This is a genomic window from Pseudomonas sp. B5(2017), from assembly GCF_002112825.1.
Lineage (GTDB): Bacteria > Pseudomonadota > Gammaproteobacteria > Pseudomonadales > Pseudomonadaceae > Aquipseudomonas > Aquipseudomonas putida_Z.
The window spans coordinates 1-417,386 of the sequence record NZ_NEIR01000003.1; the positions used below are offsets into that span (position 1 = coordinate 1).

At 62.0% G+C, this 417,386-nt stretch carries 363 protein-coding genes and 5 pseudogenes; 180 read left to right on the top strand and 188 right to left on the bottom strand.

The genetic code is table 11. The features are described 5' to 3' along the window. Positions 1-117: 117 nt before the first annotated feature. From CAG00_RS05055 to CAG00_RS05085, 7 genes are all read right to left on the bottom strand, one after another. Complete coding sequence (locus CAG00_RS05055; RefSeq protein WP_085663632.1) at positions 118-1,131, bottom strand: YeiH family protein; 1,014 nt, start codon at positions 1,129-1,131, stop codon at positions 118-120. Then, positions 1,128-1,454: a Rieske 2Fe-2S domain-containing protein gene (locus tag CAG00_RS05060; protein ID WP_013972534.1), complete on the bottom strand. Its 327-nt coding sequence runs from the start codon at positions 1,452-1,454 to the stop codon at positions 1,128-1,130. Before CAG00_RS05060 ends, CAG00_RS05055 begins: the two co-directional genes overlap by 4 nt. Then, positions 1,451-2,104 carry a DsbA family protein gene (locus CAG00_RS05065; protein ID WP_085663633.1) on the bottom strand — a complete coding sequence of 218 codons (654 nt, stop codon included), beginning with the start codon at positions 2,102-2,104 and terminating at the stop codon, positions 1,451-1,453. Before CAG00_RS05065 ends, CAG00_RS05060 begins: the two co-directional genes overlap by 4 nt. After that, entirely contained in the window at positions 2,101-3,417 is a 1,317-nt protein-coding gene (locus CAG00_RS05070; RefSeq protein ID WP_085663634.1) for an MFS transporter, read from the bottom strand. The genes CAG00_RS05065 and CAG00_RS05070 overlap by 4 nt, the downstream gene beginning before the upstream one ends. A 194-nt stretch (positions 3,418-3,611) precedes the next feature. Then, on the bottom strand, positions 3,612-4,661 hold the full coding sequence (locus CAG00_RS05075) for a 3-keto-5-aminohexanoate cleavage protein (protein WP_085616475.1): 1,050 nt from the start codon (positions 4,659-4,661) through the stop codon (positions 3,612-3,614). 54 nt (positions 4,662-4,715) lie between these two features. Further along, positions 4,716-5,564: a TauD/TfdA family dioxygenase gene (locus CAG00_RS05080; RefSeq protein WP_013972530.1), complete on the bottom strand. Its 849-nt coding sequence runs from the start codon at positions 5,562-5,564 to the stop codon at positions 4,716-4,718. Between the two features lie 13 nt (positions 5,565-5,577). After that, positions 5,578-6,558: a quinone oxidoreductase gene (locus tag CAG00_RS05085; protein WP_085663635.1), complete on the bottom strand. Its 981-nt coding sequence runs from the start codon at positions 6,556-6,558 to the stop codon at positions 5,578-5,580. Positions 6,559-6,787: 229 nt separating this feature from the next. On the opposite strand from CAG00_RS05085, the gene CAG00_RS29000 reads away from it, so the two are divergent. Continuing rightward, positions 6,788-6,994: a hypothetical protein gene (locus tag CAG00_RS29000; RefSeq protein WP_085616480.1), complete on the top strand. Its 207-nt coding sequence runs from the start codon at positions 6,788-6,790 to the stop codon at positions 6,992-6,994. 149 nt (positions 6,995-7,143) lie between these two features. Here CAG00_RS29000 and CAG00_RS05095 read toward each other — a convergent pair whose 3' ends face one another. Further along, positions 7,144-7,563, bottom strand: a complete 420-nt coding sequence (locus CAG00_RS05095) for a MerR family transcriptional regulator (protein ID WP_085663636.1) — start codon at positions 7,561-7,563, stop codon at positions 7,144-7,146. 111 nt (positions 7,564-7,674) lie between these two features. Between CAG00_RS05095 and CAG00_RS05100 the strand changes: the two genes are divergently transcribed. Together CAG00_RS05100 and osmE are read left to right on the top strand one after the other, a co-directional pair. After that, positions 7,675-8,910: an NADH:flavin oxidoreductase/NADH oxidase family protein gene (locus CAG00_RS05100; RefSeq protein WP_085663637.1), complete on the top strand. Its 1,236-nt coding sequence runs from the start codon at positions 7,675-7,677 to the stop codon at positions 8,908-8,910. 81 nt (positions 8,911-8,991) lie between these two features. Beyond that, complete coding sequence (gene osmE / locus CAG00_RS05105; RefSeq protein WP_085663638.1) at positions 8,992-9,348, top strand: osmotically-inducible lipoprotein OsmE; 357 nt, start codon at positions 8,992-8,994, stop codon at positions 9,346-9,348. 25 nt (positions 9,349-9,373) lie between these two features. On the opposite strand, the gene CAG00_RS05110 is transcribed toward osmE, so the two are convergent. Then, entirely contained in the window at positions 9,374-9,709 is a 336-nt protein-coding gene (locus CAG00_RS05110) for a hypothetical protein (RefSeq protein WP_085663639.1), read from the bottom strand. Between the two features lie 135 nt (positions 9,710-9,844). On the opposite strand from CAG00_RS05110, the gene CAG00_RS05115 reads away from it, so the two are divergent. Continuing rightward, positions 9,845-10,045, top strand: a complete 201-nt coding sequence (locus tag CAG00_RS05115) for a hypothetical protein (protein ID WP_085663640.1) — start codon at positions 9,845-9,847, stop codon at positions 10,043-10,045. A gap of 562 nt (positions 10,046-10,607) precedes the next feature. Here CAG00_RS05115 and CAG00_RS05125 read toward each other — a convergent pair. The 3 genes from CAG00_RS05125 to CAG00_RS05135 all read right to left on the bottom strand — a co-directional run bounded on the left by CAG00_RS05125 (position 10,608) and on the right by CAG00_RS05135 (position 12,998). Continuing rightward, on the bottom strand, positions 10,608-11,030 hold the full coding sequence (locus CAG00_RS05125; RefSeq protein ID WP_013972524.1) for an anti-virulence regulator CigR family protein: 423 nt from the start codon (positions 11,028-11,030) through the stop codon (positions 10,608-10,610). Positions 11,031-11,288: 258 nt separating this feature from the next. After that, on the bottom strand, positions 11,289-12,539 hold the full coding sequence (locus CAG00_RS05130; RefSeq protein WP_256578957.1) for a cation:dicarboxylate symporter family transporter: 1,251 nt from the start codon (positions 12,537-12,539) through the stop codon (positions 11,289-11,291). A gap of 45 nt (positions 12,540-12,584) precedes the next feature. After that, a complete protein-coding gene (locus tag CAG00_RS05135) occupies positions 12,585-12,998 on the bottom strand; it encodes a VOC family protein (protein WP_085663642.1) in 414 nt (137 codons plus the stop codon). A 90-nt stretch (positions 12,999-13,088) separates the two neighbouring features. On the opposite strand from CAG00_RS05135, the gene CAG00_RS05140 reads away from it, so the two are divergent. After that, positions 13,089-13,946: a LysR family transcriptional regulator gene (locus tag CAG00_RS05140; RefSeq protein WP_075045131.1), complete on the top strand. Its 858-nt coding sequence runs from the start codon at positions 13,089-13,091 to the stop codon at positions 13,944-13,946. Positions 13,947-13,955: 9 nt separating this feature from the next. On the opposite strand, the gene CAG00_RS05145 is transcribed toward CAG00_RS05140, so the two are convergent. The 10 genes from CAG00_RS05145 to CAG00_RS05180 all read right to left on the bottom strand — a co-directional run bounded on the left by CAG00_RS05145 (position 13,956) and on the right by CAG00_RS05180 (position 31,740). Further along, positions 13,956-15,143 carry an HlyD family efflux transporter periplasmic adaptor subunit gene (locus CAG00_RS05145; RefSeq protein WP_085663643.1) on the bottom strand — a complete coding sequence of 396 codons (1,188 nt, stop codon included), beginning with the start codon at positions 15,141-15,143 and terminating at the stop codon, positions 13,956-13,958. Beyond that, positions 15,133-17,295, bottom strand: coding sequence for a type I secretion system permease/ATPase (locus CAG00_RS05150; protein ID WP_085663644.1), 2,163 nt, complete (start codon positions 17,293-17,295; stop codon positions 15,133-15,135). The genes CAG00_RS05145 and CAG00_RS05150 overlap by 11 nt, the downstream gene beginning before the upstream one ends. After that, complete coding sequence (locus tag CAG00_RS05155) at positions 17,285-18,556, bottom strand: TolC family protein (RefSeq protein WP_025338979.1); 1,272 nt, start codon at positions 18,554-18,556, stop codon at positions 17,285-17,287. Before CAG00_RS05155 ends, CAG00_RS05150 begins: the two co-directional genes overlap by 11 nt. Next, positions 18,556-26,943 carry an Ig-like domain-containing protein gene (locus CAG00_RS05160; protein ID WP_085663645.1) on the bottom strand — a complete coding sequence of 2,796 codons (8,388 nt, stop codon included), beginning with the start codon at positions 26,941-26,943 and terminating at the stop codon, positions 18,556-18,558. The genes CAG00_RS05155 and CAG00_RS05160 overlap by 1 nt, the downstream gene beginning before the upstream one ends. Before the next feature lie 408 nt (positions 26,944-27,351). Next, on the bottom strand, positions 27,352-27,663 hold the full coding sequence (locus CAG00_RS05165) for a hypothetical protein (protein ID WP_085663646.1): 312 nt from the start codon (positions 27,661-27,663) through the stop codon (positions 27,352-27,354). Positions 27,664-27,793: 130 nt separating this feature from the next. Then, entirely contained in the window at positions 27,794-28,126 is a 333-nt protein-coding gene (locus tag CAG00_RS05170; RefSeq protein ID WP_085591161.1) for a hypothetical protein, read from the bottom strand. Positions 28,127-28,437: 311 nt separating this feature from the next. Beyond that, positions 28,438-28,593 (bottom strand): hypothetical protein, encoded by a 156-nt coding sequence (locus CAG00_RS28780; protein WP_158090330.1) that lies wholly within the window; start codon positions 28,591-28,593, stop codon positions 28,438-28,440. 244 nt (positions 28,594-28,837) lie between these two features. Continuing rightward, positions 28,838-28,987, bottom strand: coding sequence for a hypothetical protein (locus CAG00_RS28785; RefSeq protein WP_158091101.1), 150 nt, complete (start codon positions 28,985-28,987; stop codon positions 28,838-28,840). 18 nt (positions 28,988-29,005) lie between these two features. Next, entirely contained in the window at positions 29,006-30,817 is a 1,812-nt protein-coding gene (locus CAG00_RS05175) for a DAHL domain-containing protein (RefSeq protein ID WP_085663647.1), read from the bottom strand. Then, positions 30,814-31,740: a cytochrome-c peroxidase gene (locus CAG00_RS05180; protein WP_085663648.1), complete on the bottom strand. Its 927-nt coding sequence runs from the start codon at positions 31,738-31,740 to the stop codon at positions 30,814-30,816. Before CAG00_RS05180 ends, CAG00_RS05175 begins: the two co-directional genes overlap by 4 nt. Before the next feature lie 171 nt (positions 31,741-31,911). On the opposite strand from CAG00_RS05180, the gene CAG00_RS05185 reads away from it, so the two are divergent. Both CAG00_RS05185 and CAG00_RS05190 read left to right on the top strand, forming a co-directional pair. After that, positions 31,912-33,279 carry an HD domain-containing phosphohydrolase gene (locus CAG00_RS05185; protein ID WP_085663649.1) on the top strand — a complete coding sequence of 456 codons (1,368 nt, stop codon included), beginning with the start codon at positions 31,912-31,914 and terminating at the stop codon, positions 33,277-33,279. 130 nt (positions 33,280-33,409) lie between these two features. Beyond that, complete coding sequence (locus CAG00_RS05190; protein WP_085663650.1) at positions 33,410-34,084, top strand: SOS response-associated peptidase; 675 nt, start codon at positions 33,410-33,412, stop codon at positions 34,082-34,084. Between the two features lie 39 nt (positions 34,085-34,123). Here the strand turns inward: CAG00_RS05190 and CAG00_RS05195 are convergent, their stop codons facing one another. Next, complete coding sequence (locus CAG00_RS05195; protein WP_025338973.1) at positions 34,124-34,483, bottom strand: DUF6713 family protein; 360 nt, start codon at positions 34,481-34,483, stop codon at positions 34,124-34,126. 143 nt (positions 34,484-34,626) lie between these two features. Between CAG00_RS05195 and CAG00_RS29255 the strand changes: the two are divergent. From CAG00_RS29255 to CAG00_RS05210, 3 genes and pseudogenes are all read left to right on the top strand, one after another. Then, positions 34,627-34,995: pseudogene (locus CAG00_RS29255) on the top strand (integrase). Between the two features lie 32 nt (positions 34,996-35,027). Then, positions 35,028-36,614 carry an ABC-F family ATPase gene (locus CAG00_RS05205; protein WP_025338972.1) on the top strand — a complete coding sequence of 529 codons (1,587 nt, stop codon included), beginning with the start codon at positions 35,028-35,030 and terminating at the stop codon, positions 36,612-36,614. Positions 36,615-37,343: 729 nt separating this feature from the next. Then, the gene (locus CAG00_RS05210) at positions 37,344-38,537 is read left to right on the top strand and encodes an MFS transporter (RefSeq protein WP_085663651.1); all 1,194 of its coding nucleotides are present in this window, start codon (positions 37,344-37,346) and stop codon (positions 38,535-38,537) included. Here CAG00_RS05210 and CAG00_RS05215 read toward each other — a convergent pair. Continuing rightward, positions 38,499-39,545, bottom strand: a complete 1,047-nt coding sequence (locus CAG00_RS05215; protein ID WP_085663652.1) for a dienelactone hydrolase — start codon at positions 39,543-39,545, stop codon at positions 38,499-38,501. The genes CAG00_RS05210 and CAG00_RS05215 overlap by 39 nt on opposite strands. Positions 39,546-39,745: 200 nt before the next feature. Between CAG00_RS05215 and yghU the strand changes: the two genes are divergently transcribed. From yghU to CAG00_RS05250, 6 genes are all read left to right on the top strand, one after another. Beyond that, entirely contained in the window at positions 39,746-40,588 is an 843-nt protein-coding gene (yghU, locus tag CAG00_RS05220; protein ID WP_085663653.1) for a glutathione-dependent disulfide-bond oxidoreductase, read from the top strand. A 266-nt stretch (positions 40,589-40,854) separates the two neighbouring features. Further along, positions 40,855-42,558 carry an amidase gene (locus CAG00_RS05225; protein WP_085663654.1) on the top strand — a complete coding sequence of 568 codons (1,704 nt, stop codon included), beginning with the start codon at positions 40,855-40,857 and terminating at the stop codon, positions 42,556-42,558. Between the two features lie 245 nt (positions 42,559-42,803). Beyond that, positions 42,804-43,478: a transcriptional regulator gene (locus CAG00_RS05235; RefSeq protein ID WP_085663656.1), complete on the top strand. Its 675-nt coding sequence runs from the start codon at positions 42,804-42,806 to the stop codon at positions 43,476-43,478. Then, on the top strand, positions 43,475-44,392 hold the full coding sequence (locus CAG00_RS05240) for a pyridoxal-phosphate dependent enzyme (RefSeq protein ID WP_085663657.1): 918 nt from the start codon (positions 43,475-43,477) through the stop codon (positions 44,390-44,392). The genes CAG00_RS05235 and CAG00_RS05240 overlap by 4 nt, the downstream gene beginning before the upstream one ends. Positions 44,393-44,760: 368 nt before the next feature. Further along, a complete protein-coding gene (gene nspC / locus CAG00_RS05245) occupies positions 44,761-45,858 on the top strand; it encodes a carboxynorspermidine decarboxylase (RefSeq protein ID WP_013972889.1) in 1,098 nt (365 codons plus the stop codon). Positions 45,859-45,889: 31 nt separating this feature from the next. Then, the gene (locus CAG00_RS05250; RefSeq protein WP_003248123.1) at positions 45,890-47,134 is read left to right on the top strand and encodes a saccharopine dehydrogenase family protein; all 1,245 of its coding nucleotides are present in this window, start codon (positions 45,890-45,892) and stop codon (positions 47,132-47,134) included. 156 nt (positions 47,135-47,290) lie between these two features. Here the strand turns inward: CAG00_RS05250 and CAG00_RS05255 are convergent, their stop codons facing one another. After that, complete coding sequence (locus CAG00_RS05255; RefSeq protein WP_075045114.1) at positions 47,291-48,337, bottom strand: class I SAM-dependent methyltransferase; 1,047 nt, start codon at positions 48,335-48,337, stop codon at positions 47,291-47,293. A gap of 120 nt (positions 48,338-48,457) precedes the next feature. Continuing rightward, entirely contained in the window at positions 48,458-49,321 is an 864-nt protein-coding gene (locus CAG00_RS05260) for a type 1 glutamine amidotransferase domain-containing protein (RefSeq protein WP_085663658.1), read from the bottom strand. Positions 49,322-49,439: 118 nt separating this feature from the next. Here CAG00_RS05260 and CAG00_RS05265 point away from each other — a divergent pair, with 118 nt between their 5' ends. From CAG00_RS05265 to CAG00_RS05330, 11 genes are all read left to right on the top strand, one after another. Continuing rightward, complete coding sequence (locus tag CAG00_RS05265) at positions 49,440-50,375, top strand: LysR family transcriptional regulator (protein WP_085663911.1); 936 nt, start codon at positions 49,440-49,442, stop codon at positions 50,373-50,375. A gap of 48 nt (positions 50,376-50,423) precedes the next feature. Next, positions 50,424-51,761: a UDP-glucose/GDP-mannose dehydrogenase family protein gene (locus CAG00_RS05270; RefSeq protein WP_085663659.1), complete on the top strand. Its 1,338-nt coding sequence runs from the start codon at positions 50,424-50,426 to the stop codon at positions 51,759-51,761. After that, positions 51,749-52,723, top strand: coding sequence for an NAD-dependent epimerase/dehydratase family protein (locus CAG00_RS05275; RefSeq protein WP_085663660.1), 975 nt, complete (start codon positions 51,749-51,751; stop codon positions 52,721-52,723). Before CAG00_RS05270 ends, CAG00_RS05275 begins: the two co-directional genes overlap by 13 nt. Before the next feature lie 34 nt (positions 52,724-52,757). After that, on the top strand, positions 52,758-53,501 hold the full coding sequence (locus tag CAG00_RS05280) for a glycosyltransferase family 2 protein (protein WP_075045110.1): 744 nt from the start codon (positions 52,758-52,760) through the stop codon (positions 53,499-53,501). Beyond that, the gene (locus CAG00_RS05285; RefSeq protein WP_025338958.1) at positions 53,498-53,770 is read left to right on the top strand and encodes a lipid-A-disaccharide synthase N-terminal domain-containing protein; all 273 of its coding nucleotides are present in this window, start codon (positions 53,498-53,500) and stop codon (positions 53,768-53,770) included. Before CAG00_RS05280 ends, CAG00_RS05285 begins: the two co-directional genes overlap by 4 nt. Before the next feature lie 3 nt (positions 53,771-53,773). After that, positions 53,774-55,294 carry a glycosyltransferase family 39 protein gene (locus CAG00_RS05290; RefSeq protein ID WP_085663661.1) on the top strand — a complete coding sequence of 507 codons (1,521 nt, stop codon included), beginning with the start codon at positions 53,774-53,776 and terminating at the stop codon, positions 55,292-55,294. A 193-nt stretch (positions 55,295-55,487) separates the two neighbouring features. Continuing rightward, entirely contained in the window at positions 55,488-56,708 is a 1,221-nt protein-coding gene (locus tag CAG00_RS05295) for a putative DNA modification/repair radical SAM protein (RefSeq protein ID WP_075045108.1), read from the top strand. Beyond that, positions 56,699-57,541 carry a TIGR03915 family putative DNA repair protein gene (locus CAG00_RS05300; protein ID WP_085616534.1) on the top strand — a complete coding sequence of 281 codons (843 nt, stop codon included), beginning with the start codon at positions 56,699-56,701 and terminating at the stop codon, positions 57,539-57,541. The genes CAG00_RS05295 and CAG00_RS05300 overlap by 10 nt, the downstream gene beginning before the upstream one ends. Before the next feature lie 203 nt (positions 57,542-57,744). Next, positions 57,745-59,811 carry a maltose alpha-D-glucosyltransferase gene (gene treS, locus CAG00_RS05305; protein ID WP_085663662.1) on the top strand — a complete coding sequence of 689 codons (2,067 nt, stop codon included), beginning with the start codon at positions 57,745-57,747 and terminating at the stop codon, positions 59,809-59,811. 748 nt (positions 59,812-60,559) lie between these two features. Beyond that, positions 60,560-61,186, top strand: a complete 627-nt coding sequence (locus CAG00_RS05325; RefSeq protein WP_075045104.1) for a riboflavin synthase subunit alpha — start codon at positions 60,560-60,562, stop codon at positions 61,184-61,186. Positions 61,187-61,196: 10 nt separating this feature from the next. After that, a complete protein-coding gene (locus CAG00_RS05330; RefSeq protein ID WP_085663665.1) occupies positions 61,197-61,898 on the top strand; it encodes a YoaK family protein in 702 nt (233 codons plus the stop codon). Here the strand turns inward: CAG00_RS05330 and proP are convergent, their stop codons facing one another. The 6 genes from proP to glaH all read right to left on the bottom strand — a co-directional run bounded on the left by proP (position 61,899) and on the right by glaH (position 69,609). After that, positions 61,899-63,401, bottom strand: a complete 1,503-nt coding sequence (proP, locus tag CAG00_RS05335) for a glycine betaine/L-proline transporter ProP (RefSeq protein ID WP_075045102.1) — start codon at positions 63,399-63,401, stop codon at positions 61,899-61,901. It lies immediately after the preceding gene. Between the two features lie 159 nt (positions 63,402-63,560). Beyond that, the gene (hemB, locus tag CAG00_RS05340) at positions 63,561-64,535 is read right to left on the bottom strand and encodes a porphobilinogen synthase (protein WP_085663666.1); all 975 of its coding nucleotides are present in this window, start codon (positions 64,533-64,535) and stop codon (positions 63,561-63,563) included. Between the two features lie 207 nt (positions 64,536-64,742). Continuing rightward, on the bottom strand, positions 64,743-65,636 hold the full coding sequence (locus CAG00_RS05345) for a PA4780 family RIO1-like protein kinase (RefSeq protein ID WP_085663667.1): 894 nt from the start codon (positions 65,634-65,636) through the stop codon (positions 64,743-64,745). Between the two features lie 87 nt (positions 65,637-65,723). Continuing rightward, entirely contained in the window at positions 65,724-67,115 is a 1,392-nt protein-coding gene (gene gabP / locus CAG00_RS05350; protein WP_025338949.1) for a GABA permease, read from the bottom strand. Positions 67,116-67,266: 151 nt separating this feature from the next. Next, positions 67,267-68,517 (bottom strand): L-2-hydroxyglutarate oxidase, encoded by a 1,251-nt coding sequence (gene lhgO / locus CAG00_RS05355; protein ID WP_025338948.1) that lies wholly within the window; start codon positions 68,515-68,517, stop codon positions 67,267-67,269. 114 nt (positions 68,518-68,631) lie between these two features. Next, on the bottom strand, positions 68,632-69,609 hold the full coding sequence (gene glaH, locus CAG00_RS05360; protein ID WP_075045100.1) for a glutarate dioxygenase GlaH: 978 nt from the start codon (positions 69,607-69,609) through the stop codon (positions 68,632-68,634). Between the two features lie 195 nt (positions 69,610-69,804). Between glaH and csiR the strand changes: the two genes are divergently transcribed. From csiR to CAG00_RS05375, 3 genes are all read left to right on the top strand, one after another. Next, positions 69,805-70,500, top strand: a complete 696-nt coding sequence (csiR, locus tag CAG00_RS05365; protein WP_015270630.1) for a DNA-binding transcriptional regulator CsiR — start codon at positions 69,805-69,807, stop codon at positions 70,498-70,500. A 248-nt stretch (positions 70,501-70,748) separates the two neighbouring features. Beyond that, positions 70,749-71,429, top strand: coding sequence for a response regulator transcription factor (locus tag CAG00_RS05370; RefSeq protein WP_025338946.1), 681 nt, complete (start codon positions 70,749-70,751; stop codon positions 71,427-71,429). Continuing rightward, complete coding sequence (locus CAG00_RS05375) at positions 71,407-72,798, top strand: HAMP domain-containing sensor histidine kinase (protein WP_085591211.1); 1,392 nt, start codon at positions 71,407-71,409, stop codon at positions 72,796-72,798. Before CAG00_RS05370 ends, CAG00_RS05375 begins: the two co-directional genes overlap by 23 nt. Before the next feature lie 135 nt (positions 72,799-72,933). Here CAG00_RS05375 and cysS read toward each other — a convergent pair whose 3' ends face one another. Then, on the bottom strand, positions 72,934-74,316 hold the full coding sequence (cysS, locus tag CAG00_RS05380) for a cysteine--tRNA ligase (RefSeq protein ID WP_025338944.1): 1,383 nt from the start codon (positions 74,314-74,316) through the stop codon (positions 72,934-72,936). A gap of 9 nt (positions 74,317-74,325) precedes the next feature. After that, on the bottom strand, positions 74,326-76,029 hold the full coding sequence (locus CAG00_RS05385) for a glutamine--tRNA ligase/YqeY domain fusion protein (protein WP_025338943.1): 1,704 nt from the start codon (positions 76,027-76,029) through the stop codon (positions 74,326-74,328). A gap of 247 nt (positions 76,030-76,276) precedes the next feature. Between CAG00_RS05385 and CAG00_RS05390 the strand changes: the two genes are divergently transcribed. Next, positions 76,277-76,777, top strand: a complete 501-nt coding sequence (locus tag CAG00_RS05390) for a peptidylprolyl isomerase (protein WP_085663668.1) — start codon at positions 76,277-76,279, stop codon at positions 76,775-76,777. Further along, positions 76,774-77,496 carry a UDP-2,3-diacylglucosamine diphosphatase gene (locus CAG00_RS05395; protein WP_013972909.1) on the top strand — a complete coding sequence of 241 codons (723 nt, stop codon included), beginning with the start codon at positions 76,774-76,776 and terminating at the stop codon, positions 77,494-77,496. The genes CAG00_RS05390 and CAG00_RS05395 overlap by 4 nt, the downstream gene beginning before the upstream one ends. Positions 77,497-77,617: 121 nt before the next feature. On the opposite strand, the gene CAG00_RS05400 is transcribed toward CAG00_RS05395, so the two are convergent. Next, positions 77,618-79,933: an acylase gene (locus CAG00_RS05400; RefSeq protein WP_085663669.1), complete on the bottom strand. Its 2,316-nt coding sequence runs from the start codon at positions 79,931-79,933 to the stop codon at positions 77,618-77,620. 195 nt (positions 79,934-80,128) lie between these two features. Between CAG00_RS05400 and CAG00_RS05405 the strand changes: the two genes are divergently transcribed. Continuing rightward, positions 80,129-80,503: a fe2+ zn2+ uptake regulation protein gene (locus CAG00_RS05405; RefSeq protein ID WP_025338939.1), complete on the top strand. Its 375-nt coding sequence runs from the start codon at positions 80,129-80,131 to the stop codon at positions 80,501-80,503. A gap of 36 nt (positions 80,504-80,539) precedes the next feature. Here the strand turns inward: CAG00_RS05405 and CAG00_RS05410 are convergent, their stop codons facing one another. Then, the gene (locus CAG00_RS05410; RefSeq protein WP_003248064.1) at positions 80,540-80,728 is read right to left on the bottom strand and encodes a hypothetical protein; all 189 of its coding nucleotides are present in this window, start codon (positions 80,726-80,728) and stop codon (positions 80,540-80,542) included. Positions 80,729-80,879: 151 nt separating this feature from the next. Here CAG00_RS05410 and CAG00_RS05415 point away from each other — a divergent pair, with 151 nt between their 5' ends. The 4 genes from CAG00_RS05415 (at position 80,880) to CAG00_RS05430 (ending at position 83,325) form a co-directional block, all read left to right on the top strand. Then, positions 80,880-81,338 (top strand): hypothetical protein, encoded by a 459-nt coding sequence (locus CAG00_RS05415; RefSeq protein WP_085616552.1) that lies wholly within the window; start codon positions 80,880-80,882, stop codon positions 81,336-81,338. Between the two features lie 251 nt (positions 81,339-81,589). Next, complete coding sequence (locus tag CAG00_RS05420) at positions 81,590-81,970, top strand: Mor transcription activator family protein (protein ID WP_085663670.1); 381 nt, start codon at positions 81,590-81,592, stop codon at positions 81,968-81,970. Between the two features lie 64 nt (positions 81,971-82,034). Next, the gene (locus tag CAG00_RS05425; RefSeq protein WP_085663671.1) at positions 82,035-82,694 is read left to right on the top strand and encodes a DUF2589 domain-containing protein; all 660 of its coding nucleotides are present in this window, start codon (positions 82,035-82,037) and stop codon (positions 82,692-82,694) included. 76 nt (positions 82,695-82,770) lie between these two features. Further along, positions 82,771-83,325, top strand: a complete 555-nt coding sequence (locus CAG00_RS05430) for a DUF2589 domain-containing protein (protein WP_025338935.1) — start codon at positions 82,771-82,773, stop codon at positions 83,323-83,325. A gap of 19 nt (positions 83,326-83,344) precedes the next feature. Here CAG00_RS05430 and CAG00_RS05435 read toward each other — a convergent pair whose 3' ends face one another. From CAG00_RS05435 to CAG00_RS05445, 3 genes are read right to left on the bottom strand one after another with little or no spacing between them, the layout of a single operon-like run. Beyond that, positions 83,345-87,019, bottom strand: a complete 3,675-nt coding sequence (locus CAG00_RS05435) for a translocation/assembly module TamB domain-containing protein (protein WP_085663672.1) — start codon at positions 87,017-87,019, stop codon at positions 83,345-83,347. After that, the gene (locus CAG00_RS05440; protein ID WP_025338933.1) at positions 87,016-88,758 is read right to left on the bottom strand and encodes an autotransporter assembly complex family protein; all 1,743 of its coding nucleotides are present in this window, start codon (positions 88,756-88,758) and stop codon (positions 87,016-87,018) included. The genes CAG00_RS05435 and CAG00_RS05440 overlap by 4 nt, the downstream gene beginning before the upstream one ends. 52 nt (positions 88,759-88,810) lie before the next feature. After that, positions 88,811-89,461 (bottom strand): N-acetyltransferase, encoded by a 651-nt coding sequence (locus CAG00_RS05445; protein ID WP_075045090.1) that lies wholly within the window; start codon positions 89,459-89,461, stop codon positions 88,811-88,813. A gap of 132 nt (positions 89,462-89,593) precedes the next feature. Between CAG00_RS05445 and xthA the strand changes: the two genes are divergently transcribed. Next, a complete protein-coding gene (gene xthA, locus CAG00_RS05450; protein ID WP_025338931.1) occupies positions 89,594-90,406 on the top strand; it encodes an exodeoxyribonuclease III in 813 nt (270 codons plus the stop codon). Positions 90,407-90,710: 304 nt separating this feature from the next. Then, positions 90,711-91,727, top strand: coding sequence for an RHS repeat-associated core domain-containing protein (locus tag CAG00_RS05455; protein ID WP_238066168.1), 1,017 nt, complete (start codon positions 90,711-90,713; stop codon positions 91,725-91,727). A 120-nt stretch (positions 91,728-91,847) separates the two neighbouring features. Here the strand turns inward: CAG00_RS05455 and CAG00_RS05460 are convergent, their stop codons facing one another. Further along, entirely contained in the window at positions 91,848-92,600 is a 753-nt protein-coding gene (locus CAG00_RS05460) for an anti-sigma factor (RefSeq protein WP_085663674.1), read from the bottom strand. Continuing rightward, positions 92,597-93,118: a sigma-70 family RNA polymerase sigma factor gene (locus tag CAG00_RS05465; RefSeq protein ID WP_075045376.1), complete on the bottom strand. Its 522-nt coding sequence runs from the start codon at positions 93,116-93,118 to the stop codon at positions 92,597-92,599. The genes CAG00_RS05460 and CAG00_RS05465 overlap by 4 nt, the downstream gene beginning before the upstream one ends. Positions 93,119-93,242: 124 nt before the next feature. On the opposite strand from CAG00_RS05465, the gene CAG00_RS05470 reads away from it, so the two are divergent. From CAG00_RS05470 to CAG00_RS05485, 4 genes are all read left to right on the top strand, one after another. Next, positions 93,243-94,295, top strand: a complete 1,053-nt coding sequence (locus tag CAG00_RS05470; protein WP_085663675.1) for a catalase family peroxidase — start codon at positions 93,243-93,245, stop codon at positions 94,293-94,295. Continuing rightward, a complete protein-coding gene (locus tag CAG00_RS05475) occupies positions 94,292-94,825 on the top strand; it encodes a cytochrome b (RefSeq protein ID WP_025339392.1) in 534 nt (177 codons plus the stop codon). Before CAG00_RS05470 ends, CAG00_RS05475 begins: the two co-directional genes overlap by 4 nt. Before the next feature lie 85 nt (positions 94,826-94,910). Then, positions 94,911-96,116 carry an MFS transporter gene (locus CAG00_RS05480; protein WP_085663676.1) on the top strand — a complete coding sequence of 402 codons (1,206 nt, stop codon included), beginning with the start codon at positions 94,911-94,913 and terminating at the stop codon, positions 96,114-96,116. 81 nt (positions 96,117-96,197) lie between these two features. After that, on the top strand, positions 96,198-96,743 hold the full coding sequence (locus tag CAG00_RS05485; RefSeq protein ID WP_003248033.1) for a cupin domain-containing protein: 546 nt from the start codon (positions 96,198-96,200) through the stop codon (positions 96,741-96,743). Between the two features lie 95 nt (positions 96,744-96,838). Here the strand turns inward: CAG00_RS05485 and CAG00_RS05490 are convergent, their stop codons facing one another. Both CAG00_RS05490 and CAG00_RS05495 read right to left on the bottom strand, forming a co-directional pair. Continuing rightward, complete coding sequence (locus CAG00_RS05490; protein WP_085663677.1) at positions 96,839-97,450, bottom strand: 2-hydroxychromene-2-carboxylate isomerase; 612 nt, start codon at positions 97,448-97,450, stop codon at positions 96,839-96,841. Between the two features lie 29 nt (positions 97,451-97,479). After that, positions 97,480-98,211: an SDR family oxidoreductase gene (locus tag CAG00_RS05495; RefSeq protein ID WP_085663678.1), complete on the bottom strand. Its 732-nt coding sequence runs from the start codon at positions 98,209-98,211 to the stop codon at positions 97,480-97,482. An 89-nt stretch (positions 98,212-98,300) separates the two neighbouring features. Here CAG00_RS05495 and CAG00_RS05500 point away from each other — a divergent pair, with 89 nt between their 5' ends. Both CAG00_RS05500 and CAG00_RS05505 read left to right on the top strand, forming a co-directional pair. Then, positions 98,301-98,864 (top strand): TetR/AcrR family transcriptional regulator, encoded by a 564-nt coding sequence (locus CAG00_RS05500; RefSeq protein ID WP_085616663.1) that lies wholly within the window; start codon positions 98,301-98,303, stop codon positions 98,862-98,864. Continuing rightward, positions 98,851-99,444: a DUF4157 domain-containing protein gene (locus CAG00_RS05505; RefSeq protein WP_085616665.1), complete on the top strand. Its 594-nt coding sequence runs from the start codon at positions 98,851-98,853 to the stop codon at positions 99,442-99,444. Before CAG00_RS05500 ends, CAG00_RS05505 begins: the two co-directional genes overlap by 14 nt. Positions 99,445-99,614: 170 nt before the next feature. On the opposite strand, the gene CAG00_RS05515 is transcribed toward CAG00_RS05505, so the two are convergent. Further along, positions 99,615-100,607, bottom strand: a complete 993-nt coding sequence (locus CAG00_RS05515; protein WP_015270181.1) for a bile acid:sodium symporter family protein — start codon at positions 100,605-100,607, stop codon at positions 99,615-99,617. 119 nt (positions 100,608-100,726) lie between these two features. Between CAG00_RS05515 and ampC the strand changes: the two genes are divergently transcribed. Together ampC and CAG00_RS05525 are read left to right on the top strand one after the other, a co-directional pair. Next, positions 100,727-101,869: a class C beta-lactamase gene (ampC, locus tag CAG00_RS05520; protein WP_085663680.1), complete on the top strand. Its 1,143-nt coding sequence runs from the start codon at positions 100,727-100,729 to the stop codon at positions 101,867-101,869. Between the two features lie 301 nt (positions 101,870-102,170). Then, positions 102,171-102,503 carry a hypothetical protein gene (locus tag CAG00_RS05525; RefSeq protein WP_003253895.1) on the top strand — a complete coding sequence of 111 codons (333 nt, stop codon included), beginning with the start codon at positions 102,171-102,173 and terminating at the stop codon, positions 102,501-102,503. 46 nt (positions 102,504-102,549) lie between these two features. Here CAG00_RS05525 and CAG00_RS05530 read toward each other — a convergent pair whose 3' ends face one another. From CAG00_RS05530 to CAG00_RS05545, 4 genes are all read right to left on the bottom strand, one after another. After that, entirely contained in the window at positions 102,550-102,861 is a 312-nt protein-coding gene (locus CAG00_RS05530; RefSeq protein WP_025339398.1) for a hypothetical protein, read from the bottom strand. 140 nt (positions 102,862-103,001) lie between these two features. Then, positions 103,002-103,190 carry a hypothetical protein gene (locus CAG00_RS05535; RefSeq protein ID WP_003253897.1) on the bottom strand — a complete coding sequence of 63 codons (189 nt, stop codon included), beginning with the start codon at positions 103,188-103,190 and terminating at the stop codon, positions 103,002-103,004. A gap of 138 nt (positions 103,191-103,328) precedes the next feature. Beyond that, positions 103,329-103,649, bottom strand: coding sequence for a YbjQ family protein (locus CAG00_RS05540; protein ID WP_003258990.1), 321 nt, complete (start codon positions 103,647-103,649; stop codon positions 103,329-103,331). Between the two features lie 219 nt (positions 103,650-103,868). Next, on the bottom strand, positions 103,869-104,753 hold the full coding sequence (locus CAG00_RS05545) for an EamA family transporter (protein ID WP_085663681.1): 885 nt from the start codon (positions 104,751-104,753) through the stop codon (positions 103,869-103,871). A 234-nt stretch (positions 104,754-104,987) separates the two neighbouring features. Here CAG00_RS05545 and CAG00_RS05550 point away from each other — a divergent pair, with 234 nt between their 5' ends. After that, a complete protein-coding gene (locus CAG00_RS05550; protein WP_085663682.1) occupies positions 104,988-106,385 on the top strand; it encodes a cytosine permease in 1,398 nt (465 codons plus the stop codon). A 90-nt stretch (positions 106,386-106,475) separates the two neighbouring features. On the opposite strand, the gene CAG00_RS05555 is transcribed toward CAG00_RS05550, so the two are convergent. Together CAG00_RS05555 and CAG00_RS05560 are read right to left on the bottom strand one after the other, a co-directional pair. After that, positions 106,476-107,231: a class II aldolase/adducin family protein gene (locus CAG00_RS05555; RefSeq protein ID WP_085663912.1), complete on the bottom strand. Its 756-nt coding sequence runs from the start codon at positions 107,229-107,231 to the stop codon at positions 106,476-106,478. 23 nt (positions 107,232-107,254) lie between these two features. Then, on the bottom strand, positions 107,255-108,298 hold the full coding sequence (locus tag CAG00_RS05560; protein WP_085616674.1) for an ABC transporter substrate-binding protein: 1,044 nt from the start codon (positions 108,296-108,298) through the stop codon (positions 107,255-107,257). Between the two features lie 176 nt (positions 108,299-108,474). On the opposite strand from CAG00_RS05560, the gene CAG00_RS05565 reads away from it, so the two are divergent. From CAG00_RS05565 to CAG00_RS05575, 3 genes are all read left to right on the top strand, one after another. Next, positions 108,475-110,427 carry an FAD-dependent oxidoreductase gene (locus CAG00_RS05565; RefSeq protein ID WP_085663683.1) on the top strand — a complete coding sequence of 651 codons (1,953 nt, stop codon included), beginning with the start codon at positions 108,475-108,477 and terminating at the stop codon, positions 110,425-110,427. A 40-nt stretch (positions 110,428-110,467) separates the two neighbouring features. Further along, positions 110,468-111,067, top strand: coding sequence for a helix-turn-helix domain-containing protein (locus CAG00_RS05570; protein ID WP_025339404.1), 600 nt, complete (start codon positions 110,468-110,470; stop codon positions 111,065-111,067). A 69-nt stretch (positions 111,068-111,136) separates the two neighbouring features. Beyond that, complete coding sequence (locus CAG00_RS05575; RefSeq protein ID WP_085663684.1) at positions 111,137-112,339, top strand: NAD(P)/FAD-dependent oxidoreductase; 1,203 nt, start codon at positions 111,137-111,139, stop codon at positions 112,337-112,339. A gap of 86 nt (positions 112,340-112,425) precedes the next feature. Here CAG00_RS05575 and CAG00_RS05580 read toward each other — a convergent pair whose 3' ends face one another. Next, positions 112,426-113,037: an FMN-dependent NADH-azoreductase gene (locus CAG00_RS05580; RefSeq protein ID WP_049277030.1), complete on the bottom strand. Its 612-nt coding sequence runs from the start codon at positions 113,035-113,037 to the stop codon at positions 112,426-112,428. Between the two features lie 133 nt (positions 113,038-113,170). Between CAG00_RS05580 and CAG00_RS05585 the strand changes: the two genes are divergently transcribed. Together CAG00_RS05585 and CAG00_RS05590 are read left to right on the top strand one after the other, a co-directional pair. Further along, positions 113,171-114,073 (top strand): LysR substrate-binding domain-containing protein, encoded by a 903-nt coding sequence (locus CAG00_RS05585; protein WP_013972466.1) that lies wholly within the window; start codon positions 113,171-113,173, stop codon positions 114,071-114,073. Further along, positions 114,066-114,425: an MmcQ/YjbR family DNA-binding protein gene (locus CAG00_RS05590; protein WP_085616680.1), complete on the top strand. Its 360-nt coding sequence runs from the start codon at positions 114,066-114,068 to the stop codon at positions 114,423-114,425. The genes CAG00_RS05585 and CAG00_RS05590 overlap by 8 nt, the downstream gene beginning before the upstream one ends. Before the next feature lie 103 nt (positions 114,426-114,528). On the opposite strand, the gene CAG00_RS05595 is transcribed toward CAG00_RS05590, so the two are convergent. Both CAG00_RS05595 and CAG00_RS05600 read right to left on the bottom strand, forming a co-directional pair. Beyond that, positions 114,529-114,942 carry a DUF1294 domain-containing protein gene (locus CAG00_RS05595; protein WP_085663685.1) on the bottom strand — a complete coding sequence of 138 codons (414 nt, stop codon included), beginning with the start codon at positions 114,940-114,942 and terminating at the stop codon, positions 114,529-114,531. Then, positions 114,935-115,765: an undecaprenyl-diphosphate phosphatase gene (locus CAG00_RS05600; protein ID WP_085663913.1), complete on the bottom strand. Its 831-nt coding sequence runs from the start codon at positions 115,763-115,765 to the stop codon at positions 114,935-114,937. The genes CAG00_RS05595 and CAG00_RS05600 overlap by 8 nt, the downstream gene beginning before the upstream one ends. A gap of 299 nt (positions 115,766-116,064) precedes the next feature. Between CAG00_RS05600 and mcpP the strand changes: the two genes are divergently transcribed. The 11 genes from mcpP to CAG00_RS05655 all read left to right on the top strand — a co-directional run bounded on the left by mcpP (position 116,065) and on the right by CAG00_RS05655 (position 127,965). After that, positions 116,065-117,699, top strand: a complete 1,635-nt coding sequence (gene mcpP, locus CAG00_RS05605; protein ID WP_025339411.1) for a methyl-accepting chemotaxis protein McpP — start codon at positions 116,065-116,067, stop codon at positions 117,697-117,699. A gap of 195 nt (positions 117,700-117,894) precedes the next feature. Then, positions 117,895-118,461: a nicotinamide riboside transporter PnuC gene (pnuC, locus tag CAG00_RS05610; protein ID WP_025339412.1), complete on the top strand. Its 567-nt coding sequence runs from the start codon at positions 117,895-117,897 to the stop codon at positions 118,459-118,461. Further along, on the top strand, positions 118,458-119,027 hold the full coding sequence (locus tag CAG00_RS05615; protein ID WP_085663686.1) for an AAA family ATPase: 570 nt from the start codon (positions 118,458-118,460) through the stop codon (positions 119,025-119,027). Before pnuC ends, CAG00_RS05615 begins: the two co-directional genes overlap by 4 nt. Positions 119,028-119,325: 298 nt before the next feature. Further along, positions 119,326-119,760, top strand: coding sequence for a hypothetical protein (locus CAG00_RS05620; RefSeq protein WP_085663687.1), 435 nt, complete (start codon positions 119,326-119,328; stop codon positions 119,758-119,760). 1 nt (position 119,761) lies between these two features. Next, positions 119,762-120,340: an adhesin gene (locus tag CAG00_RS05625; RefSeq protein WP_075045393.1), complete on the top strand. Its 579-nt coding sequence runs from the start codon at positions 119,762-119,764 to the stop codon at positions 120,338-120,340. A 48-nt stretch (positions 120,341-120,388) separates the two neighbouring features. Further along, positions 120,389-121,936 (top strand): heme utilization protein, encoded by a 1,548-nt coding sequence (locus CAG00_RS05630; protein ID WP_085663688.1) that lies wholly within the window; start codon positions 120,389-120,391, stop codon positions 121,934-121,936. Positions 121,937-121,998: 62 nt separating this feature from the next. Further along, positions 121,999-122,679 (top strand): C39 family peptidase, encoded by a 681-nt coding sequence (locus CAG00_RS05635; protein ID WP_085591260.1) that lies wholly within the window; start codon positions 121,999-122,001, stop codon positions 122,677-122,679. A gap of 46 nt (positions 122,680-122,725) precedes the next feature. Next, positions 122,726-123,478: a hypothetical protein gene (locus tag CAG00_RS05640; RefSeq protein WP_085663689.1), complete on the top strand. Its 753-nt coding sequence runs from the start codon at positions 122,726-122,728 to the stop codon at positions 123,476-123,478. Positions 123,479-123,524: 46 nt separating this feature from the next. Next, the gene (locus CAG00_RS05645; RefSeq protein ID WP_085663690.1) at positions 123,525-124,805 is read left to right on the top strand and encodes a hypothetical protein; all 1,281 of its coding nucleotides are present in this window, start codon (positions 123,525-123,527) and stop codon (positions 124,803-124,805) included. Between the two features lie 136 nt (positions 124,806-124,941). Continuing rightward, positions 124,942-127,143, top strand: a complete 2,202-nt coding sequence (locus tag CAG00_RS05650; protein WP_085663691.1) for an LTA synthase family protein — start codon at positions 124,942-124,944, stop codon at positions 127,141-127,143. A 93-nt stretch (positions 127,144-127,236) separates the two neighbouring features. After that, positions 127,237-127,965, top strand: coding sequence for a thioredoxin family protein (locus CAG00_RS05655; RefSeq protein ID WP_085663692.1), 729 nt, complete (start codon positions 127,237-127,239; stop codon positions 127,963-127,965). A gap of 288 nt (positions 127,966-128,253) precedes the next feature. Here CAG00_RS05655 and ureG read toward each other — a convergent pair whose 3' ends face one another. From ureG to xerC, 9 genes are all read right to left on the bottom strand, one after another. Then, positions 128,254-128,877: an urease accessory protein UreG gene (gene ureG, locus CAG00_RS05660; RefSeq protein ID WP_010953755.1), complete on the bottom strand. Its 624-nt coding sequence runs from the start codon at positions 128,875-128,877 to the stop codon at positions 128,254-128,256. Between the two features lie 11 nt (positions 128,878-128,888). Next, positions 128,889-129,563 carry an urease accessory protein UreF gene (locus tag CAG00_RS05665; RefSeq protein WP_075045400.1) on the bottom strand — a complete coding sequence of 225 codons (675 nt, stop codon included), beginning with the start codon at positions 129,561-129,563 and terminating at the stop codon, positions 128,889-128,891. Continuing rightward, positions 129,563-130,108, bottom strand: a complete 546-nt coding sequence (locus tag CAG00_RS05670; protein ID WP_085663693.1) for a HupE/UreJ family protein — start codon at positions 130,106-130,108, stop codon at positions 129,563-129,565. Before CAG00_RS05670 ends, CAG00_RS05665 begins: the two co-directional genes overlap by 1 nt. Positions 130,109-130,125: 17 nt before the next feature. Then, positions 130,126-130,623 carry an urease accessory protein UreE gene (gene ureE, locus CAG00_RS05675; RefSeq protein WP_085663694.1) on the bottom strand — a complete coding sequence of 166 codons (498 nt, stop codon included), beginning with the start codon at positions 130,621-130,623 and terminating at the stop codon, positions 130,126-130,128. Between the two features lie 10 nt (positions 130,624-130,633). Further along, positions 130,634-132,337, bottom strand: a complete 1,704-nt coding sequence (ureC, locus tag CAG00_RS05680; RefSeq protein WP_085663695.1) for an urease subunit alpha — start codon at positions 132,335-132,337, stop codon at positions 130,634-130,636. Beyond that, on the bottom strand, positions 132,334-132,651 hold the full coding sequence (locus tag CAG00_RS05685; RefSeq protein WP_085591272.1) for an urease subunit beta: 318 nt from the start codon (positions 132,649-132,651) through the stop codon (positions 132,334-132,336). The genes ureC and CAG00_RS05685 overlap by 4 nt, the downstream gene beginning before the upstream one ends. Before the next feature lie 19 nt (positions 132,652-132,670). Beyond that, a complete protein-coding gene (locus tag CAG00_RS05690) occupies positions 132,671-132,973 on the bottom strand; it encodes an urease subunit gamma (RefSeq protein WP_003256923.1) in 303 nt (100 codons plus the stop codon). 9 nt (positions 132,974-132,982) lie between these two features. Then, positions 132,983-133,816, bottom strand: coding sequence for an urease accessory protein UreD (locus CAG00_RS05695; RefSeq protein WP_085663696.1), 834 nt, complete (start codon positions 133,814-133,816; stop codon positions 132,983-132,985). 395 nt (positions 133,817-134,211) lie between these two features. Then, the gene (gene xerC / locus CAG00_RS05705; RefSeq protein ID WP_085663697.1) at positions 134,212-135,126 is read right to left on the bottom strand and encodes a tyrosine recombinase XerC; all 915 of its coding nucleotides are present in this window, start codon (positions 135,124-135,126) and stop codon (positions 134,212-134,214) included. A gap of 214 nt (positions 135,127-135,340) precedes the next feature. On the opposite strand from xerC, the gene CAG00_RS05710 reads away from it, so the two are divergent. Further along, positions 135,341-136,522 (top strand): NnrS family protein, encoded by a 1,182-nt coding sequence (locus CAG00_RS05710; RefSeq protein ID WP_085663698.1) that lies wholly within the window; start codon positions 135,341-135,343, stop codon positions 136,520-136,522. A gap of 28 nt (positions 136,523-136,550) precedes the next feature. On the opposite strand, the gene CAG00_RS05715 is transcribed toward CAG00_RS05710, so the two are convergent. The 8 genes from CAG00_RS05715 to CAG00_RS05750 form a co-directional block, all read right to left on the bottom strand. After that, the gene (locus tag CAG00_RS05715) at positions 136,551-138,812 is read right to left on the bottom strand and encodes an ATP-dependent DNA helicase (protein ID WP_085663699.1); all 2,262 of its coding nucleotides are present in this window, start codon (positions 138,810-138,812) and stop codon (positions 136,551-136,553) included. Next, complete coding sequence (locus tag CAG00_RS05720; protein ID WP_085663914.1) at positions 138,809-140,458, bottom strand: VRR-NUC domain-containing protein; 1,650 nt, start codon at positions 140,456-140,458, stop codon at positions 138,809-138,811. Before CAG00_RS05720 ends, CAG00_RS05715 begins: the two co-directional genes overlap by 4 nt. A gap of 223 nt (positions 140,459-140,681) precedes the next feature. Then, positions 140,682-141,983, bottom strand: coding sequence for an MFS transporter (locus CAG00_RS05725; RefSeq protein ID WP_176240859.1), 1,302 nt, complete (start codon positions 141,981-141,983; stop codon positions 140,682-140,684). Between the two features lie 98 nt (positions 141,984-142,081). Further along, positions 142,082-143,299, bottom strand: a complete 1,218-nt coding sequence (locus CAG00_RS05730; RefSeq protein ID WP_085663700.1) for a fumarylacetoacetate hydrolase family protein — start codon at positions 143,297-143,299, stop codon at positions 142,082-142,084. Between the two features lie 20 nt (positions 143,300-143,319). After that, positions 143,320-144,378 carry an Ldh family oxidoreductase gene (locus CAG00_RS05735; RefSeq protein WP_085663701.1) on the bottom strand — a complete coding sequence of 353 codons (1,059 nt, stop codon included), beginning with the start codon at positions 144,376-144,378 and terminating at the stop codon, positions 143,320-143,322. A 34-nt stretch (positions 144,379-144,412) separates the two neighbouring features. Next, on the bottom strand, positions 144,413-145,954 hold the full coding sequence (locus CAG00_RS05740; RefSeq protein WP_085663702.1) for a UxaA family hydrolase: 1,542 nt from the start codon (positions 145,952-145,954) through the stop codon (positions 144,413-144,415). A gap of 321 nt (positions 145,955-146,275) precedes the next feature. Further along, positions 146,276-147,229 (bottom strand): LysR family transcriptional regulator, encoded by a 954-nt coding sequence (locus CAG00_RS05745; RefSeq protein ID WP_085663703.1) that lies wholly within the window; start codon positions 147,227-147,229, stop codon positions 146,276-146,278. A gap of 34 nt (positions 147,230-147,263) precedes the next feature. Further along, on the bottom strand, positions 147,264-148,211 hold the full coding sequence (locus CAG00_RS05750; RefSeq protein WP_085663704.1) for a LysR family transcriptional regulator: 948 nt from the start codon (positions 148,209-148,211) through the stop codon (positions 147,264-147,266). Between the two features lie 101 nt (positions 148,212-148,312). Between CAG00_RS05750 and CAG00_RS05755 the strand changes: the two genes are divergently transcribed. Next, entirely contained in the window at positions 148,313-149,626 is a 1,314-nt protein-coding gene (locus CAG00_RS05755) for an L-fuconate dehydratase (protein WP_085663705.1), read from the top strand. 65 nt (positions 149,627-149,691) lie between these two features. Next, positions 149,692-151,002, top strand: coding sequence for an MFS transporter (locus CAG00_RS05760; RefSeq protein WP_085663706.1), 1,311 nt, complete (start codon positions 149,692-149,694; stop codon positions 151,000-151,002). A 188-nt stretch (positions 151,003-151,190) separates the two neighbouring features. Here the strand turns inward: CAG00_RS05760 and CAG00_RS05765 are convergent, their stop codons facing one another. The 3 genes from CAG00_RS05765 to CAG00_RS05775 all read right to left on the bottom strand — a co-directional run bounded on the left by CAG00_RS05765 (position 151,191) and on the right by CAG00_RS05775 (position 155,468). Next, positions 151,191-152,546: an aminotransferase class I/II-fold pyridoxal phosphate-dependent enzyme gene (locus CAG00_RS05765; RefSeq protein WP_085663707.1), complete on the bottom strand. Its 1,356-nt coding sequence runs from the start codon at positions 152,544-152,546 to the stop codon at positions 151,191-151,193. Next, a complete protein-coding gene (locus CAG00_RS05770; protein WP_085663708.1) occupies positions 152,546-153,931 on the bottom strand; it encodes a hypothetical protein in 1,386 nt (461 codons plus the stop codon). The genes CAG00_RS05765 and CAG00_RS05770 overlap by 1 nt, the downstream gene beginning before the upstream one ends. Before the next feature lie 514 nt (positions 153,932-154,445). Beyond that, complete coding sequence (locus CAG00_RS05775) at positions 154,446-155,468, bottom strand: zinc-dependent alcohol dehydrogenase family protein (protein ID WP_025339441.1); 1,023 nt, start codon at positions 155,466-155,468, stop codon at positions 154,446-154,448. A 206-nt stretch (positions 155,469-155,674) separates the two neighbouring features. Here CAG00_RS05775 and CAG00_RS05780 point away from each other — a divergent pair, with 206 nt between their 5' ends. The 3 genes from CAG00_RS05780 (at position 155,675) to CAG00_RS05790 (ending at position 160,088) form a co-directional block, all read left to right on the top strand. After that, complete coding sequence (locus CAG00_RS05780; protein WP_013972367.1) at positions 155,675-156,589, top strand: LysR family transcriptional regulator; 915 nt, start codon at positions 155,675-155,677, stop codon at positions 156,587-156,589. Between the two features lie 152 nt (positions 156,590-156,741). Beyond that, entirely contained in the window at positions 156,742-158,016 is a 1,275-nt protein-coding gene (locus tag CAG00_RS05785; protein ID WP_085663709.1) for an integrase arm-type DNA-binding domain-containing protein, read from the top strand. A gap of 674 nt (positions 158,017-158,690) precedes the next feature. Next, on the top strand, positions 158,691-160,088 hold the full coding sequence (locus tag CAG00_RS05790) for a site-specific integrase (protein WP_085663710.1): 1,398 nt from the start codon (positions 158,691-158,693) through the stop codon (positions 160,086-160,088). 490 nt (positions 160,089-160,578) lie between these two features. Here the strand turns inward: CAG00_RS05790 and CAG00_RS05795 are convergent, their stop codons facing one another. Then, a complete protein-coding gene (locus CAG00_RS05795; protein ID WP_085663711.1) occupies positions 160,579-161,481 on the bottom strand; it encodes a LysR family transcriptional regulator in 903 nt (300 codons plus the stop codon). Positions 161,482-161,574: 93 nt separating this feature from the next. Here CAG00_RS05795 and CAG00_RS05800 point away from each other — a divergent pair, with 93 nt between their 5' ends. The 4 genes from CAG00_RS05800 (at position 161,575) to CAG00_RS05815 (ending at position 165,020) form a co-directional block, all read left to right on the top strand. Beyond that, entirely contained in the window at positions 161,575-162,441 is an 867-nt protein-coding gene (locus tag CAG00_RS05800; RefSeq protein ID WP_085663712.1) for an aldo/keto reductase family oxidoreductase, read from the top strand. A gap of 287 nt (positions 162,442-162,728) precedes the next feature. After that, positions 162,729-163,505: an enoyl-CoA hydratase gene (locus CAG00_RS05805; RefSeq protein ID WP_085663713.1), complete on the top strand. Its 777-nt coding sequence runs from the start codon at positions 162,729-162,731 to the stop codon at positions 163,503-163,505. A gap of 47 nt (positions 163,506-163,552) precedes the next feature. Further along, on the top strand, positions 163,553-164,404 hold the full coding sequence (locus CAG00_RS05810) for a 3-hydroxybutyryl-CoA dehydrogenase (protein WP_085663714.1): 852 nt from the start codon (positions 163,553-163,555) through the stop codon (positions 164,402-164,404). Further along, positions 164,397-165,020: a TetR/AcrR family transcriptional regulator gene (locus CAG00_RS05815; RefSeq protein WP_085663715.1), complete on the top strand. Its 624-nt coding sequence runs from the start codon at positions 164,397-164,399 to the stop codon at positions 165,018-165,020. The genes CAG00_RS05810 and CAG00_RS05815 overlap by 8 nt, the downstream gene beginning before the upstream one ends. Here CAG00_RS05815 and CAG00_RS05820 read toward each other — a convergent pair. The 5 genes from CAG00_RS05820 to CAG00_RS05840 are packed head-to-tail and all read right to left on the bottom strand — an operon-like array spanning position 165,014 to position 172,589. Beyond that, a complete protein-coding gene (locus CAG00_RS05820; RefSeq protein WP_085663716.1) occupies positions 165,014-166,504 on the bottom strand; it encodes an aldehyde dehydrogenase in 1,491 nt (496 codons plus the stop codon). The two genes, CAG00_RS05815 and CAG00_RS05820, sit on opposite strands and share 7 nt — an antisense overlap. A 28-nt stretch (positions 166,505-166,532) precedes the next feature. Continuing rightward, positions 166,533-167,963, bottom strand: a complete 1,431-nt coding sequence (locus tag CAG00_RS05825) for an MFS transporter (protein WP_085691868.1) — start codon at positions 167,961-167,963, stop codon at positions 166,533-166,535. Between the two features lie 54 nt (positions 167,964-168,017). Beyond that, positions 168,018-169,766 (bottom strand): thiamine pyrophosphate-binding protein, encoded by a 1,749-nt coding sequence (locus CAG00_RS05830; protein WP_085663718.1) that lies wholly within the window; start codon positions 169,764-169,766, stop codon positions 168,018-168,020. Positions 169,767-169,805: 39 nt separating this feature from the next. Beyond that, on the bottom strand, positions 169,806-170,843 hold the full coding sequence (locus CAG00_RS05835; protein WP_085663719.1) for a zinc-binding dehydrogenase: 1,038 nt from the start codon (positions 170,841-170,843) through the stop codon (positions 169,806-169,808). A 27-nt stretch (positions 170,844-170,870) separates the two neighbouring features. Further along, positions 170,871-172,589 carry a class I adenylate-forming enzyme family protein gene (locus CAG00_RS05840; RefSeq protein WP_139832732.1) on the bottom strand — a complete coding sequence of 573 codons (1,719 nt, stop codon included), beginning with the start codon at positions 172,587-172,589 and terminating at the stop codon, positions 170,871-170,873. A gap of 126 nt (positions 172,590-172,715) precedes the next feature. Here CAG00_RS05840 and CAG00_RS05845 point away from each other — a divergent pair, with 126 nt between their 5' ends. The 13 genes from CAG00_RS05845 (at position 172,716) to CAG00_RS05905 (ending at position 184,971) form a co-directional block, all read left to right on the top strand. Continuing rightward, entirely contained in the window at positions 172,716-173,336 is a 621-nt protein-coding gene (locus tag CAG00_RS05845; protein WP_085663721.1) for a TetR/AcrR family transcriptional regulator, read from the top strand. Positions 173,337-173,380: 44 nt separating this feature from the next. Then, positions 173,381-174,412 carry a phosphotransferase family protein gene (locus CAG00_RS05850; protein WP_085663722.1) on the top strand — a complete coding sequence of 344 codons (1,032 nt, stop codon included), beginning with the start codon at positions 173,381-173,383 and terminating at the stop codon, positions 174,410-174,412. A gap of 28 nt (positions 174,413-174,440) precedes the next feature. Further along, a complete protein-coding gene (locus tag CAG00_RS05855; protein ID WP_085663723.1) occupies positions 174,441-175,715 on the top strand; it encodes an acyl-CoA dehydrogenase family protein in 1,275 nt (424 codons plus the stop codon). Beyond that, the gene (locus tag CAG00_RS05860) at positions 175,712-176,497 is read left to right on the top strand and encodes an enoyl-CoA hydratase/isomerase family protein (RefSeq protein WP_085663724.1); all 786 of its coding nucleotides are present in this window, start codon (positions 175,712-175,714) and stop codon (positions 176,495-176,497) included. Before CAG00_RS05855 ends, CAG00_RS05860 begins: the two co-directional genes overlap by 4 nt. A gap of 131 nt (positions 176,498-176,628) precedes the next feature. After that, on the top strand, positions 176,629-177,447 hold the full coding sequence (locus CAG00_RS05865) for an alpha/beta fold hydrolase (RefSeq protein ID WP_085663725.1): 819 nt from the start codon (positions 176,629-176,631) through the stop codon (positions 177,445-177,447). A 9-nt stretch (positions 177,448-177,456) separates the two neighbouring features. Next, positions 177,457-178,245, top strand: coding sequence for a fumarylacetoacetate hydrolase family protein (locus tag CAG00_RS05870; RefSeq protein WP_085663726.1), 789 nt, complete (start codon positions 177,457-177,459; stop codon positions 178,243-178,245). A gap of 31 nt (positions 178,246-178,276) precedes the next feature. Beyond that, the gene (locus tag CAG00_RS05875; protein ID WP_085663727.1) at positions 178,277-179,197 is read left to right on the top strand and encodes an acetaldehyde dehydrogenase (acetylating); all 921 of its coding nucleotides are present in this window, start codon (positions 178,277-178,279) and stop codon (positions 179,195-179,197) included. Position 179,198: 1 nt separating this feature from the next. Further along, positions 179,199-180,242, top strand: coding sequence for a 4-hydroxy-2-oxovalerate aldolase (gene dmpG / locus CAG00_RS05880; RefSeq protein ID WP_085663728.1), 1,044 nt, complete (start codon positions 179,199-179,201; stop codon positions 180,240-180,242). A gap of 161 nt (positions 180,243-180,403) precedes the next feature. Further along, positions 180,404-181,516, top strand: a complete 1,113-nt coding sequence (locus CAG00_RS05885) for a DUF1214 domain-containing protein (protein WP_085663729.1) — start codon at positions 180,404-180,406, stop codon at positions 181,514-181,516. Continuing rightward, positions 181,513-182,700, top strand: coding sequence for a sulfotransferase (locus tag CAG00_RS05890; RefSeq protein ID WP_085663730.1), 1,188 nt, complete (start codon positions 181,513-181,515; stop codon positions 182,698-182,700). Before CAG00_RS05885 ends, CAG00_RS05890 begins: the two co-directional genes overlap by 4 nt. A gap of 17 nt (positions 182,701-182,717) precedes the next feature. After that, entirely contained in the window at positions 182,718-183,512 is a 795-nt protein-coding gene (locus CAG00_RS05895) for an SDR family oxidoreductase (protein WP_085663731.1), read from the top strand. Positions 183,513-183,529: 17 nt separating this feature from the next. Beyond that, on the top strand, positions 183,530-184,012 hold the full coding sequence (locus CAG00_RS05900) for an SRPBCC domain-containing protein (RefSeq protein WP_085663732.1): 483 nt from the start codon (positions 183,530-183,532) through the stop codon (positions 184,010-184,012). After that, positions 184,009-184,971 carry an acetyltransferase gene (locus CAG00_RS05905; protein WP_085663733.1) on the top strand — a complete coding sequence of 321 codons (963 nt, stop codon included), beginning with the start codon at positions 184,009-184,011 and terminating at the stop codon, positions 184,969-184,971. Before CAG00_RS05900 ends, CAG00_RS05905 begins: the two co-directional genes overlap by 4 nt. Before the next feature lie 19 nt (positions 184,972-184,990). On the opposite strand, the gene CAG00_RS05910 is transcribed toward CAG00_RS05905, so the two are convergent. Then, complete coding sequence (locus CAG00_RS05910) at positions 184,991-186,145, bottom strand: LuxR C-terminal-related transcriptional regulator (protein ID WP_085663734.1); 1,155 nt, start codon at positions 186,143-186,145, stop codon at positions 184,991-184,993. Between the two features lie 318 nt (positions 186,146-186,463). On the opposite strand from CAG00_RS05910, the gene CAG00_RS05915 reads away from it, so the two are divergent. The 3 genes from CAG00_RS05915 to CAG00_RS05925 are packed head-to-tail and all read left to right on the top strand — an operon-like array spanning position 186,464 to position 189,771. Next, on the top strand, positions 186,464-186,814 hold the full coding sequence (locus tag CAG00_RS05915; RefSeq protein ID WP_085663735.1) for a VOC family protein: 351 nt from the start codon (positions 186,464-186,466) through the stop codon (positions 186,812-186,814). Positions 186,815-186,866: 52 nt separating this feature from the next. Then, positions 186,867-187,847 carry a flavin reductase gene (locus CAG00_RS05920; RefSeq protein WP_085663736.1) on the top strand — a complete coding sequence of 327 codons (981 nt, stop codon included), beginning with the start codon at positions 186,867-186,869 and terminating at the stop codon, positions 187,845-187,847. 10 nt (positions 187,848-187,857) lie between these two features. Beyond that, the gene (locus CAG00_RS05925) at positions 187,858-189,771 is read left to right on the top strand and encodes a pyrroloquinoline quinone-dependent dehydrogenase (RefSeq protein ID WP_158091142.1); all 1,914 of its coding nucleotides are present in this window, start codon (positions 187,858-187,860) and stop codon (positions 189,769-189,771) included. Positions 189,772-190,523: 752 nt separating this feature from the next. On the opposite strand, the gene CAG00_RS05930 is transcribed toward CAG00_RS05925, so the two are convergent. From CAG00_RS05930 to cysD, 9 genes are all read right to left on the bottom strand, one after another. Next, positions 190,524-191,894: a DUF1329 domain-containing protein gene (locus CAG00_RS05930; protein ID WP_085663738.1), complete on the bottom strand. Its 1,371-nt coding sequence runs from the start codon at positions 191,892-191,894 to the stop codon at positions 190,524-190,526. A gap of 11 nt (positions 191,895-191,905) precedes the next feature. Further along, positions 191,906-193,468: a DUF1302 domain-containing protein gene (locus CAG00_RS05935; RefSeq protein WP_085663739.1), complete on the bottom strand. Its 1,563-nt coding sequence runs from the start codon at positions 193,466-193,468 to the stop codon at positions 191,906-191,908. Positions 193,469-193,686: 218 nt separating this feature from the next. After that, a complete protein-coding gene (locus tag CAG00_RS05940) occupies positions 193,687-195,054 on the bottom strand; it encodes an FAD/NAD(P)-binding protein (protein ID WP_085663740.1) in 1,368 nt (455 codons plus the stop codon). A 6-nt stretch (positions 195,055-195,060) separates the two neighbouring features. Then, a complete protein-coding gene (locus CAG00_RS05945) occupies positions 195,061-195,555 on the bottom strand; it encodes a nuclear transport factor 2 family protein (protein WP_085663741.1) in 495 nt (164 codons plus the stop codon). A 10-nt stretch (positions 195,556-195,565) separates the two neighbouring features. After that, complete coding sequence (locus CAG00_RS05950; RefSeq protein ID WP_085663742.1) at positions 195,566-197,701, bottom strand: FAD-dependent oxidoreductase; 2,136 nt, start codon at positions 197,699-197,701, stop codon at positions 195,566-195,568. A gap of 56 nt (positions 197,702-197,757) precedes the next feature. Further along, a complete protein-coding gene (locus CAG00_RS05955; protein ID WP_085663743.1) occupies positions 197,758-198,513 on the bottom strand; it encodes an SDR family NAD(P)-dependent oxidoreductase in 756 nt (251 codons plus the stop codon). A gap of 58 nt (positions 198,514-198,571) precedes the next feature. Further along, the gene (locus CAG00_RS05960; RefSeq protein ID WP_085663744.1) at positions 198,572-199,303 is read right to left on the bottom strand and encodes an SDR family NAD(P)-dependent oxidoreductase; all 732 of its coding nucleotides are present in this window, start codon (positions 199,301-199,303) and stop codon (positions 198,572-198,574) included. Between the two features lie 68 nt (positions 199,304-199,371). Beyond that, the gene (gene cysN / locus CAG00_RS05965) at positions 199,372-201,276 is read right to left on the bottom strand and encodes a sulfate adenylyltransferase subunit CysN (RefSeq protein ID WP_085663745.1); all 1,905 of its coding nucleotides are present in this window, start codon (positions 201,274-201,276) and stop codon (positions 199,372-199,374) included. Then, positions 201,276-202,229, bottom strand: a complete 954-nt coding sequence (gene cysD / locus CAG00_RS05970; RefSeq protein WP_085663746.1) for a sulfate adenylyltransferase subunit CysD — start codon at positions 202,227-202,229, stop codon at positions 201,276-201,278. Before cysD ends, cysN begins: the two co-directional genes overlap by 1 nt. Positions 202,230-202,492: 263 nt before the next feature. On the opposite strand from cysD, the gene CAG00_RS05975 reads away from it, so the two are divergent. Continuing rightward, on the top strand, positions 202,493-203,359 hold the full coding sequence (locus tag CAG00_RS05975) for a VOC family protein (RefSeq protein WP_085663747.1): 867 nt from the start codon (positions 202,493-202,495) through the stop codon (positions 203,357-203,359). A gap of 10 nt (positions 203,360-203,369) precedes the next feature. On the opposite strand, the gene CAG00_RS05980 is transcribed toward CAG00_RS05975, so the two are convergent. The 34 genes and pseudogenes from CAG00_RS05980 to CAG00_RS06140 form a co-directional block, all read right to left on the bottom strand. Beyond that, on the bottom strand, positions 203,370-204,548 hold the full coding sequence (locus CAG00_RS05980) for an MFS transporter (RefSeq protein WP_085663748.1): 1,179 nt from the start codon (positions 204,546-204,548) through the stop codon (positions 203,370-203,372). Continuing rightward, complete coding sequence (locus tag CAG00_RS05985) at positions 204,548-204,937, bottom strand: nuclear transport factor 2 family protein (RefSeq protein WP_158091143.1); 390 nt, start codon at positions 204,935-204,937, stop codon at positions 204,548-204,550. The genes CAG00_RS05980 and CAG00_RS05985 overlap by 1 nt, the downstream gene beginning before the upstream one ends. Before the next feature lie 16 nt (positions 204,938-204,953). Further along, entirely contained in the window at positions 204,954-205,727 is a 774-nt protein-coding gene (locus CAG00_RS05990) for an SDR family NAD(P)-dependent oxidoreductase (protein ID WP_085663750.1), read from the bottom strand. 59 nt (positions 205,728-205,786) lie between these two features. Further along, positions 205,787-207,157 carry a DUF1329 domain-containing protein gene (locus CAG00_RS05995; RefSeq protein WP_085663751.1) on the bottom strand — a complete coding sequence of 457 codons (1,371 nt, stop codon included), beginning with the start codon at positions 207,155-207,157 and terminating at the stop codon, positions 205,787-205,789. Between the two features lie 24 nt (positions 207,158-207,181). Then, on the bottom strand, positions 207,182-208,729 hold the full coding sequence (locus CAG00_RS06000; protein ID WP_085663752.1) for a DUF1302 domain-containing protein: 1,548 nt from the start codon (positions 208,727-208,729) through the stop codon (positions 207,182-207,184). Between the two features lie 197 nt (positions 208,730-208,926). After that, positions 208,927-210,081: an LLM class flavin-dependent oxidoreductase gene (locus CAG00_RS06005; protein WP_085663753.1), complete on the bottom strand. Its 1,155-nt coding sequence runs from the start codon at positions 210,079-210,081 to the stop codon at positions 208,927-208,929. Between the two features lie 200 nt (positions 210,082-210,281). After that, positions 210,282-211,733, bottom strand: coding sequence for an NAD(P)(+) transhydrogenase (Re/Si-specific) subunit beta (locus tag CAG00_RS06010; RefSeq protein ID WP_085663754.1), 1,452 nt, complete (start codon positions 211,731-211,733; stop codon positions 210,282-210,284). Continuing rightward, a complete protein-coding gene (locus CAG00_RS06015) occupies positions 211,730-212,050 on the bottom strand; it encodes an NAD(P) transhydrogenase subunit alpha (RefSeq protein ID WP_085663755.1) in 321 nt (106 codons plus the stop codon). Before CAG00_RS06015 ends, CAG00_RS06010 begins: the two co-directional genes overlap by 4 nt. Before the next feature lie 10 nt (positions 212,051-212,060). Continuing rightward, complete coding sequence (locus CAG00_RS06020; RefSeq protein ID WP_085663756.1) at positions 212,061-213,182, bottom strand: Re/Si-specific NAD(P)(+) transhydrogenase subunit alpha; 1,122 nt, start codon at positions 213,180-213,182, stop codon at positions 212,061-212,063. Between the two features lie 87 nt (positions 213,183-213,269). Next, complete coding sequence (locus tag CAG00_RS06025; RefSeq protein WP_085663915.1) at positions 213,270-215,621, bottom strand: RND family transporter; 2,352 nt, start codon at positions 215,619-215,621, stop codon at positions 213,270-213,272. 58 nt (positions 215,622-215,679) lie between these two features. Then, positions 215,680-216,630: a YCF48-related protein gene (locus CAG00_RS06030; RefSeq protein ID WP_158091144.1), complete on the bottom strand. Its 951-nt coding sequence runs from the start codon at positions 216,628-216,630 to the stop codon at positions 215,680-215,682. A gap of 235 nt (positions 216,631-216,865) precedes the next feature. Beyond that, entirely contained in the window at positions 216,866-217,321 is a 456-nt protein-coding gene (locus CAG00_RS06035) for a nuclear transport factor 2 family protein (protein ID WP_085663758.1), read from the bottom strand. A 45-nt stretch (positions 217,322-217,366) separates the two neighbouring features. Beyond that, positions 217,367-217,750, bottom strand: coding sequence for a hypothetical protein (locus CAG00_RS06040; protein WP_085663759.1), 384 nt, complete (start codon positions 217,748-217,750; stop codon positions 217,367-217,369). A gap of 8 nt (positions 217,751-217,758) precedes the next feature. Continuing rightward, on the bottom strand, positions 217,759-218,217 hold the full coding sequence (locus tag CAG00_RS06045) for a MaoC family dehydratase (protein ID WP_085663760.1): 459 nt from the start codon (positions 218,215-218,217) through the stop codon (positions 217,759-217,761). Between the two features lie 10 nt (positions 218,218-218,227). Continuing rightward, positions 218,228-219,013: an SDR family oxidoreductase gene (locus tag CAG00_RS06050; protein WP_085663761.1), complete on the bottom strand. Its 786-nt coding sequence runs from the start codon at positions 219,011-219,013 to the stop codon at positions 218,228-218,230. Positions 219,014-219,023: 10 nt separating this feature from the next. Continuing rightward, positions 219,024-220,208 (bottom strand): acyl-CoA dehydrogenase family protein, encoded by a 1,185-nt coding sequence (locus CAG00_RS28940; protein WP_256575243.1) that lies wholly within the window; start codon positions 220,206-220,208, stop codon positions 219,024-219,026. 42 nt (positions 220,209-220,250) lie between these two features. Continuing rightward, positions 220,251-221,375, bottom strand: a pseudogene (locus tag CAG00_RS28945) (acyl-CoA dehydrogenase family protein); the annotation flags it as partial. Further along, positions 221,372-222,250 carry an SDR family oxidoreductase gene (locus CAG00_RS06060; protein WP_085663762.1) on the bottom strand — a complete coding sequence of 293 codons (879 nt, stop codon included), beginning with the start codon at positions 222,248-222,250 and terminating at the stop codon, positions 221,372-221,374. The pseudogene CAG00_RS28945 and the gene CAG00_RS06060, both read right to left, overlap by 4 nt. An 11-nt stretch (positions 222,251-222,261) precedes the next feature. Beyond that, the gene (locus CAG00_RS06065) at positions 222,262-223,416 is read right to left on the bottom strand and encodes an acetyl-CoA C-acetyltransferase (protein WP_085663763.1); all 1,155 of its coding nucleotides are present in this window, start codon (positions 223,414-223,416) and stop codon (positions 222,262-222,264) included. An 8-nt stretch (positions 223,417-223,424) separates the two neighbouring features. Continuing rightward, positions 223,425-224,489 (bottom strand): acyl-CoA dehydrogenase family protein, encoded by a 1,065-nt coding sequence (locus tag CAG00_RS06070; RefSeq protein ID WP_085663764.1) that lies wholly within the window; start codon positions 224,487-224,489, stop codon positions 223,425-223,427. Between the two features lie 10 nt (positions 224,490-224,499). Beyond that, positions 224,500-225,663 (bottom strand): acyl-CoA dehydrogenase, encoded by a 1,164-nt coding sequence (locus CAG00_RS06075; protein ID WP_085663765.1) that lies wholly within the window; start codon positions 225,661-225,663, stop codon positions 224,500-224,502. A gap of 15 nt (positions 225,664-225,678) precedes the next feature. Beyond that, positions 225,679-226,449 (bottom strand): enoyl-CoA hydratase family protein, encoded by a 771-nt coding sequence (locus CAG00_RS06080; RefSeq protein ID WP_085663766.1) that lies wholly within the window; start codon positions 226,447-226,449, stop codon positions 225,679-225,681. Next, a complete protein-coding gene (locus CAG00_RS06085; protein WP_085663767.1) occupies positions 226,446-227,534 on the bottom strand; it encodes a nitronate monooxygenase family protein in 1,089 nt (362 codons plus the stop codon). The genes CAG00_RS06080 and CAG00_RS06085 overlap by 4 nt, the downstream gene beginning before the upstream one ends. Further along, complete coding sequence (locus tag CAG00_RS06090; protein ID WP_085663768.1) at positions 227,534-228,421, bottom strand: enoyl-CoA hydratase; 888 nt, start codon at positions 228,419-228,421, stop codon at positions 227,534-227,536. The genes CAG00_RS06085 and CAG00_RS06090 overlap by 1 nt, the downstream gene beginning before the upstream one ends. A gap of 25 nt (positions 228,422-228,446) precedes the next feature. Next, positions 228,447-229,256: a CoA-transferase subunit beta gene (locus CAG00_RS06095; RefSeq protein WP_085663769.1), complete on the bottom strand. Its 810-nt coding sequence runs from the start codon at positions 229,254-229,256 to the stop codon at positions 228,447-228,449. Between the two features lie 30 nt (positions 229,257-229,286). Further along, on the bottom strand, positions 229,287-230,162 hold the full coding sequence (locus tag CAG00_RS06100) for a CoA transferase subunit A (protein ID WP_085663917.1): 876 nt from the start codon (positions 230,160-230,162) through the stop codon (positions 229,287-229,289). An 8-nt stretch (positions 230,163-230,170) separates the two neighbouring features. Next, positions 230,171-231,079, bottom strand: a complete 909-nt coding sequence (locus CAG00_RS06105) for a VOC family protein (protein ID WP_085663770.1) — start codon at positions 231,077-231,079, stop codon at positions 230,171-230,173. Positions 231,080-231,224: 145 nt separating this feature from the next. Then, complete coding sequence (locus CAG00_RS06110) at positions 231,225-232,787, bottom strand: FadD3 family acyl-CoA ligase (RefSeq protein ID WP_256575228.1); 1,563 nt, start codon at positions 232,785-232,787, stop codon at positions 231,225-231,227. Positions 232,788-232,840: 53 nt separating this feature from the next. Then, entirely contained in the window at positions 232,841-233,872 is a 1,032-nt protein-coding gene (locus tag CAG00_RS06115) for a ferredoxin--NADP reductase (protein WP_085663772.1), read from the bottom strand. 15 nt (positions 233,873-233,887) lie between these two features. Then, positions 233,888-234,625 (bottom strand): SDR family oxidoreductase, encoded by a 738-nt coding sequence (locus tag CAG00_RS06120; protein WP_176240858.1) that lies wholly within the window; start codon positions 234,623-234,625, stop codon positions 233,888-233,890. A gap of 183 nt (positions 234,626-234,808) precedes the next feature. Next, positions 234,809-235,663 carry an SDR family NAD(P)-dependent oxidoreductase gene (locus tag CAG00_RS06125; protein WP_085663774.1) on the bottom strand — a complete coding sequence of 285 codons (855 nt, stop codon included), beginning with the start codon at positions 235,661-235,663 and terminating at the stop codon, positions 234,809-234,811. Continuing rightward, positions 235,656-237,377, bottom strand: a complete 1,722-nt coding sequence (locus CAG00_RS06130; protein ID WP_085663775.1) for an FAD-dependent oxidoreductase — start codon at positions 237,375-237,377, stop codon at positions 235,656-235,658. The genes CAG00_RS06125 and CAG00_RS06130 overlap by 8 nt, the downstream gene beginning before the upstream one ends. 4 nt (positions 237,378-237,381) lie before the next feature. Further along, positions 237,382-238,584 carry an acyl-CoA dehydrogenase family protein gene (locus CAG00_RS06135; RefSeq protein WP_139832734.1) on the bottom strand — a complete coding sequence of 401 codons (1,203 nt, stop codon included), beginning with the start codon at positions 238,582-238,584 and terminating at the stop codon, positions 237,382-237,384. A 56-nt stretch (positions 238,585-238,640) separates the two neighbouring features. Beyond that, a complete protein-coding gene (locus tag CAG00_RS06140; protein WP_085663777.1) occupies positions 238,641-239,753 on the bottom strand; it encodes a Rieske 2Fe-2S domain-containing protein in 1,113 nt (370 codons plus the stop codon). Positions 239,754-239,960: 207 nt separating this feature from the next. On the opposite strand from CAG00_RS06140, the gene CAG00_RS06145 reads away from it, so the two are divergent. Together CAG00_RS06145 and CAG00_RS06150 are read left to right on the top strand one after the other, a co-directional pair. Beyond that, positions 239,961-240,764 (top strand): SDR family oxidoreductase, encoded by an 804-nt coding sequence (locus tag CAG00_RS06145; protein WP_085663778.1) that lies wholly within the window; start codon positions 239,961-239,963, stop codon positions 240,762-240,764. Between the two features lie 73 nt (positions 240,765-240,837). Further along, positions 240,838-241,725, top strand: coding sequence for an alpha/beta hydrolase (locus tag CAG00_RS06150; protein WP_256575229.1), 888 nt, complete (start codon positions 240,838-240,840; stop codon positions 241,723-241,725). A 33-nt stretch (positions 241,726-241,758) separates the two neighbouring features. Here CAG00_RS06150 and CAG00_RS06155 read toward each other — a convergent pair whose 3' ends face one another. The 5 genes from CAG00_RS06155 to CAG00_RS06175 all read right to left on the bottom strand — a co-directional run bounded on the left by CAG00_RS06155 (position 241,759) and on the right by CAG00_RS06175 (position 246,048). Continuing rightward, positions 241,759-242,958 (bottom strand): MFS transporter, encoded by a 1,200-nt coding sequence (locus CAG00_RS06155; RefSeq protein WP_158091145.1) that lies wholly within the window; start codon positions 242,956-242,958, stop codon positions 241,759-241,761. A gap of 72 nt (positions 242,959-243,030) precedes the next feature. Beyond that, positions 243,031-243,453 carry a hypothetical protein gene (locus CAG00_RS06160; protein ID WP_085663781.1) on the bottom strand — a complete coding sequence of 141 codons (423 nt, stop codon included), beginning with the start codon at positions 243,451-243,453 and terminating at the stop codon, positions 243,031-243,033. Further along, positions 243,450-243,977 (bottom strand): MaoC family dehydratase N-terminal domain-containing protein, encoded by a 528-nt coding sequence (locus CAG00_RS06165; RefSeq protein WP_085663782.1) that lies wholly within the window; start codon positions 243,975-243,977, stop codon positions 243,450-243,452. The genes CAG00_RS06160 and CAG00_RS06165 overlap by 4 nt, the downstream gene beginning before the upstream one ends. Further along, positions 243,974-245,176: an acetyl-CoA C-acyltransferase gene (locus CAG00_RS06170; protein WP_085663783.1), complete on the bottom strand. Its 1,203-nt coding sequence runs from the start codon at positions 245,174-245,176 to the stop codon at positions 243,974-243,976. The genes CAG00_RS06165 and CAG00_RS06170 overlap by 4 nt, the downstream gene beginning before the upstream one ends. 101 nt (positions 245,177-245,277) lie before the next feature. Further along, positions 245,278-246,048 carry an SDR family oxidoreductase gene (locus CAG00_RS06175; protein WP_085663784.1) on the bottom strand — a complete coding sequence of 257 codons (771 nt, stop codon included), beginning with the start codon at positions 246,046-246,048 and terminating at the stop codon, positions 245,278-245,280. A gap of 468 nt (positions 246,049-246,516) precedes the next feature. On the opposite strand from CAG00_RS06175, the gene CAG00_RS06180 reads away from it, so the two are divergent. The 9 genes from CAG00_RS06180 to CAG00_RS06220 all read left to right on the top strand — a co-directional run bounded on the left by CAG00_RS06180 (position 246,517) and on the right by CAG00_RS06220 (position 253,626). Next, positions 246,517-247,254, top strand: coding sequence for a hypothetical protein (locus CAG00_RS06180; RefSeq protein WP_085663785.1), 738 nt, complete (start codon positions 246,517-246,519; stop codon positions 247,252-247,254). Positions 247,255-247,367: 113 nt separating this feature from the next. Continuing rightward, complete coding sequence (locus CAG00_RS06185; protein WP_085663786.1) at positions 247,368-247,583, top strand: AlpA family transcriptional regulator; 216 nt, start codon at positions 247,368-247,370, stop codon at positions 247,581-247,583. Between the two features lie 3 nt (positions 247,584-247,586). Then, positions 247,587-248,465, top strand: a complete 879-nt coding sequence (locus CAG00_RS06190) for a ParA family protein (RefSeq protein WP_085663787.1) — start codon at positions 247,587-247,589, stop codon at positions 248,463-248,465. A 14-nt stretch (positions 248,466-248,479) separates the two neighbouring features. Further along, positions 248,480-250,018 (top strand): ParB family protein, encoded by a 1,539-nt coding sequence (locus CAG00_RS06195; protein ID WP_085663788.1) that lies wholly within the window; start codon positions 248,480-248,482, stop codon positions 250,016-250,018. Positions 250,019-250,034: 16 nt separating this feature from the next. Continuing rightward, positions 250,035-250,586 (top strand): DUF2857 domain-containing protein, encoded by a 552-nt coding sequence (locus tag CAG00_RS06200; RefSeq protein ID WP_085663789.1) that lies wholly within the window; start codon positions 250,035-250,037, stop codon positions 250,584-250,586. Continuing rightward, positions 250,580-251,797, top strand: coding sequence for an STY4528 family pathogenicity island replication protein (locus tag CAG00_RS06205; protein ID WP_085663790.1), 1,218 nt, complete (start codon positions 250,580-250,582; stop codon positions 251,795-251,797). Before CAG00_RS06200 ends, CAG00_RS06205 begins: the two co-directional genes overlap by 7 nt. Positions 251,798-251,948: 151 nt before the next feature. Continuing rightward, positions 251,949-252,701, top strand: coding sequence for a PFL_4669 family integrating conjugative element protein (locus CAG00_RS06210; RefSeq protein WP_085663791.1), 753 nt, complete (start codon positions 251,949-251,951; stop codon positions 252,699-252,701). Further along, entirely contained in the window at positions 252,698-253,192 is a 495-nt protein-coding gene (locus CAG00_RS06215) for a DUF3158 family protein (RefSeq protein ID WP_085663792.1), read from the top strand. The genes CAG00_RS06210 and CAG00_RS06215 overlap by 4 nt, the downstream gene beginning before the upstream one ends. A gap of 5 nt (positions 253,193-253,197) precedes the next feature. Beyond that, positions 253,198-253,626 carry a single-stranded DNA-binding protein gene (locus CAG00_RS06220; protein WP_085663793.1) on the top strand — a complete coding sequence of 143 codons (429 nt, stop codon included), beginning with the start codon at positions 253,198-253,200 and terminating at the stop codon, positions 253,624-253,626. A 92-nt stretch (positions 253,627-253,718) separates the two neighbouring features. Here the strand turns inward: CAG00_RS06220 and CAG00_RS06225 are convergent, their stop codons facing one another. Next, positions 253,719-253,946, bottom strand: a complete 228-nt coding sequence (locus CAG00_RS06225; protein WP_085663794.1) for a hypothetical protein — start codon at positions 253,944-253,946, stop codon at positions 253,719-253,721. Between the two features lie 139 nt (positions 253,947-254,085). On the opposite strand from CAG00_RS06225, the gene CAG00_RS06230 reads away from it, so the two are divergent. From CAG00_RS06230 to CAG00_RS06290, 13 genes are all read left to right on the top strand, one after another. Next, positions 254,086-254,430 (top strand): helix-turn-helix domain-containing protein, encoded by a 345-nt coding sequence (locus tag CAG00_RS06230; protein ID WP_085663795.1) that lies wholly within the window; start codon positions 254,086-254,088, stop codon positions 254,428-254,430. Between the two features lie 110 nt (positions 254,431-254,540). After that, positions 254,541-256,508, top strand: coding sequence for a DNA topoisomerase III (locus tag CAG00_RS06235; RefSeq protein ID WP_085663796.1), 1,968 nt, complete (start codon positions 254,541-254,543; stop codon positions 256,506-256,508). A 743-nt stretch (positions 256,509-257,251) separates the two neighbouring features. Beyond that, positions 257,252-257,797: an STY4534 family ICE replication protein gene (locus CAG00_RS06240; protein ID WP_085663797.1), complete on the top strand. Its 546-nt coding sequence runs from the start codon at positions 257,252-257,254 to the stop codon at positions 257,795-257,797. A gap of 66 nt (positions 257,798-257,863) precedes the next feature. After that, positions 257,864-258,121: a hypothetical protein gene (locus CAG00_RS06245; RefSeq protein WP_085663798.1), complete on the top strand. Its 258-nt coding sequence runs from the start codon at positions 257,864-257,866 to the stop codon at positions 258,119-258,121. Positions 258,122-258,189: 68 nt separating this feature from the next. Beyond that, entirely contained in the window at positions 258,190-258,684 is a 495-nt protein-coding gene (locus CAG00_RS06250; protein ID WP_085663799.1) for a JAB domain-containing protein, read from the top strand. Between the two features lie 63 nt (positions 258,685-258,747). After that, positions 258,748-259,461, top strand: a complete 714-nt coding sequence (locus tag CAG00_RS06255) for a hypothetical protein (protein ID WP_085663800.1) — start codon at positions 258,748-258,750, stop codon at positions 259,459-259,461. A 130-nt stretch (positions 259,462-259,591) separates the two neighbouring features. Beyond that, on the top strand, positions 259,592-260,101 hold the full coding sequence (locus tag CAG00_RS06260) for a PilL N-terminal domain-containing protein (RefSeq protein ID WP_085663801.1): 510 nt from the start codon (positions 259,592-259,594) through the stop codon (positions 260,099-260,101). Then, positions 260,098-260,769, top strand: coding sequence for a hypothetical protein (locus tag CAG00_RS06265; protein WP_085663802.1), 672 nt, complete (start codon positions 260,098-260,100; stop codon positions 260,767-260,769). The genes CAG00_RS06260 and CAG00_RS06265 overlap by 4 nt, the downstream gene beginning before the upstream one ends. Beyond that, positions 260,741-261,499: a TIGR03759 family integrating conjugative element protein gene (locus CAG00_RS06270; protein WP_139832736.1), complete on the top strand. Its 759-nt coding sequence runs from the start codon at positions 260,741-260,743 to the stop codon at positions 261,497-261,499. The genes CAG00_RS06265 and CAG00_RS06270 overlap by 29 nt, the downstream gene beginning before the upstream one ends. Further along, positions 261,481-262,035: a transglycosylase gene (locus tag CAG00_RS06275; RefSeq protein WP_085663804.1), complete on the top strand. Its 555-nt coding sequence runs from the start codon at positions 261,481-261,483 to the stop codon at positions 262,033-262,035. Before CAG00_RS06270 ends, CAG00_RS06275 begins: the two co-directional genes overlap by 19 nt. Continuing rightward, complete coding sequence (locus tag CAG00_RS06280) at positions 262,032-262,451, top strand: integrating conjugative element protein (protein ID WP_085663805.1); 420 nt, start codon at positions 262,032-262,034, stop codon at positions 262,449-262,451. Before CAG00_RS06275 ends, CAG00_RS06280 begins: the two co-directional genes overlap by 4 nt. Positions 262,452-262,460: 9 nt before the next feature. Beyond that, positions 262,461-264,587 carry a type IV conjugative transfer system coupling protein TraD gene (gene traD / locus CAG00_RS06285; protein WP_085663806.1) on the top strand — a complete coding sequence of 709 codons (2,127 nt, stop codon included), beginning with the start codon at positions 262,461-262,463 and terminating at the stop codon, positions 264,585-264,587. A 26-nt stretch (positions 264,588-264,613) separates the two neighbouring features. After that, positions 264,614-265,342 carry a TIGR03747 family integrating conjugative element membrane protein gene (locus CAG00_RS06290; RefSeq protein ID WP_085663807.1) on the top strand — a complete coding sequence of 243 codons (729 nt, stop codon included), beginning with the start codon at positions 264,614-264,616 and terminating at the stop codon, positions 265,340-265,342. Between the two features lie 190 nt (positions 265,343-265,532). Here the strand turns inward: CAG00_RS06290 and CAG00_RS06295 are convergent, their stop codons facing one another. Together CAG00_RS06295 and CAG00_RS06300 are read right to left on the bottom strand one after the other, a co-directional pair. After that, entirely contained in the window at positions 265,533-266,963 is a 1,431-nt protein-coding gene (locus tag CAG00_RS06295) for an IS1182 family transposase (protein ID WP_085663918.1), read from the bottom strand. Positions 266,964-267,120: 157 nt separating this feature from the next. Beyond that, entirely contained in the window at positions 267,121-268,122 is a 1,002-nt protein-coding gene (locus tag CAG00_RS06300; protein WP_085663808.1) for a zinc-dependent alcohol dehydrogenase family protein, read from the bottom strand. Positions 268,123-268,229: 107 nt separating this feature from the next. Here CAG00_RS06300 and CAG00_RS06305 point away from each other — a divergent pair. Further along, positions 268,230-269,107, top strand: a pseudogene (locus CAG00_RS06305) (LysR family transcriptional regulator). Positions 269,108-269,167: 60 nt separating this feature from the next. Here CAG00_RS06305 and CAG00_RS06310 read toward each other — a convergent pair. Beyond that, positions 269,168-269,992: an AraC family transcriptional regulator gene (locus CAG00_RS06310; protein ID WP_085663809.1), complete on the bottom strand. Its 825-nt coding sequence runs from the start codon at positions 269,990-269,992 to the stop codon at positions 269,168-269,170. A gap of 129 nt (positions 269,993-270,121) precedes the next feature. On the opposite strand from CAG00_RS06310, the gene CAG00_RS06315 reads away from it, so the two are divergent. Both CAG00_RS06315 and grxC read left to right on the top strand, forming a co-directional pair. Next, positions 270,122-270,640, top strand: a complete 519-nt coding sequence (locus tag CAG00_RS06315) for a carboxymuconolactone decarboxylase family protein (RefSeq protein ID WP_085663810.1) — start codon at positions 270,122-270,124, stop codon at positions 270,638-270,640. 11 nt (positions 270,641-270,651) lie between these two features. Beyond that, complete coding sequence (gene grxC, locus CAG00_RS06320; RefSeq protein WP_085663811.1) at positions 270,652-270,906, top strand: glutaredoxin 3; 255 nt, start codon at positions 270,652-270,654, stop codon at positions 270,904-270,906. Between the two features lie 99 nt (positions 270,907-271,005). On the opposite strand, the gene CAG00_RS06325 is transcribed toward grxC, so the two are convergent. The 15 genes from CAG00_RS06325 to CAG00_RS06395 all read right to left on the bottom strand — a co-directional run bounded on the left by CAG00_RS06325 (position 271,006) and on the right by CAG00_RS06395 (position 288,276). Next, entirely contained in the window at positions 271,006-271,989 is a 984-nt protein-coding gene (locus CAG00_RS06325) for a formylglycine-generating enzyme family protein (protein WP_085663812.1), read from the bottom strand. After that, positions 271,986-273,623, bottom strand: a complete 1,638-nt coding sequence (locus CAG00_RS06330) for an arylsulfatase (RefSeq protein ID WP_085663813.1) — start codon at positions 273,621-273,623, stop codon at positions 271,986-271,988. Before CAG00_RS06330 ends, CAG00_RS06325 begins: the two co-directional genes overlap by 4 nt. A 12-nt stretch (positions 273,624-273,635) precedes the next feature. Continuing rightward, positions 273,636-274,421 carry a cyclase family protein gene (locus CAG00_RS06335; protein ID WP_085663814.1) on the bottom strand — a complete coding sequence of 262 codons (786 nt, stop codon included), beginning with the start codon at positions 274,419-274,421 and terminating at the stop codon, positions 273,636-273,638. After that, positions 274,418-275,410: an NAD-dependent epimerase/dehydratase family protein gene (locus tag CAG00_RS06340; RefSeq protein WP_085663815.1), complete on the bottom strand. Its 993-nt coding sequence runs from the start codon at positions 275,408-275,410 to the stop codon at positions 274,418-274,420. The genes CAG00_RS06335 and CAG00_RS06340 overlap by 4 nt, the downstream gene beginning before the upstream one ends. After that, complete coding sequence (locus tag CAG00_RS06345; RefSeq protein WP_085663816.1) at positions 275,401-276,393, bottom strand: fumarylacetoacetate hydrolase family protein; 993 nt, start codon at positions 276,391-276,393, stop codon at positions 275,401-275,403. Before CAG00_RS06345 ends, CAG00_RS06340 begins: the two co-directional genes overlap by 10 nt. Then, positions 276,390-276,962, bottom strand: coding sequence for a cupin domain-containing protein (locus tag CAG00_RS06350; RefSeq protein WP_085663817.1), 573 nt, complete (start codon positions 276,960-276,962; stop codon positions 276,390-276,392). Before CAG00_RS06350 ends, CAG00_RS06345 begins: the two co-directional genes overlap by 4 nt. Positions 276,963-276,985: 23 nt before the next feature. Then, positions 276,986-277,576 (bottom strand): malonic semialdehyde reductase, encoded by a 591-nt coding sequence (locus tag CAG00_RS06355; protein ID WP_085663818.1) that lies wholly within the window; start codon positions 277,574-277,576, stop codon positions 276,986-276,988. Positions 277,577-277,593: 17 nt separating this feature from the next. After that, the gene (locus tag CAG00_RS06360; RefSeq protein WP_085663819.1) at positions 277,594-278,790 is read right to left on the bottom strand and encodes an MFS transporter; all 1,197 of its coding nucleotides are present in this window, start codon (positions 278,788-278,790) and stop codon (positions 277,594-277,596) included. A gap of 128 nt (positions 278,791-278,918) precedes the next feature. After that, the gene (locus CAG00_RS06365; protein WP_085663820.1) at positions 278,919-281,369 is read right to left on the bottom strand and encodes an RND family transporter; all 2,451 of its coding nucleotides are present in this window, start codon (positions 281,367-281,369) and stop codon (positions 278,919-278,921) included. Between the two features lie 4 nt (positions 281,370-281,373). After that, on the bottom strand, positions 281,374-282,471 hold the full coding sequence (locus CAG00_RS06370) for a YCF48-related protein (protein ID WP_085663821.1): 1,098 nt from the start codon (positions 282,469-282,471) through the stop codon (positions 281,374-281,376). 56 nt (positions 282,472-282,527) lie between these two features. Next, positions 282,528-283,892 carry a DUF1329 domain-containing protein gene (locus CAG00_RS06375; RefSeq protein WP_085663822.1) on the bottom strand — a complete coding sequence of 455 codons (1,365 nt, stop codon included), beginning with the start codon at positions 283,890-283,892 and terminating at the stop codon, positions 282,528-282,530. An 11-nt stretch (positions 283,893-283,903) separates the two neighbouring features. Beyond that, positions 283,904-285,586, bottom strand: coding sequence for a DUF1302 domain-containing protein (locus CAG00_RS06380; RefSeq protein ID WP_085663823.1), 1,683 nt, complete (start codon positions 285,584-285,586; stop codon positions 283,904-283,906). A 138-nt stretch (positions 285,587-285,724) separates the two neighbouring features. After that, positions 285,725-286,849 carry an FAD-dependent oxidoreductase gene (locus CAG00_RS06385; RefSeq protein ID WP_085663824.1) on the bottom strand — a complete coding sequence of 375 codons (1,125 nt, stop codon included), beginning with the start codon at positions 286,847-286,849 and terminating at the stop codon, positions 285,725-285,727. 141 nt (positions 286,850-286,990) lie between these two features. Further along, positions 286,991-287,332: a Rieske 2Fe-2S domain-containing protein gene (locus CAG00_RS06390; RefSeq protein WP_139832737.1), complete on the bottom strand. Its 342-nt coding sequence runs from the start codon at positions 287,330-287,332 to the stop codon at positions 286,991-286,993. A 2-nt stretch (positions 287,333-287,334) separates the two neighbouring features. Beyond that, positions 287,335-288,276, bottom strand: a complete 942-nt coding sequence (locus CAG00_RS06395; RefSeq protein ID WP_085663826.1) for a VOC family protein — start codon at positions 288,274-288,276, stop codon at positions 287,335-287,337. Positions 288,277-288,555: 279 nt separating this feature from the next. Between CAG00_RS06395 and CAG00_RS06400 the strand changes: the two genes are divergently transcribed. The 16 genes from CAG00_RS06400 to CAG00_RS06475 all read left to right on the top strand — a co-directional run bounded on the left by CAG00_RS06400 (position 288,556) and on the right by CAG00_RS06475 (position 303,589). Continuing rightward, positions 288,556-289,503: a LysR family transcriptional regulator gene (locus tag CAG00_RS06400; protein ID WP_085663827.1), complete on the top strand. Its 948-nt coding sequence runs from the start codon at positions 288,556-288,558 to the stop codon at positions 289,501-289,503. Between the two features lie 91 nt (positions 289,504-289,594). Continuing rightward, positions 289,595-290,752: a S9 family peptidase gene (locus CAG00_RS06405; RefSeq protein WP_085663828.1), complete on the top strand. Its 1,158-nt coding sequence runs from the start codon at positions 289,595-289,597 to the stop codon at positions 290,750-290,752. Between the two features lie 445 nt (positions 290,753-291,197). Further along, positions 291,198-291,620, top strand: coding sequence for a helix-turn-helix domain-containing protein (locus tag CAG00_RS06410; RefSeq protein ID WP_085663829.1), 423 nt, complete (start codon positions 291,198-291,200; stop codon positions 291,618-291,620). 129 nt (positions 291,621-291,749) lie between these two features. Continuing rightward, positions 291,750-292,094, top strand: a complete 345-nt coding sequence (locus tag CAG00_RS06415; protein WP_085663830.1) for an RAQPRD family integrative conjugative element protein — start codon at positions 291,750-291,752, stop codon at positions 292,092-292,094. Then, complete coding sequence (locus CAG00_RS06420) at positions 292,081-292,320, top strand: TIGR03758 family integrating conjugative element protein (protein ID WP_041167230.1); 240 nt, start codon at positions 292,081-292,083, stop codon at positions 292,318-292,320. The genes CAG00_RS06415 and CAG00_RS06420 overlap by 14 nt, the downstream gene beginning before the upstream one ends. A 15-nt stretch (positions 292,321-292,335) precedes the next feature. Further along, entirely contained in the window at positions 292,336-292,713 is a 378-nt protein-coding gene (locus CAG00_RS06425; RefSeq protein WP_085663831.1) for a TIGR03745 family integrating conjugative element membrane protein, read from the top strand. Positions 292,714-292,720: 7 nt separating this feature from the next. Then, positions 292,721-293,122: a TIGR03750 family conjugal transfer protein gene (locus CAG00_RS06430; RefSeq protein WP_085663832.1), complete on the top strand. Its 402-nt coding sequence runs from the start codon at positions 292,721-292,723 to the stop codon at positions 293,120-293,122. Next, positions 293,119-293,757 (top strand): PFL_4703 family integrating conjugative element protein, encoded by a 639-nt coding sequence (locus tag CAG00_RS06435; protein WP_085663833.1) that lies wholly within the window; start codon positions 293,119-293,121, stop codon positions 293,755-293,757. The genes CAG00_RS06430 and CAG00_RS06435 overlap by 4 nt, the downstream gene beginning before the upstream one ends. Continuing rightward, positions 293,757-294,563 (top strand): TIGR03749 family integrating conjugative element protein, encoded by an 807-nt coding sequence (locus tag CAG00_RS06440; RefSeq protein ID WP_085663834.1) that lies wholly within the window; start codon positions 293,757-293,759, stop codon positions 294,561-294,563. Before CAG00_RS06435 ends, CAG00_RS06440 begins: the two co-directional genes overlap by 1 nt. After that, positions 294,553-296,061 carry a TIGR03752 family integrating conjugative element protein gene (locus CAG00_RS06445; protein ID WP_085663835.1) on the top strand — a complete coding sequence of 503 codons (1,509 nt, stop codon included), beginning with the start codon at positions 294,553-294,555 and terminating at the stop codon, positions 296,059-296,061. The genes CAG00_RS06440 and CAG00_RS06445 overlap by 11 nt, the downstream gene beginning before the upstream one ends. Further along, positions 296,024-296,443, top strand: a complete 420-nt coding sequence (locus tag CAG00_RS06450; protein ID WP_085663836.1) for a TIGR03751 family conjugal transfer lipoprotein — start codon at positions 296,024-296,026, stop codon at positions 296,441-296,443. The genes CAG00_RS06445 and CAG00_RS06450 overlap by 38 nt, the downstream gene beginning before the upstream one ends. After that, positions 296,443-299,184 carry a conjugative transfer ATPase gene (locus CAG00_RS06455; RefSeq protein ID WP_085663837.1) on the top strand — a complete coding sequence of 914 codons (2,742 nt, stop codon included), beginning with the start codon at positions 296,443-296,445 and terminating at the stop codon, positions 299,182-299,184. The genes CAG00_RS06450 and CAG00_RS06455 overlap by 1 nt, the downstream gene beginning before the upstream one ends. Before the next feature lie 222 nt (positions 299,185-299,406). After that, positions 299,407-300,384, top strand: a complete 978-nt coding sequence (locus tag CAG00_RS06460) for a TIGR03756 family integrating conjugative element protein (RefSeq protein WP_085663838.1) — start codon at positions 299,407-299,409, stop codon at positions 300,382-300,384. Next, positions 300,384-301,739, top strand: coding sequence for an integrating conjugative element protein (locus CAG00_RS06465; RefSeq protein WP_085663839.1), 1,356 nt, complete (start codon positions 300,384-300,386; stop codon positions 301,737-301,739). The genes CAG00_RS06460 and CAG00_RS06465 overlap by 1 nt, the downstream gene beginning before the upstream one ends. Next, entirely contained in the window at positions 301,736-302,041 is a 306-nt protein-coding gene (locus CAG00_RS06470; protein ID WP_085663840.1) for a hypothetical protein, read from the top strand. The genes CAG00_RS06465 and CAG00_RS06470 overlap by 4 nt, the downstream gene beginning before the upstream one ends. Positions 302,042-302,050: 9 nt before the next feature. Next, entirely contained in the window at positions 302,051-303,589 is a 1,539-nt protein-coding gene (locus tag CAG00_RS06475) for a conjugal transfer protein TraG N-terminal domain-containing protein (protein WP_085663841.1), read from the top strand. Positions 303,590-303,593: 4 nt separating this feature from the next. Here the strand turns inward: CAG00_RS06475 and CAG00_RS06480 are convergent, their stop codons facing one another. Then, a complete protein-coding gene (locus tag CAG00_RS06480) occupies positions 303,594-303,956 on the bottom strand; it encodes a hypothetical protein (RefSeq protein ID WP_085663842.1) in 363 nt (120 codons plus the stop codon). Between the two features lie 453 nt (positions 303,957-304,409). Between CAG00_RS06480 and CAG00_RS06485 the strand changes: the two genes are divergently transcribed. Together CAG00_RS06485 and CAG00_RS06490 are read left to right on the top strand one after the other, a co-directional pair. Beyond that, complete coding sequence (locus CAG00_RS06485) at positions 304,410-304,775, top strand: DUF3085 domain-containing protein (RefSeq protein WP_085663843.1); 366 nt, start codon at positions 304,410-304,412, stop codon at positions 304,773-304,775. A gap of 704 nt (positions 304,776-305,479) precedes the next feature. Continuing rightward, a complete protein-coding gene (locus CAG00_RS06490) occupies positions 305,480-306,418 on the top strand; it encodes an ArdC family protein (RefSeq protein WP_085663844.1) in 939 nt (312 codons plus the stop codon). Between the two features lie 84 nt (positions 306,419-306,502). Here the strand turns inward: CAG00_RS06490 and CAG00_RS06495 are convergent, their stop codons facing one another. Further along, complete coding sequence (locus CAG00_RS06495; RefSeq protein ID WP_085663845.1) at positions 306,503-306,868, bottom strand: histone-like nucleoid-structuring protein, MvaT/MvaU family; 366 nt, start codon at positions 306,866-306,868, stop codon at positions 306,503-306,505. Positions 306,869-306,993: 125 nt separating this feature from the next. Beyond that, positions 306,994-307,188, bottom strand: coding sequence for a hypothetical protein (locus CAG00_RS06500; RefSeq protein WP_085663846.1), 195 nt, complete (start codon positions 307,186-307,188; stop codon positions 306,994-306,996). Between the two features lie 222 nt (positions 307,189-307,410). Between CAG00_RS06500 and mobH the strand changes: the two genes are divergently transcribed. The 4 genes from mobH to CAG00_RS29005 all read left to right on the top strand — a co-directional run bounded on the left by mobH (position 307,411) and on the right by CAG00_RS29005 (position 312,904). Next, complete coding sequence (gene mobH / locus CAG00_RS06505; RefSeq protein ID WP_085663847.1) at positions 307,411-309,129, top strand: MobH family relaxase; 1,719 nt, start codon at positions 307,411-307,413, stop codon at positions 309,127-309,129. Positions 309,130-309,496: 367 nt separating this feature from the next. Further along, positions 309,497-310,654, top strand: coding sequence for a dsDNA nuclease domain-containing protein (locus CAG00_RS06510; protein ID WP_085663848.1), 1,158 nt, complete (start codon positions 309,497-309,499; stop codon positions 310,652-310,654). Further along, positions 310,651-311,136: a hypothetical protein gene (locus CAG00_RS06515; protein ID WP_085663849.1), complete on the top strand. Its 486-nt coding sequence runs from the start codon at positions 310,651-310,653 to the stop codon at positions 311,134-311,136. Before CAG00_RS06510 ends, CAG00_RS06515 begins: the two co-directional genes overlap by 4 nt. Beyond that, on the top strand, positions 311,126-312,904 hold the full coding sequence (locus CAG00_RS29005) for a hypothetical protein (protein WP_256575232.1): 1,779 nt from the start codon (positions 311,126-311,128) through the stop codon (positions 312,902-312,904). The genes CAG00_RS06515 and CAG00_RS29005 overlap by 11 nt, the downstream gene beginning before the upstream one ends. A 481-nt stretch (positions 312,905-313,385) precedes the next feature. Here CAG00_RS29005 and CAG00_RS06530 read toward each other — a convergent pair whose 3' ends face one another. Further along, positions 313,386-316,031 (bottom strand): AAA family ATPase, encoded by a 2,646-nt coding sequence (locus CAG00_RS06530; protein ID WP_085663850.1) that lies wholly within the window; start codon positions 316,029-316,031, stop codon positions 313,386-313,388. A 1,321-nt stretch (positions 316,032-317,352) separates the two neighbouring features. Beyond that, entirely contained in the window at positions 317,353-318,606 is a 1,254-nt protein-coding gene (locus CAG00_RS06535; protein WP_218191634.1) for a CdaR family transcriptional regulator, read from the bottom strand. A 239-nt stretch (positions 318,607-318,845) separates the two neighbouring features. Here CAG00_RS06535 and CAG00_RS06540 point away from each other — a divergent pair, with 239 nt between their 5' ends. After that, on the top strand, positions 318,846-319,715 hold the full coding sequence (locus CAG00_RS06540) for a phytanoyl-CoA dioxygenase family protein (protein ID WP_085663852.1): 870 nt from the start codon (positions 318,846-318,848) through the stop codon (positions 319,713-319,715). Between the two features lie 116 nt (positions 319,716-319,831). Here the strand turns inward: CAG00_RS06540 and CAG00_RS06545 are convergent, their stop codons facing one another. From CAG00_RS06545 to CAG00_RS06575, 7 genes are all read right to left on the bottom strand, one after another. After that, entirely contained in the window at positions 319,832-320,794 is a 963-nt protein-coding gene (locus CAG00_RS06545; RefSeq protein WP_085663853.1) for a YCF48-related protein, read from the bottom strand. A 10-nt stretch (positions 320,795-320,804) separates the two neighbouring features. After that, entirely contained in the window at positions 320,805-323,219 is a 2,415-nt protein-coding gene (locus CAG00_RS06550) for an RND family transporter (RefSeq protein ID WP_085663854.1), read from the bottom strand. Between the two features lie 8 nt (positions 323,220-323,227). Then, a complete protein-coding gene (locus tag CAG00_RS06555) occupies positions 323,228-324,874 on the bottom strand; it encodes a DUF1302 domain-containing protein (protein WP_371858536.1) in 1,647 nt (548 codons plus the stop codon). Positions 324,875-324,898: 24 nt separating this feature from the next. Continuing rightward, the gene (locus CAG00_RS06560; protein ID WP_371858537.1) at positions 324,899-326,287 is read right to left on the bottom strand and encodes a DUF1329 domain-containing protein; all 1,389 of its coding nucleotides are present in this window, start codon (positions 326,285-326,287) and stop codon (positions 324,899-324,901) included. Positions 326,288-326,792: 505 nt separating this feature from the next. Beyond that, a complete protein-coding gene (locus CAG00_RS06565; RefSeq protein ID WP_139832738.1) occupies positions 326,793-327,440 on the bottom strand; it encodes a hypothetical protein in 648 nt (215 codons plus the stop codon). Between the two features lie 177 nt (positions 327,441-327,617). After that, on the bottom strand, positions 327,618-327,833 hold the full coding sequence (locus CAG00_RS06570) for a hypothetical protein (protein ID WP_054905267.1): 216 nt from the start codon (positions 327,831-327,833) through the stop codon (positions 327,618-327,620). Positions 327,834-327,904: 71 nt separating this feature from the next. Beyond that, complete coding sequence (locus CAG00_RS06575; protein ID WP_085663920.1) at positions 327,905-328,792, bottom strand: phytanoyl-CoA dioxygenase family protein; 888 nt, start codon at positions 328,790-328,792, stop codon at positions 327,905-327,907. A 388-nt stretch (positions 328,793-329,180) separates the two neighbouring features. On the opposite strand from CAG00_RS06575, the gene CAG00_RS06580 reads away from it, so the two are divergent. The 9 genes from CAG00_RS06580 (at position 329,181) to CAG00_RS06620 (ending at position 340,426) form a co-directional block, all read left to right on the top strand. Further along, positions 329,181-329,759: a TetR/AcrR family transcriptional regulator gene (locus tag CAG00_RS06580; RefSeq protein WP_085663858.1), complete on the top strand. Its 579-nt coding sequence runs from the start codon at positions 329,181-329,183 to the stop codon at positions 329,757-329,759. A 302-nt stretch (positions 329,760-330,061) separates the two neighbouring features. Then, on the top strand, positions 330,062-331,588 hold the full coding sequence (locus CAG00_RS06585) for an NAD(P)/FAD-dependent oxidoreductase (RefSeq protein ID WP_085663859.1): 1,527 nt from the start codon (positions 330,062-330,064) through the stop codon (positions 331,586-331,588). After that, entirely contained in the window at positions 331,585-332,460 is an 876-nt protein-coding gene (locus CAG00_RS06590) for an alpha/beta fold hydrolase (RefSeq protein WP_085663860.1), read from the top strand. Before CAG00_RS06585 ends, CAG00_RS06590 begins: the two co-directional genes overlap by 4 nt. 219 nt (positions 332,461-332,679) lie before the next feature. Beyond that, the gene (locus tag CAG00_RS06595) at positions 332,680-333,837 is read left to right on the top strand and encodes an iron-containing alcohol dehydrogenase (RefSeq protein WP_085663861.1); all 1,158 of its coding nucleotides are present in this window, start codon (positions 332,680-332,682) and stop codon (positions 333,835-333,837) included. Positions 333,838-333,849: 12 nt separating this feature from the next. Continuing rightward, positions 333,850-335,181 carry an APC family permease gene (locus CAG00_RS06600; RefSeq protein WP_085663862.1) on the top strand — a complete coding sequence of 444 codons (1,332 nt, stop codon included), beginning with the start codon at positions 333,850-333,852 and terminating at the stop codon, positions 335,179-335,181. Positions 335,182-335,260: 79 nt separating this feature from the next. Next, a complete protein-coding gene (locus CAG00_RS06605; protein WP_085663863.1) occupies positions 335,261-336,685 on the top strand; it encodes a gamma-aminobutyraldehyde dehydrogenase in 1,425 nt (474 codons plus the stop codon). Between the two features lie 46 nt (positions 336,686-336,731). Then, complete coding sequence (locus tag CAG00_RS06610; protein WP_085663864.1) at positions 336,732-337,985, top strand: diaminobutyrate--2-oxoglutarate transaminase; 1,254 nt, start codon at positions 336,732-336,734, stop codon at positions 337,983-337,985. 94 nt (positions 337,986-338,079) lie between these two features. Next, on the top strand, positions 338,080-339,459 hold the full coding sequence (locus CAG00_RS06615; RefSeq protein WP_085663865.1) for an aspartate aminotransferase family protein: 1,380 nt from the start codon (positions 338,080-338,082) through the stop codon (positions 339,457-339,459). A 118-nt stretch (positions 339,460-339,577) separates the two neighbouring features. Next, a complete protein-coding gene (locus tag CAG00_RS06620) occupies positions 339,578-340,426 on the top strand; it encodes an NAD(P)-binding domain-containing protein (RefSeq protein WP_371858538.1) in 849 nt (282 codons plus the stop codon). 269 nt (positions 340,427-340,695) lie between these two features. Here CAG00_RS06620 and CAG00_RS06630 read toward each other — a convergent pair whose 3' ends face one another. The 7 genes from CAG00_RS06630 to CAG00_RS06660 all read right to left on the bottom strand — a co-directional run bounded on the left by CAG00_RS06630 (position 340,696) and on the right by CAG00_RS06660 (position 347,880). Then, positions 340,696-342,354: a cation acetate symporter gene (locus CAG00_RS06630; protein WP_085663868.1), complete on the bottom strand. Its 1,659-nt coding sequence runs from the start codon at positions 342,352-342,354 to the stop codon at positions 340,696-340,698. Continuing rightward, a complete protein-coding gene (locus CAG00_RS06635; RefSeq protein ID WP_085663869.1) occupies positions 342,351-342,674 on the bottom strand; it encodes a DUF485 domain-containing protein in 324 nt (107 codons plus the stop codon). Before CAG00_RS06635 ends, CAG00_RS06630 begins: the two co-directional genes overlap by 4 nt. Before the next feature lie 56 nt (positions 342,675-342,730). Continuing rightward, on the bottom strand, positions 342,731-344,383 hold the full coding sequence (locus tag CAG00_RS06640; protein WP_256575234.1) for an acyl-CoA synthetase: 1,653 nt from the start codon (positions 344,381-344,383) through the stop codon (positions 342,731-342,733). Positions 344,384-344,479: 96 nt separating this feature from the next. Then, positions 344,480-345,247, bottom strand: coding sequence for an SDR family NAD(P)-dependent oxidoreductase (locus tag CAG00_RS06645; RefSeq protein WP_085663870.1), 768 nt, complete (start codon positions 345,245-345,247; stop codon positions 344,480-344,482). Continuing rightward, positions 345,247-346,419, bottom strand: a complete 1,173-nt coding sequence (locus tag CAG00_RS06650) for an acyl-CoA dehydrogenase family protein (protein WP_085663871.1) — start codon at positions 346,417-346,419, stop codon at positions 345,247-345,249. The genes CAG00_RS06645 and CAG00_RS06650 overlap by 1 nt, the downstream gene beginning before the upstream one ends. 49 nt (positions 346,420-346,468) lie before the next feature. Beyond that, positions 346,469-346,825, bottom strand: coding sequence for a DUF6285 domain-containing protein (locus CAG00_RS06655; protein WP_085663872.1), 357 nt, complete (start codon positions 346,823-346,825; stop codon positions 346,469-346,471). After that, entirely contained in the window at positions 346,822-347,880 is a 1,059-nt protein-coding gene (locus tag CAG00_RS06660) for a phosphotransferase family protein (RefSeq protein ID WP_085663873.1), read from the bottom strand. The genes CAG00_RS06655 and CAG00_RS06660 overlap by 4 nt, the downstream gene beginning before the upstream one ends. Before the next feature lie 199 nt (positions 347,881-348,079). On the opposite strand from CAG00_RS06660, the gene prpR reads away from it, so the two are divergent. The 7 genes from prpR to CAG00_RS06695 all read left to right on the top strand — a co-directional run bounded on the left by prpR (position 348,080) and on the right by CAG00_RS06695 (position 362,716). Beyond that, positions 348,080-350,026, top strand: coding sequence for a propionate catabolism operon regulatory protein PrpR (gene prpR, locus CAG00_RS06665; RefSeq protein ID WP_085663874.1), 1,947 nt, complete (start codon positions 348,080-348,082; stop codon positions 350,024-350,026). 571 nt (positions 350,027-350,597) lie between these two features. Then, complete coding sequence (locus CAG00_RS06670) at positions 350,598-352,145, top strand: TIGR02677 family protein (RefSeq protein WP_218191635.1); 1,548 nt, start codon at positions 350,598-350,600, stop codon at positions 352,143-352,145. Continuing rightward, a complete protein-coding gene (locus tag CAG00_RS06675) occupies positions 352,142-353,410 on the top strand; it encodes a TIGR02678 family protein (RefSeq protein WP_085663876.1) in 1,269 nt (422 codons plus the stop codon). Before CAG00_RS06670 ends, CAG00_RS06675 begins: the two co-directional genes overlap by 4 nt. Then, a complete protein-coding gene (locus CAG00_RS06680; protein ID WP_085663877.1) occupies positions 353,407-357,552 on the top strand; it encodes a TIGR02680 family protein in 4,146 nt (1,381 codons plus the stop codon). Before CAG00_RS06675 ends, CAG00_RS06680 begins: the two co-directional genes overlap by 4 nt. Then, a complete protein-coding gene (locus tag CAG00_RS06685; protein WP_085663878.1) occupies positions 357,549-358,823 on the top strand; it encodes a TIGR02679 family protein in 1,275 nt (424 codons plus the stop codon). The genes CAG00_RS06680 and CAG00_RS06685 overlap by 4 nt, the downstream gene beginning before the upstream one ends. Positions 358,824-358,901: 78 nt before the next feature. Next, a complete protein-coding gene (locus CAG00_RS06690; protein WP_085663879.1) occupies positions 358,902-360,986 on the top strand; it encodes an ATP-dependent endonuclease in 2,085 nt (694 codons plus the stop codon). Beyond that, on the top strand, positions 360,983-362,716 hold the full coding sequence (locus tag CAG00_RS06695) for a UvrD-helicase domain-containing protein (protein ID WP_085663880.1): 1,734 nt from the start codon (positions 360,983-360,985) through the stop codon (positions 362,714-362,716). The genes CAG00_RS06690 and CAG00_RS06695 overlap by 4 nt, the downstream gene beginning before the upstream one ends. Before the next feature lie 79 nt (positions 362,717-362,795). Here the strand turns inward: CAG00_RS06695 and CAG00_RS06700 are convergent. Next, a pseudogene (locus CAG00_RS06700) lies at positions 362,796-362,969 on the bottom strand (DUF2274 domain-containing protein); the annotation flags it as partial. Positions 362,970-363,210: 241 nt separating this feature from the next. On the opposite strand from CAG00_RS06700, the gene CAG00_RS06705 reads away from it, so the two are divergent. The 4 genes and pseudogenes from CAG00_RS06705 to CAG00_RS06720 all read left to right on the top strand — a co-directional run. Beyond that, a complete protein-coding gene (locus CAG00_RS06705; RefSeq protein ID WP_085663882.1) occupies positions 363,211-363,528 on the top strand; it encodes a type II toxin-antitoxin system PrlF family antitoxin in 318 nt (105 codons plus the stop codon). Then, a complete protein-coding gene (locus CAG00_RS06710; protein WP_085663883.1) occupies positions 363,528-363,989 on the top strand; it encodes a type II toxin-antitoxin system YhaV family toxin in 462 nt (153 codons plus the stop codon). The genes CAG00_RS06705 and CAG00_RS06710 overlap by 1 nt, the downstream gene beginning before the upstream one ends. A 621-nt stretch (positions 363,990-364,610) precedes the next feature. Then, positions 364,611-365,744 carry an aminotransferase class V-fold PLP-dependent enzyme gene (locus CAG00_RS06715; protein ID WP_085663884.1) on the top strand — a complete coding sequence of 378 codons (1,134 nt, stop codon included), beginning with the start codon at positions 364,611-364,613 and terminating at the stop codon, positions 365,742-365,744. A 15-nt stretch (positions 365,745-365,759) separates the two neighbouring features. After that, positions 365,760-365,934: pseudogene (locus CAG00_RS06720) on the top strand (glutathione-dependent formaldehyde-activating protein); the annotation flags it as partial. Between the two features lie 15 nt (positions 365,935-365,949). Here the strand turns inward: CAG00_RS06720 and lipA are convergent. The 12 genes from lipA to speB all read right to left on the bottom strand — a co-directional run bounded on the left by lipA (position 365,950) and on the right by speB (position 382,388). Further along, entirely contained in the window at positions 365,950-366,924 is a 975-nt protein-coding gene (lipA, locus tag CAG00_RS06725; protein ID WP_085663885.1) for a lipoyl synthase, read from the bottom strand. 18 nt (positions 366,925-366,942) lie between these two features. Beyond that, positions 366,943-368,067: a glycine cleavage system aminomethyltransferase GcvT gene (gene gcvT / locus CAG00_RS06730; protein WP_085663886.1), complete on the bottom strand. Its 1,125-nt coding sequence runs from the start codon at positions 368,065-368,067 to the stop codon at positions 366,943-366,945. A 66-nt stretch (positions 368,068-368,133) separates the two neighbouring features. Next, positions 368,134-369,387 (bottom strand): serine hydroxymethyltransferase, encoded by a 1,254-nt coding sequence (gene glyA, locus CAG00_RS06735; RefSeq protein ID WP_085663887.1) that lies wholly within the window; start codon positions 369,385-369,387, stop codon positions 368,134-368,136. A 61-nt stretch (positions 369,388-369,448) separates the two neighbouring features. Continuing rightward, on the bottom strand, positions 369,449-372,319 hold the full coding sequence (gcvP, locus tag CAG00_RS06740; protein WP_085663888.1) for an aminomethyl-transferring glycine dehydrogenase: 2,871 nt from the start codon (positions 372,317-372,319) through the stop codon (positions 369,449-369,451). Positions 372,320-372,333: 14 nt separating this feature from the next. Then, positions 372,334-372,711, bottom strand: coding sequence for a glycine cleavage system protein GcvH (gcvH, locus tag CAG00_RS06745; protein ID WP_085663889.1), 378 nt, complete (start codon positions 372,709-372,711; stop codon positions 372,334-372,336). Positions 372,712-372,970: 259 nt separating this feature from the next. Further along, positions 372,971-374,503, bottom strand: a complete 1,533-nt coding sequence (locus CAG00_RS06750; protein WP_085663890.1) for a sigma-54-dependent transcriptional regulator — start codon at positions 374,501-374,503, stop codon at positions 372,971-372,973. Positions 374,504-374,584: 81 nt separating this feature from the next. Next, positions 374,585-376,009 (bottom strand): D-serine/D-alanine/glycine transporter, encoded by a 1,425-nt coding sequence (gene cycA / locus CAG00_RS06755; protein WP_085663891.1) that lies wholly within the window; start codon positions 376,007-376,009, stop codon positions 374,585-374,587. A gap of 446 nt (positions 376,010-376,455) precedes the next feature. Beyond that, complete coding sequence (gene betA / locus CAG00_RS06760; protein ID WP_085663892.1) at positions 376,456-378,144, bottom strand: choline dehydrogenase; 1,689 nt, start codon at positions 378,142-378,144, stop codon at positions 376,456-376,458. A gap of 4 nt (positions 378,145-378,148) precedes the next feature. After that, the gene (locus CAG00_RS06765; RefSeq protein ID WP_085663893.1) at positions 378,149-379,618 is read right to left on the bottom strand and encodes a cytosine permease; all 1,470 of its coding nucleotides are present in this window, start codon (positions 379,616-379,618) and stop codon (positions 378,149-378,151) included. Further along, positions 379,615-379,794, bottom strand: a complete 180-nt coding sequence (locus CAG00_RS06770; RefSeq protein WP_031325569.1) for a hypothetical protein — start codon at positions 379,792-379,794, stop codon at positions 379,615-379,617. Before CAG00_RS06770 ends, CAG00_RS06765 begins: the two co-directional genes overlap by 4 nt. Positions 379,795-379,892: 98 nt before the next feature. Next, a complete protein-coding gene (locus CAG00_RS06775) occupies positions 379,893-381,401 on the bottom strand; it encodes an aldehyde dehydrogenase (RefSeq protein ID WP_084785202.1) in 1,509 nt (502 codons plus the stop codon). A gap of 15 nt (positions 381,402-381,416) precedes the next feature. Beyond that, positions 381,417-382,388: an agmatinase gene (gene speB, locus CAG00_RS06780; RefSeq protein ID WP_023662744.1), complete on the bottom strand. Its 972-nt coding sequence runs from the start codon at positions 382,386-382,388 to the stop codon at positions 381,417-381,419. A gap of 268 nt (positions 382,389-382,656) precedes the next feature. Between speB and CAG00_RS06785 the strand changes: the two genes are divergently transcribed. From CAG00_RS06785 to CAG00_RS06805, 4 genes are all read left to right on the top strand, one after another. Further along, the gene (locus CAG00_RS06785; RefSeq protein WP_085663894.1) at positions 382,657-383,571 is read left to right on the top strand and encodes a LysR family transcriptional regulator; all 915 of its coding nucleotides are present in this window, start codon (positions 382,657-382,659) and stop codon (positions 383,569-383,571) included. Between the two features lie 482 nt (positions 383,572-384,053). Further along, entirely contained in the window at positions 384,054-384,632 is a 579-nt protein-coding gene (locus tag CAG00_RS06790; RefSeq protein ID WP_085663895.1) for an NAD(P)H-dependent oxidoreductase, read from the top strand. 165 nt (positions 384,633-384,797) lie between these two features. Further along, positions 384,798-385,181 carry a MerR family transcriptional regulator gene (locus tag CAG00_RS06795; RefSeq protein WP_085663896.1) on the top strand — a complete coding sequence of 128 codons (384 nt, stop codon included), beginning with the start codon at positions 384,798-384,800 and terminating at the stop codon, positions 385,179-385,181. A gap of 427 nt (positions 385,182-385,608) precedes the next feature. Continuing rightward, a complete protein-coding gene (locus CAG00_RS06805; RefSeq protein ID WP_085663898.1) occupies positions 385,609-386,910 on the top strand; it encodes an Nramp family divalent metal transporter in 1,302 nt (433 codons plus the stop codon). A gap of 299 nt (positions 386,911-387,209) precedes the next feature. On the opposite strand, the gene CAG00_RS06810 is transcribed toward CAG00_RS06805, so the two are convergent. The 5 genes from CAG00_RS06810 to CAG00_RS06830 form a co-directional block, all read right to left on the bottom strand. Continuing rightward, positions 387,210-388,730 (bottom strand): FAD-dependent monooxygenase, encoded by a 1,521-nt coding sequence (locus tag CAG00_RS06810; RefSeq protein WP_085663899.1) that lies wholly within the window; start codon positions 388,728-388,730, stop codon positions 387,210-387,212. Positions 388,731-388,890: 160 nt separating this feature from the next. Continuing rightward, a complete protein-coding gene (gene hutH / locus CAG00_RS06815; protein ID WP_085663900.1) occupies positions 388,891-390,414 on the bottom strand; it encodes a histidine ammonia-lyase in 1,524 nt (507 codons plus the stop codon). An 11-nt stretch (positions 390,415-390,425) separates the two neighbouring features. Then, positions 390,426-391,259, bottom strand: coding sequence for a glycine betaine/L-proline ABC transporter ATP-binding protein (locus CAG00_RS06820; RefSeq protein WP_075045435.1), 834 nt, complete (start codon positions 391,257-391,259; stop codon positions 390,426-390,428). Next, complete coding sequence (locus tag CAG00_RS06825; RefSeq protein ID WP_015270115.1) at positions 391,256-392,107, bottom strand: proline/glycine betaine ABC transporter permease; 852 nt, start codon at positions 392,105-392,107, stop codon at positions 391,256-391,258. The genes CAG00_RS06820 and CAG00_RS06825 overlap by 4 nt, the downstream gene beginning before the upstream one ends. Positions 392,108-392,182: 75 nt before the next feature. Then, positions 392,183-393,151, bottom strand: coding sequence for an ABC transporter substrate-binding protein (locus tag CAG00_RS06830; protein ID WP_015270114.1), 969 nt, complete (start codon positions 393,149-393,151; stop codon positions 392,183-392,185). Between the two features lie 199 nt (positions 393,152-393,350). Between CAG00_RS06830 and CAG00_RS06835 the strand changes: the two genes are divergently transcribed. Continuing rightward, on the top strand, positions 393,351-394,265 hold the full coding sequence (locus CAG00_RS06835) for a LysR family transcriptional regulator (protein WP_015270113.1): 915 nt from the start codon (positions 393,351-393,353) through the stop codon (positions 394,263-394,265). 22 nt (positions 394,266-394,287) lie between these two features. On the opposite strand, the gene CAG00_RS06840 is transcribed toward CAG00_RS06835, so the two are convergent. Both CAG00_RS06840 and CAG00_RS06850 read right to left on the bottom strand, forming a co-directional pair. Further along, positions 394,288-396,840: an EAL domain-containing protein gene (locus tag CAG00_RS06840; RefSeq protein ID WP_085663901.1), complete on the bottom strand. Its 2,553-nt coding sequence runs from the start codon at positions 396,838-396,840 to the stop codon at positions 394,288-394,290. 657 nt (positions 396,841-397,497) lie between these two features. Further along, positions 397,498-397,734, bottom strand: a complete 237-nt coding sequence (locus CAG00_RS06850) for a hypothetical protein (protein WP_015270586.1) — start codon at positions 397,732-397,734, stop codon at positions 397,498-397,500. 713 nt (positions 397,735-398,447) lie between these two features. On the opposite strand from CAG00_RS06850, the gene CAG00_RS06855 reads away from it, so the two are divergent. The 4 genes from CAG00_RS06855 to CAG00_RS06870 all read left to right on the top strand — a co-directional run bounded on the left by CAG00_RS06855 (position 398,448) and on the right by CAG00_RS06870 (position 403,226). After that, a complete protein-coding gene (locus CAG00_RS06855) occupies positions 398,448-399,953 on the top strand; it encodes a PLP-dependent aminotransferase family protein (RefSeq protein WP_085663902.1) in 1,506 nt (501 codons plus the stop codon). Between the two features lie 112 nt (positions 399,954-400,065). Further along, complete coding sequence (locus CAG00_RS06860; RefSeq protein WP_085663903.1) at positions 400,066-401,136, top strand: sugar phosphate isomerase/epimerase; 1,071 nt, start codon at positions 400,066-400,068, stop codon at positions 401,134-401,136. Positions 401,137-401,169: 33 nt separating this feature from the next. Then, positions 401,170-402,435, top strand: coding sequence for an MFS transporter (locus CAG00_RS06865; protein ID WP_085663904.1), 1,266 nt, complete (start codon positions 401,170-401,172; stop codon positions 402,433-402,435). 299 nt (positions 402,436-402,734) lie between these two features. Continuing rightward, positions 402,735-403,226 carry a GNAT family N-acetyltransferase gene (locus tag CAG00_RS06870; protein ID WP_085663905.1) on the top strand — a complete coding sequence of 164 codons (492 nt, stop codon included), beginning with the start codon at positions 402,735-402,737 and terminating at the stop codon, positions 403,224-403,226. Positions 403,227-403,294: 68 nt separating this feature from the next. Here CAG00_RS06870 and CAG00_RS06875 read toward each other — a convergent pair whose 3' ends face one another. Next, entirely contained in the window at positions 403,295-404,251 is a 957-nt protein-coding gene (locus tag CAG00_RS06875) for an aliphatic sulfonate ABC transporter substrate-binding protein (protein ID WP_075045444.1), read from the bottom strand. A gap of 16 nt (positions 404,252-404,267) precedes the next feature. Beyond that, positions 404,268-405,233 carry an ABC transporter substrate-binding protein gene (locus CAG00_RS06880; RefSeq protein ID WP_075045445.1) on the bottom strand — a complete coding sequence of 322 codons (966 nt, stop codon included), beginning with the start codon at positions 405,231-405,233 and terminating at the stop codon, positions 404,268-404,270. Positions 405,234-405,431: 198 nt separating this feature from the next. Here CAG00_RS06880 and CAG00_RS06885 point away from each other — a divergent pair, with 198 nt between their 5' ends. The 10 genes from CAG00_RS06885 to CAG00_RS06930 all read left to right on the top strand — a co-directional run bounded on the left by CAG00_RS06885 (position 405,432) and on the right by CAG00_RS06930 (position 417,169). Continuing rightward, positions 405,432-406,322 carry a LysR family transcriptional regulator gene (locus tag CAG00_RS06885; protein WP_075045447.1) on the top strand — a complete coding sequence of 297 codons (891 nt, stop codon included), beginning with the start codon at positions 405,432-405,434 and terminating at the stop codon, positions 406,320-406,322. 167 nt (positions 406,323-406,489) lie between these two features. Then, the gene (locus CAG00_RS06890) at positions 406,490-407,623 is read left to right on the top strand and encodes an acyl-CoA dehydrogenase family protein (protein ID WP_075045448.1); all 1,134 of its coding nucleotides are present in this window, start codon (positions 406,490-406,492) and stop codon (positions 407,621-407,623) included. Next, positions 407,620-408,564 (top strand): D-isomer specific 2-hydroxyacid dehydrogenase family protein, encoded by a 945-nt coding sequence (locus tag CAG00_RS06895; protein WP_075045449.1) that lies wholly within the window; start codon positions 407,620-407,622, stop codon positions 408,562-408,564. Before CAG00_RS06890 ends, CAG00_RS06895 begins: the two co-directional genes overlap by 4 nt. Before the next feature lie 17 nt (positions 408,565-408,581). After that, positions 408,582-409,376, top strand: a complete 795-nt coding sequence (locus CAG00_RS06900; protein ID WP_025339460.1) for a class II aldolase/adducin family protein — start codon at positions 408,582-408,584, stop codon at positions 409,374-409,376. 155 nt (positions 409,377-409,531) lie between these two features. After that, positions 409,532-411,151: an ABC transporter substrate-binding protein gene (locus CAG00_RS06905; protein ID WP_085663906.1), complete on the top strand. Its 1,620-nt coding sequence runs from the start codon at positions 409,532-409,534 to the stop codon at positions 411,149-411,151. Continuing rightward, the gene (locus CAG00_RS06910) at positions 411,148-412,098 is read left to right on the top strand and encodes an ABC transporter permease (protein WP_075045452.1); all 951 of its coding nucleotides are present in this window, start codon (positions 411,148-411,150) and stop codon (positions 412,096-412,098) included. Before CAG00_RS06905 ends, CAG00_RS06910 begins: the two co-directional genes overlap by 4 nt. Before the next feature lies 1 nt (position 412,099). Further along, positions 412,100-413,014 (top strand): ABC transporter permease, encoded by a 915-nt coding sequence (locus CAG00_RS06915; protein ID WP_085663907.1) that lies wholly within the window; start codon positions 412,100-412,102, stop codon positions 413,012-413,014. Beyond that, on the top strand, positions 413,011-414,630 hold the full coding sequence (locus CAG00_RS06920) for an ABC transporter ATP-binding protein (protein WP_085663908.1): 1,620 nt from the start codon (positions 413,011-413,013) through the stop codon (positions 414,628-414,630). The genes CAG00_RS06915 and CAG00_RS06920 overlap by 4 nt, the downstream gene beginning before the upstream one ends. A 72-nt stretch (positions 414,631-414,702) precedes the next feature. Next, the gene (locus CAG00_RS06925) at positions 414,703-416,037 is read left to right on the top strand and encodes an LLM class flavin-dependent oxidoreductase (RefSeq protein WP_075045455.1); all 1,335 of its coding nucleotides are present in this window, start codon (positions 414,703-414,705) and stop codon (positions 416,035-416,037) included. Between the two features lie 31 nt (positions 416,038-416,068). Then, on the top strand, positions 416,069-417,169 hold the full coding sequence (locus tag CAG00_RS06930) for an LLM class flavin-dependent oxidoreductase (protein WP_085663909.1): 1,101 nt from the start codon (positions 416,069-416,071) through the stop codon (positions 417,167-417,169). Positions 417,170-417,386 lie beyond the last annotated feature (217 nt).

Consider the following 417,386-nt stretch of genomic DNA (forward strand, 5'->3'; position numbering starts at 1 on the left):
AACTATGCTTTTTCATGGTCTCGCCCTCGCTGCCGTTGGCTTCTTAGAACGCCACCGTGGCACTGTGATGCCTCGGCGGGGGCGAGTCCATCGATTACAATCGACCGCGTCAAGCAGTCAGGCAAGGCCCCAGTGCATCAACGCCAGCACCAAAAGCACAAGAAACACGCTCTCCCCCACCATCAGCGCAATGGGTTTCACCCCGACCGAGGCCAGCGACTTGAGTTGAGTTTTCATGCCCAGGGCACTGATCGCCACCACCAGGCAGCCACGCGACAGGTCGTTGATACCGCCTTGCACTGTGGTGGGTACCCAGCCTGTGCTGTTGACGCACGCCAGCAGCAGGAAGCCGACCGCGAACCATGGCAGCAAGGGCGGCCGCTGGCCACCGGCCTCGAGGCCCTGGCGCCGGGTGATCATGGCTGCGCAGACAATGACCGGCAACAGCATGGCCACCCGCATCAGCTTGACCACCGTGGCGATGTCGCCGGTCTCGGTAGACATGCTGTAACCCGCCCCCACCACCTGTGCCACGTCGTGGATGGTCGCCCCGAGGAAGACCCCGGCCTGCGCCGGGGACAGGTGCAGCCACTGGGCAATCATCGGGTACAAGATCATCGCCAGGGTCGACAGCGCCGACACGCCGATCACGGTGAACAGCGTTGCATGCTCCTTGCGCGGGTGCTGTGGCAAGGCAGCTGCCAGCGCCAGCGCAGCCGAGGCACCGCAAATGGCCGTGGCACCGCCGGTGAGCATGCCGAACAGCCGTGAAAACCCCAGCACCTTGGCCACCACCACCGAGACCAGGATGGTCACCACCACCAGGGTCACGACCAGGGCCACGGGCTTCCAGCCCAGGCTGGCGATCTGGTCCAGGGTGATGCGCATGCCAAGCAGCGCCACGCCCAGGCGCAGTACCGTGCGGGCGGTGAACTCGATACCGGCCTTGCAGGGGCCGTCGACCGCGAGAAAGTTCAGCGCCATCCCCAATAGCAAGGCAAACAGCATGACCGGGGCCGCGTAATGCTCACCGAGGAAACTGGCGGCCGCGCCGACGACAAGGCTGACCACCACCCCCGGGGCGAGGGTGCGGATACGCTGATGGGTAGCGCCAAGTGCCAGTGTATTCATTGCCCCGCCTCCTCACTGTCAAACACGATGTAGACCTGCCCGCCCTGCTGCTCGACCGGGTAGCTGGCAACCTTCAAGGCCCTGGAGTTGACCAGGTAGCCGCTGGCCAGGTCGAAGCGCAGGCCATGCGCGCAGCACTGGATGACACGGCCTTCCAGCCGCCCGCCGCACAACGACGCGCCCTGGTGCGGGCAGCTGTCGTCGATGGCATAGAGCGAGTCGGCAACGTTGAACAGCGCCACGCTGCGCCCTTCGCAGGCCAACAGCACACGGCCGTCACGTTCCGGCACCTGATGGGGGGCCAATGCAATGCGCCGGGTCATGCCCTCTCAACCTCTTGCAGCGCTTCGGTCATGGCCGCATACAGCACCTCGGCAGGCTGTGCACCCGCAAAGAGCGGCCCCTGATTGAAACGGAAGCGCGGCACGGCACTGCCAGCGCGCCCGGCCCCATCGAGGAACGGGCTGCCGTCGTCACGCAGGCAGTCGACCACCTGCGCGGTATCCAGCCCGCAACATCGGGCGATGTCGAGCAAGGTGCGGCTATCCCCCAGATCGCGGCCCTGGTGGAAATAGGCGATGAACAACTGCGCCAGCAAGGCTTCCAGTTGCGCTGCTTCGAGCAACTGGGCAGCCCGTTGCAGCAGCCGATGGGCATTGCCGGTGTTGGGCATGCGGCGAATACGCGAGAAGTCGATGTCCTCGCCTACCACACGGGCAGCGGCGCGCACCTGGGCCTGGCGCTCGCGTACCGCCTCCTCGCTGCCCAGGCGTTGCAGATAGAAGGCATGGAACGGCACGCCAACGGCGGGCAAGCCAGGCAACAACTGCACACCTCGCCATCGCAGTTGTACCTGCACTTGCGGCTGTTCGCGCTGCAACAGCAACAGGGCAGCCTGCAGGTGCCGCTGGCCAATCAGGCACCACGGGCAGACGAAATCGAAGAACACTTCGACGGACAACAGCTGTTTCACGGTTTCAACTCCCGGGGTGCGTCGGCGGCGTCGTGTGCCGGTGCATGCAGACGGTCCATGTCGCGGTGGTAATGACGTTTGGCGAGGAAAAACACCGCCGCCGCGCCGATACTCATCAGCGGCACCAGCTGGAAGGCGGCATGCAGGCCGATCAGGTCGGAAACGCGCCCGGTGATCAGCGGCCCGGTGGCCAGGCCCAACAGGTTGTTGGCCAGGGTCAGGGTGGCAAACGCGGTGCCGTGCACCGAGGCGTGAGTGAGGTTGGCGACCATGGCACTGGACGGGCCGTTGGTGCCGGCGGCGATCATCATGCCCAGGCAGATCAGCACCAGTTGGGCGGTGCCGGCTGGCAGCGTGAAAGCGAGGGACAACAGCGCGCAGCTGCCCAGGCAGTAGGCGATGGCCAGGCTGATCTTGCGGTCCGGGCGCTGCCGCCCGAGGCGGTCGCAGAGCATGGCGCAGAGGATCATGCCGATGCCGCTGCACAGCACGATGACTGCGGCAATAGCCCCGGCGCGGTCGGTGCCCATGGCGTAATAGCGGTTCAGGTAGCTGGGCATCCAGACGATCACGGTGCCGCCGACGAACAGCTGCAGCCCGCTGCCGACGTAGGCCGCGATGACCGAACGGCTGCTGTACAGGGTGCGCAGCGGGCGGCCGGCCTTGCCTTGCGACTGCTGCGCGCATCGAGGCGCAATACGCGCCTCCTTGACGATCAGCGGGTACAGCATCGCCAGCACCAGGCCGAACAGCGCCATGCCGGCGAATGCCCAGCGCCAGCCCAGGTGCTGGGCCAGTACACCGCCCAGGGCCATGCCCAGCACCGAGCCGAACATGCCACCGGCCATGAACGCGCCGGCCAGGGTCGAGCGCATGTCGCGGGGGAACACCGCGACCACCACGGCGATGCCGACACTGCCGTAGGCCGCCTCGCCCACCCCCACCAGAAACCGCGCGACGAACATTTGCGGGTAGTTTTCCGCCAGGGCGCAGCCGAGGGTGGCCAGGCTCCACAGTACTGCCATCAGCACCAGGCTGCGCACCCGGCCGAAGCGGTCGGCCAGCAGCGACAGCGGGAAGGTCAGCAGGCCGACCATCAGCGCGACGATACCGCTGAGCAGGCCGAGCTGGCTGTCGCTCAACGCCCATTCGCCCTTGAGCAGCGGGAACACCGCATTGAGCACCTGGCGCGACATGTAGTCGGAGATCAACAGGCCAAAGGTCAGGGCGAAGACCACCCAGGCATAGCGCCGGGGGACGCTGTGGGCGGTGTCGGTGCCGGAATCTTCGGCACTGGCGAGATAGGTGGCCATGTTGCCTCCTTGGGGTGATGTGGGTTTTTCTTGTTCTTATGCATTGGCACGCCCCCTGTAGGAGCGGCCTTGTGTCGCGATGGGCCGCAAAGCGGCCCCCGATTGAAGCGTCAACTCAACTATTGCCGGGGCTGCTGTGCAGCCCTGTCGCGACACAAGGCCGCTCCTAAAAAGGCCAGCGCAGGCCAGTGAAGTCAGCGCTGCGGCACGCCCTTCACACCCGGCTGGCGATTCGGCGCCATGCCGTTGGCCTCGAGGGTCTGCTCGATGCTGTCGTACTGCTGCCCGATGCGGTAAATGGCGCGTGCTTCCTTGCCGCTGGCAATCTCGCGGCCCAGCTCATGGGCCACACGCACGGTCTGCTGGATCTGCTGCACCGAGGTGAAGCGCTTGCCATGCTGGTCGATGATGGTGTCTTCGTTGCCGCAGCGTGGGTGCAGGCCCATGGCCAGGGCCATGGTGTTGAACGGCAGCACGTTCTTCAGCAACGATTCGGCGGTCAGGGTGCAACCGTCCGGCGCGCGGTGGATGAAGTTGAAGAAGTTGAACGGGTTGGGGCCGTCGAAACCGCCGCCAATGCCGATCCAGGTCAGGTTCAGCGGGCCCATGTAGTCACCACGGCGGACGATGCGCTCGAGCGTCTCCAGGGCATGCATGCCGGTCAGCTGGAAATGCGGCTGGATGTTGCTGGCCTGCAGGCGGCGCAGGTGCTCGCGGACCCAGGCCGGGCCGGCCGGCACAGTCATCTCGCTGTAGGCGGCATGAATCGCCGGGCTGGCCAGCGAGGTACCTTCCAGGTACTCGGGGTACAGCAACTCCATGATGTTCATCTGCGTGGTGTTGATGGCCACGGTCACCTGGTCGGGGCGCGGCGTCAGCTCGGCGAGCATGTGCCGGGTATCGTCCGACAGCCACTTGGCAGCCTCGCCTTCGCCTTCCGGGGCAAAGGAAATCGACCCGCCAACCTGGATGATCATGTCCGGCACCGCTTCGCGCACCCCGGCGATCAGCTCGTTGAACTTGGACAGGCGCTTGGAGCCCTTGCCGTCCAGTTCGCGCACGTGCAGGTGCAATACGGTGGCACCTGCCTCGTAGCAGTCGACAGCCTTCTGCACCTGCTCGTCCATGGTCAGGGGAATGTCTTCAGGGAAGTCTTCAGGCATCCACTCCGGGCCATAGGGGGCCACGGTGATCACCACCTTTTCCATGTTTTCAGGGTGCAACGAATCGTCGAAGAATTGCATGCTGTAGTCCTCGCTATTGTTATTGTGCGGTTGCCGCCAGCGACGGCGACGAACTCAGAACGTGGGGCTGCCCTTGATCCCGGCGCGCTCCATCTTGCGGTGGCACGGCGGGTAGTCCATGACGGCGTAGTGCTGGGTGCTGCGGTTGTCCCAGATCGCCACGCTGTTGGGCTTCCAGCGCCAGCGCACCTGGTACTCCGGCAGGTAGGCCTGGCTGATCAGGTAACGCAGCAGGTCGCTGGCACCGGGGTTGGCGTCCTGCCCGAAGCGCACCCGCTGCGGGGTGTGGTAATTGCTGAAATGGGTGGTGAAGGCGTTGACGAACAGCACCTGCTCGCCGGTTTCCGGGTGGGTGCGCACCACCGGGTGCTCGGCATCCGGGAACTGCGCCTTCAGCGCCAGGCGCTTTTCCAGCGGCATGGCGGCGCCAAAGCTGGCCTCGATGCTGTGACGGGCGCGCAGGCCTTCGATCTTGGCCTTCACATCGCCTGGCAGGTTTTCATAGGCCAGCACCATGTTCGCCCACATCGTGTCGCCGCCCACGGGCGGGCATTCGATGCAGCGCAGCACACAGCCCATCGGCGGGGCCTCGCGCCAGGTGGCGTCGGTGTGCCAGGCATTTTCATAGCGGTCGTTGGGCTGGTCCGGGCGCTTGTAGATCTGCACCAGGCCCGGATGCTCCGGGTCGCTGCCGGCCACCGGGTGGTCCTCCAGGTCGCCGAAGCGGCGGGCAAACGCCACGTGTTCGGCGCGGCTGAAGTGCTGGTCGCGCAGGAACAGCACACGGTGCCGGAGCAACTGCGCGCGAAGCTGGGCGAACAGGTCGTCGTCGTGGATCGCGTCGGCCAGGTTGACCCCACTTACCTCGGCACCGATCGCGCAGGTCAGTTGTTCGATGTGCATGCTGTTGCCCTCTTCAGATGACGAAGATCGACGAGCCGGTGGTCTTGCGCGCTTCCAGGTCACGGTGGGCCTGGACGGCATCCTGCAGTGCGTAGTGCTGGTTGATCTCGATACGGATGCGCCCGCTGCCGACGTGATCGAACAGCTCGCCGGCCAGGTCGGCCTTTTCCGCCGGGTCGGCGATGAAGTCGGCCAGTGCCGGGCGGGTGAGCTGCAGCGAGCCCTTGATCGCCAGCAACTGCGGGTCGAACGGCGGGATGGTACCTGACGCCGTGCCGACGCAAACCATCAGGCCGCGGCGCTTGAGCGAATCGAGCGAGCCCATGAAGGTGTTCTTGCCAACGCTGTCGAACACCACGTTCACCCCTACCCCGTCGGTCAGCTCACGCACGCGCGTGGCAACGTCCTCGACGCTGTAGTTGATGACGTGGTTGCAGCCATGGGCGCGAGCCACTTCGGCCTTGGCCTCGGTGGACACCGTGCCGATCACGTTCAGCCCCAGCAGCTGCGCCCACTGCGCGACGATCAGGCCGACCCCGCCAGCGGCAGCATGCAGCAGCACGCTGTCGCCGGGTTTGAAGTCATGGAGCCGACGCAGCAGGTAGGCGGAGGTCAGGCCGCGCATGGTCATGGCGGCGGCGGTTTCGAAGGCGATGGTATCCGGCAGCTTGATCAGCGCGGCGGCATGGATCAGGCGCTCGGTGCAATAAGCGCCCAGGGTGTTGAGGAAGCCGGTGTAGGTGACCCGGTCACCCACCGCCACCTGGGTCACGCCCTCGCCCAGCGCCTCGACCACGCCGGCCGCTTCCACGCCGATGCCATTGGGTAGCGGGATCGGGTAGGTGCCGTTGCGGAAATAGGTATCGGCGTAGTTCAGGCCCACCGCCACCTGGCGCAAGCGCACCTGCCCCGGGCCGGGCTCGCCGACCTCGGCGTCCTCGTAGCGCAGCACCTCGGGGCCACCGGTCTGATGGAAACGTACGACTTTGGACATGCTTGTCTCTCCAATCATCGATCTGGACGCATGGCGTCAGTTCTGGGTGATTGGACTGTATGCCCTTGGTGTGCGGGGTGCTTCGCATCGGACGACAGCGGGTTTTCATTTGATGACAGGACGGGCGTCGACCTGCCGATCACGAAAACCGTGTTTTATTCATGAGTCTCCTTGATGGTTATCCATGGCCAGACTAATACTTAAGTCTCTGCCTGGGGAGGCACGAAAAATGCAACCAAGATTCGTTATCGTTCCCGCTGTGCCGATCGAAAAGGAGTCGTTCCGCGTGGGTAGCCGCTATTACGCCGCTACCGTTTGTGGGGGTTTCGACATTTACGATAACCAAGCGAAGGAGCGGCTCAAGCCCAGTTATCCAAGCAGGACGGATGCGCTGATGCGGTGCGAGCAGATGAACAAGCGCGGTGATGCAGGCTGATACCCAGAATCCAGACGGCTGTGCGATCCCTGTAGGAGCGGCCTTGTGTCGCGATGGGCTGCGCAGCGGCCCCGGCAATCTGTGCATCAACGCAAGATCCGGGGGCTGCTACGCAGCCCATCGCGACACAAGGCCGCTCCTACAGGGGGTCACGTGTTCGTGGCCTCGCCCTGCTGCCAACCGGCAATCAGGCGCTGGGCATTCTCCTCGCAATCTATCCCCTGCGGCTTGTCTTCCATGCCTGCAATAACCGCCAGCAACTGCGCGCGGTTGTGCGCCAGCCGCTGCTGCATCGCTTCGATCTCCGCCACCTTGCGCTTGAGGCTGCCCAGCAATAGATCATGCCCACCCGCCGCAGCCCCGGAGGCGTCGGTGAGTTTGCGCATTTCTTCCAGGCTGAACCCGGCCTGCTGGCCGCAGGTGATGATCTCCAGCGCCCGCACCACCTGCTCCGGGTAATCCCGGTAACCATTGCCCAGGCGCCGCGCAGTAATCAGTCCGCTGGCTTCGTAAAAGCGGATACGCGATGCACTAAGCCCCGTGCGTCGCGCCAGTTCACCAATTTTCATTGCGTCAGCATTCCCCTCTTGACCTTAAAGCTGACTTTAATCTTAGCCTTCTCCCGAACCTAGCCCACGCGCGCAAAAACCGATGCGTGGCAACCCTTTGCGGAGATCGCCATGACGCCGTTCCAGCCCCTGCACCTGCCCAATGGCAGTGTCATCCCCAACCGCATCGCCAAGGCGGCGATGGAGGAAAACCTGGCCAACCCGGACCAGACCCCTTCCGACCAGCTGCTGCGCCTTTACCAGGCTTGGGCCGAGGGCGGTGCCGGGCTGTTGCTGACCGGTAACGTGATGGTCGACCCTGGCGCCATGACCGGCCCGGGTGGCGTGATGCTCGATGCCAGCCAGCCACTGCAACGTTTTCGCGACTGGGCGCGCATCGGCCGCGCCCACGGCGCGCAGTTCTGGATGCAGATCAACCACCCGGGCCGGCAGATGCAGGCCAACCTCGGCCAGCCCACCGTGGCGCCTTCGGCCATTGCCCTGGACATGGGCGGTTTATCCAAGCTGTTCCCCTTGCCCAAGGCACTGGACGAAGCCGAGATCGGCGCGTTGATCCAGCGCTTTGCCCGCACTGCGGCGCTGGCTGAAGAAGCTGGTTTCAGTGGCGTACAGATCCACGCTGCCCACGGTTACCTGCTGAGCCAGTTTCTTTCGCCACTGAGCAACCAGCGCCAGGATCGCTGGGGTGGCAGCCTGGAAAATCGCGCGCGGTTGCTGCTGGAGGTGGTCAAGGCCGTGCGCGAAGTGGTTTCGCCCGGTTTCGCCGTGGCAGTGAAACTGAATTCGGCGGATTTCCAGCGCGGCGGTTTCGAACCGGCGGATGCGCGCCAGGTAGTGCTGTGGCTGAATGAATTGCCGGTGGACCTGGTGGAGCTGTCGGGCGGCAGCTATGAGGCACCGGCGATGCAGGGTGATGCCCGCGATGGGCGCACCCTGGCTCGCGAGGCCTACTTCCTGGAGTTTGCCCGGGAAATCGCCGCCATCGCGAAGATGCCGGTGATGGTCACCGGCGGTATCCGGCGGTTGCCGGTAGTCGAGCAGGTGCTGGCCAGCGGTGTGGCCATGGCGGGGATTGCCACGGCGTTGGCAGTCGAGCCTGCCCTGCCCCGGCTCTGGCAGAACGGCGAGCCGACGGCAACCGCCGAACTGCAGCCCATTCGCTGGAAGCGCAAGGCCTTTGCCGCACTGGCCTACATGGCCCTGGTGAAATTGCAGATGCGCCGCCTGGCGGCCGGCAGCCGGCCCAAGGCGCATGCGTCGCCCTTGCGCGCCTTGTTGCTGGAGCAAGGCTGCACGTTACTGCGGGTGCGGCAGTACAGGCGTATGATGAAAAGCCGAGCGGATTGATGGTGTGATCGCAGAGCCAGGGGTCGCACATTCGCGCGGGGAGCACCTGCCTTCATCGGCGTCCTCTACCGGAGCACTGCCATGAACAAACCCTTTCAAGCGCTGATCCTTGCACTGGCAGCGCTTTCTGCCTGCTCGTCCAACTCCGCGCTGTACCACGACCAGCCGCTGGTGGCGAAAGTCGCCAACGGCATGAGCAGAGACCAGGTCATGCAGGTCGGCGGCAAGCCCGATGCCGAGACCCAACGCACCGTGGTGCCCGGTACCTGTTTCGACTACATGTTGACCAAAGCCGACAACCGGCAACCCTACAGCGTAAGTTTCGACGGCACCGGCAAAGTGGACAATACCGCTTTCATGACCTGCGCCGAGTGGAGCAATGCTCAGCGCAGGGCCCGCCTGCCCAGCATGGGCGGCTCTAGCGGATCGGGTTACTGAGTCAGTCCAGGCATTCCCTGGCAGCCTAGCGCAATTTGTCGCCAGACAGGAAGCTGCCTTTGTAGAAGGTCGCGCGGCTGCCCTCGCGGGAATCGACTACGTCCAGCACATCATCGGATGCCACGGCGCTGGGAGCCGTCAACCGGTAGCCGTGGGCGATCGATTTCTGCGTGGCCTGTGGCGCCAGCGCTTGCCACTTGGGCAGTACGCAGGCGGCGTACTGCTGGGGCGATTTGTGGGTCAGCTTGCTGGCAGTGGGTTTGCCAGGGGTTGCGCAACCGGCAAGGCCGGTGACCAGCACGGCGGCGAGAAAGATACGAAACGTAGACATTTGCAATTGCCCATCAAGGATACGCGGCATTTTAACGGAGGGTTGTATTGGCTTACCAATCAACCAAAGTCTCGCTGCACGGGCCGCAACTGATATTTCTGCCAGTGGCCTGGGTGAGTGAAGGCTGGGAAAGTGTATCTGCCAATAGCCTTCGGAGCACACACCATGCAAAGGAACACCAACAGAACGCAATTCTTCTATCAGAATGGAAAACTGATCAACCTGAGGGTTGGTGAACAAGGTCGCAGCATTTTCCGTACTACAGATGTGCCACTCGCCGAACTGCAAACGAAGGGCATGCACTCCAGCGGCTTGCTGGCGACGGACGATAAGGGTTCAGTACTGAACGTGCAGGAAAACACCTGATTCTGGAGGAACGGGCGCTATCGAGAACACCGGCGTAGCCGGTATCAGCCACCGCGTCGCCTGCTTCGCGGGTGAACCCGCTCCCACAGGGACCCCATCAGCCGAAAGAATGCACCGCTCCTGTGGGAGCGGGCGTGCCCGCGAACACCGGCGCAGCCGGTGCCAGCCACCGCGTCGCCTGCTTCGCGGGCAGGCCCGCTCCCACAAGGACCCCACCTGCCGAAAGAATGCGCTGTCCCTGTGGGAGCGGGTTTACCCGCGAACACCGGCGCAGCCGGTGCCAACCACCGCGTCGCCTGCTTCGCGGGCATGCCCGCTCCCACAAGGACCCCACCTGCCGAAAGAATGCACCGTTCCTGTGGGAGCGGGCGCGCCCGCGAACACCGGCGCAGCCGGTGCCAGCCACCGCGTCGCCTGCTTCGCGGGCATGCCCCACAAGGACCCCACCTGCCGAAGGAATGCGCTGTCCCTGTGGGAGCGGGTTTACCCGCGAACACCGGCGCAGCCGGTGCCAACCACCGCGTCACCTGCCGGGGGCGCTCGCTGACACCTGCGCCTGACGTCAATCCAGCGCGCCGTTCAACACCTCGTAGATAATCCCCGTAGCAACTGCCACCAGGATCAGGTCCGCACCCGCCTGCATCCATTCATAGCCATCGTAATGAGGCAGTTGCCCCAGCAGCCTGCCATCCAGCTTCTTGGCGATACCCGGCGGCAGTGGTTTGCCACGGGCCAGGTTCTTCTGAATGCCGGGGGGCAGCGCCGGCCCTGCGCTCCAGTAGCTGCGGTGCCCGTCAAGAATGCCAAGCACATCGCCACGGTTTATCGACGGCCCACCATACGAGCCCCCGTGGCCTTGACCATGCTGGCCCTTGTCCTTGCCATGGCCCTGCCCTTTACCATTACCCGGGTCGGCATAAGTGAGCGCCGGCCCCACTGCCAGCGCGATCGAGGTAGCGATAACTGCCCATCGACGCTTTGCCATAGCTGTTTCCTTACACCAGAGACGTCCCAGCACTGTAGACCAAAACCCGGTTCAGGGTGAAAGTCCCCAAACCCGGGTCAGGGCTTGGCACTCCGATAGAGCATGATGGCTGCCACATCGAGTGCCAACACGGCAACGGCGAAGAGAAACATGAAGTACAGATCTTCTGGAAACATGGCCGTATCCCCAAATGGGCAGGTTTTCAGGGATGCAGCAATTCCCGTTCCAAACGCCTGGCTGAACGAACCTGCCCATCTGCTATCGAGATGATTGCTCCGTAACCACGACATCAGCCGGCAATGTTCCAGCGCGGCTTTCCCATTTTGCGACCACGATCGGCGCCAGCGCATTACCGAGCACGTTCAGTGCCGTAACGGGCATGTCCATCAAGCGATATACCCCTGCAATCAGGGCCACGCCTTCCAATGGCAAACCTGCCGCTGTCAGGGTTGCAGTGAGAATGACAAACATGAACCCGGGCACTCCGGCAGCGCCTTTGGACGTCAATACCATGATGAATACCAGCATCACCTGGTCGGCCAGGGCCAGTTCAATATTGTAGGCCTGCGCGATAAACAGGGTACCCAGGCCCGCAAACAGCGACGCGCCATCCAGATTGAATGAATAACACAACGGGATCACCAGCGACGTGATCGCTCGCGGCACACCCCGTGCTTCGGTCTTGGCCATCAATTGCGGCATGACGGTGGCAGAACTCGCGCTGCTGAAAGCCAGTATCAGTTCATCCTTGAAGGCCTTGATGATCTCGAAGATATTCTCGCCAACAGCCCTGGCAACAAGGCCCAGCACGGCAATCGCGAAGAATAGTACCGCCACATAAGTAATGGCTATCAGCTTTGCCAGCGGCATCAGTGAATCAATCCCGAAGGTCGACACGGTGACAGCTATCAGGGCAAAGATGCCGATCGGTGAGTAGGCCATGACCATATGGGTGACCTTGAACATGGTATCCACTACCGTCTGCAGCACGGCAACCAAAGGCTGCCTCCTGGGTTCATCCAGCGTAGACAGTGCCACCCCGAACAAGATGGCGAAGAACAGTACCGACAACAGCTTCGCCTCTGCCATTGCGGCCACTACGTTATCAGGAATGATGCCCAGCAATACCTTTCCGAGCCCTGCCGAACCATTTTGCACCGGTGGCACTGCTTCACTCGCCGATGAAACGGCGAAACCCGCACCGGCGCCTGGCTGGAGCACGTTACCGACCAACAAGCCGAAAATGATTGCGACCCCGGTCACAACAAAGAAATAGACAAGGCTTTTTGTTCCCACCCGCCCCAGGGCGCGCTTGCCAGAGCCGGCTATGCCTACCACCATGCAGGAAAACACCAGCGGCACGATGATCATTTTCATCAGTTTTATAAACGCGTCACCCGCCGGCTGTAGCACTTGCTCGATCCACCACCCCTTGTAATCGGGAAAATGATTCAACAACACGCCAACACATATACCGACAGCCAGACCAATTGCAATTTGCGTGATCAAATTTATTTTTATTCTCACAGGACTGATCTCTGTTTTTATAAGACACTAGGAAGCAAAGACTGCATTCAAACTCTTGAACCCCTTGATTTCGATCGGATTACCACTTGGGTCCAGGAAAAACATTGTCCTCTGCTCGCCAGGCTCACCCTCGAAACGTACAACCGGTGGAATTTCGAACTGCACGCCCAGAACTTCAAGGCGTTCAGCCAAGGCTTGCCAGCGATCCAGAGGCAATATCACCCCGATATGAGGCATCAGTACAAGGTGCGGGCCGACCTTGCCGGTGCGGCTGGTTTCAAAGGGTTTGCCCACATGCAGAGATATCTGGTGACCAAAGAACTCGAAGTCTACCCACGTATCAGTGCTACGCCCCTCGACACAGCCAAGAACCTCTTTATAGAATTTTCTTGCTTCATCCAGATCTTTGACATGATAAGCAACATGAAAGGGTGTCAACATGATGGTACTCCTCGAACGGAGCCACTATCCTCACACCGCCCGGCATTCATGTACACCAACTGACACTTGGTCTGAGCATAAGCATTACTTATGGACATTCAAAATCTGGAAAGCCTCATATCTGTTGTTGAATGCGGTTCCATTGCGGGTGCGGCAAAGAAAGCAAATGTTTCAGCCGCTGCAATAAGTTTGCGCATTCGAAACCTGGAGAAACACTTGGGCTGCACTCTCTTCAATAGAGAGGCACACGCGATAAGGCCGACAGAAAAGCTGCTGGCATTGATTCCACGGATACGTTGCATCGTCGAGCATGCCAATCAGCTCAGGAACGACCTGAACGCCGATACGCTGACCGGGGAACTGCGCATTGGCGCCATATCAACCGCCCTCACCGGCCTTGTACCGGCAGCACTGGAGCATTTGTCATCCTCCGCGCCCGACCTCAAACTCACCATCACGCCCGGTGACTCGAAACTGCTTCATGACAAGCTGATCAATCAGGAACTGGATGCGGCAATTCTGGTGGCGCCACCCTTCAAGACAGCAAAATCGTTGAGAACGCTCACGTTGCGCAGCGAACCGCTGTGCTTGTTGGCACCTGCCGCGGCCTCCCGGGCTGAAGCGCAGGCAATGCTGGCCACCGGGCCCTATATCCGATATGCCGTGGACTCCTGGGGCGGCCTGATAACCCAGCGTTATCTGGACGATCTGGGCCTCGCGCCCAGCGTGGCTTGCGACCTGGATGCGCTCGAGGCCATCAGCCTGCTGGTGTCGCTGGGGCAAGGTGTTTCCTTGGTACCGCAATGGCCGTCATTGCTGGAGCAATCGCCTAACGCCCGGATTCTGAGCGAAGAACCCAGGTACTGCCGCGACATAGTGCTGGCCTACAGTGCCGGCCATCACCGCACGTCGGCAATCAAGCTGCTGGCATCCGTACTGATGGCCTGACACCCCAGTTCAGTACAGACGGGCCTTGATCAGCGGGCGCAGCAAGTAATTGAGCACGCTGCGCTTGCCGCTGAGGATATCCACCTCGGCAACCATGCCGGGGATGATCGGCAACACCTCCTCGCCGCGCTTGAGCTGGCTGCCGTCAGTGCGGATCAGCACCTGGTAGTACGACTCCTTGCCATGGGGCGTGTCCTCCTCGATGGTGTCGGCGCTGATCTGCTCCAGGGTGCCCTTGAGGTCGCCATAGATACTGAAGTCGTAGGCGGTGATCTTCACCTTGGCCGGCATGCCCGGCACCAGGAAGGCCACGTCGCGCGGCTTGATCCTGGCCTCGACGAGCAGGCGGTCCTCCACCGGGATCACTTCCATGATCGCCTCGCCGGGCTGGATCACCCCGCCACGGGTGTTGATCAGCACGGTGTTCACCCGCCCACGCACCGGCGAAACGATCCCGGTACGGCGCAGTTGGTCCTGGCGCTGCTGGACGATCGGCTCCAGGGCACTGAGGTCGGCCTTGCGCTGTGAGCGTTCGGTATAGGCATCCTGGAAGTAGCTGCTCTTCAGCTCGGTCAGCTTGCCGTTGAGGGTAGCGATGTCCTGGCTCAGCCGCAGCGCCTCCATCTGGCTCACCGCACGCTTGGCCACCAGCGGGCGGACCAGGTCGAGCTGACTCTGGGCCAGGCTGATCTGCCTCTGGATTGCCTGGCTGCCTTCGAGCAGCTTGTCCCGCCGCGACTTGAACAGCTCGCGCTCGGAACGCGCCAGCGGCCCTTGCGGGTCGATGTCCGATGGAAACTCGATGGCCGCCTTGCCCAGCACTTCGGCGTCCAGCCGGGCAATGGCCGCGCGCAGCACGCCGGCCTGGTTGGCCGACTCCTGGAAATTGGTGAGAAAGCGCGTCTCGTCCAGGCGCAGCAGCGGCTGGCCGACCTCCACCAGGTCGCCCTCCTGCACCAGCAGACGGTCGAGAATGCCCCCTTCCAGGCTCTGGATCTTCTGGATGCGGCTGAACGGCACCACCCGCCCATCGCCGCGCGTCACTTCATCGAGCTCTGCCCAGGCGGCCCAGGCGACGAACAGCAAGACGCTGCCGAGCAGGGTCCAGAGCAGCGGGCGATAGACCGGGTGAGTGGTCGCCAGCAAGGGATCGGCCAGTTGCCGGCGCAGCGCTACAGAACTCTTTTCAGCTGCCATGGCCGGCTCCTTCGGCGACCTGCGGCGCCTGCACCTGGTTGCCCAGCACCACCTGGTTCAGCGGGCCGTCCATGATCACCTGGCCGTTGCGCAGCACCACCGCACGGTCCACCAGCGCCAGTACGCTTTTCTTGTGGGTGGTGATGATCAGGGTACGGCGGCCCAGCCATTTCTGCAGGTAGTCGATGACCTGCTTCTCGCTGTTCTGGTCAAAGGCCGCGGTCGGCTCGTCGAGCAGCAGGATCGGCGGGTCCTGCAACAGCACCCGGGCCAGCCCCACCGCCTGGCGCTGGCCGCCGGAGAGGCTGGCGTTGCCCTGGATCGGCATGTCCAGGCCCAACGGGTGGGCGCGCACGAAAGTACCCAGCCCCACGCCATCGAGGGCTTCCAGCAATTCCTCGTCACCCAGCGCGGCGTTGGCCAGGTTGAGGTTTTCCCGCAGGCTGCCGTGGAACAGCGCCACGTCCTGCGGCAGGTAGCCGATGCCGCGCTGGCGGTCGGCCGGGTCGAGCTGGCTCAGGGCGATGTCGTCCAGCAACAGCCGGCCGGATTGCGCGTCGAGCAGGCCGCTGAGCAGCCGCAGCAGGGTCGACTTGCCGGCGCCGTTGCCGCCGAGCAGCGCTACCCGCTCGCCGGCCTGGATGTTCAGCGCCTGCACGTCGACCACCGGTGGGCTGTCGCCGTGGGCCAGGCGCAGCGCCTCCAGACGGTAATGCCCGTGGAGTCGGTCGCGGTGCACGAAGCGCTTGCCGGCGGGCCGCTCCTGCTCGGCGGACATCAGCTGGTCGAGGCCCTCCAGCGCCACCTTGGTGTGCTGCCAGCGGCCAAGAATGGCGGCAGCCTGGGACAGCGGTGCGATGGCCCGCGAGGCCAGGATCGAACAGGCCACCAGGGCGCCGACGGTCATCGCGCCGTCGCTTATCCGGTAGACGCCGAACACCACCACCCCGACATAGCACAGCTGCTGGACGATGCTCGCCGAATAGCTGAGGGTCGAGGCCAGGGCGTGGGTCTTCATTGCGGTACCGGCCAGTTCCCCGGTGAGCGTCTCCCACTGCTGGCGGCAGCGGCCTTCGGCACGCGCGGCCTTGACCGTCTCCAGGTGTTCGAAGGCTTCCAGCAGCACGCTGTTCTTCATCGCCCCCTCGCGCAGGTTCTGCCGCGACAGGTGCCCCAGCAGGCGCTGGGTCAGCAGCCCCGGCAGCAGCATCAACACGCAGGCCACCAGCGGCACCCAGACCACATGGCCACCGATCACGGCAATGATCAACAGGAAGATCACCACGAACGGCAGGTCGCTGATCAGCGCGGCGCTGGACGAAGTGAAGAACTCGCGGACCGACTCGAACTCACGCACCTGGGTGCTGAACGCGCCCATCGACGCAGGTTTGGCGGCGATCCGGGTGCTCAGCACACGCGCGAACAGCAGGCTCGACAACTGCAGGTCCAGGCGCTTGCCGAGAACGTTCAGCAGGTGCCCGCGAAGGATCCGCAATACCCCGTCGACGATGATCGCCAGGGCCACGCCGCTGGCGAGTATCCATAGGGTATCGAAGGCCGCGTTGGGTACCACGCGGTCGTACACCTGCATGGCGAACAGCGCCGAGGCGACGGCCAGGACGTTGGCCACCAGGGCCGCCGCCGTGACTTCCGCATAAGAGCGCCAGAGCCGCTTGAGCGGCCCGAAGAACCAGTGCTCCGGCAGGCCGCTGGCGTAGTCGCCCACCCGCCCGTCGGGGTGGTAGCGGCACTTGGCGAACACCGCCGTGCCGCTGTAAAGCGCCTCCAGAACGGGCAGCGCCATGCACTCACGGCCGCCGTCGCTCTGCGGCACCAGCACCTCGTACTGCTCACCCTCGATGCCAACCAGCAGCAGGCTGCGGCCATCGTCGAGCAACAGCAGGGCCGGCAGCAGGTAGGCGTCCATCTGCCGCAACGGCAGCTCCGCAACCCTGGCAGTGATGTCGGCGCGGCGCAGGGCGCGGGCGACCAGGCGCAGCGGCAGGCGTCCGTGCTCCAGCGCCAGGCCGTCGACCAGCTCAGCGTCGCCCAGCGGCCGGCCCAGTTGCCGGCACAGCAGCAGCAGGCCCTGGCGCAGCGGGTCGTCGTGGTTCAGGGTCACGACATTATCCGGGGATTGTTCAACTTCCATGATTCAACCGATTCTCCAGTAATGCCCCCAACAGCCCGACCTGCGCAGCCGCCCGGTACTCGATGCGTTTGCGCTCGATGTGCAGATTGATCAATTGCCGCTCGGCCTCGAAGCGTTCGCGCTGCACGTTGAGCAAGTCGATCACGTCGCGCCGGCCGACCTCGAACTGCTCGCGGTACAGCTCGCCCACCTGCTCCGACTCCGTCACCTGCTGGCTCAGCGACTGTTCCCGCCAGCGCAGGGTGTCGCCATTATCGAACAGCGTCTGCAGCTGCCGGCGGATGTCACGCTGCATCGCATCGGCCGTCCATTGCGCCGACTCCAGACGCTGTTGCGCAGCGGTCGGCCGGCGGAAGTTGGAAAGCCCCTGGAAGGTATCCATGCGAAAGCGCAGCGACATCACCGAGTCGCTTTCCGGGCGACCGCCGATCTCCCGGCGCAATGCGGAGGCCTCCAGGTTCAACTGCGGCAGCAACGAAGCCTTGGCCTCGCGGACTTGCGCCTCGGCGACATTGGCGTCCTCCAACGCCTTGCGCTGCAACGGTGACTCGCGGATCACCCGCGTCATGTCGCTGGCAGCCAGGTAGCGCTGCAGCGACATCGGCTCGGGCTCCACCAGCTCGGAGGGGTCCTGGCCAACCAGGATCGCGTACTGGTTGCGCGCGTCCTGCAGGTTGCCCTTCTCCAGCGACAGCTGTTCCTGGGCACGCGCCAGTTCGAGGTTGGCGCGGTCCAGTTCGCTGCGGTCGGCGTAACCGTCGCTGCCGCGCGCCTGGGTCATCTCGCGGATGCCGTCGAGGCGCTGGATGTGCTGGCGCACCGTCTCCACCCGGCGCTCCGAGGCAAGCACATCGAGATAGGTCTCGACGATATCCAGCGCCGCATCGTCGCGCGCCACCAGCACCGCCTCGGAAAGCTTGCGCCGGGTCGCGCTGGCGCTGTCGACCTTGCTCGTCACCCTTCCCCAGTCATACAGCATCTGCGAGACGGTGACGTCGTAGACGACCTCGCCAACGTCGAACTCCTGCGGCCCTCCGGACATGGTGACAGAGGGGTAATAGCCACCCTTGGCGATTTCCACCTCGGTGCCCGCACGATCCGCCTCGGCCATCGCCGAACGCACCTGCGGGTGGATCGCCAATCCCGCCCGCACCGCCTGGTCAAGCGGGATGGCCGGGGCGGACAACGGCAGCCCCAGGCACAGGAGCCAGAGGGCTCCCGCGCCACGGCGCCGTCCCTTGAGCACGGACAGGCCGCGCATCAGACCACGACCTGTACCGTGTTGTCCTCGATCAGCAGGGTACTGCTGCCAAAGTTGTAGACATCGTAGGTAATGCCGTTGAGCTGCTGCGTGGTCCCGGTGTTCACGGCACCCACCACGTTGAGGGTGTCGTTGCTTTCGCCGGTAATCTGCAGCACGTTGTTGGCATCGGTGATGGCGTCGACCTCCGCCGCGGTCAGGGTCAGCACGCTCCCCGAGTCGCCCCTGCCAAGGTCGATACGCTCGATGTTGGAGAGCGTGCCGACGCCGACGGCGTTGTAATCGAGGTCGATGCCGTCGGCCAGGACCAACGTGTCGAAGCCGGCGCCGCCGTCGATGCTGACGAAGTCGGTCGCGGTGATCTGGATGGCATCGTTGCCGTTGCCGGCCACCACGTGATCACCGGTCCCAACGTTGAAGATCAGGTCGTTGCCATCACCTCCATTGATGTGCTCCGAACTGCCGCTCGCCCCAGACATGACGTCGTCCCCCGAGGTGCCGTTGACGTCGATCTGGCCGATATTCAGTGACAGCCCGTTGGGGGTCAGGGTGATGCCGTAGGCCGAGCTGTCGTTGCTGTTGGTGTCGGTGGCGACGATGTTGAACGAGATCTGCGAACCGAGGTTGAGGATATCGGTGATGTTCAGCCCCAGCTGGGTGAGGACGGTCGGGCTCAGCAGGTTCAGCGAGAAGTTGCCGGAGCTGTCCGCCTGGATCGGCAGCAGCTCGACGTTCAGCGCAGGGGTGATGACACGGATCACCACGCTGGAGTCCGGCTCGGTGGTGCCGCTGAAACCGAACCGCGGGTTCAGCGGGTTGAGGCTGACATCGACGCCGAAGTTGCCGATGGTCACTGGCTGCTCGAGGCTGCCGCCAACGCCGATGGTTGCCACATTGCTCGTGTTGCCGGCCGGATCCTCGCCGGTTACCGAAACCTGGGCGTTGAGCAACTGGTCCAGGGTAAGGTCGATGTCCAGGTCGGTGAGCAGGTTCAGCGAAGCCAGCCCGCTGTTGTCGGCTGTCACCGTGGCGGTGGCGGTGACGCCGCCGATGTCCACTTCAACCGTCAGTTCGGTTCCCAGATCGGTGGAGATGGTCAGGATGCTGCCCACCAGCGACAGCACCGGGGTCGCAGGCGGGATGGTGTCGACGGTGAACGGCACCGGGGTCGAAGCAGTGCCGCCATTGATGTCTGCGGTGACGGTAGAGGCGCCCTCCGGGAACGGCCCCATGCCACCGCCAGGGGGAATGGTCACGGTGACGCTGCCGGCCAGGATATCGCTGGCGGTGATGGTGTGCGTTGCCTGCGTCTCGTAGCCGTTCTGCCCGGCGAAGGCGACGGTGATCACCTGGCCGACCTGCATGGTCGGGCGGATCGTCACGTCGACCTGGATGCCGTCGCTGATCTCCGCAGCGTTGATCCAGGTGTCGGCGGCTTCCGGCACACTGATGGTCGGCGGCGCCAGGTCCGGCGCGTTGATCGTCGCCGGGCCGCTGAGGTTGCCGGCAGCGTCGGCGGTAACCCCGCTGATCAGCTCGCCGGTGATCAGCGGTGGCGCCAACGGCAGGCTGAAGTTACCGGCGCCGTCGACATTCACCGTGATCGGGTTGGCGGTATCGCCGTCGATCACGAGGCGTACCTGGCTGTTCGGCTCGGCGGTACCGGTCAGCAGCGCACCGTCGGCACTGATGCTCAACAGCGGTGCCGACGGCGCCACCGAGTCGACCGTGGTACTGGCCGGGCCACTGCTGTTGCCGGCGGCGTCCTCGGCCACCGCGTTGACCACCGTGCCATTGGCCAGCGGCGTGGTTGGGGTGAAGCTCCAGTCGCCACTGCCGTCGGCGGTCGTCTCGCCGATCGGATTGCCGCCACCATCGGTGAGGATGACGGTGGCGCCGGGCTCAGCAGTACCCGTGAGGACCACACCATTGCTCGGCTCGATAGTCGGCGCGGCCGGGGCGATGGCGTCAACGGTGACGCTGCTCGGCCCGCTGGTATTGCCGGCCGGGTCCTGGGCCACGGCGTTGATCACCGTGCCGTTGGCCAGCGGCGTGCCGGGCGTGAACGACCAGTTGCCACTGCCGTCGGCGGTCGTCTCACCGATCGGGTTGCCGTTGCCGTCGGTGAGGATCACCTTGGCCCCGGCTTCGGCGGTACCACTGATCTCGGTGCCGTTGCTCGGCTCGATCGTCGGCTGGCCGGGGGCTACCGCATCCACCGTGGTGCTGACCTGTGGGGTGCTGGTGTTGCCAGCGGCGTCCTGGGCCACGGCGTTGATCACCGTGCCGTTGGCCAGCGGCGCACCAGGCGTGAAGGCCCAGTTGCCAGTGCCGTCAGCGGTCGTCTCGCCGATCGGGTTGCCGTTGCCGTCGGTGAGGATCACCTTCGCCCCGGCTTCAGCGCTACCCGTGATCACGGTCCCGTTGCTCGGGTCGATCGTCGGCTGGCCAGGTGCGACTGAATCCACCGTGGTGCTGGCTGGCAGGCTGATATTGCCGGCCGGGTCCTGGGCCACGGCGTTGATCACCGTGCCGTTGGCCAGCGCAGGCGCAGGCGTGAAGGTCCAGTTGCCACTGCCGTCGGCGGTCGTCTCGCCGATCGGGTTGCCGCTGCCGTCGGTGAGGATCACCTTGGTCCCGGCTTCGGCGGTACCACTGATCACCACCCCGTTGCTCGGGCTGATAATCGGTGCGGCCGGGGCGATGGCGTCAACGGTGACGCTGGCCGGCCCGCTGGTATTGCCGGCCGGGTCCTGGGCCACGGCGTTGATCACCGTGCCGTTGGCCAGCGGCGTGCCGGGCGTGAACGACCAGTTGCCGCTGCCGTCGGCGACGGTCTGGCCGATCGGGTTGCCGCTGCCGTCGGTGAGGATCACCCTGGCACCGGCTTCAGCGGTACCACTGATCTCGGTACCGTTGCTCGGCTCGATCGTCGGCTGGCCAGGGGCTACCGCATCCACCGTGGTGCTGACTTGTGGGGTGCTGGTGTTGCCAGCGGCGTCCTGGGCCACGGCATTGATGACCGTGCCATTGACCAGCGGCGTACCGGGCGTGAACGACCAGTTGCCGCTGCCGTCGGCAGTGGTCTGGCCGATCGGGTTGCCGCTGCCGTCAGTGAGGATCACCTTGGCCCCGGCCTCAGCCGTACCACTGATCACCACCCCGTTGCTCGGGTTGATGACCGGTGCGGCCGGCGCGACGGCGTCAACGGTGGCGCTGGTCGGCCCGCTGGTGTTGCCGGACGGGTCCTGAGCCACGGCGTTGATCACCGTGCCGTTGCCCAGCGCAGGCGAAGGCGTGAAGGCCCAGTTGCCACTGCCATCGGCTGTCGTCTGGCCGATCGGGTTGCCACTGCCGTCGGTGAGGATCACCTTGGTCCCGGCTTCGGCGGTACCACTGATCACAACCCCGTTGCTCGGGTTGACGATCGGTGCGGCCGGGGCGATGGCGTCAACGGTGACGCTGGCCGGCCCGCTGGTATTGCCGGCCGGGTCCTGGGCCACGGCGTTTATCACCGTGCCGTTGGCCAGCGGCGTGCCGGGCGTGAACGACCAGTTGCCGCTGCCGTCGGCGACGGTCTGGCCGATCGGGTTGCCGCTGCCGTCGGTGAGGATGACAGTGGCGCCGGCTTCGGCAGTACCACTGATTTCCGTGCCATTGCTCGGTTCAACCACCGGAGCGGCCGGCGCCACGCCGTCCACGGTAATGACCGCCGGCGCACTATCGGTCCCACCGGGGTTGCGCGCCACCGCGTTGACCACGGTGCCATCCGGCAACGGAATGCCGGGTGTGAACGACCAGTTACCGGCGCCGTCGGCGGTGACCTGGCCGATCGGGTTGCCGCTGCCATCGGTGAGGATAATGGTGTTACCGGCATCGGCAGTACCGCTGATCACCGAGCCGTTACTCGGGTCGACCTGCGGAATCGACGGCAGCGACGAATCCACGGTGGTGCTACCTGAAGCACCCGTATTGCCGGCGGCATCGGTCGCCGTGGCGTTGACCACGGTACCATTGGGCAGTTGCGTGCCCGGGGTGAACGTCCAGTTGCCGCTGCCGTCGGCAGTGACTTCGCCAATCGGATTACCATTGCCACCGGTGAGAGTCACGGTGCTGTTCGGCTCGGCAGTACCGTTGATCACGGCGCCGTTGCTCGGATTGACCACTGGCGCGGCGGGTGCGATCGAATCCACCGTGGTGCTGCCCTGCGGGCCAGTGTTGCCGGCTGGGTCCTGGGCGACGGCGTTGACCACCGTGCCATTGGCCAGCGGCGTGGTCGGGGTGAAGCTCCAGTCGCCGTTGCCGTCGGCGGTGGTTTGGCCGATGGGGTTGCCGCTGCCATCGGTCAGGATGACGGTGCTGCCCGGCTCGGCGGTGCCGCTGATTTCGCTGCCGTTGCTTGGCTCGACGACTGGTGCGGCCGGGGCTACCGAGTCCACTGTGGTGGCGGCCTGCGGACCGGTGTTGCCGGTCGGGTCGGTTGCCGTGGCGATGATTACGGTACCGTTGGCCAGCGGCAAGCCGGGGGTGAAGCTCCAGGTGCCGCTGCCGTCGGCGGTGATCTGGGCGATCGGGTTGCCGCCGAGGTCGGTCAGGGTGACGGTGGCGCCCGCTTCAGCGGTACCGTTGATGGTCGCGCCGTTGGTGGGATTGATTACCGGTGCAGCCGGCGCGCTGGAATCGACGGTGACCGTCGCTGCCGGGCTGGTATTGCCAGCCGGATCGCTCGCCGTGGCATTGACCACCGTGCCATTGGGCAGGGGCGTCGCTGGGGTGAACGTCCAGTTGCCGCTGCCGTCAGCGGTGACTTCGCCAATGGGGTTACCGCTGCCGTCGGTGAGGGTCACGGTGCTGTTCGGCTCGGCGGTGCCGCTAAGACTGCTGCCGTTGCTGAGATTGATGGTAGGTACACCCGGGGCCACGCCGTCCACGGTGGTGCTGGCCGGCCCGCTGGTATTGCCGGCCGGGTCGGTCGCCGTGGCGTTGATCACGGTTCCGTCGGCCAGCGGCGTACCGGGGGTGAAGCTCCAGTCGCCGCTGCCGTCGGCAGTGGTCTGGCCGATCGGGTTGCCGCTGCCATCGGTCAGGGTGATGGTACTGCCTGGCTCGGCGGTGCCGCTGATTTCGCTGCCGTTGCTCAGTTCGACCACTGGTGCGGCCGGGGCTACCGAGTCCACCGTGGTGGCGGCCTGCGGACCGGTGTTGCCGGTCGGGTCGGTTGCCGTTGCGATGATTACGGTACCGTTGGCCAGCGGTGTGCCGGGGGTAAAGCTCCAGTTGCCGCTGCCGTCGGCGGTGACCTGGCCGATCGGGTTGCCGCTGCCATCGGTCAGGGTGACGGTGGCACCTGCTTCAGCGGTACCGCCGATGGTCGCGCCGTTACTCGGATTGATTACCGGTGCAGCCGGCGCGCTGGAATCGACGGTGACCGTCGCTGCCGGGCTGGTATTGCCAGCCGGGTCGCTCGCCGTGGCATTGACCACCGTGCCATTGGGCAACGGCGTGGCTGGGGTGAACGTCCAGTTACCGCTGCCGTCGGCGGTGGCTTCGCCAATCGGATTACCACTGCCGTCGGTGAGGGTCACGGTGCTGTTCGGCTCGGCGGTGCCGCTAAGACTGCTGCCGTTGCTGAGATTGATGGTAGGTACGCCCGGGGCCACGCCATCCACGGTGGTGCTGCCCTGCCCGCTGGTATTGCCGGCCGGGTCGGTCGCCGTGGCATTGACCACGGAGCCATCCGGCAACGGTGTGCCAGGGGTGAACGACCAGTTGCCGCTGCCGTCGGCGGTGGTCTGGCCGATGGGGTTGCCGCTGCCGTCGGTCAGGGTGATGGTGCTGCCCGGCTCGGCGGTGCCGCTGATTTCGCTGCCGTTGCTCGGCTCGACCACCGGCGCGGCCGGGGCCACCGAGTCCACTGTGGTGCTTGATGGAGCGCTGGTGTTGCCGGTCGGGTCGGTCGCGGTGGCGTTCACCACGGTGCCGTTGGGTAACGGGCTGCCCGGAGTGAAACTCCAGTTGCCACTGCCATCGGCGGTGACCTGGCCGATCGGGTTGCCGCTGCCATCGGTCAGGGTGACGGTGGCACCTGCTTCAGCGGTACCGCCGATGGTCGCGCCGTTGGTGGGATTGATCACCGGTGCAGCCGGCGCGCTGGAGTCGACGGTGACCGTCGCTGCCGGGCTGGTATTGCCGGCCGGGTCGCTCGCCGTGGCATTGACCACCGTGCCATTGGGCAACGGCGTGGCTGGGGTGAACGTCCAGTTACCGCTGCCGTCGGCGGTGGCTTCGCCAATCGGATTACCACTGCCGTCGGTGAGGGTCACGGTGCTGTTCGGCTCGGCGGTGCCGCTGAGGCTGCTGCCGTTGCTGAGGTCGATGGTGGGCACGCCCGGGGCCACGCCATCCACGGTGGTGCTGCCCTGCCCGCTGGTATTGCCGGCCGGGTCGGTCGCCGTGGCATTGACCACGGAGCCATCCGGCAACGGTGTGCCTGGGGTGAGCGACCAGTTGCCGCTGCCGTCGGCGGTGGTCTGGCCGATCGGGTTGCCGCTGCCGTCGGTCAGGGTGATGGTGCTACCCGGCTCGGCGGTACCGCTGATTTCGCTGCCGTTGCTCGGCTGGACCACCGGCGCGGCCGGGGCCACCGAGTCCACTGTAGTGCTCGATGGAGCGCTGGTATTGCCGGTCAGGTCGGTCGCAGTGGCGTTCACCACGGTGCCGTTGGGTAACGGGCTGCCCGGTGTGAAACTCCAGTTGCCACTGCCGTCGGCGGTGACCTGGCCGATCGGGTTGCCGCCGGCATCGGTCAGGGTAACGGTGCTGCCCGGTTCAGCGGTGCCACTGATCGTGGTGCCATTGCTGGGGTTGACCACTGGTGCAGCCGGGGCCTGCGCATCCACTGTCGTGCTCGTCGGAGCGCTGGTGTTGCCAGCTGCATCCTGGGCCACCACGTTGATCACGGTACCGTCGGGCAGCGGTGTCGCGGGGGTGTAGCTCCAGTTGCCACTGCCATCGGCCGTCACCTGGCCGATCGGATTACCGCTACCATCGGTGAGGGTCACGGTGCTGTTCGGCTCGGCGGTACCGCTGAGGCTGCTGCCGTCGCTCAGGTCGATGGTGGGAGCGCCCGGCGCCACGCTATCCACGGTGGTGCTGCCCTGCCCGCTGGTATTGCCAGCCGCGTCCTGGGCCACCGCGTTGACCACGGTACCATCGGGCAGCGGGGTCGCGGGGGTATAGCTCCAGTTGCCGTTGCCATCGGCCGTCACCTGGCCGATCGGGTTACCGCTGCCATCGGTGAGGGTCACGGTGCTGTTCGGCTCGGCGGTACCACTGAGCTCGGTACCATTGCTCGGGTTGATCACGGGTGCCGCTGGCGCCACGCCGTCGATGATGATGCTGGCGGGCGGGCCGCTGTTACCGGCGGCATCCACTACCACTGCTTTGACCACCGTGCCATCGGGCAGTGGGCTATCGGGTGTGTACGACCAGTTACCGTTGCCGTCGGCAGTAGTCTGGCCGATGGGGTTGCCGTTGCCGTCGGTGAGCACCACGGTGCTGCCCGGCTCGGCGGTACCGCTGATGCTGGAGCCGTTGCTCGGGTTGATTTGCGGCGCATCGGGGAAGTCAGGGGCCTGCACGGTCGCGGGCGGGCTGCTATTGCCGGCCGGATCGGTCACCACCACGGTAACCGTTTCGCCGTTGGTCAGTGGCGGATTCAGTGGAATCTGGAATTTGCCGTCGGAGCCGACCACCACGCTGACGTCGGTTTGCCCGTCGCCGTTGCTGTCGATGCCCACGGTGGCGCCCGGCTCGGCCGTGCCGCTGATGCTGCTGCCATCTGGGGCAATCTGCAGTCCGCTGGCAGGCGCCGGTGCCGTGGTGTCAGGCGGCACACTGCCGTCACCGCCGCCACCACCACCGCCGCCGCCATCGTTGCTGTTGGCGATCGCGACGCCGCCGCCAATGATCGCAGCCCCAGCCAGCAATGCAGCGCCGGGGCTGAGCCCGGCAATGGTGCCGTCGGCGCCAGTGAGCGACTCGAACCCGGCCGCAGTTTCCTGGGGCACATAACCTGCCAACAGCGGCCCATCGGCAGCGACCGGGGGCAGGTCGACGGCCAGCAGCTTGTCCCGGTCTACCAGGTACAACTGGCTTACCGGCTGCCCTTCGACATAGAAGTTGGCAATGCGCAGGCTCTCGCCAGACTTCAGTTGTACGATCAGGTCCGCCCCGCTTTTTGTGTAGCTCGTCACGCTTTCTGGAGCAATATCCAGAACAATGTTACTGCTCTGAGTAAGCGTCAGGATTCCGTTATCGGGGATTGCGATGGGGGCGGCAGAATTAACACTTTGAGCGAGGGGAGATACCTTGGCCTGAATCGACATACGTGACAGTCCTTTTGTCTACAGCACGACCGAGCGATCGCACGCGTATATCCACAAATAGCACGCCCCCCATAAAACGCCAGACGGGCTTTAAAATATTTAAGGAAGGTCTCTTGCGGGGAGGATCATCATCGAGGCTCGCAAAAACCTACTTGATCTATTACTTTTGAGTTAGCCCTTTCCTCACTGCAGGATGGCGTAACTGAAAGTTGGTCTTAACAGGAAGGTATTAGTTGAAAAGTAGCCGAGCCACACCTTGATAAATGCAAACAAATCGTGTTTGCTTCAAGCTCCTGACGAACCTTTCAACTTGAGCCTGGGTCAGCTCGACAGCAAGGCAGATTATCGAGCAACATGAGACAGTAGGCCGCTCGGTGCTGGCCCTCGAGCGGCTCGTTCAGCGTTTTCCTAGTTGAACTTGAGCTTTGCCACTTTGCTCAGTGCCCACCCACTGAACACGTAGAACGCATCCAGATAGAAGCGGCCTTCGTAGTTCGGTAGCGGTTCACGATTCAACAACAGCTCGGGCATGTCGGGCGTCGGGGGAAACAGCGCATAAAAGCCGTTGGGCAACACCGCCAACGCGATGAGCAGCAGGTAGGTCACGGCCCGCAGCATGGTGGCGCGGTTATCGGATTGCTCCGCCCATTTCAGGCCGAACCAGGCGACCAGGCCGGCAACCGGCAACACCCAGAAATGCGTCGGCATTCCAATGAACATTTCCGCGACAACGCTTCTTGCTTCCAACCTGGTGCTCTCCGTTCAAATGAGCGGATTATTGCCGCTGGGGTCGGCAAATGCAAAAAGCCCGCTCTCGAGGGCGGGCTTTTTGTTCACGAGGGTCAGTTGATCATGCTTTGGAACACATCAGCGCGGCGTCCAGCAGCCTGCCATGGTCGTACCAGGCATCGCGTTGATAGGCCGCGAACTGGCGCTGGTTACCCGTGCCCCGCACCTCGACCATGCCACCCGCCTTGTCGGGGTCGGTACTATCGACGAACAGTCTGACCGAGTTATCGCCATCGACCTGGTAGGTTTTCACATTCCCTTGAAGTTCGCTTTTGACGCATCCCAGGTACGCCGGCGTACTTCTTTCCGTGGCCCCGGCCGCATACCCATGGCCCTCACGCACATCGGGGTCATGTGCGCAGCCTGCCATGAACAGTGTGGCGAAAGTGGACATCAGTATTGCACCTGCTACCGATCTTGAGCTCTTCACGCGACACGCTCCTGCCGCCCCATCGAGTAACTTGGGAAAGTGTTGCCAAGCCGCATGCCTTTTTTTGGTTTTTGTTTGCCCATGTTACTGCTCAACGTCAGCCGGGCAATATGCTTGTTGGCTATATCGGTTTCAGGGCGGGCTTTCCCCGCGAAGTTAACCTTCGTTCATGGATAAGCGGGCAAGTTCCAGACAGGCCAGCCTGGGCGAGTTTGCGTTGTCCTGCAGTGTAATCGCACAGGCCTGGCCGCAAGCGGAAGGGATTGCTGCCTGCATCAATAGCGGCGGTAGTCCTGACCACCATGGTGTCCATCGTTGAAATGCCGGTGATGGCCGCCGCCGTGATGCCCACCGTGGTGCCAATATGGCCAGCAACCACCGAGCAGCAGCAACCCTGACAACACTACGACCCATGCAGTCTTGCGTTTCATGTGCGTACCTCCGGCCAGATGAAACCAGGCCTTGCTTACGTTGGACCGCACAAAGGAGGGATGTTCAGGCAGAGGTACGCCGCTGGTCATCTTGCGGGCGAGATTTCAGCTGGCGGTCGACTCAAGGGCGTGCAGCGCCGTGTGGCCATGAACCAGACAGGGGGCGGACAAAACTTGTCCCAAACCGGGTAGTCACTCTGCAGATGACCCCGATTTCGGGTACAACCAGGCCCACAAACGGGGGTCAGGCGATTGCCTTGAGAAACACAAATGTCGCCGCCAGATCCAGGACCAGTACAGCAACCACAACGAAGATCATGTAGTAGCGGTCATTCTGAGTCATTTCTGCGTACTCCGCATGATCGATGCCCCAGAGGGTCACAGCAATTTGCATTCCACTTCCCTGCTGCTCTCAGGCCGACCGGGCCTGATGGATGGGCAGTTCGACCCTGAATGTCGTACCGACTCCCTCCTCGCTGTCTACGCGGATCTCGCCACCATGACGCTTGATGATTCCGTACGAAAGTGACAATCCCAGCCCGGTGCCCTGGCCGATGGGCTTCGTCGTGTAGAACGGATCGAAGATCTTTTGCAGGCTTTCGGCAGGAATGCCACAACCATTGTCTGCGACTTCAATCCACACCCACTTGTCACTGGCACCGGTTCGCAGGGTAATTCTGCCACGCTCGGCACCCATCGCCTGGGTGGCATTGACCAGCAGATTCATGATTACCTGATTGATCTGCGAAGGCAGGCACTCGACCGGCGGCAATGGGCTGTAATCCTTGACAAGGTCCGCCTTGTGCCTGAGTTCGCTGGCAACAATGTTCAGCGTTGACTCTATGCCTTGAAGCAGGTCTGCCACTTGCCAGTCATGGCTGCTCTCTACTCGCGAAAAGTCCTTGAGGTCCTTGACGATCCGCGCAACGCGACTGATACCGTCCTTGGATTCGCGGATCAGCGCCGGAATATCCTCCAGCAAGTAATCCAGCTCGATTTCCGTGCGCAACTTCGCCAGCTCCGCGCCGAGCGCGTTCGGAACCCGAGTATTTTCCGCGTCGGCATATGCCTTCAGCATGTCCTGCAAACGGCCGAAATAATCATCCAGTGCGCCGAGGTTGGAAGAGACAAACCCAATCGGGTTGTTGACTTCATGGGCTACGCCGGCTGCCAGCTGACCGAGCGAGGCGAGCTTTTCGGACTGGACCAACTGGTTCTCGAGCAACCGGCGTTCATCCACCTCGCGCTGCAGTGCTGCGCTGGCTTGGGTAAGTGCCTGGGTACGCCGTTCGACCCGCTGTTCCAATTCGTCGTTGGCACTCACCAGCGCTCGGTTTACACGGTTTATTTCGGCGTAGCTACGCATCAACCACATCCCCATGTACAGCAATAGCAATACCAGCAGGGTGGAAAACACCAACAGATAGAAATGGTATCGCTGAGCCGTCAGCGCTGCTGCTTGCTCGTCGCGGTCCAGCATCAGCGCAATGGCGTCCAGACTCTCGGCAATCGGAACCGCCTCGATCGCTTCTAGCAGTTGGTCGACCTTGGGTTGCTCACGAAGAATCAACTCTATGTGTTTGCTGATGGTATCGATGGGCACCTGAAAATCGACGGGCAAGCGCTCCTTGTTGACCGAAAGATTGTTCAGTCCGACAAGGATGTCGGCAGCTTTTTCATCGGTAGTGGTTTGGGCAAACTCAAGGCTGCTCAGCATCAAGTCATAGGTATCGCTGGTGATTCTGCGCAGGCGCAGTGTATCGGCATCGACCAATTGACGAAGGTGCACCTGTATTACATCGGCTGCAGCCGGGAGAAAAGCCAGGGAATTTCGCAGGATCGCATTGTGCGTCTTGAAGCGCGAGACCAGCAGGACCTTGTCGTCAAAGGACTGTTGGTAATCGCGAAAAGCCTTTTGCCAAGCGAGCATTTCCGCTTTTTGATGACGCCCTTCCAGCGTGTGGAATTCCCGCCATAGGCGCTTCATTTCAATCAACGGCAGCACCAGCGGGTCGTAGTTGTAATTGGTGGTGGTGCGCGCCTTGAGCACCGCACCCTCCCACTGCGCATCGTACTGCTTGATCTGGCGAATCAGATCGCGCGCCTGGGCGTAGTTGCCACTCTCATCGGACCTGGACATCCAGTACAGGTAGACCAGCACGGAAGCCAGCGACATGGCGCACGCAGCCAACAGCAGCAGACTGCGCCGAGCGTTCAACCTCATAGCGGTTTACCCTCCCATTGGCCGGTGAGGGTCTGGAGAAACTTGATGATCAGCGCTTTATCATCGTCGCTCGGCGTACGTCCCAACTGATAATGAAACATGGCATCGACGGCTGCTTCCAAGGTGGGCGCCGAACCGTCATGAAAATAAGGGGCGGTCACCTCCACGTTTCGCAGGCTTGGAACTTTGAACAGGTGGAGGTCATCCGGGTCACCTGTCACGTTGTAGCGTCCCCGGTCTGCCCGGGTAACATTGCCACGGTTGGTGAAATAATCATCGAAAACACCGAACTTCTGCAGCATGTTGCCGCCGATATTCACGCCCTGGTGGCAGGCTATACAACCGTACTCCTGGAAGCGCTGATAGCCATGTTTCTCTTCCAGGCTGAGGCTGCTGGTATCTCCTTTCAGATAGCGATCGAAGCGTGAATCGGGTGTCAGCAGGGTGCGCTGGTACGTAACCAGGGCATCTTTGACATCGATGGCGGTCACTGGTTTGCCATAGGCTTCGGCGAACCCCGTCTGGTAGGCCGGATCGTCAGCAATTCGTTGAACCACGGTAGCCCAGCCATCTTCTTTGCCGTCCGTATTACCGGTTGCCAGGTGCACCAGGCCGTCAAACGATTGCGCGCGCCCATCCCAGAACTGCAGGAAGTTCAGGCTGGCGTTGAAGACGCTGGGTGTGTGAACTGGCAAGGGTTTGCCATCTGCATCAGGCGAGCGCGCCTGCCCGTCCGCGCCACCGCGATCCAGGCGATGGCAATCAGCACAGGACTGGCTGTTATCGAGGGACAAACGCGAGTCATTGAACAGTTTGCGCCCCAGCTCCACCCGGGCAGGGTCAAGCTCAGGCACCGCCGGCAATGGCGTGAGCGGCCCACCAATGCTCTGGGCCAGCCCCCATGCCGGCAAAACGACAAGCATCGAGGCAACGATGCGAACCTGCAGACAAGTCGGCACAGCACAACCCTCCCTGGCGAGATGCACCTGCCTCCGAGCATAGTGAGGCCAACAGACAAAAGCTAACGGCGGGGGCAAATATCATCTAGGCTGTGGCCAGGGAGTAGTCTGGCCGAGACCGGCAGGGAGGGACCCATGGAGCTACCCGTTACCGATGGCGCAGCAGCCAAGCCGGTGATACTTCTGGTTGACGACGAGCCCTCGATTCTCAGCAGCCTTCGTCGTCTACTTCGCAACCAACCCTACGAACTCCTCCTTGCCGAAAGCGGTGCCGACGCCCTGCAACTGCTCCAACAACGCCCGATCAATCTGGTGATGAGTGATGCGCGCATGCCAAACATGGACGGGGCAACACTGTTGGCCCACGTACATGAGCGTTTTCCCGACACGTTGCGCATTCTGCTTACGGGTTACGCTGACACGGACACCATCGCGAAAGCCATCAATGATGGGCACATCTATCGTTACATCAGCAAACCCTGGAATGATGAAGAGCTGTTGGTCACATTGCGCCAGGCATTGGCCCACCAACATTCGGAAAGCGAACGAAAGCGCCTGGAACAGCTGACTCAGGTTCAGATCAAGCAACTCAAGGCGCTTAACGAAAGCCTTGAACAGCGTGTAGCGGCGCGCACCGCCGAGTTGCAGCAAACTGCCGACATGCTTGACCTTGCCTATGAAGAACTCAAGCGCAGTTACGTGACCAGCACCGAATTCTTTTCGCAGTTAGGCAACCTGCGTCTGCCCAAGGCCAAGCAGACCAACCGGCAAGTCATAGAACTGATACGGGTGTATTGCACCAGCCATGGGCTGGACGAAGGTAGCTGTCGCAACCTGACCATGGCTGCAGCCCTCTACAACATCGGCAAGATGAGCTGGACCGACAGCATGCTCACCTGCCCTGCCGATCTCATTCCTCCACCAGAGCGCGAACTGTACCGGTCATACCCGAAACAGAGCGAAGCGCTGGTCATGACCCTGGAGCCAATAAAAGAGGCTGCACAACTCATACTTCACCACCAGGAACGCTGGGATGGCAGCGGTTTTCCGGGGCACCTGAAGGGCGCGGCAATTCCACTGGGCGCCCGCTGGTTGAAAATGGCCGTGGATTTCATCGAATTGCAGCGCGGGCTGGTCCTGGATCGCCAGCTCAATAGCGATGAGGCACTGCTCTACATACGCAAGTATGCTGGAAAGCTGTATGACCCAGACCTGGTGGAAGACTTCGTCAACGTCTGTGCCGAGTACATGCGCGACATTACCTTGACCGACCCGGCGATCAAGGTATTGAGCACGCACGAACTGGCAGACGGCATGATACTGGCGCGCAACCTAAATGCCGACAATGGCATGCTGCTATTGAATGCCGGCAAGGTACTGAACGGTGCGCTGGTGAAAAAACTGATTGCCTTCGAAGAAATGGAAGGTGGCAGATACAACGTGTTCATCAGGGTTCCCGAGCAGGCAGGCAGCCTGCAGCCATCGCCCGCAACGGCAGGCTGACCCCGTTGCGGGCAGGCGCTGAAATCCGTTCGCCCTGCATCGTGGCAAGCGGAGAGCCTGGCCGTCCCCGTATGACTGCCGGCACTACTACCAGCCAACGGCTATCCTTCAGGTTTCGGTAGGAGGGCGTATGTGCGGAAGGCTCAGCCAGTACCGTGGCATACATGACTTCGTTGAAACCCTGAGCCTGCCAGAGGCCTGGCGGAACAACGTCGGCGACCAGCCGCTTGGCCGGTACAACATCGCGCCGACCACGCTGGTGGCGGTACTGCGGATGGATGACGCAGGCCCTCGAGCTGACCTGGTGAGGTGGGGGTGGCGGCCGCATTGGGCAACCGATCGCGCTGCGCCGATCAACGCGCGGGTCGAGAAGGTGGCGCATGGCCCATTCTTCCGGGCGATCTGGCCGCACCGGGCCATCACCCCTGTCGACGGCTGGTACGAATGGGTTGATGAAGGTGGGCCGAAGAAACAACCGTACTACATCCGCCGCCAGGATGGGCGCCCTGCCCTTTGCGCCTCGATCGGCCAGTTCACCGGCACCGAGCACGACGGGTTCGTCATCATTACCGCCGACGCTCAGGGCGGAATGGTCGACGTTCACGACCGCCGGCCTGTCGTGTTGCCTCCAGAACTGGCGTACGAGTGGATCGCGGCAGCAATGCCCAGCGAGCGCGCAGAACAGCTGGTGCTCAACCTGGGTGAGCCGGCCGAAGCCTTCGAGTGGTACCGGGTGGGTATCGCCGTGGGGAATGTGCGTAATCAAGGTGCCGAGCTGATGAACCCGCTTCAGCGTATGATTTGAATGCGCAGCGATGCAGGATCGTAAGCGCGGCGCCTGCGATCATTGCGATGAGGATCTTATCCCTGCCATAAGCCATACAGAGCTGGCCAAGCACAGAATGAGGATGGAGATCGAAGCAGGCAGGTGAAACTGGTGATATCCAGCCAATCCGAAGCCGGCATGGATAAGGAACGTGATCAGGCCTAGGCCGGCACAAACTTTGGCGAAGAACACCGCGTTAACCGTACCCAGCAACACGCTTCGATAACCAACCAGCAACACGGGTATTGCCAAGATATTGAACAGGAGGAAGCCCTGTACCCCACCTGGTAGGAAAAACATCTCCCATTCCTGCCAATACGCGGCATCTATTTGATGAAGAATCAGTGCAAGCATCGTTACGAAATAGCTTCTTTCCATGTAAGCAATCCCTTCAGCTAGTGATCATCCCTGAGTAAAGCGCTGACGATGATATCTCGCGCCTCTATACGACGCTTAGAAGTATTTGCAGATCAGTGCTGCTCAACGAGCGCGCGCTGAATGCCATCCAGCAGGCCCAGAAGATGGCAACTCTCCAGCGCATGGCATCCCAAGCCAGCGCACCCGATCCGCCCATTTCTGTTCCAGCCGAGCAAAGGTGGGCTGTGGATCAACGAACCAAGTGTTACAATCCGCCACTTCAAATCGGCGCCCAAGGCGCTTTACATCCGTGAACGCCGTCAGTACGACACCCGCCACACCTACGCCACCCTATGCCTGATGTCTGGGATGAACCCACGTTCATCGCGAACCAGCTTGGTCACAGCGTCGAGATGTTGCTTTCTACCTACGCGAAATGGATCAGCTCCTCCTCGGACTGGAGGGAGCTGGAGAAGCTGCCGCCCCGAGTCGGATTGGCCCAAAATTGGTCCAAAACTGACGAGATGGCCTAAATACACCTCTGGAACCCCCGCAGGACAAGCACTTGATTTCTACCGCCAACATCACCATGCAGTTCGGCTCCAAGCCGCTGTTCGAAAACGTTTCCGTCAAATTCAACAACGGCAACCGCTACGGCCTGATCGGCGCCAACGGTTGCGGCAAGTCGACCTTCATGAAGATCCTCGGCGGTGACCTGGAGCCGTCCGGCGGCCAGGTCATGCTCGAGCCGAACACCCGCCTGGGCAAGCTACGCCAGGACCAGTTCGCCTACGAGGAATTCACCGTGATCGACACGGTGATCATGGGCCACGGCCAACTGTGGAAGGTCAAGGCCGAGCGCGATCGTATCTACTCGCTGCCGGAAATGACCGAGGAAGACGGCATGGCCGTCGCCGAGCTGGAAACCGAATTTGCCGAAATGGACGGCTACACCGCCGAATCCCGTGCCGGTGAACTGCTGCTGGGCCTGGGTATTCCGCTGGAACAGCACTTCGGCCCGATGAGCGAAGTGGCACCGGGCTGGAAACTGCGCGTCCTGCTGGCCCAGGCGCTGTTCTCGGACCCGGATGTGCTGCTGCTCGACGAGCCGACCAACCACCTGGACATCAACACCATCCGCTGGCTGGAAACCATCCTCACCGCGCGTAACAGCACCATGGTGATCATTTCCCACGACCGGCACTTCCTCAACAGTGTCTGCACCCACATGGCCGACCTGGACTACGGCGAGCTGCGCGTATTCCCGGGCAACTACGACGAGTACATGACCGCTGCCACCCAGGCCCGCGAGCAGCTGCTGTCGGACAACGCCAAGAAGAAAGCCCAGATCGCCGAACTGCAGACCTTCGTCAGCCGCTTCTCGGCCAACGCCTCCAAGGCCAAGCAGGCCACCTCTCGGGCCAAGCAGATCGACAAGATCCAGCTGGCCGAGGTCAAGCCGTCGAGCCGGGTGAGCCCGTTCATCCGCTTCGAACAGACCAAGAAGCTGCACCGCCAGGCCGTCACCGTCGAGAAAATGGCCAAGGCCTTCGACGACAAGGTGCTGTTCAAAGACCTGGGCTTCACCATCGAGGCTGGCGAGCGCGTGGCGATCATCGGCCCCAACGGTATCGGCAAGACCACCCTGCTGCGCACCCTGGTCGGTGAAATGACCCCGGACAAGGGTGAAGTGAAGTGGACCGACAGCGCCGAAGTGGGCTACTACGCCCAGGACCACGCCCACGACTTCGAAGACGACATGACCCTGTTCGACTGGATGGGCCAGTGGACCTCCGGCGAGCAGGTGATCCGCGGCACCCTCGGGCGCATGCTGTTCTCCAACGACGAGATTCTCAAGTCGGTGAAGGTGATTTCCGGTGGTGAGCAAGGCCGCATGCTGTTCGGCAAGCTGATCCTGCAGAAGCCGAACGTGCTGGTGATGGACGAGCCGACCAACCACCTGGACATGGAATCGATCGAGGCGCTGAACCTGGCGCTGGAAAACTACCCGGGCACCCTGCTGTTCGTCAGCCACGACCGTGAGTTCGTGTCGTCGCTGGCCACGCGCATCATCGAGCTGTCGGCTGATGGCGTGGTGGACTTCAGCGGTACCTACGACGATTACCTGCGTAGCCAGGGTGTAGTGGTCTGATTGATGCGGCGGCCTGGCCATCTTGTATGGCTGGGCCGGCCTCTTCGCGGGCATGCCCGCTCCCACAGGGACTGCGTAGCACTTGAGGCCAATGCAAATCCTGTGGGAGCGGGCGAGCCCGCGAATGACGATCAACTGCGTAGCCAGGTAGTGGTCTGATTGATGCGGCGGCCTGGCCATCTTGTATGGCTGGGCCGGCCTCTTCGCGGGTAAACCCGCTCCCACAGGGACTGCGTAGCATTTGAGGCCTATGCAAATCCTGTGGGAGCGGGTGAGCCCGCGAATGACGATTAACTGCGTAGCCAGGGTGTGCTGGTCTGATTGATGGAGTTGCCTGGTCATCTTGTATGGCTGGGCCGGCCTCTTCGCGGGTAAACCCGCTCCCACAGGGACTGCGTAGCATTTGAGGCCTATGCAAATCCTGTGGGAGCGGGCGAGCCCGCGAATGACGATTATCTGCGTAGCCAGGGTGTAGCGGTCTGATTGATGCGGCGGCCTGGCCATCTTGTATGGCTGGGCCGGCCTCTTCGCGGGCATGCCCGCTCCCACAGGGACTGCGTAGCACTTGAGCCCTATGCAAATCCTGTGGGAGCGGGTTCACCCGCGAAGAATCCACCGCCGATCCCACAGGCTGGCACTGCCCGACGAATAATTCGTTAGCCTGCTTTCATTTCTTTCGCGCAACGGCCATGATGGGCCACGCCCAACCGCCCGCCCGCGAACGAGCCCATGACCGCGCAACAACCCGCCCCCGCCAGCAACACGCTGCAAATTACCCTGCAGATCCTGTCGATCGTTTTCTACACCTTCATTGCCTTCCTCTGCATCGGCCTGCCGATCGCTGTCTTGCCCAGCCATGTGCACGACCAGCTGGGGTTTGGCGCGGTGGTCGCCGGGCTGACCATTGGCCTGCAATACCTGGCCACGCTACTCAGCCGCCCGTTTGCCGGGCGCGTTGCCGATACCCTGGGGGGCAAGCAGGCGATTCGCTTCGGCTTGCTGGGGATTGCCGGCTGCGGGGTGTTGACCCTGCTATCGGCCTGGACCCTGACGCTACCGCTGCTGAGCCTGGCGCTGCTGCTCGGCGGGCGCCTGCTGCTGGGCCTCGCCCAAGGGCTGATCGGCGTGGCCACGCTGAGCTGGGGCATCAGCCAGGTCGGGCCCGAGCACACCGCCAGGGTGATTTCCTGGAACGGTATCGCCTCCTATGGCGCCATCGCCATTGGTGCCCCCTTGGGTGTACTGGCCGTGGACGGGCTGGACTTCAGCGTGCTGGGGCCGGCATTGCTGGTGCTGGCGGTATCGGCCCTGCTGGTACTGCGCAAGCGGCCGGACGTGGTGGTGGTGCGTGGCGAGCGCCTGCCCTTCTGGTCGGCCTTCGGCCGGGTCGCACCCTGTGGCCTGGGCCTGACCCTGGCCTCTATCGGCTACGGCACGCTGACCACCTTCGTCACCCTGTATTACCTGGAGCGCGGCTGGGCGGGCGCGGCCTGGTGCCTGAGTGCCTTTGGCGTGTGCTTCATCATTTCCCGGCTGCTGTTCGTCAACGCGGTCAACCGTTTTGGTGGCTACAACGTGGCGGTCGCGTGTATGGCCACCGAAGTGCTCGGCCTGAGCCTGCTGTGGCTGGCACCGTCGCCGCCGTGGGCACTGATCGGCGCCGGGCTTACCGGTTTCGGGCTGTCGCTGGTGTACCCGGCGCTGGGGGTGGAAGCGATCAAGCAGGTGCCCAGCAGCAGCCGCGGCGCAGGGCTGGGTGCCTACGCGGTGTTCTTCGACATGGCCCTGGCCATCGCCGGACCTGTGATGGGCGCGGTGGCCGCGCACCTGGGCTATGCCTCGATCTTCTGTGTGGCCGCCCTGCTCGCCCTGGCCGGTGTGGGCCTAACGCTGTTGCTGGCGCGGCGCGCCGCTCGCGGCTGAACGCTCGGCAGGCTGCGGTGCGCCCAACGCCTGGCTGAAGAACACCGCGGCTTCACGTTGCAGGGAATGGTGGATCTGCCGACGGTCCACGCCTGCGGCATCCTTGCACAGCGCCGGCATCCGCACGGACTGCTCGGCATCGCAATGGGCCATGAACACGAAGTGCCCGGCGCCGGCCAGCAGGCGATAGTCCGGTGTGACCGGCAACTTGCGGGCCAGGGCTTCGGCGTTGCGGTCCACCGCCACCAGCTGGTCGCTGTCGCCACTGTAGATCAGCGCCGGCACCTGCACCCCGGCCAAGGCATGGCGCCCGAACAGCAGGCTAAGCGGCGCCATCAGCATCACCGCCCCCACCCGCTGGTCGGCCTCTGGCACCAGCTCGCTGCGGTCGGCAATCAGTACGCCGTGGGTCCTGCAGGCGTCGGCGTCGTCAGGGCGATCCAGGCAGTACTTGCGCAGGCGGTCCAGGTCGGGGCGCGCGCCCGAGAGGATCAAGGCGGTTTCACCACCGGCCGAGTAGCCGATCACCCCAACCTTGCCACCGTTCAGGTAGGGCCCCAGCAAGGCATCATCGCGGGCGGCCGTAATCGCGGCACTCACTTGCAGCGGCCGACCATACAGGTTGCTCAAGGTGCCCAGGCGGCTGTGGTCGCGGGCGTTGTCGCCGGGGTGCACCACCGCCACCACGATGAAGCCCTGGCGCGCCAGCGACGTCGCCAGGTAGTGCAAGGCCAGCGGGCTGCCGGTATTGCCGTGGGACAGCACCAGCAACGGGAACTGGCCCAACGCTACCGGCGCCTCTTCACTCACGTCGATCGGGTAGCCGTCTATCCGGCTGCTGCGGGTATTGCCGATGGCCGGGTAGAACGCCAGCGCCTGCATGGGCCGGGCGTCGACCGGGTCGGCCAGGGTCATGTGGTGCAGGCCGGCAACCCAGGGCGCGGCCTCGGCGTGGGCCAGCAGGCTGCCGAACAGGGCCAGCGCCAACACGCAGCGTGGGAGAGTCATCGGCCGGCGGTTCCTTGCAGGGCGAAGAGATAGCCCAGCATAGAACCGGCCTGGGCTGCACCGGATGAAACCTGGATGAAACCGAAGTCATGCACTTCACGCCCGCGCCCTATGCATTTGCGCTTTTCGTCGAACCCGTGGCATAGATGCAGGTCCACGTCTCTACGTGACCGTTTCGCGCCAATGAAGGAGATTCATGCATGAGCAAGCCCGCCTACGTGCCACCCAAGGTCTGGCGCAACGACGCAGCGTCCGGCGGCCAGTTCGCCAGCATCAACCGCCCGGTTGCCGGCCCGACTCACGACAAGGACCTGCCGCTGGGCAAGCACCCGCTGCAGCTGTACTCCCTGGCCACGCCCAATGGCGTCAAGGTCACCATCGCCCTCGAAGAGCTGCTCGCGCTGGGCCACTCGGGCGCCGAATATGATGCCTGGTTGATCCGCATTGGCGAGGGTGAGCAGTTCTCCAGCGGCTTCGTCCAGGTCAACCCCAACTCGAAGATCCCCGCCCTGCTCGACCGCAGCGTCGAGCCGCCGGTGCGGGTGTTCGAGTCGGGTTCGATCCTGCTGTACCTGGCGGAAAAGTTCGGTGCCTTGCTGCCGAAAGCGCCAGCTGCACGCACCGAAAGCCTGAACTGGCTGTTCTGGCAAATGGGCGCGGCGCCGTACCTGGGCGGCGGCTTTGGCCACTTCTATGTGTATGCGCCGGAAAAGTTCGAGTACGCGATCAACCGCTTCACCATGGAAGCCAAGCGCCAGCTGGATGTGCTCGACCGGCGCCTGGCTGAAAGCCGCTACCTGGGCGGCGAGGAATACAGCATCGCCGACATTGCCGTGTGGCCCTGGTATGGCCAGCTGGTGCGCGGCAACCTGTATGGCGCGGCGGAGTTCCTGGCGGTGGACGAGTACCCGAATGTGCAGCGCTGGGCCGAGGAGATTGCCTTGCGCCCGGCGGTGCAGCGCGGCACACGGGTGAACCGGACCTGGGGGGATGAGGCCAGCCAGGTGCCGGAGCGGCATGCAGCGGCAGACCTGGACGCTTGACGCGGCACCCTTGTGGGAGCGTCCTTGCGTCGCGAAAGGGGTGCGAAGCGCCCCCAGGGTCTTCGTATCACTGTGAAATCGCCGGGGCCGCTTTGCGGCCCTATCGCGACACAAGGCCGCTCCTACAAGGGTTCGCGCCGGGCTTGGGAGGCCCGACAATGCCCGCCTGCAAAAAACCATTTGCCCCCGCGCAAACCTGCGCCCGCCAAGCCCTTCTTGTACACTCCTCGCATTAGCCCCCACCTGCACATTTTTTTGGTGAACGCATGATCGAGGTAACCGAGGTTTCCATTGCCGAGCTGCGCGACGCGCTCGAGTCGGGCCGCACGACGGCGGTCGAGCTGGTCCAGGCCTACCTGGCGCGCATCGATGCCTACGATGGCGCCGACACCGCCACTGCCCTGAACGCCGTGGTGGTGCGCAACCCCGAGGCGCTGAAAGAGGCCGAAGCCTCCGACGCCCGTCGCGCCAAAGGCCAGGTCCTGAGCCCGTTGGACGGCATCCCCTACACCGCCAAGGACAGCTACCTGGTCAAAGGCCTGACCGCTGCCTCCGGCAGCCCGGCCTTCAAGGACCTGGTGGCCCAGCGCGACGCCTTCACCATTGAACGCCTGCGCGCCGCCGGCGCCGTGTGCCTGGGCAAGACCAACATGCCGCCCATGGCCAACGGTGGCATGCAACGCGGCGTGTATGGCCGCGCCGAAAGCCCGTACAACGCCAACTACCTGACCGCACCGTTCGCCTCGGGCTCGTCCAACGGTGCCGGAACCGCCACCGCTGCCAGCTTCAGTGCCTTCGGCCTGGCCGAAGAAACCTGGTCCAGCGGCCGTGGCCCGGCGTCCAACAATGGCCTGTGCGCCTATACCCCGTCGCGCGGGGTGATTTCGGTGCGTGGCAACTGGCCGCTGACACCGACCATGGACGTGGTGGTGCCGTATGCCCGCACCATGGCCGACCTGCTGGAAATCCTCGACGTGGTCGTAGCCGACGACGCCGACAAGCGCGGCGACCTGTGGCGCCTGCAACCTTGGGTGCCAATCCCGGCGGCTTCGACGGTGCGCCCGGCTTCGTATCTGGACCTGGCCGTGGATGCCAGCGCGCTAAAGGGCAAGCGCTTTGGCGTGCCGCGCATGTACATCAACGCCGATGCCGAGGCCGGTACTTCCGAGAAGCCTGGCATCGGCGGCCCGACTGGCCAGCGCATCAACACCCGCGCCACGGTGATCGACCTGTGGCAGCAGGCCCGTCAGGCACTGGAGGCGGCTGGTGCCGAAGTGCTGGAAGTGGACTTCCCGCTGGTGTCCAACTGCGAGGGCGACCGCCCGGGCGCACCGACCGTGTACAACCGCGGCATCGTCAGCAAGGAGTTCCTGCATGACGAGCTGTGGGAGCTGTCGGGGTGGGCCTTCGACGACTTCCTGCGCGCCAACGATGACCCCAGGCTCAACCGCCTGGCCGATGTCGACGGGCCGCAGATCTTCCCCCACGACCCGGGCACCCTGCCCAACCGTGAGGACGACCTGGCCGCCGGCATGGACGAGTACGTCAACATGGCCAAGCGTGGCCTGAAGACCTGGGACCAGATCGAGACCCTGCCCGACGGCCTGCGCGGCCTGGAGCAGACCCGCAAGATCGACCTGGAAGACTGGATGGACAACCTGGGCCTGGACGCGGTGCTGTTCCCCACCGTGGCCGACGTGGGCCCGGCCGATGCCGACGTCAACCCGGCATCGGCGGACATTGCCTGGAGCAACGGCATCTGGGTGGCCAACGGCAACCTGGCGATCCGTCACCTGGGCGTGCCGACCGTGACCGTGCCGATGGGTGTGATGGCCGATATCGGCATGCCGGTGGGGCTGACCTTTGCAGGCCGGGCTTACAGCGACAATGCGCTGCTGAGCTTTGGTGCGGCCTTCGAGGCGACCGGGTCGCGTCGGATGATCCCACCGCGCACCCCGGCCCTGAGCTGAGTACTGGGGCTGCATCGCCGCCTATCTACCTCGATCCATGCGCAATTCCTGTAGGAGCGGCCTTGTGTCGCGATAGGGCTGCGAAGCAGCCCCAACAATCTGTGCATGTACGCTGAAATCCTGGGGCTGCTTCGCAGCCCTATCGCGACACAAGGCCGCTCCTACAGGGCTGTGCAGTCCACAATAGATCGTAAAATTCAACTTTATGTGTAAAAATACACAAAACGTTGATTTTGCGATCTGCCATGCCTATCACCCCAAGCGAAGAACGCCAGCTCACCCTCACCGTCCTCAAGGCCGCCATCCAGGCCCTGGGTAGCGTTGCCGCGCGCAACATGGAAATCCTCCTGCACGACCTCGATCACCCGGAACACTCCGTGGTGGCGATCGTCAACGGCCACCTTTCCGGCCGCAGCATCGGTAGCCCGATCCTCGCCGCCCCTGAACAGGACCTGGGTTTCAAGGCACTGATGCAGGCCTCGGCCGATCAGCACGGCTGTGAGCCGGTGGTGCTGCCCGACTACCCCACCACGCTGAAGGGCCGCACTCTGCGCAGCGCCACGGCCATCTTCCGCGACCGCAGCGGCCACCCCTTCGCCAGCCTTTGCGTCAACACCGACGTCACCGGCCTGGATGCCGCCATGAACTTTCTTCAGCAGTTCCAACCGCTGGGGGCCACACCTGCCGTCAATGAACCCGCCGACATGGAACTGCTGATGAGCGAGATAATCCAGGCATCCCTGCAGCGCAGCGGCCAGGGGCGGATGAACAAGCAGGCCAAGGTCGAGGCCGTGCGAGTGATGCAGGAGCGTGGCCTGTTCATCGTCAAGGGCGGCGTGGAAAAGGCCGCCAGCGCCCTGGGTGTGACCCGCTACACCGTTTACAACTACCTCGAGCAACTGCGCGGAGCCAGCCAATGACCTTGCATGTTCATACCCCCCTGATCGAATCCCGCCCGCTGTCACTGGCCGCGGGCAGCAACGTCTGGCTCAAGCTCGATGCCCTGCAGCCCTGCGGCTCGTTCAAGCTGCGCGGCGTGGGCCACGCCTGTGAGGTGCACCATGCCCGTGGCGCGCGGCATTTCGTGTCTTCCTCGGGCGGCAACGCCGGCCTGGCAGTGGCCTATGCCGGGCGCAAGCTGGGCGTGCCGGTGACCGTGGTAGTGCCCGAGACCACCACCGAGCGGGCCAAGGACCTGCTGCGCCTGGAGGGCGCCAAGTTGGAGGTGCATGGCAGCTCCTGGCAAGAGGCCAACGCCCTGGCGCAGACCTTGGTCGGCCCGGATGACGCCTTCATTCACCCATTCGACGAACCGCTGCTGTGGGCAGGGCATGCCAGCCTGGTGGATGAAGTCGCCGAGGCCGGCGTGAAACCGGATGCCGTGGTGTTGTCGGTAGGCGGCGGCGGATTGCTCAGTGGTGTGGTCGAGGGGCTACAGCGCAACGGCTGGGGCGATGTGCCGGTGCTGGCGGTTGAAACCGAGGGCGCGGCATCGCTGCATGCGGCCATGCAGGCGGGGCATTCGGTGGAGCTGGAGCGTATTGCCTCGGTGGCGACCTCGCTGGGGGCCAAGCGTGTGGCTGACCAGGCGCTGGTGTGCGTGAAGGAGCATCCGGTGCACAGCCATCTGGTCACTGACCGCGCTGCGCTGGAGGCGTGCGAGCGGTTCCTGCTGGACCATCGCGTGCTGGTGGAGCCTGCCTGTGGGGCTGCTTTGGCGTTGGCCTATGCATCGGGCGCCCTGGCGCAGTACCAGAATGTGCTGGTGGTGGTTTGTGGCGGGGCTACCGCCACGCTGGAGCAGATCCAGGCGTGGTTGCAGCAGGTTGATTGAGGTTGCCTGTACCGGCCTCTTCGCGGGTAAACCCGCTCCCACAGATTGGACTGCACAGGATTGAAGTAGCAACAGGACTGTGCAAGGTTTGAAGCAAGCGCAATCCCTGTGGGAGCGGGTTCACCCGCGAACACGGGCGTAGCCCGTGCCATCCAGCACAGAACGTTGCTCATCGGATTCTCCTTGCGGCACCCGGTTGCTGATTACGATAGTCACATGCCGCTGTTCTACTGAGCCCGCCGCAACCGGAAAAATCCTCTCGCAACAGCGTCAACCACGACGAAATGCGTAACCCACCCTTTCGGTCTGCGGCAAGTGAAGGCACAATGCGTGTCCTTTTTTTGGCCGGCCTGGCCGGGGGCCTTTAAATGATCAAGACGCCGTACTACCTCATCGATAAAACCAAGCTGCTGGGCAACATGGAGAAGATCGCCTACGTGCGCGAACACTCTGGTGCCAAGGCGCTGCTCGCCCTCAAGTGCTTTGCCACCTGGTCGGTCTTCGACCTGATGCAACAGTACATGGACGGCACCACCTCTTCGTCGCTGTACGAGCTCAAGCTCGGCCGCCAGAAGTTCGCCGGCGAAACCCACGCCTACAGCGTGGCCTGGGCCGACGACGAGGTCGAGGAAATGCTCGAGAACTGCGACAAGATCATCTTCAACTCGATCGGCCAGTTGCAGCGCTTCGCCGAACAGTCCGAAGGCAAGGTCCGTGGTCTGCGCGTCAACCCGCAGGTCAGCAGCTCCGACTACCTGCTGGCAGACCCTGCCCGCCCGTTCAGCCGCCTGGGCGAATGGGACCCGGCCAAGGTCGAACAGGTGATCGAGCAGATCTCCGGCTTCATGTTCCACAACAACTGCGAGAACGGCGACTTCGGCCTGTTCGACAAGATGCTCACGCACATCGAGGAGCGCTTCGGTCACCTGCTGCACAAGGTCGAGTGGGTAAGCCTCGGTGGCGGCATCCACTTCACCGGTGAAGACTACGCGCTGGACGCCTTCTGCGCGCGCCTGAAAGCCTTCTCGGAAAAATACGGCGTTCAGGTGTACCTGGAGCCGGGCGAAGCCGCCATCACCAACAGCGCCTCGCTGGAAGTGACCGTGCTCGACACCCTGTACAACGGCAAGCACCTGGCCGTGGTCGACAGCTCGATCGAAGCGCACATGCTCGACCTGCTGATCTACCGCCTCAACGCCAAGATGGCCCCCAACGACGGCGCGCACACCTACATGGTCTGCGGCAAGTCGTGCCTGGCCGGTGACATCTTCGGCGAATACCAATTCGATCGTCCGCTGGCCATCGGTGATCGCCTGTCGTTCGTCGACGCGGCGGGTTACACCATGGTCAAGAAAAACTGGTTCAACGGTCTGAAAATGCCATCCATCGTGGTCAAGCAACTCGACGGCAGCGTCGAAGTGGTGCGCGAGTTCGGTTTCGAAGACTACGTTTCCAGCCTGTCGTAAGACCGGCTTTCAGTAAGGAGCAAGGGATAAATTGAAGAAGAACGTTCTTATCATTGGTGCAGGAGGTGTCGCCAAGGTGGTGGCCCACAAGTGCGCGCAGCATAACGACGAACTGGGTCGTATCGCCATCGCGTCACGGAACATCTCCAAATGCCAGGCCATCATCGACAGCGTCAAGGCCAAGGGTAGCCTCAAGGTACCCGCCGACATCCAGGCCTTCTCGCTCAATGCCCTCGATGTCGAGGCAACCAAGGCGCTGATCCGCGAGACCGAATCGCAGATCGTGATCAACGTTGGTTCCGCCTTCCTCAACATGTCGGTGCTGCGTGCCTGCATCGATACCGGTGTCGCCTATCTGGACACCGCCATCCACGAAGAGCCGGGCAAGATCTGCGAGACCCCGCCGTGGTACGGCAACTACGAGTGGAAACACCTCGAAGAGTGCCAGGCAAAGAACATTACCGCCATTCTCGGCGTCGGTTTCGACCCGGGTGTGGTGAACAGCTACGCCAAGCTGGCGCAGCAACAGTATTTCGACAGCATTGACTCGATCGACATCCTCGACGTCAATGCCGGTTCGCATGGCAAGTACTTCGCCACCAACTTCGACCCGGAAATCAACTTCCGCGAGTTTACCGGGCAAGTGTGGAGCTGGCAGAACAGCCAGTGGACCAGCAACACCATGTTCGAGGTCAAGCGTACCGACGACCTGCCGGTGGTAGGTTCGCAGAACCTGTACCTGACCGGCCACGATGAAGTTCACTCGATTTCGAAGAACCTCAACGTGCCGAACGTGCGTTTCTGGATGAGCTTCGGCGAGCACTACATCAACGTGTTCACCGTGCTGAAGAACCTGGGCCTGCTCTCCGAGCAACCGGTGAAAACCGCCGAAGGCCTGGAAGTGGTACCACTGAAAGTGGTCAAGGCCGTGCTGCCGGACCCAGCCTCGCTGGCCCCGGGCTACACCGGCAAGACCTGCATCGGTGACCTGGTCAAGGGCACCAAGGATGGCCAGCCGCGCGAAGTGTTCATCTACAACGTGGCCGACCACGAAGAAGCCTACGCCGAGACCGACAGCCAGGGTATTTCCTACACCGCTGGTGTACCGCCAGTGGCTGCCGCCCTGCTGGTCGCCCGTGGCGAGTGGGATGCCAAGCGCATGGTCAACGTCGAGGAGCTGCCAGCAGAGCCGTTCCTCAAGGCGCTGGACGTGATGGGCCTGCCGACCCGCGTCAAGGATGAAAAAGGCGATCGTCCCTGGGACGCTGAAGCCTAAGCAGCAAGACAGAGGGGGCGCCATCAAGGCGCCCCTTCTGCTTTTGCAGGCCCGGCCTCTTCGCGGGCACGCCCGCTCCCACAGGGTTTTCGCCGGCCTCAGGTGGGGCCCTGTGGGAGCGGGCGTGCCCGCGAAAGGGCCGGCACAGGCTTACCTCTACTTCCGAGCCTCCAGAATCAGGTTGAACGGCGTCTGCGTCGCCCGCCGGAACCGGCCGAAACCCGCCTCCTCGAACACCGCCCGCAACCGCGCTTCCCCCGCCTGCGCACCCAGCCCCAACCCCACCTCCTGCGACAACGAATTGGGCGTGCAGATAAACGTCGACGCCGCATAGAACAAGCGCCCGACCGGTGTCAGGTTGCCCTCCAGCGAATCCTCGGCATAAGGCTCCACCAGCATCACCGTGCCGTCGGCCTTCAACGCACGGTAGGCATGCTTAGCAGCCCCCACCGGGTCGCCCATGTCGTGCAGGCAATCGAAGAAGCACACCAGGTCATGGTCATGCCCCGGGTAGTCCTTGGCGCTGGCCTGCTGGAAGCTCACCCGCCCCGCCAACCCCGCCTCGCGCGCACGCTCGTTGGCGGTGGCGATGGAAGGCCCGTGGTAGTCGTAGCCGACGAAGGTGGATGCCGGGAACGCCTGGGCCATGACCAGCGTGGAAGCGCCATGCCCACAGCCCACATCCGCCACCTTGGCGCCCGCTTGCAGCTTGGCCACCACGCCCTCCAGCGCCGGTAGCCATTCGGCCACCAGGAAGGTGCGGTAACCCGGCCGGAAGAACCGTTCGGTGCCGCTGAACATGCAGGGGTGATGGTCGCCCCAGGCCAGCCCGCCGTCGCCGCGCATGGCCGCGACCAGCTTGTCCTTGTCGTGGAACAGCGCGGCCACCACCGCCGCACCACCGGCCATGTAGGCCGGGGAATCCTCCAGCGCCAGGGCCATGGCCTGCTCTTCAGGCAACACGAAACGGCCCTTGTCATGCACCATGTAGCCCGAGGCGGCCTGGGCGCTGAGCCATTCGCGCACCAGCCGCGGGTGGCAGCCGGTCTTTTCCGCCAGCGCCTCGGGGGTGGTCGGTTGGCTGTCGGCCATGGCCCGGTACAACCCTAGCTCATCGCCAAGAATCACGTTGGCCAAGGTCGCCGCGGCGCCCATGTCGCCCACCAGCTTGCCCATGAAGTCGTGAAGCCTTGCCTCGTCCATGACCTGCCCTCCTCTGCAAAGAAGGCCATCGCCAGCGAGGGACATCCGCTCCGGGGAGGCGGTGGTCGGTTGAATGGTATCGGCCTGCCGAGCGTTGCCCGATGCAGGCCACTTGTAAGTCTAGATGCCCTGATCAGCGGCCTTTGCCTGCCCTGCCAACTTTTCCAGCAGTACCTTGGCCAGCACCTTGTCCGAGAACGGGTTCTGCCCGGTGATCAGTTCGCGGTCCACCACCACATTGGGTTGCCAGGCCTTGGCGTAGCCCATGTCGCCCCCTGCCATTGCCATGGCGTTGGCCGGGTAGAACAACAGCCGCTGGTCCTTGAGCGAAGCTTCGAACACCTGCTCCTCCGGGTCGGAGAAAATGGTCATCTTGTAACCTTTGTACAGCCAGTCGGTGGCTGCCGGCTTTTCACCACGCGCCAGCGCCGACTGATAGCTCGCCGGGTCCTGCTGGGCCGAGAGCAAGGCGATGGGGCCGTGGCAGATGGCGGCTGTGGGCTTGCCGGCCTGGTGGAAATGCCGCAGCAAGGCGCCCACGTCCGGGTTGTTGGCCAGGTCGATCAAGGGCGCATGACCGCCGGGGATGAACAGCCCCGCATAGCGGCCCAGGTCACCTGCCAGGACCTCTTTCACTGACAGGGTATCGTCAATGCCCGGCAGGCCTTGCACGACTTTCTCGATTCGGCGCATCTCCACCGCATCACCGGCAAAGTAGCGTGGGTCGATCGAACGCTGGTCGACGCTCGGGGCATTACCTTTGGGGGTTACCAGCACCAGCTTGTAGCCAGCCTTGAGCAATTGGTCGGCTGGCACGCCGAACTCGTTGAGGTAGTAGCCAGTGGCGTAGCGCTTGCCGTCCTGCAGGGGCAGCTGGTGCTCGCTGGACAACAGCACCAGCACCTCTCCCTTGGGCGCAGCGTGGGCGCCGGCGGCAAGCAGGGTGCTGGCAACAGCCAGGGCAAGCCGGGACATCTTGGTCATGCAACAATCTCCTGATCAGGCAAAAAGAGCCGTCCGCTCATATCGGCGGGATGCGTTCATGCTAATGGCAAGGCTATGATTCGATAATTCGAAAGCTCTCATGTCTGCGATCCAGAAAATGAATATCTCCAGCAAGGACCTCAACCTGCTGTACCTGTTCCATGTGCTGTATCAGGAACGCAACGCCACCCTCGCCGCCCAGCGCATGGCGCTGAGCCAGCCCGCCCTCAGCCACAAGCTCAACAAGCTGCGCCATCAGTTTGGCGACCCGCTGTTCGTCCGCGCGCCCAGGGGCCTGACCCCGACGCCACGCGCCCACGAACTGGCGCCCGAGGTAGAACGCCTGGTAGTGGGCCTGGAAGGCTTCTATGAACGCTGCGAAGGGCAGGACTTCCTTGCCCGCCCTGCCCGCCTGCACCTGTACAGCACCGATTATGTAGAACAGACGCTGTTGCCCAGGCTGCTGCCGATCCTGCGCAGCCAGGCGCCGAACCTGACGCTGGTCACCCACAACACCCGTGGCCAGCTCCCTCGCGAAGAGCTGGAGAAAGGCACCTGTGACCTGGCCGTTGCCGGGTTCTATACCGACCTCCCGGAAACCTTCCACCAACAGCGCCTGCTCACCGTACACTTCGTTGTGCTGGCCTCGCGCAGTCATCCAGCCGCGGACCAAGGCCTGGACCTCGATAGCTTCCTCGCCAGCGACCACCTGCTCACCACCCTGACCGGCGACCTCGATGGCCTGGTCGACCGCGCCTTGCGCAGCCAGGGCATGCAACGACGGGTCGTGGCTGGCCTGTCGAGCTTCGTGGCCCCCACGCGCCTGCTGCGCGGCACCGACCTGCTGCTCACCTGCCTGAGCTCGCTGGCCATCGAAGCCACCGAGCGTGATGACGACCTGCGCATGTACCCGCTGCCGCTGACATTGCCCGCAATCGAGGTGATGCAGATATGGCATGAACGCACCCACGCCGACCCCTTGCGGCGCTGGTTCCGCCAGCAGCTGTGGAACGTCGCCCAGGAAGCAGCGGCCTGCGCAAGTAACAATATCTAAACAACGTTGTGACATTTTTTTTCAGCTTTCTCGCCAAGGAGCTGTCAAATGAAGGTCACGGTTTTCGGTACCGGCTATGTCGGCCTCACCCAGGCAGTGTGCCTGGCCCAGGTGGGGCACTCGGTGTTGTGCATGGATGTCGACGCCGAGCGGGTCGCCAGCCTCAATGCAGGCCATTGCCCGATCTTCGAGCCCGGCCTTGCGCCGATGCTGGAGAAGAACCTGGCCTGCGGCCGCCTGCGTTTCACCACCGACGCCAGCGAAGCGGCCAACTATGCCAGGTTGCAGTTCATTGCCGTCGGCACCCCGCCCCAGGCCGATGGCAGCGCCGACCTGAAGCACGTGTTTGCCGTGGTCGACAGCATTCTCGAACATGCCGACGGCCCCAAGCTGATCGTCAACAAATCCACCGCGCCGGTCGGCACGGTGCACCGCATCAAGGCGCGCATCGCCCAGGCCGTGGCCGATACCAGCCGCTTCCACGTCGTCAGCAACCCCGAGTTCCTCAAGGAAGGCTCGGCAGTCGATGACTGCATGCGCCCGGAGCGCATCATCATCGGTGGCGCGGAACCCGCCGAGGTAGAGCTGCTGCGCGAGCTGTACCTGCCGTTCAGCCGCAACCGCGAAAAGCTCATGGTCATGGATGCGCGCAGCGCCGAGCTGACCAAGTACGCGGCCAACTGCATGCTGGCGACCAAGATCTCGTTCATCAACGAAATCGCCAACCTGGCCGAGCACCTGGGCGCCGACATCGAAATGGTGCGCCGTGGCATCGGCTCGGACCCGCGCATCGGCTACGACTTCATCTATGCCGGCTGCGGTTTTGGCGGCTCGTGCTTCCCCAAGGACCTGCAAGCCCTGCGCCGCAGCGCCGAGGCCGAAGGCTTCGAGCCGCAACTGCTGCGTGCGGTGGAATCGGTCAACGAGCAGCAAAAGGGCCGGCTGTTCAGCAAGATCCAGCGCCACTACCCACGCGGCCTGCGGGGCAAGGTCTTCGCCTTGTGGGGGCTGTCGTTCAAGCCCAATACCAATGATATCCGCGAGGCCTCCAGCCGGGTCCTGCTGGAAGCGCTGTGGGCCGCCGGCGCGCGGGTGCAGGCCCATGACCCGCAGGCCATGGAAGAAATCCAGCGGCACTATGGCCCGCGCGCCGACCTGCAACTGGTGCCGTGCAAGGACGATGCTCTGCACGGCGCCGATGCCCTGGTGATCGTCACCGAATGGCAGGATTACCGTGTGCTCAACCTGGACAAGGTGCCGCAACAGCTGGCCGACCGGGTGGTATTCGACGGGCGCAACCTGTTCGAACCCGAACACATGGCCGCCGCCGGCCTGACTTACTACGGCATCGGCCGTGGCCAGGTGCAGCCAGCATGCCCGTACTGATTACCGGCGTGGCCGGCTTCATCGGCTACCATGTTGCGCGGCGCCTGTGCGAAGCAGGCATCGAGGTGGTCGGCATCGACAACCTCAACGCCTACTACAGCGTCCAGCTGAAGCTGGCGCGCCTGCAGCAGTTGTTCGGCTTTGCCAATTTCCGCTTCCACACCCTCGACATCGCCCACCCGAGCGAACTGCAACAGCTGTTCGCCGGCCAGGCGTTCAGTGAAGTGATCCACCTGGCAGCCCAGGCCGGGGTGCGCTATTCGCTGGACAACCCCGGCGCCTATGGCCAGGCCAACCTGGTCGGCTTTCTCAACATCCTCGAGGCCTGCCGCCAGCAGCCAACCCGCCACCTGATCTACGCCTCCAGCAGTTCGGTGTACGGTGCCAACGCCAAGCTGCCGTTCAGCGTCGACGACCCGGTCGAGCAACCGCTGTCGCTGTATGCCGCCAGCAAGCGCGCCAATGAACTGATGGCGCACAGCTACGCAAACCTGTACCAGCTGCCGACCACCGGCCTGCGCTTCTTTACCGTATACGGCCCCTGGGGCCGCCCCGACATGGCGCCGTTCAAGTTCACCCGCGCCATGCTCGAGGGCCGGCCGATCGAGGTCTACAACAACGGCCTGATGGGGCGCGACTTCACCTACATCGACGACATCGTCGAGAGCATTGTGCGCCTGCGCCTGAAGCCGCCACTGCCGGCCGAGGGGCAACCGCCCTGCCAGCTGTTCAACATTGGCCGAGGTCAGCCGGTACGGCTGCTGCACTTCGTCGAATGCCTGGAGCATGCCTTGGGCATCAAGGCCCGACGCGACTACCTGCCGCTGCAAGCAGGTGATGTGCTGGAAACCTGGGCCGACGTCGGCTCGCTGGCACGCTGGATCGACTACACCCCCGGCACATCGCTGGAACACGGCGTCAACGCCTTCGTTGGCTGGTACCGGGATTTCTACCGGGTCTGAGCCGCGCAATCACAACAAGATCACAGGTAGCCTCATGACAGATCCACTTGACCTCTCGGTGCTCATTCCCGCCAGGAACGAGGTCGACAACCTGCCGTCACTCTTGATGGAAATACGCATCGCACTGGCGGCCGAAGACCATGAAGTACTGGTGGTCGATGACGGCAGCAGCGACCGCACCCTGAGCGTACTGCTGCAACTGAAAAGCCAGGGCTACACGCAACTGCGCATCCTCCGTCACGAGCGCTCGCTGGGCCAGAGCACCTCGCTGTGGCATGCCGCCCAGGCGGCGCGCGGGCGCTGGCTGGCGACCCTGGACGGGGACGGCCAGAACGACCCCGCGGACATCCCCGGCATGCTGGCCCTGGTGCGCGCCAACCAGGACCTGGCCGGCGGCGTCAAGCTGGTGGCCGGGCACCGGGTCAACCGCCGCGACAGCGCCAGCAAACGCTGGGCGTCGCGGCTTGCCAACGGCCTGCGCAGCCGCTTGCTCAAGGACGCCACGCCAGACACCGGCTGCGGGCTGAAGCTGATCGAACGCGCGGCCTTCCTGCGCCTGCCCTACTTCGACCACATGCACCGCTTCATCCCGGCGCTGATCCTGCGCCACAACGGCCGCATGCTGGTGCACCCGGTCAACCACCGGCCACGTCAGGCCGGGGTGTCCAAGTACGGCAACCTGGACCGCGCCCTGGTCGGCATCCTCGACCTGTTCGGGGTCTGGTGGCTGATCCGTCGCACCCGCCTGGACACGCGCCCCCAGGAGTTCGAAGGATGACCCGCGAAACCCTGTGGCTGGTCATCGGTTTCGCCGGCCAGGCCGTATTTACCGGGCGCTTCGTGTTGCAGTGGCTGTACAGCGAGTTCAAGCGCCGCAGCGTGATCCCGGTGGGCTTCTGGTACCTGAGCATGCTCGGCAGCGCGCTGCTGCTGACCTACGCCATCTATCGCCAGGACCCGGTGTTCATCATCGGCCAGAGCTTCGGCTTCCTGGTCTACCTGCGCAACCTGCAGCTGATCGCCCGCCACCAGGAACAGAAGGAATAGCCCTTGCCAAGGTTCAACACGCTCGGGGCCGAACGCCTGGCCCTGATTGCCCTCGCGGTGTTGCTGGTGGGCGCGGGTATCGGCTGGCGCCAGCCGATGAATGTGGATGAAGAACGCTTTCTCGGCGTCGCCCTGGAAATGCTGCAGAGCGGCAACTGGTTCATCCCCCACCGGGCGGCGGAAATCTACGGCGACAAGCCGCCGCTGTTCATGTGGACCGTGGCCCTGTTCAGCCACCTCACCGGCTCGCCCAAGGTTGCCCTGTACCTGCCAGGGTTGCTGTCGGCGGCGACCATTACCTGGGTGCTGCATGACCTGGGGCGGCGCCTGTGGAACCGGCGCATCGGCGTGATCGCCGCCTTGTTGTTCCTGGCCACCTACCAGAGCTACAGCATCCTGCGCACCGGGCAGATCGACAGCTTCCTGTGCCTGTGGGTGGCACTGGGTTTCTACGGCATGCTGCGCCACTTGCTGCTCGGGCCGGCCTGGGGCTGGTTCTACCTGGCCTGCGCGGCGATGGGCCTGGGCATTATCAGCAAGGGCGTGGGCTTTGTCCCGGCGCTGCTATTGCTGCCCTATGCCTGGGCGGTGCGCCACCGCTGGCACGGGGTGGTGGCCATGCCCGGCCAGGGTTGGCGCTGGAGCCTGGGGCTGGCGTGGCTGCTGGCCGGTTGCGCGGTGTGGCTGCTGCCACTGCTGGTTTCGATCGCCCATGGCGGTGGCGCGGCGGAGCTGGCCTATTTGAAGGAAATCCTGCTGCGCCAGACCGCCAGCCGCTATGCCAATGCCTGGGACCATCGCGAACCGTTCTGGTACTTCTTCGTCAAGGTCATCCCCAAATACTGGCTGCCACTGGTGCTGGCCCTGCCCTGGCTGGTACCGGCCTGGCGCCGGCAGCTGCAAAAACGCGACGCGCGCTTTCTGCTGCTGCTCGGCTGGGTGGTGCTGGTGCTGTTGTTTTTCAGCCTCAGCAGCGGCAAGCGCAAGCTGTACATCTTCCCGGCGCTGCCGGGCCTGGTGCTGGCCATCGCGCCACTGCTGCCGTGGCTGCTCAAGCGCTGGCTGCAGCGCCGGCCGGCCTGGCGCAAGGCGTTCACTGCCGTGGCCCTGGCATGGTTCGCGCTGTGGTTCGCGCGCGGCTTCGTCGAGCCGCTGAAGGAAGGCCGCAACCCGCATGAGACATTGATGAGTGAAGCCGCGCGGGCCACCGGCGGCGCCGAGTTGGTGCTGGTCAACTGGCGCGAGGGGCATTGGCTGTTTGCCCGACAACCCATCGTGCACTTCGGTTTCACCGGCCAGTCCAGGGCGGACACGGCCGCTTACTGGCTGCGCCACAACCCCACGGCCTTCGCCCTGGTACCGGCTTCGGAGCTGGGCCGCTGCTTCAGTGCCGACAAGGCACGCAGGCTGGGCGAGACCTCGCGCGCAGAGTGGTATGTGGTCGGTGCCGATGCCGATAACGGCCAGTGCCAGGCCACGGCCCCCAGCCACGTCTACCACTTCGCCTGGACGGGCTCGCCTTAGTGCCTGCCAACGTTTCTGCAGGACTTCGCGGGCACGCTTGCTCCCAAAGGTTTGGCGCCGAACTCAGGCTACGCGCTAACCCTGTGGGAGCGGGCTGCCCGCCAAGGTAGTCGGGCATGGCCGGCGCACAATCGCTTGCAATCCGTCACATCTCAAAATACTGTATGAATATTCAGTATCACAGGTCAGCCCCATGCAACTCATCGCCAAACTCGGCATCCTTGCCGATGCTGCCAAGTACGACGCATCCTGCGCCAGCAGCGGCGCGCCCAAGCGCAACTCGCGCGGGGCTGATGGCCTGGGTGCTACCAATGGCATGGGCATCTGTCACAGCTACACCCCCGACGGGCGCTGCGTCTCGCTGCTCAAGGTGCTACTGACCAACTTTTGCCTCTACGACTGCCAGTACTGCGTCAACCGCCGCTCCAGCAACGTGCCACGCGCGCGCTTCAGCCCTGAGGAAGTGGTCCGGCTGACCCTGGACTTCTACCGGCGCAACTGCATCAGCGGCCTGTTCCTCAGCTCCGGCATCATCCGGTCTGCTGACTACACCATGGAGCAGCTGATCCGCGTGGCGAAGCTGTTGCGCGAAGAGCACGACTTCCGTGGCTACATCCACCTCAAGACCATCCCCGATGCCGACCCGTTGCTGATCGAAGAGGCCGGGCGCCTGGCAGACCGGCTCAGCGTCAACATCGAGCTGCCGACCGACGCCAGCCTGAAACGCCTGGCACCGGAGAAACAGGCGCACACCATTCGCCAGGCCATGGGCGTGATCCACCAGGGCCAGCAAGCCGTGGCCCACGAACCCAAGGCGCCGCGCTTTACCCCGGCCGGGCAAAGCACCCAGGTGATCGTAGGGGCCGACAGCACCGATGACAGCACATTGCTGCGCAATGCCGAATCGCTGTACCAAGGCTATGGCCTCAAGCGCGTGTATTACTCCGCCTTCAGCCCCATCCCTGACAGCCCCGGCAGCGTCCCCCTGGCCGCACCACCGCTGCTGCGCGAGCACCGCCTGTACCAGGCTGACTTCCTGCTACGTGGCTATGGCTACAAGGCCGGCGAGCTGCTGGGCCAGAGCGGCAACCTGGCACTGGACATCGACCCCAAGCTGGCCTGGGCGCTGGCCAACCGCGAAGTGTTCCCGCTGGACGTGAACCGTGCCGAGCCGGCGCTACTGGCGCGCATCCCCGGCATCGGCCTGCGCAGCGTGCAGCGCCTGGTAGCCCTGCGACGCGAACGGCGCATTCGCTACGATGACCTGATCCAGCTGCGCTGCGTGCTGGACAAGGCGCGGCCGTTCATTGTCACCAGCGACTACCGCCCGGCCCAGGCCGAGCTGCGCAGCGGCCTGCTGAGGGCGCGCTTGCGTGAGCCGCAGGCGCCGGTGCAGATGGGCTTGTGGGGATGATCGCGCTCGACTGCGACGGCCTGTTCGCCACCTGGCGTGACCAGGCCCGGGTGTTGTTGGGGCATGGCATCGACCCGTCGGAGGTGACCTGGGCGCAAGGGCCGATGGCTGATTTGCTGGCCGTACCGACAGCGCTGCCGGAAGGCTCCGGTCCTTTTCGCGCCAAGGTGCCAGCGGCGCTGTTGAGCCAGCTGGAACAGGCCGCCCGCTACCGTGGCGAGCACCGCTGGAACCTGCTTTACGAGGTACTTTGGCGGGTGGCCCATGGCGACCGCACTGCAATGCTGGCGGGTGACCGACTGGGCAGCGAGCTGCAAAGACGGATCAAGCAGGTCAATCGCGAAGCGCACCACCTGCATGCGTTTGTGCGCTTCGTGCCACTACCCGAAGTATTGGCTGAACAGCTGCAACTCGACCTGGTGGCCTATCACGAGCCGGCGCATGACATTCTGGAAAGCGCCAGTGCACATTTCGCCGACCGCCTGGGGCGTTTGCGCTGGATGATTGCCACGGCGCACGACGGCATACGCTTCGACGGCCAGGCATTCGACTACCAGCGCCAGTGCCCCGAGCCCTGGCGCCAGTGGGCCCGCAACGCCGAAGACCCTGGCGCCGAATTGTGGCGCACCTACTATCGCCATACCTTCAACCCTGCCCGCCTCAACCCCGACGCCTTGCGCCTGCACATGCCCGGGCGGTTCTGGCGTCATTTACCGGAGGGCATGCTGATTCCGCAGCTCGAAGGCCTGGCTCGGCAAGGCAAGCAACGGGATGGCCAAGCCCTGGAAGTCGCCTCCCAGGCTGGCAAACAGATCAGCAAGCCCACACGGTAGTTGCGTATTCGCAAACCTTGATCAGTGGGGATTTCTTCGCGGGCATGCCCGCTCCCACAGGTATTGCACTGTTCTCAACGTGTGTGGAGACCGCTGTGGGAGCGGGCGCGCCCGCGAAGCAGCCAAACCATACTCAAGCCGAACGATCAGCCGCCACAGCCGTCATAACCTGAGCCGCTGCCGACACGCAAAGAGGACGCGAAATGACCCAACCCGACCCGTCATACGTCAAATGGCTCGAAGACCGCGCCATGCTCAGGGCCTCCCAGCAACGCACCCACCTGTACTCGGGCCAGTCGCGCCTGTGGCAGCAGCCCTACGCCGAAGCCCAGCCCCGCCGCGCCACTGAAATCGCTTCGGTCTGGCTGACCGTCTACCCCGACGCCATCATCGCCCCCGAAGGCTGTTCGGTGCTCGGTGCCCTGGCCCACGAAGCGCTGTGGAAGCGCTTGTCGGAGATCGGCATCCAGGGCCTGCACACCGGCCCCATCAAGCTGTCCGGCGGCATTCGTGGTCGTGAACTCACCCCCAGCGTGGACGGCAACTTCGACCGCATCAGTTTCGACATCGACCCGCTGTACGGCAGCGAGCAGGAGCTGATCCAGATGAGCCGCATGGCCGCCGCGCACAACGCCGTGACCATCGACGACCTGATCCCCTCGCACACGGGCAAGGGCGCCGACTTCCGCCTGGCCGAGCTGGCCCACGGCCCCTACCCGGGGCTGTACCACATGGTCGAAATCCGCGAAGAAGACTGGCCGCTGCTGCCCGAAGTGCCCGCCGGGCGCGACGCGGTCAACCTGCTGCCGGCCCAGTGCGACGAGCTCAAGGCCCGCCATTACATCGTCGGCCAGCTGCAACGGGTGATCTTCTTCGAACCAGGTGTTAAGGAAACCGACTGGAGCGCCACGCCGCCGGTGACCGGTGTGGATGGCAAGACCCGGCGCTGGGTGTACCTGCACTACTTCAAGGAAGGCCAGCCGTCGCTGAACTGGCTGGACCCGACCTTTGCCGCCCAGCAGATGATCATTGGCGATGCCCTGCACGCCCTGGACTGCCTGGGTGCACGCGGCCTGCGCCTGGATGCCAACGGCTTTCTCGGCGTGGAGACCCGCGCCAGCGGCACTGCCTGGTCGGAAAGCCACCCGCTTTCGATCGTCGGCAACCAGCTGATCGGTGGCATGATCCGCAAGGCCGGCGGTTTCAGCTTCCAGGAACTGAACCTGACCCTCGACGACATCGCGCAGATGTCCAGGGGCGGTGCCGACCTGTCCTACGATTTCATTACCCGGCCGGCCTACCAGCATGCGCTGCTGACCGGTGACACCGAATTCCTGCGCCTGATGCTCAAGGAGATGCATGCCTTCGGCATCGACCCGGCCTCGCTGATCCATGCCCTGCAGAACCATGACGAGCTGACCGTGGAGCTGGTGCATTTCTGGACCCTGCATGCCCATGACATGTACCTGTACAAAGGCCAGACCTTGCCCGGCGGCATTCTGCGCGAACACATCCGCGAAGAGATCTACGAACGGCTCTCGGGCGAGCATGCGCCTTACAACCTGCGCTTCGTCACCAATGGCATAGCCTGTACCACGGCCAGCCTGATCGCTGCCGCACTGGGCATCCGCGACCTCGGGCAGATCGGGGTTGCAGAAATCGAGCTGATCCAGAAGGTGCACCTGCTGCTGGTCATGTACAACGCCATGCAGCCGGGGGTGGTGGCGCTGTCCGGCTGGGACCTGGTGGGCGCCCTGCCCTTGCCCGCCGAAGCGGTCGCGCAGCGGATGCTGGATGGCGATACCCGCTGGATTCACCGCGGCGGCTACGACCTGGCCGGGCTGGAGCCGCAGGCCCAGACGTCGGTGCGTGGCATGCCCCGTGCCCGGGCGCTGTATGGCAGCCTGGACAGCCAGCTGGAAAATGGCGATTCGTTTGCCTGCAAGGTGAAGAAGCTGCTGGCGGTGCGCCAGGCCTATGGCATCGCCACCAGCCGCCAGGTGCTGGTACCTGAAGTCAGCAGCCCCGGCTTGCTGGTAATGGTGCATGAACTGCCGGCCGGGCGTGGCATCCAGATCACTGCGCTGAATTTTGGCCAGGAAGTGATTGCCGAGGAGCTGCAACTGACCGGGTTCACGCCGGGGCCGGTGGTCGACATGATCAATGAAACGGTCGAAGGGGATTTGACCGAGGATGGGCGCCTGATGGTGAACCTGGACCCGTATGAGGCGCTGTGCCTGCGGATCGTCAACAGCAGCGGCCATGTCTGAATTGTATTTGCCCCATTGCCTTCGCCGGTGAAGCTCAGAACGGTAGCCACGCGATACCTGTGGGAGCGGGTTCACCCGCGAACACCGGCGCAGCCGGTGCCATCCACCGCGTCGCCTGCTTCGCGGGCATGCCCGCTCCCACAGGGTGGACCCACCAGCTGAAGGAATGCGCCGTACCTGTGGGAGCGGGTTCACCCGCGAACACCGGCGTAGCCGGTGCCATCCACCGCGCCGCCTGCTTCGCGGGTAAACCCGCTCCCACAGGGACCCCACCAGCTGAAGGAGTGCGCCGTACCTGTGGGAGCGGGCGCGCCCGCGAACACCGGCCTAGCCGGTGCCATCCACCGCGTCGCTTGCTTCGCGGGCATGCCCGCTCCCACAGGGTGGACCCACCAGCTGAAGGAATGCGCCGTACCTGTGGGAGCGGGTTCACCCGCGAACACCGGCGCAGCCGGTGCCATCCACCGCATCGCCTGCTTCGCGGGCATGCCCACACACAGGGAGCCCACCAGCTGAAGGACTGCACCATACCTGTGGGAGCGGGCGCGCCCGCGAACACCGGCCTAGCCGGTGCCATCCACCGCGTCGCCTGCTTCGCGGGTGAACCCGCTCCCACAGGGTCACCTCCAGCTGACAGAGTGCACCGTACCTGTGGGTTTCAAGTGTCCAGACAAATGGCCGGCTTGCTTTTACCGCTCCACGGGCATAGCGTTCGGAAGTTTTCTTTTCCGTGCCCAGGAGCAACTCCATGTACACCGGCATCGTCCAGGCCGTCCGCCCTCTGCTTGATGTGACCACCTACCCGGGCCACAACCAGTTCACCATCGACCTCACCCCCGAACTGCTCGACGAGCTGAAGATCGGCGCCAGCGTCAGTGTCGAAGGCACCTGCCTGTCGGTCACCGAAATCCACGGCACCCAGGTCAGGTTCGACGCCATGACCGCCACCCTCGAGCGCACCAACCTGCGCAACTTCAAGGCCGGCCAGGGCGTCAACATCGAACGCTCGGCGAAGATGAACGCCGAAGTCGGCGGCCACCTGATGGCCGGCCACATCGCCACCACCGCCGAAATCGTCGAGCTGTCGATCAAGGAAACCGGCGCCTTCATCAAGTTCCGCATGCCACCGGAATGGGGCAAGTACGTGTTCCCGCGCGGCTTCATCGGGGTCAACGGCTGCAGCCTGACCGTAGCCGATGTCGAGGACAATGTGATCACCATCAACCTGATCCCGGAAACCCTGCGCCAGACCACCTTCCCCAGCTACAAGGCCGGCGAGCTGCTCAACATCGAAGTGGACCACCAGACAATGGTGCTGGTCGATGTAGTGGAGCGCACCATCAAGAGCACCCTGGCCCGCGAAATGCCCCGCTGAGTTCCCGAGGATGCTGCCCAACACCCTCCCCGCGCGCACAGCCAAGCGGCTACGCCTGCAGATGCTGCGTGGTCGCGTGGGCCTCGGCCTGGTCGCTGGCCTGTCCGTACTTGCCGGCATGACCGATGCCATCGGCCTGCTGGCGCTGGGCGACTTCGTGTCGTTCATGAGTGGCAACACCACGCGCCTGGCCGTCGCCATCAGCGATGCGGACCTGGCCCTGGTGCTGCGCCTGAGTGCTGCAGTGCTGGGCTTCGTCGTCGGCAACGCCCTGGGCGTGCTGCTGGCGCGCGCTTTCCGCCGTCGGGCGTGGCCAGTGCTGCTGGTGGTCGCCGCCCTGCTGGGCTTTGCAGCCGCATGGCCCTTGGCAGCGACCTTTCCAGCGCTGCTCGCTGCCACACTGGCCATGGGCATGATCAATGCCGTGGTCGAACAGGTGAACGGCCTGCCCATCGGCCTGACCTACGTCACCGGCGCCCTGTCACGCTTCGGTCGTGGGCTGGGGCGCTGGCTGCTGGGCGAGCGGCGCAATGGCTGGCGGGTGCAACTGGTGCCTTGGGCCGGCATGCTGCTGGGCGCCTCGCTGGGTGCCTGGCTGGAGCACCACCTGGGCCTGCAGGCACTGACCGGCAGCTGTGCGCTGGCCTGCGTGCTGGCCCTGGTGTCGCGGTTCATTCCACGGACCTGGCAGCGTGGCTACATGCCACACTGATCACTCGATGCGCGGGTGCTGCTGCACCAGCAACTTGCGCTTGGCCTCCAGTTCGGCAATCTGCGCATCGATGTCCTCGATCCTTTGCTCGATGTTGTCGTGGTGTTCCTGCAGCAGCTCACGCGCTTCCTCGATATCCGATGCTGCCGGTGCCGCGCCGCGCAGCGGCTTGTTGGCGGTTTCCTTCATGGTCAGGCCGGTGACCAGCCCCACGGCGGCGATCACCATCAGGTAATAGGCCGGCATGTACAGGTTGCCAGTACTTTCCACCAGCCAGGCGGCGATGGTCGGGGTGAGGCCGGCGATCAGCACCGAGATATTGAAGGCGCTGGCGAGGGCGCTGTAGCGGATGTGCGTGGGGAACATTGCCGGTAGCGTCGAGGCCATCACGCCGATGAAGAAGTTCAGCAGCACGGCAATGATCAGCAACCCGGCAAAAATCACCCCCAGCACGCCGCTGTTGATCAGCATGAATGCCGGGATGGCCAGCACCAACAGGCCGATACTGCCGACGATGATGAACGGTCGACGGCCGAACTTGTCGCTGAGCAGCCCGATCATCGGCTGCACGAACAGCATGCCGACCATGATCGCGATGATGATCAGCACGCCATGGTCTTCGCTGTAGTGCAGGTTGTGCGACAGGTAGCTGGGCATGTACGTGAGCAGCATGTAGTAGGTGACGTTGGTGGCAATCACCACGCCAATGCAGGTCACCAGACTGCGCCAGTGCTGGGTGGCCACTTCCCTGAACGACACCTTGGGCCCGGTCGCCAGGCCTTCGCGGTCGCCTTTCTCCAGCTTGTCGACGTGCTGCTGGAAGGCTGGCGTCTCCTCCAGCGCATGGCGCAGGTACAGGCCGATGATGCCCAGCGGCAAGGCGAGGAAGAACGGCAGGCGCCAACCCCACTCGAGGAACTTGTCCTCACCCAGCACCGTAGAGATCAACACCACCACACCGGCACCCAACACGAACCCGGCAATCGAGCCGAAGTCCAGCCAACTGCCGAGAAACCCCCGTTTTCGGTCTGGGGCATATTCGGCGACGAAGATCGACGCGCCGGTGTACTCGCCCCCCACCGAGAAGCCCTGGGCCATCTTGGCCAGCAGCAGCAGGATCGGCGCCCAGATGCCGATGCTGGCATAGGACGGTATCAGGCCGATGGCGAAGGTGCTGAGCGACATGATCACGATGGTCGCAGCGAGGATTTTCTGCCGCCCGAACCGGTCACCCAAGGCACCGAAGAACAGCCCGCCCAGAGGCCTGATCAGAAACGGCACCGAGAACGTGGCCAACGCCGCGATCATCTGCACGCTCGGGTCGGCATTGGGGAAGAAAACCTTGCCCAGGGCGTAGGCGACGAAGCCGTAGACGCCGAAGTCGAACCACTCCATGGCATTGCCCAGGGCTGCCGCGGTGATTGCCTTGCGCATCTTGGCGTCGTCGACAATGGTGATGTCCTTCAGGCCGATTGGCTGGAGGCTTTTCTTGCGAGGTTTCATGTCCGTATCCCTGTCGATGAATGCTCTAAGGGATGAGATACAACGGGACACTAAATAATTCAGCGCTTACGGTTTTTTTGTGCTTTTCCTCACCGGTTGCAGCACAGGCAAAGAAAAGCCGCTGCGATGGCAGCGGCTTGCATGGGCAACGGCTCGCGGTCAGATGCCTTCGCTGGCCAGGTCCATGGCGAAGTAGGTGAGGATCAGGTCGGCACCGGCACGCTTGATTGCGCCAATGCTTTCACGCACCACACGGCCTTCATCGATGGCGCCAGCCAGGCCGCCGAACTTGATCATCGCGTACTCGCCGCTCACCTGGTACGCCGCCAGCGGCAGGCGCGAGGCGGCACGGATATCGGCGATCACGTCGAGGTAGGCACCGGCCGGCTTGACCATCAGCACATCGGCCCCTTCCTGCTCGTCGAGCAACGACTCACGCACGGCTTCGCGGCGGTTCATCGGGTTCATCTGGTAGCTCTTGCGGTCGCCCTTCAGCGCGGTACCACCGGCTTCACGGAACGGGCCATACAGCGACGAGGCGAACTTGGTGGAATAGGCCATGATCGCCGTGTCGTGGAAGCCGGCACCATCCAGCGCGCTGCGGATGGCCTGGACCTGGCCGTCCATCGCCGCCGACGGGGCAATGAAGTCGGCACCGGCAGCAGCGGCGATGACCGCCTGCTTGCCCAGGTTGGCCAGGGTGGCGTCGTTGTCCACGCCGTGGTCGTGCAGCACGCCGCAGTGGCCGTGGCTGGTGTATTCGCAGAAGCAGGTGTCGGACATCACCACCATTTCCGGCACGGTGTCCTTGCAGATGCGCGACATGCGCGCGACCAGGCCGTTTTCGTTCCAGGTGTCGCTGCCGACGGCGTCCAGGTTGTGCGAAACGCCAAAGGTCATCACCGACTTGATACCGGCGCGGGCATAGCGCTCGATTTCCTGGGCCAGCAGCTTCTCGGGGATGCGGTTGACGCCCGGCATGCTGGTGATCGGCACGAAGTCATCGATGCCCTCTTCGACGAAGATCGGCAGGATCAGGTCTTCAAGGCGGAACTCGGTTTCCTGGAAGATCGTGCGCAGGGACTCGTTCTGGCGCAGGCGGCGTGGACGAACGGACGGGAATTGGTTGGACATGACAGCTCCAGGGAATTTGAACGGCGTATACCTTATGCCTGTCGCGCGCCAGTGAAAAGGCCAGATGACGAGATATTGTCTTGCGTCAAAGGCAATGGCTGCATTTTTACTGTGCCGGCCTCTTCGCGGGTAAACCCGCTCCCACAAGTACAGCGCGAATCCTGTGGGAGCGGGTTTACCCGCGAAGAGGCCAGTGCAGGCAACCTATTACTGCAGCCAGGGCGGCGCAGGCTCCTCTGCCCTGGCCGCCCCATGCTCAGCCTCGGCCCGCGCGGCGCGCCGGCGCGCATCATCCAGCCGGGCCGCATCGATCTCGCGCATCACCCCGGCCACGTCAGCCGCATGCTCGTCATCCTCGAACAGCCCCGTCAGCGGGCTGTCCGGGCGCAGTTCGCCCGCCTCGTACAAGGCCCACATTTCCTGCGCATACCGGGTGCTTTTCAGCTCCGGCGCAAAGCGCCCGAAATAATGGGCCATGTTGGCCACATCGCGCTGCAGCATGCTGAAGGCATGGTTGTTGGCCGCTGCATCCACCGCCTGCGGCAGGTCGATGATCACCGGCCCGTCCGGGCCAAGCAGCACGTTGAACTCCGACAGGTCGCCATGCACCAGCCCGGCACACAGCATCAGCACGATCTGGCGAATGACGAAGGCATGGAACGCGCGGGCATCCTCGGCCTCGAGGTGCACGTCGTTCAAGCGCGGGGCCGCGTCACCGTCGGCATCGGTCACCAGCTCCATCAACAGCACGCCGTCCTGGAAATAGTAAGGCTTGGGAACCCTCACGCCAGCGCCGGCCAGGCGGAACAGCGCCGCCACTTCGGCGTTCTGCCAGGCGTCTTCGGCTTCCTTGCGGCCGTACTTGCTGCCCTTGGCCATCGCCCGGGCCTGACGGCTGTTGCGAACCTTGCGGCCTTCCTGGTACTCGGCAGCCTGGCGGAAACTGCGCTTGTTGGCTTCTTTATAAACCTTGGCGCAGCGCACCTGGCTGCCACAGCGCACCACATACACGGCGGCTTCCTTGCCACTCATCAACGGCCGCAGTACTTCGTCGACCAGGCCGTCTTCGATCAGGGGTTCGATTCTTTTGGGTGTCTTCATCAGGCTGCGTTCGGGGTCCTGGCTGTGATGGTGGACATCCTCTCACAGCCTGATGCGACTTGCTCGTCTGTCTTCAGGCCGAACGGCTCAGGCGCCCTGCCCTACGCGGCCAACCACCACCTCGCGCGCCCGACGCCGTGTGACCAGAAGGCCCGAACACACCACCAGCACCGCCAGCACCATGGTCGATACCACTTCCAGGCGGTGATCCGGGCGGAACAGCATCAGCACCAGCACGCCACTGATGAACAGGATCACGCCCCACGTCAGCCACGGGAACAGCCACATGCGGTAGCCCAGTGTCTTGCCCTGTGCAGTCAGGCGCTGGCGCAGGCGCAGCTGGGAAACGGCGATCACCAGGTACACCAGCAAGGCAATGGCGCCGGAGCTTGCCATGAGGAAGCCGAACACCTTGGCCGGTACCAGGTAGTTGGCGATCACCGCCAGGAAAGCTGCGCCAGTGGACAGCAGCACAGCTACCACGGGGGTGCCGCTGCGGCTGGTCACCTGGGCACAGGCCGGCGCATCACCGCGGCGGCTCAGCGAGTAGACCATGCGCGACGCGGTATACAGCGACGAGTTGAGGCAGCTGGTCACCGACGTCAGCACCACGAAATCGATGATGGCCTTGGCATTCGGCACGCCCAGGGTGTCCAGTACCGTGACATAGGAACCTTCGGTGGCCAGGCGCGGGTCGGTCCACGGCACCAGCGCGATGACGATGAAGATCGACAGGATATAGAACAGGGTGATTCGCCAGATCACCGAGTTGGTGGCCTTGGAAATATGCTTGCCCGCTTCGTCGGATTCGGCCGCGGCGATGGTCACCACCTCGGCACCGAGGAACGAGAACATGGTAATCAGCATGGCGCTGAGCACCGCACCAAAACCGTTGGGCATGAAGCCGCCGCTATCCCACAGGCGCGACACGCCGCTGACACCTGAGCCTGGCAGCAGGCCGAAGATGGCGCACACCCCCAGCGCGATGAAACTGACGATGGCCACCACCTTCACCAACGCCAGCCAGAACTCGAACTCACCGTAGTTCTTCACGCTGAACAGGTTGGTGGCAGTCAGCAATAGAGTAATCACCAACGACAAGACCCAGATCTCCAGCTGCGGGACCCAGGAATTGATGATGGTGGCGGCGATATTGGCCTCGATGGGGATGATCAGTACCCAGAACCACCAGTACAGCCAGCCGATGGTGTAGCCGGCCCACTTGCCGATGGCGAGGTCGGCATAGGTAGAGAACGAACCGGTGTCCGGCGAGGCAACGGCCATTTCGGCCAGCATGCGCATCACCAGCACCACCAGCGCGCCGGCCAGGATATAGGCCAGGATGGTGGCGGGCCCTGCTTCGGCAATCGCACGGCCGGAGCCGACGAACAGGCCGGCACCGATCACGCCGGCAATGGACAGCATGGTGACATGCCGGGATTTCAATCCATGACTCAAATTGTTCTTGTGGGTTTGCATGGCGCTACCTTGTTGTTTTTGTCATGCCCACGCAGGGGCCGCCGGCTTGCACGTCACCGACGCAGGCGCGAAAAAGCCCGCCCTGCCCCAGATGGTGAGTAGGGCAGCACGGGTTGAGTAAAACGAAACCGCAGAACGTATTACGGGTAGGTCAGCCGGCAGCCCGCTGACGGGGCGCCAGGTCGGCCTTGGGGAAACTGCCGCCCTGACGGCCGACCTGCTCGCATACCTTGTCGACGATGTAGGCGCCGATCGGGATGGCGGAGGTGGCGGCCGGCGACGGTGCGTTGCACACGTTGACGCTGCGAGCGGTGTTGACGAACAGGAAGTCGTCGATCAGCTTGCCGTCACGCGACACGGCCTGGGCTCGCACGCCGGCCGGGTAAGGCGTGAGGTCGGCCTTGGTGATGCTCGGGCAGTACTTCTGGACCTGCTTGAGGTAGCCACCCTTGAACAGCGAGTTCTTCATCTCGATCAGGCCAGGGCGGAAGTTCTTCGCCAGCACCTTGAGGATGCCGGGGGTGGTCAAGGTCTGGAACAGGTCGCCGGGGCTGACATCGCGCTTGCGGTAGCCCTCGCGCTTCATCGCCAGCACGGCGTTGGGGCCAACGGTGACGGTGCCGTCGATCATGCGTGTCAGGTGCACGCCCAGGAACGGCATGGACGGGTCGGGAATCGGGTAGATCAGGTGGTTGACGATCTGGTTGTGCTGCTTGGGCAGCAGGTAGTACTCGCCACGGAACGGGCAAATGACGAATTCGGTACGCAGGCCCAGCATGCTCACCACGCGGTCGGCCATCAGGCCCGAGCAGGTCACCAGGAAACGGCTGCGCAATTCGTCACCCTGCGTGCGCACGACCACTTCGCTGGCCAGCTCCTGCAAGCCGACCACCTCGGCGCCATAGCGGATTTCACCGCCGGCGCGCTGGAACTCGGCGCCCATGGCCGCAGTCACTTCGGCGTAATTGACGATGCCACTGGAGGGCACGAAGATGCCGCCCATGCCAACGATATTGGGCTCGCGCTCGCGCAGCTCGGCCGCCGACAGCCAGTAGCGCTCCAGGCCATTGGCCGCGGTGCGCTCCCACAGCGCCTTCATGCGCTGCATTTCCAGGTCGTTGGTGGCCACCAGCAGCTTGCCGCACTCATCGAAGCGGATACCGTGCTGGGTGCAGAAGGCCTTGGTGGCCTTGTTGCCTTCCAGGCAGAAGCGCGCCTTGAGGCTGCCGGGGGTGTAATACACGCCGGCGTGGATCACGCCGCTGTTGTGGCCGGTCTGGTGGCGGGCCGGGCCGGACTCTTTCTCCAGCAGGAGAATCTTCGCATCCGGGTAGACCTTGATCAGGTGCATGGCCGTGGACATGCCCACAATGCCACCGCCAATGATGATGAAATCGTACACAGCCTTACCTCACACGCAGGCATTGCCTGACTGGCTCACCAAGGCCCGCGCGGGCCCTGGTGGCATCGTTTTGTGCAAAGGCGCGTGGGCGGGCGCCCGCCCCGCGCCCTGTCATTATTGCCCGCGCTGGTACAGCGGTTTGGGGAAGGCCACGTAGCCGCGCTGGCGCATCAGCTCGCGGCGCAGGCCTTCGTGCGGCGTGAAGCGGTCGCGACCATGCAGCCAGAACAGGTTGTTGATCAGCAGGAAACTACCCACGCCAACCGGTACCGAAAGCTTCTTCTCGCTGCCTTCCAGCGATTCGGACAAGGCGTTCAGCCAGATGCCCTCCTCGTAGTTTTCCGGCTGCACGAACTGGTCGATGTAGCGCATGGTCGGGCGGCCTTCGGCATCGGTGTCGAATACCGAGTGGAACACATCCTCGGACACCTTCTTGCTTGGCGGTGCGGTCCAGCGCATCTCGCGACGGGCCAGCGGGTGGCGGAAGAATTCGTCGCACTGCTCCCAGTCGTCCAGGTGCAGCAGCAGCGAGTTGCCGCCTTCCATGTTCTTTTCGTCGATCTTCAGCATCAGCACGTAGTCGGTGATCTGGTTGACGAAGGTGCCGTCGTTGTGCAGCTCCATGACCCGGTGCGGCTGGCGCAGGTAGCTGTCGGAGTTGTCGGTGTTGACCACCACGAAGCGGGCATAGAACTGGCCGCTCATGGCGTCGTAGTTGGAGCGGCCGATCAGGTGTGCGCAGGCGGTGGTGAACTTGACCATGTCCTCGGCCTGGCTCACGTCATCCAGGCCGACCGGGGTGATCAGCATGCCGCCGCTGGCGCGGTTGAGGATGGTATTGAGCAGTACCGGCCGCAGGGTGCCCTGGCACAGCTCGTCGAGGATCTCGCCAACCCGGAAGCGCAGGAACGACTTGTACTCCAGCGCCTGCACCGGCCACTGGGCAACAGCCTGGACGAACGCTTCGACCGTTTCGCGGGCAAAGGTGAGCTCAAGCAGGCGCGGCGACTGCTTCGAGGGGGCGATGGTGAAACCACGCGGTTCGAGCGGCAGTGGCATCACAAGTTCGTCGATCTGCGTAAAAGCGTTCATGGCAGTGTCCTGGCAGAGAAAGTGAGTGGCGCCGTCCGGTCATGACCTGGATCAGTGCGGGCGAGCTAAAATTATCGCCATAAACGCAAAATGTCTACATTTTAATTGTTCACTGACAAAACGTGTGTTTGTCCATTGTTTTTCGCCAGCGAACGCTTTCGGTATGATCGACAAAACCGTTTGAGGAACAGGACCTTGGAAGCGCTCGCCCCCCGACAAAACTCAGCATTCAGCGGGTATGAGAGGCTCAAGAAGGACATCATCCGCGGCGTGTTCAAGCCCGGAGAAAAGCTGCTGATGAGCACCCTGAAGGAACGCTACGACCTGGGCGTGGGCCCGCTGCGCGAAGCACTGTCGCAGCTGGTGGCCGAGCACCTGGTCAACGCGATCAGCCAGAAGGGCTACCGTGTGGCGCCCATGTCGCTGGACGAGATGAACGACATCTACGATGCCCGCGCCAACCTGGAGGCGATGATCATCACCCTGGCCATCGAACGTGGCGACGACGCCTGGGAGGCGTCGGTACTGGCCCACTCGCATACCCTGGCCAAGGTGGTGGAAGTGAAAACCCGCGAGCAACGCCTGGATGTATGGGACGAACGGCACAAGGCGTTCCACACGGCCATTGCCTCAGGCTGCGGCTCCAAGCACCTGCTGCAGGCGCGCACCTATCTGTTCGATCAGGCCGAGCGCTACCGGCACCTGTGGCTGACCCAGACGGTGTTTTCCGAACAGGCCCTGGAGCTCAAGCGCCAGGAGCATGCGGCATTGGTCGAGGTGATTCTGGCCCGGGACGCCAAGCGCGCCAGCGCCATGATGCGTTCGCACCTGATGACTCCGGTGCCGATCATTGCGCAGATCATGCATGCCGAGGGTATCGGCGCACGCTGAGCGCTTTGCCCTGGCCTGCGCGGTCCTTTGTAGGAGCGGCCTTGTGTCGCGAAAGGGCTGCGCAGCAGCCCCGGCAATCTGTGCATTTGTGCTGAAATGCTGGGGCTGCTGCGCAGCCCTTTCGCGACACAAGGCCGCTCCTACAAGGGGGCGGTCAGCCGGTCAGGTGGCCAGATGAATTTTTCTTAAATCGCCGTTTGGCTATTCTTTGGCACAATCAAGTCTCCATTAGATGCCCGGGAACCAGCATGCCTCGCGTACTGACCATCGAAGACGACGCCGTCACCGGCCAGGAAATCGTCGCCGAACTTACCAGCCACGGCCTTGAGGTGGATTGGGCCGACAATGGCCGTGAAGGCCTGGCCAAGGCCATTGCCGGCGGCTACGACCTGATTACCCTGGACCGCATGCTGCCCGAGGTCGATGGCCTGACCATCGTCACCACCCTGCGCAGCCTCAAGATCGCCACGCCGATTCTGATGATCAGCGCCCTCTCCGACGTCGACGAGCGGGTACGTGGCCTGCGTGCCGGGGGTGACGACTACCTGACCAAACCGTTCGCCTCCGACGAGATGGCCGCGCGGGTCGAAGTGCTGCTGCGCCGCAACAGCGTGCCCATGACCCAGACCCGCCTGCAGGTCGCCGACCTGCAACTGGACCTGATCAGCCACGAAGCCCGCCGTGGCGAACAGACCCTCAACCTGCTGCCTACCGAGTACAAGCTGCTGGAGTACCTGATGCGCCATAGCGGCCAGGTGATCACGCGGATGATGATTTTCGAGGAAGTCTGGGGCTACCACTTCGACCCGGGCACCAACCTGATCGATGTGCACATCGGCCGCCTGCGCAAGAAAATCGACTCCCCCGGCCAGTCGCCGCTGATCCGTACGGTACGGGGCTCCGGCTATGCCATTGCTGAACCCGTCTAAGGGCTGGAGCTCCTCGACCAGCCGCCTGCTGGCGCTGTACAGCTTTCTGTTCGTGGCCTGGAGCAGCATCCTCATGGGGGTGCTGTACTTCGAGGTGTCCAGCTACCTGAACAAACTCACCCGCCATTCGATGCTGCAGCGCCAGCACCTGTTCGCGCACATGAGCGGCAAACAGCTGGACGACGCCCTGGTCGCCAGCCAGGCCTTCGAAGAGCGCAGCTTCGACGCCTACGGCCTGTTCGACAACCAGCTCAACCCGATCGGCGGGCGCATTCGCGCCATCCCGCCAGAGCTGGGGCTGGACGGCAAGGTTCACGAACTCAAGCGCTGCCTGGACGCCGACGACCCGCACATGCCGCGTGACAGCTGCGACGCGGTGGCGATCAAGGTGCAGGATGGCCGCTGGCTGGTGCTGGTGCGCGACAACGGCTCGCTGTTCGTGGTCACCCGGATCATCCTGCATGCCCTGCTCTGGGGGATCTCGCTGACCCTGATCCCGGGCTTTGCCGGCTGGTATCTGCTCAGGCGCCGCCCGCTCAAGCGCATTCGCGCAATCCAGGCCCAGGCCGAACTGATCGTCGCCGGTGACCTTACCCACCGCCTGCCGCTGTCGGCCCGGCGTGACGAGCTGGACATGCTGGCGGCCATCGTCAACGCCATGCTCGACCGCATCGAGCGGCTGATGCACGAGGTCAAGGGCGTGTGCGACAACATCGCCCACGACCTGCGCACCCCGCTCACCCGCCTGCGCGCCCAGCTGTACCGCATTCGCCAGCAAAGTGACGTCGACTCCACCCAGGCCGAGGCACTGGACCAGGCCATCGGCGAAACCGATACCCTGATGGCGCGTTTTCGCGGTTTGTTGCGTATCAGCGAACTGGAAGACCGCCAGCGGCGGGCCGGTTTCGTCCAGCTTGACCCGCACGAACTGCTGGTGGAGTTGCACGACTTCTACCTGCCGCTGGCCGAAGACGTCGGCATCCGCCTGGAACTGCAGCAGCCAGCCGAACTGCCAGCGTTGCACGGTGACCGCGAACTGCTGTTCGAGGCACTGGCCAATCTGGTGGGCAACGGCATCAAGTTCACGCCCGAGGGTGGGCTGGTGCGGATTACTGCGACGCAGGACGACAAGGGCCTGCGCCTGGCCATCGAGGACAGCGGGCCGGGTATTCCGGAAGAGGAACGGGCGGCAGTGCTGAAGCGCTTCTACCGTAGCGATGAAGGCCACCGCCATGCGGGGTTCGGGCTGGGGTTGTCGATCGTTGCGGCGATCGTCGACCTGCATGGGTTCGGGCTGGAGGTGGGGGAAAGCGAGCTGGGTGGGGCCAGGTTGGTGTTGCACTGCCCGCTCGCCGGGCTGGCCAAATAGAAACGGGGCCGCTTTGCGGCCCATCGCGACACAAGGCCGCTCCTACAGGGATTACGCAAGCATTGAATGCAACGCTATTCCTGTAGGAGCGGCCTTGTGTCGCGATGGGCTGCAGAGCAGCCCCCTTCAAACCGATCAGTCGGCCAGACGCCAGGTAGTCCCACCCTTGCTGTCTTCCAGCACCACACCCATGGCGGTCAGCTGGTCGCGAATGCGGTCGGACTCGGCCCAGTTCTTGTCCGCACGGGCCTGCAGGCGCGCCTGGATCAAGCCCTCGACCTCAGCGGCATCCACCTTGCCTTCGGCACCGGCACGCAGGAAGTCATCGGCTTCCAGCTGCAGCACACCCAGCACATCACCCAGCTCGCGCAGGCGACCGGCCAGGCCGGCAGCGGCCTCCAGGTCGCTGTCGCGCAGGCGGTTGATCTCACGCACCAGGTCGAACAGCACGGCGCAGGCTTCGGGGGTGCCGAAGTCGTCGTTCATGGCCACGCTGAAGCGCTCGACAAACTCTTCGCCACCCTTGGCCGCCACCCGTGGCAAGCCGCGCAAGGCGTGGTAGAAGCGCTCCAGTGCGCCCTTGGCATCGCGCAGGCTGTCTTCCGAGTAGTTGATCGCGCTGCGGTAGTGGCTGGCCACCAGCAGGTAGCGCACCACTTCAGGGTGGTACTTCTCGAGCACGTCGCGGATGGTGAAGAAGTTGTTCAACGACTTGGACATCTTCTCGCCATTGATCCGGATCATGCCGCAGTGCATCCAGGCGTTGGCGTACTGCTTGCCGGTGGCCGCCTCGCTCTGGGCAATCTCGTTCTCGTGGTGCGGGAACTCCAGGTCGCTGCCGCCACCGTGGATGTCGAAGCTTTCACCCAGGCAGCAGGTGGACATCACCGAGCACTCGATGTGCCAGCCCGGACGCCCCGGGCCCCATGGCGATTCCCAGCTCGGCTCGCCCGGCTTGACGCCCTTCCACAGCACGAAGTCCAGCGGGTCCTGCTTGGCTTCGTCGACCTCGATACGGGCACCGATGCGCAGGTCTTCGATCTTCTTGCGCGACAGCTTGCCGTAACCGACGAACTTGCCGACGCGGTAGTACACGTCGCCATTGCCCGGTGCGTAGGCATAACCCTTGTCGATCAAAGTCTGGATCATCGCGTGCATGCCGGCGATATGGTCGGTGGCACGCGGCTCCTGGTCCGGCGGCAGGATGTTCAGGCGGCGCTCGTCTTCGTGCATCGCGTCGATCATGCGGGCGGTCAGGGCGTCGAAGCTTTCGCCGTTCTCGTTGGCCCGGTTGATGATCTTGTCATCGATGTCGGTGATGTTGCGTACATAGGTCAGCTCGTAGCCGCTCTTGCGCAGCCAGCGGGTGACCAGGTCGAAGGCCACCATGCTGCGGCCATGGCCCAGGTGGCAGTAGTCGTATACGGTCATGCCGCACACGTACATGCGCACCTTGTTGCCATCCAGCGGCTTGAAGGTTTCCTTCGCTTTGCTCAGCGTGTTGTAGATGGTAAGCACGGCGGTTCCTCAGCTGCCCCAGGAGTCACGCAGGGTGACAGTGCGGTTGAACACCGGGCGGCCCGGCTGGCTGTCTTTCAGGTCGGCGCAGAAGTAGCCTTCGCGTTCGAACTGGAAGCGGTCCTCGGGCTGCGCCTGGGCCAGCGACGGCTCGGCACGGCAGCCGCTGAGCACTTGCAGCGAGCCTGGGTTGATGTTGTCCAGGAAGCTGCCGCCCTCCTCGGTCTTTTCCGGGTTCGGCGAGCGGAACAGGCGGTCGTACAGGCGCACTTCGCACTCGACGCTGCCCTCGGCCGGCACCCAGTGGATCACGCCCTTGACCTTGCGGCCTTCCGGGTTCTTGCCCAGGGTGTCCGGGTCGTACGAGCAGCGCAGCTCGACGATGTTGCCGTCGGCATCCTTGACCGCCTCGTCGGCGCGGATCACGTAGCTGCCGCGCAGGCGCACTTCACCGGCCGGTTCCAGGCGCTTGTAGCCCTTCGGCGGCTCTTCCATGAAGTCGTCACGGTCGATGTACAGTTCACGGGAGAACGGCAGCACGCGCACGCCCATGTCTTCCTTCGGGTGGCGCGGCAGTTCGAGCTGCTCGACCTGGCCTTCCGGGTAGTTGGTGATGACCACCTTCAGCGGGCGCAGCACGCACATGGCGCGCGGTGCGGTGCGGTCCAGGTCGTCACGGATGCTGAACTCGAGCATCGACATGTCGACCACGCCGTCGGAACGGTTGGTGCCGATCATTTCGCAGAAGTTGCGGATCGAGGCCGGGGTATAGCCACGGCGACGGAAGCCGGACAGCGTCGACATGCGTGGGTCGTCCCAGGCTTCGACGTGCTTTTCGTCCACCAGCTGCTTGAGCTTGCGCTTGGAAGTGATGGTGTAGTTCAGGTTCAGGCGGCTGAACTCGTACTGGCGCGGGTGTGCCGGCACCGGCAGGTTGTCGAGGAACCAGTCGTACAGCGGACGATGCCCTTCGAACTCCAGGGTGCAGATCGAGTGGGTGATGCCCTCGATGGCGTCCGACTGGCCGTGGGTGAAGTCGTAGTTCGGGTAGATGCACCACTTGTCACCGGTCTGGTGGTGGTGGGCATGGCGGATACGGTACAGGATCGGGTCGCGCAGGTTCATGTTCGGCGAGGCCATGTCGATCTTGGCCCGCAGCACGCGCTCGCCATCCTTGAACTCGCCGGCTTTCATGCGGGCGAACAGGTCGAGGTTCTCGTCAACGCTGCGCTCGCGGAACGGGCTGTTCTTGCCCGGCTCCTTGAGGTTGCCACGGTATTCCTTGGCCTGCTCGGGGGTAAGGTCGCAGACGTAGGCCTTGCCGCGCTTGATCAGCTCGACCGCCCAGTCGTGCAACTGGTCGAAGTAGTCGGAGGCGTAGCGCACGTCGCCGGCCCAGTCGAAGCCCAGCCACTTGACATCGCTCTGGATGGCGTCGATGTACTCCTGGTCTTCCTTGGCCGGGTTGGTATCGTCGAAACGCAGGTGGCAGACGCCCCCGAATTCCTTGGCCAGGCCGAAGTTGACGCAGATCGACTTGGCGTGACCGATGTGCAGGTAGCCATTGGGCTCCGGCGGGAAACGGGTGACGATGCTGCTGTGCTTGCCCGAGTCCAGGTCGGCCTGGATGATCGGCCGCAGGAAGTTCGCAGGGACAGCGGGGGCGCCTTTGGCAGCGGCGTTGGGCGCGTTGTCGGCAGTGGGCTTGCTCATAGGATCCTTGAATGCACGTGTCCGGCCTGGGTAGGCCGATTGAATCAAAGGGCCTATCATAGCCGAAGCAGTCAAGCTGCTGACAGCCGGGCCCGGACAAACTGGCGTGATTTATCACGGCTTTTTGCCGCAGCCTGGCAAAATGGCCAGTGCGCGCCATGTGTCGCGATCGCCTGATCCTGCGTCAGGTGATAACCCGCGCCCTGCGCACCCTAATTCCGATTGCCTTGAAAGAGCGAGTTTCAGCATGTCCAAAGTCAAACTGAGCACCAACCACGGCGACATCGTCCTGCAACTGGACGCCGAGAAAGCGCCGCTGACTACCGAAAACTTCGTTCAGTACGTCAAGGACGGCCACTACAATGGCACCGTGTTCCACCGTGTGATCAAGGGCTTCATGATCCAGGGCGGCGGCTTCGAGCCTGGCATGAGCCAGAAGAAGACCCGCGCCAGCATCCAGAACGAAGCCGACAACGGCCTGAAGAACAAGAAGTACAGCATTGCCATGGCCCGTACCATGGAGCCGCACTCCGCCTCGGCGCAGTTCTTCATCAACTCGTCCGACAACGACTTCCTCAACCACAGCAGCAAGAACGTGCAGGGTTGGGGCTACGCGGTATTCGGCGAAGTGATCGAAGGCCGTGAAATCGTCGACGCCATCGAAAAGGTCGCCACCGGCTCCAAGGCTGGCCACCAGGACGTGCCGAAGGACGACGTGGTCATCGAGAAAGCCGAGATCGTTGAGTGATCCTGCTGATCTCCGATCTGCACCTGCAAGAAGAACGCCCGGACATTACCCGGGCGTTTCTTGATCTGCTCGATGGCCGTGCCCGCCACGCCAAGGCGTTGTACATCCTTGGCGACTTCTTCGAAGCCTGGATCGGCGACGACGCCATGACGCCCTTCCAGCAGTCGGTCTGCCAGGCCATGCGGCGGCTGAGCGACAGCGGCACGGCCATCTACCTGATGCATGGCAACCGTGATTTCCTGATTGGCCAGGCCTTCTGCGACGCTGCGGGCTGCACGTTGCTGCACGACCCCAGCGTGATCGAGCTGGGTGGTGAGCAGGTGCTGCTGATGCATGGCGATACCCTGTGCACCCGCGACCTGGCCTACATGAAAATGCGCCGCTTGCTGCGCAACCCGCTGAGCCTGTGGGTGTTGCGGCACCTGCCGCTGTCGGCCCGCTACAAGCTGGCACGCAAGCTACGCAGCGAAAGCCGCTCGCAAACGCGGATGAAGTCCACCGAGATCGTCGATGTCACCCCGGAGGAAGTGCCGAAGGTGATGGCGGCGCATGGTGTACGCACCTTGGTGCATGGGCATACCCATCGACCGGCGATACACAAGCTGGTGGTCGACGGGCAACCGGCACGGCGTATCGTGCTGGGCGACTGGGACCGCCGTGGCTGGGCCTTGCAGGTTGACGAGCAAGGGTTTCAGCTGGCGCCGTTCGAGTTTTCCTGACCGACTGAGTCGCCTTCTTCGCGGGTAAACCCGCTCCCACAGGTATCGTGCCGCTTGCAGCCCTGGTGCAGTACCTGTGGGAGCGGGTTTACCCGCGAAGAGGCAGGCACAGGCTTATACCTCAAGGCCGGCTGACCACCGCCCCCTTGTCCCGCTCACTGATCACCACTTCCCGATACTCCGGGTCAGCCTTGATCTGCGCCTCGGTAAACGGAATCACCGCCAGTTGCCCGGCCGCAAACGCCTTGGTCTGGTCACCGGCATGCACCGAAGCCGCTTCACTCGACTGGGAAAACGCCAACAGCCCACGGGCCTGCGGCCCCTTGTCGGTAAAGCTGACCAGTTGCAGGTAGCTGGTACCACTGACCACCAGCCGCTTGCCCTGCCCGTGCGGCACGCTGTAGATCGCGTTGTACACGCCCAACGCCTGCGGGCCACCCGGCACCGGCGTGCCATCGCTCGCCTGTTGCACCTGCCCCCAGCGCGCCTCCCCTGCCATGCCGCTGTCACGCACCTGCTTGAGCGACGCCAGCGCGGCCTGGTGCAGCAGCTTGCGCACGGCCGCCTGCTCTACCGCCAGCCCGCGCGGGGTGTGCTGCGGGTCGGCCGGGTCGAAGGCCACCCGCCAGCTTTCCGGGTGCTCGGCCAGGGCATCGAACAGGTTCTGGAAATGCACCAGGCCAATGCCGCTGTCCAGGTCAGCCTTGCCATTCCAGGCCACCAGGCTGCTGCATACCGCCCGTACATCCGCATCGGCGCCCTTGCACCACTGCAGCAGGTCAGGCAGTAGCAGGCTGGCCAGGTAGACCTCGTCATCGGTCACCATGCGCTGCAGGTCGTCAACGCCCAGGCGGGTCGTACCCTGCAGGCGTTGCAGGGCAAAGCGGCCACGCATGCCCAGCGGCTGGTCACTGCGGCTGACCAGCGGCGAGTAACCGGTCAGCGGTTGCGCCGGGTTGGCCATCCAGGCCGGGTCGTTGGAGTTCTGCACGAAATCCTCGCGCTCCAGGCTCGGCAGCAGCCGCGCAGGGAAGATCCCCGGCTGCGCGGCCTGCGCATCGACCTTCCACTGGCACGCGCTGCGTGAGCCATCCAGTACCACCAGGCGCCCTTGTGCCTGCGGGTTGCTGCACGCACTGAGCAGTTGCTGATCCACATAAGGCACCACTGACTGGTTCAGGTACAAGGCCTTGCCTGCCGGGTCCACCGCCAGCGTGTTGACCCAGGGTATACCCTGCAGCTGTTCCACCGAGCCTTTCAACGTAGCCAGGCTGTCGGCATGGTTGATCTGGTACCACTGCTGCAACACCCGAGTGTTCTCGAGGTTGGCGTCGCGCAGGCTGTAGGCGGCATGCGCATCCCAGTCCAGGCGACCCGGCCATTGCACCACCGGGCCGAACTGCGAGCTGTAGACCTGGCGCTGTACCTGGCTCAGGCTGCCATCCTCGGCCTTGACCGCAACACTGACGGTTTGCCGGGCCAGCGGCAGCGACTTGCCATCAAGCAGGTAGCGGGTCGGGTCCTTGGGGTCGAGTTGCAGGCGGTACAGGGTGAAGTGCTTCGATGTGTCGACGGTGTGCGTCCAGGCCAGATGCTGGTTGAAACCGATGTTGACCACCGGCAGGCCCGGCAATGCCGCCCCCATCACATCGAGCTGGCCGGGAATGGTCAGCTGCATCTGGTAGAAGCGCATGCCCCCCATCCACGGGAAGTGCGGGTTGGCCAGCAACAGGCCGCGGCCATTGGCCGAACGTTTCGCCCCGACGGCCACCGCATTGCTACCGCGTTCCGTGGTAAAACGCTGCTGCCTGGCCAGCGCCGCGGCAAACCCTGCCGGCGCCTGCTGGCTGGCCAGCGTTGGCGGTTGCGCCCCCGCCAGCGCTTCGACGAACTGCCCGACACCGCCTTCGGCGAGTAGCCGGCGGGTCAGCTTGATCAGGTCCTCGCTGCTGATCGGCCGCAGCCACTCGCCGTTGCCACATTCGGCAGGCAACCCCTGGCTGCGGCGCTCGGCCAGCGCCCGGTTGTAGCCGCTGGCATAACCTGCCAGCAGCGCCTGTACTGGCGCTGGCTGCGCCTGCAAGAACGCCTCGACTGCCGCCGGCGTGTTGAGCCAGGCGAAGAACACATCGCTGGCCAGGTTGTCACGCTGCTCCAGGGTCTTGCCCTTGGCACCGAAGTAGCGTGAGCGCTCGCCACTCACGGTCAGCACTTCATTGGCCAGCAGGCACAGGTTGTCCTGGGCGTAGGCGTAGCCGATGCCATAGCCCAGGCCGCGCTCGTCCTTGGCCACGATGTGCGGCACCCCGTAACTGGTTCGGCGAATCTGCGCACTGGCATCGGCGGCGGCGGACTGCACCGGCGCTGCGCCGACGCTGAAGGCTACCAGGGCGGCAGCCAGGCCAGCGCAAGTCATGGGACGGGAAAGTGGAAACACGGGCACTCCTCGGGTTCGGGGGTCATCCCGATCAGACGAATGGCCAGATGAAAATTTTACGTATTACAAGGCAATGGAACGTCTTGAACAGAACCAGGCTTTTTTTTGCGCGTGGGCTGCAGTTTTTCCGTTCTCATTCGTCCTAGTAAGTGAGGCACCCAAATTTCGGGTTCGTCCACGAAAAGGAGCATTCACATGTACAACCCGCAACCCTCGATCCAGGCTGGGCGCGTCCCAGGCAAAGCGCCCAGGGAACAGGACGTTTTTGCTGACGAACGCATCGGCAACGAACAGATCCGCGAGCTGTTGCGCAGTTTCGGCCTGCGTACCAGCCTGATCCGCCTCAAGGTCATCGATGCCTTGCACGCCGCCGACCGCAATGGCCGCAGCATTGGCGTGCGCGGCGTGCACGCGCAACTGGAACAGCTGGATATCCCGCTGTCGTTCCTCAGCGTGCGCGAAGTGCTCAAGCGGCTGTGCAGCGAGGGCGTCATCCAGCTGGGCAGCGACAAATGCTACAGCCTCGACCCGCAGGCGCGCGCCGTGCTGGAGCGAACGCCTGTGCGCTGAGCGCATGGCCGGCCATGACTGGCCGGCCCGCCAGGATCAGGGCTTGACCTTGCGCCGCAGGATGCCGTTGATCACCACGACCACCACGGCGATGGCGATGGCCAGCATCTGGAAGGTCTGCTCACTGATCGTGCCCTGCTTCTGCAGGTGGGACAGGCCCAGCATCAGGCCCAGTACCACCAGGATGATCAGAAGGGAATATTTGAGGCGCTGCACGTGTGTCATCGAAGGTTCCTTGCAACATCAGGGGCAAATGGCTCGCAACGAGCCGCGGCAATGATACAACGGCCACCGGCCCCGGCGCTGCATTTCCTGCTGGGTGGGGCGGCGCCTGCCTGAAAGCATGGGGCTCCCAAGCACCCATGCCGGAGGCACCATGTACAAACCCCTTCTGTTCGCGTCGCTATTGCTGACGCCCTTTTCCCTTCATGCGCTGGACACCCGCCAGACCTCGGCCGAGCAACTGCTCGAACTGGGCCGCGAACTGGCTGGCCAAGCTGGCGCCAGCCAATGGCAACAACTGTGGCAGCGCGTGCGCCAGGCCGGTTACCTGCAGGCAAAAGGTGCGTCGGTGCATTTCAGTGTCCCCCTGGCGCAACTGCCCGAACTGGCCCGGCAAACCCTGGCCCAGGCCGACCAGGTACAAGCACAGCAGCAGACCCAGGCACTGTACCGCCGCAGCTTTGCCGACCAGGTCATCGGCCACCGTGACGGGCAGCCGCTGCATGCGCTGTGCCTGCTGGTCGATTGGCGCACGCTGCCACAAGGCATGCGCGACTCCCCCCAGGCCTACCTGCGCAGCGCCAGCCTGCTGAGCAGCTATCCGTGCGATTGAGGGTTACCACACCCAACGCGCTGCACAGGGAGTGACGTGATGGGAAATCACCCGCCACAGCCAAATGTTGAAGCCATGTCCTACAACGCCGGATATCGCTGCCTGCAAAACCTGTTCGCGGAAGCTACAAGCCCCAACCCATATGGCGCCTAGCGACATGCCTCGGCTGTCACAGAAAATCCAGCCACACCTTCGACATAACGCCGCTGGTGATCGGTTAGCACAGCCCATCCGTCCCGAAGGAGCGCCATATGCAACTGCCAGACTTGAGCCACATCGATATCAGCCAACTGCCCCACTCGCTGCAGGCCCTGATCGACTGCATCGGCATCGACAACGCCTACCAGCTGACCTGCGCCTACGGCGGCAGGCCCAAGTACATCCCCAAGCACCGCGAGCGCACCAAGCTTGCCGACGTGTTGCCGGCCGAAGCGCTCGACGCACTGATCAAGCGCTTTGCCGGTGTCGCCCTGGAAATCCCCAAGGCTGACCATTTCATGCGCCAGTTGCGCAACCTGCAGATCCAGAAGGAAAGCGCCAGCGGCTTGTCGCGCAGCCTGCTCGCTGACAAGTACGGCCTGAGCCTGCGCCAGATCGGCAACATCCGTCGCCAGGAACCTTGCGCTCGCTGAAGCCCCGGCATCGTCACCACCACTGACGGCCACGTTTTGAACCCAACCAGAAGAGAACCCAGCAATGTCGATAGATAACAGCCTCATCGGTTCCGTAATCAATGCCTTGCCGATGGACCGCATGATCGCAGGCCCCCTGCAGGCCATGGTCCAGGCCCAGGTCACCGCCAGCAAATCCTACGCCGACTTCCTGATGCAGGTGTGCGTCCAGGACGGCAAGGCCGTGGCCATCCAGTTCGACTACGACGAAACCATCGTCGACGAACAAGGCGAGTACAAGGGCGTGGTCAGCAAGACCATGAAAGTGCCGCTGGTGGCAGCCATCACCCACCCGAACATTTCCATCGAAGAAGGTAATGTCGAGTTCGAACTGGTCATCAACCAGATGTCGGAAGACGTTTCCAGCAAGGACATGAATGCCGAGGCAAGCGGTTCGCTGGGCTGGGGGCCGTTCAGGCTCAACGTGAAAGGCAGCGTCAGCCACAAGTCCACGCAAACCCGCAAGACTGACACCCGCGCCCGCTACGCCTTCAACACGACCTTGAAACGCCAGGACCCGCCTGAAGCGATGATGCGGGTGATCGACTTCCTGACCGACGCCGCGACAAAGCCGACCGTGGTCAAAACCGCCACACTGGAAAGCCAGGACTTGATTTCCCAGGCCGATACCTTGAAGAACCCTGCGGCCGACGGCGCTCCGGCCCTCGGCGCCGCCACCTCTTGAGGCGCACCTCCCCGCCCCGAACAGCCCCCCTGACCAGCAACAGGGGGGGCACCACCTGGCCTGAGGAGTCGAAGCATTGGATAAATCCCCCGCCCCCATGACTTCCATCGACCTGCGCGAAATCACCCGTGGCCTGCAGGAAGCCGCCAGTGCTACCAACAGCCTGATCGCGCAGCAGTACATCAACCTGTTCGACCAGTTCTTCGAATGCGACACCGAAGCGTTGGGCGCGCCCATGAAAGCCAAGATGGTCGAAGTGGCCATGGACGGCCAGCACATCATGCGCGTACCGCTGTTCGCGCTGGTGTCGCCCAAGGGCCTGGCCCTCGAGCGCATGCAGGTCGACCTTTCGGTACGGGTCAAAGGCACCGAAGCACAGCAGGCACTGTTGACCGCAGGCGAAAACAAGGCGGCCAGCTTCAAGGTCACCATCGGTGGCCAAAGCCGTCAGGGCGACAACCGTGACCCCGATGAAGTGCAGATCCGCATGCAGTTCCAGGCCAGCGAACCACCAGAAGCCCTCAACCGGCTGATCGAGGAGTACACCAGCCTGATCATCCCGGTACGCGCCCCCAGCCCGCCGCCCTCGCCCGACACCAATGAGTTCATCGAGGCGGCCATCGTCCGTTGACGGCCGCCCCCGCGACGGCTCAGAAGTCGCGCTTGTAGAAGATGTCCAGTGAGCTGGCCAGCCCGCTGGCAGCCTCGAGGTACACCTTCTTGCTCAGCTTGTAGCGCAATGCAATGGTGTTCGCAGGCTCGAACACCCCCACCCCATAGCGCAGGCTCAGTTTCTCGGTGAGGTTGCCGCTGGCGACCACGCTGGTGGTATTGCCCGAACCTTCGGTGTCCAGCTGGAAGTCGTCGATACCCAGGCTCGAGGCCAGGCTGCCGGTGATCCCGGCGCTACCCGCCAGGCCCAGGCCCAAGGCCGCTTCGGCAAGCATGTTGTTGTCTTCGCCTGACGCGCCCAGAGGCCGCCCCAGTACCAGGTAGGACAGCGCCTGCTCCTGGCTCATGGCCGGCTCCGAGAACACTTTGCTGGTGGGCTGCTCGGCACTGCCGCTCAGGCGGATACCGGCAATCACGTCGTCGACCTTGCGGATCGCTTCAATGTCCAGGTACGGCTGGTCGATCGGGCCTGCGAACAGCAGCCGCGCACGGCGAATGGTCAGGCGCTGGCCGTAGGCACGGTAGCGGCCGTCGGCCAGGCTCAGCTCGCCACGGGTGTCGAGGTTGTCGCCGATGTGCACATGGCCGAGCAGGTTGGCCTTGAGGCCAAAGCCACTGAACGAAAGCTTGTCGCGGCCCACTTCGACATCGATGTCCATGGCCATCGCCATGGGTGGCTTGCCCTCTTCGGTCCGGTGGCCAACGATCACCGTGTCATCCGAGACCTTGACGGTGGACGGTGGCAGCTCGCGTACAGTGATCGTGCCCTTGGGCACCTGTACCTTGCCGGTCACCGCCAGCTTGTCGTCGATCAGGCGCAAGGTCAGGTCCGGGGCCACCTCCAACGTCGCATAGGGCTCGACAGTGACGGGCAGTTGCTGGCCCTGCAGACGCAGGTCCATGCCCAGGGCCTGGCCCCAGGTGAGGTTGCCATTCAACTGGCCACGCCCCGCCTCGCCACTGCGCCAGCCGCCATTGAGCTGTACCTGCTCGCCGGCAATCAATGCCTGCAATGACAGGTCCTCGAGGCTGACCGGCAGTTCGGCGCCACTGACTTCGCCGCCGCTGAGCATCAGGTTGCCGTTGACCTGCGGCGCCAGCAAGGTGCCCGACAGCCGGCCACTGCCATTGAGCTGCCCGGCCAGGCGCTCGACCATAGGCACGAACGGGCGCGCCACCGACAGGTCGAGGCCGGCCAGGCGGAAATCACCCGACAGCGGTTTGTTCTTGCCAAGTGGATCGAGGCGGGTGTTGACGTTCAGCTCGCCCAGGCGCTCGCCGCGGAACGCCAGGCGGGTATCGATGCGCCGTGGCGCCAGCGTGCTGTCCAGGCGCAGGGCCTGGTACGGGAAGTCGACCCAGCGGTCCTTGTCGCGCACGCGCAGGGTACCGCCACTGGCGTCGACGACGATGTTGCCCTTGGGGCCGCTGGCCGGGATATCCAGATTGATGTCGGCATTGAGCAGGCCCTGCCAGGCGAAGTCCTTCGGCAGCCACTGGGCCAGGCTGTCCAGCGGGAACTGCTTTAGGTGGTAGCGCAAGCGTGGCTCGGGGGCCAGGCGCTGGTCGTCGCCACACAAGCTGGCCTGGCCGGAGCGCCAGCAGTGCGCAGCAAAGTCCAGCTGGCCGCTGGCCAGCCGCTGCAGGCGCGCCGGTGCCTGCAACTGCCAGTCCTGGCCGCCGGCCTGGATCCGCCCACTGGCCAGGCGCCCACGCCAGTCACCCTTGTTCAACTGGCCATCCAGGCCGAGGTCGAGCTTGAGCTGCGGGCCGTCCAGCGCCAGGGTCAACGCTTGCTGGCGAATGTCGCCTTTGCCATGGGCCTGCAAGGTGCCCAATGCCGTGTCACCCAGGTGAATGCCGCTGGCCTTGAGTTCGATCACGCCGCGCTGGGCGTTGTCCAGGCGGGCATCCAGGTCCAGCTGCTGCAAACGGTTTTCCGCCTGGGCCAGCCGCTGGCCCTGCAGGGTCAGCGTACCTTGCGGGGCTTGCAAGGTGCCGGCGACGTCCAGCCGGCCCTTGACCTGGCCCTGCAACCTTGGCCACAACTGGCCCAGGCGCGGCAGGTCGAGGTCGACCCGCCCGGCCAGGCGCTGTTGCAGGCTGCCACTGCCATTGATGCGGTTATCCCCCAGCTGGATTGCCAGGGCGCCCAAGGTCCAGCTCTGCCCTGCCCCCTGGGCCTCGACCTTGAGCATTGCCGGCTGGCCGCGCAGGCGGCCTTTCAGGTCAAGCTGGGCATCGAGGCTCAGGGCGTCGCCTTTCATCTCGCCTTTGCTGCGCAGCGGCCCCGCCAGGGTACCCGGCAGCTCGGCCAGCCAATAGGCCGGGTCGAGCGCCGACAACTGCAGGTCGACATCCCATGCCAGGGTGTCGGCAAAGCGCACGGCGACACTGCCGGCAGCCTTGCCTTGCCCGGCGCTCAGCGCCAACTGCGGCAGCTTCACCTGGCTCAGGTCACCTTCGAACGGGCTGGTCAGGCTGAACGCGCCGGCCGGGCCATCCAGGTCGCCATTGAAGGTGCCCTGGTAGTTGCCATCGCGATAATGCACCTGGGCCATGAAACGCTTGAGGGTGACCTCGGGCGGCGTCTCCAGTGGATACAGGCGCAGCCACGGAAAGTCCTGCCAGTCCAGTCGGGCGTCGGCGACCAGGCCTTGCTGCCAGTCAGCCGTGGCTTGCAACTTGACCCGCTGGGTATCGCTGGCGTTCAGGTCCAGGGCATCGAGCCTGGCGCCTTTGCTGTCGACCAGCCCGGACAACAGCAAGGCGATCGGCGACTGCTCGGCCGGCAGGCTGGCCGACCCCGACAGTTGATAGCCCTTGAGCAGGTCGCCCCGGGCGTCAAGCTTGAGCTGGTTGAACTGCACGGTGTCGGGCAACGAGGCGGCCGGCTTGAATGCCTCGGAGCGGATCTGCAAGGTCGCCGGCAGGTGCTCGGCCAACGCCTGCAATTGCCCGTTCAGCGTGGCGTCAAGGTAACCACTGCTGGTGCCGGCGAGTTTCAGGGTTTTCTGCAACTCGCCGGTGGCGGTCAGCGCCAGCTGCCACGGTTTGCCGTCTACCGCTGGCAGTTGCAGCTGCGCCTGGAGTTGCACCGGCCAGTCAGCTTCGGGCTGCAGGTCGCCCTGCAGGTTCAATTGCAGGTCATCGCGCTGCAGGTGCAGGCTGTCGATGCGCAGCCCGGTATTGGTCCAGTGCGCCGCCAGTTGCAAGTCGCCAAGCAGGTCGCTGCCATCCAGGCGCAACTGGCCAACCTTGACCTCACCCAGTTCGATGGCCAGCGGCAAGCGCAGGGCTGGCAACTGCAGCGGGCCGCTGTCGGCCGATTCGGCGCTGGGCGCAAAGGCCATGTCGATGCGCTGCGCCTGCAACTGGTCAATGCACAAGGTAGAGCGCAGCAGGCATGCCGGCGACCAAGCCAGCAGCGGTGCCTGCACCTCTACCGTGCTGCCGGCATCGGCCCAGCTCAGCCGGCTGGCTTGCCAGCTACCGGCCAGGCGGCCCTGGAAGTCAGCCACCTCAAGCCCGGGCACCTTGCCCAGCACCCAGCGGCTGCCGGCCTCGGTCCCCAGCAGCAGGCCGAGTGCCAGGCCCAGGCTTGCGGCTACCCCGAGCAGGCCCGCCAGAATGTACTTGATCACGCGTTTCACAGCTCAGGCCCCATGGAAAAGTGCAGGCGAATTCCCCCTTCATCATCCAGCGCCTTGGCCAGGTCCAGGCGCAGCGGCCCGACCGGCGACACCCAGCGCACGCCAAAACCGACACCGGTCTTGAGGCTTGGCAGCTCCAGGTCGTTGAACGAGTTGCCCTGGTCGACGAAGGTTGCCAGCCGCCACTTTTCGGTCAGCGAATACTGGTACTCGACACTGCCGGCGACCAGGTAGCGCCCGCCAATGCGGTCGCCGTCGCTGTTCTTCGGCGACAGGGTCTGGTAGTCATAGCCACGCACGCTCTGGTCGCCACCGGCGAAGAAGCGCAGCGACGGCGGAATGTTGTTCTTGAAGCCATTGGTCGCGCTGCCACCGAACTGCACCCGGCCGAGCAAGCGGTGGTCATGGCCAAGCGTGGTCAGGCCCTTGAGCAGCACGTTGCCATGCAGCAGGTTGGTGTCCGAGACCAGCCCTTCCTTGGCCACCTGTACATCGAACTGCAGGCGGTAGCCGTTATGCGGGTCGATTCGGTTGTCACTGCGCAGGAAGGAGTAGCTCACCCCCGGCATCAGCAGGTTGCTCAGCCCGGAGTCATCACCCAGGCGGTACTCCTCGCGCTGGTACTTGAGGGAAATCACCCGCTGCCAGCCGCTTGGCAGTTTGCTGTGCCACTCGGGGCCCACCGTCAGCAGTTTGCTGAGGGTGTCGGTGCCGGCAATTTCTTCGTTCTGGTAGCCGCCGGCAAAGCGCAACTTGTCGGTCAGCGGCGGGTCGAGCGGGATGTCGTACCAAAGGCCGACGTTCTGCCGGGGCGCCGACAGTTCGGTTTCCCAACCGTAGCTATGGCCCTGCGGGTTGACCCAGTGGCGGGTCCAGTTGGCCTTGCCGCGCGGCCCGACGTCGGTCGAGAAGCCCAGGCCCAGGCCCATGGTGCGGGGTTTGCGGGTTTCCAGGCGGACATCCACGGGGATTTCTTCGCCCACGGCGGCGGTGGGCGCCGCATCCACGCGCACGCCTTCGAAGTAGCCGCTCGATTGCAGGTCATTGTTCAGCTCGGCAATCAGTTCCGAGTCGTAAGGTGTACCCGGCTTGAACGAGACCATGCGCTGCAGCAGGTCGTCGTCCAGCGGTGTGTCGCCACCAAAGGTGACGGCGCCCAGGTGATAGCGCGGGCCGCTCTGGTAGACCAGTTCGATATCGGCCACACCCGCCTGGGGGTCGACCGCCAGGCGCTGGCGGCTGAAGCGCCCACTGAAGAAGCCATAGCGCGACGCCTGGTTCTGAATCAGCCGCTTGGCATCTTCGTAATGGCCATGGTTGAGTTGTTCGCCGGCGCGCAGGGCCTTGCTGTCGGGCACGCGAAAGGCCTTCATCTCGCTGGCGGGGCCTTCGATGCGTACGGTCACGTTGCGCAGGCGAATCGGCTCGCCGGGGTCGATGGTGATGATCAGTTGCGGGGAACGGTCAGCCTCGCTGGCGGGCTTGACCTCTGTGTCGATCTGCGCCTGGTAGTAGCCAAGTGCCTGCGCGGCTTTGCGCGCCTGCTCCTGGGCGCCGCGACTGAAGCGCAGCAGCGCTTCTTCATCGCGGTCGCCAAGGGAACCGATATAGCCTTCGACATTGGCCTTGAGCGCCTTGTTGGCCGGTTTGACCTTCACCAGCAACTCGCTCTGGCCCCATGCTGCGAAACTGGCGACCCAGATAACCAGGCCCCAGGTCAATCTTCCTGAATACGTCATGCGGCGCATGCTACCAGAGCCGGGCGCTCAAGGGAGCCGCCGCGCCGTCTGCTCAGGCAAAAGCAGAATTGGAAGAGACCGGATTGGGATGGAAGAACACCCTCTCACGGATTGGTCCTACAGCCACCTCGCCAATTTCCTCATAACCCTGGCGCTGGTAAAAGGCCAGGTAGTGCTCGTTGCCGGTGTCCAGCACCACACCCTGGGTACCAGGGTCGTCTGCGCACCAGTCATGCACAGCTTGTAACAATTGCTCGCCGTAGTGCTTGCCCTGAAATTGCGGGTGCACGCCCAACAGCGGCAGCACATGCACCTCGTCGGTGGGCAGGCAGGTGGCCAGGGCGGCCTGGTAGTCCATGTAACGGCGCGTACAGCGCAGGCCGGTGCCCATCATCATGCGCAGGCGCCAGGCCCAGCTGTCGGCCACGCCCAGCCGGCGCAGCGGCGGCACGATCAGGGCCAGGGCGATCAGGCGGTCCTCCACCAGCAGGCCGATGGCGGGCAGTTGCAGGTAGAAGTGCTGGCGTACCCACTCGCGCACCATCACCCGCAGGCGCCGCTCATAGCCTGGGCGCTGGGCCTCGAAGATATAGGCGAAGGTAGGTTCGTGACGGTAGGCGTTGTACAGCAACGAACGCGCCTCGCGGCTGTAGCCGTCATCGAGCAGGCAGACACGGGCCGGAGTGGCAGTGGTTTCGGGCATTGCGGGCAGTCCTCCTGGAATGGGCTTACAGTGCCCTGGGAAGGACGTTAGCAGCAGGCTCCCGAAGCCGCCATGCTGGTGATGGCAAGCGATGTCGGCTAGCATCGCGCCTTTTACCGGGATTATCTTTCCATGAAGATCGTCTGTTTCAACATCAACGGCCTGCGGGCCCGCCCGCACCAGCTGGCGGCGCTGATCGAAAAGCACCAGCCGGACGTGATCGGCCTGCAGGAAACCAAGGTCAGCGACGATCAGTTCCCGCTGGCCGACGTGCAGGCGCTGGGCTACCACGTGCATTACCACGGCCAGAAAGGCCACTATGGCGTGGCCCTGCTGTCGCGCCAGGCACCGCTGAGCCTGCACAAGGGCTTTGCCAGCGATGAAGAAGACGCCCAGCGCCGCTTCATCTGGGGCACCTTCGCCGATGCCGATGGCAACCCGATCACCATCATGAACGGCTACTTCCCCCAGGGTGAAAGCCGCGACCACCCCACCAAGTTCCCGGCCAAGCAGCGCTTCTACAGCGACCTGCAGGCGCTGCTGGAAGGCCAGTTCCGCAACGACCAGCCACTGCTGGTGATGGGCGACATGAATATCTCGCCGCAGGACTGCGACATCGGCATCGGCCCGGACAACGCCAAGCGCTGGCTCAAGACCGGCAAGTGCAGCTTCCTGCCGGAAGAGCGCGAGTGGATGGAACGTTTGAAAGGCTGGGGCCTGGTGGACAGTTTCCGCCACCTGTACCCGGAAGTTTCCGACCGCTTCAGCTGGTTCGACTACCGCAGCCGCGGCTTCGAGGACGAACCCAAGCGCGGCCTGCGCATCGACCTGATCATGGCCTCGCAGCACCTGGTGCCGCGGATCAAGGCGGCGGGTGTGGACTATGAACTGCGCGGGATGGAAAAGCCGTCGGACCATGCGCCGATCTGGCTGGAATTGAGCTGATCGCCGGGGGCTGCTGCTCAGCCCATCGCCGCAAGCCTCATAGAACAATACGTGACTCATTGGTTCAGTGAGGTTCCGTAGGAGCAGCCTTGTGCTGCTCCTACGGAGGACGCGTCAAAGGCGCGAATTTTTTTGTGCTCTGCGCGACAGTGCAGCCCAAAAAAGGCTGGGCAATCTCCCACAAAGATCGCACAGCTCTCTGTGCTGTACCTGTGGGAGCGGGGGCACCTATCAAATCTGCCAGTTTTCACCTCAGCGCCTTTCAGCCAATCTGCTCGCATCTATGGCTAACAATGAAGACGCCATGTCCATACCAAATCGAGCTCTAAAGCTTTTCTACCAGAACGGGTATCTTTACCTTGAGTCAGGTGCCGACACGATACACAGTGTGTTCCGTAACAACGGCGCCCCCTTGGCGCAGAGGCTTCGCGATGAGGGAGGTGACAAAACGGCACTGATACTTGGCGACCAACAAAACTCCGTGCTCGGCCTGCTCGGCAGTTTGCGCGCCGATGTGACTTATACACCTTATGGATATGCGCCATTCCCTGAAGAACAACGATTACTACTGGGATTCAATGGGCATTATCGAAACCTTGGCCCAGTCTTTTACTTTCTTGGCAACGGATATAGGGTCTATTCCTCCATCCTGATGCGCTTTTTTTCGAGTGACAGTTGGAGCCCCTTCGGCGATGGAGGGCTGAACGCCTACAATTACTGCGCCGGTGACCCTGTGAACATGGCTGACGCGTCCGGGCATATGCCAAAACCGGTTCTTCGCCGCGGGCGCCCGGCCGCAAGAGGCCGTCACCATCCCACCAGCGCGAGAGTTGAGCCTAATGCAACTTCTCCATCCAGAAGTCGTTCGCCCCTAAAAGTCAAAGATGAGGTTCAAGAAGGTTTTAACCGTCAACAAAGACGGAAAATCGATGGGTCAATGTCTGAAAATAACTACAGAGCGCCAGATACACTATCCGAATCAAGTGGCAGTTCCTCGTTCAGTCGCAGTTCTTGGTACAGCGACAGTTCCGGGCCTAGTAGCCGTTCCGAATCTCGGGGACATTCCAGTTCGAGAAGCCGTTCACCGGTACCACGATTATCTGTGACTCGGCGTCAGCACAAAGTGGCCGATACATTAGCGTGGGTTAAGCGCAACTTGGCCAATGATATGGCCCGACTTCACATCAACTCTAATACCATTCCGACTACAACAGCACAGGGCAGTCCCGCTGTGAACGGGGATGGTGCGCCACCCGGGATGGAAAACACGTTGACTGAATGGGGCTTGGGTGAATTAAATCGAAATCTCCGAGACTTCTGATGGTCTGGGGCAGCACTCTTGAGCACTACGGGTTAGCAGTAGGCACTTACTGTCGTGCGATGGGCCGCAATGCGGCCCCAGCGTGTTCCTCGACGAAGCTGCATAGAGTCTGCAATTTATTCACAGACCCAACCGCAACGCCTCCCCCACCCCCGCCCCGCGCACATCGTCCGCCGCGCTGACCAGAGCAAAGTTGTAGGCCCCATGCGACCAATAACGCGCCTCCAGCTGGCCATCCACCCGCTGCCCGTCCGGCATGCGCCGATACTGATCACCTGGTGAGCGCAGGAACAGGCTGATGCGCTGGCCCTTGCCATCCTCGAACACCAGCAACGCCGCCGGCCCCTGCTCATTGCTCAGCAGGCGCGCGCCCACCGGCTTGAAGCCGTAGCCCGCCAGGTCCGGCAACTGGCCCACGCGGCTGAAGTGGCGCCCCAGCCAGTCACGCAACTGGCCCGGGTCGCTGGCCTGGATATCCAGCGCCTGGCTACCGGCAAACAAACGGTGTGCCTGGACGGCATCGGCCATCGGCAGGTCGGCACGCGCCAAGGTCGCGTCGCGCACCTGCCAACCGCCCAGGCCACCCACGCCCAATGCCAGCAGCAACACCGCCGCCGTGGCCCAGCGGCGCTGGCGGCGTTGGCGCAATTGCCGGCGCAACTGCCCCAGGTCCAGCTGCGCCGCCCCGGGCACTTCGCCAAACCCGGCCAGTGCCGTACGCAGGCGGCGGGCGTCGGCACGCCAACCCTCGACCTTGGCCGCGGCCTGCGGGTTGGCCGCCAGCCAGGCCTGCACTTCGGCCCGGCGCTCAGGCTCCAGGCGCTCGTCGACGTAAGCGTGCAGTTCGTCTTCGCTGGGGATCAGGCGCGTCATTTCAGTCTCCGCAAGGCCGGGGGCTGGGGGCTGCCCTCGGTCAGTTCGCGCAAGGCATTGCGGGCGCGCGACAGGCGCGACATAACAGTGCCGATAGGGATACCCAGGGCCTGGGCGGCCTCCTTGTAGCTCAAACCCTCGATGCTGACCAGCAGCAACAGCGCACGCTGTTCTGCCGTGAGCCGAGCGAAAGCCTGCAGGTCGGCCTGGGCCAGGACAATGGCCTCGAGGTTGCCGCCAACCGGCTCGTCGTCGCGCTCAGCGCGGCCGAACCAGGAAAGCCAGCGCGCATGCAGGCGCTCGCGGCGCTTACCGTCGAGGAACAGCCGATAAAGGATGGTGAACAGCCAGGCCCGCAGGGCATCGGCGTCGCGTTGCTGGTCGCGCCGGCTCAAGGCCCGCTCGACCGTGGCCTGCACCAGGTCGTCGGCGCTGCCCGGCTCGCGGGTCAGCCACACGGCAAAGCGGCGCAGGCGGGCCAGCAGCTCGCGCCACTGATGGTCGTCCAGATCATGCATGGCAAAGTCCCGGCCTCTGGGGCTGTCAGTGTAAGAGGCAGACGCCTGTGAGGAAATTCTATTCCCGGCGATGGAATAAGTTTTTCCCTGCGCCGTCGTACCGGCACCTTCACCGAACCGGACAATGACCATGAACTCACCTCTGCACGGCCCGGCCAAGGCCCCGCGCCTGGCCGCCATCGGCGCCGTGATGCTGGGCGCGGGCGCCGCCTTTGCCTATGCTGCCGGCTGGCTTGGCGAAACGCGCCTGACCCCGCAGCGCATCATCGACACCTTCGAAGCCCAGGCCGGGCATTACCCGGGTTACCGCAAGAACCACGCCAAGGGCCTGTGCGTCAGCGGCTACTTCCAGCCCAGCGGGCAGGCCGCCAGCCTGTCCACGGCACGGGCGTTCAGCCAGCCGCGGGTGCCAGTGATCGGCCGCTTCGCCATCGGTGGCGCCAACCCGTTCGCGCCGGATACCGGCATACCGGTGCGTAGCCTGGCCATCGAGCTGAGCACCGACGACGGGCAGGTCTGGCGTACCGGCATGAACAACCCGCCGGTGCTGGCGGTAAGCACGCCACAAGCCTTCTATGAACAGGTGCTGGCGGGGGCGCCAGACCCGGCCACCGGCAAGCCGGACCCGGGCAGACTGCAGGCGTTCTTCGCCGCCCACCCGGAAAGCGCGGCGTTTCGCCAATGGGCGGCAGGCTACAAGCCCAGCAACAGCTTCGCCAGCACGCAGTACCACAGCATCAACGCCTTCCGCCTGATCGACGCAAGCGGCGCAGCCCACCCCGTGCGTTGGCAACTGGAGCCGCAAACAGCGTTTGCCGCCCTGCCTGCCCAGGTCGATGACAAACAGTTCCTGCAGCACGACCTGCAGCAAAGGCTGGCCCAAGGCCCGCTGCGCTGGACCCTGCGCCTGGTGCTGGCGGAGCCTGGCGATGCGGTGGACGACCCTGCCAGCCCCTGGCCTGCCGAACGGCGCAGCGTGGACGCCGGCACGCTGGTACTGGAGCAGGTCGACGACCCCGAGCAAGGTGCCTGCCGTGACCTCAACTTCGACCCGCTGATCTTGCCCCGGGGCATCCAGGCCTCTGCCGACCCGATCCTCGCTGCCCGTTCGGCCGCCTACTCGGAATCCTTCAATCGCCGCAGCCGCGAATCGCTCGGCACCGGAGCCCACCCATGAAAACCGACGCCTTCCACCCCCTCGCCCGCCTGTTGCACTGGCTGATGGCCGTGCTGATCCTGGCCATGTTGTTCATCGGTGTGAGCATGGTCGCCGACCTGTCGCCGCGCCACCCCGTGCTGATCGGGTTGCACAAGGCAACCGGCCTGGCCCTGCTGGTGCTGGTGCTGCTGCGCATCGCCGTTCGCCTGACCCTGCCCCACCCAGCCCTGCCGCACGACCTGCCCACACTGCAACGCTGGGCAGCCGGGGCCTCGCACCTGCTGCTCTATGGCCTGATGCTGGCCATGCCGCTGCTGGGCTGGGCCATGCTGTCGGCCGGTGGCTACCCCCGCCCGCTGGGCTTGCCGGCGATCGCCCCGCATGACCTGCAGTTGTACGCCGTGCTGCGCCAGGCCCATGGCTGGGCCGGCTACCTGCTGTTCGCCACGGTGCTGGTGCACGTGGGGGCGGCCTTGATGCACGCGTGGGTGCGCCGCGATGGCGTGTTGCGTAGCATGTGGCCTGGCCCACTGCGCCGCAGCGAATGACGCTCGGCAGCCCAGGGGGTCGACAATCGATAATAATTCCCAACAAGATCGGCTTTCTATTTGCCGTACCGCCCTGGACTGCCCTATGAATGTCGCAAAGGATCCTGCCACACTCGCACCCGCCAGTACCCTGGACTTGCGCCCCCTGCTGCTGGCCAACATGGCCTGTACCATGTCGATGATGGCCTTCGTCGCCCTGATCGGCCCGATCGCCCGCCAGCTCGGCATGGCCACCTGGCAAGCCGGTGCCGCCGTGACCGTGGCGGGCGTGGTCTGGGTGCTGCTGGCCCGGCCCTGGGGGCGCGCCGCAGACCGCCTGGGCCGTCGGCGCATCCTGCTGCTGGGCAGCGCCGGTTTCACCCTGGCCTACTGGCTGCTGTGCCTGTTCGTCGAAGGTGCGCTGCGCTGGCTGCCCGGGGCGACCCTGGCCTTCATCGGCCTGATGGTTGCGCGCGGCTGTATCGGCGCCTTCTATGCTGCCATCCCGGTGGGCTGCAATGCGCTGATCGCCGACCATGTCGAACCGCAACGCCGGGCCCGGGCCATGGCCTCGCTGGGGGCGGCCAACGCCGTCGGCCTGGTGGTGGGGCCGGCGCTGGCGGCGCTGCTGGCGCGGCATAGCCTGAGCCTGCCGTTCCATATCATGTCGCTGCTGCCGGCCAGTGCCTTTCTGGTCCTGCTGTTCACCCTCAAGCCGCAGGCGCTGCCGCACAGCCATGCCCCCAGCCCGGTGCGGCTGAACGATCCGCGCCTGCGCCGGCCTTTGCTGGTGGCGTTCAGCGCCATGCTCAGTGTCACGGTATCGCAGATCATCGTCGGTTTCTTTGCCCTCGACCGCCTGCACCTGAACCCTGCCGAGGCGGCCCAGACCGCCGGCATCGCCCTGACCACGGTGGGTGTGGCGCTGATCCTGGCGCAGGTGCTGCTGCGCCAGCTGGAATGGCCGCCGTTGAAGATGATCCGGGTCGGCGCCACGGTTTCGGCCCTGGGCTTTGCCTGCGGCTCGCTGGCCACCACGGCGCCCTGGCTGTGGGCTTGCTACTTTGTCGCGGCGGCGGGCATGGGTTTTGTTTTCCCGGCGTTTTCGGCGCTGGCGGCCAATGCCATGCACGCCTCCGAGCAAGGCGCCACGGCCGGCTCCATCGGTGCTGCCCAAGGCATGGGCGCAGTGATCGGGCCGCTGGCCGGCACCTTGGTTTATGCCGTCGATCCACGCTTGCCATTCCTGGCGGTGGCGGCGCTGTTGCTGCTGGTCGGGTCATGGCCGATGCCCCGCGATCAGCGGGCCTGACAAGCACAGCGCGCAAGCGCGCAGAGTGTGTTTTAATGCGCATCGCTCATTATTATTGACACCTCTGATTACAAGGCGGCTATGGACACGGGGACGCGACTCAAACTGGTGCGTGAACGCAACAACCTCTCCCAACGGGAACTGGCCCGCCGCAGCGGGCTGACCAATTCGACGATCTCGCAGATCGAGCAGAATCGTGTCAGCCCTTCGGTCAGCTCCCTGAAAAAACTACTCGAAGGCATTCCGATGAGCCTGGCGGAGTTCTTCAGTTTCGACGAGCCGGTGCGCGAAGAGCGCTACGTGTTCCGTGGCGGCGAGCAGCCAGACCTGGGCCGCAACGGCCTGCGCATGCTGCTGGTCGGCGCCAGCGTCGAAGGCCGGCAGATGCGCATGCTGCGTGAACTGTATGCACCGGGCGCCGATTCGGGCGAACCGATCGTGCATGCCGAGGGTGAAGAGTGTGGCCTGGTCACCCGCGGCACCGTCGAGTTGTGGGTCGATGGCCAGGTGAGCGTGCTCAACTCGGGCGACGGGTACTACATCCCCACTACCCTGCCGCACAGCTTCAAGAACATCGGCCCGGACGAGGCCGAGATCATCAGCGCCAATACCCCGGCGAACTTCTGATTGCTTTATGCGTGCGGGATGGCACCGGCTTCGCCGGTGTTCGCGGCTGAAGCCGCTCCCACAGGGAAGACGCCAACCCTGTGGGAGGGGCGCCTTCAGGTAAGGCTGTCGACACCCTGACGCAGGGCCTCTTCGACAAAGTCCAGGCGGTCCTGCCCGAAGAACATCTCGTCACCGACAAAACAGGTCGGCGCGCCGAACACCCCGCGCTCCACTGCCTCTTCGGTCGCGTGCCTGAGCGCGGCCTTCACCTCGTCATCACCCGCCAGCGCGCGAAATGCCCGCGGGTCGAAGCCGCCCTGGCTCAGCGTGTCGTCGAGGACAGCGTTATCGCCCAGGTTGCGGCGCTGCGCAAACAGCCCATTGAACAGCACCGCCAGCAACGCCTCGAACCGCTCCGGCGAACGCAGTTGGGTGCCCACTGCCCCGCGCATCAGGGTCAAGGTATTGACCGGGAACCCCGGCGGCAACTCGAACGGTACCCCATAGCGCGCGGCGAAGCGCGCCAGGTCGGTGAACATGTAACGGCCCTTGACCGGGATCATCACCGGCGAGGCGTTGCCGGTGGCCTGGAAAACCCCGCCCAGCAGCATCGGCCGGTAGCGCAGCGTGGCACCCTGGCGGGCGCACAGGCCAGGCAGTTGGGTCCAGGCCAGATAGCTGGCCGGGCTGCCCAGGTCAAAAAAGAAATCGACAGTCTTGTGCATGGTTACGGTCCTTGCTCGGAGAAAGGGGCTTACCAACGTTCCATCCAGGGGCGCAGGTCCAGCTCGAAGGTCCAGGCGTCGCGGGGCTGGGCGTGCAGGAACCAGTAGCTGTCGGCGATGTGGGCCGGTTCGAGGATGCCATCCTGGTCCTTGAGGGCGTAGCGCTCGGGGAACGTGTCACGGATGAAGGCGGTGTCGATGGCCCCGTCAACCACCACGTGGGCGACATGGATGTTCCGCGGCCCGAGCTCGCGCGCCATGCTCTGGGCCAGGGCGCGCAAGGCATGCTTGGCCCCGGCGAATGCCGCAAAGCCCGCCGCGCCACGGGTGCCGGCAGTGGCACCGGTGAACAGAATGGTGCCGCGCTCGCGCTGGACCATGCGCCGGGCCACCGCCTGGGCGGTGAGGAAACCGGCAAAACAGGCCATCTCCCAGATCTTGAAGTATTTGCGCGGGGTTTCCTCGAGAACGCTACAGGGCACATTGGCACCGATATTGAACACAAACGCTTCGATCGGGCCGATATCACGCTCGATGGTTTCGACCAGCGCCGCCACCTCCTCCTCCTTGCGCGCATCGGAGCCAAACCCGTGGGCCTGGCCGCCGGCAGCGCGGATTTCGTCCAGCAGCGGCTGCAACTTGTCAGCCTGGCGCCGGGTAACACAGGCAATGTAGCCCTCGCGGGCAAAGCGCTTGGCGATCTCGCCGCCGGTAGCATCCCCCGCGCCAATCACGAGCACCACTTTTTGTTGTTCTGTCATGCCTGCCTCCATTGGTGAATGATCGTTTAGTAAACGAACGCTATGTTATGATCGCCGCCACCGTCAAGCCCGCCTGCAGAGGCAACTGAATGCGCTACACCAACGAACACAAGCAGCAAACCCGCGAGCGGCTGCTGGCCAGCAGCGGCGCGCTGGCCAAACGCGGGGGCTTTTCCAGCACCGGCGTGGCCGGGCTGATGAAGGCGATCGGCCTGACCGGCGGCGCCTTCTACAACCACTTCCCGTCCAAGGACGACCTGTTCACCGAGGTAGTGCGCCAGGAACTGTGCAACAGCCCTCTGGCGCGCCTGGCCAACCAGGGCGCCAGCCGCGAACGCCTGGGCCGATGCCTGCAGCAGTACCTGAGCCTGGCCCACCTGCACAACGCCGAAGGTGGCTGCCCGCTGCCGCCATTGGGGGTGGAGATTGCCCGGGCCGAAACACCCGTGCGCGCCGTGGCCGAGCATTGGCTGGTGGAGCTGCACCAGGCCTGGAGCGCGACCCTGGAGGACGACGAGTTGGCCTGGGTGCTGATCAGCCAGTGCGTCGGTGCCTTGCTGGTCGGGCGCATGCTGGCCACTGAAAGCGTGCAGTCGCAGGTACTGGACGCCAGCCGCAACTTTGTCGAGAAGGCCCTGCATGAAGCGGATTAGTCTACTGCTGGGGCTACTGCTGAGCCTGCCTGCACTGGCCGAACAGGCCTGCCCGCCAGGGCAGTACCAGGTGTGCCTGATGGGGTGTTTCTGTGCGCCCATCGACCCCGGCCAGGCCGGGCAGATTTTCAAGGACGTGGAAGTGCTGGCTTCGTCCAGCCTGACCTACGCCCTGCAGCAGGCCCGCGACGAAGCCACCGCCAGCGGCGTCGAGCCGATCCCGTTGCATATCCGTGCGCAACTCGAACCCTGGTACGACTTTGCCGTGCTGGACGCGGCGCGCTTCCGGGTGGGTGACGAACAGCAGATGAGCGCAGCCAATGCGCTGCTGCAGAACCCCGACGTTAACGCCGTGACGCTGATCGACACGATCATCTTCCGCCGCCCCGCCGATGCCGAGGACAACGTGGCGTTGTGGGCACACGAGCTCAAGCATGTGCAGCAGTATCAGCAGCTGGGTGTGGAAGAGTTCGCCCGGCGCTACACACGCAACTACGACGACCTGGAAGCGCCGGCCTACAAGATCGAGGGCGAGGTAAGCAAGGCGCTGCGCGAGCGTGGTTCAGGGCAGGCCAGATAATTCCTGGTGATTGCGCGGTCGCCGTGTAGGAGCGGCCTTGTGTCGCGAAAGGGCTGCAAAGCGGCCCCGGCAATATCTGCTTCAAGCTGAAATCGAGGGGCTGCTGCGCAGCCCTTTCGCGACACAAGGCCGCTCCTACATGGCGACCGCATCAGTGGCCAAACCAGGTGTCAGGACGCCGCAGAAGCTTCTTCAGCCACCTGCTCACGGCTGGCATAACGCTGCGCCAGCACCGCACAGACCATCAGCTGGATCTGGTGGAACAGCATCAGCGGCAGGATCATCGCGCCAATGCCACTGCCGACGAACAACACCTGCGCCATTGGCACCCCGGTAGCCAGGCTCTTCTTCGAACCGGCGAACAGGATGGTAATGCGGTCCTCCAGGTCAAAGCCCAGCAGCTTGCCGAGCAGCCGGGTACCGTACAGCACCACTGCCAGCAAAATCCCGCACACGGCAAACAACCCGGCCAGGTGCTGCGGCGATACCGTGTGCCACAGCCCGGTGACCACCGCCTCGCTGAACGCGGTGTAGACCACCAGCAGGATCGAGCCCTGGTCCACCACCTTGAGCCAGCGCGCATTGCGCTTGACCCACGCACCGATCCAGCGCCGGGCGACCTGCCCGGCCACGAACGGCACCAGCAGCTGCAGAGTGATCTTCAGCACCGCATCCAGGCCGGAACCGGTATCGCCGCTGGCCCCCAGCAACATCATCACCAGCAACGGCGTGAGGAAGATACCCAGCAGGCTGGATGCCGCCGCGCTGCAAATGGCCGCCGGCACGTTGCCACGCGCCAGCGAGGTGAAGGCGATGGCCGACTGCACGGTGGCCGGCAAGGCACACAGGTAGAGCACGCCCAGGTACAGCTCGTTGCCCACCAGCGGCACGAACAGTGGCTTGAACGCCAGGCCCAGCAACGGGAACAGCACGAAGGTGCAGGAGAACACCAGCAAGTGCAGGCGCCAGTGCCCGGCACCGGCGATGATCGCCTCGCGCGACAGCTTGGCGCCATGCAGGAAGAACAGCAGGCCGATGGCCAGGTTGGTCAGCCAACCAAAATACACCGCGCCGTCGCCCGAGCAAGGCAGCACGGTGGCAATCAGTACCACCCCGAGCAAGGCCAGGGTGAAATTGTCGAATAACATGCGCAAATACTTCATCACAGTTTCCGTCTTGTCATTGTGCAAGGGCAGACGATAAGGTCTTCGGTTTTTCGCCGCTAACGCCGGAACCCCCACCGGTGTCGCTCAACGGACACGCTCCAGCACAGGACCCGCTCATGCCCCTCTCCCGCCTGGCTGCACTTGCAGCCGCCATCACTCTCACCCTGGGCTACAGTGCCGCCCAGGCCGACGACCAGTTGCAGGCCAAGGTCGACCAGATCATCCGCCCGCTGATGCAGGAGCAAGGCATCACCGGCATGGCCGTGGCCATCTATGCTCGCAACCACGCGCACTACTTCAGCTATGGCGTGGCCAGCAAGGCAGACAATGTGCCGGTCAGCCGCGACACGCTGTTCGAGATCGGCTCGCTGAGCAAGACCTACACCGCCACTTTGGCCGCACTGGCCAGTGCCGAAGGCAAGCTGGACCTCGATGCCCCGGCCAAGCGCTACCACCCGGCCCTCGCCGGCGCACCCATCGGCGACGCAAGCGTGCTGGAGCTGGGCGCCTACAGTGCCGACTGCCTGCCATTGCAGTTCCCGGATGCGGTGCAGACGCCGCAGCAGGTGGTCGATTTCTTCCGTCACTGGCAACCCCGCGCCAAACCTGGCACCCAGCGCTGCTACTCGAACCCCAGCCTGGGCCTGTTCGGTGACCTGGCCGCCCGCGCGCAGCATCAGCCGTTTTCCACGCTGATGAGCGAGGGCCTGCTGAAACAGATGGGCCTGGAAAACACCTATCTGCAGGTCCCGGCCAGCGCCCAGGGGTTGTATGCCCAGGGCTACGACAGTGCCGACAAACCGGTGCGTGTCGGCCCCGGCCCCTACGCCGACGAAGCCTACGGCATCAAGACCAGCGCCAGCGACCTGCTGCGCTATGTGCGCCTGCACATGCAGCCGGAGGGGCTGCCGCCGGCGCTGGCGCAAGCCACGGCCATCACCCAGCGGGGCTACTTCCAGGTCGGCGCCATGACCCAGGGCCTGGGCTGGGAGCGTTACCCCTACCCGGTCACGCTGGGCACACTGGTCGATGGCAACGGCCCGCAGCTTATCCGTGAACCCCAGGCAACCACGCGCTTGCATCCAGCCCTGCCGCCGCTGCCGGCAGCCTGGTACAACAAGACCGGCTCGACCAATGGTTTCGGCGCCTACGCCGCGTTCGTGCCCGCCGAACAGCTGGCCGTGGTGTTGCTGGCCAACCGAAATTACCCGAACGAAGCCCGGGTGCGCGCGGCCTTCGACATTCTGTCCGGGCTGTAGTGCGGGCAGCGATTGTCGAACAAAACGACACAATGTAGTGACCAAAAATATTCACTACAAAATGGTTGACGCCGTTCATCGCCCTTGGGCATGATGAAGCCGTCTCCCTGATCGGGAGCGGTGGCAAGGGTGTTCCAGACGGCCTGCGCGGTAACGCAGGCCGTCCGTGGAGAGGGAAACTGTCCAAAAGGCAGCGTGAGAAAGCCCCTGTTGCGATGCTGCTGTAGCAGCCTTGGTAGTGCGCTACACCGTGGTAGCGCCAACTGTGAAAAATCACCTACGAATGGGTAATGGGGGCTTTATGATGAACTTGAACAACAATCCGACTATCGACCAATTGGCTCAGCTGTTCGCCGTACGCAAGGACAGCCTTGACGACCATCTGCTGTGGGTCAGCCAGACCGGTGAAGTGCGCCTCGACCGCCTGCCACCGAACACCGTCGAAGATGAATTCGAAGAGCACCTGCCCAGCATGCGTGCCCGCTTCAAGGTCTACCGCCGTGGCCAAGGCTACGTCGGCAAGAAGGCCGCCGCCGACACCGAGTTCGTTGGCCGCGTCCTGCAGACCCTGCAACAAGAATGGCCCGCTGCCCGTGAGCAGCAGGCAGTCAAGGTGATCGAACCGCTCAACTGAGGGTTCCCACCCTTACCTGAGCCCGGCCCGCATAGGCCGGGCTTTTTCATGCCTGGCGCCGCTGGCTGCGGGGCGCTGGCAGCGGCAAGGCGCCGGTTGCCATCGCCCGGGCACGGTCGACACCCCATACCAGGGCGCGGGTCATGGTCTCGCCTGGCCGTGCGGGGTAATACTCCTCCAGCAATGCTCGCCCATCCCCGGCATACAGCCCCAGGAACAGCTGGGTCGCCCCCAGGCGCGACAAGCGCACCTGCACGTCCAGCGTGGTGCCGTCACTGAGTGCTTCGTCGTGGCAGCGGCTGTGCAGCTGGGCGTCGGCCCATTGCCAATAGGTCTCTTCCCTGACTCGCATGAGCATTCAATCCTCCGTTGCTGGAATGCCGCGCAAGAAAACCACAGCCTCGGCCATCCTGCGAGCGCTACCCGGCAATGCCATGAGGCGGATCAAGAAATGGCAATAAAAACCCCGCCATTCGGCGGGGTTGTGCTGGAGCGGGATCACTTCTTCAGCGGAACCCGCGGCATGAAGCGGCCTTTTTTGCTGCGCTGCAGGTGTGCAGGCTGGAGCTGTTCGGAATCATCCAGCGTCATGTGGGCGAAGCCCAGGCGGAATGCCGCCTGGCCGCAACGCACCTGGCTGTTGATGGGGAACGCGTCGTTCAGGTCTTCGAAAAAGGATTCGCTCATGCCCTGTCTCCCTCCAGTGGCGGACGCGCCGGCAACCAGAACAGTTGCTCCACCAAACGCGACCTGTGAAGGTGAGACTAGCTGGTCATTTGCGGACCGCCCGGACCTAAGCCCTGGACCCGACCAGCGGCAGACGCTCTACTTCAGGCGCACCGCTGTGCCGGTAGCAAATACCACGACCATGCCGCCCTGTACCGACGGCATGCTGATCTCGAAATCCACCCCCACTACCGCATCGGCTTGCAACTGGCGTGCCCGCGCCTTCAGTTCTTCGGTGGCCTGTTCCCGGGCTTCGCGCAGTGCGCTTTCCAGGGTTTGCGAACGGCCGCCGAAGAAGTCGCGAAAACGTGCAAAGAAATCGCGCACGAAGTTGATGCCCTGCACCGATTCGGAGCTGACCACGCCCAGGTATTCGGCAATCGGGCGGCCTTCGAGCTGGCTGGTGGTGGAAATGATCATGGGGTGCACTCCATTGGCCTGGCAAAAGAGGCCGATTCTAACAGAGCGCAAATCCACTCGCAGATATGCAGTCATTGCAGTCATTGTGGGAGCGGGCGTGCCCGCGAAGCAGGCACCGCGGTGGTTGGCATGGGCTTCGCCCGTGTTCGCGGGCACGCCCGCTCCCATAGGGATTGCGCTGGCTTGCGATTTTCAGTCGGACAGTGGTTGAAGGATCAACTACGCGCTGACCGCGCGCAGCCGTTGGCCAATGCGGGCGCCGAACACGTTCACCAGCAACCCTGCCATCACCAGCAATGCGCCCCAGCCCTGGGTCGCGGTCAAACGCTCGCCCAGCAACAACGCCGACGAACTCAGGCCAATCACTGGCACCAGCAGCGAGAACGGCGCCACCTTGCCGGCCGGGTGACGCGACAGCAGCTTGCTCCACAGGCTGTAGCCGAGCATGGTGGCGACAAACGCCAGGTAAGACAGGGCCAACACCGAACTCCAGCTGATATTGGCAAGGGCATGGCCAATACGCTCCGGCCCCTCCAGCCACCAGGACAATGCCAGGAACGGCAGTGGCGGAATCAACCCGCCCCAGATCACCAGCGCCACCAGGTCAACCGAGCCAAAGCGCCGGGTAATGATGTTGCCCATGCCCCACATGGCGCCGGCACACAGGGTCAGCACCAGCGCCAGCATCGGTACATGGCCGTCGTCTTCGCTGCCTATAAGCGCCAGGCCGCTGGCGGCCACCAGCAGCCCCAGCACGCTAGCCAGGCGCAACCGCTCGCCAAGGAACAGCGCGGCAAAGCCGAGGGTGAAGAACGCCTGCGACTGCAGGATCAGCGAGGCCAGCCCTGGCGGCATGCCGCTGTACATGGCCTGGAACAGAAAAGCGAACTGGCCCAGCGAAATGGTCGCACCATAGGCGATCAGCCAGCGCCAAGGCAGCTTGGGCCGCTTGACCAGCAGGATTGCCGGGAACGCCACCAGCAAGAAGCGCAATGCCCCCAGCAGCATCGGCGGCAACCCGTCGAGGCCAACCTTGATGACCACGAAGTTGACTCCCCAGGCAACAATCACCACCAGGGCGATGAGCAGGTCCTTGAGCGGCATTGCGACATCCTTCTTCAAGCTTTCTAGACATATTTCGTTACAGCATAAGGCTATTCCTTTGACAGGGACCAGCACAGTTGCAACCCATCATTGCGCAACAGCACGACTGTTTCTCTCGCAAGAGATGGCTTGACCAGACTTGTATATACATGCTCATATCATGCGAGGTCATCCGCCTTGCGTCCCGCCGATGACTGACTCGCTTACACAAAAACAATGAAGCGGAGCCACTGAATGTCCAGCAAACCCGTACTCGAGCGGCGCTCGATCGACTACATACCCGAGACTGAACGCCATGGACGCGTGTACAGTCAGTTCACCCTGTGGCTCGGAGCCAACCTGCAGATCACGGCAATCGTGACCGGCGCCCTGGCCGTGGTGCTCGGTGGCGACGTGTTCTGGTCGCTGATCGGCCTGCTGCTCGGTCAATTGATCGGCGGCGCGGTCATGGCCCTTCATGCCGCTCAAGGTCCTCGTCTGGGGCTGCCGCAGATGATTTCCAGCCGCGTGCAGTTCGGGGTCTACGGCGCGGCCATACCGATGGTGCTGGTATGCCTGATGTACCTGGGCTTCACCGCCACCGGCACGGTGCTCTCCGGACAGGCGATCGGCCAATTGCTCGACGTCAGCGACAGCACTGGCATCCTGATATTCGCCAGCATAATCGTGCTCGCCACCCTGGCCGGATACCGGGTGATCCACTGGATCGGCCGAATCGCCAGCGTGCTGGGCATCATTGCCTTCGTCTACCTGTTCAGTCGCATCATGATGCTGGCCGACATCGGGCAGTTACTCGACAATCGCCACTTCAGTTGGGCATCGTTCCTGCTCGCCGTATCACTGGCTGCGTCCTGGCAGATCGCCTTCGGCCCCTATGTGGCCGACTACTCGCGCTATCTGCCAAGCAGTACATCGCCAGTGAGGACCTTCCTCGCCGCAGGCCTGGGCTCGGTGATCGGTGCCCAGGCATCAATGATCCTCGGGGTGTTCGCCGCCGCCATCGCCGGTGCCCAGTTCTCCGGTCACGAAGTGGCCTACATCGTCGGCCTGGGTGGCGCCGGTAGCACCGCAGCGCTGCTGTATTTCTGCATCGCCTTTGGCAAGGTGACCATCTCGACGCTGAACTCTTATGGCAGCTTCATGTGCATTGCAACCATCATCAGCGGCTTCCGCGGCCACCTGGCGATCAGCCGTGCGCAGCGCCTGCTGTTCGTACTGGGCATCGTCGGCGCCGCCACCCTGGTGGCCTTGCTTGGCCAGCATTCGTTTCTCAGCGCGTTCAAGTCCTTCATCCTCTTCCTGCTGACGTTCTTCGTGCCATGGAGCGCGGTCAACCTGGTCGACTACTACTTCATCACCAAGGAGCGTTACGACATCCCCGCCCTCGCCGACCCGCAAGGCCGATACGGCCGCTGGAACTGGCCCGGAATCACCGTCTACACCTTGGGCGTGCTGATACAGATGCCGTTCATCGACACCAAACTGTACACAGGGCCGCTGGTCGCGCACCTGGGCGGTGTGGATATCTCGTGGCTGATCGGCCTGGTAGTGCCGAGCGTGCTGTACTACTGGGTGGCACGGGGGCGGGCGCACGAGGCACCGGCAGCGATGATCGTGCCTGACGCACACTGAGCCCACTCGCCATCAACGTAGAAACGTCTTGCCCTCTCGCCGCAAACGCGATGCGAGGGCAAGACGGCTTTCACCGCGAGCGCGCCAATGTCAACGACGATAGTCCGGCGCGACTCGCTCCAGCATCCGCAACAACGCCGCCCACGCCAGCTGCAGCGCATCCGAATCCGCCAGCTCGCCCTGCTTCAAGCCCCGCCCCGGATCATTGAACTGCCGCTCGGTATGCCTACACACTTCGGCGGGCGGTAAAATCACCTGCCCGGCGCTCTGTGCCGCCAACTGGATCTCGCACGCCTTCTCCAGGTAGTACATGCGCAGGAACGCTTCGGCCACGCTGCGCCCGGTGGTCAGCAGGCCATGGTTACGCAGGATCATCACCGGCTTGTCGCCCAAGTCGGCTACCAGCCTTCGCTGCTCATCCATGTCCAGCGCAATCCCTTCATAAGCGTGGTACGCGACCTTGCCATAAAACTCCATGGACATCTGGTTGAGCGGCAGCAGCCCGCATTCCAGCGCCGCCACCGCACAACCTGCCCGGGTGTGGGTGTGCAGCACACAACGGGCATCCTCGCGGGCAGCATGGATGGCGCTGTGGATGACGAAACCGGCCGGGTTGACCGGGTGCGGCGTCGCTTCCACTGGCCGGCCTTGCAGGTCGATCTTCACCAGGCTGGAGGCCGTGATCTCATCGAACAGCAAGCCGTACGGGTTGATCAGGAAGTGGTGCTCCGGCCCCGGCAGGCGCAGGGAAATATGGGTGAAGATCAGGTCGCTCATGCGGAAGTGGGCGATCAGCCGATAGCAGGCGGCCAGCTCCTGGCGCAGGCTTTGTTCCGTTGCGGTCATCATTGTTATTCCTTTGCAGAACGCTATTTGCTGGCCCACGCATTGAAGCGCTGTTCCAGCTCTTCGCCATGGTCGACCCAGAATTCCACATTCATCGCCAACGCCCCCTGCAGGTTCTGCGGCGAAGTAGGCACCCAACTGGCCAGGGACGGGTCGAGCTTCGCTGCCGCCTGGGTGTTGGTCGGCCCATAGGGGATCTGCTGCACATAACGCACCTGGGTATCCGGCTGGTTGGCGAAGGCGATCAGCCGCTTGGCCTGGTCGACATGCCGCGAGCCTTTGATGATCGCCCAGTAATCCATGCCATACAGGCTGCCAGGCCAGACCACTGCCAGCGGGCTGCCCTGCTGGGCCGCCACGGCGATGCGCCCGCTGTAGGTCGAGGTCATCACCACGTCACCCGCCGCCAGCCACTGGGCAGGCTGGGCCCCGGCGTCCCACCACTGGATATGCGGCTTGAGTTCGCTGAGTTTGGCAAAGGCACGCTCGACCCCGGCCGGAGTGGCCAGTACCTTGTAGACATCCTCGACCTTGACCCCGTCAGCCATCAGGGCGAACTCCAGATTGTACACCGCACGCTTGCGCAGGCCGCGCTTGCCCGGGTACTTGCTCACGTCCCAGAAGTCGGCCCACGACGCAGGCGCCTGGGCCAGCTTGCTGCGGTCATAGGCAATGGCCACGCTCCATACCAGCGCGGCCGAGCCACAGGCTTGTGCCGCGTCGGCAATCAGTTCACCCGCATGGCCCATGCGCTGCCAGTCCAGCTGCTCGTAGATGCCCTCGTCGCAGCCACGCATCAGGTCAGGCCCTTCGATCTGCACCACGTCCCAGTCGACATTGCCGGTGTCGGCCATTACCTGGATCCGTGCCATTTCGCCGTTGTACTCGCTCTGGATCAGCTTGCTGCCATCCTGGGCACTGAACGGTTTGAAGATCGCCTCGTCCTGGGCTTTCTGGCCGGCACCACCATAGCCGACCACGACCATCTGCGGTGCCGCTTGCGCACTGCCCAGGCCCATGGCCAGCAACGCTGCGCAAAGGCTGCTTACACGTGGGAATACCTGCATCGTAGTTGCCTCCTGTCGGTGCCCGAGGGGCCCGTTTTCTTGTTGTTGTGAGGTCACGCCCTCGCCATGAGGGTGAGAAAAACCTAGTCGTCGACCAGTAAAAAAACAAGTTGATTTTTTACTGACGCTACACTTTCATAAAAAAACAAGAACAACACCGCACCGGAGCCGCCTGTATGCAGACCGCCTTCCCTCACCTGTTCGAAGCCTTGCAGATCCGCGGCAAACGCTTGAAGAACCGCATCATGTCCACCGGCCACGACACCTGCCTGCCTACCGACAACCTGGTCAACGACAAGCTCATCGCCTACCAGCGCGCCCGCGCCGCCGGTGGCGTCGGCCTGATCGTGCTGCAGGTGGCCGGGGTGCATGACAGCGCCCGCTACACCTCGCATGTGCTGATGGCCACCGACGATGCCTGCATCGACGGCTATCGCCAGCTTGCCGAGGCCTGCCATGAGCATGGCACCGTGGTGCTGTCGCAACTGTTCCACCCCGGGCGGGAGATCATGGAGTCGGCGGACGGCTTGCTGGCGGTGGCCTACTCGGCGTCCGCGGTGCCCAATGAACGCTTCCGGGTGATGCCGCGCGCGCTGGACCAGGCAATGATCGACGAGATCGTCCAGGGCTATGCCAGCGCTGCCCGCCGCCTGCACCAGGCCGGGCTGGATGGCGTTGAAGTGGTGGCCAGCCATGGCTACCTGCCTGCGCAGTTCCTCAACCCGCGGGTGAACCAGCGCACGGATGGATACAACGGTGAGCTCGAGCAGCGCCTGCGGTTCCTGCGCGAAGTGCTGGGCGCCGTACGCGCGGCCACCGACGAGCAGTTCATCATCGGCCTGCGCATCAGTGCCGACGAGCGCGACAGCCAGGGGCTGAGCGAGGACGAATCGCTGGCTGCAGCGGTTGCCTTGCAGGGCCAGCTCGACTACCTGCACATCGTTGCCGGCACGTCGGCATCCTTGGGCGGCGCCGTGCATATCGTGCCGCCGATGGCCATTCAACCGGCCTACCTGGCCCGGGAGGCCGGCACCTTCAAGCAGCACCTGGGCATCCCGCTGTTCGTCACCGGGCGTATCAACCAGCCCCAGGAAGCCGAACTGATCCTGGCCCGTGGCCAGGCCGATGTCTGCGGCATGACCCGTGCGCTGATCTGCGACCCGCAGATGCCGAACAAGACCGAGCATGGCCAGGTCGAGGACGTACGTGCCTGTATCGCCTGCAACCAGGCTTGCATCGGGCACTTCCACCGTGGCCTGCCCATTTCCTGCATCCAGCGGCCGGAAACCGGCCGCGAATTGCAGTACGAGCAACTGTCCATCACCACCCACCCCAAGCGCATCCTCGTGGCCGGTGGCGGGCCCGCCGGCATGAAAGCCGCCGCCGTGGCCGCTGCGCGCGGGCATCAGGTCACGCTGTACGAGGCTGGCCCGCAGCTCGGTGGCCAGGTGCTGCTCGCCCAGTTGCTGCCACGGCGCAGCGAGTTCGGTGGCGCCAGTACCAACCTGCAGCGGGAAATGGCCCTGGCAGGCGTGGAAGTAGTGCGCAACACCCGGGTCGACCGCGCACTGGTCGAACGAGAACGCCCCGACCTGGTGATCGCGGCCACCGGTGCCACCCCCTACTGGCCGGCCTTCGAGCGCACCGGTGAGCTACAGGTGGTGGACGCCTGGCAAATACTGCGCAATGAAGCAAAACCGGGGCGCTCGGTGCTGGTGATCGACTGGCGCTGCGACTGGATCGGCCCCGGCATCGCCGAACGCCTGGTACGCGAGGGCCACCAGGTGCAACTGGCGGTCAATGGCACTCATTGCGGAGAAAGCCTACCGCTGTACGTGCGCGACCAACTGGCCGGCGAGCTGCATCGCCTGGGTATTCCCGTCACACCGTATGCCCGCCTGTATGGCAGCGACGACAACACGGTGTACCTGCAGCACACCGCCAGCGGCGAACCGATGATCTTCGAAGGCATCGACACCCTGGTACTGTGCCTGGGCCATCAACCGGAAGACCGCCTGGCCACGGAGCTGGCCGGCCTGGTCGAGGTGCGCCGCATTGGCGACTGCCTGGCGCCGCGTACCGCCGAAGAAGCGATTCACGATGGCCTGACGGTTGCCTGGGCGCTCTGAGGCTGTACATACTGCGGCTTTTCACGATGGACCGACGTGCATGAGCCAACTCCCCCAGCCCCCTGCCAGCGAAGCCGGGGGCGCCGCGCCGCAGTTTCTCGGCAGCCGCATTCGCGGCCTGCGCAAACGCCGTGGCATGACCCTGGCGGAGCTGGCCACGCACAGTGAACTGACTGCTGGCTACATCAGCCAGCTGGAGCGCAACCTCTCCTATCCATCGATTCCGGCGCTGTTCAACATCGCCCGCAGCCTGGGGGTGACTATCCAGTGGTTCTTCGCCAGCGAAGCCACCACTGCGCCCGAGGACCAGGGCTATGTGGTACGGCGCAACAGCCGCCTGAGTGTGCATTACGAAGATGGCATCGTCGATCAACTGCTCACGCCCCAGCCCAACCGCCAGCTGGAAATCCTGCATTCGCGCTTCCCTCCGGGCAGCTACAGCCAGCAGAGCTACAGCCACGACGGTGAGGAGGCCGGCTACATCCTCAGCGGCAGCTTCGAGCTATGGGTAGGCGAGCGGCATTTCCAACTGGGTGAAGGGGACAGTTTCAGCTTCTCGAGCCAGGAACCGCACCGCTATGGCAACCCCGGCGAGGTGGATGCCGTGGTGATCTGGGTGATCACGCCGCCAACATTCTGAAGCACGCTCGCTCCCCAACATCCAGCAACAGGGTCTACCTTGTTAACCGAACTACAGAGGAGCACAACCATGAAGCAGATCCTGATCATTGGCGCGGGCTTTGCCGGCCTGTGGAGCGCGCTCAGCGCCGTCCGCCAGCTTGACCTCCATGACCGCAAGGATGTCGAGGTCACCTTGCTTGCCCCCCAGGCCGAGCTGCATGTGCGCCCGCGCTTCTACGAACCCGACGTCCATGCCATGGCCGCGCCGTTGCAAGAGCTGTTCGATGCCGTCAACGTCCGCTTCGTGCAGGGCACGGCCTTCCACATCGATGAAGCGGCCCGCCGCGTCAGCTACCGCACACGCAGCGGTACCCAGTGCAACCTGCCCTACGACCGCCTGATCATGGCCTGCGGCAGCGTGCTCAACCGGCCCGACATGGTCGGCATCGAGCATGTGTTCGATGTCGACAAGCTCGACAGCGCCGCGCGCCTGGAAACCCACCTGAAGTCACTGGCGAACCTGCCCGACACACCGGCGCGCAATACCGTGGTGGTGGCCGGCGGTGGCTTTACCGGCATCGAGACCGCCACCGAACTGCCGGCCCGCCTGCGCGAAATCCTCGGCGAGGACGCGTCGTTGCGCGTGGTGGTGGTCGACCGTGGGGCGAGGATTGGCGCGGCCCTGGGTGACGGCATCCGCCTTGCCATCGAGCAGGCCTCCGAGGCCCTGGGCGTGGAGTGGATCTGTGGCGCCACGGTAGCCTCGGTCGACCCTGTCGGCGTGCTGCTGGACAACGGCCAGCGCATCGACGCCAGCACGGTGATCTGGACCGTGGGTTTCAAGGCCAACCCGCTCACCGAGCAGATCAGTGGCGAGCGCGACCGCCAGGGCCGCTTGCATGTCGACGGCAATCTGAAGGTGAAAGGCAATGATGCCGTGTACGCGGCAGGTGATGTGGCCTACGCCGCCTGCGACGAGGCTGGCAATTACGCAGTGATGTCCTGCCAGCATGCGATTCCGCTGGGGCGTCATGCGGGCAACAATGCGGCGGCCGAGCTGATTGGCGTGGCACCGAAGACCTACAGCCAGCCCAAGTACGTGACCTGCCTGGACCTTGGGGCCTGGGGGGCGGTGTATACCGAAGGGTGGGAACGCACGGTGTCGCCACCGGAAGACAAGGCCGAGGCCAAGGTGTTGAAGGCGCAGATCAATACCGTGTGGATCTATCCGCCGGCGGCCGAACGTGCTGCAGCGCTGGCAGCGGCTGACCCGGCTATTCCGGTGGCCTGACACCAGGCCGACGCGGTCATTGTAGGAGCGGCCTTGCGGCCCATCGCGACACAAGGCCGCTCCTACATTTGATCGCGTACCTTCGATCAGGCAGCAGCAAACAGCTCGTTGGCAATCTGCGCCTGGGCAGCATCGATCGCCTGGCTGCGGTGCTCAGGGCCATAGGCCAGGCCATGGGCGCGGACGATTTCCAGGTCGGTGACACCGATGAAGCCCAGGAATACCTTGAGGAAGTCCTCATGCCCGGCACCAGTCGGCTGGCCAGCGTGCAGGCCACCGGCGGTGGACACCAGCACTACCTTCTTGTTGCCGCACAGGCCTTCCGGGCCGGCTTCGGTGTAGCGGAAAGTCTTGCCGGCGACGGCAACACGGTCGATCCAGGCCTTGAGCTGGGTCGGCACGGTGAAGTTGTACATCGGCGCACCAATCACCACGGCATCGGCAGCCAGGAACTCTTCCAGGGTTTCCGCGCTCAGCTTGGCTTCGAAGGCCTGGGCTGCGTCGCGCATGTCTTCCGGGGTGCCAGCCGCTACCAGGGTAGCCGCGGAGAAGTGAGCGATGGCGTCAGCGGCCAGGTCGCGGTACACCACTTCCACGCTCGGGTCGGCGGCTTTCCAGGCTTCGACCACTTCGCGGCTCAGTTGGCGGGAGGCGGAATTGTCGCCCAGGATGCTCGAATCGATATGCAACAGTTTCATGGGACTCTCCTGTGAATGAAGACCGCGACGTTGGGCGATCACGATGGGGAGAATCCTACCGACATCAACAATAGCTGATAAGGCAGCAAAAATGCGTTAGTTTGTCCTACAGATGGAACAGTGAGACATTCCCATGCAAGACCTCAACGACCTTTTCTACTTCGCCCGCGTGGTCGAAGCCGGCGGTTTCGCCGCAGCCGGCCGCCAGCTGGGCATCCCCAAGTCGCGCCTGTCGCGGCGTATCGCCGAGCTTGAAGAACGCCTGGGCACGCGCCTGCTGCAACGCACTACAAGGCAACTGAAGCTCACCGCGGTGGGCGAGCGCTACCTGCACCACTGCCAGGCCATGCTGCTGGAAGCCGAAGCCGCCGACGAGGCCGTGGCCAGCATGAGCAGCGAACCGCGCGGGCGCTTGCGGGTGTCCTGCCCGGTGGCATTGGCCCACGCCTTTCTGCCGGATGTGATCAGCCGCTTTCTCGCGCAGTACCCACTGGTGCAACTGGACATGGTGCTGCTCAACCGCCGGGTCGACCTGATTTCCGAAGGTATCGACGTGGCCCTGCGCGTACGCGACCTGGGCGATGAAGACCCGGCCCTGGTCACCCGCCGCCTGCGCCAGGCGCAGATGCAGCTGGTTGCAGCGCCCGGTTTCGCCGACCACATCCGCGAACCGGGCCAACTGGCATCATTGCCGGTGCTGGGCGCTGCCGAGGCTGACCGGCTGGTACACTTCCGCCTGTTCGGCCCCCATGGCAAACAGCAGGAAATCGCACTGGAGCCGCGCCTCGCCATCGATGATTTCGTAGTACGTAATGCTGCTGTACGGGCAGGCCTCGGGTTTACCGCGCTGCCCAGCATGTTCTGTGAAGAAGAACTGGCGCGCGGCGAACTGGTGCGCCTGCTGCCGGACTGGTCGCTGCCGGGTGGCTACCTGCAGGCGGTGTACCCGCACCGGCGCGGCTTGCTGCCTGCGGTACGGGTATGGATCGACCACCTGGCGGCGTCGTTCGAGGCCTGTGGAGAAAAGTATGTCTGAGCGGAACATGAGCGAAGCCCAGGTGGCAGCGTTCTGCCTGAGCCTGCCGGGTGCGCGGGAAGACTACAAATGGGGCGGCATCCGGGTGTTCTCGGTGGCGGGCAACAAGATGTTCGCGGTGCTCGACCTGGCGGGTGCGGGGTTGTCGTTCAAGGTGGCCGACGAACTGTTTCTCGGCTATTGCGATCGCCCGGGGGTGCGGCCTGCGCCGTACCTGGCGCGGGCGCGGTGGATCAGCATGGCATTGCCCTACCCCATGGGGCGTGAGGAGCTGTGTGATCTGTTGCAGCGCTCGCACCAGCTGGTGGTGCGGCGGTTGCCTAAGCGGTTGCAGGTGGGGTTGGTGTTGTGAATTCCCTGTGCTGGCCCTTTCGCGGGTAAACCCGCTCCCACAGGGTTCTCCACTGGCCTCAAGACTTGTGCTGTACCCGCGAAAGGGCCAGCACAGTCAAACATCAACTGAAGGTCAGATACCGCCCACCAAGAAACAGCCAGTCCGCCCAGAACACCTGGTGCACCAGCACAATCCCCCAGAACACCAGCTGGTACGACAGCTTGCGCGTCTTATGCCGATACAGCTGCTGCGCCAGCAGTGCCCCCGGCCAGCCGCCCAGCAGCTCACTGGCATGCAGCACCTTCTCGGGCGTACGCCAGGCCTGGGTACGCGCCTGCTGTTTGTCCTGCCAATACAGCAACAGGCTGATCAGGCTCATTGCCGGGTACAGCGCCAGCGGCCACCAGGCCTGGTCGACCCAGGCCATGCGCGCCGCGCCCAGGCCCGGCAGCAGGCACAGCAGGCCCAACAGCAGCAGCTTCAGGCGCACATTACGTACGCCCTCCCCCCTTTGCCCCCGCGCTGCCTCAGCCATGTGCCGTCGCCCAGTCGACCCAGCCGAACTGCCAGGTCGCCAGGATCAGCAGGCCAAAGGCAATGCGGTACCAGGCGAACACCGCATAGCTGTGGTTGGCAATGAACTTGAGCAAGCCACGCACGGCAATCATGGCAAAGATGAACGAGGTCACGAAGCCGATGGCAAATACCGGCAGGTCGCCGGGCTGGAACAGGTCGCGGTACTTGTAGCCCGAATACACCGCCGCACCGACCATGGTCGGCATCGCCAGGAAGAACGAGAACTCGGTCGCCGCCTTGCGCGACAGGCCGAACAGCAGGCCACCGATAATGGTCGAGCCGGAGCGCGAAGTGCCCGGGATCATCGCCAGGCACTGGATGAAGCCGATCTTCAGCGCGTGGCTCCAGCGCATGTCGTCCACGTGATCCACCTCCACACGGTGCTCGCGGCGCTCGGCCCAGAGCATGATCACCCCGCCCACCACCAGCGCAGCCGCCACGGTGATCGGATTGAACAGGTATTCGTGAATCAGGTCGGCGAACAGCACGCCCAGCACCACTGCCGGCAGGAACGCCAGCAACAGGTTACCGGTGAAACGCCGCGCCGCGGGCTGGCTGGTCAGGCCGAAGACCACGTCGAAGATCTTGCCGCGAAACTCCCACACCACCGCCAGGATCGCCGCCAGCTGAATGATGATGTTGAAAGCCATGGCCCGTTCGCCACCAAACCCGATCAGGTCGGCGACGATGATCTGGTGGCCGGTACTGGAGATCGGCAGAAACTCCGTCAGCCCTTCGACCACGCCTAAGATGATTGCCTGGAAGGCAGTCCAAAAATCCATCATTCCCCCGATGGAGCGCTGCTCGTTGCAGGCCCCTTGTTCTTGATTTGCTTGAAGTTGCCGCACGCGGCCCGGCTGTTTTACAGCGACTGTTGGGCGCAATGCCAGTAGAAAAGTTCACGCCGCCTAAAGGTTTCATCTTGCGCGGCCGAAATCCTAGCAGAGCGCGTTTGCAATCGCCTTGTACAAACTGCTGCAGACTATTGGATGGATAGCACTTAGCCATTAGTCGAGTGGGGGCGTGGCGCAAAGCATGCTTGGATGCGCCTGAATAAAAAGAACAATGCGGGAGCTGTGGTATGAAAACCCTGAGATCGATGTCTATCAGCCGCCGTCTGTGGCTGATCCTTTTGGTGGCGGTGGCCATGCTGGTGGTATTGGGCCTGCTGATGCTGCGCCAGATCCACGGTGACCTGTACCAGGCCAAAGCGGAAAAGACCCGCCACGTGGTACAGACCGCAGCCGGTGTGCTGGCCTATTACCAAGGCCTGGAAGCAGCCGGCACACTCAGCCGCGAAGCGGCCCAGCAACAGGCGCTGCAAGTGGTACGCGCGCTGCGCTACGACCAGAACGACTACTTCTGGATCAACGACCTGGGGCCGAAGATGATCATGCATCCGGCCAACCCCAAGCTCGACGGCCAGGACCTGTCGGCCATCCGTGACCCCGACGGCTTTGCCGTGTTCAACGAGATGGTCGCCCTGGCCCGGCAGCAGGACGCCGGGCCGGTCAACTACCGCTGGCCCAAGCCCGGTGCCAGCGAGCCGGTGGCCAAGACGTCCTACATCCAGCTGTTCAAGCCGTGGGGCTGGATCATCGGCTCAGGCGTGTATGTCGACGATGTGCAGGCCGAATTCGCTCGCCAGTTGCGTGACGCCTCGCTGGTAGGCGTGGCCATTGCCCTGCTGATGGCGCTGGTGGTCATGCTGATTGCCCGCAGCATCGCCCGCCCGCTGCAGGAAGCGGTGCAGGCCATGGGCAACATCGCCAGCGGCGAAAGCGACCTGACCCGGCGCCTGGACACTCACGGCCGTGACGAAATCACCCACCTGGGCGAACACTTCAACCGCTTCAACGGCAAGCTGCAAGGCGTGGTCGGCCAGTTGCAAGGGGCGGCCCATGCCCTGGCCCGGTCCGCCGGGCATGTCGGCGACAATGCCGGTGCCGCGCAACAGCACAGCGCCCAGCAATCGCTGCAGATGGACCAGGTGGCCACTGCGGTCAACGAAGTGACCTACGCCGTGCAGGACGTGGCCAAGACCGCCGAACAGGCCGCTGGCGAAATGCGCACCGCGCAACAGCAGGTAGCACACGGCCAGGAGGCCATTCACGGCAGCCTGGCGCAGATCGACCGGCTGTCGCTGACCATCGACCAGGCCGTGCAGGTGATCCGCGACCTGGCCGGGCACAGCACGCGCATCGGTGGTGTGCTGGATGTGATCCGCTCCATCGCCGAACAGACCAACTTGCTGGCGCTGAACGCAGCCATCGAAGCGGCGCGGGCCGGCGAACAAGGCCGTGGCTTTGCCGTGGTCGCCGACGAGGTGCGCCTGCTGGCCCAGCGCACGGCGCAGTCGACGGCCGAGATCCATACCATGATCGAGCACCTGCAAAGCCAGTCGGACGCTGCAGTCAAGGCCATCGACACCAGCAGCGAGGCCTCGCGCCAGACCGTCGAGCAGGCCCGCGAGGCCGGTGCCAGCCTGGATGCCATCAACCAGTCGCTGAACAACCTCACTGCGTTGAATGCCTCCATTGCCAGCGCCACCTTGCAACAGTCACACGTGGTCGAAGAGATCAACCGCAACGTGCTGGATACTGCCGGGTTGTCCCAGCAGACCGCCGATGCGGCGCGGCAGTCCAGCGATGCCGGAATGGCGCTGGGGCAGCTGAGCGAAGAGCTGGAGCAGTTGTTGCGGCAGTTCCGGGTGTAAGGTTGAGAATGCCGGGGGCGCTTTGCGCCCCTTTCGCGACACAAGGCCGCTCCTACAGACGATCGCGTCCCCCTGTAGGAGCGGCCTTGTGTCGCGATGGGCTGCAAAGCAGCCCCAAAGGCCCCAACGCCCTACACCTTCCCCGGCCGACCCGCTACAATCGCGCCCCTCCCCCGCAGTCTCCAAGGATCGCCGATGTCCGGCCTTGAACTCATCGCCGCCGTCCTCGGCGTCACCGCTGTCTGGCTCACGGTCAAGCAGAACGCCTGGTGCTGGCCGATCGGCCTGGTCATGGTGCTGATCTATGGCTGGCTGTTCTACGAGGTGAAGCTGTACTCGGGCATGCTGCTGCAAGTGGCCTATGCCATCCTGCAGGTCTACGGCTGGTGGCAATGGAAGCGCCCGGGCCATGCTGAAGACGCCCGCCAGGTCACCCGCCTGCAGCGCCCGGCATTGCTCGCCGGCCTGGCCGGCGGGGTGCTGCTGAGCGCCGCCCTGGGCGCGGCGATGGCCACCTGGACCGACGCCGCCCTGCCCTGGCTGGACGCTACCCTGACCGGCTTCAGCCTGGTGGCACAACTGTGGATGGCGCAGAAGCGCCTGCAGTGCTGGCCGCTGTGGGTGGTGGTAGACATCATCTACGTGGGCCAGTACCTGCACCAGCAGCTGTACTTCACCGCAGGCTTCTTCGCCGTGCTCACCCTGATTGCCGTGCGTGGCTGGCTGGAATGGCGCCGTGACCCGGCGTTGGTGCAGCCATGAGCGCGGCACAATCCATGAAAGTACTGGTGCTGTGCGGCCCGGAATCCAGCGGCAAGAGCTGGCTCAGCGGGGTGATCCAGGCGCATTTCGGCGGCGTGGTGGTGGCCGAATACGTGCGCCACTTCATCGACCAGGAATGCCGCGACACCTGCTATGCCGACATCCCTGCCATCGCCCGCGGCCAGCTGGCCTGGGAAGACCACGCACGCGAGCAGGCACCGCCGCTGCTGATTCTCGACACCCATCTGCTCAGTAACATGCTCTGGAGCCACGCCCTGTTCGGCGACTGCCCGGCCTGGCTGGAGCAGGCGCTGCTGGCACGGCATTACCACCTGCACCTGCTGCTGAGCCCGCAAGGCGTGGATTGGGTTGCCGATGGCCAGCGCAGCCAGCCCGAACTGCGCGACCGCCAGCGCTTTTTCGACGACAGCCTGCACTGGCTGCAACGGCATGACCAGGCGTACAAAATAATTGAGGGCAATTGGCCGCAACGCCAGTTGCTGGCACTACAAACAGTGGCTAGGCTCATTGGTAGCGATGCGCCATCCTGCCCCACCGAGTGTTAATCCACCGACACACCCCTGTGGGGCGAAGCCCCTGAAAACATGGGGTTTTGCTGGGCGTCGAAGGTAGTGTCAAGGCGCTGAAACACTCCTGCAAAAACCCTTCCAATCAAGGCCAACACTGGCTTTGCCTGCACCGCCAGCGGCTGCCTGTTTCAATCCTGAGACAAAATCCGCCGCAGCTTGTCATGGTACTCACCTTAAGCTTTTGATCTGAAAACGCTTCTCAAAAGCGGCACACCTTCTGCTGCCTGGTTCGCATCGCTGAACAGGGCCAGCGCTCATTGAAGGAGTTGCCGTCGTGAGGAAAACTGACAAACGCCTCTATCACCTGTTGCTGATGGGATGTGTGCTGGGCTCGTTGGGCCTGACGGCCCAGGCCGACAACGGCATCATCGTGATAACCCGTGACGTGCAGACACGCAACGCCGTTGTCCCGCCGTTACGACCCGACCCCAACCCCACCACCGTCAATGCCAACCCTTCCGCCCACATCCTCAAGCAAACCAACGAACTGAGTGATGGCGACTTCGCCAACATCAGCAGCGGTGCAGGTATCAGTACCCTGATTACCCAGCAGACCAACAACCTGGGCGGCAACCTCAACAACCAGTCCCAGCTGCCCAACCTGGCCGGTGGCCGCGGCACGGGCTCGGGCAATGGCATCTCGAACATGGTCAATTCGAGCTTGCAGCGCGGCCTGGCGCCGCTGCAGATCCTGACCGGAGGCAAGTGAGATGAAGCACACGCTGCTGATCCTGATCACGCTGTGCAGTACATCGACCTTCGCGCAATCCCCGGTTCCCGTGATCAACAACGCCGATATCGACAATTCGGGCAGCCGTTACCAGGGCAACCTGTCGGTCAATCAAGCGGCCGGTGACCAACAGCAACAGGCCAACGCGCGCGCCTTCGCCGTTGGGCCCGAGGCCAGCGCCACCACGCAGATCCGCCAGCGCCTGAACACCCCTGCAGACCCCGCAATGAACGCACGCTCGACCATACAGGGCGACGCCTTCAGCAACGGTAGCGGCGCCCTCGGGATCAACCAGAGCGCCGGCGCCAACACCCAGCAAGCGAACGCACTGAGCATCAGTATCGGTGCCCAGCCGCAAAGCATCGACGACAGCGTCCTCATGCAGCAGAACGTGGCGCTGCTCAACAACTCCGGTCCGATTGACACTTCAACTGGCCATCGCCAGGTCACCACCAGTGACCAGGCCTTCACCGGTAGCCGTGGAGTGATTCAGTTGAACCAGAGTGCCGGGGTGGGAAACCGCATGGCCAACACCCTGAGCATCCGGGTCGCGGATTGACCCTGCCAGTCAAGAACGACACTTAACCTAATCGTACGGAGAATCACCATGAAACCCTCGATGGCAATCAAGCCTCTGGTTTTCGCAATTGCTGCGGTCATGGCTGTTGCTGTACAAGCTGATCAGAACGACCGGCGTGGCGGGCACCACAATGGTCACCACAACAACGGGCAGCACACGCCTCCTCCCACCAGGATCCCTGTGTTTGCCACCGCCAACGCCATGGACAGCCAACGCAGCACCGGCAACACCATCACCAACCAAGGCACCATCAACGAAGCCGAGATGAGCAGCTCGGCTTCGGGTGCCAGCGGCAACGTAGGTGTCAACGTGGCGGCCGGTAACGGCAACCAGCAGGACAATGCTGCGGCCATTGCCAACGCATCGTCCGAATCCAGCCTGGACAACAGCTTCGTGTTCGGCTCCGCCGAAGCCACCGCTGACGTTAGCCAGTTCAGCAACAACAACCGTGTCGACAACTGGTCCACCCAGAACTCGGCAGTCATGACCGGCTCGGCCGATGGTGCAGAGGGTAACGTCGGCGTCAACATCGCTGGCGGCGACCTGAACCAGCAGAAGAACACCATGGCCATCGCCAACACCGGAGCCCCACTGGGCAACGCCACCGCCACCGCCTCTGCCGACCAGAACGGCCCAGGCCTGACGGTGAACAACGGCGCCGACCGCACCTACCGGGTGGATACACTGACCATCACCACCACCAAGAGCGGTTCCAGCTCGCGTGAGGGCACGTTCAACTCGACCGACGACCGCAGCTCGTCCTCGAGCTTCAGCGTGGCCGGCTCGCAAAGTGCCAGTTCCAGTGGTTCCAATGGCTGGACCTCCAGTGGTTCGAGCAGCATGAATGCCAGTGGCTCGAAGACCTCCAGTGCCAGCGGGTCGAACAGCTCCAGTGCCAGTGGTTCCAATAGCTCCAGTGCCAGCGGCTCCAACAGCTGGAATGCCAGTGGCTCGGTTGGCGTCACTGCCAGTTCGTCCAGCAGCTCCAGCCTGAGTGCCACCCTGGCAGCTGCAGCCGATGCCAGCCGTACCGTGACCACCGATGACGGCCGTCGCGAACGCACCCGCACCGACAGCTTCGATGCATCGCTCAACGCATCGCTCAATGTCGATGTAGACCGCACACGTGACAGCTCGTACGACGCGTCGTTCGAGAAAGCGTTCGACTCGTCATTCGACAAGTCGAACGAGTCTTCCTTCGACCGCAACCACGAATCGTCGTACGACAAGACTCGCGCATCGGCCTACGAGAAGTCTCGCGACTCCTCGTATGAGAAGGCTCACGAGTCGACCTATGCCAACGCATCGGAATCGGCGTTTGAAAAGTCTGGCGAGAAATCGTCTCAATCGTCGAACGACGTGTCGAAGAGCTACAGCGAAAGCAGTGCCTACGACTTGAGCAATACCGTGTCCTTCCAAGTGCTGACCCCGACCGGCTGGGCCAACCCTGTTACCAACACTGCAACCCTTAGCGGTTCGGTGAACGGTGGCAGCGGCAACCTGGGCGTGAACGTGGCAGCCGGTGTGGGCAACCAGCAGAGCAACTCGCTGGCCATCTCCAACACCTCGTTCTGATCGCTGCGCTTGAGGCCCCCTTCGGGGGGCCTTTCTTCAACAGAACCGGAAGGCATCCGATCATGCGCATCATTGCCCTGGCGTTTTTGCTGTGCCTGGCCAGCGTGAGCGAAGCTGCACAAATGCCGCTGTCCGTCCTCCCGGGCGGCGCCGTGGTGTTCAAGCCCATCCAGAGCGTACGCGAGCGCAAGTTCGCCGACCTGGTGCAACAGAAGACCGACTTCAGCTGCGGCGCCGCCGCGCTGGCCACCATCCTGCGCCAGGCCTACTGGCTGGACGTGGACGAACAACAGATCATCGAAGGCATGCTGGCCCACGCCGACCAGGACCTGGTGCGCACGCAAGGCTTCTCGATGCTCGACATGAAACGCTACGTGGAAAGCCTGGGGATGCGTGCCCGCGGCTACCGGGTGGCGCCCGAGACCCTGCACAGCGTGCGCATTCCGGTCGTGGTGCTGATGGACGTGCGCGGCTACAAGCACTTCGTGGTCATGCAGAAGGTAGACAAGGGCTGGGTGTACATCGGTGACCCGGTACTGGGCCACAAGCGCTACAGGGTCGACGACTTTCTCAAGGGCTGGAACGGCATCATCTTCGCCGTGATCGGCCAGGGCTACGACAAGAACAACATCCTGCTCGACCCACCCCTGCCCCTGACCGCCAAGGGCCGGGTGAACAACTTCACCCCGGTGCAGGATGCAGAGCTGCTGGACTTCGGGTTCATCAAAAGCGACTTCTTCTAACGACTCTTGCAACGACAAGGAGCACGAGGCTCCGGGGAGCACCCCAATGAAGAATGCATTCTGGCTTGCAATCGCATGCCTGACCGTCAGCCTTCCTACCCAGGCCGAAACCTTCAAGCCCATCGAGCTGAAGGACCATGAGCTGGCGACCTTGCGTGGCCGCTACGTGATGCCGGGGCGGATCGTGAGTTTCGGAATTGTCATGTCCAGCACCTGGCAGAATGCCAAAGGGGACGTGATCGGCGCGACGAGCACGATGCAGATTCAGCAGTCGACCATCAAACCGCAATTCTACGTGTCGTTGATCGACGAAAGCGGCACTGGCACAGCGTCAGCTGGAGCCACGGCACCGGGCACCGGTACCGTTACAGGCGGCGCCGGCCTCAACACCACAGAGGGTGTTACCCAGGTGGTACGCGCAGCTGGCGACAACAATACCGCCTACAACAATGTCGCCATCAATGTTTCCAAGGCCGACCAGGCGCCTACCGCGCAGCCACAGGGCCAGGCACTGGCCAACGGCCAGACACTGACAGGCGCAAACGGCGCAGGCGCGCTGAGTGTGTCCGCCAGCGGCGTAGGGGTGCAGTTCAATATCAGTGCCAGTAACAACCAGGGCAGCAGCGTGCAGCGCCTGGCGCAGGGTGGCCTGATGCAGAACTCGACGCTGCTGGGCAATGGCAACCGGGTCAATAACGTCACCACGCTCAATGTAGTGATGCGCGAAAGCGTGCCGACAGCCGCGTCGCTGAACGGTAGCCTCGATCAGCTCAAAGGTCTTCGCACATTTGGATACTGATCTACGCTCAGTCTCATCAAAAGTAGTCGGCAGGGACGGCAATTCCATGCACCGATCTTTATCGCTCAAAGCTTTTGTGTGTTTGACCACCTTGGCCCCGGCCACATTGCTTTACGCCGCAGCCGACCCTCAGGTCGAGGCTCTCAAGCAGGAACTGATGGAACTGAAACAACGCTACGAAGCCCAGCAGCAAGCGCTGATGGTGCTGGAGCAGCGCGTGCGCCAGGTAGAAGAAACCCCGGCAGCCCCCCCACCCAAACGTCTGGTCAGGTCCCCGGCCGAAGGGGTCAAAGGTGCACAGACTGTGGCATCGGGTGCACCGGGCACCACCGGCAGCTCCTATGGCCAGGCGCTGACCGCCGACGCTGAACCGGCTCAGAGCGTGTCCAACCTGTACGATGAGGCCAGCGGCTTCTTCGGCGGCGGCAAGTTCAGCTTCGAGACCGGTGTCACCTATACCCACTACGATACCCGGGCGCTTGTGCTCAACGGCTTCCTGGCGCTGGACTCGATATTCCTCGGCAGTATCAACCTTGACCGGGTTAAGGCAGATAACTGGACCCTGGACATGACTGCCCGCTACAACCTCGCCCAGCGCTGGCAGTTCGACATCAACGTCCCGGTGGTGTACCGCGAATCCACCTACTCTTCCGGCGGTGCGGGCGGTGCCGGGGCAAGCACCTCGGACGAAACCGTAACCCGCGACCCGGAAATCGGCGACGTCAACGTCGGTGTCGCCTACAAGTTCCTCGACGAAGACGAGACCTGGCCTGACGCCGTCGCTACCTTGCGCATCAAGGCGCCGACCGGCAAAGACCCCTATGGCATAAAACTGCGCCAGGTAGAGGGCAACGACAACCTGTCAGTACCGGAAAGCCTGCCGACCGGCAACGGCGTCTGGTCGATCACGCCGGGCATCTCGCTGGTCAAGACCTTCGACCCCGCCGTGCTGTTCGGCAGCCTGTCCTACACCTACAACATGGAAGACTCGTTCAGCGACATCAGCCCACAGGTCAACAGCAAGGTGCCGGGCGATGTGAAGCTGGGCGACTCGTGGCAGATCGGCGGCGGTATCGCCTTTGCCCTGAACGAGAAGATGAGCATGTCGTTCTCGGTGTCCGACCAGTTCGCCCGCAAGAGCAAGATAAAACCGGATGGCGGCGACTGGCAGTCGATCTCCAACAGCGACTACAACGCGGCCAACTTCAACATCGGCATGACCTTCGCCGCCACCGACAACCTGACCATCGTGCCCAACCTGGCCATTGGTCTGACCGATGACGCGCCGGACTTTTCCTTCAGCCTGAAATTCCCCTACTACTTCTGATACTTGCCATCGGCCGGGCTCGCGCGAACGGGCCCGGCTTTTGGTTACCAGCCTTGTCCCGGACCGCCTTCCCTGCCACGGCCTGTTATCATCAAGCACAGTTGCATGACGATTTAATGGCAAAAGGGATGTTTTTGTGAAGAACCTGTCAGACCACCCACGTACCCGGCTTGTCGCCCTGGCGACCCTGGTACTGGTGATCCCACTGGGTACGCGCGCCATGCTGGGCTGGTCCAACCCACTCGGTTACCTGTCCGACCTCGCCCTCGGCAGCTTGCTGGTCTTGCTGCTGCACCGTCGGCCGTGGTGGCTGGCGTTTCCCGTATTGCTGGCCTGGGCGGCCCTCTGGGTGGCTTCGGCTGAACTGGTGAGCGCGGTGGGCCGGTTGCCCACCAGCGCCGACCTGACGTACCTGCTCGACCCGCAGTTCATGGAAAACTCGACCGGTGGCGGCCTGGCCCATGCCTGGCTGCCGTGGGCCATGGGCGCCGGCCTGCTGGCCTGGCTGGCCAGCGCCTGGCGCAGCCGCACCCAACCCAGCCAGCCGCTGCCACGCACGGCCTGGGCCATTCCGCTGCTACTGTTCGGCGCCCATTGGGGCAGCCAGCAACTGGTACCTTCCGACGCCGACCAATGGCGGCAATACAACCTCACCCATCAGCTGCTGTCGGCCGGGGCCGGCAACCTGCAGCGCCAGGTCGAAGGCTGGATGGGCCGTACGCAAACCTTCACCCCTCTGGCCAGCACCGGCCTGACCCAGTCCGACCTGCATGGCCAGCGCCTGCTCGCCGGGCCAGGAAACGCCCGCAACCTGCTGGTCATCACCGTGGAAGGCATCCCCGGGGCCTACCTGCGGCCCAACCGCCAGGCCCTGCACAGCCGCTTCGACGAAGAGCTGATGCCCAAACTCAGCCAGTGGGCCGAGCGCGGCATGAACACCCCGGACTACGTGCTGCATACCCATCAGACCATCCGTGGCCTGTACGCAATGCTGTGCGGTGACTACGACAAGCTGGCCAACGGCACGCCCAAGGGCGTGGAACTGCTGACCCAGAACGAACGCAACCAGGCCTGCCTGCCGGCGCAGTTGCGCCAGGCCGGCTTCACCACCCACTACCTGCAGGGCGCCGGCCTGCGCTTCATGGCCAAGGACCGCATCATGCCGCACATCGGCTTTGACGCGGTGCACGGCCAGGAGTGGTTCCGCAACAGGAACTACCTGGACTTCCCCTGGGGCAAAGATGACCGCGCCTTCTTCGAGGGTGCGCTGGATTACGTCGGCCAGCTGCAAAAGCAGGACAAGCCATGGATGCTGACCCTGCTCACCGTGGGCACCCACCAGCCCTACTCGGCACCGGCCGAGTACCTGGAACGCTACGACACGCCGAAACAGGCGGCAGTCGCCTACCTGGACGACGCACTCGGTGCATTCCTCGACAACCTCGAACGCCAGGGCGTGCTCAAGGACACCCTGGTGGTGGTGACTTCCGACGAGTCCCACGGCATCGACGGTGTGCGCCTGGCCTCGTCCTGGGGCTTCAACCTCACCCTGGCGCCGGAGCAGGCACAGTTGCCACGGATCAAGCGCGGTACCTATGGCCATATCGACCTGGCCACCTCCCTGCTCGACTACTTTGCCCTGCCCATCCCCATGGCGCTCGGCGGTCGCTCGCTGTACCGCGACTACGACAGCGGTCGCGAGATGATCTCCTACACCAACGGCATGCTGCGTTATCACGACGGCCAGGGTGTGTTCACCGAATGCGACTTCCAGCAGCGCTGCCGGCGTTACGCCAGCGATGGCTTCATCGCCGACCAGGCACGTTACCTTGGCCCGGGCGACAGCCTGCTCGGCCAGCAGATCGGTGCCCTCGCCGGGGTGCTCGACCAGTCCCTGCTGCAGACACCGCTCAACCTGCGTTACCAGTTCGGCGGCCCATCGCCGATCCAGCTGCGCAAGCGCATCAAAGATGACTGGGCCGACAACCTGATCGGCGCCCAGTACCTGGAAATGCCCGAGGGTTCGCATACCCGCGTACGGGTCAAGGTACGTTCGCTGGACCCCAAGCGCGCAGCCTATATCCAGCTCAAGGCCAAGCAGCTGGAGCAAGACGTACCGCTGGGCTTGCCTGACGAAGTGAAAGTCACCGCCGACGAGCCGCTGGAGATGGAGTTCAGCTTCGACAACCCGACCGCGCGCAAGGCGTTTTCCTTCCATTTGCTGGGCTATGGCGGTGGCCAGGTGGAAATCAGCGACTTCAGCGTGATCACCGCGCTGCCTGGGGAAGATGAAGCAGCGGATGAACTGACCGAAGGGCATATCGCCCATTCGGGCTGAGCAATACCACTCATCGCCCGGCCGCCGCGGCCTGTCGATTCGACCCGCCCGTGCTCGACTAGTGTGTGAATCCCCCAATGTGGAGACAGCACCATGAGCACGAGCGAAAGCAGGCACCCGGTGGTTTCCCGCAGCCAGTGGCTGGTGGCCCGCCGGCAACTGTGGCTGCACGAAAAGGCCTTCACCCACCACCGCGACGCGCTGTCCGCAGCCCGTCGCGCCCTGCCCTGGGTCAAGGTGGAGCACGACTATCGCTTCGAGGGGCCGGACGGCGAACTGAGCCTGGCCGACCTGTTCGCGGGCCGCAGCCAGTTGCTGGTTTACCACTTCATGTTCGCCGAGGGCTGGAGCGAAGGCTGCCACGGCTGCTCGTTCCTGGCCGACCACTTTGACGGCGCCAACCTGCACCTGGCGCATCACGACGTGTCGCTGGTGGCGGTGTCGCGGGCACCGTATGCCGAGTTCCAGGCCTTCCGCCGGCGCATGGGCTGGCAGTTCCCCTGGTATTCGTCACATGGCAGCGGGTTCAACGAGGACTTTGGCGTCAGCGTTGGCAGCGAGGGCCAGCGGCAGTACAACTATGAGCCATACGAGGGCGATGAAAGCGAGCTTCCCGGGCTGAGTGCGTTCTATCGCGAGCCGGATGGCAGCGTGTACCACACCTATTCGACCTATGCCCGCGGGCTGGACATCCTGGTCAACACCTACAACTTCCTCGACATTGCGCCACTGGGGCGCAATGAGGCCGGGACCATGGACTGGGTGCGGCACCATGACCGTTATGAAGGGCAGCCGGACAAGCCCAGCTGCTGCCATAAGTGATACTCAGCCCGTACGCGGTCGTTGTAGGAGCGGCCTTGTGTCGCGAAAGGGCCGCAAAGCGGCCCCAGCAATTTCAACTGTTGTGAATCAACCCTGGGGCCGCGTTGCGGCCCTTTCGCGACACAAGGCCGTATAGCGACAACCTCGAGAGCAACGCTGTACCTGTGGGAGCGGCTTTAGCCGCGAAGAAGCCAACACGGTGGGTGGCACCGGCTGCGCCGGTGTTCGCGGGTAAACCCGCTCCCACAGGAATTGCGCCATGGTCCAGACTGCGTTCAACCCGTTACATCACCCGCGCACGCCCAGCATCCCGCGCTCGACGATGAAGTCGATCACCGCCTGCAGCCCCTCGCCCTTCTTCAGGTTGCTGAAGGTCCATGGCCGCTGCGGGCGCATGCGCTGGGTATCGCGCTCCATCACTTCCAGCGAAGCCCCCACATAGGGCGCCAGGTCGGTCTTGTTGATCACCAGGAAATCCGACTTGGTAATCCCCGGCCCACCCTTGCGCGGGATCTTCTCGCCTTCGGCCACGTCGATCACGTAGATGGTCAGGTCGGCCAGCTCCGGGCTGAAAGTGGCACTCAGGTTGTCACCGCCGCTTTCGACGAAGATCACCTCGAGGTTGCCAAACTTGCGCGCCAGGGCTTCGACTGCCGCCAGGTTCATCGAGGCGTCCTCACGTATCGCCGTGTGCGGGCAGCCGCCGGTTTCCACACCGACGATGCGCTCCGGCTCAAGGGCCCCGGCTTCGGTGAGGATACGCTGGTCCTCCTTGGTGTAGATGTCGTTGGTGACCACTGCGATCTGGTAGTGATCGCGCATGGCCTTGCACAAGGCTTCGAGCAGCGCCGTCTTGCCGGAGCCGACCGGGCCGCCGACACCGACGCGCAGGGGTTGTTGATAGCTTTGCATGCAGGCAGTCCTCAGGAACGGAACAATCGGGTGTATTGGGTTTCGTGTCGCGATGAGGCAATGGCCAGCAACGGCAGGCCGCCGCCTAGCTGGTCATCACCCAGGCCCAGCGCCTGGTCGAGGGCCGCGGGCAGCCCCGCCCCCAGGTCGCGCAGCAAGGTCTGGGCAGCCTGCTGGCCGAACGGCACCAGCTTGACCCCGGCCATTACCGCGCCCTCCAGCCAGGCAAAACCATGGCCCAGGGCCAACTGGCGCAGTGGGATCGCCCAGTGCGCAGCCAGCCAGGCCATACCGCCCAGCTGGGTGAGTTCGAGGCTGGCCCGCCAGGCCGGTGCCTGGCCCAGTTGCCAGCCGTCCAGCAGCCGTGCCAGCGCCGCGCCGCGCTGCTGTTCTTCCAGGCGCAGCTCGGCGGTTTCGCGGTTGGCCAGCAGAAAGCGGCTCCAGTGGCCGAAGGCCTCGGCGTCCTCGGCCTGGCAGGCGTGGTACAGGCGCGCCAGCACCGGCCAGTCGAGGCAGGCCAGGGTGTCGTCGATCTGCTCGCGCTGCCAGGCAGCGAAACCATCCACGCCCCGTACCCAGCCCGCCTCGACCGCCCACTCCAGGCCTTGCGAGTAGGTGAAGCCACCCACCGGCAAGCCAGGGCTGGCCAGCTGCAGCAGGCGCAACAACGCCAGGTCACTGTCCATCAACCGGCCATTACCAGCGCGGCGCCGGCCAGCAGGCCACCGCCAAAGGCCTTCTGCAGGCCGCTATGCCTGCGCAACAGGCAACCGACCGCAAAGCCGGCCGCCAGCAACAGGCCGCTGACCGTGACGAAGCCGGCGCTGAACTGCCAGAACGCGCTTGGCGTGGCTTCCACGCCATGGGCCCAGCCATGGAACAGGGCGAACACCGGCATGGCCATGGCCAGCAGCAGTTGGCGGCTGGGCAGTAGCACGGCACCGGCAGCCACCAGCAGCGACACGGCAATCAGGGTTTCCATGCCCAGCACATCGCCGAACAGGTGGCCGCACACCGCGCCGCCGAACATCGCCGCCAGGGTTGCCAGGGGTAGCGTCAGGCTGCGCCGGGTCAACGCGGCGAGTACACCGGTGCCCAGCAGCATCAGCAGGTGGTCAAGGCCGGTCAGCGGGTGCAGCAGGCCGTCCTGCAGCGGGTTGGCGTCGTGCCCGGGGTGGGCGAAGGCAGGCAGAGCCAGCATCAGCAGAAACAGGGCGAAAGTCTTTTTCATCGGTTGCTCCAGGCAGTTCAGGAATGGGCAGGCAGGCGCACGAACGGGTGATCGTGGCCGTGGGCATGGCTGTGGCTGTGCGGCGCGCTCTGGTAGGCGCCCGCTTCAGGCTCGAACGGCGCCTGTTCGGCCTCTACCGTCAGGCCCAGGCCACGCAACATGTCGTCCAGCACGTGGTCATGCTGGAAGCGCAACAGGCCGGGTTCGATCTGCAGAGGCACATGGCGGTTGCCCAGGTGATAGGCTGCGCGGGCCAGCAGGTGCGGGTCGGCGCAACGCACCGTGGACACCGCTTCGGGCGCCGCCAGCACGCGGATCAGCTGGGTGCCCTCGGCATCGGCCAGCAGTTCGCCCCCGCGCAGCAGGTGGCCGCGCTCGAGCATCAGCCCGGCCTCGCGACCATCATCCAGGGTCACCCGCAGGCGGCTCTTGATGCGGCTGTCCACGTCCAGGGTAACGGTGCCGGTTTCGCCCAGCTGGCCGGGGTCGGTGATACGGCGGGTCAAGACAATCATCGGTGCTCCTTCAGAACAGGAAGTAACGCTGGGCCAGCGGCAGTTCGCGGGCCGGCTCGCAGACCAGCAGTTCGCCGTCGGCACGCACCTGGTAGGTCTGCGCATCGACCTCGATCAGCGGCTGCAGGGTGTTGTGGACCATGTCGGGCTTGCGCACCCGGCGGCAGCCGTGGGCCACGCCGATCAGGCTGCGCAGGTTCAGCTCCTCGGCCAGGCCACGGTCCATCGCCGCCTGGGGCAGGAAGGTCATGCGCGTGGCATGCCGTGCCGCGCCCAGGGCGCCGAACATCGGGCGGTAATGCACCGGTTGCGGCGTGGGGATGGAACCGTTGATATCACCCATGGGCGCGGTGACGATCATTCCGCCCTTGATCACCAGGGCCGGCTTGACCGCAAAGAACGCCGGCGCCCACAACACCAGGTCGGCCAGCTTGCCGACTTCCACCGAGCCCACTTCGTGGCCGATGCCGTGGGTCAGTGCCGGGTTGATGGTGTACTTGGCGATGTAGCGCTTGACCCGGAAGTTGTCGCTGTAGCTGGTGTCCGGCGCCAGTGGCCCGCGGCGCAGCTTCATCTGGTGGGCCACCTGCCAGGTGCGCAGCACCACCTCGCCAACCCGGCCCATGGCCTGGGAATCGGACGAGGTCATGGCAAAGGCGCCCATGTCGTGGAGGATGTCCTCGGCGGCGATGGTTTCGCGGCGGATGCGCGACTCGGCAAAGGCCACGTCTTCGGCGATGCTCGGGTCCAGGTGGTGGCAGACCATGAGCATGTCCAGGTGCTCGTCCACGGTGTTGATCGTGTACGGCAGGGTCGGGTTGGTCGAGGACGGCAACACGTTGGCCTGCCCCGCCGCGCGAATGATGTCCGGGGCGTGGCCGCCACCAGCGCCCTCGGTGTGGAAGGTGTGAATGGTACGGTCGCCGATGGCCGTCAGGGTGTCTTCGATGCAGCCGGACTCATTGAGGGTGTCGGTGTGGATCGCCACCTGGATGTCCATTTCCTCGGCCACGCCCAGGCAGCAGTCGATGGCAGCTGGTGTCGAACCCCAGTCTTCGTGCAGCTTGAGGCCCACGGCGCCGGCCGCGATCTGCTCGCGCAGTGCTTCCGGCCGCGAGGCGTTGCCCTTGCCCAGCAAGCCGATGTTGATCGGCAGGCTGTCGGCGGCCTGGAGCATGCGCGCCAGGTACCAGGGGCCGGGCGTGCAGGTGGTGGCGTTGGTGCCGGTGGCCGGCCCGGTGCCGCCGCCGATGAAGGTGGTGACACCGCTGTTCAGCGCCTCGTCCACCTGCTGCGGGCAGATGAAGTGGATGTGCGAGTCGACGCCACCGGCGGTGACGATCTTGCCCTCGGCCGCGATCACCTCGGTGCCGGGGCCCACGGGCACGTTCACGCCCGGCTGCACATCGGGGTTGCCAGCCTTGCCGATCACCGCGATACGCCCGTGCTTGATGCCGATATCGGCCTTGACGATACCCCAGTGGTCGATGATCAGGGCATTGGTCAGCACCAGGTCCATGGCTTCGGCGGCCAGCATCTGGCCTTGCCCCATGCCATCGCGGATGACCTTGCCGCCACCGAACTTCACCTCTTCGCCATAGATGGTGAAGTCGCGCTCCACCTCGACCCACAGCGCGGTGTCGGCCAGGCGTACGCGGTCACCTACCGTGGGGCCGAACATGTCGGCATAGGCCTGGCGGGAAATGCGGCTCATGCCCTGCCCTCCAGCGCGCCCATCACCTTGCCCTGGAAGCCATGGACCTCGCGCTTGCCGGCGTAGGCCACCAGTTGCACGGTACGCGCCTGGCCGGGCTCGAAACGCACGGCGGTACCGGCGGGAATGTCCAGGCGAAAGCCCTGCGTCGGCGCGCGCTCGAACACCAGCGCCTCGTTGACTTCGTAGAAGTGGTAGTGCGAGCCGACCTGCACCGGCCGGTCGCCATGGTTGGCCACGCTGACGCTGACCGTCGCGCGGCCGCTGTTCAGCTCGATATCGCCGGCGGCGACCTGGATTTCACCTGGGATCATGCGGGGCTCCTGGGCAGTTTCAGACGATGGGGTCATGCACGGTCACCAGCTTGGTGCCATCCGGGAAGGTCGCTTCGACCTGCACGTCGTGGAGCATTTCGGCAATGCCAGGCATCACCTGCTCGCGGCTCAATACTTCGCGCCCCAGGCTCATCAGCTCGGCGACGGTGCGGCCATCACGGGCGCCTTCGAGCACGGCGGCACTGATCAGCGCCACCGCTTCCGGGTAGTTGAGCTTCAGGCCACGGGCCAGGCGCCGCTCCGCCAGCAACGCGGCGGTGAACAGCAGCAGTTTGTCTTTCTCTCTCGGGGTCAGCTCCATGGCGCTCTCTCAGGTGGCCCAGATACGCGGCGGGCAGGCCGGCAGGCCGAGGACGGCCGGGCGCAGCACATGCCACAGGCGTTGCAGGGTGCGTTGCAGGTGTTGGTTGTCATGGTCGAGTACGCGGATGACCAGCAACGACCCAAGCAGGGTCGCGCCGGCCGGGTTGGCCATCTCGTCGAGTAGCGGGCGCACCAGATCCAGCACGGCCTGGTCGGCGGGTGCGGCGCAGAAGGTGGCCAGCAGCGGATGCCCGCCAAGCTTGTCCAGGCGCCCGCCTTCGACGCGCAGGCGCTCGTGCAGGCCCACTTCGTCAGGCAGTTCGATATGCAGGCGGCTGTCGAGGGCACCCTGCTCGAAACGCTCGTTCATCACCGGGCGCCCCAGGCACAGGGATTCCCAGGCCAGCAGGCGCGCCCCCGGTTCGAGGGTGAAACGGCTGTCGAGGCTGGCGCGGGCGCCGGAGAAGAAGATGCTGTCCTGCGGCAGCCACTCCAGGGTGCTGCCGGCGGCCAGATGAAAGCGCTGGGCCAGCCGCGCGGTCGGGCCGATGCTGCGGTAGAACTTGCTGGCGCCGGGCATGGTCAGCAGCGCGTGGCTACCCGGCTCCAGCTGGATATCCAGCTCCAGGCGGTCGCCGGCGACGATCCCACCGGGTGGGTGCAGCACGTAGACATGGCACGGCGCACCTTCCGGATAGAACGGTCGTTGCACCAAAAGAGGTCCGAAATGCCGCCACGCACCAAGGCGGGTCACCTCGTCACGCCTGACGAAACGCAACTGCAGGTGAGCGCTCCAGCCGGCATCGTCTTGTTGTTGTTCGATCTGCTCCGCGAGCGACATCCTGCGGCCCCTGAAATCCGTGGCCTGCTGGCCGTTTAGAGGGGCAGGCACGCACGGCTACGGCGCGCGCGGCCTGACCACTCGATCAAATTCGCAGGCTGGATATAGCAGGTTGCGGGCCAACTCCGCAGGTGAACGAAGATGAAACTTTTGCCCAAGCCGCTCTGGCATCGGGCATACGGGGGGATGGCGCACAAGGCGGGGGCGTGCTTTGGCCCTGTTTCGGTGCCAGCCCATCTCAAGGCAAAAATTACCCGATGCTGCGACACGGCCTCTGTGGGAGCGGGTTTACCCGCGAAGAATCCAACCCAGTGCATGGCACGGGCTTCGCCCGTGTTCGCGGGTGAACCCGCTCCCACAGGGTTCGAGCAAGCCCTTCATACAGCGACAAGGCGTCAGTAATCGAAGCGGTCCACCGCACGCCGGCGTTCGTTGTCATCACGCCGGTCATAGATGGCGGTGGTCTGGATATTGGCGTGATGCGCCAGCTTCTGCGCAATGGACAGGTCGTGCTCTTCGATCACCCGGGTGATGAACGCCCGGCGGAAATCGTGCGGCATGATCTTCACGCCCACCTGCGCACCACGCTGGCGGGCGATGTAGTAAATGGCATGCTTGGTGATGCGCGCCCGGGTGATATGGCTGCCACGGCGGATGCGGTTGAACAGGAACGGGTCGTCTTCGGCCCCTGCCGGCAACTCCTGACGGCGCAGGTCCAGCCACGCCTGCAACTTCTCGAACGCCCATGGCGGGGCGTACTTGATCAGCTGGCGGTTGCCCTTGCCCAGCACCTGCAGGCTGCGCGCCTCGAAGTCGACCTGGTCCAGGTCGATGTCCACCGATTCCGACTTGCGCATGCCGGTGCCGTACAGCAAGGCGATGATCGCCGCGTCACGCACACCCTGCGGCCGTGGGTCGGCCGCGCACACATCCATCAGCTCGCGAATCAGGCTGCGGCGCAGGTTGCGCCCCGGTGGCAGGCGGCTGCCGGTGGCCGGTTTGACCTCGCGGATGCGCAACAACTGCTCGTGATCGATCAGGCCCTGGCGCCAGGCTTCGTTCATCACACCGCGGATGGCGTTGACGTACAGCGACGAGCTGTTGGGTGCGTAACCGTCGGCACGCAGCGCCGCCACCAGGGCGATCACATGGCCGGGCTCGAGCCGATGCCAGGGCACATCGACGATATTGCAGTCGACAAACCCCAGCCGGTCGGCAGCGTCCTGAAGGATGTAGCGCATGGTTTGCTGGCTGGATGGGGCCAGGCGGGCCATGTACTGCAGCAGTGGATTTTTCGAGAGGTCGGACAAAACGTGAATCCTGTAGCGAAGCGTTGGCCAGCGGCGAACCGGCCAGACCCTGAAGCAAGTCAATACGACATACAAGCAGGTCCAAATAACAGCAGAAAACGCATGTCATTCGGACCCGGAGAGGTGCCATCACCTTGATATACAAGGGGTTCGGAGCTGGCACGGATCGTGATCTTACCCCAATTGAGCCTACTGAACGAACGAAGGTCCGCCCATGCTTGTGCAGCCGATCGCTTCACGCCCACGCCAGGCCGTCTGGGGCCTGGGTTTCCGCCCATTCTTCCTGGGTGGCAGTTTGTTTGCGCTACTCGCCTTGCTGTTGTGGGCCGGCGTACTGGCCGGGGTGCTGGAGCCAACGCCCCCCGGCGGCATGCTCGCCTGGCACCGCCACGAGATGCTCTATGGCTTCACTGCCGCCATCATCGCCGGCTTCCTGCTGACCGCCGTGCAGAACTGGAGCGGCACCCCAGGCTTGAGCGGGCGTGCGCTGCAGGGTTTGTTCCTGCTTTGGCTGCTGGGCCGGGCAAGCTGGTTCCTGCCATTACCGGGCAGCTTGCTGGTTGTGATCGAGGGCAGCTTTCTGCCACTGGTGGCACTGGCCCTGGCGCGGCCGATCGTGCAACGGCGCTTGCGTAACAACTACCCGATCGTCGGCCTGGTGCTGTTGATCGCCGCCTGCCAGTGGCTGACCCTGGTCGGCTGGCTGCGCCAGGAGGAACTGTGGCAGCGCCGCGGGGTGTTTGCCGGGTTGTGGCTGGTAGCCGCGATGATGAGCGTGCTTGGCGGGCGGGTGATCCCGTTCTTCACCCGACGCGGCCTGGGCAACATGGCCCCGTCCCCTGCCCGCCCCTGGCTGGACCGGGCCTGCCTGCTGCTGAGCGTGGCGGTACCGCTGGCCTTCGCCTCGGGCTTGGCCGATACGCCACGTATCGGCCTGGCCGCGCTGTTCGGCGCCTTGTTCGCCCTGCATACCGCCCGCCTGGCCTTGTGGCATGACCGTGGCTTGTGGCGGGTGCCCCTGCTGTGGTCGCTGCACCTGGCCTATGCCTGGATTGCCATTGCCTGCCTGGGCATGGCGCTGTGGCATGCCGGGGTGGCACTGAGCCCGAGCCTGGTGACCCACGCACTGACCGTGGGCGCCATGAGCGGCTTGATCCTGGCGATGATGGCACGGGTCAGCCTGGGCCACACCGGCAGGCCGCTGCAGGTGCCGACCAGCATTGCCTGGGCCTTTGCCTTGATACAACTGGCGACGCTGGCGCGGGTGGTGCTGCCGCTGTTCACGCCGCTGGGGGTGAGCCTTTCAGTAGTGTGCTGGAGCCTGGCGCTGCTGCTGTTCCTGCAACATTACCTGCCCATCTTGCTGCGGCCACGGGCTGACGGTATGCCTGGCTAGCCTTGATGCCCAGATTGCCGAGGCCGCGTTAACCTCCCGGCGCTGGCCACCATCCCGGGAACATCTGCTGCACCCGGGGTTCGGCGAAGCGCTCGTCGATCAAGATCAGAACGCCACGGTCCTGGTCGCCCCGGATGACCCGGCCTGCCGCCTGGATGACCTTGCGCACGCCTGGGTAGAGATAGGCGTAATCGAAACCCGCACCAAACTGCCGCCCCAGGCGCTGCTTGAACTGCTCGTTGACCGGGTTGACCTGGGGTAGCCCGAGGGTGGCGACAAACACGCCGATCAGCCGTGTGCCTGGCAAGTCCACCCCCTCCCCGAATGCACCACCCAGCACCGCAAAACCCACCCCACGGCCATCCGCTACAAAACGGTCGAGAAAGCCTTGGCGAGCCGCTTCGTCCATGCCCGGTTCCTGGGCCCACATGGGTATCTGTGCATGCCGCTCGGCCAGCAGCCCGGCCACCTGTTGCAGGTACTCGAAACTGCTGAAGAACGCCAGGTAGTTGCCCGGCATGCGCTCATATTGCCGGGCGATCAGCTCGACGATCGGCGCCAGCGAAGCCTGGCGTTGCTGGTAACGGGTGGATACCTGGCTGGCGATGTGCACTTCCAGCTGTTCGGCGCGAAACGGCGCGGCCACTTCCAGCCAGGCGGTATCGGCCGGCATGCCCAGGAGGTCGCTGTAGAAGTGCCGTGGGCTCAGGGTGGCGGAAAACAGCGTCACGCTGCGCGCCGCCTGCATGCGTGGGCCCAACAGGCGCGCCGGGGTGACATTGCGCAGGCACAGGGTGGCCAGCCGCCGCTTGCGCGGGCCCTGGCGCTGGCTGATGTCGAACAGGAAGTGCTCGTCGAACAGCTCGGCAACCCGGCTGAACTGCAACGCCTGGTAGAAGAACTGCAGCACCTGCGGGTCCATTTGCGCAGGCGTCTGGTTCATTTGTTCCTGGATCAGCCCGATGCATTGCTGCAGGGCGCGCAGCAAAGCGTCCGGCAGCGACTCGCTGGCCTGGTACGGCGCACGCTGCTCCTTGTAGAGGGCATTCCACTGCCGGTTCAGCCGGTCCAGCGCACTGACCAGCCCGGGCGGTTTGCTCTGGCGCAGGGCCTGCAACTGGCCCTGGTCGAGGCTGGCGCTGTACATGCCGCGGCCGCGCTCGACCAGGTTGTGCGCCTCGTCCACCAGCACCGCGACCCGCCACTGGTTGGCCTGGGTCAGGCCGAACAACAAGGCATGGGCATCGAAGTAGTAGTTGTAGTCCGCCACCAGCACGTCTACCCAGCACGCCATCTCCTGGCCCAGGTAATACGGGCATACCTGGTGCGCCAGGGCCACTTCGCGCAGTTGGGCGCGGTCGAGCAAGGGCAACGCTGCCGCTGCCTGCCGCGCGGCCGGCAGGCGGTCGTAGAAGCCTGCGGCCAAGGGGCAGGATTCGCCATGACAGGCCTTGTCGGGGTGCTCGCAGGCTTTGTCGCGGGCGATCAGCTCCAGCGTGCGCAAGGCCGGCTGCGGCGTGGCATCGGTGATCTGGCGCATGGCATCCAGGGCCAGGGCCCGGCCCGGGGTCTTGGCGGTGAGAAAGAAAAGCTTGTCCAGCTGCTGCGGCACCATGGCCTTGAGCAGAGGGAACAAGGTACCGAGGGTCTTGCCAATTCCGGTGCTGGCCTGGGCCATCAGGCAACGGCCGGTACTCACGGCCTTGTACAGGGTTTCCGCCAGTTGTCGCTGGCCCTGGCGGAACGCCGGATAGGGGAAGCCCAGTGCTTGCAGGCCCCGGTTACGCTCGGCCAGGCGCTGCTCCTGCCCTTGTGCCCACGCCAGAAAGCGTTGGCACTGAGTTTCGAAGAAGGCCTGCAATTCGGCAGCCGTGCAGTGTTCACTGATCAGCGTCTGGCCATCGCTGTCCACGTCCAGGTAAACCAGCGCTACCTCGATGGCCGGCAGTTGCCGTGCCTGGCACATCAACCAGCCGTAGACCTTGGCCTGCGCCCAGTGCAACTGGCGATGGTTGGCCGGCTGGCGCGACAGGTCGCCACGGTGGGTCTTGATCTCTTCCAGGCGGTTGCAAACGGGGTCGTAACCGTCGGCACGGCCACGCACTTTCAGGGTATCGAACTGGCCTTCGAGGGCAATTTCCGACTCGTAGCCCGCAGCGCGTCGCGCCACCACCCGCCGATGCCCCTCGATCCCCTCCTGGGCGGTAGGTGATGGCGTGAAGCGCAGGTCCAGGTCGCCGACCTTGGCGCTGAATTCACACAAGGCGCGTACCGCCACGCTGTAGCTCACGGTGTTTCGCTCCAGCGCACGTGGCACACCGCGACAGGCAGGCCGTGGGCCCGGCAGAACTCCAGCCAGCGCAGCTGGTTGTCCTGCAGGCGGTCGCCAGGGCCCTTGACCTCGACCATGCGGTAGCGACCTTGCTCGGGCCAGAACTGGATCAGGTCGGGCATGCCGGCGCGGTTGTTGCGGATGTCCTGCAGCAGGCGCAGGAAGCACTGTTTCAAATGGGCCGCCGGCAGGCAGGCCAAGGCTTGCTCGAGCAATGCTTCACTGAGCACGGACCAGAACACGAACGGCGACTGCAGCCCTTGCTTGGCGGCGTAGCAGTCGAGAATCGCCCGGTGATGGCTGCCATCGTCCAGCCGCCCCAGGCAACGTTCGAACAGAGCACTGCGGCGTTGCTGGAAGTCGCCGTCGTGCAGGTCCTGCGGGGCGGCCTGGAACGGGTTGAAGAACGCGCCAGGCACCGGGGCGAAGATCGCCTCCCAGCACAGCAGGCCGAACAGGCTGTTGAACAGCGTGTTCTCCACGTAATGCACCGGCCCACCGGCTTCGGCCAGGTGCTGGCGTACCGCCTCCTCCACACCCAGCGCTGCCAGTTCCCGGGGCAGCTCCAGCTCGATCAGCTCCAGGGGCGCGACACGCTGGCGCCGCTGTGGCGGGCCACCGAGCTTGCGTGCCAGGCGTGGCAACATGCGTTCCAGCGCCTGCACTTCCAGGGCGTTGGCCGGCGCCGCCGCCAGTTGCAGCGCCAGTGCATGGGCCTGGGGCCACTGTTCGCTGCGCTCCAGCACCCGCACCTGGCGGATGCGCGCCTGGGCATGGCTGCACTGCGTGTACACAGCCATGGCTTGCGCCCAGTCGCCCAGGCGCTCGCATTGCTGGCCCAGGGCGAATTGCAGGCGCGCATGGCGCCGGGCCAGCCATGGGTTGTCGCTGTGCAGGCCCTGCATGGCTGCCAGGATCGACAGCGGGTCGTCGCCCTGCTCCAGGCGCTCGGCGCACTGGTGCAAGGCCATGGCCAGGTCGACTTCGGCGCGTTGCTGCAGGGCACGCGAATCGGTGCTGAACGGCACCTGTTCGTAGCGCAACAACCCGAGGTCGGCGAGGACGAAGTCCGACCAGTCCTGGTACAGGTTGCCGAAGAACAGCAGGCGCATGCGGTCGCACAAGGGTTGCAGGCACCACTGGAGGATGCGCACGCCACTGTCCGGGAACCACTCGGCCAATGAACGGGCTTGCAGGCCCAGGGGTTGCAGCTGTGCAAGCAGGTCATGCTTGGCGGCGCGAGGGCGGCTCAGCTGCGGGGCAAAACAACGGGCAAGTTCGTCCTTGCGCAGCAGGGCGAATAGTTGCTGCAGTTCCAGTTGCGCGGGCTCCCGTACCCAGCCGAGGGCCAGCAGCGGCTGCAGGGCCTGCCAGGTATCGCCGATTTCGGCATAGTCGAGCCGATCGCTGCGAAACAGCTCGCCCTTGCGCATGACCATGCGCACCATCAGGGCCTGTGCCGGGGCGTCCAGTTGGCTGAAGGTGCGGATGAAAGCGAGTTCCTGATCGTCGAGCAGGTCTTCGTAGCGCTGTTCGACCCACAGCAGCACCTGGCGGAAATTGTGCAGGTAGTAGAACGGGTCGTCGACGGAATGGGCGATCACGGGCTGGGGGTCAGGCGGCTGGAATGGATACTGGTTATACATACAGACCAGTATGCCTGGCAAGTGCCGTGGGTCATCTCGGTGGCGCTGTCTGTAGGAGCGGCCTTGTGTCGCGATGGGCTGCGGAGCAGCCCCGGGATTTTGAAGCCAACGCCGAAATCGCCGGGGCTGCTGCGCAGCCCATCGCGACACAAGGCCGCTCCTACAGGCGACGGCGCAAAGGTTACTCAGTCGCGGCAACCATCTCCGCCGCCTTGACCTTGGCACTGCCAATCGGTGCCTGCAGCAGCAGGAAGTAGGCCACCGCCGAACACAGCGCCACTACCGCACTGATCATGAACGCCGTGGTGAACGAGCCCGAGTACTGGATGCTGAAGCCGGTGACGATCGGTGCCACCGAGCCGGCAATGTAGCCGCCGAAGTTCTGGATCGAGCCAAACGAGGCCACGCGCTGGCTGTCGACGATGGTGTTGACGATCATCCAGGCAGTGGCACTGGCCATGTTGATGCTGAACAGCGCCAGGCACAGCAGGACGATGCAACCGGTCAGGCCGGTGACGAACGACAGCGGCAGGGTGAACAGCGCCGCCAGCACCAGCCCGGTGATGACGCTGAACTTGCGGCTGGCCAGCACGCTCATGCCGCGCTTCACCAGTAAGTCGCAGAAGCGCCCGGCAACGATCGTGCCCGCTGCGCCAAAGCCATAGGCCAGCGAGACTACCCAGGCGGTCTTGTACAGGTCCAGGCCGTGCTCACGCTCGAAGTAGCCAGGCAGCCAGGTCAGGTGCAGCCAGAGCATGTAGATCACGCCCATGAAGCCCAGCACCGCACCCCAGGTACTGCGGTGCTTGAACAGGTCGAGCCAGCCGGCGAAGTACGAGGCCTTCGGCGCTTGTGCAGTGGCTGCCGGTGCCTGCTGCCCACTCGGCAACGGCTTGCCCTCGGCAGCAAGCTCCGCCAGGTAGCGGGCCTTGCTTTTGTAGAAGGTCAGCCAGCACAGCGCCAGCACCACGCCGATCACGCCGGTGATGATGAACATGCCGCGCCAGCCGAAGTTGACCATGAACAGCGTCAGCAAGGGTGGCGCCAGGCACGGGCCGAGGCAGGTCGAGGACCAGACCACGCCGGTCGGGGTACCGCGTTCGTTGGCATCGAACCACTCCGACAGGGCCTTGGCCGCCGACGGGAACATCGGCGCCTCGCCAATCCCCAGCAGCACCCGCAGGCCCATGAAGCCGGCAAAGCTGTTGACCATGCCGAACGCTGCCTGGGCCACCGACCAGCCCAGCAGCGAGGCACCGAGGGCGATCTTGCTGCCCAGGCGGTCGATGATCATGCCCATCGGCAGCTGGGCAAAGGCATAGGCAATGGAAAACGCCGACAACAGGATGCCCATCTGCGACGGGCTGATCATCATGTCTTTCTGGATCGAGGTGTTGGCGATCGACAACGCACTACGGTCCAGGTAGTTGACGATGCCGATCAACAGCAGGAACACGACGGTGACGCGTTGGTACTTCTTCATAGGGTTCATGTGATGACCTTTATTATTATTGTTGCCGCGCTGTCAGCGCCTTGGCGATCCTTCGTTCATGCTGCGCCCTCCCTGACGCAGCGCGCCGCTCAAGGCTGGCGCGCGGTGGTTGCAACGTCCAGCAGCCCGCGCCGGCCGAGGCTGTCGATCAGCGCACGCAGGCCAAAGTGCCATTGCGGTGCCAGGTCGCTGGTGGTCACGCGGTTGCACAGGGTACCCAGTTGCGGGTTGCTGATGCTCACCACATCGCCCGGCTTGTGGGTGAAGCCGTTGCCCGGTTGGTCGCGGTCCTGCTTGGGGGCGAACAAGGTACCCAGGAACAGCACCAGACCGTCGGGGTACTGATGGTTCTCGTTGAGGGTTTGCTGCACTAGGTCCTGCGGGTCGCGGCTGATCTGGCGCATGGAGCTGCGGCCGGCGAGGATGAAACCGTCTTCGCCAACCACCTGCAAGTCCACCTCGGCGGCGCGCACGTCGTCCAGGCCGAAGCTTTCGTCGAACAGGCGCAGCAGCGGGCCAAGCGCGGTGGAGGCATTGTTGTCCTTGGCTTTGGACAGCAGCAAGGCGCTACGGCCTTCGAAGTCGCGCAGGTTGACGTCGTTGCCGAGCATCGCACCCTTGATGCGACCATCACTCGACACCGCCAGCACCACTTCAGGCTCGGGGTTGTTCCAGCTCGACTTGGGGTGGATGCCGATGTCGGCGCCGTGGCCGACCGCCGACAGCGGCTGGGCCTTGGTGAACACCTCGGCATCCGGGCCAATACCCACTTCCAGGTACTGCGACCACAGGCCCTGCTCCACCAGCACCTTGCGCAGCGCTTCGGCCTGGGCCGAGCCCGGCACGATCTGCGACAGGTCGGCGCCGATGCGGCTGGCCAGGGTGTCACGGATCGCATCGGCCTTGGCCGGGTCGCCCTTGGCCTGCTCTTCGACCACGCGCTCCAGCAGGCTGGTGGCGAAGGTCACGCCAGCGGCCTTCACCGCCTGCAGGTCGATGGGTGCCAGCAGCCATGGCTGGCGTGGGTCGCGCAGGGCCGGGTCGCTGTTGCCAAGCAACGCTGGCAGCCCGATCAGCGGCTCGGCCAGCGGCAGGCTGCGCAGGTAGGCCACCGGGTCGGCCACTTCCAGCAGGGCCGAGACGGTGGCTACATGGGCGCTGATATCGTGCACGGCGCCGGCCTTCACCAGCACCACTGCAGGGCCCTGCTCCGGCAACCAGACCCGCCCTACCCAACTGCCGCTGTCGAACGCGCTGGCATCGTGATTCAGAGGCAGCGGTCGCTTGCCGTTCGCTCGATCAGTCATCTGTGTACCCTTACTGTCATTCATTGGGAAAGTGCCGGCAGTTGCAGCTGCCCGGCCAGGCGGTCAAGGTCGGCCACCAGCTGTGACGAAAGGCTTGCGCCCTGCTCCAGGGCCTGGCGGCGCAAGGCAAGGCCAGCCTGCCCAGGCAGGCGCACCGGGCGCTCGGGGTCGAGTGGCCGGCTGGCCAGGACCAGCCGACCGAGGAAGCTGGTTTCGTCGGTGAACGCTTGCAGGCCGCCGAAGAAACGCGGATCGATGACCACGGCGGTGGCCGAGGCCCCCCACTGGTCTGGTGCATCCTTGCGGCCATGGCCGGCCAACCCCGAGGTCAGGGCTTCGACCAGCAGCGCCAGGGCGAAACCTTTGTGGCCAAAAGCCTGGCCCCCCAAGGGCAGGATGCTGCCTTGCGGGCTGGTGAAGAAGTCGCGCGGGTCGTCGCTAAGGTGCCCGTCATTGCTCACCAGCACCGGGTGCGGCAGGCGGCTGCCGGCATCGCGGCACTGGCCGACCAGGCCGAGGGTGACGGTGGACATGCTGACGTCCAGCAGAATCGGCTCGCCCTGGGTCGGGATGCCCGCGGCAATCGGGTTGGGGGTGTACACCGGGTCGGCGCCACCATGGGCGCAGACCAGCCCTACCGATGGGTCAGAGGAATACAGCATGGCCACCAGGCCCTGGTCGGTGTAGGGCTTGAGGTAGGCTGCCAGGCAGCCGATATGCGCGGCGCGGCGCACCACGGCGATACCGATACCCTGCGAAGTGGCGCCCTTTGCCGCGCAGTCCAGGGCACGGCTGACGCAGTACGGCCCCAGCACGTAGTGGCCATCGAACAGGCTGGAAATGCCACTGTCCGACACCTGCTCCAGTACCTGCGCGCGGGCCTTGACCTGGCCGCCGAGCATGCCGTCGATGTAGCGGCTGACCAGGTTCAGGCCATGGGTGCGATGGCCCAGCAATTCGCCTTCGAGCAGTACCCGGGTCACTACCTGGGCGACTTCGGCATCGGCGCCGGCCTTTTCGAACAGCCGCTCGACGAAGGTGGTGAGCGCTTGCACGTTGTAATGTGTGGCTTGAGTCATTGCGGTTGCCTCGGAAATGGAACAGGGCTGGCGATCAGGTCACGGCACCGATCTGCCAGGGCACGAATTCGTTCTGCCCGTAGCCGTGCAGCTCACTCTTGCTGCGCTCACCGGAAGCGATGCGCAGCATCTGTTCGAAGATGAACGCGCCGCGCTCCTCGATGCTGGTGGAGCCGTCGGCGATGCCACCGCAATTGACGTCCATGTCTTCTTCCTGGTGCTCGAACACCCGGTTGTTGGTGGCCAGCTTGATCGACGGCGCCGGGGCGCAGCCGTAAGCCGAGCCACGGCCGGTGGTGAAGGCGATCAGGTTGGCCCCGCCAGCCACCTGGCCGGTGGCCGAAACCGGGTCGTAACCGGGGGTGTCCATGAACACCAGACCCTGGGCGCGCACCGCTTCCGCGTACTGGTACACATCGACCAGGTTGCTGGAACCGGCCTTGGCCACCGCACCGAGGGACTTCTCGAGGATGGTGGTCAGGCCCCCGGCCTTGTTGCCGGCCGAGGGGTTGTTGTTCAGTTCGGCGTTCATGCGCTGGCAGTAGTCTTCCCACCAGCGGATGCGGGCCACCAGCTTTTCGCCGACCTCGCGGCTGACCGCACGGCGGGTCAGCAGGTGCTCGGCACCGTAGATTTCCGGGGTCTCGGAGAGAATCGCGGTGCCACCGGCGGCCACCAGGCGGTCGACGGCATTGCCCAACGCCGGATTGGCGGTAATGCCGGAATAGCCATCGGAACCGCCACATTGCAGGCCGACCACCAGGTGCCGCGCACTGACCGGCTGGCGCTGCACCTGGTTGGCCTCGGCCAGCAGCGCCTTGACCTGGTCGATACCGGCGGCGATGGTTTTGCTGGTGCCGCCGATACCCTGGATGGTGAAGGGGCGCAGCTGGGCGCTGGCCTGCAGGCCCTGGGTTTCCAGCAAGCTTTCGATCTGGTTGGTTTCGCAGCCCAGGCCGATGATCAGCACGGCAGCGAAATTGGGGTGTACGGCGTACCCGGCCAGGGTGCGACGCAACAGGCCCAAGGCTTCACCGCTGGGGTCCACCGCACAGCCGGCGCCGTGGGTCAGCGCTACCACGCCGTCGATGTTCGGGTAATCGGCCAGCACTTCAGGGTGGATGTCGCGGCGAAAATGGTCGGCCACGGCCCGAGCCACGGTCGCCGAGCAGTTCACCGAGGTGAGGATGCCGATGTAGTTGCGGGTGGCGACCCGGCCATCGGCGCGCACGATGCCCTGAAACTGCGCCTCGCGGCCGGGCTGGCTGCGGGTGTCGACACCGAAGGCGTAGTCACGGGCGAAATCGCCCATCTGCACATTGTGCACATGCACGTGATCGCCGGCGTCGATGGCCTGCGAGGCAAAACCGATGATCTGCCCGTAACGGAGCAGGGGCTGGCCCTGCTCCACACGTTCGGTAGCGAGCTTGTGGCCCGAGGGGATCGGCTGGCGCACGGTAATCGCCTCGGCGTCCAGGCGCAGGCCTTGCGGCAGGGCCTGGCGGGCGATGAGCACGTTGTCCAGCGGGTTGAGGCGGATGACAGCAAGGTCACCGGACTTGGCAATCAGTTGCATGGGACCTCTCAGGGCGGTGCGGCTGGCTTCTTGTTATGGCTGCGACCACTGTAAGAAGCCTTGGGCAACATTCCCAATGAGATGATCCGATCGAACGATAACCCTGGGTTATCAAAAGCCGGTCTCAGCGCGTGTTTATCAATCGCCTATGAAGACCATTTTTTGGCAGCTGCGCGGATCCTTGTAGGAGCGGCCTTGCGTCGCGAAAGGGCTGCAAAGCAGCCCCGGCAATTCGTGCTTCTGCGCTGAAACCCTGGGGCTGCTTCGCAGCCCTTTCGCGACGCAAGGCCGCTCCTACAGTTGACCGCGTATCAGGTGGCTTTATCTCTGCTCCTGCTGACGGCGCCGCGCGCCCTCCAGCAAAATCTCGACAAACGCCCGGGCCGAAGCGCTCAGCGGCTCGTCCTTGCGGGTAACCACGCCGTACTCCAGCGCCGCCAGGTGCAAGGGGCTGCGCAGTTCTTTCAGTTGGCCGCTGGCCAGCTGCGCGGCAACCATCGAGCGCGGCAACATGGCGATCATCGGCGCCGCCTGCAGCAATTGCAGGAACATCGGCATGGAGATGGTTTCGACGCTGTCGGCAGGCGTGGCGATGCCGGCAACCCGGAAGGCCTGCTCCAGGCGGTTGCGAATCGGCGTGCCCACCGGGTACAGCACCCACGGCCAGTCGCCCAGCGCCGTCAGTGGCGTGCTTTCCAGCTGGTTGAGCGGGTGCTCGCTGTTGACCACCAGGCTGAACGGTTCCGGCTCCAGGGGCTGGAAGTCGAACAGCTGACTGAAGCGTTCTTCAGTGAAACGGCCAATCATGATGTCGAGCTTGTTCTGCTCCAGCATGGTCAACAAGTGATCGCTGGAATGCTCCACCACTTCGATCGACAGCAACGGGCTGCGCGCCTTGATCGCGGCGATGGCCTGCGGCAGCACCAGCGCGGTGGCGGCAAATATCCCACCGACGCGGATAAAGCCGTGCCCGCCGTTGCGCAGGCGGTTCACCTGGTCGACGAACTGTTGCGACTCGGCCAGCGCGCCTTGGGCATAACGCACCACATATTCGCCCAGTTCGGTGGGTGGCATGCTCCGCGGCAGGCGTTCGAACAGGGCGAAGCCGAACTGCTCCTCAAGGTCACGCAACATCTTGCTCAGTGCCGGCTGGCTCAGGCTCATGCGCGTGGCGGTGGCGTGCATGTTGCGGGTGCGCGCCAAGGTGTCGATCAGCACCAGGTGCTTGTAGCGGATCCAGTTGCAAAAGCTGGAATGGGTCATGTCCGGCGGCATTGACGCAGGGCCTCAGGCAAGTGAAAAGGCAGGGCTATTGCGCCCGCAGGTAATGCAGCAAGGTGTCCAGGGCAACCGAGTTGGGCCGCGAGCGCAGGGTCAACACGCCCAGGTTGGCCATGGCCAGTGGCAGTTCCACCGGCAGGATGGCGACCATGCCATAGCGGGCATAATGCTTGGCCACGTCATCGGGCACCACCGCAATCATCTCGGAGGCTTCGAGCATGGCGGTGGTAGCCAGGATCGAGGCAGTTTCGACGATATCCAGCGACTGCACCATGCCGCCGGCCTGCAACGCGCTTTCGACGCGGCGGCGCATCGGGCTGCCGATGGGGTGCAGTATCCAGGTCAAGGCCACCAGGTCAGCCAGTTGCAGCCCGGTGGCATTGGCCAGCGGGTGGCCTGCGCGGGCAATAACGCGCATCTGCTCACCGCCTTCGAACAGTTCGATGTTCAGGTCCTGGCTGTCGCTCTGGTCCGGCAGGCGCCCCACCACCATGTCGAAGTCGCCACGCAGCAAGGCCGGCAGCAAGGTGTCGCTGGTGCCGACCTCCAGGGAAATGCGCACTTTGGGGTGGTCGCGCTTGTAGGCCAGTACCGCCTTGGTCAGCACACCCGGCACCGGGCCCATGACGCTGCCCACCCGCACCAGGCCCTGGGCCCCGCGCGCCAGCTCGGCAATCTGCGCCTGGGCGTGCTCGAACTCATGCAGCGCGTTCTGCGCATAGCGGATCATCACTTCGCCATACAGCGTCGCTTGCATGCCCCGTGGCAAACGCTCGAACAAGCGTACGCCAAGGCGCTCCTCGAGCTGTTGCAGCAACAGGCTCGCTGCCGGTTGCGTGGTGTGCATCGCCGCGGCAGCACGGCGCAGGTTAGCGAACTCGCCCAAGGCGTTGAGCAGCGTGATCTGCCGGCTGGAGATCTTCAATGCGCCGAGGCTGGCAGGCGCCTTTGCGCTGTCGGGTGGCAAGCGAGACATATCGAATCCGGTATCGCTGGTTAAGATTTGGCGATTATGCCTGTATCGCTCGACAACCTACAGTCAGGTCTCCCAGTGCTTGAACAGAACAAGAGCCGACCATGAGCATACGTATTACCCACCTGAGCGTTCGCGACATTCGTTTCCCCACTTCGCTGTCGCTGGACGGCTCCGACGCCATGAACAGCGCCCCCGATTATTCGGCGGCCTACGTGGTGCTGCACACCGACGCCGAGGCCCTGGAAGGCCACGGCCTGACCTTCACCATCGGCCGTGGCAACGAGATCTGCGCGGCCGCGGTGCAGTCGCTGGCGCCGCTGATCGTCGGCCTCACCCTGGAGGAAATCACGGCCGACATGGGCGGTTTCTGGCACCGCTTCACCGTCAGCGACAGCCAGTTGCGCTGGCTGGGCCCGGAAAAGGGCGTGATCCACCTGGCCACCGCCGCGATCATCAATGCCGTGTGGGACCTGTGGGCCAAGCACGAAGGCAAGCCGGTGTGGAAGCTGCTGGCCGACATGACGCCCGAGCAGCTGGTGCGCTGCCTGGACTTCAGCTACGTCACCGATGTGCTCACCCCCGAAGAAGCCATCGCCCTGCTGCGCCGCCAGGCCCCGGGCAAGGCCCAGCGCGAAGCGCAGATGCTGCGCGAAGGCTACCCCGGCTACACCACCGCGCCGGGCTGGCTGGGCTACAGCGAAGAAAAGATGCGCAAGCTGGCCCGCGAGGCGGTGGAAGATGGCTGGACCCACATCAAGCAGAAGATCGGTGCGGACCTGGAGGAAGACATTCGCCGCGCCAGCATCCTGCGCGACGAAATTGGCTGGGAGCGCACCCTGATGATGGATGCCAACCAGGTATGGGGCGTCGAGGAATCCGTCGCCAACATGCGCCGCCTGGCCGCCTTCGAGCCACTGTGGATCGAAGAGCCGACCAGCCCGGACGACATCCTCGGGCACGCCACCATCCGCCAGCGCATTGCCCCGATTGGCGTGGCCACCGGTGAACATTGCCACAACCGGGTGATGTTCAAGCAGATGTTCCAGGCCGGCGCGCTGGACTTCTGCCAACTGGACGCGGCCCGCCTGGGTGGCCTGAACGAAGTGCTGATCGTGCTGCTGATGGCGGCCAGGTACGACGTACCGGTGTGCCCGCACGGCGGCGGTGTCGGCCTGTGCGAATATGTGCAGAACATTGCCCTGTTCGACTACATCGCGGTATCGGCCTCGCTGCACAACCGGGTGCTGGAGTACGTCGACCACTTGCACGAGCATTTCATCGACCCGGTGGTGATCCGCCGCGGGCGCTACATGCCACCGCAACGCCCGGGCTACAGCATTGAAATGCATGCCGAGACCCTGGAGCGCTACCAGTACCCCAACGGCGCAGTGTGGCTCGACATCAACCGTTCCTGACCCACCTACCTGGGTGTGCCGCCTTTGCGCGGCACGCCACCAGCACTTTCCACGGGGAAAAAACAATGACAATCCTCACCGGTACTGCAGCGGCGCCCGCCCCTGCCGCCACCACCGAACAGCGCCTGAACGGCCTGCTGCTGCGCAAATTGATGCCACTGCTCATCGTTGTCTACGTGATGAGCTTCCTTGACCGGACCAACATTGCCCTGGCCAAGGCCAGCATGGGCATCGACCTCGGCCTGTCGGCAGCGGCCTATGGCCTGGGCGCCGGCCTGTTCTTCCTCACCTACGCCCTGGCCGAAGTACCCAGCAACCTGATCATGCATCGGGTGGGCGCACGCTTCTGGATCACCCGCATCATGATCACCTGGGGCCTGCTCTCGGCGGGCATGGCCTTCGTCCAGGGCGAAACCTCGTTCTACGTCATGCGCCTGTTGCTCGGGGTCGCCGAAGCGGGTCTGTTCCCCGGTGTGATGCTGTACCTGACCTACTGGTTCGACCGTGAACAGCGTGCCCGCGCCACGGGTTACTTCCTGCTGGGCGTGTGCCTGGCCAACATCCTCAGCGGCCCGCTGGGGGGTGCCCTGCTGGAAATGGACGGTGTGCTGGGCTGGCACGGCTGGCAATGGCTGTTCGTGCTCGAGGGCCTGCCGGCGGTGGCGCTGGCTTATGTGGTATGGAAGAAACTGCCCGATGGCCCAGCCTCGGCGCCCTGGCTGTCGGCCGCCGAAGCCGCGGACATCGAGCGCCGCCTGGCTGCGGAGCGGGCCGCCGCACCGCAGCAGAGCAAGTTGGGGCAGATGTTCCGCGACCGGCAGATCTGGCTGGCGATCGTGGTGTACTTCGTGCACCAGATCACCATCTACACGGTAATTTTCTTCCTGCCGGGCATCATCGGCACCTACGGCGCGCTGTCGCCCTTCCAGGTCGGCCTGCTGACCGCCGTACCGTGGATTGCTGCCGCCATCGGCGCCGCCACCTTCCCGCGCCTGGCCACCTCGCCGAGCCGTTGCCGCACCCTGCTGTTCTGCGGCCTGCTGACCATGGCGGCCGGGCTGCTGCTGGCGTCGCTGGCGAACTCGTTCATCGGCCTGATCGGGTTTTCGCTGACTGCCCTGATGCTGTTCGTGGTGCAGTCGATCATCTTCGTCTTCCCCTCCAGCCGCCTGAGTGGCAGTGCCCTGGCGGCAGGGCTGGCCTTTGTCACCACCTGCGGCCTGTTTGGCGGTTTCGTCGGCCCATCGGTGATGGGCCTGATCGAGCAGGCCACCGGCAGTACCCGCAATGGCTTGTGGATCATCGCCGCGTTGCTGGTGGTGGCAGCGCTGGTCAGTACCCGCTTGCGGCAAGGGCAGGAGCAAGCGAATTGCTGACAGGCTGCGCTCATGGAACAACTGTGGGAGCGGGCGTGTCGAGGCGTCGAACCGCCGCGAACACCGGCGAAGCCGGTGCCATGCACCGTGTTGTACGCTTCGCGGGCACGCCCGCTCCCACAGGGAATGTGACACGCTCTTGGCCATTGCTCCCTGCACGACAGCGCAGCCCGAGCAACCCCGGCGGCTCAAGGTGTAGCGCCGGCAGGCCGGCCACAGCGCAGTTCCAGCACCTGAGCCAGGCGCTCTACCGCCTGTTGCAGCTCCCCCGGGTGATCACCCAGCCACGCCATCGCCAGACACTGTTGGTAGCGACCCTGCAGGCTGAACTGCTCGCCCGGTAAGGCATGCAGTGCTGAACCAGCCAGCGCTGCTGCAATACCCTCCCACGGCAGCGGCTGGCGAAAGCGCACCCACAGTGTCCGGCCACCCTCCGGCGTTTCCAACACCACCCGCTGGCCGAACTGCAGCTGCAACTCACGCGCCAGGCATTGCATGCGCTTTTGCAGGTCGGTGCGCAGCCGCACCAGTTGCGCCTCGATTTCGCCTTTGCCCAGCATGTGCGCCAGCGCTTGCAGGCGAAGCGGTGCAAGCCGAAATGCACGCTCAGCGAAAGCCCGGGCCAGCACGGCATCATGGCCCAGCAGGTAGGCATAGGGCGCCTCGCTCCCCACTGCGGCATCGAACGCCCCCATCACCAATAGCCAACGAGGATCGACCCAATCGCGCAGGCGCGTATTCGGCGGCCCGCTGTAACAGTGCTCGCTGTCCAGGTCGTTCTCCAGCAACCATACAGGGTGCTGGCCAAGCAGCTGGCCAAGCTGCTGCTGATAGTGCAGTGAAACCAGCCGCCCCTGCGGCATGCCAAGGCACGATGGCATGACCAGCATGCACACTGGCTCGCTGGCCAGCAGCCGGGCCAGGGCGCGCAGGTCCGGGTTGCCGCGGGTATCCAGTGGTACTTCCAGCACTCGCATGTCGGCACGGGCCAACGCACGCAGCACCTGCCAGCAACAGGGCGAGTGCACCACCACGGTCCCGCCTTGCAGGGCCAGCGCCGCCAGCAAAGTCTCCAGCAAAGCCTGCACATCTGGCGCCAGCTGCACGTCCTCGGCACGCCAGTACTGGTGGGAGGAACGGGTATAGCGTTCAGCGACGGCATTGCGCAGGCGGGCGCTGCCGGGCGCGTCCCACGGGGCGACACTGTGCGTGCGCTGACGTGCCAGGCGCCGCTCGTGGGTGAACAGGGTGCGCTCAAGCATCGGCTGTGCCGGCAAGGGTGCCTGCCGGGGCATGGCCGCAGCATCCCCCTTGGCAGCGCCCTGTACGTAATAGCCCGACCTGGGCAGGCACTGCACGCGGCCCTCTTCTTCCAGCAGGCTGTAGGCACTCTGCACGGTGGCCAATGACACCCGTAACCGCCGGGCCAACACGCGCAACGACGGCAATCGGCACGGGCCACTGCGTGGCGCCTGGTCGATCAGGGCTTCCAGGTAGCGATAGACCTTGCGATAGGCGAACTCGCCGGAGCCCGATTGCTCCATCAAGGCGGCCCCGCATGACCACGCCGCCGCCCCGCTGCCCGCCGTGGCAGCAACCTCAGCTGTACATCGCGACGGGCCAGGTGGCTCATGAGGCGCCAGGAGGCCAGCGGCAGGCCTCCGCCATAGATCAACCGGAGTTGCCCCAGCGGCAGGCCGCTGGTATTCACCAGCCAGTTTTTCACCGCTTCAGGGCAGGGTTTACCCTGCAAGGCCCGATGCAGGTATGGCAGCGCCACCAGCATGTCGGCATGCCAGCATTGCAGAAAACGCTCCAGGTTCTTCCCCTGCCGGGCAAACGGGCTGAACAGCAGGCACACCTGTTGGATCTGGTTGATGCCATATGCCTTGCCGAACTGCAGCTGATGCGTGTCGCGCCGCTTGTTGGCGCCCGGCTGGCCAGCCAGCCGCAATGCCGGGCGACTGCCCTGCGGCTCGAGACTGCGTGCGTGCAGCTCCCGCAGCTGCACCGGGGCCAACGGCTCGACGAACGCGGTCAATGGCCAGGCGTCCTGCCCCCCCTCGAAGCGACAACCGAGCATGAGGTCCAGCTGCTGCTCTTCGAGCAATGGCGGCAGCAGGTCGTCAATGGCAATCAACCGCACCGACGTACTCTGCGGCACGCTCGCCGAGGTCGGCCCCGCCAAGGCACCCGATGGCAACCCGATACTGCCGTGCAGGCGGCTCAGCCCCTGTGCCAGCGTCGCCAGGCACTGGTGCACCACATGCGGACCACGCTCCCCTGCCAGGCGCAGGCTGCGCCGTGCCCAGGCCAGGTACCGGCGGCGCTGGCGCGCAGGGATGGCGGTGATAAATACATCCGCAGGTGAATGGGCCTGCAGCGCAAAGCCGACGGCCGCCGCCAGTTCCAGGTGCAGGCGACACCCCAGCAGCGCTTCGGGCCTGGCGTCGACCAGGTGACCGAACATCAGCATGGCTTCCCTCGCCAACAGCCAGTTGTCGGGCGCGGCAGGCGCATGCCGGCTGAACGGCACCACTTCACGCCCCTTGACCATTTGCAGTTGCACCCGCGGGTCATCCTGCAAGAACAGCGCATTGAAGCTGCGCTCATGGCATTCGAGCGTGGCACTGTCAGCCACGGGCAGGCTCACCACCAGCACCCGCAGCTGGAAGGTTACCGGCGCACGCAGGGCGATACTCAGTTGTGCGGCACGCAGCATGGCCAGCAGCCGGGCGCTGCGGCGATCGTTGCCTTGCAGCACCAGCAAGCGGCAGGTACCGATGTAGTCGGGCCCGCCTGCAGCAACCAGCAGCCGTTGTATCAGCAATTGCAAGGAAGCACGCTGCGCTTGTGACATATGACTGAGCAAGCGCTCGAGTACTTGCTGGTAGATATAGTGCATTGCCTGGTCGTGAATAGCAGTCACGAGATCACCTCATCAACTTCATGCAGCCAGCGCACGTTGATCAGAGGACCTGAACATCAACATGCCCCGAACTTTTCCAGAAGAAATTTCCTACAACTAATTGGAAGTAATGACGTAACCATCACTGTCGCCATGACATCGAGAAAAACGCATCGTCGCGACGCCCCGCCGCTGCCATACACCGCCCTGGCCTGGGCATAGCCATGCTCATTCCACGCTCCTTGCGCAAACTATCATTGAGCCATTATCGAGGGATGCAAAGCGAATAGAAGATACAGATCAGGGTAAAAAAACCATTCAGCGGAAGTGAGAAAACACATTGACTGCCAGACGGGAACAGTACAAGACAAAAAACTTGGCGGGATATTTCGGCAAGCCACGGAGCAATCAGTTCAAATATAGTCCGCGTCGTATTTAATTGTAGGAAACTTCTTTTTTTAACGTAAAACCAGTCTCTATTAGGCACAAAAAACCCGGGACTCTGCCCGGGTTTCCTGATAGATGCAGACCGCTGTCAGTGTTGCGCCATGTCCAGCACCACACGCCCGCCGCACGGGCATTGGTCCATGTAGCGATGCGCCTCGACCACCTGCTCGAACGGGTACACCTTGATGATCTGCGGTGTCAGCAACTGGTCGGCAGTGAACTGGTTGATATCACGCAGGGCGCGCTGCAGCGCCACCTGATCCTGGCTGATGCCCAGCTCCGGCTTGCCGGTGAAGTTGCCGATGCAGTGCACATGGAACTGGATGTTCTTCTGGAACGCCGCGCAGGCCGGGAACGGCGTCTGGTTGCCGCCTTGCAGGCCATACAGCACCAGGCTGCCACGTGGAGCCAGGACATCGCCCAGCAGCGACATCTGCGGCCCGCCCATGCCATCCAGGACCATGTCCACGCCACGACCATCGGTGTACTTGCCAACCTGCAGCAACAGGTCCTGCTCTTCGGTGACAATCACCTTGTCGGCGCCCAGGCCCAGCAGGTACTCACGCTGTTCCGGCTCCTTGGTGGCGGCGAACACCTTCAGCCCCAGGGCCTTGCCCAGTTGCACGAAGGCAGGGCCCGCGCAGTGGCTGGCATCGGTGACCAGCGCGGTCTGCCCGGCCTTGGCCCGGGCCAGGTCGACGTAGGCGAAATAGGCGATCAGCAGCGGCGTGTAGTGCACGCTGGCCTCGATCGGGGTGAGCACATCCGGATAACGGGTAATGGCCGTACGCGGCAGCACGATGACATCGCCATACACCGGGTGGTCGTTGGCACTGGTGGCCGGGAAGCTGGCAACCCGGTCGCCCACCGCAATATCCTCGACCCCTTCGCCGACCGCGGTCACCACCCCGGCCATCTCGTGGCCGATCCCCGCCGGCAGGCGCGCCTGGGACGGTGCCAGGTTCTGGCGCCAGAGCACGTCATACCAGCTGACGCCAACCGCCTCGACGCGGATCTGTACCTCGTCGGCAGCAGGTGACGATTCGGCCTGCTCCTCGCAACGGAGCACATCGGCAGCGCCGAACTTGTGGAAACGGATCATGCGGGACATCGCATACCTCGCCTTTGTGAACCTCTAATTACCACGGACTTTATCCGGGCTTTGCCGGTTAGACCATCAGTGGTCATTAATAGTCGACATGCTTGTCATCGATTGGGCACCTGACTTTCCCTGCGATTGGTCCCCCTAAACCCGTGCAGGGTACCAGCCTTTGGCCTTAAGATTCACCTCTGCCCCACTTTAGGCGAAGCGCACCGATGAATCGAAACGACCTGCGTCGCGTAGACCTCAACTTGCTGATCGTGTTCGAAACGCTGATGCACGAGCGCAGCGTCACCCGTGCCGCGGAAAAACTGTTCCTCGGCCAGCCCGCCATCAGCGCGGCCCTGTCGCGCCTGCGCAACCTGTTCGACGACCCGCTGTTCGTGCGCACCGGCCGCAGCATGGAGCCCTCGGCCCGGGCCCACGAAATCTTCGCCCTGCTGTCCCCGGCGCTGGACTCGATTTCCACCGCCGTCAGCCGCGCTGCCGAATTCGACCCGGCCACCAGCAATGCGGTGTTCCGCATCGGCCTGTCGGACGACGCCGAATTCGCCCTGCTGCCGCAACTGCTCAAGCGCATCCGCGCCGAAGCGCCGGGTATCGTGCTGGTGGTGCGCCGGGTCAATTACCTGCTGATGCCGACGCTGCTGGCCTCGGGCGAGATCTCGGTGGGGGTCAGCTACACCAGCGAACTGCCAGCCAACGCCAAGCGCAAGGTGCTGCGCCGCAGCATGCCGAAACTGCTGCGCGCCGACAGCGTGCCCGGCGCCATCACCCTGGACGACTTCTGCGCGCGGCCGCATGCGCTGGTGTCGTTTGCCGGGGACCTGTCGGGCTTCATCGACGAGGCGCTGGAAGAGATTGGCCGCAAGCGCCACGTGGTGCTGGCGGTGCCGCAGTTCAACGGGCTGGGGAGCTTGCTCGCGGGCACCGATATTGTCGCTACGGTGCCGGACTACACGGCGGATGCGTTGACCGCGGCGGGTGGGTTGCGGGCCGAGGATCTGCCGCTGGATGTGCGCAGTTTCGAGCTGCACATGGCCTGGCGCGGGGCGCAGGATAATGACCCGGCGGAGCGGTGGTTGCGGTCGCGGATACAGATGTTCTTCGGGGATCCCGATAGCCTCTGATCAAGTTCCACTGAATACCACAAAACCTTTAAATACATATAGTTAGCCGTATTTTTATCCATTACCGTCCGTCCGAATCCACTCAATTCCAGCTTGACTGGGGGTATCTTTGGGGAACATCAACCCAAAATAAAAAAAGATACCCCCACACCATGTCCGCCGAAAAACCGCCAGCTTTCCGCCAAAAGCTCAGTGATGCATTCATACGTTCGCTGACCACATCGGGCAAGTACGCCGATGGCGACGTACCGGGTCTGTATCTACAGGTGCGAGCGTCACTCAAACCTGGCAAGTCAGCCTCGCGACATTGGCGACTGAAATACCGTCTTCGCGGCAAGGAAAACGTGTTCGTGATCGGCAGGTATCCGGATGTGGGCTTGAAAGAAGCCCGTGAGCTCGCCCGAGCAGCGCGCAATAGCGTGGCCAATCACATCGACCCACTCAAAGCAAAGAAGGCCAAGATCGAGGCGCAATGGCTCAACGAGGAACGCACATTCGCTTACGTGGCTGAAGAGTGGATGAATTTCAAATCTCCGGATTTAGTCAGTAAGTCCATTGCAGGGTTTCGCGGTGCTCTGCGCAATCACATCTTGCCGGCTATTGGCGAAAAACCTGTCACAGAAATCAGACTTGAACACATCACCTCGATCATCAGTACGCTGCGCCGTGCCCGCACGATGGCCATGGCCAAGCGCGTGCGCACGATCATTCGTGCCGTGCTCGGCTTCGCGGAAGGTCGAGGCTGGGTCGAACGCAACGTGGCGCTGAGCAACACCGAGGAGCTCAAAATCCGCCACGTGGTCACCAGCAATCCCGCGATCGAACGACCAGCCGACTTGGGTCAGTTTCTGTTGCGTCTGGATGAACTCGAAGCGAGCAGCGTGACCACCGCAATGCGCCTGCTGGTGATGCTGCCAGTACGCCCGGGCGAGCTGGTGAAAATGCGCTGGGAGGATGTTGATCTGATCAGTGCCGATTGGCGTTACGTGGTCAGTAAAACTCGGCACCTGGACAAGAGCAAACACATCGTACCGCTGCCAGAGCAGGCACTCGTGCTGCTACGTGAACTGTACAAACGCCGGGTGGTGGATGAGGCAGGCAACGGCTGGGTGTTCGTCTCGCCGATTTATCCTGGCCGCCCCATCGACGCTACCTCTTTGGCCAAGTCCTACCAGCGAATCTGGCCGGAATACGCTATTACTGCCCACGGCTTTCGCGCCACCTACCGCACCATCGCCCACGAGCATTTAGGTATCGATCCGATTGTATTGGAATTGTCGTTATCGCACCGCATGCCAGGCGCACTGGGCGCCGTATATGCGAGGGCTCAACTACTGCCACAGCGTCGAGAGGCAGCGCAACAATGGGCAAACTTTCTGGACCAACTTCGCAAAAACGCCAGCAACGTAAAAGCCTGCGAGATGTAATCTTAATTCCAACTAGAAGCAGCCTATGCATTCATGGTTAGCATCGGCTATTTCAGGGGGAAATCGCTCCCCAGTAGTGCTCTCATTCGCAAAGCCAGCATCACATCTAATAGCCGCCCCAATAAATAATGACTTCGAGACCTCATAACATCAACCATCAAAAACAATACAGCAAAACGCAATTGCAAAACCTGGAAGAACACCTACCGAATGAGCGACATCAAGTTACACTTAAGAATTACAACCATTGGATTCAACTCTAACGCCAACCCTCAACAACACAATCAAATTGCTTAATCGTGTCTATGGCGACGATTTAGTGACCGCTCTGGCTTTTGATGCCCCCCTGAAACGCTGTATGGATGACCGCCCCTTCAGATTCAAGAAAGCATCAGTTAAAACCTCTTAGCAAGAGGTAATCTTAACTCATTGTTTAGCTTACTCTTTCATCGAAAAAAATGTAACTTTCTACCCCTTGCACCCCATGCGCATTTCACGTGGTTTTTCATGGATGTCAATGGCCATTCATGGCAAGCCAAACCCCAGTAAACTCGGGCACTACACCCCCGATTGGCTGCCACCTCGATCCACCAGCATCCACCGACAGCCGAGTCACTCGGTGGGGTAAAAGTGGGGTAAAATTCTATCTAACCGGTTCGAGCTGGGGGCGATAAATGGCCAAGCTGACTGCCAAAAGATTGGAAGCTTTCACGGCTGACGATCACGGTACCGTTCTCCGAGAGGACGGTGGACTGGTCGCAAAAATCCGCGCTGGCGTGCGTGGCGTAACCATCCTTTTTCGCTTCGAGTTCAAGCACGAAGGCGTGAAACGCGATTTGAGCTTAGGCAGCTGGCCAAAAAAATCGCTAGCTCAGATCCGCGCCGAACGCGACGAAGTAAAGGCTATTACCACCAAAGGCATTCTTCCAGCATCTGCTCGCAAGGCTGCCAACATAGAAGCTCAGGCAGCCGTAGCCGCCACCATTGCTCAAGCGGAGCAGAGCATTGCCGAAAATAAGACTGTTTCAGAACTCTTCGAGGATTGGATACGCGACGGTGTGTCTCGCGAGGATGCGAATGCAGAGCTTCGTCGGAGCTTTACTAAAGATGTACTCCCCGTAATCGGAAAGAAGCCACTACGTACTCTTACCGAGAAAGACTTGCTCACGGTCCTGCGCTCGGTGAAAGCCCGCGGCCTGAACCGCACCGTCGTGATTCGCAACAATGATATAGGCCAGATGCTGCGCTGGGCCGAGAAACGCAAGCCATGGCGGTCTTTAATGGTCGACGGCAACCCTGCGGACCTGATAGATGTGAAACAACTACTTGATCACGACTATCAGGAGGAGCGCAACCGCTTGCTCTCTCCGGACGAAATTCGCGAGCTGCGTGATATTTTCGCCCGTTTGGAGCTCGACTACGAAGCTCTGGATGCAGGCCAGAAATACTCTGGCGTCCGCCCGGCCAACAAACGTGTGCAATGTGCCGTCTGGATATGCCTAGGCACGCTCTGCCGCATCGGTGAGCTCCTGAAATCCGAATGGAAGCACCTGGATCTCGAAAAGGGGACCTGGTTCATCCCTGCCAAGACCACCAAGGGCCATAAGGGAAAACGCCAAGATCACCACGTGTTCCTATCAGCTTTCTCGTTGCAACATTTCAGCATCTTGAAGCAAATTACGGGACATACGCCCTTCTGTTTTCCTAGCAAGGACGAAACCAGCCACGTCGATACCAAATCAATTAGCAAGCTTATTGGCGACCGACAGTGCAGCCTAAAAAAACGCAGCAAGCCCCTGTCAGGGCGCCATCACGACGACTCCCTGGTGCTCAGCCAAGGAAATAACGGTGAATGGACTCCGCATGATTTGCGTCGGACGGGAGCGACCATGATGCAGGAGCTCGGCGTTACACTGGAAATCATTGATCGCTGCCAAAATCACTTGCTAGGAGGCTCAAAGGTACGCCGGCATTATCTGCACTATGACTATGCAAAGGAAAAAATTGAGGCATGGAACATACTAGGAGAGCGTCTTGAAAATATCCTTCGAGCCTCAGGCTCTGAATTCTAATCAGAAACTAACCGAAGCAGGAAACGGAACTCGCTTCGGGCCTGCGAGCCACTTAAAGAAAAGGTTATTCACTCACTCCCAAAATGGGAATAATCTAAATTCCGGGCGCATTCGGTGAGGTAAGCAAGGTTGCTCTCAGAGCAGATTGGTACGCGGTGCTGAACCATCCAAAGTAGAGTTTCCGTCTCGCCTCAAGTTAGCACCAATCCTTTCAAGCTCGGAGATTTATGCTGATTATTCATGAAACTTTGCTCTGCCCAGCATGCCGCACCGGTGCCAGCTATCCGGTTAGATGAATTTCCCTCTCGCGCTTGTTATAACGCCCCACTTGAATAGCATTGATATAGGTACCCTTTTACACTTTTCGCAGCCGTGGCCAAGAAACCTGCGGCAGGTTAGTTTCGATTATATTAAACTTGATCTGCGGGTAGAGCTGCGCAAATCCATCTACGTCTTGGGGCAACAACTGGGACAACGCGAAAGTGATCGCTTAGCTGGGCGGCGCCTTGATATAGTCGATGAACGCCTTGAGGGGCGCGGGTACAAGGCGCCGTCCGGGATAATAGAGAAAAGGCCCGCTGAATTCTTGCGACCATGTCGACAGTACGGGTTCGAGCGAACCGTTGACAAGGTGAGGCTTGAGCCACTCCTCAAAAAGATGGACGATTCCAACTCCGGCTATTGCAGCGTCGATGCCGAGATCGACTCCGCCGCCAATGGCCACCAGCAACGGGCCGTCAGGATTGATCTTGAAATGCTTACCGTTGCGCTCGAACTCCCATGACGGAATTGCTCCGCTACGGAATCTACCACGGATGCATGCGTGGCCAAGCAAGTCCCGGGGGTGTTTCGGCCGACCATAACGATCCAGATAAGCAGGCGCCGCGGCAGTTGCCATTCGCTGAATGCGTGGGCCAATTGGCACCGCTATCATGTCCTGCTCTAGTCGTTCTTCGTAGCGTATACCGGCGTCGCAACCCGTTGCGAGTACGTCCACGAAGCTCTCTTCAGTGACCACCTCTACGCGAATATCCGGATACTTGGCGAGAAAGCCCGAAAGGATGGATGGCAATACCAGCCGTGCCGCACTGACCGGCACGTTTAGCCGCAATGTTCCCATCGGATGATCGCGAAATCCGTTGACTACATCGACTGCGGCTTCCACCTCAACTAACGCGGGAGCAAGGCGTTCGAGTAATCGCTGACCGGCTTCAGTCAGAACCACGCTGCGCGTAGTGCGATTCAAAAGCCTAACACCCAAGCGTACTTCAAGTCGACGTACCGCCTCGCTCAATCCGGAGGCGCTTCTGTCACTTATTCGTGCTGCTTCGCGAAACCCTTTTGCACGGGCTACCGCGAGGAAAGAGCTCAGCTCGCCAAGGTCAATCTGCATTGTTCGCGATTCCGTACAGCCTGTACCGAATTTGCCCGATTGTCGCACGAGAGGTCAACGCTTATTTTCCACTCACCTAATAGGAGACTGGCTATGCCCACCAAGAATGACTCTTCAACCTTCCACTTGGGCGATCGAATCGTGAAACGCGTCGGCTACGGCGCCATGCAGCTTGCCGGCCCTGGGGCATTCGGCCCGCCCACAAATCCTGTTGGAGCCGTAGAAGTGCTACGCGAGGCAATTGAGCACGGTGTCAATCACATCGATACCAGCGACTTCTACGGACCGCATGTGACCAACCAGCTAATTCGCAAGGCGTTGCACCCTTATCGCGATGACCTCTTGATTGCCACCAAGATCGGTGCGCGTCGCGGAGCAGACGGATCGTGGCTGACGGCGATGTCATCAAAAGAGTTAGTGGATGCCGTTCACGACAACCTGCGCAATCTAGGCCTTGAGGTGCTCGACGTCGTCAACCTGCGCATCATGCTCGATCCGCATGGCCCGGCTGAAGGCTCTATAGAAGAACCACTCACGGTGTTGGCCGAGCTCCAGCAGCGCGGATTGGTGCGAAACATCGGGCTTAGCAACGTCACTACGTCCCAGTTTTTAGAAGGAAAGCGCATCTGTAAAATCGTCGAAGTGCAAAATCACTACAACCTGGCACATCGGGTTGACGACGAACTGCTCGACGAACTGGCACAGCACGGCATTGCGTACGTTCCCTTCTTCCCTCTCGGCGGGTTCTCACCGCTGCAGTCCTCCACTCTAACCAATCTAGCTATGCAGCTCGGTGCGACTCCGATGCAAGTAGCTCTCGCTTGGCTGCTACACCGGTCGCCGAATATCTTGTTGATTCCTGGAACGTCATCCCTAAAGCACCTGCACGAGAACCTCGCAGCAGCGAATCTGGTTCTGCCGGATAAAGCACTGAATGCACTAAATAGCATCAATGCGTAGTAGTCTTAACCCATAGAGCTGACTCACTCAAGGGGCCTCCTACGCGGATGCCCCCTTTAATGACCCATAGCCGTGGATTCGATACTTAAAGGTTTAATTTGGCCTGAGTTCAAGAAAGTGTCAGTGCGGCAATAGATCTTCGTTGCGCGAGCTCTAGGCCCGTCTCTCTGAACACTCAATTCCGTGTCCGCTTAGTCCGTCCAGACGATTACCATCCAATTCCTGACCTTTAAACTCAGACAACTGCGCATATTCATCACGCGAGTCTGACCATAAGGTATCAATCGATGGCCTACGAAACATTGTTACTTGAGATTCACGGAAACGTCGCTCTCATTACTCTCAACCGCCCGCAAGCGTTGAACGCCTTGTCTCCGCAACTTACACAGGAGCTCAGCAGTCTGCTCGACTCGCTTGAAAAAGACGACAACGTGGCCGCGGCGGTGTTGACCGGCAATGAGCGGGCTTTTGCGGCAGGCGCCGACATCAAAGCGATGCAGCAGATGACGTACATGGAAGCCTATCGTTCGGACTTCATCACCAACAGCTGGGACCGCCTGGCAAGCTTCCGCAAACCGATCATCGCGGCAGTGTCGGGTTACGCGCTGGGCGGCGGTTGCGAGTTCGCGATGATGTGCGACTTCATCATAGCGGCCGATACCGCTAGGTTCGGCCAGCCGGAGATCACCATCGGCACGATACCGGGCAGCGGTGGTACCCAGCGTCTGGCGCGCTTTATCGGTAAGTCCAAAGCCATGGATATGGTCCTGACGGGACGCATGATGGATGCCCAAGAGGCAGAACGATGCGGACTGGTCAGTCGCCTGGTGCCAGCGGCAGACCTGTTATCTGAAGCGATCAAGATCGCTGCACAGATAAGCCAGCAATCTGCGCCCATCAACATGATGGCGAAGGAGTCGGTCAATCGCGCATTCGAGGGTTCACTCGCCGAGGGCTTGCGCTTCGAGCGGCGGCTGTTCCATTCCACCTTTGCCACCGAAGACCAGAAAGAAGGCATGCAGGCATTCGTACAGAAGCGGCCACCTGTATTCAAAGGCTGCTGAGCAAGCGCCCTTCTTGGTAGATCGATATCTGTTGCGAGGAATGTCCATTGAATAATCTTACGGTAGCGGTGATTGGTGCTGGCACCATGGGCAGCGGCATTGCCCAGGTATGTGCGCTGGCGAACATGCAGGTGATGCTGCTAGATGTGACTGAGAGCGCTCTGCAGCGTGCCCAGGACGGCATTGCTTTTAACCTGCAAAGGCAAATCAGCAAAGGCACGCTGCAGCCGGAAAGCATGCATGAGATACGCGCTCGGATAAGCGCCACTACTGATTACAAAGCATTGGTTCACGCTGATCTGGTAATTGAAGCCGCCACTGAACAATTGGCCTTGAAGCAGCAGATTCTCGCCCGAATCGACCAGCACGTGCGCCGCGAGTGCATCATCGCTAGTAATACCTCCTCGCTGTCGATCACCCAGCTGGCAGCTTCGGTTAGTTGCCCCGAGCGCTTCATCGGCATGCACTTTTTCAACCCGGTGCCGGTGATGGCGTTGGTGGAGCTCATTTGTGGACTGCAGACGCGTGCCACGACACATGCAGCTGCGCTGTCTTTTGTCGAGGCCCTGGGCAAATCCGCAATTACCGCAAAAAACAGCCCGGGCTTCGCCGTCAATCGCATCCTCGTGCCGATGATCAATGAAGCGATCTTCGTGCTCCAAGAAGGGATTGCCAGTGCCGAGGATATCGATTCTGGCATGAAGCTTGGCTGCAATCAGCCAATTGGTCCGCTGGCGCTCGCCGATCTTATAGGTCTGGACACGCTGTTGTCTGTAATCGAGTCCTTCCACACCAGCCTCGGCGACCCGAAATACCGACCAGCCCATCTGCTTAAAGAGATGGTGTCGGCAGGTCGCCTCGGCCGGAAAGTGGGTCACGGGTTCTACCTTTATGCGTGAAGGTCGCGCTAATGCCCGTGCCGCTGCCGTTCCCTGCGAAACTTCACGGGCCATGCTGGTCCGTGAGAAGGCGGTGGAGTTGTTTGCCGCCGAAGGCTTTGGCCAAGTCAGCATGCGCGATCTGGCCAGCCATGCCGGGATTCAGGCTGGGTCGATCTATCACCATTTCGAAAGCAAGGAGAGCCTCCTCTTCGAAATCGGCGAGACGGTCTACGACATGCTGTGGCTCAACGCACAGACGCTATTACGCCGCCAACGCAAGGATGATGAAATGCTGCTGGCGCTGGTGCGCGCGCATCTCAGCCTGTATCGAGAAAAATCGTCGTATTTCTGCGTCACCGAGCATGATGCTCGGCATCTTGGCGCACAGCACGGTCAAGTGCTCGACCAGCTACGGGCTCGCTACGAGCACTGCTACATCCAATTGCTGAGCCCCGGAGCACCGTGTGTTGCCGCACTTGCGGTGGCAGTGCACAGCATGGTCAGCATCCTGAACACACTCCCCGCGTTGCTGGACGGCAGCTCCCTGTCTGTTGCAACGGTGGACGATCTTATACTGACCACCGCCCAGAGCCCGGTTCGCTGGGCCCTTAAGCGGATCGTCAGCGTTCAATAGGCAATCACCACCGACTTGCTGCTGGTGTAGCTTTCGATAGCTACCCGGCCATTTTCCCTGCCGAGCCCCGATTGTTTGAAGCCGCCGAACGGTATGTTCGGGTCGGAAGGCAGGTGGGTATTGATCCACACGGTCCCCGCCTCGACCTGGTCCGCAACCCGCAGTGCCAGACTTATATCGCGAGTCCAGACGCTGGCCGCTAGCCCATAGGGGGAGTCGTTGGCCTGACGCAGGACATCATCAATCTCGCTAAATGGCTGGATCACCAAAACAGGCCCGAACACCTCCTCTTGTACCAAAGTAAGCGGCGTGCCGCGTGTATGGGCGAATACTGTCGGCTGCATGAAGTAGCCCGCACCTTGCACTGGGTAGCCACCGGCAAGCAGCTCTGCGCCCTCGCGCTCGCCAGTCTGGACCAGACCCGCGACCCGCTCCCGTTGCCTTGCGCTGATCAGCGGGCCGATCTGGCTTTGTGCATCGAACCCGCTGCCTATGCGCAGCGCTCTGGCCGCCTGAGCCACACCAGCAGCGACCTGATCGTAGATATTCTTGTGCACATACAACCGTGAGCCAGCGGTGCAGACCTGCCCTTGGTCGTAGAAAATGGCGCTTGCGGCGCCGGCGATTGCCGCCTCAGGGTCAGCATCGGCCAGCACGATCACCGGGCTCTTGCCACCTAGCTCAAGTGCCACGGGCTTGATATCAAAGCCGCATTGCTGGCCGATCTGCCGGCCAACCGCGGTGGAACCGGTAAACGTCACCTTGTTTACCCTGGGGTGGCGCACCAGCGCAGCGCCCGTGGTGCCATCCCCGGTGACGACGTTGAAAACGCCAGCTGGAAGCCCTGCTTCCAGCGCGATTTGCGCCAGCATCAGCGCCGTCAGTGGCGTTTCCTCCGAGGGTTTCAGGACCAAGGTGCAGCCTGCTGCGAGCGAGGGTGCAATCTTCCATATGGCCATCAGCAGCGGGTAATTCCACGGCACGATAGCCGCCACTACGCCCACTGGCTGACGCTTGACGATGGCCTGAAAGCGGGTGTTTGGCGCTGCGGCGGAGAGGGACAGCGACTGACCTTCTATCTTGGTGGTCCAGCCTGCCATGTAACGCACCCACTGCGCCGCAGCGGGCACGTCGAATCCACGCGAGTTGCCTAGCAACTTGCCATTGTTTAGCGTCTCCAGGCCAGCCAGCTCATCTGCATGGGTTTCGATCAGCGCCGCAAAACGCAACAGGATCAGCTCGCGCGCAGCTGGGGTCATCTCAGACCAAGCCGGGTTGCGCAGTGCCGCTTCAGCCGCGCGCACGGCAAGGTCAACATCCGTCTCGCCAGCATGCGCCACCTGAGTGATATCCAAACCGGTGGCGGGATCGCGCACGGTCATGCGGCGGCCATCGCTGGCCGACCGCCATTGGCCATTAATAAACAGCTCGCGCTGTAGCGCTGCGGCTGAATCTAGTGCATGGGTGTAGTTATCGTTGTGCATACTTGACTCCCAGGCCAAAGAAGTGCCTTCAAGAACATGAAACCTTCGTGTTAGCCGCGTTGTAGCCTTGTGTGGCCGGCGCTTTGCTGATGCGGGTGGCGGGCAAGAGCGCCAGCACCATCAAGCCGACGGCCAGCCAGAAACATTCATGAAAGGCTGCAAATGCGCCGGCAATAGGTGTATCGAGCCGCCATTGATAGAAGATCGCAAAGACGTTGATGCCAATCGCACCACCGAGCTGCAGGGCGAAATTCATGGTGGTGGAGGCGTAAGGCAACAGCTGAGGCGTGACCGACTGGATCGCCGCAACACTGGTAGACGGGATCAGCATGCCCATCGCGATCCGGCTCAAGGTGAACCATGCCGCAACTTGCCAAAAGCCAGCGCCCGGCAGTAAGAAGGTGAACCCCAGACTTGAGAGGGCGAACAGCGCGATGCCCGCCTGGGTGACCCGGCGCGCACCGACTCGATCACACAGCGCGCCTGCAACAAAGATCACCAGCACCACGACCACCCCACCAGGTACCTGGACCGCGCCCGAATCCGCGGGTGTATAGCCCGCCGCGCTCTGGAGGAAATATGGAATCAGGTAGCTGGTGCCATACAGGCAAAAGCCATACACCAAAGCTACCCCCAGAACCTGGCGGAAACGGGAGTCGCGCAACAACTCAAGTTCCAGTAAGGGCGCAGCGCAGCGCAATTGCCACACAATCAGACACAGCAGGCTCAACAGGCTCAGGCCCAGGCAGGCAAGGGTCTGCCAGTGGGTCCAGCCGCTGTTCAGCCCCAGGCCTGTAACGTTGAGCAGTGCAATGATGAAGATCGTTAACAGCAGCATGCCGAGCCAGTCAAACGGCTTTTGCACAGCAGCTTTAGGGGCATCCGGGATATATCGCACCGCCAGCAGCAATGCAGGAATGCTGAACAGCAACGGGAACAGAAATATCACCGGCCAGTCATACGGCGCCAACAGCACACCCGCTACCGCCGGTCCAATGGCGGGCGCCAAAACCGCACCAACGCCGAATACCCCCATCGCCAGGCCAACCGCGTGCGCGGGGAACACCTGCGCGATGGTGATCAGCGCGACTGCCGGCACCAGCCCCATGGCGACGCCCTGCAACACCCGCGCTGCAATGGCAACGCTGGCAAAGTCGCCGTAGGCACCGAGGAGTGAGGCGATGGTGAAGATCAGCAGTGCAGCGATGTAAACCGCACGCAAGCCAAAGCGCCCGGTCAGCCAACCGGTGGCAAGAATCGATGTAGTGGCGGTGATCTGAAAGCCGGTCGCCATCCACTGAATCATGTCCTGGTTGACGTCGAATGCCTTCATCATTGCCGGCAGCGCAACCATCACCATGGTTGCCGAAAAGCCTAACGCGATGGTGCCGAGTAACACTGTGGCACTGGCCATCCATCGGCGCGCACTCGCGCTCGCGAATTGATTACGGGTAATCATAATCCACCTCTGGGTCGAAGCCAGCGCGCCCCGTTCTAGGCGCGCCAAGTGCACTTATTCGTCGCTATAAACAGCCTTGTCGGCATGCCAGCGGGTCCAAAGGTGGCAGTTCGGCATCTGGTAGGCATTGACTTCGCGATCAATTACGATCTGTACGATCGCTGGTTTGCCGCTCGCCCAGGCGCGCTGCATGGCTGGGCCGATCTCTTCGGCACTCGCGCAGAACTCACCATGGCCGCCCATGGCGCGGGCCATGTCATCCAGACGCACAAATCCGTGATCGACCTCGAACGTGCGTTTACACACGTGCATGTAATAAGGGACTTCCAGCGACCAGCCTTGGTCATACCCGACCACGATTACCACCGGCAACTGGTAGCGCACGGCGGTTTCGAACTCCATCGGATAAAAGCCGAACGAGCCATCGCCCGTGATCAGGCACACCCGCTTGCCCGCATGGATGGGCGCCAGCGCTGCGCCCAGCGCGTATGGCAAGCCAGTGCCGAGGTTGCCCATCTTGCCGGCAAACATGAAGCCGCCGATAGGGTGCTGGAGGTAGTTGTGCATCCAGATGCTGAATGCGCCGCCGTCACGAATAAGCACGACGTCGTCAGGCAGGGTTTTCTGCACCTCCAGGACCGCACGTCCAGGGTGGATAGGTGAGGTATCGACTGCTGATGCCGGTTCAATGAACGCCGCGAACAGCGCCTTGCGAGTTGCCTGCGCCTTAGCCAGAGCTGTCGCGCGGTCACGAGTGTTGGCTCCGCGTAGGGCATTGATCAGCCGTGGCAGGATCAGCCGCATGTCGCCGGCTAGGCCCACGTCGATTGGTCGATTGCGCCCAATGTTGTGCGGGTCCAAGTCCAGTTGCATCCAGCGCTGGCTGCCGGGCTCGCCGAAGTAGTTGGGAAAGCCCTGCTGAGCTGGTGAGTAGGCATGCCCGCCGAAGCCTATTTTCTCACCAATCGGCGTGCCGATGGCGAAGATGACGTCCGCGTCACGACACAGGCTGGCACCGGGCTCGATGCCAAGATCGAACACGTTGGGATGAGTGTCGGACAGCACACCTCGGCCCGATGCGGTGAGAATCACCGGGGCTTGTAGCACCTCGGCCAACTCGCCGAACAGCGCCTGTGATTGCGAGTTGCGCACTCCCGCGCCGCCGAGCAACAAGGGTGCTCGCGCTTGCAGCAGCATCTGCGCAGCCGCCTCTATATGGGCATCGCTGACATCAGCAGTGAAGGTTGCCGAGCGATAACGCTCTGGGCTAACCAGCTCACCAAACTCACGCTCCTCAAGCAACATGTCGAAAGGCAGGCCAATGTAGACCGGGCCAGGCGTGCCGCTGCGCAGCTGGCGGAACGCCTCCTGAAACAGATCATCTGCCTCCAACGGGTCTTCCAGGATGGCCGCGAACTTGGTCATCGGACGCACTACTTCAAGGCTCGGCGGCGCCTGAAACCTGGACGTGCGTGACGAGTTGCGTGCCCGGGAAGTGCGCTCAGAGCCGAGATACAGCACCGGCAGGTGTTCTTCCCAAGAGTTGGCGATTGCTGAATATAGGTTGACCACGCCAGGCCCACAGTTGGCACCGACCACTGCTGGGTTGCCGGTGAACGCAGCATAGGCTTCTGCCATGAAGCCGCTGGCAGTTTCATGATGCGGTGCGATCAGCGGTACACCGCGATCATGCAAAGCGTGGTGCAGCTTGCCGAAGGTGACTTCGGGCAGTGAGAAAAACTTGTCGAAGCGTTCCTGCAGCAGCAGGTCAGCGATGCGTTCGCCCAGGGATTGCCTAGCCATGTAAAGTCTCCATTCTTGTTCTTGTTGGATACAAACAGGTCAGCCCTGCTGAGGGCTTGAGTTGGGTTGGAACATGACCTTGATTGCCTGCCCCGCCCCTTGCACTTCAAACGCTTCAGCGCCGTGATCGAGTGCAAAGGTATGGGAAATCAAGCGATCGCGGTCCACCTTGCCCTCAGCCATCAGCTGCAAGGCCTGCTCCAGCTCCTCGGCGGCGTAGCCGTTGGAGCCGAGCAAAGTGATCTGTTTGTTGATCATCGGCATCAGGTCGATATTGAAACCGCTTTCGTATGCGCCAAAGCAGACGATGCGCCCGTCGCCGGGCCGAACCAGGTGCAATGCCGACTGCAGCGGCGCAGGCCCTTTCATGTGTTTGAGGTAACCTGCACATTCGAACACCACGCTGATATCAGTGGGGTTTACTTCGGGGTAGGTAATCGGCAGTACACCGCAGATCAAACGGGCCTGAGCGAGCAGATCTACGTGGGCGGGGTTGATGGTATGGGTCGCGCCCATCTCCAACGCCATGGCCAGGCGTGTATCGGACACGTCCACCGCTACAATATGGCCAATGTCTGGAGCCAATGCCTTCAGCGCCTGGATCACACCCAGGCCGATGATGCCAACCCCGAACACAAGCACATTTTCACCCGGCTGGATCTGCGCCTTGCGGATCATCTGCAGTCCATCAGCCAGTGGCTCTGTGGTAGCAGCTGCGGCAAACGACACGTTGTCGGGCATATGGACTAGCTGAAACGGATTGACCGGCACCGGCACAAGTTCGGCCATGCCGCCCATTGCGACCCCAACTACGCGGTCACCGACCCGGTAGCCGTCGACACCCTCGCCAATTTTGACGACGGTGCCGCTAAACTCATGACCCGGGATCTGCAAACCATCGCCATCAACGCGCACCAGCATCTCGCGATGGGCGTTAGTCCGGAACATATGCAGATCGCTGCCGCAGATACCGCAGGCTTCGACCTTGATCAGCACTTCGCCTTTTGCCAGCGTCGGGACCTGAGCATTGCTGACTGTCGAAACATGCCCCGGATCATGAAACACCAATGCTTTCACGCACTCTCTCCTTGTCGATCTGCAGCGTCAACGCAGCGCATTACGCATGATCTTGCCGCTAGACGTTTTTGGCAGTTCATCGAGCACTTCTACCGTTCGCGGGTATTTATAGGCAGCCATGCGCGCCTTGCAGAATTCGATCAACGCCTCGTTACTAATGTCTGTGCCCGTCTTAAGGCTGACATAAGCCTTGACCGACTCACCGCGGTAGTAGTCCTTGATGCCAATCACGGCTGCTTCGCGTACACCCGGATGGCTGTACAGAACATCTTCCACTTCGCGTGGCCACACCTTGAAGCCTGACGCGATGATCACATCCTTCATCCGGTCGACCAGGAACAGCCACCCTTCGTCATCCAAATAACCAACATCGCCAGTGCGCAGAAACCCTGACAGGAACGCCGCCTGGGATTCGCGGGCGCGTCCCCAATAGCCACGCATCAACTGCGGCCCACGGATGACGATCTCGCCGACTTGGCCCGGTGGCAGCACCTGTCCGGCTTCGTCGACTATATGAACTTCAGTGTCGGCAACAGGCTTGCCCACAGACAATACGTCCTGTGCGTCACAGGCCGGGTGTAGATCACGTGGCACCGCCACTGCGACTGACGTTGACTCGGTGAGGCCATAGACGCCGCGGATGAGTTGGCCGAACCTGCCCGCGTAGGCGTCGACCACCGACCTCGGGATCGGCGCGCCACCCGAATAGACATGTTGCAGGGTCTGCAATTGTTGCGCAGTGACCGCCGGGCAGTTGAGCAGCGCAATGAAAGCCGTGATGGCGCCAATTGCGAAGGTGACGTGGTGGCGGTGTACCGCCTGCGCGAACAACTCAGGGTCAAAGCGCCCGATTAACACCAACGCCCCCGCACAGGCCAGCGCCATGCCGATGTGCAGGACCAGGCCGGTGACATGGCACAGCGGTGCCATACCTATGATCGAGGCATGTTCTTGGAGGCCAACATGTGCCCTGAAGCCAACACTGTTGAACACAAAGGCGGCATGGCTGTGCTCGACCCCTTTCGGCATTCCCGTTGTGCCAGACGTATAGACAATTGTTGCAGTATTGTCGGCGCTGAGCATTGGGCTGAGCGGCCGCTGCCCCTGCCAAGCGGTAAATATGCCCGGCATGCACACCACAACGGGCGTCTGTTGTCCCTGCGCCGGTTCAGAGCGCTCTTGACTCAATACCACCAGAACGTCTTGTAGCAGCGGCAGCTGACACACAACTTGCTGATACAGGTCGTTGCCGCAGACCAGCACCGCCGGCTTGCAGTCGTCCATTAACAGCGTCAACTCGCGCGCTTTGTTCATCGGGTTAATCGTCACCGCAATCGCTCCCAGTTTCCATGTGGCGATAAGCGCGATCATGAATTCAGGAATGTTTTGCAGGTACAAGGCGACACGATCGCCAAATTGCACCCCGTTTTGTTGCAGATAAGCAGCCAGCGCATCAGCACGCTGATCAACCTGGGCGTAACTCAGTTGCTCGTCGAAATAGTGCAGCGCAGGGCGGCCGGGAGCACGGTCTCTGGCAGCCTCAAACATCTCCAGAGCAGTGCCATAACGCCCGGTAGCTGCAGGCTCACTGCAAGTAACGAGCTGCGCGCTGGACTCCTCAATGCGCGGATCCACCATCTTTGCCGACCTCGTTTTTATCGTTGTTCGGGCCAGGCCGGTCAGCCGGTTGAGCCGGTGCAGCCTGCGTGTTCCTGAAGTTTTTGCTTGTCCAGGGCGTTCACGCATCGTCTGTTCAGACTATTCAGAAACCTCGCTACTCGTAAGTAAGATCTGCCTTATCGCCGGCCATCTGGCGCGTAACCAAACGCGCCCGGTACGACCCGCAACACTGTAAGCGCAGGAGGATCAGGCATGGACTCGTCAGGCAAGAATTCACCCTGGGCCAGTCGTCAAGACCGTCAGGCCGAACGTGAAAACAAGCGCGAGGCGGTGCTGCGCACAGCCGCAATACTGTTCAACGAAAAAGGCTTTCACGCTACATCACTAGACGACGTGGCTGAGCGGCTGAACATCACCAAGCCGACGGTCTACTACTACGTCAAAAGCAAAGACGAGATCCTTTTCGAATGCGTGCGGATCGGCTTGCAACGGCTGGAGCAAGCGTCCACTCAGGCCTTGCAGAGCGGCGGTGACACCCGCGCCAACCTGATTGCGGTGATGGGCGAATACGTGCAGATCGTCACCACCGACTTTGGGATGTGCCTGATCCGCGTGGGTGAAGACCCGTTGACACTGGAGAGCCGACGCAAGCTCCGGCTGCTCAAAAGTCGTATCGACTTGAGGTTCCGAGCCCTGATCGCCCAAGGCATCGAGGAAGGCGTGCTCAAACCTTGCGACCCGAAGTTCGCCGCTTTCACCGTAGCCGGTGCACTGAGCTGGATCGCCCGCTGGTACGACCCCAACGGCCCTCTCAAGGCCCAGCAGATCGCCGACCAGTGCGTTGATCTGCTGATGAACGGACTGAGCAAGTAGTGACTGCCTGCTGAGCCGCAAGCCACGTTTCGGAGATACATTTGATGACCAGCAACAGCCAACAGCCTTTCACCGAGTTCAGCCTCAGCCGGCTAGACGCCTTTCTGCGTGACACCCTGCCAGGCACATGCGGCGAAATGCAACTGGAGCGTATCGGCGGAGGCCAATCCAACCCCACCTTCTTTATCAATTACGCCAATCGCCAGATGGTACTGCGCAAAAAGCCTGCCGGAGAAATCCTGCCTTCAGCCCATGCCGTTGACCGCGAATATCGCGTCATCACTGCATTGGCCAACAGCGACGTACCGGTGCCCAAGGCGCTACTGTTTCACGGCGATGACGACGTGGTGGGTACCCCCTTCTATGTGATGGAGCGCTTGCACGGCCGAGTGTTCTCCGATTACCAACTGGCTCAAGCACCAGCCGGCGATCGCTGGACAATGTACCAATCTATGGCACATACGCTGGCCAGCCTGCACAAGGTTGATATCGACGCCGTCGGTCTCAGCGATTTTGGCCGCAACGGGAACTATTTTTCACGACAGTTGAACCGTTGGGGTAACCAGTGGGAGGCCGCTGAGCAGGCCCACAACCCCTATATCACACCGCTGTTGCATTGGCTGCGCGCCCACGTACCTGCCGATACAACCACCCGGCTGTGTCATGGGGACTTTCGCATGGGCAATCTGATGTTTCATCCAACCGAACCGCGGGTCATCGGCGTGCTCGACTGGGAACTGTCAACACTTGGCCATCCATTGGCAGACCTCGCCTACAACTGCATCGCTTGGGAGACCCTCCCAGAAGAGTACGGCGGCTTACGCGGGCTTGATTTGTCCGCCCTGGGTATTGCCGAGTTGCCGCAATATCTGGCGCTGTATTACCAACAAGTACCCGAACAGGGCATGGCTGAGCCGTTCCACTTTGCTTTCGCGTTGTTCCGCCTCGCCGTAATTTTTGAAGGCATTGCTGCGCGCGCTCGACTGGGGACAGCAGCGTCGGCGAACGCCTCGGATGTCAGCCACTTGGGCACAGCGTTCGCCCGTCGCGGCCTGGCACTGCTTGACCTGCTCTGACCACCCCTCGCCCAACAATGGAGCCAGCATGAATTTTCAGTACCCTGACCACGTGGTTCAGTTGCAGCAACGCCTGCAAGAATTTTTTGATCGCTACCTGTTGCCGGCCAATGGGCGCTGGCTGGAGCAATCAGAACAAGGCGTCTACCCCCTGGAACTGATCAACGACCTTAAAGCCCTGGCTCGCGATGAAGGCCTGTGGAATTTGTTTCTGCCGGCGTTGCGGGCCGGCGAGCCCGGCACCCGCCTGAGTAACCTCGAGTACGCTCCGCTGTCGGAGATCATGGGCAGACTGCCTTGGGCTGCGGAAGTGTTCAACTGCAACGCCCCCGACTCGGGAAACATGGAGCTGCTGCACCTTGCCGCCACACCGGAGCAATACCAGCGGTGGCTGAAGCCGCTGCTGGACGGAGAGATTCGCTCATGCTTTGCCATGACCGAGCCGGATGTTGCCTCCTCCGACGCCACCAACATTGCCACGCTGATCCAGCGTGAAAACGACCACTACCGCATCAACGGGCGCAAATGGTTCACCACCGGGGCCCTGCACCCCAATTGCAAGTTGATGATTGTGCTCGGCAAAAACGCCGAGGATGGGCCCAGCCATCAGAGTCACACCATGCTCCTGGTGCCGATGGACACCCCCGGGGTTGAGATCGTGCGCAATGTGCCGCTGATGCATCACTACTCGGTAGAAGGCCACTGCGAGGTGCTGTTGCGCGACGTACGGGTACCACTCGACCACCTACTGGGCGAAGAAGGCAAAGGCTTTGCCCTGGCTCAGGCGCGCCTCGGCCCAGGCCGCATCCACCACTGCATGCGTACCATCGGCCAGTGTGAGCTGGCGCTGGAACTGATGTGCGCCCGGGCGCTCGAGCGCAAGGCGTTCGGCAGGCACCTGGCGGACTATTCCAACGTGCGCGACTGGATCGCCGAGTCACGGGTCGAGATCGACCAGGCGCGGCTGCTGGTGCTGCGTGCAGCCGACACCATCGACCGTTTGGGCAATGCCAGTGCCCGGGTAGATGTTTCAGCGATCAAACTGGTCGCCGCACGCCTGCAGACCCGCGTGCTTGACCGTGCCATCCAGGTATTCGGCGCCATGGGCATGACCGCAGACACACCGTTGGCGTTTCTCTGGACGTGGGGCCGGGCTCTGCATTTCATTGACGGGCCTGATGAGGTCCACTTGCGCACTGTCGCCAAGCAGGAGCTGGCAAACGCCAAGCAACGCCTCGGTACAACCGCCCTGTATCTGACGCCGGGTCAGGGGCAGACAGCGCTGGGAGGCAAGCGCTCATGAGTGAACATGATCAATCCGTCATTCTGACCGTCGAAGCCGGCATTGCGCGGATCCAGTTCAACCGCCCCGCGTCGCTCAATGCCATCAACGTGGAAATGGCCATGGCCCTGCGTGATGCATTGCTGGCCGTACAGCGCCAGGCAGGCGTGCGCGTACTGCACCTGCATGGGGCCGGACGGGGGTTCATGGCCGGCGGCGATCTGGCAAGCCTGAAAAGCGACTCAGCCGTGCGCGCCAGAGCACTGATATCCCCCCTGCACGAAGCCATTGCATTGCTCTCGGAGCTGGAGATTCCGGTGGTCGCGCAACTACACGGAGTGGTCGCGGGCGCTGGCATCAGCATCGCCCTGGCGTGCGACTTCATTCTGACCGGGCAAACCACGCGCTTCAATTTTGCCTATTGCGGCATCGGCGCCAGCCCCGATGCCTCCGGTTCCTGGCACTTGCCCAGAGTCGTCGGCCTGCACAAAGCCCTCGAGCTACTGATGTTGAGTGAGCCGTTTGACGCCGAAGAAGCGCTGCGCCTGGGCCTGGTTGGTCAGGTCATTGCCGATGACGCTCTAGTCGTTCAGACCGAAGCCTTGATCAAGCGCCTTGCCGCCGCCCCGACCTTCGCCCTCGGTCAGACCAGGCGTCTACTGCGCCAGGCGCTGCAGAACGACCTGCGTACCCACCTCAATGCTGAGTGCGAAGCCTTTTGCGCATGCGCGGGCAGCCGTGACTTCGCCTTGGGCGTCGAGGCGTTCTTCCAGCGGCAACCGGCACGCTTTACCGGGAGCTGAGGCCTGCCAGTCTGATGTCGTTAGTCTGAACAGACGATGCTGCGCGCAACGCCATTGCTGATGATGTAACAAACGGGCGATTGCAGGCTGCGGCCTGCTCTTGCCTGAGGCCACTCTGAAAAGGCGTTGCGATGACCCCTATACCTAAAGGCCATACCTTCCGGACCGCAAGCGGGCTGGACATCAACTACTTCGATCATGGCCAGGGCGAAACCCTGGTATTTATCCACGGCAGCGGCCCGGGGGCGAGCGGGTTCAGCAACTTCCAGGACAACTTCGCCTGGTTCAACGACCACGGCTATCGCACCATTGTGCTTGATCTGCCGGGCTACGGGCTTTCGTCCAAGCCGGACGATGTCGACTACGTGCTCGACTTCTTTGTGCAGACCCTGCACGGCTTTCTACAAGGCATCGGTGTAACGCGCTGCGCGCTGGTCGGTAACTCCCTGGGCGGCGCAATTGCCATCAAGTACGCACTGGATCATCCCGCGGCCGTGTCTCGTCTGATAGTGATGGGGCCAGGTGGGTTGGAGGAGCGTGAGGTGTACTTCCAGATGGAAGGTATCCAGCGAATGATGCAGGATTTTGCAGACGGCGTGCTGGACCGCGAGGGCATGCGCAGGCTGCTGTCGATCCTGGTCTACGATCCGGCGCTGATCAGTGACAAGCTGCTGGATCAGCGCGTGCCCATCTGCGCTGCACAACCCAAGAACGTGCTGGCAACCATGCGCGTACCCAACCTCAGCGAACGCCTGGCCGAACTGCAGTGCCCGATTCTTGGATTCTGGGGCACTGATGACAAATTCTGCCCTGCCAGCGGCGCCATGAAGATGCTTCAGGCATGTGCCAATGCGCGCTTCGTGCTGGTCAATCAGTGCGGGCATTGGGTCATGGTTGAGCACCGCGACCTGTTCAACCGCACCTGCCTGGATTTTCTTCAACACGGCTGAGGCATCATCATGGATAACCACATCATCGCCGCATTGAGCGACGAGCTGTTCGGCGCACTCACTCAGAGGCACACCATCGTCCCGCTCACTCAGCGCTACCCAGGCCTGACATTGGACCACGCCTACCAGATTTCGCTGGGGATGCTCAAACGCCGCGAGGCGCTGGGGGAACGCATCGTCGGCAAGAAAATCGGCGTCACCAGTAAAGCGGTGCAGGACATGCTCGACGTGCATCAACCCGACTTCGGCTTTCTCACCGATGCCATGCACTACCCCGATGGCGCCGCTATCAGCCTGTCCCAGGCCGGTTTGATTCAGCCGCGGGCCGAAGGTGAGATCGCTTTCGTGCTCAAGCACGACCTCACCGGCCCCGTCTCCCGCGAGGATGTCCTCGACGCAACCGACTATGTGCTGCCCTGTTTCGAGATCGTGGACTCGCGGATCCACGATTGGCAAATCCGCATTCAGGACACGGTGGCAGACAACGCTTCCTGTGGCGTGTTCGTGTTGGGCAACCAGCGCACACCGCCTCGTGAACTGGCGCTTGAACAGGTGCGGCTGGACATGTTCTGCAACGGCAAGCCCGCCGGTAGCGGCCTGGGCAGTGCAGTGCAAGGCCACCCCGCCGAGGCCGTGGCCTGGCTGGCGAATACCCTGGGGCGCCACGGCATCCCGTTTCGTGCCGGCGAAATCATTCTCTCCGGCTCCTTGGCGCCGCTGGTACCGGCCCGCGCTGGCGATCGGTTCGAACTGACCATCGAAGGCCTGGGCACAGCATCGGTCAGCTTCACCGAATGATCCTACCTTCCACGTTTATTGGAGCCACAGCATGAAAAAAATAAGATGCGCCGTGATCGGCCCTGGCAACATCGGCACCGACCTGCTCTACAAACTGCAACGCAGCGACGTGCTCGAAGCGGTCTGGATGGTCGGTATCGATCCCGCCTCCGACGGCCTGGCGCGGGCGCGGGAGATGGGCCTGAAAGTCACCGACCAAGGTGTTGACGGCCTGCTGCCACATGTTCTGGCCGACGAGATTCAGATTGCCTTCGACGCCACCTCGGCTTACGTGCACGCCGAGAACTCGCGCAAGCTCAACGCCCTTGGCGTGCTCATGATCGACCTCACCCCCGCGGCTATCGGGCCCTATTGCGTGCCGTCGGTCAACCTGCATGATCAAGTCGGCCAGCGTCAAATGAACGTCAACATGGTTACGTGCGGTGGCCAGGCGACCATCCCCATGGTAGCTGCGGTATCCCGCGTACAAACCGTCACCTACGGTGAAATCGTTGCAACGGTTTCCTCGCGCTCTGTCGGGCCAGGCACACGCAAGAACATCGACGAGTTCACCCGCACCACTGCCGGCGCTATCGAACGAGTCGGCGGCGCCGCCAAGGGTAAGGCAATCATCGTCATCAACCCGGCCGAGCCGCCGATGATCATGCGCGACACCATTCATTGCCTGACTGAACAAACGCCTGACCAGGCGTCAATCACCGCGTCGGTGCACAAGATGATTGCCGAGGTACAGAAATACGTACCGGGCTACCGCCTGAAGAATGGTCCAGTGTTCGATGGCAACCGCGTGTCGATCTTCATGGAAGTCGAAGGATTGGGTGACTATCTGCCCAAGTACGCCGGCAACCTCGACATCATGACCGCCGCTGCTGCACGCACGGCCGAACTGTACGCCGAAAAAATTCTCAGCGGTGACCTGACTCTGCAAGCCCAAGCCGCCGTGGAGGCCTGATATGAACCTGCAAGGCAAGAAAATCACTCTGCATGACAATACTCTGCGCGATGGGATGCATCCCAAGCGCCATCAGATTTCCCTGGAGCAGATGCGCGCGGTAGCGCGCGGCCTCGATGATGCCGGCATGCCTCTTTTGGAGGTTACTCATGGGGACGGACTGGGCGGTGCGTCGGTCAATTATGGCTTCCCGGCACACAGCGATGAGGAGTACCTGAGCGCTGTCATCGGCGAGCTCAAGCATTCCAAGGCTTCTGCATTGCTACTGCCGGGCATTGGTACGGTCGATCACCTGCGCATGGCCAAGGATCTTGGCGTTCACACCATCCGTATTGCCACTCACTGCACCGAAGCCGATGTCTCCGAACAGCACATTGCTCTGGCACGAAAGCTGGAGATGGACACCGTTGGTTTTCTGATGATGGCGCACATGGTTACCCCTGAGCAGCTGCTCAGCCAGGCATTGCTGATGGAGTCATACGGCGCCAATTGCATCTACGTCACCGACTCTGCCGGTTTCATGCTTCCGCAAGACGTCACAGTGCGCATCGCCGCGCTGCGCAAGGCACTGCAGCCAGGCACCGAAATCGGCTTCCATGGCCATCACAATATGGCCATGGGGATCGCCAACTCACTGGCAGCAATCGAAGCCGGGGCCTCGCGCATCGATGGCTCCACCAATGGCCTGGGCGCCGGTGCCGGCAACACGCCACTGGAAGTGTTTGTTGCCGTGTGCAACCGCATGGGCATTGAAACCGGGGTGGACCTGTACAAGATCATGGATGTCGCCGAAGACATTGTATTGCCGATGATGGACCATATGGTCAGGATTGACCGCGACTCGTTGACCCTGGGCTATGCGGGTGTGTACTCATCATTCCTGCTGTTCGCCAAGCGCGCTGAAGCAAAATATGGCGTGAGTGCACGCGACATTCTTGTCGAATTGGGCGCGCGAGGCATGGTTGGGGGCCAGGAAGACATGATTGAAGACACCGCCATGGACATGGCGCGCGCGCGCAGCAAGCAGGCCGAAAGCAACGCCTGACCCACCACAGCCCCCGGCGCTCCACGCAAGCGCCGGGGGCTTTTTTATTTGCGGTGCCGCTTATAGTCAGCCGCCATACCAGTTTAGTCCGAAAGGACGATGATTGAACTTGACCTGTTTCCTACTCTGGGCGCATCAACATCTGCCCGAGGAGCACAGCGGTGGCGCATCCAACAGAGTCATTCAATGACAATCAACGTGCCTGGGAAAGCTACTGTGACGCGTTGAAGCAGGCAGGCGCTGTACTGCGTCGCCCAGAAGCCCCGCAAGACGACTTCAATCAGGCGGAGGGCGTTCGTTATCTAAGTCGCCTGGCTCGTCTCGGCCTGGAAATGCTGGTTGAAGGTGGCACCCCAGACTTTCCCGTATTTATGGTCCCTTCCCACGAAACCGCAAAAATTGGCGCTGACAACCCGGACATGGGCTACCTCGCGGCAGCCATCGACGGCCGTTATGACTATAAAGTCAGTGGCCACCGTGGTGGCGCGGCAACCATCAATTTCAGCAGCAAGCGTGGCGGCTACGAGCGCACTGCAAGCCTTGAGGCCGGCGGATTCATCGACAGCAACCAGCTCCAATTCGCCGACGATGGCAGCTTTGAACTGATCGTCAGTCAGCACCCGCACCCGGCCAACTGGCTGCAGATCGAAGCGGACAGCGTGCAACTGCTCATCCGCCAGGTGTTTCTTGACCGCTCGGCAGCGCAACCCGCGCAGGTGAAAATCCAACGGATCAATCACGATCAACAACCACCAGTGTTGCAACCCGCACAGTTGCGCGACAACCTGCTGCGCGCAGCACGTTTTGTCGAAAACACCGCCACCACCTTCGCCGATTGGGCGCAGAGCTACCAGCCACACATCAATCAGCTGCCCCCTGCTGACCAGGCACTGTGCCAGAAGCTCGGCGGCGATCCGAACATCTTCTACTACCACTCGCAGTGGGCCTTGGCCCAAGACGAGGTGTTGCTCATCGAGCTGCCGCGAGTACCTGCCTGCGAATACTGGAACCTCCAGATCAACAACTACTGGATGGAGTCTCTGGACTACCGCTACTTCCGAATCGCCTGCAACCAGCACTCTGCCGTGGTCAACCCGGATGGCAGCGTGACGATGGTGCTGGCCCACACCTCCCCCGGTGCTGCCAACTGGCTGCAAACAGCCGGCCATGTCAATGGCACGCTTTGCATGCGCTGGATCGGCGTAACCGAACCGGTCCACCCACAAACCCGGGTTGCAAAACTTTCCGACTTCTTGCAAGGACGTTCATCATGACCTCTCCCCTGCCACTGGACACTGAACAACTGCTGGCTGCGGCATTACAGCGCAACCCTGGCCTTACAGATTTTGGCGACCCCAGCTTTCGCGCCGGACTGGAAGCCCTAGTGGCCGATATCAACCGCCAAGGCAAGCTGTCCGCCACCGGTGGACCTTTGTTTGCCGAGCGTTTGATCGAAAGCCTTGGCTCACGGCTGGTACTGGAGGACTACCTGAAGCGTTACCCAGAGATTTTGCAGGAGCAGATCCAGGACCCAGTGGTCATTGTCGGCCTGCCGCGCACTGGCACCACCATGCTCCACCGTGTGCTGGCCCAAGACCCACGGTTTTACACCCCTGCTTGGTGGGAGGTTCGCTACCCTGCTCCGCTGCGTGATGCCCAGGCCGGCAAAGTTGACCCACGCATCGACATGGCCAGGCGTGAAGTGGCGATGATGATCGAGGCCATGCCTGAGTTGTTGACCATGCACCCGCTGGATGCAGAACTGTGCGACGAAGAAGTCGTGCTCATGGAACACTCCTTTCTCAGTGCCATGTACGCCTACGCCAACGTCCCTGACTATACCGACTGGCTCGGCACGCAAGACCAGGCCCCGGCTTACCTGTACCTGAAGAAGCAGCTGCAGTTCCTCCAGTGGCAGAAACGCCAACGCGGTGTGGTTGCACAGCGCTGGGTACTCAAGGCGCCGCACCACACTCATGCAATGGACACCTTGTTCAAGGTTTTCCCAAGCGCACGGATCATTCAGACCCACCGCGACCCGCTCGAAACCATCCCGTCGATGAGCAGCTTTGCCCACACCATCTGGGGCGTGTTCAGCGATGAGGCAGACCCGCGCCAGGCCGCGAAAATCTGGTCAGCAAAGTTTGCCAAGGGCCTCAAAGACGCCCTCGCAGTGCGCGACAGCTTGCCTGACGACCACTTTCTTGACGTGTGGTACCTGGATGCAGTGGCCAAGCCCCTTGAAGTCATCCAGAAGATCTACCCCTTCATCGGGATGGAGCTGACCACCGAGATCGAAGCACAGATGCGCAACTGGCTGGCCGACAGCAGCCGCGATAAACGCGCAGCTCATGAGTATTCAATGGAGAAGATGGGCCTGCGTCGAGATCAGCTTGAGCAGGACTTTGCCGCCTATCGTGCTCGCCACATTCTTCCACGCTTGGTGAAAAGCGCTTAATCAGGGAATCGTCCATCATGATTTTGCAAGGCAAAGTTGTTGTTATTTCAGGGATCGGACCGGGGCTTGGCGTCAAGCTTGCGCTCGAGGCTGTGCGCGGTGGTGCGCGGGGCGTGGTTCTAGCCGCCCGCAGTGCAGCAAAACTGCAGGACGCCCACCAACGGATAGACACCCTGGGGACTGACTGCGAGGTGCTTGAATGGCCGACCGACATCCTTGATGTCGAGCAGTGTCGCGCCCTGGTCAAGCGCACAGTAGACCAATTCGGGCGTATTGACTGCCTGGTCAATAGCGCCTACAACCCCGGCGATGTCATGGGCAACCTGCAAAGCAACGGCACCCAGGGTTGGAACGCGATCTTCCAGACCAACGTGTTCGGCACCATGAACCTGGCCCTAGAAGTGGCTGCGCAAATGAAAGCGCAAGGCGGTGGTGCCATGGTCATGATCAACTCGATGGTCACGCGCAAGCCGCTGCTGGGCCAAGGCGGCTACGCCGCATCGAAAAGCGCCCTGGCTACAGCCGTGCGCTATATGGCCCAGGAATATGCGCCCTTTGGTGTGCGTATCAACACCGCGGCGATGGGCTGGATGTGGGGCACCCCAGTGGAGCAATACATGCAACAGGTCGAGCGGCAGCAAGGGCTGAGCGTTGACGAGCAGAAAGCAGCAGTGGCAAGCAACATCCCCATGGGCAGCATTCCGACCGACGAGGATTGCGCAAAGGCAGCACTGCTGCTCGTGTCCGACTACACCAGCGCCGTCACAGGCGCCTGGCTGGACATCAATGGCGGCGAGTACATGGCCCCTTAATCAGCGGAGCGATACCCATGAGCAAAGCAAAAAACCTGATCACCTCCAAAACCGTTGAGATCGCTGCTCCCGCTGAGTTTGTGTGGGATATCCTGGTCGACCTGCCCGGTTATGGCGACTGGAATCCGTTCACCGTTGCGGTCGAATCCAGCCTGGAGGTGGGTGACCCTGTAAACCTGTACATTGCTGACCCCGCCAACCCTGGGCAGCGCTTCTGTGTTGTCGAGTACCTGGTAGCCAAGGAACCGGGTTTGCTATTGTCATGGGAGCAAAGACCCAGCGAAACCTCCAAGGATGCGGCGCGGCGGGATCAGTACATTGAGGCGGTTGGTGCCGATCGATGCCGTTATTTCACCACCGATCTGTTTCTCGGCCTTAACGCTGATCGGATCACCGAACAGTTTGGCGATTGGGTGCAGCACAGCTTCGATGCCTTAGCTGATGCCCTTAAACATCACGCCGAAGCCAAGTACGCCGCGCAGCAGGGTGGCCAGGTATGACCCGGATCTATGCATTCAACGGGGACGCCGACGGATTGTGTGCACTACAGCAGCTCAGGCTTGCGGAGCCGGGTGAGGCGCTATTGGTCACCGGCATCAAGCGCGATATCAAACTGCTGGAACGGGTTCAAGCATACCGCGGCGATGAAGTGATTGCCTTGGACATTTCCCTGGATAGCAATCGTGAGGGCTTGCTGAGCTTGCTCGAACGCGGCGTCAGCGTGCGATATTTCGATCACCATTTTGCTGGTGAGCTACCCAACCTGCCGCACTTCGCAGCCTGCATCGACATCGCCACCGATGTGTGTAGCAGCATCTTGGTGGATCGCTATCTCAAGGCAAGACATCACCCATGGGCCATTGTCGCCGCCTATGGTGACAGCCTGCGCAAGGTGGCTGAGGGGATGGCGGTGCAGGCAGGCTATGACCAGCAGCACTGCCAGCGCCTAGAAAAGCTGGGCATCTATCTCAACTACAACGCCTACGGCGAAAGGCTCGAAGATCTGCACTTCGATCCGGCAGCACTGGCGGAGGCTATGCTGCCCTATCAAGACCCACTTGCATTCATGCAGGAATCGGATGTATTCGCAGCCCTGAGTGCCGGTTACGAACAGGACATGGCGCTCGCCCGGCAACTTCAACCACTGCGTCAAGGCGCGGCGTCCATGGTGGTAATGCTGCCGGATCAAGCCTGGGCCCGTCGCGCAATCGGTGTGCTGGCCAACGAGTTGATGCTGGCGCACCCAGGTCATGCGGTTGCGATACTGTCGCCTCGCTTCAGTGGCGGATACACCGTCAGTTTGCGGGTACCAGCAGACAGCCCACTGGCCGCTGACGAGTTTTGCCGGCGCTTCCCAACCGGAGGCGGCCGCCGCGGCGCAGCAGGTATCAACCTGCTGTCCGAGAGCTCGCTTGATTGTTTTATTAGCCAATTCGAAACCGAGTTCACGGCCCCCTGAGGGGCCGTACCGCACCTGTTCATTCGTTATTCGGAGTGAAACTGCCGAGCAGCAGGCGTACCAGCGCCGTCTGCCGGGTGACCCCGGTCTTGGAGAAGATCGAACGCAGGTGAGCCCTGGCCGTATTCTTGCGGATGTTCAGTTCATCTGCGGCCTCTTCCAAAGTCATGCCATCGGCGAGCAGCAACGCCAACGAGGCCTCTGCCGGGGTCAGCTCGAACAGGGACTGAATCGCATCCGGTGATGCCTGGTATTTGTGTTCCGGGTCACGCAGAAACACCATCACTGCGGGCCGATGGCGACCCTCCGACCATTCACTCAAAGGTACTGATCTTACCGCCACACCAAACTTGGCCAATCCAGATGGGCGTGTAATGGACATTGCCTGGGGCGCCTGCGAGGGGGTTTCCAGCGCTTGGCGAATGTACTGCTGCAAAACCCGGTTTTCGTTGGAGTACTTGGCTTCCAGCGAGCCATTGGAGAGCTGGATACCATCGTGGGAGCGCAGGATATCCTCGGCTACCTTATTGGTCTTCATCACCGTGCCGGTTTCGTCGAACACCACCGTGCCCAGCATCATCCTGTCAACCGCGCTGGCATACAGGCGCCGCTCCGATTCGATGTGATCCAGCCGGCAGTGCAGTTCGATCGAGCGTTTAAGATGCGGCAACAGTGACTCGCAGATCGCCCGATCGCGGTCATTGAACGAGCTTGAGGCGTGGCTGCGGCAAACCCGGAAGCGGCACTCGGAACCATCCTGAGTAAAGATGTCCGCACCAAGTAAATATCGAATGTCGTAAGGCTCGACAAACTGCTTGTAGAAGTCGCTGGTGTGCCAGTCGCTGGCACCAATCATCTCCTCGACAGTAAGTACCTTCTCCGGCGGCAGGCCAACGAACGGGTCGAGGGTAAAGGCGGTGCGGCTGCTGAATTTGCCGGTCTCCATAAAGGCTCCGTCCGGCCCGGCATTGATGATCAAGGCTTCGTTGCGGTCCGAAGCCGGGCGCAGGATCAACGTCACCCAATTGGCGTCGAGCAGATCACGCAGAGCATTCAGCGAAGTGGACCAGGGGAGGTTCTCTAGTGGTCCCTGGTAGATGTGCGCCAGCAAGCCGTCGAATGCCTGGATAGACAGCCCGCTGCGGGAGAAGACATCTACAGGCCGACTGGTCATTTCAGGCTTATCCAGCTCAGCGGGTACGATAGGTGCAGGCAATGCAGCAGCGCAAGGAGGTTCAGGCCAAGCGAGTCTCATACTGTTTCTCCGACTTGTTCTTATTGTGGAGTCAAGCAGTTCTACTACAGGTAGCGGGTTCAAAATGTCAGCTACGGATACCACTGTAGCCCTGGGTTGTGCAACGGGGATCGTTCATTTAGACGATGTTCCGCTCTGCGTCAGCCTCGGTGCGGGCTTAGCGGTAGTCTCATCGGACGATGAAAAGGCTATCAGCGTCTACGTACGCTGTGCCTGTCCGAGTACGAGTGCATAACAATGAAACTCAAAGCCGTGTTGATCCCCGTTCCAGAGCTAGACCCCGCCATTGCCCTGTTGCAGAACGAACTGGGGCTCGCGCTGAAGTTCCGCGACGAGCAGCGTTATGCAGCATTCGAGGCGGTGCCGATGAACCTCACCCTGGCCAGTGAACAGGAGCGAATCGTGCAACGCCCAGCCCTGGTGATCGAGGTTGTGGACGACATCCACAACATTGTCGAGCGCTTGATGAATGCCGGAGCTGCCCTGCGCCACCCGCTTGAGCAAGGCCCACATGAATGGCGCGCCGTGCTGGAGCCCGCGCAGTCGTGCTTCCAACTGGTGATCTCGCAGAAGCTGCAGGGCGCCTGACCCACGGCGGCGCAACCCACGCCCTTACAACAACAAGTCAGCGAGGCTAAACATGAACGCATCCGTTCCCTTCGACCCCAAGGAATTCCGTAGTGCCTTGGGCACATTCACTACTGGCGTGACCATCATCACCACCAGCGCGCCAGACGGCACACCGGTGGGCCTGACCGCCAACAGTTTCAATTCGGTGTCACTCGATCCCCCTCTGGTGCTGTGGAGCCTGGCCAAGACGTCACGCAATCTCGAGGCATTTGAAAGCAGCGATCACTGGGCCGTGCATATCCTCTCCGCCGACCAGGAAAATCTGTCAAACCGCTTTGCCAAGAGCGCTGAAGACAAGTTCGCCGGGGTGGACTACGAAGTCGGCAACGGCAATGTGCCATTGCTCAAGGACTGTTGTACACGCATCCAGTGCCGTACCTCGTTCATGTACGAAGGCGGCGACCACATCATCTTCGTCGGTCAGGTACTGGCTTTCGATCATCAGCCGGTGCCGCCGCTGGTGTTTCAAGGAGGAAAGTACGCAGTAGCAACACGCAAGAGCGCTGCGCTGTCGATGACCAAAAGCGGCAATGACATCGACTCGAGCTTCAGCGAGGACTTTATTGGCTATCTGTTGGCACGGGCACACTTCCAGTTCTACAGCCAGATTCGCCAGCACGCTCTGAACCACGGGTTGAGTGACACCGAATACTTCTTCCTCAGCGTGCTGAGCGTCAAGGATGGCCGCGATCTCGAACATCTGAACAGCTCGTTTTCTTACACCGGTTTCGAAGCTACCGAAGCCATCATTCAGGGGCTGAGTGACAAAGGTTTTATTAGGGTCGAATCGGGCTGCTGTTTCATGACTGACGCTGGTCGGGAATCCACCCTGCGCATTATCGCGGCAGCCAAGGCGCTGGAAGCCGACGTGCTGGACCGCTTCGGTTACTGGGAGACAGTATCACTGAAGAATCTGCTCAAACAGTTGATCACCCAGACCGATCCTGGGCTGGCTCATCCATGGGATGACAGCGATGAGGTCAAACCTTAAGGGGCTGAACGTGCGCGCTCGCAAAACTAGTCTGGCACTAGCGGTGACCTGCGCCGCACTGTGCTCCACCAGTCAGTCACCGGCCCAGGACTGGCTGCACTACGGTGGCGATCAGGCGGGCACCCGCTTTGTGAATGCCTCCCAGATCACTCCAGAAAACGTGCATTTGCTCGAGCGCGCATGGGTTTATCGAACCGGTGACAATCAAGTCCAAGATCCGATGAACCTGCCTGCGTTCGAAAGCACCGCCGTCAAGCTCGACGACACCCTATACCTGTGCACTCCGCACAATGTGATCATTGCTCTGAATGCGGCATCGGGCCGGCAACGCTGGCGTTTCGATGCAAAGACCGACAGCCGCGGTCATTATCTGGTGACCTGCAGAGGTGTGGCGTTGCACGTCGGTCCCTCCACCAATGCCAATTTACGTAGGGCATGCATGCGGCGTGTGATTGCCGCGACTCTCGATGGTCGGTTACTGGCTCTGGATGCCGACAGCGGCAAACGCTGCAGCGACTTCGGTGATAACGGTGAGGTAGATCTGAAAGCGTCTTTGGGAGAGGTAAAACCTGGCTTTTACAGTGTTACTTCACCCCCAACCGTCGTCGGCGACGTCGTCGTGGTTGGCGGCCTGGTGCTGGACAACCAGTCGGTCGACGTACCCTCTGGCGTGGTGCGCGCGTTCGATGTTCGCACGGGTGCACTGCTATGGGCGTGGGACGCTGGAGCCGCAGACGGGCGCAGCAACCAAAGAGGTTCGCCCAATGCCTGGTCAGTTTTCAGCGCAGACGCCTCGCTTGGGCTGATCTACATTCCGACCGGCAACCGCTCACCTGACTATTACGGGGCTAATCGCAGCGCCAGCGAAGACCGCTACAGCAGTTCGGTAGTCGCTCTTGACGTCGCCACTGGCACTGTGCGCTGGGCGTTCCAGACGGTGCATCACGACCTCTGGGACTACGATGTAGCCTCGCAGCCGGTGCTCGCCGAGTTTGACGGCAAGCCTGCGCTGATACAGGCGACCAAGGTCGGCCAGTTGTATGTACTGGACAGACGAACCGGTAAACCGCTGAGCGAGGTTCAAGAGCGTCCAGTACCTGCAAGCTCTATCGCTGGTGAGCGCGCCTCCCCTACACAGCCGTTCTCCACGGGGATGCCAGCGCTACATCCGCAACGTTTGAGCGAAGATGATATCTGGGGGCTGACGCCGCTGGACCGATACTTATGTTTGCATGAATTTCGCCGTTACCGGCATGAGGGGCTGTTTACCCCGCCGTCGCTCGAGGGCACCATCAACTATCCCAGCAACCTAGGTGCGAGCAGTTGGGGCAGTGTCAGCATCGACTCACGTCGCCAAATTCTTGTGGCCAATACCAATCGCATCGCCTCGGTGGTCAATTTGCTGCCACGGGCACAGGCGGACGCGCTGGCCAAGGCAGGCACACCGCTCTACAACCCGTCGCATGGTACTCCGTATGCAGTGCAGAACAGCCCGTTTCTTTCTGCGCTGGGCATCCCCTGCACCGCGCCACCGTGGGGCGTATTGACAGCAATCGATCTGCGCAGTCGCAAGACCCTGTGGGAAATCCCCTTCGGCACTACCCGTGACCTGGCGCCTTTGGGGCTGGCTTTGAACCTGGGCGTACCCAACCAAGGCGGCTCGATCGTGACCGCAAGCGGCTTGATCTTCATTGGCGCGGCCGCAGACAACTACCTGCGGGCGTTTGACACGCAAAGCGGCCGCGAACTATGGAAGGCACGTCTGCCCGCCGGCGGGCAGGCTACCCCGATGAGCTATATTGCCCAGGCCGATGGCCGGCAGTACTTGGTAATCGCGGCTGGTGGGCATCGTCATCTGGGCACCAGCCAAGGCGACTACGTCATGGCTTTTGCCCTGCCTGGCCGCATTGCTCTGCGCCCCTAGTCCAAATGAACGATGCGAGCTTTTTCTCCCTTGGCTAGCCTGAAACTAACGGTACTTGTGTCTGCACCCGTGCAGGTGCCGCCATTACCTACTTCGCGACATACGTGTTAGTTGGAGGCGTCATGAAAACAATAAAAAAGGTGCACCCTTTCACTCTGGTTCTACTGGCTGTTGCCGCAGCGGCCTTGCTGGTATTCATGCTTAGGACTCCTCAAGCGGCCCCCCCAACCTATGTCGTCTGCACCTATTCATCGGCTGGCCAGCAGTGTTTCTCGCCGGGACAATTGAACATAGCCGGAATGTTCCGCTGAACAGCGTCTGTTCTCGTTCCTCCGTCTGATCCCCCGCAGCACGCGGGGGTAGCTCCTGAAAGTTCCGCTGCCCTGTCTCGAGAATGACTCGTGCAATTCTTGCAGCGCTGCTTGAATCCTGGGATCACTATACGGCCCTATCGAATCCAAGGTGATCCCGCAGATGACATGTGGTCGCCGGTTAACGTTGCTCGCTCTCATCAGTTCCGGCCAGCTTGGGATGGGAGGTACTTGTCACAACATTTTTATCGGCTGCGAGATCGAGCGCCCCGCGAGAGGCGCTCGATCTGTGCATCCACCTAGGTTCCGGCACATTCATCTGGAAGCCCTCGCCCCACCTTGACGACGGCTAAATTGAAGCCGCACTTTTCCAAAGTTTCCGTGAAGAACCCAAAAAAAGCCGTTACCCCCATGGGTAACGGCTTTGGGCCAACCGCTCAGTTAACGACCAGCGCCGCGCAGCATGTCCGGGGAGTACTGCGACTCTTTCAACGAACCATCATCGATCAACACCACCGGCTTTTGCTCGTTGGTCAACCGATCGGCAATGTAGGAGCCCGACTGCAAGTCATGATAGACCGCTAGGTGCGGCCACACTGTCTGTGCATCAAAGGCATATACGGTGTGATTCATTACCGTACGCCAGAACTGGCCGCGTGCATCAAAGTTATCACCCATCAGCGGCAGCCAGGTGTCTTCATCAATGTACATAACGCGTTTAGGATACAAATGGCGGAAGCCAGGCTTCAGATCGGCCTCAAGTACCCAAACCCGGTGCAGCTCGAAGCGTGTATAGGCTGGATTGATATGACCCTGGTCCTTGAGAATATCAGCGTATTTGACTGCAGGATCGATCAGAGCGTATGCATTGTAGGGAACGTACAGTTCCTTTTTACCCACTATCTTCCAGTTATAGCGCTCAGGGGATCCGTTGAACACCTGCCCTTCGTCCAGGGTCACGTAGCCGCCCGGGCCAGGTTGATCGAAGCCATAGTTAGGCAACTGCCTGACACGACGGGTCCCTGGACTGTACTGCCAGACATCCAGTACGTCTTTCTTGTAGTTGTACGGCACGCGCGCGTAGGTGAGCGTGCCCTTGTCCCGCTGTGGGATCAGCTTCTCTCCATAACTCCAGGAAGCGCTACCGGTGGTTTCGACGCGCTTGTTCGGGTCGGCCTTGCTCAGCACGATCTTATGGAATTCCCGGGCCCAGGACTTGCCGCCACTAGGGTTGACCACCGCAGTATCGAATGTACCGATCTCACGAGGCGATGCTGCCGGCGTGGTCATGTTCCAGACCAGTTCAAGTCCGCTCTTGGGGATGGGAAACGGCGCCGTGCCGGACGTAGCCAGTATACCCAGACCATCATCGACGAGCTCGGCACTGGTGGCGTTCTTCTTCGAGGCATCGCAGATCCACTGCGGGTATGCCCAGTCGCGGTGGCTGGGGTAAACCGGCATGTTGAAGGTCGGGTACTTGCTCAGTAGCGCCTTCTGACCCTCAGACAAATGTTCTGCGTATTGCGCCATGTTGGCCGACGTGATGACGAACAGCGGCTTTTCGTCCGCGTAGGGATTGGGGTAACGAGTGCCATTGTTTTCGTATTTGACGCCCGGTGGCGTACCAAGCCATTTGCCGCTGTAGGGCGGAATGGTGCCGGCAGCATTACCGGCTTTCTCCGCCCCCTGGCAGGTGAGTGTAGTGCCCAGCTGTGCCGCCTCTTCAGGCGATACCTTGGCAACGACGGCGCTGCTGGCCATACCCGTCAGGAGGCACAGCACGATTGAGCTGCAAGAAGGTTTGATGAACATGATCAGGCCTCTCAGAAGCTGTATTTGGCGTTTAAAGTTACGAAGTCTCGGTCTGCGAGCTGCGCTGGATCGTCGTCACGGCCTAGGAAGACGTTGTATTTCAAGCCGATCTCCAGGTTATCGAGGTAAACCAGGCTGGCGCCGGCACTGATGCGCTTATCCCCTTCGTTGAGCAGGCCGCTGCTCTGCACTACGCCAATGCCCTTGACGCCGTGGTTCCAGGACAGTGGGACACTGAGGTCCCAGCCATCGAATACGCCCAGGTAGCGGTTGATGTAGGTCAACTGGTAACCCCAAGACGTTCTGGTGGAGGACGCCAAGTCCCGGTTGTTGGCACTTGCACCGTACTCATTACTGTCTAGGTCTTGCAGGCGCTGGCCCATAACCTCGGCCAGCACGATGGTTTGGTCAGACAGGAAGTTCGGCCCGAATGAGCCGTAGATATTGGCTTGCGCCTGCAGCGCGTCGCCGCGGATCTGCTGGGGCAGTATTGCCGTGGTCACTTGCACCGGCAGGTCCTGATAGTAACCAATCTCACCGCCGACGCTATAGTCACCAAAGCGGGTCGACAGGCTCGCTGCCGTGGCTTTGATGTCCTCGAAATATTTGACGTGGTAGGTGTCCCCATCCGGGGAGAAGACAATCGAGGGAGTCTTGCTGTGGTAGTTGATATGGTAGAAGCCCAGTTCAGTGGTGGGGCTGATGCGATACCGCGTGCCAATACCCCACTGTCCCGAATTGCGAGCGTCATCTGTTGGACCTCGCGGAATTGATACGCCAGGAGCGAAGAACAGCTTTTCGGAGCCTGGGCCGATCACATCGGTCGAGAAGAGATAGTCGCCAGTGGGTTGCAACTCGGTCGGCCGAAAGCGGAACTGGTTGTAAGCCATGATCGACCAGTCCTGGTTGATGCTCCATTGCCCAGAGAGCGCCTCAGCACCAAGGAGTACGTCTTTGACTTCTACCCCGGGAATATTCCCCTTGGATGCATCCGCACCGTTCTGTGCACCGGATATCCCCGGGAAGAACGTATTCTCGCCCCAGGCGACCAAGTGTTTGCCAAGTTTGGCAGACAGCTTGCCGTTTTCTTCCAGGTCCCAGCTGCCATAGACAAAAGCATCGAGCAAGGAGGTTCGATGTCCGTTCCATTTACGCGTTTCGGAGCTGAATTCGTCGGCATCACCGTCCCGGTTCAGCGTGCCCTGGGAGCGGTTATCGGTCCTGCCGTTGTACACGGCGTCGTAGAAAGTACTTCCGCGCATGAATAACCCATAATCGTCCTTGTGCAGATCAGCCTCCAGCAGCACGCTCAAGCGGTTGGTGGTGAGGCTGCCGCGCTTGAAGTTACGGTCCGAATCGTCAGCGTTCAGCTGATTGAGGGTTGCGTGTGCGGGTTTCTCCGTACGAATACCCAAGCCGTAATTGGCCGTGACGGTGTAGTCCAGCGTGGCCCCATTTTCAAAGTTGACAGGTTCGCCCGCCAAGCATCCGGCTGCCGGCAACAGCAGCGATACCCAAGCAGCGTTGAATGATAAAAAATGCCACGTCTTTCTATTCTCCAAGGCAGTGTTCATCTTGCTGTGCGTCCTCTTATTGTTCTTGATCGCTACACGCTGGAAAGACCATGAGTCAACAACTTACTCCCGAGTAACCTATAGGCCCGCGGGTCTGTGATTCATCGTCTATTTGGACTAACAGCGGCCCAGGTTGAGTGAGCTACAACGGGTGTATCGAGAACGCGCAAGCGTTGCCCGCTTAACGCAGGCAAGCCATACACGAAGTGAGTAGTCAGTCAGAGTTGACTGATCAGGCGACCGGCCAGGTTGAAAGCGTGTTGACGCAACTCGGGAACCGCTGTTGCCTCCCAGAAATCCGCCTTGAGCATCGGGCCGACGTAACTCAACCAGTCCAGCGATTGGCCGCGCTGGTCACGCACTGACATGTGCGCATCGACATGCAGGCCGGTACCGAGCATGTCGAGATCAAGCCACCCGCTTTGGCACAGCTGCCTGATCAACGGATCGTGTACACGACGCAGGTCCGAATTGGGCCCTGTGCAATTGATGATCTGTGCAACTTTGATCATGCGTGGCTGCTGTTCGAAGCGAGGTCTGAGCTGTACCTCGATCTGATCGCCACTGACCTTCAGTTGCTGGATGCGCGCCGCCAGCGAGACGACCACGCCTTGCCCGATCAACTCTTGGAATGCTGCATAAGCGCGGGGCGCAACGCGGTGGCGATGGACATCCCAGTAGGGCTGAACATGGCGTAGAAAGCGTCGACGCTCAGTTACCGGCAGCCGCTGCCACAGCGCAGCTGTATGCGGGCGCAACGCTCCCAGCACATCACGCCAGTCATATCCCTCGCCCTGCGCAGCACGCACCTGAGCGCGAAGCTCGTGGACATACCAACCAACGCTGGGACGCCCCTGAACAAGCCGTCCGAGCAACGCCGCGCAGTCATACCCCGAGCGGGCGCCGCCCCTGTGCGACTGAGGCAGCAACCCACGCCGCGAGACCAGATACAACCTCCCTCGGTGACCTTGCTGGCGAAGACTCAAGGCCACGTCCATTGCTGTGAGGCCGCTGCCTATGAGCAGGATGGAGGCATGCGGGTCATGTACCTTCAAGCCGTTGGCTGCCCAGGGGTCGCGCTGATAAAACGGTAACTGCAGGCCTTGCACAGCCGTTGGGTCCAGCGGGGCGAAGTGGCCGAATGCCAATACCACGTGGTCAGCCACCAGTTGTCGGCCACTGCCCAAGGTGAGCGTGACTCGGCCACTATTGGGCTGGAGCGCAACGACCTCCTCCCTTATCCGCTCCAGGCACATACTCGTTCGAGCCTGCTGGGTAGTGGCCAGCAGGTCGTCAAGGTAATCGCCGTAGGTGCGCCGGCTGACGAAGTCGCCGGGCTGAGTCTGTGGCAGGCGTGTCTGGCAATAGCGCAAGAAGTCCAGCGGATCGTCAGCCAAGGCGCTCATGTTGCCTGCCGGTACATTGAGCTGATGCAGCGCGCTGTTGGTGCCATAAGCAATGCCGCGAGCCATGCCTGCACAGCGGTTGATCAATACAATGCGCAGCGGCTCATGGCTGAGCCGCATCAACTGTACCGCGGTGGCTGTACCACTGAAGCCGCCGCCAATGATCGCAATGGTTCGCATGCTGGCTCAGCGTTGCAAGTCAGCAGCATTGTGAACCCCATCCACCGGCTTGTTGAAATCGTCGAGCAGGGCCTCTTTGATGATCAATGGATTCACATATTCACGCCAGTAACAGATCTTGCCGCCAGCGAAGCGCACGATGCTCAAGTACTGGTTGGCGTAGGGTTGCTGGGTGGGGTGATAGAAGCTGTTGGAGCTGTACTCGGCAATCAGCGCGTTGGGGTCGAGCATGGGGTGGATCGTGTGGATGTCATAGGCATATGGCTCGAACGGTGCTGTACCGGCCTCGATCAGCGTACGCAGCGCAAGGCTGCCCACCAATCGCGAGGGCATGTTAGGCACCGGCAAGTACGGCCATTCCTGCACCACGTCTTCGCACAGGCACGCCTGGAAGCTGTCGAACTCCTTGCGCCCCAGGTGGCCGAGCATGCGCACGAACAATTCGCGGTGAGTGTCTCGCAGCGCTTGGTCGGAAAACGCGGTTGTGGATTCTTTAGTCATTCGCTAGCCCTCAGAGTGCACGTGCTAAAGCGTTGCCGGTGCGGATGGCGCCTTCGATATAACCCAGGTCCAGTGCGTCGCCAATACAGTGGACCTCTTTGCAACTGGCTTGCAGGCTGACAGTCAAGGCCTCGCCGGAAGGCTTGGCACCGAGCGCGATCACAACCGTGTCGGCGCGCCGGCATTGCTCCTGGCCGTAGGCGGTGCGATAGCGAACCTGACTTGGGGTAATTTCCAGCAGTTGGCTGGAGGACAACAAAGTCACGTTCAGGTGGCGAAGCGTGTCCATCAACCGCCAGCGGCGCACCATCATCAGTTCTTTGCCAAAACTGACACCGGGCTCGATAACGGTCACCTTGCGGCCGCGTTCAGCGAGAAATTCCGCAAGCTCGACGCCAACCAGCCCACCACCGTAAATCACCACATGCTTGCCCAGCGGCAACCAGACTTCGCTGAGTTTGCGAATGACGCTGGCTTTTTTCAATACGCCAAACCCCCGCCCACTGCCAATCAACGCGCGTACATACAGCGGCAGCTTGCGGGCGAGAGCCTTGCCGTACTGGCCTGTGACCATCGCGCGCATCTCATCGCCACTAAACACATGTGGCAAGTTGGAGCCAGGCAATTCGATCAGGCTGCGGGTAGCACCAGTGGCTACTACCACGACATCAGGTTGGATCTGCCGCACCAGCTGTGCATCAACAGGCCGATTGAGCTCAACCTGAACCTTCAGTTCTTGCATCTGGCGGGCTAGATATTCGATCAAGCGGCCGTTTTCCGGGTACACGATCGAAGAGAAAAATACCGTGCCGCCCAGCCGTTCGGACGCTTCACACAGCTGAACCTGATGGCCACGAAGCGTTGCCACACGCGCCACCTCCATGCCGGCCGGTCCGCCGCCAATGACCAGTACACGCTTGGGTGGCCCGTCGATAGGCAAGATCGGCGCAGACTGTTCGTAGCCGGTTTGGGCGTTGACCGCACACCGCACGCCGACGCCGAGGAAGATCTGGCTGATGCAGGTGTAGCAATAGATGCACGGTCGTATCAGATCAGGGCGGTTGCTGGCCAGCTTGTTGGGCAATTCGGGATCGGCCAGCAGCTTGCGCGCCATGGTCACGAAGTCGAGCTTGCCTTCGCCGATCAGCCGGTCGCCCACTTCCGGTTCGATACGCCCCGGGCAAATCACCGGGATCTTGATCGCGGCTTTGATCGCGGCAGCATTGCTGACGAAATAATTCGGAAAGTGCGTGGCATGACCTTCGGTGAAACTGATGCCACGGCTCTTGTCAGCATTGGCGGTGACATGTACTGCATCGGCGCCGGCGCGTTCACCAAGCTTGGCCACCTGGATGGCATCTTCAAGCGTGATGCCATCGTTCATCAGGAATTCCTGGGAATCGAGGCGGAACCACACCGGATAATCCGCGCTAGTTGCCTGCTTGATGCGTTTGATGACTTCTGTGAGCAGCCGCGCGCGGTTCTCCAGCGATCCACCCCAACGATCAGTGCGCTTGTTGCTGGACGGTGACAGAAACCCGGAAAGCAAGTAGCCGTGGCCAGCATGGATTTCCACGCCATCCATACCCGCTGCCCGCGCCCGCCGCGCTGCTTGGGCAAAGCAGTCGATGACCCATTCCAGGTCCTCCTCGGTCGCCTCCTGGTAACTGATCACCACACCCGGTTTGAAGAAGGCTTCGAACATCTCCTTGTTTTCTTCGGGGGTCAAGTCAACCGGCCAGTCAAATTCTTTTTCAGTCGGGACAGAAGGCACCAGCAACGGCAGGCCACGCAGCGGCTCGTTAACCGCAATGGCACCGGCGTGCTGCAACTGCATGGCGATCTTGCCGCCATGGGCATGCACCGCATCAGCGACTGCTTTGAGTCCGGGGATGAAGCGGTCGTCGGAAACCGCTACTTGCATCTGGTTGCCCGAGCCGCGCGGCCAGGCCACCCCGGTCGAGCCCATGATGACCATGGCTGCGCCGCCTTTGGCGCGGGCCTCGTAGTACCGCACGATGCGTTCACCACAAAAACCCTCGGCCTCGGCCAGGTTCGAACCCATCGGCGACATGATGATTCGATTACGCAACTGCAAGGTGCCGATGGCGCCAGGCGACATCAGGTTGGGAAAGCCAGTTGCCATGCTGCGGGACTCCCTTTTGTTGTTCTGTAGGGCTTGAATCACGGCAAAGCTCCCGGTTACGACATGGTCTGACCACCATCGATCGAAAAGTCGATGCCGGTGACGTAGCGCGCTTCGTCACTGGCCAGGTAGGCCACTGCGGCGGCGATCTCTTCGGGCTCGGCGATCGCCGAGAGCGGATAAAGCTTGCTCATCAGCTTTTCGTCGACATCGGCCGGGAATTGAATAGTGGCGTGGATATTGGTGTTGACTCCGCCCGGGCAGATTGCATTGGCGCGCACACCGGCCGACGCATACTCGACAGCCAGGCTTTGCGTCAACGCCACAACCGCGGCCTTGGAGGCGCAATAGGCAGCCAGGTAAGCCTGCCCTTGCTTGGCCGAAGCTGACGACATGTTGATGATATTGCCTTTGCTCGACACCAGCGCTGGCATGGCCGCCTGGGAGATGGCAAAGACGCTATCCAGGTTGATCAGCAGCATGCGCCGCCACAAGGCATCAGTCATATCCTTGAAATGCCAGCCGCCGGCGATGCCGGCGATGTTGCAAAGCACATCCAGCCGACTGTGTTGCGCCACTGCCTGTTTGACCATGGCCCGGCAGCTTTGCATATCGGTGGCATCGAAGGTGAAGCAGGCGACCTGTCGGCCATGCGCTTCACGCAGTTGGCCTGCGGCCACTTCCAGGCCGGCGGCGTTGATATCGGCCAGCAACAGGGTTGCACCCTCTTGAGCCAGACGCACCGCAGTGGCGCGGCCGATACCCGATGCCGCGCCCGTTACCAGCGCGACTTTGTCCTTGAAACGTTGCATGGCATGTTCCTCTATTTATTGTTATGGCCAACCGCTGCGTTGCTGGCTTTGCTGTAGTTCAATCAATCACCGAGTAGCCGCCGTCGACCACCAGGGTGTGCCCGGTGACATAGCTGGCAGCAGCGGAACACAGAAACAGGATCGGTTGCGCCATTTCTTCGGGCTGGGCCCAGCGGCGCAACGGAGTTTTATCACTTACCACTTTGGCCCAGTAGGGATTGTCGGCGTAAGTCGCTGTCATGGTGGTGCGCACCGAGCCTGCGGCGATGGCGTTGACCCGAATTCCGTGCTCGGCCCAACCCGCCGCAAGTGTCTTGGTCAACTGCACGATGCCGGCCTTGGCCGCACCATAGCCTGGCAAGTGCGGGCTGCCGAAGTAAGACATCATCGAGGCGATGTTGACGACGCACGCGCCGCTCTGCAGGGTACTTTGCGCCAGCCGGGGCTGGAGCGCCGTACTGAGTTGATAGACAGCATTTAGATTCACCTGCACTGCTTGGACGAAGTCTGCATCGGGCATCACGTGTCCAGCGTTGTTGATCAGGATGTCGACCGACTCGACCGTGCCGGCAAACGCCTTGATCGAAGCCGGATCATCCAGATGCAGCGTCTTGTACTCAAGGCCGCTCAGATCGCTGTCGCGATAATCTGCCGGACTTGGCCGCTGCCCGGTAATGGTCACCCTGGCACCAGCACTGGCAAAGGCTCTGGCAGTGGCCAGGCCAATGCCGCTGGTGCCGCCGGTGACGATAACGTTGACTCCACTGAACGCGAAGACGATACCGCTCATGCACAGCTCCTTATTGTCGATGCACCCCACAGCGATGTTTAGCCACCGGGGTACTGGCTAAGGCTTACTCAGGTGAGTATGCCCATATTGCGCAGGTGTTCGACAATACGCTCCGCCGCCGCCTCAGGCGAGAGGCTGGTGGTATCGATCCGCAGCTCAGGATTCTCCGGCGCTTCGTAAGGTGAATCGATGCCGGTGAAGTTCTTTAGGTCACCACGCCGTGCCTTCTTATACAGACCTTTGGGGTCACGCTCCTCGGCGACACCCAGTGGGGTATCGACGAACACTTCACAGAACTCACCCTCGCCGACCAGACTGCGGGCCATGTCGCGCTCGGTGCGAAACGGCGAGATGAACGAGACCAGGGTGATCAAACCCGCATCCAGCATAAGCTTGGACACTTCCGCGACCCGGCGAATATTTTCCACGCGGTCGGCCTCGGTGAAACCCAAATCGCGATTGAGGCCATGACGCACATTGTCGCCATCCAGCAGATAGGTGTGCTGGCCAAGAGCATGCAGGCGCTTCTCGACCAGATTGGCGATAGTCGATTTGCCTGCCCCGGACAGTCCGGTGAACCAGACCACAGCCGGGCGCTGGCCTTTGAGCTTGGCGTGAGCAGCCTTGTTGACCTCGATAGCCTGCCAGTGGATGTTCTGCGAGCGACGCAGGGCAAAATGCAGCATACCTGCGGCAACAGTGGTGTTCGTCATCCGGTCGATAATGATAAAGCTGCCCATGTCGCGGTTTTCGGCATAGGGGTCAAAGGCCACGGCCTGGTCAAGGCTCAAGTTGCAGACGCCAATTTCGTTGAGCTCGAGGGTTTTAGCCGCCAGTTGCTCCATGGTGTTGACGTTGACTTTGTATTTGGGCGCGGCGATGGTCATCGTCACCACTTTGGCGCCGATCTTCATCAGGTACTGACGCCCTGGTACCATTGGCTCATCGCTCATCCACACCAGGTTGGCTTCGAACTGGTCGGCCACCGACGCAGGCGCATCGACCGTGGTGATTGCGTCACCGCGGCTGATATCCACTTCATCGGCCAGAGTCAAAGTAATCGACTGGCCCGCCACCGCCACTGGCAGGTCACCGGAATAGGTGACGATGCGTTTGACGGTACTTTCCCTACCCGAAGGTAGCACCCGCACGCGGTCGCCAGGTTTGATCGCGCCGCCAAGGATGCGCCCGGAAAAGCCGCGGAAGTCCAGGTTGGGGCGGTTGACCCACTGCACCGGCATCCGGAATGGGCCACGGCTGAGCAGATCGTTGTCGAGCTCGACCGTTTCCAGGTAACCCATCAAGGTTGGGCCGTCGTACCAAGGCGTGTTTGCGCTCTTGTCGATGATGTTGTCGCCCTTGAGCGCCGACATCGGAATGGCCTGGAACTGCTCGATACCGATCTGCTGGGCGAACGCCCGGTATTCGCTGACGATTTCGTTGTAGCGAGCCTCGGAATAATCAACCATGTCCAGTTTGTTCACGGCCAATACTACGTGGCGAATGCCGATCAGCGAGACCAGGTAGCTGTGCCGGCGACTTTGGGTCAACACGCCGCGACGGGCATCGATCAGGATCACCGCAACGTCCGCGGTCGAAGCGCCAGTGATCATGTTGCGGGTGTACTGCTCGTGGCCAGGAGTATCGGCGACGATGAACTTGCGCCGGTCGGTAGAGAAGAACCGGTAAGCCACGTCGATGGTAATGCCCTGCTCCCGTTCAGCGCTCAGGCCGTCCACCAGCAAGGCGAAGTCAAGGTCGCCGCCTTGGGTGCCGACTTTCTTGGAGTCGGCTTCAAGGGCGCTCAGCTGGTCTTCAAAGAGCATCTTTGATTCGTACAACAGGCGTCCGATCAAGGTGCTCTTGCCGTCATCGACGCTGCCACAGGTGATGAAACGCAGGAGGCTCTTGTGCTGATGAGCAAGCAGATATTGTTCGATATCTTCGCCAATAAGGTCGGAAACGTGTGCCATCAGAAGTACCCCTCTTGTTTTTTCTTCTCCATCGAACCGCTGGAGTCGTGATCGATCATGCGGCCTTGGCGCTCTGAGGTTTTAGCCAGGAGCATTTCCTGAATGATCGCCGGCAGCGTTGCCGCTTCGCTTTCTACCGCACCGGTCAACGGGTAGCACCCCAAGGTGCGGAAGCGCACACTTTTCTGCATTGGCACTTCGCCCGGACGCAGCGGCATGCGCTCGTCATCGACCATGATCAAGGTGCCGTCACGCTCGACCACCGGACGCTCTTTGGCAAAGTACAGCGGTACCAGGTCAATGTTTTCCAAGTAGATGTACTGCCAGATGTCTAGCTCAGTCCAGTTCGAAAGCGGGAACACGCGGATACTCTCGCCTTTGCTTTTGCGCGAGTTGTAAAGCCGCCACAGCTCGGGGCGCTGCATTTTTGGATCCCATCGATGCTGTGAGGAGCGGAACGAGAAAATCCGTTCCTTGGCACGGGACTTTTCTTCGTCGCGGCGCGCACCACCGAAGGCGGTATCAAAACCGTACTTGTCCAGGGCCTGCTTCAGACCTTGGGTTTTCCAGATGTCGGTGTGTAGCGAGGAGCCGTGATCGAACGGGTTGATGTTCTGCTCAACGGCTTCGGGGTTGATGTGTACCAGCAGGTCAAGGCCAAGTTTCTCGGCAGTCTTGTCGCGAAACTCGATCATTTCGCGAAACTTCCAGGTGGTGTCCACATGGAGGAAACGGAACGGCGGTTTTGACGGATAGAAGGCTTTCATGGCGAGGTGCAACATCACCGAACTGTCCTTGCCGATCGAATACAGCATGACCGGGTTTTCACTGTCCGATACCGCTTCTCGCATGATATCGATGCTTTCAGCCTCCAGACGCTGCAAGTGCGTCAGGGTGGTGCTTGGCAGCACAATGGCCTCGTCGTGCAGCGACGCTTTGTTTTCAATCTTCATGCCCGAAATCACTCCTGGCTAATGACTACCCACGCCAGCACCTGAGCGTTCGCTTGAGCGATTCGCCGGCAACAGGCCGTTGAATAGAAATTACGGCAAGCCGCTAACCCATCCATCGTCCGTGTGGACTACCGCTGCGCGCTTTGTGAGGCCGCCTTGAGACAGTTGAATCTGACCGCGCAAGGTAGTCTGAACAGACGATTGCCGTCAGTGCAAAGCGCCCCACAGTTCTGGCCCTACCGCCAGTATCAAGAGGCAAAACCATGACGCTTGAATTTGTCGCTCGGGGCATTTGCGTAGAATCGTTGAGCAACGCCAGCGGGCTGTTCGCCACGTTGGGCTTTGCCCAGGCTGGCCCATCTCGCCCAATCACATGCAGCGCATTACCGGGCAGCTCGGAAGCCGGAGCGATGCCCGGCAGGTATCAAGTGCTGCGCGACGGCAAAGGCGTAGAGCTGATGCTGGTGGCATTTGATCACGCTGACCCGCGTAGCAATCGCCAGCGTCGCCCGAACAATCAATACGGGCTGACACACCTGGCATTCTGGGTCGAAGATCTCGAACAGGCGGCTGCTCGCTGGATCGCAGCGGGTGGCACTGCCCTCTGGCATACCCGCGCGTTGTTCCAGCAAGCCCAGGTGAGCCTGATGTACACTTGCGACACGGTGGGCACACGCATAGAACTGATGCAGCGACCTGCGGCTGGCAGCAGCTTTTCTCATTCAGGGCTGTGTACCCATGATCCTGCCCGCAGCCAGCAGTTTTATCAGGCGCTGGGTTTTACCGCAGGCGATCGGTTTGATTTGCAACACCACAGCGAATGGCTGGACATCATTAATGAGCTGGAGGACGTGCGCTTGTGCGCGCAGATGGTCGTCGATCACAAAGGCACTACGCTTGAGCTACTCGATATTCAGCACCCGGCATGCTCGGGCGAGCTGAATCGTCTTGCCTTGAACAGCTACGGCTTCAACTTCCTTGCTTTTCGTAGTACCAACCTTGAGCGTGCTGCCCGTTTGATCGAGGAACACGGCGGCGCCGTGCACTATCGGGCCGATGCCGCGGGTGCTCTGCATGGCCTGTCCTGTAGTGACCCGGATGGCGTGCGTCTGGAAATTGTTGCCGCCTAGCGGCACACTTCTACTCGGCGGATGCGCACCTTTGGGCAGTGGGGCGTACCCTGAGTACAAGAAGGATCACCCAGTAGATCAACAACGCCAGGCCAATCATGATGACAGCAGTGCCCCGCCCCAGATAGACAGCCAATGGTGCCAGTAACAGAGGGTTGAGGAAACTGCCGAGGAACATGCAACTGTACATCAGCCCCACGGCGCGGCCTCGCTGCGCTTCTTCGCACCGGTCCAGAACCAAATTGACCAGATAGGGCAGCAGCAGGCCCGAGCCGTATCCAGTGAGTGCACATCCTAATGCTGCCACCAGCGTCGGCGCCGACATGCCCACCACGACATGCCCTGCCGCCAGGCTCACCAACGCTAGCAAATACATCCTCGGGCTACCGAATCGGAGCGACAGTCGCCCGTACCCCGCCGCACCCAGGGTATTGAATAAGGCAGACATGGCGATGACTATCGCCACTACCGAGGGCTGTACGACACCCCGTTCGGCGAGCAGGAAAGACACTTGAGTGGAACTGGTGAAGACGCAGATGAACAAAGGCACAATGCCCAGCAACAGCCACACCATCGACCCCAGCGACGTCTGCCCGGCTGAACCAGCGGGCTCGCCAGCGTGTTGGTTGGTTTTGGGTATAAACACCAGCGCCATCACCAGCAGGGGCAAAGCCGCCAGATAGAATGCGAACGGTATCCGCCAGCCAAACACCTGCCCCAGATAACCGGCGGCCAGCATCGACATTAAGCCCACCAACGCGCCACAGGCTGACTGATAGCCGACCAAGCGGCTGCGCGCCTGTGGCTCGAAATACCGCGCGGTCAATGCCAAGGTCGCCGTGCCCAAGCCGGCAGCCATGATGCCGAGCAGGAAGCGGCTGCCAATCAGGCTCCACGGCTCAGCTAGGTACAACCCGCCTGAGCCGAGCAATGCATAGCCGGCGCAGGCAACCCACAGCAGCCGCGGCGCACCCCAGCGGTCGACCAGCCAACCCATCAGCGGGCCACCCAACATCAGACCGATACTAGGCACCATCATCACCAACTGCGCGACAAGGATGGCGTCGTCCGGATCACCGCCCAACTGCGCAGCCATCTGCGGCAATATAGGCGAGGCTACCGTATACAGCAGCGCCATTGCCGGAGAGCTGGCAAGCAGCACCCCGACCAATCCTCGACTGATAGCCATTATATGGGCCCCAAAGCCCGTACATTTTCAGGCCCCCAAATCGCGACCATGGAGATGATCAGCCCGTGCTCGTCGAAAGTGGCCATGTCCAGAGTGTCAACCTCGAAGGGTTCGGAGCTAGATGCGCAGATCGCGGTAAACGCGCAGGCTGCATGCCTGCCGCTGATACGCACCTGACCTTCCGCCACAAAACGAATGCTGCCGCCGACCTGGTGCAGGCTGGAGCGGAAAAACTCGGCGATCTGCTCTGGTCCGCGATAACAGACGCCAATCGGATCTTCCAGGACCCCGAGCGGGGAAAACAAGGCGACGATCCCAGGCACATCACCATCACCAAGGCACGCGGCATAGCGGGCGAATACTTCGCGGATCGATCTTGCGTCGAGCATTGTTTCTCCTGAGGGCTTAACCCTGTATTGAGTAGCCACCATCGACGACAAGGGTCTGCCCGGTGATGTACGCGGCAGCCTGGCTGGACAAGAAGAGCACCGGCCCTACCATGTCCGACGGCTGGCCTACCCTGCGCAGCGGCGTGCGTTGCAACAACGGTGCAAGCGCCTCGGCATCGCCAATATGCGCGGCAGTCATCGCTGTTTCGGTCAGGCCGGGAGCAATTGCATTGACCCGTATGCCCTGTGCGGCCCAGGCAATCGCCAAGGTTTTACACAGCTGCACCAGGCCTGCTTTGGCCGCGCCGTAACCAGGCACCTGCGCCTGCCCGAAAAACGAGGTCAGCGATGCGACCGCGATGATGCATCCTCCGCTTGCAGCACCGCTGCGACTCAATGGCGCGCGTAACGCTGCGGCCAGACGATAGAAACCTGCCAGGTTGACCCGCAGTGCGCTGTCGAACACATCGGGGTCGAACTCATCGCCCTGACTCGATGAAAGTGCAACACCCACGCAGTTGACCAGTACATCGAGGCGCTCGAACTCACGCGCAAACCGGTCAACCTGCTGGGAGCAGCTGATGTCCAGTTGTCGATAATTTGCAATTGGCTGGTGCGTAGCTGAATCGTAGCGCGGACCGGGATGTGTCCCGCTTACCCAGACATCGGCACCGGCCCGCCGATACGCTGCAGCCACTGCTGCGCCGATGCCGCCAGTACCGCCAGCCACCAGCACCCGTCGCCTGCTGAAGTCGAACTGAAAATCTGCCCCACTCTGCTCAGTCACCATCTCGGCCACCTCCCTCAGCAGGACCCCGGAGCCAGAGCCGGGGGCCTGCCATTACTGGTTTAGCGACCGGCGCGTGCAGCCGCCTCAGGGGTGAACATCGCAGGCGTCATGCCGCCAGCATTGAGCTTAGGGCCACCGCGGGTGGTGGTAATACGGTCTACCAGGTAAGCCCCCGAAGTGAGGTCTTGATGCGCGGCAATGCCGTAGTAGTAACCCTGAACCTCGTAGGCATACAGCCAGTTGGTCAGCACTGTGCGCCACAATTGGCCGCGGCTGTCGTACTCGTCAGCCATCACGCCGGCCCAGGTATCTTCGTTGACGTAGATCACCCGCTTGGCGTACTGGTGACGGTAGCCCGGTTTCAACGTGCCCTCGAGCACCCACACCCTCTGCTTTTCAAAGCGCATGCGCTCGGTGTTGATGTGGCCCTTGGTCTTGAGCAGTTCTTCGGCCGTGACTGAACTCTGGTGAATGCGGTAGCTGTTCCAGGGCGTAAAGATTTCCTTCTTGCCGGCGATTTTCCATTCGTAACGCTCAGGCGAGCCGTTGAACAAATGGTCATCATCCACGGTACGGAAGCCACCAGGGCCTTGCGGCATATCGAAGCCAAATGAAGGCAATTGGCGAACCCGACGTGTGCCTGGGTTGTATTGGTAGGCATCACGCGGCCGCTTCAGGTAGTTGAAGTAGTCACCTGCGACCAGCACTGAGCCCTTGTCGCGCTGCGGCAGTAAGGTCTTGACGAAGCACCAGGAGTTGACGCCGCCGTATGGCTTTTCATCAGAATCGGTTTTACGCCGCACATTCGGATCGTTGCGTGGCGACAGGCATCGCATATCAACCTCACCCCAGGCGATATTGCCATCTGGGTAAACCACAGCCTGTTGTTGAACAGAGGCTTCGGTCCAAGGCTGCAGCGAGGTATTGTTGAAGTTCCAGAACAGCTCAATACCTGATTTCGGCTCAGGGAATGGCACTGCGCCAGCGATCGCGACAATACCTTCGCCGCCATCAACCACCTTCGCATCCTTCGCGTTGGCCTTGGCAGACTCGCATACCCAGTCTGGGTAACGGAAGTCGCGATGGCTCGGATAAACCGGGATCTTGAAGGTATCGGGATATTTTTTCAGCAACGCCTGCTGACCGGGGGTAAGGTTGTCGGCGTACTGCGCCATGTTCTGCGCGGTAATCACTGCTAACGGCTTCTCATCGGCATAGGGATCTTGCCAATAGTTGCCGGTGCCGGCGAACTTGACTGTATCCGGAACCCCCAGCCACTTTCCTGAATACGCTGGGATCGAGCCATCGGCATTGCCCGCTTTCTGGGCACCTACACACGTCAGGCCTGCGTCATCCGCCCATGCAGCGGGTGCAAGACTAACGGCCAGGCAAGCAGCTACGGTTGCTGCACGCAAGGTAGTCATCGTCATGGTGAAACTCCTGCTGGTGAAGGGTTACAGGTCGTATTTGATGTTGAAGGCGACAAAGTCCCGGTCGGCGAGCGGACGCTCGATGGGGTCTGCCGAGCCCAGGAAGGCGTTGTAGGTGAGGCCGACTTCTAGGTTGCTCAAATACTTGAACTTGGCCCCGACGCTGGCGCGCGAATCGCCATCGCCACCGAAGCCGAAGGTGCCGACAGATGATTGATTGAACTGGCGACCGTAGCTCACCGGCACACTCAGGTCCCAGCCGCTGAAAACGTCCGGATAGGTAAAGGTCACCAGCATCTGGCCAACCTGCGCGGTGCGGTCGCCTGCCAGCCGGCCCTGGTCAATGCTGTTAACCCGTAGCGCCGCAACTTCGGCGGTCAGACTGGTCTGTGGCGCGATCCAGCTATTGCCCCACGTGCGGATGGTCGATATTTGCGCCTGGGTCGCCGAGCCACGGGCGACACCGACGGTTGTGCTGGCTAGTGGCAGGCCGTCTTTGTAGCTCAGCTCGCCGGAAACTTGCCATTCGCCCAAACGCGTGGAGATGCTGGCGCCCGTTAGGTCGATATCCTCGAAATACTTGATCGTGTAAGTGCCTGCAGCAGGGTTGAGCAGCACACTGGGCAAGCGGTCGTGGTAGCGCAAACGGTACAGGCCGAGCTGCGTGTTGGCTGTGAGCATGTAACGCACGCCCAGGCCCCACTGACCACTGTCACGCGCCTGATCATCAGCAGTGCGCTCAAGTTTGCCGACGCTGGCAAGATCACCTTGGCCAAAGCGGATGTAGCGCGCTCCAGCCCCAACCACATCGGTTGTCGAAAAATAGTCGCCCACTGGCGACAGCTCGTACGGATGATTCTTGAACTGGTAGTAGCTCAACAGCGTCCAGTCATTGAACGAGAGGCTTGCTGCAATCTGGCTCTCTGGTAGCAGCACTTCTTTGACTTCGGTACCGGGGACATTGCTCTTGGTCGCGTCAACCGGGCCTTGCACCGCTGAAATACCGGAGACGAACAGGCTCTCACCCCAGGCCACTACCTGATTACCTACCCGTACGTCATAGAAACTGCTGTCACCAAGGGCGCCACCGGTGTAGGCGTAGGCGTCAAGCAAACGGCTACGTGAGCCACTGCGATCGCGCGCCTGCGAAGAAAAGTGGTCTACCGGACCAAACTTGTTGATGGTGTCAGGGGAGTTGTTGTCATTCGAATCGTTGTAGGCGAAATCATAGAACGTCGAGCCCCGCAGCATGAAGCCGGTGCCATCGCGCGAGACGTTGACTTCGCCAATGGCGCTGATGCGGTTGTTGATGAGGCTGCCGCGATCGAAATTGTGATCACCGTCATCACCATTGATATTGTTGTTGATCAGCGCGTGGGCAGGTTTCTCCGCGCGTACGTTGAGGCCATAGTTGAAGGTCATGAGGTAATCGACATTGAAGCCGTCACCGAACTGGAAGTTGCCAGCCTGGGCGGCAGTGCTGCCCAGCACCACCAACGCGCCGGTGACTACCTGTGCCGTAAGACGAGCGCGCAGCCCGACACCTTCTGATTTGCAAGGACTAGCGTTCATTCGAGTTTTACCTCCGGGACCGTATTGAAGTTATTGTTCGCCCTGGAACGCTTGCCGGCCTATCAGCCGACAATGCCCCCTCCCGGGCACACGCCTGCAGCATTGCCGCGCAGGCGCCTGTCCAGTCAGGTGTCACTACTATTGCCTTGCCCCCTGCGCGTCACATCCCTCATTTGGACGAGGCGGTTCAGCGCCCATCAAACCTCGGCGGCCGCCTCGCTCGACTTCACGGTTGACTTGCGGAAATGCGGGATGACGTGCTCGCCAATGTTCCGAATGGTCTCGAGCTGCGCCTCTTGCGGGATCGTGCCCATCTGGCAGATGAACAGAATCTCATCGGCGCCGGCATCAATCAGGCGCTGCACGTAGCCAATGCAGTCGCTGACCGTGCCGTAGGCGTGGTTGGGGTTGAGCAGTTCAAGCGACGGATCGCTGAAGTCGACCGAGACTTTTTCCGAACCCCATGACGTGTTGAGCACAGTCTGGCCGCTGCCAGTAGTCGTAACGTCATCGTCCCAGGTGGATGGGTCAGGTTTTTCGCCGCCGGTGTACCAGTGCGCCAACGACTCGAGAAAGTAGCGCTGACCGCGAATGCCGATCTTGCGCGCTTTCTGTCCATCGGCCATCACAATGGCCGGGCACAGTGCCGCCAGGTGCTCGGTCGGCCGGAAGCCAACCTGGTCTTCGGCTTTGCGGTTGGCGAAGGCCTCGCGGTAGGTGGTGTTCTTCTTGGCTACTTCATCCGGGCCGCCGAAGCCCAATACTAACGCGCCCAGGCCGCGGCCGCCGGCAGTCGCCAGGCTGTTGGCATTGGTGCACGCCATGTACATCGGCGGATGCGGATACTGGAAAGGCTTGGGGTGAATGGGACGCCGAGGAATCTGCACAAATTCACCGTTGTGCTCGATCTCATCCTGAACAAACATCTTCGGGATCAGGTACATCATCTCGTCGATTTGCGGCTGCAGCTTGGTCAGGTCGTAGCCAAAGGTCCCGGCTTCCTGCTGGGTGCCGCCCTTGCCCATACCAAAATGCACGCGCCCCTTTGAAAGCAGGTCCAGCGTGGCAATGCGTTCCGCAACTTTGACCGGATGGTTCATCGCTGGTGGCAGGCAGACAACGCCGTGGCCGATGCCAATCCGCTCAGTCTTGCCAGCCAGGAAGGCCAGCAGGGTTTCCGGAGCACTGGAGTGCGAATAGTTGCTCAGTGCGGTGTGCTCGACCGCCCAGACCACATCAAAACCGAGCTTGTCGGCCAGCATTACCTGCTCGACGGTATCGTCGAACACCTTGCGGTCACCCTCGCGAGAGGAGTCAGTGGTCTGGGCTTCGTAGATCAAGGAAAATTTCATCGCATACTCTCCGGTTTTTCTTGGACGTAGTCCGCAAGCAGAGCCGCTGTCGGGGCACTTTTGCGAAGGCCAGGTGAGTATGGAGAGACTGAAATTGATCGCGCATCGTCCGACTGAAGTAGTCGATTTGGCTGCGGCGCAGGCGCCACAGGATGTGCCGGGGCGGACGCGGGACTGCGTCGAGCCCGGCACAACGTCTGTCAGGCGACAGCCTTGACCATATCCTCGATGACTTTCTTGGCGTCGCCGAACACCATCATGGTCTTGTCGAGGTAGAACAGTTCGTTGTCCAAACCGGCGTACCCGCTGGCCATCGAACGTTTATTGACGATGATGGTGCGGGCCTTGAATGCTTCGAGGATCGGCATGCCGGCAATCGGCGATTTAGGGTCGTTCTTGGCCGCAGGGTTGACCACGTCGTTCGCCCCCAGCACCAATACTACATCCGCCTGGCCGAACTCGGCATTGATGTCCTCCATCTCGAACACTTGGTCGTAGGGCACTTCGGCCTCAGCCAGCAGCACGTTCATATGCCCTGGCATGCGCCCTGCGACCGGATGGATGGCATAGCGAACGGTCACGCCGTTGTGAGTCAGCTTCTCAGTCAGTTCCTTCAAGGCGTGTTGGGCACGCGCAACCGCCAGGCCATAACCGGGCACGATGATTACGCTATCAGCGTTACTGAGTAGGAAGGTAGCGTCATCGGCAGAGCCTGCTTTTACCGGTCGGGCTTCTTTATCCTGGCTGCTGCCAGCACCGTCCACTGCGCCTCCGAAACCACCCAGAATCACATTGAAGAATGAACGGTTCATCGCCTTGCACATGATGTACGAAAGAATCGCACCCGAAGACCCGACCAGCGAACCGGCAATGATCAGCATCGAATTGTTCAGCGAGAAACCGATGCCTGCAGCGGCCCAGCCGGAATAGCTATTGAGCATCGACACTACTACAGGCATGTCCGCCCCGCCGATAGGGATAATGATCAGCACACCAATCACAAATGACAGCGCAAGCAATAAGATGAACGCGTGAAACTGCCCTGTCAGAGTGAAGTAGGTGCCAAGCCCGACGATGGTCAGACCGAGCCCCAGGTTGACCAGATGCTGCCCTGCAAATTGCACCGGTGCGCCCTGGAACAAGCGGAACTTGTACTTACCTGACAACTTGCCGAAGGCAATGACAGACCCGGAGAATGTGATCGCACCGATTGCCGCGCCCAGGAACAGCTCCATACGGTTGCCGACAGGGATCGGTTGGCCATATGCCGCGACGATTCCCAATGATTGCGGTTCGAGCACTGCAGTGACAGCGATCAGCACCGCCGCAAGGCCGATCATGCTGTGCATGAAGGCAACCAGTTCTGGCATCTTGGTCATTTCTACACGCTTGGCCATGAAGGTGCCGATCGTTCCACCCAACAACAGCCCCACGCCCACATAACCAATACCGGCCATTACGCTGCCATTGCTTACTGCGGAGGCGCCGAGTTTGTAGGTCAAGCCGACGGTGGTCAACACCGACAGCAGCATACCGAGCATGCCGAACAGGTTGCCGCGCCGCGAAGTAGTGGGATGGGACAGGCCCTTAAGTGCCTGGATGAAGCATACCGACGCAATCAGGTAGAGGACTGTGACAAGATTCATGCTCATGCTTGTTTTGCTCCGTCGCTGCGGTCTTTTTTCTTGAACATTTCCAGCATGCGCCGCGTCACCAGGAAGCCACCAAACACGTTGACTGCTGCCAACGTCACCGCGAGAGTACCCATGAACTTGCCGGCAGCAGTGACCGTCAGCGCAGCGGCCAGCATGGCGCCCACGATCACGATCGCGGAGATGGCGTTGGTCACAGCCATAAGCGGGGTATGCAGGGCGGGCGTTACATTCCAGACCACGTGATAGCCGACGTAGATGGCCAACACGAAAATGATCAGATTGTAAACACCATGTGAAATCAGCATATCGTCCATAGCAGTCTCCTCAGACGTTTTTGCGCACGACCACACCGTCGCGGCACATCAGGCATGCAGCGACAATATCGTCGTCCAGGTTGATGGTTAATTGACCGTTCTGATCCAACAGCAGCTTGAGGAAGTCGAACAGGTTACGGCCATAAAGCGCCGAGGCGTCCGCGCTGACCTGCGCGGAAAGATTGGTCGGCCCAACGATGGTCACGCCATGCTCGATCCTCACTTCGTCTGGCACGGTCAATGGACAATTCCCGCCTTGTGCGGCGGCCAGATCGATAACCACCGAACCGGGTTTCATCTGGGCCACGGTTTCGCAGCTCAGCAGCGTCGGCGCCTTGCGACCAGGGATCAGGGCTGTGGTGATGATGATGTCAGCCTGTTTGGCTCGTTCGTGCACGGCCTGAGCCTGGCGGGCCATCCAGCTGGCGGGCATTGGTCGGGCATAGCCACCTACGCCTTCAGCACATTCGCGCTCCTCGGCCGTTTCAAAAGGTACATCGACGAACTTGGCACCCAATGACTCGATCTGCTCCTTGACCGCCGGTCGCACATCGGATGCCTCGATCACCGCACCCAATCGCTTCGCCGTGGCGATCGCCTGTAACCCGGCGACGCCGGCGCCAAGCACCAGTACCCGTGCCGCCTTGACCGTACCGGCAGCCGTCATCAGCATCGGCATGAAGCGCGGGTAATGATGAGCGGCCAACAGCACGGCCTTGTAGCCGGCAATATTGGCCTGCGAAGACAGCACATCCAGGCTCTGAGCCCTTGAAGTACGAGGCGCGGCCTCCAGCGAGAAGGCAGTGATCCCGCGATTGGCCATACGGGCAATATTGTCGGAGTCAAACGGGTTCAACATGCCAATCAGCAGCGCACCGGGCTCGATCATGCCCAATTCATCGTTGCTCGGCGCTGCGACCTTTAGGATCACCTTGGCGCGATAGACCTCCTCCGCCTTTACAGTCTTTGCCCCAACAGCCTCAAAGGCGCTATCGGCAATGCTGGCGCCGCCCCCTGCGCCCTGCTCTACAAACACCTCATGGCCAAGGCCAATGAGCCTTTTCAAGGTTTCAGGGGTTGCCGCCACACGTGTCTCGCCGGGAGCGGTTTCTCTGGGTATTCCGATATGCATAGGGCCCTCGCCTAGTTTGTTTGCAGTGCACAGAGCCACGCCGACGCCCCAAGGCGTCAGCGAGACTGTGAAAGTGGAGAAAACGGATCAATGTGCGGTGGTAATCGCCTGGCGAATTCGAGGCTTCGCCCTACCGACATTCAACCAACTGGCAAATGCTGGCAGCAGCAAGATGGCACCCAGCATGTTCACCAGGAACATGAACGCCAGCAGGATGCCCATGTCGGCCTGGAATTTGAGGCTCGACAATGCCCAAGTGGCAACGCCGACCGACATGGTCACCGCAGTAAACACCGCAGCAGTACCGCGCTGTCGCATCGCTTCATAGAAGCTACTGCGCAAATCCCTACCTTGCTCAAGCTGGTGCTTGATGCTCTCGAACAGGTAGATCCCATAATCGACGCCCACTCCTACACCCAGTGCAATTACCGGCAAGGTGGCAACCTTCAGGCCTATTCCTAGCTGCGCCATCAATGCGTTGCACAGGATCGATACCACGGCCAGCGGCATGATGATGCATAGCACCGCTCGCCATGAACGAAACGTCAGCAGACAAAGCAAGGTGATGGCACTAAAGATCGAGGCCAGCATGACGATCTCGGCCTCCTCTACAGCCTCGTTGGTGGCCGCCATCACGCCGGCATTACCGCCCGCGAGGCGGAAGGCCTTGTCGATATGAAACTCCACCTCGCCGCCTGCGGGATCCTTTTGCGATTGTTCAGCGATGTACCGCTTGATCTCATGTGTCAGGTGATCAAGGGTCGCGCCTTGATGATCTCGGGTGTATATCAACACCTGCATGGCCGTGCAGCCATCGGTGTTCAAACCCAAGTCCGGATTATAGGCAGCAGAGCCCTGCTGCAGCGCCTGGCTGTCGCGAGGCAGCGCAGACCATCGTGGGTTGCCTTCGTTGTTCGCTGCGATACCGACCTTGGCCAGGTCTGGCACACTGACTACAGACTGCACCCCATGCACACCCCGCAGAAACAGCTCGAAGCGGTCAACATTGTTCATGACTGAATAATAAAGACAGGCATCACCGTCAAAGCCCTTGGCTTCCACTATTACACTCAGCACATCCACGCCAATGGTGTAATGGCTGACGATTGCGTCGTTGTCCTGGTTGTAGCGTGAATCACTGCGCAACTCCGGCGCGCCGCTGCCGATATCACCTACGGTCAAATGCCGGGACTCGACCGCACCAACCGCCAGCAAGCCCAGCCACACTGCGAATACAGCAAGCGCCGGGCCTGGCTTCGTCACCGCCGACAATGTCCACCAAAGGCGGTGGCGCTCACCGGACCTAGGTGCGTTGCGGTATGCCGTGGGTTCCAGATGCATTTTGGCCAACAGTAGAGGCAACATCATCTTGTTGGTAATGATCATCAGCAGCACACCTAGGCACGCTGTGATGCCCAACTCGCGCACGCTGGCGATGTCGATACGCATGATCACGGCGAACCCGAGAGCATTGGTCAGCAGCGCCAATGCACCAGGAATGAACAGCCGCCTGAACGCCAGTTGCGCAGCAGCCGGTGCTGCGACTCCCTCTAATACCAGTTGTTTCCAGGTATTGGTCATCTGCACCGCATGGGACACGCCGATGGAAAAGATAAGGAACGGCACCAGAATCGACAACGGATCAATGCCATAGCCCATCAAGGGCAGGATTCCGAGCAACCAGATCACCGGCAGCAAGGCGACCGCCAGAGTTAGCGCCGTCAGCCGCACCGAGCGGCAGTATGCGTACAGCAACAGCGCGGTAATGACGAACGCCAAGGCAAAAAACGCAACTACCCCTAGCAGGCCGTCGACGATTTCCCCGATCAGCACGGGGAAGCCAATAATGTTGATCTCTATGTGCTGGCCGCTGAACTTCTGCCGAACCTTCTCCAAAGCCACGGCGACTTGGTGATAGTCGACCTTTTCACCGGTCTGCGGGTTGATCTCCTGAAGGTCCGCTCTGATTAGCGCACCTTTGAGGTCGGTCTGCACCAGGCGCCCGATTACCCCGGCACGCGCCACGTTACGTCGTACCAGGGCAACGTCCTCCGGGCTCGCGGAAAACCGAGCTGGCACCACCACATCGCCATAAAATCCTTCTTCGGTGACTTCGATGAAACGCGTATCAGGAGTGAACAGCGAAGAGACACGAGTGCGGTCCACGCCCGGAATGAAGAACACTTCATCGGTTGCCTCACGCAATGCTTGCAGGAACTCCTTGTTGTACATGTCACCTTCACCTGTCCAGCGCAGGTTGACCAACACCCGGTTGGCACCAGGGAACACCTTGAGGTAGTCGGTGAAGGTCTGCATGTACGGATGTTGCAGCGGAATCATCTTGTAGAAGCCCGGATCGAGCTTGATCCGAGTGGCAGTAGCGGCGAACGCTAGCGTAAGCAGGATGAACAGCCACATCAGCCAGCGGCGGTTGGCCATCAGCAGGTCGGCACAGCGCTCCACGAAGCGGTTTTTATTATGATCCACGACGGACTCCTTACGGGTTGGGTTCAGGCGTGTGCGGCAGCGACGAGGTTATCGATACCCCCCCAGGCCCTACGAACAACCATTTGCCCTTACTGCTTCTGGCTACGCTGGACAGGCTTTGATCGCCGCCAGCACGACGCAACGCAAAATGCTTTCCGCGATCGATCGAAGCGGTGACCACGCCCCCCTCGCCCACCAGCACGACATTGCCTTCGCGGTCGAGCACACCGCCATACAGCGCTGCTGTAGTCCCGGAATCGACCTCTTGCCAGCTGTCACCAAAATTGTCGGTGCGGTACACCTTGCCCCGCATGCCATATACCAGCCAGCTTTGGGGCGACAAGGCGATCAAGCCGAAAAACGACCCTCGGTAGAAGTCCGGTAGCCGTACCCAGTTCGCGCCGCCGTCGGCGGAACGCGCCACCAATCCGCTCTCGCCGACCAGCATCAAGTGGCTTTGCCCGGCTCCTGCGACGCCGTAGAAATGCCGATCACCGAGGCCGATGTCACGCTGTGTCCAGCTCTCGCCTAGGTCTGCCGAAGCCCAAAACGCGCCGAAGCTGCCCACTGCATAAAACGGCCCTTGAGTACTGCCCCAAACATCGAGCAGGACGTCGGCCTGATCACCAGCAAAGTGGGTTTCCCGCCAGCTTTTGCCATGGTCGTTACTGCGCAGAATCCAGCTGTCATGGCCGATGGCCAAACCCAGGTCATCAGTGGGAAAAAACACCCGTGTCAGGGTTGAGCCGCGCTGCGGTTGAACAGTGGCCTTTGCCCACGAGCTACCTTGATCGTTGCTCACAAACAGATGACCCAGCTCTCCGGTGACCACCAGATCCTGTCCGGCTTGTGCCACGCTGTTAATCAGCATCTGCTGAGGTTGCACGGCGGTTGCCGGAAACTCAGCGCGGGGTCGTGGCAGGAAAGAAAATACAGTGCCAAAGGCGACCAGGAGGGCCATTGCCAGCCCTCCCCAAACTCTATGTCGGCCACCATCACCACCAGGTACTTTTGTGGCAGATGGTGAAGGATCAGTGCGCGTCGCAGGTTCTTTATCGATTATTGTTGACTGCTGATTCATGACTCCTCCGGATTCGGCTAGGCCAGGCTGTCACGGGGGCAGGCCAGCCGGCACTATGGAATTTGCCGCGAGCCGCGCGCTGCAACATCGTCCATCCGGATTAGTCAGGTAATGATCAACGTGTCACGGGAGAGTATTCGTATTTTCCATGCGCACTCAGATCACCAAAAAGGTCATTTCCTATTACCCGTTCGCTGAAGCGCCAAACACCATTTACCTTTTCCAAACGGTCTTGATAGTCACCACCGATGATAGGCTGCAGCGCCAGCGCACCGGCCTGCTGAAAGACCATCACGTAGGAGTGGGCAGTCGCCCGATTAGAGCCCGCCGGCCAGATTCTGAGGTTACTGATGACGTGCCGGGTTCTGGGCTTGCCCTCATAGAGCTGCAGGAAATCGCGAAACAGCCTGGTTAACAGCTGCGGATCGCGAGTCACGGGTGTGCTGCGCCCCGGTATATGAACCTCAGCATGAGCGAATAGCTGGCCTAGGCCGTCAAGGTCTCCTTGGTCAAGGCGCGCTGCATATTCGTGCAGAAGATTCTGGATCTCAAAGTAATCAGTTGCGTTCACAATTTTCCAACCCGAAAAATGAAGGCCCAAAGCGCTGCCGTGCGATTAGCCGGGCAGTACCCGGTAATGATCGGATGGCCCCCAGTAAGCCTGACGTGAAACAATTAGACCGGCGTCATCCATTCGCCAGATCTCTACCTTGCTGCAGATATCCAAGCCGCCAGCCACGAATGAGCGCGCCTCCAACTCCATCATGAAGGCTGCGCCATGGAGCAAGCGAAGGGGACCTTTCAACACAATCTTTGTTTCGCTGGCCAGATTAGATCGATAAAAGGCCGCAATGTCAGTCTCCCCCTGGTGAATCGGAGCGCCGGCGGAGTCCTCTATCCACGCACTGCTGGAGAACAGCGCAACTACCGCATCGATGTCGGCACGCTCGTACGCTTCGATGTAACGCAGCACTAGGCTGTAAGCATGCTCCAGCAGCATCTGGGGCCTCATTCGAAGTAGTAACGACTGATCGTATCGACTATGCATGCAGGGCGGTCGGCGCCTTCGATTTCGACGGAGACGCGGACTGTCGCTTGAACGCCACCCGCCACGGCTTCGGCCTTGACCACCTCGCCCCGCCCACGGATCCGTGCCCCGACCGGTACTGGAGCGGGGAAGCGTACCCGGTCGGTGCCGTAGTTGATGCCCATGCGCATGCGCACTTCAATCAACTGCGAAAGGAAGAAGCTACCGGCCAGGGCCAGCGTCAAATAGCCGTGGGCGATGGTTCCACCGAAAGGACCAGATGCGGCCTTGGTGACATCTACATGAATCCACTGGTTGTCATTGGTGGCTTCTGCAAAGCCATCGACCCGCGCCTGGTCGATACTCAACCAGTCCGTAACCCCTAAAGACTGGCCGACGGCCTGCAGCACCTCATCAGCGCTGTGAAAAACAGTTGTCATTGACGTTTCCTTAGGCACGTTGGCTGCTGGCGGAGATAACCTCTCCCACCAGATAGGAGGCGTAATCACTCGCCAGAAAGACTGCGATATTGGCCATTTCCCAGACTTCGGCAGGCCGTCCAAAGGCTTCATTGGCCGCCAGTGCTGAAAGCAGCTCTTCATCAGCGGTCTTCTTCAGAAACGCGTGCATGGCGATGCTGGGCGAAATGGCATTGATGCGAATGCCAAACTCCGCAGCTTCCAACGCGCTGCAGCGGGTCAAGGCCATAACCCCGGCCTTCGCGGCGGCGTAATGAGCCTGTTCTTTCTGCGCCCGCCAGCCCAATACCGAGGCGTTATTGATGATCGCCCCGCGACCGCGGGGCTGCATCACCTTGAGCATCGCGCGGGTCATGCGAAAAGTGCCATTGAGGGACACGTCGATGACCCGCAGCCAGTCCTCATCGGTCATCTCGACCACGCGTTTCTGGCCGCCGAGGCCTGCGTTATTGAACAGGATGTCGGTGCCGTCCAGGCAACGTTCGGCTTCGCTCACCAGTGCCTGCACCTGGTCTTCCTGGGTCACATCGCACACATGCCCATAAATGGCCTGCAGCCCGGTTTCATTCTGCAGACGCGCAACGGCCTCTTCCAACCGGCGCGGATGCACATCCGAGAGCATCAGTGCGCGCACGCCTTCCTCGGCGAAACGCTTGGCCGTGGAATATCCGATACCACCACCGGCAGCAGCGGTAACCAATGCTGTACGCCCTTTGAGCAGATCGTGGCCGGTCACGTATTCAGGAATAGTAATCATGGTTTGGTTCTCACAGGGCGGGACGCGGCTGCTTGGGCATGCCCAACGCGCGCTCGGCGATGATATTCAGCTGGATTTCGTTGGTGCCAGCGACGATGGTGTCCGAGCGGCTGAACAGGAAAACCTGCTGCAAGCGGGTACGGGTGAAATCATCGATGAAGATGTCGCCTTCCATGCCAAGGGCGTCCATGGCCAACTTGCCCAGGTCACGGTGCCAGTTAGACCAGTAGTACTTGATGATGTAGCCCTCGCGCGACAGGCTGCCGTCCTCACCACCGCTCAGGGTGCGCAAGGTGTTGTAGTGCATCACCTTCAGGCCCATCCATGCCTGGCCAATGCGCCTGCGCACGGCCGGGTTGTCCTGGCTGCCGGTATCTCGCGCCGCCTTGCAGACCAGTTCCAACTGATGAGCGAAGTGCATCTGCATGCCGATCCACGACAGACCCCGTTCGAAGCCGAGCAAGGCCATGGCGATCTTCCAGCCGTCCCCAGGCTCACCTACCACGTTGTTGCCCGGGCAGCGGGCACCGTCAAAGAACACTTCGTTGAATTCACAGGTGCCAGTAATCTGCTTGATGCCGCGAACCTCTACACCCGGCTGGTCCAGCTTGACCAACAGGAAGATCAGCCCGCGATGGCCGCGCGACTCTGCCTCACAACGAGCAACCACAAACACCCACTGCGACTCATGGGCCAGCGATGTCCACACTTTCTGCCCGTGCAGCACCCACTCGCCGGTGGCTTCATCGAACCTGGCGCGGGTTTGAACATTACCCAGGTCCGAACCCGCCGCCGGTTCTGAATAACCCTGACACCAGTATTCGGTACCCGCCACGATACCGGGCAGGAAGCGTTCCTTCTGCTCTTGCGTTCCGTAGGCGATCAGGGTTGGGCCGAGCAGTGTTTCTCCAAGATGGCCGATATTGCCTGGCCCGCCGGCCTTGGCATACTCCTCGTGGAAGATGATCTGCTGGGCCACCGTCAAGCCTCTGCCGCCATACGCCTGAGGCCAGCCGACACAGGTCCAGCCGGCTTTGGCCAGTTCTTGCTCCCAGGCTTTACGTAGTTCCGGGTAGGCTTCTTCATCGCCCGCCCCGCCCCGATGCTTCAGGCAGGCGTAGCGGCCGGTCAGGTGCTGTTGCATCCACAGCGCAACTTCACGGCGAAATGCCTGGTCCTCGGTCGACTCAGCCAAGGCGTTGTCATCCTCGCTACCGCCGCCAATCAGCCAGGCCGCCACGGTTTCACGTGCTTCATCCGCCGAGCCGAACCAATGCGCACTGGCCTGGGCCCGTTTGAAGTACAACTGCGGGTCATATTCCCAGGTAAAACCTACGCCGCCATGCAGCTGAATGGCTTCCTGCGCGCAGAAGAAAAAGGTATCGCTGGCAAACGCCTTGACGCAGGCTGCTTCGCGCACCAAGGCGGCGGTCGAAGGCTGCATTGCGGCCACCCTGGCGGCACCCGCAACCGCGGAACGGGTAGCTTCGATCTGTACCATCATTTCCGCGCAACGGTGTTTCACGGCCTGGAAGCTGTTGATCGGTTGGCCAAACTGAACCCGCTCGGCAGCGTACGCCAGTGTCAAGTCCAGGCACTGCTGCGCCCCGCCCAGCTGTTCGGCAGCCAGCGCCAAGGTCGCCAATGCTTGCGTACGGGCCAGGCCATCCTCCAGCAGCGCGCCGCTCGCCATCAACTGGCTGGCGGCGACGGTGACGCCGTCCAAGCGCACTTCAGCTATCTGGCGGGTCAGATCCATGCTCTGGTGAGCTCGGGCGGTGAGGCCCGGAGTGTCATCTGTCACGGCGAACAGGGCTATCTCGCCATTCTCCAGACGGGCCGGCAGCAGCAGCAATTGAGCCGTCGCCCCATCCGCTACATGGCGGTAGACGCCGTCGAGGCGATAGCCATGCGGGCAGACCACAGCGGTGGCTTGGAGCGCTTGCGGCCGCCACTGCAGGCCACTGCTGGCGAGCGCCAGCGTTGCACGTAATTGGCCGGCAGCAATCTGTTCCAGGTAACTGTCCTTGCGGCCATCCGGTACAGCTTCAATCAGCGCAGTCGCGGCCATTGCCACGGTGGCGAAAAATGGCGACGGCAACAAGTGTCGGCCCATTTGTTCGAGGATCAACGTCAGTTCGATCCACGACAGACCAAGGCCCCCGAACGCCTCGGGCACATGAGTGGCGCACCAGCCCATTTCTTCACCGACCCTGCGCCACAAGGCGGTGTCGCCGCCCGGGGTCATACCCATCGCCTCGCGCACCACGGCCGATGGGCAGGTTTCGCTGAGGAAACTAGCGGCCGCCTCGGCAATCATCCGCTGATCCTGATTCAGGATGAAATCCATGCGCTTGCTCATGAGCCGTACACCTTCTGCGGGGCCACCCCTTCGGCGATCAGCTGGTCGACTGCCGCCCCGATCTCGTTTACCGACCACCGTGCCTGTTTGTCACGCTCAGGCCCTGTACGCCAGCCATCGGCCACCGAGAGTTTGCCGCCGGAGGCCTCGAACACGCGACCGCTGACATGCCCTGACCCTTCACTACCCAACCACACCACCAGCGGCGCCACATTGGCAGGGTCCCAGAAGTCAAAGCTCTGGTCATCGGGCTTCTTCACCACGTCAGGCATCGCCGATTCGGTCATGCTGGTGCGCGCCGCAGGGGCAAGGGCATTCACGGTGACCCCGTAGCGGCCCAGCTCGGTCGCCTGCACCAGCGTCAGCGCGCAGATGCCCGCCTTGGCGGTAGCATAATTGGACTGGCCAACCGAACCCTGCAGGCCGGCACCGGAACTGGTGTTGATAATGCGCGCAGCAACCGTTTCGCCGGCTTTGGCCTTGTCGCGCCAATGTCTGGCGAGGGTATTGGCGAGGCAGAAGTGACCTTTGAGGTGGACCCTCATCACTTCATCCCAGTCCTCTTCGGTGAGGCTGACGAACATGCGGTCGCGGAGATTACCCGCGTTATTGACCAGTACATGCACTTCGCCAAAATTCGACAACGCCTGGTCGACGATGGCCCGTGCACTTTCTACGCGGGTAATGTCGTCGGCGTTGGCCACGGCGTTGCCGCCAGCAGCCTTGATCTCCTCCACCACTGCTTGAGCCGCTTCAACTCGAATATCGTTGACCAGGACATTGGCCCCTTGCTCGGCGAAAGCCAGCGCATAAGCACGCCCCAACCCGCCACCGGCACCGGTGATGATCACTGTACGATTTGCGCAAATTGTCATGATTGTGCCCTTCAACCCAGTCGTTCGATGATGGTGACGTTGGCTTGCCCGCCGCCTTCGCACATGGTCTGCAGCCCATAGCGGCCACCGGTACGCTCCAGTTCGTGCAGCAACGTAGTCATAAGGCGTGCGCCGCTGGCTCCCAGCGGATGACCCAGGGCAATCGCACCACCGTTGACGTTGGTGCGCTCTGCCGGGTAGCCGGTTTCGATCAACCAGGCCTGCACCACCGAGGCAAACGCCTCATTGATTTCAACAAGATCGATGTCGGCCAGGCGCAGCCCGGACTTTTTCAAGGCAGCCTTGGTTGCAGCAATAGGTGCAGTCAGGTGCCAGATAGGATCGTCGGCCCGCACACTGAGGTGCTCAACGCGCGCTCTTGGGGTAAGCCCGTAACGCTTGAGCGCTGCTTCGGAAACTACCAGCAGCGCTGAAGCAGCGTCAGCCGTCTGGCTCGAGACAGCGGCGGTGATAGCCGGATAGGTGGGGTCCACCGGCTCCAGCGATGCCATTTTCTCAAGGTTGGGCGTGCGTGGTGTTTCGTCCACGCTCAAGCCATTCAACGCCACGATTTCGCGCTCGAAGCGGCCCTCGCTAATTGCCCTGAGCGCGCGCTCGTGGCTTTCCACCGAGAAGCGCTCCATGTCCTGACGCGTGAGCTTCCACTTGTCGGCAATGATTTGCGCGGCGTAGAACTGGTTGACCGGCTGGTCGCTGTACCGGGCACGCCAGCCGGCGCTACCCGAAAACGGGTCGGTAAAGCCCAACGGCTGTGCGGCCGTCATGGCGTATGCAATCGGCACTAGGCTCATGTTCTGCACGCCACCCACAGCCACGACATCCTGGGTGCCACTCATCACTGCCTGGGCGGCGAAATGCAGGGCCTGTTGCGAAGATCCGCAGGCGCGGTCAATCACGGTGCCAGGTACATGATCCGGCAAGCCAGCCGCCAGCCAAGACGTTCTGGCGATGACCCCAGCGTTAGGGCCGACAGCGTCGACGCAGCCGAAGATCACATCATCGTAGTCTTCGGCAGGGATCGCATTGCGCGAGACCAAAGCATTCAATACATGAGCACCGAGGTCCGCAGGGTGCACCGTGGAAAGCGCTCCGCGGCGTTTGCCGGTCGGCGTGCGCAAGGCATCTACGATATAGGCTTGAGCCATATTAGACCTCATTGATTGATAGTGAAGGTATTGCCCGGGCCAAGCTGGCCTGGGTTCTCAAGGACGTAACGGGCGACACGAGCCTTGTGGAAACCTCGATCACCCCAAGTGCCGACAAGGGCCCAGGCGCGCTTCATGAAGATCTGCAGGTCGACTTCCCAGGTGTACCCCATTGCCCCATGTACCTGGATGCCATGCCTGGCCGCGAGCAATGCCGCTTCACCGGCAGCCAGTTTGGCGTGAGAGACGTGTACTTGACGGTCTGGCAGATCATGGGCGACGGCATAGGCCGCCCGGTAAAACACTGGCTTGGCGAACTCGATCAGCACGGCAACGTCGGCAAGGTGATGCTTGACCGCCTGGAAACTGCCTATCGGCTTGCCGAACTGCTTGCGCTCAGCGGTGTAGTCGATCGACAGGTCAAGCATCCGCCGCGCTAGCCCAAGGAGTTGACCGCTGGTGGCCAGAGCGCCGCGCTCAAGCGTATCGGCCCAGATTTTGCCGCCCAGGCTGGCATCCGCCAGCAGGCTGTCGGGACCAGGCGTCCAGCTTACTTGCGAAAGACGCCGTGACAGATCCACGCTGTGGTTGCGCTCAAGCTGGACTTGATCCCGACTGACCGCATGCACCTCACCCTTGTGTGGCAGTAGCAACAGGTCGCTCAGGTGCGCATCGGCAACCAGCAAATCCTGGGGATGCCCCACCGCGATACGCGCGCTGCCGTCGGCGACTCTGGGCAGCCAGGTTTGCTTGCAAGTGCAGTCATCGGGTAGCGCACTGAGCATGGCCGCAGCCAGGTAGGCCGTACCGGCAAGCGAGTCAGGAATGGCAAAGTAGCCAAGTTCAGGTGTCATCAGCGCCCAGTCCAGGTCACCCAGGCCGAGGCCACCAAAAGCCTCGCCAACCGACAGCGCGGTCAAGCCCTGGTCGGCGATCTTGCGCCGCAGTTGCGGCGAGCGACCCGCCTCGGTTTCCCACAGCTCCCTGAGCATTTCGGGTGCAGCTTCCACCATGAAGAAGCGGCGCATGGTGTCGCGAAACAGTAATTGATCTTCGCTGAACTGAAAGTCCATGGCCCTCTCCTTAGCGGGGCATGCCGAGCATGCGCTCGGCAATGATGTTGCGCTGAATTTCATTGGTGCCGGCGTAGATCGGCCCCGCTTGGGCAAACAGGAAGCCATCCAGCCAATTGCCAACGCCTGCCGCTGCGGGCGAGTGCGGCAACAGTTCGGCCCGCGCGCCAAGGATCTGCATCGCCGTGGCATGCATGCGCTGATCGAGCTCCGACCAGAAGATCTTGTTGGTGCTGGATTCAGCGCCAATGTGGCCGCCGGCGATAAGGTTGCTGGCAGTACGGTAGGTAGCCAGGGTGTAGGCCTCGGCCTGCATCCATGCCGAGACCACTGCGTCACGAACCGAGGGGTCCTGGTCTGCCGATTCCTGATTGGCCAAGTACAGCTCGACCAGCGCCTTGGCAGTGGCCTGGAAGCGTGCCGGCGAGCGCAGCATCAGTCCGCGCTCGAAACCCGCCGTGGACATGGCCACCTGCCAGCCCGCACCCTCCTCACTCAAGCGGTTTTCAACTGGCACCCGTACGTCGTCGAAGAACACCTCGGCAAAGCCGGGTAGACCGTTGAGCTGGCGGATCGGGCGCACGGTGATGCCTGGAAGATCCAAAGGCACCAGCAGAAAACTCAAACCATGGTGGCGCTGCGAGGAAGGATCGGTACGGAACAGGCCAAACAGCCAGTCAGCCCAGACCGCCCTTGTCGACCAGGTTTTCTGGCCGTTGAGTACGTAGTGATCGCCATCGCGGGTAGCCTTGGCACGCACCGCAGCCATATCCGAGCCAGCATTGGGTTCTGACCAGCCCTGCGCCCAGATGCTCTCGCCACTGGCCATCATTGGCAGGAAACGCTGCTTTTGCGCCGGCGTGCCGAAGTCCATCAGGGTCGGGCCGAGCAGAAAGATGCCGTTCTGGTTGACCCGCATCGGTGCAGCAGCCCGCCAGTATTCCTCTTCAAAGATCAGCCATTCGATCAGGTCGCAGCCGCGCCCGCCCAGCTCCTTTGGCCAGGTGACCATGCTCCACTGTCCGGTGGCGAGGGTTCGCTCCCACTCGCGGTGTTGTTCGAAGCCTTCCGCGCAGTCAAAACTGTCCAGCGGTCGTTTCGGCACGTTGGCCGCCAACCAGCTGCGGATTTCCTGGCGGAACGCCTGTTGTGCAGCTGTATATTCAAGTTTCATCCTGGCTCTCCTGACTCAATCCGAACTGCCGGGGGTGAAGTCCACGTCCCGCTTTTCGACGAAGGCTTGACGCGACTCCGTCGAGTCCGCGTTCAGATATGCCTGGAGCGTGAAGCCCTGCTCCCAGCGGTATTTGTTTTCCAGGTCGCCATCCTCGACACCGTTCAGCGCTTCCTTGGCCAGACGGATCATGGCTGGGCTCTTGGTGGCGATGTGTCCGGCGATCTGCAGCGCGGCAGCACGCAGTTCAGCGCGGGGTACCACACGCTCAAGCGCGCCCAGCCGATAGGCCTCGCTGGCATCGATCTTTTCGCCGGTGAAGTACATATGGCGGACCTTCTGCACCGGGAACAGACGTTGCAGGTGAGCGCCGCCGCCCATGGCGCCGCGATCAACCTCTGGCACACCAAAGGTGGCGCAGTCCGACCCGACAACGATGTCGGCGGCGCCGGCTATACCAATGCCTCCGCCGAGCACAAAACCGTGCACTGCTGCAACCACCGGTACCGGGCAACGGTGCACTGCCTTGAAGGTGGCGTAGTTGCCCGCGTTGACAGCGACGATGCGCTCTGGATGACTGGCCAGTTCCTTGATGTCGACCCCCGCGCAGAACCCCCTGCCCTCGGCCCTGATCACCAGTACATGTACATCGTCACGGCCACCCAGCTCGTCGATGGCCCGCGCCAGAGCAAACCATCCGGTACTGTCCAGGGCGTTGACCGGGGGGTGATCGATGACCAGCTCGGCAATGCCCGCTTCTACGCTACTGTAAAAACTCTGAGTCATACCCTCACCTCAAGATTGGGCGCCATCCAGCCCTGCACCGCTGCAAGTCGCTGCGTTGCCTGAACGACAATGGAATCGATGACCTCGGCGCAGCTTTGCAGCTGCGTGATGCAGGCGGCCACTTGCCCGCTGGGCAGCAGCCCATGCTCGGGGCGACCTTCACGCAGTGATTGGCTGATCAAGTAAGCGCCACGCGCTGTGCCAAGGGTTTGCAGCACGCTGCGCCGGTCGCGGCGTAACAGACTAAGGGCGGTTTTCAGCGAGGCCAGCAGGCCGAGCCCGCTGGCTCGCTGGAACGCCCAGGCCCCGGCCAATGCTTGCCAGCTGCGGCGAGCCCGGCTGCTTTGCTCAAGGCGTTGCAGCACCGCGTTGTCGATCAACCGCTGCGGCAAACCGTCAACCGCCGATGACACACGGATCTCGCCAGCGTCCACAACGCGCAGGTAATGCGCCAGGGTCTGGAGAGGCACCGGCGACTCTTCGGTAAGCAGAAAACGAGTGCCCATCGCGATACCCTGTGCGCCTGCCGCCAACGCGGCAGCCAGCCCACGGCCTTCATGCAAACCGCCGGCAGCAATAACGGGCACCTGAACTGCATCAAGTACCTGCGGCAGCAGTAGACTGGTCGGCACCGCGCCAGTGTGCCCACCGCCCTCAGCGCCCTGCACGATTACCCCGTCGGCCCCCATCGCCACCGCCTTGAGCGCATGGCGTGTAGCTCCAACGGTGGGCAGGCAAACGACGCCGGCTTGTTTGAGCTGTTCGATACAGCGCGGATCTGCACCGCGGCCATAGCTGGCGGCCCGCACACGGTGCTTGATGATCAACGCCAACACCTGCTGGGCATTGGCCTGGAACATGTGAAAGTTGATCCCGAACGGGCGCGTGGACAGCCCATGCAGGCGCTCGATTTCGGCCTCCAGCTGGGCTGTAGATAGCGTCGCTGCTGCCAGGAAACCGAAACCGCCGGCATCGCCCACCGCAGCCACCAGGCGGGCATCGGCCACCCAGCCCATCGCCGTCTGAATGATCGGGTAATCGCAACCCAGCAGGCTGCAGACCGGCGTGTGCAGGCTTACGCTCATTATTTGGCCACTCGCGGGTCAACAACGCGTTGGGAGTCAGCCATCGCCTTGGCGTCGTAGCCACCCAGCTTGTCGCCGCTGATCAGCTCGTTGTGGGCATGGGCAAAGTGGTGCCAGGCGAACGCTGCATCCATACCGGTGCGCTTGCCTTGCAGGTCTTCGATGTGATTGATCGCCTGCTTGGTCAGGGCCAGGCCCATGCGTGGCATCTTGGCGATGCGCTGCGCCACGGAATAGGTTTTCGCCTCAAGCTCCTCCCGCGCGGCGATCTGGTTGACCATGCCCATCTGATAGGCCCGCTCGGCGCTCATCCGCTCGCCGAGGAAGAGAAACTCCTTGGCAATCCGTGGGTGCAGTTCGAAAGCATGGGCGAAATACTCGACGCCGGGTATACCCATGCGCACCACTGGGTCAGAGAAGTGCGCATCGTCACTGGCGATGATCAGGTCGCACACCCAGGCCAGCATCAACCCGCCGGCAACGCATGCGCCTTGGACCATCGCAATGGTCGGTTTGGGCAGCTCGCGCCAGCGCCGGCACATGCCCAGGTAGACTTCCTGCTCGCGCACATACAGGAATTCGCCGCCGGGCTTGTTGACATGGTCGTACCACAGCGAAGCACGATCGAAACTCTGGTTGATGTCGCGTCCCGGGGTGCCGATGTCATGGCCTGCAGAGAAGTGTTTGCCGCTGCCGCGCAGCACAATCACCTTGACCTCGTCATCGTCCACCGCGCGTCGAAACGCAGCGTCCAAGGCATAGGTCATTTGCGAATTTTGCGCGTTGTGATACTCCGGGCGGTTCATCGTGACCGTCGCGATGCCAGCTTCGACGTGGTACAGGACCACGTCGGCAGACGCTTCGGAGTGCTGGGTTGCTTGGACCATTGCTTTTCCTCCGTAAACGCAGCGATCAACCCTGGCGGTTGCCGGGTGGATTGTTTTTGATCACACCGGCACGCAGGCCATGCGGATCCATGCGAGCGATGATTGCCAGCTGTTCTGCCGTAGGCGCTGGTGTCTGCTCGACAACCTGGGCCTGCTGCAACGGGAAGCCTGTAGCCGCCTGCACCTGTTCGAAGCTCACGCCTGGGTGCAGCGAGATGACCCGAATGCTGCGATCAGGCCCGGCGAAATCCATCACGCACAGATCGGTGACGATCCGCCGCAAATCGACGAAATCGTTGTTAGCGCCTTCTGGCAGACGTTCAGGGTTGTAGCCCGCGCCGGAGACCATATCGACCTCACCACCGACGAATACCCGTGGCCCATGGTTCGGAACGAACAGCGAGTTGGCGTGGTTGATGCTGTTACCTGGAAGACCACGCACGCCAAGCACTGCCGTGCGCGGCTGCTGGTAGTCGCCGACCAGCGACAGGTTGGTCTGACCAAAACGGTCGATCTGGGTTGGGCCAATCATGGCGTGGCGACGGCCGCCCCAGACGCACTCGAAGACCCGGTCAAACGACATGTAGCCGCTGTAGCGAGGTGTGTAATCACCACGCGGGCCTAACGGGATCGGTTCTTCGACCAGAAAACACTCGCTGTCGGTCATCAGCAATTCAGGCGAGTGAGTCAGTTTGGCAAGGCTTGCACCCAACCGGGGCAGCACGCCGATGCCCGAGGCGAGGATTTCGCCGTTGCCGCGCCATGCTTCGCTGCAGGCGACGATCATCAATTCGGCCAGCGTGTACTCGCTGGCACGGGTAGCAACTTGAGTCATGAGCGTATTCCTTGGCTTTGATCGGGGACGCTAGAACACCGGCAGCGGCAGTTGCCCGATGCGCGCGGCACCGCCGACTCGCTCCAGGTACTGAGCCTCGTCGCATTGGATGAATTCAGCGGCGTACTCTTGCCAGCCATCGGCCTGGGTGGCACTGGCGCAATAGCGCTTCAAATGCTCCAGGTCCCAGCCGTAGTCGGGGCCACTGTAGGTCGGGTGCGCGCCATAAGGTGCGTGCACCACACCGGTCACCAAATAGCGTTCGAAAAAATTCAGTCGAGCCGTTTCGCCTGGCAGGCCGAAGCAGTCATGCAGCACCTCGGTGCTCACGTAACAGTGCTTGGCAGCACGGGCGAACAGATGGTCAAACAAAGGGTCGGCGCCCTTGATCAAGGTGTTGCCGAGCCGATCCGACTCGTTTACGTGGAGTAACGCTACGTCAAGGTGCAACGCCGGCATGGCGACGTATACCTCACCGTCGTCGTAAGGCGAACGGACTGTGCGCAGTTGCGGGTTGCGAGTCAGCACATCGGTGCCCAGGCCACAGCGGGTGGGTAGAAACGACATGCGCATGCCGGCAGCGCGCAAGCCCCATTCGAACATGCCTTCATCCAGCTCCATGACCTCCAGCGCGCCAGCCTCGCGGGCTTTGCGAAAATGGGGTTCGAGCGGGATTGCATCCAGTGTGACGAAGCCGAAGATCAACTTCCTGACCTTGCCCGCCGCACAGAGCATGCCGACTTCCGGGCCTCCGTAACTGACTATGGTCAAATCCTTGAGGTCTGAACGAAGCAGCTCGCGAACGATCGCCATGGGTTTGCGGCGCGGCCCCCAACCGCCAATGCCGATGGTCATGCCATCGCGCAGATTGGCAATGACATCCTTGGCGCTGAGTTGTTTGTTCATGCTCATCCTCATTTATCCAGGTGGGCGGTAGCCAGACCGAGACTCCAGTCATGACCCCAGTAGCTGATTGACGTCGCCTCGAACACCGAATGCTGGCTCCAGTCCACGACCAGGCCGCCATGGCCGTACTCCATGGCAAAGCCGCCCGGGGTCTCCATGTAGAACGACACCATCTCGTCATTGACATGCTGACCAAGGCTGGCCAACAGCTTGAAACCTTCGGCCTTGCAGCGGTCCAGGGCCCGGCCGACTTCGGTCATCGAATCGACTTCGGCCATGACATGGATGCAGCCTGACGGCGCCTGCGCTTCGAACAGTGCAAGGCTGTGCTGACGACCGTTGTTGCAGTGGGTGAAATGCAGCCGCTGGACCGGAGCGTCCGGGCCGGCCTGGTGGTTGTAGATATCCGAAAGGCCAAAGCCCATGACATCCCGGAAAAAGCCCCAGGTGGCGTCGAAGTTGGGCGCAGGCAACACCGTATGGCCCAGGCCCATCGAACCGGTGATAAACCGCGGCACGCCCACGGGGGAGTCAAATGGAGCGAAGTCCGACTTCAGGCCCCAGACAACTTCATGACGATTGCCGGACGGATCAAGGAACCAGGCCATGCCGCTGAAACGCCGCGAAACCAGCTCCGCTGGGGACGCCAACTGAGGGCTGACACCTGCCTGTTGCAGTTCACTGAAGGCCTGATCGAAAGCCTGTTGGTCAGCCACTTCCCAGCCGGACGCGAAGTAGCAGTCTTTCTCACCGGGAATAACGACATAGCGGTGCGGGCGCTCATCGAACTTGAGGTACAGACCGCCAGCCTCAGTCGGCGCGGTCATGCACCCGATTACCTTTTCTGCGTAGCGCTTCCAACGGGGGATGTCGGTTGATTCGGCAACTACGTAGGCCAGCCCTCTTATATCGATCATGAGTGCCTCTCAGTGTGTTCGATTCTCTGAGGGCCATTCTGTACAGCATGATCAGGTTGAACATCGTCCAATGAGACTATCGGTTCAAGGCTGTTTCATGGGCGCGGCGCGAGCCCTGGTAAGGGCTGCGCCCGACTCCTCGGTGTCACACTGTAGGTATTGCTACCGCTTTGAGTTCGCGCTTGAGCACTTTGCCGCCCGGGTTCACCGGCAAGCTCTGGACGAAGTCGATATAGCGAGGGACTTTGTAGTTGGCCATGGTTGCGCGACACCAACTGACCAGTTCCTCCGCTCCAAGCTGGGCCCCTGGCCGCAACACGATGAAGGCACGTCCCACCTCGCCCATGCGCTCGTCGGCAACCCCTACCACAGCGACCTGAGCCACCCCAGGATGCGCGGCTATCAGCCGTTCGATTTCCGCCGGGTAACAATTGAAGCCACCGGCGATATACATATCCTTGAGCCGGTCGGTGATACGCAGGTAACCGGCGGCATCTATAAGGCCAATGTCCCCTGTGCGTAGCCAGCCATGCTCATCGATGACCTCGGCAGTTGCCTGTGGATCGCCGAAGTACCCCTGCATGACGTTATAGCCTCGTATCAGCAACTCGCCCGCTACCCCCACAGCGGCTGGTTCGCCCGATTCATCAACGATTTTTAGCTCTACCCCTGGCATGGCCCTGCCACATGTGTTGGCCACCCGCTCAGGATCATCGTAGCGATCGGTCAGGGTGGCGAAGCCACAGGATTCGGTCAGCCCATAGCCGGTCAGCACCACCTTAAAGCCCAGTTCATCACGCATACGCTGAATCAGACTGGGCGGAATGGTGGTAGACCCTGTGATCGAGGCGCGCAGGCTGGACAGATCCGTTTTGCGCAAACCCGGGTCGGCCAACAGTCCATGGAACACGGTAGGAGGGCCCGGCAGAACGCTTATCCGCACGCGCTCAATAGTTTGCAGGATGACTGCACTGTCGAAAATTTGCAGCGGAATAATGGTCGCGCCGGACATCAGCGCAGCCAGCCAACCCGCCTTGTAGCCCATCGCATGGAAGAACGGATTGACGATTAGATAACGGTCGTCAGCACACAACTCCATTGCCTCCGCCCAGCCGCCAATCGCCCGCAGATTCTGAGCGTGCCCCGCCAGCACCCCCTTCGGGTTGCCGGTCGTACCGGAAGTAAACATCAGGTCACTGGGCATTTCGCCGTGGACCGCATCGGTACGGGCCTGCGCCTGCTCGCCTTGTGGGTCGGCTGCACGGCCTTGTGCGATGAAAGCATCCCAGCTCAGCTCATCGGCACGGGCATTCCCAATCACGACGATGTGAGCCAGGCTCTCGGGTCGGTTGCCACTGAGCAGGTCAGGATAATGAATGCCCAGAAACTGCCCCACACAGAACAGCACCCGCGCCCCACTGCTAGCCAGTACATAGCCGGCCTCGCTGCCTTTCATGCGCGTATTGACCGGCACCAACACCGCGCCCGCACAGTGAATGCCCAGCGCCGCGATGATCCACTCGCTGCCATTGGGCGCCCAGATCGCGACGCGATCCCCTGCCTGCACGCCGAGGCTGATCAAGCCAGCGGTTATCTGCAGTGCACTGTGTTGCAACTGCGAATAACTGACTGCCTGATCCTGTTCCAGGATGGCAGTGTGGTCGCCATACTGTGCAACCGAGCGTGCCAGCATGGCGGGAATGGTCAATTTTGTAGACTCCATGGTTCTCCATGCCTCGAATGGATGAGATTACGTACCGTTCAGTCCGGAAAGCGTAAAACGATGTGATCGCTGTCAGGCACTGCCTGGCACGCTAAGGTCCACCCTTGCTCAAGCTCATGGGCATCGAGCACGTCATTGACCTGCAAGCTCACCGCGCCTTTTTGCACGGTACACATGCAGGTGGCGCACGCCCCCGCCCTGCACGAGTAAGGCGCCTCGATGCCTGCGCGCAACATGGCATCAAGCACGGTCTCTTGGTTGCTGCCGCGGACCTCGTGGGTCTGCCCGTCCAGCGTCACCTGTAGTACTACCTCGCGGCTCTCTGAGCTGGCCAGAATCGGCATCACTTCAGAGCCTTCCTCCGGCAAAGATACGAAGCGCTCGACGTGGATCTGTGCGGGGTGGATGTCGAGACCCTTGAGCGCCTCGACCGAGGCGTCCATGAACGGTCCTGGCCCGCAGATAAAGCAGTTGGCATGCTGCCACGGGCGCGCCAACGCCCTAAGTTGCGCTACTGACGGTATGCCCTGTACCGAGTCGAGCCAATGGATGACCTGCAGCCTAGAGGGGTGTTGCGTAGCTAGTGCCTTCAGTGCCTCGCGAAAAATGATCGAGCCTTCATCTCGGTTGGCGTAGACAAGGCACACGTTGCCAGTACCTGACGCGAGGACCGTGCGCAGGATCGACAACACCGGGGTGATACCGCTGCCACCGCCAAACAGCAGAAAATCACCATCGAGTGACTTGGGAGTGAACACACCGGCCGGTGCCATGACCTGCAGTTGGGCGCCCGCTGTAATGTTGTCGCATACCCAGTTAGAGCCTCGCCCGTCCCGCACGCGCTTTATTGTTACCTTCAGCTCGCGGTCGGCCACCGGCGAGCTGGCCAGCGAATAGCAACGTGGCAGAAAACCATCGCCGATCGGCAGGCGCAGCGTCAGAAATTGGCCAGGTTTGTAGCGAAAGGCATCCGCCAGTACCGCTGGTATGGCAAATACCAGCGACTTGGCGTCGGCTGTTTCGTCGATCACCTGTGCAACCTTCAAGGTGTGATAGATCGGCCCGCTCATGGGTTTGCTCTCCGCTCAGCCAAGGGCTACGAGAAATGCGTTATCGACACGCAACTCACTGCCATTGATGTACTGCGCCTCGTCTGAAACCAGGAACGCTGCAAGCGCTGCTACATCCTCAGGTTCGCAAAATGGCGAGCTCGGGTTGTGCTCGAAGCTGAGCGCATCCTGGCCCTTCCAGATCTTTTCGGTCATGGCCGTACGGACGCCGCCAGGGATGATGGTGTTACAGCGAATCCGGTAGCCTCTTTTCAGGCAGTGGGCCGCGACATTGCGGGTCAGGGCACAGACCGCGCCTTTGGAAGCCGAGTAGGCACACATGCCGGGATGACCGGCTACGGCCGCAGTTGAGGCAATGTTAACGATTGCACCGCCGCGCTCCTTCATGGAATTGATGGCATATTTACAGCCTAGAAAGACCCCATCAGCATTCACCGACAGGGTTTTTCGCCACGCGTGCAGGGTGGTTTGTTCAATATCCTCGACAGGGAACACCGCCGCATTGTTGATCACTGCGTCGACGGCGCCGAACTGGCGACGAGTGTGCTCCATGACCGCCTGCCAATCACCGGCATTGGCGACATCCAACGGCACGTAGAGCGCGGTCTCGCCCAATGAGTAGGCAGCCTCGCGGCCCTTGCCCTCATCAACATCGGCGATCACCACCCGGGCGCCTCGGTTGATCAGCGTGGTAGCAGTCGCCAAGCCTACGCCACCAGCGGCTCCGGTGATAATCACCACTTTTCCCTGCATAGCTGTATTCAATTGAGGGCCCTTTTATTTTGATTTCAGCACTGCAGTGATTGTCGATAGGTAGCGCCCTGATCTCATCGTCCAATAGGACTAACGGGGCACGCCGAAAAAAGGTTGAAAAAAAGCCCCAATCAAGGGGCTAAAAACGCTCGAGGGTGAGCATGGGGGAACAAAAGCATTGGCTCATTCAACCACCGCTTCCGAGAACACTGGGGGCGGGCCGAGAAACTCACGGTGCGACGGCGGCTGGACACCGCCTTCGTCCTGTATGCCGTACTCGATGGCAAGCTCGGCGGCATAGAAGACCTGGCCGGAACGGCTCATGCGCTGCTCGTCGTGGTACAGCGCAGCCACCACCTTGCCAAGAAATTGTGGCGTTTCACCCATGGCCAACCAGTCACCGTACTTCTCCGGTTCATCAGCGCACACGGCAAGGGTTCGCTCGGTCTTGACCAGCCCTGGCCACAAGGCAATCACACCGACCTGGAACGGGCGTAGATCATGCGCCATGTCGTGGGACATCTTGTCGGTAGCCGCCTTGGCGGCTCCGTAGGCGGGGCCGTGCATGTAACAGCGGCCACCTGCCGAAGAAATATTGACGATCTGTCCTTGGCATTTGAGCAGCAAGGGTGCCGCGTGGTGACACGCCACGTAGACCGAGCGCATGCCAACACCGAACAGCTCGGTCATGCTCAAAGGCTTTTCCCAGAACGGCGCGATATCGGTGAGTTCAACAGGGATGCAGATCGCGCAATTGACCAGAATATCCAAATGCCCTTGCTCGCGTTCAATCTGTTCAAACAAGGTTTTGACCTGACCATCGTCACCGTGATCGCATACCACCGCGATGCCCTGCCCGCCTGCCGCGCTTACATCCGCTGCAGTTTGATAAACGGTCCCAGGCAGCGGTGCATCACCTTCCTTCGTGCTGCGTCCGGTGACATACACAGTTGCCCCGGCGGCGCCCAGCGCTAAAGCGATGCCGCGGCCAACGCCGCGACTGGCGCCCGTAACCAGGCAAATCTTTCCTTCAAGCATGGTGCTCTCCCGCAAGGTGATTAGCGGCAATGAAGCCAAAGGTCATCGCCGGGCCCAATGTGGCGCCTGCACCGGGATAGGACGGCCCGGTAACCGAAGCGCTGGTATTACCCGTGGCGTACAGGCCGGCAATTACCTGCCCCTGGCCATCTAGCACACGAGCCTGAGCATCAGTCAGGAGGCCGCCTTTGGTGCCGATCTCGCCTGCATCCAGCTTCAGCGCATAAAAGGGTGGTTTGAGCAGCGGGCCCAGGCAGGCATTGGGCTTGACGCTGGGGTCGCCGTAGAATAAGTCGTACTGGTTCCCGCCTTTGCCGAAGTCAGCATCGGTGCCGCTGGCGGCATAGCGGTTGATGCGCTCGACACTGTCGGCCAGACCGGTGGCATCGATCCCGATGCATTGCGCAAGCGCTGTCAGGGTCGGCGCACGATGGAAGACCTTCCCCAGCCATTCGGCAGGCAGCAACCGATCAGGCATGACCGAGCCAGATACGAGCGGGCCGGCGTTGTACTTGTGGCGGAAGGTCGCGTCGAAAATCATCCAAGCCGGCAGATTTGCCTGGGTGCTGGCATGGTCTTCATACATGGCGAGCACAAAGTCGAGATAGTCCTGCGCCTCGTTGGCGAAGCGTCGCCCCAGGCGGTTGACCACGATGCATCCAGGCAGCGCGCGCTCGGAAAAAATCCCACGCTGCTTTTCTTCCCCAGGTACATGCACTGTCGGCGTCCACCACGCGTGCTGCATAAGATCTACTGCCGCCCCCAGTTGCTGGCCGGCGCGGATAGCATCGCCGGTATTGCACGGCGGGGCGGCGGTCCATTCACTGCGGGTTGGCTTGGGCAGGTACTGCTCACGCATCTGCTGGTTTCGCTCGAAGCCACCAGCGGCGAGGATAACTCCGCGCCGGGCGCTGATCACGCAGGGTTGTCCGTCGCGCATGACATCGATGCCGGTGACCCGACCACCCTCGTGGCGCAGCCCGGTCAGGGCGGTATCAAGCCAGGTGGCAATGTTGCGTTCACGCAGCGAGCACAGCAACGAGCCGACCAGAGCGTTGCCCATGGTCAAGCGGCGGTCGCGTTTACCGATCAGCCGACCAGGCAGGTCCAGCCAGTAGCGACAGCCCATCTTCAACGCCAGCTTCTTCCATCCAGGCATCCGCGCCAACAGCGTCATCGCCTCGAATGTGGTCATGCCCATCCGCCCCATGACCAGCATAGTCGGTGACGTCTCGCGTAACTTCTGCAGCCAGCCGCCTAGGCGGCGACCATCAAACGGCAATGGGTCAAGGGTGCGGTAACCTAATTTGGCCCCCGGCAAGCTTTGGTAGTAATCCGCATAATTGGGCACTGGCCGATACCGCACATGGGTGCGGCTTTCGGCATAACGCAGCATTTGGGGGGCCTGCTCGATATAGGCGCACACCCGCTCTTCAGAGACCTGACCTTGCGCGGCCGCTTGCAGATAAGCATATGCTTCTTCGAACGAATCCTGACCGCCGCTGGGCTTGATGTGGTCGTTGTTGGGGATCCAGATCCCGCCACCGCTGACTGCCGAGGTACCGCCAACCTGCGCGGTCTTTTCGATCACCAGAACCTTCAAGCCCAGATCGTGAGCGCGTACGGCCGCCAGCAGAGCGCCTGCCCCCGACCCGACCACGACGACATCGTAGCTATGCTGTGTGTCGCTGAGTTGTGTCTGCTCTGCGCTCATGGCATCAAACCGTCGTATCTTTGTTGTCCAACCCGCACAGCACACCTCCGAAATTGCGGCCTACCGGATCGGCATAGTTCGCCACGTGGGCACGACCTGCATGGATATCGAGGAAGAACCTCACCACCGCATGCTGGCGGTAGATCCCAGAGCCGCCACAGGCCTTGAGCAGACGGCTGACATGATGAGCACAGACCTCGGGCACCTGCGAAGACTGGAAGCGATACAGCAGGCGGTCTTCCAAAGGTGCAGGCTCACCGCGCTCTGCCGCCTGCATCATGGCCTCGAAGTTGCGGTACAAGGTGGTTTTCAGCTGGTCCAGCGCAGATGCGGCTTCGCTCGCCACCAGTTGCGCGGAGGGGTCGTTGGCCGTAGCGCCGAGGAAGTTACGGCTGACCTGCACGGCCGCACTGCTGCGAAACGCATTCAATGCGCCTTGCAGCCCACCGATGCAGGAAGAGGAAACGGCGCGGACGAATACCTGGGCAAAGGGCAGCCTGTACAATGGCGCATCGTTGATGGCCAGGCCTGGTCGGGCCGCTGGCGAGTCATCACGGGTTCTATGTGTACGGTGCTCGGCAACGAACACGTCCTCTACCACAATGTCATGGCTGCCAGTGCCACGTAAGCCGAAGGTGTCCCAGTTGCGTTCAATTCGGTAATCGCCGGCTGGCAGCATGAACGTTCTATATTCGGCTGCACCGCCGTCTTCGAGGGCCGGTACCATGCCTCCCAGGAATAGCCAGCGCACATGATCGCAACCGCTGGAAAAACTCCAGCGTCCGCTCAGACGGTAGCCACCTTCAACGCGTGTCACCTTGCCGACTGGCATGTACGTCGAACCTACCAGGGTCGAGGTGTCCTGCCCCCAGACATCCTGCTGCGCCTGCTCGTCGAACAGGGCCAATTGCCAAGGATGCACGCCGAGAACGCCGTATACCCACGCGGTGGACATGCAGCCCTCGGCCAGGGTCATCTGAATGCGGTAGAAGGTTGCCGGTGACATTTGGTAGCCGCCGAACCGCTTGGGCTGCAAAACCCGAAAGAAGCCGGCGGCCTGCATCTGGGCAATGGTCTGCTCAGGCACCTTGCCATCCTGCTCGGCCTGCGCAGCGCGCTCGAGGAGCGTCGGAACCATCTCACGTGCGCGCTGCACCAGTTCGTACTCGGTAGGCGTGCCGGCGGTGGTTGCGGTCTGGATAGACATGCTAATTCTCTCTCTAAAGATGTAACGAGCCATTACTCGCGCTGACTTGTGTAAATTCAGAGCGCCTGCCCGGCCTTGGCTGCGGGCTGCTCGATGCAACGGTCATCCTCGAACACGTGATGCAGCGCAGGCGTAGCCACCTTCTTTACGGTTTCGAACACCTTGGGCACATGTACGTCGCCAGCCACATCCGCTACATCCACGTAGAACTGCGCATACCACTTGCGCAGCTGGTAGATGGGGCCGTCGTTCTCACACAGCATCGGGTTATCGATGCGGATCTTGTTGTCCCAGATCACTTGGTCCTGGGCGAATGCGTCGAATACGGCCTGGCAATAGGCCTGAGCCAGCGCATCATTCTCAGCGTCGGACAGATCGGGTAGGCGCTTGACGATCACGCCAAAGCGTTGGTGAAAGCTGTTCAGATCGCGCGGAATGTGCGAGTTGAGCAGGATCGACTCGATGGTCTTGCCGCCCTGCTCGGCCACCATATGGGTAATGTGGTACGCCGGCCCAAAATAAGTGTTGTAGGTCCGCAAGCCGCCTTCGGTCAGGGTTGCACTGCCGCCGATAGTGATTTGGGTAGCCTTGTGGCTCTCGAAGATGTTGGCGAAGTATTCATTGGGCGCATGATGCACCGCGTCGAAGTGGCCTTCGTCGGCTAGGTTGTCGACCAGCTCGCGGCAGTTGGTGTTGAACAACCAGTACTTGACCGTCCAGTCTGTCCACTCGCCGCTGAAGCAGGCGTCAATCCGAGGAATTTCCACCTCCGCCGGTGGCGGGTTACCCTCTGGGTCGTTGTAGACGAACAACAGTTGATTCTGCTCGCAGGTCGGCCAGGTACGAGTCTTGGCCCGTGGCGGGATGCGCTTGCAGTAGGGGATGTCGGTACACTTGCCATCCGCGCTCCAGCTCCAGTGATGGAATGGACACACCACCGCGTTGCCCTTGACCTCGCCCATGCTCAGGTCGGCGCCCATGTGGATGCAATAGGCATCGAGGATATGTACGTTGCCATCCTCGCCACAAAAAGCCACCAGCTTTGTGCCGAAGACTTCCAGCTTGTGCGGTTTGCCATCTTTATAATCGTTGGCAAGGCCCAGACAGTGCCAGCCCCTGGCGTAACGTTCCGGGATCGCTTGTGCCTCGATCTTGTGTCCCAGTGCCATCTCTCTCTCCTCAGTGCTTGTCGTAGCGGTCAGTGCATAGCCCTCGATAACGTGGCTCGCCCACTTGCGCTGCTTGCAATAGCCGCCACATTAGGTGCCGCTGAGGCATCGCACATACCCCATTTGGACGAGCTCGCCGTTAGTCCGTGCAGACGATGCCGATCGCGCTTGACGGAGGTAGAACGAAACCTTGCCACAGGAGAAAAAATGCACATTGAGAATGATTCAGTCGCGGTGGTAACAGGCGCTGGCAAAGGTCTAGGCAGAAGCCTTGCGCTTGCATTGGCCAGGCGTGGCTATCGCCTGGTACTGGCCGACATCGACGCGGATACCTTACATGCCCTAGGCGGACTGCTGCAGAGCATGAATGCCTGTGTAGATCTCTTCGTCACCGACGTCTCCAGTACCGAATCCGTGCAGGCGCTGGCCAGCCGCACCTATTCACACTTCGGCCGAGTCGACTTGCTGTTCAACAATGCGGGTGTGCTGGACACCGGCGCCAGCTGGGAACATGGCAATGACGCTTGGCAGCGGGTCCTAGGTGTAAATCTGTGGGGCGTAATTCACGCAACCCAGGCATTCGTACCGCGCATGCTCGAACAACCAGGCGGCGCCCATATCATCAATATCGCTTCGCTGGCCGGGGTCACCTGCGGCCCGTGGGTTGCGCCTTATACCGTTTCCAAGCACGGCGTCGTCGCGTTGAGCGAATGCTTGCACGCCGAAATGCAGGCGTTGGGGAATCCGATCCGGGTTTCGGTTGCCTGCCCTGGCGCAATCAGCACAGACATTGCCAGCGAATTGCCCGCTCACTCAACTCACGGCAACGAGTTGAACACGCACCTGCGCACGTTGATCAGCCACGCTATGCCACCTGACGAGGCTGCCGAGCTGATTCTCGCAGGCGCCCAAGCCGGGCATTTCTGGATCTTCACCCACGCAGAAGCCCGCGCGGCTGCGCAACGACGCCTTGAGCGAATGATCGATACCCCGGGCACTTCAGCCCTCTGAAAACGAGATCAACATTATGCCTCTGGACCCAAACGCACGTGCTGCCCTGGATTTACTGGCTATGATGCCGGCAATGGACTACAGCCTCGACGGCGCTGAAGTGCGCGCCGCACTGGCGGCAGTCCCCCAAAGCAACTCCCCGTTCGCCGCTGGCGACGAAGTTGATCGATTAGTTGACATGCACATTGACGGCAATGGAGAGTCTTTGTGGTTGCGCCTGTACTACCCCAAGTCCACCGCCTCGCTACTGCCGGTAACCTTATACTTGCATGGTGGGGGTTTTGTTTTCGGTTCGCCCGCGATGCATGACAATCTGTGTCGTTGTCTGGCCAATCGCGCCGAGAGCCTGATTGTTTCGGTGGATTACCGACTTGCTCCGGAAACCAAGTTTCCCGGTGCCCTCGACGACGTAATGGCAGCCCTCGGCTGGCTTGAGCAGCACGCCGAACAGATCGGCGGTGACCCTGAACGCATAGCCATTGCTGGCGACAGTGCTGGCGGCAATCTGGCGGCAGCCGCCGCTCAGTTGATAATGGCAAGGGGCGGTATGGAGCTGTGTCACCAGTTGCTGCTCTACCCAGTGACCGATTGCCGCTTCGATACGGCCAGCTACCAGCGCTATGGTCAGGACTATTTTCTGACCCTGGAGATGATGCGTTGGTACTGGCGTCAGTACCTGCCCGACGCCACCCATGTGCATGATCCGCGCGCTTCCGTGCTGCGTGCCGATGACCTCGCCGGGCTGCCACCGGCAACCGTCATCACTGCAGAATACGACCCGCTCTGCGACGAAGGCGAAGCCTATGCCAAGCGTTTGTCCAATGCCGGCGTGCCCACCCGGTTGCACCGCTGGGGCGGCCAGATCCATGGGTTCATGAGCATGCTTGGCCTGATCCCGGCAGCAGACCAGGCGGTAACGGTCGCAGCGAAAGCGCTGCGTAAGGCGTTCAACCAGGCCTGAAAAGTGGATGCCCTGGACAGCCAGGGCATCGACTTAGGGGTTACTGCCCGTAGGAATTTCGTGAGCAGCCACAGCGCGTCGGCCAACGGCCATGACCAATACCGCCAGCATGATGAATGTGGCGCCCACCGCATAAAACGCTCCGTGAATATCGTATGAGCTGCGCAGCGGCCCCACAGCTAGGGGGTTGAGGAACTGGCCAAGGAACACCGCACTGAGCAGCAGGCCAACAGCACGTCCACGCATCGTTACAGGCGCCTTGGCCAACACCAGTGACACCGTGATTGGTTCGACCAGGCCCGCACCAATCCCAGTGATCACACAACCCAGCACTAGGCCAGCAGTGCTCTGGGCAAGGGCCATCATTATGCATCCGCCGCCCAAGGCCAGGCTGGTCAATATCAATACATAGTTTGGTGCCATGTGTCGGCGCAAACTGCCGTAGCAGCCGGCAGCTACCGCAGCCATTAAGGAATATGCCGAGAGAATCATGCCTCTTGCTGTGGCGCTGTGTACACCATCCGCTTCTAGCAGAAACGGCCCTTGAATACCGGGCATGAACAGCCCGATAGAGAACAGGATGGTCAATAGGTAAAGCGGCCACAGTGAGGATAATTGCAGCTTTTCCTGGCTGAGGGTGGAGCTGTTGCGCACTGTGGTTATACCCCAACCGAGCAACAATACCGGTATCGACAGCAGGTATAGCGTAAATGGCCCGCGCCAGCCTAGCAGGTCAACCAGATAACCCCCAGCGATCATCGCCACAATCGCCATCAGCGCCGCGCCCGCACCTGCGAATCCTAGAACGCGTTCACGGCTGTTACCCTGGAAGTCCCCGGCTAGGGCAAATGACACTGTTAGCAAACCGCCTCCAGCAACGCCCAGCAGCAGGCGTGCGGCGATGATCCAGAAAGGATCGCTGAACGATGCAGTGCAACTTCCGGAGAGGGCAAACAGCAACAGCGATACCAGCAGGGTCACCCGCCGGCCGATCCGCTCAGCCAGGTAACCCATTAGCGGGGCAGCGACGATAACGGTGATTGCCGGTACGGTCATCACCAATTGGGCCAACAGCGCGCCGTCCCCGGAGTCACTGAAGTACTGGGCCATATCAGGTAGTGCTGGGGCAGCTGCCATGGGGATCAGCGCGACCAATGCCGGCCCTGCCACCACCACGGCAGCCTTTCGAAGCGAGTTGTGCGCAGCGTCGGCCACGTGGACGTTGTCGCTCATGCCATCTTCCTCTTGATTGTTGTTGTGGAAGCGCGGGCGACGCACACGTTCGACCGCTTGTCGCAGTGCCATTCAATGCCAGTAAAAATTCAAGCTACCGTGAGCATGGCGGGTTGCATCGCATGTCATGCTCACCTCTACGTGCACGCAACCAGGTGGCCCGCGATGCACCTCGGTCACACTGCCGGCAATTCGCAGCGTCTGCCCGGCATAGCATGGCCCCCCCAAGCGAATGTCCATATGACCAATGCCTCCAGTGGGGCCTGACCAGCTCCTCACCCAGCGCTCGATATAGGCATTGCTGCTGAAGATGTTTAGAAACAATCCGGCATGCCCTTCGCACCTGACCCGGTCCAGATCGTGATGAATTGGATGAAAGTCACGGGTAGCGATAGCACCGGCGACGATGCTGCCAGTGCTGACCGCGACTTCCAGCGTTGGCAGCTGCTGGCCAGGTCGCAGGTCCTCAAAGTGTACTGCAGTCGTGTCGCTCATCCCTGTACCTTTGGCCTGTAGCACAGCTGGCGGAAACTAACCTGCGCAACCAGTTCCTGCGCGCAGTAGACATCCTGGCGCACGGTAAAAAAATAACCCACGCCAAGCCCGGTTGTCTTCAACTCACTCAAATAGGTAAGTGTGCTAATCGAGTACAACTGCTCGCCCTCAATCAGGGGCCGATGGAAGGTTTGTTCCACGCCAACTCCGACCAGCCCGGTAAAGCCAGCCTTGGCGAACCATTCAATTACTTCGCAGGCGTCAGTGGAGGCCGAGCCTTCGGGCCGCCAGCCGCTTGGCCCAGGCTGCAGCCAGACCTGCAACATGCTCGCCGGCGCCCGCAATCGCCCGTCCTGCGCCAAATCCCCGGCCCAGTAGCGCGGATCGGTAATTCCATGGGCTTCGCACCAGTGGCGGATCATCGTGGCGTTAACCGGGTCGCAGGCCAGCACCAGGGCATAGGGTACATCCAGCCGCTCGCGGATGCGTGCCAGCCAGGTTTCCGCGTTAGCTAGCTCGCTCATAACACTTCGAACAAGCCTGCGGCGCCCATACCGCCACCAATGCACATCGCCACAACGACGTATTTGACACCACGACGGCGGCCCTCGATCAACGCATGGGCAACCATGCGCGTACCACTCATGCCAAACGGATGGCCGATGGCGATGGCACCGCCATTGACATTGAGACGATCAGCAGGGATTGCCAACTGATCGGCGCAATGAATGACTTGGCAGGCAAACGCTTCGTTGATTTCCCACAGCCCAATGTCTTTGATATCCAGCGCGTGCCTGCGCAGCAGTTTGGGGATCGCATAAACAGGCCCGATACCCATCTCCTCGGGACTGCAGCCAGCTACAGCAGAGCCGACGAATGCACCGAGCGGCCGCAGACCACGGCGCTTGGCTTCGGTCTCGCTCATCATCAAGCACGCCGCTGCACCGTCGGAAAGCTGCGAGGCATTACCCGCGGTGATGTGTTCACCTGGGCCAGCCCACTCCCCGCCCTTCCATACCGGTTTCAACTTGGACAGGCTTTCCAGTGAGGTATCCGGACGGTTGCACTCGTCCTGCTGAAGGGTGACTTGCTCATGTCCAATCGGAGTGCCTTCTTTGTCAAAGAGCTGTTTGGAGGTCTGGACAAAGACCATCTCATCATCGAACAGGCCATCACGCTGTGCGGCAGCGGTTTTCTGCTGGCTTTGCCAGGAGAACTCGTCTTGTCGAGCGCGACTGATGTCGTACTTACGCGCGACGACTTCGGCAGTTTCAATCATCTGGATATAGGCAGCTGGCGCTGCCTCCAGCACCGCCTTCGATTGCGCTCGGTAACTGTTCTTGTGTTTGTTCTGCGTCAATGAAATAGACTCGACGCCACCCGCAATCGCGATGCCTAACTCACTATTAGCGATGCTGTTGCCAACTGCAGCGATACTCATCAGCCCAGACGCACACATACGGTCCAGGGCCATGCCCGCTACCGAATTCGGCAAGCCACCTGTGTAAGTACACAGACGCCCTAAGTTATAGCCCTGAGTACCCTGCTGAGCCGCAGCGCCCATGACCACGTCTTCGACGTCGGCTGGGTCAACCTGCCCGCGCTCTACCACCGCCTTGACCACCACGCCACCCAGCAGCGGCGCCTCGGTGTCGTTAAATGCCCCTCGGAAGGCCTTCCCGATGGGGGTACGGGCAACGGATACAATGACAGGTCTGGACATGTTGAATTCCTACACAATGGTTGCGCTTGATGCTCGGCCGTCGAGTGATAGAACTCATCGTCCATCAGGACTATGCAAAACCGGCAGAGGCAACCGGGGACTTATTTGTTGGTAGAGGCTGCGTTAAGAAAGGCCGGGGATTCCCCCCCACCATGCACTAGCAGGTCTACCCCACTGACGTATCCGGCCCGCCCTGAAGCCATGAATAGGCAGGCGTCTCCGATGTCCTGAGGTGTGGCCATCCTGGCCAATGGAACGGTGGCGCTGACCGCTGCAATTCCGTCTTCATCGCCATAGTGCAGATGTGACTGCTCGGTCTTCACCAACCCTGGGCTGACGCTTACCACACGGACCTTGGGTGCCCATTCAACTGCCAGAGACTTGGTCAGGCTGAGAACCCCGGCCTTGGCCGCCGCATAAGTGGCGCTACCCGGCCGTGCCGAGTAGGCGCCTACACTGCCGATGAAGAGAATGACGCCACCCTCGGGCTGCTCCTGCATAAGCGCATTGGCATGAATAGCCATGATCAGAGGGGCCGTCAGGTTGAGGTCAATCAGCGATGCATGGTAGCGAGCCGAGCCATTGGCCGCCAGCGAGAACGGAGTTCCCCCGGCGTTGTTGATAAGTACGTCCAGTTTTCCATAGCGGTCCCGGACATACCCGAACAGCTTTTCAATATCGGAGGCCTCGCGGATGTCGGCCGGCACGAAGTCCGCAACATTATCGCCCGCGCTTGGCAGCAGCTGCGTAGACTGTCGACCACAGACGATGACCTTTGCGCCCGTCTCTAGAAATGTCTCAGCAATACCAAATCCTATGCCTTTGGTCCCGCCAGTGATCAAGATAATACGGTCCGCATCTCGCTTTACCATTTCCCTGTGCTCCTAGAAGGTATGCGCCGATGCTATCGGTCTCGGTCTGTCATGTCGTAGTCCGAAAGGACCAGATCGATACGAGCGAGAGTTCAGATCAGGGCGAACTGTTTCAGGCTTGCTCTGAGCTTCCGGGCAGTATGTCGTATAAACCACAGGTTATCCGAGCCTGTTATCGAACTAAAGAGCGTAATTGACGCGACAAGCTTTCTGTAGTCTCTCAGTGATCTCTCGAAATTCCTTACCCTCCGGTAGCTTTAATACCCTTATTACAGACCTTATTAATGCATTTTTTCAGGCGTCGAAACCTGTCGCGTTTACAGCCACGGTGCTGAACATATCCAATGGTTGCTGGTCATCTCCAAAGGATACTAATAACGATCCATTTAAATCAGGCTCGCTCGGCAGGGGCCAGATCACAGCCCACGCCAGCGCTTCCAGGATGAACGCAGCAGGAGGCTGTGTGCCATGATCTCAATAAGAAGCTCCTACCACCCCATCGACGCCGCGATTCTGTGGTGTGACCTCTCCGACCACAAGGACGAGATTCTCCAAGTAGACCTCTCCCAGCCGGGGAGCTTGCGAAGGCATTTCCCGCAATGGCCAAGCTTGCACGACCACGTCGAGTGTCTCTACGACGCCATACTCAGCGGCGAATTGCCAGCGACCTACCTCGGCCAGCCGATCACTGCGGAGAGTCACGTTCACCGAGGTTATTATTCCATTCTGCGCGTCGACCTCCTGCTCTGGTTTATGCGGAGCTTTCCCGATCAAAAGCCCGCCTTTTTGTTTTCCCAGAATGCTGATCACTCTGGATGCGTCAGCCTGAATGCGCATCTAGCCAAGCAAGCCGAGCTCGACTATGCCCTGAGTACGCTTGAGCAGTTGCAGAAAAGCTATGCTGTCACTGCCGGTGAAATGGCCTCCCTTTCTACGCTCAACGACAAGCTGAAAACGCGACTCGAGTCGCTTGGCATTCCTTCCGAGACATCTGAAGCCGTGCACAGCACATTGATCGGCGCCATGCTCGAGACCACGCTCGGAAAAAACCAAAACGGCAAGCAACAGTCGATCTATTCCAGCCAGGCAGCGTTGGTCCACGCTATTCTGCTGCGCTTTCCCGGTGTGGAGGGTCTGAGTAAAAGTACCATTGATCGGCGATTTGCCGAGGCGCGCCGAGTTATAGCCCAGGCGAAACGGGGCTAACGCCGCATTGTCAGGCAATACCCGGCATTGCCTGACAATGTTTTTCACCCTCTTTCGATCTTCACTGACTGTCACTTCCCACCACGCGCCACCCGGCGCTAAGGAGTGACATCATGCAACCGACCAGCCCTGCCCCTCTGCCAGCCGACCGCCACATCATGCGCCGCGACGAAGTGGAGCAGAAAACCGGCTTCAAACGCTCGCACATCTACAACCTGATGAAGGCCGGTCAGTTTCCGCAATGTCGGCGTATCGGCACCCGTGCCGTCGGATGGGATTCACTGGAGATCGAACAGTGGGTCCAGGACCGACTGTCCTTGGGGGGCTAACTCATGGAAGTCCTCTCGCTGATCTCGACCAAGGGCGGCGCGGGCAAGACTACCGTCGCCGCCAACCTCGGCGGCGTGCTCGCCGATGCCGGCATTCGCGTTCTGCTACTGGACCTGGACAGCCAACCGACGCTGTCCAGCTACTACACCATGAGCGAGGCACGTGAGGCCGGTACCTACGAACTTATCGCGCAGCGGCTCACGGCGCCTGATCAGATGATCTCTGCCACTGTTATTCAGCACCTGGATTTGATCGTCTCCAACGACCGCGCCGGGTACATCAGCACCCTGCTGCTGCACGCGGCCGATGGCCGTCTGCGCCTGCGCAACCTGCTACCCGCCTTCGAGGAGCATTACGATGTGCTGATCATCGACACCCAAGGCGCACGCAGTGTGGTCGTCGAGATGGTCATCCTCGCCTCCTCTTGCGCGCTGTGCCCGGTCCCGCCGGAAATGCTCGCCGCACGAGAGCTGCGAAGGGGTACGCTGGGTCTGTTCGAAGAGCTGGAACCCTACCGCTACCTCGGCGTGGACTTGCCATCGGTAAAGTTGCTGCTCAACCAGGTCAATGCCAACCGCCGCGATACGCGCTTGATCATGCGGAGCCTACAGGCCTCTTTTCAGGCCGATCCGCATGTCAGCGTCTGCAGCACGGTGATCCCCGACCGAGTGGCCTATCCCAATGCCGCCTCGCTCGGCCTCCCCGTGCACCGAGTGGAAATGACTCCACCGTCCGGGAGCCGCAGTCCTTGCGCCGCAGAGGTCATGCGCGGCCTGGCCATCGAGCTATTCCCGCAATGGGCCCAGCAGATCGATGCTCTCGCCGCGCGTGCGCCCGGCATTATGACTGACGCTGGGCAACAACTGCTCCGTCGCGTCTGATTGGAGTATGAGTGATGAAGCCACCAACCTCCGAAGACATCACGCGTCAGTTGCAACAGGCGCACTTTCCGCAGAAAAACGACCGCGCCCCCGCCATGGCTACCGTTGGCGATACACCGATGGTGGTCACTCTCGAGCAACTCCGGCCCTACGAGCTCAACCCGCGTGTGGTGCGCAACCCGCTGTATGACGACATCAAAGCCTCAATCCGCGAGCGTGGCCTGGATCAGCCACCTGCGATCACCCGGCGTCCCGATGAGCCGCACTTCATCATCCGCAACGGCGGAAACACCCGTCTGAGCATCCTCGGTGAGCTGTGGCAGGAAACGCGCGAAGAGCGCTTCTTCCGGATCCATTGCCTGTTCAGACCTTGGCAGTCAGAGTCACATGTCTTGCTCGGGCACCTGGCCGAAAGTGACTTGCATGGCCAGTTGACGTTTATCGAGCGGGCTCTGGCCGTGGCGAAGCTCCAGGACATGTTCCAGTACTCGGACACCTACCTCACCCAACGCGAGCTCGCGACGCGCTTGAGTGCGGGTGGCTATCCCATCTCGCAATCACACATCAGCCGCATGTTCGACGCGCTCGAGCACCTGCTCCCTGCCATCCCGCAGATGCTGTACGCGGGCCTGGGCAAATCCGCCATTGCGCGCCTCATCAGTTTGCGACGGCGAGCGGAGTCGATTTGGAATCGGTATTTCGGTGCTTCCGAGCAGTTCCCGCTGTTGTGGTTCGAAGTTCTGTCAGCGTTCGACGGTGAAAAGCCGGAACTGGATTCGAGTGAGCTACAGGATGAACTCATTGCCAGGATGTCCGTGTCCTTGGAGCAGACACCTCGTCTGTTGGCTCTGGAGCTGCACCAGGAACAACGCCCTTCGCTGCCCCTAGCCAACAGCACTCATACCCCTCCGGCCCCTTCAGCGGGTGAGCTTGCAAAGCCCTCGCCTTCATCTGTGCATCCGCCCGAAGCGCCGACTGCGGTACCCAATCCCGAGCCGACAAAAGCTGATGCAGGCCTCTCGGCGCAGCAAGCACCATGCCTGCCCGATATTCGCCAAGCGATGGGGGACGAGCCATTACCGGAGAAGCTTTTGGCAGAGGTCGAGGAAGTTCCGACGTCGATCGTGACGGAGCCATCAGGCGCAGCATCACTGGAAAAGATCAGCGCCTTGCGCGCAAGCTGCGCGTCTTTGGCCGCCGAGCTTGCCGTTTATGCAGACGATGGCGACATGGTCAATGCGCTCGCAGATGACCTCGGCTTCACGCTTTCACTGGGGCATGGCGAGCGACTTAGCTCACGGCACACCGGTATCCAACTGCTGCTTTCTGCCCTGCTGCGCCTGCAGGACGACGTGACCTGGAAAGAACGTCAGCAGTTGCCGGCAGCCCTGTTTGGTCAGCTGCTGATCGGCGTCTACGACCTGCCCTTCACCGACCGACCAGCCCTGACGGTGGGCCTGGAACGACTTCCTGATGCCCAGCTGGAGCAATTGTTCTCGCTGATCCGCCATGCCCGGCAGTTGATCGAACTGACGCTGTCGTCCACTCGATAACGTGAGGAGCCACCTCATGAGCACGACTTTCAATCTGTTGAACCATGCCATGTTGAACCAGGTGCTGCATGAGCTGCGCCATGGCCGTCTGCAGCGCTGCAAGGCCCTGGGCCTGGCCGACGAGGACATCGAGGTGCTGCAGTCGCTGCCGCCGACTACCTTGTCTCACCTGGCGCATTCGTCGATTGCCTGGGTAGAAGTGAAGGTCGATATCACCGTGTTGCGCCGTCTGATCGTCCAGGCCGAGCGCGACGAACAGAACGAGCGGTTGATCAACCGGGCGCTCAAATTAGGCGCGAGCTCCAACATCATGTACCGCTGCTTCGGCCTGGACCACTCTGAAACCGCGCTGCGCCGCCGTGTGCTGAAGATCGAGACGCACCGCGGTCGGCCGGTCCAGCTGAGTGAAGCGCAGGAGCATGCCGTGTGGAATCGCTGGAGCCAGTTGCGCACGGAGGATCCGGACAACGATCCGTTGGACACGATGATGATGCTGGCCGAGGAACAACAGATCAGCCTGACCCTTGTCTGGCAACAGGTCGAACTGTACGGAGGCACTCCATGCTGAGCTTTTACGAGGTCGACTGGCAGGACGTGGTGCGCCAGTGCTACGACGCGCTTCGGCGGCGAAATGAGTGGTACGCAGCGCAAGGCAAACTCGCTGTCTCCACCGAGGAGCCCGCGGTACGAACGATCTACTACGGCGACAACAACCCGCTGCCGCAGACCTTGCTGCTGGATCGCCGCCTGACGCCACTGGAACGTAACACCTGGCAGGTGCTGCGCTGGCTGATCACCGAACGTAAGGTCAAGACGCCACGCTACCAGGACCTGCAGCCCTACCTGGCCACCAGTCCCTGCGGCGCTCAGGCTTCGCGCGAAACCATCGCCCGCGCACTCAACGTCTTGCGCACCACTCGCTGGCTCAGTCTGGTGGAGCGCTCACGCGATACCAACGGCTGCGTGCGTGGTTGCGTTTATGTGCTGCACGGCGATCCGTTGACCGCGGCCGAGCAGTTGGAACTGGACAGCGGCTACGCGGCGCTGCTGCAGCAGAACCTCTCCCATGCCACCAAAGGCGTCCGGGACGTGGCGCAGCATGTGATCGCCGAGATCCAGGCCGACCCCCAGGTGTCCCAGCTCGACAAGGACAGGCTCGACTCGCTGCCGCCGGTCCACCAGCAAACGCTGCCGCTGATGAGCGATGAAGCAGATACAGAGAATTCCGAACCTGGCGCACACAACCTCGTTCGGAATTCTCCGGCTGGCGCAACAGATCCCAAACCCTGCGGCAATGCAGCGGATTTGGCTGTAGTTCGGAATGCCGACGCTGGCCGTACTGTACAGAAAGACCAAAGCAAAAAAAGTACGGTACTGGGGCAGGTGGAGTTTGGTCGAGCGCGATGGCCCGAGGATTTACCGCTGAACCCGAACGAGCGGCGCATGGCCTCCCAGGCGATGCGTCAGCTCGAGCCGGAACAGCAACAAGCGGTGATCAATGAAGCAGCGGTGCGTTGCGCCCGCGGTGAGATTCGAAAACCCGTCGCCTATCTGATGGGCTTGATCAAGCGTGCCTGCCAGGGCGAATTCACCCTGTGGGCCGCGCGTACCGAGCAAGAAAAATCCTCAACCCCTGCTTCACGCCCAGCCAAGCCAGCGTCAGAGGAACCGCCCCGCGAACGACCGAAGCGCGGAGGTCAACGCACCGCGTCGCCACTTGCCCTCTCCTGTCTGGAGCAACTGAAACAACGTTGCCGCGGGATCACTGCGGCTACATAGGGCTGGAACTCGGTGGACATAATGCCGATGCCATTGATTCCAGCAACGTCCACCGTTCCGGAAATGTGACCGCACCACCTTCGCGATGATTCGCGTCGCCGGCCAAGGATCGGCCCATCGTCGGCGTCATTCCGACGGCGAGGTACTGGCGATGGTCGATCACTACCAACTCAACCTGGGCTCCCTGCGCAGCAGCATCACCCTCACCCTGCACACTCACCATGCGGCACGGCTGTGGCAAGGGCGCAGCGGCCGCGACGGCGTGCACCCGATCCTGGGTATGCCCGGTTACATCAGCGTCACCAACCTGCTCAAGCACGCCAGCAGCCAAGGCGATCCATACGCAGACTGGTTCATGCTGCAGCTGGAGGAAAAGCTGCTACAGGCCAGGCTCGACATGGCCACGCTGACGCAGCAAATGAGTCGAGTTGAACGGGCACTGCCCACGCAAGTCGATGTCGGCGACAACCTCAACATCCACCCCGTGACCCTGCCGCTGTTCATCGGCAGCCAGTTGGGCTTTCTCGCAATCTACCTGCTCACCGACTACGACACCCTGGTCCGGCGGGTGCTGCTCGCCCACCACACGGCGCTGATCGGCCGGGGCGACATGGAATCCTGGATCGATGGCGGCGCTCATCTACTGCGCAGTCTGTTCGGCCTGGCGCAGCGCTACCGCCTGGCCGGGGTGAGTCGGGACGACATGGCCGCCAACAATGCCCGTGCACGCGAAGCCATCGACAAGTTCGGCATCCTGCCGCAGGACATTCTCGAAGGCACACGCCGCTCCCAGTTCGCTCCTCCGATCAGCCGCAGCAACGCGCCCTCCGAGATCGAAGGCCCGAATCCGCCGGGAACCGAGGAGCATCCTGCGGACACTCCGAACGACGGAGGTGAGCCATGACCCTGGCCGAGGCCATTGCGCGGCGTTTGTCAGCCGATGCCTATCGCGACTTCGCACAGGGTGCCTCCCTAAAAGGCCTTTTAAAGCCTTTTAAGGGTAAGGGGGAGCTGCAGCAGTTCGCCGAGACGATCCTGCGCCTGCGCACCCAGGTCGCCGAGTTGATGGCGGTGATGCTGGCGATAATGGCCCAGCCACCCTTCTCGTCGCTGGACCTGCGCCTGGTCGTCCAGCACAGCGCGACGGGCACCGATTTCCTACGCTGGCGCAGCCCGGATTTTCTGTGCATGGGCGTGCAGGTGTGGCAGGAGACGGTGGTTCAGCCGCGGCTGCACCCTGAGCTGCGGCAGGCGTTGTATCAGCTGGAGACCAACCGTGTGGTGCTGAACCTGCAGATGAGCAGCCTGCAGTCGCTGTATCGCCAAGCCATCACCGGTGCCAGCAAGCTCGAGACCGCCGAGCTTGCCCTAACCCGTTCCCCCACCGAGGAGTAACCCACATGAGTACTTTGTTTGTTGGTGAAGGCAACATCGGCAGCGTCCCGGAATATCAGGAATTCAACACCAATCCGGATGAACCGCGGCGCCTGCTGCGGCTCAACGTCTACTTCGACAACCCGATACCGCGCGAGAGCGGCTACGAGGACCGCGGGGGGTATTGGGCGCCCGTCGAACTCTGGCATCGCGACGCCGAACACTGGAGCACGCTGTTCCAGAAAGGCATGCGCGTCTTGGTCGAGGGCCGCACGGTCAAGGAGGAATGGGAGGACAGCGATGACAACGCGCGGGTGACCTTCAAGGTCGAAGCGCGGCGCATTGGTATCCTGCCGCACCGCCTGGCCTCCGTGACCATGCGTGAGAAAGCCCAGGAAAAACCCAACGCCAATAGTAAAGGCGGCGGTAAGAAAGCCCCGCGCAAGGCCGGCTGACCCCTGGAATTCAGCGGAACAACCGGTCTCTGCGCGATTTCGCAGGGGCTGCGCAGCTCACCCGGCGGGCAGCACTGAGCCTTGCAGCACGTTCAACTTCGCCGGGCCTTCCCACGCTGCTCACTCTCCAGCAACTGCTTCACCTCCGCCAGGCACTGGTCCAGGGCAAGGAATGCCCGCCAGTGCGCCGGACTCTCCTGCACCCAGGCGATCAACTCGGCTCGCACTTGTGGATTGTCGGGTTCCAGATGGGTGGCCATGAACAACTCGTAGGCCTTGATCGCTAACTTGTCTGCCTCACTCTGGTGTGATCCGTGCAAGTTGATGCCTCCGTGTGGACGGGTCGGTCATACACTTATTTTTGGTGATACGCCTCATAGGGTTGCTAGTCAACTCTTTGAGGCGCTCATATCCGTGGGTGGGTAGACAACCATATGGGTCGAATTGGAGAGCGCCCCGTTGCCCGTCAAAGAGCCTAGCCCACATCACATTGGCCGCCAGTTGCAGAAGTACCGTCGCGACCATGGTCTGACCCAGGAACAGGTCGGCGAGCACCTGGGCATTACCGGCGAGGCCGTGTCTCGCCTCGAGCGTGGCCTGGTTGAGCTCTCCGTGACGAAGCTGCTGCAGTTGGCCGACTTGTACGGCTGCCCGGCCGATGAATTGCTTTTGGCCATCAGCCCTCGCCCTCAGGACCAGGGTCAGCAGATCACCTCGATCATCCAGGCGCTGGGTGACGCGGATAAGCAGTTCGCCTTGGAGTTTCTGCAGACCCTGGCAAGCCATCTCGCGCAACGCAAGTAACGCTTGGCCCAGCCACTGAGCTGGCGAACCGATCTGGCCAATTTCGACTTTACCCTGGCCTTACCCTCCTATCCCTCCACCCTGTCGGTAGCTACCGAGAGGGTCCGCGTATGCGCCTGTTCATTTGCGAGAAACCATCCCAAGCACGCGACATCGCCCGGGTGCTGCAGGCCAACCGGCGGGGTGATGGCTGCCTGCAGGGCCAGCATGTCACCGTCACCTGGTGTGTTGGCCATCTGCTGGAAACCGCCCCACCTGAAACCTATGGCGATTACAAGCGTTGGTCGCTGGATGATCTGCCGATCATTCCCACCCGCTGGGAGCTGGTGGCCAAGCCAAAGGTCGCCAGCCAATTGAAGGTGATCAGCCAGCTACTGCGTACCTGCACTGAGGTGGTCATCGCCACCGATGCGGATCGCGAGGGTGAAATGATCGCCCGGGAGATTCTCGAGCGCTGTCAGTACCAGGGGCCGATCCTGCGCCTGTGGCTGTCCGCCTTGGATGAAGCTTCGATTCGCCGAGCGCTGGCCAGCTTGCGTCCGGGTGAACAGACCTTGCCGCTGTATCACTGTGCGCTGGCCCGCTCCCGCGCCGACTGGTTGGTGGGCATCAACCTGAGCCGACTGTTCACCCTGCTCGGCCGCCGCGCCGGCTTTGATGGGTTACTGCCGGTGGGCCGCGTACAGACCCCCACCTTGCGCCTGGTGGTCGAGCGCGACCGGGCAATCGCCAGCTTTGTGCCGCAGCCCTTCTGGAGAGTTGACGCCCTGTTGGAAGCTGACGGCGTCACTTTCAAAGCTTGCTGGCAACCGCCGGCGACGGTCTGCGATGACGCTGGCCGCTGCCTCGATGAAGCGGCCGCGAAGCAAACCGCACTGCGCCTGTGCCAACAACGGACGGCCCGTGTTCAGAGTATCGAGGTCGAACAGGTCCGTGAGGGCCCGCCGCTGCCGTTCGACCTAGGCACGCTACAGGAGGTTTGCTCGGCCAAACTCGGGCTTGGTGCCCAGGAAACGCTGGGGGTCGCCCAGGCCCTGTACGAAACCCACAAAGCCACGACCTACCCGCGTACCGATTGCGGCTATCTCCCCGAGACCATGCTCGATGACGTGCCGCGCATCCTCCATGCCCTGGTCGCCGCCAGCCCTTCACTGGGGCAGGCGATTAAGGAGATCGACCCCTGCCGCCGCTCCCGCGCCTGGAACAGCAGCAAGATCACCGCGCACCACGGCATCATTCCTACCGCGATCACGCTCGACCTGACGCAGCTTTCCGAGTCTGAACGGTCGGTCTATGCACTGATACGCGACCGTTACCTCGCGCAGTTTCTCCCTGAGCATGAGTACCTGAAGACCCAGGTGCTGCTGCAGTGCCAAGCCGACCCACTACTCGCGCGCAGCAAGCAGATCCTGGCCCGCGGCTGGAAAGCGGTGATCAGCGAAACCCACGGCAATGAGCCCGGCGAACAGACTCAACGCCTGCCCACACTCCGCGAGTCCGCTTCGGTGGCGCTGACCGACGCTGCTGCCATTGCCCAGCGCACGCAGCCGCCGAAAGCCTATACCGAAGGCACGCTGGTCAAGGCGATGAAGACAATCGCCAACCAGGTGAGCGACCCGCGGCTCAAACAGAAGCTCAAGGACAGCTGCGGCCTCGGCACCGAAGCCACCCGCGCGGCGATCATCCAGGGTCTTATCGACCATGGTTACTTGACTAAAAAGAAACGCACCCTCGCCGCCTCGGCCGCGGCTCATACGCTGATCGAAGCGGTGCCGCCGGAAGTGGCCGACCCGGTGATGACGGCGCTGTGGGAACAGGCTCTGGACCGCATCGAATCCGGCCAGTTGAGCATCGAGAGCTTTCTCGCCAAGCAGGCGGAGTGGCTCACCCGATTGGTGCGCAGTAACGCCTCGCTCACGCTGCGCACACCACCCAGCAAGGGTCCCTTCTGTCCGGTATGCCGCAGCGCCATGCGTCAGCGCAAAGGCCGTAGCGGCAGCTTCTGGTCTTGCATCCGCTATCCGGAATGCAAGGGCACAAAGCCGGTGGCGAAACCCAAGCGGGCAAAAAAAGCATGACTTGACGGCACCCCGCAGCGCTGGTTTAGTGATCAGGCCCCTCGCCGCTTGGCGCCCCACAGACCGATTAGCTCCGGGCAGTTCGGTCAGACTCGTTGAGTTCGGAGCCACCCTCACCACCTCTTCGGAGGCCTTCTCAGCGTTCCAAGTCCTCTAGGCGGATGACCCATGCAGCTTGCACCAGGCTGAACGGGTCATCCGCTTCGGCGACGATGCTCAGCCCCGGTGCCCGCCGGCGAAATACTGGGCACCTTTTGTGCGCGGATGCGTGCCAGTTGATTCCGACCCAGGCCACGACAAGGGTCGGTTGATCCAGGTGGATCGGCAGCGGAGATTTAGCGACGAATTCCGATGCCGCATCGCCGGGTCAAAGGTGGTCCAACTCTTCTTAGCCTGATGACCGTCGGGCTATTTTTTCGCCGCTGAAAATCCACTGAAAACCACCCGTTTCCGCTCCGCCAGACCACCTACATTCCTCAGTTGACACGCCTTTGGCAGCGTTTTATAGATGAGTTGCACTCCGCTGTCGTTGACAGCACCCAGGTAGCTAGGACCTTCAAGGCTACGCCCGCTTCGGGTGGTTCTCCCCAAGTGCGACTCGCGCTCGGCAGATCGCACGGTCATCGCCCCATCGATGATGAGCGCCCTCCACACCGATCACGTTTTTGCACCTCACCCTTGCGGAACTCACCAGCCGCCAGGGCCGGTGGATGTCCGCGTTTCTGCTAAACAGGAGCTCCATCATGACTACTGCAAGCAATAACGCCCCCACCACCTACTTCAATCTGCACACCCAAGGCATCGGTTACCTGAACCGTGTTCGCGAAGTCCCGGTTCGCCGTGGGCAAGCGATCATGGCCTGTGACATCGCGGCCTTGCACGGTGCCTCGGACGACGTCGAGTACACCCGCTTCGATTGCAAAGTCGCGAGCGGCGAAGCCGACCGGCTGATCCGTGAGCACCTGGAAGACGTCCGCGCGAAACGCAAGGTTCTCATCGCGTTTCGCATCGGTGATCTTTGGGTCGATCCGTTCCTGTACGAGAAAGGCGAACGCAAGGGGCAACCCGGCGCCAGCCTCAAAGGCCGTTTGATCTTCATCGAGTGGATCAAGGTCGATGGCCAGTTCAGCTACCGTGCGCCCGCCCGCACCGACGCTGCCGCCGCTGCTGAGGGAGCTGAGCACGCGGAGACGGATGGAGATAAGGCAGACACTGACGGTGACTCCGATCAAGGTCAGCCAACCCCGACCGCCGCGCGCAAACCCACCGCTGCCCGTCAGTCTGCCTGAGGCAGTTTGACCCCTCAGCAACAGGCGCTCCCAGGAGCGCCTGTTGCATTCACGTCGGAGGTCGCCATGGAAAGCTTCTGGCTCTGTGAGGACTGCCTGCAGGCGGTTGCCTACGACGACTTCAGCGCACTGTCGCTGTACTACAGCGAGGCTGAAGTCGAGCAACGCATCTCCCATATGCGCACCGGTCTGCAGGCCTTGCTGCCCCTAAGCGCCGATTTCAATCCGCACAGCGGCGCAGGCATTCAGGCCTTTTCCACCCACCCGTGCGAAGGCTGCCACAGCCCGCTGCACGGCGCACGTCACCGTTTTACACGGCTGTAACTCACCTCTCTCTCATCTGCCTGGGGCACTCCTCCAGGGGGCGCTCCGTCTCCCACGAGGAATTGCCCATGAACACTGCTCAGAACCAAGTCGAGCGTCTCGACCCTGCATTGGCCCAGCGTGCCCGCGAGGATGCGCTGCTGAGCGAAGCGCTGGAGTTGCTGGATCAACGTTATTTCCAGCGCGGCGAGCAACTGATCTCACCATCCGATGCAGCGTCCTATCTAAAATTGCAGCTTGCACCCTATCACCATGAGGTATTTGCGCTGCTCTGCCTGGACTCGCGTCACCGCGTGCTCAGCTTCGACATCCTCTTCACTGGCAGCATCGACGGTGCCTCCGTGTACCCGCGCCAGGTCGTCGTTAAGGCGCTTGAGCACAACGCCGCAGCGGTGATTTTCAGCCACAACCACCCCTCCGGCTGCTCGGAACCGAGCGGCGCCGATCGGGTGCTCACTAATCGCCTGATCGAGGCCTTGGCCCTGGTTGAGGTACACGTGCTGGACCACATCATCGTGGGTGAAGGCACGCCGCTATCGCTGGCCGATTACGGCTGGATCTGATCATCCCCACCACTTGGAGGGTCACCGCCTGTACGGGGTGACTTTGCATTTTGGAGCGCCATCATGTCCAATCTTCCCAATCCCTTCCTCCGCGGCTTCCAGGACCTGAGCTACGAACGTGTGGTGCAGATCAGCTACGCCGACGATTGCCCTCCCTGCTACCGATCCCTTCACCCTGCGCTGCATGACCTACCGGATGATGGCATCAATTTCCGGCCGTGCCTGTTCGATGATGACTTCGCAGTGATCACCGACGGCGAAAGCGTGCCCGAGTTTGTCCGTATGCCGTGCCCTGCCGATGGCACCGTCAGCCAGGTGCTCTATCAGGTCACAGGGCTGCATCATGGCCGCCGGCAGCACGTCAGCGATCTCCCCAGTGAGGAAGCTGCTCAGCATCTGATCGAGCAGCTGTCCTTTGCTACCGGGCACTACAGCCGCAGTTGGGAGATCAGCAGTGCGCACCTGCCTGCAGAAGAGTTCGAGTACCTACAGGTGTGCGCCTGGTGTCGTTCACCGTCGGGTTTCTTCGAGTGCTTCGAGCTGAGCAGCAACAACGCGGTGGGCTGCAAGCTGTATTCGACGCCCTGGCTCAGAAACATTGCCGCGGGCGGCAGCTACTTCAGCACTGGGGAAGTGACCGCTCGCCTGCGGGCAGATCATGTACCACCGGTGCTGCGGCGCCTGCTATTACTGGCCGGTGAAGCCGACACCCGCATCCTGATTTTTGACCCCGATGCGACGCCACTTTCCGAGTTACCCATGTTCACCGACGATTGACCTCAAGGCGCCTCCGGGCGCCTTTTCCATGGTTGCGCCAGCATAATCCGGTCGGCGAGATTCGATTTTTCAGTGGGGGCGCGTCCTGGATTTTCGACAAGGTGTCGGCATCTTTTGTCGAGGCCTGGTCATGCACCCCCCCACGCTCTTCACGTTCGGACTGACGCTCACGTTGCTGGGCTGCAGCACCCCGCCATCGGTGCCCACCCCTGCATCATCCGCACTTGCCACGCCCTCAGTGCTCAAGCCAAAGTCCCCGGTACCCACCTGGGTCCGACAGGACCGCTACACCCTGGCAAGCACGCGGCCAACGCTGGAGCAGCGCCAACCGCTGTATCAGCTGATCAACGTCCAGATCGCCCCTGCGCTGCACGCGACGGTCGGTGAAGCGTTGCGCCACGTGCTGCAGCATTCGGGCTACTCCCTCTGTCCCGATAACCCTGCCGTGGCGCGGTTGTACCACCGCCTCTTGCCGGCCGTGCATCACGACCTCGGGCCGATCTCACTGCTGGATGCCTTGACCATCATCGGCGGCCCAGCCTGGCGGCTCGACATTGATCCAGTCGAGCGGAGCGTGTGCTACGCCCTGCGCCTGCCCCCGCCCGAACCACCCTTCTCGACACTGGAGACCGCACCATGAAGGTTCACCATTTTCAGGCCTTGGTGATCGGCGCGCTATGCCTGGGGGCTGCTGTTCTCGCGGCCGAAACCTACAACCAGCACCAGCAACTGGCTGAACTGCAGACCGCCGCACGCAATGCGCCGGCTGACCCAGGCCCGTCACTGCGTCGCGATATCGGGGAATTGCGCACCACGCTGTCCACGCTGTCGCCACAAGTCGCGGCCCTGAAAGACGCCCAGCACCAGCACACCAGTGCGCAGGCAACGCTCGGCCAGCAACTCGATGAGTTAGCGGCGTCCGTCAGGGTCCTGCAGGCGGTACCGCCAGGACCGAGCAGCGCCGATCTGACCGCTTTGGAACAACGCATGGGCGCGGCAGAAGTGGCACTCGAGAAGCTGTCGACCGCTCCTAAGGTGCCAGAAGCTACCGCCGCATCCCAATCTGCCTCCATCCGCGAAAAATCAAAAGCAAAGGCACCGCAGCCGCCCTTCACCCTGCAGGGTATTGAGACGCGCGGCAGCATCCGGTTCGTGGCCGCCCTGCCTGCCGGCGCCCACGCACTATCCACCGTGCACCTGCTCCAGCTCGGCGACAGCTTGAACGGCTGGCAGCTACGGGCGATTCGCGAAGGCCAGGCCGTGTTCCACGTCCCGGGCCATGGCGATCGCACCCTTCCCATCCCGTGAGGAGGTGACCGTGTATAGGTTCTCCGCGGTTGCGCTCATCCTGTTGCCGGCTTACGTGTTCGCCGATCAGGGCTCGAGTGTCGTCAAGCATGTCGACGCTCAGGTGCAGTTGAGCGAACAGTCGCCGCTGGTACGGCAGGCGTCTGCAGCAGACCAGGCCAAGGCCTGGGGCCTGACGGATGAAGAATGGGCCACCTTTGAGCGCCTGCAGACCGGCCCCCGCCATTACTGGTCGCCGCAACTTGACCCGCTCACCACCCTGGGTGTCGAGGCCAACTCGGATCAGGAGCGGCAGCGCTACGCCGAGCTGCAGGCTCGTCTGGAAGCCAGGCGTGCCGAGCGCGAACTGGCCTATCAGAAAGCCTACTCCGCCGCCTGGGCGCGGCTGTTCCCGGGTCTGCAGCCTGTGCAGGGGATGAGCGACGATCCCGGCCCCTCGAGCCGCAGCCGCACGGCGCTGTTCGTGGAAGACCACTGCACAGCCTGTGTGAGCAGCCTCCAGCAATGGCTACAGGCCGGTGCGCGGCTGGATGTGTATCTGGTCGGCAGCCAAGGCAACGACGCGCGACTGCGCCAATGGGCTCAGGGCGCAGGCATCACTGCCGCCCAGGTCAGCGGCGGCCAGGTCACCTTGAACCATGACCGCGGCCGCTGGTTTGCTCTGGGCGCCAGCCGTCCTTTGCCAGCCCGCTATCAGCAGGTGGACGGAAAATGGCAGCGCGTCGACTGATTCTCGCCCTGGCGATGGTCGGCGCCACCGCCGCTCACGCAGGTATTTTGCCGCCGCCGGCGTATCAATTGGCGGCTGCGCGCGCCGGTATCCCCGCCTCGGTGCTGTTCGCCATTGCTCTCCAGGAAAGTGGCACGCCGCTGCGCGGTCACCTCATGCCCTGGCCCTGGACCCTGAATGTCGCTGGGTCACCGCTGCGGTTTGCTCGACGCGACGAGGCGTGTGCCGCACTCAGAGAAGCACTCAGTCGCCACGATCCCAAGCGTATCGATGTCGGGCTGGGACAGACCAACCTGGGTTATCACCCAGACCGCTACCTCAGCGCCTGCGATGCCCTCGATCCCCGCGCCAACCTCGCGGTCACCGCCAAGCTGTTGCGCGCGCACTATACCGACACCGGTGACTGGGTTATTGCCGCCGGCCGCTATCACCGGCCTGCCGGTGGTCCCCCAGCGGCCCGCTACCGCCGCCAGTTCAGCCGTCACTGGCAGCGCGTCCAGCCGGTCGCGACGGCTCCAGGAGGGTCACTGCCATGAGCTGTTTGCGCTGGGTGGCCCTGGCCCTCTGCCCGTGGCTGTCGCTTGCCGCGGGCGCTGAGCCCAGCAGTCCACCCGCCCCCACCACGCTGAATTGGGTGCTGCCGGTGCGCAGCGCTCGACTCTCCCCTGGCGCCGTGCCACCCAGGACATTGAGCCTGCCCGGCATGACGCCGCTATTCCTGGTTGGGCAGGACGCTGCTTCCCTGGAGTGGCTGTCGCGGCACTCCCAGGCGCTGCAAGACTTGGGCGCCAACGGATTAGCGGTAGAGGTAGACGATGTGCAGGCGCTGCGTCGCATCCACGCGGCAGCGCCCGGGCTGAATATCTGGCCAGTCAGTGGTGACGACATCGCCGAACGGTTGGAGCTGGAGCACTACCCAGTGCTGATTACGCCCACCGGCCTGCAACAGTGAGGGTACTTCATGGGCGAGCATGCTATGGAATCCCTGCTGCGACCGGCGGTGGAACTCTATACCGTGGGCATCTGCGCTGGCGCCGGTGCGCTGTGCCTGCATTCGCCCTGGGCCGTGGCACTGTCGCCTGAGGTAGGGACAGGTATGGCCCTGGCGTACACCGCGTTCGGCCTGAAGCGGCTCAACGAAGCGCGGATCGTCCTGCGTTACCGGCGCAATATCCGCCGCCTGCCGCGCTACTCGCTGACCAGCCGGCAGATCCCGGTGAGCGGCAAGCGTCTGTTCATGGGCCGCGGTTTCCGCTGGACTCGCCTGCATACGCAGCGCCTGCTCGAAGCTCAGGACCCGGCGCTGGCGTACTATGTCAACCAGTCGGCTGCCCACCAGTGGGCGCGACGCATGGAGCAGCTGCTGGAGAAGGCTCCGCCGGGGCTGTCGCTGCTACCTCGTCTTACGTCCTGGGACAGCCCATTCAACCCGGTGCGTCCGTTACCGCCGGTGGGAGGCTCGCCATTGCTGCACGGCGTCGAACCGAAGGAACAGGAAGCCAGCCTGCCACTCGGCGAACGCGTTGGACATACCCTGGTGCTGGGCACCACGCGGGTCGGCAAGACGCGACTGGCCGAGGTGTATATCACACAGGACATTCACCGACCGAGCCAGGAAGTGGTCATCGTCTTCGACCCCAAAGGCGATGCCGACCTGCTTAAGCGCATGTACGTCGAAGCGCGGCGGGCCGGCCGTGAGCACGAGTTCTATGTGTTCCACCTGGGCTGGCCGGAGATCTCCGCACGCTACAACGCCATCGGCCGCTTCGGGCGCATTTCGGAAGTCGCTACCCGGATCGCCGGCCAGTTGAGCGGTGAAGGCAACTCGGCGGCTTTTCGCGAGTTTGCTTGGCGCTTCGTCAACATCATCGCGAGGGCGCTGATTGAGCTCGGACGCCGCCCGGACTACCTGCAGATCCAGCGCCATGTGGTGAACATCGATGCGCTGTTTATCGAGTATGCCCAGCACTTCTTCGCCCGCCATGATCCGCTGGCCTGGGAAGCGATCGTGCAGATTGAAGGCCGCTTGAACGAGAAGAACATCCCGCGACACATGGTTGGCCGGGAAAAGCGCGTCGTTGCCATTGAGCAGTACCTGACCGCCAAGCGCATTTTCGACCCCGTCATGGACGGCCTACGCTCGGCCGTGCGCTACGACCGCACCTATTTCGACAAGATCGTGGCGTCGCTGCTGCCGCTGCTGGAAAAGCTCACCAGCGGCAAGACCGCGCAACTGCTGGCCCCGAACTATTCCGACCTGGACGACCCGCGGCCGATCTTCGACTGGCTACAGGTCATCCGCAAACACGGCATCGTCTACGTCGGCCTGGATGCGTTGTCGGATGCGGAGGTGGCCGCTGCGGTTGGTAACTCGATGTTCGCCGACCTGGTCTCGGTTGCCGGCCACATCTACAAACACGGCATCGACCACGGACTGCCTGGCTCCTCCAGCGCGGCGGACAAAGTACCGATCAACCTGCACGCCGACGAGTTCAACGAGCTGATGGGCGACGAGTTCATCCCGCTGATTAACAAGGGCGGCGGTGCCGGTATCCAAGTCACCGCCTACACCCAGACCTTGAGCGACATCGAGGCACGTATCGGCAACCGGGCCAAGGCCGGCCAGGTCATCGGCAACTTCAACACCTTGCAGATGCTGCGCGTACGGGAAACTGCGACCGCGGAGCTGCTGACCAATCAATTGCCCAAGGTCAACGTGCAAACACGCACCTTGGTCTCCGGGGCGACGGACACCGCCGATCCGGATGCCCGCACCGACTTCACCTCCTCCTCGCAGGATCGGGTCACCACCACTGCTGTACCGCTGATCGAACCTGCGCACATCATCGCCTTGCCCAAGGGGCAGATGTTCTCGTTCCAGGAAGGCGGCCAGCTGTGGAAGGTGCGCATGCCACTACCGAAGCCAGCCAGCGACGATGCGATGCCTGCGGATCTGCAGACCCTGGCTGCGCGCATGCGCGAATCCTACAACGCCAACGCGGGGAGTTGGTGGAGTAGCGCGGGAGGTGCACCCACGGCCGATTTCGATCCTGAGATGCCTCCACCAGGGCGCCGGCACGCGCCGTAAGCGAGCGAGTACTGCGGAGTTCCCCTATGCCGACCACTCCAGTCAGCCAACCTCCTACGCAAAAACGTCCGGGACTGATCTTCGGCACGCTTGAGCTTTGCCTGCGGCTCCTCGGATTGCTGTTCGCTTCGCTGATCTTCTCCATCTTGCTGGAGTTCGTGGGCATGCTGTGGTTCTGGCCCGAGCAGGGCTGGCATCACAGCCATGCCATGTGGGTGAGGGAGCTGGGATGGCTCAGCGATCACTTCAAAAACTCGCTGCTCGTGGAGGAACCTGCGCAAGCCACCGCTAAAGTCATTCAGCACCTGAACGAATGGGTCGTGGTCCGCTCCGGCTGGGCGCAATCTGACACCCATTTGAAGCTCCTGAATCATGAAGTGTCGGTGCAAAGCCAGTTTGCTCAAGCCTATGTCGTGCTGCAGGAGTACTTATTGGCCGCCCTATTCACCGTATTCACCTTCGTCGTGCGCCTCGCCGTCCTCACCCTAGCCACACCACTATTCCTGCTCGCCGTCATCACCGGCGCTGTCGATGGGTTGATGCGCCGCGACCTTCGCAAATTCAGCGCCGATCGCGAGAGCAGCTATATCTACCACCGAGCAAAGCGGACATTGTTGCCATTGATGGTAAGCCCTTGGGTGATCTACCTCTCCCTTCCCACCTCTGTGAATCCCAATTGGGTACTATTGCCATGCGCTGCGTTGCTTGGGTGGATGGTGGCAATCACCGCTACAACCTTCAAAAAATACCTTTGACTGTCCGCTATCGACCCAGGCTGTGTGAAAACACGCGAAATGCTTTGAAGGGCGCGAGGATCTAGAGAGGCTTGCCAAACTGGCAAGAAATTGCGCGGTTTAGCTCAAAACGCCGTGCTGGGGGCATGTGACGATGTGAGCCGTTCTTGAGGTCTTTTGGGCATGCATACCGGCGCCTCAGTAGGACAGTTCACGCCTTGATCGCCTCCAGCAGCCCCTTGATTCCCAAGATACTCATCATTCGCTTGAGGTTGTAAGCGAGCACATGCAGGCTCATTTCAGTACTGACTCGTGGCAGGGTCCTGGTCAGGAAGTGGGTAGCCCCCATCCAGTACTTGAACGTTCCGAACGGATGCTCAACGGTTTGGCGGCGCACCTTCATTTTCCCAGGATCGTGCTCCAGTTGAACCTGCATCGAGTCGAGGACCGCTTCATGTTCCCAGCGTTTCAACCGCCGCTCTTTGCCCGTCGTACATTGCTGGTGCATCGTGCAGGACTGGCAGCCCGAGAACCAATAAACATGCATCAGCATCCTGTCTTCCCATGTTGAGTAACGCTTGGTCAGGACCTGCCCCGCAGGGCATCGAAACTCATCTGATGTCGAGACGTACAGGAAATCTTGCTTGCCAAATCGACCTTCGGCTTTGCTGCTAGAGGTCAGTGGCTTCGGTACGAAGGGCGAGATTCCAGCTTGCTCGCATGCAACGATTTCCGTACCTGTGTAATAGCCCCTGTCAGCAACGACCGTCAGCGATTCAGCACCGATTTGGTCGCGCGCTTGCTTCGCTATGTTGCTCAATTGTCCGCGATCATGACCGACATTCGTCACTTCATGCGCGACGATCAGATGGTGCTGGTCGTCAACGGCAGTTTGTACGTTATAGCCAACGGTCCCACTGCCCCCAACTGACATCGAGCGGGCATCGGGATCTGTGAGAGAGATTTGTTTGTCTGGGCTTTGGAGTAGCTGCGCTTCGATGTCTTTGAGCTTCTGCATCTGTTGCTTCAGCGTATCGATCTTCTCTTTCAGTCGCTCGGCCTTGGCTACGGCCACCTCCGGCATTGCCCGGTCTGCCGAATCCATCGCTGTCAGATAGCGCTCAATGCTCTGCTCGATTTGCTGCATGCGAGCCTTCACTTTGGCCTGGGTGAAGTTACGGTCGCGATTGTTCACTGCTTTGAACTTACTGCCGTCGATGGCAACGATCGACTCAGAGAAAAGATTGAGGTTACGACAGAGCATCACGAACTGACGGCAGACGCTACGAATGGCTTTACCGTTGTCCTTACGAAAGTCGGCAATGGTTTTGAAATCTGGAGCCAGACGCCCAGTGAGCCACATCAACTCGACATTGCGTTCAGCTTCACGCTCAAGCCGGCGGCTGGACTGAATGCGGTTTAGGTAGCCGTAGATGTAGATCTTCAGCAGGACCGCTGGATGGTAGGCAGGGCGACTAGTTGCTGCCGAATCGACGCCTGCGAAACCGAGCGCGCCCAGGTCGAGTTCATCGACGAAGACATCGACCACTCGCACTGGGTTTTCATCGCTGATGTAGTCGTCTAGGCACTCCGGCAGCAATGTGACCTGCGTCCGAGCCTCACCTTCGATGAACCGCTTCATGATTTCCCCCGCCACGATCACGACGGTCAGAAGGTTAGACAACCGTGGGCGTTTTCACACAGCCTGGACCCATAGCTGCCATTCGCGAAGGGCGGCTATGAGCCAGAAGCGGACGCACCTAGCTGTTTGTACGGATGGAGCCCTAGAACACCAAGGCCTATTCACTCACCAATTGAATGACCGTTTTGCCCTTGCTGCGACCTCCTGCGACCTGGCGAAATGCCTCGTTGACCTCTGTCAGCGCAAAGTGCTGCTGATCGACTCGAATGGTCAGCTGCCCGGAATTGGCCAGCAAAGCCGCCTCGCGCAGGATGTCCCCATGGTGGTCGCGCCCTGTGCCGGTGAGCAACGGCGTCAGGGTGAACACGCCCGAATAGGTGGCGCTTTTGAACGATAGCGGCGCGAGGCTGTGCTGGCCCCAGCCGAGGCAACTCAGTACGTGTCCGGTATAGGGCTTCACGGCCTGGAAGGACGCATCCAGCGTGCTGCCACCCACGGTGTCATAAACGATGTCGAACCCCTCGCCGGCCGTGTACTGCTCGACATAGGCCTCCACGCTTTGCGTCTGGTAGTCGATTGCCGTGGCGCCCAGCGAGCGAATGAAGTCGAGATTCGCCGCCGAACCGGTGGCGTAGACTTCGGCAGCGCGCGCCTTGGCCAGTTGCACCGCGACTTGGCCGACCCCTCCCGCACCGCCATGGATCAGCACCCGCTGGCCGGCATGGACATTGGCGCGATCCACCAAGCCTTCCCAGGCGGTGATGAAGACCAAAGGCAAAGCGGCGGCCTCACGCATGTTGAGCACATGTGGCTTTGCCGCGATCAATCGGGCATCCACGGCGATGTACTCGGCCATGGTGCCTTGCGCTCCGCCAATCCCGCCGGCCATGCCGAAGACCTCCTGGCCGGGCGTGAAGCCCTCGACCGCCTCGCCCAACTCGACGACCGTGCCGGCCAGGTCCAGACCGAGCACCGCCGGCAGTGCCTGGCGGGCGTGTGTTCCCGCGCCAGTGGCGATCTTGGTATCGAGTGGGTTGACCCCCGCGGCGTGAACCTTGACCAAGACCTGCCCCTTACCGGGAACAGGGCGAGCCATGTGGCGGACGGCCAGCGGGGACTGGGCGGATTCGGCGATAGCGGCAAGCATGGTCTGATTCATGACGGGCACCTCTGAATGAGTGGACGCTTACATATTGCTCCGTCTTATCCATTCTGATAAGAAACAAAATTTGCATATCACTCATTCCTTAAAGAGGCCTAATGTCGATGGATCTGTTCGACAGCATGCGCATCTTCGTGCGCGTCGTGGAGCGTGGCTCGTTCTCGGCGGTCGGCGCGAACTGAACATCGGGCAGCCTGCGGTGAGCAAGCAGATCCGTGCGCTGGAGCAGTATCTGGGTGGGGCCGTGTTCACCCGCAGCACCCGGCTTTTGGCCTTGACCGACCAGGGGCAAGGCTTTTACAGGCACTGCCAGGACATTCTCGGCCAGCTCGACAGCGCCACCCGCAGCTTCGCCAGCGGCCAGGAGCAAATTGCCGGTCCCCTGCGAATCGCCGCACCGGTCACCTACGGAAGGTTGTGCATAGCGCCGCTGCTTGGGGCCTTTCTGCAGCGCCATCCCGATGTGCGGATCGACTTGCGCCTGAGCGATCACAACGAGGATCTGCTCAAGGAAAACATCGACCTGGCGATCCGCATCGGGGTAGTGAAGAGCGAGGGGCTGGTGGCCGTTTCTCTGGGCTCCAGCACGCGGCGGGTCTATGCCGCGCCCACCTATCTGGATCGCCACGGCCTGCCAGGCAAGCCCGCCGACCTGGCAAACCACAACTGCATCGCCTTCACCCTGCTAGAGCATTACGATCGCTGGCACTTCACCCACGGTGCGCAAGGGCTCGATGTCACCATCAAGGGCAACGTCACCAGCAACAGCAGCGAAGCCATACGTGAGATGGTCCTGGCCGGCCTGGGCGTTTCCCTCTCTCCGGAATGGCTGTTCGCAGCAGACGTCCAGCAGGGCAACGTGCGCAGCGTGCTCGACGATTATCAGACCACCGCGCTGCCAGTCAGCGCCGTGTTCAGTCGCGAGCGACGACGCTCGGCTCGGACGATGGCGTTCGTCGATTTTCTCCGGGAGCATTTGTAGCTGCTCCCAAGCGGGGCGCAGGTCCGCGCGCATTGGCGTGACGGGCAGACCTGTCAGGTATCATGCCGTGTTCTGCTGCAGCCATTCCCTCGGGCTTGCGCCCACCTTGCGACGAAAGGTGCGGGCCAGCGCAGACGGACTTTCGTAGCCCACCTCATCGGCGATCAGGGCTATGGGGCGGCCTTCGCGCAGACGCTTCTGCGTCAGGCTGATTCGCCAGTTGGCCAGGTAATCCGCAGGGGTGGCGCCCACGGTCTCGCGAAAGTGCGCAGCAAAGCTCGCGCGTGACATACCGGCACGATCCGCCAACTCCGCCACGGACCAGTTTTGCTGGGGCTCGTTGTGGATAGCAACCAGCGCACGGGACAGCTGGGCGTTGGCCAGCCCGGCCATCATCCCCGAGGCGATGCTGCGGCTGGCAAGCAGATGACGAAGCAGCTGAATCATCATCAGCTCGAACAGGCGATTGAGGATCACATCCCGCCCGCACTCGTCGCCGAAGGCCTCTTCGAACAGCCAGTCGAGGGTGCTTTCAAGGCCCTGCAACTCGCGCAGCGGCTTGATGATGAAGTCCGGCAACGCCAGGGTCAGCGGATTGTTGGCACCGCCATCGAATTGCAAGGTGGCACACACCAACTCGGCTTCATCGGCTTCGCTCGCCGACAACTGATGCTCCTGCGGGCGTACGGCCAGAATCAGGCTGGGTTCAGTCAATTCAATCAGCTGGCCGCGCTTGCCCCTCAAGGCCAGGCGCCCCGAACGCAGCAGATGGGCGTGGCCGACGCTGTGCTGCCCATAAAGGCTGGTTGTTCCGCAAAGCCCACCCTGGTGAAAGGTGGAAGCGTGCAAGTTGAAATGCTGGAGCAGCGTCGATAGTCGGTCCATAGCTCGCTCAGATTTAGACGATCTGTTGCATATGTTCGACGATCCGAACTCGAAAGGAAAGGTAGCCCTCCTAGTATGGACGCCAAGCTTGATCGACAAGCCGGTTAATCAACCTACTGGAGAACTACCATGACTCGTATTGCCGCTCTCTCGCTGGAGCAAGCCCCTGCTGGCGCGCGCGCTGCCCTCGAAGGCATTCAAAAAGGTCTCGGCTTCATTCCCAATGCATTCAGGACCCTGGCCCACTCCCCGGCCGCACTCAACGGTTACCTGGGCCTCGCACAGGCCCTGGGTAAAAGCTCACTGAGCGCCGCCGAACGCGAGGTTGTGGCCCTGGCGACCTCGGAAATCAACGGTTGCGATTACTGCCTGGCCGCACACACCTTCTTTGGCGCCAAGGCGGGCTTGAGCGATGAAGCCATCAGCCAAGCCCGTAGCGGCACCCTCAGCGCGGTCGCAGCGCTGGCACAGCAGATCACCGCAAGCCGCGGCCAATTGAGTGACGAGCAGGTCGCTGCAGCGCGCGAGGCCGGCCTTGACGATAGCAAGATCGTGGAGGTGGTGGCGCAAGTCGCACTGCTGACCCTGACCAACTACCTGAACAACATCGCTACGACCGATATCGACTTCCCGCCGTCGGCACACTGAGGTAAACCGCCATGAGCCAAGTGACTATCTATACCACCCATCACTGCCCTTACTGCGTAAGTGCCAAGCGACTGCTGTCGAACAAGGGGATTAATCCTCTCGAAATCAATATTGAAGAGTCGCCGCAACACCTCGCGGAAATGCTGCAGCGAGCCCGGCGCCGTAGCGTACCGCAGATATTCGTAGGGGATGTGCATGTCGGCGGTTTTGACGACCTGGCCTGCCTTGACCACCAGGGCAGGCTCGATGCGCTGCTTCACGCCTGATCTCATACCGTGACCCAATAGTGGATCTGATACTAAAACTGTCGCTGCCAGCTTCGTTATCGACGAACACACATCGTTTTCGCTCACGTCGGTTGTGTATCAGGGATAGATATGGCGAATGGTGCGAAAACCTACATGCGAGGTCGCTAAATCAGCTTCCTGGCGTTCCCGTGCCGCCGTGCGATAGCGTGCACAGTAGTTGTCCGCGCACAGATAAGAACCACCTTTGATGATCCTGGAGGCTGATCGACCTGTGATTGCACGCAACTGGCCGGGATCGCCATTGGCATGCCCCATCAAAGGCCCCCACTGCGTGTCGGTGGTCCACTCCCAAACATTGCCAATCATGTCGAACAGACCAAAGGCGTTGGGGGCGAAACAACCGACCGGGGCCAGACCGGTGTAACCGTCTTCGCCAATATCCATCAGCGGAAATATGCCCTGCCAATAGTTGGCAGCCGGCTTACCGTGGGCATCTAACGGTAGCTCGCCCAACGGTTGCGAGGGGGAACCTGCACGCGCGGCATACTCCCATTCAGCCTCACTGGGCAACTGATTGCCGCGCCAGTCTGCATAGGCCTGGGCGTCAGCCAGTGTCACCAAGGTGACGGGCCGCCCATCGAGGGCGGCAGATGGAGCATCGGGACCATCGGGATGGCGCCAGTCAGCCCCTTTGACCAGCTTCCACCAGTTAAGTGGGCTGGTATCTTCAGTCCCCTCCTGTGACGGCCTGAACACGGCGGCAACGCCCGCTCGCTCGGCCTCGGTGACATAGCCAGTAGCGGCCACGAAGGCACCGAACTGTGCGCGGGTCACCTCGCTCCGATCAATCCAGAAGTCTCCCACATCCACCGCTCCCAAGGGGCGTTCATCCGTGTACCCCGCTTCGGTGCCGGGCGTGAAACGCCCCCCGCTAATACGGACCATGCCGGCCAGTGGATCGCTTCCCCAGCTGTTGGGCAAGCCGTCATAAGCCTCGCACGAGCTGCGACTACCCAGCGCCGGCACGGGACGTGGCCATAAGACGGCAACCGCCAATAAAACGCCAGCCAGGATAAAACTGCTGACCAACCAGCGCTTCATGGCTTGCCGGCTTGCGGTGGCGCGACCACGCCTACCTGGCGTGCATAGACTTGCCAGGCCAGCTTGAGACGTTCCATGGTCTGCGGCTGGCTATCCGACAAGTCGTGTTGCTCGCCACGATCGCGGGAGAGATCGAAAAGTTGCCAACGTAGAGGCTGCGGCGCCTCCCCCGGCTTCGCCCACGGGACCAGGCCCAACAACTTCAAGTTACCTTCGCGGTAGTAGCGGCTGCCGAACAATTCGCCCGCCATGACTCCGTCATCACGTGCTTTGCCCTGTAGCATCGGCAGCATCGAGCGACCCGTGATGGGATGCTTGGCCTGGCCTCTATAGGTATCGCCTGGATCAGGCAACGACGCCAGGGCGAGGAAGGTCGGCGCTAGATCATCGACGCGTGCCATGCTGCGCTCCAGACCTTGACGCCGCAGGCTGGCGGGAAGCTGGACGATGGCCGGAACGCTGATGCCGCCCTCGGCGGTGGTGCCCTTGAACAAGCGCATCGGTGCAGCGCTGACCTCGGCCCAACGTAGACCATAGTCGATCTGCGAACCGCGCCGCCCCAGGTTTTCCAGGCTATTGTCGGTATCTGTGCCGGCCGGATAGAACAGCTCATGGCGCTCCCCAGCGGCGCCGTTGTCAGACATGAAGACGATCAAGGTATTGTCAAGCTGTCCGCTCTTACGCAGGTAGTCGAGCAACCGTCCGATGTTGTGATCAAGGTTGTCCACCATGGCAGCGTAGATCTCCATCTTGCGTACCTCGACCTGCCGCTGCTGCGTACTCAGCTGTTGCCAACCAGGTAATAGCGGGGTCACTGGCAGAGGCGCCGCTGCCTGGAAATCAGCAGGCAACAATCCCTTCTCTTTCATCCGCTCTACACGCGCCATCCGCACTTCGTCGTAGCCGCCGTCATAGCGACCACGGTATTTGTCGAGGTAGGCCTCAGGCGCCTGCAGGGGCCAATGCGGTGAGGTATAGGCGGCATAAGCAAAGAATGGCTTGTCGCTGCCCTCACCAGTCTTGAGGTAGTCGATCAGCTTATCGGTATAGAAATCGGTGGAATAGAAATCCTCCGGCAGTTCCACCGGCTGGCCGTTCTCGCGGTAGGTAATCTGCTCAATCTTCGCTGTGGATCCAGGGGTGGGTTTAAAGTGCACGCCACCGCCCTCTAGCAACGTGAACGACTGCTCGAAGCCACGTCGATCTGGCCCTTGTTCGGGCTGCAGGCCCAAGTGCCATTTGCCCACCATGCTGGTGCGGTAACCACCATCACGCAGCAGCTCGGCGATGGAGTGTGCCTGTTGGTTGAGGTAGCCCTCGTAGCCCGGCTTGCCTCGCTGGAACGGCTGGATAGCCTCGGCCATGGTGCCCAGACCTGCTAAATGGTTGTCCGTTCCGGACATCAGCATGGCTCGGGTCGGGGAGCAGGTCGGCGCCGCATACATGCTGGTCAGTTGCAGGCCATTGGCGGCCAGCCGATCAAGATTAGGCGTTTTGATCTCGCCACCAAATGCCCCCAGATCGGAGTAACCGAGATCGTCTGCGACGATCAGCAGAATATTGGGACGTTCGGCGGCCACGACGCTGGCACTTGCCAGGCAAATCGCGACGGTAAGCAAGGCAGAAAGGCGCACAGAAACTCCTTTTTATTCTTCAAAGATAGCCACAGCGCGCACGAAGCCCGCCGAGGCATGCCTGATCTTGTAAGGGAAACAGGAAACCTGGAAGCCGTTGGCCGGCAAACTCTGCAAGTTGGCGAGTTTTTCCATCTGCCCGTAGCCGATCTCTCGCCCGGCCTTGTGACCCTCCCAGATCAGCGAAGCATCACCCGTTTCTTCGAAACGCTGACGCGTGTATTTAAACGGAGCGTCCCAGCTCCAGGCATCGGTTCCGACCACACGCACCCCGCGCTCCAGCAGATACAGGGTGGCTTCGCGCCCCATGCCTACACCAGCTTCCAAGTAGCCTGGCTGACCAAATAGACTGCCAGCACGCGTGTTGACCAGCACGATGTCCAACGGTTGAAGATCATGCCCGATGCGCGCCAGCTCCGCCTCCACCTGGGCTGCGCTCACCACATGGCCATCGGAAAGATGACGGAAGTCCAGTTTGACGCCTGGCTGCAAGCACCACTCCAGCGGCAGCTCATCGATACCGAATGCGGGCTGGCCGCCATCTGTGGTCGACGCGTAATGCCAAGGCGCATCCATGTGCGTGCCGCTGTGAGTGGTAATGTCCAGCCGCTCGGCGGCCCAGGACTCATCGCCCGGCATTTGGTCCTTGCGTAAGCCAGGGAACATCGCCGCCATCTCTGGCCAGCCCTGCTGGTGGTCCATGTAATCGATCTTGGGCAGCAAGGGCGGCGGATCGGTGTAGGGGTTGTTGTCGAGTGTGACTGACAGATCTACCAGGCGACGCTTCTTCTGGTTCATGATGAAATTCCTGCAAGAGTAGGGACGAAACGACGCGCTCGAGGCGTCGAGGGCAGATTGAGGGCGTTGCGCAGCAGAGCGGCCACGGAGCCGTCGTGGTGGAACCCCATGGCCTTGGCCTGTGGTGTACGCAGCGGTGGATAACAGCCAAACAGTGCCTCCAGTTCAGGCTCCGGAGCGAAGCTGAGCAGAGTGCGTTGCTGCTCGCCGAAGCAGGTTGACAGCGCATCAAGCACTTGCTCGATTGATAGCTGTAGCACTGGCAACTGGACTACCCGATTTGTTAGTTCACCTTGCAGCTCAGCGGCGTGCACCAAGTTGTCCACACAGCAACGAACCGACATCCACCAGGCAGTGGCCTGCGCCGACACTGGGCACACGTAGGGCTCTCCCGCCGCAAAGGCCTGCAACAGGTCGCTCATGAAGGCTGACTTGAGCCCACGTGACTGGCGCGGACGGGCCACGATACCGGGCAAGCGCAACGCGATCCCATCTACCTCGCCACGTCGAGCCAGGTCGACGAGCTGGGTTTCCACGATGAGTTTGTGACTGGCGTAGGACAACTGCGGCAAGCAGATGGACGCCTCGTCCATGCGCAGCGCAAGATCGCTGCCGTACACCGCGATGCTGCTGGCGTAAACCATGCGTGGCGGGCGGACTGCATTACGCAACTGATGCAGCAATTCCAGGCTGGCTTTCAGGTTCACTTCATAGCCCAGCTCGTAATTTGCCTCGGCAGCGCCGCCCGGCACGCTGACCAGGTGAAACACGACATCGATACCGTCAGCGAGCGCGCGGCGCATCAAGGCGGCATCGGTCACACTGCCGCAGTATCGGCGGATGCGCTTGTCTTCGGGAAAGCCATCCAGTGATCGATCCAGCAGCAGCAAAGCCTCCACAGGCTGGCCACGCAGCACACCATCTGCCAGCAAACGCAGGACGAGCTCGCGCCCGACGAACCCGTTAGCACCAGTAATCATCACTCGCATGGGGTTGCCTCTTGCACCACGCGCTGGTCCAAGGCGCCGAACAATGGGCTGCCGTCTGCACAGCGTGCCTCCATGCGGATGCGATCACCGAAACGCATGAAACCCGTGCGTGGCGCACCCTGCTCGATCATCTCGATGGCCCGACGCTCGGAAATGCAGGCCGAGCCGACGCTGCGGTCACGGTTAGAGACCGTACCGGAACCGATTAGCGTGCCGGCACTCAGACGGCGAGTCAGCGCCGCATGGGCAATTAACTGGTCAAAGCCGAAGTGCATGGCACCGCCGTGCGGATGCCCAAACCACTTACCGTTCCACTCGACCTGCAACGGTAGGTGCACGCGCGCATCGCACCAGCTCGCACCCAGTTCGTCGGGAGTCACCGCCACCGGAGCAAAGCTGGACGACGACTTGGCTTGGACGAAGCCAAAGCCAGTGCGCATCTCACGCGGCGCCAGTGCGCGCAGGCTGACGTCATTAACCTGCAGTAACAGTCTGATGTGCTGGCGCGCCTGCTCGGCCGTGCAACCCATCGGTACCGCGTCGACCAGAACGGCGAACTCGCCCTCGAAGTCGATACCATGGGCCTCGCTGGGCAGAGAGATGTCCTGACGCGGACCGAGGAAGTCATCGCCAGCACCTTGGTACATCAGCGGCGTGTGCGCTACCCCCTCGATAGGATCGAGGTTGAACGCTCGTTGCATCAGCTCGCTGTGACTGAGAAAGCACGACCCGTCCAGCCATTGCCAGGCGCGCGGCAACGGTGCCATCACTCGCCCAGGGTCGAAGTCGAACGCGTCCTGCGCTTCGCCGCGGTTGAGTGCGTCATAGCGACATTGCAGCGCGTGTTCCACACTCGACCAATGGTCGATAGCGGCCTGCAGAGTCGGCGCGAGATCGGCGGCACTCACAGCGCGCGTCAAATCGCGGGAGACCAACAGCAGACGGCCATCACGAGTGCCGTCTTTCAACGTTGCCAATTTCATTCGACCAGCCCCCTTAATTCATCGGCATAGCGGCCATCGAGCAGGATGAAGACCATGCGCGCCATCTGCTCGGTACGGTTACTCCACGCATGATTGGTACCGCGCTGCACCACGATGTCGCCGCGCTTGAGGTGAACATCCTCACCGTCGAGCACCAGCCAGACCTCGCCTTCGGTGACAATGCCGTAGTCCAAGGTCTCGGTGCGGTGCATGAGCTTATGCTTGGAGTCGGGTTTGCCGGTGCCGGCCTGCGCTTGACCGATCTCGGCGAACGCGGCGGCAGCCTCCTCGGCGCTAACCTGGTTCTGCAGGCTGTCCGGTGGAATGTCGACCACCCGGATGACACTGCCTGATGCAGCGGGACAGAGCTGCAAAGGTTTATTCGTGGGATCGTCAGAATTGTCCAAAGGTACTGGGCTGTCGTGGCTGCTCCATACCTCGTAGAACACCGTGCCGGGCACGGCCTTAAGCGGAAAGTTATTGGGCGTTTCACCCGCCATGGCGACTACAGCGCGGCCGTTGCCGTCATGGCCTGTGACGATGCGCCGAAATGCAGGAAGTGTTTGCATACGAAGACTCCTAAGCCGTGAACTCACAGCACCTGACAAACTTGCTCGAAGGGCAGTCGCGGCCCAGCCGGGCGCAAGCCCTCTGCATCGCCATAACCCAGGCTGCAAAGGAAGTTGCTGCGCCAGCGTCCGTCCGGGAAGAAGGTGGCGTCTACCCGGTCCGCATCGAAGCCGGACATCGGCCCGCAATCCAGGCCCAGTGCCCGGGCGGCAAGCATCAGGTAGGCGCCCTGCAAGCTGCTGTTTCGAAGGCCCGCGACAAAGATCGCCTGGGGGTCGTCGCGAAAAACAGCAGCGGCGTCATAGATCGGAAACAGCTCGGGTAGGTGCTCGAAGAAGCGACTGTCCCAGGCGACGATGACCGTCACAGGTGCCTGCAGCACCTTCTCACCGTTGTGCCCCTTGAGCGCCGGCAGCAGCTTATGCCTGGCCTCACGGCTGGACAGGAACACAAAACGCGCCGGGCAACAGTTGTTACTGGTCGGGCCCTGTCGCACAAGCTGGTAGAGCTGATGTAGCAGCTCGGTAGGCACCGGGCGATCTTGCCATCGGTTATGCGAGCGGGCCGTCAAAAACAGTTTGTCGAGCGTCGCGGAATTCGGCAGATGTGTCATGGACAACCTCTAATAGATCAGGCAAGCGCGGGGGCCGGTTCGGCCAAGGCGCGGAATACGCGGTGCAGAACGAGGCAGACCAGCGCCAGCGCGAACTGCGCAATGGCGATCCAGGCCAGCACCGTCGGCAAGGCGGCAAGCTGGCCGCCTGTGAAGGCAACCACCACCAATGGGCTGATGAATTCACCGGCGAACAGCGCCGCGGTAAAGCCACCAGCCGCGCGGCCACGCTGGGCAAAGCTAACCTTGCTCATCACCCAAGTGATTAGGGTCGGCAACATCAGGCCAACTCCTAGACCATTGATCAGCACGGCGACGATTACCCATCCATGGCTACCCGCCTTCGCCATCAGCAAGCCACCCAGCCCGGCGGTGGCGAATGCCAGCAGCAACACGTTCTGCCGGCGCAGCCCTGTCAGCAGCCGGAAAAGCAGAGCGCCGATCAGCACCCCAAGCTGGTTCGCGCCCATGGTCATGCCAATCTGCTGGGGCGAGTCCACATGCAGGAGGGTGAGCAAATAGCCCGCCTGCACCGGAACGATGAACAGGCTGATGCCGGCCAGGGTGGTCAAGGCGTAAAGCGGCAACAGCGCATTCCATGGAAAGCTCTCTGGCGCTGCATGATGTGGGCGTGGTTCCAAGTGGCTAGGCTCCCAGAGACACCGCGCCATAACGGGCAGTAGCAGCAATCCGACGGCATAGAGCATGAAAGGTACGCGCCAATCGTTCTGCCCCAAGGCCCCGCCCAAGGCGATGAACACCGCTGCCGAAAGCGAGGTGGCGACCATCTGTAACGCGAACAGCCGTTCACGTCGTGAGCCCTGGTAGTAATCGCCCATCAGTGCGGTACAGCAGGTCATGATTCCGGCCTCCGCCAAGCCAAGTCCGGCCCGGCTGGCGACGATCGCCGGCAGCGACTCCAGCCACAAAGGCAACAGACCGCAAAGCGTGTACAGCATGAGCGAACCAAGCAGCAGGGGTTTTCGCCCCAGACGGTCAGCAATCATTCCGGCAAAAGGCGCCAGCAATGCGATCAATAGCGCCGGAATGGTCAACGCGATGGGCGTCAGAATCGCGACGCTCGGCGTGTCGGCGAAATGCTCCTGCATACGCGGCAGGATCGGAGCGATCAATACCGCACCCAATACCGGCAGACAGCTACCGAACAGCAGCAGCGCGGATTGCGCGCCCCCCGCTTGGCGATCAGTGCTCATGGCTCACCTCATGCGGCAGGATGCCCCAGAACGTGGCGCCGTAAATGATGAGCCCCTCATGGAGGCTATTGAGCAGCAAGGTCAGTCGTTTCATTGGCGATGCCTATTGTTGTTTTGGAAAGTCGAGTTCAGCCATGGGCTACGCGCGGCGCAGGCGCGACAGCATCTGCAGGTTGGGCATGTACTTCATGATTGGCCGCATGCTCGACCAACCAGGCATTGCGCTTGCCGACAGGAAGAAGGAAATAGGCCAGGGCCGGGAGCAACAGCAGCGCACCGACCATGTTCCAGACGAACATGAACGCCAGAAGAATGCCCATGTCGGCCTGGAACTTGATCGGAGAGAAAGCCCATGTACCCACACCAATGGCCAGGGTGACGCCGGTCAGCATGACCACCTTGCCGGTAGAGAGCAGCGCACGGTAATAGGCCTGCGAAAGGCTTGTCCCCTTGCGCAGATGGCCGAGCATGATGCTCATGACATACAGCGCGTAGTCCACGCCGATGCCCACGCCCAAGGCGATGACCGGCAGCGTGGCGACCTTCACACCAATCCCTAGCCAGACCATCAGCGCCTCGCAAAGGATCGAGGTGAGCATCAGCGGGATCACCGCGCACAGTGTGGCGCGCCAGGAGCGGAAGGTGATCAGGCACAGCAGAATCACCGCACCGTAGACCCAGAACAGCATCTCTCGGTTGGCCTGTTTCACGACAATATTGGTGGCCGCTTCGATACCCGCGTTGCCAGCCGCGAGCATGAACTGCACTTCTTCAGTGTCGTTGGCAGCAGCAAAGGCTTCGACATGATCCACCAGGCGAGTCAGCGTCTCGGCCTTGTGGTCGGTGAGGTAAACATACAGGGTCAGCAGGTTGCACGCCTCGTTGTAAAGCCCTCGAGGTGCGCTGGCGGTGATCATGTTCAGCGTCGCCTGGTTGTTTTGCAGCTCGTACCACTTCGGACTGCCTTCGGACAGGCCGACCAGCATGCGACGGTTGAGCAACGCCAGCGAATTGGTCGAATCCACGCCTTGCAGGCTGCGCAACTGCCAGTCCAACTGGTCGACCTTGCGCAGGATGTCGTACCGCGCACAGGCGCCCGCCGGTGTATGGACCATCACCGCGAACAAGTCGCTACTGGCGCCGTAGTGCCGGGTGAGAAAAGCATCGTCCTGGTTATAGCGCGAATCGGCTCGCAGTTCCGGGGCACCTGGGTCCAGATCGCCAACGCTCAGGTGCAGGCTGACCATGAAGCCCAGCACCGCCAATGCAAGGCTCACTGCCACGCACACGCCGGCCCAAGGACGGCGGGTGAACAGATCGAGAAAGCGCCAGAAGGCGTGCCGTGCCTGGCCACACTGCTCGGCTCGCTCGCTCTTGAGGCTGAGTTGCGCGGCCTTCGGGCTCACCCCAACATAGGAGAGCAGCACCGGCAAGAGGATCAGGTTGGTGAAGATCAGCACTGCGACGCCCAAGCTGGCGATGATGGCGAGATCCTGAATCACCTGGATCTTGATGATCATCAGCACAGCGAAGCCCACGGCATCGCACAGCAGCGCAGTAAGACCGGCCAGGAACAGTCGTCGGAACGTGAAACGTGCCGCCACCAAGCGATGCATGCCCCGCCCGATGTCCTGCATGATGCCGTTCATCTTCTGCGCACCATGGCTCATTCCAATCGCGAACACCAGGAACGGCACCAACACCGAGTACGGATCCAGCTCATACCCCAGCAAGGGCAGCAGGCCAAGCTGCCAGACCACCGCCACCAGTGAGCAGATGACCACCAGCAGTGTGCTTCGTAAGCAGCGGGTATAGCTGTAGAGCACAACCGTGGTGATCAGGATCGCGGCGGCGAAGAACAGCAGAATTTGCTCCAGACCGGCAATCAAGTCGCCGACCTTCTTGGCGAACCCGGTCACGTGAATAGCAGTGCTGTCGCTCTGAAAGCGGCTGCGCAGTTCCTCGATTTGGGCGGATAGTTGCGCATAGTTCAGCGGCTGACCGTCGGCAGTGGTCGCCAACAGAGGGACGTAGATAATGCTGGAGCGCTGATCGAACGATACCAACTGGCCAATCTCGTTGGACAGTTGCACGTTGCGTCGCAGTTCTGCCAGCGAGTCAGGGCCGCCGTCGTATTGGTCAGGAATCACCGGCCCCCCGTCCAGGCCCTCCTCGGTCACCGATACCCAGCGTGTGGCGGGAGTCCACAACGACTTCATGAACGCACGGTCAACGCCGGGAAGCAGGTAGATCTGATCGCTCAGCGCCTGCAGGGTCTTCATGTAGTCGGCGTCGTAGATATCGCCTTTTTTATTGACGACAGCAATACGCAGCGCGTTGCCGAGACCAGACAACTCCTTCTGGTTCTCCAGATAGTTGACGATGTAGGGGTGCCCGGTGGGAATCATTTTTTCGAAGCTAGCGTTGAGCTCAAGGCGGCTCGATTGCCAGCCCAGCAGCAGCGTGCTCACCAGGCAGACCAGCAGCACCCAGTGCCGGTGATTGAACAAGGCTCGCTCAATCAACGAACCGGAACGCGGGTCGAAGGCTTGCTGGCTGGCAGACGTATTGAAAGTCATGAAATCACTCCGAAACCTTCGCAGCAGATGAAGACAGCTGAGACAGACCGGTCAGCCCAGCAGCGACCAGGCTGCCGTCCGCGGCCTGGGCCAGCCCGGTAAGAGGCCGCCCTTGGGGTGGGATCAGCTGCTGCAGACGGTGGCTGGTAGCCCCCAGAACGAACACGGCACCCACTTGATTGGCCAGCAGCACACGGCCATCTTTAAGGCGCGTGCCATCGCTGAATGAAACCGGCATGGGCACTGCCAGCGGTTCAATTACCTTGCCAGCGCTGCGGATGAGGAAGGCATTGCCTTTCAGTCCGCCTAGCAACAGCGAACCGTCTTGTCGCGGTACCAGCGTAAAAAACGTGCCCTCATAGGGGCTGGGCAGTTGCTCGAAGTGCCGACCATCATCGCTGGAGCGGGCCAGGAAACCCTGCTCACCGGCCAGGTACCAGTCACTGCCTTGTTGAGCCACCGCATACAGATGCAAGCCTGTCGGGTTGTCGATTTGGCCGGCCACCGACTGCCAAGTCCTTCCACCATCGACAGTACGCAGTGCCATACCATAGGCGCCGACGACCAGGCCGTGTTGTTGATCGGTAAAGTGCAGGTTCAGGAACGGCTTGTCCGCCCCCTCATCCATCAGCCGCTGCGCCATCTCGACACGCGCCTGAGCCGAGTCGACATCCGCCGTGACGCCCAGCGCCTGCTGGGCCGCAACCAATTCCAGCTCAGCAGCATGCTGCCCTTCGAGCTGCACCCGCCAGTTTTCACCGCCATCCTCACTAAACAACACCACACCGGAGTGGCCTACTGCCCAGCCATGTTGTGCATCAACGAACTGCACTGCCGTCAAGCCTACGGAAACCGGCACGCTGGCCTGACGCCAGATCAGGCCATTGTCATCCGACAACAGGATCAACCCCCGCTCGCCCACGGCAACCAGTCGGTCCTCTGCACACACGACACTGCTGAAAACAGCATGCGCTGCATTCGATATCTGCATCGCAGGGCTTTGCAACACGCCAGCCACAGCCAGCGGCTGTGCTTGCGTGGCTAATGAAAAGGGCAAGGCAAGGGTCAAAAGAAGGCCACTTGTCCATCTCGATCTGCTCATCATTCACCTCGAACTGCTTCGAACTGGGAGGGCTCATGGGCCCTCCCGATCAGGCTCTAGCGCACGCCTCGGCCGGCCATGGCTGCTGGCGAAAACTCGGAGGACTTATAGCGATCGACGATCGCGTACTGCTGTGCTTTGCCCGCATAGAGGTTCTGGATGAACCAGGTGTTGGAGGTCAGGTCGTAGAAACCAGAGGACAGTTGCGCCACTGCGGGGATGTCCGGCATGACAGCCGGCAGCGACCAGAGACTCTTGGACAGTCGGCCGTTGGCATCCCAACGATCACCCAGAATGGCCTGCCAAGTGTCCTCGTCGAGGTAGTAACGCCCTTTCGGCAATTGATGGCGCTTGCCAGGGGCAAGCTCAGCTTCCACGACCCATACGCGGTGCAACTCCCAGCGTACGTAGTCCGGGTTCATATGGTGCTTGCCCAATACATCTTCTGGGTTGTTCGCGGTTTGCACTTTGTTGGTGTTGTAGGGGATGTACATTTCCTGCTTACCGACCAGCTTCCAATTGAAGCGGTCCATGCGCCCCTGAAACACATTCAACTCATCGAAGGACATGACGCCGGCGGTAGCCGGAGTCGGCGTGTCGCAGCAGGCGTTGGGCAGCTTGCGCACACGTCTCTGACCCGCCAGATAGACGTGCGCCTGACTCTTGTCGCCGTTCAGATTCGTGCGCCCCATGATTTGCTCGCCCGCACGCAGGGCTGGACCAACGTTGGTCAACCGGAACAACCAGTAATCGCCATCGAACTTATCAGCCGAACCCTCTTGGTAGTAATAGGGCATCTCTTGGATGGCTTTGCCGTCCGTAGTCATGACGGGTGTACCCTCGGCAGTCACCAGGTAATGCCGGAAATCCATGGCCAGCGGCGTACCACGCCAGTTCAGGAGGTGATTCCACATCGCCTCGCTGCCGTTTTTCGGCACTGGGAACGGAATACCGCCATAGGCACCTTCTGGGATCAGGCCCGCACTGCTCTCGACCAGCTTGGTGTTACGCGCATTCTTCGCGGTGTTGTCGTACACCCACTGCGGTGCGGCGGCAGTACGGTGGGTCGGGTAGATATCCAGACGATAGGTGTCTGGGTAGCGCTTGAGCATCTCCTTGGTACCGTCGCTAATCTTGCCTTCGTACTGGGCCATGTTCTTCGCGGTAATACTGAACAGCGGCTTTTCCGAGGCAAATGGATCGCTACGTTTGCCACCGGGTTTGAAGGAGGGATCGACCGTGGTCATGCCTCCTGTCCAGGCAGGGATACTGCCATTGGCGTTGCCGGATGCTTCAGCGCCAAATGGTGTCAGGCTTTTGCCAAGATCGTCGGCGGTAGCAGCGATCACTGGCTGCAAGCTCAGGGCCATCGCTCCTGCGAGCGTCAGGCAAAACGTCTTGAGTGCAAACTGAATAGCCATGTGCGCGATCCTCAGAATGTGGTTTTCACGGAGAAGGCCAAGTAATCGCGATCTTTCAACGACTGCTTGTAATTGAACTGGCTGGCCGAGTTCAGATTGGTGTCCTCGGGGCCGTAGTAGTGTGTGTAAGTCAGCCCGAGGGTGACGCGGTCGAGGTAGGTGGCACTCACGCCAATGTTGAAGTCCCCGCCCTTGTCTGGGCCAAAAGAGCCGACTACAGCGGATTTACCCATTGGGAAGTAGCTGACACCGATTGGCACACTGAGATCGATGCCAGGCATGACCTGGCGATACGTAGGGGTGTACACCAGCTTCATGCCAACCGCGTCGTCAGTAGCATTGGGGTCCAGCGCACTGCGGTTCTCGGTAACTTTGAGCAGACGGTTCCAGGCGACCTCGGCGACCAGTCCAGACTCTTGGGCAATAAAATTCGGCCCGAACGACGCGATCATGTTGAGGTTGACATGTGCGGTTCGGCCGATGGCGTACAGGGCATCATCGTTATTGTCCGCGTCCACGCCGGGAAGGACCGTCTGGCCATTGGAAACGAGTGGCATGTTCCAGCGCATGGAGGCTTCACCCGCGAAGCTATATTCACCCATCGTGGTGATAAAACTGGCTCCCAGCGCCCGGATATCTTCTGGGTAAACCCAGTAATACTCGCCGATCTTTCCGGTACTGAACTCGGGGCTGGCACTGGGTTTCAGGTAGAGCTTGGGCGACTTGTCGTGATATTGGATGGCATACAGGCCGTATTCGACCGTATCGTCAGTGATGCGTAACTGCACCCCCCCCTGTCCGGAGCTCCTGGCCTTCTTGTCTTTACCGTGAAAAAACGCTGCTGGGCTGTTCGGATTACCACCGAGGAATGCTGGAAACGGATCACCCACGATCAAGCGTTCATTGCCCTCTCCGATAGTGTCACTCACGGAGAAGTAGCTACCCGCTCCTGGCAAGCGTGTCTCTTCCCACTCGAACTGATAGAAGGCGCCGAGGGAAAGATCATCTGTAAGTTGATAGGTCGTGGAGATCTGGCTGACTGGACGCGTGATTTCCTTAAACTGCGTGTTAGGCACGGAAACCGCCTTTACCACATCAACGGGCGCCATGCCGCCAGCAATGCCGTTAGCTCCAAAGAACAGACTCTCGCCCCACACCAGGCCATGGCGGCCCAAGCGCACCGACAGGGCTCTGTCGGCAAGCTCGCCGTTCCAATATGCGAAAGCGTCGAGTAGTTCGGAGTCCCCACCATGCAGGTGGCGTGTATCGTCGGTGAACTCGTCATAGGCAACCGAGCGGGCGTTGGCACGGGCAGGATCATTGTTGTCGCTGTCTTTCTGGTACTCGGTGTCGTACCAACCGGCTGCACTGACACGGGCACCGAAGTCGCGAAAGCCCATGTCCAGTTCGCTGAGGATATCCAGGCGATTGGAGATTAGGCCTTTACCGAAAGCACGATCACCATCATCCTGATTGCGCGCGACCTGTCCCTCAGAAAGCTTGCTGCTGCGGTCCTGCATACGCCAGGCGGCGCTGTACTTTATGGTGTTATCCCAGCGCAGACTGAAATCAGGGTTTCCAGTATCAATCTGGAATGCAAACGCCTGGTTAGTACATGCCAATAGTGCTGCGGCAAGAGTCAGGCGTTCGGCAGCCAGCTTTCGCCAAGGTGCAACGAGCTCTCGATTTGCCATCGATATATGCCTCTTTTTTGTTCTTATGAGCGTTTTTTGCTTTCTTTACACATCGCTGTAAGGTCACGCGGATCGTGTAAAGCGCCTGTGCAAGGTCACGCCGGCGGCAGATCGGCGAGCGCGGCCGCCTTCACGGCGTCAAATCGGTCGAGCGGTGACCTCCAGCATTTCCTTGACCAGACCGATACGATCGAAGTCGCGATCGCGCGCCATCTCCCTCTCACCAGCTAGGAGAGATTTCTCGCCGATGTATTTACAGCGCTCGAAGCGACGGGTCATGAAGCGCGCCAACTGCTGCCTCAGATCACCTTCAGCGGTCAGCTCCTCGCCAAGCACCAGGGCATCTTCGATCGCCATGCCGGCACCTTGGCCCAGATGGGGAGTAGTGGCATGCGCGGCGTCACCAATGATCAGGACGCGACCGCGATACCAGGGTTCGTCGACGAACACGGCTTCGAGCGGTTTGTAGACCACCTGCTCATTGTCAGCAATCTGCTCACGCAACTCGGCGATCAGTCCACCCATGCCTTGCAGGCGTTGGCGCATTTCGGCAGCCAGGGAGTCGTTGGGCATCCAGGGATTACCTGGCTCATGGGAGGTGGTGAACATGTACATGAGCTCGTCGGACAGCGGTACCAGACCGGCGTTACCTGCAGGCCCCTGATAGTTGGCCAGATGATTGATCTGCGGCAGACGCGGGAAGTTGTAGCGCCATACCGCCTGGCCAGTGAATCGCGGCATGTACTTGTTGCCGAACAGCATCTCGCGCACCTTGGAGTACAGGCCGTCCGCCCCCACCACGAGGTCGTAGCGAGCCCTGGTGCCATCGGTCAGTACGACATCCACGCCGTCTTCATCCTGCTCCAGGGATTGCACAGTGGTGCCAAGGCGCACCTTGGCGCCGAGCTCGATGGTCGTCTCGCTCAGCACCTTGTGCAGGGCACGTCGAGAAATACCGACATTGGCGGGGTACTGAGGACCGGCCAGGCGCTGACCTGGGATGCGCGCCACTGGCTGACCGTCGGTGGTATAGATGGCGACGTCTTCGAAGGCATAGGCCGCATCGAGATAAGCATCGAGCAGGCCCAGGCGCGACATCTCACGCACCACATTGCTCTGCTGAATGATACCGACGCCATAAACGGTCCACTCGGATTTAAGCTCGACCAAGTCGACGCTAATACCCTTGCGGCGCAACGCGATAGCGGCGCAAAGACCACCAATTCCACCGCCGACGACCAGAACATTTTTAACTGAATTCATGGCACTTCTCGCTTCTTGTTCTTATTTGAAATGGCCGCTGGCCGTGGTGCGGTGCACCTTGACCCTCAGCTTCTGGCCAAATCAGGAATTTGACTAATCGCATGTTCGAATTCGATGTATCGTCGATCGCGATACCTCAACTCACTGCAATGCCAGCTCATCGACCGCCAGCCACCCCTCCTGCTCCCTCCAAGGTACGGCCACCAACCGCTCACCCAAGCAGGGTCCGAACACGCAAAGACCCGTGTCAGGTACGAATTGGGCGCCATGCGCATAGCAGATGACTCGAGAACCATCGGCAGACAGGAAGCGGTCCTTGCGGTAGTGCAGAGGAACATCCAGATGCGGGCAGCTGTTGCGATAGAGGTACAGGGCCCCCGCGTAACGCAGGGCAAATAGGCTATCCTTGCCACGCTGCAACGGGTCGAACCCACGCGACTGCCCCTCCACCAGTTCATCGAGCCGGCAAAGCGCTACAAACACGCTCAACCCTGCTTGGGCGGCGGACCGCCAGGGGCCCACTTCTCGCGGGAAGAGAACAGAAATAGCTGCGAGTTATCCGCAGACATCGGCGCTTGACGGGCCACCCACTCATCATCATGAGTGTCCATGTCTGCGTCGTATTCGATGTGACACCCCAGCGGGCTGTTGAAGTACCAGAACCAGTTGGAGCCGAAGAGATGACGGCCCGGCCCCCAGAAACTGGTCCAACCTTTTTCCTCGAACCGCCGACCAGCCAGAAGCACCTCGGTCCCGCTGCCCATGTGGAAGGTGAAATGCTCGCAACCGCGCATGTGCGGTGGTGTCTGGATCATGAATAGGCAGTGGTGATCGTCCATTGCTCCGGTGCGCATGAACGGACCGACCCCGACGAAGGTATCGGTGGTGACGAAGCCTAAACGGTCCCGGTAGAACGCTTCGCCTTTCGCGGCATCAGGCACGAAATACACGACGTGCGACAGCGTACGTGGCAGTGCTGGCATATCCGGCGTGATGCCTGGCTTGTTGGCCGGGCGCTGGGGAGGCGACCCGGGCGCATTGGTCAGATCGGCCTCAGCCTCGAAGGCTCGACGGCAGGTAACTTGAAACGCCAGGGCGAAGCCCAGGTCGTCGACACTACGCAAGATACCCCGGTCATCTCCCACCACAGCACGGTCACTTCCGAGCTCGTCGGCAATCGCATCAAGGTCGGCCGAAGACTCGACGCCATAGATGGTTTCGCGAAGGGAAGGCGCCGGCCCCAAGGCAGGAGGTAGGGTCGGATCGTCATGCCGACGAATGATGATGGCTGTGCCATCAAGCGCTTCAAAGCGGCCTCCTCCTTCGTTCAGCTCGACAGCGGCCAGGCCGTAGTCGCGCAGACAGTCGGCACAAGCCTGAATGTCATCGACGCCAAATACCAGCGCGTCAAGGCCAATGATTTTCATTACTACCACTCCATTGAAATTGTTTTCCCGGCGCGTTGGCGGGACGCCGGTGAGGGAGCCGGGCAGCACGCTAGAGCCACGACTTGGCGCTCACGATGGAGGAAGCCGACGATGTGGACCAATCGTGTGTAGGGATGAGACGTATCGGCAAACGCAATACATGGCGCAAGGCACATTCGCAGGCGCCATGGCTTGAGGAGTGAGCAGAAAGGGTTGACTAAACGATAGTTGGCGGCAAATGTATCTCGAAAATAAATACAACATTCCGGAAAAATGAACATGCGCTTCAACCATCTCGACCTGAACCTGCTGGTCGCTTTGGATGTGCTGCTGGAAGAGCAGAACATCACCCGCGCGGCCGAACGCCTGCACATGACTCAGTCCGCCACCAGTGGTGTTCTAGGTCGCTTGCGGACATTCTTCGAGGACGAATTACTGGTGCAAGTCGGCCGCAAGATGCAGCCTACCCCCTATGCCTTGGAACTCGCCAAACCGGTGCGCGAAGTACTCTTGACCATTCGTTCGTCCATCACCACGAAACAGGTGTTCGATCCGGTCTCAAGTAAACGGCACTTCAAGCTGATGGCGTCCGACTATCTGATCACTGTGCTGTTCTCACAGGTGATTCAGAAGATTCACGAACAGGCACCTCACATCACATTCGACATGATCGCGCCCAACGATGGCGACTTACTGGTACGTGGTGAAATCGATCTAATGATCGTCCCGGAACGCTATGTAATCGAAGGACACCCCTCGCATCTGCTGTTCGAGGAAGAGCACGTCTGCGTAGTCTGGGCGGGCAACACATTGGTGGGTGAGCAGTTGTCGCTTGAACAATACATGGAGTTGGGGCACATCTCAGTAGGCTTCGGTCGCAACCGCAGCTCGAGTATCGAAGAATGGTTCATGAACCAGTACGGTTTCAATCGTCGCCTGGAAGTGATCACTCACGACTTCAATACCGTTGCACAATTGGTGGTCGGCACCCAGCGCATCGCCACCATGCACCGTAGGCTGGCATATCTCTATGCTAAATACCTGCCACTACGCATTTTGCCCACGCCCGTGAAAATTCCGGCCATGCGTGAATTCATGCTCTGGCACCGCAGCATGGACGGAGATCCCATGCATCGATGGCTACGTGAACGCATTCACGAATTCATCAAGACGGTCGATCACGCGGCTCCAGGCATCGCAGAACGCGATACCTCGCATCCGAAGTAACGATTAGCCTACTCGGCGCGTGGGTCCTTAAGGTGACTCGGCACTACGCCTACAAGTTGGGCGTGTCAGACGAACTTAAAGGACAATAAGAATGTTCCGTTACTTCCCTACCAATTACGTCTGGGACCTTTCCGTCAACCTGGCCATCGAGATGGGCGCACGCATCGGTGAAATCGAAGAGATGTGCAAGCCGCTGGCCGAAGCTGCCAAACATCCGGATGCCGCCGGTACTGCGGCTTTTCGCGAGACGTGGGCAAAAATGGCCAACAAGCTGTGCAGCATGGCCGAGGAAGATGAAGCCGCTGGGCGCATGTTCTCAGCTGGCGAGAAATACAACCGGGCCTCGACGTACTACCTCACCTGCGAGCGCCTTCAGGCTCATGGAGCTCCTGGTCGCGAAGCGCTTTATCAGCGCGTTTTACAAACCTTCGCGCGCAGCATCGAGTTGTCCAAGGAGAACTGCGAGCGGGTAGAAATACCCTACGAGGGAGTCCATCTATCCGGCCTGCTGGTACGCGCCGAAGGTGTCACGGGGCCGGCTCCGCTGTTGGTGCAAGTCAACGGACTGGATTCGACCAAGGAAATGAAATATCGCGTCGGCCTGCCCGCCTGGCTGGCCAAGCGTGGCGTGTCTTCGTTGATCATCGATCAGCCGGGTACCGGGGAGGCGCTGCGCCTGCACCACCTGACTGCGCGATACGACAGCGAACATTGGGCTAGCCGCGTGGTGGACTGGCTGGAGACCCGCGGCGACGTCGATGCCAAGCGAATCGGCATGGAAGGCGTATCCCTCGGCGGGTACTACTGTCCGCGCGCAGTGGCGTTCGAACCACGCTTCGCCTGCGGCGTCGTATGGGGTGCCAACCACGACTGGCGCGATGTGCAAAAGCGCCGTCTAGAGAAGGAAGGTAACTTCCCGGTACCGCACTACTGGGCTCACGTGCAGTGGGTATGGGGAGCCAAGGACATGGAGGACTTCATGCGCATCGCCGAGAACGTGCACTTGGACGGCGTCCTAGATCGCATCAAGGTTCCATTCCTGGTTACCCACGGCTCGAAAGATTCGCAAATTCCAGTGAAGTGGGCCGAACGCACCTATGAGCAACTGATCAACAGCCCGAAGCGCGAGCTGAAAATTTTCGACGAGCGTACCGGTGGAGTCCAGCACTCAAGCTTCGACAACAGCATCAACGCTGGTCATTTTATAGCCGACTGGGTTGCTGAAACCCTCGGAGGTCGTCTCGCCTGAGCGCAGGATTGCCTATGTTATTCGTAGGCACTTCCTAGCTTCATTATGACGTTTGGAGGTGCCTAGGAAATCAGGGGCGATTCAGTCAGTCACGACTGACTGCAATCGACCCATTGCAGACATTGCTAAACCACCAGAGCGCGTCTTGAAAAAGCAACAAGTGGTGCCAGACAGAAAATGAAGACATCTCTTCACCTCAGTGCTGCAGGGAATACTTCAGGCGTGGTGCGCTGTTCCCATCTTGCAACGGCTTCCGGGAGCATCAGCCTTCCAGGGATGAGGCTCCTGTCGATCAAGCCAATAACTTACAAGCCCCACCCAAACTGCCACCGCGTATAGCGCAAGTACCCTTGGCGAACACCCGTCTGGGCAGATAGGATGTCTGCTCACTCAGATGACTTTGCACTTCAATGCTGCTCAATGACCAAGCCTCGCGGGTGACCTCATGACGCTCAAGTCGTCGTTTGCAAATGTACTGCGGGCAATGCGCGGCATGCGAAATATCACTCAACGGGAATTTGCCGATACCACCAGCCGCACCTACCTGTCCAAATTGGAAGCTGGTCGGTCGAGTATCACCCTCGATAAGCTGGAGCAGCTCAGCGAACGGCTGAACTTGAGCCCACTGGCAATTCTCACGTTGACCTTGAGCGAACATACTGGACAGTCAGCCAATGAGCTCATTGCGACGCTCCGAGATGAAATCAGGGACCTGGAACAAGATGGGTGCATCCCAGGTCTTCGGGCTACGCTGGGCGATGAACCTGTAATCGGTAGAGCACCTCGTGCACTTCGGCGCTCCTCCGCCAAAGCCCCAAGGGCCACGCAGGTAGGCGCGATGCAACCGGAGCTGCCCTTTTCAGACTGAGGCAGCTCGCCCCAGCTAGCGGCCGCCCAGCCGGTGCGACAAAACCGAACCCTCTACATTCCGTTTAGCGCATGCCACCGCCAGCCTAACTGGTCATTGTGAAAACCAGTTACTCAGCTGGATTTCACCATGATGCTTTCCCCCTACCCCTTACTCATCATCTGCTTGGTTGCCGTCACGGCCGCCGCTCAGGACGTGCGCGAACGCTCCGATCTTGGCCTGATGCAGCGGCAGATCGATGCCATCGCGCTGCTGGCTGATAGAGCACGCAGCAGCGCCACCGGCACCACCGGCACTGACCGAGATCGTTATCGCTTCGACTACTCCAGATTAATCGAGGACTTGGAGCGCGTGCGGCACGGCATCAACAACTACCTATCGCCCTCACGCGCGCAGCCGGCCGACCTGGTCGAACTGGCTGGTAATTATCGTGCTTACGCGCCCCACTCGAGCCCGTCCAATGAGCATGACTGACGCCCAACTCAGCGCATTCTCCGCCGTGGCCGGGTTCACCCCGCAGCTCAGCTCGGTGCTGTGGCGCTCTTCGGTATTGGTGCTCGCGTTGCTCTGGTGCACCTGGGCCCTCTGGACCGGCTACCGCGGCTGGGCGGCCGGCAACCTCAATTTTGGCGCTCTCGGCGGCAGCACGCTGCGCCTGGCCCTCGCCCTGATCGTGCTGATGTTTTTCATGCTGTCGTAACCCGGAGACCTTGCCATGAAACTCTTCCACCATTGCCACCGCTCGCTTCAATTGCTGCGGAGCACCTGTTCAAAAGCCCTGTTCGGCGGTCTGGTTTTGCTGAGTTCGACGTTCGCCAGGGCCGACCTGCCGACCATGGAAGCGCCCTCCCGGGGTGAAGGTTCAGGACTGATCGATACCATCAAGAACTACGCCTACGATGGCGGCATCCTGCTCGGCCTGTTGATCGCCACCCTCGCCTTCCTCGGCGTGGCCTGGCATTCGCTCACCGTCTACGCCGACGTGCAGAACCAGCGCAAGACCTGGAAGGACCTCGGCGCCGTAGTCGGCGTCGGCGCGCTGCTGGTGGTGGTGATCCTGTGGTTCCTCACCAAAGCCGCGACGATTCTGTGAGGTCCTCATGTTCGACACCCCTGCCACGCTGCCTGACGGCACGCTGACCTTCCTGCCGGAGCGACTTAACCGTGACCCGGCCGTCCTGCGCGGCCTCACTAACGACGAGATGTGGGTCGCCCTGATCGCCGGTGCCGCGCTGGGCGTGATCCTCGGTGCGCCGCTGGCGGTGGCCACCGCCTCCATCGCGACTTTACCCACCTGCATGTTCTTATGCATGGCGTTGGTGTTGCTCGGCGGCGGCAAGCTGCTGCGCCGGGCCAAGCGTGCCCGCCCCGAAACCTGGTTGTACCGGCGCCTGCAGTGGCACCTGGCGGTGCACTGGGGCATCGGTATCCACCAACTGATCCTCCATTCGGGGCCGTGGACCGTGCGCCGTACGCGCCGGCATAGGAGAGCCAACCCATGAGCCGCTTCCGCAACAAGGTGGATGCGCAGCAGGCGCATATTTTCAGCCTGCGCCTTGCCGTGGCAATCCTGGCGCTGCTGTGCTGCGGGCTGTGGTACGGCTGGCAGGCCGCGCCCTCCGAACTCACCATTCACGTACCACCTGATCTGCGCTCCGGCAGCACGCGCAAATGGTGGGATGTGCCCCCCGAGAACATCTACGCCTTCGCCCTGTACATCTTCGGCCAACTCAACCGCTGGCCCACCGACGGTGAGGTCGACTACCACCGCGCGATCTTTGCCCTGCAGCCCTACCTGACACCAGCCTGCAAGACGTTCTTCGACGGTGATTTCGAATACCGCAAGGCTGCCGGCGAACTGCGTGGCCGGGTGCGAGGGGTGTATGAGGTGCTGGGCCGCGGCTACAGCGACGACCCTGATCTACGTGTGAAGCAGCTGGATAAGCACAGCTGGCTGGTCAAGCTCGACCTCAACGCCGACGAATACTACGCCGCGGAGCCGGTGAAACGCGTGGTGGTGCGCTATCCGCTGCGCGTGGTGCGCCTCGACGTCGACCCTGAACGCAATAAGTGGGGCCTGGCGCTGGACTGCTACGAAGGCACACCGCAGAAGCTGACACTGCCGGGAGGTGCGTGATGATGCGTGTCTTGATCCTAATTCTGGTGATGGCCAGCGGCTGGTGTTCAGCGGTCGGCGCCGTCGAGGTCAAATACTGGGAACGCTTGCCCTTGGCCGTTCCGCTCACGGTGGGCCAGGAGCGGGTCCTGATGCTCGATGAAGACGTTCGCGTTGGACTGCCCAGCGCGATCGCCAGCAAGCTCCGCGTACAGTCCGTCGCGGGTACGGTGTACCTGCGCGCCGCCGAAACGCTCCCTCCTACCCGGCTGCAGCTGCAGTCGGTAAAAACGGGCGACATCATCCTGATCGATATCGAGGCGTTTGAGGGCAGCGAGGCGCTGGAACCGGTCAAGATCGTGGCCCAGGCTCAGTCGCCAGACATGGAAGTCGCGAAGGATGCCGCACCTGCGGCGACGCCGATCCCGGTGGTGCTTACCCGGTATGCTGCGCAGAACCTCTATGCGCCTCTGCGTACCGTGGCGCCATTGCCCGGTGTACGGCGTGTACCGCTGAGCGACTCCATCGCGTTCAGCACCTTGCTGCCGACCGAACGGGTTTCGATCAAGGCGCTTGCAGCGTGGCGGCTGGGCGGCTACTGGGTAACGGCGGTAAAGATCGTGAATCGCGGGCCCGGCAAGGTCGCGCTAGACCCGCGTCACCTGCAGGCCACGCTGTACGCCGCGACGTTTCAGCACGCAGACCTTGGTCTCGCGGGCACGCCTGAAGACACCACCGTGGCCTACCTCGTCACCCGCGGCGGTGACCTGAAGCACGCGCTGCTGTTGCCCCCGCCAAAACCGGAGGCTGCCGATCATGAAAGCTAACAGCCTGCTGAAGTGGTTGGTACCCGGGGTCCTGCTGGGCATCGTGCTGATCATCTTCAAATCTTGGATGGCTGCTCCGGACGGCCAGCCCGCTCATGATCCAGACAAGACCACGCTCAGCGCGGAACAGGCCAAGGCCCTGGGCATCGCGGGCGACACCCCACGCGACACCGTAGCGACGCTGATCGGCCAGGTCAAAGCGATGCGCAGTGAGATGCAGACGCTGAAGAAAGGCAACGATGCGCTGCAGACCGAGAACAACCGGCTGCGCTCGCGCGAAGGCAATATCGACACGCGCATCCAGAGCACCTTGAGAAGCGTCACCCAGCAGGTCACCGAGCAGCGCCAGCAGGCCAATGATGCCCGGCAGAAGGCCGAACAGCAGCAACGCGAAACCCAGGGCCTGCTGTCCAGGCTCAAGGACCAACTCACCAACAAGCCGGCCGCGAAGTCGGATCTCCCCGCAGGCTTTGGCCTTGAGCCGGGCGACGAGCAACAGTTTTCGGCTGCGCAATCGGCGGCCGACGCAGTGCAATGGATCGAACCGTCGAATGCACGCGCCGGCCAAGAGGACACCGGCACAGCCGACGGGCCGCTGTCGTCGTTGACCTCGAGGTTCAAGGATCTGCATGGTCTGGATAACAACGCCATCGACCGCGGCCAGGACCGCTTGCGTGCCGTCGCGAAAGGCGAACGTGACCTGGGGAACGCCCAGGGCCGTACCGAAGGCGCCAGGCCCGTCTACACCATCCCCGAGAACTCGACGTTGATCGGTTCGATAGCGATGACCGCGCTGATTGGCCGAGTACCGGTGGACGGCACGGTGAACGATCCCTATCCGTTCAAGGTGCTGGTGGGGCCCGACAACCTCACCGCAAACGGCATCGACCTGCCGGACGTGGTCGGCGCGGTCATGAGCGGCACCGCTACCGGCGACTGGACGCTGTCCTGCGTGCGCGGCCAGGTCGAATCGATCACCTTTGTCTTCAACGACGGTACTGTCCGCACAGTGCCGCAGCCGCAGAAGGTCGTCAGCCGCAATCGCAGCAGCAACCAGACCTCGGGCACCGAGAAGATCCGTGGTGGCGTGGGCTACATCTCCGACCCTTACGGCATTCCCTGCATTTCCGGCGAGCGCCGCTCCAACGCCCAGCAATACCTGGGCAGCCAGAGCCTGATCACCGCGGCCGGCGCCGGCTTCGCCGCGGCCTTGGGCAGCGAGCAGACCAACACCTCGTTCATCAATTCGTCCAGCGGCAGCCTGGGTTTGACCCAGAACAGTGGCAACAGCGCGCTGAATTCGGTGATCAGCGGTGGCATCGGCGACATCCGTGAGTGGATCAACAAGCTCTACGGCGAAGCCTTCGCCGCGATCTACGTACCGCCCGGGGCCAAAGTGGCCCTGCACCTGGACCACGAAATCAACATCGACTACGAACCCAAAGGCCGGAGAGTGAACCATGAAAGCCCATCCGTCTCGGTATTGGATCTGGATTAGCCTGCTGCTCGGCCTGCACCTGGCCGGCTGCTCCACCGGCAAGGAGGAAATGCTGCCCCACGGAGATCAAACCATGCTGGACATCTGGAACGGCGGTGGCTCCGTCGGTTCCCAGGAGCAGTTGCAGGAAGCGCGTGGCGAACTGCGCCGTCCTGTGCTCGACCCTGAGCGCCTGATAGGCAACCAAAGCGCTTACACGCGAACGGCTGCCAACGAAATCCGCGCCCAGTTCCCGCGCCTGCCCAATCCGGACCTGGTCATGTACGTGTACCCGCACTTGGCCGGTACCCAGCAGGCACCGGTACCTGGCTACTCCACGGTGTTCTCGCTGTACGAGAAGGTCCAGTACGCGCTGCCCGGCGAACGCCTGGACGATCTGTGATGGCCGATGACGCAAGTCGCGACCCGCCACGCTGGAAGCCCTGGCGCGCGGCACAGGGCCGGCGCGCGACGCTTGCCGACGAGGCCGCACAGTATGCGCACAATCCCAGCTTTGCCGATCACTTGCCCTGGGTCGAGTACCTCGATGACGAGCAGTGTTTTCTGCTCGACGACAACCGCTCGGTGGGCGCGGTGTTCGAGCTGCAGCCGATCGGGACCGAGGGCCGTGAGCCCGAGTGGCTGATGGCGGCCCGCGACGCCCTGGAAGATGCGCTGCAGGACAGCTTCGACGAGCTGGACCAGACGCCCTGGGTGGTGCAGTTCTTCTGCCAGGACGACAGTGACTTTGCTCCGTACCTCGAACGCCTGGAGCGCTATATCGCGCCGAGGTCTCGCGGCACACCGTTTACCCAAGCCTTCCTCGCTTCGATGCAGCGTCACCTCGACGCCATCGCTAAACCTGGGGGGCTGTTCGACGACCATGTCGTGTCCCACCTGCCCTGGCGCGGCAGCAATCGGCGGATTCGCCTGGTGGTCTACCGCTGGCTCGGAGACCAGGGGGACGAAGACGGGCAGAGCCCGACTCAGCTGCTGAGCCGCACCTGCGACCGCCTGGTCGCCTCGCTGCAGGCCTGCGGGGTCAGCCCTAGACGATTGACCGGACGCGACTTCTACGCCTGGTTGCTGCCCTGGTTCAACCCGTCCCCTGCTCTCACCGGCGAATCCCCCGCGGCGTTCTATCGACGGGTGCCCTATCCGGAGACGGACGACGGCCAGGAGCTGCCGCTGCCGTTCGACCACGATTTCGCCGAGCGGCTGTTTTTCCAGGAACCGCGCTCCGATAGCGAACAGGGCCTCTGGTACTTCGATCAACAACCTCATACGGTGATGGTGGTCGACAAGCTGCGCAGGCCACCGCATATCGGCCAGCTGACCGGCGAAACGCGAAAGGGCGAAGCCTTGAACGCCTTGTTCGATCAATTACCCGAGCAGGCGGTGATGAGCCTGACCCTAGTGATCACTCCCCAGGATGTGCTCGAGGAGCAGCTCAACCGCCTAGCACGTAAAGCCATCGGCGAGAACCTCGCCTCAACCCAAACCCGCCAAGACGTGGAAGAAGCCCGCGCGTTGATTGGGCGCCAGCACAAGCTGTACCGCGGCACCTTGGCGTTGTACCTGCGCGGTGCGGATGAGCAGCAACTGCGCCAGCGCTCGGTCCAGGCTGCCAACGTGCTGCTCGGCGCCGGCCTGCATCCGGTGCGCGAGGGCGATGAAGTGGCGGCGTGCAACAGCTACCTGCGCTGGTTACCGATGATCTACAACCCGGTCCGAGACACGCGCAACTGGTACACCCGGCTGTTGTTCGCCCAGCATGTTGCCAACCTGTTGCCGCTCTGGGGTCGCAGCATCGGTACCGGCAATCCGGGCATCACCTTCTTCAACCGCGGCGGTGCACCGCTGTCGTTTGACCCATTGTCACGTTTCGACCGTTCGATGAATGGCCACCTGCTGTTGTTCGGGCCGACCGGCGCTGGCAAGTCAGCCACCCTGGTCTCTATCCTGATGCAGGTCATGGCCGTGTACCGGCCGCGGCTGTTCATTGTCGAAGCGGGCAACTCCTTTGGCCTGCAGGGCGACTACTTCGCCACACTCGGTTTGTCCGTCAACAAGGTGCAGCTCAAACCAGGCAGTGATGTCAGCCTGGCGCCGTTCGCCCATGCCCGGCGGCTGATCGAGCACCCGGATCAGGTGGCCAGCCTGTCGACCGAAGACCTGGATGAAACTGCGCCGGACAGTGATGAGCAGCGCGATGTGCTGGGCGAATTGGAGATCACCGCCCGGCTGATGATCACCGGTGGTGAAGCCAAGGAAGAGGCACGCCTGACCCGCGCGGATCGCAGCCTGATCCGCGAGTGCATCCTTGATGCCGCCCAGCACTGTGCAGCGACCGAACAACAGGTGCTGACCCGTCATGTCCGCGATGCCCTGCGCCAGGTCGCCAGCGACGCCCATTTGCCTGACAAACGCCGGGAACGCGCCCAGGAGATGGCCGAGTCCATCGACCTGTTCTGCCAGGGCTTCGAGGGCGCCCTGTTTGACCGGCCCGGCACCCCCTGGCCAGAGAGCGATGTGACGATAGTCGACCTCGCCACCTACGCCCGTGAGGGTTACGAGGCGCAGATGTCGATCAGCTACATCAGCCTGATGAACACGGTGAACAACCTGGCCGAGCGCGACCAGTACCTCGGGCGTCCGATCATCATGGTCACAGACGAAGGCCACATCATCACCAAGAATCCGCTACTCGCCCCCTTTGTAGTCAAGGGAACGAAGATGTGGCGCAAGCTGGGTGCCTGGTTCTGGCTGGCCACGCAGAACCTGGCCGACTTCCCCGACTCGGCGCAGACCATGCTCAACATGATCGAGTGGTGGATCTGCCTGAACATGCCGCCGGCGGAAATCGAGGAAATCGCCCGCTTCAAGAAACTGACGCCGGCGCAAAAGGCGCTGCTGCTCTCCGCGAGCAAAGCCTCAGGCAAATACACCGAGGGCGTGGTTCTGTCGAAGAACCTGGAGACGCTGTTCCGCGCGGTGCCGCCGAGCCTGTACCTCGCACTGGCCATGACCGAGCCCGAGGAAAAAGCCCAACGCTGGCGACTGATGGAGGAGCACCAGCAGTCCGAGCTGGAGGCCGCCCTGCAGGTCGCAGCGGAGATCGATTACCTGCGTGAGATGGTGTGACCGATACCGCCAGGACTGTTCGCAAGCCCTTAGTTCAGCAAAAAATCGGCAAGAGCACATTTGTACTCTTTCGGTAATCTGCCTGACTAGCTCTGCCAGATCAGCCGCCAGACGAAATCGATAAACCCGGGCTCAGTTTGTTTCCCGTCCTCCAGTGCCGGATCCGGGATGCTGAAACTTGGCGCATGGATGCACACCGCTGCCACCTGCCGAGCGTTGCCCATGAACCTGACCGCCTCTACCGCCTGCAGATCACCGAAGCCCAGCAAGACCGGCCGAAGTCGTGCGCTCACTGCGGCGGTTCTGCTCATCGCCGCCGAGCAGTGCCTGGCACTGACCACCCCGACCATCATCGCCTCCGTCACTTCGCTGCAGTGCCTGGAGTACCGGGTCGTCGGGATCTGCTACTGGCTGCTGTGCACGCCGTTCGGCTGCACGGTGCGCACCTCGCCGAAGGTCCGGCACTTCATTCCCGAGCTGGTGGTGTCGAGTTACGCCGATACCGGCGGCAATCCTTGGAGCGAGATGTCGGCACTGTCGACGCCGACGCCAGCATCACAAGGCGGTGGCAACCTGATCACGCCTTCGCCGCAACGCGATAACCTGCCACGGTTCAAGAATGTCGATGGCGTCGGGCACCCTGGCGGAGCTGCACTTACCGCCCTGGCGCACACGTTCGGCTATGCGTGCCCAAGCGGTGCCGTGCCGTTTGCACCCTACTACCTCAGTACCCTCGACCCGCTGGCGTGGCGCCAGGCCATTCCCGAATCCGTCTACCCGCAGGTACTGGTGCCGGGAATGCGCGAGATCGGCAACCAGGCACTCGGCGACATGTGGGGTAGCGTCTACCCACGCCACGGATTTCTGGTGCAGCCCGACGACTTCAAGGCGGCTGCCGTGATGGCTCAGCGTGCCAGTGACTTCATCACCCGCGCTGGCCAGCCGCATGTTTATCGGCCGCTGCAGCCGATGCCCGCTCCCGGCTACTGGCCGCCGCAGCCGGTGATTGAGAACAACGTCAACAACCACCGCTGGCAAATGCTCGCGCCGGTGATCCAAAGCACCTGCGCCATCTTCCCCAGCCCAACGATCCAGAGCGCCGACGGCGCCTATGCCTGGTCGCTGTGGCGACCCTACCGCTGCTGCCAGCGCATGGGCCAGACATTCCTGTTCAGCATCGATTTTGACGGAGGCCAATGATGAAGACCTTCTCGCTCGGTCTGCTGTGCTTCCTCGTCTATGCCGTGGGCCACGCCGCCGAGAACGGCTACCACCTGGGTGACCAGGCACCGGTCCTGGATGACCGGGTGATGTACACCATCGGCGGTGGTTCGGCGGCAGGAGCTCCCTCCTCACTTTACCGACCCAATGGCCTTGGCGTGGGCATGTCATGGCGCGCCAACATGATGTGCGGAAACATGAACCTCTCGAACACCCTGCAGAACCAGCTCAATGGCGCCACGCAGGGTTTCCAGCAGATCATGGGCAACGTCATCCAGAACGCCACACAGGCAGTGATGTCGCTGCCGGCGATGATCATCCAGCGCGCCAACCCCGGGCTGTATGAGCTGCTGAGCAATGGTGTTCTGCAGGGACGGATCGACTTCGACCGATCCAAGCTCACCTGCCAGGCAATGGCGGCGAAGATGGCCGACAAGGTCGACCAGGCCGGCTGGGGCGCGCTGGCGCAGAACCAGGAAATGCAGCACAACCTCGAGCAGTCCGGCGGTGATGCCGTAACGGCGGTGAGGGACACCGAATCCAATAACGGCAACAACGGCGTCAGTTGGGTCGGTGGGCAGAAAGCCGGAGGCAACGGCCAGCAACCCATCCGGGTGACGTCGGACGTCGTCAAAGCCGGCTACAACCTGCTGCACAACCGGGCGGTCGAGGATACCTCGGCCCTTGGTTCGGGTTGCCAGAATGGCGCCATCTGCCAAGCCTGGTCGAGTCCTGAGGAGGCATCCGAGTGGGCGACGCGTGTGCTCGGGGAAACCGAGGTGCAGACCTGCGACGACTGCGAGACGCTGCGAGTAACTGCCGGTACCGGCCTGTCGCCGCTGATCCAGGAGATCTACACGGAAAACCTTGAAGGCTTGCAACGCATGGTATCGGGTGCCAAGCAGCCGACACCAGAGAACCTGGGCAAAGTCTCTAGCCCGTTGCTGCAGGTCTCCCGCAGTGTCATCGAGGGGCTGCGCGACGACCCCGACCAGAACCTGCTGGCCCGGCGCCTGGCCAGCGAAACCGCACTATCGAGCGTGATCTACAAGGCGATGCTGCTGCAGCGCACGCTGTTTGCCGGCAGCCATGAGCCTAACGTGGCCTCAGCACAGCCCGCCACCAGCGCCCTCAATGGCAACGTCGAAACGCTGGAGCGCGAGATCCGCCTGCTGCAAACCGAGCTACAGGTACGCCAGTCGCTGGCCACCAACACCGCCAGCCTGGTCCTCGATCGCCACGCCGGCGGCGCCGATGCCTCGCGCAACATCGATCAGCGTGATCCGGAGCCGGACCGTTTGCGCCGAGCCGAACAGGAGAGGAGCACGCCATGATCTTGATTTCGGTGAAATCCACGCTCGCACGTGTGCTGATGATCCTCGGCGCCATGTTAGGGATGTTGTTGATGGCTTGGATGGCGCTGCACCTGTCCGTGGCCCAGTTGAATTGGCTCGAACCTGCGCGAGGGACAACGCCCTACTTCGTGTGTTGGCGTGCGCTCTTGTACACCCTGATTTTTACCGGGTGGGCCGCAGCGTTGCGCAGGCGGCCCACGCCTGCAGATCAACAACGGCTGAAGCGCCTGGGATTGATCGGCTTCAGCTCGATCATCTTGGTCGAACTGTCTCGCGTGTGAGGTGCAACCATGAACATGAGCACCAACAGCTACCTCGAGTATTACCTTTCGCTGCTGGCCTGGATCATCAATAACGGCATCTGGAACACGCTGGCGGACACCGGGCTGTTCGCCGCTCCGTTCGGCGCGATCATCCTGCAGGAATGGCTGTCGGCCCGCCAACAGGGTGCCGACGAGGGCAACAAGGGGTTGTTGTCGATCCCCCGTGTCGAGAACCGGCTGTGGATGAGCTACGTGGTCATATTGTTTGGCTGCATGCCGTTCTTTCCGCTCAACCTGTCCTCCGTAAGCTTTGACGATGCTGCGAGCCAGCGCTGTGGCGTCTCCATGGCCAAACCTGCGGAAACGGCTTGGGGCACGACCTTCAACACCATCGGCGAGAAGTCAGCGAACGTGCCGGTGTGGTGGTTCCTGGTGCATGCCATGAGCAAGGGCATCACCGCCGCCGCGACCGCATCGATCCCCTGCGCACCTGACATCCGTGCGATGCGCATGGAGATCGACAGCTCACGAATCAACGACCAGGTGCTGCTGCAGGAGGTCGCCGATTTCACCCGGGACTGCTACGGCTTTTCGCGCTCACGGCTGTTTACCAATCGACCCGAACTCGACGAAGCGCAGAGCTATGACGCGTCCTGGATCGGCTCGACCTACCTGCTCAACACACCGGGCTACTACGATACCGATCGCTCGCGAATGCCCAGGGTCGATTGGCCATACGACGAGACGAGAGATACCTCCCTGCCCCAGCTCGACAACGGTGCTGGTTATCCCACCTGCAAGCAGTGGTGGAGCGATGGCACGGTCGGCTTACGTGATCGCCTGGTGGCCAAGGTCGATCCGTCGTTGCTGTCGCAGCTGCGAGGCTGGCTGACCGGGCGCACTTCTACTGAGATTGAAGACGCCACCCTGCGCGAATTGGTAAGCCCACGGCAGCAATCGTTGAGCATGGCACCCGGGCAGGTATTCCAGGACTACGGCAGCAGTGCCCGGGGCGGTTCACTGACGCAAGGGCTTAACAACCTGGCCACCAACACCGGCCTGGCCCTGGGCTCGTTCAGCAATTTCCCGGCGATGAATGCCTTGCGTGCAGCCTTACCGATGGTTCAGGCATTCCTGATCATGGGCACGATCATCAGCTTGCCACTGGTGCTGCTGATCAGCACCTACCAACTCAAGGCGCTCATGACCATCACGTTTGCGCTGTTCACCCTGCACATGCTGACGTTCTGGTGGGAGCTCGCGCGCTGGATCGATTCGAGCATGCTCGAAACCCTGTACAACCAGGTCTCTGCCACAGACCAAGCGTTGTTGTCGTTACCAACAGCAGGACTCATGGATGGGACGGTTACCGCGCAGGTGATCGAATATGTGATGGGCGCGATGTTTGTGCTGTTGCCAATGCTTTTCATCGGAGCTATGAGTTGGGCAGGCTACAACGTAGGGAGCGGCATCCAAACCCTCCTCACCAGAGGGACAGAGGCTGCCCAGACACAAGCCGGAAAAGGTTCATCACACCTCATGACTGGAGTTCAGAAAATGAAGTAGGGGCTCATCTGAGCGAGCCAAATTCGTCATACAGCTCTGGGTACTTGTGCTGATGCTGCGGATGACTGACTTCATGCACCCCGGGTTCATCATCACAAGATTCAGAAATGGGCAGTGCGGCTAAGGCCCATATCGCAATCATCCCAATCGCCAGGAACAACGCAACGGATGCAACGGCAAGCACCAGCACCAATTTGATAATATGGATGCCTACCTTTCGATACTGGAACGGTACAAAAGCCAACAAAGAAGATCGCAGAATGCGGGTTTCGAGCTGATTTGCCACGCGCCCTGTGCGAGCAGCAGCGCGAATTAAATGCCTGCCAAGAGTAGTATGACCGGCAATCGAAGAGGCTTGATGAGTCATTCAACACCACCCTTCTCTACTCATTATGACGAGCTAGAGAGAATTTGGATCCAAGCTAAAGCTTACTCCTCTTCCGCCGATTTCAATGACCGCTGATCGCCTAGTTTAGTAGTGGTGATCATTGGTGGCACTCCCCGGACTCACATCGCTTTGACTCACATAAGACGCCCTTGACGCTCCGCTGAGCCGCTTGTTAAACGAACTTTGCAAACGCTGGTTTTCCAGCACCCAGGTAGCCATAACCTTCGAGGCTACGTCACACATGTGATGGTTGTCCCCAAATGCGATTCGCGTTCGGCAGCTCGCATGGTCACCGTTCCCGCGGTGATGAACGCCCTCTAAATCCCCAGGCTTCCAAAGCCTGCATCTTCGACGCGCCTACTCAAACCATTCCAGTGCTGGGAATTCTCCCGCACGGGAAGCATTCCTCCGCACCTCTTGGAGGATTTCATCATGCTGCGCTTCACAGGCTCTGAACTTCACGCGGTGTTGGCCGAGGCCGGTATCAATGGCTGCAAAGTGATGCTGGTCAAGGATCACGGCGTTTACCTGATGGCCGAGATCGGCGAGAGCAAACCCGATGGAAGCGGCCGCAAGCGAGTGGCGTATGCCATTGGCTGCAACCCCGAGGTCGACGACTTCGATACCTGGTGGAATCGCGCTAAAGACGAATTCGGCGGTGACGATTTCGCTGAGTACTTCGACATCGAAGATCCTGTCCTGGCCAGTCTTCGCGGGACAGCAGGATCTTTGGTGGTCGAAGCCACCTCCACCCACCTGTACTTGGCCGCCGAGGTCGAGCCGACTGGAAAATCATAACCACCGACCTAAGTCACAGGCGCTTTCAGAGGGCTCGCTGTCGGGACCTCTGGAAGCGCCTTTCCGGCTGCCTTCCGCCCCATCCGAGGTCGCCATTTATCAGAAAGCTAAAGCGCCCAGCCTTCCTTGGAACGCTCTGGATAGGCTTATTTGTGATGTTCCTGAGTGGCCATTGACCACCGCTCAACACAGGTTTTTTACTGCTTAGGCACTCCCTGCTCGCTGCAATATTTACAGCAACTAAGCCCCGCCACACTTCGACTGAGGTGCTCGCGCGATCTACTCCGGAGGTACTCATGTCAAGCCACTGCAGCCTCTCCACGGCCATCGTGCTCAGTCCTGGCGTATGGCAGCAACTCATGAAGCCTGGCCCAGGAAACGTCTCCGCAGATCAGGTAGCACAACGTCTGTCCATCCTGCTCACTAGTGCTCTGGCGGCTGCTATTCATTCGTCACCCTCCCCAACTGATCTGCACATTCAGTTGCCACAGGGCGTCGCGCCATCTGCGGCCGAACAACTTTCGCTGTTGCAGTTGGCCCACATCACGCCACGTAGCGCCCCTTCCTTCCTGCACATCCGCTTGCCAGCTGAGCATTCGGTGGATCTCACAGTCCTCTGACACACCAGCACTTCCTCTGCCCTTACCCCAACCGGGAACACCTTCCGGATGGGGTGGCGTTCCCCTTCACAATCGGAGAACGTCATGTCCGACATCTATCTGGACGTCACCAACAAAATCGTCAGCGCCCTGAGCCAAGGCGTGATCCCCTGGATCAAGCCCTGGACCACCACAGGTTCAAGCGCTGACGGGCCTTTTCCTATCAACGCCATCACTCGGCGTCCCTACGCCGGCATCAACATTCCGCTACTGTGGGCAGAGGCGCGACTGCGAGGCTTCACCCAAGATCGCTGGCTGACCTACAACCAGGCGCGCAAAGCCGGAGGCCATGTGCGCAAAGGCGAGCAATCCACCCTCGCGGTACTGTACAAACCGATGAGCAAGGAGGCGCATGACGAGGACGGCCAGGTCGTTCGCGATGAACAGGGCAACATCAAATGGGTGCAGTTCGCACTCCTGCGCACGCACTGCCTGTTCAACGTCGAGCAGACCGAAGGCTTGCCTGACGAGGAGCCAGCCTCCACCAAGCACACTGAGCCCGCGACCTTCATCGATCATGAACCGGCGAAGCAACTGCTGGTCGCCAGCGGGGCGCGTATCGAGCATCGCTACAGCGATGACGCGTTCTATCAGCCGATTCGTGATGTGATCCAACTGCCAACGAAGGCGCAGTTCGAAGACGCCGGCAGTTACTACGCAACAGCTCTGCATGAGCTGACGCACTGGTCGGGCCACCGGTCGCGTCTGAACCGTGAAGGTATCACCGGCGGGCATGCATTCGGCTCTACGGCGTATGCCTTCGAGGAGCTGGTCGCAGAAATGGGCGCCGCGTTTCTCTGCGCACTCACCGGTACCACAGGTGAGTTGCGTCACGAGGAATACCTGGCGTCCTGGCTGAAGATACTCAAGGAAGACAAACGAGCCATTTTCCGCGCCAGTGGTCAGGCTCGGGAAGCTTCTGAGTACCTGTTGGCATTGCAGTCTGATCAAGCCACTGATATGCCAACTCGTCTCACCGTGTGATTCCACTCATCCAGCAAAAAGGCCCCTTTCCGGGGCCTTTGTTTTATCCGCTGCGCGGCAACCGCCGCCGTCGGACGCCAGTGATTACTGCAGCCAGCTCTCGACGGTGTCCGAGCCATGCTCCTGCTTCCACTGCTTGAGGATCTTGTGGTTGCCGCCCTTGGTTTCCACAACCTCGCCGCTCTGTGGATGCTTGTAGCGTTTCACCACGCGAGGCTTGCGCTGGCTGCTGCTGGACGCACTCGCGGTCGTTACGCTCAAGCCCTTGGCCGGATCCAGAATGCTGATCACCTGGCGCAGGCCCATGCCGTACTGTTCCAGCAACGCTTTGAGTTTCTGTTCAAACTCGATTTCCTGCTTCAAACCGGAGTCGTTTTTCATGGCATCCAGCTGTTGCAGCTGCGCGGCCAGTTGCGCTTCCAGTGCTTTGAACTCGGCAAGTTTGGACATGAATAATCTTTCTAGGCGTGGGACAAGTGCTGGGATAATAACTGAGACTGCGGATTTAGCCGAGGGTTTACTTAAAGCGCACGCGCTCTTGCAAGGTGCCGGTTAAAACGACCTCGCTTGGTCGCTCAATCAGGCAAATGCTGACACAGGTGCGCCACAAGTTGCCTCGGATTAGCGCTGTTCCCGATCTTGAACACGATATCGCGCTGGCTGCGGGGTAGTTTTTTCGCACAGCGCTTGGCCGCAGATCGGATGGCCGCATCCGTGCCATCAAGCCGATCAGCCAATAACACGACCAATACCGCATCACTCAACGTCATCAGCGCCCCAGCTCTAGAAATCACGCCGTGCAGTCTACGCCCTGAACAAAGGGACCGCTATTCCGAGCGGCCGCCGATCCCGATGGACCTGGCTTCGAATTATCACACGCGTGAAAAGGGCCAGGGCGGTAAAGGGTAATGGCGGCAATGGAAGGGGGCGCAAGGGTAAGAGCTCTATCCGAAAAGGCAAAAGGACCTCCCGAACGAACAGCAGGTCATGCGATGAAACGCTGGTGGCTAACATTTCAAAAAGGTGAGGCGGCAGAGCCCACTCCCACGCCCATCGCCGAGGGCTTCCTGCTTCCCCAGTCGGCCGAATCTCTGCTCGCCGCCGATCACCGGAGAAAGCTGCTCGAACGCATCTGGCAGTACACGGCCCTCTCCGAAGCGCAGTTTGATCGGCTCTACCTCGAGCCCATCCGTCGCTACGCCCGCTACGTACAGCAACTCCCGGCGAGTGAAAGCCATCATCACGCTTATCCTGGGGGCATGCTCGATCACGGGTTGGAGCTGGTGGCCTGCAGCTTGAAGCTACGCCAGTCCTACCTACTCCCCAGCGGCGCGGCACCGGAAGACCAGGCGGCACAAGCCGATGCCTGGAGCGCCGCGATTGCCTACGGTGCCCTGCTCCATGACATCGGCAAAATCGCCGTCGATTTGCAAGTGGAGTACCAGAACGCAGTGCGCTGGCACCCCTGGCACGGTCCCATAAACCAGCCCTATCGTTTCCGCTACAACCCCGACCGCGATTACAAGCTGCACGGTGCCGCGGCCGGGCTGCTCTATACGCAACTCTTGCCGCCAGCCCTGCTCGACTGGCTCAGCAGCTTTTCCGAATTGTGGAGCCAATTGCTGTTTCTGCTCTCTGACCACTACGAGCACGCTGGGACCCTCGGGGAATTGGTGCTGCAGGCAGACCGTGTCTCCACCGCGCAAAACATCGGTGGCAATCCCGCAAAGGCCTTGCAGGCGCCCAAGCACTCGCTGCAGCATCATCTGCTGACGGGTCTGCGCCACTTGGTCAAGAACGAGCTCAAGCTCAACCAGCCCGGCGCGGCCGGCTGGCTCACCGAAGACCACCTGTGGCTGGTCAGCAAGACCACTACCGACAGGCTGCGGGCGCATCTGCTGGCTCAGGCTGTGGACGGCATCCCCTCCTCCAACATCGCTCTATTCGATGAACTGCAGTCCCATGGACTGGTGGAGGCGACACCGGAAGGCAAAGCGGTGTGGAGCGCCACTGTCACGGACAGTGACTGGCAGTATCGCTTTACCTTTCTCCGCCTGCAGCCAAGCCTGGTCTGGGCAGATGCGCCCCGACCCGAATATTTCCGTGGCACCGTTGAGCCGACCATGGACCCACCCCTGCCGTCTGATGAAGCCAGGCAGTCGGCCCTGGCTGGGCCGCAGATTGCAGTGGTAGAACAACAGCCCGCCGCTGTGCCGCTGAATCAGGAGTTCGACTACCTCGACGATCTGATGGGCATGCTCGAGGAGCCGGCCGAGCTTCAGGCGGGACCAACTGCAGCAGGCCTCCGGCCTACCACTTCGCCGGAGCAGGACGCCGAGGGATTAGCCTTTATCGAATGGCTGCGGGAGGGCATTCGCAGTCATCGGTTAGTGGTCAACGATAGTAAAGCTAAAGTGCATACCGTGGATGGCACATTCTTCCTAGTCACACCGGGCATTTTCCAACGCTACGTTGCTGACCATCCAGGGCACCCTGAAGGAAGCGATCAGGAAGAACCCTGGCGGCAAATTCAACGCCATTTTGAGAAGCTGGGCATGCATGTAAAGCGGCCAGGCGGGCAAAATATCTGGTCGTGCTCTGTAAAAGGACCACGCAAAAAGTCCCTCCTCAATGGCTACCTCCTGCATAGCGCCCAGGGGCTGCAGGATCCGGCACCTACGGACAACCCTTTCCTGAGCCTAAATCATTAGCAACAAGTTAGAGGTGCCTCCGGATACGTCCGCGTGAAGGTTCGAAAGAGCTAAGAAGACGTTTACTGATGGCGTTTTGCTACTTATGATGCTTGAGATCAGAACGGACAAGGCCTGGGTATCAGGGCCAATTGCAGCGGATGCGATCTTGCATGCCACCTTTTCTCTTATCCCCAACGCGCAGCTCACCAGCACACGCTGATACGTTAGCAGTACGCCTCTGCAAGGCTTGCCCCAATTCAGGCGCCTGTAAGCTGACTTTATCCTTTCCTAGCCAACCTGGGGGGGAGCTCATCGCTCAACCTCTTTCCAGTGCTAACCGTCTCAGTCCGGCTCCTGAAAAGCGCTGAGCTATTGAGTGCCTTCTATGAAACTTCATGACGTAAAAGCCCGCGAGCTCAACGGGCGAGATACAATTCATCGCTTTAAAGCACAATTCAGAGCAGCTAGCCTAGAATGCCTGGCGCTTTTGGAAAGCAGTTCTGTCGACCGGGTGTTCTGTGACTTCCATGAGGACTATGTAGTCAAGCTGGTTGACGAGACTGGCACTCGATACCGATTCGTTCAAGTAAAAACAAAGACCAAACAAAACCACCTATACAATATCCTGGAAATATTCGGGATTAAAAAAAGACCAAAAAATGCTGAGCACGACTTAGCGAATAGTTTTGCAGGAAAACTACTACTACACATTGAAAGCTTTGGGGATGCCTGCTTATCCGTGGTCATATGTACTAATGTAAATTTTGACGACGAGGTAGAAACCCTGATTGCAGATGCAAACTCCGGGATCTCATCCAGCAAAATTACCCCAACGCTGATCAGCGAAACAAAAAAACTGATCCCCAGCCTATCTGCAAAAACGGACAAAGAAATTCTACGTTTTTTGTCCCATCTTTCACTAGAGCCCAGAAAGCAGATACTCAACGAAGAAGACGATTCATTCTTATCGAACGCACACAGCAAAATCTACAAATATAGCGAAATCAATCTTCACCCCAAAGAAATTCAGAAAATCATCATTCAACTCCTCTCTCTTATTGAAGATAAGTCCTCATATCAGCTTGATGGCACGATCACCGAGGAGATCCTGAATGAAAAGGCCAGTATTGCAGTTGATGACCTTTTGGACATCCTCGCACTTTCACGATCTGCGTACCATCTACTAAAATCTGGGGGCGACCCTAACGCGGTAAAAAGCGTATCCATTCTTCAGCGAATGCTACAACGCAACAACTTCAAAGAAGAAACCATCAACAGCTTTGCAGAATTTAAGTCTCAATGGGAGGCTTGGTATAGAGTAAACCGTCACTCCATACAAGAGTTCACACTTTTAAAAATGCAGAGTAAGATCGGCGAGCTTGCGGAAAAGCTATCCAACGGTAGGATTGACATGGATACAATCACATGCGCCGTCGAAAATCTCAGATCAGAGCTATGCAGAATATCTGGGCGGATGGATCTAGAGGATGGGCTGGTATTCGGAGCGGTGTTATCTGACATGGTCAAGGAAGAGCTGCTATGAATTTTCAAGAAGTTATGAGGGTCGCGCGGGCGGAATCGCAGCACCTTAGAACATCCTACTCCACCAGGCCCTACCGAGATGTATTGGGTAACGAGACGCTTTTTCATATTCCGCTAATTGCCTTAACCATCGTGATGTTAGCTGGTAGCCGTGCAAAACCAAAACGAGATGACATAGGCATGCTCATAGGTACCTGTTTTGAGCAAAGCATTGCGAGCTTTAAAGGCTCAACTCAAGAGCTTGGCTGGTCTGCAAACCTTCGTGTGAGAACGGTTAAAGCCCTCACCTTCTTGGAAGATACCGGTCTGGTATCCGTAAACAAGAGCACCTCGCGGATCGAGACAAGTGATTCCGGCAAAAAATTCATTGACAAAGTACTCAACCAAGAGAGCCAGCTTTGCTTAGCGCTTTTGACTATAAAACGGTCGTACCGCAACATCTGTAAAGAACGTGACATTGAGGCCAAGCTTGATGAAATTTGAATCCCTCCAGTTTTCTCCAAGCCATGGCGGAGGCTGGGCTTCCGAAGAGCTAGTTTTTGGCCGAGCCGTGACCCAGCTTTACGCCCCTAACGGTAGCGGAAAAACCCCTCTCATTCAGTCGATTATGTTCTGCCTCGGGCTGGAGGTTCAATTCCGAGAGGACGTCGTCCGTAACACGTCGAAAGTCACTCTTAAAACACTCATCAAAGGCCAGATCTTATCATTCAGCAGAAGGCTTGATGGAAAGTTTGACCTTACCGTAAGCAACGCTGAGAGAACCATTAATCGGTTTTACAACGAAGAAGACTTTTCCAGGTTCATGCTTAAAGTCTTGGGCCTTCGTGATGACAGACTCACCACCAACGGCAACACCAGCACCATCCCTTATTTCTCAGCCATTCTGCCCCTTTTTTATCTTGACCAAGATACTGGCTACTCAGACTATTATGTACCTGCACGCCAAAGCTTCATCAAGGGCCAGTACGCTGAAATGATTCGCCTGGCAGTAGGACTGCCAGCCAGAAGCTCGTTCGATAGCGCGAAAAAATCAATTGCTCTAAAACAAGAACTTGAATACTTAGACAAGACAATCAATGACAGCCGAAAACTTATTGATCGCCTTCGACAAGATCTTTCTCCAACCAAAAAAAACGAGACGGATACAGATCGCGAAATTTCAGCGCTTAAATCAAGGCTCGATGAACTTAAATCTACCAAGGATATCAGGAGCGAGACCATAAACAGCTTCGATCATCTTATCACCGAGATGAGACGCCAACACCGCGATATGACGACCCAACAACTGGCGCTTGAGGCGAAAATAAAGAGCTCTGCACAAATCCGGCAGGAAATCGAAAGCGAGATCGAAACACTAGACTTGAATGAGGAAGCTCGCCGAGCATTCATGTCTTTCAGCGAAATTTGCACTACCCCATCGTGTGGGATGTTCTTGGTAAGCGCGGACTCATATGGAAAGAGCCTGCTCTACCTACGCGACCAAATTAAAGACCTCGACACTGTCAGCACTGCAAATATACAGCAGGCCGAGGCCATTGCCACCCAAAAATCCTGGGTTGAACGACAAATCTCTGAGCTCTCGGAAAAGCGTGGCTTAGCAGAACGCGAAGCTGGCATCGAAATGTTTATCGAAGCGATCAGCAAAATTGCGTCTGAGATTTTCGAGCTTGAACTGGAAAAAACCAAATTCAAAAAATATCAAGCGCAAGAACAGTCGCATTTTGAACTCCAAAATCGCCGCAACAAAACGTTGACGGAACAGGAATCACTAGGCCCACAACGAGAGCAATCGCTTGAGGTGGTAAGATTTAAGCGAAACCTGGCCGAAAAAATGGCCGACTGGCTTAACACGCTGAACTCAAAAAACATATCTAGAGACATCCGTATCGACTCAGACCTCAAGCCAGTTCTCGGAACAGAGAAAATTGGGATCATCAAAGGCAGCTCCAAAGCCCGTACGGTCCTGGCCTTCCATGCCGCTCTGTTTGAAATTTGCACTTCCGATCCAAACTCGCCATTTCGCACGCTAATCTTTGACACGCCACGCCAACAAGAAATCCACTCAGAAGATTTGGACGCTTACTTTAAACGCCTGAAATTAATCGCTACTCAAAACGATGCGCAGATTGTATTCTCAACAACCAGCTATCGATTTGAAATTGATCCAAATCTGGATGCAGAGTGGCTCCCACGATTCGGCGGTTTCGAGCAACCGATGTATCTGGGCGATTTTCAGAACCTGATGGATTAAAAGGGATTGGAGGCATCCATGCCGGAGGGATTTGGCCGGCCATGGTGCCTAGGCTGCCCTCTACGTACTCGCGAAACTGCGCGGCACTATTGCCTCTATGCGCATGGCAAAGATCCCTCGGTCAAAGCTCACTGAGGGAGTCTCTGGCGGCTTCGCTGGAGTTCTCTGTACTGGCACCAGTTTCAGTTGGGGTGGCGGTTCGTTGGCTGCTGGCTGCGGTCTTGCGGGGGCTGTTGCTGGAGCAGGGACTGCCGGTGTTGCCGCGGATGGAGCGTTGTAAACGAAGGCGAAGACTGCGATTCCCAGCGCCGCAGCGCCGAGCATCGTTAGACCTTTGCAACTGACCCTGTAAAAGAAGCTCTCGGCCTGCTCAATAGGATCGCCCACTATTTTCTTGAATTCCGCTTCCGAGAGGAACCGATATCGGAGAACGTAGGACTGGCTGGAAGTGCCAGCCAGAACCTACTCGACCTAGCTTCGACTACGGAGCTCGCAATCGTAAGGCATTCATGGTCTCCAGCAACTGCACGACGTCCTCAACCACACCCGCATCAAAATCCTCTCGGTCAGCTTCTTCATGTGTGCCTTTGTTCAGGTATCTCCAGACCAGTGTCTGCTCGCCGATACCGAGGATCCGACCCAGCGCATCAATTAACGGCTGCTTGTCTGCGTGCTCAAACGTGTTGGCTCCTCGCAGCTTTGAACAGATCGAAGCGCAGAGGTTACTCAAGCCAGGTTGATCTCCATCCCGAGCAAGCTGAACGGTTAAGACCCCCTGACTGCATCTTCCCAACCACTTCCAGATTTTCAGCATGAGCATTTCCAATGCCTGCCGGGAGAACTGGAGTGCGGCTCGATGATCGCCACGATTCACTGCAGCCCTGGCCAACAAAAGGTAGGCCTGTGGTGGGACGTTGCGGATCACTCTCGGGTGATAATTCCCCTGGTGGTGCATGAAGGCATAGGCCAACCATTGATTCTGATCGACGTGATTCTGAATGTCCTTGATGAATTCGTTGCTGTGGCACGTGACGATGATCTGGGTATTCGCGAAGCGCTCGCTCTCGAATAGAGCTTCCCGGATCCCTTGCCGATGCTCGTGGTCGATCGCATTGATGGCATCGTCAAAGATCACAGTAGGTGCCTGGATGCTCGATGCCTTGGCCAGCAGGATTGCAAGCCCCAGGCATCGGACATGGCCCTCACTGAGCACTTGGAGGGCATCGACGCGACGTCCTGGTGCACCACGGAAGCACAGTTCGATTCGGCCTTCACCGGTTAATGGCAAGTGCAGCTCGACGAGCTTGTCTTCCTCTGCATCTCGCACATTGAACTCGTTGTAGAGCGCCAACGCCTGCGCATTCAAACCAGCCATCAGCGTGCCGGGTAACTCGGATCGATGCCTTCGCAACAGGGCCAAAAACTCAGCATAAGCCACTTGGATTCGCGTCTCGGCGGCAATCAGGTCGCGCTCAGCAGCAGCCGCTGCTATCAGATCGGCGTTCTGCACCTCGAACTCACCGATGCGTTGTCTTGCAGCATCGACAAGCACCTGGGCTTGCTGTCTTCTAGCAGCATGTTCGGCAAGTGCAATTCGAACGCCGTTCAGTCGATCTCGCTCAGCAACCTGATTCTGCCTGTGTACAAGATTCTGCTGAGTGACGGCATCTTCCTGCTCCAATGCTCCAGCCCAATCCACCGCTTGCTGTGCAACTGATGGAGCGCCCTCGATTTGGCTGTAGCCCAGCTTCCACCATGCGGTGTCTGCGACCACACCTGGGGCAGCCAGGTAGCGTGATACTGTGTTTTCGCGCTCCGTCCTTGGGGTTGCACGCTGAGCGAAGTGTGCCATGTAAGCGCTTAGCGCATCCGAGGCGGCTCTACGTTGCCCTACAGCTGTGTGATATCTCTGCTGCAGCACCGTCAGCTCACGCATCCGCTCCAGGCCTTGCGCAGCCTTCTGGTAAGGGTCGGTATGTACATGAGGAACCCCTTGCAATGGCGTGTCGCACGCTGGGCAGCGATCGGGTGAGATAGCCTGTACACCCTGGACAGCATTGAACAACGCTTGGTACGCGACATCGCTATGCTGCTGTGCAAGTTGTTGCGACAGCGATTCAACTTCAGCGTGAGCCGCATCAGCCCTCTGGTAGGCTGCCAATAGGTTTTGTGGACTAATTCCATACAGCAAAGGCGGTGGCTGATTGAGCGCAAGCTCCAGCTCTTGGAGTCTTCCTGGAACGCCGAAAAAGCCAACGGTTTCCTGAAGCTGCCGATAAGACATACCAGCCGCAAATTGTTGAGCATACGACTCTTCGGCCCTCTGGAATTCAGCCCCGGCAGTGGCCTCGCCGGCCACAACTCCCATGTCATTGGCAATTGAGTTCTGTCGAAGATTAAGCTCCTGCCCTCTCAGCGGAGCCAGGTTGAGCTGATCGGTCAGCGCCTCGTTAAAGTGCGACACGAACTCGTTGTAGTGATCCATACCGAACAGAGCAGCTATGAGCTCGGTCTTCTGCCCGGCAGGCTTGGCTGCAATCCGTGAAAATGAGTCGATCCGATTTTTCTCGATGAAGCAGAATCTGTAAGCGTCCGCGTCAGCAGCGATCACTGTTGGCTGGCCGGCCAAATCCAAGCCCCGGAGCTGAGGAGCAACAAAGCGATCCTCATGAATGTTTCGCAGGTACTGACCGGCATCGATACGCTTCTGAGCACCTTCATCCACGGCACCTAGCAATGCGTACTCCAGCGCTTCACACAGGCTGGTTTTTCCGCTGCCGTTAGGGCCATAGAACAGGATCAAGCGCCTGGTCAGATCAAACGTTTCAGGGCTTCGAAACCCTCGGAACGGGCCAATCGTCAGCTCAGAAAGGCTACGCCAGCTCCAGCCGTCCCCTGCAGCAATGGCATTCAACAAAGGTAACGATGGGTTCGTTTGAGCAAATTGACCACGAGCAAGCTCCACGATGCGAATTGCCCGCTGACTGCGGTTGCGGGACGTTGCACTGATTGGATCGAAATGCTGCAGTACCAAATTGCCCATACGACGGGCATCGTCCGATGCCGCCGTCGCAGGCTCGTGAAGCCAACGTAAGAAATGCTGATAGTCGTGTGCCGCTGATGCCATCCGTGCCTCCCCAGGCTCATGCTCAGTCTTTGCTTACTACCAAGAGGCGTGACGTAGAAGCCCTCTCAGCCACAAAGTTTTCGCTGCACATCTCATGATAGCAACACGCCAGGATTGAGCCCGGGAACCTCCTGACCTCCTCCATAGGCTTCTGATCAAGGGCCAAAAAACCGCTAGAGCAGTGTCGATCATGATCGGTCGTTTACACGAGGATCCGGGACACCACCCGAAGGTATGATGAGGCAAACTTCTAAGCGCCAGAAACAGCGCCCCCTAGCTCTTCCGAAAGCCGTCGATAAGGGCCAAAGCCCTCCCTCCTGCGCCGTTTTCGACAGACTGCCCAATTCTAACGTGAGTCAGTTGGCTCCCACGGCGACTCCGTGCGAAGGCAAGCCTGCCCTTTAAATGAGCCCCTCGGATGCACTCGAATCAGTAGTACCGCTTGTCGGTTCGGATTCTACGGAATGGAAAGCGTACGCCCTGACAACAAGCGCTTAAGGCCGCTCTAAATTCGGTGGGGTAAAAAGTGGGGTAAAAATGCGATCGGGAAAAAATCGCCGACCATAAAAAAATCCAGTCACCGCTAAGTGACTGGATTCTTTGGAGTTATTTGGTCGGGACGGAGTGATTCGAACACTCGACCCCTTGCACCCCATGCAAAAGCCACGACCCTGGTGCTGCTGGCACATTTGCCTCCGAAAAAACACTCGCGCGCTTAGAGGTTCGAGATCATTGGGCAGAAAATTCCAGGGGAGCTCACCGAAAGCCAGCGCTCAAAGTATGGGCCAGAACCGACAAGACACAAAATATCCCTGAAAAAATCATGGCCTTAATGAAAATTAGTGGCCAAAGCGTAGGATTTCGAACCCAGAAGTCATCACGCGACCAGTGGCAGCTCGCCTCCCCCCGCGATGACAACGTTGCCAGGGAGAATTGTCTGCATCAAGCTGACTGAAACTACTCCCAGCCAACGATCCAAAACCTGGATACATCTCAGTTCCGGCTTCCTCACCAGGGAGGTACACTGAGTGCCATCTAATTCCACCTCGACTGCCGTCAGAGATCGCCGTTCTAGATCGCGGATCCATGTGGGGGCATCGAGGGTATTTTTGCGGGTACATTTCTGCTTTTCCAATCAAAAAATACCGCCCTAGAGCGCTGTCCAAATGTTCTTCGGCAGCGACGAAAAGATGTAAGAACTACAACGTGGGCGCATTCGAGCGGAGCCAGTTGACGCAAGCTCATGGCAAATCACTAGGTATTTAACTGCTCGAATTCTGGTTCCTGGCCCGCAGCCCTGACTCTGAACGTGCTTTGACAACTATTTCTCGTCGTCTGCAAATGGGGTATTCCAGATCACCAGCTCGAGTGCGGCAGCGATCTGGATGCGATGGTCGCCAAACGGAATAGGCAGCAAGTCCTGGGCGCGCTCCAGCCGGCGCAGCAAGGTATTGCGATGGGTACCCAGCACCTCGGCGGTCTGGGTGATGTTGCAGCCATTAGCCAGGAAGGCGTGCAACGAATGCTGAAGAACCGTGGGCTCGGTCGCCAAGCGCCCCAGCGTGCTCAAGACGAACTGCCTGGCCGCGCGGGCATCCTGGGTCATCAGCGACACCATTCTCACCTGGTCAATCGTGGCAACGGCGGGTGAACCCGCCAAACGGCCCATCAACCGCTGGGTGGTCAAGGCTTCCAGGTGCGAGCGCCGGAAGCCATTCATCCCCGCGCCCGCCGAACCGATTGCCGCGCGTATCTTCGGAAATTGCCGGGCGACGTCCTGCAGCAGGTTCAGGTCCAGCGGCTTTACCGCATTGCTCCAGGCCCACAGGGTCGCAGGGCCCGCGAACACAATCAGCGGCGCTACCGTGCCCGTGAGCTGCGCCAGGGCACGCGCCATGTCTTCCAGGGGGCGAATCTCGGCGTCCGGGGTTTCGCTCCAGACGAGGCAGGCATGGTGTCTCTGCGCCAGGCTGTAGCCCAGTCGCCTGCCGAACTGCTCGGCGTCCACATCCCTGCCATCGAGCAGCCGGCTGACCAGGCTGCGTTTATCGACAGGATCGTCATGGGCCTGGGCGCTCTTTTCTTCAAGGATGATCTGCGTCACCACACGCATGTTGCTGTCGATGAATTCCGAGATCGACCGCGACGAGACCTCCAGGAATTCCTCGAGCACCACGGGATCCTGCGTCAGGCTGAAGGCCATCTTCATCCACAGGTCCCAGGCTGCGTTCTGTGTCGACCGTGCAACATTCATCAGCAGTTCGGACAACCCCCTGCGGGCGAGCTCCCTGGCCGTGTCCACCATGTCAGCGGAGACGTAGGGCTCCACCGGCTCTCCAGGACGCTGCAGGTTGGCATTGGCCCAGTGCAGCAACTCTGCCCGGTTGGCGCGCCGGCACGCTGCGAGGATAACCGGGTCCTCCAGCAACTTGGCATCCTCGGGTGAAGAGAACAGTGACTGATTCAGGCGCTCGATCCACTCGGGTGGCAGCGCCTGAGCAAGTTCGGCGCCTTTGCGCATGAGCTCGCGAACGGCTTCCGAGGGGCGTGGCCAGGGCAATGGCGTGCTGGTCATGGGCAGTGCAAATCACTCAAAAATCGTCTGGAAAGTGGTGCAGTTCGTACCTTGGCGCAAGGTCAGTGGAAACCTAGCATGAACGCACTGCCTGAACAAAAAATACAAGGAGGCACCGTGACGCTCCATGTCCTTTTTTTGGGTTTAGCGCAGTGGCAAGCGGGCCTGTTTCCTGATGCCCCTCGATTGAGCGTCGACCCGCTTCCGCCAACCGTTCCTTTCAATCTGGAGTGTTCTCAATGTCAGCCGCTCGCGACTCCATGCCAAGCCTGCCCGTGGTAACCCGCTCGACTTCCGCGCAAGAGATTGCGCTGCTGAACGACCAGGCAGGTGCGGTCATCATCCGCAACTTCATGACCCCAGAACAAGTCGTACGGATCAACAACGAACTCGACGCCCCCCTGGCCGCGCTCGATGCCGGCTCCAGGCACGAGCACGAGCTGATCGCCGAGTTCCATGGCCATCAGACCAAACGGCTTACCAACCTCGTCACCCACAGCAAGACCTTTCGCGAGGAAATCCTAGATGACGACCTCTTTCACGAACTGGGGAACGTGCTCTACGCCCCGGAGTGCGGTGACTGGTGGCTGACCACGGCCCAGTTGATCGAGATCGGCCCAGGCAACAAAGCGCAAATGCTGCACCGTGACATGATGCAGTACCATCCGTTCGTGGCCATGAACAAACATGCGCCACGCGCCATCACCAACCTGATGCTGGCGCTGACCGATTTCACCGAGGAAAACGGCGCCACGCGTTTGATTCCGGGGAGCCAGGACTGGGATGACTTCGACGATGTCGGAACCCCAGAGATGACGATTCCAGCCCTGCTAAAAGCCGGGGATGCCGTGCTGTTCGGCGGCAAGGTCGTTCACGGTGGCGGGGCCAACGTGACCGCCGACCATTACCGTCGCGGTCTGACCATCCCGATGCAGGCTTCGATCATCACGCCTGAAGAAGCCTACCCGTTGATCGTGCCGCTCGAGCTGGTGCGCACGCTTTCTCCACGGGTTCAGAAGATCCTCGGTTTCCGCTCCCAATACCCCAATGGCAGCCCTGGCCTCTGGCAGCATAACTACGCAGACCTGGCGGATTACCTTCAGCTCTAGCGTCCAGCGTTGACTTGGCTGGGCCTGAAGGTGCCACGACCACCCAAACGCCCAGGCAAGGAAACAGGCAAGGCATCGGTTTGCGATGCCTGGCCTCTGAGCGAGTGGCCGGCCCTTCACTCCTGGTAGGGCATTACCCCACGGCGTGAAAACAAGACAGGTACACCCTCGGCGTTGAACAACGCCGCCGTCAGTGAAAGGCCATCAGCGGTCTGCGTTTCCTGAAAACTGTGCCCGCCATCGCTGCTCTGCACGCTCAGCCCATCCAGCCCGACCGCCAACACACGAGAGCCCGCTACCGCTACGCTAGTGAAAGAGCCCTTGCTTTGCGTTGGCACTCGGCGAAAGCCCTTGCCGTCCGCTGAACCCTGCAACAGGGTGCCGCGCTGGCCACCCAGTAGCAGACGCCCATCGGCCAGTACCGCGCCAGACCACAGGGTGCCTTCGTAGCCGGTATCCAGGTAATGCCAGTTCTTCCCCTGGTCTTCGGAATGCAGCACCCGCCCATGCTCGGCGGTGGCGTACAGCGTGCCGCGGCTGTCGGTAAACAACCCCATCAGGTTGAGGTCGGCCCGTTTGGCCTCGGGCGGCGCTTGCACCGCCTGCTCAGCCCACGTCAGCCCCCCATCCTCGGTCGTCAGCACCAACGACCAGAGGCCTACCGCAACACCCTGCCGGGTATTGAAGAAGTGCACCGCGAACAGTGGCCGGTCTTCTTCGGTGACCAGTCGCTGGACCTGCCAGGACTCCCCGCCATCGGTGGTGGCCAGGATCGCGCCCCAGTGGCCAACCGCCCAGCCGCGTTTGGCATCCACGAAAGACACGCCCGTCAATGGCGTGGACAACGGTACCGACCTCGCCTGGCGCCACTGCATGCCTTGATCGTCGGATAACAGCACGACACCGTGGTCGCCCACGGCCACCATGCGCGCCCCCGCCCAACCGGCGGCCAGCATGGTGGCCTGCGTGGCATGGCTCGCCTGTACGGCCGGTACGGCCTGCAACGGCGCGGCCTGAATAGACATCAGCGGCACTGCTGCTGCGAGCAAGGCTGCGGTGAATGAAACCCTGAACTTCATGCTTCTCTCCTCAGTGCACCAGCGCGCCGATCATGCGCAAGGGGCGCTTACGTGGGAATACCCGCTCCAGCCACACGGCGAAGGCCGGCAGCACGGTCATGGCCATGACCATGTTGACGATGAACATGAAGGCCAGCAGCTTGCCCATGTCGGCCTGGAACTTGAGTTCCGAGAAGGCCCAGGTGGCCACGCCCACGGCCAGGGTGATGGCGGTGAAAATAGTGGCGACACCCACTTCGAGCAGCGCGTATTCCACGGCCTTGGTAATCGACTGCCCATGAGCCAGGTGCAGTTGCAGACGGTTGTAGATGTAGAAGGCGTAATCGACGCCAATGCCCACCGCCAGCACCATCACCGGCAAGGTGGCGATGGTCAGTCCGATCTGCAGCTCCTTCATGAACCAGTAGCCAATGAAGGTGCCGATGGTCAGCGGCAGGCAACACACCAGGACTGCCCGCAAGTCGCGATACACCACGAACACCAGCAATGCGATGGCGGCATAGACGTAAAGCAGCATGGGTGTTTCGCTTTTTTCCACTTCTTCGTTGATGGCTGCCAGCACCCCGGCGTTGCCCGAAGCGAGGCGCACCGAGATGCCTGGCAGGGGGTACTCGCTGCGGAATGCCTTGGCGGCATCCACTACCCGGTTGATCGTGGTGGCTTTGTGATCGGCCAGGTACAGGTGCACTGCGGACATGCTGCAGTCGGTGCGCATCAGCCCGGGCGTGCGCGCAACCTCGGTAGCCAGGGCGGCGTAGTTCATCGGGTCAATGGGCACCGCTGCCATCTTCGGGTTGCCTTCGTTGTAGCCCTCATTGAACTGGCGCATGTTGCTGGAGAACGACGCTACCGACAGGACACCGGGCACCCCCTGCATAGCCCACACGAAGCGATCCTGGTACTGGCCTAGGGCAACATCCTCGCAGGCCACCTGGCTGTCTTCGCCAGAGGGCTCCTTGTTGATTTCGAACACCACGCTGAGCCAGTCCAGGCCAATGTCGTAGTTGCCGGCGATGGAGACCGCATCGCGATTGAAGCGGGCGTCCTCGCGCAATTCCGGCGCGCCCGCCTGCAGCGTGCCAACGACACGGTCATGGCTTTGCCAGATCGCCACCAGGAATACCACCAAGGCAACGCCAAGCACCCATTGTGCCCTGCGCGGCTCGGCGAGCCGGGCCATGCCACGCAGCCAGCGGGTCCGGCGCTGCCGGGAGGCTTCCTGGGCAGCGGCGTACTTGTCATCGACACGCAGTAACGACGCCATCAACGGCAACATCACCAGGTTGGTGATGATCTTGTAGGCCACGCCAAGCGAGGCCGTGATCGCCAGCTCCCGCACCATCGGGATCGGGATCAACAGCAGCGTCACGAAGGAAACCAGCGCGGTCAACAGCGCCAGCGTCCCGGGGATCAGCAACCCCGTGAAGCTCGAACGCGCCGCCGCTTCGGCGCTCTTGCCGATGGCGATCTCGCGGACGATGAAGTTGATTTGTTGCACGCCATGGGACACCCCGATGGCGAATACCAGGAAGGGCACCAGCACCGCCAACGGGTCGAGCCCGTACCCCAACAGGCGCAGGCTACCGAACTGCCACACCAGAGAGGCCAATGAACAGACCAGCGCCAGCAGCGTGAAGCGCAGCGAGTGGCAATACCAGTACACCGCCCCCGCCGTCAGCAGCAACGCCAGCAGACAGAACTCCAGCACGGCTGAAGCCCCGTCAGCAATATCACCGATCTGCTTGGCGAAACCGATGATCTGGATTTCGAAATCGCCATCCTCGAATTGCTGGCGGATCTCTTTCTCCAGCCTGTGGTTGAACGCCACATAGTCAAGGTGCGCGCCATTGGTGTCGTATTCGTTGAGTTCCACCGTGATCATCGCACTGCTCTGATCCCGGGAAACCAGCGTGCCGATGAAACCACCCTGGGCGGTGGAGCTGGCGATCGTCGCGATGACCTGGTCATCCAGGTGCTCGGGCGAAACCGTTCCTGGTACCAGTGGGTCAGCGCGAAAACCTTCTTCGGTGATTTCGTTGACGAAGGCATTGGGCGTCCACAACGAACGCACGCTGCTGCGGGAAACCCCCGGGAGGAAGGTCACCGCCTGGGTGACGTCATACAGCCGTTTCAGGCCCGGGGCGCTCCAGATATCGCCCTGTCGGGCCTTGACCACGATGGTCAGCCGGTTCGCTCCCAGCAGGTCGTTGCGGTAGGCCTCGAATGTCTTGATGTATTCGTGGCCTACCGGCAATTGCTTTTCGAAGCCTGCATCCATACGCAGTTGCACGGCGAACCAGCCCATGATCAGCGTGAACACCGCCAGGGTCGCCAGCACCAGACGACGATGCCCGAACAACACACCCTCGACACGTGACAGCAGGCCAGGTGCCGGAGCTTCGGATAACTTTACAGAACCGTTCACGGCGGGCCTCACAAGGTGCGGGAAATCGCAACGCCGACATAGTCGCGGTCACGATAAAGCTGGTCGTAGGGCGTGTCGCCGCCCATGAACTTTGCGTAGTTGAGGGAGATCTGCCAACTGGCCGGGTTTCGCACGAAGTTCAGATACAGGTTCATGCTGCTCGCGTCCTCGGTGAAGGTCGCACTCAGGTTCGGCGTCCTGCCCCCTAGCGAGCGCGAATAGAATACACCTGGCGTGACCTGCCAGCCCGGCAGCAAGGTGCCGTCATAGGTCAGGCTGAAGTCCAGGTTGATGCCAGAGGACGTCTTGTCGCCACGGGGCTTGGGCGCTGTCGCAGGGTCCAACTGCCAGGTATTGAGCCCCGCAGCGAGTGGCTCGCCATTGACCTCGTCATGCAGCCCTGGGTATTTGATGACCACAAGCTCGGACAACAAGGTGCCCGTGCTGGCTCCGGTGAAGTCGAGCAGCGTCGGGGAGTTGGAAGGCGTGAAGCTGTACAGGCCGGTGAGGTGCCACTGGAACTTCTTTTCGTCCTTCCAGCATTTGCCGCCATTGCTGGAGCACAGGTCGATGACCGGGTTGAGCATGACCGAGTCCTTCGGCCGGTACGAAAGCTCCGTACCGACGGCCCAGTCACCGATCGGCATGTTGGCACTGATGCCATACATCATTCGGTCTTCCTGGTATTCCCAGGTGGGGGCAGCGGCGAAGGTGTCCGGGTCAAGAATGGCGACGCGCAATGACGGCAACTTGTCGTGATAACGCATCACGTAGAAGCCGTAGTTTATGTCGCTGTCCTCCGGTTGCCAGCGCAGCGAAAGGCCCCACTGGCCGCTGTCGCGGGCGTCCTTCTCGGAGAACCCGTAGTCCCCCCTGCCCTCGCCCAGCGCGTTGTTGGTGGACCAGTAGCTGCCCACCGGCGGCAACTCGCTCTTGTTCCAGCGGAACTGATAGTAGGCCTCGACGTTAACACCCGAGCCAAGGCCCGAAGCGACACTGAGCATCGGCGCGGGCAGCACGGCCTCCTTGAGCTGCACGCCGGGGCGCGCCAAGGCCTGGTAGTCGTAGGCGTTGGTGTTGTTGATGCCACCGGCCACGAACAGGCTTTCGCCCCAGTTGATCACCTGGTTGCCCAGGCGCGCACGGACCCGCTGCCCGCCCATGTCGAAGCCTTTGCTCACCCACAGGTCCAGCAGGCGAGCCTTGAAGGCGAGGTCGTCGCGGGCGTCGTCACTCAGCCCGTTGCTGCCGACGCTCTCTGGGGTGTTGAACGACAGCGTGCCGGTGGTATCGGTGGCAGCGAAGTCGCGGATCCAGGTCCCGCGCGCCATGAAGGTGAATTCCTCGGGCATCTTCAGCAACAGCTCATGGGTACCCTTGAGGTAGTTGGTGAACATGTCGCCGCGGTCGTAGTTCAGGTCGCCCTGGTCCGCCACGCCGGAACTCTGCGCCAGGCAGCCGGAGGGCACGTTGTGCCCGGTCGGCCCCTGGTTGATCAGGTTGCAGGCCCGTGACTCGGTACGCAGGCCCATGCCTGCGGTGATCGTGGAGTCGAAGGAGCCATTGAGGGTTTCGGTTTCAAATGTGAACCCCATTGCCAGTGGGGTTGCGCACACGATGACAAGGCCTGATGCTTTCGTAATTATTTTTTTCATGTGGGCTCTCGATCTGGCGTCGGTTTAGCGCTCGCTGATGGCTCGCAGGTTGTCGGAGGTGAAGAAGTCGCGTTTCAGGCGAGGGTTGCCACTGTCTTCGGTGAGCCAGCGAATATCGTTCTTGCCCGCGCCGATCGAGGTCATGTCGAACAGGTAACGATGATCGGCGAGGTTGTACTGGACCTGGGCCTGCACGTCGCACGCGCCGATCTCGTAGACGGGGATCGAGAACCCTTCACGCACCTTCCAAATCTGCCCTTGCTTGTCATAGTCAACGGCCAGCAACGGGTTCCAGCTGTCCTCGTCGATGTAGAACAGGCGCTTGGGTGCCTGGTGGCGCATGCCCTGGCGAACATTGGCCTCGACGACCCAGACACGATGCAGTTCGTAGCGGCGCGACTGTGGCGCGATGGAATCGTCGCCAGCGAAGCTTTCCACCTTGGCTGCGGTGTCATAGGCGCCAAAGGCGTTGTACGGCACCAGCAGCTCCTGCTTGCCGATCAGTTTCCAATCGAAGCGGTCCATGGCTCCGAAGAACACGTTCGCCTCATCGACGGTGTACTGGTTGTCCAGCCCGATCTGCGGAGCGTCGTAGGAATACGATGGCATGCGCCTCACCCGACGCTGGCCGGGGAAATAGTAGAAGGTGCTGGCCTGCTCGCCTGCTACAGTCGTCTGCACACCAGCCTGGCCGGCCAGCGCCGCTGGCTCCCGGTAACTGGAGAACGTGGCGTTTTCCAAGCGGCCAATGGACGAAAAAAGTGCACTGCCTTTCTTTCCCCAGGGCGTAAAGAAAAAGGTGTCTGACGACTGGCGTAACCACTCCCCGCCCTTGCGCGGTGAAATGCCTGAAATGCTTTTGGGAATTTCGACACCAAGGCCGCGATAGCGCATCTTCATGTTCCACATCACCTCTGCGCCGGTACTGGGCAGAGGGAACGGGATGCCTGGCACATGGGCGTCCTCGAGGGCAACCCCTGTGGAGTCGAGCTTGGCGAAGCCAATGTTCTGCCGCGTGTTATCCGCCACGAAGTCCGGTACGCCACAGGTGCGGCGGGTCGGGTAGACGTCCATGCGATAGCCCGGAATCTTCTTGAACAGTTCGAGCTGGCCGGGGGACAGCTTGCTCGTATACTGCGTCACGCTGTTCGAGTCGATGCTGTAGAGGGGTTTGTCATCCTTGAACTTCCAGTGGTCCCCCCGCACCTGGCCATAGCTCCAGCCCCCCCCTTGCGGCCCCGGAGCAGTCCAGGCCGGAATATCCCCGCTTGAACTAGCGGCCACCTCACCGCCCAGTGGCGTCAGCTTCGAACCCAGCTCCCCCGCCCCCTGGGGTGCGGCCTGTACCGAGCACATCGCGGTCGATACCGCGAGGGTAACCAGCAGATGCCTGAAAATACAGCGGGCGGACATGTCGTCTTTCTGCCCTGTAGATACTTCTTTCATTGGAGGCTCCTCGAACAAAGGGCCTGGACCGGCTACCCGACCATCCACACGGAAATGGGCACCTATCGCAGGCTGATCATTTGACATGATCAATTGACCATGTCAAATGATCAGAAAGCAATCCATATGCCAGAAGTCTCGTGGAATGATTAAGTTAGATAAATCAGGTGTTTAGTCGACAGTGGCGATCTATGTTCATCAGATGCCTGCACCTTAATGGGAAGTAAAGAAACATGTGTTACCAGCGCATGCCCAACCATGATGCATTGCTAGTTATACTTACCCATCGCAAGCTGCCGTTTACTTTGAGCAAGCCTTAAATATTTCCATTGAAAACCCAATCATGGAAATGAATCAATTACCCATAAAAAAACCGCCCCTGGAGGCGGTAAAGAAGCGGGCCTATGGCCCGACATGGAGTTACTTCGAATCAAGAAATTGGCGGCATAACGGCGCACCTGCGCCGCTCAATTCAACGAGCATTGAGTAACGCCTCACCTGGGGCACTTCTAGAACGCTGAAGTGCACCATAGGCATAGAACGATTGCACAATCGAGTACGACCAAGTCAAGAAAGCAAAGGTCATGAATACCATCTTTGAGTCGTCACCCGGAATCGGAAAGAAGTCATACCGGAATGCTATCGTTAGCCCCGCCACACCGCCCAAGGTGGTAGCCAGCGCATGCAGAAGCTCTCTGGCACAAACCAGTCGCCAAATGAAATAGGCCAGGTACGCTGTGTACGCCAGCCACATCACCATATAAAAATAAGGCAGGAACTGCTTGAATGAACTCGACATGAAGTAAATGGCTGCAACCGTAAAGCCAGCCAGGAACAACACAATGTCATTCACCGGGGACGGTTTGTAATCGTGCGTTACCGCCATCAAGCCAAGCGTTGCAATAACAGGAATTCCAACGCCCCGGGAAAAAGCATCGAGGAATATGGCAACGTTATAATTTTCCAGCCAGCCCGTAACGAGGAAGATCGCGAAATTCGTCGCGGATATCCCGACAATCAAAAACTCTCCGCCGAGCAGATAATTTCTTCGCCCGAGGAATGCCGCCCCATAATACAGACCACAGATGATTAGCAATATACATGAGCCCAGGATACTCACTTCTATCAGTTCCACGAGAACAGCCTCTCTCAATCTGAGGATCGACATCACACTGCACGTCGAAATCGGCAGCCAATCGGACGACTATTGCAAACCCGATCAGCGGGGAAATACGGGCTGAATTATTTGACCTGCACCGGCAACTAAAGTTATACGAGCAGGTCAGCATGGCCGTGATTAGTCGACCAGAGACCTCAGGTCGCTGTCGATTTTATTCAGCGTTTCCTGAGAAATAAACCCGCCAGAATATTTCGCCGCCGTCACTAAGGCAAAGCCACGGGCCATGCCAATTTGTGGGTGTTTACCGATACCGGGCAGGTGCTTTTCAAGGATCTGGCTCGTAGTGCTGTTATCCAGCAGCTCGCCAACTTTCGAGTCGATTGAGAACGCCATGGTGTCATCTCCTTGGTTGCGCCCAAAAGGGCAGAAATTCAATACGCAGCAGGCTGTGCAAACTCAGGGGCTCAGAAGCCTTTTCCCGCCTCGGAAAACGCAGGCATGCCCAAGAGCTCTTGTGGGTCTCGCATCTGGCCATCAATTTCCACCCAGCCCAGCAGCGTGGAGCTCACACTCCAGCCCAGCAGGCGTTGCATTTCTGCGGGGAGCTGGCGAACCCGTTCAATGGGAATGGAAAGGAAGTGATTTTCTTCGAGGCGCAGGATGGCCAAGTCGTAGGCCATGGTCAGACCAGTACGAGGAGACGCTGTGGTATTGGCGCCACCGCCGTGATAGACCGACCCCAGCCACAACAGCGCAGAGCCTGCTTTCATCTCGGCGGCGATGGTTTCTTCCTGGGTCGGCCCGCGCTCGTCATCCCATTGATGACTGCCTGGAATAACGCGCGTGGCACCGTTCTCTTCGGTGAAGTCCGAGATGGCCAGCATGATCTGCAGGCGGGCCTCGCGCCCGAACTGGGGATGTCGCCACAGCGAGGTGGCATCGTCGCGGTGCAGGGGCTGGAGGCCTTGGCCCGGGCCGATCTGAATGGCCTGGGTAATGCTGAGTTGAATGTCAGGTGCCATCTCGATGCGGTCGCTGCCCACCCAGACATGGGTCGGTGTCTGCAAGATCTGCCTGGCCGCGCCGATGAACAACGGGTTTAGTGCCACCTCCACCGCTGTATCGCTTCGCCCGATGATACGACCGATACGACGGGTCTGCATGCCTGCGAAATAGGGGTCTTCTCCGCAGGGCGTGACATTCAAGTAGGTGTCCAGCTCTTCGGTGAGGCACTTGAGCGTCTCTGGCGAGACGAAATTAGCAATGATGACCCCGCCGTCACGCCGAATGATTTCCACCACTTGTTCCACCGACGCATCACTGCTGACCGTCGAGAGTTTTTGTGTATCCATCTGCCTTCTACCTGTCCGGTTTTTCATTGTTCTATCCAGCGAGCCCAGGCAACCGCCTCGTCCCACCGGCGCAACCACCACAGCAACCTTTTATGCCGCTGCCGAAGCCCGTAATGATCTGCTCGGCATTGCCATGATTATTGAATATAGTCATTTGATCAAGTCATTTGATCTGGTTTTTTTACAACCTCGCCACTGCCCCGGCCTCGGTGAGGTACGGCAGTCAGCATCTGCCTCTGGGCAATGGCCACATACCGACGGCAAGACCGCAGACGGAAAGGGTTGCATCGACTCATCTCATGGATTGGGCCATGACTTTGCGATAGCATTCGTCACCGCCGACGCCGGACCCGGCGGTTGGCGCAAGGCCAAAAGGGGAGAACGCTGAATGGCTCGGATAGGCGCGGAAGAACGCAGACAGGATTTCATTGAAGCGACCATCAAGGTGATCGCAGAACACGGCATAGCCAACGCCACGACGCGGCGCATTGCTGCAGCGGCAGATTCGCCGCTGGCCTCGCTGCATTACGTTTTTCACACCAAGGAAGACTTGTTCTATGCGGTCTACGAGTCCTTGATCAACATGCCGCAGCAATCGCTGCAGGCTCCGGCAAACGCTCTCCCCGCCGAATCGGTAGGGGAAATGCTGCGCCAGTTGGTCAAGTGGTTCATCGCACACCCCGAACGGGCCATAACCCAGTTCGAGCTGTTCTTCTGGAACCTGCGCAATGACCCGGAAATGGCAGCGAAGATCTATACCGTTTCCATCGAAGCCACCCGACAGGCCATCCAGAAGGCGACCGGCGATGCGCTGGATCAGGCCGCACTCACCACAGTCAGTCGGCTGCTCATCAACCTTTTCGATGGTTTGCTTCTCTCCTGGACTGCCCACGGCAACCTCGAACGCCTGGAGGCTGAGACAGAAACGGCTTGCCAGGCGGTTAAGCTGCTGGTGGCCAGCTACTGAGACGTCATTCAGATTGCCGTGGTCCGGTGTGACACGGCAATCCGGTATCCATAGGGTCTGACAGACAAACGGACTGTCGCCTCTTCCCACCCAAACCCACATACCGCCCTGTCATAACGACGCCAAAACCTGGAGTCGTCCGACGCGTAATAACCCCTACCCCAATCCCACCAGGTTCAAATCGTCCCAAAAAAATAGCTTCTCGGTGCATTTTGCACCTTGCCCCAGGTAATCTGTCGCCTCATCATGGTCAAATGATCAAGTCAAAAGATCAGTCCTAAAAAACAGTAATGGGAAGCCCTATGTCCTCGCACACTGCTCTTCCGGTTGAGCCACTCGATATATTGATCATGGGAGCCGGTGTGTCTGGCATCGGCGCGGCGGCCTATTTGCGACGCCATCAGCCTCACAAGACCTTCACGATTCTCGAGTCTCGTGAGCGAATGGGCGGCACCTGGGACCTGTTCCGCTATCCCGGCATCCGCTCGGACTCCGACCTGTACACCTTCGGCTTCGACTTCAAGCCCTGGACCAAGGCGAAATCCCTGGCGGACGCCGCAGACATTCTCGAGTACCTGCGTGAAGCGATCGACGAGCATGAGCTGGAGTCCTTGATCCAGTACAAGCAGAAAGTCATCTCGGCGAACTGGCAAACGGACAAGGGCTTGTGGGCGGTGCGGGTGGAGGACGGTCACCTGGGGCAGGCCCGCACAATCGAATGTCGCTGGCTGTTCAGCGCGGGCGGCTATTACAGGTACGACCAAGGATTCAGCCCCCGCTTCGAGGGAGCCGAACAGTTCAAGGGGCAGATCGTTCATCCGCAACACTGGCCAGAGAACCTGGATTACACGGGCAAACGTGTCGTAGTGATCGGCAGCGGCGCGACGGCAGTGACCCTGATTCCGGCGATGGCGGACAAAGTTGCCAGCATCACCATGCTGCAGCGTACGCCCTCCTACATCATCAACCAACCAGCCAATGATGCGATTGCGGCGTTTCTGCGCAAGGTCCTGCCCGAGCAAACCGCTTACTCTCTGACACGCTACAAGAACGCCAGGATCACCCTGGCCTTCTGGGCCTTCTGCCAGCGCTTCCCCAAGCTTTCCCGCAAACTGCTGCTGTGGCTGACGCGCAAGGAGCTGCCGAAAGGCTACCCGGTCGACGTCCATTTCAATCCGCCCTACAACCCTTGGGACCAGCGCTTGTGCACGGTACCTGAAGGCGATCTGTTCAAGGCGATCAGCGCGGGTAAGGCCGACATCGTCACCGACCATATCGAGCGGTTCACCGAATCCGGCCTGTTGCTGAAATCCGGCAAGGCGTTGGAAGCTGACATCGTAATTACCGCCACGGGGCTGAATGTGCAGATGTTCGGGGGGATCAGTCTGTACAAGGACGATAAGCCAGTGGTGCTGAGCGACACTCTCGCCTACAAAGGAACTATGCTATCCGGTGTACCCAACTTCGCGTTCGCGGTGGGCTACACCAACTCCTCCTGGACCCTGAAAGTGTGCCTGCTGTGCGATCACTTCTGTCGCCTGCTGGGTTTCATGGACAACCACGGCTACAACGTTTGCGAACCCCGGGCGCCAGACGGGATCCAGACCCGCCCTCTGCTGGATTTCGGTGCCGGTTATGTGCAACGCGCCTTGGACAGCATTCCGCGCCAAGGGCCAAGCGAGCCCTGGGTGATGTCGATGGACTACTTCCGCGATACCAAACTCCTGCGCCGCGGCGCTGTGGCTGACAAGTGCCTGGCGTTCTCCTCCGTACCCAGCACGCCCCTGCGCGCGAACGTCGAGCTGCAACAACAGGGTAGCCGCGGATGAGCCCCGATCGCTTCTGCGAACTGCCTGGCGAGCGCCCCCTTTGCTATCGCAGCCACGGGTCCGAAACAGCGCCAGCGGTGATGCTCATCGTCGGCCTGGGGCTGCAATTGACCTACTGGCCGCAACCGATCATCGCCGGCCTGGTCGAGCGGGGGTTTCGGGTCATCACGCTGGACAACCGCGACTCGGGCCGGTCGTTCTTCACCGACGTAGTGCCTCCCACGGCCATGCAGCAGTTCTTGCGCAAGCGCACCCCCGGCTATGACCTGGGTGACATGGCCAACGACGTGATCGGGCTCATGAACGGCCTGAACCTGGCAACGGCGCACGTGGTGGGCATGTCGATGGGCGGCATGATCGCCCAGACCCTCGCTGCCCGTTACCCCGAGCGTATCAGGACGCTCACCTCGATCTTCTCGACCACCGGATCGCTGCGCGTCGGCCAGCCGGCGTTGAAATCCATTCGGCAGCTGCTGCGCCGCCCGCCGCGCAGCGAGCAGGAAAGCGTTCGCGACTACCTGGACATCATGCGCCTGATCGGCTCGACCCTGGAGTGGAATGAGCCCGCCTTCCGTGACTATGCCCTGTTGGCCTGGGAGCGAGGCGGTGGCGAGGCCAGCAACATCTGCACGGCCAGGCAGATCGGCGCGATCATCAATTCCGGCGACCGCACCCAGGAACTGCAACGGATTCGTTGCCGCACCCTGGTCATCCATGGCGATGAAGATCTCATGGTCGCGCCCAGCGGCGGGTACGCCACAGCCGCAGCTATCCGTGGTTCCAGCCTGGTGCTGCTGCCCGGGATGGGGCACGACTTCCCGCCTTGCCTGTCCGGCACGCTGCTGTCCCTGCTGGCAGGACACATGCTGTAGCGCGATCACCCTTTCAGGGGCGTGCAGCTTGGCCGCCCCTCTTTTTCCCCCCGAAGGAGGCCTTTGACCACAGCTTCAAGCAAAACCCACAACAACAAAATGCTGGCTTGTGCGAATTGCCAGGCCACACATCACCCGCTCGAGCTGTTATCCACGGCCTGGCGCAAGTGCTCCTCTACTGCCCTTTCAACAATGACAACAATTGAGCAAGAGGTACGTATGGACTTCAAGTTTTTACTCCCCAGCAAAGTCGTGATGGAACCTGGTCTGCGCGAGCGCACCGGTGAACACCTGCACTCACTTGGCCTGGCCCGCGTGCTCATCGTGACCGATCCTGGGGTCAAGGCGGCGGGCCTGCTGGACAGCGTCTACGCCAGCCTGGAGAAGGCAGGCATCGCCTTCGAGGAAGTGTCGGACATCAAGGCCAATCCGCGCAGCGAGGACGTCAATCAGATCGCGCAGCGATACCGCGGCAAAGGTATCGATGGCTTGCTAGCCATCGGCGGTGGCAGTGCCATGGATGCAGCCAAGGCCATCAGCGTGCTGCTCAGCCATGAGGGTCGGATCGAGGACTACGAAGGGTCGTTCACGCTCACCCATGCCATCCCGCCTATCGTTGCCATTCCGACCACGGCTGGCACCGGCAGCGAAGTAACCTGCTTCTCGGTGATCACCGACACCGCCCGTCATTACAAGATGAGCGTGCATGATTACCGACTCGGGCCAGTCCTGGCCTTGCTTGACTCTCATATCCTCGACACGCTGCCCGCGTCGATTGCCGCCGCAACCGGCATGGATGCCCTGACCCACGCCATCGAAGCCTACACCTGCCGCGTGTCGAACCCCATCAGCGACGGCCTGGCGCTGCATGCCATCCGCCTGATCAGCCAACACCTCAAGCCCGCCGTGCTGGAACCCGGCAACCTGCACGCCCGCGAGCAGATGCTGGTGGCCAGCCTGATCGCCGGCATGGCCTTCGGCAACGCGGACGTCGCCAGCGTGCACTGCATTTCCGAAGCCATCGGTGGCATGTACGACACGCCACACGGCATGGGCAACGCGATCTTCCTGCCCTTCGTGTTCGGCCATAACCGTGACGCCGACATCATCCGCCACGCGCAAGTCGCCTACGCGCTGGGTATCGACCCCAACCTTTCGCCGGCCGAGGCCGCCGAGGCCGCCGTCGGCTACCTGTTCCAGATGAGCAGGGACCTGGGCATCCCCCGCTTCGCCGAGGTGAAAGGCGTGCGCGAGGAAGACTTCCTGGCCATCGCTGAAAAGTCGAAGAAGAATTTCTCCGACGGCAGCAATGCCAAGGAAATGACCGTGGAAACCTACCGTGAAATCGTCGCCACCGCTTACCACTTCGTAGCGTGAGGGATGTCAGTCATGAGCGAATCACCCCCCAGCGCTTCGCTGAAGCGCACCCTGGGCCCGTTTTCGGTCCTGCTGTTCGGCCTGGCGTTCCTTGCCCCGTTGATCGTCTTCGGCACCTATGGCGTGATCTCGCAGGCCAGTGGCAACACCACGGCGATGGCCTACCTGATCGCAGCGACCGGCGTGGTGTTCACGGCGTTGAGCTATGGCCGGCTGGTCAGGGTGTTCCCGGTAGCCGGTTCGGCCTACACCTATACCCGCAAGATGCTGAGCGCGAACCTTGGCTTCATGGTGGGCTGGGCCGCCCTGCTGGATTACTTCTTCATTCCGATGCTGATCTGGCTGCTTGGCGCCAGCTACCTCAACATGGCCTTTCCAGAGGTGCCGCAGTGGGTGTGGATCACCGGGTTCATCGTGTCCACCTCGCTGCTGAATGTTTTGGGCATCCAGGTCGCCAACCGCTTCAACGTGCTGTTGATGGTCGCGCAACTGGCGATCATCGTCGTGTTCATCAGCCTGTGCGTGCATTACATCGTGGCAGTAAACGGCCCAGGCGGGCTGCTGTCGGCCAAGCCGTTCTTCAACCAGGACGTGCCCTTCGCCACCAGCATGGCCGGCGCCGCCATTGCCGCGTACTCGTTCCTTGGCTTTGACGCGCTGTCCACGCTCAGCGAGGAAACCCGCGACCCGGGTCGCACGCTGCCGCGTGCCATCCTGCTGGTCGCCTTGATCGGCGGCTCGGTCTATGTCGGCTCCTCGTACTTCATGTACCTGGCGCACCCCTCCCCCACCTTCGAGTTCGTGGATGGGGCCGCCTTCGAGATCGCCCGCATGATCGGCGGCGACCTGTTCTTCGCCGTGGTCCTGGCGGGGATCATCATCGCCCACTTCGCCGCGGGCATGTCGTTCCAGGCCAGCGTGGGCCGGCTGCTGTACGCCCTGGGCCGGGACAACCAACTGCCGCGCAAGCTGTTCGGGGCCTTGCACCCTCGCTACAAGACCCCGGTCTTCAACATCCTGCTCTGCGGCATTTTCGGCACCGCGGGCTTTGGCCTGACGATCGCCACCGCGACGTCGCTGGTCAACTTCGGCGCGTTTCTCGCCTTCACTGCCGTCAACCTCTGCGCGTTGCGGCTCACCTTCGACGCACAGGTCAAGGACGGCGCTGGCCTGCTGCGCGGCGTGCTCTTCCCTCTCATCGGCCTGGTCACGGCCGGCTGGATGCTGGCCAGCCTGGATAAAGACGCACTGATCATGGGCTGTATCTGGCTCGCCCTAGGCGCGGTTTACCTCGCCTGCCGGACCAGTTTCTTCCGCAACCCGGTGCCCGACGCGCTGGCGTAGCGGCCACCTTCCAATCGAATGCCCTGACGACAACCACAAGGCAAGGCCCTCGCCTTGCCGTTCAATGGCGAGAATCGACATGCAAACCAAACTCCTGATCAACGGTGCCCTGGTGGCCGGCGAAGGCGAAAACCTCGACGTGTACAACCCATCCCTGGGCAGCGTCCTGGTACAGACCACCGAAGCCAGCCGCGCCCAGGTCCATGCCGCGGTGCAAAGCGCCGATGCGGCCTTCGACGCCTGGTCGCAAACGCCGCCCAAGGACCGCGCGGCACTGCTGCTCAAGCTCGCGGACAGCATCGATGCCCAGGCGCCGGTGTTCGCCCGTCTGGAGGCGGACAACTGCGGCAAGCCGTTCACCGCCGTGCTGCAGGACGAACTGCCTGCCGTATCCGACGTGTTCCGCTTCTTTGCCGGCGCCGTGCGCTGCCTGCAGGGCTCGGCGGCGGGCGAGTACATCCCGGGGCACACCTCGATGATCCGCCGCGACCCGGTGGGCGTGGTCGCCTCCATCGCGCCGTGGAACTACCCCCTGCTGATGGCGGCCTGGAAACTGGGCCCGGCCTTGGCCGGCGGCAACACCGTCGTGCTCAAGCCGTCGGAACACACGCCGATGAGCACCTTGAAACTGGGCGAGTTGCTCGCCGACATCTTCCCCGCCGGCGTGGTCAATATCGTCCACGGCCGCGGCGCCTCGGTGGGTGAGCCGCTCACCAGCCACGCCCAGGTGCGCATGGTGTCGCTGACCGGCTCCGTGCGCACCGGCAGCCGCATCATCGAAGGCACCGCCGACAGCGTCAAACGCATGCACATGGAACTCGGTGGCAAGGCGCCGGTGTTGATCTTCGACGATGCCGACATCGACGCCGCCGTCGAAGGCATCCGCGCCTTCGGCTTCTACAACGCCGGCCAGGACTGCACCGCCGCCTGCCGCCTCTATGTGCAGAAGGCGGTGTACCCGGAGTTCGTGCGCAAGCTCGGCGAAGCCGTGTCCAGCATCAAGTGCGGGCTTCAGGATGACCCGGCGACCGAGATGGGCCCGCTGATCACCCAAGAGCACCTGGAACGTGTCGAGGGCTTCGTCAACCGTGCCAAGGAGCTGCCTCACATCGAGGTGGTCACCGGCGGCAAGCGCGCTGCGGGTGGCGGCTTCTTCTTCGAGCCGACGGTCCTGGCCGGCGCCACGCAGCAGGACGAGGTGGTGTGCCGTGAAATCTTCGGCCCGGTGGTGACGGTTTCGTCATTCGAAGACGAAGCCCAGGCACTGGCATGGGCCAATGAGTCGGACTACGGCCTGGCCTCGTCGGTGTGGACCGCCGATGTGGGTCGCGCCCATCGCCTGGCCGCTCGCCTGCAATACGGCTGCACCTGGGTCAACACCCATTTCATGCTGGTGAGCGAAATGCCCCATGGCGGCGTGAAGCTGTCCGGCTACGGCAAGGACCTGTCGATGTACGGGCTGGAAGACTACACGGTGGTTCGCCACGTGATGTTCAAGCACTGACCGCCCACCACCCCGATAGCCCAGATCATTTTTTCAAGAGGTTTGCATGAACAACATCGAGACGTTCGAAAGGCTCGAGTCCAACGTGCGGATGTACTGCCGTGACCTGCCACTGGTGTTCGATACCGCCCAAGGCAGCAAGATCCGAGGTGAAGATGGCCGCGAATACCTGGACTTCTTCGCTGGCGCCGGCGCCCTGAACTATGGCCACAACGACCCGCGCATGCGCGATGCCTTGATCGCGTACCTGTCGTCCAACGGCGTGACCCACGCCCTCGACCTGCACACCACCACCAAGCGCCAGTTCCTCGAGGCGATCGAGCGCGACCTGTTCAAGCCACGCGGCTGGGACTACAAGGTGCAGTTCACCGGCCCGACCGGTGCCGACGCCGTCGAGGCGGCGTTGAAGCTGGCGCGCAAGGCGACAGGGCGCACCAAGGTCGTCTCGTTCTACGGGGCTTACCACGGCATGACCGCCGGCGCCCTGGCCGTCACCGGCAACCGCACTCGCCGTGGCCCTGGGCTTTCCACCGACGTGGTGTTCGTGCCATACGAAGACAGCCCCTACGGCGAATTCGACAGCATTGGCTTCCTCGAGCGCCTGGCCAACGACCAGGGCAGCGGCTCGGAGCTGCCGGCCGCGGTGATCGTCGAGTCCGTGCAGATCCAGGCCGGCGTCTACCCGGCCTCCAACGCATGGCTGCAACGCTTGCGCAAGTGGACCAGCGATCATGGCGTGTTGCTCATCTGCGACGAGATCCAGGCCGGCTGTGGGCGCACCGGCGACTTCTTCGGCTTCGAGCGCTCCGGGGTGGTGCCAGACCTGATCACCTGCGCCAAATCGATCGGCGGCTTCGGCCTGCCGATGGCGATCGTATTGATTCGCGCCGGGCTGGATGTATGGCAACCGGGCGATCACATCGGCACCTTCCGCGGCAACCAGCTGGCGTTCCTGACGGCCCAGATCGCGTTCGGCTATTGGCGCGACGAGTCGTTCCTGAAGTTGCTGGCCACCAACTGCGCAGCCATGGAGCGCGCGGTGGCCGGTTTCGCGGAAATTCCAGGCGTCGCCTCCGCGCGCTGTCGCGGCATGATCGCCGGCATCGACTTCGGCCGCGGCAACGTCGCCTTCGCCAAGGATGCCCAGCAGCGTGTGCTGCAGGCGGGTGTGCTGGTCGACCGCTGCGGCCCGAACGGCGAAATCATCAAGCTGATGCCACCGGTGAACACCCCGACCGACCAGCTCGAAGAAGGCCTGAAAGCCTTCGGTGAATCGGTCGCGGCAGCGCTGAGCCAGTAACTGCAGGGCCTGTCGTGCGGCCCGTATCGATACAGGTGCCGTACGCAGGCTCATCGCATGCAGTGGACAACCACCGTGGCAGGAAATCACGTCAATGAGCAACGTCACTTCAACCGCCCAGAATGACCTGGCTTCATTCATCCACCCCAACACCAACCTGGCGCAGCACCAGGAAGTCGGGCCCTTCGTGATCGCCGGCGGCGATGGCGTGCGGGTCTTCGATGAGCAAGGCAACGCCTACATCGAGGCGATGTCGGGGCTGTGGAGCGTTGCCTTGGGCTTCAGTGAACAGCGCCTGGTCGACGCCGCCGTCGAACAGTTCAGGCAACTGCCCTACTACCACAGCTTCAGCCACAAGACCAATGCCCCGGCGGCAGCGCTCGCCGCCAAGCTGGCCGAGCTGGCGCCGGGCGACCTGAACCACGTGTTCTTCACCAACTCAGGCTCCGAAGCCAACGACTCGATGGTGAAGATGGTCTGGTACGTGAACAACGCGCTGGGCAAACCGCACAAGAAGACGTTCATCTCTCGCCAGCAGGCCTACCACGGCGCCACCGTCGCCGCCGGGAGCCTGACCGGCATCCCCTCGATTCATCGCGACTTCGACCTGCCGGCCATCCCGGTTCATCACCTGACGTGCCCGAACTTCTACCGGTTTGCCCGGCCTGGAGAAACGCAGGAAGCCTTTTCGGCCCGCCTGGCGAACGAACTGGAGCGCTACATCCTCGCGCAAGGGCCGGAAACCATTGCCGCCTTCATCGGCGAACCGGTGATCGCAGCGGGCGGCGTGATCCCTCCTCCCACCGGCTACTGGGCGGCGATCCAGGCCGTGTGCAAGCGCTACGACATCCTCGTGGTGATCGATGAGATCGTCACCGGTTTCGGCAGGCTGGGCACGATGTTCGGGGCTCAGCTGTACGACATCCAGCCCGACATCATGGTGCTCTCCAAGCAACTCACCTCGTCCTACCAGCCGCTGGCGGCCGTGGTGGTGTCCGATGCCATCAACGATGTGCTGGTGAGCCAGAGCCAGCGCCTGGGCGCATTCGCCCACGGCCTGACCTGCACGGGCCACCCTGTCGCCACCGCGGTTGCGCTGGAAAACATCCGCATCATCGAAGAGCGCGACCTGGTTGGCCATGTGCAGCACCTGGCCCCTGTGTTCCAGCGCCACCTGCGCGCGTTCGAAGACCACCCGCTGGTGGGCAACGTCCGAGGCGTCGGGCTGATGGGCGGGATCGAACTGGTCGCGGACAAGGCCACCGGCCAACCGTTCGCCCAACCAGGTGCACTGGGTGGCTACGTGTTCAAACAGGCCCACAAGCACGGCCTGATCATTCGCGCCATCTACGACACGATCGCGTTCTGCCCGCCGTTGATCACCACGCAGGACGATACCGAAGCGATCTTCAGCGCCTTCGAGCGCACGTTGGCTGACGCGACGGGCTGGGCGCGATCGCAGAACCTGCTGTGAGCAAAAGGCTCCCCCGTGGGGCATCACGTCAAACAACAATCAGGAGGCTTTGGCCGTGCGCGAACAAAATAATGATGAAAGCTTCGAGTTCGATGTGTCCGTGGTCGGGCTCGGTGCCATGGGAACGATCATGGCGCACGCGTTGCTCAAGCAAGGCAAACGCGTGGCGGTCTGGAACCGCTCACCCGCCAAGGCCGCGGCGCTCGTCGCCGCCGGCGCTCACCTGTGCGACAGCGCCGAAGCCGCGCTGGTCGCAAGCCCTGCCACGATCTTCGTGCTCCTGGACGACCACGCGACCCACGAGGTGCTCGGGATGCCAGGTGTGATGCATGCACTGGCCAATCGCACGATTGTCGACTACACCACCAACGCCCAGGACGAGGGCCTGGCGCTTCAGGGCCTCGTCAACCGGGCAGGCGGCGATTACGTCAAAGGGATGATCGTGGCCTACCCGCGCAACGTCGGCCATCGCGAGAGCCACAGCATTCATACCGGTGATCGTGAAGCCTTCGAGCAGAACAGGGCGCTGCTTGAAGGGCTCGCCGGGCATACGGTGTTCCTTCCCTGGGACGAAGCACTGGCCTTTGCGACCGTGCTTCACGCCCATGCGTTTGCCGCGATGGTTGCGTTCTTCGAGGCCGTGGGCGCGGGCGAGCGGTTTGGCCTGCCGGTTTCGAAGACGGCCAGGCTCCTGCTCGACACCTCACGCTTTTTCGTCGCCGACGCCCTGGAGGAAGCGACACGCCGACTCGAAACACAGGACTTCGCAGGCGATCAGGCGAGGCTCGATGTGCATGCGCACGCCTTCGCGCACATTGCCCAGTCCCTGCAGGTACAAGGGGCCTGGACGCCGGTCTTCGACGCGGTTTGCCAGGTCGTGCAGCGCGCGGAATCGATGGGTTATGGCGACCAGGACATCGTGGCCGCCACCCAGGTGTTCGCCTGCGAGAAAGACGCAAGGGAATAGCTGTGCTCTACAGGCTTCTCGGATCGACCCCGAAGACAACAACTACAAAAATGTCGCTGGAGGTTCCTATGCGCCGATTTGGTTTTCTGCTGGCCGTCTTGACGCTGGCCATTTTCCTGAGTGCCCTGCTTGCCCCCAGGCCGTCCCTCGTCAACCGAGCGGCGGCGCAGCACATGGGGCATCCGATCACCAGCATCGGCGAGGTCTTCAGGGGGTACTAAGGAGGGAGCGCGGCCGCAGGCTCTCATCCGCCAGCGGCCGCTTGTGACTCAATGATCGACCGCACCGCTGGCACCGAGGCCGGTCTGGCCGCGTACGAACTGGTCGGCGAAGGCCGCCCTCTCCGCCTTGGCCCGCGTGGTCCGGTCAAGCCTGGAAACGCCATACGCCACCGCAAACGCCAACGGCATGGAGAACAGCGCAGGCTGGGTATAGGGGAACAGCGGCTCGGCGAAGTGCAACACATCCACCCACACCAATTTGGAAAACACCACGAAGCCCATGGCGCTGACCAACCCGACGTAGCCACCGGCCAACGCGCCACGGGTGGTCAGCCCCGACCAGAACATCGACAGGAACAGCACCGGGAAGTTGGCCGAAGCGGCGATGCCAAAAGCCAGCGCGACCATGAAGGCCACGTTGATGTTTTCGAACACGATGCCCAGGGCTATCGCCACCAGGCCAAGGCCCAGGGTCGCCAGCTTGGTCACCCGCAGCTCCTGGGCCTCGCTGGCCGCGCCTTTCATGATCACCCGCGCATACAGGTCATGGGCGATGGCGGACGCCCCGGCCAGGGCCAGGCCTGATACCACGGCCAGGATGGTGGCGAAGGTCACGGCAGACAAAAAGCCCAGCAGCAGGTTGCCGCCTACGGCCTGGGCCAGGTGCATGACCACCATGTTGCCCCCGCCCAGCAGCTTGCCACCCACCTGTCCGCCTTCGAAGAACTGCGGCTGCTGGCTGACGATCACGATCGACGCCAGGCCCAGCAGGAAAATGACATTGAAGAAGTAGCCGATGAACCCGGTGGCATAGAGCACCGACTTGCGCGCCTCCCGGGCATCGCTGACGGTGAAGAAGCGCATCAGGATATGCGGCAGCCCGGCGGTGCCGAACACCAGCCCCAGGCTCAGCGACAGCGCGGTCAACGGGTCGGCCAGCAGGCTGCCGGGCGCCAGCAGACGCTCGCCCAGGGCATGGGTGTGCATGGCCTTGCTGACCAGCGTGTCATAGCTGAAGTCGAATTCGCGCATTGCCAGGAACAGCACCACGGAGCCGCCCACCAGCAGCAGGAATGCCTTGATGATCTGCACCCAGGTGGTCGCCACCATGCCGCCGAAGGTCACATACAGCATCATCAGCGCACCGACGATCACCAAGGCGATGTGGTAGTCCAGGCCGAACAGCAGCCTGATCAACTGCCCGGCCCCGACCATCTGCGCCACCAGGTAGAAACACACCACGGTCAGCGAACCGATGGCGGCCATGGTGCGCACCTTGCCCTGGTCGAGGCGGTACGAGGTGATGTCGGCGAAGGTGAAGCGGCCCAGGTTGCGTAGCCGCTCGGTCATCAACAGCAGCAACACCGGCCAGCCCGCGAAGAAGGCGATGAGGTAGATGTAGCCGTCCATGCCGGAGGTGTAGATGAGCGCGGTGATCCCCAACAGCGTCGAGGCGGACATGTAGTCACCGGCCAGCGCCAGGCCATTCTGCCAGCCCAGGATGCCGCCACCGGCGCTGTAGAAGTCCGCCGTCGAGCGGGTGCGCCGCGCTGCCCACCAGGTGATGCACAGGGTGAACAGCACGAACACCATGAACATGCCTATCGCATGCAGGTTGAGCGGCTGACGCTGGCCTGCGTCGAGCGCAGGCGATGCCAACAGCAGGCCGGAGTGCAGCAACAAAGCCAGAAGCAGTAGTTTCTTCATGCGCCCTGCTCCTCTTCCAGCCCGGCAACCAGCGCCTGCGTCAGGCGGTCGAACTCGCCATTGGCCCGGTACACATAGAACGCCGACAGCGCACAGAAGAACACGAACAGGAAAGCGCCGGCCGCGACGCCGAAGGTCATGTTCGACCCCTCGGCCAGGCGCGTGGCGATCAGCTCGGGCCAGAACGATACCAATGCGATGTAGCCATAGAATGTGGCCAGTATCATTACGAACAGGATCAGGGTAAAACGGTTTCTGCGCGTCACCAGTTGCTGGAACCGGGCGCTGGCGCGAACATGCGCGTATAACAGGCTGGACATGGGACACCTCGATCAATGTACTTGTTGTTATGGGGTGTGCAGGTGTTGCAGCTCGATCAGTGCTCGGCGTCGGCGGTCTGAGCCTCCTGTTGCCGGGCCCACTCGCGCAGGACGAACTTCTGGATCTTGCCGGTGGCTGTCTTGGGCAACTCCGTGAGGGATACATGTCGCGGCGCCTTGAAATGCGCCAGGCGTTCACGGCACCAGCGGATCAGGTCGCCTTCCGTGACCGCGGTCCGTGCATCGGCGCGCAGGGAGACGAACGCATGGGGTGTCTCCCCCCAGCGCGAATCCGGGCGCGCCACCACCGCTGCCTCGACCACCTCGGGGTGCTGGTAGAGCACTTCTTCGATCTCCAGCGAGCTGATGTTCTCGCCGCCGGAAATGATGATGTCCTTGGCCCGGTCCTTGATTTCCACGTAGCCGTCCGGGTGCAGCACGGCCAGGTCGCCCGTGTGCAGCCAGCCATTGGCCAATGTGGCCCGGGTGGCCTCAGGGTTGTGCAGGTAGCCTTTCATCACGGTGTTGCCGCGAACCACCAGTTCGCCAAGGGTAAGGCCGTCGGCCGGGACCGGGCGGCCGGTGCCGGTATCGAGCACCGTGGCCTCCTCGAGCATCGGGTGGGCGACACCCTGGCGGCTCATGAACTGCGCACGGGCTTCAAGCGGCAGTTCGTCGACCCCCGGCTGCCACAGGCACAAGGTGCTGGGGCCGTAGCTTTCGGTCATGCCGTAGGCGTGGGTGATGCTGAAGCCGCGTGCCTCCATGGCGGCGATCACCGCGCTGGGTGGCGCAGCGCCGCCGGTGATCACCGCTACCGGCCCGCTTGGCGCGCCGGCGTGCTCGGCATGGATCAGCATCGACATCACCACCGGCGCGGCGCTCAAGTGGGTCACGCCATGCACGGCAATCGCCGCATGGATCGCTTCGGGCTGAACCTTGCGCAGGCACACATGGGTGCCACCGGACAGGGTCACCGCCCATGTGTGGCTCCAGCCGTTGCAGTGGAACATCGGCAAGGTCCACAGGTAGACGCTGCGCGGCCCCAGCTGGAAGATCAGCGCCCCGGCGCAGGCATTGAGGTAGGCGCCGCGATGATGCAGCACCACCCCCTTGGGGTCGCCGGTGGTGCCGGAGGTGTAGTTGATGGCGATCGACTGCCATTCGTTCTGCGGCGCGCTCAGCGGCCTGGCCGGGTCGCCCTGGGCCAGGAACGTCTCGTAGTCCAGGTCATCGGCCAGCTCGCACGGCTCGGCCGCGTCATCGTCGATGCCCACCAGCAATGGCGGTGTGTCGAGCATGGCCAGTGCCTGCTGTACCACCGCACCGAACTCACGGTCGCAGATCAGCACCTTGGCCGCGCAATGGCGCAGGATGAAGGCGATGCTGCGCGCCTCCAGGCGGATATTGATGCACACCAGCACGGCGCCCGCGCCCGGCACGCCATAGTGCGCCTCGAGCATCTCGGGGATATTCGGCGCCAGGATCGCCACCCGCTCGCCCGGCTGCACACCGACCCGTTCCAGCGCACTGGCCAGGGCCCGGCTGCGCTGGTGCAGCTGCTGGTAGCTGTAGCGCCGCTCGCCATAGACCACGGCATCGCGCTGCGGGTACACCTGGGCGGCGCGCTTGAGGAACGACAAGGGTGAAAGGGGCACATGGTTGGCGTTGTTGGGGGCAAGCTCATGCTCGAAGGTTGGGTGAATCATCACTGCCACCCCATCGACAGGTTATCCAGGCATTGAAGGTACATACACATCTCCTGCTTATTGTTGTTCTCGCCTCAGGCTTGGGTCCGGGTCAGCTCACAGGCTGCTGCACAGATGCCCGCCATCGACCACGATCTCGGCGCCGCTCATGGCCCGCCCGGCATCGCTGGCCAGCAAAAGCAAGGCGCCGTCCAGGTCCTGTGGCTGGCTGAAGCGCCGGCTTGGGATACGCGCGCGCAGCTTCTCCCCCGCCTCGCCGGCCAGGAACGCATCGTTGAGCTCGGTCATCACGTAGCCCGGCGCCAGGGCGTTGACCCGGATGCCATGGCGCGCCAGTTCCAGGGCCATGGCGCGGGTCAGGTGGGCAAGCCCGGCCTTGGCCGCGAGATAAGGGCCGACGGCGCCGGCCACGCGGCTGGCGAGGATCGAGGTGACATTGATCAGGCTGCCGCCCTGCCCCTCGGCGACCATCCGCCGGGCGCACTCCTGGGCCACGGTCCAGGCGCCCTTGAGGTTGGTGTCGAGCACCCGGTCCCAGCTCTGGTCGTCACAGGCCAGCAGCGGCTGGCTGTCGCTCACCCCGGCGTTGTTGACCAGCACATCCAGCGGGCCGGCGGCGTCGAGCACCCGGCACACATCGTCGCGGCAGGTGACATCCAGGGCCAGGGCCCGGGCGCGACCACCGGCCAGCTCGATGGACTCGACCAGGCTCTGCAGCGGCGCCAGGCGCCTGGCCGTCACCACCACCTCGGCTCCGGCCGCCGCCAGGGTGCTGGCGAAATGTCGGCCAAGGCCGCTGGAGGCGCCGGTCACCAGGGCGCGGCGCCCATCGAGGGCGAACAATCGGGCAAGGGTCGGCTGCATCAGTGGGCTCCCGGGCGCTGGTCGAGGAGTTTCTTCGCCAGGCTCATGCGGTGCACTTCGCTCGGGCCGTCATAAATGCGGAACGGGCGAATGTCGCGGAAGATCCGCTCCACCACGGTTTCCCCGGTCACCCCGCGCCCGCCCAGCACCTGCACGCAACGGTCGACCACCCGCCACAGCGCCTCGGCGCTGATCACCTTGGCCATGCTCGAATCGACATTGGCGCGCTGGCCCTGGTCGAGCACCCAGGCGCAGTGCCACACCGCCAGGCGCACCACATGCAGGTCCATCATGTTGTCGGCCAGCATGAAACCCACGCCCTGGTGCTCGCCCAGCGGCTTGCCGAAGGCGTCGCGGGTGCGCGCGTAGTCGCAGGCAATGTCATGGGCCCGTCGTGCGGCACCGAGCCAGCGCATGCAGTGGGTCAGGCGCGCCGGGGCCAGGCGCACCTGGGCATAGCGGAAGCCCTTGCCGATCTCGCCCAGCACATCGCTGGCCGGCACCCGCAGGTTGTCGAAGCGCAATTGCCCGTGGCCACCCGTGAAGCAGCTGTCCAGGGTATCCAGCTGACGTTCGTGGACGATCCCTTCACGCTGCATGTCGGACAGGAACATGGTCGCCGAGCCATCTTCCATGCGCGCCATGATGATGGCGAACCCGGCGCCGTCGGCCCCGGTGATCAACCATTTGCGGCCGTTGATCAGGTAGTCGTCGCCATCGCGGGTGGCGGTGGTGCGCAGCATCGACGGATCGGACCCCGAGCCCGGCGCCGGTTCGGTCATGGCGAAGCACGAACGCACATGCCCCTGGACCAAAGGCCGCAGCCAGCGGTCCTTCTGCGCTTCGGTGGCCACCACGTCCATCAGGTGGATGTTGCCTTCGTCCGGGGCATGGATGTTCAGCGCCACCGGGCCCAGGGGCGAGTAGCCGGCCTCTTCGAAGACGATGGCCTTGGCCGCATGGCTCAGGCCCAGCCCACCCATTTCGCGGCTGGCGTGGGGCGTCAGCAGGCCTGCGGCCTGGGCGCGGGCCTGCAGGTCTCGACGCAGGGCGTCGCTGGGGCCGTGGCCATCCTGGCGTGGGTCGTTTTCGAACGGGATGGCCTGTTCGGCAATGAAGGTGCGGGTTCTGGCCTGCAGTTCGAGCAGTTCGTCTGGGAGCGCGAAATTCATGGGTTTCCTTCTTCGTACGTGTCGGTCTTGAAACTAGGGCTCGCCGCGCTCAGCGCACGGCCTTGGGGTTACTGATCGCCAGCCAGTCGAGCGTTACCTGGCGCAGCGTCTCGACCAGGGTGCGAGCACTGTGCGGGGCGTCATGGCGCCCCTGGCGAATCGCCCGCGCCAGCTGGCCGCGGGCATCCTGCAATGACAGGGCGGGCGCATCGATCAGCGCGGCCAGGCGCGTCTGCTCCTGAAGGCTGACGACGGCGTCCAGGCGGTTCTCCCGAGCGGCGATGGCCATGGCATTGGCGATCATCAAAGTCGGGTAGCGCAGCTCGCCGGGCAGCGCCGGCAATACCTGCTCCAGCAAGGTCTGGCGGGCGATTTCGAGTAGTTCATGGGCGTGCGGCTGGGTCATGGCGCATCGGCTCCGGTCATGTTCAGGATGTCGAGTTCAAGCTCGGGCAGCAGGCGCGCAGTCAGTGCCAGCTCCAGGGAAGGCTCTTCGCCGGACAGGTGGCGCTGCCCCTGCTGCAGGGCGATCACCGCCCAGCGCAGGGTCGCCATGACCTGCCAGTAACGCAGTTGGCCGGGCTCGATCCACAGTGGCGATACTTGGTGGTAGCCACGCAGGAAGTCCGCCAGTTGGCCGATGCCGCCGGCTTCCAGGTCAGGGCGGGTGAAACGCCAGCAGGGGGCGGTGAACCAGCCCAGGTCCTCGTATGGGTCGCCCCAGCCGGTGAACTCCCAGTCCAGCACCGCCTCCAGCCCCTGCTCGCTGGCCAGGTAGTTGCCGGTGCGGTAGTCGCGGTGCAGCAGGCACAGACGGCTGTCGCGCGGGGCATGCAGCTCGCACCAGCGCAGGCCCCACTCCAGCGCCGGGTAGGCATCGTCGAGGGTGTCGAGGTAACGACGGTAGGCATCGACGGTGGCCAAGGCCGGCGAACGCTGCGGCACGGGCAGAAAGTCCAATGCCACACTCAGCGGGCGGATCTGATGCAGGCGCGCCAGGTTGGCGCCGAGCTGCTCCGCCAGCCGGGCCTGACCTTGGGCGCCCGCCCCTGCGCTGAGCAACCGCCCGGCAGCAACCCCCGGCACGTATTCCATCAGGAAGAACACCCGCCCGTGGACCTGGGTATCTCGGCACAGCCAGAGCGGCCGCGGCACTTTCACCCCGGCCTGGTGGGCCACCTGCAACACGGCGAACTCCTGGGCGCGGTCGAGGCTGGCCGGCAGCGCGGACAGCGCGTCGCTGCGCAACACCCAGCGCCGGGCACCGGCCCAGGGGCCGCCCTCGATCAGTAGTTCAAGCAGCCAGTTTTCCTGGATGGCACCGCCGCTTAGGCGCTTGCGGGTTTGCATGACAACGCGTGTTGCCGTTGCCTGCTCGCGGATGAAGTCGACAAGGCGCTGCTCATCGGCCGAGACCGCGAGCGCGTCGCCTGCCGGACAAGTCGTAGAGGAACTGCTCATGAATCAATGGTCCTGCCTTCGGTTTCAAGTGGGCAGGTCAGCTAGAGCAACGCCCGGGCCAACTTTGCCAGGCACACCTGCAGAGCCCGTCACACCTGGCTTGCAGCGCTTCATGGGAAAGCCTGACGAGGCGCCTTATTGCATATGTGAAACAAATTAGTTCACGATGGAAACATTTCATTTCTGAACAGGCGCCACCATGCACTCCCCCACGTCCCAGGTCGTCGTGCTGATCAGCCACCTGCAGCGCCCCCGGCAACGCAGCCGCCTCGCGCAAATGGTGGCCGCACTCGCCGCGGACTACCCCGACACCCACATCGAAGTGCTCGACACCTCGGTGACCGAGGCGCTGCAAGTCGCCCGCGAACTGGAGTTGCGCGGTGAAGCCGACGTATTCATCTGCGCCGGGGCCACTGCCGCCTACCTGCGCAAGCACCTGGCGCGCCCGGTACTGACGATGCGCGTGGGTGGCGATGACCTGCTGCGGGCGCTGGGGCAGGCGCGCGAGCATGCCTCGCAAGTGGCCTTGCTCAGCTACAACCGCATCGACCAGGGCCTTAAGGCCATGGCCGCGCTGTTCACGGTGCAGGTTCACCAGGCCGCCTACACCTCCCTGGAAGAAGCGCGCCAAGCAGTCGAACAGGCCGCCCGGCTGGGGTGTCGCAGCATCATCGGTTCCTCGACGGTGGTGGAGCTGGCAGAACAGGCCGGCCTGCACGGCGTGCTGTCGCTGAGCGAGGACACGGTGCGCAAGGCGCTCGAAGAGGCCCTGGGCATTCTCGACAGCCAACGCATCGAGATCGCCAAGCGCCGGCACTTGAACGCCGTGCTGCAACACATCCCCACCGGCGTGGCGGCGGTCGACAACCAGGGCGTGGTGCAGTCGCTCAACCCGGCCCTGGCCCACCTGCTGGACTTGCCACTCAGCGCCGCGCTGGGCCGTCCGCTGCAGCAGCTGTGCCCGGAACTGGACCTGCAGCAGGCGTTTGCACAGGGCGGCGAAGAAAACCGGGTGATCCGGCTCGGCTCACATGCCGTGGTCAGCAACCTGCTGCCGATCCTGGAGAACGGCCAGCGCACCGGCCTCGTCCTGACCTGCCAGGACACCACCGCCGTGCAGCGCGCGGATCAACGCATCCGCTCCACCCGCCGCCCCGGCGCCTTCACTGCCCGCTACCGGCTTGAGCAGCTCGACGGCAACAGCCGGGCCAATCGTGAAATGCTGCAGTTGGCCAGGCGTTTCGCCGCCAGCCAGTCAACCATCCTGATCACCGGTGAAAGCGGTACCGGCAAAGAGCTGCTGGCCCAGGGCATCCATAACGAAAGCCCGCGCGGGCATGGCCCCTTCGTAGCCATCAACTGCGCGGCATTCCCCGAGTCGCTGCTGGAAAGCGAACTGTTCGGCTATGAGGAAGGCGCCTTCAGCGGCTCGCGCAAGGGCGGCAAGCCCGGCCTGTTCGAAGTGGCTCACCGTGGCACGCTGTTCCTCGACGAAATAGGCGACATGCCCGTGTCACTGCAGACGCGCTTGTTGCGGGTACTGCAGGAGCGCGAGGTGCTGCGTTTGGGCGGCACCGAGCCGATCGCGATCGATGTGCGCATCATCGCCGCCACCCATCAGGACCTGAGTGCTGCGATACAAGATGGCGATTTTCGTACCGACCTGTATTACCGGCTCAACATCCTGCGCCTACAGACCACGCCCTTGCGCGAGCGCCCCGAGGATATCGCCCTGATCTGTCGAGGCATTAGCCAGCGCCTGCTGGTCCAGGGTCAGCCGCCTGGCGCGGCGGAGGTGCCAGGCGCCCTGCTGCCTTACCTGGCACGTTATGGATGGCCAGGCAATGTGCGTGAGCTGGAGAACGTGATCGAGCGGGCGATGCTCTCGGCCTGCGAGCTGCTGGGGGAGCATGGCGTGAACGAACAGTATCTGGCGCGGGTGCTGCCCGAGCTGTGCGAAAGTGTCGCGCCAACCAGCCGTGCCAGGCCCTCCCGGGAGTCGGACCTGCACAGCATCGGCAAGGCCGCCCAACTGCGGCATGTGCAGGAAACCCTGGACAACTGCCAGGGCAATCTCGACGAAGCGGCGCGGGTTTTGGGAATCAGTCGGACCACGTTATGGCGAAGGCTCAGGTCAGTGCGGTGAATCAGGTACTTGGCCACCCAACGGCCAATTACCGATTGAGTATCGTTCCACGTCGACGGAAGATGTTAGTCAGGAGCGCTCCAGTACAGGCGCGGGCCCGCCCAGTTTCCAGCCACTGCACCTTGGAGATGCACTGATGCCCACCGTATACCACATCGATGGCTAGCCGAAATCGCCATTCTCGATCGCGTATCCTACTGAGGGTATCGAAGGGTATTTCTGGGGGTACATTTCTGCTTTTGTAATCCAGAAATCCCGCTCTAGAGCCCTGTCCAAATGTTCTTTGGCGACCCTGACAGTCTTTAGGGGCTTCGCGCATGCTTGTTAGCTGATCATTTCTGCGTTTTTCTAGCCTCGAATAGCTATTTACTTCCAGCTAATTGCTACATTTGGGACATATTTGAGGGCATGCTTTGGATGGTTTGAAAATGATGCCCCCAACCGAAGATGCTCAGCGCCCCCGACACAAAAAAACTCCTAAGTATTTGGCTCGCAGGGAAAGCTTGGCAAATAGCGAAGAGAACTGAAGAATGGTCTCATCGATCACGGAAGGTCACTGAGGTAGAATTTGGTGATTCACAACTCATCCTGGCCGGAAGCTTCAGCGGATTTGTTCCGCCACGCCACTGCGGAAAAGGCGGCCCTCTATCGTGCCATCATGGAGGTGTTCGCTGCTGCCAAGCGCCAGTACCGCCTGCAATTACGGCCCGACGAAGTATTATCTGAAGCAAACTGGAGTCATCGGACGCCACCGGCTCAGGAAGAGGTTGCCGCTGCATTAGCTCAATTGGCGACCTGGGGCAATCTCGAATCGCAGCCGGACATGACGCGTGTATCCACGCTCAACGATTATTACCGGGCACGTTTTCTCTATAGGCTCTCGCGCGGCGGCGAGGCGGTAGAGGCCGGCCTGATAGCATTCGCGCAGAGCCTACGTCATCGTGCAGAACTGCAGACAGTCGCGCTGGAGGACATCGACAGCCGCTTACGAGCCTTGCAGCGATTGATGGCTGAGGCACAATCCGGCAACGACCTTGATACCGCCAAGGCACATGAGATTCTGCGCGACCTAGTGCGAGTGTTTGAGGGTCTTACTGAAAACGCCCAGGCGTTCATGGCTGGAGTGGCACGTAGTCTAGAGCTGCAGCAAGCCGACGCCACCGCATTGGTCGCTTACAAGCGACGGCTGATCGACTATCTCGAGCGCTTTATGGGTGATCTGATCCGCCGCTCCGATGCCATCGCCCGCACGCTGCATGAACTGTCCGCCATCATCGAGTATGTCTTACGCCAAGTCGCTGCACGTGAAGCGCGTGATGCCGCCCCCGACGACACTGGCGAGCAGGCAGAGGAAACGCAGCGTCGCCAGGATATCTGGCGCGAGCGTTGGAAAGGATTGCGTGGCTGGTTTCTGGCCACCGGCAACGAACCGCCTCAAGCAGAACTACTGCGTGCCCGAGCGCGATCGGCGATTCCGCAACTGCTTAGCGCCATCGCGGCAATTAATGAGCGACGCAGCGGGCGCAGCGACCGATCGGCCGATTTCCGAGTGCTGGCACAGTGGTTCGCTGCATGCGACAGCGACGACGATGCACACCGTCTCGCGCAAGCAGCGTTCGCGCTGCACCCAGCGCGCCACTTCTCACTAGAGGTTGCTGATGCGGACGACGTGCCAGCGAGCACCTCTTGGCTGGATGCACCTCCGCTGATCATCAATCCGCGCTTGCGCGAGTATGGTGAAGCCGCACCGCGCGGCGCACTGGCGAAAGTGCGCGATCGTAGCCGGGATCGGGCGCTGATGGCTCAGCAATTGGCGGAGGAATCGCGCCAGGTCGAGGCCGCGCGCCGGCGATTGGCGAGCGGCCGCCCGACACGCTTATCGGAGCTGGGCGAGCTCGATGTGCATGCCTTCGGCCTCTTTCTGGGATTGCTTGGCGAGGCACTGGCTGAACAACAGGATCCGAACAGCCCTGTCGAGCGCCAAACGGGCGACGGTCTGCTGCATATTCGCCTGGAACCTTTGGCTGAAAACAGCCGCGCCCAAATCTGCACGGCAGCCGGGATGTTCTCCGGCCGGGATCATCTGCTGACGATCCGGCTCACCGAGGACAGATCATGAGCATACCCTCGTCCCGCCGTGGCACCCGACATGTCGGAGAAACACAGAAGGCGCAGCAGCAAGACGAATTCCGCCGGGCTTTGCGTAGCCTGCTGATGTGCCCGCTCATGCCGCCAGGGCACGCGGATTTCCCCGCCGTACGTCGCCAAGCCGAGCGCCTGCGCGAGTGGTTCGCCCGCGAGACCGGCTGGCCGCTGCATGTGGACCGCGAGGGTGCCCGCCTGTTCAAGCGCCCGGCCGACCTGTCCGCTCCGACCCGCGGCCTGCCGGACTATGACCGGCGTCGCTATGTACTGCTGTGTCTGGCTGCTGCAGTGCTGGAGCGAGCCGACCCGCAGATCACCCTGCGACAGATCGGCGAACGGATCGTACAACAAGCCGCCGACCCGGCATTGCAGACACTGGGTTTCGCCTTCACCTTGCACTGCGCTGCCGAAAGACGCGAGTTGGTCATGGTGTGCCGTACCCTCCTGGCTCATGGCGTTCTCGAACGTGTCGCTGGCGAGGAAGAGAGTTACGTACAGGACGGCAGCGGGCCACAGTCCGACGCGCTCTACGACATTCACCGGCGCTTGCTGGCCGGCCTGCTGGCGGCGGTGCGCGGGCCCTCGACCTGGAGCACAGAGGAGACTCCGGGAAATACCGAGGCGCGGCTGCATGCACTGGTGGCCGGCTTTACAGCGGACAGCGAGCAAGGCAGGCGCGACGCCATACGCCACCACCTGGCGCGACGCCTGCTCGACGATCCGGTGCTGTATACCGACAGCCTGGATGAAGAGACGCGCAGCTATTTCCTCAATCAGCGTGGTGTTCTCGCCAACCGCTTGTGTGAAGCCACCGGACTGGTCGCCGAGCAACGCGCCGAAGGCCTGGCCCTGATCGACGAGAGCGGGCAACTGACGGATATAGCCATGCCCGCCGAGGGCACTGAGGCTCATGTAACGCTGCTGGTAGCGGAGTACCTGGCCCGGCGTCTGCGGGATAAGCGTGCCCCATTGCGAGCGACAGAAAGCGAGATTGCCCTGTTCCTGCACGAGGCCGCTGGGCGATATGGTCGCTACTGGCGCAAATCGGCGCGCTCGCCAGGCGCCGAACACGAGCTGGCGGAAATCGCCATCGCTCGCCTATGTCGTCTGGGCCTAATGCTGCGTGATATGCATGGCGTACATCCGTTGCCCGCCATTGCCCGCTTCTCCCTCGGACAGACCGAGGTGCGCAACGCCCAAGGGGCCGAAACCCTGTTTCTAACCGAGCCTGACGCATGACCAGCGACCTATTCATCACCCCCTCCCGCCCCGCACTGCCCAAACCTCTGCGCGAACGCTGGCAGCCCTTACGTCTTGGCCTAGTCGAACTGTTCCACTACGACAGTGAGGAGTTCTGGTTCCACGATGGTCATTTACTTCTGCGCGGCAATAACGGCACCGGGAAATCCAAGGTGCTGTCGCTGACCTTACCGTTGCTGCTGGACGCACAATTGCGCTCGTCGCGCGTCGAGCCCGACGGTGATAGCGGCAAGAAGATGGCCTGGAACCTCCTGGTCGGCAACTATCCCCGCCGTATCGGCTACAGCTGGATAGAGTTCGGCCGACGCGAGCGCGATGGCCGCCCCCGCTACCTGACCCTGGGGGTCGGTTTGTCGGCAGTCGATGGCCGGGCTCAAGTGGACAGCTGGTTTTTCATCGTGGAAGGTGACGGCACGACACTAGACCCACGTATCGGCGAAGATCTCTGGCTTACCACTGCCGAGCGCCAGGTTCTTACTCGCGAACGCTTGCGCGATGCACTTGGCGGACGCGGTCAACTATTCGAAAACCATCAGCTGTATCGCCGTGCCGTGGACGAGCGCCTGTTCCAGCTAGGGACACGGCGCTACGACGCGCTGATGGATACGCTGATCCAGCTGCGCCAGCCACAACTGTCGAAGAAACCCGACGAAACCGGCCTATCCAATGCCCTGAGCGAGTCGCTGCCACCGCTACCACCCGAGCTGCTGGGCGATGTGGCCGAAGCGCTCAACCAGTTGGAGGAAGACCGCATTCAATTGGAAGAAACGCGCCTACTGGAGCAAACCGTCACCCAGTTTGAACGACGCTACCGAATCTATACCGGTATGTTGGCGCGGCGCCAGGCACGAGAACTACGCCAGGCTCAAACCCATTTCGACAACGCCAGCGAGGCTCGCAATCAAGCGCAGGCTGAACTCGCCGGCGCACAGAACGCGCAGGGTGAGGCTTTTGCGGAGCACGAAGCCGCGAAGCTGAAGTATTCGGCGGCCCGGGAGCTGGTAGATACGCTGCAGAGCGATCCCGCCAACCAGGACGCCAACCGTCTTGCCCTGGAAGAGCGTAATGCCACTGAACGGCAACATGCAGCTCACACGGCAGGCCGACAGCGCGATGAAGCGCGTAGCAAACTCAATAGCGAAGTAGAACTGAGCCAGCGACGGACCGCTGCGGCCATTCAAGCTCGCGATGAGCTGGACAAGTCGCGTACTCGTACGCTGGACGCGGCCGAAGCACTCGCTATAACCGCAGACCTCGCAATCAACCCACTGCTTAGCCTTGAAGCCGAAGCGCTCGCGGCACATCCGCCCGAGTACAGGGCCGCTGAAGAAGCCCTGCGCGAGCTGGTGAGGAGTCGGCGCCAGGACATCGCCCATCTGCGTAAGCGTCATGCCGAAGTTAGCCAACACCAAGCGGTACTGGCGGACAAGCAAGAACACGCTCGAACCATTCGCGGTGAAATGGACATATCACTGGCGCAACGCGAGCGGGCCGACCAGCAAGCAGAACAGGCAGGCAGCGCGTTGCTCGAAGCCTGGTCCGAGCACTGCACAAGCCTCATCCAACTGCGCTTCAATGCTGAGCAGCCCTTGCTACAACTGGCCGAGTGGGTGGCCCTTCCGGAAGTCGAAAACCCGGCGCAAGTGGCACTGGACAACGCCTGGCAGACGACGCTGCAACGACACGCCGCCCAACAGGCGGAGTTGGACAGTTACCATACCAGCCTGGACAAGCAGCGCGCCGATATCGAGGACGAGCGCACCCGCCTGGCCGCCGGCGAAGATGCGCTGCCCGCCGAGCCGCTCACCCGGGCCAGTGGTGTGCGTCTGCAACGGCACGGCGCGCCGCTCTGGCACTTGGTGGATTTCCACCCGAGCCTGGATGCCGCGCAACGGGCCGGGCTGGAAGCCGCCCTGGAAGCCAGCGGCCTACTTGACGCCTGGCTGTCGCCAAATGGGGTATTGAGCGATAGCGACGGTACGCCGCTGCTCGATAGCAGCTGGCACCAGCGCGCGCCAGTGAATGGTGCCAACCTGAACGCTGCACTGATCCCGGCATTGCCCGAGGCCTGCCCGATCGCACTAGCAACGCTGACTGCACTGTTGGAGGGCGTGGCTTACGGCACGCAGGAGCCGAGCGATGCCGAAGCCTGGTTGTCGCCTGATGGTCGCTATCGTCTGGGGCCGCTGGCAGGTGCCTGGCAAAAAACCGAAGCAGGCTACATCGGCCGCAGTGCACGGGAACTGGCACGACAACGACGGCTGGAAGCACTCGCCACCCTCCTTGCCGAACTCGACATGGCGCAAGCCAAGCTCGAACGACAATACGAAACCCTGGCCGCCGAGCGCAGCCAAGCCGAACGGGAACGGAAAAGCATACCCTCCGAGCGCCCACTGCACGATGCGATTGCTGTTGCGCTGCAGGCCGCTCGTGATGTCGATCGGATCCGGCAGCTGTTGGTGCTGGCCGAAACACGCAGCCAGGAAGCCAAAGACGCATGGCAATCGGCACGCGAGCAGTTACACCACGACGCGACCGACCTGAGCCTGCCGGCAGAGCTCGAGCTGCTACCAGCAACCGAAGAGGCCTTGGAACACTTCGCCACCGTCCAGGCGCACCTGGTCCAGGCGGCACGCGAGTGGCAGCGCGCATGGCCCGATCAGTGTCAGCAGCAACAGCGCGAAGGCGAAGCGCGCAGGGTGCTGGAACAGGCTGAGGAAACCCTGATGGTCGCCGACGAGCAGGCTGAACAGGCCCGGGTCCGCTTGGAGACACTACGCCAGTCCATCGGCCAGCAAGTGGAAGAATTGCTGGCCAAACTGGCCACCGCGCTTGCCGGACGTACCCAGGCCGAGCAGGACGCCGAAACACGCCGCACGGCGCTGGGCGAAGCGGAAAAACGGCAGGCCGTGATCGCAGCGCACGTCGAACGCACTGAGCAGACTCTGAGCGAGCGTAGCAACGAGCGCGCCATGGCCGTCGAACGCCTTCGCCATTTCAGCGCCAGCGGCCTGCTGGCCGCCGCATTGCCGGACCTGCAATTGCCTGAGCATTGGAGCATCGACCCGGCGCTGAACCTAGCCCGCCGCATCGAACAGGCGCTGGCTGACATCGCCGATGACGAAGCCACTTGGGCCCGCGTACAGAAACAGATCGCCGAAGACCTAAGTGAACTGCAGCGCGGGCTGAGCGCCTTGAACCACCAGGCCATCTCAGAACCCAACGATTGGGGCATCACCGTCACAATCCAGTACCAGAACCGTGCCGAGCGCCCCGATACCCTCGCGCTACTGTTGGCCGAGGATATTGCCCAGCGCAGCGAACTGTTGTCGGCTCGTGAGCGTGAAGTTTTGGAAAATCACCTCCAGGCAGAAATCGCCGCCGAGCTCCAGCGACTGATGCGAGCTGCCGACGACCGCGTCGAGGCGATAAACAACGAATTGCACAAGCGCCCAACCACCACTGGCGTACGCTACCGCCTGCTATGGGAGCCGCTATCAGTCGAGGAAGGCGCACCGGCAGGCCTGGAGGCCGCACGCAAGAGCCTGCTCAATACCAGCGCCGACCTCTGGTCGACCGAAGACCGGCGTGCGGTCGGTACCATGCTGCAACAGCAGATCGCCGCCGAACGCGCCCTGGCCGACGCTGACAGCGCAGGTAGAAGTCTTCTCGATCAACTCGCCCACGCGCTGGACTATCGCTATTGGCATCGTTTCCGCATCCAGCGTCAGCAGGATGGTCAATGGCGCAAGCTGTCTGGACCGGCCTCCAGTGGCGAACGCGCGTTAGGCCTGACCGTCCCATTGTTCGCCGCTATCGCCAGTTTCTACGGCCACGGCGGCAGTCCCTTGGCGCCACGCTTGATGCTGCTCGACGAAGCCTTCGCCGGTATCGACGATACCGCCCGCGCCCACTGCATGGGCCTGGTGCGGGAATTCGACCTGGATTTCGTCATCACCAGCGAGCGGGAGTGGGCCTGCTATGCGGAGCTACCTGGCGTGTCGATCTGCCAGTTGCAGCGTCGCGAAGGTATCGATGCGGTGTTCGTCTCGCGCTGGACCTGGGATGGACGGGCTAAGCGACTCGAAGAAGATCCTGATCGCAGGTTCCCCTTGGCATGAAGACCAGCCCCGACCTACGTCTACAGCGCCTGCTCGGCGGGCCAGCACTGGCCGCCCTGCGCCAGCGCCTGCGCCGCCGTTTTGAGCTCGCCGATGCCGAGCAGTCGCTATCCTCGGTTCACTTGAGCAACCTTGCCGCGGAAGAGTACTCGGCTCTTTGCCAACTGACCGGTCGCCCCTCACGAATAGCTTGCTCGATGACGCTGGACATTGCCGAGCTCGATGCACGACTGCGTGAGGCCGGGCTAGCCAACTCGCTACAGGATGCGCTGGCGCAACTGGATGGCCCCATTGTTGCGAAAGCCAGCCTGCGTAAAACGCTAGCGGCACAATGGTCGGCCCTCACGACCTCGGCGTCGGCCGAAGGCAGCCCTCTCCTCTGCGCCTGGCTGCAAAACGCGGCAACCTGCATGCCCCTGCTCAAGCGTCTTGGGCGCGATCCCGTGCGCGCCAATCAGCTACTGGCAGCGACTGATACTGTGCTCCGCCGTCTGCCCGAGGAAGGACTGCCTCGCTCGCAACTTGCCGCCGAAACGCTGGGCGATGCCCATGCGCTGGATCCCGGCCGTCCTGTTGCGACCCTGGTACTGTCGGCCTGGCGCCTGCACGAGCGCACGGGCGGCTCTCAAGAAGATGAGGCAACAACCGAGACTGGCGGTGGAGCCGAAGAGCGTGTGCGGGAGGTCTGGTCGAGGGCGGGAGTTCTCGTCAACGAGCTGGCCCGCCCTGCTCTCTTTCTTAACTTGCCTGCGCTGCCAGACACAGCCCACACCTGGCTGCCTGGCGAGCCCGCCTACCTCTCACTGCGGCAATTGGTTCGCAAGCCGTATTCCTGGGCAGTAGACGGACGGAATGTGTACGTATGTGAAAACCCGAACATAGTAGCCATCGTCGCCGACCGTCTGGGTGCCGATAGTGCTCCATTAGTCTGCACCGATGGCATGCCCGCCGCTGCGCAGCGAATTCTACTCGACCAGTTGGCCGCCGCCGGCGCGCGCCTGCACTACCATGGCGACTACGACTGGCCAGGGATCGTCATCGGCAATCACGTCATGCGTACTTGGCAGGCAGTCCCTTGGCGATTCGGCTGCAGAGACTACCTCGAAGCGGTGATGGTAGTGCAGACGCGACCGCGCGATTTGGCCCTCAACGGGGTCGAGGCTCTATGGGACAAAGAGCTGCACACCGCCATGGACACCCAAGGGCTCGCAATTCCAGAGGAAGCGGTTGCCAGCACTCTCTTAGACGATCTGAGCCATGGGGAAAAGTAATCCGCCCGATCATCAACAGAGCATCTAAGACCAGGCGGCAAACAGGAAACGACTAGAGGCAATCAATCGGGAGCAAACATGCGAATCGAGAAGGTTAGGGTCGAGGGATTTCGACTCCTCCAGGATGTTGAGATCATGCTGGAAGGAAATTCCACAGTAATCGTAGGGCGCAACAATAGCGGGAAGACATCGTTTACCGACATTTTTGATCGCTTCACCGGGGAGACCGGAGCGCGATTTCGTCTGGAAGACTTTTCGCCCCCCCAACGCGAGCGGTTCTTCAATGCAAAGACGCTGAGAGAAAAGTCGGCAAAGCCAGAGGACGTACTCGCAGCACTCCCGACGCTCTCTCTTACTCTAACCTTCCGCTACGACAGCACCGCCCCGAATTTAGGGCCTCTTGCGCCTTTCGTTATTGACCTGGACGTAGACTCCACCACAGCCATTGTGCGCGTCGAGTACAAAGCGACGCTGGCAACTCTCCACACTCTGCTTGATGTACCTGCCGAGCCAGAAGGTGTCGAGCTAAGAACACACTTCTTCCGCTCATTACGCGACACGTTGCCCAAGGCATACAACATCCATGTGTTCGCCATCGACCCCACGGACGATACCAATCGGCGTGACTTTGAGGGTACGACCGCACTAGCGGCTTTACTGCAGTGCAATTTCGTTCGCGCACAAAGAACTCTCGACCATGCAAAGCATGGCGACGCCGATGTCATTGGCAAATTGCTCAGCGCGCTATTCAAGACTGCTTCCGCACCAACGGCCGCAGCAGGAGATCAGGAGCTGGCGGCAAAGCTGAAGGCGTCAGTCGAAGGCATCGAACGCAGCATTCAAGGTAACTTCGATGAAATGCTGAAGAAGCTGCTGCCGGCCATGGAAGTACTGGGCTTTCCAAGCCTCAACGATACCGAGCTTCGGCCCGAGACCTCATTGAATGTTGAGGCCCTGCTGTCGGACCACACAAAGGTGGTCTACACCGGCACAGACGGGGTACATCTTCCGGAAGGCTACAACGGCCTCGGCACTCGCAATCTGATCTACATGTTGTTGCAGCTCGAAAGCTACCACAAGGCCTACCGAGCCAAGGCAACCCGCCCAGCCACACATCTAATCTTCGTTGAAGAACCTGAGGCTCATTTGCATCCGCAGATGCAAGAAGTTTTCATCGGCCAACTGAATGCCGCCATTAGAAAGCTGTCGGCGAGCTACCCCGAAGAGGCTGCGTGGAACGTTCAGTTCGTCATCACGACGCATTCTCCGCATGTTGCAAATGCCGCATCGTTTGAAGCAGTACGGTATTTCCTAAATGAGTCGCCGGGCCAGACAAATGCTCGTCAGACCAAGGTTAAAGATTTCAAGAAGGGCATGAGCAGTATCTCTCCCGACGACCAGAACTTCCTGCACCAGTACATGACGTTGACCAAGTGCGATCTGTACTTTGCGGACAAGGCCATTATGGTCGAAGGGACGACGGAGCGGCTGCTGATGCCTCGGCTGTGCGAATTGGTTGATAGGTCGCTCGACGACAAGCACAAGCTGGCCAGACAGTACGTAACCTGCGTCGAGGTCGGCGGAGCTTATGCGCACATCTTCTATCCACTCCTCGACTTTCTCGAACTCAAGACCTTGGTCGTCACCGATCTGGATTCAACCAAACCGGTGGAAAAGCAGAACAAGAAAGGAAAGACGATTACGACTTGGGACAAGTGCCCTGTGGCTGAAGGCGAGCGGACGTCGAACGCGGCTATCAAGGAATGGTTTCGCCCCGAAGATACCGAGGGAAAGGATGACTGGCAAATCACTCCTGCCGAGCTTGTTGCCAAGACTGCCGAGGAGAAGCAAAGCGGCTACCGTCGCATTGCCTATCAGATTGCAGAGAAACCTGGTACGAACGTATGCGCCCGCAGCTATGAAGACGCGCTCGTTCTAGCAAACCCGGATCGATTTGAGTGGTTAAAGGAACAGGACGAGGCCAATGAAGCGTGGGAGATCGCCCAGGGGCTCGCGAAAGCGGATACGGCCTTGCGGTTCGCCATTCGCGAGAAAGAATGGGTGGTACCCCGCTATATCCAGGAAGGCCTGGCATGGCTTTCCGAACCCCCTCCTCCACCCGCACAGAACGTGGAAGCGCCAGCCAAGGAGGAGGCAGTATGACTAAACCTGACGAGAATCCCGCACTCATCGCTGCACAAGAGGCTCAAAGAAAGATCAATGAGGCCCTTGATACGGGTCACAGCTTTCGCCTTGAAGCTGGTGCCGGCGCAGGCAAGACGTATTCCCTGGTCACCGCGCTGAAGCGATTGATTGCGGAGCGAGGCCCAGCCTTGGTTCGAGCGGGGCAAAAGGTAGCCTGCATCACCTACACCGAAGTTGCCCGTAATGAGATTGCCCAAGAGATTGAGGATCATCCCGCCATTCTGGTCAATACCATCCACGGCTTCTCGTGGGCATTCCTACGCCAGTTTCAGAAGGCGCTACGTGACCTCGTGGGGGAAATGGAGGATCGGAAAGAGAAAGTCGAACAAGGCGGAGGTATCGGCTCAAAGCCCGTGGATTACGACCTGGGATTCTTCGGCGTCGACATGGACAGAGTCACGCTGAGTCACGACGACATCCCAGAGATGATGGCCAAGCTTCTGCAGAAGGAAAAATTTCGACGCATCTTGACCCAGCAGTTTCCAGTGATTTTTATCGACGAGTATCAAGATACCCATCGCCAATTCATGGAGGCGATTACCGAGCACTTCTTAAAGCCCGCAACCGGGCCCCTCGTTGGTCTATTTGGAGACCACTGGCAAACCATTTATCGAAGTGAATACGAGCTCGCGGAATATCCGATCAAAGAAATTGCCAAAGGCTCCAACTTCCGGTCGGTTCCCGCAGTCGTAGATGTGCTGAACAAGCTGCGACCTGAACTACACCAAGCCGTTCATGACCCCGAGGCAAAGGGCGAGGCGCGCTTCTTTCACACCAACGCTTACAAGGGTCAACGGACAAATGACCGGCACGCCAAGGAGGATCTGCCACCTGATCTGGCCCGATGCACTCGGGAAGATTTGATGCAACAGCTGCAAGCCGAGGGCTGGGACCTGAGCAGGACGAAGGTACTGATGCTTACCCACAACGTCCTAGCCGCTGAACAGGGCTATCCCAACCTCGCTGAGGTATTCAGCGGCCGTAACGATCTATTCGCAAAAAAGGAAGACCCGGCGATCAAGTTCTTTGCAGAAGTCGTTGAACCCATATGTGCAGCCTACGGCGCATCTCGCTACGGCGATATGTTCAGGGCATTCGGCTCCGGTCCTGCGATAACCAAACATGAAGACAAAGCCAGTTGGCGTCGCGACATGGATGCCCTCCAGAAGCTGCGTGCAGAAGGCACGATCGGACAGGTCATTGACCACCTGAAGGTGACAAGACGTCCATCGCCACCAGACCGCGTATTGCGGCGCGACGAAGAACTCATAGCACTAAACGGCGACCCCATACCTGAGGATGCATCCGCACTTATGCGGTACAGCAAGCTGCGGGACATTCCTTACGGAGAGGTCGTTGAGGTGGTCAAGTTCATCGAAAAGCAGACATCCTTTGCCACGCAACATAGCGTCAAGGGCGCCGAGTTTGAGAACGTTCTTGTAGTGCTGGGAGGCGGTTGGAACCACTATAACTGGCCACAACTACTCGAGCTAATTGAGACAAATGCGCTGAATGCAAAGAACACAAAGGGCTTCTATCGTGCTCGTAATCTCTTTTATGTATCCATCTCCCGACCTATGACGCGACTCGCCGTGCTGGCCACACAGGCCATGCCGGATACAGCTCTCGCAGCGGTGAATCGTCTTTTTGGAGGCGACAACGTAGTGGAACTTGCTATCCCGACCTGAAGCTGTGTGACAGCCCCCCAACAGTTCCGCCTAGCCAGCGGGGCGATTCAGAGTGGCCTGCTGCTGAGGAGCAAGATCGTCAGTCAGTGTGGGGTTCTCGGCTGATCGGAACAGCTCCTGTTTGCGCGCTGGTCTTGTGCGTAGCGACTCCGCAGCCCTCCCGATCTCCTACCATGAACGCCTCCAGCATGTGTGGAATCAGACTTAGAGCGTCAACCCTCTCACCATAGGCCTCTGCATGCAGCGCTGCGTAAACGACAGCGGCGCAGCATTGCCATCTGTCCCTCGCTCAGATACGCCCGGTACTACTCGGCATTCTGCGCAGTGATTATGAAGAATGGCTTTTCACCTGCGAAAGGGTTGGGCAGGAAACCCTTGCTGTCGACACTCGCCGCATTGGTCGGTAACCCTATTAGTGCCTGATCAGCAGAAACCAAGATTGACTGCGTAAGGATTATTCCTTACCATTCAATCTGTATATCCGGAGAACACTCATGCCTGCCATCCACGAAATCGCCACGTTGACCTCAAAGGGGCAGGTCACACTGCCCAAATCCGTTCGCCAGCTACTGGGCATTGACACAGGTGGCAAAATTGCATTCGACGTACGAGGCGGTGAAATCGTGGTCAGCCGCGTAGAAACCACCCACGAAGACCCTGCCATCGGTGCGTTCCTGGGTTTGCTGGAGGCAGATATCCGAGGAGGCCGCAACCTCACCACCCTGCCGGAAGGCCTGGCGCAAACCATGCTCGCCAACGCAAACCTCTACGTAAACCTCGACGAAGATATCGATGGTGAGGTCGCGATCTAATGCTGCGACATGGCTGGACACTGTTGTTCCATGAAGGTGTGACGTTACAGCTACGCAAATTGCAAGAAGCCGCCGCCCGGGCCGAGCAGAACGACCCGCAAGGTTTTGAGAGCAACGCCAACGTCAAGCTGCTTCGGGCATTGAGCCATCTAATCATGGAGGCTGTGCCTGCCGACCCGGGCCGTGATGAGTTCCGCCAAGGCAACACGCTGGGCACCGCCTACAGACATTGGCGCCGCGCAAAAATCGGCAGGCGCTTTCGGCTGTTCTTTCGCTACGACTCAAGGTCCAAGGTCATCGTCTATGCATGGGTCAACGACGAAAACACCTTACGGTCCGCAGGCAGCAAATCCGATCCCTACGCCGTATTCGAGAAGATGTTGGGCCGCGGCAACCCTCCTGATGACTGGGATGCGCTGACTGCCGCAACGCGTAGCGACTGGGACGAGCCCAAAGCATGAGTTGCGCAAATGGGTGAGGGATTGCACGTTCTGCGCGAGCCACGCCCCCGGTGTGTTCACTGTAATCCACTCGTAGCTGCTGTAAAAAGGGGTACATCTGGGGGGGTACAAAACCAATTATCCATTCATAACCATTTGATTTATATGAATGTCCAAATGTTCTTCGGGGATCCTGACAGCCTCTGAGCACGATCCCCAACACCTCATCGCGCAAATGGCCCAGGCTATGGATCAACAGTGCATAGTGCACCACACAAAGCCCGGCATCATTCGCCATCAGGGCATTGTGCTGGCGCACGAACAGCGGCACGCCGAGACGTTCCTCGACGGTGCTTAATGCACCACACCAGCCAATACAAGCTGACGAAAGTCACCCACAATCGGTCGCAGATCAACACGATGCCAGGCGGCCCAGCGGCCGATGCTTTGCTGCAACCTTGGCCCAGCATGGGCTTTCACGCTTGGCCGGCAAGAACGCCACGCCCTCCTGTGGGAGCGGCTTCAGCCGCGAAGCAGGCGCCGCGGTATCACATGGATTTCATCAGTCCCGGTCGATCTTGGCATTTGACAAGGCTAAGGACAGGGTCGATACCAATGACATCCCTGCCAAAGGAGTCACCCATGTCGAAGCTTTATCCCAGCATTGATCCTGAGGGGCTGGTCGAGTACTCGGTGGTGTACAGCGACCGCTCGCTCAATCACATGTCGCAGACGTTTCAAGGCGTGATGAAGAACATTTCCAGGACCCTGAAACAGGTCTATAACGCCCAGGCTGTTGCGGTAGTGCCCGGCAGCGGTACATTCGGCATGGAATCGGTAGCGCGCCAGTTTGCCACCGGTCAGCAATGCCTGGTGATACGCAATGGCTGGTTCAGTTATCGCTGGAGCCAGATCCTTGAGATGGGCAACATCCCGGCGGCGACCACGGTGCTGAAAGCCCGACCGGTCGACACTGGTCGCCAGGCTGCCTACGCTCCGCCCCCTCTGGACGAAGTGCTGGCGGCGATAAAGGCGCACAAGCCGCAGATTGTCTTCGCCCCCCACGTTGAAACCTCATCCGGGATTATCCTGCCCGACGATTACCTGCGGGCCGTCGGCGACGCTGTGCATGCGGTGGGCGGCCTGTTCGTGCTCGACTGCATCGCCTCAGGCACGATCTGGGTTGATATGCAAAAGTGCGCAGTCGACCTGCTGATCAGCGCTCCACAGAAAGGCTGGAGCGCCTCCCCTTGCTGCGCCCTGGTGATGCTCAGTGCTTTGGCCCTGGAGCGCATCGAGCAGACGCAAAGCAGCAGTTTCGCCTGCGACCTGAAAAAGTGGCTGCAGATCATGCAGGCCTACGAACAGGGCGGGCATGCCTACCATGCGACCATGCCCAGCGACTCTCTCGCGCGATTTAACAAAGTAATCAACGAGATGCGAGCCTACGGTTTCGACAAGGTCCGCGGCGAACAACAGGCTCTGGGCGATCGGGTGCGCGCCATGTTGACTGGCAAAGGCATCAAGAGCGTGGCCGCAGCCGGCTTTCAGGCCCCGGGCGTAGTGGTGAGCTACACCGATGATGCCGATATCAAGAGCGGTAAGAAGTTTGTCGAGCACGGCCTGCAGATAGCCGCCGGAGTGCCGTTGCAATGTGACGAGCCGGCCGACTTCAAGACCTTCCGCATCGGTCTGTTCGGGCTCGAAAAACTGCACGATATCGAGCGCACGGTCAGCACCCTTGAGCAGGCACTGGACGAAGTGATGGTGAACTGAGGCCTCATCCTGGCATTTGCCGCTTTCGTGTTCTCGGTGATCGAAAGCGGCACGCCACCGGCACAGATGGCGGCGATTCGCGAGCGTCTGCGTGAACTCGGCCTGGAACCTTGCGACTGCTTGTCGCCCCCCACTCATGGATGCACTCGCGGTTCACGCCGCCAAGCAAAAAGGCACTTACCGCGAATGATGGTGATCTGAACCCTTAAACTGCTTGCAGTTGCCGGTCAGCGTGGTAAGACGAGCGCACCAGCGGCCCGGAGGCCACGTTTCTGAACCCCATCGCCAAGGCCTGCTCGGCAAGCATGGCGAAGGTGTCAGGGTGCACGAAGCGCTGCACCGGCAGGTGGCTGCGAGACGGTTGCAGATACTGCCCCAGGGTCAGCATGTCAACCTGATGCTCACGCATGCGCTGCATCACCTCGACCACCTCGGCATCGGTCTCGCCCAGGCCGAGCATCAGGCCGGACTTTGTCGGTACCGCCGGCAGGCGTTGCTTGAAGCGCTCCAGCAGGTCCAGCGACCACTCGAAGTCCGAGCCCGGCCGTGCCGCCCGGTACAGGCGCGGCACGGTCTCCAGGTTGTGGTTGAACACGTCTGGCGGCTCTTGCGCAGTGATGTCCAGAGCAACGTCCATACGGCCACGGTAATCCGGCACCAGGGTTTCCAGCTGAATACCCGGCGACAGCCTGCGGATCTCGCGCAGGCAATCGGCGAAGTGGCGGGCGCCGCCATCGCGCAGGTCGTCACGGTCCACCGAGGTGATCACCACATACTTCAGGCCAAGGTCGGCAATGGCGATGGCAAGGTTCGTCGGCTCATCGGCATCCAGTGGCTTGGGCCGGCCATGGCCGACATCGCAGAACGGGCAACGGCGGGTACAGATGTCGCCCATGATCATGAACGTCGCCGTGCCGCCCGAGAAACACTCCCCCAGGTTCGGGCAGGACGCCTCTTCGCACACGCTGTGCAGCTTGTGCTTGCGCAGCAGGGCCTTGACCCGTGCCACTTCCGGTGTGGTGGGAATCTCCACGCGAATCCAGTCGGGTTTGCGCGGCACCTGCTCGGTGGGCAGGATTTTCACCGGGATGCGCGCCACCTTCTCGGCGCCGCGCAGTTTCACCCCAGCCTGCAAGGGCTGCGGGCGCGTAGGGGCAGTCTGGATTTCACTCATGCTCATGCTCCGACAGTCTGGCCTTTAGCCACGGTAGTAACGTTGCGCCACGAACGGTGTGCGCACCACCTGCATCGGCACGTGCTTGCCGCGTACCAGGGCGAACACTTGCGTGCCCAGCGCTGCCTGCTCGCTCTGCAGGTAGCCCATCGCCAGCGGCGCGCCCAGGCTGGGGCCGAAACCGCCACTGGTGACCCGGCCGATCACCTGCTCCCGAGCATCGACGATCTCTGCCCCTTCACGCACCGGCACGCGCTCTGCAGGCAGCAGGCCCACGCGCTTGCTGGCCACGCCTTCGTGCTGCTGGGCAAGGATGCGCTCGGCGCCGGGGAAGCCGCCAGCGCGCTCACCCTCGGCACGCCGGGCCTTGGAGATCGCCCAGCCCAGACTGGCCTCGATCGGCGTGGTGTGCACCGCCATGTCATGGCCGTACAGGCACAGCCCGGCCTCCAGGCGCAGCGAATCACGGGCCCCCAGGCCGATGGGCTGGACCTCGGCTTCGGCCAGCATCGAACGGGCAAGCATGGGCGCCGCCTCGACCGGTACCGAGATTTCGTAGCCGTCTTCGCCGGTGTAGCCCGAGCGGCTGACGTAACAGTCGACACCCAGCAGCCTCACACTGGCGAACTGCATGAAAGTCATGCCGGCAACCTGGGGCGCCAGTCGCGCCAGTACCTTGGCCGCCGCCGGGCCTTGCAGGGCCAGCAAGGCCCGGCTGGCAAACAGCGACTCGACCTCGCAATAGCCTTCCAGGTGCTGGCGCAGGTAGGTCAGGTCCTGCTCCTTGCAGGCGGCGTTGACCACCAGCAACAGCTCGTCGTCACCCAGCCTGGCCACCATCAAATCGTCGAGGATGCCGCCGTCGTCATTGGTGAACAGCGCATAGCGCTGCATGCCCACCGGCAGGTCGATGATGTCGACCGGCACCAGCGTTTCCAACGCCCTGGCGGCCTCTGCGCCACGCAGGCGGATCTGGCCCATGTGCGAAACGTCGAACAGACCAGCCTGTTCACGGGTGTGCAGGTGTTCCTTGAGCACACCCAGCGGGTACTGGACCGGCATGGCATAACCGGCGAATGGCACCATGCGTGCCCCCAGCGCCAGGTGCAGGTCGTGCAGCGGGGTTTGTTGCAGTTGTTCTGTGGTCATGGCTGGCTCCTGGCCTTCGATGATATGGGCTGCCGGCACACTGCCGGCAGCCGCCAAGCCCTGAGGTCAGGCCGGATAGACAGGGAACAGCTTGCACAGCGCTGCCACCTGGCGCGCCACCTGGGCCTCGACGTCGGCATCACCGAGATGGTCGAGGATGTCGCAGATCCAGGTCGCCAAGGCGCGGCATTCCGCCTCCTTGAGCCCACGGGTAGTCACTGCCGGGGTACCGATGCGCAGGCCCGAGGTCACGAACGGCGACTGCGGGTCGTTGGGCACCGCGTTCTTGTTCACCGTGATGTGCGCACGGCCCAGCGCGGCGTCGGCATCCTTGCCGGTGATGCCCTGGCGGATCAGGCTGACCAGGAACAGATGGTTGTCGGTGCCACCGGAAACCACGTCGAAACCGCGCTGCATGAACACCTGCGCCATGGCCTGGGCGTTGCTGATGACCTGGCGCTGGTAATCCTTGAAACCAGGCGCCAGGGCCTCCTTGAAGCACACCGCCTTGGCCGCGATCACGTGCATCAGCGGCCCGCCCTGCCCGCCTGGGAACACCGCCGAGTTGAGCTTTTTCTCAAGCTCCGGGTCGGCCTTGGCCAGAATCAGGCCGCCACGCGGCCCGCGCAAGGTCTTGTGGGTGGTGGTGGTGACCACATCGGCATACGGCAGCGGGTTGGGGTACAGGCCTGCCGCGACCAGCCCGGCGACGTGGGCCATGTCGACGAACAGGTAGGCCCCGACCTTGTCGGCGATCTGCCGGAAACGCGGGAAGTCGAGGGTCTTCGAGTAGGCCGAGAAACCAGCCACGATCATCTTCGGCTGGTGCTCGACCGCCAGGCGCTCGACTTCGTCGTAGTCAATCAGGCCGTTGGCATCGATGCCGTATTGCACGGCGTTGTACAGCTTGCCCGAGGACGACACCTTGGCCCCGTGGGTCAGGTGGCCGCCGTGAGCCAGGCTCATGCCCAGCAAGGTATCACCGGCCTGCAGCAGGGCCAGGTAGACCGCCGCGTTGGCCTGGGAGCCCGAGTGTGGCTGGACGTTGGCATAACCGGCACCGAACAACTGCTTGGCGCGGTCGATGGCCAGCTGCTCGACCACATCGACATGCTCGCAGCCCCCGTAGTAACGCTTGCCCGGGTAGCCTTCGGCGTACTTGTTGGTCAGTTCGGTGCCCTGGGCCTGCATCACCTGCGGGCTGGTGTAGTTTTCCGAAGCGATCAGCTCGATGTGGTCTTCTTGGCGCTGCACTTCACGGCCGATGGCCGCGGACAATGCAGGGTCGAAATCGGACAGGGTCAGGCTCTTGTGGAACATGGGTGAGATTCCTTGTTGTTCGGTCGACAAGCACGGCCCGGAAGCGTCCGGGCCAGCAGGGTCAGGCATCTTGATAGCTCGACAGCGGCGGGCAGGCACAGGCCAGGTTGCGGTCGCCGTAGACGTTGTCCACGCGCCCCACCGGCGGCCAGTACTTGCTGTCGCGCAGTTCGGCCAGCGGGTACACCGCCAGCTCCCGGGCATAGCCGTGGGGCCATTCGCCCACCAGCTCGGTGGCGGTATGCGGGGCGTTCTTCAGCGGGTTGTCGAGCTTGTCCAGGGTGCCGTTTTCCACGGCGCGGATTTCCTCGCGGATGCAGATCATCGCTGCGCAGAAGCGGTCCAGTTCTTCCTTGGACTCACTCTCGGTCGGCTCGACCATCAGCGTGCCAGCCACCGGGAAGGACATGGTCGGGGCATGGAAGCCGAAGTCGATCAGGCGCTTGGCCACGTCCTCGACGCTGATACCGCTGCTGTCCTTGAGCGGGCGCAGGTCGAGGATGCACTCGTGGGCAACCAGTCCGTTCTCGCCGGTGTACAGCACCGGGTAGTGTTCCTCCAGGCGGCGGGCGATGTAGTTGGCATTGAGGATCGCCAGCTGCGAGGCGCGCTTGAGCCCTTCCCCGCCCATCATGCGGATGTACATCCAGGTGATCGGCAGGATGCTGGCACTGCCATAAGGCGCCGCGCTGACCGCGCCCTGCGGGTTCGCCAGATGGGCGTGACCGGGCAGGAACGGCGCCAGGTGCGCCTTGACGCCAATCGGGCCGACACCGGGGCCGCCACCGCCATGGGGGATACAGAAGGTCTTGTGCAGGTTCAGGTGCGACACATCGCCACCGAACTTGCCCGGGGCGCACAGGCCGACCATGGCGTTCATGTTGGCGCCATCCAGATACACCTGGCCGCCGTGCTCGTGAATGATGTCGCAGATACGGGTGATGGCATCTTCGAACACGCCGTGGGTCGAGGGGTAGGTGATCATCAGCGCAGCCAGCTGCGCCCTGTGCTGCTGGGCCTTGAGCTGCAGGTCGGCGACATCGACGTTGCCACGCTCGTCGCAGTTGACCACCACCACCCGCATGCCGGCCATCTGCGCCGTGGCCGGGTTGGTGCCATGGGCCGACGACGGGATCAGGCATACATCGCGCCCTGCCTCGCCACGGCTGGCGTGGTAGGCGCGGATCGCCAGCAGGCCGGCATACTCACCCTGGGAACCGGCATTGGGCTGCAGCGACATGGCGTCATAGCCGGTGGCCGCGCAGAGCATGGCCTCCAGTTCATCGGTCAGCTGGCGGTAACCCTGCGACTGCTCAGCCGGGGCGAATGGGTGCAGGGCGCCGAACTCGGGCCAGGTGATCGGGACCATCTCGCTGGCGGCATTGAGCTTCATGGTGCACGAGCCGAGCGCGATCATGCTGCGGTCCAGGGCCAGGTCCTTGTCGGCCAGGCGGCGCAGGTAGCGCATCAGTTCGGTTTCGCTATGGTAGCGGTTGAACACCGGGTGTAGCAGGAACGGGGTCGCACGCAGCAGAGGCACGGGCAGGCAATCGCTGCTGCCGGCGGCCAACGCGGTGAAGCTTGGAAGCGCCTGGCCGGGTTCGGCGAACACCTGCCACAGGGCCTCGACAGTGGCCTGTTCGCAGGTTTCATCCAGCGATACACCAACCCGCAGTTCGTCAATCAGGCGCAGGTTCAGGCGTGCCGCATTGGCGGCAGCCAGCACATCGGCCACGGGCCTCGCGGTGACCACGCTGATGGTGTCGAAGAAGTGCGCCTGCTCGACCTTGTGCCCGAGCTGTTTCAGCCCTTGCACCAGGATCGCGGTCAGGCGGTGCACCCGCCGGGCGATCTGCTCCAGGCCCTGGGGACCGTGGTAGACCGCATACATGCTGGCGATGTTGGCCAGCAGCACCTGCGCGGTGCAGATGTTGCTGGTGGCCTTTTCACGGCGGATATGTTGCTCACGGGTCTGCATGGCCAGGCGCAGGGCCGGCTTGCCGAAGCGGTCGATGGACACGCCGACCAGGCGGCCGGGCATGTCGCGCTTGAACGCATCGCGGGTGGCGAAGTACGCCGCATGCGGGCCGCCAAAGCCCAGCGGCACGCCGAAGCGCTGGGCGCTGCCCAGCACCACGTCGGCATCGAGCTCACCCGGTGGGGTCAGCAAGGTCAGTGCCAGCAGGTCGGCGGCCACAGCCACCAGCGCACCCGCCGCATGGGCGCGTTGTACCAGGGCGCGGTGGTCGGTGATGGCACCCGTGCTGGCCGGGTACTGCAGCAACAGGCCGAAATAGCCGTCCAGGGCTTGGCCTTCCAGCAACGCTTCATCAGCGATGACCACTTCGATACCCAGTGGCTGGGCACGGGTACGCAGCACATCGAGGGTCTGCGGGTGGCAATGGCTGGACGCGAAGAACGCCGGGGCCTTGTTCTTCGCCAGGCGCTTGCAGAAGGTCATGGCCTCGGCGGCGGCGGTGGCTTCGTCGAGCAACGAGGCGTTGGCGATCTGCATGCCGGTGAGGTCGCTGACCAGGGTCTGGAAGTTCAGCAACGCCTCCAGGCGGCCTTGGGAGATTTCCGGCTGGTACGGCGTGTAGGCGGTGTACCAGGCCGGGTTTTCCAGCAGGTTGCGCAGGATCGGCGTGGGCGTGTGGCAAGGGTAATAGCCCTGGCCGATGTGGTTGCTGAACAGCTGGTTGTTCGCAGCGATTGCCTTGAGTGCGGCCAGGGCTTCAGCCTCGCCCTGCCCCTTGCTCAGCTCGAGCACGCTGGTGCCCCTGATGCTGGCGGGGATGACGCTGTCGATCAGGGCTTCCAGTGAGTCATGGCCGACCAGCGCCAGCATGGCGTCGATATCGCCCTCGCGCGGGCCGATGTGACGGGCGATGAATTCGTTGTCAGTGCCCAGCGGGATGGATGCGTTTGTCATCTCTGCCCCCTGGCTCAGGCGTTGTCGGCCAGGAAGCGGTCATAGCCGTCCTGGTCCATCAGGCCGTCGAGCTCCGACGGGTTGGCCGCCTGGATGCGGAAGAACCAGCCGTCCTGCATGGGCGAGGTGTTGACCAGCTCGGGGTCGTCGGCCAGGGCCTGGTTGACGGCCACCACGGTGCCGCGCAAAGGCATGGTGATGTTGCTGGCGGCCTTGACCGACTCGAGCACCGCGACTTCGTTGCCCTCTCCGTACTCGCCCGGCTCCGGCAGTTGCACGAACACCACGTCACCCAGGGCCTGCTGGGCATAGCTGGTGATGCCGACGGTCAACTCGCCAGTCGCTTCCAGACGCAGCCATTCGTGTTCAGGAGTAAAACGCAGCGTGCTCATGGATCTTCCTCTCTTGTTATCAGATAGGTCCTGATGCAGGACTGACTGATACAGAGCAAGGGTGATGCCAACTCACTAAAACCCTTATACATCAATGCCTTACTGTTTTATTTCGGTCCATCCCAAGCCTGCGCGATGGAGCGTATTCGCTCCGTGGCCTGGGCCCGGCAGCCAACCCTGACAGCACGGGCCAATGAACCCGGGACCACGCCCGCCTGGAGCACAATCACTCCAGCGGAGCGTATTCGCACCGGGCCGGCTACGAGACCCGACTGGCGATGCCGTACTTGCGCAAACGCTGGCCGATCGCCGTGTGCGAAGTCTGCAAGCGCACCGCAAGTTGCCGGGTCGAGGGGTAGCTCGTGTACAGCTTTTCCAGCAAGGATTTTTCAAATGCCTGCACGGCCGCTTCCAGGCTGACGATCTCCTGCCCCTCGGCTTGCTGGCTGCTCAAGGCGGTGCCAGCCAGCTCCAGGTCATCACAGTCGATCACATCCCCTTCGCTGATGGCCGCCGCGCGGAATATCACGTTCTGCAACTGGCGCACATTGCCGGACCAGCGATTGCCCAGCAGTAGCGGATGGGTGGCCAGCGCCAGCCGGCACGGGGCGCGCTGGATCTGCGCACAGGCCTGGCGCAGGAAATGCTCGGCCAGCAGCAGGATGTCCTTGCCGCGCTCACGCAGCGGCGGCACCTGCAGGTTGAGCACGTTGAGGCGATAGTAGAGGTCTTCGCGAAAGCCGCCCTCGATCACCATGTTTTCCAGGTTGCGGTGGGTGGCGCAAACCACCCGCACATTCACCTGCACCTCGCTGCCACCGCCCACCCGGCGAAAACTGCCGTCATTGAGAAAACGCAGCAGCTTGGCCTGCAGGTACGGCGACATCTCGCCCACTTCATCGAGAAACACCGTACCGCCATCGGCCAGTTCCAGCAGGCCCGGTTTGCCGCCCCGCTGGGCGCCGGTGAAGGCACCGGCGGCGTAGCCGAACAGCTCGCTTTCGGCCAGGCTCTCGGGCAACGCCGCGCAGTTCAGCGCCAGGAACGAGGCATCTCGCCGGGCACTCAGCGCGTGGCAGGCACGGGCCACCAGTTCCTTGCCCGTACCGGTCTCGCCCTGGATCAATACCGGCGCCTCCAGGCTCGCCACCTTGTGCAGGCGGGCCTTGAGCGCCTGCAGCGCCGCCGACTCGCCCAGCAACGCCCCCAAGCCTTCGCTGTTGTCATGCAGCAGCGAGGCCAGGCGCTCGCCGATGCGGCTGGGTGGGTACAAGGTCAGCAGGCCACCCACCAGGCCATCGGCGCCACCGCTTATCGGCGTGGCCTCCAGCAGCAGGGCCTGGCCCTGAAAGCCCACCTCGCACATTGGCAGGCGGAAGCCCTTGTCGATCAGGGTCTGGGCCAGGTCCGGCTCGGCAAACAACCTGTTCAACGGCTCACCGGCCGGCTCGCGCCCCACCAGGGCGACCAGGGTCGGGTTCGCCAGCAGCACATGACCGCCAGGGTCCACCGCCAGCACCGGGTCGCTCATCGCCGCCAGCAATGCCTCCAGCTGCAGGCGCCGGCGGTGGCCGGGGAGGAAGTCGACCAGTGCCACCTTCTGCACGCCGTCCACGTCCATCAGGGCAGCGTAGAGTTCGTCCAGCACCACCGGGGACAAGGTTGGGGCATCGATGTAGACGTTGGGCGGAATCATCTCCACCGCATCAAGATTGAGGTTGCGCGCCCCAAGCAGCGAGAGGATTTCCTGAGTGATACCGACACGGTCGACAAAGTTGACGTGGATTCTCATAAAGATTCCCTGCTTGGCAGAAAGACGACAGGGGGACAGCGCAGCGCGCCGTCCCCCTTGGGCAAAACGTGAATAGGGTGATCAATCGGCATCGAATGACAGCTGCATGGCCTGCTGCCTTTTCCGCCGGATCGATCGATAGGCCAGGCCCAGCACGGCAAACCAGACCGGCATCAGGTACAGCGCGCTGCGGGTGTCGGCCTCCAGCGCCAGCAAGGCCAGGATGAAAGCGAAGAACACCAGGCACACCCGGCACATGAACGTGCCGCCCGGCATCTTGTACCTCGACGCCTGGTGCAACGGGTCACGCTGCTTGCGGTACGCCAGGTACGACAGCAGGATGATCGACCAGACGAACATGAACAGCAGTGCCGACACCGTGGTGATCAGCGTGAAGGCCTCGAGCATGTTCGGCACCAGGTAGATGACCAGCGCCCCGCCCGTCAGGCACACACAGGAAAAGATCAGGCCGTTGGAAGGTACCGCACGGCGGGACAGCGCACCGAACTTGCCAGGCGCATCGCCATCCACTGCCAGGCCGTAAAGCATGCGGCTGGTCGAGAAGACGCCGCTGTTGGCCGACGACATGGCCGAGGTCAGCACCACGAAGTTGATGATGCCCGCGGCTGCCGGCAGACCGGCCAGTACGAACAACTCGACGAAGGGGCTCTTGTTGGCCACCACTTCACGCCAGGGTGTGACGGCCATGATGGCGACCAGCGCGAGCACGTAGAAGACGATGATGCGCAAGGGAATCGAGTTGATCGCCCGTGGCAGGTTGCGTTCCGGGTTCTTGGTTTCGGCGGCGGTGGTCCCCACCAGTTCGATGCCGACGAAGGCAAACACCGCAATCTGGAAGCCGGCAAAGAAGCCCATGGCGCCATGGGGGAACATGCCACCGTCATTCCACAGGTTGGCCAGCGATGCCGCATGCCCGGCCGGCGACTGGTAAGCCAGCGCCACCATGTAGAACCCGGTGCAGACCAGCGCGCAGATGGCGACGATCTTGATCATGGCGAACCAGAACTCCATTTCGCCGAACATCTTCACCGTCATCAGGTTCAAGCTGAGCAACAGGCCGACACACGCCAACGCCGGTATCCACAAGGGGATGTCGGGGAACCAGAACTGCGAATAGGCAGAGATGGCGATCACGTCGGCGATACCGGTGACAATCCAGCAGAACCAGTAGGTCCAGCCGGTGAAGAACCCCGCCCACGGGCCGAGCAGGTCAGCCGAAAAATCGATGAACGACTTGTACTTCAAGTTGGACAACAACAGTTCGCCCATTGCCCGCATGACAAAGAACAGCATGAAGCCGATGATCATGTAGACAAAGATGATGGAGGGCCCCGCCAGGCTGATGGTCTTGCCAGAGCCCATGAACAGGCCGGTGCCGATAGCACCGCCAATGGCGATCAACTGGATATGGCGGTTGGACAGGTTACGCTTGAGTTCGTGTGCGTCACCATCAGGCGGGCGGTGACCGTGGGGCAAGTTATTCATTGTTTTCTACCTTGCTAGTCTAATTGTTTTTATAACGTCACAAGTTCAAACCTCGAGACCGGATGAACAACTTTCAAGTCCGATCGCGTGCAAGGTAGAGAGCAAGCTCTGTGCCAAACGCCAATAGCGCTAGTTGGCGGGGTTTTATTCAATCAGGGCTTTCGTGGCTGTAAAGAAGTCACTCCAGAAAACCGTGCCAATCAGGCGTTCGAGCAGCCCCGGGCACACTGAGCGCTGCCCCTCCCCACTCTGTATCGAAATCATTCCAATGGAGCGCATTCAGTCCGCCAGGCTGACGCGATCCCCTGCAGGAGCGGCCTTGTGTCGCGATAGGGCTGCGCAGCAACCCCTGGATTTCAGCGAAGAAGCGAACATTGCCGGGGCCGCTTTGCGGCCCTATCGCGACACAAGGCCGCTCCTACAGGGGATCGTGTCAGCCCGGCTATTTAGCGGACAGGCATCTCGCGCAGCGGCGCACGGCTGCGTTGCTGCTCCTCCCAGCCCCCAACCAGGCCAACCGGCACATCGCTCGGTGCCAGCGGCTGGCGCCCGCGCACCAGGTCGGCAGCGCGTTCGGCCAGCATGATGGTCGGCGCGTTGAGGTTGCCATTGGGCTCGCTCGGGAACACCGAGGAGTCGATCACCCGCAGCCCCTGCAGGCCATGCACACGCAATGTCGAATCGACCACTGCCATGTCATCCTCGCCCATCCGGCACGAGCCGCACGGGTGCATGGTGCTTTCCATGTTGGCGCGCACGAATGCGTCGATCTGTTCATCGGTCTGCACCTGCGGCCCAGGTGCCAGCTCCTCGCCGCGGAAACGGTCCATGGCCGGCTGGGCGATGATTTCGCGGGTCAGCCGCACACAGCGGCGGAAGCCCTCCCGGTCTTCCTCGCTTTCGAGGTAGTTGAAGCGGATTTCCGGATGTTGGTACGGGTCGGCCGACAGCGCCCGCACATGGCCGCGGCTCTTGGGCTTGTTGGGCCCGGTCAGCACCATGAAACCATGGCCCTTGAACGGTTTGTCGCCGTCATAGCGCATGGCCGCCGGCAGGAAGTGGAACTGGATGTCCGGCCAGCGCAGGCCCTTGGATGAGCGGATGAAACCGCCCGCCTCAAAGTGGTTGCTGGCGCCCAGACCGTCCTTGAACAGCAACCAGCGCAGACCGATCATCGCCTTGCCCAGCAGGTTCATCTTGCCGTTGAGGGTCACCGGCTCCTTGCACGCATACTGGATGTAGATTTCCGAGTGGTCCTGCAGGTTCTCGCCCACCCCAGGCAAGGGGTGGAGCACCTCGATGCCAGCCTTCTTCAGCACGGCCTCGGGGCCGATGCCGGAGCGTTGCAACAAGTGCGGCGAACCGATCGGGCCGGACGCCACCAGCACCTCGCGGTTGCACAGGACCTTGTGGGTCTGGCCGCCGTGATCATATTCCACGCCCACCGCCCGCTTGCCATCGAGCAGGATGCGCCGGGTCATGGCATGGGTGATCACGGTCAGGTTCGGCCGGCTCATGGCCGGGCGCAGATAGGCGTTGGCCGTGGACCAGCGCACGCCATCCTTGACCGTCATGTGCATGGCACCAAAGCCTTCCTGCATGTAGCCGTTGCAGTCGTCGGTCTTGATATAGCCGGCCTCGGCACCGGCCTCGACCCAGGCGCCGTACAGCGGGTTCTGCATGTTGTTGCCGTTGTTGGTGGCCAGCGGCCCCATGCCGCCGCGGTAGTCATCACCGCCAAACTTGTACTGCTCGGCACGCTTGAAGTACGGCAGGCAGTTACGGTAGCTCCAGTTCTTCGCCCCCAGGCTTTCCCATTCATCGAAGTCGCAGGCATGGCCACGGATGTAGACCAGCCCATTGATCGAGGACGAGCCGCCCAGCACCTTGCCCCGCGGGCAATGCAGGCGGCGGTTGTCAAGGTGCGCTTCGGCGACGGTCTCGTAGCGCCAGTTGTACTTCTTGGTGTTCATCGGCAACGAGAAGGCACTGGGCATCTGGATCAGCACACTGCGGTCGCTGCCGCCGAACTCCAGGACCAGCACCGAGGTACCGGCGTCTTCGCTCAAGCGGTTGGCCAGGACGCAGCCAGCAGAGCCTGCGCCGATGATGATGTAGTCGTATCGCTTGGTCATGGTTCTAGTCCTGTACACGAAGGCCGGCGGCCTGGATGTTGTGTTCATTGCGCTTTGGGTAGCCGCCCCAGCCCAGGCGCGTCGCCAGCAGCCGGGTCAGGCCGTAGTGCACCAGCCCGGCCAGCAGGCAGGACGGCAGCGAGGCGGTGGCGAAGGTGAAGAAGTCGGTATGGGCCAGGGTCTGCGGGTTGAACACCACCACATAGATCGCGAAGCCCGCCACCAGCGCCAGCAGCGCGATGGGGTTGAAGCCTTTGCAGTAGCGCAACGGCGACACGCTCTGTTCGGCGTAGAGCTGGCGCAGGTTCAGGCGCTGCTTGCGCAGGAAGAAGTAATCGGCGATGCCGATGCCGGCCAGGGCGCTGTTGAGCGCGGATGTCCACACCAGGAAGATGAAGAAGCCGTCGTAGATCCCCGGCAGGAACACCACGATCAATACCGGGATGATGCAGAACAGCCCGATCAGTACCCCCCAGCCTACGCTGCGCAGGCGCTCGCCGCCCAGCTGGCGCAAGCCGATCACCGCGGTGTAGAGGATGTTGACCATGCCGGTCAGGTTGGCCAGCGCCAGGAAGCTCAGGGCGATGACGCCGAACCCCATGCCGCCGGCCAGGCGCATCCACGCGGTAGGGTCGCTGCTGCCCAGGGTAGTGGCGGCGAACAGGCTGATTGACTCGCCCAGCGACGCCGCAGCGAAGATGCCCACCAGGTTGGGCCAGAAGGCCGTGCGCTGGTTGCTGCACAGGCGCGACAGGTTGCCGATGTAGGGCCACCAGGAGAAGCCCGCGGCGATGTTGATCTCCACCGCGACCATGAAGTTGACGTGCGGGTTCTCGAACGGTGGCTGCAAAGGCGGCATGGCCAGCAGTTCGTCGAAGCTGTAGCGACCGGAGATGAAGTACATCAGTGCCAGCATGATCAGGATCAGGCTGGGCGCGATCACCGCGCTCAGCCGGCGGATCATGTCCGGCCCGCGCATGGCCACCAGCGCCGCCAGCACGATGGCCAGCAAGCCTCCCGCGGTTACCAGCCAGCCATCACCGTTGGGCTGGCTCTGCTGTACCAGGGTTTCCAGGTTGTCCAGCGCCCGCCCGCACATCAGCCCCAGCACCGCCAGCCAGCCCATGGTCAGCACCACCACCGAGAGGAAGTACACCAGGCGGCTGCCATTGAGGCCGAACATGCTGCGCAGGAAGGTGAACTGCTCGACGCCGTACTTGCCACACGGCAGGCAGGTGGACGACGCGGCGAGGACCACGCCGATGATGTTGCCGATGATGATTGCGGCAATCCCTTGCAAGGGCCCGACGAACAGCGCGGTGGCGCCGCCGATCAGGAACACCCAGGTGGCCACCGCCAGCGCCGAGTTGGCGTAGGCAAACCCCCAGAAACCCCAAACCCGCTCACTGGGCAGCAAGGGGGTGTCGCCACGTTCCGCGCTCAGGCGAAATTCTTGCTCGCGGGAAGCACTCATGGCTGGCCTCCCAGGTAGTACGCGCCGGCAACCATCACCAGCGTCAGCAGGGCCAGTGCCACCACGTCGGCCACCGTCAATGCGCCCGGCCAGTGCGCTTTGTTCTCCAGTTCTTCATAGGCGCGCAAGCGCCTTTCCAGGTCTTGCGCTCGCTCGATATCCACTTGGCTGTTCATCGGCATCACCTCGACAGGTTCTTGTTCTTGAAATTCGATGCATTCGATAAACCTGCGCCGCTCGCCAACCTTCAGCGGCGCAGGACGGCCCTGTTACCTCAGGGCAAGGTGATCCAGACCGCCTTGGTCTCCAGCAGGAACTCCAGTTGTTCTGCGCCCATGTCCTTGCCGTAGCCCGACTGCTTGTAGCCACCGAACGGCATGGACGGGTCCAGGGTGCTGTGGGCATTGACGTACACCGTGCCCGCGCGCAGGCGCGGAATCAGCCCATGGACCTTGCCCAGGTCGTTGGAGTAGATCGCCGCCGCCAGGCCGAACTCCGAATCGTTGGCCAGGGCCAGCGCTTGTTCCTGGGTGTCGAACGGCTGGGTCACCAGCACCGGGCCGAAGATCTCCTCGCGAACCACGCGCATGTCGTTGCTGCAGTTGGCGAAGATCGTGGGCTGCACGAAGAAGCCCGGGCCGTCGAGCGGCTCGCCGCCGTAGTACACCTGCGCGCCTTCGGCCTTGCCCAGGGCGATGTAGTCCAGCACCCGCTGCTGTTGCTGGAGCGACACCATGGGGCTTATGAAACAGTCCGGGTCCAGGCCCGGGGCGATCTTCAGGGTGGCGGTGTACCTGGCCAGCGCTTCGAGGAACGCCGGGTAGACACTGCGTTCGACATACGCACGGGTGCCGGCGTCGCACACCTGCCCGGAGTTGAAGAACACCCCGTTGGCCACGGCTTGCGCCGCTGCCTCGATGTCCGCATCGGCGAACACGATCACTGGCGACTTGCCGCCCAGCTCCAGGGTCAGGCGTTTCATCTGGTCCATCGCCGATTTGCCCACCGAGCAGCCGACCGGTGTCGAACCGGTAAAGCTCAGCTTGTCGATGCCCGGGTGACGGGACATCGCCTCGCCGACCACGCTGCCGCGCCCGGTCACGATGTTTACCACCCCGTCGGGAATACCCGAGGCCTGCACCAGCTCGGCAAAGCGCAGCGCCGACAACGAAGTCAGCTCTGCCGGCTTGACGACCACCGTGCAACCGGTCGCCAGCGCCGCGCCGAGCTTCCAGGCCATGGTCTGCAGCGGGAAGTTCCACGGCACGATGGCACCGACCACCCCCACCGCCTCCTTGCGCGTGTACGCCAGGTAATTCCCAGGCAGCGAAGGCTCGACCGTGCGGCCGTGGATCTTGCTGGCCCAGCCGGCGAAATAGCGCAGGGTATCGACCGTGCCCTGGATATCGACCGCCCGTGCCTGGGCGACCGACTTGCCCATGTCGATGGCTTCGATCTGCGCCAGCTCGTCGCCGTGGGTCTCGATCAGGTCGGCCAGGCGATGGATCAGGCGCTCGCGCTCCAGTGGCTTGAGCTGGCTCCAGGCACCGCCATCGAACTGCGCACGTGCTGCGCGCACGGCGCGATCAAGGTCATCCGCAGTGGCCATGGGGATGCGCGTCAGCACACCCTCGGTGGACGGCTCGACCACCTCGGCACTGCCGCCGTCGCTGGCCTCGAGCCAGGCGCCGGCAATGAACATGCGCTGCGGTTTGCCGAGAAAGTGCTGGGTCGCCTCGGATACACCAAAGGCCTGCAAGTAGTCTTTTACCTTGTGGTCCACAGGACAGTCTCCGGGTCAGCGGGCTTTGGCGCGCGCGTGGAAGATGAAGCCGATGCTGTTCATCAGCAGTTGCGCGGCGAGGATCGAGGTCATGCCGGTGGGGTCGTAGGCCGGGGCCACTTCTACCAGGTCCATGCCAACAATGCGGCCGTGGCTGCGCTGCGCCAGAGCCTGGATGATTTCCAGCACTTCGTAGTACAAGAATCCGCCATGGCTCGGCGTGCCGGTGCCCGGGGCGATGGACGGGTCGAAGCCGTCGATGTCGATGGTGATGTAGTAGTTGCGGCCTTCGGGGATTTTCGCCAGCACGCCCGCGCAGCCCAGGCGGCGCACGTCACGTACCGACAGGATCTGCGAACCGGCCTCACGTGCGGCATCGTAGTCGTCGCGGTTGGAGGACGACACGTTGCGGATGCCCATCTGGGTCATGCCGACAATGTGTTCCAGCTCCGAAGCGCGGCGCAGCGGGCTGCCGTGCCCGTAGCGCACGCCATGGCGCTCGTCGACGAAATCCAGGTGGGCATCGAAGTGCACGATATGGATCGGCCCATGGCCTTCGAACGCCTTGATGACCGGGGCGTGCACCGAATGGTCACCGCCCAGCACCACCGGCATGGCCCCCGCTGCAAGGATCTGCCGCACCGCCGACTCGATGTTGGCGTTGCTGCTGGCCATGTCGGTGTGCACGATATCGGCATCGCCAACGTCGACCATGCGGACCTGGTCTTCGGTCAGGTAGGTGGCGTCATCCTCGAAGTCGTAGGCGCCAGCATGGCCGAAGGAGAACAGGGTCGATGCCTCGCGAATGCCGCGGGGTCCGAAACGTGCCCCCGAACGCCACTGGGTGCCCATGTCGTTGGGCGCACCGAGGATTGCCACATCGGCGTCGATCGCCGCCCAGTCGGTGCACACCGGGGCCTTGGCAAACGTGCAATGGCCCACGAAGGGCAGGTTCAGGCGGCCGGACTCGTAACCGTGCTTTGCCATGTTCTGGTTTCTCCAGTTCTTGTTCTGTTTCAGGAGACGGGGCGACTGCTCGACCACCGTTGCGATCCACTATGGCAACCGTGCCAGCGAGGAAAAATGCGCAAGTGCAGATACATACATCGCCCTATCCGAAGTATCTGCCGGTGGTTAAACCCGGCGATACCAGGCATTGCAGCGGCCAGGTACTCATGGTTAGCTTGCGCGACAAGAACAATGCACGGGTGTTCATATCAGCACTGGCGATGTGACACCCGGCCGGGAGGCTACGGTGATCCAGCTGCACGATGTCGACCTTAAACTGCTCAGGGTATTCACCACGATCGTCAGGTGCGGCGGCTTTTCTGCGGCACAGGCCGCGCTCAACGCCGGCCAGTCGACCATAAGCGAACAGATGTCGCACCTGGAAACCCGCCTGGGGGTCAAGCTCTGCCAGCGCGGGCGCAGTGGCTTTCGCCTGACCGAGCAAGGGGTGGCCATCCATGAAGCGACCCTGCGCCTGCTCAGTGCCGTTGAGAGCTTCTGCATGGACGCCGACGTGCTCAAGCAGCACATCAGCGGCAAGCTCAACCTGGGCATCATCGACTCCACCCTGACCGACCCCGTCTCGCCCCTGCCGCGCACCACCCAGCGCTTTGTTTCGCGTGGGCACGATGCCCACCTGCACATCTATATCGGTGCCCCGGCGGAACTCGAAGAGCGCGTGCTCGACGGCAGGCTGCACCTGGCCATCGGCCACTTCCCATTGCGGGTCGCGGGGTTGTCCTACCAGCCGCTGTATGACGAGGCACTGGGACTCTACTGTGGCCGGCGCCACCCGCTGTTCGCCAGCAACGCGAGCAACGGTCGGCTGATGGAGGACGTGCGCCAGAGCCGGATCGTGGTGCGCGGCTACATGCAGCAGTACGACCTGGAGCAGTTGGGCATCACCAAGGCCGATGCAACCGTGGAGAACATCGAGGCAGCGGCGATCCTGATCATTTCCGGCGCCTATATCGGCTTCTTGCCGGTGCACTTCGCCGAGCAATGGATCAAGACCGGCGACATGCGCCGCCTGGGTGCCAGCCTGCTGGACCTCTGCTCGCCGTTCGATGTGGTCACCCGCCGCGGCGTATCGCGCCCACCCATCCTGCAGGCGTTCCTCGAAGACCTCGATGCCTGCGCCTCCCAGCCCGGCTCCCCCTGATTCACCCCGCTACTCGAAACGGACGATCCCCGCCCGCCAATACTGCGCTGCCGGCGTTGCCCCCTGCCCGCCGCCCCAATATCAATGACTGGAGAACCTATGAGGGTACTGGTAAGCGTCAAGCGAGTGGTCGATTACAACGTCCCCGCCTGTGTCGCCGCTGACCGGCTACAGGTCGCAGGTAGCTGATCGCGACCGACCGCTTTCGACCCGTAGCGGTCATTTTGCCCCACAGCAATCATTGTGGGAGCGGGTTCACCCGCGAACACCGGCACGGCCGGTGCCATCCACCGCGGCGCCTGCTTCGCGGGTAAACCCGCTCCCACAGAGTACGCGTCGCGCTTACGAAACCAGTTATCTTTTAGCGTCCGTTTTGGGTCGATAGCAGCCGTTCGTGAAAGCCTCTACCGCTAACCGGCAACGCTTGACTCTACCGTAAGGGGCAGACTTTACCCTTGGCACTTCATTACCTGGAGTTTGTCATGAAGAGCAAACGCATGCTCGTAATCCTCGGCCACCCTTCGAACGACAGCTTTTGCGGCGCTGTATCCGAACGTTATGTCGAGGCCGCCACGCAAGCAGGCCATGAGGTGCGCCTGCTGCGCCTGGACACCCTGGATTTCGATCCGGTCTTGCACGATGGCTATAACCAGGTCCAGTTGCTTGAGCCCGATTTGATCAACGCACAAAACGACATTACCTGGGCCGAACACCTGACATTTGTGTACCCGATCTGGTGGGGCGGCATTCCGGCGCTGCTCAAGGGGTTCTTCGACCGCGTGTTTCTGCCAGGTTTTGCCTTCAAGTACCGCAAGGGCTCGCCCTTCCCGGATAAGCTGCTCAAGGGCCGCACGGCTCACCTTCTGGTGACCATGGACACGCCGCCGTGGTACTACCGGTGGGTGTATCGCATGCCGGGCCTGCACCAAATGCGCAAGACCACCCTGGAGTTCTGCGGCATAAAACCCCTGAAAACCCTGACCTTCGGTCCGGTATTGGGCTCCAAGCCGGAACAGCGTGAAGCCTGGCTCAAACAAGTCCAGGCAGTCGCCAGCCGCTGATCGGCCCCGGTCGGGCCGTGCCCCCGCGCTGCCCAGCCGAGCCTCCCTGCTGTGACACCTTGCCCAACTTGGCTTCCCACCCCCTGACGCTTGTGCAAAGATGTCGCGCGCCTGTGCGGGCCCGCGACACCTTTTCGCTTCCGATGCGTCAAAAAAGGGATTTTCATGTACATCGGCAAAGCCGCCCAGCTGTCGGGCACCACCGTCAAAAGCATTCGACATTACGAAGAAATCGGCCTCTTGCCCCCACCGCAACGCGAAGGCAAGTACCGCATCTACAGCCAGCAAAGCGTAGAGCTGCTGACCTTCATCAAATGCGCTCAGCAACTCGGTTTCAAGCTCAAGGAAATGCAGGCCATTCTGCAGGATCATCGCGGCCAGGAGCTGCCCTGGGATCTGGCCATGCAGGCCATCGAAAACAAAAAGCAGGAATTGATGGGGCAGATCCAGGCCTTGCAGCAAGTGCATGACGGCTTGGTTGAGTTTGAGCTGAGCCTCAAAGATGCTCAAATGCAATGCCAGTTCGAACACCTGGAAAAAGCCCGCTGAATCCGCACCACCGCCGCTGAACGGTCATGGCGCCCCGTGCGGTTTTCAGCACGCAGGCAGCCCGGCGATTTAGCCTGACACAGTCTCACCCCCCGGCTGCTCGCCCTCTTGCACTGCTGGCTGCGGCACAATCGAGGCAAAGAACCACGGCGAAATCAGCATTCTGCCAGCGACGCCAGCTTCGTCAACGGGGCCGAACTGTTCGTCGACGGTGGCCAGGCGCAAGTCTAACGAGTAAAGGCCGCGACAAATGCGGCCTTCCCTCACTATTTGAGGAAGCCTGTCGGTGTCGTCTCGGCCGCCCTCTGGACATTGCACCTTACCTCGAAACATTAAGAAACATCTTTGCTGGAATTTAAGTTGTACGACATCCTATCTACTGTGATCGACTACGCTCCGCTCTCACAAAAAAAACAATGGAGTCACCATGTCGAGCATACCTTCTGTCGAGGGGAAAACTGCCGTAACCCCTCAAAATCGCCTGTCAAAGCTGATCAAATTGCTTGGCCCCGGCGTCATCGCGGTTCTGTCGTGGTTGGGGGCAGGAGATCTGATAACCTCATCTGTCGCCGGGGCGAACTACGGTTACGCCATGATGTGGGTGCTGGCCGTTTCGCTGCTGCTCCGGTACCTGATCGTAAACATCATCGCCCGCTTCCAGCTGTGCAATAACCAAGGGATGACCATTCTGCAGGGCTATGCGCAGCTGCACCCGGTGTTCGCCTGGTTCATGTTGGCCTATGCCCTGTTGATGGGGCACCTGATGAACGCCTACATGATCAAGGGTGCGGGGGAAGCGCTGGCGATGTTGCTGCGGATCGACTACCCACTGCTGTGCTCCATGGCCGTGGTGCTGGCCGTGTGGATGCTGGTGGGGCGCAACATATACGCAATGATCGAAGGCGTCATGAAAGTACTGTTGGCGGTGATGACCTTGGCCTTCCTGGCGCTGGCGGTGATGTCCGGCCCCGACGTGGCGGGTATCGTCAAAGGCACCATCGGTTTCAGCATTCCAGCCGATGAAGGCGTTCACGGCGCACTGCTGGTAGCGGTATCGGTGATCGGTGCCGTGGCAGGTTCTGTAGCCAACTTCGTGCACCCTTATGTCATGCGTGAAAAAGGCTGGGTCGGCCCGCAACACAAACGCATCCAGCGCAACGACCTGCTGTTTGCGGTATTCGTCGGTATCGTCATCAACCTGGCGATCTGGATCGTCGGCGCGGAAATCCTGCGGCCCAACGGCATCGAGGTGAAAACGCTCGGCGATCTGGGCAAGGCATTGGAACTGTTCTTCGGCCCGATCGGCTGGTACATCTTCTTCGTCGGCGTATTCGCCACTTTGTTCGCCAGCATTTCTGGCAAGACCACTGCGTTCCCCATGCTGATCACCGACGCTTTCCAACATGTGAAGCCCGAGCGACGCGAACGCCATGGAAAGGAATTCCACAACGACCCGATGCACAAGTGGTTCATGTTGTTCATCCTGGTGACGCCACTGGTCTGGTCGATCCCGGGCATGCCCGACTTCGTGACCCTTACCATCGGTGTCAGCGCGCTGAACATCATCGGCCTGCCGGTGATCTCGCTGGGCCTGCTGATCATGTCCAACCAGAAATCGCTGCTGGGCAAGGCGTACCGCAACAACTGGTTCGAAAACATCGCGCTGGCATTCGCCACTGGCCTGGCGTTATGGGTAGCCTTCCAGCTTGCAGTGGACCTTATTGCCTGAAGGTAACGGACAGCCCTGGCTCAATGTTGGCCAGGGCTGATTGGCGCTGCGCCTCGGCCTGATACTGGCGTGACCGGTATTTTTTCTGCCTGCATTCCATTACGCAGCGTACCACCGGACTTGTTGGTTTGAACTTTGCGGCCAGCCTTGGCTTCCCCTGCATATCCATCACGCGAAGATGCCTAGCACAGCAAAGGCTGACATTTTCGAGATCTACAGGGGTTCGCAAAATGATCAATCAAGCGACAGGTATGAAATCTGGTGAACGCAATCGCGTGAAAAACACTGGTGGGCGCTGGTCATCGCATCATTCCCTGCGCCTCGAAATACCGGCTCAAGGTAGTCGCCTCCCCCTCAGGATCAGCCAGCGCGACATAGTTGTCAGGCCGCAACAGGTAAGCAGCATTTCTGGCAACGCCGGCTTTCTCGTACGCATGCTCCCAAGCGAAAACATGCAGTGCAATACCGTGTCTTGCGCACCATTGGGACAAATCGGCCTTGGCTTCGCCGTAAACATGCACCTGCCACTGAATGGCTGCCAGTGAAGCGTAGTTGTCCTCGGTGCCCACAGGCAGCCATGGCAGGCGATCACCGCCCTGAACTCCACCGGCCTTGCCTTGGCTCAGCGGGCTTTCGCGGTAATCGAGGGTGGTTTGCGAAACCACTCGGAACAGGTACTCACGGACGTTTTCGCTCTTGTATGCAACGCTCGCGAAGAGCGGCGCGATGCGAGTGCGTACAAAGTCGGCAAATCCGCCCTGAGCGGTAACGAAGGTGAACAGTTTGTCAGTTGTCTCCACCAGCGTGCGGGCAAATGCCTGGCGTTCGATCTGGTAGCTGTCGAGCAATGTGTCGGGCGCCTTCCCTTTCAACACCGCGGCCAACTTCCATGCCAGGTTGATCGCGTCCAGAATGCCGGTGTTCATGCCCTGCCCTCCCGCCGGGCTATGGACATGCGCTGCATCACCGAGCAGAAACGCCCGGCCACGGCGGAAATGGTCCGCGACGCGATGGTGAACACGGTAGGTGGAAAACCAGTTCACGGCGGTAATCCTGAGGTTCAAGCCGTTTATGGCATCATGGCCAACGTCCTCGAACGTCAGATGTTCAGGATGCTCGGCTCGCTCATCACGCACGGTGCCAATCAAGCGGTACTGGTCCCTTTCGCCATAGCACAAGAGCAACACAAAATCGGATTTGTCAAAAGCGATATGCCCCTCACCTGCCGGCTCGACGCCAGCTACCCTGACATCCGCAACATAGAAAAGCTGTTTGTAGGTGCCGCCCTCGAAACCGCCGCCGATCTCTTGCCGAACAAGCGACCGAGCGCCATCGCACCCCGCCAGAAAAGCCGCAGTGCAGGACTCTTCTCGCCCATCAGCATGTTTCAGGAGGGCCGTGACATGGCTTTCACCCTCCTCGAAGGACAGCAGTTCGGTCTGCCGTTCCACGTCCACGCCGAGTGACTGGAGCTGCTGCACCAGCAGGCGCTCATGGCGGTCCTGGGGGTAGATCAACACGAAGGGATACGCTGAAACCTCTCTGCCTGCGTCGCCCAAGGGGATACGCGCCCTGTGCCGACCGCGTGCCCACATGTTCATGGCGGGGGTTTTATAGCCGGCCTCTATCACTGGCTCGGCCAGATCGAGCTGGCGATAGAGCTCCAGCGTGCGGGCTTGAACAGCCATTGCGCGAGAAGCTTCGCCAGGACCACTGCTCTTGTCGACGATCCTTACGGCGACGCCTTGCCTGTTGAGCCAAAGAGCAAGAACCAGCCCGGTCGGACCAGCTCCGACAATGAGAACGTCGGTCTGCGCCATGATCTCACCTCGAACATCAATGACCTTGGAATCATGAATGTTCCTGATAGCGCGCAAAGTCAACGATTTATAGGCCGTTCGCAATCAAGGGGGCATTTGCCCCCCGATTGCACAAGCTTCGCCCCTCACGATCCGAAGCCATGAGTGGCCCTTGCATCGGTCATAGCAGCTCGGGGAATGCAGCGCCAAGCAGGCCCGGATCCTTCAGGATCGATGCGCTGCTGGCGATATCCGGGGCCAACCAACGGTCCTGGGCATACGCCGGGACCCGTTCGCGCAACAACCGCCAGGCAACGCTGGTACCCGCGCCAAAGCGCTGCTCCTTGAGGAACTCGAATGCCTGGGCCGCCAACAGGTATTCGATGGCGAGGATCTGCGTGCAGTTCTCCAGGGCGCGGTGCAGCTTCAACCCGGCATTGGTGCCCATGCTCAGATGGTCCTCCTGCAGGCCGGAGGTGACGTAGTTGTCGACGACTGCCGGTTGTGCAAGCTGACGGTTTTCCGCACACAGTGAAGCGGCCACGTACTGGACAATCATCATGCCCGAATTCACCCCCGGCTGGCTGACCAGGAAGGCCGGCAAGCCGCTGACCAACGGGTTGATCAGGCGATCGAGACGACGCTCGGCAATCGCCCCGATCTCGGCCACCGCGATGGCCAGCAAGTCGGCCGCCATGGCCACCGACTGGCCGTGCGGATTCGCCTGGGAAACCACCCGATACGACTCGGGCGTACCCAGCAGCATCGGGTTGTCGGTGGTGGAGTTGAGTTCGGTTTCGATCTGCCGCGCAGCGTGTTCCAGCTGATCGCGCGCGGCGCCATGAACCTGCGGAATCGAGCGAATGCTCAAGGCGTCCTGGGTGCGAATGCCTTGGCTGCTGGCAATGATTTCGCTGCCGTCGAGCAGGCGCCGCAGGTTACTGCCCACGCGCTGCATGCCGGGGTGCGGTTTCATCGCGATGATTTCAGGGTCGAAGGCATCGAGCTGGCCGCGCAGGGCCTCGAAACTCATGGCGCTGATAACATCCGCCCATTGGCTCAACCGAGTGGCGTCGTCCAGGGACAGGCAGCTCAGGCCGGTCATGCAAGGGGTACCGTTGACCAGGCACAGGCCATCCTTGGCACCCAGTTTGACCGGCGCCAGGCCGACCTCGGCCAAGGCCTGCTGCGCCGGCATGATCTGGCCGCGATAGCTGACCTGGCCGACGCCCAGCAAGCTGATGCTGATATGCGCCATGTGGGTCAGGTACCCCACCGACCCCTGCTTCGGCACCTGCGGCGTGATGTGCTGGTTGAGCAGGGTCAGCAGCGCCTCGACCACCTTGCGCTGCAGGCCGGAACGGCCCTGGCAGAAATTGATGATCGCCGCGCACATGATCGCCCGGGTCTGTTCGTCCGACAGCGCCGTACCCACGCCACAGGCATGGCTGAGCAAGGTGTTGTGCGACAGCTGGCTGAGTTGTTCGTCCTGCAACGAGACATTGCACAAGGCGCCAAGCCCGGTGTTGACGCCATAGGCGCGGTCACCGCTGGAAACGATGCGCTGGACAATCGCCTGGGCGTTCTCGATCCGCGCCCAGGCCGATGGGGCCAGCTCAAGCTTCGCGCCATGCCGGGCCACAGCCACCACGTCCTGCCAACGCACTGGCGCGTCGGCGATGATGATTCTTTCGGCAAACGACATACACGCGTTCCTTAAAGCGAAGCTACGCGACGCTGCACGAAACGATCGACGTATTCGTCCGCAGGCTGGTAGAGGATTTCTTTCGGTGTGCCGACCTGGACCAGGCGACCGTCCTTGAGAATGGCAATCCGGTTGCCAATACGCACCGCCTCGTCCAGGTCGTGCGTGATGAAGACGATGGTCTTGTGCAGGGTCTTCTGCAGCTCCAGCAACTGGTCCTGCATTTCGGCGCGAATCAGCGGGTCGAGCGCACTGAAGGCTTCGTCCATCAGGATGATGTCGGTGTCGGCAGCCAGGGCGCGGGCCAGGCCGACGCGCTGACGCATGCCACCCGACAACTGGTGCGGGTACGACTTTTCGTAACCCTTGAGGCCCACGGTGTTGATCCAGTGCAGGGCACGCTCTGTGCACATGGCCTTGCTCTCGCCACGGACTTTCAGGCCGTAGGCGACGTTGTCCAGCACGGTGCGGTGCGGCAACAGGCCGAAGCTCTGGAACACCATGCTGATCTTGTGCCGGCGGAATTCGCGCAGGGCTTGCATGTCGTACTGCAGAATGTCTTCGCCATCGACCAGGATCTGGCCGCTGGTCGGGTCGATCAGGCGATTGAAGTGGCGCACCAGGGTGGACTTGCCCGAGCCCGACAGCCCCATGATCACGAAGATCTCGCCGCTGCCGATGGACAACGAGAGATCGTTGACCCCGACCACGCAGCCGGTTTCGGCCAGGACCTGATCCTTGGCTTTTTGCTGGCGGATCAGTTTCAGGGCATCTTCGGCGCGAGCACCGAATATCTTGAAGACATTCTTGACTTCGATCTTGTTCATTGTCTGTTTGGCGCTCATTTGCCCACCCCATGCCGTGGTCGGCCATAGGCCTGGGTAATGCGGTCGATCACGACCGCCAGAATCACGATGGCCAGGCCCGCTTCGAGGCCGCGGCCCACATTCAGGGTCTGGATGCCGACCAAAACGTCTTCACCCAGGCCACGGGCACCGATCATCGAGGCGATGACCACCATCGACAGGGCCATCATGGTGGTCTGGTTGATACCGGCCATGATGCTCGGCAACGCCAGTGGCAGCTGCACGCCGAACAGTTGTTGCATGCGATTGGCACCGAAAGCGTTGATCGCCTCCATGACCTCGCCATCCACCTGGCGAATGCCCAGGTCGGTCAGGCGAATCAACGGCGGCGCGGCATAGATGACGGTGGCGAAGATCGCCGGCACCTTGCCCAGGCCGAACAGCATCAGCACCGGTATCAGGTACACGAAGCTGGGCATGGTCTGCATGATGTCGAGCAGCGGCATCAACACCGCCCGCAGGCGATCGTTGCGCGCCGACAGCACACCCAGCGGAATGCCGACCAGGACCGATATCAGCGTTGCGACCAGCATCAGCGCCAGGGTCTGCATCAGCTTGTCCCAGAGGCCGACCGCGCCGACCAGGAACAGCAAGCCGACGATCACGGCAGTGGTCACGACTTTGCGGGTGGCGTGCCAGGCGATACCGGCGACGATGGCCAGCATCAGCCACCAGGGTACTGCGCGCAGCAGGCCTTCGAGGTTGACGATGGCCCACAGCAGGGTGTCGGAGATGTGCCGGAACACATCCCCGTAGTTTGTTACAAGCGCATCGACCCAGCCATTGACCCAGTCGGCAATGGAAAACGTGAAGTTCTTGGGAAACATGGAATTCTCTCGAGCAAGTGCATGAAACGGACTGTCGCGTGCCTTGTCCGGCAGGAGCCGGACGAGCCCACACGCTCAGAGTGCCGCGTCCACCTTTTTGGCTGCGTCTTCGCTGACCCAGCTGTGCCAGACCTCGGGGTGCTCCTTGAGGAACAACTTGGCCAGCTCCGGCGACTCGATGCGATCTTTGCTCATGCGCGCCAGGTTCTGGTTCAGCAGGTCGATCGGCAGATTGACCTTTTCCAGCACCGCCACCAGTTCCGGCGCCTGCTCGTGGAAGGCCTTCGACAGGCCCACTTTGATGGTCAGGGATTTATCCACGCCTGGCTTCTCGTCCAGCTTGACCAGGTCGACCAGGCCCATCAGCGGCGTCGGCGACCAGTAGTAGAACAGGATCGGCTCGCCACGCTTGTAGCTCGACAGCACGGCGGCATCCAGTGCCGGGCCGGTGCCCGGGCGGAAGTTGGTGTAGCTGCTTTCCAGGCCGTAGTGCTTGAGCATCTCGCTGTTGTCCAGCTCGCAGGTCCAGCCGGCCGGGCAATTGTAGAAGCGCCCCTTGTCCGGTTCTTCCGGGTCCTTGAATACCTGGGCGTATTGCCCAAGATCGGCGATGGTCTTGAGGTTCGGTGCCTTGGCTTCGAGTTTGCGCTTGGGGTCGCCTTCGATCACGTAACGCGGCACATACCAGCCTTCGACTGCGCCAACGACCGGCGCGCCGACGCCAACGACCTTGCCGGCAGCGGCAGCCTTGTTCCAGACCTCGCTGCGCCCTACCCACTCTTCGGCAAACACCTGAATATCGTTGCTGCTCAGGGCGTTTTCCATGGAGATGGAGTTACCCGGCAGGCTGTCGGTTTCACAGCCATAACCATTTTTCAGCACGAACTGCATCACGTCCGTGAGCAGCATCCCGCTTTCCCAGTTCAATCCGGCGAATTTCACCGGTTTGCCAGACTCGCACCAGCCGGCCGCCTGGCTGGCACCAGCGGCCGCCAGCAGCCCGAAAGATAGTGTCGTGGTCAGCAGAGCCTTTGTAATTTTCATTGTGACGCTCCCAAACAAGAACATGGATTGCAGTAGTCGAGGGCATCCGGCCCAAAGAGGGTCGCCAAACTGGCTGATCAGCCTTGCAATCGGCATCGGCGTGGCACCTGTGATCGGTGGCCACTGCACAGAGGAAATATTTCACAACCTCAAAAAAGGATAAAATAATATGTCCTGATGTATCACAACGGAAAAACCTATGAAGTTCACACTGCGACAACTGCGCTATGCGCTCGCAGCGGCCAAGCACGGGAACCTGACGACTGCCGCCATGGAGCTTCATGTTTCACAGCCCTCCATTTCGGCGGCCATCAGCGAATTGGAAGAGGTGCTGGGCCAATCGATTTTCGTGCGCCAACGTGGCCTCGGCATATCGCTGACCCCGTTCGGGCGTACCGTCATGGTCCAGGCCCGGCGCGTTCTGAGCGAGGCTCGGACCTTTGCCGAGATCAATGCCAATGCGGGAGAGTGTGTCGGAGAGTTGGTGGTCGGATGTTTTGAAGACCTGGCGCCCTATTGCCTGCCACAGATCGTGCGCCGGATGCAGGAGTCCTGCCCGAGGGTCACGGTCGATATGCGCGAAGGCAGCTTCGATTATGTTGGCAAGCGGCTGAGTGAGGGCGCGATAGAGCTGGCGATCACCTACGATCTGGGTCTGCCGCCGAACACTCAATGCACCCAGCTGTGCCAGCTGACCGCTCAGGTACTGCTGGCTGCCGATCACCCGTTGGCCAAGGAATCGCGCGTCAGCCTCAAAGCGCTATCCGAATACACACTGGTAGTCACCGATCAGGTCCACAGCTGGCAGCATGTGCTGGACCTGTTCAGCTTCTACGATCTTTCGCCCGCCGCTGTGCACCGTGTGCGCACCTTCGAGATGCAGCGTAGCCTGGTCGCCAACGGGTTTGGCGTGGCGCTGATCTACACCCGGCCATTTGGTGACCGCAGCTATGATGGCCAAGCGCTGGTGTGTCGGCCGACCGAGGAAAAATTGCCAACGCACAGCATCGTGCTGGCGCATGATCAGCGCTATCCGCTGACGCCTTCGGCTGAGGCGTTCAAGGAGCTGGCAGTAGCATGGTTCGCGGAACGGCCGTCGTTTGCATCCGAATGAAACTGCCCTCCTCTGCGAGGCGTCATTGCGCTAACGATACCTGGTCTTTCATCATCCCCATCAGTACCTCGTTTTCCAGCGGTTTGCTGAGCAGAAAGCCTTGTACTTCATGGCATTGGTCATCGCTGAGCAAGGCCAGTTGCTCGGCGGTCTCGACACCTTCGGCAGTCACCGTCATGCCCATTGCATTGCCGAGGTTGATGATGGCCTGGACCACGCTACGGTCGCTGCCACTCTTGCCCAGGTGCTGCACGAAGCGCTTGTCGATCTTGATGCTGTCGAACGGGTAGGTACGCAGGTAACCCAACGAGGAGTAACCGGTCCCGAAGTCGTCCATGTTCAGGCGCACGCCCAGCTCCTTCAGTGCAAGCATGGTGTGCAGTGCGCCTTCGACATCGTTGAGCATGACGTTCTCGGTAATTTCCAGCTCCAGGCGGTGGGCTGGCAGCCCGGTGGCGCGCAACGCGTTGCCGACGTCGCGGACCACATCGCTGCGGCTGAACTGGGCCGGCGACATGTTGACCGAGACCATCACCGCCTGCGGCCAGCCCCGCGCCTTGGTACAGGCTTCCTGCAACACCCAGTTGCCAAGCAGCACGATCAGGTCGGACTCTTCGGCAAGCGGGATGAAACGATCCGGGCGGAGCAGGCCCAGGCGCGGGTGTTGCCAGCGCACCAGGGCCTCGGCCGATGCGATCGAGACCCCATCGACCTTGAAGCGCGGCTGAAAATGCAGCACCAGTTCGCCACGCGGTATGCCCTCGCGCAACTCGCTTTCCAGCACACGCTTCTCCATCAATGCTGCGTTCATCTGTGCCGAAAAGAAGCGCCAGGTGTTCTTGCCCGCCTGCTTGGCGCTGTAAAGGGCCACGTCGGCGTGCCGGATCAGGTCGCTCGGCGTACCGGGGTACTCGGCCGACAGCACTACACCCAGGCTTACCCCCACTTGCACGACATGCCCTTCGACCTGAATGGGGCGTTTGATCGCCTCGATCACGCGCATGCAGAATCGGTCCATGTCCTGGTGATCGCCTGGCCGGGTCAGTACGACGATGAACTCATCGCCTCCCAGACGGGCGACCAGATCACTGTCGCGGGTAACTTGACCGAGGCGGCTCGCTACCTCGAGCAGCACCGCGTCGCCGGCCGGATGCCCAAGGCTGTCGTTGATTGGCTTGAAGTTGTCCAGATCGAGCATCAACAGCGCCACCTTGGGTAGCTCAGCGCCAGGGGCTGATTGTTCGAGGAAACGGAACAGCTTGTTGCGATTCGGCAGGCCGGTCAGGGCGTCGTGCAAGGAGAGGTGCTGAATCTGGGCATGGGCGGCCACTTCGTCGGTGATGTCGCTACACGTGCCACGAAAGCCGGTACACACGCCCTCGGCCACGATCGCGCGAGAAGCGATCCTGCAGATACGCTGCTGGCCTAGATGATCCTGGTACTGGCAGCGCAGCGTGCCGGAAGAGCCTGTCGCGGCCAGGCTGTGCAGCGAGGTCCGGAGGTTGCTGGTATCACACGATAGCAACTCGGTAATCGGGCGCTGTCGCCACGCTTCGACGGGGTGCCCGGTGAGTTCGGTAAACCGGTCCGAAAGGTAGGTCAGGCGAAGAAGCGCATCAGTTTCCCAGATCCAGTCCGACGCAGCTTCGGCCACGGCCTTGAAGCGCTCTTCACTCGATTGCAGCGCAGCCCTGGAAGTCACCAGCGCACGGTGGCTGCGATCGATTCTGGTGCTGGCGCGGATCGCATAGCGTGCAAACAATGCCATGCTTAGCGCGATGAATAGAACGGCGATAGCCAAGGGCGCGATTACCGTGTGGATCAGTTCGGTGCCGGGCTGCGGTATATCCCATGTCAAAGCGTGGCCGCTGCCTTCGAGTGGCAAGGCACCGCGCCCTTGGCGCTGATCGGCCGAATCGCCCACGGCCAGGCCGGACAGCCCCGCCGCCTGGCCCAGCGGCAAGAGCACCTGTGGCGATAGAACCCGAATGAACACCAACACCGCAGTTGGTCCCGGCGGGCGGGCCGGCTGGGTCTGCGGGCGGATCAGTGCAGCGACGTACACCGCCGGCTGGCCACGAAAGACCAGATAGCCTGAAGACGCCTGTTCGTGCTGCGCTGCTTGCCGAGCCTCCTGCAGGATCTTGCCGGCACTGACGGTATGCTGCTCCAGGCCCTGCTGGCTGAGCTGACCGTCCAGTATTGCGTACCGAGTGCCGTCGTCATCGAGCACATATACGCCTTCGTATCCATCGGAGGTATAAAGCGTGGCGCCGACGTTGTCCTCGTCGTATGCCCAATGTGCATCGACCTGCCCGCCCAAGTGATCATAGGCGGCCTGCCAGTTGGCATGGGTCAGCAGGAACGTCTTGTCGTTCTTCTGCAGCTGGGCCATGGCGGATTCAGCATAGAAGCGGCTTTGCTCCACTTCTCGGGCGTCCAGCGCCCCGGCGAGGCGGTAGAGGGAGAACAGCCCCAGCAACAAGGCCAACAGCAGAATCAGGGAAAACGCCACGATCAGTTGCCCGACCACATCACTGCGGGTCGACATTTCATTGTCAGCAAAGACGTCCATTGGTTCACCATCGCGGCCTAGGGTCTCCCGGTTGACCGGGCGGCGGGCTTGGAGGTCGATGGAGCTGACGATCGGTGGTTGGCGAAAGGCAACCTAAAGCCTGATCCGGGGCTATGGTCAGTACAGCGCGGGGGCCTGCCAGCGGTGAACGACCGCCAGGTTGGATCTGGTGCGTTCCGCGGATAACGACCCATAGCTGTCGTTTTGCCCAACGGCGATCATTGTGGGAGCGGGTTTACCCGCGAACACCGGCACAGCCGGTGCCATCCACCGCGGCGCCTGCTTCGCGGGTAAACCCGCTCCCACAGGGCCGGCGTCGCACTTGAGATCACGCGGTACCTGTGGGAGCGGGCATGCCCGCGAACACCGGCAAAGCCGGTGCCATCCACCGCGTCGTCTGCTTCGCGGGCGCGCCCGCTCCCACAGGTACTGCGCGGGCTTCGAGTTGGCGCTGAACCTGTGGGAGCGGGCATGCCCGCGAACACCGGCAAAGCCGGTGCCATCCACCGCGCCGCTTGCTTCTCGGGCGCGCCCGCTCCTACAGGTACTGCCCGGGCTTCGAGTTGGCGCTGTACCTGTGGGAGCGGGTTCACCCGCGAAGAGGCCCTCGAGGTCAATCACGGCTGCCGCTTGAGTCCAACAAAGCCCAAACGCTCGTCAGACACCCGGCACCGTCTTCCGCCCAACCAACTGCTGCCTCTCCACCCCATCCAGCAACGCCTCCACCACCGCCTTGGCCGAATCCAGCCCATGGTCATTGCTCAACAACAGATCACGACAGGTTCCCTTGGCCAGCTCCAGTGCCTTGAGATTGGTCGCAAACGCGCCTTTGAGCAGCGTGGACAGATGCACCAGCGCATCTTCGTAGTCCACCCCAGAACGCACGGCAAACAATGGCGGATGGCTGCATTCGCACGTGGAGAAACTGGAGGACGCCGTGGTGGCGCGTACGGGAGGATCGGGTAAGCCTTTTGTCATTGTGTCGCTCCTTGATTCACTGGAGCCGCCACAAATCGCTACCAAACGAGATGGTGACGGCTGTACGCAGGTTGGTAGACCGGGAATCAAGGAAACCGGCGCGCACGGAGGCGCCCTACGCACAGCCGCCATAAAACGAAACAGCGGGCACAAAAAAGCGCCAACTGTATCGCAGAGCGGGCGCTTGTGCGCCTTGATGATTGCGGGTGACCAAACCCGGCCGCTGGACTTACAGCAGCGGGCAAAGACTACCGGTGTCAGGGAAGCGTTTCAAGCGAAGGGAATGTGCAGTAACACTTCCGTTGGCGCCTCTCACTCATCACCTGCTGGCCAATCAGCAGTGTTCACCATGTTGTGTCGCCTGCACCGGCCTCTTCGCGGGTAAACCCGCTCCCACAATGATTGCTGTTGGGCAAAATGACAGCCAAGGGTCGTTAGCAGCCATTCCCGACTGAGCGTCAACGACCCAAAGCGGACGCTTTAATCGGTCTTTTCTGCAGTATCCAGCCACCAACCTGCGCCGGACATCAAAGCCGGACGGATGACTTATCGGGTATCGCTCGCTACCCTGAAAGCCCCGTCGCCTGACGGTTTCCAGGCCAAGTCCCATTTCACCAGACGAGCATGTCATGAAATCCCCCACAGGTTTGCTGCTGTCGGCTATCGAACTGGACCGTGCCAGTGCCATACCCCTGTACCGCCAGCTGTATCTGCAGATTCGCAAACAGATACTCAACGGCAGAATTCAGGGGGGCGTGCGCCTGCCGTCGACCCGGACCTTGAGCATCGAGTTGGGGCTGTCGCGAATCACCATCCTCAATGCTTTCGATCAGTTGATCGCCGAAGGTTTCCTGGCCTCGCGCACGGGTGCAGGTACGTATGTCGGTACTGAGTGGGAAAGCCGGCGTATCGAGGACGAGCAACCGCGCCAGCCACCGCGCCTGTCCGAACTGAGCCAGTCGATGCTGTCGCTGCGCAGCGATCATTTTCGCGGGGTGTCCTATGCAGACTGGGACCCCGCGACGCCGACCTCCTTCCTGCCCAGTCACAGCACCTATGAAGAATTTCCGCAAGCCATCTGGCGGCGCCTGATGAACCGTCATTTGCTCAAGCCGACCAAGGCGATTCTGGGTTATGGCGAGTTGCAAGGCTTGCAGGCGTTTCGCACAGCGATTGCCGAATACGTCTTCGATGCGCGGGGTATCGACTGCAATGCCGAGCAAGTGGTGATCGTTTCCGGCGCGCAGCAAGCGTTCAACCTGCTGGGCATGCTGCTGCTCAATCCGCAGGACAGTGTCTGGATGGAAGACCCTGGGCACATCGCCGCGCGAATTGCGTTGCAAGCCCAGGGGGCCAAGATCATTCCGTTGCGTATTGATGAGCAGGGGATCGATGTCCAGCAAGGCCTTGCCGAGTGCCCTGATGCGCGCCTGGTATTTTGTACGCCTTCGCGTCAGCATCCTTTGGGTGTCACCCTGAGTTATGTGCGGCGCCAGGCACTCATCGACTGGGCTGCGCAGCATCAGAGCTGGATCATCGAGGACGATTGCGACAGCGAGTTTCGCTACAGTGGTCGACTTCTCCCGGCACTGTATGCCTTGGACCAGATGGCCCGGGTGATCTACGTCGGCACGTTCAGCAAAGTGCTCTTTCCGTCACTGCGACTGGGTTACGTGATTCTGCCGCAGGCTCTGGTCGAGCCCTTCTGCACCCTGCGCGCGGTCATGGATCGCAGCCCGCCCACGCTGCTTCAGGCCACAACGGCGGACTTCATGAGCGAAGGCCACTTCCTGGGGCACATCCGCCGCATGCGTGCACTGTACAAGGCGCGCCAGCAGGCATTGATCGAACAACTTGAAAAGCAGATCGGCAGCTTTTTCAGGATTACTCCGACGGATGCCGGCATGCACCTGATCGCCTGGCTGCCCCCCGAACTCAGTGACACTGACATCGCCCGGCAACTGGCCCGACACAACATTCACACCTACGCCTTAAGCGACTACCGCATCAAGCATGACCTGCCGCCTGCCCTGTTGATCGGCTTTGCCGGCACGCCCGAAAAGCAGGCCCGAGAGCGTGTCGAGGAGCTGGCCCAGGCCTTGCGCGCGCTGGGTTACCTTCCGCCAGCCACTTGATGCGAGGCAAGTGGCCTTATCAATTAGTTGATAATGGATCTATCGAGAGTTCCTGACTGGCGCGATAAAGGCTGCGCCGGTAGACCCGGAGTCTGAACCAGGAACGACTCTAATGAACAACAAGATCCAGGAACGATTCAACGCCTTGCTGAGCCACAAGGTGGTCGAACAGGTAGCTGCTCCAGTGCTGACCGAAGCACTGGCCCAGCGGTTGCTTGAGCGTCTCGGGCAATTGCGCCTGTTTGCCCACGCCTATCCGCTACTGACCAACCTCACCCACGGTCGTGTCACCCCCGCCGACCTGCTGGACTTCGCCTATCGCCACGAGCTGCAAGGCCTGAGCCTGCACTTGCTCGACGGCGAGGAAAACAGCCTGAGCCAGATGTCGCCAGAGCAGCTCCAGGCGTTTGCCAGCAAGGCCAAGGCGCTGGGGCTGGATGTGCACCTGGAAATCAGCAGCACGCTGAAAAAGGATGTCGACCAGGTGATCGCCATCGCCAAGGCCCTGGGGGTGCGCAACATCCGCGTCTACTCACGTTACGAGGGCACGCTGTCGCGGGTGATGGACGTGATCGAGACCGACCTGCACTACCTCGCCCAACAGGCCGACGCCAACGATCTTTACTTTGACTTCGAGCAGCATGAAGAACTCAAGAGCAGCGAAATCGCGCAGTTGCTCAACCGTCTCAACCACCCTCGCCTGCATGCCCTGTTCGACTTCGGCAACATGATCAATGCCTGCGAACAGCCCCTGCAGGCCCTGCACAACCTGGCGCCGCACATCCGCCAGGCTCACCTGAAGGGCGTACGCATCGTCCCCGAACAGAACGGCTTCGGCCATTACGGCGTATTGCAAGGCAGCGACGAAGACGACCTGCCCAGCGCCCGCATGCTGTTCGAACTGTTGATGCTGGGCGAAGCAACCCCACAGGTGATCGCATTCATTCTCGAGCAGGAAAATCACTACGTGGCCCCGGCCTTCCGGCAGAGCCTTGAAGCGGCCGATCCATTCATTGCTTACCGGGAGATGAGCGAAACGCCGCTCCCGAAAGGCTACTCGCTCGAGCGCATGCTGGCCGACGAACACCGCTGGGCGAACAATCAGGTGGCCTATGTCCGACGCTTGCTGGGCGAACTGCGCACTTTGGCTGAACTGGCCCTGACCACCCCTTCCAACGCCTGAACCTGACGACCCGATTACGCCCGGAGAACAATAATGACAACTCAAAACAAGGCCAAATGGCTCAGACTCCTGATTCTCATCCTCGGTGGCGGCACCATTTACAAGTTGGCGAACCTCAAGGACGCCTTCTATGTCCCCATGCAGGAATTCATGGGCCTGAGCCACACTGAAATCGGCGTGCTGTTGAGTGCCAACGCGATCATCGCGACTGCACTGTTTGTGGTTGGCGGCCTGCTCGCCGATCGCTATGACACGCGCAAACTGATCCCCCTCGGTCTGATCGGGACCGGAGCTCTTGGGTTGTACCTGGCAACCTTTCCGCCCTTCAGCAGCTTGCTGATCGTGTTCAGCCTGTTGGCCGTCTGTGCCGACTGCCTGTTCTGGCCATCGCTGCTCAAAGCCATCCGTAATCTGGGTGACGATCAGGAGCAAGGCCGGTTGTTCGGCCTGCTGGAAGGCGGGCGTGGCGTGGTTGATACGCTGGTGGCCTTTTCCGCACTGGGCGTGTTCGTCGCCATGGGCTCGGGGGAAACCGGCCTGAAGTCGGCGATCCTGTTCTACTCGGTCATCGACATTCTGGCCGGCACCCTGACCTGGCTCCTGCTCAAGGGCGGTAACACGCAATCGGCCGCCAAGCCGAAAAACGGTCTGGCGAACCTGATGGAGGCGATCAAGGTACCCGGTATCTGGTTGGTCAGTCTCAACGTGTTCATGGTCTACATCGTCTACTGCGGCCTGACCTATTTCATTCCCTACCTCAAGGAAATGTACGGGTTGCCCGTGGCGTTGGTAGGTGCCTACGGCATCATCAACCAGTACTTCCTGAAAATCCTCGGCGGGCCTGCCGGTGGTTTCATTGCCGACAAGCAGTTCAAGAGCACCAGCCGTTACCTGAAGTGGGCATTCCTGGCCTTACTGCCGCTGATGGGCGTGATCATGCTGATTCCCAAAAGCCCGGGCTTCATCTATGCGGGGATGGCGGCCACCCTGTCCTTCGCCCTGATTGTGTTCTCGATGCGCGGCGTGTTCTGGGCACCCATGGGCGAAGTCGGCATTCCCCAGCACATCACCGGCTCGGCCTTCGGCATCGGTTGCCTGATCGGCTATGCCCCCGGCATGTTTGCCTACGTCATCTATGGCGCGCTCCTCGACCACTTCCCTGGTCAACAGGGCTACAACTATGTGTTCACCTTGATGAGCATACTGGCCATCGTGGGCTTCATGGTGTCCAGCCTTCTCTATCAAGCGGTGCGCAAAAAATCCATGCCCACTGGCGGGGTCAATGCGGTACAAGCCTGATCATCGTTGCTCTCGAGGTTGTCGCTGTACCTGTAGGAGCGGCCTTGTGTCGCGAAAGGGCCGCATCGCGGCCCCAGGATTGATGCGCAACAGTTGAAGTTGCCGGGGCCGCTGCGCGCCCCATCGCGACGCAAGGCCGCTCCTACATGGGCCCTGCTGATTCAATGAGTTATGTACAGTTCCATGAGAGATGACAAAAGCTGAGTGGCTTGCCAAGGTCGATCGTTAGCCATTGCAAACAGGCTTGAAGGTGCCATAGGCTGCCTTTCCATGAATCGGCCACTGACACGGGATAAACGATGATCGACCTACAAGGATGTGGAAAGTTTTCAGGCTTGGAGTGCCGGCGTGTCGAGCCCGCTGACGCAGAAATGATCTGCTCACATCGCCAGGAGATGTTTCTTGAGGCAGGTGGCGACCCTGAAAAGCTGCAAGTCATGACTCAGCACTTTCGCCCATGGCTTGAAGAGCGGCTCGGTGACGGTCGGTACTACGGTTTCAAGCTCCTGGATGGCGACCAACCTGTCGCAGCCATTGGCTTGATGAGCATTGATTGGCCTCCCCATCCATCGCACCCGACCCTGGACAAGCGTGGGTACGTGCTGAATGTTTTCGTCCAGCCGGCCTACCGCCGCCGTGGCCTGGCTTCAGCCTTGATGCAAGCTGCTGACGCCGAGTTCGCTCGCCGAGGCATCACCTTCGCTGTCCTGCACGCAACCGAGACGGGTAAACCGGTCTATGAGCAGACCGGTTGGACTGGAACGTCGGAAATGGCCAAATCCATTAGTTGATAGTTACCGCTTTCGTCCGAAAGCGGAGATTGAAAACAAGACAGAACAAACCAAACAGACAACCCACGCTAGTCTGCAACCGGCTGATACAAGCTCACCGCCTTGGCATCCACCGCCTTGGGCAACAACCCTTCGCGGTAGAACGCATCGGCGATGCGCTGCTGCTCGGCCAGGTTCTCCGGCTTCACCGGCTGCACGTCGTAGCTGCGCCGGGCATTGGCCTGCTGCACCGTGGCACTGTCCAGGTTGCCCCACAACGGCCCGAGGATGCGTGCTGCGGCCGCCGGGTTGGCCTTGGTCCAGACACCTGCCTCACGCAGGGCCTGGTACACCTGCTGCAGCACTTCGGGGTGGGCCTGGGCATAGTCGCTGCTGGCCAGGTAGTAGCGCTGGTAGCTGGCCAGTTCGCTGCCATCGGCCAGGATGCGGGCGTTCTGCTGGCGCTGGGCGCTGGCCACGTAAGGGTCCCAGGTTACCCAGGCATCGACCTTGTGGTTCTCGAAGGCGGCGCGGCCGTCGGCAGGGATCAGGTAGGCCGGGGTGATGTCCTTGAAGGTCAGCCCAGCCTTGGCCAGGGCCTGGATCAGCAAATAGTGGCTGCCAGCGGCCTTGGTCACCGCCACGCGCTTGCCCTTGAGGTCGGCCAGGGTCCTGAGTGGCGAGTCCGCGGGTACCAGGATGGCCTGGGCCGTTGGCGATGGCGTCTCCCGGGCGAAGTAGGTGAGCCTGGCACCGGCAGCCTGGGTGAATACCGGTACGGTGTCGGCAACATCCGCCGACAGGTCGACATTGCCCAGGTTCAGCGCCTCCAGCAATGGCAAGCCGCTGGGGAACTCGTGCCAGCTGACGCGAATGCCCTCGGCCTGCAGGCGTTGTTCGAGGCTGCCGCGGGCCTTGAGCAGGGTCAGCAGGGTCGAGGATTTCTGGTAGCCGATGCGCAGGGTCTGTTCGGCGCTGGCGAGGCTCGGCAGCAAGGCGCTGGCCAGTAGCGCCAGGCCAAGCTGGCGCAGGGGTTTGAAGGACATGTAGAGGTCTCCGGAGTCAGGGTTGCGCGGCCAGCGTGGCGGCATCGGGCAGGGTGAAGCCGGTGGCGAAGGTCGGTGCCACATCGAGGCGTTCGCTCATCAGGCCGTGGGCGTTGTAGAAATCGGCGGTGTCCTGCTGTTGCGCCACGGTCTGCGGGTCGATCACCTGCCAGCGCAGCTGGCGGCGCTCGAACTGCAAGCGAGCGGCGTCCTCGGGGAAGCCGATGATCGCGGCCAGGGTTTTCGAGTAGCTGTCCAGGTGCTGGTTGGCCCAGACCTGCGCCCCGGCCAGGCGGTTGAGGTAGTCCTGCAACGCCGCGCGCCGCTCGGGTTGATCCAGTGCCTTGTCGGTGGCGGCGAGGAAGCTGTTGCCGCTGGAAAGGCCGCGGCCGTTGACCAGCACCCGGCCCTGCCCGCTCAGCTCGGCCAGCGCGGTGTAGGGTTCCCACGTCGACCAGGCGTCCACCGAGCCGTTGGCCAGGGCGATCTTGGCATCCACCGGCCCAAGGAAGCGGAACTCCACATCCTTCTCACTCAAGCCGACCTGGTCCAGCGCCTTGAGGGCCAGATGATGGCCGATCGACCCGCGACCGGTGGCGATGCGCTTGCCCTTGAGCTCTGCCGCGCTGTGCAGCTGCGCGTCAGGACGCACCAGCAGCGCCGTGCCATAGGGGTCGGACTTGTCCACGGCAATGGCCTTGACCGGTGCCCCCGAAGCCAGCACGAACAGCAGCGGCGCATCACCGATGATGCCGGCATCGATCGCCCCGGCATTGAGCGCCTCGGCCAGCGGCGCGGCAGCGGGGAACTCGGCCCAGTGGATGTCGTACGGCAGGTCGCGCAATGCGCCTGCGGCTTCCAGCTGGGCGCGCATGTTGCCCTTCTGGTCGCCGATGCGCAGGGTCAGGCGCTCGGCGGCGCCGGCCTGGCTGGCCAGCAGCAGGGCCGCGGCCAGGGTCAGCAGCTTCGATCGGATGGACATGGCGTTCCTCGGTGTCTGGGCGGGCAGCATCATGCGGCCCGTGCCAGGCGACTCTAGCGAGATCCGTCAAATAAATTAAATTGATTTTAGGAATATCCTAATATGCGTTTTCATCTATCAAAACAGAACCGATGGCATTACCCGCCAGGCAGATTATGCTAATGCCTTATTTTCCCTCCGACCCTGTGAGCGCCAATTATGAAAATCGATGATATGGACGCCTTCGTCGCGGTCATCCGCTGCCAATCCACCAACCTCGCCGCCGAGGCCCTGCAACTGACGCAACCGGCGATCACCCGCCGGGTGCAGAACTTCGAGGAAGACCTTGGCGCCACCCTGCTCGACCGCAACACCAAGCCGCTCAAGCCCACCCCCATGGGCCTGCGGGTGTACGAGCAGTGCAAGGCGATCCTGCGCGAGATCGACTCGCTGCGCGAACTGGTGGCCAACGATGGCGCGCCTTCGGGCACCCTGCGCCTGGGTGTGCCGCAAACCCTGGGTGACGTGGTGCTGCTCGATGCCCTGGCGCAGATTCGCGAGGCCTACCCGCAATTGCGCACCCAGGTCAGCAGCGGTTGGGGCAGCAGCCTCATCGCGCGCATGGAAAACGCTGAACTGGACGCCGCCGCCGCGCTGTTCCCACCGGGCAAGATCTTCCCCGAAGGCATCGCCAGCCGTTCGATCGCGCGCATGCCGCTGAAGGTGGTAGCCGCCAAGGGCAGCGTCACCAAGCGCAGCTACAAGCTCAAGGACTGCTACACCCGTGGCTGGGTGCTCAACCCCGACGGCTGTGGTTTCCGCGCCGGTCTGCAGCGGGCGCTGAGTGAACAGGGGCTGAGCCTGTCGATCAACCTGGAAACCTTCGGCACCGAGTTGCAACTGGGCCTGGTCGCCAATGGCCAGGGCCTGGGGCTGGTGCCCGAACCACTGTTGCAGGCCAGCCGCCACCGCGATGCGCTGGATGTGATCAATGTCAGTGATTTCAAGCCGCAGGTAGACCTGTGGCTGTTCCATCCACGTTACCTGGGCAACCTGCAAGAACCGGTCGAGCTTTTCGGTGAGGTGGCAGGGCACAGGCTCCTGGGTTGACCACGCAGGGGCGCCTGGCGCCCCGCCAATAAATGCAATTCATGCATAACAGTAAAAACAATAAATTCTTAAAACAAATAATTAGCATAGAACCAAAAAGACTTTTACAGCGTTCATCCATACGAATACGGTCTTAGCAACACACCGTCATTCAGGGATGAAACCCCATGAGTCACCCCTCCGACAGCGCCCTCGCCGAGCTGACGCAGGCCCTCGCGGCCAACGCCGAACGCTACGACCGCAGCGCGCAGTTCCCCCAGGACAATTTCGACCTGCTGCACCGCCACGGCCTGCTCGCCTTCACCGTACCCCGCGCACTCGGTGGCACTGGCGCGGACCTGGCCAGCGCCCGTCGGGTGATCGGCGCGGTCGGCAAGGGCGACCCGGCTACCGCGTTGATCCTGGTGATGCAGTACCTGCAGCACTTTCGCCTGCAGGACGAGGCCCGCTGGCCCGAACACCTGCGCCAGCGCGTGGCCCGCGATGCCGTGCATCAGGGCGCACTGATCAATGCCCTGCGCGTTGAACCCGAACTCGGCACCCCGGCCCGCGGCGGCCTGCCCGCCACCGTGGCGCGGCGCACAGCCGAGGGCTGGCGCCTGAGCGGGCGCAAGATCTACTCCACCGGCAGCCACGGCTTGACCTGGTACCTGGTCTGGGGCCGCAGCGACGACGCCGACCCGCTGGTCGGCGGCTTCCTGGTGCATCGCGACACGCCCGGCATCACCATCATCGATGACTGGGACCACCTGGGCATGCGCGCCACCTGCAGCCATGAAGTGCGCTTCGATGACGTGCTGATCCCCCTCGACCATGCCGTCAGCGTCAGCCCGGCAAGCGCACCGAAGGCCGAACTCGACGGCGAGAGCCTGTTGTGGATGGCCGTACTGCTGCCGGCAGTGTACGACGGCGTGGCCCGTGCCGCCCGCGACTGGCTGGCGGGTTTTCTCAAGCAGCGTGCCCCCTCCAACCTGGGCGCGCCGCTGGCCAGCCTGCCGCGCTTCCAGGATGTGCTGGGGCGCATCGACACCCTGCTGTTCGCCAACCAGGGCCTGCTTGACGCAGCCACCACCGGGCAGGTCGCCGCGCAGCATGCCGGGCAACTCAAGCACCTGGTCAGCGCCAATGCCATCCAGGCCGTGGAGCTGGCCATCGAGGCCACCGGCAACCCCGGGCTGTCGCGGCGCAATCCGCTGGAACGGCACTACCGCGACGTGCTCTGCAGCCGCATCCACACCCCGCAGGACGATGTGGTGTTCGGCCAGGCCGGCCGCGCGGCGCTGGCGGAGGTGCAGGCATGAGCCATTCGATCATCGCCAGCCAGCTCGACGCCCAGGCCAACCAGCACCTGCGCGAACACCTGCCGGACCATGAAGTCATCGATATCGCCCCCGGCCAGCTGGCCCTGCAAGCCCCTGCCGATGTATTCATCCTGCGCCCGATCAACGTGCGCGGGCAGCGCATCGACACCCCGCCGCCAGGCTGGCCCTGGGGCCTGAAGTGGGTGCAGCTGGTGTCCTCGGGCATCGACTTCTACCCCGACTGGGTGTTCCAGGGCACACCGGTCACCAGCGGCAAGGGCGCCAATGCCGAGCAGGTGGCCGAATTCGCCCTGGCCCTGGTGTTCGCCGCCGCCAAGCAACTGCCGGGGCTGTGGGTCAAGGATGCCGACTGGCGCCTGACCCCGCTGGCGCCATTGCGCGGCCGCACCCTGGGCATTCTCGGTTTTGGCAGCATCGGCCAGAGCCTGGCGCGCAAGGCGGTGGCCCTTGGCATGCAGGTGCTGGCCTTGAGCCGCCCCGGCCAGGCCATCGCCGAGGTGCCCGGGGTGGAGCGCGCCGCCGACCTGCAGCAGTTGTTCGCCGGCAGCGACCACCTGGTGCTGGCCGCCCCACTCACCGCCGCCACCCGTGGCCTGGTCGACCGTCAGGTGCTGGCCCATGCCCGCCCTGGCCTGCACCTGATCAACATCGCCCGCGGTGGCCTGCTTGACCAGCAGGCCCTGCTCGAGGCCCTGGACAGAGGCCTGATCGGCCGCGCCAGCCTGGATGTCACCGACCCCGAGCCGCTGCCCGCCGGCCACCCGCTGTATCACCACCCACGGGTGTTCCTGTCGCCGCACACCTCGGCCATTTCCGAGGACGGCTACCCGGCCCTGCTTGAAGCCTTCATCGCCAACTTCCACCGCTACCGCGAGCAGGCGCCCCTGGCCAACCTGGTCGACACCGCGCGCGGCTACTGATTACCGGAGAGCACACCATGAGTTCACTGTCTGCCGTCACTACCAGCACCGACAAGGTGCGCGACCGGGTCAGCGCCGAAGAGTGGGAGGTACGGGTCAAGCTGGCTGCCGCCTACCGCCTGGCCGCCCTGTTCCGCTGGACCGACCACATCTACACGCACTTTTCGGCCCGCGTACCGGGGCCGGACGAACACTTCCTGATCAACGCCTTCGGCCTGCTGTTCGACGAAATCACCGCCTCCAACCTGGTCAAGGTCGACGTCGACGGCACCATCATCGACGACCCGCTGGGGCTGGGCATCAACCAGGCCGGCTACGTGATCCACAGCGCAATCCACCGCGCCCGCCCCGACCTGAAGGCCGTGCTGCACACCCACACCCGCGATGGCGCAGCGGTATCGGCCCAGCGCGACGGCCTGCTGCCGATCTCCCAGCACGCCTTGGCCTACTACAGCCGGGTGGTCTACCACGACTACGAAGGCGTGGCCCTGGACCTGGACGAACAGCAGCGGCTGGTGGCCAACCTGGGCGACAGCAACATCCTCATCCTGCGCAACCACGGGTTGCTCACCGGGGGGATCAGCGTCGAGCACGCGTTCCGTGAGCTGCATGGGCTGGAGCGGGCCTGCAACATCCAGGTGGCGGCCCAGGCCGGGGGCAATGACCAGCTGCTGCATGCATCGCAGGCGGCGATTGCCAAGGTGCATGAACAGTCGAAGCGGTTTTCCGATGGCAAGGGGGAAGGCATCCAGCGGCATTGGGATGCGTTGATCCGGCAGCTGGACCGCGAGGGCCGCGATTACCAGGACTGACTGGAAGGCAGCTGTCGCCTGTACCGGCCTCTTCGCGGGTAAACCCGCTCCCACAGGGATTTCACCTCCCTTGAGTGGAGCGCCGTACCTGTGGGAGCGGGTTTACCCGCGAAGAGGCCGGCACAGATAACCCCAATTCAATGAAGGACCATCCCATGCCCCCACTGCACCGCCTGTTCGCCATCGGCTCCCTGGCCTTGGCCCTGACCGCCTGCTCCCCAGCCGACAAGACCTCGGCCAGCAACACCCTGAACATCGCCTTCTGGGGCGACAACACCACCCTGGTCAGCGTCGACCCCTTCCAGGTCTACTGGCTGGAGCACCGCGTACTGCTGCGCAACGTGGCCGAGTCCCTGACCGACCAGGACCCGCAAACCGGCCGCATCATCCCCTGGCTGGCAAAAAGCTGGGAGGTCAGTGCCGATACCCTGAGCTACACCTTCCAGCTGCGCCAGGACGTCACCTTCAGCAACGGCGAACGCTTCGACGCCCACGCCGTGAAAACCGCCTTCGACAGCAACAAGGCCTTCGCCACGCAGCTGCCGGCCACCTTCGGTGCTACCTACCTGGCCGGCTATGACCACGCCGAGGTGCTGGACGACTTCACCGTGCGCCTGGTCCTGGCCAAACCTAACGCCGGTTTCCTGCAGGCCACCTCGACCACCAACCTGGCCATCCTTGCGCCGGCCTCCTACAAGCTGACTGCCCAGGCGCGCTCACTGGGCAACATCATCGGCACCGGCCCGTTCATCCTCGAGCACTACACCCCGGAGGTGGGCGCCCGGCTGGTCAAGCGCGCCGACTACGCCTGGCCATCAGCCAACATGCACAACCAGGGCCCGGCGCACCTCGATGCCGTGGACATCAGCTACATCCCCGAGGAAAGCGTGCGCAACGGCCTGTTCCTGCAGGGCAAAGCCGACATCCTGTGGCCGCGCAACCCGTTCTCGGAAGTCGACCTGAAGCTGTTCCAGTCCAAGGGCGCGACCATCCAGAGCCGCTCGCTGCCGGGCCCGGCGCTCAACCTCTACCCCAACACGCGCAACGACCGCCTGCTGGCCGACCGCCAGGTGCGCCTGGCACTGCAGAAGGCCATCGACCGCACCAGCTACGCGCATACCGTGTACAACGCCGCGTTCCCGGTGGTGAGCAGCGTTTACGACGTCACCACGCCGTACTTCAAGCCCCAGGCCGACAAGCTCGCCTATGACCCTACGGGCGCCGAGCAACTGCTCGAGGCCGCCGGCTGGCACAAGGGCGAGGACGGCTACCGGCACAAGAACGGCCAGCGCCTGACCCTGCGCTACAACCTGACCCCGGCCGAAAGCGCCGGTGACGTGCTGGTGCAGGACCAGTTGCGCAAGGTCGGCATCGACCTGAAGCTCAATGTGCTGACCCGCGCCGAATGGGTGGCCGGGAACGCGTCCGGCAACTACGACCTGACCTCCACCTACATGACCCGCGCCGACCCGATCATCCTGCAGACCATCCTCGACCCGCGGGCAGCAAGCAGCACCACGTTGGCCACCAACACCTACGAACCGCACACCCTGGCCAGGGCCCAGGCGCTGTTCGACAGCGGCATCACCGCCACCGCCACACCGCAACGGGCCCAGGCCTATGGCCAGCTGCAGGACCTGCTGGTCGACGAGGCGTCGGCGTTCCCGCTGTACGAGCGCGTCTGGCAAGCCGCCACCGCGCCGCGGGTCAAGGACTTCCGCTGGACTGCAGAAGGCTTCGCGCTGCTCAGTGACATCCAGGTCGGCCAGCCATGAAACGCTACCTGATCGGCCGCATCGGCCAGGCCCTGTTGGTGCTGTGGGGCGCCTACACCATCACCTACTTCATCCTCTACCTGCTACCGGGCGACACCCTGGCGATCATGCTCAGCGCCTCGGGCATGGAGGCCGATGGCCTGTCACCCGAGGACCTGGCCAAGGCCCGTGCCTACTACGGGCTGGACAAGGGGCTGCTCGAGCAGTACTTCGACCTGCTGTGGCGCGCCCTGCACGGTGACCTCGGGCAGTCGTTGTCACTGGGCCGGCCGGTCACCGCGCTGCTGGCCGAGCGCCTGCCGCAGACCCTGGCCCTCGCCGGCGCGGCCATCGCCCTGTCGCTGCTGGCCGGGGTCGGCCTGGCCTACCTGACCGCCTACCTGCAATGGCGGCCACTGAAGACCGCCCTGGCACGCCTGCCGTCGCTGGGTTTCTCGGTGCCGGTGTTCTGGATGGGCCTGCTGCTGATCCAGGTATTCGCCTTCGCCCTCGGCTGGTTCCCGGCCACCGGCAGCCAGGGCCTGGCCAGCCTGGTGCTGCCGGCGATCACCTTGGCGATCCCCAGCGCCGCGGTGTACGCCCAGGTGCTGCAGCGCGGCTTTCAGGGCGTATGGCAGGAACCCTACATCACCACCGCCTTCGCCAAGGGCCTGAGCCGGGCCCAGGTGCAGGCGCGCCACGGCTTGCGCAACGCAGCCTTGCCGCTGCTGACCCTGATCGGCCTGCAGGTCGGCAATACGGTCTCCGGCGCGGTGCTGGTGGAAACCATCTTCTCGCGCAACGGCGTCGGCCGCCTGGCCCAGGAGGCCGTGCTGCGCCAGGACATCCCGGTGGTGCTGGCGATCGTCGCGGTATCGGCCACCGCCTTCGTGGTGGTGAACCTGATCGTCGACCTGCTCTACCCGTACCTCGACCCACGCATCACCCACACGGCCAAGGTGAGCTGAGATGACCATCGACCTTTCCCTGACCCCGATCGACACCCAGCCCACGGGCGAGGTGGCACATCCTGCCAGCGCCTGGAAGCGGCGCACGTACCTGCAGCGCGCCCGTCAGGCCCTGATCCCGCTACTGCGCCGGCCCGGCTTCAGCCTGGCGCTATTGATCGTGCTGTTCGCCCTGTTCGCGGCACTGGCCCCACAGCTGTTGACCAGCTTCGACCCCTACGCCACCTCGCCCGCCGACAAGCTCAGTGCCCCCGGCGTGGTGCACTGGTTCGGCACCGACGAGCTGGGCCGCGACCTGTATACCCGGGTGGTCTATGGCGCGCGCCTGTCGGTGCTGGCCGCATTGCTGGCGGTGGCCATCGCCCTGCTCGGTGGCCTCGGCCTGGGCGTGCTGGCCGGCTTTGCCGGTGGGCGCGTCGACGCGGCGCTGATGCGCCTGATCGATGTGTTGCTGGCACTGCCCGGCCTGCTGCTGGCATTGGCCATCGTCACCGCGATCGGCTTCGGCACGGTGCCGGTGGCAGTCGCCGTGGGCGTCGGCATCATCCCGGGCTTTGCCCGCACCACCCGCGCCGAAGTGCTGCGCATCAAGACCCTGCCCTATGTCGAGGCCGCCCGCCTGGGCGGTGCCAGCTGGGCGCGCACACTGCTGCGCCATGTGCTGCCCAACGCCTGGGGCCCGGTGGCGGTGCTCGCCACCCTGGACTTCGGCGCCGCCATCCTGGCCACCGCCGGGCTGAGTTTCCTCGGCTTCGGCGCGGCGCCGCCGGCGGCGGAATGGGGCACGCTGATCGCCAACGGCCGCCACTTCCTGATCACCGCCCCTTGGGTCTCCCTGCTGCCAGGGCTGTTCGTGGTAGCCGTGGTGTTCAGCCTCAACCACCTGGCGCGCAGCGCCGAGGAGCATGCCCGATGAGCCTGCGCCCCCTGATCGAGGTCCGCGACCTGAGTGTCAGCTACACCTTCGCCGGGCAACCCATCCAGGCCTTGCGCCAGCTGTCGTTCAGCCTGGCCCAGGGCGAGACGCTGGCCATCGTCGGCGAGTCCGGCTCGGGCAAGTCGACCCTGGCCAATGCCCTGCTCGGCCTGCTGCCGGGCAATGCCCGCATCGAGCAGGGCCAGCTGTGGGTCGACGGCGTGGATGTGGCACGGGCCAGCGAGCGCACCCGGCGCCAGTTGCGCGGGCGCACCATCGGCCTGGTACCGCAGGACCCGATGGTCAGCCTCAACCCGACCCTGCGCATCGGCCGGCAGATCGCCGAGGCCTTGCTGCTGGCTCGCGGCCGGCGCTACCCGACGGTGGATGCCGATGTGTTGGAGTTGCTGGCACAGGTCGGCCTGGACGACCCGGCGCTGCGCGCCCGCCAGTACCCCCATGAACTTTCCGGCGGCATGCGCCAGCGGGTGCTGATCGCCATCGCCCTGGCCGGCGAGCCGCGGCTGATCATCGCCGACGAGCCCACCAGCGCGCTGGACGTGACGGTGCAGCGGCGCATCCTCGACCACCTGCAACGGCTGGTGGCCGAGCGCGGCATCTCGCTGCTGATCATCACCCATGACCTGGGCATGGCCTGCGACCGCGCCGACCGCCTGCTGGTCATGAAACAGGGTGAGCTCGTCGAGCAGGCCTCGCCCAGGCAGATTCTCTGGGGCGCACGGCAGCCCTACACCCGCGACCTGCTCAACGCCGCGCCGGCCTTCGTGCCACGGCGCAGGCCTGGCGCGCCGAGGGGCCAGGCAGCGCTGCTGCGCCTGAGCAACGTCGGCAAGCACTTCGCGTTGCCCGGGCAGGATGCCCACTTCACCGCCCTGCATGACCTGAACCTTGAGGTGCATGCCGGGCAGACCCTGGCCATCGTCGGCGAGTCGGGCTCAGGCAAGAGCACCGCACTACGGATCGCCCTCGGGCTGGAAAAGCCCAGCCACGGGCGGGTGGAGTTCGCTGGCGTGGACGTCAGTGCCTGCAGCTGGCGGCAGTTCCGCCCCCTGCGCCGGCGCATCCAGCTGGTGCAGCAGAACCCGTTCGCCGCGCTCGACCCGCGCTTCACCGTGTTCGACAGCATCGTCGAACCGCTGGTGTCGTTCGGCCTGCTCAAGGGCGAGGCCCTGGAGCGCAGGGCCCGTGAACTGATCACGCGGGTACAGCTGCCGGTGCACTTCCTCGATCGCCTGCCCCGGGAGCTGTCGGGCGGCCAGCGCCAACGGGTGGCGATCGCCCGGGCATTGGCCCTGGAGCCCGAGGTGCTGCTGCTCGACGAACCGGTCAGTGCGCTGGACGTGTCGGTGCAGGCGCAGATCCTCGCCCTGCTGGATGAGCTGCAGCGCGAGCTGGGAATGGCCTACGTGCTGGTCTCCCACGACCTGGCGGTGGTGGCGAGCATGGCCGACCAGGTGCTGGTGCTGCAGCGCGGCCAGGTGGTCGAGCAAGGGCCGGCGGTGCAGGTGTTCGGCCAGCCGGCCAGCGCCTATACGCGGGCGCTGATCGAGGCGATACCCGGGCATTCGCGCAGCGTGCTGCCCGTGGCGGTTTGACCGTTTTGCCGTGCGGCACGGGCGTGCCGCGCGGATCAGACATTGAGGCTTATCTGGCAAGAGGTATTGAACATGAGCAAAAGACAGATCCATCTTGGCGCAATGATCCACGGTGTCGGCCACGGCTGGGGCGAATGGCGCCACCCCGAGGCGCTGGCCGACGCCAGCGTCAACTTCGGTTTCTACAAGCAGCAGGCGCAATTGGCCGAGGCGGCCAAGTTCGATTTCGCCTTCATCGCCGACAGCCTGCACATCCATGCCCGTTCCAGCCCCCACTACCTCAACCGCTTCGAGCCGCTGACCATTCTCTCGGCACTGGCGGCGGTCACCACCCATATCGGCCTGGTGGCCACGGTCACGGTCAGCTATACCGAACCGTTCCAGGTCGCCCGCCAGCTCGCCTCGCTGGATTTGATCAGCGGCGGCCGCGCCGGCTGGAACGTGGTCACCTCATGGCTGTCGGGCACCGCCGACAACTTCGGCAAGGACCAACACCCGCCCCACGCCGTGCGCTACCGCATCGCCCGTGAGCACGTCGAAGTGGTCAAGGGCCTGTGGGACTCATGGGAAGACGACGCCTTCACCCGCGACAAGCAGAGCGGCGAATTCTTCGACCCGGCCAAGTTGCACACCCTGGGCCACAAGGGGGAGTTCTTCAAGGTCAAGGGCCCGCTGAACATCCAGCGCTCGCCCCAGGGCCAGCCGCTGATCTTCCAGGCTGGCGTGTCAGAGGACGGGCGCAACTTCGCCGCGCAGAACGCCGATGCGATCTTCGTCAACCCCGAGTCGTTCAGCGATGCCCGCGCCTACTACCAAGATTTGAAGCAACGCGCCGCAAGCCATGGCCGCGACCCGGACCAGCTGTTCATCCTGCCGGGCATCCGCCCCATCGTCGGCCGCGACGAAGCAGAGGTGGAGCGCCGATACCAGCAGGCCGTCGACCTGGTGAGCATCGAGGACGCCCTGGTCGCCCTCGGCCGCCCGTTCAACGACTACGACTTCAGCCAGCACGAGCTGGATGCACCGTTCCCCGACCTGGGCACCCTTGGCGACAACAGCCACAAGGGCACCGCCGACCAGTTGAAGCAACTGGCCCGCGACGAAAGCCTGAGCCTGCGCCAACTGGCCTTGCGCTTCTCGCGCCCAAGACGCGACTTCACCGGCACCCCCGAGCAGGTCGCCAACGCCTTGCAGGACTGGTTCGAAGACGGCGCCGCCGACGGCTTCATCATCAACTCGCTGCTGCCCGATGGCCTGCAGTATTTCACCGAGCTGGTGGTGCCCCTGCTGCAAGCACGCGGCCTGGTGCGCAGCGAATACAGCGGCAGCACCCTGCGCGACAGCTTTGGCCTGAGCGTTCCGACCAACCGCAACACGCTGCGTCGCGGGCAGATCGCAGCTGCCTGAATCCGCCCCACACGAAAAGGAGTTCCATTGCATGAGCCTAGAATTCATCGGCCTCATCGGCCCCCAGGAAAGCAGCGAATCACAGGCCCCGCGCGGCCCGCTGGTCGACCTTGATTTCATCAAGGCCTTCGCCCAGGCCCAGGAATACGCCGGCTTCGACAAGGCCCTGCTGGCAGTCAACACCAGCGCGCCGGACTCGATGATACTGGCCAGCTACGTAGCCGCGCTGACCGAGCGCATCGGCCTGCTGGTGGCGCACCGCCCCGGGTTCCAGGCGCCAACCTTCGCCGCTCGCCAGTTCGCCACCCTCGACCAGCTCAGCCGCGGCCGCGCCTCGATCAACGTGATCACCGGCGGCGACAGCGGCGACCTGCAGCGCGACGGCGACTTCCTCGACAAGGACGCCCGCTACGCCCGCACCGACGAATACCTGCAGGTACTACGCAACACCTGGACGCAGACCACACCCTTCGACCACCACGGCGAGCATTACCGGGTGGAAGACAACCTGACCCTGGTCAAGCCGGTGGGCAAGCTGCCGGTGTACTTCTCCGGCGCTTCGGACGCGGCGGTGGAGGTCGCGGCGAAACACGCCGATGTGTACATGATGTGGGGGGAGCCACTGGAGCAGGTGCGCGAGCGCATTGCCCAGGTGCGCAAGGCCGCGGCCCGTCACGGGCGGGAGAATCACATCCGCTTCAGCCTGTCGCTGCGGCCGATCCTGGGGGCCACCGAGGAAGAGGCCTGGGCGCGGGCCGAACGCATCCTGGCCGATGCCAGGCAGCGCATCGGCATCCGCCAGGGCAACCGCCGCGAGAAGAATTTCGGCAAGAGCAATGTCGGCTCCGAGCGCCTGGTACAGCTGGCCGGCCAGCGCAAGGTGCACGATACCCGGCTGTGGACCGAAATCGCAGCTTTGGGCGGCGGGGCCGGCAATTCCACCTCACTGGTGGGCACGCCCGAGCAGGTGGCCGAAGCGGCGCTGGCCTACTACGAACTGGGTGTGAGCACCTTCCTGTTCCGTGGCTTCGAGCAGTTGCGCGATGCCGTGGAGTACGGGCAGGAGCTGATTCCGCGGATCCGCGCACTGGTGGCCCAGCGTGATGCAGGACGCGGTACGCGTTCTGCATAGGCCCTGCCGCCTGTGCAGGCCCTTTCGTAGCCTTGACAGGGACCTTGTGGGAGATTGCCCAGCCCTTTGGACCGCGCTGTCGGACAGCTAACTGAATTCGCAAGCGATCCTCGCACCCTGGACTGCCCCCGAAAAGTTGGACAGTTTTAGCCCGTGGCCTGAGTCCTGTAGCTGACAGGGCTCAGGCCATTGAGTTTCAGCCTGATGCGGTCATGGT

Coding starts and splice junctions, on each gene's coding strand:
- CAG00_RS06595 (WP_085663861.1), top strand. CDS start 332,680: ATGGACTTCAAGTTTTTACTCCCCAGCAAAGTCGTGATGGAACCTGGT.
- CAG00_RS06445 (WP_085663835.1), top strand. CDS start 294,553: ATGAAAGCTAACAGCCTGCTGAAGTGGTTGGTACCCGGGGTCCTGCTG.
- CAG00_RS05325 (WP_075045104.1), top strand. CDS start 60,560: ATGTACACCGGCATCGTCCAGGCCGTCCGCCCTCTGCTTGATGTGACC.
- CAG00_RS06820 (WP_075045435.1), bottom strand. CDS start 391,259: ATGAGCGCCAAACAGACAATGAACAAGATCGAAGTCAAGAATGTCTTC.
- CAG00_RS05460 (WP_085663674.1), bottom strand. CDS start 92,600: ATGACGCGCCTGATCCCCAGCGAAGACGAACTGCACGCTTACGTCGAC.
- CAG00_RS05375 (WP_085591211.1), top strand. CDS start 71,407: ATGCCATTGCTGAACCCGTCTAAGGGCTGGAGCTCCTCGACCAGCCGC.
- prpR (WP_085663874.1), top strand. CDS start 348,080: ATGCACTCCCCCACGTCCCAGGTCGTCGTGCTGATCAGCCACCTGCAG.
- CAG00_RS05415 (WP_085616552.1), top strand. CDS start 80,880: ATGTACAAACCCCTTCTGTTCGCGTCGCTATTGCTGACGCCCTTTTCC.
- CAG00_RS05855 (WP_085663723.1), top strand. CDS start 174,441: ATGAATTTTCAGTACCCTGACCACGTGGTTCAGTTGCAGCAACGCCTG.
- CAG00_RS05600 (WP_085663913.1), bottom strand. CDS start 115,765: ATGGATTTTTGGACTGCCTTCCAGGCAATCATCTTAGGCGTGGTCGAA.
- CAG00_RS05385 (WP_025338943.1), bottom strand. CDS start 76,029: ATGAGCAAGCCCACTGCCGACAACGCGCCCAACGCCGCTGCCAAAGGC.
- CAG00_RS06405 (WP_085663828.1), top strand. CDS start 289,595: ATGTTCCGTTACTTCCCTACCAATTACGTCTGGGACCTTTCCGTCAAC.
- CAG00_RS06640 (WP_256575234.1), bottom strand. CDS start 344,383: ATGATTCACCCAACCTTCGAGCATGAGCTTGCCCCCAACAACGCCAAC.
- CAG00_RS06510 (WP_085663848.1), top strand. CDS start 309,497: ATGAAACTTCATGACGTAAAAGCCCGCGAGCTCAACGGGCGAGATACA.
- cysD (WP_085663746.1), bottom strand. CDS start 202,229: ATGAAGATTGAAAACAAAGCGTCGCTGCACGACGAGGCCATTGTGCTG.
- CAG00_RS05490 (WP_085663677.1), bottom strand. CDS start 97,450: ATGCACAAGACTGTCGATTTCTTTTTTGACCTGGGCAGCCCGGCCAGC.
- CAG00_RS06000 (WP_085663752.1), bottom strand. CDS start 208,729: ATGAACGCTAGTCCTTGCAAATCAGAAGGTGTCGGGCTGCGCGCTCGT.
- CAG00_RS05785 (WP_085663709.1), top strand. CDS start 156,742: ATGTCCGCCGAAAAACCGCCAGCTTTCCGCCAAAAGCTCAGTGATGCA.
- CAG00_RS05860 (WP_085663724.1), top strand. CDS start 175,712: ATGAGTGAACATGATCAATCCGTCATTCTGACCGTCGAAGCCGGCATT.
- CAG00_RS06265 (WP_085663802.1), top strand. CDS start 260,098: ATGAAGGTTCACCATTTTCAGGCCTTGGTGATCGGCGCGCTATGCCTG.
- CAG00_RS06325 (WP_085663812.1), bottom strand. CDS start 271,989: ATGAAGCGCTGGTTGGTCAGCAGTTTTATCCTGGCTGGCGTTTTATTG.
- CAG00_RS05240 (WP_085663657.1), top strand. CDS start 43,475: ATGACCTTGCATGTTCATACCCCCCTGATCGAATCCCGCCCGCTGTCA.
- CAG00_RS06400 (WP_085663827.1), top strand. CDS start 288,556: ATGCGCTTCAACCATCTCGACCTGAACCTGCTGGTCGCTTTGGATGTG.
- CAG00_RS06680 (WP_085663877.1), top strand. CDS start 353,407: ATGACCAGCGACCTATTCATCACCCCCTCCCGCCCCGCACTGCCCAAA.
- CAG00_RS29005 (WP_256575232.1), top strand. CDS start 311,126: ATGAAATTTGAATCCCTCCAGTTTTCTCCAAGCCATGGCGGAGGCTGG.
- CAG00_RS05845 (WP_085663721.1), top strand. CDS start 172,716: ATGGACTCGTCAGGCAAGAATTCACCCTGGGCCAGTCGTCAAGACCGT.
- CAG00_RS05275 (WP_085663660.1), top strand. CDS start 51,749: ATGCCCGTACTGATTACCGGCGTGGCCGGCTTCATCGGCTACCATGTT.
- CAG00_RS05585 (WP_013972466.1), top strand. CDS start 113,171: ATGCAAGACCTCAACGACCTTTTCTACTTCGCCCGCGTGGTCGAAGCC.
- CAG00_RS06385 (WP_085663824.1), bottom strand. CDS start 286,849: ATGAATTCAGTTAAAAATGTTCTGGTCGTCGGCGGTGGAATTGGTGGT.
- CAG00_RS06500 (WP_085663846.1), bottom strand. CDS start 307,188: ATGACGTTGAGTGATGCGGTATTGGTCGTGTTATTGGCTGATCGGCTT.
- CAG00_RS06160 (WP_085663781.1), bottom strand. CDS start 243,453: ATGAGCGACACGACTGCAGTACACTTTGAGGACCTGCGACCTGGCCAG.
- CAG00_RS05905 (WP_085663733.1), top strand. CDS start 184,009: ATGACCCGGATCTATGCATTCAACGGGGACGCCGACGGATTGTGTGCA.
- CAG00_RS05420 (WP_085663670.1), top strand. CDS start 81,590: ATGCAACTGCCAGACTTGAGCCACATCGATATCAGCCAACTGCCCCAC.
- CAG00_RS06685 (WP_085663878.1), top strand. CDS start 357,549: ATGAAGACCAGCCCCGACCTACGTCTACAGCGCCTGCTCGGCGGGCCA.
- CAG00_RS05260 (WP_085663658.1), bottom strand. CDS start 49,321: ATGACCAAGATGTCCCGGCTTGCCCTGGCTGTTGCCAGCACCCTGCTT.
- gabP (WP_025338949.1), bottom strand. CDS start 67,115: ATGCAAACCCACAAGAACAATTTGAGTCATGGATTGAAATCCCGGCAT.
- CAG00_RS05295 (WP_075045108.1), top strand. CDS start 55,488: ATGCAACTCATCGCCAAACTCGGCATCCTTGCCGATGCTGCCAAGTAC.
- CAG00_RS06410 (WP_085663829.1), top strand. CDS start 291,198: ATGACGCTCAAGTCGTCGTTTGCAAATGTACTGCGGGCAATGCGCGGC.
- CAG00_RS05910 (WP_085663734.1), bottom strand. CDS start 186,145: ATGACCAGTCGGCCTGTAGATGTCTTCTCCCGCAGCGGGCTGTCTATC.
- CAG00_RS05755 (WP_085663705.1), top strand. CDS start 148,313: ATGAGCATACGTATTACCCACCTGAGCGTTCGCGACATTCGTTTCCCC.
- CAG00_RS05345 (WP_085663667.1), bottom strand. CDS start 65,636: ATGAAGACACCCAAAAGAATCGAACCCCTGATCGAAGACGGCCTGGTC.
- CAG00_RS06280 (WP_085663805.1), top strand. CDS start 262,032: ATGAGCTGTTTGCGCTGGGTGGCCCTGGCCCTCTGCCCGTGGCTGTCG.
- CAG00_RS05495 (WP_085663678.1), bottom strand. CDS start 98,211: ATGACAGAACAACAAAAAGTGGTGCTCGTGATTGGCGCGGGGGATGCT.
- CAG00_RS06375 (WP_085663822.1), bottom strand. CDS start 283,892: ATGGCTATTCAGTTTGCACTCAAGACGTTTTGCCTGACGCTCGCAGGA.
- CAG00_RS06450 (WP_085663836.1), top strand. CDS start 296,024: ATGAAAGCCCATCCGTCTCGGTATTGGATCTGGATTAGCCTGCTGCTC.
- CAG00_RS05265 (WP_085663911.1), top strand. CDS start 49,440: ATGAATATCTCCAGCAAGGACCTCAACCTGCTGTACCTGTTCCATGTG.
- CAG00_RS06215 (WP_085663792.1), top strand. CDS start 252,698: ATGACCCTGGCCGAGGCCATTGCGCGGCGTTTGTCAGCCGATGCCTAT.
- CAG00_RS06180 (WP_085663785.1), top strand. CDS start 246,517: ATGATCTCAATAAGAAGCTCCTACCACCCCATCGACGCCGCGATTCTG.
- CAG00_RS06085 (WP_085663767.1), bottom strand. CDS start 227,534: ATGAGCGTAAGCCTGCACACGCCGGTCTGCAGCCTGCTGGGTTGCGAT.
- CAG00_RS05570 (WP_025339404.1), top strand. CDS start 110,468: ATGAGCCAACTCCCCCAGCCCCCTGCCAGCGAAGCCGGGGGCGCCGCG.
- CAG00_RS06910 (WP_075045452.1), top strand. CDS start 411,148: ATGAAACGCTACCTGATCGGCCGCATCGGCCAGGCCCTGTTGGTGCTG.
- CAG00_RS06315 (WP_085663810.1), top strand. CDS start 270,122: ATGACTCGTATTGCCGCTCTCTCGCTGGAGCAAGCCCCTGCTGGCGCG.
- lipA (WP_085663885.1), bottom strand. CDS start 366,924: ATGAGCATGAGTGAAATCCAGACTGCCCCTACGCGCCCGCAGCCCTTG.
- CAG00_RS28785 (WP_158091101.1), bottom strand. CDS start 28,987: ATGCAAATTGCTGTGACCCTCTGGGGCATCGATCATGCGGAGTACGCA.
- CAG00_RS05580 (WP_049277030.1), bottom strand. CDS start 113,037: ATGAAACTGTTGCATATCGATTCGAGCATCCTGGGCGACAATTCCGCC.
- CAG00_RS06480 (WP_085663842.1), bottom strand. CDS start 303,956: ATGACTCATCAAGCCTCTTCGATTGCCGGTCATACTACTCTTGGCAGG.
- CAG00_RS06175 (WP_085663784.1), bottom strand. CDS start 246,048: ATGGTAAAGCGAGATGCGGACCGTATTATCTTGATCACTGGCGGGACC.
- CAG00_RS05440 (WP_025338933.1), bottom strand. CDS start 88,758: ATGACGTATTCAGGAAGATTGACCTGGGGCCTGGTTATCTGGGTCGCC.
- CAG00_RS06710 (WP_085663883.1), top strand. CDS start 363,528: ATGCTGCGACATGGCTGGACACTGTTGTTCCATGAAGGTGTGACGTTA.
- CAG00_RS06605 (WP_085663863.1), top strand. CDS start 335,261: ATGCAAACCAAACTCCTGATCAACGGTGCCCTGGTGGCCGGCGAAGGC.
- treS (WP_085663662.1), top strand. CDS start 57,745: ATGACCCAACCCGACCCGTCATACGTCAAATGGCTCGAAGACCGCGCC.
- CAG00_RS06570 (WP_054905267.1), bottom strand. CDS start 327,833: ATGGCGTTCTCAATCGACTCGAAAGTTGGCGAGCTGCTGGATAACAGC.
- CAG00_RS05195 (WP_025338973.1), bottom strand. CDS start 34,483: ATGGAAAGAAGCTATTTCGTAACGATGCTTGCACTGATTCTTCATCAA.
- CAG00_RS06650 (WP_085663871.1), bottom strand. CDS start 346,419: ATGAATTTCGCGCTCCCAGACGAACTGCTCGAACTGCAGGCCAGAACC.
- CAG00_RS06370 (WP_085663821.1), bottom strand. CDS start 282,471: ATGAGCAGATCGAGATGGACAAGTGGCCTTCTTTTGACCCTTGCCTTG.
- CAG00_RS06455 (WP_085663837.1), top strand. CDS start 296,443: ATGGCCGATGACGCAAGTCGCGACCCGCCACGCTGGAAGCCCTGGCGC.
- CAG00_RS06920 (WP_085663908.1), top strand. CDS start 413,011: ATGAGCCTGCGCCCCCTGATCGAGGTCCGCGACCTGAGTGTCAGCTAC.
- CAG00_RS06750 (WP_085663890.1), bottom strand. CDS start 374,503: ATGAGAATCCACGTCAACTTTGTCGACCGTGTCGGTATCACTCAGGAA.
- CAG00_RS06690 (WP_085663879.1), top strand. CDS start 358,902: ATGCGAATCGAGAAGGTTAGGGTCGAGGGATTTCGACTCCTCCAGGAT.
- CAG00_RS05095 (WP_085663636.1), bottom strand. CDS start 7,563: ATGAAAATTGGTGAACTGGCGCGACGCACGGGGCTTAGTGCATCGCGT.
- CAG00_RS06870 (WP_085663905.1), top strand. CDS start 402,735: ATGATCGACCTACAAGGATGTGGAAAGTTTTCAGGCTTGGAGTGCCGG.
- ureC (WP_085663695.1), bottom strand. CDS start 132,337: ATGAGCCGCATTTCCCGCCAGGCCTATGCCGACATGTTCGGCCCCACG.
- CAG00_RS06210 (WP_085663791.1), top strand. CDS start 251,949: ATGGTCGATCACTACCAACTCAACCTGGGCTCCCTGCGCAGCAGCATC.
- CAG00_RS29000 (WP_085616480.1), top strand. CDS start 6,788: ATGCAACCAAGATTCGTTATCGTTCCCGCTGTGCCGATCGAAAAGGAG.
- hutH (WP_085663900.1), bottom strand. CDS start 390,414: ATGTCGTTTGCCGAAAGAATCATCATCGCCGACGCGCCAGTGCGTTGG.
- ureE (WP_085663694.1), bottom strand. CDS start 130,623: ATGATTGTCTTGACCCGCCGTATCACCGACCCCGGCCAGCTGGGCGAA.
- mcpP (WP_025339411.1), top strand. CDS start 116,065: ATGAAAACCCTGAGATCGATGTCTATCAGCCGCCGTCTGTGGCTGATC.
- CAG00_RS06535 (WP_218191634.1), bottom strand. CDS start 318,606: ATGACCAGCACGCCATTGCCCTGGCCACGCCCCTCGGAAGCCGTTCGC.
- CAG00_RS06295 (WP_085663918.1), bottom strand. CDS start 266,963: ATGAAGCGGTTCATCGAAGGTGAGGCTCGGACGCAGGTCACATTGCTG.
- CAG00_RS05840 (WP_139832732.1), bottom strand. CDS start 172,589: ATGCGTGAACGCCCTGGACAAGCAAAAACTTCAGGAACACGCAGGCTG.
- CAG00_RS06220 (WP_085663793.1), top strand. CDS start 253,198: ATGAGTACTTTGTTTGTTGGTGAAGGCAACATCGGCAGCGTCCCGGAA.
- CAG00_RS05115 (WP_085663640.1), top strand. CDS start 9,845: ATGCAAAGGAACACCAACAGAACGCAATTCTTCTATCAGAATGGAAAA.
- CAG00_RS06485 (WP_085663843.1), top strand. CDS start 304,410: ATGCTGCGCTTCACAGGCTCTGAACTTCACGCGGTGTTGGCCGAGGCC.
- CAG00_RS05775 (WP_025339441.1), bottom strand. CDS start 155,468: ATGTCCCGCATGATCCGTTTCCACAAGTTCGGCGCTGCCGATGTGCTC.
- CAG00_RS06435 (WP_085663833.1), top strand. CDS start 293,119: ATGAGCCGCTTCCGCAACAAGGTGGATGCGCAGCAGGCGCATATTTTC.
- CAG00_RS06830 (WP_015270114.1), bottom strand. CDS start 393,151: ATGAAAATTACAAAGGCTCTGCTGACCACGACACTATCTTTCGGGCTG.
- CAG00_RS05285 (WP_025338958.1), top strand. CDS start 53,498: ATGACCCGCGAAACCCTGTGGCTGGTCATCGGTTTCGCCGGCCAGGCC.
- CAG00_RS05505 (WP_085616665.1), top strand. CDS start 98,851: ATGAAGCGGATTAGTCTACTGCTGGGGCTACTGCTGAGCCTGCCTGCA.
- CAG00_RS05445 (WP_075045090.1), bottom strand. CDS start 89,461: ATGCCCGAAACCACTGCCACTCCGGCCCGTGTCTGCCTGCTCGATGAC.
- CAG00_RS06860 (WP_085663903.1), top strand. CDS start 400,066: ATGAACAACAAGATCCAGGAACGATTCAACGCCTTGCTGAGCCACAAG.
- CAG00_RS05125 (WP_013972524.1), bottom strand. CDS start 11,030: ATGGCAAAGCGTCGATGGGCAGTTATCGCTACCTCGATCGCGCTGGCA.
- CAG00_RS06200 (WP_085663789.1), top strand. CDS start 250,035: ATGAGCACGACTTTCAATCTGTTGAACCATGCCATGTTGAACCAGGTG.
- CAG00_RS06275 (WP_085663804.1), top strand. CDS start 261,481: ATGGCAGCGCGTCGACTGATTCTCGCCCTGGCGATGGTCGGCGCCACC.
- CAG00_RS06190 (WP_085663787.1), top strand. CDS start 247,587: ATGGAAGTCCTCTCGCTGATCTCGACCAAGGGCGGCGCGGGCAAGACT.
- CAG00_RS05895 (WP_085663731.1), top strand. CDS start 182,718: ATGATTTTGCAAGGCAAAGTTGTTGTTATTTCAGGGATCGGACCGGGG.
- CAG00_RS06205 (WP_085663790.1), top strand. CDS start 250,580: ATGCTGAGCTTTTACGAGGTCGACTGGCAGGACGTGGTGCGCCAGTGC.
- CAG00_RS05955 (WP_085663743.1), bottom strand. CDS start 198,513: ATGCAACGTTTCAAGGACAAAGTCGCGCTGGTAACGGGCGCGGCATCG.
- CAG00_RS05560 (WP_085616674.1), bottom strand. CDS start 108,298: ATGCAGGTATTCCCACGTGTAAGCAGCCTTTGCGCAGCGTTGCTGGCC.
- CAG00_RS05235 (WP_085663656.1), top strand. CDS start 42,804: ATGCCTATCACCCCAAGCGAAGAACGCCAGCTCACCCTCACCGTCCTC.
- CAG00_RS06335 (WP_085663814.1), bottom strand. CDS start 274,421: ATGAACCAGAAGAAGCGTCGCCTGGTAGATCTGTCAGTCACACTCGAC.
- CAG00_RS05615 (WP_085663686.1), top strand. CDS start 118,458: ATGAGCGCGGCACAATCCATGAAAGTACTGGTGCTGTGCGGCCCGGAA.
- CAG00_RS05915 (WP_085663735.1), top strand. CDS start 186,464: ATGAAACTCAAAGCCGTGTTGATCCCCGTTCCAGAGCTAGACCCCGCC.
- CAG00_RS06365 (WP_085663820.1), bottom strand. CDS start 281,369: ATGACTTTCAATACGTCTGCCAGCCAGCAAGCCTTCGACCCGCGTTCC.
- CAG00_RS05935 (WP_085663739.1), bottom strand. CDS start 193,468: ATGAACACTGCCTTGGAGAATAGAAAGACGTGGCATTTTTTATCATTC.
- CAG00_RS05515 (WP_015270181.1), bottom strand. CDS start 100,607: ATGAAGTATTTGCGCATGTTATTCGACAATTTCACCCTGGCCTTGCTC.
- CAG00_RS05695 (WP_085663696.1), bottom strand. CDS start 133,816: ATGTCGCTCGCGGAGCAGATCGAACAACAACAAGACGATGCCGGCTGG.
- CAG00_RS05180 (WP_085663648.1), bottom strand. CDS start 31,740: ATGCTTGTCGTTTTGCCGGCATGGGGGCTGGCCCAGAGCATTGGTGGG.
- CAG00_RS05270 (WP_085663659.1), top strand. CDS start 50,424: ATGAAGGTCACGGTTTTCGGTACCGGCTATGTCGGCCTCACCCAGGCA.
- CAG00_RS05215 (WP_085663652.1), bottom strand. CDS start 39,545: ATGACTCTCCCACGCTGCGTGTTGGCGCTGGCCCTGTTCGGCAGCCTG.
- CAG00_RS05540 (WP_003258990.1), bottom strand. CDS start 103,649: ATGATCATTTCCACCACCAGCCAGCTCGAAGGCCGCCCGATTGCCGAA.
- CAG00_RS05815 (WP_085663715.1), top strand. CDS start 164,397: ATGCGTGAAGGTCGCGCTAATGCCCGTGCCGCTGCCGTTCCCTGCGAA.
- gcvH (WP_085663889.1), bottom strand. CDS start 372,711: ATGAGCACGCTGCGTTTTACTCCTGAACACGAATGGCTGCGTCTGGAA.
- CAG00_RS06060 (WP_085663762.1), bottom strand. CDS start 222,250: ATGACAATTTGCGCAAATCGTACAGTGATCATCACCGGTGCCGGTGGC.
- CAG00_RS06835 (WP_015270113.1), top strand. CDS start 393,351: ATGAAGTTCACACTGCGACAACTGCGCTATGCGCTCGCAGCGGCCAAG.
- CAG00_RS06115 (WP_085663772.1), bottom strand. CDS start 233,872: ATGAGCGGGCCGATCTATCACACCTTGAAGGTTGCACAGGTGATCGAC.
- CAG00_RS05425 (WP_085663671.1), top strand. CDS start 82,035: ATGTCGATAGATAACAGCCTCATCGGTTCCGTAATCAATGCCTTGCCG.
- CAG00_RS05940 (WP_085663740.1), bottom strand. CDS start 195,054: ATGCGAACCATTGCGATCATTGGCGGCGGCTTCAGTGGTACAGCCACC.
- CAG00_RS06915 (WP_085663907.1), top strand. CDS start 412,100: ATGACCATCGACCTTTCCCTGACCCCGATCGACACCCAGCCCACGGGC.
- CAG00_RS05280 (WP_075045110.1), top strand. CDS start 52,758: ATGACAGATCCACTTGACCTCTCGGTGCTCATTCCCGCCAGGAACGAG.
- CAG00_RS06495 (WP_085663845.1), bottom strand. CDS start 306,868: ATGTCCAAACTTGCCGAGTTCAAAGCACTGGAAGCGCAACTGGCCGCG.
- CAG00_RS06610 (WP_085663864.1), top strand. CDS start 336,732: ATGAACAACATCGAGACGTTCGAAAGGCTCGAGTCCAACGTGCGGATG.
- CAG00_RS05210 (WP_085663651.1), top strand. CDS start 37,344: ATGACCGCGCAACAACCCGCCCCCGCCAGCAACACGCTGCAAATTACC.
- CAG00_RS06840 (WP_085663901.1), bottom strand. CDS start 396,840: ATGGACGTCTTTGCTGACAATGAAATGTCGACCCGCAGTGATGTGGTC.
- CAG00_RS06345 (WP_085663816.1), bottom strand. CDS start 276,393: ATGAAATTGGCAACGTTGAAAGACGGCACTCGTGATGGCCGTCTGCTG.
- CAG00_RS06440 (WP_085663834.1), top strand. CDS start 293,757: ATGATGCGTGTCTTGATCCTAATTCTGGTGATGGCCAGCGGCTGGTGT.
- CAG00_RS06585 (WP_085663859.1), top strand. CDS start 330,062: ATGTCCTCGCACACTGCTCTTCCGGTTGAGCCACTCGATATATTGATC.
- CAG00_RS05920 (WP_085663736.1), top strand. CDS start 186,867: ATGAACGCATCCGTTCCCTTCGACCCCAAGGAATTCCGTAGTGCCTTG.
- grxC (WP_085663811.1), top strand. CDS start 270,652: ATGAGCCAAGTGACTATCTATACCACCCATCACTGCCCTTACTGCGTA.
- CAG00_RS05690 (WP_003256923.1), bottom strand. CDS start 132,973: ATGGAGCTGACCCCGAGAGAGAAAGACAAACTGCTGCTGTTCACCGCC.
- traD (WP_085663806.1), top strand. CDS start 262,461: ATGGGCGAGCATGCTATGGAATCCCTGCTGCGACCGGCGGTGGAACTC.
- CAG00_RS06645 (WP_085663870.1), bottom strand. CDS start 345,247: ATGCAGCCGACCCTTGCCCGATTGTTCGCCCTCGATGGGCGCCGCGCC.
- CAG00_RS06150 (WP_256575229.1), top strand. CDS start 240,838: ATGGACTACAGCCTCGACGGCGCTGAAGTGCGCGCCGCACTGGCGGCA.
- CAG00_RS05075 (WP_085616475.1), bottom strand. CDS start 4,661: ATGCAATTCTTCGACGATTCGTTGCACCCTGAAAACATGGAAAAGGTG.
- CAG00_RS06080 (WP_085663766.1), bottom strand. CDS start 226,449: ATGACTCAGAGTTTTTACAGTAGCGTAGAAGCGGGCATTGCCGAGCTG.
- CAG00_RS05370 (WP_025338946.1), top strand. CDS start 70,749: ATGCCTCGCGTACTGACCATCGAAGACGACGCCGTCACCGGCCAGGAA.
- betA (WP_085663892.1), bottom strand. CDS start 378,144: ATGACCAAGCGATACGACTACATCATCATCGGCGCAGGCTCTGCTGGC.
- CAG00_RS05175 (WP_085663647.1), bottom strand. CDS start 30,817: ATGAGGTTGAACGCTCGGCGCAGTCTGCTGCTGTTGGCTGCGTGCGCC.
- CAG00_RS05630 (WP_085663688.1), top strand. CDS start 120,389: ATGAAACCCTCGATGGCAATCAAGCCTCTGGTTTTCGCAATTGCTGCG.
- CAG00_RS05760 (WP_085663706.1), top strand. CDS start 149,692: ATGACAATCCTCACCGGTACTGCAGCGGCGCCCGCCCCTGCCGCCACC.
- CAG00_RS05730 (WP_085663700.1), bottom strand. CDS start 143,299: ATGACTGATCGAGCGAACGGCAAGCGACCGCTGCCTCTGAATCACGAT.
- CAG00_RS05155 (WP_025338979.1), bottom strand. CDS start 18,556: ATGCGCGGCCTGTCCGTGCTCAAGGGACGGCGCCGTGGCGCGGGAGCC.
- CAG00_RS06900 (WP_025339460.1), top strand. CDS start 408,582: ATGAGTTCACTGTCTGCCGTCACTACCAGCACCGACAAGGTGCGCGAC.
- CAG00_RS06250 (WP_085663799.1), top strand. CDS start 258,190: ATGAACACTGCTCAGAACCAAGTCGAGCGTCTCGACCCTGCATTGGCC.
- yghU (WP_085663653.1), top strand. CDS start 39,746: ATGAGCAAGCCCGCCTACGTGCCACCCAAGGTCTGGCGCAACGACGCA.
- CAG00_RS05945 (WP_085663741.1), bottom strand. CDS start 195,555: ATGACTAAAGAATCCACAACCGCGTTTTCCGACCAAGCGCTGCGAGAC.
- CAG00_RS06655 (WP_085663872.1), bottom strand. CDS start 346,825: ATGACCCAGCCGCACGCCCATGAACTACTCGAAATCGCCCGCCAGACC.
- CAG00_RS05465 (WP_075045376.1), bottom strand. CDS start 93,118: ATGCATGATCTGGACGACCATCAGTGGCGCGAGCTGCTGGCCCGCCTG.
- CAG00_RS06600 (WP_085663862.1), top strand. CDS start 333,850: ATGAGCGAATCACCCCCCAGCGCTTCGCTGAAGCGCACCCTGGGCCCG.
- CAG00_RS06580 (WP_085663858.1), top strand. CDS start 329,181: ATGGCTCGGATAGGCGCGGAAGAACGCAGACAGGATTTCATTGAAGCG.
- dmpG (WP_085663728.1), top strand. CDS start 179,199: ATGAACCTGCAAGGCAAGAAAATCACTCTGCATGACAATACTCTGCGC.
- CAG00_RS05500 (WP_085616663.1), top strand. CDS start 98,301: ATGCGCTACACCAACGAACACAAGCAGCAAACCCGCGAGCGGCTGCTG.
- proP (WP_075045102.1), bottom strand. CDS start 63,401: ATGAAACCTCGCAAGAAAAGCCTCCAGCCAATCGGCCTGAAGGACATC.
- CAG00_RS05565 (WP_085663683.1), top strand. CDS start 108,475: ATGCAGACCGCCTTCCCTCACCTGTTCGAAGCCTTGCAGATCCGCGGC.
- CAG00_RS06355 (WP_085663818.1), bottom strand. CDS start 277,576: ATGACACATCTGCCGAATTCCGCGACGCTCGACAAACTGTTTTTGACG.
- glaH (WP_075045100.1), bottom strand. CDS start 69,609: ATGAACGCTTTTACGCAGATCGACGAACTTGTGATGCCACTGCCGCTC.
- CAG00_RS05085 (WP_085663635.1), bottom strand. CDS start 6,558: ATGTCCAAAGTCGTACGTTTCCATCAGACCGGTGGCCCCGAGGTGCTG.
- mobH (WP_085663847.1), top strand. CDS start 307,411: ATGAAACGCTGGTGGCTAACATTTCAAAAAGGTGAGGCGGCAGAGCCC.
- CAG00_RS06620 (WP_371858538.1), top strand. CDS start 339,578: ATGGGAACGATCATGGCGCACGCGTTGCTCAAGCAAGGCAAACGCGTG.
- CAG00_RS05850 (WP_085663722.1), top strand. CDS start 173,381: ATGACCAGCAACAGCCAACAGCCTTTCACCGAGTTCAGCCTCAGCCGG.
- CAG00_RS06395 (WP_085663826.1), bottom strand. CDS start 288,276: ATGAAAATCATTGGCCTTGACGCGCTGGTATTTGGCGTCGATGACATT.
- CAG00_RS06865 (WP_085663904.1), top strand. CDS start 401,170: ATGACAACTCAAAACAAGGCCAAATGGCTCAGACTCCTGATTCTCATC.
- CAG00_RS05725 (WP_176240859.1), bottom strand. CDS start 141,983: ATGAAGAAGTACCAACGCGTCACCGTCGTGTTCCTGCTGTTGATCGGC.
- CAG00_RS06805 (WP_085663898.1), top strand. CDS start 385,609: ATGTCGAGCATACCTTCTGTCGAGGGGAAAACTGCCGTAACCCCTCAA.
- CAG00_RS05545 (WP_085663681.1), bottom strand. CDS start 104,753: ATGCCGCTCAAGGACCTGCTCATCGCCCTGGTGGTGATTGTTGCCTGG.
- CAG00_RS05825 (WP_085691868.1), bottom strand. CDS start 167,963: ATGATTACCCGTAATCAATTCGCGAGCGCGAGTGCGCGCCGATGGATG.
- speB (WP_023662744.1), bottom strand. CDS start 382,388: ATGGCAAAGCACGGTTACGAGTCCGGCCGCCTGAACCTGCCCTTCGTG.
- CAG00_RS05150 (WP_085663644.1), bottom strand. CDS start 17,295: ATGGAAGTTGAACAATCCCCGGATAATGTCGTGACCCTGAACCACGAC.
- CAG00_RS06575 (WP_085663920.1), bottom strand. CDS start 328,792: ATGGATACACAAAAACTCTCGACGGTCAGCAGTGATGCGTCGGTGGAA.
- CAG00_RS06195 (WP_085663788.1), top strand. CDS start 248,480: ATGAAGCCACCAACCTCCGAAGACATCACGCGTCAGTTGCAACAGGCG.
- CAG00_RS05055 (WP_085663632.1), bottom strand. CDS start 1,131: ATGAATACACTGGCACTTGGCGCTACCCATCAGCGTATCCGCACCCTC.
- CAG00_RS05475 (WP_025339392.1), top strand. CDS start 94,292: ATGAAAACCGACGCCTTCCACCCCCTCGCCCGCCTGTTGCACTGGCTG.
- CAG00_RS06090 (WP_085663768.1), bottom strand. CDS start 228,421: ATGGTCCAAGCAACCCAGCACTCCGAAGCGTCTGCCGACGTGGTCCTG.
- CAG00_RS05875 (WP_085663727.1), top strand. CDS start 178,277: ATGAAAAAAATAAGATGCGCCGTGATCGGCCCTGGCAACATCGGCACC.
- glyA (WP_085663887.1), bottom strand. CDS start 369,387: ATGTTCCACAAGAGCCTGACCCTGTCCGATTTCGACCCTGCATTGTCC.
- CAG00_RS06540 (WP_085663852.1), top strand. CDS start 318,846: ATGTCAGCCGCTCGCGACTCCATGCCAAGCCTGCCCGTGGTAACCCGC.
- CAG00_RS05640 (WP_085663689.1), top strand. CDS start 122,726: ATGAAGAATGCATTCTGGCTTGCAATCGCATGCCTGACCGTCAGCCTT.
- CAG00_RS05805 (WP_085663713.1), top strand. CDS start 162,729: ATGGCCTACGAAACATTGTTACTTGAGATTCACGGAAACGTCGCTCTC.
- CAG00_RS05670 (WP_085663693.1), bottom strand. CDS start 130,108: ATGAAAAAGACTTTCGCCCTGTTTCTGCTGATGCTGGCTCTGCCTGCC.
- CAG00_RS05790 (WP_085663710.1), top strand. CDS start 158,691: ATGGCCAAGCTGACTGCCAAAAGATTGGAAGCTTTCACGGCTGACGAT.
- CAG00_RS06660 (WP_085663873.1), bottom strand. CDS start 347,880: ATGAGCAGTTCCTCTACGACTTGTCCGGCAGGCGACGCGCTCGCGGTC.
- CAG00_RS05995 (WP_085663751.1), bottom strand. CDS start 207,157: ATGACGATGACTACCTTGCGTGCAGCAACCGTAGCTGCTTGCCTGGCC.
- CAG00_RS05455 (WP_238066168.1), top strand. CDS start 90,711: ATGTCCATACCAAATCGAGCTCTAAAGCTTTTCTACCAGAACGGGTAT.
- hemB (WP_085663666.1), bottom strand. CDS start 64,535: ATGTCCAACCAATTCCCGTCCGTTCGTCCACGCCGCCTGCGCCAGAAC.
- CAG00_RS05225 (WP_085663654.1), top strand. CDS start 40,855: ATGATCGAGGTAACCGAGGTTTCCATTGCCGAGCTGCGCGACGCGCTC.
- CAG00_RS05800 (WP_085663712.1), top strand. CDS start 161,575: ATGCCCACCAAGAATGACTCTTCAACCTTCCACTTGGGCGATCGAATC.
- CAG00_RS06045 (WP_085663760.1), bottom strand. CDS start 218,217: ATGACAACTGTTTTTCACAGCGCTGATGAGGTGCTGCAGGCCGTCGGC.
- CAG00_RS06105 (WP_085663770.1), bottom strand. CDS start 231,079: ATGATCGATATAAGAGGGCTGGCCTACGTAGTTGCCGAATCAACCGAC.
- CAG00_RS06855 (WP_085663902.1), top strand. CDS start 398,448: ATGAAATCCCCCACAGGTTTGCTGCTGTCGGCTATCGAACTGGACCGT.
- CAG00_RS05655 (WP_085663692.1), top strand. CDS start 127,237: ATGAGCACGAGCGAAAGCAGGCACCCGGTGGTTTCCCGCAGCCAGTGG.
- CAG00_RS06715 (WP_085663884.1), top strand. CDS start 364,611: ATGTCGAAGCTTTATCCCAGCATTGATCCTGAGGGGCTGGTCGAGTAC.
- cysN (WP_085663745.1), bottom strand. CDS start 201,276: ATGGCACACGTTTCCGACCTTATTGGCGAAGATATCGAACAATATCTG.
- CAG00_RS06240 (WP_085663797.1), top strand. CDS start 257,252: ATGACTACTGCAAGCAATAACGCCCCCACCACCTACTTCAATCTGCAC.
- CAG00_RS05555 (WP_085663912.1), bottom strand. CDS start 107,231: ATGACCGCAACGGAACAAAGCCTGCGCCAGGAGCTGGCCGCCTGCTAT.
- CAG00_RS06425 (WP_085663831.1), top strand. CDS start 292,336: ATGAAACTCTTCCACCATTGCCACCGCTCGCTTCAATTGCTGCGGAGC.
- CAG00_RS06020 (WP_085663756.1), bottom strand. CDS start 213,182: ATGCATATCGGAATACCCAGAGAAACCGCTCCCGGCGAGACACGTGTG.
- CAG00_RS05145 (WP_085663643.1), bottom strand. CDS start 15,143: ATGGCAGCTGAAAAGAGTTCTGTAGCGCTGCGCCGGCAACTGGCCGAT.
- CAG00_RS05070 (WP_085663634.1), bottom strand. CDS start 3,417: ATGGCCACCTATCTCGCCAGTGCCGAAGATTCCGGCACCGACACCGCC.
- CAG00_RS06890 (WP_075045448.1), top strand. CDS start 406,490: ATGAGTCACCCCTCCGACAGCGCCCTCGCCGAGCTGACGCAGGCCCTC.
- CAG00_RS05900 (WP_085663732.1), top strand. CDS start 183,530: ATGAGCAAAGCAAAAAACCTGATCACCTCCAAAACCGTTGAGATCGCT.
- CAG00_RS05060 (WP_013972534.1), bottom strand. CDS start 1,454: ATGACCCGGCGCATTGCATTGGCCCCCCATCAGGTGCCGGAACGTGAC.
- CAG00_RS05780 (WP_013972367.1), top strand. CDS start 155,675: ATGAATCGAAACGACCTGCGTCGCGTAGACCTCAACTTGCTGATCGTG.
- CAG00_RS05255 (WP_075045114.1), bottom strand. CDS start 48,337: ATGGACGAGGCAAGGCTTCACGACTTCATGGGCAAGCTGGTGGGCGAC.
- CAG00_RS05535 (WP_003253897.1), bottom strand. CDS start 103,190: ATGAGCGAATCCTTTTTCGAAGACCTGAACGACGCGTTCCCCATCAAC.
- CAG00_RS06100 (WP_085663917.1), bottom strand. CDS start 230,162: ATGAACAAACAACTCAGCGCCAAGGATGTCATTGCCAATCTGCGCGAT.
- CAG00_RS05525 (WP_003253895.1), top strand. CDS start 102,171: ATGATGAACTTGAACAACAATCCGACTATCGACCAATTGGCTCAGCTG.
- CAG00_RS06630 (WP_085663868.1), bottom strand. CDS start 342,354: ATGAAGAAACTACTGCTTCTGGCTTTGTTGCTGCACTCCGGCCTGCTG.
- CAG00_RS28780 (WP_158090330.1), bottom strand. CDS start 28,593: ATGAAACGCAAGACTGCATGGGTCGTAGTGTTGTCAGGGTTGCTGCTG.
- CAG00_RS06420 (WP_041167230.1), top strand. CDS start 292,081: ATGAGCATGACTGACGCCCAACTCAGCGCATTCTCCGCCGTGGCCGGG.
- CAG00_RS06075 (WP_085663765.1), bottom strand. CDS start 225,663: ATGAAACTTGAATATACAGCTGCACAACAGGCGTTCCGCCAGGAAATC.
- CAG00_RS06270 (WP_139832736.1), top strand. CDS start 260,741: ATGGCGATCGCACCCTTCCCATCCCGTGAGGAGGTGACCGTGTATAGG.
- CAG00_RS06895 (WP_075045449.1), top strand. CDS start 407,620: ATGAGCCATTCGATCATCGCCAGCCAGCTCGACGCCCAGGCCAACCAG.
- CAG00_RS06340 (WP_085663815.1), bottom strand. CDS start 275,410: ATGCGAGTGATGATTACTGGTGCTAACGGGTTCGTCGGGCGCGAGCTC.
- CAG00_RS05870 (WP_085663726.1), top strand. CDS start 177,457: ATGGATAACCACATCATCGCCGCATTGAGCGACGAGCTGTTCGGCGCA.
- CAG00_RS06310 (WP_085663809.1), bottom strand. CDS start 269,992: ATGGACCGACTATCGACGCTGCTCCAGCATTTCAACTTGCACGCTTCC.
- CAG00_RS06465 (WP_085663839.1), top strand. CDS start 300,384: ATGAAGACCTTCTCGCTCGGTCTGCTGTGCTTCCTCGTCTATGCCGTG.
- CAG00_RS06555 (WP_371858536.1), bottom strand. CDS start 324,874: ATGAAAAAAATAATTACGAAAGCATCAGGCCTTGTCATCGTGTGCGCA.
- CAG00_RS05390 (WP_085663668.1), top strand. CDS start 76,277: ATGTCCAAAGTCAAACTGAGCACCAACCACGGCGACATCGTCCTGCAA.
- CAG00_RS05975 (WP_085663747.1), top strand. CDS start 202,493: ATGACGCTTGAATTTGTCGCTCGGGGCATTTGCGTAGAATCGTTGAGC.
- CAG00_RS06490 (WP_085663844.1), top strand. CDS start 305,480: ATGTCCGACATCTATCTGGACGTCACCAACAAAATCGTCAGCGCCCTG.
- CAG00_RS06790 (WP_085663895.1), top strand. CDS start 384,054: ATGAAGAGCAAACGCATGCTCGTAATCCTCGGCCACCCTTCGAACGAC.
- CAG00_RS06825 (WP_015270115.1), bottom strand. CDS start 392,107: ATGTTTCCCAAGAACTTCACGTTTTCCATTGCCGACTGGGTCAATGGC.
- CAG00_RS05480 (WP_085663676.1), top strand. CDS start 94,911: ATGAATGTCGCAAAGGATCCTGCCACACTCGCACCCGCCAGTACCCTG.
- CAG00_RS05950 (WP_085663742.1), bottom strand. CDS start 197,701: ATGGCAACTGGCTTTCCCAACCTGATGTCGCCTGGCGCCATCGGCACC.
- CAG00_RS06125 (WP_085663774.1), bottom strand. CDS start 235,663: ATGCTTGAAGGAAAGATTTGCCTGGTTACGGGCGCCAGTCGCGGCGTT.
- CAG00_RS05865 (WP_085663725.1), top strand. CDS start 176,629: ATGACCCCTATACCTAAAGGCCATACCTTCCGGACCGCAAGCGGGCTG.
- CAG00_RS06155 (WP_158091145.1), bottom strand. CDS start 242,958: ATGAGCGACAACGTCCACGTGGCCGACGCTGCGCACAACTCGCTTCGA.
- CAG00_RS05990 (WP_085663750.1), bottom strand. CDS start 205,727: ATGGTGACTGAGCAGAGTGGGGCAGATTTTCAGTTCGACTTCAGCAGG.
- CAG00_RS05890 (WP_085663730.1), top strand. CDS start 181,513: ATGACCTCTCCCCTGCCACTGGACACTGAACAACTGCTGGCTGCGGCA.
- CAG00_RS06135 (WP_139832734.1), bottom strand. CDS start 238,584: ATGTCTATCCAGACCGCAACCACCGCCGGCACGCCTACCGAGTACGAA.
- CAG00_RS06695 (WP_085663880.1), top strand. CDS start 360,983: ATGACTAAACCTGACGAGAATCCCGCACTCATCGCTGCACAAGAGGCT.
- ureG (WP_010953755.1), bottom strand. CDS start 128,877: ATGCAAAGCTATCAACAACCCCTGCGCGTCGGTGTCGGCGGCCCGGTC.
- CAG00_RS06770 (WP_031325569.1), bottom strand. CDS start 379,794: ATGAACAGCCAAGTGGATATCGAGCGAGCGCAAGACCTGGAAAGGCGC.
- CAG00_RS05930 (WP_085663738.1), bottom strand. CDS start 191,894: ATGTTCATCAAACCTTCTTGCAGCTCAATCGTGCTGTGCCTCCTGACG.
- CAG00_RS05135 (WP_085663642.1), bottom strand. CDS start 12,998: ATGTTGACACCCTTTCATGTTGCTTATCATGTCAAAGATCTGGATGAA.
- CAG00_RS06005 (WP_085663753.1), bottom strand. CDS start 210,081: ATGAAATTTTCCTTGATCTACGAAGCCCAGACCACTGACTCCTCTCGC.
- CAG00_RS06050 (WP_085663761.1), bottom strand. CDS start 219,013: ATGATTACTATTCCTGAATACGTGACCGGCCACGATCTGCTCAAAGGG.
- CAG00_RS06590 (WP_085663860.1), top strand. CDS start 331,585: ATGAGCCCCGATCGCTTCTGCGAACTGCCTGGCGAGCGCCCCCTTTGC.
- CAG00_RS06810 (WP_085663899.1), bottom strand. CDS start 388,730: ATGGCGCAGACCGACGTTCTCATTGTCGGAGCTGGTCCGACCGGGCTG.
- CAG00_RS06235 (WP_085663796.1), top strand. CDS start 254,541: ATGCGCCTGTTCATTTGCGAGAAACCATCCCAAGCACGCGACATCGCC.
- CAG00_RS05590 (WP_085616680.1), top strand. CDS start 114,066: ATGTCTGAGCGGAACATGAGCGAAGCCCAGGTGGCAGCGTTCTGCCTG.
- CAG00_RS05530 (WP_025339398.1), bottom strand. CDS start 102,861: ATGCTCATGCGAGTCAGGGAAGAGACCTATTGGCAATGGGCCGACGCC.
- cycA (WP_085663891.1), bottom strand. CDS start 376,009: ATGAATAACTTGCCCCACGGTCACCGCCCGCCTGATGGTGACGCACAC.
- CAG00_RS06875 (WP_075045444.1), bottom strand. CDS start 404,251: ATGTCCTTCAAACCCCTGCGCCAGCTTGGCCTGGCGCTACTGGCCAGC.
- CAG00_RS06130 (WP_085663775.1), bottom strand. CDS start 237,377: ATGAGCGCAGAGCAGACACAACTCAGCGACACACAGCATAGCTACGAT.
- CAG00_RS06885 (WP_075045447.1), top strand. CDS start 405,432: ATGAAAATCGATGATATGGACGCCTTCGTCGCGGTCATCCGCTGCCAA.
- CAG00_RS05635 (WP_085591260.1), top strand. CDS start 121,999: ATGCGCATCATTGCCCTGGCGTTTTTGCTGTGCCTGGCCAGCGTGAGC.
- CAG00_RS06560 (WP_371858537.1), bottom strand. CDS start 326,287: ATGTCCGCCCGCTGTATTTTCAGGCATCTGCTGGTTACCCTCGCGGTA.
- CAG00_RS05190 (WP_085663650.1), top strand. CDS start 33,410: ATGTGCGGAAGGCTCAGCCAGTACCGTGGCATACATGACTTCGTTGAA.
- CAG00_RS05575 (WP_085663684.1), top strand. CDS start 111,137: ATGAAGCAGATCCTGATCATTGGCGCGGGCTTTGCCGGCCTGTGGAGC.
- ampC (WP_085663680.1), top strand. CDS start 100,727: ATGCCCCTCTCCCGCCTGGCTGCACTTGCAGCCGCCATCACTCTCACC.
- CAG00_RS06380 (WP_085663823.1), bottom strand. CDS start 285,586: ATGGCAAATCGAGAGCTCGTTGCACCTTGGCGAAAGCTGGCTGCCGAA.
- CAG00_RS05485 (WP_003248033.1), top strand. CDS start 96,198: ATGGACACGGGGACGCGACTCAAACTGGTGCGTGAACGCAACAACCTC.
- CAG00_RS06030 (WP_158091144.1), bottom strand. CDS start 216,630: ATGGCCCTCCTGGTCGCCTTTGGCACTGTATTTTCTTTCCTGCCACGA.
- CAG00_RS06185 (WP_085663786.1), top strand. CDS start 247,368: ATGCAACCGACCAGCCCTGCCCCTCTGCCAGCCGACCGCCACATCATG.
- CAG00_RS05470 (WP_085663675.1), top strand. CDS start 93,243: ATGACCATGAACTCACCTCTGCACGGCCCGGCCAAGGCCCCGCGCCTG.
- CAG00_RS06260 (WP_085663801.1), top strand. CDS start 259,592: ATGCACCCCCCCACGCTCTTCACGTTCGGACTGACGCTCACGTTGCTG.
- CAG00_RS06615 (WP_085663865.1), top strand. CDS start 338,080: ATGAGCAACGTCACTTCAACCGCCCAGAATGACCTGGCTTCATTCATC.
- CAG00_RS05185 (WP_085663649.1), top strand. CDS start 31,912: ATGGAGCTACCCGTTACCGATGGCGCAGCAGCCAAGCCGGTGATACTT.
- CAG00_RS06675 (WP_085663876.1), top strand. CDS start 352,142: ATGAGCATACCCTCGTCCCGCCGTGGCACCCGACATGTCGGAGAAACA.
- CAG00_RS06475 (WP_085663841.1), top strand. CDS start 302,051: ATGAACATGAGCACCAACAGCTACCTCGAGTATTACCTTTCGCTGCTG.
- CAG00_RS06545 (WP_085663853.1), bottom strand. CDS start 320,794: ATGAAGTTCAGGGTTTCATTCACCGCAGCCTTGCTCGCAGCAGCAGTG.
- CAG00_RS05710 (WP_085663698.1), top strand. CDS start 135,341: ATGCTTGTGCAGCCGATCGCTTCACGCCCACGCCAGGCCGTCTGGGGC.
- CAG00_RS05405 (WP_025338939.1), top strand. CDS start 80,129: ATGTACAACCCGCAACCCTCGATCCAGGCTGGGCGCGTCCCAGGCAAA.
- CAG00_RS06120 (WP_176240858.1), bottom strand. CDS start 234,625: ATGCAGGGAAAAGTGGTGATTATCACCGGAGCCGCTGGTGGCGTAGGC.
- CAG00_RS06290 (WP_085663807.1), top strand. CDS start 264,614: ATGCCGACCACTCCAGTCAGCCAACCTCCTACGCAAAAACGTCCGGGA.
- CAG00_RS05595 (WP_085663685.1), bottom strand. CDS start 114,942: ATGGCTGAGGCAGCGCGGGGGCAAAGGGGGGAGGGCGTACGTAATGTG.
- CAG00_RS05820 (WP_085663716.1), bottom strand. CDS start 166,504: ATGCACAACGATAACTACACCCATGCACTAGATTCAGCCGCAGCGCTA.
- pnuC (WP_025339412.1), top strand. CDS start 117,895: ATGTCCGGCCTTGAACTCATCGCCGCCGTCCTCGGCGTCACCGCTGTC.
- CAG00_RS05685 (WP_085591272.1), bottom strand. CDS start 132,651: ATGATCCCAGGTGAAATCCAGGTCGCCGCCGGCGATATCGAGCTGAAC.
- CAG00_RS06170 (WP_085663783.1), bottom strand. CDS start 245,176: ATGTCCAGACCTGTCATTGTATCCGTTGCCCGTACCCCCATCGGGAAG.
- CAG00_RS06530 (WP_085663850.1), bottom strand. CDS start 316,031: ATGGCATCAGCGGCACACGACTATCAGCATTTCTTACGTTGGCTTCAC.
- CAG00_RS06705 (WP_085663882.1), top strand. CDS start 363,211: ATGCCTGCCATCCACGAAATCGCCACGTTGACCTCAAAGGGGCAGGTC.
- CAG00_RS05625 (WP_075045393.1), top strand. CDS start 119,762: ATGAAGCACACGCTGCTGATCCTGATCACGCTGTGCAGTACATCGACC.
- CAG00_RS05830 (WP_085663718.1), bottom strand. CDS start 169,766: ATGGCTAGGCAATCCCTGGGCGAACGCATCGCTGACCTGCTGCTGCAG.
- CAG00_RS06070 (WP_085663764.1), bottom strand. CDS start 224,489: ATGGACTTTCAGTTCAGCGAAGATCAATTACTGTTTCGCGACACCATG.
- CAG00_RS06460 (WP_085663838.1), top strand. CDS start 299,407: ATGAACCTGACCGCCTCTACCGCCTGCAGATCACCGAAGCCCAGCAAG.
- CAG00_RS05985 (WP_158091143.1), bottom strand. CDS start 204,937: ATGCTCGACGCAAGATCGATCCGCGAAGTATTCGCCCGCTATGCCGCG.
- CAG00_RS05170 (WP_085591161.1), bottom strand. CDS start 28,126: ATGTCCACTTTCGCCACACTGTTCATGGCAGGCTGCGCACATGACCCC.
- CAG00_RS06515 (WP_085663849.1), top strand. CDS start 310,651: ATGAATTTTCAAGAAGTTATGAGGGTCGCGCGGGCGGAATCGCAGCAC.
- CAG00_RS06905 (WP_085663906.1), top strand. CDS start 409,532: ATGCCCCCACTGCACCGCCTGTTCGCCATCGGCTCCCTGGCCTTGGCC.
- CAG00_RS05140 (WP_075045131.1), top strand. CDS start 13,089: ATGGACATTCAAAATCTGGAAAGCCTCATATCTGTTGTTGAATGCGGT.
- CAG00_RS05080 (WP_013972530.1), bottom strand. CDS start 5,564: ATGCACATCGAACAACTGACCTGCGCGATCGGTGCCGAGGTAAGTGGG.
- gcvT (WP_085663886.1), bottom strand. CDS start 368,067: ATGACCACAGAACAACTGCAACAAACCCCGCTGCACGACCTGCACCTG.
- CAG00_RS05330 (WP_085663665.1), top strand. CDS start 61,197: ATGCTGCCCAACACCCTCCCCGCGCGCACAGCCAAGCGGCTACGCCTG.
- CAG00_RS05740 (WP_085663702.1), bottom strand. CDS start 145,954: ATGCAACTGATTGCCAAGTCCGGTGACCTTGCTGTCATCCGCCTCAAC.
- CAG00_RS05735 (WP_085663701.1), bottom strand. CDS start 144,378: ATGACTCAAGCCACACATTACAACGTGCAAGCGCTCACCACCTTCGTC.
- osmE (WP_085663638.1), top strand. CDS start 8,992: ATGAACAAACCCTTTCAAGCGCTGATCCTTGCACTGGCAGCGCTTTCT.
- nspC (WP_013972889.1), top strand. CDS start 44,761: ATGATCAAGACGCCGTACTACCTCATCGATAAAACCAAGCTGCTGGGC.
- CAG00_RS06635 (WP_085663869.1), bottom strand. CDS start 342,674: ATGTCCAGCCTGTTATACGCGCATGTTCGCGCCAGCGCCCGGTTCCAG.
- gcvP (WP_085663888.1), bottom strand. CDS start 372,319: ATGACAAACGCATCCATCCCGCTGGGCACTGACAACGAATTCATCGCC.
- CAG00_RS06015 (WP_085663755.1), bottom strand. CDS start 212,050: ATGGACGATATGCTGATTTCACATGGTGTTTACAATCTGATCATTTTC.
- CAG00_RS06470 (WP_085663840.1), top strand. CDS start 301,736: ATGATCTTGATTTCGGTGAAATCCACGCTCGCACGTGTGCTGATGATC.
- CAG00_RS05960 (WP_085663744.1), bottom strand. CDS start 199,303: ATGAGCGGTATCGTCTTCGCGTTCAGTGGAGTCAACGTTATCGTCACC.
- CAG00_RS05100 (WP_085663637.1), top strand. CDS start 7,675: ATGACGCCGTTCCAGCCCCTGCACCTGCCCAATGGCAGTGTCATCCCC.
- CAG00_RS06025 (WP_085663915.1), bottom strand. CDS start 215,621: ATGGCCAACCGCCGCTGGCTGATGTGGCTGTTCATCCTGCTTACGCTA.
- CAG00_RS06925 (WP_075045455.1), top strand. CDS start 414,703: ATGAGCAAAAGACAGATCCATCTTGGCGCAATGATCCACGGTGTCGGC.
- CAG00_RS06415 (WP_085663830.1), top strand. CDS start 291,750: ATGATGCTTTCCCCCTACCCCTTACTCATCATCTGCTTGGTTGCCGTC.
- CAG00_RS06350 (WP_085663817.1), bottom strand. CDS start 276,962: ATGCAAACACTTCCTGCATTTCGGCGCATCGTCACAGGCCATGACGGC.
- CAG00_RS06095 (WP_085663769.1), bottom strand. CDS start 229,256: ATGACTCAAGTTGCTACCCGTGCCAGCGAGTACACGCTGGCCGAATTG.
- CAG00_RS06145 (WP_085663778.1), top strand. CDS start 239,961: ATGCACATTGAGAATGATTCAGTCGCGGTGGTAACAGGCGCTGGCAAA.
- CAG00_RS06795 (WP_085663896.1), top strand. CDS start 384,798: ATGTACATCGGCAAAGCCGCCCAGCTGTCGGGCACCACCGTCAAAAGC.
- CAG00_RS06360 (WP_085663819.1), bottom strand. CDS start 278,790: ATGAGCACTGATCGCCAAGCGGGGGGCGCGCAATCCGCGCTGCTGCTG.
- CAG00_RS05765 (WP_085663707.1), bottom strand. CDS start 152,546: ATGGAGCAATCGGGCTCCGGCGAGTTCGCCTATCGCAAGGTCTATCGC.
- CAG00_RS06140 (WP_085663777.1), bottom strand. CDS start 239,753: ATGGCACTGGGACACAAGATCGAGGCACAAGCGATCCCGGAACGTTAC.
- xthA (WP_025338931.1), top strand. CDS start 89,594: ATGAAGATCGTCTGTTTCAACATCAACGGCCTGCGGGCCCGCCCGCAC.
- CAG00_RS05165 (WP_085663646.1), bottom strand. CDS start 27,663: ATGTTCATTGGAATGCCGACGCATTTCTGGGTGTTGCCGGTTGCCGGC.
- CAG00_RS05980 (WP_085663748.1), bottom strand. CDS start 204,548: ATGGCTATCAGTCGAGGATTGGTCGGGGTGCTGCTTGCCAGCTCTCCG.
- CAG00_RS06430 (WP_085663832.1), top strand. CDS start 292,721: ATGTTCGACACCCCTGCCACGCTGCCTGACGGCACGCTGACCTTCCTG.
- CAG00_RS06040 (WP_085663759.1), bottom strand. CDS start 217,750: ATGCTGCTGGAGCATGCTTACAGCCTAGTGCTGCGTTACATCGAAGCG.
- CAG00_RS06165 (WP_085663782.1), bottom strand. CDS start 243,977: ATGAGCGAGCTAGCTAACGCGGAAACCTGGCTGGCACGCATCCGCGAG.
- CAG00_RS05795 (WP_085663711.1), bottom strand. CDS start 161,481: ATGCAGATTGACCTTGGCGAGCTGAGCTCTTTCCTCGCGGTAGCCCGT.
- CAG00_RS06765 (WP_085663893.1), bottom strand. CDS start 379,618: ATGAGTGCTTCCCGCGAGCAAGAATTTCGCCTGAGCGCGGAACGTGGC.
- CAG00_RS05410 (WP_003248064.1), bottom strand. CDS start 80,728: ATGACACACGTGCAGCGCCTCAAATATTCCCTTCTGATCATCCTGGTG.
- CAG00_RS05160 (WP_085663645.1), bottom strand. CDS start 26,943: ATGTCGATTCAGGCCAAGGTATCTCCCCTCGCTCAAAGTGTTAATTCT.
- CAG00_RS05645 (WP_085663690.1), top strand. CDS start 123,525: ATGCACCGATCTTTATCGCTCAAAGCTTTTGTGTGTTTGACCACCTTG.
- CAG00_RS06255 (WP_085663800.1), top strand. CDS start 258,748: ATGTCCAATCTTCCCAATCCCTTCCTCCGCGGCTTCCAGGACCTGAGC.
- CAG00_RS06065 (WP_085663763.1), bottom strand. CDS start 223,416: ATGGCTCAAGCCTATATCGTAGATGCCTTGCGCACGCCGACCGGCAAA.
- CAG00_RS05750 (WP_085663704.1), bottom strand. CDS start 148,211: ATGTCTCGCTTGCCACCCGACAGCGCAAAGGCGCCTGCCAGCCTCGGC.
- CAG00_RS06930 (WP_085663909.1), top strand. CDS start 416,069: ATGAGCCTAGAATTCATCGGCCTCATCGGCCCCCAGGAAAGCAGCGAA.
- CAG00_RS05550 (WP_085663682.1), top strand. CDS start 104,988: ATGTCCAGCAAACCCGTACTCGAGCGGCGCTCGATCGACTACATACCC.
- CAG00_RS06880 (WP_075045445.1), bottom strand. CDS start 405,233: ATGTCCATCCGATCGAAGCTGCTGACCCTGGCCGCGGCCCTGCTGCTG.
- CAG00_RS05665 (WP_075045400.1), bottom strand. CDS start 129,563: ATGGACAGTGACCTGGCGTTGTTGCGCCTGCTGCAGCTGGCCAGCCCT.
- CAG00_RS06300 (WP_085663808.1), bottom strand. CDS start 268,122: ATGAATCAGACCATGCTTGCCGCTATCGCCGAATCCGCCCAGTCCCCG.
- CAG00_RS06010 (WP_085663754.1), bottom strand. CDS start 211,733: ATGAGCATGAATCTTGTCACAGTCCTCTACCTGATTGCGTCGGTATGC.
- CAG00_RS05745 (WP_085663703.1), bottom strand. CDS start 147,229: ATGCCGCCGGACATGACCCATTCCAGCTTTTGCAACTGGATCCGCTAC.
- CAG00_RS06245 (WP_085663798.1), top strand. CDS start 257,864: ATGGAAAGCTTCTGGCTCTGTGAGGACTGCCTGCAGGCGGTTGCCTAC.
- CAG00_RS05110 (WP_085663639.1), bottom strand. CDS start 9,709: ATGCCGCGTATCCTTGATGGGCAATTGCAAATGTCTACGTTTCGTATC.